This is a genomic window from Brevibacterium sp. MGP-B1 (assembly GCF_057766545.1).
The window spans coordinates 2,119,153-2,573,404 of record NZ_CM173407.1; the positions used below are offsets into that span (position 1 = coordinate 2,119,153).

The 454,252-nt window shown below is 64.9% G+C and carries 419 protein-coding genes, 1 other RNA gene, 2 pseudogenes and 1 riboswitch (2 of these 423 running past the window's edge); of the genes and pseudogenes, 184 read left to right on the forward strand and 238 right to left on the reverse strand.

From position 1 onward, the window contains the following. A protein-coding gene (locus AC3CD9_RS09680; protein ID WP_488367416.1) for a PucR family transcriptional regulator crosses the window boundary here: on the reverse strand, positions 1-1,008 show its 5' portion. 414 nt of this gene lie to the left of the window's left edge; 1,008 of the gene's 1,422 nt are visible here — the first part of the coding sequence; its start codon is at positions 1,006-1,008; its stop codon lies beyond the left edge, outside the window. A gap of 145 nt (positions 1,009-1,153) precedes the next feature. On the opposite strand from AC3CD9_RS09680, the gene speB reads away from it, so the two are divergent. The 4 genes from speB (at position 1,154) to AC3CD9_RS09700 (ending at position 7,402) form a co-directional block, all read left to right on the forward strand. Next, positions 1,154-2,164 carry an agmatinase gene (gene speB / locus AC3CD9_RS09685; RefSeq protein WP_488367417.1) on the forward strand — a complete coding sequence of 337 codons (1,011 nt, stop codon included), beginning with the start codon at positions 1,154-1,156 and terminating at the stop codon, positions 2,162-2,164. After that, the gene (locus AC3CD9_RS09690; RefSeq protein WP_488367419.1) at positions 2,165-3,868 is read left to right on the forward strand and encodes a thiamine pyrophosphate-binding protein; all 1,704 of its coding nucleotides are present in this window, start codon (positions 2,165-2,167) and stop codon (positions 3,866-3,868) included. 24 nt (positions 3,869-3,892) lie between these two features. Continuing rightward, the gene (locus AC3CD9_RS09695) at positions 3,893-5,437 is read left to right on the forward strand and encodes a sodium:solute symporter family protein (RefSeq protein WP_488367420.1); all 1,545 of its coding nucleotides are present in this window, start codon (positions 3,893-3,895) and stop codon (positions 5,435-5,437) included. A gap of 288 nt (positions 5,438-5,725) precedes the next feature. Further along, entirely contained in the window at positions 5,726-7,402 is a 1,677-nt protein-coding gene (locus AC3CD9_RS09700; protein WP_488367421.1) for a thiamine pyrophosphate-binding protein, read from the forward strand. Here the strand turns inward: AC3CD9_RS09700 and AC3CD9_RS09705 are convergent. From AC3CD9_RS09705 to prfB, 11 genes are all read right to left on the reverse strand, one after another. Further along, positions 7,383-8,492 (reverse strand): DUF418 domain-containing protein, encoded by a 1,110-nt coding sequence (locus AC3CD9_RS09705; protein ID WP_488367422.1) that lies wholly within the window; start codon positions 8,490-8,492, stop codon positions 7,383-7,385. The two genes, AC3CD9_RS09700 and AC3CD9_RS09705, sit on opposite strands and share 20 nt — an antisense overlap. Before the next feature lie 185 nt (positions 8,493-8,677). Continuing rightward, a complete protein-coding gene (locus AC3CD9_RS09710; protein WP_488367423.1) occupies positions 8,678-9,316 on the reverse strand; it encodes a response regulator in 639 nt (212 codons plus the stop codon). Next, a complete protein-coding gene (locus AC3CD9_RS09715) occupies positions 9,313-10,515 on the reverse strand; it encodes a sensor histidine kinase (RefSeq protein WP_488367424.1) in 1,203 nt (400 codons plus the stop codon). The genes AC3CD9_RS09710 and AC3CD9_RS09715 overlap by 4 nt, the downstream gene beginning before the upstream one ends. Positions 10,516-10,610: 95 nt before the next feature. Beyond that, complete coding sequence (locus AC3CD9_RS09720) at positions 10,611-11,168, reverse strand: hypothetical protein (protein ID WP_488367425.1); 558 nt, start codon at positions 11,166-11,168, stop codon at positions 10,611-10,613. Positions 11,169-11,416: 248 nt separating this feature from the next. Beyond that, on the reverse strand, positions 11,417-11,803 hold the full coding sequence (locus AC3CD9_RS09725; protein ID WP_488367426.1) for an SdpI family protein: 387 nt from the start codon (positions 11,801-11,803) through the stop codon (positions 11,417-11,419). A gap of 169 nt (positions 11,804-11,972) precedes the next feature. After that, positions 11,973-12,350, reverse strand: a transfer-messenger RNA (tmRNA) gene (gene ssrA, locus AC3CD9_RS09730). Positions 12,351-12,571: 221 nt separating this feature from the next. Beyond that, positions 12,572-13,042 (reverse strand): SsrA-binding protein SmpB, encoded by a 471-nt coding sequence (smpB, locus tag AC3CD9_RS09735; RefSeq protein WP_488367427.1) that lies wholly within the window; start codon positions 13,040-13,042, stop codon positions 12,572-12,574. Between the two features lie 163 nt (positions 13,043-13,205). Next, positions 13,206-14,435, reverse strand: coding sequence for a peptidoglycan DD-metalloendopeptidase family protein (locus AC3CD9_RS09740; RefSeq protein ID WP_259357733.1), 1,230 nt, complete (start codon positions 14,433-14,435; stop codon positions 13,206-13,208). 1 nt (position 14,436) lies between these two features. After that, on the reverse strand, positions 14,437-15,351 hold the full coding sequence (gene ftsX, locus AC3CD9_RS09745) for a permease-like cell division protein FtsX (RefSeq protein ID WP_488367428.1): 915 nt from the start codon (positions 15,349-15,351) through the stop codon (positions 14,437-14,439). Continuing rightward, a complete protein-coding gene (gene ftsE / locus AC3CD9_RS09750) occupies positions 15,348-16,037 on the reverse strand; it encodes a cell division ATP-binding protein FtsE (protein WP_139908579.1) in 690 nt (229 codons plus the stop codon). Before ftsE ends, ftsX begins: the two co-directional genes overlap by 4 nt. Positions 16,038-16,267: 230 nt before the next feature. Next, a complete protein-coding gene (gene prfB / locus AC3CD9_RS09755) occupies positions 16,268-17,392 on the reverse strand; it encodes a peptide chain release factor 2 (RefSeq protein ID WP_488367429.1) in 1,125 nt (374 codons plus the stop codon). 394 nt (positions 17,393-17,786) lie between these two features. Here prfB and AC3CD9_RS09760 point away from each other — a divergent pair, with 394 nt between their 5' ends. The 8 genes from AC3CD9_RS09760 to AC3CD9_RS09795 all read left to right on the forward strand — a co-directional run bounded on the left by AC3CD9_RS09760 (position 17,787) and on the right by AC3CD9_RS09795 (position 26,554). Beyond that, a complete protein-coding gene (locus AC3CD9_RS09760; RefSeq protein ID WP_488367430.1) occupies positions 17,787-19,010 on the forward strand; it encodes a TadA family conjugal transfer-associated ATPase in 1,224 nt (407 codons plus the stop codon). Next, entirely contained in the window at positions 19,007-19,981 is a 975-nt protein-coding gene (locus AC3CD9_RS09765) for a type II secretion system F family protein (protein ID WP_488367431.1), read from the forward strand. The genes AC3CD9_RS09760 and AC3CD9_RS09765 overlap by 4 nt, the downstream gene beginning before the upstream one ends. Next, entirely contained in the window at positions 19,978-20,916 is a 939-nt protein-coding gene (locus AC3CD9_RS09770; RefSeq protein ID WP_488367432.1) for a type II secretion system F family protein, read from the forward strand. Before AC3CD9_RS09765 ends, AC3CD9_RS09770 begins: the two co-directional genes overlap by 4 nt. A gap of 101 nt (positions 20,917-21,017) precedes the next feature. Then, positions 21,018-21,296 carry a hypothetical protein gene (locus AC3CD9_RS09775; RefSeq protein ID WP_488367433.1) on the forward strand — a complete coding sequence of 93 codons (279 nt, stop codon included), beginning with the start codon at positions 21,018-21,020 and terminating at the stop codon, positions 21,294-21,296. A gap of 58 nt (positions 21,297-21,354) precedes the next feature. Next, complete coding sequence (locus AC3CD9_RS09780; RefSeq protein ID WP_488367434.1) at positions 21,355-21,753, forward strand: TadE/TadG family type IV pilus assembly protein; 399 nt, start codon at positions 21,355-21,357, stop codon at positions 21,751-21,753. Next, complete coding sequence (locus tag AC3CD9_RS09785) at positions 21,746-22,195, forward strand: hypothetical protein (protein WP_488367435.1); 450 nt, start codon at positions 21,746-21,748, stop codon at positions 22,193-22,195. The genes AC3CD9_RS09780 and AC3CD9_RS09785 overlap by 8 nt, the downstream gene beginning before the upstream one ends. Position 22,196: 1 nt before the next feature. Continuing rightward, on the forward strand, positions 22,197-22,682 hold the full coding sequence (locus tag AC3CD9_RS09790) for a pilus assembly protein TadG-related protein (RefSeq protein ID WP_488367436.1): 486 nt from the start codon (positions 22,197-22,199) through the stop codon (positions 22,680-22,682). Between the two features lie 146 nt (positions 22,683-22,828). Beyond that, on the forward strand, positions 22,829-26,554 hold the full coding sequence (locus AC3CD9_RS09795; protein ID WP_488367437.1) for an FtsK/SpoIIIE domain-containing protein: 3,726 nt from the start codon (positions 22,829-22,831) through the stop codon (positions 26,552-26,554). Here AC3CD9_RS09795 and AC3CD9_RS09800 read toward each other — a convergent pair. Further along, complete coding sequence (locus tag AC3CD9_RS09800) at positions 26,528-27,568, reverse strand: GNAT family N-acetyltransferase (RefSeq protein WP_488367438.1); 1,041 nt, start codon at positions 27,566-27,568, stop codon at positions 26,528-26,530. The genes AC3CD9_RS09795 and AC3CD9_RS09800 overlap by 27 nt on opposite strands. A gap of 44 nt (positions 27,569-27,612) precedes the next feature. On the opposite strand from AC3CD9_RS09800, the gene AC3CD9_RS09805 reads away from it, so the two are divergent. From AC3CD9_RS09805 to AC3CD9_RS09815, 3 genes are all read left to right on the forward strand, one after another. Continuing rightward, the gene (locus AC3CD9_RS09805; protein WP_488367439.1) at positions 27,613-28,422 is read left to right on the forward strand and encodes a purine-nucleoside phosphorylase; all 810 of its coding nucleotides are present in this window, start codon (positions 27,613-27,615) and stop codon (positions 28,420-28,422) included. 61 nt (positions 28,423-28,483) lie between these two features. Next, positions 28,484-30,310: a phospho-sugar mutase gene (locus AC3CD9_RS09810; RefSeq protein ID WP_488367440.1), complete on the forward strand. Its 1,827-nt coding sequence runs from the start codon at positions 28,484-28,486 to the stop codon at positions 30,308-30,310. A 94-nt stretch (positions 30,311-30,404) separates the two neighbouring features. Beyond that, entirely contained in the window at positions 30,405-30,821 is a 417-nt protein-coding gene (locus tag AC3CD9_RS09815) for a hypothetical protein (protein WP_488367441.1), read from the forward strand. 70 nt (positions 30,822-30,891) lie between these two features. Here the strand turns inward: AC3CD9_RS09815 and deoC are convergent, their stop codons facing one another. From deoC to AC3CD9_RS09850, 7 genes are all read right to left on the reverse strand, one after another. Next, complete coding sequence (gene deoC, locus AC3CD9_RS09820) at positions 30,892-31,539, reverse strand: deoxyribose-phosphate aldolase (protein WP_488367442.1); 648 nt, start codon at positions 31,537-31,539, stop codon at positions 30,892-30,894. Positions 31,540-31,675: 136 nt separating this feature from the next. Continuing rightward, positions 31,676-32,965 carry a thymidine phosphorylase gene (locus AC3CD9_RS09825; protein ID WP_488367443.1) on the reverse strand — a complete coding sequence of 430 codons (1,290 nt, stop codon included), beginning with the start codon at positions 32,963-32,965 and terminating at the stop codon, positions 31,676-31,678. Between the two features lie 130 nt (positions 32,966-33,095). Further along, positions 33,096-33,602 (reverse strand): cytidine deaminase, encoded by a 507-nt coding sequence (locus AC3CD9_RS09830; protein WP_488367444.1) that lies wholly within the window; start codon positions 33,600-33,602, stop codon positions 33,096-33,098. 74 nt (positions 33,603-33,676) lie between these two features. Then, complete coding sequence (locus AC3CD9_RS09835) at positions 33,677-34,960, reverse strand: ABC transporter permease (protein WP_488367445.1); 1,284 nt, start codon at positions 34,958-34,960, stop codon at positions 33,677-33,679. Position 34,961: 1 nt separating this feature from the next. Next, a complete protein-coding gene (locus AC3CD9_RS09840; RefSeq protein WP_488367446.1) occupies positions 34,962-36,194 on the reverse strand; it encodes an ABC transporter permease in 1,233 nt (410 codons plus the stop codon). Continuing rightward, positions 36,191-37,849 (reverse strand): ABC transporter ATP-binding protein, encoded by a 1,659-nt coding sequence (locus AC3CD9_RS09845; protein ID WP_488367447.1) that lies wholly within the window; start codon positions 37,847-37,849, stop codon positions 36,191-36,193. Before AC3CD9_RS09845 ends, AC3CD9_RS09840 begins: the two co-directional genes overlap by 4 nt. A 74-nt stretch (positions 37,850-37,923) precedes the next feature. Beyond that, the gene (locus AC3CD9_RS09850) at positions 37,924-38,985 is read right to left on the reverse strand and encodes a BMP family lipoprotein (RefSeq protein WP_488367448.1); all 1,062 of its coding nucleotides are present in this window, start codon (positions 38,983-38,985) and stop codon (positions 37,924-37,926) included. A 336-nt stretch (positions 38,986-39,321) separates the two neighbouring features. Between AC3CD9_RS09850 and AC3CD9_RS09855 the strand changes: the two genes are divergently transcribed. The 4 genes from AC3CD9_RS09855 (at position 39,322) to AC3CD9_RS09870 (ending at position 44,334) form a co-directional block, all read left to right on the forward strand. After that, positions 39,322-41,178, forward strand: coding sequence for an ABC-F family ATP-binding cassette domain-containing protein (locus AC3CD9_RS09855; RefSeq protein ID WP_488367449.1), 1,857 nt, complete (start codon positions 39,322-39,324; stop codon positions 41,176-41,178). Beyond that, a complete protein-coding gene (locus AC3CD9_RS09860; protein WP_488367450.1) occupies positions 41,179-41,529 on the forward strand; it encodes a TraR/DksA family transcriptional regulator in 351 nt (116 codons plus the stop codon). It abuts the gene before it with no gap. A 113-nt stretch (positions 41,530-41,642) separates the two neighbouring features. Continuing rightward, entirely contained in the window at positions 41,643-43,049 is a 1,407-nt protein-coding gene (locus AC3CD9_RS09865) for an acyltransferase family protein (protein ID WP_488367451.1), read from the forward strand. 235 nt (positions 43,050-43,284) lie between these two features. After that, the gene (locus tag AC3CD9_RS09870; RefSeq protein WP_488367452.1) at positions 43,285-44,334 is read left to right on the forward strand and encodes a homocysteine S-methyltransferase family protein; all 1,050 of its coding nucleotides are present in this window, start codon (positions 43,285-43,287) and stop codon (positions 44,332-44,334) included. Positions 44,335-44,477: 143 nt separating this feature from the next. Here AC3CD9_RS09870 and AC3CD9_RS09875 read toward each other — a convergent pair whose 3' ends face one another. From AC3CD9_RS09875 to gndA, 5 genes are all read right to left on the reverse strand, one after another. After that, positions 44,478-45,815, reverse strand: coding sequence for an MFS transporter (locus AC3CD9_RS09875; RefSeq protein WP_488367453.1), 1,338 nt, complete (start codon positions 45,813-45,815; stop codon positions 44,478-44,480). A 137-nt stretch (positions 45,816-45,952) separates the two neighbouring features. Beyond that, positions 45,953-47,584 carry a class I adenylate-forming enzyme family protein gene (locus AC3CD9_RS09880; RefSeq protein ID WP_488367454.1) on the reverse strand — a complete coding sequence of 544 codons (1,632 nt, stop codon included), beginning with the start codon at positions 47,582-47,584 and terminating at the stop codon, positions 45,953-45,955. A 141-nt stretch (positions 47,585-47,725) separates the two neighbouring features. Then, positions 47,726-48,880: a PucR family transcriptional regulator gene (locus tag AC3CD9_RS09885; RefSeq protein ID WP_488367455.1), complete on the reverse strand. Its 1,155-nt coding sequence runs from the start codon at positions 48,878-48,880 to the stop codon at positions 47,726-47,728. Positions 48,881-48,924: 44 nt separating this feature from the next. Next, positions 48,925-50,067: a pyridoxal-phosphate-dependent aminotransferase family protein gene (locus AC3CD9_RS09890; RefSeq protein ID WP_488367457.1), complete on the reverse strand. Its 1,143-nt coding sequence runs from the start codon at positions 50,065-50,067 to the stop codon at positions 48,925-48,927. Positions 50,068-50,252: 185 nt separating this feature from the next. Next, on the reverse strand, positions 50,253-51,695 hold the full coding sequence (gene gndA / locus AC3CD9_RS09895) for an NADP-dependent phosphogluconate dehydrogenase (protein WP_488367458.1): 1,443 nt from the start codon (positions 51,693-51,695) through the stop codon (positions 50,253-50,255). A gap of 125 nt (positions 51,696-51,820) precedes the next feature. Here gndA and AC3CD9_RS09900 point away from each other — a divergent pair, with 125 nt between their 5' ends. Together AC3CD9_RS09900 and AC3CD9_RS09905 are read left to right on the forward strand one after the other, a co-directional pair. Continuing rightward, a complete protein-coding gene (locus AC3CD9_RS09900; RefSeq protein ID WP_488367459.1) occupies positions 51,821-52,333 on the forward strand; it encodes a gluconokinase in 513 nt (170 codons plus the stop codon). 50 nt (positions 52,334-52,383) lie between these two features. Further along, positions 52,384-53,787 carry a GntP family permease gene (locus AC3CD9_RS09905; protein ID WP_488367460.1) on the forward strand — a complete coding sequence of 468 codons (1,404 nt, stop codon included), beginning with the start codon at positions 52,384-52,386 and terminating at the stop codon, positions 53,785-53,787. 86 nt (positions 53,788-53,873) lie between these two features. On the opposite strand, the gene AC3CD9_RS09910 is transcribed toward AC3CD9_RS09905, so the two are convergent. Genes AC3CD9_RS09910 through rsmA form a run of 3 tightly spaced genes read right to left on the reverse strand, consistent with a single transcriptional unit; the run spans position 53,874 to position 56,544 of the window. Further along, on the reverse strand, positions 53,874-54,647 hold the full coding sequence (locus AC3CD9_RS09910) for a FadR/GntR family transcriptional regulator (protein WP_488367461.1): 774 nt from the start codon (positions 54,645-54,647) through the stop codon (positions 53,874-53,876). Between the two features lie 2 nt (positions 54,648-54,649). Beyond that, a complete protein-coding gene (locus AC3CD9_RS09915; protein ID WP_488367462.1) occupies positions 54,650-55,597 on the reverse strand; it encodes a 4-(cytidine 5'-diphospho)-2-C-methyl-D-erythritol kinase in 948 nt (315 codons plus the stop codon). Further along, positions 55,594-56,544 carry a 16S rRNA (adenine(1518)-N(6)/adenine(1519)-N(6))-dimethyltransferase RsmA gene (rsmA, locus tag AC3CD9_RS09920; protein ID WP_488367464.1) on the reverse strand — a complete coding sequence of 317 codons (951 nt, stop codon included), beginning with the start codon at positions 56,542-56,544 and terminating at the stop codon, positions 55,594-55,596. The genes AC3CD9_RS09915 and rsmA overlap by 4 nt, the downstream gene beginning before the upstream one ends. Positions 56,545-56,659: 115 nt before the next feature. Here rsmA and AC3CD9_RS09925 point away from each other — a divergent pair, with 115 nt between their 5' ends. From AC3CD9_RS09925 to AC3CD9_RS09935, 3 genes are all read left to right on the forward strand, one after another. Then, the gene (locus AC3CD9_RS09925) at positions 56,660-57,877 is read left to right on the forward strand and encodes a class I SAM-dependent methyltransferase (RefSeq protein ID WP_488367465.1); all 1,218 of its coding nucleotides are present in this window, start codon (positions 56,660-56,662) and stop codon (positions 57,875-57,877) included. 31 nt (positions 57,878-57,908) lie between these two features. Then, complete coding sequence (locus AC3CD9_RS09930) at positions 57,909-58,757, forward strand: sulfurtransferase (protein ID WP_488367466.1); 849 nt, start codon at positions 57,909-57,911, stop codon at positions 58,755-58,757. 415 nt (positions 58,758-59,172) lie between these two features. Beyond that, complete coding sequence (locus AC3CD9_RS09935) at positions 59,173-60,069, forward strand: C40 family peptidase (RefSeq protein ID WP_488367467.1); 897 nt, start codon at positions 59,173-59,175, stop codon at positions 60,067-60,069. A gap of 123 nt (positions 60,070-60,192) precedes the next feature. Here AC3CD9_RS09935 and AC3CD9_RS09940 read toward each other — a convergent pair whose 3' ends face one another. The 5 genes from AC3CD9_RS09940 to AC3CD9_RS09960 form a co-directional block, all read right to left on the reverse strand. Next, positions 60,193-61,830 (reverse strand): glycoside hydrolase family 3 N-terminal domain-containing protein, encoded by a 1,638-nt coding sequence (locus AC3CD9_RS09940; protein ID WP_488367468.1) that lies wholly within the window; start codon positions 61,828-61,830, stop codon positions 60,193-60,195. 38 nt (positions 61,831-61,868) lie between these two features. Beyond that, positions 61,869-63,383: a mannitol dehydrogenase family protein gene (locus tag AC3CD9_RS09945; protein ID WP_488367469.1), complete on the reverse strand. Its 1,515-nt coding sequence runs from the start codon at positions 63,381-63,383 to the stop codon at positions 61,869-61,871. Beyond that, positions 63,380-64,333, reverse strand: coding sequence for a carbohydrate ABC transporter permease (locus tag AC3CD9_RS09950; protein ID WP_488367470.1), 954 nt, complete (start codon positions 64,331-64,333; stop codon positions 63,380-63,382). Before AC3CD9_RS09950 ends, AC3CD9_RS09945 begins: the two co-directional genes overlap by 4 nt. Beyond that, positions 64,330-65,271, reverse strand: a complete 942-nt coding sequence (locus AC3CD9_RS09955; protein WP_253903790.1) for a carbohydrate ABC transporter permease — start codon at positions 65,269-65,271, stop codon at positions 64,330-64,332. Before AC3CD9_RS09955 ends, AC3CD9_RS09950 begins: the two co-directional genes overlap by 4 nt. A 93-nt stretch (positions 65,272-65,364) precedes the next feature. Then, positions 65,365-66,723 (reverse strand): ABC transporter substrate-binding protein, encoded by a 1,359-nt coding sequence (locus AC3CD9_RS09960; protein WP_488367471.1) that lies wholly within the window; start codon positions 66,721-66,723, stop codon positions 65,365-65,367. 130 nt (positions 66,724-66,853) lie between these two features. Between AC3CD9_RS09960 and AC3CD9_RS09965 the strand changes: the two genes are divergently transcribed. The 4 genes from AC3CD9_RS09965 to AC3CD9_RS09980 all read left to right on the forward strand — a co-directional run bounded on the left by AC3CD9_RS09965 (position 66,854) and on the right by AC3CD9_RS09980 (position 71,848). Continuing rightward, positions 66,854-67,867 (forward strand): sugar-binding domain-containing protein, encoded by a 1,014-nt coding sequence (locus AC3CD9_RS09965; protein WP_488367472.1) that lies wholly within the window; start codon positions 66,854-66,856, stop codon positions 67,865-67,867. Beyond that, positions 67,864-69,519 carry a xylulokinase gene (locus AC3CD9_RS09970; protein ID WP_488367473.1) on the forward strand — a complete coding sequence of 552 codons (1,656 nt, stop codon included), beginning with the start codon at positions 67,864-67,866 and terminating at the stop codon, positions 69,517-69,519. Before AC3CD9_RS09965 ends, AC3CD9_RS09970 begins: the two co-directional genes overlap by 4 nt. A 5-nt stretch (positions 69,520-69,524) precedes the next feature. After that, positions 69,525-70,622, forward strand: a complete 1,098-nt coding sequence (locus AC3CD9_RS09975) for an ABC transporter ATP-binding protein (RefSeq protein WP_488367474.1) — start codon at positions 69,525-69,527, stop codon at positions 70,620-70,622. Between the two features lie 98 nt (positions 70,623-70,720). Continuing rightward, positions 70,721-71,848, forward strand: a complete 1,128-nt coding sequence (locus tag AC3CD9_RS09980) for a glutamate--cysteine ligase (RefSeq protein ID WP_488367475.1) — start codon at positions 70,721-70,723, stop codon at positions 71,846-71,848. A gap of 108 nt (positions 71,849-71,956) precedes the next feature. Here AC3CD9_RS09980 and AC3CD9_RS09985 read toward each other — a convergent pair whose 3' ends face one another. From AC3CD9_RS09985 to AC3CD9_RS10025, 9 genes are all read right to left on the reverse strand, one after another. Further along, positions 71,957-72,520 (reverse strand): NUDIX domain-containing protein, encoded by a 564-nt coding sequence (locus AC3CD9_RS09985; RefSeq protein ID WP_488367476.1) that lies wholly within the window; start codon positions 72,518-72,520, stop codon positions 71,957-71,959. Beyond that, positions 72,498-73,577 (reverse strand): tRNA (adenosine(37)-N6)-threonylcarbamoyltransferase complex transferase subunit TsaD, encoded by a 1,080-nt coding sequence (gene tsaD / locus AC3CD9_RS09990; RefSeq protein ID WP_488363725.1) that lies wholly within the window; start codon positions 73,575-73,577, stop codon positions 72,498-72,500. The genes AC3CD9_RS09985 and tsaD overlap by 23 nt, the downstream gene beginning before the upstream one ends. Then, positions 73,574-74,149: an SRPBCC family protein gene (locus AC3CD9_RS09995; protein WP_488363726.1), complete on the reverse strand. Its 576-nt coding sequence runs from the start codon at positions 74,147-74,149 to the stop codon at positions 73,574-73,576. Before AC3CD9_RS09995 ends, tsaD begins: the two co-directional genes overlap by 4 nt. Next, on the reverse strand, positions 74,146-75,093 hold the full coding sequence (locus AC3CD9_RS10000) for an aldo/keto reductase (protein ID WP_488363727.1): 948 nt from the start codon (positions 75,091-75,093) through the stop codon (positions 74,146-74,148). Before AC3CD9_RS10000 ends, AC3CD9_RS09995 begins: the two co-directional genes overlap by 4 nt. 95 nt (positions 75,094-75,188) lie before the next feature. Next, positions 75,189-77,498, reverse strand: coding sequence for an HtaA domain-containing protein (locus AC3CD9_RS10005; protein WP_488363728.1), 2,310 nt, complete (start codon positions 77,496-77,498; stop codon positions 75,189-75,191). A 47-nt stretch (positions 77,499-77,545) separates the two neighbouring features. Continuing rightward, entirely contained in the window at positions 77,546-78,967 is a 1,422-nt protein-coding gene (locus AC3CD9_RS10010; RefSeq protein WP_488363729.1) for a hypothetical protein, read from the reverse strand. Between the two features lie 3 nt (positions 78,968-78,970). After that, positions 78,971-79,816: a heme ABC transporter ATP-binding protein gene (locus AC3CD9_RS10015; protein WP_488363730.1), complete on the reverse strand. Its 846-nt coding sequence runs from the start codon at positions 79,814-79,816 to the stop codon at positions 78,971-78,973. Beyond that, positions 79,813-80,988 carry a FecCD family ABC transporter permease gene (locus tag AC3CD9_RS10020; protein ID WP_488363731.1) on the reverse strand — a complete coding sequence of 392 codons (1,176 nt, stop codon included), beginning with the start codon at positions 80,986-80,988 and terminating at the stop codon, positions 79,813-79,815. Before AC3CD9_RS10020 ends, AC3CD9_RS10015 begins: the two co-directional genes overlap by 4 nt. Next, the gene (locus AC3CD9_RS10025; protein WP_488363732.1) at positions 80,985-82,220 is read right to left on the reverse strand and encodes a heme/hemin ABC transporter substrate-binding protein; all 1,236 of its coding nucleotides are present in this window, start codon (positions 82,218-82,220) and stop codon (positions 80,985-80,987) included. The genes AC3CD9_RS10020 and AC3CD9_RS10025 overlap by 4 nt, the downstream gene beginning before the upstream one ends. Before the next feature lie 238 nt (positions 82,221-82,458). Here AC3CD9_RS10025 and AC3CD9_RS10030 point away from each other — a divergent pair, with 238 nt between their 5' ends. Continuing rightward, the gene (locus AC3CD9_RS10030; protein ID WP_488363733.1) at positions 82,459-84,939 is read left to right on the forward strand and encodes an LPXTG cell wall anchor domain-containing protein; all 2,481 of its coding nucleotides are present in this window, start codon (positions 82,459-82,461) and stop codon (positions 84,937-84,939) included. Positions 84,940-85,082: 143 nt separating this feature from the next. Then, positions 85,083-85,721 (forward strand): biliverdin-producing heme oxygenase, encoded by a 639-nt coding sequence (locus AC3CD9_RS10035; protein ID WP_488363734.1) that lies wholly within the window; start codon positions 85,083-85,085, stop codon positions 85,719-85,721. An 18-nt stretch (positions 85,722-85,739) separates the two neighbouring features. On the opposite strand, the gene AC3CD9_RS10040 is transcribed toward AC3CD9_RS10035, so the two are convergent. Genes AC3CD9_RS10040 through alr form a run of 4 tightly spaced genes read right to left on the reverse strand, consistent with a single transcriptional unit; the run spans position 85,740 to position 88,844 of the window. After that, positions 85,740-86,300, reverse strand: a complete 561-nt coding sequence (locus tag AC3CD9_RS10040) for a GNAT family N-acetyltransferase (protein ID WP_488363735.1) — start codon at positions 86,298-86,300, stop codon at positions 85,740-85,742. Beyond that, positions 86,297-87,031, reverse strand: coding sequence for a tRNA (adenosine(37)-N6)-threonylcarbamoyltransferase complex dimerization subunit type 1 TsaB (tsaB, locus tag AC3CD9_RS10045; protein WP_488363736.1), 735 nt, complete (start codon positions 87,029-87,031; stop codon positions 86,297-86,299). The genes AC3CD9_RS10040 and tsaB overlap by 4 nt, the downstream gene beginning before the upstream one ends. After that, positions 87,028-87,633 carry a tRNA (adenosine(37)-N6)-threonylcarbamoyltransferase complex ATPase subunit type 1 TsaE gene (tsaE, locus tag AC3CD9_RS10050; protein WP_488363737.1) on the reverse strand — a complete coding sequence of 202 codons (606 nt, stop codon included), beginning with the start codon at positions 87,631-87,633 and terminating at the stop codon, positions 87,028-87,030. The genes tsaB and tsaE overlap by 4 nt, the downstream gene beginning before the upstream one ends. Then, entirely contained in the window at positions 87,630-88,844 is a 1,215-nt protein-coding gene (gene alr, locus AC3CD9_RS10055) for an alanine racemase (protein WP_488363738.1), read from the reverse strand. The genes tsaE and alr overlap by 4 nt, the downstream gene beginning before the upstream one ends. Before the next feature lie 152 nt (positions 88,845-88,996). Between alr and AC3CD9_RS10060 the strand changes: the two genes are divergently transcribed. Further along, a complete protein-coding gene (locus tag AC3CD9_RS10060) occupies positions 88,997-89,674 on the forward strand; it encodes a hypothetical protein (protein WP_488363739.1) in 678 nt (225 codons plus the stop codon). A 15-nt stretch (positions 89,675-89,689) separates the two neighbouring features. Here the strand turns inward: AC3CD9_RS10060 and AC3CD9_RS10065 are convergent, their stop codons facing one another. Together AC3CD9_RS10065 and AC3CD9_RS10070 are read right to left on the reverse strand one after the other, a co-directional pair. After that, on the reverse strand, positions 89,690-91,219 hold the full coding sequence (locus AC3CD9_RS10065; RefSeq protein ID WP_488363740.1) for a bifunctional ADP-dependent NAD(P)H-hydrate dehydratase/NAD(P)H-hydrate epimerase: 1,530 nt from the start codon (positions 91,217-91,219) through the stop codon (positions 89,690-89,692). Between the two features lie 106 nt (positions 91,220-91,325). Then, positions 91,326-92,648, reverse strand: coding sequence for a M20 metallopeptidase family protein (locus AC3CD9_RS10070; RefSeq protein ID WP_488363741.1), 1,323 nt, complete (start codon positions 92,646-92,648; stop codon positions 91,326-91,328). 114 nt (positions 92,649-92,762) lie between these two features. On the opposite strand from AC3CD9_RS10070, the gene AC3CD9_RS10075 reads away from it, so the two are divergent. Then, entirely contained in the window at positions 92,763-93,287 is a 525-nt protein-coding gene (locus AC3CD9_RS10075) for a GNAT family N-acetyltransferase (RefSeq protein WP_488363742.1), read from the forward strand. 76 nt (positions 93,288-93,363) lie between these two features. Here AC3CD9_RS10075 and AC3CD9_RS10080 read toward each other — a convergent pair whose 3' ends face one another. Further along, complete coding sequence (locus AC3CD9_RS10080) at positions 93,364-93,834, reverse strand: holo-ACP synthase (protein WP_488363743.1); 471 nt, start codon at positions 93,832-93,834, stop codon at positions 93,364-93,366. A gap of 73 nt (positions 93,835-93,907) precedes the next feature. Next, positions 93,908-95,782 (reverse strand): glutamine--fructose-6-phosphate transaminase (isomerizing), encoded by a 1,875-nt coding sequence (gene glmS, locus AC3CD9_RS10085; RefSeq protein ID WP_488363744.1) that lies wholly within the window; start codon positions 95,780-95,782, stop codon positions 93,908-93,910. Between the two features lie 186 nt (positions 95,783-95,968). Between glmS and coaA the strand changes: the two genes are divergently transcribed. Together coaA and AC3CD9_RS10095 are read left to right on the forward strand one after the other, a co-directional pair. Then, the gene (coaA, locus tag AC3CD9_RS10090) at positions 95,969-97,006 is read left to right on the forward strand and encodes a type I pantothenate kinase (protein WP_025779539.1); all 1,038 of its coding nucleotides are present in this window, start codon (positions 95,969-95,971) and stop codon (positions 97,004-97,006) included. 252 nt (positions 97,007-97,258) lie between these two features. After that, on the forward strand, positions 97,259-99,121 hold the full coding sequence (locus tag AC3CD9_RS10095; protein ID WP_488363745.1) for an ABC transporter ATP-binding protein: 1,863 nt from the start codon (positions 97,259-97,261) through the stop codon (positions 99,119-99,121). Between the two features lie 355 nt (positions 99,122-99,476). On the opposite strand, the gene glmM is transcribed toward AC3CD9_RS10095, so the two are convergent. The 3 genes from glmM to rplM form a co-directional block, all read right to left on the reverse strand. Continuing rightward, a complete protein-coding gene (gene glmM, locus AC3CD9_RS10100) occupies positions 99,477-100,829 on the reverse strand; it encodes a phosphoglucosamine mutase (protein WP_488363746.1) in 1,353 nt (450 codons plus the stop codon). A gap of 490 nt (positions 100,830-101,319) precedes the next feature. After that, positions 101,320-101,829 (reverse strand): 30S ribosomal protein S9, encoded by a 510-nt coding sequence (gene rpsI / locus AC3CD9_RS10105; protein ID WP_025779545.1) that lies wholly within the window; start codon positions 101,827-101,829, stop codon positions 101,320-101,322. A gap of 32 nt (positions 101,830-101,861) precedes the next feature. Then, on the reverse strand, positions 101,862-102,305 hold the full coding sequence (rplM, locus tag AC3CD9_RS10110; RefSeq protein WP_101554123.1) for a 50S ribosomal protein L13: 444 nt from the start codon (positions 102,303-102,305) through the stop codon (positions 101,862-101,864). Positions 102,306-102,625: 320 nt separating this feature from the next. On the opposite strand from rplM, the gene AC3CD9_RS10115 reads away from it, so the two are divergent. Together AC3CD9_RS10115 and AC3CD9_RS10120 are read left to right on the forward strand one after the other, a co-directional pair. Beyond that, the gene (locus tag AC3CD9_RS10115; protein ID WP_488363747.1) at positions 102,626-105,040 is read left to right on the forward strand and encodes a hypothetical protein; all 2,415 of its coding nucleotides are present in this window, start codon (positions 102,626-102,628) and stop codon (positions 105,038-105,040) included. Further along, on the forward strand, positions 105,037-107,391 hold the full coding sequence (locus tag AC3CD9_RS10120) for a hypothetical protein (RefSeq protein ID WP_488363748.1): 2,355 nt from the start codon (positions 105,037-105,039) through the stop codon (positions 107,389-107,391). Before AC3CD9_RS10115 ends, AC3CD9_RS10120 begins: the two co-directional genes overlap by 4 nt. Positions 107,392-107,766: 375 nt before the next feature. Here AC3CD9_RS10120 and AC3CD9_RS10125 read toward each other — a convergent pair whose 3' ends face one another. The 3 genes from AC3CD9_RS10125 to AC3CD9_RS10135 form a co-directional block, all read right to left on the reverse strand. Continuing rightward, on the reverse strand, positions 107,767-110,409 hold the full coding sequence (locus tag AC3CD9_RS10125; protein WP_488363749.1) for a bifunctional metallophosphatase/5'-nucleotidase: 2,643 nt from the start codon (positions 110,407-110,409) through the stop codon (positions 107,767-107,769). Between the two features lie 218 nt (positions 110,410-110,627). After that, entirely contained in the window at positions 110,628-111,482 is an 855-nt protein-coding gene (gene truA / locus AC3CD9_RS10130; RefSeq protein WP_488363750.1) for a tRNA pseudouridine(38-40) synthase TruA, read from the reverse strand. After that, positions 111,479-112,105, reverse strand: a complete 627-nt coding sequence (locus tag AC3CD9_RS10135) for a LemA family protein (protein WP_488363751.1) — start codon at positions 112,103-112,105, stop codon at positions 111,479-111,481. Before AC3CD9_RS10135 ends, truA begins: the two co-directional genes overlap by 4 nt. Positions 112,106-112,355: 250 nt before the next feature. On the opposite strand from AC3CD9_RS10135, the gene AC3CD9_RS10140 reads away from it, so the two are divergent. Further along, complete coding sequence (locus AC3CD9_RS10140) at positions 112,356-113,537, forward strand: glycosyltransferase family 4 protein (RefSeq protein ID WP_248283937.1); 1,182 nt, start codon at positions 112,356-112,358, stop codon at positions 113,535-113,537. 127 nt (positions 113,538-113,664) lie between these two features. Here AC3CD9_RS10140 and AC3CD9_RS10145 read toward each other — a convergent pair whose 3' ends face one another. From AC3CD9_RS10145 to AC3CD9_RS10190, 10 genes are all read right to left on the reverse strand, one after another. After that, a complete protein-coding gene (locus AC3CD9_RS10145) occupies positions 113,665-114,234 on the reverse strand; it encodes a cysteine hydrolase family protein (RefSeq protein ID WP_488363752.1) in 570 nt (189 codons plus the stop codon). Between the two features lie 108 nt (positions 114,235-114,342). Then, the gene (locus tag AC3CD9_RS10150; protein WP_488363753.1) at positions 114,343-115,233 is read right to left on the reverse strand and encodes a hypothetical protein; all 891 of its coding nucleotides are present in this window, start codon (positions 115,231-115,233) and stop codon (positions 114,343-114,345) included. Between the two features lie 87 nt (positions 115,234-115,320). Beyond that, on the reverse strand, positions 115,321-116,019 hold the full coding sequence (locus AC3CD9_RS10155; RefSeq protein ID WP_488363754.1) for an energy-coupling factor transporter transmembrane component T family protein: 699 nt from the start codon (positions 116,017-116,019) through the stop codon (positions 115,321-115,323). Continuing rightward, a complete protein-coding gene (locus AC3CD9_RS10160; RefSeq protein WP_488363755.1) occupies positions 116,016-116,744 on the reverse strand; it encodes an energy-coupling factor ABC transporter ATP-binding protein in 729 nt (242 codons plus the stop codon). The genes AC3CD9_RS10155 and AC3CD9_RS10160 overlap by 4 nt, the downstream gene beginning before the upstream one ends. Then, positions 116,741-117,397, reverse strand: coding sequence for a biotin transporter BioY (locus tag AC3CD9_RS10165; RefSeq protein ID WP_488363756.1), 657 nt, complete (start codon positions 117,395-117,397; stop codon positions 116,741-116,743). The genes AC3CD9_RS10160 and AC3CD9_RS10165 overlap by 4 nt, the downstream gene beginning before the upstream one ends. A 181-nt stretch (positions 117,398-117,578) precedes the next feature. Beyond that, the gene (gene guaA / locus AC3CD9_RS10170; protein ID WP_488363757.1) at positions 117,579-119,162 is read right to left on the reverse strand and encodes a glutamine-hydrolyzing GMP synthase; all 1,584 of its coding nucleotides are present in this window, start codon (positions 119,160-119,162) and stop codon (positions 117,579-117,581) included. Between the two features lie 231 nt (positions 119,163-119,393). Then, positions 119,394-119,831: a DUF3817 domain-containing protein gene (locus AC3CD9_RS10175; RefSeq protein WP_139468416.1), complete on the reverse strand. Its 438-nt coding sequence runs from the start codon at positions 119,829-119,831 to the stop codon at positions 119,394-119,396. 2 nt (positions 119,832-119,833) lie between these two features. Next, on the reverse strand, positions 119,834-120,760 hold the full coding sequence (locus tag AC3CD9_RS10180) for an SURF1 family protein (RefSeq protein ID WP_488363758.1): 927 nt from the start codon (positions 120,758-120,760) through the stop codon (positions 119,834-119,836). Positions 120,761-120,815: 55 nt separating this feature from the next. Further along, positions 120,816-121,949 carry a GuaB3 family IMP dehydrogenase-related protein gene (locus AC3CD9_RS10185; RefSeq protein WP_139468415.1) on the reverse strand — a complete coding sequence of 378 codons (1,134 nt, stop codon included), beginning with the start codon at positions 121,947-121,949 and terminating at the stop codon, positions 120,816-120,818. 135 nt (positions 121,950-122,084) lie between these two features. Next, on the reverse strand, positions 122,085-122,990 hold the full coding sequence (locus AC3CD9_RS10190; RefSeq protein ID WP_488363759.1) for a LysR family transcriptional regulator: 906 nt from the start codon (positions 122,988-122,990) through the stop codon (positions 122,085-122,087). A 189-nt stretch (positions 122,991-123,179) separates the two neighbouring features. Here AC3CD9_RS10190 and AC3CD9_RS10195 point away from each other — a divergent pair, with 189 nt between their 5' ends. Further along, positions 123,180-123,905 carry a LysE family translocator gene (locus tag AC3CD9_RS10195; protein WP_488363760.1) on the forward strand — a complete coding sequence of 242 codons (726 nt, stop codon included), beginning with the start codon at positions 123,180-123,182 and terminating at the stop codon, positions 123,903-123,905. A 91-nt stretch (positions 123,906-123,996) separates the two neighbouring features. Here AC3CD9_RS10195 and AC3CD9_RS10200 read toward each other — a convergent pair whose 3' ends face one another. The 3 genes from AC3CD9_RS10200 to panB form a co-directional block, all read right to left on the reverse strand. Further along, positions 123,997-125,409: a mechanosensitive ion channel gene (locus AC3CD9_RS10200; RefSeq protein ID WP_488363761.1), complete on the reverse strand. Its 1,413-nt coding sequence runs from the start codon at positions 125,407-125,409 to the stop codon at positions 123,997-123,999. Positions 125,410-125,620: 211 nt separating this feature from the next. Beyond that, positions 125,621-126,532 carry a pantoate--beta-alanine ligase gene (panC, locus tag AC3CD9_RS10205; protein ID WP_488363762.1) on the reverse strand — a complete coding sequence of 304 codons (912 nt, stop codon included), beginning with the start codon at positions 126,530-126,532 and terminating at the stop codon, positions 125,621-125,623. Continuing rightward, complete coding sequence (gene panB / locus AC3CD9_RS10210) at positions 126,532-127,518, reverse strand: 3-methyl-2-oxobutanoate hydroxymethyltransferase (protein ID WP_488363763.1); 987 nt, start codon at positions 127,516-127,518, stop codon at positions 126,532-126,534. Before panB ends, panC begins: the two co-directional genes overlap by 1 nt. 316 nt (positions 127,519-127,834) lie before the next feature. On the opposite strand from panB, the gene nadA reads away from it, so the two are divergent. The 6 genes from nadA to AC3CD9_RS10240 all read left to right on the forward strand — a co-directional run bounded on the left by nadA (position 127,835) and on the right by AC3CD9_RS10240 (position 133,795). Beyond that, positions 127,835-129,118 (forward strand): quinolinate synthase NadA, encoded by a 1,284-nt coding sequence (gene nadA / locus AC3CD9_RS10215; RefSeq protein ID WP_488363764.1) that lies wholly within the window; start codon positions 127,835-127,837, stop codon positions 129,116-129,118. Beyond that, positions 129,118-130,743: an L-aspartate oxidase gene (nadB, locus tag AC3CD9_RS10220; protein ID WP_488363765.1), complete on the forward strand. Its 1,626-nt coding sequence runs from the start codon at positions 129,118-129,120 to the stop codon at positions 130,741-130,743. The genes nadA and nadB overlap by 1 nt, the downstream gene beginning before the upstream one ends. Continuing rightward, entirely contained in the window at positions 130,737-131,588 is an 852-nt protein-coding gene (gene nadC / locus AC3CD9_RS10225) for a carboxylating nicotinate-nucleotide diphosphorylase (RefSeq protein ID WP_488363766.1), read from the forward strand. Before nadB ends, nadC begins: the two co-directional genes overlap by 7 nt. Position 131,589: 1 nt before the next feature. Beyond that, positions 131,590-132,819 (forward strand): cysteine desulfurase family protein, encoded by a 1,230-nt coding sequence (locus tag AC3CD9_RS10230; RefSeq protein WP_488363767.1) that lies wholly within the window; start codon positions 131,590-131,592, stop codon positions 132,817-132,819. A 128-nt stretch (positions 132,820-132,947) separates the two neighbouring features. Then, positions 132,948-133,163, forward strand: coding sequence for a hypothetical protein (locus AC3CD9_RS10235; protein ID WP_488363768.1), 216 nt, complete (start codon positions 132,948-132,950; stop codon positions 133,161-133,163). Positions 133,164-133,270: 107 nt separating this feature from the next. Continuing rightward, positions 133,271-133,795 carry a DUF1648 domain-containing protein gene (locus tag AC3CD9_RS10240; RefSeq protein ID WP_488363769.1) on the forward strand — a complete coding sequence of 175 codons (525 nt, stop codon included), beginning with the start codon at positions 133,271-133,273 and terminating at the stop codon, positions 133,793-133,795. Between the two features lie 111 nt (positions 133,796-133,906). Here AC3CD9_RS10240 and AC3CD9_RS10245 read toward each other — a convergent pair whose 3' ends face one another. From AC3CD9_RS10245 to AC3CD9_RS10315, 15 genes are all read right to left on the reverse strand, one after another. Continuing rightward, complete coding sequence (locus AC3CD9_RS10245; RefSeq protein WP_488363770.1) at positions 133,907-134,647, reverse strand: TenA family protein; 741 nt, start codon at positions 134,645-134,647, stop codon at positions 133,907-133,909. Between the two features lie 101 nt (positions 134,648-134,748). Further along, on the reverse strand, positions 134,749-135,618 hold the full coding sequence (gene thiD / locus AC3CD9_RS10250; protein WP_488363771.1) for a bifunctional hydroxymethylpyrimidine kinase/phosphomethylpyrimidine kinase: 870 nt from the start codon (positions 135,616-135,618) through the stop codon (positions 134,749-134,751). Beyond that, on the reverse strand, positions 135,615-136,373 hold the full coding sequence (gene thiE, locus AC3CD9_RS10255; protein WP_488363772.1) for a thiamine phosphate synthase: 759 nt from the start codon (positions 136,371-136,373) through the stop codon (positions 135,615-135,617). Before thiE ends, thiD begins: the two co-directional genes overlap by 4 nt. Continuing rightward, a complete protein-coding gene (thiM, locus tag AC3CD9_RS10260; protein ID WP_488363773.1) occupies positions 136,370-137,299 on the reverse strand; it encodes a hydroxyethylthiazole kinase in 930 nt (309 codons plus the stop codon). The genes thiE and thiM overlap by 4 nt, the downstream gene beginning before the upstream one ends. Beyond that, positions 137,287-137,420: riboswitch (TPP riboswitch) on the reverse strand. Its footprint overlaps the gene before it by 13 nt. A 151-nt stretch (positions 137,421-137,571) precedes the next feature. Beyond that, entirely contained in the window at positions 137,572-138,783 is a 1,212-nt protein-coding gene (locus tag AC3CD9_RS10265; protein WP_488363774.1) for a sugar ABC transporter permease, read from the reverse strand. Beyond that, complete coding sequence (locus tag AC3CD9_RS10270; protein WP_488363775.1) at positions 138,780-139,604, reverse strand: ATP-binding cassette domain-containing protein; 825 nt, start codon at positions 139,602-139,604, stop codon at positions 138,780-138,782. Before AC3CD9_RS10270 ends, AC3CD9_RS10265 begins: the two co-directional genes overlap by 4 nt. A 98-nt stretch (positions 139,605-139,702) precedes the next feature. Then, positions 139,703-140,797 carry a substrate-binding domain-containing protein gene (locus AC3CD9_RS10275; RefSeq protein WP_488363776.1) on the reverse strand — a complete coding sequence of 365 codons (1,095 nt, stop codon included), beginning with the start codon at positions 140,795-140,797 and terminating at the stop codon, positions 139,703-139,705. 92 nt (positions 140,798-140,889) lie between these two features. After that, the gene (locus AC3CD9_RS10280; RefSeq protein ID WP_488363777.1) at positions 140,890-142,029 is read right to left on the reverse strand and encodes a LacI family DNA-binding transcriptional regulator; all 1,140 of its coding nucleotides are present in this window, start codon (positions 142,027-142,029) and stop codon (positions 140,890-140,892) included. Between the two features lie 93 nt (positions 142,030-142,122). Next, positions 142,123-142,470 carry a TfoX/Sxy family protein gene (locus AC3CD9_RS10285; protein WP_488363778.1) on the reverse strand — a complete coding sequence of 116 codons (348 nt, stop codon included), beginning with the start codon at positions 142,468-142,470 and terminating at the stop codon, positions 142,123-142,125. A 259-nt stretch (positions 142,471-142,729) separates the two neighbouring features. Beyond that, complete coding sequence (locus AC3CD9_RS10290; protein ID WP_488363779.1) at positions 142,730-145,360, reverse strand: GNAT family N-acetyltransferase; 2,631 nt, start codon at positions 145,358-145,360, stop codon at positions 142,730-142,732. Further along, on the reverse strand, positions 145,357-146,790 hold the full coding sequence (locus AC3CD9_RS10295; protein ID WP_488363780.1) for a lysine N(6)-hydroxylase/L-ornithine N(5)-oxygenase family protein: 1,434 nt from the start codon (positions 146,788-146,790) through the stop codon (positions 145,357-145,359). Before AC3CD9_RS10295 ends, AC3CD9_RS10290 begins: the two co-directional genes overlap by 4 nt. Continuing rightward, positions 146,787-148,400 (reverse strand): pyridoxal phosphate-dependent decarboxylase family protein, encoded by a 1,614-nt coding sequence (locus tag AC3CD9_RS10300; RefSeq protein WP_488363781.1) that lies wholly within the window; start codon positions 148,398-148,400, stop codon positions 146,787-146,789. Before AC3CD9_RS10300 ends, AC3CD9_RS10295 begins: the two co-directional genes overlap by 4 nt. A 542-nt stretch (positions 148,401-148,942) precedes the next feature. Then, complete coding sequence (gene guaB, locus AC3CD9_RS10305) at positions 148,943-150,469, reverse strand: IMP dehydrogenase (RefSeq protein WP_139468395.1); 1,527 nt, start codon at positions 150,467-150,469, stop codon at positions 148,943-148,945. A 204-nt stretch (positions 150,470-150,673) separates the two neighbouring features. Beyond that, positions 150,674-151,336 (reverse strand): GntR family transcriptional regulator, encoded by a 663-nt coding sequence (locus tag AC3CD9_RS10310; RefSeq protein ID WP_025776861.1) that lies wholly within the window; start codon positions 151,334-151,336, stop codon positions 150,674-150,676. 9 nt (positions 151,337-151,345) lie between these two features. Beyond that, the gene (locus AC3CD9_RS10315) at positions 151,346-152,503 is read right to left on the reverse strand and encodes a pseudouridine synthase (protein ID WP_488363782.1); all 1,158 of its coding nucleotides are present in this window, start codon (positions 152,501-152,503) and stop codon (positions 151,346-151,348) included. 207 nt (positions 152,504-152,710) lie between these two features. On the opposite strand from AC3CD9_RS10315, the gene AC3CD9_RS10320 reads away from it, so the two are divergent. Beyond that, positions 152,711-153,163, forward strand: a complete 453-nt coding sequence (locus AC3CD9_RS10320; RefSeq protein WP_488363783.1) for a hypothetical protein — start codon at positions 152,711-152,713, stop codon at positions 153,161-153,163. A 293-nt stretch (positions 153,164-153,456) separates the two neighbouring features. Here AC3CD9_RS10320 and AC3CD9_RS10325 read toward each other — a convergent pair whose 3' ends face one another. Beyond that, on the reverse strand, positions 153,457-153,690 hold the full coding sequence (locus AC3CD9_RS10325; RefSeq protein ID WP_488363784.1) for a hypothetical protein: 234 nt from the start codon (positions 153,688-153,690) through the stop codon (positions 153,457-153,459). Positions 153,691-154,175: 485 nt separating this feature from the next. Here AC3CD9_RS10325 and AC3CD9_RS10330 point away from each other — a divergent pair, with 485 nt between their 5' ends. Both AC3CD9_RS10330 and AC3CD9_RS10335 read left to right on the forward strand, forming a co-directional pair. Next, positions 154,176-155,405, forward strand: a complete 1,230-nt coding sequence (locus tag AC3CD9_RS10330; RefSeq protein WP_488363785.1) for a lysophospholipid acyltransferase family protein — start codon at positions 154,176-154,178, stop codon at positions 155,403-155,405. 113 nt (positions 155,406-155,518) lie between these two features. After that, on the forward strand, positions 155,519-158,323 hold the full coding sequence (locus AC3CD9_RS10335) for a PEP/pyruvate-binding domain-containing protein (protein WP_488363786.1): 2,805 nt from the start codon (positions 155,519-155,521) through the stop codon (positions 158,321-158,323). A 149-nt stretch (positions 158,324-158,472) separates the two neighbouring features. Here AC3CD9_RS10335 and AC3CD9_RS10340 read toward each other — a convergent pair whose 3' ends face one another. Both AC3CD9_RS10340 and AC3CD9_RS10345 read right to left on the reverse strand, forming a co-directional pair. Beyond that, positions 158,473-159,894 carry an FtsX-like permease family protein gene (locus tag AC3CD9_RS10340; protein ID WP_488363787.1) on the reverse strand — a complete coding sequence of 474 codons (1,422 nt, stop codon included), beginning with the start codon at positions 159,892-159,894 and terminating at the stop codon, positions 158,473-158,475. Continuing rightward, entirely contained in the window at positions 159,891-160,667 is a 777-nt protein-coding gene (locus AC3CD9_RS10345) for an ABC transporter ATP-binding protein (protein ID WP_172170746.1), read from the reverse strand. The genes AC3CD9_RS10340 and AC3CD9_RS10345 overlap by 4 nt, the downstream gene beginning before the upstream one ends. Positions 160,668-160,912: 245 nt before the next feature. Between AC3CD9_RS10345 and AC3CD9_RS10350 the strand changes: the two genes are divergently transcribed. After that, positions 160,913-161,317, forward strand: coding sequence for an SRPBCC family protein (locus tag AC3CD9_RS10350; protein WP_488363788.1), 405 nt, complete (start codon positions 160,913-160,915; stop codon positions 161,315-161,317). A gap of 370 nt (positions 161,318-161,687) precedes the next feature. Here AC3CD9_RS10350 and groL read toward each other — a convergent pair whose 3' ends face one another. The 10 genes from groL to AC3CD9_RS10400 all read right to left on the reverse strand — a co-directional run bounded on the left by groL (position 161,688) and on the right by AC3CD9_RS10400 (position 173,056). Continuing rightward, complete coding sequence (gene groL / locus AC3CD9_RS10355; protein WP_488363789.1) at positions 161,688-163,280, reverse strand: chaperonin GroEL; 1,593 nt, start codon at positions 163,278-163,280, stop codon at positions 161,688-161,690. Positions 163,281-163,316: 36 nt separating this feature from the next. Beyond that, positions 163,317-163,610, reverse strand: a complete 294-nt coding sequence (gene groES, locus AC3CD9_RS10360) for a co-chaperone GroES (RefSeq protein ID WP_039209993.1) — start codon at positions 163,608-163,610, stop codon at positions 163,317-163,319. Positions 163,611-164,051: 441 nt separating this feature from the next. Then, positions 164,052-165,254, reverse strand: coding sequence for a ubiquitin-like domain-containing protein (locus AC3CD9_RS10365; protein WP_488363790.1), 1,203 nt, complete (start codon positions 165,252-165,254; stop codon positions 164,052-164,054). A gap of 218 nt (positions 165,255-165,472) precedes the next feature. Further along, the gene (locus tag AC3CD9_RS10370) at positions 165,473-166,474 is read right to left on the reverse strand and encodes a TatD family hydrolase (RefSeq protein ID WP_488363791.1); all 1,002 of its coding nucleotides are present in this window, start codon (positions 166,472-166,474) and stop codon (positions 165,473-165,475) included. After that, on the reverse strand, positions 166,474-168,189 hold the full coding sequence (gene metG / locus AC3CD9_RS10375) for a methionine--tRNA ligase (protein ID WP_488363792.1): 1,716 nt from the start codon (positions 168,187-168,189) through the stop codon (positions 166,474-166,476). Before metG ends, AC3CD9_RS10370 begins: the two co-directional genes overlap by 1 nt. A gap of 309 nt (positions 168,190-168,498) precedes the next feature. Next, positions 168,499-169,563, reverse strand: coding sequence for a type IV toxin-antitoxin system AbiEi family antitoxin (locus tag AC3CD9_RS10380; RefSeq protein WP_488363793.1), 1,065 nt, complete (start codon positions 169,561-169,563; stop codon positions 168,499-168,501). Positions 169,564-169,872: 309 nt separating this feature from the next. Next, entirely contained in the window at positions 169,873-170,739 is an 867-nt protein-coding gene (rsmI, locus tag AC3CD9_RS10385) for a 16S rRNA (cytidine(1402)-2'-O)-methyltransferase (RefSeq protein WP_488367541.1), read from the reverse strand. A gap of 185 nt (positions 170,740-170,924) precedes the next feature. Beyond that, entirely contained in the window at positions 170,925-171,356 is a 432-nt protein-coding gene (locus AC3CD9_RS10390) for a DUF4190 domain-containing protein (protein ID WP_410708517.1), read from the reverse strand. 192 nt (positions 171,357-171,548) lie between these two features. Beyond that, positions 171,549-172,010, reverse strand: coding sequence for a DUF4190 domain-containing protein (locus AC3CD9_RS10395; RefSeq protein WP_488363794.1), 462 nt, complete (start codon positions 172,008-172,010; stop codon positions 171,549-171,551). A 344-nt stretch (positions 172,011-172,354) separates the two neighbouring features. Next, positions 172,355-173,056 carry a DUF4190 domain-containing protein gene (locus AC3CD9_RS10400; protein WP_488363795.1) on the reverse strand — a complete coding sequence of 234 codons (702 nt, stop codon included), beginning with the start codon at positions 173,054-173,056 and terminating at the stop codon, positions 172,355-172,357. A gap of 188 nt (positions 173,057-173,244) precedes the next feature. Here AC3CD9_RS10400 and AC3CD9_RS10405 point away from each other — a divergent pair, with 188 nt between their 5' ends. The 3 genes from AC3CD9_RS10405 to AC3CD9_RS10415 all read left to right on the forward strand — a co-directional run bounded on the left by AC3CD9_RS10405 (position 173,245) and on the right by AC3CD9_RS10415 (position 177,991). Beyond that, entirely contained in the window at positions 173,245-175,161 is a 1,917-nt protein-coding gene (locus tag AC3CD9_RS10405; RefSeq protein ID WP_488363796.1) for a dolichyl-phosphate-mannose--protein mannosyltransferase, read from the forward strand. Positions 175,162-175,652: 491 nt separating this feature from the next. Next, a complete protein-coding gene (locus AC3CD9_RS10410) occupies positions 175,653-177,107 on the forward strand; it encodes a cytidylyltransferase domain-containing protein (RefSeq protein ID WP_488363797.1) in 1,455 nt (484 codons plus the stop codon). Then, a complete protein-coding gene (locus tag AC3CD9_RS10415) occupies positions 177,104-177,991 on the forward strand; it encodes an N-acetylneuraminate synthase family protein (RefSeq protein ID WP_488363798.1) in 888 nt (295 codons plus the stop codon). The genes AC3CD9_RS10410 and AC3CD9_RS10415 overlap by 4 nt, the downstream gene beginning before the upstream one ends. Before the next feature lie 147 nt (positions 177,992-178,138). Here the strand turns inward: AC3CD9_RS10415 and AC3CD9_RS10420 are convergent, their stop codons facing one another. Further along, positions 178,139-179,992, reverse strand: coding sequence for a polysaccharide pyruvyl transferase family protein (locus tag AC3CD9_RS10420; protein ID WP_488363799.1), 1,854 nt, complete (start codon positions 179,990-179,992; stop codon positions 178,139-178,141). Between the two features lie 143 nt (positions 179,993-180,135). Here AC3CD9_RS10420 and AC3CD9_RS10425 point away from each other — a divergent pair, with 143 nt between their 5' ends. From AC3CD9_RS10425 to AC3CD9_RS10440, 4 genes are read left to right on the forward strand one after another with little or no spacing between them, the layout of a single operon-like run. Beyond that, a complete protein-coding gene (locus AC3CD9_RS10425; protein ID WP_488363800.1) occupies positions 180,136-181,107 on the forward strand; it encodes a glycosyltransferase family 2 protein in 972 nt (323 codons plus the stop codon). After that, positions 181,107-182,591 (forward strand): polysialyltransferase family glycosyltransferase, encoded by a 1,485-nt coding sequence (locus AC3CD9_RS10430; RefSeq protein WP_488363801.1) that lies wholly within the window; start codon positions 181,107-181,109, stop codon positions 182,589-182,591. The genes AC3CD9_RS10425 and AC3CD9_RS10430 overlap by 1 nt, the downstream gene beginning before the upstream one ends. Then, entirely contained in the window at positions 182,584-183,699 is a 1,116-nt protein-coding gene (locus tag AC3CD9_RS10435; protein ID WP_488363802.1) for a polysialyltransferase family glycosyltransferase, read from the forward strand. The genes AC3CD9_RS10430 and AC3CD9_RS10435 overlap by 8 nt, the downstream gene beginning before the upstream one ends. Continuing rightward, entirely contained in the window at positions 183,686-185,128 is a 1,443-nt protein-coding gene (locus AC3CD9_RS10440) for a DUF6716 putative glycosyltransferase (protein WP_488363803.1), read from the forward strand. Before AC3CD9_RS10435 ends, AC3CD9_RS10440 begins: the two co-directional genes overlap by 14 nt. 282 nt (positions 185,129-185,410) lie before the next feature. On the opposite strand, the gene AC3CD9_RS10445 is transcribed toward AC3CD9_RS10440, so the two are convergent. From AC3CD9_RS10445 to AC3CD9_RS10455, 3 genes are read right to left on the reverse strand one after another with little or no spacing between them, the layout of a single operon-like run. Further along, positions 185,411-185,923, reverse strand: coding sequence for a GtrA family protein (locus tag AC3CD9_RS10445; protein ID WP_488363804.1), 513 nt, complete (start codon positions 185,921-185,923; stop codon positions 185,411-185,413). A gap of 21 nt (positions 185,924-185,944) precedes the next feature. Further along, positions 185,945-187,465 carry a hypothetical protein gene (locus AC3CD9_RS10450; protein ID WP_488363805.1) on the reverse strand — a complete coding sequence of 507 codons (1,521 nt, stop codon included), beginning with the start codon at positions 187,463-187,465 and terminating at the stop codon, positions 185,945-185,947. Continuing rightward, positions 187,462-188,532: a glycosyltransferase gene (locus AC3CD9_RS10455; protein ID WP_488363806.1), complete on the reverse strand. Its 1,071-nt coding sequence runs from the start codon at positions 188,530-188,532 to the stop codon at positions 187,462-187,464. The genes AC3CD9_RS10450 and AC3CD9_RS10455 overlap by 4 nt, the downstream gene beginning before the upstream one ends. A 406-nt stretch (positions 188,533-188,938) precedes the next feature. Between AC3CD9_RS10455 and AC3CD9_RS10460 the strand changes: the two genes are divergently transcribed. The 6 genes from AC3CD9_RS10460 (at position 188,939) to AC3CD9_RS10485 (ending at position 194,106) form a co-directional block, all read left to right on the forward strand. Continuing rightward, positions 188,939-189,907, forward strand: coding sequence for a methionine ABC transporter ATP-binding protein (locus AC3CD9_RS10460; RefSeq protein WP_488363807.1), 969 nt, complete (start codon positions 188,939-188,941; stop codon positions 189,905-189,907). Next, complete coding sequence (locus AC3CD9_RS10465) at positions 189,907-190,581, forward strand: methionine ABC transporter permease (RefSeq protein WP_488363808.1); 675 nt, start codon at positions 189,907-189,909, stop codon at positions 190,579-190,581. The genes AC3CD9_RS10460 and AC3CD9_RS10465 overlap by 1 nt, the downstream gene beginning before the upstream one ends. 161 nt (positions 190,582-190,742) lie before the next feature. Continuing rightward, entirely contained in the window at positions 190,743-191,579 is an 837-nt protein-coding gene (locus AC3CD9_RS10470) for a MetQ/NlpA family ABC transporter substrate-binding protein (RefSeq protein ID WP_488363809.1), read from the forward strand. Between the two features lie 193 nt (positions 191,580-191,772). Beyond that, positions 191,773-192,312: a DUF6069 family protein gene (locus AC3CD9_RS10475; protein WP_488363810.1), complete on the forward strand. Its 540-nt coding sequence runs from the start codon at positions 191,773-191,775 to the stop codon at positions 192,310-192,312. Between the two features lie 28 nt (positions 192,313-192,340). Beyond that, positions 192,341-193,450 carry a sensor histidine kinase gene (locus AC3CD9_RS10480; protein ID WP_488363811.1) on the forward strand — a complete coding sequence of 370 codons (1,110 nt, stop codon included), beginning with the start codon at positions 192,341-192,343 and terminating at the stop codon, positions 193,448-193,450. Positions 193,451-193,461: 11 nt separating this feature from the next. Beyond that, the gene (locus AC3CD9_RS10485) at positions 193,462-194,106 is read left to right on the forward strand and encodes a response regulator transcription factor (protein WP_488363812.1); all 645 of its coding nucleotides are present in this window, start codon (positions 193,462-193,464) and stop codon (positions 194,104-194,106) included. 57 nt (positions 194,107-194,163) lie between these two features. On the opposite strand, the gene AC3CD9_RS10490 is transcribed toward AC3CD9_RS10485, so the two are convergent. Further along, positions 194,164-195,063 (reverse strand): serine hydrolase, encoded by a 900-nt coding sequence (locus AC3CD9_RS10490; RefSeq protein ID WP_488363813.1) that lies wholly within the window; start codon positions 195,061-195,063, stop codon positions 194,164-194,166. A gap of 8 nt (positions 195,064-195,071) precedes the next feature. After that, the gene (locus AC3CD9_RS10495) at positions 195,072-196,055 is read right to left on the reverse strand and encodes a LysR family transcriptional regulator (protein WP_488363814.1); all 984 of its coding nucleotides are present in this window, start codon (positions 196,053-196,055) and stop codon (positions 195,072-195,074) included. A 173-nt stretch (positions 196,056-196,228) separates the two neighbouring features. Between AC3CD9_RS10495 and bla the strand changes: the two genes are divergently transcribed. From bla to AC3CD9_RS10510, 3 genes are all read left to right on the forward strand, one after another. Further along, positions 196,229-197,161, forward strand: coding sequence for a class A beta-lactamase (bla, locus tag AC3CD9_RS10500; protein ID WP_488363815.1), 933 nt, complete (start codon positions 196,229-196,231; stop codon positions 197,159-197,161). A gap of 179 nt (positions 197,162-197,340) precedes the next feature. Beyond that, complete coding sequence (locus AC3CD9_RS10505; protein WP_488363816.1) at positions 197,341-198,123, forward strand: NAD(P)-binding domain-containing protein; 783 nt, start codon at positions 197,341-197,343, stop codon at positions 198,121-198,123. A gap of 78 nt (positions 198,124-198,201) precedes the next feature. Next, positions 198,202-198,669 carry an SRPBCC family protein gene (locus AC3CD9_RS10510; protein WP_488363817.1) on the forward strand — a complete coding sequence of 156 codons (468 nt, stop codon included), beginning with the start codon at positions 198,202-198,204 and terminating at the stop codon, positions 198,667-198,669. 121 nt (positions 198,670-198,790) lie between these two features. On the opposite strand, the gene AC3CD9_RS10515 is transcribed toward AC3CD9_RS10510, so the two are convergent. Beyond that, the gene (locus AC3CD9_RS10515; RefSeq protein ID WP_488363818.1) at positions 198,791-200,497 is read right to left on the reverse strand and encodes a formate--tetrahydrofolate ligase; all 1,707 of its coding nucleotides are present in this window, start codon (positions 200,495-200,497) and stop codon (positions 198,791-198,793) included. Positions 200,498-200,664: 167 nt separating this feature from the next. Further along, entirely contained in the window at positions 200,665-201,027 is a 363-nt protein-coding gene (locus AC3CD9_RS10520; protein ID WP_488363819.1) for a MerR family transcriptional regulator, read from the reverse strand. A 54-nt stretch (positions 201,028-201,081) separates the two neighbouring features. Between AC3CD9_RS10520 and AC3CD9_RS10525 the strand changes: the two genes are divergently transcribed. Then, complete coding sequence (locus tag AC3CD9_RS10525; protein ID WP_488363820.1) at positions 201,082-202,065, forward strand: alpha/beta fold hydrolase; 984 nt, start codon at positions 201,082-201,084, stop codon at positions 202,063-202,065. Positions 202,066-202,090: 25 nt separating this feature from the next. Continuing rightward, positions 202,091-202,840 (forward strand): class I SAM-dependent methyltransferase, encoded by a 750-nt coding sequence (locus tag AC3CD9_RS10530; RefSeq protein WP_488363821.1) that lies wholly within the window; start codon positions 202,091-202,093, stop codon positions 202,838-202,840. A 43-nt stretch (positions 202,841-202,883) separates the two neighbouring features. Here AC3CD9_RS10530 and AC3CD9_RS10535 read toward each other — a convergent pair whose 3' ends face one another. The 3 genes from AC3CD9_RS10535 to AC3CD9_RS10545 are packed head-to-tail and all read right to left on the reverse strand — an operon-like array spanning position 202,884 to position 206,384. Continuing rightward, positions 202,884-204,032: an FAD-dependent oxidoreductase gene (locus AC3CD9_RS10535; protein ID WP_488363822.1), complete on the reverse strand. Its 1,149-nt coding sequence runs from the start codon at positions 204,030-204,032 to the stop codon at positions 202,884-202,886. Positions 204,033-204,083: 51 nt separating this feature from the next. Then, entirely contained in the window at positions 204,084-205,436 is a 1,353-nt protein-coding gene (locus AC3CD9_RS10540; RefSeq protein WP_488363823.1) for a sodium/glutamate symporter, read from the reverse strand. A 51-nt stretch (positions 205,437-205,487) separates the two neighbouring features. After that, a complete protein-coding gene (locus AC3CD9_RS10545; RefSeq protein ID WP_488363824.1) occupies positions 205,488-206,384 on the reverse strand; it encodes a LysR family transcriptional regulator in 897 nt (298 codons plus the stop codon). Between the two features lie 327 nt (positions 206,385-206,711). On the opposite strand from AC3CD9_RS10545, the gene AC3CD9_RS10550 reads away from it, so the two are divergent. Beyond that, positions 206,712-207,356, forward strand: a complete 645-nt coding sequence (locus AC3CD9_RS10550; RefSeq protein ID WP_488363825.1) for a YdhK family protein — start codon at positions 206,712-206,714, stop codon at positions 207,354-207,356. Positions 207,357-207,366: 10 nt separating this feature from the next. Here AC3CD9_RS10550 and AC3CD9_RS10555 read toward each other — a convergent pair whose 3' ends face one another. Further along, positions 207,367-208,254, reverse strand: a complete 888-nt coding sequence (locus AC3CD9_RS10555) for a DUF3626 domain-containing protein (protein ID WP_488363826.1) — start codon at positions 208,252-208,254, stop codon at positions 207,367-207,369. Next, positions 208,251-209,246: a UDP-glucose 4-epimerase GalE gene (gene galE, locus AC3CD9_RS10560; protein ID WP_488363827.1), complete on the reverse strand. Its 996-nt coding sequence runs from the start codon at positions 209,244-209,246 to the stop codon at positions 208,251-208,253. The genes AC3CD9_RS10555 and galE overlap by 4 nt, the downstream gene beginning before the upstream one ends. 152 nt (positions 209,247-209,398) lie before the next feature. Between galE and AC3CD9_RS10565 the strand changes: the two genes are divergently transcribed. Both AC3CD9_RS10565 and AC3CD9_RS10570 read left to right on the forward strand, forming a co-directional pair. After that, positions 209,399-210,454, forward strand: coding sequence for a hypothetical protein (locus tag AC3CD9_RS10565; protein ID WP_488363828.1), 1,056 nt, complete (start codon positions 209,399-209,401; stop codon positions 210,452-210,454). 86 nt (positions 210,455-210,540) lie between these two features. Then, a complete protein-coding gene (locus AC3CD9_RS10570; RefSeq protein WP_488363829.1) occupies positions 210,541-211,065 on the forward strand; it encodes a Dps family protein in 525 nt (174 codons plus the stop codon). Positions 211,066-211,161: 96 nt separating this feature from the next. Here the strand turns inward: AC3CD9_RS10570 and lhgO are convergent, their stop codons facing one another. Next, complete coding sequence (gene lhgO, locus AC3CD9_RS10575) at positions 211,162-212,376, reverse strand: L-2-hydroxyglutarate oxidase (RefSeq protein WP_488363830.1); 1,215 nt, start codon at positions 212,374-212,376, stop codon at positions 211,162-211,164. A 478-nt stretch (positions 212,377-212,854) separates the two neighbouring features. On the opposite strand from lhgO, the gene AC3CD9_RS10580 reads away from it, so the two are divergent. Continuing rightward, the gene (locus tag AC3CD9_RS10580) at positions 212,855-216,550 is read left to right on the forward strand and encodes a choice-of-anchor G family protein (RefSeq protein ID WP_488363831.1); all 3,696 of its coding nucleotides are present in this window, start codon (positions 212,855-212,857) and stop codon (positions 216,548-216,550) included. Positions 216,551-216,750: 200 nt separating this feature from the next. Here AC3CD9_RS10580 and AC3CD9_RS10585 read toward each other — a convergent pair whose 3' ends face one another. Continuing rightward, entirely contained in the window at positions 216,751-218,280 is a 1,530-nt protein-coding gene (locus tag AC3CD9_RS10585) for a deoxyguanosinetriphosphate triphosphohydrolase family protein (RefSeq protein ID WP_488363832.1), read from the reverse strand. A gap of 165 nt (positions 218,281-218,445) precedes the next feature. Here AC3CD9_RS10585 and AC3CD9_RS10590 point away from each other — a divergent pair, with 165 nt between their 5' ends. After that, complete coding sequence (locus tag AC3CD9_RS10590; protein WP_488363833.1) at positions 218,446-218,634, forward strand: hypothetical protein; 189 nt, start codon at positions 218,446-218,448, stop codon at positions 218,632-218,634. A 136-nt stretch (positions 218,635-218,770) separates the two neighbouring features. Here the strand turns inward: AC3CD9_RS10590 and AC3CD9_RS10595 are convergent, their stop codons facing one another. Together AC3CD9_RS10595 and AC3CD9_RS10600 are read right to left on the reverse strand one after the other, a co-directional pair. After that, on the reverse strand, positions 218,771-220,573 hold the full coding sequence (locus AC3CD9_RS10595; RefSeq protein ID WP_488363834.1) for a thiamine pyrophosphate-requiring protein: 1,803 nt from the start codon (positions 220,571-220,573) through the stop codon (positions 218,771-218,773). A 213-nt stretch (positions 220,574-220,786) separates the two neighbouring features. Next, complete coding sequence (locus tag AC3CD9_RS10600) at positions 220,787-221,476, reverse strand: peptidyl-tRNA hydrolase (RefSeq protein WP_488363835.1); 690 nt, start codon at positions 221,474-221,476, stop codon at positions 220,787-220,789. 170 nt (positions 221,477-221,646) lie between these two features. Between AC3CD9_RS10600 and AC3CD9_RS10605 the strand changes: the two genes are divergently transcribed. Continuing rightward, positions 221,647-222,720, forward strand: a complete 1,074-nt coding sequence (locus AC3CD9_RS10605; protein WP_488363836.1) for an alpha/beta hydrolase fold domain-containing protein — start codon at positions 221,647-221,649, stop codon at positions 222,718-222,720. A 29-nt stretch (positions 222,721-222,749) separates the two neighbouring features. Then, positions 222,750-223,640, forward strand: a complete 891-nt coding sequence (locus tag AC3CD9_RS10610) for an alpha/beta hydrolase fold domain-containing protein (RefSeq protein ID WP_488363837.1) — start codon at positions 222,750-222,752, stop codon at positions 223,638-223,640. A 60-nt stretch (positions 223,641-223,700) separates the two neighbouring features. On the opposite strand, the gene AC3CD9_RS10615 is transcribed toward AC3CD9_RS10610, so the two are convergent. Next, entirely contained in the window at positions 223,701-224,609 is a 909-nt protein-coding gene (locus AC3CD9_RS10615) for a YihY/virulence factor BrkB family protein (protein ID WP_488363838.1), read from the reverse strand. A 26-nt stretch (positions 224,610-224,635) separates the two neighbouring features. Continuing rightward, positions 224,636-225,721: an AI-2E family transporter gene (locus AC3CD9_RS10620; RefSeq protein WP_458310767.1), complete on the reverse strand. Its 1,086-nt coding sequence runs from the start codon at positions 225,719-225,721 to the stop codon at positions 224,636-224,638. A gap of 141 nt (positions 225,722-225,862) precedes the next feature. On the opposite strand from AC3CD9_RS10620, the gene AC3CD9_RS10625 reads away from it, so the two are divergent. From AC3CD9_RS10625 to AC3CD9_RS10645, 5 genes are all read left to right on the forward strand, one after another. Next, entirely contained in the window at positions 225,863-227,053 is a 1,191-nt protein-coding gene (locus AC3CD9_RS10625) for a phosphatase PAP2 family protein (protein WP_488363839.1), read from the forward strand. Between the two features lie 195 nt (positions 227,054-227,248). Beyond that, positions 227,249-229,057, forward strand: a complete 1,809-nt coding sequence (locus AC3CD9_RS10630; RefSeq protein WP_488363840.1) for a DEAD/DEAH box helicase — start codon at positions 227,249-227,251, stop codon at positions 229,055-229,057. A gap of 105 nt (positions 229,058-229,162) precedes the next feature. Then, positions 229,163-229,741 carry a MarR family winged helix-turn-helix transcriptional regulator gene (locus AC3CD9_RS10635; protein WP_488363841.1) on the forward strand — a complete coding sequence of 193 codons (579 nt, stop codon included), beginning with the start codon at positions 229,163-229,165 and terminating at the stop codon, positions 229,739-229,741. Further along, positions 229,738-231,222: a cryptochrome/photolyase family protein gene (locus AC3CD9_RS10640; protein ID WP_488363842.1), complete on the forward strand. Its 1,485-nt coding sequence runs from the start codon at positions 229,738-229,740 to the stop codon at positions 231,220-231,222. The genes AC3CD9_RS10635 and AC3CD9_RS10640 overlap by 4 nt, the downstream gene beginning before the upstream one ends. After that, the gene (locus AC3CD9_RS10645; RefSeq protein ID WP_488363843.1) at positions 231,219-232,085 is read left to right on the forward strand and encodes a Rossmann-fold NAD(P)-binding domain-containing protein; all 867 of its coding nucleotides are present in this window, start codon (positions 231,219-231,221) and stop codon (positions 232,083-232,085) included. The genes AC3CD9_RS10640 and AC3CD9_RS10645 overlap by 4 nt, the downstream gene beginning before the upstream one ends. A 23-nt stretch (positions 232,086-232,108) precedes the next feature. On the opposite strand, the gene AC3CD9_RS10650 is transcribed toward AC3CD9_RS10645, so the two are convergent. Both AC3CD9_RS10650 and AC3CD9_RS10655 read right to left on the reverse strand, forming a co-directional pair. Beyond that, the gene (locus tag AC3CD9_RS10650; RefSeq protein WP_488363844.1) at positions 232,109-233,659 is read right to left on the reverse strand and encodes an SDR family oxidoreductase; all 1,551 of its coding nucleotides are present in this window, start codon (positions 233,657-233,659) and stop codon (positions 232,109-232,111) included. Positions 233,660-233,757: 98 nt separating this feature from the next. Further along, on the reverse strand, positions 233,758-234,798 hold the full coding sequence (locus AC3CD9_RS10655; protein WP_488363845.1) for a baeRF2 domain-containing protein: 1,041 nt from the start codon (positions 234,796-234,798) through the stop codon (positions 233,758-233,760). A 281-nt stretch (positions 234,799-235,079) separates the two neighbouring features. On the opposite strand from AC3CD9_RS10655, the gene AC3CD9_RS10660 reads away from it, so the two are divergent. Next, complete coding sequence (locus tag AC3CD9_RS10660; protein WP_139468344.1) at positions 235,080-235,538, forward strand: DUF4383 domain-containing protein; 459 nt, start codon at positions 235,080-235,082, stop codon at positions 235,536-235,538. Between the two features lies 1 nt (position 235,539). Beyond that, positions 235,540-236,280 carry an MBL fold metallo-hydrolase gene (locus tag AC3CD9_RS10665; protein WP_139908783.1) on the forward strand — a complete coding sequence of 247 codons (741 nt, stop codon included), beginning with the start codon at positions 235,540-235,542 and terminating at the stop codon, positions 236,278-236,280. A gap of 21 nt (positions 236,281-236,301) precedes the next feature. Here the strand turns inward: AC3CD9_RS10665 and AC3CD9_RS10670 are convergent, their stop codons facing one another. Beyond that, positions 236,302-236,868: a hemerythrin domain-containing protein gene (locus tag AC3CD9_RS10670; protein ID WP_139468343.1), complete on the reverse strand. Its 567-nt coding sequence runs from the start codon at positions 236,866-236,868 to the stop codon at positions 236,302-236,304. Between the two features lie 368 nt (positions 236,869-237,236). Between AC3CD9_RS10670 and AC3CD9_RS10675 the strand changes: the two genes are divergently transcribed. Then, entirely contained in the window at positions 237,237-237,512 is a 276-nt protein-coding gene (locus AC3CD9_RS10675; RefSeq protein WP_488363846.1) for a hypothetical protein, read from the forward strand. Positions 237,513-237,526: 14 nt separating this feature from the next. Further along, a complete protein-coding gene (locus AC3CD9_RS10680) occupies positions 237,527-237,946 on the forward strand; it encodes a DUF6098 family protein (RefSeq protein WP_229664203.1) in 420 nt (139 codons plus the stop codon). A gap of 65 nt (positions 237,947-238,011) precedes the next feature. On the opposite strand, the gene AC3CD9_RS10685 is transcribed toward AC3CD9_RS10680, so the two are convergent. Next, positions 238,012-238,185 carry a hypothetical protein gene (locus tag AC3CD9_RS10685; RefSeq protein WP_180345594.1) on the reverse strand — a complete coding sequence of 58 codons (174 nt, stop codon included), beginning with the start codon at positions 238,183-238,185 and terminating at the stop codon, positions 238,012-238,014. A 290-nt stretch (positions 238,186-238,475) separates the two neighbouring features. On the opposite strand from AC3CD9_RS10685, the gene AC3CD9_RS10690 reads away from it, so the two are divergent. Continuing rightward, the gene (locus AC3CD9_RS10690) at positions 238,476-239,222 is read left to right on the forward strand and encodes a GAF and ANTAR domain-containing protein (protein ID WP_488363847.1); all 747 of its coding nucleotides are present in this window, start codon (positions 238,476-238,478) and stop codon (positions 239,220-239,222) included. A gap of 102 nt (positions 239,223-239,324) precedes the next feature. Continuing rightward, positions 239,325-239,555, forward strand: coding sequence for a hypothetical protein (locus tag AC3CD9_RS10695; RefSeq protein WP_488363848.1), 231 nt, complete (start codon positions 239,325-239,327; stop codon positions 239,553-239,555). 15 nt (positions 239,556-239,570) lie between these two features. On the opposite strand, the gene AC3CD9_RS10700 is transcribed toward AC3CD9_RS10695, so the two are convergent. After that, positions 239,571-240,569 carry an ABC transporter substrate-binding protein gene (locus AC3CD9_RS10700; protein ID WP_488363849.1) on the reverse strand — a complete coding sequence of 333 codons (999 nt, stop codon included), beginning with the start codon at positions 240,567-240,569 and terminating at the stop codon, positions 239,571-239,573. Positions 240,570-240,721: 152 nt separating this feature from the next. Here AC3CD9_RS10700 and AC3CD9_RS10705 point away from each other — a divergent pair, with 152 nt between their 5' ends. Then, on the forward strand, positions 240,722-241,447 hold the full coding sequence (locus AC3CD9_RS10705; protein ID WP_488363850.1) for a helix-turn-helix transcriptional regulator: 726 nt from the start codon (positions 240,722-240,724) through the stop codon (positions 241,445-241,447). A gap of 92 nt (positions 241,448-241,539) precedes the next feature. Here the strand turns inward: AC3CD9_RS10705 and AC3CD9_RS10710 are convergent, their stop codons facing one another. The 8 genes from AC3CD9_RS10710 to AC3CD9_RS10745 all read right to left on the reverse strand — a co-directional run bounded on the left by AC3CD9_RS10710 (position 241,540) and on the right by AC3CD9_RS10745 (position 249,283). Then, the gene (locus AC3CD9_RS10710; protein ID WP_488363851.1) at positions 241,540-241,998 is read right to left on the reverse strand and encodes a hypothetical protein; all 459 of its coding nucleotides are present in this window, start codon (positions 241,996-241,998) and stop codon (positions 241,540-241,542) included. 6 nt (positions 241,999-242,004) lie between these two features. Further along, positions 242,005-242,436 (reverse strand): helix-turn-helix domain-containing protein, encoded by a 432-nt coding sequence (locus tag AC3CD9_RS10715; RefSeq protein WP_488363852.1) that lies wholly within the window; start codon positions 242,434-242,436, stop codon positions 242,005-242,007. A 41-nt stretch (positions 242,437-242,477) separates the two neighbouring features. Beyond that, positions 242,478-242,852, reverse strand: a complete 375-nt coding sequence (locus AC3CD9_RS10720; RefSeq protein WP_488363853.1) for a hypothetical protein — start codon at positions 242,850-242,852, stop codon at positions 242,478-242,480. 133 nt (positions 242,853-242,985) lie between these two features. Further along, entirely contained in the window at positions 242,986-244,785 is a 1,800-nt protein-coding gene (locus AC3CD9_RS10725; protein WP_488363854.1) for an ABC transporter ATP-binding protein, read from the reverse strand. Next, entirely contained in the window at positions 244,785-245,702 is a 918-nt protein-coding gene (locus AC3CD9_RS10730) for an ABC transporter permease (protein WP_219922484.1), read from the reverse strand. The genes AC3CD9_RS10725 and AC3CD9_RS10730 overlap by 1 nt, the downstream gene beginning before the upstream one ends. Continuing rightward, entirely contained in the window at positions 245,699-246,652 is a 954-nt protein-coding gene (locus AC3CD9_RS10735; RefSeq protein ID WP_172170636.1) for an ABC transporter permease, read from the reverse strand. Before AC3CD9_RS10735 ends, AC3CD9_RS10730 begins: the two co-directional genes overlap by 4 nt. Position 246,653: 1 nt before the next feature. After that, a complete protein-coding gene (locus tag AC3CD9_RS10740) occupies positions 246,654-248,201 on the reverse strand; it encodes an ABC transporter substrate-binding protein (RefSeq protein WP_488363855.1) in 1,548 nt (515 codons plus the stop codon). Between the two features lie 11 nt (positions 248,202-248,212). After that, positions 248,213-249,283: a TetR family transcriptional regulator gene (locus AC3CD9_RS10745; RefSeq protein ID WP_488363856.1), complete on the reverse strand. Its 1,071-nt coding sequence runs from the start codon at positions 249,281-249,283 to the stop codon at positions 248,213-248,215. A gap of 246 nt (positions 249,284-249,529) precedes the next feature. On the opposite strand from AC3CD9_RS10745, the gene AC3CD9_RS10750 reads away from it, so the two are divergent. From AC3CD9_RS10750 to AC3CD9_RS10760, 3 genes and pseudogenes are all read left to right on the forward strand, one after another. Beyond that, complete coding sequence (locus AC3CD9_RS10750; RefSeq protein WP_488363857.1) at positions 249,530-251,548, forward strand: CDP-glycerol glycerophosphotransferase family protein; 2,019 nt, start codon at positions 249,530-249,532, stop codon at positions 251,546-251,548. A 105-nt stretch (positions 251,549-251,653) separates the two neighbouring features. Next, positions 251,654-255,172 carry a CDP-glycerol glycerophosphotransferase family protein gene (locus AC3CD9_RS10755; RefSeq protein WP_488363858.1) on the forward strand — a complete coding sequence of 1,173 codons (3,519 nt, stop codon included), beginning with the start codon at positions 251,654-251,656 and terminating at the stop codon, positions 255,170-255,172. 573 nt (positions 255,173-255,745) lie between these two features. Further along, positions 255,746-256,096: pseudogene (locus AC3CD9_RS10760) on the forward strand (IS1634 family transposase); the annotation flags it as partial. 157 nt (positions 256,097-256,253) lie between these two features. Here the strand turns inward: AC3CD9_RS10760 and AC3CD9_RS10765 are convergent. Continuing rightward, positions 256,254-257,996, reverse strand: coding sequence for a glycosyltransferase (locus AC3CD9_RS10765; RefSeq protein WP_488363859.1), 1,743 nt, complete (start codon positions 257,994-257,996; stop codon positions 256,254-256,256). Between the two features lie 302 nt (positions 257,997-258,298). Here AC3CD9_RS10765 and AC3CD9_RS10770 point away from each other — a divergent pair. Beyond that, positions 258,299-258,631: pseudogene (locus AC3CD9_RS10770) on the forward strand (IS1634 family transposase); the annotation flags it as partial. A 117-nt stretch (positions 258,632-258,748) separates the two neighbouring features. On the opposite strand, the gene AC3CD9_RS10775 reads toward AC3CD9_RS10770, so the two are convergent. Continuing rightward, the gene (locus AC3CD9_RS10775; RefSeq protein WP_488363860.1) at positions 258,749-259,663 is read right to left on the reverse strand and encodes a GT-D fold domain-containing glycosyltransferase; all 915 of its coding nucleotides are present in this window, start codon (positions 259,661-259,663) and stop codon (positions 258,749-258,751) included. A gap of 550 nt (positions 259,664-260,213) precedes the next feature. Between AC3CD9_RS10775 and AC3CD9_RS10780 the strand changes: the two genes are divergently transcribed. Next, the gene (locus AC3CD9_RS10780; RefSeq protein WP_488363861.1) at positions 260,214-261,434 is read left to right on the forward strand and encodes a CDP-glycerol glycerophosphotransferase family protein; all 1,221 of its coding nucleotides are present in this window, start codon (positions 260,214-260,216) and stop codon (positions 261,432-261,434) included. A gap of 15 nt (positions 261,435-261,449) precedes the next feature. Here AC3CD9_RS10780 and AC3CD9_RS10785 read toward each other — a convergent pair whose 3' ends face one another. The 7 genes from AC3CD9_RS10785 to AC3CD9_RS10815 form a co-directional block, all read right to left on the reverse strand. After that, entirely contained in the window at positions 261,450-263,339 is a 1,890-nt protein-coding gene (locus tag AC3CD9_RS10785) for a glycosyltransferase (RefSeq protein WP_488363862.1), read from the reverse strand. 52 nt (positions 263,340-263,391) lie between these two features. Continuing rightward, a complete protein-coding gene (locus tag AC3CD9_RS10790) occupies positions 263,392-266,043 on the reverse strand; it encodes a hypothetical protein (RefSeq protein WP_488363863.1) in 2,652 nt (883 codons plus the stop codon). Positions 266,044-266,158: 115 nt separating this feature from the next. Next, positions 266,159-268,279 (reverse strand): acyltransferase family protein, encoded by a 2,121-nt coding sequence (locus AC3CD9_RS10795; protein WP_488363864.1) that lies wholly within the window; start codon positions 268,277-268,279, stop codon positions 266,159-266,161. A 161-nt stretch (positions 268,280-268,440) separates the two neighbouring features. Continuing rightward, positions 268,441-269,364: a glycosyltransferase family 2 protein gene (locus AC3CD9_RS10800; RefSeq protein WP_167198592.1), complete on the reverse strand. Its 924-nt coding sequence runs from the start codon at positions 269,362-269,364 to the stop codon at positions 268,441-268,443. Beyond that, positions 269,361-270,191: a CDP-alcohol phosphatidyltransferase family protein gene (locus AC3CD9_RS10805; RefSeq protein WP_488363865.1), complete on the reverse strand. Its 831-nt coding sequence runs from the start codon at positions 270,189-270,191 to the stop codon at positions 269,361-269,363. Before AC3CD9_RS10805 ends, AC3CD9_RS10800 begins: the two co-directional genes overlap by 4 nt. 65 nt (positions 270,192-270,256) lie before the next feature. Beyond that, positions 270,257-270,646 carry a glycerol-3-phosphate cytidylyltransferase gene (gene tagD / locus AC3CD9_RS10810; protein ID WP_039206950.1) on the reverse strand — a complete coding sequence of 130 codons (390 nt, stop codon included), beginning with the start codon at positions 270,644-270,646 and terminating at the stop codon, positions 270,257-270,259. Positions 270,647-270,749: 103 nt separating this feature from the next. Next, positions 270,750-272,018 carry a CDP-glycerol glycerophosphotransferase family protein gene (locus AC3CD9_RS10815; protein ID WP_488363866.1) on the reverse strand — a complete coding sequence of 423 codons (1,269 nt, stop codon included), beginning with the start codon at positions 272,016-272,018 and terminating at the stop codon, positions 270,750-270,752. Between the two features lie 166 nt (positions 272,019-272,184). Between AC3CD9_RS10815 and AC3CD9_RS10820 the strand changes: the two genes are divergently transcribed. Further along, positions 272,185-272,925 carry a GAF and ANTAR domain-containing protein gene (locus AC3CD9_RS10820; RefSeq protein WP_488363867.1) on the forward strand — a complete coding sequence of 247 codons (741 nt, stop codon included), beginning with the start codon at positions 272,185-272,187 and terminating at the stop codon, positions 272,923-272,925. Positions 272,926-272,969: 44 nt separating this feature from the next. Here AC3CD9_RS10820 and AC3CD9_RS10825 read toward each other — a convergent pair whose 3' ends face one another. From AC3CD9_RS10825 to AC3CD9_RS10845, 5 genes are all read right to left on the reverse strand, one after another. Further along, a complete protein-coding gene (locus AC3CD9_RS10825; protein WP_488363868.1) occupies positions 272,970-273,269 on the reverse strand; it encodes a hypothetical protein in 300 nt (99 codons plus the stop codon). Positions 273,270-273,453: 184 nt separating this feature from the next. Then, positions 273,454-273,549, reverse strand: coding sequence for a hypothetical protein (locus tag AC3CD9_RS10830; RefSeq protein ID WP_488363869.1), 96 nt, complete (start codon positions 273,547-273,549; stop codon positions 273,454-273,456). Beyond that, on the reverse strand, positions 273,546-273,836 hold the full coding sequence (locus tag AC3CD9_RS10835; protein WP_488363870.1) for a DUF2267 domain-containing protein: 291 nt from the start codon (positions 273,834-273,836) through the stop codon (positions 273,546-273,548). The genes AC3CD9_RS10830 and AC3CD9_RS10835 overlap by 4 nt, the downstream gene beginning before the upstream one ends. 22 nt (positions 273,837-273,858) lie before the next feature. After that, the gene (locus tag AC3CD9_RS10840; protein ID WP_488363871.1) at positions 273,859-274,932 is read right to left on the reverse strand and encodes an aldo/keto reductase; all 1,074 of its coding nucleotides are present in this window, start codon (positions 274,930-274,932) and stop codon (positions 273,859-273,861) included. Between the two features lie 99 nt (positions 274,933-275,031). Then, complete coding sequence (locus tag AC3CD9_RS10845) at positions 275,032-275,250, reverse strand: hypothetical protein (RefSeq protein ID WP_488363872.1); 219 nt, start codon at positions 275,248-275,250, stop codon at positions 275,032-275,034. A gap of 98 nt (positions 275,251-275,348) precedes the next feature. Here AC3CD9_RS10845 and AC3CD9_RS10850 point away from each other — a divergent pair, with 98 nt between their 5' ends. Further along, complete coding sequence (locus AC3CD9_RS10850; RefSeq protein ID WP_488363873.1) at positions 275,349-276,476, forward strand: magnesium and cobalt transport protein CorA; 1,128 nt, start codon at positions 275,349-275,351, stop codon at positions 276,474-276,476. On the opposite strand, the gene AC3CD9_RS10855 is transcribed toward AC3CD9_RS10850, so the two are convergent. The 3 genes from AC3CD9_RS10855 to AC3CD9_RS10865 all read right to left on the reverse strand — a co-directional run bounded on the left by AC3CD9_RS10855 (position 276,460) and on the right by AC3CD9_RS10865 (position 278,975). Next, complete coding sequence (locus AC3CD9_RS10855) at positions 276,460-278,322, reverse strand: glycosyltransferase (protein ID WP_488363874.1); 1,863 nt, start codon at positions 278,320-278,322, stop codon at positions 276,460-276,462. The two genes, AC3CD9_RS10850 and AC3CD9_RS10855, sit on opposite strands and share 17 nt — an antisense overlap. A gap of 108 nt (positions 278,323-278,430) precedes the next feature. Further along, the gene (locus AC3CD9_RS10860) at positions 278,431-278,679 is read right to left on the reverse strand and encodes a hypothetical protein (RefSeq protein ID WP_488363875.1); all 249 of its coding nucleotides are present in this window, start codon (positions 278,677-278,679) and stop codon (positions 278,431-278,433) included. Then, positions 278,664-278,975 (reverse strand): CPBP family intramembrane glutamic endopeptidase, encoded by a 312-nt coding sequence (locus AC3CD9_RS10865; protein ID WP_488363876.1) that lies wholly within the window; start codon positions 278,973-278,975, stop codon positions 278,664-278,666. Before AC3CD9_RS10865 ends, AC3CD9_RS10860 begins: the two co-directional genes overlap by 16 nt. A gap of 390 nt (positions 278,976-279,365) precedes the next feature. Between AC3CD9_RS10865 and AC3CD9_RS10870 the strand changes: the two genes are divergently transcribed. After that, positions 279,366-279,944 carry a hypothetical protein gene (locus AC3CD9_RS10870; RefSeq protein WP_488363877.1) on the forward strand — a complete coding sequence of 193 codons (579 nt, stop codon included), beginning with the start codon at positions 279,366-279,368 and terminating at the stop codon, positions 279,942-279,944. Positions 279,945-280,202: 258 nt separating this feature from the next. On the opposite strand, the gene AC3CD9_RS10875 is transcribed toward AC3CD9_RS10870, so the two are convergent. Beyond that, positions 280,203-280,634: a hypothetical protein gene (locus AC3CD9_RS10875; RefSeq protein ID WP_488363878.1), complete on the reverse strand. Its 432-nt coding sequence runs from the start codon at positions 280,632-280,634 to the stop codon at positions 280,203-280,205. 203 nt (positions 280,635-280,837) lie between these two features. Between AC3CD9_RS10875 and AC3CD9_RS10880 the strand changes: the two genes are divergently transcribed. The 5 genes from AC3CD9_RS10880 to AC3CD9_RS10900 all read left to right on the forward strand — a co-directional run bounded on the left by AC3CD9_RS10880 (position 280,838) and on the right by AC3CD9_RS10900 (position 285,315). Continuing rightward, positions 280,838-281,713, forward strand: coding sequence for a glycerophosphodiester phosphodiesterase (locus AC3CD9_RS10880; protein WP_488363879.1), 876 nt, complete (start codon positions 280,838-280,840; stop codon positions 281,711-281,713). 91 nt (positions 281,714-281,804) lie between these two features. Next, positions 281,805-282,566, forward strand: a complete 762-nt coding sequence (locus tag AC3CD9_RS10885; protein ID WP_488363880.1) for a pyrimidine reductase family protein — start codon at positions 281,805-281,807, stop codon at positions 282,564-282,566. Further along, entirely contained in the window at positions 282,563-283,072 is a 510-nt protein-coding gene (locus tag AC3CD9_RS10890; RefSeq protein WP_488363881.1) for a flavin reductase family protein, read from the forward strand. Before AC3CD9_RS10885 ends, AC3CD9_RS10890 begins: the two co-directional genes overlap by 4 nt. A gap of 94 nt (positions 283,073-283,166) precedes the next feature. Next, positions 283,167-284,510 (forward strand): TrkH family potassium uptake protein, encoded by a 1,344-nt coding sequence (locus tag AC3CD9_RS10895; protein WP_488363882.1) that lies wholly within the window; start codon positions 283,167-283,169, stop codon positions 284,508-284,510. 64 nt (positions 284,511-284,574) lie between these two features. Beyond that, the gene (locus AC3CD9_RS10900; RefSeq protein WP_488363883.1) at positions 284,575-285,315 is read left to right on the forward strand and encodes a potassium channel family protein; all 741 of its coding nucleotides are present in this window, start codon (positions 284,575-284,577) and stop codon (positions 285,313-285,315) included. A gap of 15 nt (positions 285,316-285,330) precedes the next feature. Here AC3CD9_RS10900 and AC3CD9_RS10905 read toward each other — a convergent pair whose 3' ends face one another. After that, on the reverse strand, positions 285,331-285,753 hold the full coding sequence (locus AC3CD9_RS10905; protein WP_488363884.1) for an organic hydroperoxide resistance protein: 423 nt from the start codon (positions 285,751-285,753) through the stop codon (positions 285,331-285,333). A 124-nt stretch (positions 285,754-285,877) separates the two neighbouring features. Here AC3CD9_RS10905 and AC3CD9_RS10910 point away from each other — a divergent pair, with 124 nt between their 5' ends. Then, positions 285,878-287,347: an MFS transporter gene (locus AC3CD9_RS10910; RefSeq protein ID WP_488363885.1), complete on the forward strand. Its 1,470-nt coding sequence runs from the start codon at positions 285,878-285,880 to the stop codon at positions 287,345-287,347. A 173-nt stretch (positions 287,348-287,520) separates the two neighbouring features. Beyond that, entirely contained in the window at positions 287,521-288,618 is a 1,098-nt protein-coding gene (locus AC3CD9_RS10915) for a DUF418 domain-containing protein (RefSeq protein WP_488363886.1), read from the forward strand. Between the two features lie 36 nt (positions 288,619-288,654). On the opposite strand, the gene AC3CD9_RS10920 is transcribed toward AC3CD9_RS10915, so the two are convergent. After that, positions 288,655-291,219: an ATP-dependent DNA ligase gene (locus AC3CD9_RS10920; protein ID WP_488363887.1), complete on the reverse strand. Its 2,565-nt coding sequence runs from the start codon at positions 291,217-291,219 to the stop codon at positions 288,655-288,657. Positions 291,220-291,435: 216 nt separating this feature from the next. Here AC3CD9_RS10920 and AC3CD9_RS10925 point away from each other — a divergent pair, with 216 nt between their 5' ends. Genes AC3CD9_RS10925 through AC3CD9_RS10940 form a run of 4 tightly spaced genes read left to right on the forward strand, consistent with a single transcriptional unit; the run spans position 291,436 to position 295,703 of the window. Continuing rightward, the gene (locus AC3CD9_RS10925; RefSeq protein ID WP_172170577.1) at positions 291,436-291,948 is read left to right on the forward strand and encodes a (2Fe-2S)-binding protein; all 513 of its coding nucleotides are present in this window, start codon (positions 291,436-291,438) and stop codon (positions 291,946-291,948) included. After that, the gene (locus AC3CD9_RS10930) at positions 291,945-292,979 is read left to right on the forward strand and encodes an FAD binding domain-containing protein (RefSeq protein ID WP_488363888.1); all 1,035 of its coding nucleotides are present in this window, start codon (positions 291,945-291,947) and stop codon (positions 292,977-292,979) included. The genes AC3CD9_RS10925 and AC3CD9_RS10930 overlap by 4 nt, the downstream gene beginning before the upstream one ends. Next, the gene (locus AC3CD9_RS10935) at positions 292,972-295,047 is read left to right on the forward strand and encodes a molybdopterin cofactor-binding domain-containing protein (RefSeq protein ID WP_488363889.1); all 2,076 of its coding nucleotides are present in this window, start codon (positions 292,972-292,974) and stop codon (positions 295,045-295,047) included. The genes AC3CD9_RS10930 and AC3CD9_RS10935 overlap by 8 nt, the downstream gene beginning before the upstream one ends. Next, positions 295,044-295,703 (forward strand): nucleotidyltransferase family protein, encoded by a 660-nt coding sequence (locus tag AC3CD9_RS10940; RefSeq protein ID WP_488363890.1) that lies wholly within the window; start codon positions 295,044-295,046, stop codon positions 295,701-295,703. The genes AC3CD9_RS10935 and AC3CD9_RS10940 overlap by 4 nt, the downstream gene beginning before the upstream one ends. A 63-nt stretch (positions 295,704-295,766) precedes the next feature. On the opposite strand, the gene AC3CD9_RS10945 is transcribed toward AC3CD9_RS10940, so the two are convergent. The 4 genes from AC3CD9_RS10945 to AC3CD9_RS10960 all read right to left on the reverse strand — a co-directional run bounded on the left by AC3CD9_RS10945 (position 295,767) and on the right by AC3CD9_RS10960 (position 300,203). Beyond that, entirely contained in the window at positions 295,767-296,465 is a 699-nt protein-coding gene (locus AC3CD9_RS10945) for a glycosyltransferase family 2 protein (protein ID WP_488363891.1), read from the reverse strand. An 8-nt stretch (positions 296,466-296,473) separates the two neighbouring features. Next, complete coding sequence (locus AC3CD9_RS10950; protein ID WP_488363892.1) at positions 296,474-297,841, reverse strand: PIG-L family deacetylase; 1,368 nt, start codon at positions 297,839-297,841, stop codon at positions 296,474-296,476. A gap of 34 nt (positions 297,842-297,875) precedes the next feature. Further along, positions 297,876-298,934 (reverse strand): hypothetical protein, encoded by a 1,059-nt coding sequence (locus tag AC3CD9_RS10955; protein WP_488363893.1) that lies wholly within the window; start codon positions 298,932-298,934, stop codon positions 297,876-297,878. A 180-nt stretch (positions 298,935-299,114) separates the two neighbouring features. Next, the gene (locus AC3CD9_RS10960; protein ID WP_488363894.1) at positions 299,115-300,203 is read right to left on the reverse strand and encodes a hypothetical protein; all 1,089 of its coding nucleotides are present in this window, start codon (positions 300,201-300,203) and stop codon (positions 299,115-299,117) included. Between the two features lie 244 nt (positions 300,204-300,447). Between AC3CD9_RS10960 and AC3CD9_RS10965 the strand changes: the two genes are divergently transcribed. After that, positions 300,448-300,726 carry a DUF3263 domain-containing protein gene (locus AC3CD9_RS10965; protein ID WP_039207045.1) on the forward strand — a complete coding sequence of 93 codons (279 nt, stop codon included), beginning with the start codon at positions 300,448-300,450 and terminating at the stop codon, positions 300,724-300,726. Between the two features lie 33 nt (positions 300,727-300,759). On the opposite strand, the gene AC3CD9_RS10970 is transcribed toward AC3CD9_RS10965, so the two are convergent. Both AC3CD9_RS10970 and AC3CD9_RS10975 read right to left on the reverse strand, forming a co-directional pair. Next, positions 300,760-300,954 (reverse strand): hypothetical protein, encoded by a 195-nt coding sequence (locus tag AC3CD9_RS10970; protein WP_098731641.1) that lies wholly within the window; start codon positions 300,952-300,954, stop codon positions 300,760-300,762. Continuing rightward, positions 300,951-301,247: a MerR family transcriptional regulator gene (locus tag AC3CD9_RS10975; RefSeq protein ID WP_488363895.1), complete on the reverse strand. Its 297-nt coding sequence runs from the start codon at positions 301,245-301,247 to the stop codon at positions 300,951-300,953. Before AC3CD9_RS10975 ends, AC3CD9_RS10970 begins: the two co-directional genes overlap by 4 nt. Positions 301,248-301,368: 121 nt before the next feature. Between AC3CD9_RS10975 and AC3CD9_RS10980 the strand changes: the two genes are divergently transcribed. After that, positions 301,369-301,800: an Hsp20/alpha crystallin family protein gene (locus AC3CD9_RS10980; protein WP_062239447.1), complete on the forward strand. Its 432-nt coding sequence runs from the start codon at positions 301,369-301,371 to the stop codon at positions 301,798-301,800. A gap of 792 nt (positions 301,801-302,592) precedes the next feature. On the opposite strand, the gene AC3CD9_RS10985 is transcribed toward AC3CD9_RS10980, so the two are convergent. The 4 genes from AC3CD9_RS10985 to AC3CD9_RS11000 form a co-directional block, all read right to left on the reverse strand. Further along, positions 302,593-303,732, reverse strand: coding sequence for an XdhC family protein (locus AC3CD9_RS10985; protein ID WP_488363896.1), 1,140 nt, complete (start codon positions 303,730-303,732; stop codon positions 302,593-302,595). Between the two features lie 54 nt (positions 303,733-303,786). Further along, on the reverse strand, positions 303,787-304,197 hold the full coding sequence (locus tag AC3CD9_RS10990) for a DUF3224 domain-containing protein (protein WP_488363897.1): 411 nt from the start codon (positions 304,195-304,197) through the stop codon (positions 303,787-303,789). 105 nt (positions 304,198-304,302) lie between these two features. After that, complete coding sequence (locus AC3CD9_RS10995) at positions 304,303-305,559, reverse strand: phospholipase D-like domain-containing protein (protein WP_488363898.1); 1,257 nt, start codon at positions 305,557-305,559, stop codon at positions 304,303-304,305. A 59-nt stretch (positions 305,560-305,618) separates the two neighbouring features. After that, positions 305,619-305,762, reverse strand: coding sequence for a GPGG-motif small membrane protein (locus tag AC3CD9_RS11000; protein WP_167198715.1), 144 nt, complete (start codon positions 305,760-305,762; stop codon positions 305,619-305,621). Positions 305,763-305,998: 236 nt separating this feature from the next. On the opposite strand from AC3CD9_RS11000, the gene AC3CD9_RS11005 reads away from it, so the two are divergent. From AC3CD9_RS11005 to AC3CD9_RS11015, 3 genes are all read left to right on the forward strand, one after another. Continuing rightward, the gene (locus tag AC3CD9_RS11005; RefSeq protein WP_488363899.1) at positions 305,999-307,102 is read left to right on the forward strand and encodes an FUSC family protein; all 1,104 of its coding nucleotides are present in this window, start codon (positions 305,999-306,001) and stop codon (positions 307,100-307,102) included. Between the two features lie 453 nt (positions 307,103-307,555). Further along, on the forward strand, positions 307,556-308,356 hold the full coding sequence (locus tag AC3CD9_RS11010) for a helix-turn-helix transcriptional regulator (protein WP_488363900.1): 801 nt from the start codon (positions 307,556-307,558) through the stop codon (positions 308,354-308,356). Between the two features lie 63 nt (positions 308,357-308,419). Further along, positions 308,420-309,148, forward strand: coding sequence for an ANTAR domain-containing protein (locus tag AC3CD9_RS11015; RefSeq protein ID WP_488363901.1), 729 nt, complete (start codon positions 308,420-308,422; stop codon positions 309,146-309,148). Positions 309,149-309,175: 27 nt separating this feature from the next. On the opposite strand, the gene AC3CD9_RS11020 is transcribed toward AC3CD9_RS11015, so the two are convergent. Together AC3CD9_RS11020 and AC3CD9_RS11025 are read right to left on the reverse strand one after the other, a co-directional pair. After that, positions 309,176-309,709, reverse strand: coding sequence for a DUF2231 domain-containing protein (locus AC3CD9_RS11020; protein ID WP_488363902.1), 534 nt, complete (start codon positions 309,707-309,709; stop codon positions 309,176-309,178). Beyond that, positions 309,706-311,118, reverse strand: coding sequence for a glucose-6-phosphate dehydrogenase (locus tag AC3CD9_RS11025; protein WP_488363903.1), 1,413 nt, complete (start codon positions 311,116-311,118; stop codon positions 309,706-309,708). The genes AC3CD9_RS11020 and AC3CD9_RS11025 overlap by 4 nt, the downstream gene beginning before the upstream one ends. A gap of 76 nt (positions 311,119-311,194) precedes the next feature. On the opposite strand from AC3CD9_RS11025, the gene AC3CD9_RS11030 reads away from it, so the two are divergent. Beyond that, positions 311,195-313,126 carry a glycoside hydrolase family 15 protein gene (locus AC3CD9_RS11030; RefSeq protein ID WP_488363904.1) on the forward strand — a complete coding sequence of 644 codons (1,932 nt, stop codon included), beginning with the start codon at positions 311,195-311,197 and terminating at the stop codon, positions 313,124-313,126. Positions 313,127-313,137: 11 nt separating this feature from the next. Here AC3CD9_RS11030 and AC3CD9_RS11035 read toward each other — a convergent pair whose 3' ends face one another. Both AC3CD9_RS11035 and AC3CD9_RS11040 read right to left on the reverse strand, forming a co-directional pair. Continuing rightward, positions 313,138-314,193 (reverse strand): hypothetical protein, encoded by a 1,056-nt coding sequence (locus tag AC3CD9_RS11035; protein ID WP_488363905.1) that lies wholly within the window; start codon positions 314,191-314,193, stop codon positions 313,138-313,140. A 147-nt stretch (positions 314,194-314,340) separates the two neighbouring features. Then, positions 314,341-314,970 carry a LysE family translocator gene (locus AC3CD9_RS11040; protein ID WP_488363906.1) on the reverse strand — a complete coding sequence of 210 codons (630 nt, stop codon included), beginning with the start codon at positions 314,968-314,970 and terminating at the stop codon, positions 314,341-314,343. Positions 314,971-315,076: 106 nt separating this feature from the next. Between AC3CD9_RS11040 and ku the strand changes: the two genes are divergently transcribed. From ku to AC3CD9_RS11070, 6 genes are all read left to right on the forward strand, one after another. Next, complete coding sequence (gene ku, locus AC3CD9_RS11045) at positions 315,077-315,979, forward strand: non-homologous end joining protein Ku (RefSeq protein ID WP_488363907.1); 903 nt, start codon at positions 315,077-315,079, stop codon at positions 315,977-315,979. A 121-nt stretch (positions 315,980-316,100) separates the two neighbouring features. Next, the gene (locus tag AC3CD9_RS11050) at positions 316,101-316,517 is read left to right on the forward strand and encodes a ChaB family protein (protein WP_488363908.1); all 417 of its coding nucleotides are present in this window, start codon (positions 316,101-316,103) and stop codon (positions 316,515-316,517) included. A 124-nt stretch (positions 316,518-316,641) separates the two neighbouring features. Beyond that, on the forward strand, positions 316,642-317,166 hold the full coding sequence (locus tag AC3CD9_RS11055; protein ID WP_488363909.1) for a Dps family protein: 525 nt from the start codon (positions 316,642-316,644) through the stop codon (positions 317,164-317,166). Positions 317,167-317,240: 74 nt separating this feature from the next. Then, the gene (locus AC3CD9_RS11060) at positions 317,241-317,486 is read left to right on the forward strand and encodes a hypothetical protein (RefSeq protein ID WP_420097787.1); all 246 of its coding nucleotides are present in this window, start codon (positions 317,241-317,243) and stop codon (positions 317,484-317,486) included. Beyond that, a complete protein-coding gene (locus tag AC3CD9_RS11065; protein WP_488363910.1) occupies positions 317,483-318,376 on the forward strand; it encodes an SDR family oxidoreductase in 894 nt (297 codons plus the stop codon). Before AC3CD9_RS11060 ends, AC3CD9_RS11065 begins: the two co-directional genes overlap by 4 nt. Positions 318,377-318,425: 49 nt before the next feature. Next, the gene (locus AC3CD9_RS11070) at positions 318,426-318,707 is read left to right on the forward strand and encodes a DUF6480 family protein (protein ID WP_488363911.1); all 282 of its coding nucleotides are present in this window, start codon (positions 318,426-318,428) and stop codon (positions 318,705-318,707) included. Positions 318,708-318,760: 53 nt separating this feature from the next. Here AC3CD9_RS11070 and AC3CD9_RS11075 read toward each other — a convergent pair whose 3' ends face one another. After that, on the reverse strand, positions 318,761-319,336 hold the full coding sequence (locus AC3CD9_RS11075) for a MarR family winged helix-turn-helix transcriptional regulator (RefSeq protein ID WP_488363912.1): 576 nt from the start codon (positions 319,334-319,336) through the stop codon (positions 318,761-318,763). Positions 319,337-319,389: 53 nt separating this feature from the next. Here AC3CD9_RS11075 and AC3CD9_RS11080 point away from each other — a divergent pair, with 53 nt between their 5' ends. The 5 genes from AC3CD9_RS11080 to AC3CD9_RS11100 are packed head-to-tail and all read left to right on the forward strand — an operon-like array spanning position 319,390 to position 324,026. After that, positions 319,390-320,430: a polyprenyl synthetase family protein gene (locus AC3CD9_RS11080; protein WP_488363913.1), complete on the forward strand. Its 1,041-nt coding sequence runs from the start codon at positions 319,390-319,392 to the stop codon at positions 320,428-320,430. Then, positions 320,427-321,677, forward strand: coding sequence for a cytochrome P450 (locus AC3CD9_RS11085; protein WP_488363914.1), 1,251 nt, complete (start codon positions 320,427-320,429; stop codon positions 321,675-321,677). The genes AC3CD9_RS11080 and AC3CD9_RS11085 overlap by 4 nt, the downstream gene beginning before the upstream one ends. Continuing rightward, positions 321,674-322,018 (forward strand): lycopene cyclase domain-containing protein, encoded by a 345-nt coding sequence (locus AC3CD9_RS11090; RefSeq protein WP_488363915.1) that lies wholly within the window; start codon positions 321,674-321,676, stop codon positions 322,016-322,018. The genes AC3CD9_RS11085 and AC3CD9_RS11090 overlap by 4 nt, the downstream gene beginning before the upstream one ends. After that, the gene (locus AC3CD9_RS11095; RefSeq protein ID WP_488363916.1) at positions 322,015-322,353 is read left to right on the forward strand and encodes a lycopene cyclase domain-containing protein; all 339 of its coding nucleotides are present in this window, start codon (positions 322,015-322,017) and stop codon (positions 322,351-322,353) included. Before AC3CD9_RS11090 ends, AC3CD9_RS11095 begins: the two co-directional genes overlap by 4 nt. After that, positions 322,350-324,026, forward strand: a complete 1,677-nt coding sequence (locus tag AC3CD9_RS11100) for an FAD-dependent oxidoreductase (RefSeq protein WP_488363917.1) — start codon at positions 322,350-322,352, stop codon at positions 324,024-324,026. Before AC3CD9_RS11095 ends, AC3CD9_RS11100 begins: the two co-directional genes overlap by 4 nt. A gap of 28 nt (positions 324,027-324,054) precedes the next feature. Here AC3CD9_RS11100 and crtI read toward each other — a convergent pair whose 3' ends face one another. The 7 genes from crtI to AC3CD9_RS11135 all read right to left on the reverse strand — a co-directional run bounded on the left by crtI (position 324,055) and on the right by AC3CD9_RS11135 (position 332,626). Then, complete coding sequence (gene crtI / locus AC3CD9_RS11105; protein WP_488363918.1) at positions 324,055-325,686, reverse strand: phytoene desaturase family protein; 1,632 nt, start codon at positions 325,684-325,686, stop codon at positions 324,055-324,057. Beyond that, positions 325,683-326,618, reverse strand: coding sequence for a phytoene/squalene synthase family protein (locus tag AC3CD9_RS11110; protein ID WP_488363919.1), 936 nt, complete (start codon positions 326,616-326,618; stop codon positions 325,683-325,685). The genes crtI and AC3CD9_RS11110 overlap by 4 nt, the downstream gene beginning before the upstream one ends. 63 nt (positions 326,619-326,681) lie before the next feature. After that, positions 326,682-327,047 (reverse strand): VOC family protein, encoded by a 366-nt coding sequence (locus AC3CD9_RS11115; RefSeq protein WP_139908828.1) that lies wholly within the window; start codon positions 327,045-327,047, stop codon positions 326,682-326,684. Between the two features lie 45 nt (positions 327,048-327,092). Beyond that, positions 327,093-327,704: a flavodoxin family protein gene (locus AC3CD9_RS11120; protein ID WP_488363920.1), complete on the reverse strand. Its 612-nt coding sequence runs from the start codon at positions 327,702-327,704 to the stop codon at positions 327,093-327,095. A gap of 131 nt (positions 327,705-327,835) precedes the next feature. Next, positions 327,836-329,905, reverse strand: coding sequence for a CocE/NonD family hydrolase (locus tag AC3CD9_RS11125; protein ID WP_488363921.1), 2,070 nt, complete (start codon positions 329,903-329,905; stop codon positions 327,836-327,838). Positions 329,906-329,967: 62 nt separating this feature from the next. Next, positions 329,968-331,248 carry an ATP-grasp domain-containing protein gene (locus AC3CD9_RS11130; protein WP_488363922.1) on the reverse strand — a complete coding sequence of 427 codons (1,281 nt, stop codon included), beginning with the start codon at positions 331,246-331,248 and terminating at the stop codon, positions 329,968-329,970. A gap of 412 nt (positions 331,249-331,660) precedes the next feature. Continuing rightward, entirely contained in the window at positions 331,661-332,626 is a 966-nt protein-coding gene (locus tag AC3CD9_RS11135) for a glycosyltransferase family 9 protein (protein ID WP_488363923.1), read from the reverse strand. Positions 332,627-332,683: 57 nt separating this feature from the next. Between AC3CD9_RS11135 and AC3CD9_RS11140 the strand changes: the two genes are divergently transcribed. From AC3CD9_RS11140 to AC3CD9_RS11165, 6 genes are read left to right on the forward strand one after another with little or no spacing between them, the layout of a single operon-like run. Further along, positions 332,684-333,214, forward strand: a complete 531-nt coding sequence (locus AC3CD9_RS11140) for a D-glycero-alpha-D-manno-heptose-1,7-bisphosphate 7-phosphatase (protein ID WP_488363924.1) — start codon at positions 332,684-332,686, stop codon at positions 333,212-333,214. Then, entirely contained in the window at positions 333,208-334,341 is a 1,134-nt protein-coding gene (locus AC3CD9_RS11145) for a glycosyltransferase family 9 protein (RefSeq protein ID WP_488363925.1), read from the forward strand. The genes AC3CD9_RS11140 and AC3CD9_RS11145 overlap by 7 nt, the downstream gene beginning before the upstream one ends. Then, positions 334,338-335,378, forward strand: coding sequence for a glycosyltransferase (locus AC3CD9_RS11150; protein WP_488363926.1), 1,041 nt, complete (start codon positions 334,338-334,340; stop codon positions 335,376-335,378). The genes AC3CD9_RS11145 and AC3CD9_RS11150 overlap by 4 nt, the downstream gene beginning before the upstream one ends. Positions 335,379-335,391: 13 nt before the next feature. Continuing rightward, on the forward strand, positions 335,392-337,326 hold the full coding sequence (locus tag AC3CD9_RS11155; RefSeq protein WP_488363927.1) for a glycosyltransferase: 1,935 nt from the start codon (positions 335,392-335,394) through the stop codon (positions 337,324-337,326). Between the two features lie 13 nt (positions 337,327-337,339). After that, positions 337,340-338,725, forward strand: coding sequence for a PfkB family carbohydrate kinase (locus AC3CD9_RS11160; RefSeq protein WP_488363928.1), 1,386 nt, complete (start codon positions 337,340-337,342; stop codon positions 338,723-338,725). Positions 338,726-338,772: 47 nt separating this feature from the next. Next, positions 338,773-339,471: an SDR family oxidoreductase gene (locus AC3CD9_RS11165; RefSeq protein WP_488363929.1), complete on the forward strand. Its 699-nt coding sequence runs from the start codon at positions 338,773-338,775 to the stop codon at positions 339,469-339,471. A gap of 56 nt (positions 339,472-339,527) precedes the next feature. Here the strand turns inward: AC3CD9_RS11165 and AC3CD9_RS11170 are convergent, their stop codons facing one another. Next, positions 339,528-340,601 carry a glycosyltransferase family 9 protein gene (locus tag AC3CD9_RS11170; protein ID WP_488363930.1) on the reverse strand — a complete coding sequence of 358 codons (1,074 nt, stop codon included), beginning with the start codon at positions 340,599-340,601 and terminating at the stop codon, positions 339,528-339,530. Positions 340,602-340,663: 62 nt separating this feature from the next. Between AC3CD9_RS11170 and AC3CD9_RS11175 the strand changes: the two genes are divergently transcribed. From AC3CD9_RS11175 to AC3CD9_RS11210, 8 genes are all read left to right on the forward strand, one after another. Then, positions 340,664-342,064 (forward strand): aldehyde dehydrogenase family protein, encoded by a 1,401-nt coding sequence (locus AC3CD9_RS11175; protein ID WP_488363931.1) that lies wholly within the window; start codon positions 340,664-340,666, stop codon positions 342,062-342,064. Then, positions 342,061-343,500, forward strand: coding sequence for a PfkB family carbohydrate kinase (locus AC3CD9_RS11180; RefSeq protein WP_488363932.1), 1,440 nt, complete (start codon positions 342,061-342,063; stop codon positions 343,498-343,500). Before AC3CD9_RS11175 ends, AC3CD9_RS11180 begins: the two co-directional genes overlap by 4 nt. Continuing rightward, positions 343,497-344,399 carry a glycosyltransferase family 2 protein gene (locus AC3CD9_RS11185; protein WP_488363933.1) on the forward strand — a complete coding sequence of 301 codons (903 nt, stop codon included), beginning with the start codon at positions 343,497-343,499 and terminating at the stop codon, positions 344,397-344,399. Before AC3CD9_RS11180 ends, AC3CD9_RS11185 begins: the two co-directional genes overlap by 4 nt. 143 nt (positions 344,400-344,542) lie before the next feature. Next, a complete protein-coding gene (locus AC3CD9_RS11190) occupies positions 344,543-345,679 on the forward strand; it encodes a hypothetical protein (protein ID WP_488363934.1) in 1,137 nt (378 codons plus the stop codon). A gap of 114 nt (positions 345,680-345,793) precedes the next feature. Beyond that, positions 345,794-346,519, forward strand: a complete 726-nt coding sequence (locus AC3CD9_RS11195) for a GAF and ANTAR domain-containing protein (RefSeq protein WP_488363935.1) — start codon at positions 345,794-345,796, stop codon at positions 346,517-346,519. After that, positions 346,516-346,923, forward strand: a complete 408-nt coding sequence (locus AC3CD9_RS11200) for a hypothetical protein (protein WP_488363936.1) — start codon at positions 346,516-346,518, stop codon at positions 346,921-346,923. The genes AC3CD9_RS11195 and AC3CD9_RS11200 overlap by 4 nt, the downstream gene beginning before the upstream one ends. Before the next feature lie 72 nt (positions 346,924-346,995). Then, complete coding sequence (locus AC3CD9_RS11205) at positions 346,996-347,775, forward strand: GAF and ANTAR domain-containing protein (RefSeq protein ID WP_488363937.1); 780 nt, start codon at positions 346,996-346,998, stop codon at positions 347,773-347,775. 120 nt (positions 347,776-347,895) lie between these two features. After that, entirely contained in the window at positions 347,896-348,264 is a 369-nt protein-coding gene (locus AC3CD9_RS11210) for a hypothetical protein (RefSeq protein WP_488363938.1), read from the forward strand. 33 nt (positions 348,265-348,297) lie between these two features. Here the strand turns inward: AC3CD9_RS11210 and AC3CD9_RS11215 are convergent, their stop codons facing one another. From AC3CD9_RS11215 to AC3CD9_RS11230, 4 genes are read right to left on the reverse strand one after another with little or no spacing between them, the layout of a single operon-like run. Continuing rightward, positions 348,298-348,612: a PRC-barrel domain-containing protein gene (locus AC3CD9_RS11215; protein WP_488363939.1), complete on the reverse strand. Its 315-nt coding sequence runs from the start codon at positions 348,610-348,612 to the stop codon at positions 348,298-348,300. After that, positions 348,599-349,012: a hypothetical protein gene (locus AC3CD9_RS11220; RefSeq protein ID WP_488363940.1), complete on the reverse strand. Its 414-nt coding sequence runs from the start codon at positions 349,010-349,012 to the stop codon at positions 348,599-348,601. The genes AC3CD9_RS11215 and AC3CD9_RS11220 overlap by 14 nt, the downstream gene beginning before the upstream one ends. After that, the gene (locus AC3CD9_RS11225) at positions 349,009-350,238 is read right to left on the reverse strand and encodes an NRAMP family divalent metal transporter (RefSeq protein WP_488363941.1); all 1,230 of its coding nucleotides are present in this window, start codon (positions 350,236-350,238) and stop codon (positions 349,009-349,011) included. The genes AC3CD9_RS11220 and AC3CD9_RS11225 overlap by 4 nt, the downstream gene beginning before the upstream one ends. Beyond that, positions 350,235-350,708, reverse strand: a complete 474-nt coding sequence (locus AC3CD9_RS11230; RefSeq protein ID WP_488363942.1) for a hypothetical protein — start codon at positions 350,706-350,708, stop codon at positions 350,235-350,237. The genes AC3CD9_RS11225 and AC3CD9_RS11230 overlap by 4 nt, the downstream gene beginning before the upstream one ends. Before the next feature lie 165 nt (positions 350,709-350,873). Here AC3CD9_RS11230 and AC3CD9_RS11235 point away from each other — a divergent pair, with 165 nt between their 5' ends. Further along, entirely contained in the window at positions 350,874-351,884 is a 1,011-nt protein-coding gene (locus AC3CD9_RS11235) for a DNA topoisomerase IB (protein ID WP_488363943.1), read from the forward strand. Between the two features lie 66 nt (positions 351,885-351,950). Here AC3CD9_RS11235 and AC3CD9_RS11240 read toward each other — a convergent pair whose 3' ends face one another. The 3 genes from AC3CD9_RS11240 to AC3CD9_RS11250 are packed head-to-tail and all read right to left on the reverse strand — an operon-like array spanning position 351,951 to position 353,135. Next, positions 351,951-352,388, reverse strand: a complete 438-nt coding sequence (locus AC3CD9_RS11240) for a hypothetical protein (RefSeq protein WP_488363944.1) — start codon at positions 352,386-352,388, stop codon at positions 351,951-351,953. Between the two features lie 18 nt (positions 352,389-352,406). Continuing rightward, positions 352,407-352,679: a hypothetical protein gene (locus AC3CD9_RS11245; protein ID WP_488363945.1), complete on the reverse strand. Its 273-nt coding sequence runs from the start codon at positions 352,677-352,679 to the stop codon at positions 352,407-352,409. Positions 352,680-352,721: 42 nt separating this feature from the next. Beyond that, positions 352,722-353,135 carry a CBS domain-containing protein gene (locus AC3CD9_RS11250; protein WP_488363946.1) on the reverse strand — a complete coding sequence of 138 codons (414 nt, stop codon included), beginning with the start codon at positions 353,133-353,135 and terminating at the stop codon, positions 352,722-352,724. Between the two features lie 317 nt (positions 353,136-353,452). On the opposite strand from AC3CD9_RS11250, the gene AC3CD9_RS11255 reads away from it, so the two are divergent. From AC3CD9_RS11255 to AC3CD9_RS11285, 7 genes are all read left to right on the forward strand, one after another. Then, positions 353,453-354,553, forward strand: coding sequence for an iron-containing redox enzyme family protein (locus AC3CD9_RS11255; protein ID WP_488363947.1), 1,101 nt, complete (start codon positions 353,453-353,455; stop codon positions 354,551-354,553). A 53-nt stretch (positions 354,554-354,606) separates the two neighbouring features. Next, on the forward strand, positions 354,607-355,560 hold the full coding sequence (locus tag AC3CD9_RS11260; RefSeq protein WP_488363948.1) for a glycosyltransferase family 2 protein: 954 nt from the start codon (positions 354,607-354,609) through the stop codon (positions 355,558-355,560). Continuing rightward, positions 355,544-355,786, forward strand: a complete 243-nt coding sequence (locus AC3CD9_RS11265; RefSeq protein WP_488363949.1) for a CDGSH iron-sulfur domain-containing protein — start codon at positions 355,544-355,546, stop codon at positions 355,784-355,786. Before AC3CD9_RS11260 ends, AC3CD9_RS11265 begins: the two co-directional genes overlap by 17 nt. 42 nt (positions 355,787-355,828) lie before the next feature. Beyond that, a complete protein-coding gene (locus AC3CD9_RS11270; RefSeq protein WP_488363950.1) occupies positions 355,829-357,013 on the forward strand; it encodes a zinc-dependent alcohol dehydrogenase in 1,185 nt (394 codons plus the stop codon). Positions 357,014-357,117: 104 nt separating this feature from the next. Then, positions 357,118-359,271: a catalase gene (locus AC3CD9_RS11275; RefSeq protein ID WP_488363951.1), complete on the forward strand. Its 2,154-nt coding sequence runs from the start codon at positions 357,118-357,120 to the stop codon at positions 359,269-359,271. Between the two features lie 90 nt (positions 359,272-359,361). After that, positions 359,362-360,288 carry a cation diffusion facilitator family transporter gene (locus tag AC3CD9_RS11280; RefSeq protein ID WP_488363952.1) on the forward strand — a complete coding sequence of 309 codons (927 nt, stop codon included), beginning with the start codon at positions 359,362-359,364 and terminating at the stop codon, positions 360,286-360,288. Continuing rightward, on the forward strand, positions 360,285-360,812 hold the full coding sequence (locus AC3CD9_RS11285; protein WP_488363953.1) for a CinA family protein: 528 nt from the start codon (positions 360,285-360,287) through the stop codon (positions 360,810-360,812). The genes AC3CD9_RS11280 and AC3CD9_RS11285 overlap by 4 nt, the downstream gene beginning before the upstream one ends. Positions 360,813-360,874: 62 nt before the next feature. On the opposite strand, the gene AC3CD9_RS11290 is transcribed toward AC3CD9_RS11285, so the two are convergent. The 12 genes from AC3CD9_RS11290 to AC3CD9_RS11345 all read right to left on the reverse strand — a co-directional run bounded on the left by AC3CD9_RS11290 (position 360,875) and on the right by AC3CD9_RS11345 (position 370,359). Continuing rightward, on the reverse strand, positions 360,875-362,521 hold the full coding sequence (locus tag AC3CD9_RS11290; RefSeq protein ID WP_488363954.1) for an NAD-dependent epimerase/dehydratase family protein: 1,647 nt from the start codon (positions 362,519-362,521) through the stop codon (positions 360,875-360,877). Beyond that, entirely contained in the window at positions 362,518-363,378 is an 861-nt protein-coding gene (locus tag AC3CD9_RS11295; RefSeq protein ID WP_488363955.1) for a GvpL/GvpF family gas vesicle protein, read from the reverse strand. Before AC3CD9_RS11295 ends, AC3CD9_RS11290 begins: the two co-directional genes overlap by 4 nt. Continuing rightward, the gene (locus AC3CD9_RS11300) at positions 363,375-363,698 is read right to left on the reverse strand and encodes a gas vesicle protein K (RefSeq protein WP_488363956.1); all 324 of its coding nucleotides are present in this window, start codon (positions 363,696-363,698) and stop codon (positions 363,375-363,377) included. Before AC3CD9_RS11300 ends, AC3CD9_RS11295 begins: the two co-directional genes overlap by 4 nt. Continuing rightward, positions 363,689-364,693, reverse strand: a complete 1,005-nt coding sequence (locus tag AC3CD9_RS11305) for a gas vesicle protein (protein ID WP_488363957.1) — start codon at positions 364,691-364,693, stop codon at positions 363,689-363,691. Before AC3CD9_RS11305 ends, AC3CD9_RS11300 begins: the two co-directional genes overlap by 10 nt. A gap of 7 nt (positions 364,694-364,700) precedes the next feature. After that, positions 364,701-365,180, reverse strand: coding sequence for a gas vesicle protein (locus tag AC3CD9_RS11310; protein ID WP_488363958.1), 480 nt, complete (start codon positions 365,178-365,180; stop codon positions 364,701-364,703). A gap of 22 nt (positions 365,181-365,202) precedes the next feature. Continuing rightward, a complete protein-coding gene (locus AC3CD9_RS11315; protein ID WP_488363959.1) occupies positions 365,203-365,691 on the reverse strand; it encodes a gas vesicle protein GvpO in 489 nt (162 codons plus the stop codon). Beyond that, positions 365,688-365,939, reverse strand: coding sequence for a gas vesicle protein GvpG (locus AC3CD9_RS11320; protein WP_166822426.1), 252 nt, complete (start codon positions 365,937-365,939; stop codon positions 365,688-365,690). Before AC3CD9_RS11320 ends, AC3CD9_RS11315 begins: the two co-directional genes overlap by 4 nt. 8 nt (positions 365,940-365,947) lie before the next feature. Next, the gene (locus tag AC3CD9_RS11325; protein WP_488363960.1) at positions 365,948-366,700 is read right to left on the reverse strand and encodes a GvpL/GvpF family gas vesicle protein; all 753 of its coding nucleotides are present in this window, start codon (positions 366,698-366,700) and stop codon (positions 365,948-365,950) included. Further along, positions 366,697-367,128, reverse strand: a complete 432-nt coding sequence (gene gvpJ, locus AC3CD9_RS11330) for a gas vesicle protein GvpJ (protein ID WP_488363961.1) — start codon at positions 367,126-367,128, stop codon at positions 366,697-366,699. The genes AC3CD9_RS11325 and gvpJ overlap by 4 nt, the downstream gene beginning before the upstream one ends. Before the next feature lie 31 nt (positions 367,129-367,159). Further along, complete coding sequence (locus tag AC3CD9_RS11335) at positions 367,160-368,275, reverse strand: SRPBCC family protein (RefSeq protein ID WP_488363962.1); 1,116 nt, start codon at positions 368,273-368,275, stop codon at positions 367,160-367,162. After that, positions 368,268-368,948 (reverse strand): hypothetical protein, encoded by a 681-nt coding sequence (locus tag AC3CD9_RS11340; protein WP_488363963.1) that lies wholly within the window; start codon positions 368,946-368,948, stop codon positions 368,268-368,270. Before AC3CD9_RS11340 ends, AC3CD9_RS11335 begins: the two co-directional genes overlap by 8 nt. 292 nt (positions 368,949-369,240) lie before the next feature. Beyond that, positions 369,241-370,359, reverse strand: a complete 1,119-nt coding sequence (locus AC3CD9_RS11345; protein ID WP_488363964.1) for a carboxylate-amine ligase — start codon at positions 370,357-370,359, stop codon at positions 369,241-369,243. 307 nt (positions 370,360-370,666) lie between these two features. Here AC3CD9_RS11345 and AC3CD9_RS11350 point away from each other — a divergent pair, with 307 nt between their 5' ends. Beyond that, positions 370,667-370,975 carry a hypothetical protein gene (locus tag AC3CD9_RS11350; protein WP_410708620.1) on the forward strand — a complete coding sequence of 103 codons (309 nt, stop codon included), beginning with the start codon at positions 370,667-370,669 and terminating at the stop codon, positions 370,973-370,975. On the opposite strand, the gene AC3CD9_RS11355 is transcribed toward AC3CD9_RS11350, so the two are convergent. Continuing rightward, a complete protein-coding gene (locus tag AC3CD9_RS11355; protein ID WP_488363965.1) occupies positions 370,970-372,811 on the reverse strand; it encodes an MFS transporter in 1,842 nt (613 codons plus the stop codon). The two genes, AC3CD9_RS11350 and AC3CD9_RS11355, sit on opposite strands and share 6 nt — an antisense overlap. A gap of 237 nt (positions 372,812-373,048) precedes the next feature. On the opposite strand from AC3CD9_RS11355, the gene AC3CD9_RS11360 reads away from it, so the two are divergent. After that, entirely contained in the window at positions 373,049-374,437 is a 1,389-nt protein-coding gene (locus AC3CD9_RS11360) for an alpha,alpha-trehalose-phosphate synthase (UDP-forming) (protein ID WP_488363966.1), read from the forward strand. Here AC3CD9_RS11360 and AC3CD9_RS11365 read toward each other — a convergent pair. Both AC3CD9_RS11365 and AC3CD9_RS11370 read right to left on the reverse strand, forming a co-directional pair. Then, a complete protein-coding gene (locus tag AC3CD9_RS11365) occupies positions 374,421-374,879 on the reverse strand; it encodes a hypothetical protein (protein WP_488363967.1) in 459 nt (152 codons plus the stop codon). The two genes, AC3CD9_RS11360 and AC3CD9_RS11365, sit on opposite strands and share 17 nt — an antisense overlap. Then, positions 374,876-377,359: a molybdopterin oxidoreductase family protein gene (locus AC3CD9_RS11370; protein ID WP_488363968.1), complete on the reverse strand. Its 2,484-nt coding sequence runs from the start codon at positions 377,357-377,359 to the stop codon at positions 374,876-374,878. The genes AC3CD9_RS11365 and AC3CD9_RS11370 overlap by 4 nt, the downstream gene beginning before the upstream one ends. A gap of 330 nt (positions 377,360-377,689) precedes the next feature. On the opposite strand from AC3CD9_RS11370, the gene AC3CD9_RS11375 reads away from it, so the two are divergent. Further along, positions 377,690-377,998, forward strand: coding sequence for a DUF4235 domain-containing protein (locus AC3CD9_RS11375; RefSeq protein WP_488363969.1), 309 nt, complete (start codon positions 377,690-377,692; stop codon positions 377,996-377,998). Positions 377,999-378,113: 115 nt separating this feature from the next. Here AC3CD9_RS11375 and AC3CD9_RS11380 read toward each other — a convergent pair whose 3' ends face one another. The 8 genes from AC3CD9_RS11380 to AC3CD9_RS11415 all read right to left on the reverse strand — a co-directional run bounded on the left by AC3CD9_RS11380 (position 378,114) and on the right by AC3CD9_RS11415 (position 384,770). Continuing rightward, positions 378,114-379,295, reverse strand: a complete 1,182-nt coding sequence (locus tag AC3CD9_RS11380; protein WP_488363970.1) for an NAD(P)/FAD-dependent oxidoreductase — start codon at positions 379,293-379,295, stop codon at positions 378,114-378,116. Positions 379,296-379,361: 66 nt separating this feature from the next. Beyond that, positions 379,362-380,162, reverse strand: coding sequence for an SDR family oxidoreductase (locus AC3CD9_RS11385; protein ID WP_139908847.1), 801 nt, complete (start codon positions 380,160-380,162; stop codon positions 379,362-379,364). Between the two features lie 42 nt (positions 380,163-380,204). Then, the gene (locus AC3CD9_RS11390; protein ID WP_488363971.1) at positions 380,205-381,578 is read right to left on the reverse strand and encodes an NAD-dependent succinate-semialdehyde dehydrogenase; all 1,374 of its coding nucleotides are present in this window, start codon (positions 381,576-381,578) and stop codon (positions 380,205-380,207) included. A gap of 120 nt (positions 381,579-381,698) precedes the next feature. Next, positions 381,699-382,118: a general stress protein gene (locus AC3CD9_RS11395; RefSeq protein ID WP_180987711.1), complete on the reverse strand. Its 420-nt coding sequence runs from the start codon at positions 382,116-382,118 to the stop codon at positions 381,699-381,701. Positions 382,119-382,346: 228 nt separating this feature from the next. Further along, positions 382,347-382,739 (reverse strand): hypothetical protein, encoded by a 393-nt coding sequence (locus AC3CD9_RS11400; protein WP_488363972.1) that lies wholly within the window; start codon positions 382,737-382,739, stop codon positions 382,347-382,349. A 77-nt stretch (positions 382,740-382,816) separates the two neighbouring features. After that, positions 382,817-383,800: a M56 family metallopeptidase gene (locus tag AC3CD9_RS11405; protein ID WP_488363973.1), complete on the reverse strand. Its 984-nt coding sequence runs from the start codon at positions 383,798-383,800 to the stop codon at positions 382,817-382,819. After that, entirely contained in the window at positions 383,797-384,186 is a 390-nt protein-coding gene (locus tag AC3CD9_RS11410; RefSeq protein WP_488363974.1) for a BlaI/MecI/CopY family transcriptional regulator, read from the reverse strand. The genes AC3CD9_RS11405 and AC3CD9_RS11410 overlap by 4 nt, the downstream gene beginning before the upstream one ends. After that, positions 384,183-384,770, reverse strand: coding sequence for a hypothetical protein (locus AC3CD9_RS11415; protein ID WP_488363975.1), 588 nt, complete (start codon positions 384,768-384,770; stop codon positions 384,183-384,185). Before AC3CD9_RS11415 ends, AC3CD9_RS11410 begins: the two co-directional genes overlap by 4 nt. A 126-nt stretch (positions 384,771-384,896) precedes the next feature. Between AC3CD9_RS11415 and AC3CD9_RS11420 the strand changes: the two genes are divergently transcribed. The 6 genes from AC3CD9_RS11420 to AC3CD9_RS11445 all read left to right on the forward strand — a co-directional run bounded on the left by AC3CD9_RS11420 (position 384,897) and on the right by AC3CD9_RS11445 (position 390,339). Beyond that, positions 384,897-385,616: a DsbA family protein gene (locus tag AC3CD9_RS11420; RefSeq protein WP_488363976.1), complete on the forward strand. Its 720-nt coding sequence runs from the start codon at positions 384,897-384,899 to the stop codon at positions 385,614-385,616. Between the two features lie 3 nt (positions 385,617-385,619). Beyond that, a complete protein-coding gene (locus tag AC3CD9_RS11425) occupies positions 385,620-386,831 on the forward strand; it encodes a hypothetical protein (protein ID WP_488363977.1) in 1,212 nt (403 codons plus the stop codon). 99 nt (positions 386,832-386,930) lie between these two features. Further along, positions 386,931-387,677 carry a DsbA family protein gene (locus AC3CD9_RS11430; RefSeq protein WP_488363978.1) on the forward strand — a complete coding sequence of 249 codons (747 nt, stop codon included), beginning with the start codon at positions 386,931-386,933 and terminating at the stop codon, positions 387,675-387,677. After that, positions 387,677-388,648 carry a cytochrome c biogenesis CcdA family protein gene (locus tag AC3CD9_RS11435; protein ID WP_488363979.1) on the forward strand — a complete coding sequence of 324 codons (972 nt, stop codon included), beginning with the start codon at positions 387,677-387,679 and terminating at the stop codon, positions 388,646-388,648. The genes AC3CD9_RS11430 and AC3CD9_RS11435 overlap by 1 nt, the downstream gene beginning before the upstream one ends. 3 nt (positions 388,649-388,651) lie before the next feature. Beyond that, positions 388,652-389,809 carry a hypothetical protein gene (locus tag AC3CD9_RS11440; RefSeq protein WP_488363980.1) on the forward strand — a complete coding sequence of 386 codons (1,158 nt, stop codon included), beginning with the start codon at positions 388,652-388,654 and terminating at the stop codon, positions 389,807-389,809. A gap of 62 nt (positions 389,810-389,871) precedes the next feature. Beyond that, on the forward strand, positions 389,872-390,339 hold the full coding sequence (locus tag AC3CD9_RS11445; protein ID WP_488363981.1) for an acetyltransferase: 468 nt from the start codon (positions 389,872-389,874) through the stop codon (positions 390,337-390,339). A gap of 94 nt (positions 390,340-390,433) precedes the next feature. Here AC3CD9_RS11445 and AC3CD9_RS11450 read toward each other — a convergent pair whose 3' ends face one another. The 3 genes from AC3CD9_RS11450 to AC3CD9_RS11460 form a co-directional block, all read right to left on the reverse strand. After that, positions 390,434-391,735 (reverse strand): MFS transporter, encoded by a 1,302-nt coding sequence (locus AC3CD9_RS11450; protein WP_488363982.1) that lies wholly within the window; start codon positions 391,733-391,735, stop codon positions 390,434-390,436. A 137-nt stretch (positions 391,736-391,872) separates the two neighbouring features. Then, positions 391,873-392,106: a hypothetical protein gene (locus AC3CD9_RS11455; protein ID WP_488363983.1), complete on the reverse strand. Its 234-nt coding sequence runs from the start codon at positions 392,104-392,106 to the stop codon at positions 391,873-391,875. Between the two features lie 277 nt (positions 392,107-392,383). After that, on the reverse strand, positions 392,384-393,043 hold the full coding sequence (locus AC3CD9_RS11460; protein ID WP_488363984.1) for a DUF998 domain-containing protein: 660 nt from the start codon (positions 393,041-393,043) through the stop codon (positions 392,384-392,386). A gap of 122 nt (positions 393,044-393,165) precedes the next feature. Here AC3CD9_RS11460 and AC3CD9_RS11465 point away from each other — a divergent pair, with 122 nt between their 5' ends. Further along, positions 393,166-393,648 carry a MarR family winged helix-turn-helix transcriptional regulator gene (locus AC3CD9_RS11465; protein ID WP_488363985.1) on the forward strand — a complete coding sequence of 161 codons (483 nt, stop codon included), beginning with the start codon at positions 393,166-393,168 and terminating at the stop codon, positions 393,646-393,648. A 19-nt stretch (positions 393,649-393,667) separates the two neighbouring features. Here the strand turns inward: AC3CD9_RS11465 and AC3CD9_RS11470 are convergent, their stop codons facing one another. After that, on the reverse strand, positions 393,668-394,360 hold the full coding sequence (locus AC3CD9_RS11470; RefSeq protein ID WP_139908863.1) for an SDR family oxidoreductase: 693 nt from the start codon (positions 394,358-394,360) through the stop codon (positions 393,668-393,670). A gap of 92 nt (positions 394,361-394,452) precedes the next feature. Here AC3CD9_RS11470 and AC3CD9_RS11475 point away from each other — a divergent pair, with 92 nt between their 5' ends. After that, positions 394,453-394,662 (forward strand): MerR family transcriptional regulator, encoded by a 210-nt coding sequence (locus AC3CD9_RS11475; protein WP_488363986.1) that lies wholly within the window; start codon positions 394,453-394,455, stop codon positions 394,660-394,662. Between the two features lie 196 nt (positions 394,663-394,858). Here the strand turns inward: AC3CD9_RS11475 and AC3CD9_RS11480 are convergent, their stop codons facing one another. From AC3CD9_RS11480 to AC3CD9_RS11490, 3 genes are read right to left on the reverse strand one after another with little or no spacing between them, the layout of a single operon-like run. Next, a complete protein-coding gene (locus AC3CD9_RS11480) occupies positions 394,859-396,001 on the reverse strand; it encodes an aminotransferase class V-fold PLP-dependent enzyme (RefSeq protein ID WP_488363987.1) in 1,143 nt (380 codons plus the stop codon). A 44-nt stretch (positions 396,002-396,045) separates the two neighbouring features. Beyond that, entirely contained in the window at positions 396,046-396,927 is an 882-nt protein-coding gene (gene fdhD, locus AC3CD9_RS11485; RefSeq protein ID WP_488363988.1) for a formate dehydrogenase accessory sulfurtransferase FdhD, read from the reverse strand. Positions 396,928-396,944: 17 nt separating this feature from the next. Next, on the reverse strand, positions 396,945-397,478 hold the full coding sequence (locus tag AC3CD9_RS11490; protein ID WP_139908867.1) for a MogA/MoaB family molybdenum cofactor biosynthesis protein: 534 nt from the start codon (positions 397,476-397,478) through the stop codon (positions 396,945-396,947). A 298-nt stretch (positions 397,479-397,776) separates the two neighbouring features. Between AC3CD9_RS11490 and AC3CD9_RS11495 the strand changes: the two genes are divergently transcribed. The 4 genes from AC3CD9_RS11495 to AC3CD9_RS11510 all read left to right on the forward strand — a co-directional run bounded on the left by AC3CD9_RS11495 (position 397,777) and on the right by AC3CD9_RS11510 (position 400,825). Next, a complete protein-coding gene (locus AC3CD9_RS11495; RefSeq protein ID WP_488363989.1) occupies positions 397,777-398,256 on the forward strand; it encodes a DoxX family protein in 480 nt (159 codons plus the stop codon). 345 nt (positions 398,257-398,601) lie between these two features. Beyond that, positions 398,602-399,048 (forward strand): MarR family winged helix-turn-helix transcriptional regulator, encoded by a 447-nt coding sequence (locus tag AC3CD9_RS11500; RefSeq protein WP_488363990.1) that lies wholly within the window; start codon positions 398,602-398,604, stop codon positions 399,046-399,048. Positions 399,049-399,110: 62 nt separating this feature from the next. Continuing rightward, positions 399,111-400,262: an LLM class flavin-dependent oxidoreductase gene (locus AC3CD9_RS11505; protein WP_488363991.1), complete on the forward strand. Its 1,152-nt coding sequence runs from the start codon at positions 399,111-399,113 to the stop codon at positions 400,260-400,262. A gap of 2 nt (positions 400,263-400,264) precedes the next feature. Continuing rightward, positions 400,265-400,825 (forward strand): NADPH-dependent FMN reductase, encoded by a 561-nt coding sequence (locus AC3CD9_RS11510; protein WP_488367542.1) that lies wholly within the window; start codon positions 400,265-400,267, stop codon positions 400,823-400,825. 70 nt (positions 400,826-400,895) lie between these two features. Here the strand turns inward: AC3CD9_RS11510 and AC3CD9_RS11515 are convergent, their stop codons facing one another. Further along, positions 400,896-401,522: a TetR/AcrR family transcriptional regulator gene (locus AC3CD9_RS11515; protein ID WP_488363992.1), complete on the reverse strand. Its 627-nt coding sequence runs from the start codon at positions 401,520-401,522 to the stop codon at positions 400,896-400,898. A 79-nt stretch (positions 401,523-401,601) separates the two neighbouring features. On the opposite strand from AC3CD9_RS11515, the gene AC3CD9_RS11520 reads away from it, so the two are divergent. The 3 genes from AC3CD9_RS11520 to AC3CD9_RS11530 all read left to right on the forward strand — a co-directional run bounded on the left by AC3CD9_RS11520 (position 401,602) and on the right by AC3CD9_RS11530 (position 404,380). Continuing rightward, positions 401,602-402,135: a hypothetical protein gene (locus AC3CD9_RS11520; RefSeq protein WP_488363993.1), complete on the forward strand. Its 534-nt coding sequence runs from the start codon at positions 401,602-401,604 to the stop codon at positions 402,133-402,135. A gap of 449 nt (positions 402,136-402,584) precedes the next feature. Beyond that, on the forward strand, positions 402,585-403,814 hold the full coding sequence (locus AC3CD9_RS11525; protein WP_488363994.1) for a calcium:cation antiporter: 1,230 nt from the start codon (positions 402,585-402,587) through the stop codon (positions 403,812-403,814). A gap of 113 nt (positions 403,815-403,927) precedes the next feature. Next, the gene (locus tag AC3CD9_RS11530) at positions 403,928-404,380 is read left to right on the forward strand and encodes a PaaI family thioesterase (protein WP_488363995.1); all 453 of its coding nucleotides are present in this window, start codon (positions 403,928-403,930) and stop codon (positions 404,378-404,380) included. Positions 404,381-404,392: 12 nt separating this feature from the next. On the opposite strand, the gene AC3CD9_RS11535 is transcribed toward AC3CD9_RS11530, so the two are convergent. From AC3CD9_RS11535 to AC3CD9_RS11550, 4 genes are all read right to left on the reverse strand, one after another. Continuing rightward, positions 404,393-404,677, reverse strand: coding sequence for a helix-turn-helix domain-containing protein (locus AC3CD9_RS11535; RefSeq protein WP_488363996.1), 285 nt, complete (start codon positions 404,675-404,677; stop codon positions 404,393-404,395). Further along, positions 404,674-404,997 (reverse strand): type II toxin-antitoxin system RelE/ParE family toxin, encoded by a 324-nt coding sequence (locus AC3CD9_RS11540; RefSeq protein ID WP_488363997.1) that lies wholly within the window; start codon positions 404,995-404,997, stop codon positions 404,674-404,676. Before AC3CD9_RS11540 ends, AC3CD9_RS11535 begins: the two co-directional genes overlap by 4 nt. 56 nt (positions 404,998-405,053) lie before the next feature. Then, positions 405,054-406,655 (reverse strand): AMP-binding protein, encoded by a 1,602-nt coding sequence (locus AC3CD9_RS11545; protein ID WP_488363998.1) that lies wholly within the window; start codon positions 406,653-406,655, stop codon positions 405,054-405,056. 187 nt (positions 406,656-406,842) lie between these two features. Further along, positions 406,843-407,940 (reverse strand): GmrSD restriction endonuclease domain-containing protein, encoded by a 1,098-nt coding sequence (locus AC3CD9_RS11550; protein WP_488363999.1) that lies wholly within the window; start codon positions 407,938-407,940, stop codon positions 406,843-406,845. A 279-nt stretch (positions 407,941-408,219) separates the two neighbouring features. Between AC3CD9_RS11550 and AC3CD9_RS11555 the strand changes: the two genes are divergently transcribed. Continuing rightward, a complete protein-coding gene (locus AC3CD9_RS11555; protein ID WP_488364000.1) occupies positions 408,220-408,861 on the forward strand; it encodes a hypothetical protein in 642 nt (213 codons plus the stop codon). Between the two features lie 135 nt (positions 408,862-408,996). On the opposite strand, the gene AC3CD9_RS11560 is transcribed toward AC3CD9_RS11555, so the two are convergent. Beyond that, the gene (locus AC3CD9_RS11560) at positions 408,997-409,794 is read right to left on the reverse strand and encodes an NAD(P)H-dependent oxidoreductase (RefSeq protein WP_488364001.1); all 798 of its coding nucleotides are present in this window, start codon (positions 409,792-409,794) and stop codon (positions 408,997-408,999) included. 80 nt (positions 409,795-409,874) lie between these two features. Here AC3CD9_RS11560 and AC3CD9_RS11565 point away from each other — a divergent pair, with 80 nt between their 5' ends. Next, positions 409,875-410,825, forward strand: coding sequence for an AraC family transcriptional regulator (locus tag AC3CD9_RS11565; protein ID WP_488364002.1), 951 nt, complete (start codon positions 409,875-409,877; stop codon positions 410,823-410,825). A 10-nt stretch (positions 410,826-410,835) separates the two neighbouring features. On the opposite strand, the gene AC3CD9_RS11570 is transcribed toward AC3CD9_RS11565, so the two are convergent. Beyond that, complete coding sequence (locus AC3CD9_RS11570) at positions 410,836-411,636, reverse strand: sulfite exporter TauE/SafE family protein (protein WP_488364003.1); 801 nt, start codon at positions 411,634-411,636, stop codon at positions 410,836-410,838. Between the two features lie 84 nt (positions 411,637-411,720). Here AC3CD9_RS11570 and AC3CD9_RS11575 point away from each other — a divergent pair, with 84 nt between their 5' ends. Next, complete coding sequence (locus AC3CD9_RS11575) at positions 411,721-412,476, forward strand: AraC family transcriptional regulator (RefSeq protein ID WP_488364004.1); 756 nt, start codon at positions 411,721-411,723, stop codon at positions 412,474-412,476. 21 nt (positions 412,477-412,497) lie between these two features. On the opposite strand, the gene AC3CD9_RS11580 is transcribed toward AC3CD9_RS11575, so the two are convergent. Together AC3CD9_RS11580 and AC3CD9_RS11585 are read right to left on the reverse strand one after the other, a co-directional pair. Continuing rightward, complete coding sequence (locus AC3CD9_RS11580; RefSeq protein ID WP_488364005.1) at positions 412,498-413,265, reverse strand: enoyl-CoA hydratase/isomerase family protein; 768 nt, start codon at positions 413,263-413,265, stop codon at positions 412,498-412,500. Continuing rightward, positions 413,262-414,179 carry a LysR family transcriptional regulator gene (locus AC3CD9_RS11585; protein WP_488364006.1) on the reverse strand — a complete coding sequence of 306 codons (918 nt, stop codon included), beginning with the start codon at positions 414,177-414,179 and terminating at the stop codon, positions 413,262-413,264. The genes AC3CD9_RS11580 and AC3CD9_RS11585 overlap by 4 nt, the downstream gene beginning before the upstream one ends. Before the next feature lie 79 nt (positions 414,180-414,258). Between AC3CD9_RS11585 and AC3CD9_RS11590 the strand changes: the two genes are divergently transcribed. The 6 genes from AC3CD9_RS11590 to AC3CD9_RS11615 all read left to right on the forward strand — a co-directional run bounded on the left by AC3CD9_RS11590 (position 414,259) and on the right by AC3CD9_RS11615 (position 419,034). After that, positions 414,259-415,206: an EamA family transporter gene (locus AC3CD9_RS11590; RefSeq protein ID WP_488364007.1), complete on the forward strand. Its 948-nt coding sequence runs from the start codon at positions 414,259-414,261 to the stop codon at positions 415,204-415,206. Continuing rightward, positions 415,203-415,859 (forward strand): NAD(P)-dependent oxidoreductase, encoded by a 657-nt coding sequence (locus AC3CD9_RS11595; RefSeq protein WP_488364008.1) that lies wholly within the window; start codon positions 415,203-415,205, stop codon positions 415,857-415,859. The genes AC3CD9_RS11590 and AC3CD9_RS11595 overlap by 4 nt, the downstream gene beginning before the upstream one ends. 61 nt (positions 415,860-415,920) lie before the next feature. Beyond that, positions 415,921-417,474 carry an MFS transporter gene (locus AC3CD9_RS11600; RefSeq protein WP_488364009.1) on the forward strand — a complete coding sequence of 518 codons (1,554 nt, stop codon included), beginning with the start codon at positions 415,921-415,923 and terminating at the stop codon, positions 417,472-417,474. Then, complete coding sequence (locus tag AC3CD9_RS11605) at positions 417,471-418,112, forward strand: GntR family transcriptional regulator (protein WP_488364010.1); 642 nt, start codon at positions 417,471-417,473, stop codon at positions 418,110-418,112. The genes AC3CD9_RS11600 and AC3CD9_RS11605 overlap by 4 nt, the downstream gene beginning before the upstream one ends. A 260-nt stretch (positions 418,113-418,372) precedes the next feature. Further along, positions 418,373-418,708 (forward strand): type II toxin-antitoxin system RelE/ParE family toxin, encoded by a 336-nt coding sequence (locus AC3CD9_RS11610; protein WP_488364011.1) that lies wholly within the window; start codon positions 418,373-418,375, stop codon positions 418,706-418,708. A gap of 20 nt (positions 418,709-418,728) precedes the next feature. Continuing rightward, entirely contained in the window at positions 418,729-419,034 is a 306-nt protein-coding gene (locus AC3CD9_RS11615) for a helix-turn-helix transcriptional regulator (RefSeq protein ID WP_488364012.1), read from the forward strand. Between the two features lie 42 nt (positions 419,035-419,076). Here AC3CD9_RS11615 and AC3CD9_RS11620 read toward each other — a convergent pair whose 3' ends face one another. Continuing rightward, on the reverse strand, positions 419,077-420,039 hold the full coding sequence (locus AC3CD9_RS11620) for a helix-turn-helix transcriptional regulator (protein ID WP_488364013.1): 963 nt from the start codon (positions 420,037-420,039) through the stop codon (positions 419,077-419,079). Positions 420,040-420,191: 152 nt separating this feature from the next. Here AC3CD9_RS11620 and AC3CD9_RS11625 point away from each other — a divergent pair, with 152 nt between their 5' ends. The 4 genes from AC3CD9_RS11625 (at position 420,192) to AC3CD9_RS11640 (ending at position 424,546) form a co-directional block, all read left to right on the forward strand. After that, positions 420,192-420,557 carry a VOC family protein gene (locus tag AC3CD9_RS11625; RefSeq protein ID WP_488364014.1) on the forward strand — a complete coding sequence of 122 codons (366 nt, stop codon included), beginning with the start codon at positions 420,192-420,194 and terminating at the stop codon, positions 420,555-420,557. A gap of 761 nt (positions 420,558-421,318) precedes the next feature. After that, positions 421,319-421,693: a hypothetical protein gene (locus AC3CD9_RS11630; RefSeq protein ID WP_488364015.1), complete on the forward strand. Its 375-nt coding sequence runs from the start codon at positions 421,319-421,321 to the stop codon at positions 421,691-421,693. A 75-nt stretch (positions 421,694-421,768) separates the two neighbouring features. Then, on the forward strand, positions 421,769-422,779 hold the full coding sequence (locus tag AC3CD9_RS11635; protein ID WP_488364016.1) for an aldo/keto reductase family protein: 1,011 nt from the start codon (positions 421,769-421,771) through the stop codon (positions 422,777-422,779). A 315-nt stretch (positions 422,780-423,094) separates the two neighbouring features. Then, positions 423,095-424,546 (forward strand): MDR family MFS transporter, encoded by a 1,452-nt coding sequence (locus AC3CD9_RS11640; RefSeq protein ID WP_488364017.1) that lies wholly within the window; start codon positions 423,095-423,097, stop codon positions 424,544-424,546. A gap of 73 nt (positions 424,547-424,619) precedes the next feature. On the opposite strand, the gene AC3CD9_RS11645 is transcribed toward AC3CD9_RS11640, so the two are convergent. Next, on the reverse strand, positions 424,620-425,171 hold the full coding sequence (locus tag AC3CD9_RS11645) for a TetR/AcrR family transcriptional regulator (RefSeq protein WP_488364018.1): 552 nt from the start codon (positions 425,169-425,171) through the stop codon (positions 424,620-424,622). Positions 425,172-425,285: 114 nt separating this feature from the next. Here AC3CD9_RS11645 and AC3CD9_RS11650 point away from each other — a divergent pair, with 114 nt between their 5' ends. After that, positions 425,286-425,801, forward strand: a complete 516-nt coding sequence (locus tag AC3CD9_RS11650; protein WP_488364019.1) for a DoxX family protein — start codon at positions 425,286-425,288, stop codon at positions 425,799-425,801. A 10-nt stretch (positions 425,802-425,811) separates the two neighbouring features. Here AC3CD9_RS11650 and AC3CD9_RS11655 read toward each other — a convergent pair whose 3' ends face one another. Continuing rightward, on the reverse strand, positions 425,812-426,327 hold the full coding sequence (locus AC3CD9_RS11655; protein WP_488364020.1) for an SRPBCC domain-containing protein: 516 nt from the start codon (positions 426,325-426,327) through the stop codon (positions 425,812-425,814). Positions 426,328-426,343: 16 nt separating this feature from the next. Here AC3CD9_RS11655 and AC3CD9_RS11660 point away from each other — a divergent pair, with 16 nt between their 5' ends. Then, the gene (locus AC3CD9_RS11660) at positions 426,344-426,685 is read left to right on the forward strand and encodes an ArsR/SmtB family transcription factor (RefSeq protein ID WP_262778211.1); all 342 of its coding nucleotides are present in this window, start codon (positions 426,344-426,346) and stop codon (positions 426,683-426,685) included. A gap of 102 nt (positions 426,686-426,787) precedes the next feature. Here the strand turns inward: AC3CD9_RS11660 and AC3CD9_RS11665 are convergent, their stop codons facing one another. After that, complete coding sequence (locus tag AC3CD9_RS11665; RefSeq protein ID WP_488364021.1) at positions 426,788-428,020, reverse strand: MFS transporter; 1,233 nt, start codon at positions 428,018-428,020, stop codon at positions 426,788-426,790. A 110-nt stretch (positions 428,021-428,130) separates the two neighbouring features. Between AC3CD9_RS11665 and AC3CD9_RS11670 the strand changes: the two genes are divergently transcribed. Then, a complete protein-coding gene (locus AC3CD9_RS11670; RefSeq protein WP_488364022.1) occupies positions 428,131-428,694 on the forward strand; it encodes a hypothetical protein in 564 nt (187 codons plus the stop codon). A gap of 79 nt (positions 428,695-428,773) precedes the next feature. On the opposite strand, the gene AC3CD9_RS11675 is transcribed toward AC3CD9_RS11670, so the two are convergent. Next, complete coding sequence (locus AC3CD9_RS11675; protein WP_488364023.1) at positions 428,774-429,997, reverse strand: hypothetical protein; 1,224 nt, start codon at positions 429,995-429,997, stop codon at positions 428,774-428,776. Positions 429,998-430,123: 126 nt separating this feature from the next. Between AC3CD9_RS11675 and AC3CD9_RS11680 the strand changes: the two genes are divergently transcribed. Both AC3CD9_RS11680 and AC3CD9_RS11685 read left to right on the forward strand, forming a co-directional pair. Then, on the forward strand, positions 430,124-431,257 hold the full coding sequence (locus AC3CD9_RS11680; RefSeq protein WP_488364024.1) for a helix-turn-helix transcriptional regulator: 1,134 nt from the start codon (positions 430,124-430,126) through the stop codon (positions 431,255-431,257). Between the two features lie 281 nt (positions 431,258-431,538). Beyond that, positions 431,539-432,042: a hypothetical protein gene (locus tag AC3CD9_RS11685; RefSeq protein WP_488364025.1), complete on the forward strand. Its 504-nt coding sequence runs from the start codon at positions 431,539-431,541 to the stop codon at positions 432,040-432,042. Positions 432,043-432,104: 62 nt separating this feature from the next. Here the strand turns inward: AC3CD9_RS11685 and AC3CD9_RS11690 are convergent, their stop codons facing one another. Further along, a complete protein-coding gene (locus tag AC3CD9_RS11690) occupies positions 432,105-432,548 on the reverse strand; it encodes an NUDIX hydrolase (RefSeq protein WP_488364026.1) in 444 nt (147 codons plus the stop codon). After that, the gene (locus AC3CD9_RS11695) at positions 432,545-433,165 is read right to left on the reverse strand and encodes a DNA-3-methyladenine glycosylase I (RefSeq protein WP_488364027.1); all 621 of its coding nucleotides are present in this window, start codon (positions 433,163-433,165) and stop codon (positions 432,545-432,547) included. The genes AC3CD9_RS11690 and AC3CD9_RS11695 overlap by 4 nt, the downstream gene beginning before the upstream one ends. A 107-nt stretch (positions 433,166-433,272) precedes the next feature. On the opposite strand from AC3CD9_RS11695, the gene AC3CD9_RS11700 reads away from it, so the two are divergent. Beyond that, on the forward strand, positions 433,273-434,232 hold the full coding sequence (locus tag AC3CD9_RS11700; RefSeq protein ID WP_488364028.1) for an aspartate dehydrogenase domain-containing protein: 960 nt from the start codon (positions 433,273-433,275) through the stop codon (positions 434,230-434,232). A gap of 84 nt (positions 434,233-434,316) precedes the next feature. Here the strand turns inward: AC3CD9_RS11700 and betT are convergent, their stop codons facing one another. The 7 genes from betT to aztB form a co-directional block, all read right to left on the reverse strand. Next, positions 434,317-436,398 (reverse strand): choline BCCT transporter BetT, encoded by a 2,082-nt coding sequence (gene betT, locus AC3CD9_RS11705; RefSeq protein ID WP_488364029.1) that lies wholly within the window; start codon positions 436,396-436,398, stop codon positions 434,317-434,319. Between the two features lie 293 nt (positions 436,399-436,691). After that, complete coding sequence (locus AC3CD9_RS11710; protein ID WP_488364030.1) at positions 436,692-438,071, reverse strand: short-chain fatty acid transporter; 1,380 nt, start codon at positions 438,069-438,071, stop codon at positions 436,692-436,694. A 169-nt stretch (positions 438,072-438,240) separates the two neighbouring features. Next, positions 438,241-439,623, reverse strand: coding sequence for an NAD-dependent succinate-semialdehyde dehydrogenase (locus tag AC3CD9_RS11715; protein ID WP_488364031.1), 1,383 nt, complete (start codon positions 439,621-439,623; stop codon positions 438,241-438,243). 223 nt (positions 439,624-439,846) lie between these two features. Continuing rightward, the gene (aztD, locus tag AC3CD9_RS11720) at positions 439,847-441,094 is read right to left on the reverse strand and encodes a zinc metallochaperone AztD (protein ID WP_488364032.1); all 1,248 of its coding nucleotides are present in this window, start codon (positions 441,092-441,094) and stop codon (positions 439,847-439,849) included. A 49-nt stretch (positions 441,095-441,143) separates the two neighbouring features. Next, positions 441,144-442,115, reverse strand: coding sequence for a zinc ABC transporter substrate-binding protein AztC (gene aztC / locus AC3CD9_RS11725; protein WP_488364033.1), 972 nt, complete (start codon positions 442,113-442,115; stop codon positions 441,144-441,146). Continuing rightward, complete coding sequence (locus AC3CD9_RS11730) at positions 442,112-443,341, reverse strand: YncE family protein (protein WP_488364034.1); 1,230 nt, start codon at positions 443,339-443,341, stop codon at positions 442,112-442,114. Before AC3CD9_RS11730 ends, aztC begins: the two co-directional genes overlap by 4 nt. Before the next feature lie 31 nt (positions 443,342-443,372). Continuing rightward, positions 443,373-444,200: a zinc ABC transporter permease AztB gene (gene aztB, locus AC3CD9_RS11735; protein ID WP_488364035.1), complete on the reverse strand. Its 828-nt coding sequence runs from the start codon at positions 444,198-444,200 to the stop codon at positions 443,373-443,375. A gap of 30 nt (positions 444,201-444,230) precedes the next feature. Here aztB and aztA point away from each other — a divergent pair, with 30 nt between their 5' ends. Beyond that, entirely contained in the window at positions 444,231-444,932 is a 702-nt protein-coding gene (gene aztA, locus AC3CD9_RS11740; protein ID WP_488364036.1) for a zinc ABC transporter ATP-binding protein AztA, read from the forward strand. A gap of 4 nt (positions 444,933-444,936) precedes the next feature. Continuing rightward, positions 444,937-445,290: a nuclear transport factor 2 family protein gene (locus AC3CD9_RS11745; protein WP_488364037.1), complete on the forward strand. Its 354-nt coding sequence runs from the start codon at positions 444,937-444,939 to the stop codon at positions 445,288-445,290. Positions 445,291-445,304: 14 nt separating this feature from the next. On the opposite strand, the gene AC3CD9_RS11750 is transcribed toward AC3CD9_RS11745, so the two are convergent. Further along, entirely contained in the window at positions 445,305-446,105 is an 801-nt protein-coding gene (locus AC3CD9_RS11750; RefSeq protein ID WP_488364038.1) for a DUF981 family protein, read from the reverse strand. A gap of 177 nt (positions 446,106-446,282) precedes the next feature. Beyond that, positions 446,283-447,203 (reverse strand): 3-hydroxyacyl-CoA dehydrogenase NAD-binding domain-containing protein, encoded by a 921-nt coding sequence (locus tag AC3CD9_RS11755; RefSeq protein WP_488364039.1) that lies wholly within the window; start codon positions 447,201-447,203, stop codon positions 446,283-446,285. Between the two features lie 165 nt (positions 447,204-447,368). Here AC3CD9_RS11755 and AC3CD9_RS11760 point away from each other — a divergent pair, with 165 nt between their 5' ends. Further along, entirely contained in the window at positions 447,369-448,232 is an 864-nt protein-coding gene (locus AC3CD9_RS11760; protein WP_488364040.1) for a hypothetical protein, read from the forward strand. A gap of 129 nt (positions 448,233-448,361) precedes the next feature. Continuing rightward, the gene (gene chrA / locus AC3CD9_RS11765) at positions 448,362-449,696 is read left to right on the forward strand and encodes a chromate efflux transporter (protein WP_488364041.1); all 1,335 of its coding nucleotides are present in this window, start codon (positions 448,362-448,364) and stop codon (positions 449,694-449,696) included. A 49-nt stretch (positions 449,697-449,745) separates the two neighbouring features. Here chrA and AC3CD9_RS11770 read toward each other — a convergent pair whose 3' ends face one another. From AC3CD9_RS11770 to AC3CD9_RS11785, 4 genes are all read right to left on the reverse strand, one after another. Further along, the gene (locus AC3CD9_RS11770; protein WP_488364042.1) at positions 449,746-451,377 is read right to left on the reverse strand and encodes a long-chain-fatty-acid--CoA ligase; all 1,632 of its coding nucleotides are present in this window, start codon (positions 451,375-451,377) and stop codon (positions 449,746-449,748) included. A 181-nt stretch (positions 451,378-451,558) separates the two neighbouring features. Continuing rightward, positions 451,559-452,320: an enoyl-CoA hydratase gene (locus AC3CD9_RS11775; protein ID WP_488364043.1), complete on the reverse strand. Its 762-nt coding sequence runs from the start codon at positions 452,318-452,320 to the stop codon at positions 451,559-451,561. A 232-nt stretch (positions 452,321-452,552) separates the two neighbouring features. Then, positions 452,553-453,125 carry a GNAT family N-acetyltransferase gene (locus AC3CD9_RS11780; RefSeq protein WP_488364044.1) on the reverse strand — a complete coding sequence of 191 codons (573 nt, stop codon included), beginning with the start codon at positions 453,123-453,125 and terminating at the stop codon, positions 452,553-452,555. Then, positions 453,125-454,252 carry the 3' portion of a trans-sulfuration enzyme family protein gene (locus AC3CD9_RS11785; protein WP_488364045.1) on the reverse strand. The gene runs 132 nt beyond the window's last position, so 1,128 of the gene's 1,260 nt are visible here — the last part of the coding sequence; its start codon lies off the right edge, out of view — the gene reads right to left on this strand; the stop codon is at positions 453,125-453,127. The genes AC3CD9_RS11780 and AC3CD9_RS11785 overlap by 1 nt, the downstream gene beginning before the upstream one ends.

The window sequence follows — 454,252 nt, forward strand, 5'->3', positions numbered from 1 at the left end:
GAGTCCGCGTTCCTGCGCCCCGACCACCCCGAGCAGCGAACCGGTGCGGGTGAGCAGGCTCCGACCGACGATATCGGCGATGAGGCGTTCGGCGGAGTCCCCACGGACACCGCCGAAGACGCGCATCCCCACCGTCGCCACCGGCGCCAACCCCGTCACCCGGGCCCACTCCCCACGTGCTTCCTCGTCGCTGAGATCGGCGTCGAAGAGCAGCGCACGACCGGAGGGAACGGGCAGATCCGCCAACGACATCGCCAACAGCGCCGAGGCGGTCGACAGCAGCAGGGCACGCGTCTTCGGAGATCCGGCCGCCTCGGCGGGGGTGAGGATCCACCCGAGCGGATGATCACCCCCGATCGGAACGGCCTCGACGATCCGCGAACCGGTGCGGATCAGGCGAGGCCCTGACGTCGGTTTCAGTGATTCCTCGATGAGTGCCGAACGCACGTCTTCCTCGGCATCGTCCCCGCTCAACGCCCTGCCGGTCGGCGAGACGAACCGGACCGGAGCCTCCAGCGTCTCTGCCAGATCGGCCACAAGCGCCGCGGGCCCCTCCCCGGCCAATGCGGTTGCGAAACGGCGGGCGGCGCTGCTCGCCCGGGTCAGCTCCCGGTTGGTCTCGGCCTCACGCATCCGGGTGAAGGCATCGACGACGGCGACGAACGGAACCGGCTCGGGCACGCCGAACAGCGCCAGCCCCGCCTCCTGCGCGGCGGCGACGAGCTTCGGCGGAACCTGCTGCCACGGCAGGTCGGAGCCCAGCCCGATGCCGAGCGCATGCACGCCGACAGACTTGAGGCGGCGCACATAGTCCCCGACCGTGTCCCCGCCGAGGTCCTGACCGACCCCGATCGTCAGCAGCACCTCACCGCCGGCGAGCCATTCGTCGACCTCCGGCAGCTCCGAGGAGTGCACGATCGTGACGTTCTGCTCCGCTGCGGTGGGCGAATCGACGATGACCTCGAGCGCGAGTTCTGCGCGTGACCAGATCTGTTCCAAGGTGACCATGCACCCGATTCTATCCATGCCGGACAGCACTGGTTCCAAATGCACCCCTATGGATATCGGTGTTGTGTGACCCACGTCCTAGGCTGAGGGCATCACCTCCGGCCCGTCCGGGTCGGGTCAGCCGCTACGACGAAGGAGCAAGCCAGTGACGTCTCAGCCGCTCGGCCCAGCCGACTACAGCAAGACACCCCGCTACGCAGGACCCCCGACGTTCGGACTGCTGCCGCGCATCGATGAAGTCGAAGCCGAGCGTCCCGGCGAGAAGGTCGACGTCAAGGTCATCGGCATCCCCTTCGACGCCGGCGTCAGCTACCGTCCGGGTGCCCGTTTCGGACCCGCTCACATCCGCCAGTCCTCGAAGCTGCTGCGCCCATACAACCAGGCCACGAACGTCCACCCGTTCACCTGGCAGCAGGTCGCCGACTGCGGTGACCTCGGCGTCAATCCCTTCGATATCGAAGAGGCCATCACCACCGTCGAGGCCAACGCCGACGCGATGCGCGCCGACGGGGCCAAGCTGCTCACCCTCGGCGGGGATCACACCCTGGCCCTGCCGAACCTGCGCTCCCTGCACAAGACTCACGGCAAGATCGCCGTCCTCCACTTCGATGCGCACCTGGACACCTGGGACACCTACTTCGGTGCGCCCTACACCCACGGCACTCCCTTCCGTCGCGCCAGCGAAGAGGGCCTCATCGACATGACCGCTTCGATGCACATCGGCATCCGCGGCCCCCTCTATGGGGAGAAGGATCTCGAGGATGATGAGGTGCTCGGCTTCCAGATCATCCGCAGCGACGAATACCAGTTCACCTCCGTCCAGGACGTCGTCGCCCGGATGCGGGGTCGCCTCGGCGACGCTCCGGTCTACCTGTCCGTCGACATCGACGTCCTCGATCCGGCCGCCGCACCCGGCACCGGCACCCCCGAGGCGGGTGGAATGACCAGCCGTGAGCTGCTCAACTCGATCCGCGGGCTCCAGGGACTCAATGTCGTCGGCGCCGAGATCGTCGAAGTCGCCCCGGCCTACGATCATGCCGAGGTCACCGGACTCGCCGCCGCCCATGTCGGCTACGAGGTCCTGTCCCTCTGGGCAGCGGAGAACAACGGAGTCACCGCTCCCTCCGGCCCGTCCGGCAGCGCCCTCGGTATCTGAATGAGTACCGAAACGAATGTCCGCAACGGCGGCCGTGCAGTGGTGGCGACCCTGGCCGCCCACGGAGTCGACACCATCTTCGGCATCCCCGGCACGCACAATCTCGAGTTCTATCGGCATCTGCCGGAGTTCGGGATCCGCGCCGTGACTCCCCGCCACGAGCAGGGTGCCGGCTACGGTGCCGACGGGTACTTCCTCGTCTCCGGCAAACCCGGGGTCGTCATCACGACCTCGGGACCGGGGCTGACGAATGTCATCACCGCCGCCGCGACGGCCTACGCCGAGTCCCGCCCGATGCTCATCCTCTCCCCCGGTGTGCCCACCGGGTTCGAACGTGCCGACGTCGGCATGCTGCACGAGACGAAGGACTCCTCCGGTGCGGTGGGCCACCTCCTTGTGTCCTCCCAGCGCACCCGCACTGCCGAAGGTGCAGCTCAGGCCGTCGCCGAGGCGTTCGCCATGTTCGGCTCGGCTCGTCCCGGACCCGTGCATATCGAGGTTCCCCTCGACGTGCTCGAGGGCGCGTGGAACGGCAGCGTTCCGGTCCCGTTCGCGGGTCGCCGTCCCGGACTCGATGATCATGTCGTGTCCCGCGCCGCCGAGGCGATCCGTACGGCGAAGCGTCCGCTGGTCATCGCCGGCGGCGGCGCCAGGGGCGCCCACGCCGAGGTGGCTCGTCTCGTCGAGGGCCTCGACGCTCCGCTGGCGACGACGGCCAACGGCAAGGGAATCGTGTCCGAGACGCATCCGCTGTCGTTGGGTTCGAATGTGCGCTTCCCCAGCGTGCAGGCCGAATCCGCGGCGGCAGATGTGCTCATCGTGCTCGGCTCCGAATTGGCCGATTCCGACTTGTGGGGCGGAGTCATCGGAGCGCAGACGAGCATCGGTGTGCGTGATGAGTCTGCCGGACAGACCGTCATCCGCTGCGATATCGACCCCGACCAGCTGAACAAGAACCTGCCCGGGGACATCCTCGCCTGCGCGGATACTTCCGAGTTCCTCGCCGCGCTCATGAGCGCGCTCGGAATCGGAAACGACGGCGCCGCCTCGGCGAACGATGACGGGACGGATTCGTCCGAACGACACGGATCGGCCGCCTCGGCGAAGGAATCCGGGGCGACTCGGGTCGCCCGGATCCGGGAGGGCTGGGCCACCGATTTCGACTTCGATGCGATCGGCGCCCGGGTCACCCGGCTCGTCGAAGAGGGAGCGGGATCGACCGTCGTCATCTCCGGTGACTCTTCGCAGGTCACCTACGACGGCACGGTGCACGCGCTGACGGCGAGCACACCCGATCAGCTGCTCTATATGCCGGGATTCGCCACCCTGGGCTACGGTATTCCCGCTGCCCTCGGAGCGAAGGTCGCCGATCCTGCGCGACCGGTCGTGTGCATCCTCGGCGATGGAGCGGCCATGTTCTCAATCCAGGAGCTCATGACCGCGGCCGAGCTGGGACTGGGCATCCCCTTCGTCGTCGTCGACAACGGCGGATATGCGGAGATCGAAGGTCAGATGGTCGACCGCGACATCGAACCCTTCGCTGTCAGGCTCGCCCGTCCGGACTTCGCGAAACTCGGCGAGTCCATGGGCGGGGCCGGGGTGACGATCGCCGAGGCGGACATCGATTCCGCTCTGCCGCAGGCCATTGCCGAAGCGCTCGATCGTACCGTTCCCACCGCCATTCACATCACCGTCGGTCACTGAGCCGATCCAACAGAAAGGGTCGCTGTGGACTCTTTGGTAGTCATCATCTATCTCGCCGCGATGGTGGGATTCGGAGTCTGGGGCCGCTTCAAGGCCCATAACCAGGAGGACTTCCTGGTCGCGGGGCGCCGCCTCGGCGGACTGCTGTACACCGGCACGATGTCGGCCGTCGTCCTCGGCGGCGCGTCGACGATCGGCGGTGTCGGCTTGGGCTACACGGCCGGGCTGTCGGGAATGTGGCTCGTGTTCGCGATCGGCTTGGGCATCATCGCGCTCTCGCTGTTCTTCGCTCCGAAGATTCAGAAGCTCGAGATCTACACGGTCTCGCAGATGCTCGAACTCCGCTACGGCAGGGGCTCCCGCTTCGTCTCCGGAGCGATCATGACCGCCTACGGTCTGATGATCTCGACGACGTCGACGGTCGCCTATGCCACGGTCTTCCATGCCCTGTTCGATCTCAACAAGGTGTGGTCGGTGCTCATCGGCGGCGGCATCGTCATCCTCTATTCGATGCTCGGCGGCATGTGGTCGATCACGCTGACGGACTTCGTGCAGTTCTTCATCCAGACGATCGGCATCTTCCTCATCATGCTGCCGCTCGTGCTCTCGAAGTCCGGAGGCATCTCCGAGCTGTTCTCCTCGCTGCCCGAATCGCACACCTCACCGGTGGGCATCGGCTGGGAGGCGATCCTCGGCTACATCCTCATCTACACCCTCGGTCTGCTCATCGGCCAGGACATCTGGCAGCGCGTGTTCACCGCACGCAGCCCGGGCGTGGCCCGGTGGGGCGGCTTCTCTGCCGGCGTCTACTGCCTGCTCTACGCTGTCGCCGGTGCGCTCATCGGCATGGCCGCGACGAAGATCGTGCCCGGCATCGAGGTCCAGGACGATGTGTTCGTCGCCGTCGTCGATGCTTCGATGTCTCCGGTGCTCGCCGGAATCGTGCTCGCTGCGGCCCTGGCCGCGATGATGTCGACGGCATCGGGTTCGCTCATGGCCGCTTCGACCGTCTGTCGTCAGGACATCGTCGAACCGATCCTCGCCCGCAAGGACATCGTTCCTGAAGACGGCGACGGCGTCGGTGCGGGAGCCGGTGCGAAGGATACGGCGACGGATGGATCGGACACCTCGGCGAGTGCGTCCGGCATTTCCGGCTCGGGTGCGAAGTCGACGCTCGTGCGGTCGCTGGTCCGCGAGACCGGTGACGAGGTGCGCGACTCGCGCATCTACCTCATCGTGCTCGGCGTCGTCACGCTGGTGCTCGCGATGATCATGCCCAGCGTCGTCGAGGCGCTCACCGTGGCCTACAACCTGCTGGTGGCCGGTCTGTTCATCCCGATCCTCGGCGGTCTCGTGTTCAAGCGCGGAACGATCGTCGGCGTCATGGCCGGCATGATCCTCGGCGCTGTGACCACCGTGGTCGTCATGATCGTGGCGGGCATCTACGCCAACGAGGCCATCTACCTCGGTCTCATCGCCTCGCTGGTCGGCTACCTCATCGGGTCCTTCGCGTCGAAGCCGACCTCGCCCGAGGTCATGGCCGCCTGGAAGGAACGCATCACCCGCTAGTTGCTACCTGACGGCGGCCCAGCAACCTCGCGCGAGGTATCTGGGCCGCCGTCAGGTAGTTCTGATGGGTGCGAGGTGCGCACTGGGCGTCGCTCGACTTGGTGTCTCAGACCACAGTCACTTATATTCGGAGAGTCAGGCTGAGCCGCCCGCGGCAGCCCCAGAAATGGGCGCCCAGGGCGAGCACACATCAGCCGGTGCTCGAAAAAGGAGCACGAAGCCGCAAACCGCGCGTGTGAGACATATATGGATCCCTCATTTCCATATCTCATTCGCGAAAGGCCTGCCATGGCTCATACCTCCGCGCACGTCGCGCACACCCTTGCCGCCCACATAGACGAGGTCTTCGGCCTCATGGGCAACGGCAACGCCTACTTCCTCGACGCCCTGCTGCGTGACACCTCGGCAACCTACACCGCCGTCCGGCACGAAGCCGGTGCCGTCGTCGCCGCCGACGCTCACTTCCGCACCTCCGGGCGGATCGCCGTGGCCACCACGACCTATGGTGCCGGGTTCACGAATACGCTCACCGCCCTCGCCGAGGCGGCACAAGCCCGAGTTCCCCTCGTCCTCGTCGTCGGGGATGAGCCCACGTCCGGTCCCCGCCCCTGGGACGTCGACCAGATCGCGATGGCCTCGGCTGTGGGTGTGCGCACCTACACCGTCGGTCGGGGCGATGCCGCCGCAGCCACCGTGACCGCGATCGAGCATGCGCTGACATACCGGGTGCCCGTTGTCCTGGCCATCCCCTACGATGTCTCGACTCTGGACCTCGGTGAGGTCCCGGCCGTGCCCGGTCCCAGCCGCCCGTCGCCGATGGCACCGACCGGCGAATTCGCTCATGCTGCTCTTGCACGCCTCGCGACAGATCTGGCTGGAGCGAAGCGTCCCCTGCTGCTCGCCGGCCGCGGAGCCTGGTTGGCCGGAGCCGAGTCCGAACTCGGTGAACTCGTGGACATCACGGGAGCGCTCACCGTGACGACCGCGCTGGGCCGCAACATCTTCCCGGCTGCCGAACACGACTTGGGAGTCGCCGGCGGATTCGGTGCCCCGGCCGCGATGGAACGGATCCGCGAAGCCGATGTGGCCGTGGTCTTCGGTGCCTCGCTCAATCAGTTCACCATGCGTTTCGGAGACCTCTTCCATCCCTCGACGACGGTATGGCAGATCGACACCGACGACCGCGCCACGAACGCCCGCGTCGGAGGCTTCATCCGCGCCGATGCGAAACTCGCCGCCGCCGAACTCATCGCGCGCCTGGCGGCGACCGGCACCGGCAGTGCTGGGAGCTCGGACAGCGCCGACACACGCTGGCACGATTCCGTCGACACCGCTGCCGACCGTGCCTACGTCGTCGGGTCGGAGCTCGCCGAGGATGGTCGGCTCGATCCGCGTGCGGCGGCGAACCGCCTCGGCGAGGTTCTCCCCGAGGATCGGGTCGTCGTCTCCGACGGCGGACATTTCATCGCGTGGGCGAACATGTTCTGGGAGCCCAGCGCACCGGACCGGCTGGCGATGGTCGGCACCGCCTTCCAATCGATCGGACTCGGTTGGCACAGCGTCGCCGGGGCCGCCCGCGCAAACCCGGGCTCGACGATCGTGCTCACCACCGGTGACGGCGGCGGAGCCATGGCACTGTCCGACCTCGACACCGCGATCCGGGTGGCCGGCGGTCGCGGTATGGCTGTGGTCTTCAACGACGCGGCCTACGGCGCCGAAGTCAACCTGTACGGGCTCAAGGGGCTGGAGAAGTCGCCCATGCTCATCGACGAGATCGATTTCGCGGCCCTCGCGACGGCCGCAGGTGGGCTCGGCGTCGCCGTCCGCACCCTATCCGATCTCGCCGTGGTCGAGGAGTGGAGGTCCCGCCCGGTCGACGAACGGCCCTTCCTGCTCCTCGACCTGCGGATCTCCGGCGAGATCATCGCACCGTACCAAGAAGAGGTCATTCGCGTGAACTCGTGAGGGTGCCCGGCTGTTTGCGGTTCTGATTTCGGCCCTCTGCCGACCGGCCCCAGGTGACGAGGCGCCACAGCTTCTCCAGCGGGCCCTGTCCGAACCGGCGCAGCCACAGAGTTGAGACGACGACCTGGACGATGATGATCGCGGCACAGATGACGAGTCCGGCGACGTATCCTCCGTGGTCGTCGAACCGGGCGAGGTCGGGCGCTGCCAGCCGAACGGCGACAAGGATGACGGTGGCGCCGATGTAGTTGCTCAGCGCCATCCGACCCAGCGGTGCGAATACGGACTTCAGGACCGCCTCGGCGGGGGTGCGCAGGAGCAACAGGATGGCGACGATATAGGTCAGGGCCATACACAGGCCCAGGCCGGCATTGATCCACTGGTCGACCTGACGGGTCGTGTAGTCCGTCACGGCGAAGCCGACGACCGCCACGATCAGTGCGAGACCACCGGCGATCGCGACTCGTCCCGGGCGGTTGAGCACGGATCGGAGGAAATCGCTGCCGCCGATGGCGAAGCCGAGCAGGAAGAGTCCGGGGATGACGGCCATTCCGCCTCCGGTGGCCACTCCGGCGATGAGCAGAACGACGCCGAGGATCGTAGTGATGACGTTCCGCCACCGGTCGGCGATCCACGTGGCCGGCAGCAGGAAGACGATCCCGGCGAGCGCATATGGAAGCAGCGCCTCGCCGGGTTGGAGGAGCTGATGGAGCCCACCGAGGATGCCGAGGAAGGCGAACCGGCGCAGCAGAGCCAGGCGCGGTCGGTGGCTGCGGTTCCGGTCGGACAGCCACATGAGCCCGAACCCGATTCCGAAGAGGAACGAGAAGATCGGGAAGAAGCGGTTCTGCACGAAGTCTTCGTAGAAACGGTAGAAGTCGAGGCCCCCACCCTCGACGCCGAGCCCGAAGATCGGCGGCAGGTTGACCAGCAGGATCCCGCACAGGGCGAACCCGCGGATGACGTCGAGTGCGGCGATGCGGGGTCGAGATCGGATATCGGCAGGGCTCGCGGTGGCGGCGAGCCTCGCCGTGTCGGCAGGGCTCACGTTGTCGGCAGGGCGTGTGGTGTCGGGTTGAGGTCGTGTCATGGCTATTATCCTTCCCGGATCGGAGATCTGGCGCATCGGCCGTGCGACCGAGAATCGACGAACGGGGTCGGCCATTCGGCTGATCCCGGCACGACTGGCGGAATGAGGTGGGTGCGGCGGTTGAGGTGGGTGCGGCGGTTGAGGTGAGTGGGACGACTGCACCGTGGGAGAAGAGTTCGCGCTCCTCAGCCGTTGGAGTTCATGACCCCGGATTCCCACATCCGGGCGGCGATCTCGACGCGGTTGCGGGCATCGAGTCTGGTCTGGATGCTGCCCAGGTGGGTCTTCACGGTGCCGAGTGAGATGAAGAGCTCGGCACAGATCTCCTGGTTCGTTCGCCCCACGGCAACGAGCTTCGCGATCTCGGCCTCCCGGTCGCTGAGGCGGTCGATGTACGCGGTCTCCGACCGGGGTGCTGTGGTGCGCCGTCGGAGCAGGTCGAGAGTGAGCGAGGGCGAGATGAGCGCATCGCCGTTCGCCGCCGCTCGGACTCCGGCGAGCAGGAGGTCGGCTCCGGCGTCCTTGAGCAGGAAGCCACTGGCTCCCCCGGCGAGAGCCGCATCGACATAGTCATCATCGTCGAAGGTGGTGACCATGATGACCTGCGAATACGGAATCAGTCGCGGAAGCGCAGCCAAACCGTCGAGGCGCGGCATGCGAATATCGAGCAGCACCACATCGGGCTGTTCGCGTTTGACAAGAGTGATCGCGTCGACTCCGTCGGCGGCTTGCCCGATGACACGGATATCGGCTTCGGCGTCAAGGATGAGTGAGAATCCCATCCGCACCATCTCCTGATCGTCGACGACAGCGACGGTGATCATCGGCTCTCCCCTGTTCGGTGGTCGTTCACTGGATTGAGCGGCAATCGCGCGACCACGCTCCATCCTCCCCCGGGTTCGGGTCCCGCCTCGATCCTCCCGCCGAGGTGGCTCACCCTCACGCGCAGACTGTTCAGTCCCGTGCCGCTACCGGCACCGACCCCACCGGAACCGGGTCCGTTGGTCACGGTCATGGTCAGAGTGCCGAGAGCGTCGGGCCCGGCGAGGTTTTCGGCTGAGTCAGTCGGGGTGGTGGGCTCGGTCATGACGGTGACCGTCACCGGGACATCGGCGCCGGCGTGACGGCGCACGTTCGTCAGGGATTCGACGAGTACACGGTCGAGGACGGGCCAGACCGGGGCGGCCACCTCGGTGGGGGTGTCGATTGTGATCGTCGCGGACTCGCCGAACGCCGCGACCCGGTCGCGCAGAGCCTGCGGGCCCGAAGCGATCGGGGTGCGGGAAGCGGTCTCCGGGCCAGGACCGGACACCGTTCCCTCAGCGGTGACGGGTGAGGCATCGGTTCGCGTGTCACTGCGGGCATCGGAGACGAGGCGGCGGATCTCCTCGAGCGCGCGGGTCCCCGAATCTTCGATCTTCACCAGGGCCGTTGTTCTCAGGTCCGGGTTGTCGCTGCGCCCGGCGGCTTGGGCGAGGACGACGATTCCGGTCACCTCGTGGGCGATGAGGTCGTGGAGTTCGGTGGCGATGCGACGTCGTTCCGCCTCGGTGGCGGTGGCCTGTCTCTCGATCAGTGTGCGGTCATTCGATCGCAGCATCAGACCGATCGCGATCGCGGCGACGATCAGGGCGAACACCATGAGCGCGAAAGTCGCACCGTCGGCCATGACCAGGGGACAGACGATGTTCGCGACTGCGAGAACGACAATGGAGGCGATGCTCATCCGGCTCGACGACGTTCGGGCAAGCATCGCCAGCACCGTCAAGCTCAGCCACAGAGTCGTCAGACTCAGCGTGGCGGCGACGGCGGCTAGGGCGAGGCCGCCGAGCAGTCCGAGGACGGCCCACTCCAGCCGTGCAGACCGTCCCGGACGCAACTGAGCTCGAATGAAAATGGGCAGGGCCACGGCGACGGCGATGATGTTGCCGAGGATCAGCGGCCACCCGCTGCCGACGAGCAGTTCGAAGGCGAAGGTCAGCGGGACCGGGATCAGCCACAGCCAGGTGAGGAGTCGTCTCATTTGCTCACAGTCTAGTCAACGCCGGATGCCAGGTTCTGGTTTCTCGGGATCGGCAGTGTCGTGCGCTGCGCTGACCAAATCGGCGGCAGTCGGTGTCAGCGGCAGTCGGTGTCAGAGTATTCGACCTCGACAACCACGCCATCGTCTCCCGCGGACACGTTCCGCACTTCGGCCGCCTGCGGCAGGGCGCGGTCGGTGAGGGAACGCCCGTCGGCAAGAACATCGAGCCGGTTGCCCTCCGCCCGGGCGGAGAAGGTCACCCTCTTGCCGTCGATGGTGGCCACCTCGGTGTAGGAGTCATCGGGATTCTTCACCGGCCGGACCTGGCCTGACGGGTAGTCGAAGGTGATGAAGCGGGTGAGCCGGTCGGCGTGGCCGTCGACGAGGTGGTGGACGAGGACCTGATCCTTGTTCGTTCCCTTCGCTGGGTCGAGATCGACGTAGCTGAGGTCTGCGGTGTGCTGTGTGGCATAGAGGAGGTAGGGGCGACCGTGGACGTCGATCGTGTCGGGGGTGATCGCGCAGCCGTCCAGGTAGTCGGCGACGTCGGCTTCGAGTGCGACTTTCGCACGATTCTCAGCCACGATGAGGCCGCCGATGAGGGCGATGAGGATGATGACGATGATGCCGAGGGCGATGAGTGCCTTCTTCATGAGTGTGGAGCGTCCTTATCGGATCGGAGTGAGCAGTCAATGTGCTGGGCCGGGGTTTCACGGCCGGCGCGTGGCTGCTGTCTGACACCCTCGATCCTTCCCGTTTCGAGCAGGCCGGACCTCGGCCGATTGGCTGATCGTGATCGGCCGAGTGGCCAGAACTCCGGGGTCTCATGAGGGCGTCGCGAAGTGGGTGCCCAGACGACGGTATGGCGGTCGTCGCCGTGGGAGATCGTCGCCGTGGCAGGTCAGCTGTCCGCGGATCGCGCCGCGCGGTTCGCCGTCGTCCAGACTCTGACAAAGAGGCCGAGGATGAGCAGCCACCCCGAGACCGCGAGAACGGTTCCGACTGCCTTCGGCCAGGCGAGGTTCTCAACGCTCAACAGTGCAATCGAGAACCCGACGGCGATGATGCTGATGGTGATGAGCATGGGAATCGCCGCACGGTGGCCAGCCTTCCAAGCAGTCTCGGACCGCAGCGTCAGCGCCGACCGGATTCCGATTGCACGATTGCGGGGCAGACGGTCGCCGCGGATGACCAATACGAGAACGACGCAGACAACAGCGAGGAGCAGGTAACCGATCAGCGGCGGATAGAACATCGGTGCCGGTCCCCTCTCTGAACTCGGATCCACCGTATCTCATCGGGGCTGAACTCAGCCGCTCTCCAAGGGACAGGTGGGAACGGCACTGTCCGGCCGCCTCGGCGGTGGTGTTCACCGGTGTCGATGTGGTGAAACTTCATGTCTGGGGATCTCCGGACAGCGAAAAGCCCCGGATCCTTGCGGAATCCGGGGCTTAGACACGTGGAGATGGCGGGAATCGAACCCGCGTCCGTCGGCAGATTGTCAGGACTTCTCCGGGCGCAGTTCGTGAATTAGTGTCTTAGGTTCTGGCTATCGCACGAACACGTAAGCCAACGAACGGAGTTGAGTGAAAGTCCCTCAGGCACCCCCAACATGTGCCTGAAGCAGTGGCCTCTTAAGCGACGCCAGGATCTAGAGCAGAGGCAACTCTAGGCTGACGGATTCGCAGCTCGCGCTCTATCAGGCAGCGAGGGCGAAATCGGTGCGGTTGTTAGACTTAGCACCTATTGTTTTGCAGAGGACATTAACGAGGTGACTCTGCATTCTCGGCCCGCTTCTCCCGACGCAGTGTCCAACGTCGAAACCGATCATCCCCATATTCTGTTACCAATCCTGATCAGCTGTTTCATCCGCCGAGGCGGCTGCTGGCGCCGATCAGATAATCCAGCATACTCGTACAACGCAGACCGAGCCAATTGCATTCCCTGAACTCCACGAATATGTGACCGGGCGTGCGCGGATGCGCTCGGACCGCCTCGGCGACGGAACCGGGAGACGGTGGAGATGGCGGGGATCTCACCCGCCATCGACCGGCCCTTACAGGTACTGCTTGGACTTCATGGCGCGTTCGGCTTCGCGTTTGTCCTGCGCTTCGCGCAGAGCCTGTCGCTTATCCCATTCGCGCTTGCCGCGGGCCAGGGCGATCTCGATCTTGACGCGCGAGCCGTCGAAGTACAGCTCCAGCGGGACCAGGGTCCGGCCGGATTCCTTGACCTTCTGCGAGATTTTGAGGATCTCCTCGCGGTGGAGCAGCAGCTTACGACGGCGGCGGGCCGAGTGATTCGTCCACGTCCCCTGCAGGTATTCGGGAATGTAGACGTTCTCCAGCCAGGCCTCATTCTGGAAGATGAGGGCGAAGCCGTCGGTGAGCGAGGCTCGGCCTTCGCGCAGCGACTTCACCTCGGTGCCGGTGAGTACGAGCCCGGCCTCCCACGTGTCTTCGATGTGATAGTCGTGGCGCGCCTTGCGGTTCCTCGCAATGACTTTCTTGCCTGTGTCCTTCGGCATGACCGGCCTCCTCTCTGCTCCCGATCACCTGTGCACGCGTTTGCGGGCACAGCCATCAATTCTATCCCATCGGCGCCCTTCCGCACGCCCGTCCCCTCCCAGAACTACCTGACGGCGGCCCAGCAACCTCGCGCGAGGTAGCTGGGCCGCCGCCAGGTAGCAATTAGAAGATGAAGGGTTTGGGGTCGACGTAGCCGCCGTTCTCCATGATCTCGAAGTGCAGGTGGCAGCCGGTCGACGCTCCCGTCGTACCGGAGTACGAGATGATGTCGCCCTTCTTGACCCTCTGCCCGTCGTGGACCTTGAGCTTCGTATTGTGGTTGTACGTCGACGCGATCGATTTGCCCTTGATCTTGCCGTGGGAGATGACGACGCGATTGCCGTATCCGCCCGTCCAGCCGGAGGTGACGACGATTCCGTCGCCGGCCGACCTGATCGGGGTTCCGCAGGGAACGCCGAAGTCCATTCCGGTGTGCAGCTTCCGTGCACCGGTGATCGGGTGGACGCGGTATCCGAACGGAGACGTCGTCGGGTATCCCTTGGCCGGGTTGGCCAGGACTCCGTCACCGAAGACGAACTTGCCCTTCTTCTCCTGCTCTTTCTCCCATTCCCGGACCTTCTCGGCCAACCGGTCCTGCTCGGCCTTCTCATCGGCCAGCTGCTTCTCGGTCTTGTCCTTGTTGTCGGAGATCGTCTTCTCCGCATCGTCCTTCGCGGAGATGAGGTCGTTGAGGCTGTCGGCCTTCTTCTTCGCATCGACCTGCGCGGCCTCTTTGGCCAGCACCGCCTCGGCGGCTTCGTCCTTGAGGTCGGAGATCTTCTCCGTCACGCCTGAGAGCCGCTCTTCGTTGTTCTTGTTCAGCGCCCGCTGTTCGGAGAGTTTGTCGATCGTGCGCTGCTGAGACCGCACCGCCGAGTCGACACGGCCGATGCCGCCGTCGGCGCTCGTGCCCTCGGCCATCTGGAGCAGCATCGCCAGATCGGAGGTGATGCCCGAGTTCTGGTAGGCCTGTCGTCCGATGCGCGCCGCCGAGGTCTTGTGCTTGTCGATCTCCTCCGTGCCGGACTTGATCGTGTCCTTGAGATCCTTCTGCGCGTTCTCCGCCGAGGTGAGGCGCGCGGCCATGTCCTCATCCTTCTCGATCGCCTCAGCCAGCGCATCGTCGGCGGCCTTCGATTCGGCTTCGGCATCCGGCAGCTTCTCCTGCGCGGCATCGCGTTCGGCGATGACGCGGGCGAGGTCTTCGTCGAGACCTTCGAACTCCTGCTGGAGCTCCTTGACGCGTTCATCGACCTCGCTCTTGTCGTCGCGAGGATCGGCCACTACCGAGGTGACCGGCATGACCACTGCCAGCGCAGCTGCCGTGAGGACGAGTCCGAGTCTGCGTCTCATCTCAGACCTTCGTGTACTTGTTCAGCGTGATCAGCGACGACGCTCCGGCCATGAGCACGCCGATGATGATGAGCACGGGGGTGATGATGAGAACGTCCCATCCGGAGATGAGGCTGAATCCCGTGGCCTGCGACTGCAGCCAGCCGCTGACTCCGAAGTGGACGAGCAGCCCCAGTGCACCGGCGGACAGGGTCGCACCGATGGCCGAGGCGATGACGCCCTCGAGCAGGAACGGCATCTGGATGAAGGTGTTCGACGCGCCGACGAGCCTCATGATGCCGGTCTCCCGGCGTCTCGAGAACGCGGAGAGTCGGATGGTGGTGGCGATGAGCAGCATCGCGCACAGCAGCATGATGCCGGCGATCGCGATCGCCACGATGGTCGCGATGTTCAGCACCCCGAACAGACGGTCGAGCAGCTGATTCTGGTCGACGACCTCTTCCACCCCGGGAGTCGACGAGAACGTCTCCTTGATGATGTCGTACTTCTCGGCGTCCTTGAGTTTGACCCGGAAGGACTCGTTCATCTCGTCCTTGGGCACGGTGCCCTCGAGGCTGGTGCCCTTGAACTGCTCCTGGAAGTGCTCGTAGGCCTCGGTCTTGTCTTCGAAGTAGACCTTGTCGACATAGGGGGCCAGATCGGAGCTTTCGAGTTCGGCCCGGATCTGATCCTTCTGGTCGCCCGTGACTTCACCGTCGACGCAGTTCGTCGCCTCTGAATCCGGTGGGCACAGGAACACTGAGACCTGCACGCGGTCGTACCAGAAGTCCTTCATCTGCCCGACCTGCATCTGCAGCAGGATCGCGGCACCGACGAAGAGCAGGGACACGAAGGTCACGAGCACGACGGAGATGACCATGGAGAAGTTCCGGCGCAGACCCGACCAGACTTCGGAGAGGATGAAACCGGCCCTCATGAGGCGACTCCGTAGGTGCCTTCTTCGACGTCGCGGACGATTTCGCCTTCGCGCAGTTCGATGACTCTCCGGCGCATCCGGTTGACGATCTCTCCGTCGTGGGTGGCCATGAGCACCGTGGTGCCGTTGCGGTTGATCTTCTCGAGAACGTTCATGATGTCAGCGCTCGTCGCCGGGTCGAGGTTGCCCGTCGGCTCGTCGGCGAGCAGGATTCCGGGCTTGTTGACCACGGCGCGGGCGATGGCCACACGCTGCTGTTCACCGCCGGAGAGCTCACTGGGGTACCGCTTCTCCTTGCCTGCCAGGCCCACGGTCTCAAGGACGTCGGGGACGAGAGTCGACATGGCCGCGCGGGACTTTCCGATCACCTGGAGAGCGAAGGCCACATTCGCGAACACGGTCTTGTTCGGCAGCAGGCGGAAGTCCTGGAACACGGTTCCGATCCCCCGCCGCAGGTAGGGCACCTTCCAGCTGGGCATCTTCACCACGGATTTTCCGGCGATGTGGATGCGACCGGAGCTGGGGACCTCTTCACGCAGGATGAGTCGGATGACCGTGGACTTTCCCGAGCCGGACGCCCCGACGAGGAACACGAATTCCCCGCGGTCAGCCTCGAAGGAGATGTCATCGAGTGCTTTGCGGGAACGTGTGTCGTAGGACTTCGAAACGGAGTCGAATCTGATCAAGTCGGTCTTCAATCATGTTGCGGGTGGCTCGGCCGATTCCACTGTACGTAACAGTTCCGTGATGTTCGCGGAGGCGGCCGGGCGTGTGTTGCGATCTGATGAAGTTCACAGTCGCCTCGGTGATGGTCGAAACCTCGCCGAGGCGGCCGACCCTCAGTCGGCCATCGACCGAGTGAGTCGGCTCGGTACCGTTGCCCGAGGAATCAGGACCGTTGCCCGCAGGATCAGGCTCAGGCTTCGGCCTCTTCGGCCATCTCCTGTTCCTTGCGCCAGCGGATGCCGGCCTCGATGAGTCCGTCGAGATCACCGTCGAAGACGGCCGAGGGATTGTTGACCTCGTAGCCGGTGCGCAGATCCTTGACCATCTGGTACGGATGGGTGACGTAGGAGCGCATCTGATCGCCCCAGCTGGCCTTGATGTCGCCGGCCAGCTCCTTCTTCTGTGCGGCCTCTTCCTGGCGTTTGAGGTCGAGCAGTCGCGACTGAAGGACACGCATCGCGGCCTCACGGTTCTGGATCTGGGACTTCTCGTTCTGCATGCTCACGACCACACCGGTGGGGATGTGCGTGATGCGCACGGCCGAGTCCGTCGTGTTCACCGACTGCCCACCGGGCCCCGAGGACCGATAGACGTCGATGCGCAGATCGTTCTCATCGATGTCGACATGGTCGGTCGATTCGATGAGCGGGACCACCTCGACGGCGGCGAAGGAGGTCTGGCGGCGGCCCTGATTGTCGAAGGGGCTGATGCGCACAAGGCGGTGTGTGCCGGCCTCGACCGACAACGTGCCGTAGGCGTAGGGCGCGTCGATCTGGATGGTCGCGGACTTGATGCCCGCACCTTCGGCATAGGAGGTGTCGAGCTCCTGGACCTTGTAGCCGCGGTTCTCCGCCCACCGGACGTACATGCGGGTGAGCATCTGCGCCCAGTCTGTCGCGTCGTCGCCGCCGGCACCCGACCGCACGGTCACGACGGCGGAGCGCTCATCGTATTCGTGGCTGAGCAGGGTCGAGATCTCGAGTTCGGCCAGCTGATCGCGCAGCTTCCTGATGTCACGGTCGGCCTCTTCGAGCGAGTCCGAGTCACCTTCGTCCTGGGACATCTCGACGAGCAGCTCGGCATCGTCGATGCGTTCGCCGAACTTCTCGAGCTTCTCCAGGGTGCCCTGCTTGTGCGAGAGCTTGGCCGAGGTCTTCTGTGCCGTATCAGGGTCGTCCCAGAACGTCGGCGACGACGCCTGCTCCGTGAGCTCGGCGACCTCGTCGCGCAGGTTGTCCAGATCGGACACGTCGAGAATCGCTTTGTACGTCTGGCGGAGGTTGGCGATTTCAGAAGAGTAATCAGTGGAGGCCATAATGATCCGATTCTAGTGCATGCCCTCCCTCGAGCATGAAACGGCGCCGAGGCGGTCGATCGTTGAGATATCGAGGGCCGACCGGTCGAGGCAAGCCCCGATCCGTCGCCCCGGCCCCAAAAAGCGCCGCCGGCAGGAGATCTGATTCATCCCGCCGGCGGCGCGGCTCACGTCGCGTCATACGAAGACCAGTGAGGAAAATATAGACCGAAACCCACCCTTGCGCAAGACGAAAACACCCCACAATGACATTCGTGAAACTACACCGTGAGCATTTGCAGAACTCAATCCCGGTTATCCACAGATTTCGGAATTCACTAGATTCTTCATTCGACTACAGATAGGTTAAACAGCAAATCACGCTGTCAATTGAATGATCGGGCAAAGGTTCAAAGTGGAAGCCACCGAAGTCATCACCAGCGAGGTTCACAAGCGGATCAGAGATCTCGATGTGGATCCCCGCGCCGATATTCAGCGCTCTCGCGAGCTCATTCGCACCGTCATCGCCGAATACGATGAGCGGAGCCTCGTCGCCGATCTCCCGGTGCTCGAGGACAAAGAGGCGACGTTTCGGCATATCGACAATCAACTGTCGGGTTTCGGTGCCCTGCAGGACTATTTCGATGATCCGCACGTCGAAGAGATTTGGGTGAACTCCCCGAGTGAGGTCTTCATCGCCGTCGACGGAATCCACCAGCTGACGACAACGAAGCTGAGTTCGGGCGAACTCGACGACCTCATCGAGCGGATGCTGCGCACCTCGGGGCGCCGCGTCGACTTATCGCAGCCATTTGTCGACGCCATCCTGCCCGACGGATCCCGGCTGCATGTCGTGCTGCCCGATATCACTCGCATCCACCCGGCCGTGAATATCCGCAAGTTCATCGCCCGGCCGCGCAACCTCGCCAACCTCGTCGCTCACGGCTCGCTGACTCCCGGGGCCGCCGAGTTCCTCGATGCGGCGGTGGCGTGCGGTGCCAATATCCTCGTCTCCGGGGCTACTCAGGCCGGCAAAACCACCATGCTCAATGCCTTGGCCGGATCGATTCCGGCCCGCGAACGCACGATCTCCTGCGAAGAGGTCTTCGAACTCAATCTGCCCAGCCGCGACTGGGTTCCCATGCAGTGCCGCCAGCCGTCGTTGGAAGGCACTGGCGAAGTCACCCTCCGCGCCCTGGTCAAAGAGGCGCTGCGCATGCGACCGACGCGCATCATCGTCGGCGAGGTCCGTGAAGCCGAAAGCCTCGACATGCTCATTGCGCTCAACTCGGGTCTGGCCGGAATGTCGACCCTGCACGCAAACTCCGCTCGGGCGGCGATCACGAAGATCTGCACTCTGCCCCTTCTGGCCGGGGCGAACATCTCCTCGTCGTTCGTCGTGCCCACCGTCGCAGTCAGCCTCGACATCGTCGTCCACCTGCGCAGGGACCCGTCCGGAGCGCGCCGAGTCGATGAGATCTGCGCTGTGCCAGGCGGAGTCGAAGGCGACGTCGTCGAACTCGACACGATCTTCCATTCGCCACGAGGACAGCTCGTTCGCGGTCAGGGGTTCGGCCACCTCGGCGAGCGATTTGCGGCCATCGGCCGCGATCTTCACGCCATTCTGGAGGCGGCATGAGCTATTCGCAGTCCGCTCTGCTCATCGGTACCTGCCTCGGGGCAGGACTGTTCCTCATCTGGATGTCGCTGTGGCGGAGACCGCAGGGCAAGCGGACCCAGTCGCGGTGGGTGCGCGAACTCGATGACATGCTCACCGGGGCCGGATTCCCCAGACTGCGGCCGGCCCACTTGCTGCTCATCTCCGTCGCAGCGTTCTGTGTCGTCGCGGTCGTCGCGACAGTGCTCACCGGATCGTGGGCGATCGCGCTGTGCTTCGGTCTGTTCGCCTCCTGGCTGCCGCATCGGGCGCTGCAGCATCGGGCGCGGAGCCGACAGGTGATGCGGCGGGAGCTGTGGCCCGAGACTCTCGACCATCTCAATTCCGGTGTCCGTGCAGGTCTGTCCCTGCCTGAAGCCCTGAGCTCTCTGGCCCATCGCGGACCCGAACCGCTGCGACCGCTGTTCGAAGTCTTCGCCGAGGAATATCGGGCCAGCGGCTCGTTCGCATTGGCGCTGGAGCGCTTTCGGCAAGTCAGCGCCGACCCGGTGGCCGACCGCATCGTCGTCGCGCTCAGCGTCACCAGGCAGGTCGGCGGCAGCGATCTGGGCACCATGCTCCGAGCCTTGGCTCAGTTCGTCCGCGACGATGCCCGCACCCGCAACGAGCTCTCCGCCCGGCAGCAATGGACGGTCAACGGCGCCCGACTGGCCGTCGCCGCACCGTGGGTGGTGCTCGCGTTCCTCTCCACGCGACCAGAAACGGCGGTGGCATACAACTCCCGAACGGGTCTGATCCTCCTGGCGGCGGGCTTCGTCGTCTCTCTGTTGGCGTATCAGGCGATGAAGCGCATCGGTCGGCTCCCGTCCGAACCCAGAGTCATCGAGGGATCCTCACTCAGCGCCGCCCACCGACGTTTCGCGGGCAGCGCCGGCGCGAGTGGCGGATTCTCCGCCGACGACGAAGACGCTGCGGACGGACGGGCGGCATGAGCCTCCTCGGCGAGCCCCTGTCGGTCCTGGCCCTCGGACTCTTCAACGGCTTCGCCCTGTGTGTCTTCGTCCTCTCCCTCCCGCCGCTGCGCAGACCGACTCTGTCATCGCGGATCGCTCCCTATCTGCGGGATCAGGAATCCTTGGTCGACATCTATGCTCCGCCGACCCCGCGCACCGAGGGGTTCTGGGGGCTGCTGAAGTCCTGGTTGATCGGTTCGACTCTGTGGGTGACGTCGCGCATCACCACGGATGCGACTCTGCGGCTGCGCATCGACCGCCTCGGCGGCAATGCCACGATCGAACGCTTCCGCATCAGCCAGGTGCTGAGCATTCTCGTCGGGATGATCGTCGCCGGCGGTCTCGGCGGTGCACTGTCGGCGCAACGCGGCTTCTCCCCCATCGTCACCGTCATCCTCGTCATCAGCGGCGGCATCGCCGGTCACGTCTTCAACGATTGGCGACTCAGCCAAGCCATCGCCCGCCACGAATCCCGTGTGCTCGCCGAATTCCCGACCGTCGCCGAACTCCTCGCACTGTCCATCACCGCCGGTGAGGGAATCGTGGAGGCTCTCGAACGCGTGTGCCGCACCTGCTCCGGCGACCTCATCGACGAACTCCGTGCAGCCCTGGCCGCCACCCGCACCGGGACACCGTTGGTCGAAGCGCTCGATGGGATGGCCACGCGCATCGCCATCCCCGAGATCGTCCAGTTCGTCGACGGCCTCGCCGTGTCCATGACCCGCGGCACCCCGCTGGCCGAAGTACTCCGCTCCCAAGCCGCTGACGTGCGCGAACAGTCCCGACGGCGGCTGCTCGAACTGTCCGGTCGCAAAGAGATCGGAATGCTCGTGCCGGTTGTCGTATTCGTGCTTCCCGTCACCGTCATCTTCGCCGTCTTCCCGTCCCTGACAGTCCTCGACCTCAGTCCATAACGACCGCACTCCGCACCGCCGACCACGCCCGCTCCCACAGCCAGTCCCGCACTACCGACCACGCGCATCGAAACCTCGACCTCGCCGATGAAGGAGACACGATGTTCCGCCAGTTCACCTACCGCCTCGTCCCGCTCATGCTCGGGCTCATCCCGGGTCCTCCTCCGCGAGGAGGAACCACCATCACCGAGGCGGCCGAGACCGACATCGACTCAAATCTCACCGCCGATGTCGACCGACCAGACCGCGGGGACGTTCCCGGCTGGGTCCTCATCACCCTGATGACTGCGGGTTTGGTGGTCGCGCTGTGGGCTCTGGCCGGCGAGGCCTTCACCTCGATGTTCCAAGACGCGATGAACAAGGTCCGCGGGGCCGGGTGACCCAGCTGTGACCAGTGGCGACGAGACACTACCGGGAAGTCGGAGGAGGGCTGCCTCGATGACGGAGGCAGGCGAGCGCAGCGATTCGGGATCCGCCGTCGCCGAGTTCGCACTCATCGCCTCGCTGCTGGCCCTCATCTTGGCCGGAGCCCTGCAGATCGGTCTCGTCATCCACGTCCGCAACACTGTCATCGATTCCGCCATCGCCGGGGCGAGGCAGGCGAGCCTGGCCGATCAGACTCCGCGCGACGGGCAGAAGCTCACCCGCGACCTCATCCGAGTGTCCGTGGGCGAGCGCTATGCCCAGAAGGTCACTGTCTCGAGGTCACAGCGCGGTGCTGTCGAGATCGTCGAAGTGAGGGTGACGACCCCACTGCCGATCCTCGGGCTGTGGGGGCCCGCCGAGGTCTGGGACCTGCGCGGTCGATCCATCGTCGAGGACATCGACCGTGACTGAAGCCGAGGTCATTCAGGGAGTCGCGACCGACGACAGAGACGAGGGAACGGCGGTCATCGAGTTCATCTTCGCTTCGATCGTCCTGCTCATTCCGGTCATCTACCTCATGCTCACCCTCTCTCAGCTGCAGGCCGCCAGCTATGCGACCACCTCGGCAGCGATGTCGGCCTCACGTATCGCCGCCCGCGACGCGAACCCCTCGGAGGCTCGCGCCCATGCCGTCGCGAAGATGCATTTCGCGGACTTTGGGCTGCGGGATGCGCCGACTTCCATCACCTACTCGTGCACCGGACCCTGTGGACAGGCCGGCTCTCTCGTCACCGCACGAGTCGAGACGAAAGTGTCGCTGCCCGGGTTCCCTCTCCTCTTCGGCTCCGACCGGTCTCCGCACATCACATTGCGCGCAAACCACACCGACGTCGTCGCCACAGGACATCAGTGATATGTCGACCACGGGTGAGCACATTTTGGAGCGATGTGAGGATTCGACGCGCGGTCAGGAGTCGGATCATGATTCGGATGCCGGGTCGATAACGCCGCTGGCGATCGGCTTCGTCGTCATCGCCTTGCTGCTCGCCTTCCTCATCGCTGCCCTGACCGACCTGCACATGGCCCGCCGAGAGCTGCAGGGGCTGGCCGATTCTGCGGCGCTGGCGGCCTCGGACTCGTTCGAACCGGCTCCCGGTGACGATCCCGGTCTCGTGTTCTCACCTCCGGCGGCCAAACGCGCCGCCGGACGGTACCTCGACGCGGTGCCGACTCCGAAGGATATGGGCAATCTGCGGTTGAGCGCCGATGCGGATGGGACGCATTCGGTGCGCATCCGCATCGAGGCCCGCTATTCTCCGGCGTTGCTCTCACCGTTCGTCCCCGGCCTCATCGACCTCCATGCCACCGCTTATGCCCGGGGCGCCTTGCGTCTCGACTGATCAACCCGAGCCGTCTCCACTTCGACGCCGATTTCTGTGGGCACAGGCTCCACTTACGCATCCTGAGGCTGTGGATGCCCAAAGCGTATCCACAGGGCGCATTCTCGCTCTTGCCCAAGCCATGCGCTCGCGGTGAGTCTGTGGGCATGAGAACCCTGGGACTCATCCACTGCATTGAGACGAACGGAGCCGTCACGAGCATGAGCATCGAAGCCGAATCAGCCCAACCGGCCTTCGAGGTCTTCCGGTCTGCCCTCGGAGCGGAGCTGACTTCCCAGGACTTGGTCGTCGGCAACCGGCTCGACAACCACAGAATCGAGTCGATCAGCTGGGGTCATTGGCAGAGACTCAATCCCATCACCGTCGTTGGAGCGAATGTTCTGCGCACCACCGACGACTGTGCCGACTCCGCGCGGACGAGCGTGTCCGTCCTGGCAGGACCGGATGCGGGATTCACCCTGACGCTCGACCCACGGCGGGCTCGCTTGTCTCGACTGCCCCACCCCGATTGCCTGACCATCATCGACCCCAGCATTTCCCGCGCCCCTCAGCCGCTGCGACTCGATGCCACGGGGACTGGGCCCGCCGTAGCTCTGGGTGCGACTGTGCTCGCACCGGGCCCGGCAGACGGTTCGTCGGCCGGCTCTTCTTCCTCGGCTGCCCGTTCGGCTCCGCCGATCCGGTCCCCGCCGCTGCACCACAGCAATGACATCCACATCGCCCCGAATACGGTCGACGATCCTCGGCCGGCCAGACCCCCACAGTGGTGGACGTTCCTCATCCCCGTCGGCATCGGCGTGGTGCTGGCCGTGGCCACCGGAATGTGGTGGTTCCTGCTCTTCAGCGTCTCGGCCCCGCTCTCCGGGTGGGTCGCCTACGTGGTGGAGAAGAAGCGCTTCACCCGCGACAGCGCACAATGCCGACTTGACCGTGACGAGGCGTTGGCCGAGGCGCGGGCCAGGCTGAGCCGCCTCGAGGCGACTCGCAGACACATGATCTTCTCGTCCCCTGGTCTGTGTCTGGGTTTCGGGACGGTCTTCAGCGATCTCACCATCGACGAACGGCTGCAGCATGGAACAGACCACGTCGACGGTCGTGTCGTCTGCACCGATATGCCGGTCCGCATCGATCCACGTACGACCACGGTCACCGTCAGCGGAACGCCCGCAGTCCTGCGAACCATGGCCTTCGCCTGGCTGTCCGACCGGCGATTCAGGTGGCGACCGAGTCCCGAACTCGCACTGCTGCCGGAATTGGCAGGCACCGAGTTCTCCGCCGAGCACGCATCGACCACGATCAGGTCGGAGTCCCGCTCAGAAGCCGACATCGACGATCCCATCTCGATCACCCTCGACGAGGCGGTTCACCCCGCCGTGCTCACGCTCACCGCCCCGCATGCCGGCTCCGCGGTCTCGCTGACGGTGGGCTCTCTCGCGCAGGCACGCACCACGTCGTCGACCGCACCCGGCGGCCCGGTGCCGGGACGGGCACTCGTCGCTACTCTCATGCCGGCCGCACGATTCGTCACTCTGCACTGTGGCCGTTCGACCGAAACCGGACCCCGCACCTGGCCCGACCACGGGCTCGGCGAGCTCTGCGACGATGCGCCCGAGGCCATCCGACAACGGTGGCGGTCTCCCGCCTCGGGGCCGGTGCCGATCGGGCGCGGAACCGACGGCGACGTCGGCATCGATCTGTTCTCCGACGGTCCTCACGCTCTCGTCGCCGGCACCACGGGCAGCGGAAAATCCCTGCTCCTGCAGACATGGCTGCTGTCGATGGCCCTGGCACAGCCGCCTCGGCGACTGCGTTTCGTCCTCATCGACTTCAAAGGCGGGGCCACGTTCTCACCACTGCAGGATCTGCCGCACACCGACAGTGTGCTCGACGATTTCGACTCCGGTCTCGCCTTTCGCGCTCTCGTCTCCGTGCGCGCCGAGATCACCCATCGGGAGCGGCTGTTGGCCGACCACGGGTGTGCCGATGTCACCGATCTCGCCGACCCTCCACCACGACTCGTCGTCGTCATCGACGAGTTTCATGCGCTGATGGCCACCCATCCCCGCGCCGCCGACCTGCTCGAACACCTCACAGCTCTCGGTCGGTCCCTCGGCGTCCACCTCATTCTCGCCACTCAGCGCCCGATGGGCGTCGTGACCGGGCAGATGAAGGCGAACATCAACATTCGCGTGTGCCTGCGAGTGCGCGATGAGACCGATTCCTTCGACGTCATCGGATCCGAGGCGGGTGCGTTCCTGCCCGTGGACAAGCCCGGCGCCGCCTGTCTGGACTCCGGGATCAGCGTCACCCAGTTCCGCGTGGCGGTTCCGTTCGGAAATGACGCCCACGCCGAGGCGGCCTTCCGCCCTCGCGTTCGTCCCTGGGTCCCGGGGCCGATTCCGTCCCTGGCCAGCGGCGCCCACGGCGTTCACGTCGACAACATCATCGCCGCGGCTCACGACACTGCCGGGGCCGAGGACGCTTCGACTCACCGGCAGGTGGTGCTGCCGCCCCTGCCGGAACCTGAAGAGCTGGCCACTTCCCCTGCGGGACCGGTGGCGGAAGGTAGTGAACTCGCGCCGACAGTCACGGGGATCATCGATGTTCCCAGTCAGCAACGGCAGCAGACGTGGACATTCGACCCCGACGTGGACGGTTCCACGATCCTCACAGGCGGCAGCCCGGACACCGTGGAATCCGTGCTTGCGACCATGGCACGAGCTGCCGCTCCGACCCGACGGATCATCGCGATCGGCAGGATCGCCGCGGTCCTCGACTGGGCCGAGATCAGCTGCGGATTGAGCTCGGGCTGGCAGATTCAGGCGGTTCTCGACCATCTCGCGGTCCGTGGGGACCCGAGCAGATTCTCGCACGACGGTGAGAGCTTAGAATCCTCGACTGGGCCGAGGCAGAGCCGACAGCCACCGAGCCTGCTCGTCTGCAGCAATTGGGCCGAATTCGTCGACTCGCTCGACCACTATTGGGCCGAACGGGCCGAACGTCTCCTTGGACATGGTGCCGAATCGGATCTCGTGTTCCTGCTCGCCGGGTGCCGGAATATGACGAGCAGAAGCGCTCGTTTCTCCACCCAGGTCATCTTTCCGCCCGAGGCCGGCGAAGACGGAACGGGCGTCGGGCTCAGCCGGCAGCGATTCGCCGGTTCGTGGCCGGATCTCCGCGCCGTCATCCGCGGTCCCCGCGCGCAGGCCGCTGGCGGGGGCGGTGCCGATGTGCAGTTCGTACCCGGTGACGCGCCACGATTTGATTCGTCGATGTCCGAGGCGGGCGCGAGCATTCTCAGCGGACCACCCGGCATTCCGGAGGCCCGCAAGGGGTTCGCTCCACGCTGGCGGGGGCTTGACCAACCCGTGGGCGTGGGCGAAGAACCCTGCGGCGGTATGCCGGGCTGCATCCCGGTCGGCGTTGATGCTTTCGACGACCTCGTGGTGTGGGATCCGCGGCGGGTCGGTTCGGTGCTCACCGTTCGCGGTTCTCCGCAGAGCGGCAAGACCGGATTCGCAACGTATGTGGACCGCCTCGGCGGGGTCTCTGTCCACGATGATGTGCACATGGAATCGGAACCAACCGACTGGGATCTGCTCGACGGACGATTCCATGTGCTCACTGTGCCGACACGGTTCACTCCCGGCTATGGTTCCTCTCTGGCCAAGGCACAGAGTCTCGGACCGCTGCTCGTGCTCGGTGCACATACCAGGCAAGATCTCACCGGGCTCGGAGTGCTGCGACGGGCCCCGCTCGACGGGCTGCCGGGGACGGGCTGGTTCGTCACCGAGGACCAGGCCCGCCCCATCCGACTCTTCGCCCCGACAGGAGTCGAGCGTGAGTCAGCTGACGTCGGCAGGCGGTCCTGAGAGAGTCTCGTAGCGGTAGAGCTCGGTGGCGGTTCCGGAGTCGAGCAGTCGATCGGCGAGCGCGGAGATCACGGGCATTCCGCTCGTGACCTCGATGACGACATCGGCGTCGACCGACAGCCTGGCCAACAGGAGTTCGGCATCGGCGACGGCCGCGGCGAAGTCCTCCCCCGTGGTGTCTGCGGCATCGTCGCGAGTCTCGAACATCGACCCGAGGATGAGCTCGGTCGGCGGTTCTTCGTCGATCTGATCGACGGTGGCCCTGCCGTCCCCGACGGTATCTCCGGCACCCGGTTCGCCGGCCGAGGGCAGAACACCGGCGGTTTCATCGGCTTCCCGCGCATAGGACACGGCGAAAGCGCTGAGTCCACCCGCCTCGGCGGTCCCGGCAGCGCCATTCAGCAGCGCAGCACCATGAGCTCCGGCCGCTTCGGAGAGGAAAGCGCTATTCACCTGTCCGATGGTCAGCGGGCCGACGGCATCGTCGCGGTTGACGGCGGTGTACCAGGCGAGGAATGCCTTCGTCAGCTTCACCGAACCGGTGGCGACGATCTCGAGGTCCTCGGCCCGACCGCCGCCGGCCGGAGGCAGAGCACCAGCGGGGACCCGGATCACGCGGGTCGTTGTCAGCGGAGTGAACCCGAGCGCCTGCGCGAAGCCCTCTCCCGGGCTGCCGGCGTGCACACGGGCACGCAGATCGAGGCCTTCGAGCGCGGTTCCCCGCGTCTCCGCGCACACTGCGTCGAAGAGTTCACGCCCTTGACCATGTCCCTGTTCCTCGGCGGCGACCTCGACGTGGACCCACGCCCGGTAGGGGTGAAGCGGGGATTCGGCGATCGCGGCGGCTCCGACGGGAACCTCGGGGACCACCTCGACGATGACGGAGCGGGTCAACGGCGAATCCGAGGACGGACGGAACAGGGACCTGGCCATATGACCGGCCGGGGTGGTCGCATCGGCGAACACCTCATTCAGGCGCAGATCGTCACCGTCGTTCAGCTCTCGAATCGGCATGTGCTCGCTCCTTGGGCGGTGGGGAACTTGATAATCTTGGCGTCATGACTGACTTAAGCGATCCTACCGCCGCCGCGCACGCCGCGGCCACGACCATCAACGCGAACGCGGGCATCGAATCGCATGACATCGCGCTCGTCCTCGGCTCCGGTTGGGGCGGGGCGGCGGACCTCCTCGGCGAAACCGTTGCCGAGATCTCCGCGGCAGAGGTTCCCGGATTCCACGCTCCGGCCGTCGAAGGCCACGGTGCGACGTTGCGCACGGTGCGCATCGAAGCCAGCGGCAAGCATGCGCTCGTCCTCGGATCGCGCACCCACTACTACGAGGGCAAAGGTGTGCGGGCGGTCGCCCACGGTGTGCGCACCGCCGCGGCTGCCGGCTGTTCCTCGCTCGTGCTGACGAACGGCTGCGGCGGACTCAATCGCAACTGGGCGCCCGGCACTCCGGTGCTCATCTCCGATCACATCAACCTCACCGGGACCTCCCCGATCGAGGGCGCGAACTTCGTCGATCTCACCGATCTGTACTCCCCACGCATGCGGGCCATCGCCAAGGAGATCGACCCGACGCTCGACGAGGGCGTGTACGCACAGTTCCGCGGACCTCATTATGAGACCCCCGCCGAGGTGCGCATGGCCGGGATCCTCGGTGCGGATCTCGTGGGCATGTCGACGACGTTGGAGGCCATCGCCGCACGTCAGGCCGGGCTCGAACTCATGGGAATTTCGCTGGTGACGAACCTCGCCGCCGGCATCCAGGAGACCCCGCTCTCCCATGCAGAGGTCATCGAAGCCGGAGCCGCGGCCGCCCCACGCATCTCCCGACTGCTCGCCGACATCGTCGCGAATCTCTGAGACGGCCAGCCCCGCTCCGCACTCCCCCGCCCCGCCACCGCGAATTCGCAAAGGACCTCATATGACCCGCGTAGCCGACCGCTTCACGAATGGATTCGACGCCGAGGTGGTCCGTGCCTGGATCGCCGACGACCCCGATCCGCAGACGGCCATCTCCTTGGAGCACATCCTCGCCGAGGCCGAGAGCGGCGACGAGGCGGCGATCGCCGATCTCGAGGACCGGTTCTCAGGTCCCCTCGTCTTCGGCACGGCCGGTCTGCGCGGCGAGATCGCCGCCGGCCCGAACCGGATGAACCGGGCCGTGGTCATCCGTGCCGCCGCCGGACTGGCCGCATTCCTGGCAGACACCGTCGGGGAGGGTTTTCAGGTCGTCATCGGCTGCGATGCCCGGTACAAGTCCTCGGAGTTCGCGGCCGATACTGCTGCCGTCATCACCGCCGCCGGCGGTGTCGCGATTCAGCTCCCTGAACAGCTGCCGACCCCGCTGCTCGCCTTCGCGCTGTCGCATCTCGACGCCGACGCCGGAGTCATGGTCACGGCCAGCCACAACCCACCAGCTGACAACGGCTACAAGGTCTACCTGGGACAACGTCCTCTGCAAGCGATCGAGTCAGACCCTGTTGCTGCCCTTGCCGGTGCCGGAGCGCAGATCGTCAGCCCGGCCGATGCGCTCATCGCCGAAAAGATCTCAGCAGTCGAGTCCGTGGCGTCTGTGTCACGTGCGGAGTCCGGGTGGGAGCACCTCGACGAGTCGATCGTTGAGAACTACCTGTCGCGCATCGACGATCTGGGCGTGCGGGCGGAGTCGGATCTCTCGATCGTGCTCACCTCGCTGCACGGTGTCGGTGCCGGAGTCGCCGAGGCGGCCCTCACCCGCACCGGGTTCACGAGCCTCCACCCGGTGGCCTCCCAGCAGGCCCCGGATCCAGACTTCCCGACGGTATCGTTCCCGAACCCGGAGGAAGCCGGGGCACTCGATGAGTCGTTCGCCCTGGCCCGTGAGGTCGGTGCCGAACTCATCATCGCCAACGATCCGGATGCCGACCGGTTCTCCGCGGCCATCCCGGATGAGTCGGCGGCCATCGGCTACCGTCAGCTCTCCGGCGACGAGGTGGGGCTGCTGTTGGGCGAGGACGCCGCGACCCGATTGGCTAAGGGAACTCATCACGCGGAGGGTGCAGATGCCCCTGTCTTCGCGAACTCGATCGTGTCTTCCCGCGGTCTGGCGGCAGCGGCTGCCAGCCACGGGTTCGGAGCGGTGAGCACGCTCACCGGCTTCAAGTGGATCTCCCGCGTGGCCGGACTCGTCTTCGGCTATGAGGAGGCACTCGGCTACTGCGTCGACCCGGCTGCAGTGCGTGATAAGGACGGTATCTCTGCCGCTGTGACGTTCGCAGCGCTGGCCTCACGGCTCAAGGCCGAGGGGTCGAGCATCGACGCCGAGCTCGATCGCATCCGCAATCGCGACGGATACTTCGCCACCGCTCCTCTGTCCTTCCGCCTCGACGATGTCTCACTCATCGCCACGGCCATGGCGAAGCTGCGCGAGAACCCCCCGGCCACTCTCGCCGGTTCACCCGTCGCAGAGGTCCACGACCTGTCTGCCGGATATGAGGGGCTGCCCCCGACCGATGGAATCCTGCTCCTCTCGGAGTCGAACTCGCGGGTCATCGTGCGTCCTTCGGGCACCGAACCGAAACTGAAATGCTACCTCGAGGTCGTCGCCGAACCCTCGGAAATCCAAGCTGCCGCCGAGGCCGACGCCCGCGCGGCGGCCAGCGCCGGAGTGCGCCTGCCGACCGCCTCGGCCAGCGCCTCGCTGAAACCGGCCCTGACGGAGCGCCTGAACTCGATCAGCACCGAGCTCAAATCCTTCTTCCCCCTCTAATTACTACCTCACGGCGGCCCAGCAACCTCGCGTGAGGTTGCTGGGCCGCCGTCACGTAGTATTTAGGGCCCGTAGTCATGAGGAGGAGGTAACGATGGACGTTCCTCACGATCCAGAGGTCGACGCGGTTCTGACCAGCCTGCTGGGATCACTGGGCGAAAGCAGCAGCGTCTTCGGTACCGGTCGACTCGGTGCCGAGTGGTCGGCGAAGCGGCTGAAGACTGAAACCCATCACGCCGTCATCGAAGTTCCACCGAATGAGACCGAACGCGTTCTCAATCAGATGACTCAGCTGGTGTCCGCACACACTCCTGCGACCGACAACCCTGTCGTCACCATCCGCGGTGTCATCGGATCCGGCTTCGCGTCGATGAATCCGGCCTACGTCATCGTCGTGCTCGACCGGAGAGAGTCGATCCTGGGGATCGCCGCCCATGCAAAAGAGGGCCTCATCAAACAGCGAACGGCGCAGAAGGCCGTCACTAAGATCCGGGAAGCCATCGCCCTCTGACACTCCCAGAACTACCTGACGGCGGCCCAGCTACCTCGCGCGAGGTTGCTGGGCCGCCGTCAGGTAGCAATTAGAGGGAGTTGAGGATTGCGGCGCTGCCGGAGAGGCCCAAGCGGGACGCGCCGGCGGCGATCATCTCTTCGGCTGCTTCGGCGGTGCGGATTCCGCCGGAGGCCTTCACTCCCAGGCGGTCGCCCACGGTCTCGCGCATGAGCGACACGGCATGAGCGCTGGCGCCTCCGGCCGGGTGGAATCCGGTCGACGTCTTGACGAATCCGGCTCCGGCGGCCTCCGAGCGGCGGCAGGCCTCGACGATCTGCTCGTCGTTGAGCGCAGCCGACTCGATGATGACCTTGACGAGGGCGTCCCCGCTGGCCTCGACGACGCCGCGGATATCGGCTTCGAGTCCGTTGAAGTCCCCGGCGACGGCCTGGCCGATGTTGATGACCATATCGACCTCGGCGGCACCATCGGCGACGGCCCGACCAGCCTCGGCGGCTTTGATCTCCGGCTTCACCTGGCCGGAGGGGAATCCGACGACGGTGGCCACGACGAGCTCACCCGGATCGGTGATCGGCAGCATGGACGGTGACACGCAGATCGCGAGCACGCCCAGCTCCTTCGCCTCCGCCACGAGGGCATCGACGTCGGCGCGGGTCGCTTCGGGCTTGAGCAGGGTGTGGTCGATGATGTTCGCGACATCGGTGCGGCTGGTCATTCGGTCCTCCAGAAGTGGTCGTGCAAGGTTGCGTGGTCGTGCATGGTTGCGCGTGCAGGTGCTGCGCGCAGCGTCATCAGGTCCAGCGTAGCGAGGCCAGCGGCCGCGCGGCAGTGCTGAGAGTGTGCGATTCGGCTCAGGTGATCGTGTCGAAAACGATCGATTCCGGCACCGAGGCGGCATCCCCGCCGATCTCGACCGCGGACTCCAAAGCCTCGATGGCGCGCTCGAACCGTTCCGGGGTCGCCGTGTGCAGTGTCATGAGCGGCTGGCCGGCCGTGACCGTGTCCCCGGGTTTGGCGTGCAGTTCGATTCCGGCAACGTTCTGGACCGGGTCTTCCTTCCGTGCCCGTCCGGCGCCGAGACGCCACGATGCCACCCCGACGCCCAGCGCGTCGAGCTTCGTCAGCACCCCGGAGTCCGTCGCCGTGACCACCTCGGTGTGCTCGGCGACCGTCAGAGCGGCGTCCGGGTCGCCGTGCTGGGCGCGGATCATCTGCTTCCACTTGTCCATGGCCCGACCGTCGGCCAGTGCGGCTCGGACGTCGACATCGGTCTTGCCTGCCAGACGCAGCATCTCCTCTGCCAGAGCCACGGTGAGATCAACGACGTCGGCGGGTCCGCCGCCGGCGAGGACCTCGACAGATTCGCGGACCTCGAGGGCATTGCCGACGGTCAGCCCCAGTGGTGTGGACATATCGGTCAGCAGCGCCGAGGTGTTGACACCTGCGGCCTTGCCGAGCTCGACCATCGTCTGGGCCAGCGTACGAGCCTTCGCCAGGTCCTTCATGAACGCCCCGGAACCGACCTTGACGTCGAGGACGAGCCCGGAGGTGCCCTCGGCGATCTTCTTCGACATGATCGAGGAGGCGATGAGAGGAATGCAGTCGACCGTCGAGGTGATGTCGCGCAGAGCGTAGAGCTTCTTATCGGCCGGCGCCAACCCGGATCCGGCGGCGCAGATGACGGCGCCGACATACTCGAGCTGGTCGACGATCGCCTCGTTGCTCAGTCCGGCCTGCCAGCCGGGAATCGATTCGAGCTTGTCCAGGGTGCCTCCGGTGTGGCCGAGACCGCGGCCGGAGAGCTGCGGGACGGCCACGTCGAAGACCGCGACGAGCGGAGCCAGCGGCAGGGTGATCTTGTCCCCGACTCCCCCGGTCGAATGCTTGTCCGAGGTGGGCCGGGACAGGGACGAGAAGTCCATGCGCTCACCGGAGTCGATCATCGCCTGCGTCCAATGCGCGATCTCAACCGGTGCCATGTCATTGATGAAGATCGCCATGGCCAGGGCCGCCATCTGCTCGTCGGCGACAGCGCCGCGGGTGTAGGCGTCGATAACCCAGTCGATCTGCTCCTTGCTCAGGGCTCGGCCGTCACGCTTGGCGGCGATGACGTCGACGGTGTCGAATGCTTCTACGCTCACGGTCTCAATCCTTCGTTGTCGTCGAATTCTGTGTTGTCGACGATGCGTGCGTTGTCGTCGAAATCTTCGTTGTCATCAATCCCTGCGGTGACATTCCCGGCCGCGGCCGCCTCGTCGAGGGACAGGCTCGTCAGTGTTTGGCCTCATAGCCGTCGTGCGCCCCGGCCAGGTGGTCGGGTCCGAAGGCTTCGGGCAGGACCACGGACATCGGGGCGCGTCCGCTGGGCATGTTGATGACGAGGTCGTTGCCGCCGTGTTCGAACAGCAGCTGTCGGCATCGCCCGCAGGGGACGAGGGTGTTGCCTTCTCCGTCCACGCAGTCGAAGGCGACGAGGCGGCCCCCGCCGGTCATGAACAGCTCGGAAACGAGCGAGCATTCCGCGCACAGCGTCACCCCGAACGAGGCATTCTCGATATTGCAGCCGCTGACGATGCGACCGTCGTCGACGAGACCGGCGGCCCCGACAGGGTAGTCCGAGTACGGCACATAGGCCTTCGCCATCGCCCGTTTCGCTTCGGCCCGCAGCAGCTCCCAGGTGCCTTCGCTGAGGTCTTCGGGGCTTACCGCCGTGGGTTCCTCGCTCCAGACCGGGTCGGTCGACTCGGGTGCGGAAGCGCGGGGTTCGGGGGCAGTCATGGGGATATCTCTTCCTTCGGGTGGTGACTGTGGGGTGATCGAGGGGAAATGCAGATCCATCGCCGAGGCGGGGCTCACTTCACGTAGGGCACGCCTTCCGCGGCCGGTGGGCGGACCCGACCGACGAATCCGGCGACAGCGAAGACGGTGACGATGTAGGGCAGCATGAGCAGCAGCTCGTTGGCCACCGGGGTGCCGATGGACTGCAGAGTGTTGCCGAGGCTCTTGGAGAAGCCGAACAGCAGGGCCGCGAACAGCGCACCCTTCGGGTTCCACTTGCCCAGGATCATCGCGGCCAGGGCGATATAGCCCTGCCCGGCCGACATCTCCTTGCCGAACGCCAGTCCGGAGCCGACGGTGAAGAAGGCACCGCCGAGGCCGGCGATGGCACCGGCGAGCAGCGTATTGCGCACGCGGGTGAAGTTGACCTTGATGCCGACGGTGTCCGCAGCCTTCGGGTGCTCACCGACGGCGCGCATCCGCAGACCCCACTTCGAACGGAACACGAAGATCTGCAGCGCGATGACGACGACGTACATGATGTAGAGGAGGATGTTCTGGTCGAACAGGACCCGTCCGAGCACCGGAATGTCCGAAAGCAGCGGGATCGGGAGGTTGGGCAGCTTCTGGCGGGAGTTCCACAGTCCCGGGTCCTGGGTGAGCACCGTCGAGTAGAGGAAGCTCGTGATGCCGACGACGAGGACGTTGAGGACCACGCCGATGATGATCTGGTTGACCCAGTACTTCACCGCGAAGAAGGTGAGCACCACGGCGACCAGGGCACCGGCGACGGGAGCGGCGAGCAGTCCCGCGTACGGGTTCTTCACCACCGAGGCGACCACCGCAGCGAGGAACGCACCGGCCAGCAGCTGGCCCTCGATGGCGATGTTGATGATGCCCGAACGTTCTCCCACGAGACCGCACATGGCGCCGAAGATCAGCGGCACGGACAGTGCCAGGGCACCGGCGAGCAGCGTCGTCAGCGGGATGACGCCGCCGGATCCGCCGCCGGCCCAGGCGAGGAAGGAGAGAACGAAGATGACGCCGAAGAGCATCGGGAACCAGGAGCCGAGGTCGATGCGTTTGATCGCCACATAGATGGACACGGCGGCCATGATGATGAGCAGGATGCCCAGCGTCAGCCCCGCCGCGGTCGAGGACACGGCGAAGTCGGGGATGGCGAAGAAGTCTCCGCCGGTGGCCACCCGGAAGGTCGTCTCCCCGTCCCGGCCGATGAAGCCGAAGAAGATAAGCGAGACGAGGGCGAGGATCGTATAGACGATCGGGAACTTCCAGGCGATCGGCGCAAGCGCCTTGACCTGGGTCGAAGGTGTCTTATCCATGGTCTGAGCAGTCATCTCAGTCCTCCTTCCGCTTGAGCACCGGTGTGGGCAACCGGAAGATCGACCTCACCAGGGGCGGGGCCGCGATGAGCAGCACGATGACGGACTGGACGACGAGGACGATGTCGATCGGCGTACCGGTCTGGGACTGCATGAGGTAGCCGCCGGCCTTGAACGCACCGAAGAGCAGGCCAGCAAGGAACGTCCCCAGCGGTTTCGACCGTCCCAGCAGGGCGACGGTGATGGCGTCGAAGCCGATCGACCCGCTGATTCCGCCGGTGAGTTTGTATTCGGTGCCGAGCACCTGAGCGGCACCGCCGAGTCCGGCCAGGGCACCGGCGACGATCATGACGAGGATAGTCACCTTCGACACGGAGATGCCTGCGGTCCGGGCCGCGTGCGGGTTCGCGCCGACGGCCTTGAACTCGAAGCCGATCGTCGAGCGTTCGAGCAGCCACCACACGAAGATCGTGGCGAGGATGGCGATGACGAAGCCGAAGTGGAGACGGAACGGCGGCGGCAGCAGCAGGAACATCTGCGAGGAGTCGTCGATGACCCGTGACTGCGGGTTCGCCGAGGTCGTGTGCGTGAACCAGTTCTGCTTGAGCAGGTAGCCCAGTGCGTAGCCGGCGATCGAGTTGAGCATGATCGTCACGATCACCTCGTTGGCACCGGTGCGTGCCTTGAGGACACCGGCTATTCCGGCCCAGATCGCACCGCCGATGATTCCGCCGATCGCGGCCACGAGCATGTGGACGACGGGAGGCAGCGGCAGCGCGTAGCCGAGGAATCCGGCGATGGTCGCGCCGAGGATGACCTGGCCCTGTCCGCCGATGTTGAACAGACCGCAGCGGAAGGCCAAGGCGATGCCGAGACCGGTGAGGATGAGCGGGGTGCCCGAGACCATCGATTCGGTCAGGGGGCGGATGGCGCGTTCGGTGGTGCGTGCGTCCCAGTCGAAGACCGCTCCGCGGAACAGCGCCGAATAGGCGTTGCCGACCGTCTGGAAGAGCGTGGCGAAGAACTCGCCGGGAGCGGCGAAGAAGTTCTCGGCCGCCGCGACGACCTCCGCGTTCGACACGGCGATGAGGACACCGCCGAACAGAAGTGCGAGAACGATCGCCAGCAGCGAGACCAGCCAGGATCCCGACATGATCTGCTGCAGCAGAGTCTGTTCCCTGCCGTCCTCGGTCTCGGACTCCGGCGGCGGTGCCGCGGAAGGAGCGGCCGGTGAGATATCAGTCGTCATTTGGTCTCCTCCGCCGAGGTGGTGGCTGAGTCGTCGTCCGCGGGCTCGGTCGCGCTGGAGGCGGGTTTCGCCGAGGCTGCGGCTGATTCCGTATTGTCTGCCGGGTTCGCGGCACCTTCGGTGCTTGTGCTGCCGGCCGTCGCCTCGAGGGCTTCGTCGGCGGGAACGCCGGCCATCATCAGGCCCAGTGCCTCGCGGGAGGTCTCGGGTCCCACGATGCCGACGATGCGCCCGGCGTACATCACGGCGATGCGGTCGGCGAGGCCGTACACCTCGTCGAGTTCGGTCGAGACGATGATGCAGGGGGTGCCGGAATCGCGTTCGGCGATGACGCGCTTGTGCACGAATTCGATCGATCCGACGTCGAGTCCGCGGGTGGGCTGGCTGGCGATGAACAGTCGCAGATCGCGGCCGAGCTCGCGGGAGAGCACCACTTTCTGCTGGTTTCCGCCGGAGAGGGTCGAGATCGGGTCGGAGACGCTGCCGAGGCGGATGTCGAACTCCTCGACCTTCTTCTTCGCCTCTTCGCTGATGACCTTCGACCGCATGTTCAGGCCCTTGGCATAGGGCTCACGATCGTAGACGTCGAGGATCATGTTCTCGCGGATCGCGAATTCCGCGATGATGCCGTCGGTGGACCGATCTTCGGGAACGAATCCGATACCGGCACCGAGGCGGTCCTTGACCGAGTCCCCGACGAGTTTCTTCCCGTCGAGGATGATCGTGCCCAACCGCGGTTCGGTGAGACCGATGATCGTCTCGGCCAATTCGGTCTGCCCGTTGCCCTGGACGCCGGCGACGGCGAGGATCTCGCCGCGACGCACATCGAAGGACACATCGTCGACGACGACGTTCTCGGCCTTGTCGACGACGGTGAGTCCGCGCACCTGGAAGGTGGCATCGCCGGGATCGGCGGCATCCTTCTCGGTCGTCAGAGACACGGCACGGCCGACCATCTGGCTGGCCAGCTCGGCTTCGGTCGATTCCGGAGAAGCCTCCCCGACGATCTTTCCGCGGCGGATGACCGTGATCGAATCGGCGATCGCACGGACCTCACGGAGTTTGTGGGTGATGAAGACGATCGACGTGCCCTGCTCCTTGAGCTGGCGCATGATCGAGATCAGCTCGTCGGTCTCCTGCGGAGTGAGCACAGCCGTGGGCTCGTCGAGGATGAGGATCTCCGCATCGCGCGAGAGGGCCTTGATGATCTCCACGCGCTGCTGTGCGCCGACCGGAAGATCCTCGATGAGGGCGTCGGGATCGATGTTGAAGTTGAAGCGCGAAGAGATCTCCTTGACCTTCTTGCGCGCCTCGTTGATGTCGAGGAGCCCGAGGCTCTTCGTCGGTTCGTAGCCCAGCGCCACGGATTCGGCGACGGTGAACACGGGCACGAGCATGAAATGCTGGTGGACCATGCCGATGCCCGCGGCGACGGCGTCGCCCGGCCCGGAGAACTTCACCGGCTTGTCGTCGATGAGGACCTCTCCCCCATCGGCGTCGTAGAGTCCGTAGAGGACATTCATCATGGTGGACTTGCCGGCGCCGTTCTCACCCAACAGGGCGTGGATCTCGCCCGGTTCGATGGTGAGATCGATGTGGTCGTTGGCCACGAACGATCCGAACACCTTGGTCATCCCGCGAAGCTCGAGTTTCACTGCTTCCGGTTCTCCTCACAAACTTGAAAACTGCAGGGCCGAAAGAACTCGGCCCTGCAGTTTAACCGACGAGCTTACTTCGGTGTGCTCTCAGACTCGACGACCAGGCTGCCATCGACGATCTGCTTCTTCAGATCCTCGACCTTCTTCTTCACGTCCTCGGGAACCTTGTCTTCGAAGTCGTGGTACGGAGCGAGGCCCACGCCCTCGTTCTCGAGCGTGCCGACGTAGGGCTCATTCGAGAACTTGTCCTCCGAGCCTTCCTTGATGGTGTCTTCGACGGCCTGCGAGATCTGCTTGACCACCGAGGTGAGGATGATGTCGCCGTATTCGGTCGACTCGTAGCCGTCGGAGTCGACCCACACGAGGTTGACGTCGCCGGCTTCCTTCGCGGCGGCCGCGGCACCGAGGCCGACGGGGCCGGCCACGGGCATGATGACGTCGGCGCCCTGCGAGATGAGCTGCTTGGTCAGCTCCTGACCCTGGCCCTGGTTCTCGAAGTCACCGGAGAACGATCCGTCCTGCTTCTTCTTGTTCCAGCCGAGCAGCTTGACGTCCTTCTTGTTGTCCTTATTGAACTTGTCCACGCCGTCGGCGAATCCGTCCATGAAGATCGTCACGGACGGAATCTGGATACCGCCGAAGGTGCCGACCTTGCCCGACTTCGAAGTCGCGGCCGCAACATAGCCGGCGAGGTACGCGGCCTCGGCGGTGTTGAAGACGACGGCCTTGGCGTTGTCGATGGTCACCGGCTTGCCGTCGGCGTCGGAGAACGTGGAGTCGATGAGTGCGAAGTTGAGGTCGGGGTTCGCTTCTGCGGCTTCCTGGATCGTGTCCTCGAGGAGGAATCCGACACCGAAGGTGAGGTTGCAGCCCTGCTGCACCATGTTGTCGACGTTCGGCTTGAAGTCCGCATCACCCTGCGACTCGGCGAGCTTATCTTCGATGCCGAGGTTCTTCTTCGCGCTCTCCATGCCCTCGCGGCCGGACTGGTTGAAGGACTGGTCGTCCCAACCGCCGGAGTCGGAGACCATGCAGGCCAGGTAGTCGGAGCCGGATTCTCCACCTGAGCCGCAAGCCGAGAGGACCAGGGCAGATGCGGCGATCATCGACACCGCTGAAGCGAGCTTCTTCACGTTTTCTCTTTTCTGATACAGACAGCGCACACGGATGAGGGCCCTGTCTGCCCTTACCGAAAATGTGAAACCACTGGACGAACTGTCATATTTTGATGAGTTTCGGCCAGTCTAATGCACTGAGGTCATTTGGAAAGGTCCGTTAGCACCTCAATCGCAGACACCGATATGAAAAAGAAATAATCCGTCATGCGGTGGGGTTATCGGTCCGAAATGCGAACAGAAAACGCCTTGTGTTTGAGACAGAAGTGCGCGGCAAACGATGCGGCCGGCGGCTCGTCCATCGGGCCCGTCCGGTCATGGGGCGAACCGCAGTGAACTAGGCTGGAGACTGCTATGGCACATCTCCTCGGGGCAGAAGCCCTCCACCTCGAATACCCCACGCGCGTCGTCTTCGACTCCGTCACTCTCGGCGTCGAGTCCGGCGACATGATCGGCATCGTCGGCCGCAACGGCGACGGCAAGTCGAGCCTGCTCGGCATGCTCGCCGGCACCATCGAACCCGATTCCGGACGCGTGACGTATCGCGGCGGGCTGCGTCTGGGCATGCTCGGCCAGCGCGATGACCTCGATGACGGGGCGACCGTCGGCTTCTCCGTCGTCGGTGATGCCGCCGATCACGAATGGGCTGCCGATCCGCAGGCCCGTGACATCATCTCCGGTCTCATCGCCGATCTCGATTGGGATGCGCAGATCTCCTCGCTCTCCGGCGGTCAGCGCCGCCGAGTGGCCCTGGCGGCTCTGCTCATCGGCGACTGGGACATGCTCATCCTCGACGAGCCGACGAACCACCTCGACGTCGACGGCATCGCGTGGCTGGCGAAGCATATTCGCGGCCGGTGGCCGAAGAACGCCGGAGCCCTGCTGCTGGTCACCCACGACCGGTGGTTCCTCGACGAGGTGTGCACGAAGACGTGGGAGGTCCACGACCGCATCGTCGAGCCTTTCGAAGGCGGTTATGCCGCCTATGTCCTCCAGCGCGTCGAGCGCGACCGGATCGCCGCCGCCACCGAGGCGAAGCGGCAGAATCTCATGCGCAAGGAACTCGCGTGGCTGCGACGCGGTGCTCCCGCCCGGACGTCGAAGCCGAAGTTCCGCATCGAAGCCGCCAACCAGCTCATCGCCGATGTGCCGGAGGTGCGCAATCCGATCGAGCTGAAGAAGATGGCCACGGCCCGCCTGGGCAAGGACGTCGTCGATCTGCTCGACGTGTCGAAGCACTTCGGCGAGACCACGATCCTCGAGGATGTCACGTGGCGCATCGGTCCCGGTGAGCGCACCGGGATCCTCGGTCCGAACGGTGCTGGGAAGTCGACGCTCTTAGGTCTGGTCTCCGGTGAGATCGAACCCGATGCGGGTCGGGTCAAGCGCGGCAAGACCGTGCAGATCGGTGTGCTCGATCAGCAGTTCAAGGATCTGGCCCGCATCGCCGATTCCCGTGTGCGCGAGGTCCTCGCCGAGTCGAAGACCTCGTTCAACATCGAAGGCAAGGACTTCACTCCGGCCCAGCTGCTCGAACGGCTCGGCTTCGCGAAGGAGCATCTGTCCGCCCGGGTCAAGGAGCTCTCCGGCGGGCAGAAGCGCCGACTCCAGCTTCTGCTGCTGCTCATGGCCGAACCCATTGTCATCATCCTCGACGAGCCGACGAACGACGTCGACTCGGACATGCTCGCGGCGATGGAGGATCTCCTCGATTCCTGGCCGGGCACCCTCATCGTCGTCTCCCACGACCGATACCTGTTGGAGCGCGTCACCGATCAGCAGTACGCGATCCTCGACAACGGTCTGCGCCATGTTCCCGGCGGCGTCGAGGAGTATCTGCAGCTGCGGGCCGAACAGGAACGCCGCGGCGCTGCCGGTTCGAACAGGGCTTCCGGCGGTTCGAACGGTGCATCGACAGGAGCCGGCGGGAACGGTTCCGGTGGGGCCGCCTCGGCGAGCGAGGGATCCGCATCGGCGCCGAAACTGTCCGGTGCGGAAGCCCGGGCGGCGAAGAAGGAACTGTCGTCGATCGAGCGGCGGATGGACAAGCTGGGTACTCAGATCGCGAAGAAGCACGAGGAGATGGCCGCCCACGACCAGACCGATTTCGAGGGACTGGCCAAGCTCACGGCTGCGATCCGCGAGTCCCAGGACGAACTCGACGAACTCGAGATGCGCTGGCTCGAAGCGTCCGAAGCTCTCGAGGCCTGAGTGATCGACGAAGCGACGATGCGAGACCTGCTCGAGGCGGAGCGAGCGGAGACGCAGGCGCTCATCGACCGCCTGACTCAGGGAATCGATGAGGTCTCGGCCGCTCGTGAGGGCGACAACAGCGACGACGAGCACGATCCGGAAGGGGCGACGCTCGCCTTCGAACGGTCGCAGGCCGCGACCCTGCTCGACCAGTCCGAGAATCGCCTCGAAGAGATCGCCGAGGCGGTCGACCGCCTCGCCGCGGGCACGTTCGGCACCTGCATCGACTGCGGCAGACCCATCGCCGAGGCGCGGCTGGAGGCCCGCCCCTACGCGGCCAAATGCGTGAACTGCGCCGCCAGCGGCTAGTCGTTTCCATCCCTGTTCGCACGCACGAGTGCACCGTCGCACACGACCTGGCGACCGCCTCGGCGACGGTCTGAACTTTCCCCAAATCCTGCCGGGTGCGGTAGTGTATCGGCGTGTCATCACGGGACTATCGCATCGACCGCGCCAAAGGAATACTCATCTTCCTGGTGGTTCTGGGCCACCTCCTCGCCAGGACCTCCCCATGGGAGTCGCCGATCCTGGGCGCACCGATGTACTTCATCTACATGTTCCACATGCCGGCGTTCGTCTTCCTCGCCGGCATCACGGCGAAGTCGAACAAGCTGGCCGAACGGGTTCTGACCTACTTCGTCCTCCTCGCCACGGTGCTGCCGCTCATGTGGGGGTGGATGTGGCTCTTCGGGCTTAATCCCGACTACGACTTCCTCCGACCGTTCTGGTACACGTGGTTCCTGCTATCGATGGCGTGGTGGATGATCACGGTCCCCTTCATCGAGCGCTTCCCGCGCACGATGCTCGTCGCTTCTCTGGTCGTCGGTCTCTTCGGCGGACTGCTGCCGATCCTCGACACCGAACTCTCCGCGGCTCGGACGATGGCGTTCTGGCCGTTCTTCGTCATCGGCAAGCTCTACGGCAAGCAGATCATCGACTGGGCGGGCAGCCTCGCAATCTGGCAGAAACTCTGTTTCAGTGCCGCTGCACTCGCGGCCGTCGGATATTTCTTCCTCGACCAGGTCGACTACAACTGGCTCTACGGCAGCCTCAACTTCGCCCACTTCGACGTCAGCGTTCCCGAAGGCGTGGGACTGCGACTCATCGTCGACATCGGAGCGGTGCTGCTGACGCTGGCCCTTCTGTCCTGGTTGAGCAACACGAAGGACACGATCGCGACGATCGGCAAGAACAGCCTCGCTGTCTACATCCTCCACGGATTCGTCGTCCGCGCCCTGCAGCCGGTCCTCGACGACAGCCGCAACGTCCTCCACGACGCCGTCGTCCTGCTCATCTGTGTGGCCCTGGCCGTCGTCTGGACGGGCTTGCTCGCCTGGTCGCCCTTCGAACGCGCCCTGCGCTGGTGGTCCTCGACCGTCACCGGCCTGCTGCTCAAACCGTTCCCCTTTCTCCGGCCGGAGGACTCCGACCGTCGCAGCGGGCGAGGTCGCGGAGAGCGAGGTCGCAGCGGACGAAATCGCGGAGAGCGTGGTCACCGTGGAGATGTCGGCTACCCCGGCGACGCCTATCATCCCGGGGACGCCTACAGCGAGGGTGACGGACCGGACCGGCAGGGACTCGGCCTGCAGCCCATCCCCGGAGTCGGCTACCAGCACTCCCCCGGCTACGAACAGCAGCCCGGTCAGCAGCAGTCCTTCGCCTCCCCCGCCCAGGTTGCCGGCGAGCCGTACCCGCTGCCGGGTTCGCATGAGGTTCCGCAGAACAACGCCACCTACGAACCCACTCAGGAAGTTCCCGCCGGCGCCGCCCAACGGGCAGTGCGCTACCGGCGGCTGCCGGTCTATCTCAGCGGCGACGAGGACCGCTGACGATCGGGCCGCCTCGGCGGTCGCTTCTCCTACCGGACCGCAGCGGAGCACAGCGTTGCAGGCTTTCGGTCGGGCCGCCTCGGCGACGGTCGTGTCCCTTCATGGCGATCAGCTCATGGCCTTCAGCGTCGAATTATGTCGATGTGACGGACATCACTGCGCCCATTGATGGTGTGATAACAATGTTCGGGCCGTTTGCCCGGGCTCGGCCACATCATCGAATCGGAGAGCATCCATGACCGCGACCAACACCCTGACCCAACGCCTCGATGCCGGCCCCGTGATCTGCGCGGAAGGCTTCCTCTTCGAGCTCGAGAAGCGCGGATATCTGTCCGCCGGCGAGTTCGTCCCCGAGGTGGCCCTCGAGTTCCCCGACGCCCTGCGCTCCCTCCACGTCGACTTCCAGCGAGCCGGCTCCGACATCGTCGAGGCCTTCACCTACAACGGGCACCGCGAGAAGATGCGCGTGATCGGCAAGGAAGACCTGCTCGAACCGCTCAACCGCGCCGCCCTCCAGATCGCCCGGTCCGTCGCCGACGCCAAGCCCGGAAACTTCATGGCCGGCAACATCTCGAACTCGAACATCTGGGATCCGGCCGACGAGTCCAAGCAGGCCGAGGTGCGGGCCATGTTCGCCGAAATGGTCGCCTGGGCGGTCGAGGAAGGTGCCGACCTCATCATCGGCGAGACCTTCTACTTCGCCGGTGAGGCCATCGCCGCCGCCGAGACCGCCAAGGCCAGCGGACTGCCCGTCGTCCTCACCCTCGCCCCGATGGCCTTCCAGGAGATGGCCGACGGGGTCGGGATCGTCGAGACCGCGCAGCGCCTCGAACAGCTCGGCGTCGACGTCGTCGGCCTCAACTGCTTCCGCGGCCCGGCGACGATGCTGCCGTGGCTCAAGGAGATCCGCGCGGCCGTGTCCTGTCACGTCGGCGCCCTGCCGATCCCCTACCGCACCACGGAGGACGAGCCGACGTTCTTCAACCTCTCCGACCCCCGCGCCGAGGTGGCCTCCCCGCACGGACGCACGTTCCCCACCGCTCTCGATCCCCTGCAGACCAACCGCTACGAGATCGGCGCGTTCGCCAAGGAAGCCTACGACCTGGGCGTCAACTACATCGGAGTGTGCTGCGGCGCGACCCCGATGCACATCCGCGAGGTCGCCGAGGCGGTCGGACTGACCACCGATGCGAGCCGCTTCTCCGAGAACATGGCCAACCACTTCATGTACGGCAGCAACGAACGGCTCGCCGACAACGTCGTGGCCCTCGGAGACACTGCCTGAGGCCTTGGAGCATCGCTCACCATTAGGGCCAATACATACAGTCAGCGCCGTAACCTCTCGACGCTACGGGAGGTTACGGCGCTGACTGTATCCTGTGCGACTACGCGGAGGCGATGGCGCTAGCGGTGCGTGGTACTCGGCGATCAAGCGACCTCGGTGACTGCTTTTTGGTTCGCAGAAACCGCCTGCACCTGTTCAGCTTTTGTAAAGTCATCACGGCGGAGGACGAGCAAAGCCGCAAGTGACACCACACCGGTACCGACGAAGAAGTACCATGGCGAGGTAATATCACCTGTCGCTGAGATGAACCAGGCAGCGATGAGCGGTGCGCTGCCACCGAAGATCGCGACGGGAAGATTGTAGGCGACAGCGATGCCGGTCGACCGGATCTTGGTGGGCAACAGCTCGGTCATCGTCGCGTATGTCGACGAGGCGTAGAACCCGAACGACAGTGCGCACGCTACGAGTGGGAAGAAGAAGCTCACCGGCGTTGCACCGGGAGCGGCCAGGAAGAACCATAGCATCGACAATGTCGCCGCGACTCCCGAAACAAGCAGCACGGGCTTGCGGCCCCATTTGTCCGACATGATTCCGCCGATCGGCATCACAGCCGCTGCGAGCACGCACGCAGAGATGATGAACCAGAAGCGCACGGTGCCGGAGAACTGAAGCATCTCACCAAGGAACGTCGAGGCGTAGGTGAGCACGAGGTAGAAGATCGAAGCGTGGACGGTGATGATGCAGAACACGAGCATGAGCGCGCGACCCCAGGTCATGGTTTCACGAAGTGGTGCTTTCGAACTCTCTCCGGCAGCGACGATCGCGAGGAACTCCGGGCTGTCTTCGAGCTTGAGGCGGATGTAGATGGCGATCATGCCCAAGACACCTGCGAAGAGGAATGGGATCCGCCAGCCCCACGCCAGCATCGCCGCTTCCCCGAGGACCGCCGACATGCCATTGGCCACAAGGCTGCCGAGCAGCAGCCCGAGGACTGCCGTGGTCATAAGCCAACTCGTCGAGTGGCCACGCTTGCCGGGACCGGCGTATTCGGCGATGAAGCTCGTCACCGTGCCGATTTCGCCGCCGGCGGAGAATCCTTGGATGCAGCGCAACAGCACCAGCAGGATTGGAGCGGCGAGACCGATGGTGGCGTAGGTGGGCAGTAGGCCGATAAGGCAGGTAGAGCCGGCCATGCAGATGAGCACGATGAGCAGAGTCTGCTTGCGTCCGATGCGATCTGCCATCGGCCCGAAGACCAATCCCCCGAGAGGCCGGATGAAGAAGCTGAGAGCAAATACTGCGAAGCTGCTCAGCAGAGAGATCGTCGGGTCTTCCGAGGCGAAGAAGAGCTGTCCCATGTACACAGCGAGGAATCCGTAGATCCCATAGTCGTACCATTCGATCACATGTCCGGTGACGGCGCCGACGAAAGCTCTCCTGCGACGGAGCCCGTCTGCCTCGGTGATTGTGATTTCAGCCATTGCTGTTCCCTTCTCTCGCGCATCGTTGCGCTGAAATGATGTGTGCCGTCGTTGTACACACAGCGGTGGAGCGTCACTAGTGGTGTTAGTTTCCACGTGGTGGTTCTTCACACGTGGTACCGAAATATGGTCTGGGGTCAGGACGCGTGCTTCGACTGCGCTCCGATCTTGAAACGGCGGATCTTGCCTACGCTCGTCCGCGGCAGCTCGTCGAGAACGTGCCACTCGCGAGGTCGGGCGGCTGGGGCAAGGTTCTCCTCTGCCCAATGCGCCAGCTTGCCGAGGTCGACTCCGGCACTGGAATCGGCAGCGACGACGTAGGCGTGTGGGACCACGTCGCGGATCGGGTCCGGCACAGCGATGACAGCGACCTCTAGCACGCCTGGGGCCTGAGCGAGTGCGGCTTCGATCTCAGTGAGGCTGACGTTCTCTCCCGAGACCTTGATGACGTCGTCGACGCGGCCGACGAACGAGAGGACTCCGTCCTCGTCACGTCGGGCGAGATCACCTGTGAGCAGCCATTCAGTTCCGTCAGCCCCTGTGTGGAAGGCCATGTCTGTGGTCGCCGGGTCGTCGAGGTACTCGAGGAACAGATCCTTCCCGCGATTGCCGGCGACCGCGATCATGCCGCTCTCGCCCGTATCGACGGGCTGCCTGGTGAGTGGGTCGAGTAGGTCGACACGTCGGCCTTCGAGCGGCTGTCCGATGACATCGCAGCGCGGTGGAACCGATCGGTCGTAACTGACGATCGCGATTGTCTCCGTCATCCCGTACAGTTGCCGAGCGGCGACGCTGACGAGCTCGGCGAACTGCTTATGATGGTCGGGAGCGAGATTCTGTGCATACCAGACGTGTTCGAGTTCGGCCGGTGTCTGCTCAGCGGGCGTGCGGGCGAGGATCATCCGGATCGGAGCAGCGAAGAGGCTGGCGTGAGTGACCTCGAGTTCCCGCGCCCATTCGACCCAGCGACTGGCTGAGAAGTCCGCGGTCAGCGCCACCGAGGCACCCGCGCGGATGGCCGAGGAGAAACAGTAATATTGCGCGTTCGCGTGGAACAACGGCAGGGTCACGTACCACCGGTGGTGGGCTTGCAGATCTGCGGCCGCGGCCATGCGTTCGGCGACCTCGAGGTAGTTCGCATGGGTGAGTACGACTCCCTTGGGTTGCGAGGTGGTACCTGAGGTGAACATCACCGCGAGCCTGTCCTCGGATGCAGGCTCAACCCTATTGGCGTCATCGAGATCAACGTTCGGCCGTTCTTCGTCCAGATCGGTCGTTGCGGTCGGAGTCTGCAACAGCGGCGTCCCGGGTACGAGATCGGCTGCGGTTTCAGAGAGCTCAAGGATCGGCAACTGGGGCTGGGCGGCGGAGCCTTGCCGGTAGATATCAGCGCGTTCCACGCTGCAGATCCCGAGTACCGGGGCGACCCTCGAGATCTGAGTATTGATGTCGTTCTTCGCCGAAGCGGGGTCGACGGGGACGATCCAGGCACCGATTCGCGCTGCGGCCAGCCAGATCGCAATGAATCCCGGGCAATTCTTCAGGCACAGGTGGATCGCGGCGCCGGAATGAACCCCGTGACCTGTCAATGCGGCCGCCGTCTGATCGACGATCCAGTCGAATTCGCGGTATGTCCACGCGGTGACCTCGCCGGACCTGTCTCGAAAGAGGAGGAACTCTCGCTCGGCCGCCTCACGGACAGCTGCCGTCCACAGCTGTGCGAAAGTCGAGTCGTTCTCAGCCGATGAGAAATGGTGCGATGATGTCACTGGTGAGCTCCGTTGTCGTCATTGACGGTGGTCTGATTTGCAGAATGTGACAATCGTCGCACGCGTCAGCTCACGAATGAACGGTGAGGTCTCTGAAAGATCTGACCCTCTTTTGGAGTTCTCTCTAAACTCGAATCAGGTTCAAGATTCGTCGATGTCGAACGCGGCCAGCGCCCACGTGATGTCCAACAGCTCTTTCGTCCCGAGTTCAGCGATGCCGACCGTGTCGTGGAAGCGCTGAAGCCGGTAGCGCACGGTGTTCTCGTGCACGTGCAGCATCTCGGCCGTCTTCTTCACGTTCATCAACGTCCTGATCCACGTGCGGACCGTTTCGAGCACATCGGCACCGACTGCGGTGTCCGGGCGCAGCGGGAGGACGAAACGGTCGATGAGGTGACTGTTGAGGTCAGCCTGCCCAGGTATTGCCACCTGCCACGTGAGATCGGTCAAGGAGTGGACCCCCAGCGCTCCCCGGTGGGCGATCGTCCACACGTTCTCGCAGATCCGGGCAGATTCCGTGATCCGTGACAGCGGGACGAAGGGACCGATGGCCACCGGCACCGAGACGGTCCTAGGGGTGCGAGCCACGATACCTATGATGCGCGCATCCATCTGTGCGACCACTGCCGGTCGCCTGCCGTCCGAACCCGCCGCTTGCAGGGATTCGACGCTCGGCTCGCCATGACCGAATCCGCGGACGCTTCCGCCTTCACCCGGCGCGGCGCAGATAATGACGGCGTAGTCGCGATCAAAGTCAAGTCCGTAGCGACGTGCTTTGAGCAGGGTCTCTGGTCCCGGGTCCTCGGATTCCATGAGACTACGGATGAGGGAGCTGACAGCGAAGGATTCGCGCAGCGCGGCGGCCCCCGCCCTATAGCGGAACTCCGCGGCCGCTCCGGTTGTGAACCAATCGCCGAGCTGCCACAGCAGGGTCGACCCTTCCAAGGTCACCTGCGGTTCGAGGTCCTGGGCGGCCGCCTCGGCGATGAATGCCTCATGAACGACGTTGAGGCTGATGCGATATGCCCGGATGATGTCCTCGATGGGGACATTCTGGTCGATCCGGGCGCGCGTGGTCGCCCGCGATTCGGGCACTTCCTCCGCCTCGGCGATGACGCCGGTGGTGAGGACCTCGACCGCACGTGCCGCGTTCGTGCGCACGGATGCGAGCAGCTGATTACGCGGCACGTCGACATAGCTGGCCATCTCGGAATAGATCCGATCGGCGGCACTGTCGGCAATCGCGTCGTCGAGGTCCTTCACCTTCTGGGCGACCTGTGCAAGGCCGGCGGCCACTAAATCTCAACCATGATAGGACGACCGGTGGCTGCTGAAGCCCCTCAGGCTTCGGCGGTCACGCCGATCGAGTCGAGAGCGGCCTCGAGGCGCGCGATCGTGCCGTCGATGTCGCCGAGCTTGTCGAGACCGAACAGGCCGATGCGGAAGCTCGAGAAGTCCTCGGGCTCATCGCACTGCAGCGGCACTCCGGCAGCGATCTGCACACCGACTTCCTTGAAGCTGGCACCGGTCGCGAGCTTCGGGTTGTCGGTGTGGACGACGACCACGCTCGGCGAGGCGAACTCGTCCGAAGCCACCGAGGGCAGTCCGCGTTCGGCGAAGACCGCGCGCACGCGCTGTCCGAGTTCGGCCTGCGCGGCGGCGAGCTTGTCGAAGCCGCGCTCCTCGCTTTCGACCATGAGCTTGGCATTGTGCGCGAGAGCATCGGTGGGCATCGTCGCATGGTAGGGCGCACGGCCCTCTTCGTATTCGTCGGCGATGAACAGCCACTTCTTCAGGTCCATCGCGAAGCTCGTCGAGGTCGACGCCTCCACGGCGGCACGGCCAGCATTGCTGAGCATGACGTAGCCGGCGCACGGCGATCCGCTCCAGCCCTTCTGCGGAGCGGAGATGAGCACATCGACCCCGAGGTCGGTCATCGATGCCCACACCGCGCCCGAGGCGATGCAGTCGAGAACGAAGATTCCGCCGACCGAGTGCACGGCATCGGCAACCTGGCGGACGTAGTCATCGGGCAGGAGCATCCCCGAGGCGGTCTCGACGTGGGGAGCGAACACGACAGCGGGCTTCTCGCGCTCGATGGCGGCGATCACCTCGGCGACGGGGGCCGGCGACCACGGCGACTGGTGCTCGGCACTGTCCGGGGAGGCCTTGAGCACGGTCGTCTCCGAGGCGATGGCTCCGGCGTCGAGGATCTGCGACCAGCGGAAGGAGAACAGACCGTTGCGCACGATCAGCGCCTTCTTGCCGGTGGCCACCTGACGGGCCACGGATTCCATGGCGTAGCTGCCGCCGCCGGGGACGATGGCAGCGGAGTCCGCGTCGTAGGCCGAGCGCAGGATCCGGTTGATCTCCTGCATCACGGAAACGAACCGCTGCGACATGTGGTTGAGCGATCGGTCGGTGAAGACCACCGAGTATTCGAGCAGTCCGTCTGGGTCAACATCTTCGTGTGGCAAAGTCATGGCTCTAACATATCGACAGTCCGCCGTCCGGGCCACCGGAGTCGATTTGTGAGATCGCAGCGGCCCTCGCCGAGGCGGCCGAATGTCAGGTTGGCCCCGCACCGACGCGGTCCCATCGTTGGAGTCCCCCGTCACCGAGGCGGCTACGTCGTTCCGGTCGGCCCTCCCCGAGGCGGCCCCGTCGTTCAGAGATCGACTTCGCTGCGATCCCCCGACCACAGGGTATGGAAGATTCCGGGGCGGTCGGTGCGCGCGTAGGTGTGCGAACCGAAGCGATCGCGTTGGGCCTGGATGAGGGCGGCACTGCCCGCCTCGGTGCGCAGCCCGTCGAGGTAGGCCAGCGTCGAGGACAGTCCCGGCACGGCGATTCCGTGCCCGATGGCCTCGATCACGGTCGCCCGCAGGGATTCCTGGCAGCTCTTGGCGACCTCGTGGACGAAGTCGGCGGCGAGCAGGTTCTCGGGCGGAGTCGGGCTGTCGAAGGCCTCGACGATGCGGTCGAGCAGTCGGGCCCGGATGATGCACCCGGCCCGCCAGATTCCCGCGAGCGTCCCGAGGTCGATGTCCCAACCGTGTTCGGCCGCCCCCACCGCGATCTCGTGGAATCCCTGGACGTAGGCCATCACCTTGCCCAGCAGCAGTGCCTTGCCGATCTCCTCGATGCGAGCCGCCCGTTCGTCCGGAGACAACGATGACGATCCGGCGCCGGGACGGGGACCGGCCAAGCGGAGCCCTTGAGCGCGCAGATCGACCGCGGATGACAGCGAACGGGAGAAGACCGCCTCGGCGATGGTGGGCACCGGAACCCCGAGATCGAGCCCGATCTGCGCCGTCCACGCACCCGTGCCCTTGGCCTTCGCGGCGTCGGCGACGATGTCGACGAACGGCCGGCCCGTCGCCTCATCGACGTGGGCGAGGACGTCGGCGGTGATCTCGATGAGGTAGGACTCGAGCTCTCCGGTGTTCCAGTCGGCGAAGACCTCGGCGATCTCGGGCGGTGTCATGCCCAGGCCGTCGCGCAGGAGGGTGAAGGCCTCGCTGATGAGCTGCATATCGGCGTATTCGATGCCGTTGTGGACCATCTTGACGAAGTGCCCGGCCCCGTCGGTGCCGATGTGATCGACGCAGGCCCCGTCTCCGGCTTTCGCGGCGATGGGTTCGAGCAGGGGACGCAGGCGCTGCCATGCGGTCTCCGATCCGCCGACCATGAGGGAGGGTCCGAGCAGGGCGCCGACCTCTCCCCCGGAGATGCCGACCCCGGCGAACTCGATTCCGGTGCCCTCGAGTCGGGCCCCGCGGGCGATCGTGTCCCGGAAGTGGGAATTGCCGCCGTCGACGATGATGTCACCGGGGGCGAACGCCTCGGCGAGATCGCCGATCGCCGCATCCGTGGCGCCTCCGGCATTGACCATGAGGATCGCCACGCGTGGTTCGTTGAGCTTTCCGGCCAGGTCGGTCGGGTCGGCAGCGACGAGGAAGTCCGCCTCGGGGAAGTCCTGAGCCAGGCGCTGGGCGCGCTCGACGTCGCGGTCGTAGACGGCCACTCGGCGGCCCGACTCACGGGCGAGGTTGCGGGCGAGGTTCGACCCCATCACGCCGGTTCCGATCACCGCGACATCGGCCTTCATGAGCACTCCTCTTCCCTGTGATCTGCAGTGTTGACAGCCGCTTCCCACCAGCACTACGGTGCAATAAATCTGTTTTAATAACTGATTATAGATATTTCTTCATATTTTATCGAGAGGTTTCGGTAATGGGTCACAGCCCTTTCCTTCCACCGCTCGTCATCATGGGTGTCTCGGGAACCGGCAAAACCGTCCTCGGCGCGCAGGTGGCGCACGCCCTCGACCGTCGATTCGTCGACGCCGACGATCTGCACTCCGCGGCGAACAAGGCGAAGATGAGTTCCGGGGTGCCTCTCACGGATGAGGATCGCTCCCCCTGGCTCGACAGCGTCGCCGTCGAGGCCGCCCGCACCCCGGCCCCGGTCATCGCGTGCTCCGCACTCAAGCGCACCTACCGTGACCTGCTGCGCAGGTCGGCACCCTCACTCGTCTTCATCCACCTCGACGGTTCACGCGAGGTCATCGCCGACCATCTGGCCCGCCGCGACCACGAGTTCATGTCTCCTGCTCTGCTCGATTCGCAGCTGGCCACTCTCGAACCGCTCGCTGCCGAGGAAGCTCACGCCACCGTCGACGTCGACCAGTCGATTCCCGAGGTCCTGAATGCGATCCTCGAATCCGTGAAGCGGCTGAACGCATGATCGTCCCGTCCACCGTCCGCCCATCCATCTGACCTCAAGGAAGAGGAACAATGACCGAACTCGAATTGGCCTGGACTCTGCCGACTCCGGCCCTGTTGGGAATCGCAGCCGCGGCGATCGCCGTGCTGCTCCTGCTCATCATCAAGGCACACGTCCACGCCTTCATCGCCCTCGTCATCGTCTCAGTGATCACAGCACTGGCCGCCGGCATCATGCCCGGCGACCTCATCGACGTCCTCTACGACGGCTTCGGATCCACCCTGGCCAGTGTGGCCCTGCTCGTCGGACTCGGTGCGATGCTCGGGCGGATGCTCGAACTCTCCGGCGGCGCCGAGGTGCTCACCGACGCCCTCATCCGCCTCTTCGGTGAGAAGCGCGCGCCCTTCGCCCTCGGCGTGACCTCGCTGCTCTTCGGCTTCCCGATCTTCTTCGACGCCGGCCTCGTCGTCATGCTGCCGATCATCTTCACGATCGCGCGCCGCCTCGGCGGGTCTCTGCTGCTCTACGCGATGCCCGCGGCCATGGCCTTCTCCGCCATGCATATCTTCGTCCCCCCGCACCCCGGCCCGGTCGCAGCCTCCGGGCTGCTCGGCGCGAACGTCGGCCTCGTCCTCATCTGCGGAATCATCATCGCCATCCCCTCCTGGTACCTCACCGGGTATCTGTTCGGGCTCATCATCGGCAAACGCATCGACGTCCCGGTCCCGACGGTTCTTTCTGCCGGGAAGGACGATGGTTTCAAGGATTTCGCCTCGCGCCCGAAGCTCGGCCACGTCATCTTCCTCCTCGTCCTGCCTCTCGTGCTCATCTTCCTCAACACCGGGCTGAACTTTGCCGGTGAAGCAGGGTGGGTCGATATCGAATCGGTGGGCATCAGCTCGCTGCGACTGCTCGGTGAGACTCCGATCGCCCTGCTCATCACCGTCGTCATCGCCATGTGGCTGCTCGGCTGGAAGCAGAAGAAGGACCAGTCGCTCATCGAGACGGTCGTCGACTCCGCGCTTGGCCCGGTGTGCTCGATCATCCTCATCACCGGTGCCGGCGGCATGTTCGGCGGAGTGCTGCGTGCCAGCGGCATCGGCGATTCCCTGGCCGATTCGCTGGCCGCCCTCGGCCTGCCCGTCATCGTCGCCGGCTTCGTCATCGCCGCGATCGTGCGCATCGCACAGGGTTCGGCCACGGTGGCGCTGACGACCGCGGCGGCTCTCGTCCAGCCGATCGTCGTCGGCAATCCGGACTTCTCGAGCCTGCAGGTCGTGGCGATCGTGCTGTCTCTGGCCGCCGGTTCGGTCTTCGCCAGCCACGTCAACGACTCCGGCTTCTGGCTGGTGTCCCGCTTCTTCGGCATGGATACGAAGACGACGCTGAAGACCTGGACCGTCGCCGAGACGCTGCTCGGCACCGTCGGATTCCTGCTCAGCCTCGCCCTCTACGGAGTCGTCAGCCTGTTCTGAAGCCGGTGCTCAGGTGCCTGGGTGCTTGGGTGCTCAGCTACCCGTTCGACAGGGCACTCAGCTGCCCGGGCGCCTCGGCACATTCGTCAGCTGCCGGGGTGCCGGGGTTCGTCGGCCCAGACGCTGCCCATCTCCGCATCGGCCTTGGCCACGATCTTCGCCATCGCGTCCTTCGCCCGGGCCGGGTCCTGCCCGCCGATGGCATCGGCGACGTCGAAATGCCATTGCAGGGCATCCGGGTGCGGGAACTTCGGCATCAGTCCCGCTCCGGTGCGGCCGGCGAGGATCTCGCCGATGACGGTGTCGAAGGCGGCGAAGAGCTCGTTGCCTCCGGCGCCGAGCACTGCCCGGTGGAATTCCACATCGGCTTCGAGGAATGCCTCGACATCGCCCCGCCTACCCGAGGCTCGCATCCGGGCGGCCAGACCCATGATCTCCTCGGCGGCTTCCGCCGGGGCATGCAGTGCGGCCAGCCCGGCCGCCTCGGGTTCGATGGCCACTCGCAGTTCCGTCAGCGACCGCAGCTGCCGCGCCGGTGCCTCGGTCATCCTCCAGCGGATGACGAGCGGGTCGAGCAGCATCCATTCGCTCATCGCGAGCACGACGAGACCGACCCGACGGATCGGCTGCAGCATGCCCAATGATTCGAGGACTCGGACGACTTCGCGCACCACCGACAGCGACACATCGTAGCGGGCACGCAGATCCTCGGCCTTGATGATCGTCCCGGCGACCAGTCGCCCGGCGACGATGTCCTGTCCGACCTGGTCGCGCAGCGTTTCATGGAGGTTGCCGCGGTTCTCCGGGCCCGATTTCGGACTGTCGGCCGCCTCGGCGGGGGTGTGGTTCTCCTCCCCCACGGTCAGCCTTCGTCCACGATATGCGCTCCGGGCGCGGGCCCGGTGGTGCGCAGCGCTTCGTTGACGCCTCTCGTGGCCTGCAGGAGCACGGCGAGGTCGAGGGCGTGGTGGGCGTCGCGGGCGAGGAAGCCGATCGTCGGACCTGACCCGCTGAGCAGGGGCAGGACGGCGCCGGCGTCCCGGCCGGCCTCCATCACCTCGGCGATTTCGGGCATGAAGGACACGGCCGCCTCGGTGAGATCGTTCGCCGCGAATTCGGCGAGCGTGTCCGGTTCGCCGGCGGCGAGCGCCGTGAGCACCTGATCGGGGACGGTCGCGGGTGCCGGGTCGGGGTTGAGTTCGTCGAAGCGGGCGTAGACGGCCGGGGTGGGCAGGGGCGACGCCGAGGTGGCCATCACCCAGTGGAAGGTTCCGCGGGTGAGCACGGGGCTCAGCTTCTCCCCGCGACCGTGGCCGATGGCCGTGCCCCCGCGCAGGAGGAAAGCGACGTCGGCTCCGACGGCGACCGCGCATTCGTGGAGGATCGCCTCATCGACTCCGCCGACGAGGTGAGCGGCTCCGACGAGGGCGGCGGCCGCGTCGGCCGATCCCCCGCCCATTCCGCCGGCCACGGGCACCTGTTTGTCGATGACGATGTCGAGGTCGCGCAGCACATCGACATCCCGGTCGCCCTCGAGCGCGGCGATGAGGAGGTCGACGGCACGTCGGGCGAAGTTCGAGTCATCGTGTGGGACCGCGGCATCCGCGTAGCGGCCCTGGACGATGATCGTTCGTGTTCCGCCCGGAATGAGGGTGAGGGTCTCGCCGAGGTTGAGCGCTTGGAATACGGTCGCGAGCTCGTGATACCCGTCCTTCGCCGCACCCACACCGAGGTGGATGTTGATCTTTCCCGGCGCCTGCACTTTCACCGGGGCCGGGATCGTCATGCGCGGATGCAGCGGGACGGTCATGGTGAGGGATCCTCGGCGGGCGGGGCCGGTGCAGCGGCATCTCCGTTGGAGGCGCCACCGTCGGCGACGGCAACGGCGGCGAGGCGTTGGAAGTCGGCGACGGTGAGGGCCTCGCCGCGGGTCTTCGGGTCGATTCCGGCAGCTGTCAGCAGGTCTTCGGACCGCTGGGGGCTGCCGGCCCACCCGGACAGGGCTGCGCGCAGGGTCTTGCGGCGCTGGGCGAAGGCTGAGTCGATGAGGGTGAAGAGGCGGCTGCGCACGTCCGGGTCGCGGTCGGTGCGGGTGACGTCGATGCGCACGAGTCCGGAGTCGATGTTCGGGGCCGGCCAGAACACGTTCTTGCCGATCTTGCCCGCCAGCTGCACGTCTCCGTACCACTGGGCTTTGACGCTGGGGACGCCGTACGTGCGGGAGCCGGGTGCGGCGGCGAGCCGTTCGGCGACTTCGAGCTGGACCATGACGAGGACGGTGGTCAGGCTCGGGAAGGTCTCGAGGAAGTGCAGCAGCACGGGCACGGCGACGTTGTAGGGCAGGTTCGCCACGAGCGCATCGGGCTGGCTTGCGGCAGAGTCAGGCGTGTCGGTCGCGGCTTTGGTGGTGTGCTGCGGCGTGGGCAGCGTCGTGACGCGGAGGGCATCGGCGTTGACCAGGTGGAACGGGGCATCACTGCCGGCGAACCTGTCGACGGTGCTCGGCAGCTTCTGTGCGAGCAGTTCGTCGATCTCGACCGCGGTGACCCTGTGACCGGCTTCGAGCAGGCCGAGGGTGAGCGAACCGAGTCCCGGACCGATCTCGACGACGTTCGAGTTCTCTTCGAGACCTGCTGCGGTGACGATCGAGCGCACGGTATTGGGGTCGATGACGAAGTTCTGGCCCTTCTGCTTCGTCGGGCGCAGACCGATGTCAGCGGCTAATTCGCGGATATCGCGGGCGGTCAATAACGTCACAGCCAACAACTTACCGCAACGGTCGGCTCGCACAATCACCGCAGCGGCCCGGCGGTTCGGGTGGACCGCCTCGGCGAGGGAATGACCTCACCGCGCAGACGATAGGGTGAAGCCTATGGATCCGCAGACACTGACCGAACTGCTCGACGTCGCCGTCCTCGAACGTCTCGACCGCATCGATGACCTCGAAGGCGACGAGCTCGCCCGGTCGACGGCTCTGCGGAAGGAGGGCTACTCCGCCGAGGTGACTGCGGCCCTGCTCACTCAGGCTCGGCTGCGTCAGGAGGCGGCAGCGAAGCTCGGACCTTTCGCGGAGGACATGCTCTTCACTCGCGACGGTCTGGCCCAGGCCACGCGGCTGCCGGTCGCCGCTCATCATGCGCGTCGCCTCATCGGCGACGTGGCCGAGGGTGAGTCCTTCCGCATCGCCGACCTCGGGTGCGGGATCGGCGCGGATTCGGTCGCCTTCGCCGGAATGGGCGCGCAGGTCTCGGCTGTCGACGCCGACGAGGTCACCGCTGCCATCGCCGCTTTCAACCTCCGCCACCTGCCCGATGCCGCCGTCGAACATGCGCGTGCCGAGGCTGTCGACCTGGATGGATTCGATGCCCTCTGGTTCGATCCGGCCCGGCGGACCGTCGGCAAGGCCGACAAGCGCGGATCGACCGCCCGCATCACCGACCCCGAGGCGTTCTCCCCCTCTCTGTCATGGGTGATCGAGCAGGCGAGCGCGGCGAAGGCAGCCGGGGTGAAGCTCGGCCCGGCGCTCGACCACGACCTCGTTCCCGACGATGCCGAAGCTCAGTGGGTCTCCCATAACGGCGAGGTCGTCGAGGTCTGCCTCTACTTCGGTGCGGCCACGCAGCGCCCCGGCCGTGGAGCCCTCGTCATGGGCGAACGCACCCTCCTCGTCCACGAGGACAACCTGCCCGATGAGGACGAGTCGGGCATCGGGGAGCTCGGGAAGTATCTGCTCGAACCCGACGGGGCGATCGTGCGCGCCGGACTCGTCGCCGCATTGTGCGCACCGCTGCAGGCCCGCCGACTCCACCCGAAGATCGCGTATCTGACCACCGACGTCGAACCGAGCGGGCCGGCCTCCGCCGGCGTCACCGCCTACGAAGTCGTCGACGTACTGCCCGCGAAGGTCCCGAGCCTGCGCAAGGAGCTCGTCTCCCGCGGAATCGGCTCGGTCGTGATCAAAAAGCGCGGCGCCGACATCATTCCCGACCAGGTCCGACGCCAACTCAAACTGCCCAAAGGCGACAGAGCCACGCTCGTATTCACCCGGCTCGGCGACAAGCACGTCGTGCTCCTCACCCAACCGGTGTGACCTTTCAACCAGCCCGTGAAGAAATCCGCCCATGAAGGAGATCGAATTGTCCCGCTCCGACGTTCTCATCAGCGCCGTTGAACTGCTCACCCGAATGGCCGACTCCCCAGCGCCGAGGCTGCTCGACGTCCGTTGGACCCTGCCGAAGCCCGATGGCCGCGAGGACTTCGCCGCCGGGCACATCCCCGGTGCTGTCTATGTCGACCTCGACACGGAGCTCGCCGACCACGGCACCACCGATCCGACGGCCGGTCGCCACCCGCTGCCGAGCCCCGAAGCATTTCAGGAGACGGTGCGCTCCTGGGGCATCGACGAAGGCACCGAGGTCGTGGTCTATGACGACAACTCCTCCCTCGGCGCGGCCCGGGCCTGGTGGCTGCTGTGCTGGGCCGGGTTGAGCGCACGGGTCCTCGACGGCGGACTCGCCGCGTTCCGTGACGCCGGCGGGACGCTCGAGACCGGCGACTCCCCCGAGGTCACACCGAGTGCCGTGGAGATCAGCCCGGGTCGACTGCCCGTCATCGACGCCGAGGCGGCAGCCGGTTTCGATGGAGTCCTGCTCGACGCCCGCGCCGGCGAGCGCTTCCGCGGAGAGACCGAACCGCTCGATCCGCAGGCCGGACACATTCCCGGGGCGAAGAGCGCCCCGGCCACGGACAACGTCCCTGCGGGGACGTTCCTGCCCGAGGCGCTGCTGCGCGAACGCTTCGATGAACTGGGTGCCCTCGATGGTCCCGTCGGCGTGTACTGCGGTTCGGGAGTCACCGCCTGCCACAACGCTCTGGCGCTGGCGACCCTCGGCGTCGAGGCCAGCCTCTACCCCGCGAGCTGGTCCGGCTGGTCATCCGATCCCGACCGACCCGTCGAAACCGGAGCCTGACGCTCAGTCATCACCGCACGTGCGCGCCACCGCATCCGCGCACACCACCGCATGCGCGGTCACGCGCCAGCGGTCACGCGCCAGCGGTCACGCGCCAGCGGTCACGCGCCGACGGCATTCTTGGGTCGATCCACGGTGGTTTGGGCACGCAAAACGCCGCGGATCGACCCAAGAATCGCGTCTTGCGAATGTCACGAAACGTTATTCAAGACTGAGACTGCGCGTTAAATCACAGTCGCAATCGGACGGAATCGCGGCCCTCCACCAGCCACTCCCACCACACTCAGCCCTCTGACCTGCAATTATGTCCTCGAACCTGCCCGATAATCCTTTTGTAACAAAAACGTGACAGAAGATCACGAATTCGTTACAGTGGAGGACATCGTCACACGCAGACAGGCAACGAGAGGAAATCGTGGCATCTCAGCAGCACGGCCGCCGCGCCGCGAACGCCAAGGCCAAGACACCACTGACCGAGCTGAGCGAACTGCTCGCAGCGAACTCCGGCGCATTCGGCCGCCGTGCCGCAGTCGTCGCCGCCAGCGGCGGACTGCTCACCGCAGCAGTCCTCCCCGCCGCCGGGCAGGGAGCCGACGATGAGGCGAAGGTCGCAGCCGAGTCCGAGAAGCAGGCACCGGTCGAGTTCAAGAACCAGACACCGACCATCGATGCCGGCGGCGCGTCGAAGAAGGGTGATCAGGAGGCTGAAGTCACCGTCGACACGGACGTCGTCACCGCCGAGGCCGCACCCAAGCCGAAGCCCAAACCGAAGCCCGAGCCGAAGGAGGAGCCGGAGACGACCGTCGCCGAGCCGGCTCCCGCTGAGGAGCCGGAGGAGGAGCCGAGCGAGTCCTCGGACGATGACTCCGCCGGCACCAGCGATGAGGGTCCGGCCGATTCGGGCGACGACAAGAGCAAGGACGACGGCGCGGACTCGGGCTCCGGGGACGTCAAGGTCCCGGACGGATCGAAGGCCGAGCAGGTCATCGCCATCGCGAAGCAGTACGTGGGCACGCCGTATGTGCTGGGCGGGACTTCGACCAGCGGCTGGGACTGCTCCGGCTACACCTCATTCGTCTACGGCAAGGTGGGCGTGAACCTGCCGCGCACGTCCGATGCGCAGAAGGGTGCCGGGCAGATCGTCTCGGCCTCCGAGGCGAAGGCCGGAGATATCATCTGGTCACCGGGCCACGTCGGCATCTACGCCGGTGACGGCATGATGTATGACGCTGGCAACACTCGAGTGAACACCAGCTACCGCAGCGTCGACTGGATGACCCAGCAGGGTGCTCAGTTCATCCGCGTGCTCTGATCTCCACTCAGAACTGAATACACAGAGATCCCCTCGTCGGCACAGTGCCGGCGAGGGGATTCCTTATGTGCGCCGCTCGGTCACGACCTTGGCTCGTTCACGACCATGAGCGCAGCCTGCTAGTCACCCGCAGTCGGGGGCCTTGTCGCTGCCGTCGTATTCGGCAGGCAGCTGACCCGATGCTTCGAGGTCGCCTTTCAGCCACTTCGCCACGGCCCGCAGCGCGTACGGGTTCGAGTCGTACGCGGTCACGGCGGACTTCGCCGAGGTGCTGCGCATCGTCCATGGAGCAGCGGTGCCCACGGCCACCTCGGCGGAGGTCGACGGGCTCAGGCTCACGGAGGTTCCACCGGATCCGACGGTGAGGTCCTCGGCTTCGGCGGCTTCCTTCAGTGCCGCCTTCTCCTTGTCGCTGCCGCCGACGATCGAGATCGAATCGGTCCCGGTGAAGGAGCATTCGCCCTTGAGCACGGTCAGCGACTTGTCGGCGACCTCGGTGAGGACCTTCTTCGGATCCTTCGCATCCGAGTCCCCGGCCTGCACGCTCTTCTGGGCTTCGGCGGTGGCCAGCTGGGCGGCGACGACGCGTTCGGACTTCTCGACGAGGTCCTTCTTCTCAAGCGTCCCGTCCCCCATCGCCTTGACGATCGCCTTCTGCGCGGCCGCCGAATCCGGGGGCATGAGCGCGATATCGGCTCCAGCAGCGAGCGCCTTCACGGTCTCTCCGCCCTTGAGGTTCTGCGGCACGGCCTTCATGTTCAGCGCATCCGTGGTGATGACACCGTCATAGTCGAGGGTCTCGCGCAGCGCCGAGTAGGCCTTCTTGTTCAGCGTCGCGGGCGTCGTCTTCGCATCGGGCAGCCCGATATGGCCCATCATCACCATCGGCACACCGGCCTTGACCGCGGATTTGAACGGCAGGAGGTCCGTGTCCTCCATCTCCTCGATCGACTTCTCCGACACCGGCAGGCTCTCGTGCGAATCCACGCCGAGGCGGCCGTGCCCCGGGAAATGCTTCGCCGAGCTCGACACTCCACCGGACCGGTATCCGTCGACGGCGTCGGCGACGACCTCGGCGACATCCTCGTGGTCGGTGCCGCCCGAGCGGACGTTGATCGCTTTGTCCTTCGGTCCGACCGTGACGTCGGAGTCCGGAGCGAAGTCGATGGTGAAGCCCAGATCGGTGAGGTTCTGCCCCTGCACGGTCGTGGCGTCGGTGATGAGATCGGAATCGTCGGTCGCGGCCAGTCCCATGAGCGGCGGGAACGGCAGCGCTGCGGTGCCCAGGCGTGACACCGGTCCGCCTTCCTGGTCGACGCCGATCGATACGGGCTGCCCCTTCGTCCGGGCCCCGGAGATCTGATCAGTCAGTTCCGTGACCTGGTCCTTCGTCGGGTTCTCCTGCAGGTTGTAGCCCATGACGATGACCCCGCCGAGGTGGTTCTGCTTGACCATGTCCACCGGGGTCTGCGTGTCGGTGCCTTCCCAGGTGCCGATGATGAGGGACCCGGCGAGTTCCTCGTCGGAGAAGTCTCCGACGATGTCCGCGGCCTCGTCCTTGAAGTCGGCCGGATCGGCGTCGGCGGGGTCATCCAGGGACGATTCGGTCTGGGCTTCAGACTGCGCTTGGGTCTGAGAACCCGAATCGGCGGAGGACTTCTGTCCGGCCGTGGAGGATTCGGGGGCTGACGCTCCGCCGGAACAGCCGACGAGCGCGAGAGTCGTGGTCAGGGCCAGGAGGCTCAGGCGAGAACGCAACATGTCTCCATGCTAGACGTTCCCGCCTGCTCAACGCCTGTTCAGAGTTCTTCGTGAGCGGCCAGGCGGCGGGCAGTCTCCTTCGCTCCCCGCACGTGCAGCGATGTCAGTGCCTTGAGATACGGTTCAGTGAACCTCGGCTCCTCGGCGAGCGGTCCGAAGAACTGTTCCTGCCGGACGAAAGCCAGCGGGTCCTCTGCCTGTGTCGCGGCCACTGCCTGCAGTTCGTCGGCATAGCGGTCGACGATGGTGAACCGACCGCCGGATTCGTCGTGCCCTTCGGCATACCGGGCCCACGAGGCGCAGATCGCCGCGGCCACCTCGATCGGGTGGCCCGAGGCGAGGTTGTCCTTGACGACCGGCAGCAGCCATTTGGGGATCCGGTCAGAGGACTCTGCGCCGAGGCGGGCGAGCGTGTCGCGGATCTCCGGGTTGCTGAAGCGTTCGATGAGTGAGTCCTTGTAGGCGTCCAGGTCGATTCCGGGCAGCGGTGCCAGGCTCGGTGTGCCTTCCTCGTCCATGTATCGGCGCAGGTAGACGGGGATGTCCGGGTTCGCCATCGCTTCATGGGCGAAGGTGTATCCGCCGAGGAGGCCGAAGTACGCGAGCCCCTGGTGCCCGGAGTTGAGCAGGCGCAGCTTCATATGCTCATAGGGCTGCACGTCGTCGACGACCTGTACTCGAGCCTCTTCATAGGGAGGACGACCAGAGGTGAAATCGTCCTCGAGCACCCACTGGAAGAAGGGCTCGGCGACGACCGGCCAGGCATCGGCCACTCCCGTGTCGGTCACCAGATCGGCGCGGTCGCCATCGGTGGTGGCCGGGGTGATGCGGTCGACCATCGAGTTCGGAAAGGCCACTGACTCGGCGATCCACTCGGCGAGTTCGGCATCGACGAGGCGAGCGAAGGCAGAGAACATCTTCGCCGCCACATCGCCGTTCTCCGAGATGTTGTCGCACGACTGCACGGTGAACGGTGCGATTCCGGCCTCACGCCGTAACCGCAGTGCGGAGACGACATAGCCGAAGACGGTGGCCGGCAGCTCACCGGCCCGCAGTGCCTCTGCGTCGGCGGCGATCGTCGGCTCATCGGTGATGAACTCCCCGGTGACGGGGTTGACGTTGTATCCGCCCTCGGTGACGGTCAGGGAGACGATCCGGATCGTCTCATCGGTGAGCAGATCGAGCAGTCCGGCAGGGTCATCGGGCCCGAATCGGTAGTCGATGATCGACCCGATCACCCGACGTTCCTTGGTTCCGTCGGCGTGTTTGAGAGTCAGTGTGTACAGGTGGTCCTGGTCGGCGAGAGCATCGCGCATGGCCACATCGTGGGGCAGAACTCCGGCCCCGACGATCCCCCAGTCGGCGGCGAGCCCAGCCCCGAGCAGGTCGTCGAGGACCATCGCCATGTGCGCCCGGTGGAATCCGCCCACTCCGAAGTGGACGATGCCGGGGCTCACGGCCGACCGATCATAGGTGGGGACGGCGATGCCGTGGTCGGCCACCTCGGCGAGGTTCTGGGTGTTGAGGGAAAGCGCGGTGGTCGGTGCGGTCATTTGACGGCTCCCATGGACAGGCCCTGGACGAGTTTGTCCTGGGCGGCGATTCCGGCCACGAGCACGGGCACGGAGATGATGAGCGAGGCCGCGCACACCTGTGACAGGAACAGTCCCTGGGAGGTGACGAAGCTGGTGAGGAACACGGGTGCCGTCGATGCCGCCGTGGAGGTGAGCACGGTGGCGAAGAGGAGTTCGTTCCACGAGAAGATGAAGCAGATCAGTGCGGTCGCGGCCAGTCCGGGTGCGGTCAGCGGCAGCAGGATCTGGAGAAAGACGCGCGGCAGGCGGGCGCCATCGAGTTCGGCGGCTTCGAGGACTTCGACGGGCACCTCGGCGAGGAAGGAGCGCATCATCCATATCGCGATCGGCATATTCATCGCCGAGTAGATGATGATGAGCAGCAGCCAGGTGTCGAGGATGCCGAAGGATTTCGCGACGAGGTAGACGGGCAGGAGGCCGGCGACCATCGGCAGCATCTTCGTCGACAGGAGGAAGAACAGCACGTCCGACCAGCGTTCGATGCGGCGGATCGCCAGTGAGTACGCGGCCATCGTGGAGAGGACGAGGACGATGAGCGTCGAGACGATCGCGGCGACCGCCGAGTTGATGAGGAACGGCCACGGGTTCGCGCCGTTGCCGCCGCCGAAGAAGTTGACGAAGGACTCCAGCGTCAGCGGAGCGAAGTAGCTCGGCGGGTTCGTCGAGGCGTCGGTCTCCGCGTGCAGGCTGGTCAGCAGCATCCACAGCAGAGGTGAGACGAACAGGAGTCCGACGAACCAGGCCAACAGGCCGAGCAGGATCTTGCCCGCCCGCCCCTGGCCGGGCCGCCTCGGTGCGTTCGCCTTTCGCCGAGGCGGCTCTGCGGATCCGGGTCCGCCCGGTTCGGTCGGGGTGGGGGTCACCCCGGGGGCGGGGTGGTTATCCACGGTGAGGTCGGGAGTGCTCATGAGTTCTCCTCCTTGAGCAGGGTCGATGCGGTGCGCAGGGCGAAGGTCGCAGTGATGAGGGAGGCGATGACGACGATGACGCCGACGGCGGAGGCGACTCCGTAGTCCTGGGCGACGAAGAACTCCTGGTAGATGACGTACGGCAGGGTGGCGGTGCCGAGCCCTCCGGAGGTCATGGTGAAGACCATGTCGAAGTTCTGGACGATGTAGATGGTGCCCAGCAGTGCGGCGAGTTCGATGTATCGGCGCAGGTGGGGCAGGGTGATGAAACGGAAAGTCTGCCAGGGCCCGGCGCCGTCGACGAGGGCCGCCTCGTAGACGTCCATGGGTCGTGACTGCAGTCCGGCGAGCATGATGAGCATCATGAACGGCGTCCACTGCCAGACGAGGACGATCCCGATGCCCAGCAGCGGGTTCGAGGTCATGAGGTCCGGCTGTGGGGCGTTCTCTCCGAACATGGTGGTCAGCAGCCCGTTGATGAGGCCGTATGAAGGGTTGAAGATCGCGTGCTTGAACAGCAGCGCGGCGGCGACGGGGACGACGAGGAACGGGGTGATCATCAGGGTGCGGACGAATCCGCGGCCGATGAACTTCCGATCGAGCAGCAGCGCGATGCCCAGGCCCAGCAGAGCCGAGGCCAGCACGACGCCGACCGTGAGCCCGACGGTGACGATGACGGCCTTGAGCAGGTTCGCATCGGTGAAGACGGTGACGTAGTTCTGGACGGTGCCGAAGCTGATGTCATCGGGGTAGGCGGCGTTCCAGTTCATGAACGAGATGATGATCGTGATCGCGAACGGGATCTGGGTGACGAGGATGACGAAGATCAGCGCCGGCAGCATGGGCGCGCGCTTGAGCCATCGGTCCTTGGCACGGGGTTTCGGCGGCGTGATCGGCTGCGATGCACGCTCGGCGGCTGGAGCTGACACTTCGAACATCCTTCGTCAGGCGGGTGGTGGGTCAGGCGGTGGTGCGGATGGGGCCGGGGCCGCCTCGGGGAGGGCGATCATCACCCACCCCGAGGCGATCGATCACTTCTTGTACTTGTCTCCGACCTTCTCGGCTTCCTTCTGGCCCTTCTTCAGGGCCGCGTCAGCCGACGTCCGACCGGCGATGGCGGAGCTGACGTCTTCGGAGATGCCCGTGGCGAGGTCCGCGAATTCGGGGATCGTCACGAACTGGACTCCCAGCGTCGGTCGCGGCTGGACTCCTGGGCTGACCGGATCGGCCGAGTTGATGGCGTCCTCGGTCTGCTGATAGAAGGGCTTCGCGGCCTTCTGGTACTCGGGGTTCTCATAGGTCGAGGTCCGCTTGCCGGCCGGCACGTGCTGCCAGCCGAGCTCCTCGGCGACGGTCTCCTCGTAGTCCTTCGACGAGGCCCAGGCGACGAACTGCTTCGCCGCGTCCTGGTTCTTGCCTGCGGCCTGGATGCCCCAGGCCCAGGTGTAGAGCCAGGAGCTCGACTCCGTCTCCTTCACTGGCGCCGCGACGTAGCCGATCTTGCCCTTGACGGGAGAGTCATCGGCCTCGAGGGTTCCGGTGGCGGCCGTCGAGTCGTACCACATGGCGACCTTGCCCTGCTGCAGGTTCGTCAGGCACTCGGTGTAGCCGGCCTGCGGGGCACCGGATTCGCCGTGATCCTTGATGAGGTCGACGTAGAAGTTCGTGGCTTCCTTGAATTCCTTGGAATCGACCTGCGCGTTCCAGTCCTCGTCGAACCAGGTTCCGCCGAAGGTGTTGACCACGGTCGTCAGCGGAGCGAACATCTCGCCCCAGCCGGGCAGCCCGCGCAGGCAGATGCCCTTCGTGCCCTTCTCCGCACCGTCGACCTTCGCCGCGAGCTTCGCGACTTCCTCCCAGGTCGGCTTCTCCGGCATCTCCACCCCGGCCTTGTCGAAGATGTCCGTGCGGTACATGAGGAACGAGCCCTCACCGTAGAACGGCTCACCGTAGACCTGGTCGTCGACCGTCATCGACTCGGCCATCGGGGCGAGGATGTCGTCCTGGTCGAAGCCCTCGGCATCGACGACGCCTTCGTCCATGGGGGTGAGCCACTTGTTCTTCGCGTAGGTCGGGATCTCGTAGTTCGACATCGAGGCGACGTCGTAGTTGCCGGCCTGAGCGGCGAACTCCTGGCCGATCTTCGCCCGCACCTCGTTCTCCGGCAGCACGGTGTAGTTGACCTTGATGCCCGTGTCCTTGGTGAAGTGGTCGGCCGTGAACTTCTGCAGGTCCTGCATCTGCGGGTTGTTGACCATGAGAACGTTGACTTCATCGCCGCCGCCCCCGGCCGAGTTGCCGCCGGCCCCACCACAGCCGGACAATGCCAGTGCTCCGACCATGCCGATGGCCGCCCAGGTGGCTCTCCGGCCTGTGATCTGGTGTTTCATCGTTGCGCCTTCCCTCGTCCTTGCGGGATCGCAGCCCGCCGTCGGTTCGCTGCGAGAAAATCATATGAGCATCCGTGCTCATATGTGCAATACTGTGTCACGAACCAATCAGATGTGCAACACTTCACATATGAGCGAACACAGAGTCGTCGACGCCGAAGGGAGGACCATGTCCACGGTGCCCACCGCCCGCCACCGCCGCTTCCTCGCCCAGCTGGCCCGCGATCACTACCTCGAGGGGCGGTCCAAGGTCGAGATCGGCAAGGCGAACGGACTCAGCCGGTTTCAGGTCGCCCGCCTCCTCCAGGAGGCCGTCGACACCGGAGTCGTGACCATCACCATCGAAGCCGATGCCTGTGAAGCCGACGGTCTGGCCGAGCAGGTCACCGCAGCGCTCGGCCTCGACTCGGTCATCATCGTCGACATCCCCGACGAGACCCAGGCCTCCCAGCAGATGGGTCGGGCCGCGCTGTCGCTGGTCGGCCGCCACGCCCATGCGGGCATGCGCATCGGCCTGTCCTGGTCGCGCACCTTGGATTCCGCTGCCGCGTTCACTCCGGCCCTGCCCCGCTGCACGATCGTCCAGCTCGCCGGTGCGCTGCGCCTGGAATCGCATCGTCCCAGCTCGGAGATCTTCACTCGACTGGGCCAGGATCCGGCCGTGAGCATGGTCCGCCTGCCCGCCCCGCTGCTCGTCACGGAAGCGGGAACCGCCGCTGATCTGCGGGCACTGCCCGAGATCTCCGGGACCCTGGCCGCCGCCGATGACCTCGATCTTGCCGTGGTCTCCGTGGCTTCCTGGGCCGAAGGCCTGTCCTCGGTGTGGGAGAAGTGCTCCCCCGCCCAGCGTCAGGCGGGCATCGACGACGGCGCCATCGCCGAGGTGTCCGGACGTCTCTTCGCCGCCGACGGATCCGATGTCACCACGATCGACGATCGCGTCATCGCCGTCACCCTCGATCAGCTTCGCCGGGCTGCGACGACCGTGGGAGTCGCCCGTGGAGCCGAGCGCGCCCGCGCGGTCCGTGCCGCCTGTGCCGCCGGGATCCTCGATATCGCGATCATCGACCGCTCCTTGGCCGATGAGATCCTCACCGAGGCGGCCGACCCCGGTGCCGCGCCAGCTGAGGAGGAGTTCCGATGAGCACAGCTCGCAGGTTCGTCGCCGGTGTCGACTCCTCGACCCAGAGCTGCAAGGTCGTCATCGCCGATCCGGACTCCGGGGACATCATCCGCACCGGTTCGGCTCCGCACCCTCCCGGCACCGAGGTCGACCCCGAAGCGTGGTGGACGGCTCTGCAGGGGGCGATCGCGGCTGCCGGCGGACTCGACGATGTCGCGGGTCTGAGCATCAGCGGTCAGCAGCATGGACTCGTCGCCCTCGACGCCGAGGGCCGGGTCATCCGCGATGCCCTGCTGTGGAACGATCTGCGCAGCAAGGCCGCGGCCAGAGACCTCATCGCCGAGGTCGGAGCCGCCGAGTATGTCGCACGCACCGGGGTCCTGCCCGTCGCCTCCTTCACCGCCGCCAAACTGCGGTGGCTGCGCGATGCCGAACCGGGCAATGCCGCCCGGGTCGCCGCCGTCGCCCTGCCGCATGACTGGCTGAGCTGGCGCTTCCTCGGATACGGCCCTGCCGACTCCTCCGTTCGCGGTCCGGTGCTCGAGGCCCTGGTCACCGACGCGTCCGACGCCAGCGGCACCGCCTACTTCGACCCCTCCGCTTCTCGCTACGATCTCGATCTCTTCCGCATCGCCTTCGGTGCGTCCGCTTGTGAGGCAGCGGGCCTGCCGTGCGCCGCGGATACGGACGTCGAGGCGGATTCACTGGACGTGGGCGGGAACGGGCAGGCCGCCTCGGCGATCGTCCTTCCCCGCGTCCTCGCCCCCGACGAGGCGGCCGGGCACAGCCCGGAGGGAATCGTCGTGGGCCCCGGGGCCGGGGACAATGCGGCCGCGGCGCTGGGACTCGGGGTCACCTCGGGGGATCTCGTCATCTCGATCGGAACGTCCGGTACGGTCTTCGGCACCACCGACCTGCCCATCGCCGATTCGTCCGGCACGGTCGCCGGGTTCGCCTCGGCCGACGGCGGGCGCCTGCCGCTGGTCGCCACGCTCAATGCCGCCCGCGTCCTCGATTCGGCGGCGAAGCTGCTGCGGGTCAGCCACGACGAACTCGCGGCCCTGGCGCTGGCGTCCCGGCCGGGAGCGGACGGGCTCACGCTCGTCCCGTATTTCGAGGGCGAGCGCACCCCGAACCTGCCCGATGCCACCGCTCGGCTCGAGGGGATGACCCTGGCGAACTCCTCGGCGGAGAACGTCGCCCGCGCCTTCGTCGAAGGAATGCTGTGCGGTCTGGCCGACGGGCTCGACGCGGTGCAGGCGCAGGGCCTGCAGACCGGACGGCTGCTGCTCATCGGCGGGGCGGCACGCAATCCTGCCGTCCGGGAGGTCGCCCGCGATATCTTCACCGTGCCCATCGATGTGCCCGAACAGGCCGAATACGTCGCCATCGGGGCGGCTCGGCAGGCGGCGTGGACATTGTCGGGAACCCTGCCGGACTGGACAGTCGAGCTCGTCGCCACTCTGCATCCGCGTCCATCGCGGGTGCGGCAGCAGTACCGGTCCTGTGCAGCGCAGACGGCTGCACAGCAGACGGCGAGTCTCGTCTCGCCGGGCCACACAACGTCGGAACTGACTTCATCAGAACCCTCTCTGTCCGAACGCTCATCGTCCGATCAATCACTGACCGATCACCGTGGATCTTCGGGTGCGCACGCATCCGTGAAAGGTTGAGAACAATGGCCACAGTCACCTTCGACAAAGCACTTCGTCAATACCCCGAGGCGCTCAAACCCTCTGTCGACGAGGTCAGCCTCGACATCGCCGACGGGGAGTTCCTCGTCCTCGTCGGCCCCTCGGGCTGCGGGAAGTCGACGACCCTGCGCATGCTCGCCGGGCTCGAACCCGTCGATTCCGGGCACATCCGCATCGGCGACCACGACGTCACGGACCTCTCTTCCAGGGAACGCGATATTGCGATGGTGTTCCAGAACTATGCGCTCTACCCGCATATGAGCGTGCGCGAGAACATGGCCTTTGCGCTGAAGATCGCGGGAGTCGCCAAGCAGGAACGCGATCAGCGCGTCGAGGAGGCCGCCCGCCTGCTCGACCTGGAACCGTACCTCGACCGCAAGCCGAAGGCGCTGTCCGGCGGGCAGCGACAGCGAGTGGCGATGGGACGTGCCATCGTCCGGTCCCCGCAGGTCTTCCTCATGGACGAGCCGCTGTCGAACCTCGATGCGAAGCTGCGGGTGCAGACCCGCGCACAGATCGCCTCCCTGACCCGCCGCCTCGGCGTCACCACCGTCTACGTCACCCACGATCAGGTGGAGGCGATGACGATGGGCGACCGGGTTGCGGTCCTCGCCGACGGCCGGCTGCAGCAGGTGGACACTCCCGCGAACCTCTACGACCGTCCGGCGAACCTCTTCGTCGCGGGCTTCATGGGCTCGCCGGCGATGAACCTCATCGACGTGCCGGTCGAGGGAACGTCGCTGCGCCTCGGCGATGTCGAACTGTCCCTGACTGCGCAGCAACGTGAGCAGGTCACCGGTGAGACGGTCACCGTCGGCATCCGTCCGGAGGATCTGCAGGTCACCGAGACGCAAGGCCTCGAGGTCACCGTCGATCTCGTCGAGGAGCTCGGCGCCGATGCCTTTGTCCACGGTCGAGCCGCCCTGGCCTCGGGCGAGAAGACGGTGGTGGCTCGAGTCGCCGGCCGGTCGACGATCCGCCGCGGGGACACCGTGCGCGTCGCTCCGGATGCCGCACGCCTGCACCTCTTCGACACCGATTCGGGCAGCCGATTGGCCGAGGACCCACGCCGGGCCGCGTGACCAGCGGCGCCGCCTCGGCGGGGGAATGCGGGGCATCACACAGCTCGAAAGTCGCCGCCGAGTCAGGGGAATCGGGCGTGCGCGATTATGATCGGATCATGGTCGATTTCGCACGCTCTCCCCGCTCCACCCTCGGTGTCGAGTGGGAACTGGCTCTGCTGGATTCTCGCAGCCTGGATCTGACCCCGGCTGCCGAGACTCTGTTGGCGGATGTGGCCGAGCATGCGCCCGAGTACGAAAAGCACATCGTCGGAGAGATGCTGACGAACACGATCGAGCTCGTCACCGGCGTGCACAAACAGGTGTCGACCGTCGCCGAGGATCTCGCCACCTCGATCGGGGCGCTGCGGAAGCTGACCGAGGCACGCGGTGTCGAACTGATGTCGGCGGGCACCCACCCGTTCGCGCAGTGGCAGTCGCAGGAGGTCCGAGCGAAGGACCGCTACCTCGAACTCGTCGACCGCACCCAATGGTGGGGTCGGAACATGCTGATCTTCGGCGTCCACGTCCACGTCGGCATCAACTCTCGCGACAAGGTGCTGCCGATCGTCAACGCACTGCTCGCCTATGTCCCGCACCTGCAGGCACTGTCCGCGTCGTCTCCGTTCTGGGGCGGTACGGACACCGGCTATGCCTCGAACCGGGCGATGATGTTCCAGCAGCTCCCGACGGCCGGTCTGCCCTTCCAATTCGATCAGTGGGCGGACTACGAGAAGTACGTCGACGATATGCTCACCACCGGGATCATCGACAACATCAACGAGATCCGCTGGGACATCCGCCCCGCGCCGCACTGGGGCACCGTCGAGGTCCGTGTCTGCGACGGACTGCCGACCCTCGAGGAGATCCTCGCGGTCACTGCGTTCATCCAGTGCCTCGTCGATGACATGTCCGAGCGCCTCGACGCCGGTGAGACCCTGCCGACGATGCCCGATTGGTTCCACAACGAGAACAAGTGGCGCGCCGCCCGCTACGGCATGGACGCGATCATCATCGAGAACGCCGCGGCCGACGAGCGTCTCGTCACCGAATGCCTCGCCGATGAGATCGAGCGGCTCTCGCCCGTCGCCGAACGCCTCGGCTGTGTCGACGAGCTGCACTCGATCACCTCGATCATCGAACGAGGCGTGCCCTACCAGCGCCTGCAGAAGGTCTTCGGGACCACGGGCTCGCTCACCGAGGTGACCCGCTCGCTCATCGGCGACCTCCGCAACTCCTACAGCTGAGGTTTCCGGGGCGGCCAGCGTTTCGCCGAGAAACGGGTGGAACGTCGAAACACGTGCGTGCACACGCGTTTCTCGACGCTCAGCCCGTTTCTCGCGAGCGAGCCGAACTCACAGGTGAGGTCGGAGCAGCTCCAAGAGCGTCGGCAGTGCGGAGGCGACTCCCGGATGCAGTTCGTAGTCGTTGAGCTCGTCCAACGGCACCCACGACAGCTGGATGCTCTCGGGGTCGTTGATGACAGCGTCGAAGCGGCGCAGGGTCTTCGCGATCACCGTCGTGTACGACCAGGTGTCCAGGTCGAGGACGTGCGTCTCGAGGATCTCGATGCCCGATCCGTCCTGGTCAGGCACCCCGGCTTCTTCCCAGGACTCCCGGACCGCAGCCTCGACCGCCGACTCGCCCATATCGCGGGCGCCGCCGGGGAATCCCCAGGTCCCGCCTTCGACCGACCACAGCGCCCGGTGCTGCATGAGCACCCCGCGCTCGGGATCGACGAGCATGAGCCCCGCGGCCCCGTTGAGACCCCAATGCTTCTTCCCATCGGACCCGTACGTCCACCCATCACCCGATCGCCGAGGCGGCCGACCGGCAGGCAGGCGCGTTGACTTCGCCGCCTGTGCGTTCCGTTCGGCGACGCTGTTCGGGTCGTTCTCAGACGAGGACATGATCGACATCCAAAGAGGAGACGGCGGCGAAGGACAGGTCACTCGGTCCGATTCCGCGGGAGACGAGCTCCGCACCGAGAGCTGCGACCATGGCTCCATTGTCCGTGCACAGTGTCAAGGGCGGCACGCGCAGAGTCACGCCCGCCTCGGCGCAACGGTCTGCCAATACTTCACGCAGGTGCGAGTTCGCAGCCACTCCCCCACCGAGGACGACATGGTTGATGCCGGTGTCGGCCGCAGCGAGCAGAGTCTTGGTCACGAGCACGTCGACGACAGCGTCTTCGAACCCGGCGGCGATATCGGCCACCCGCAGGTCCGCGCCCAGAGTCTCGGCCTTCGTCACCTCACGCAGGGCTGCGGTCTTCAGCCCGGAGAACGAGAAGGTATACCGACGTTCGGGGTCGCGCAGGTCCTGCTTCTTCGCGAGTCCGCGTGGGAATCTCACTGCCTTCCGGTCCCCGGGGATCCCGGTGCCGTCGAGCAGGCCGAGAGCAGCCTTCGAGATGTTCGGTCCGCCGGGGTAGTTGAGTCCCAGCAGACGCGCGGTCTTGTCGAAGGCCTCACCTGCGGCATCGTCGATGGTGGCGCCGAGGAGTTCGATGTCCTCGACGACGTCGCCGATGCGCAGAATCTCGGTGTGCCCACCGGAAACGAGCAGGGCGATGGTCGGAGTGGTCAAACCGTCGACATCCTCGGCGACGAGGTCGACGGCCACGTGCGCGGCCAGATGGTTCACTCCGTAGAGCGGTTTGCCCAGTGCCACGGCAAGCCCTTTGGCCGCGCCGACTCCGACCATGAGTGCACCGGAGAGCCCCGGCCCCGCGGTCACGGCGACGGCGTCGATATCGGACAGCTCCACCTCGGCGGTCTCACAGGCAGAGGCGATGGCCGGGCCGATGGCCTGCACATGAGCGCGGGAGGCGACTTCGGGCACGACCCCACCGAAGCGCACATGTTCGTCCATCGACGAGGACACGGTGTTCGTCAGCAGCGTGCGGCCGCGGACGATACCGACCCCGGTTTCGTCGCACGAGGATTCGATGCCAAGCACGAGTGGGTCGCTCATGATCCGTCCTCCGGGGCGTCGGCAGACTCCGCGGCTTCGAGGTCAAGATCGGAGTAGATGGCCACGAGTTCGGGTTCGGTCACCTCGGCGATGTCCATACCGAGGGTGCGGGCGAAGAGGCGCAGATGCGTGTCCCACATCGGCCCCACCTCGGCGGCCTGAGCGCGGGCGGTCTCTGCATCAGGAGCGGTATGGGTGAACACGAGCAGGGTCTCCTGACCGGTCTCCCCCTCGATCGGCAGCACGCGGATGCCGAGCACTCCGAAGTCGTCGAGTTCGAGCAGCACGTGATCGAAGTCCTCACAGCTGAGGACAGATCCATTCAGATCGATGTCCTCGAGCGCGAACGTGATCGGCCGGGCTGCGGATCCGTCCGAATCACCTTCGTCAGCCGTACCGGACTCCTCTGCCCCGGTTTCCTCGCCGAGGCGGAACGGCGCGAACCAGGCCCGTGCACTCTCGGCATCGGTCAGTGCGTTCCACACCGTTTCGACGTCACGCTCGAGGAGCACCTCGATGACGAGATCGGTGCCGTTCTCCCAGGTGACCAGGCGCGGGCTGGTCCCACTCATGCTTCCACCCAGGCGCCGTCGAGGGCCGTCTTCTCATCAGGACTCAGCTGCATCTCAGTTCCGACGAGCAGCTCGGTGAGCTGTTCGGGCACACGCGCCGAGGCGATCGTCGAGGGGATGAAATCGTGAGTGAGCTGCCACGCGATGGCCGTGGCCGTCATCGTTACTCCGTGATTGGCGGCGACATCGTGGAGGATTTCGAGGGCACCGAGGGCCTTCTGGTCGTCGACGAAATCGGCGACACGGTCACCGCGGACGCTGCCGGTGGCGTCGCCGCCGGTGTGCTTGCCGGTGAGGAACCCGGAGGCCAGTGAGTGGAACGGGAGTTCGGCGATGCCCTCAGATCGCAGGTACGCCTGCTTCTGCGGATCGACGGCGGTGCGGGAAACGAGGTTAAATCGGTCCTGGACGACTCGATAGCAGGCAAGCGAGAACTTCGTCGAGATCTTCCGGGCTTTCTGCAGTCGCTCGAGGCTGAAGTTCGATGCCCCGAGGTAGCTGACCTTGCCGGACCGGACGAGCGCGTCGAAGGTCTCGGCGACGGCGACCTGGTCGACGTCGTCATCGTCTTTGTGGGCATAGTAGACGTCGATGTGGTCAGTGCCGAGTCGGCGCAGCGAGTCGTCGACGCAGTTGCGGATGTTCGCCGGGTCGAGGCCCTGCCCCTTCGGGTGCATGCCGACCTTGGTGGCGATGACCATCTCGTCGCGGTTTCCGCGAGCCTTCATCCATTCGCCGATGATCGTTTCGGATTCTCCGCCCGAGTTCCCCTCGACCCAGGCCGAATACGCATCTGCGGTGTCGATGAAGTTTCCGCCGGCCTCGGCATAGGCGTCGAGGACAGCGAAGCTCTGATCCCGATCCGCACCCCAGCCGAAGGGGTTGCCGCCCAGCTGAAGAGGGTGAACGAAGAGATCGGTATCTGCCAATTGCACACGTGTCATACCCTCCAGACTACCCTCCGAAACATTCCGGGCAGGGCCCGGTTCACGGTGAGATCCGCCGAGAACCGAGCCCTGCTCGGTCAGGTCTCCCGCCCTCAGACGAGGTCCGAGGGATCGAGGCCGATGTGGCGGCGGATTCCCGACCGGATGCCGAACCCGGCCACGATCGCCACGGCCAACCCGGTGCCCATGACGATCCAGGCCCGGATGGGCACCTCGGAGGCGGCTCGAGCTTCCTCGGCTTCCTGGGCGAAGACTGTCTCGTCGTCGATGTCGCCGTTCTTCTCCGACTTCGTGCCGTCTGCCCCCTTGCCTGCGCCGGCGCCCGCTCCGCTGCCGGCTCCGGCTCCGCCGGCACCGGCCTGCCCGGTTCCCGGCTGACTACCGCCGCCCGCAGCGTTCTGACCGGGCGCGCCGGAGCCTGCACCTGGAGCGTAGTCTCCAGCGCCCGGCTCGTAGTCTCCGAGCGAGATGGTCATCGGCTGGGCCGGCTTGTAGGGATCCCGCGCTCCGTCGGAAGTGAACCAGTAGGAGTACTGACCTGTCTTGTGCTGGAAGTCGATGAAGTCCTGCGGGAAGGCACCCCAGTAGTCGCTGTTCTCACCGGTCTTCTCCGCCTGCGCCGAGGCGTTCTCATCAGCACCGCCGACCGCACTGCCGGACGAGCCGGACTTGCCCTTGTTGTCGTATTTCACGCCGAGGTAGTCCGGGGTGGCCGTGATGTGGCCGTCGTCGAGGAGTGCATCGACGTCGATATTCTTGAAGTTCGCCATCGTGATCGATTCGGGTTTGAGAGTGACCCACTTCGACGAGTCGAACATGTCGGCTCCGTAGCCGCTGAGGTCGGCCACGAGGCGGCCGTTCCCGCTGCTGTCGACCTCGAGCTTCGGGTCGGTCGCCGACCAGTAGGTCATCCCGCCGTAGAAGGCGACCGTGAAACTGCCCTTCCACTGCACGGAGACACCGCTGTCGGTCTCGCTGACCTCACCGTCCTTGATGGCCACCCGTGACTGGGTCCATGAGTCCTTACGCGATGTGGAGACGGCCTCACCGTCGGCATCGAGGCACCGGGAGTCCCAGGAGGCCTCCTTGAACGTCGACCCGGTCGGCTTCTGGATCGTCACGTTCCCGGACTTCGACTTGTAGAATCCGCCTCCGTCCTTAGTCGGCCAAAGTGTCGCCTCGCCGGAGTCCTTGGCCTTGCCGGCGGAGAGGAAGTTGCAGCCGCCGAAGAAAGCTCCGCCGTTGGCTTCCCGGTTCAATGACCAATACAGAGTCGCGGACCCGTCGCCGGCGCTCTTCTTGTCGTCATCGTCCTTGCCGTCATCGCCTGGCTCGCCGGGTTCCTTCGGGTTGTCGTCAGGGTTCTCGGTGTGGTCGCCGTCGTCGGGGTCGTCGACCGGTTGGGAATAGGTGACCTCGAGTTCATTGGTCGTCTTCCGCGGCTGGATCGAGGTCTTCGCCCCAGCTGTGGTGTACCAGTAGGAATCCTGGCCCGTCTCCAGGTTGAAGTCGATCCAGTCCTGCGGCATCGCACCCCACCAGGACTTGTTCTCCGCGGTCTTCGGGGTCTGCAGATTGCGTCCGTCTGCACCCGTCTTGACTCCGAGGAAGTCCGGAGTGAATTCGAACCCCTTGTCGGAGATGTCGACCGAACCGTTCTGGAGTTCGACGATCGTGCCGTCGCGAGCCTTGAGCTTCTTCCAGATGCTCAGATCGTCCATGTCCGCGCCGAAGCCGGAGTACGTTCCGGTGATGGTTCCCTTGCCGTTCTCGACCTCGAGCTTCGGGTCTGAGATCGTCCAGTAGGTCATCCCGCCGTAATAGGCGAAGGTCCAGGAACCTTTCCACTGGATCGAGGCACTGTTCGTCTCCGGGTCGACGGTTCCCTTACCGTTGGTGATCCTCACAGAATCGCCGGTGTGGTTGTTCTCTGCCTCGGCGTTGACCTTGCCGTTGACCAGCGCGCCGTCCCCGGTTTCACAGCGCGACTGGAACGTCGAGTACTTTCCGTTCTCCTTGACGATGGAGACGTTGCCGTCGGTGAAGTTCCCATCCTTGTTCGTCTTGAACAGAGTGCCGGCGTCCTTGTCCGTCCAGATGCGTGCCATTCCCGAATCCCCGGCCTCACCTGCGGCCAGGTAGTTGCATCCGCCGAAGTAGGATCCGCCGGTGGATTCGTCATTGACCGACCAGTTGAATACCGCGTCATCGATATCCTGCTTGCCCGAGTCGGTCGCTTCGTCCTCAGGCGAAGTCGTCGAGGCGGCTCCCGGCACCGAATACGGCGCGGTCACCGCCTGCGCCGGTCCGGTGAGCCCGAAACCGAGCAGCCCCAGGGCAGCGATCCCTGCCGCGGTGCGTGTGAGAATCCGACCCCTGCGGGTGGAGGTGTGAGTGTGCATCGTCGTTCCTCGTCCGTTCTCGTCCCGCAGGACGATCCGTTCGTGTGTCATGAGTGCGTCGTCGTGTCGTCAGAGTTGTCGGTGCCGTATGCGGCCACCCGCGTGAGGACACGCGTGTCCTTGTGATCCTCCGGGTCGGTCTCCCCCGCCGAGGCGGCTCCACCGTTCCCAGAATCTGTGCGGCTGGTGCCCGGCCCGGCGGCGATGACACTGTCGGTGTAGAAGCTCGGCGCCGAACCGACACCGTCGCCTCCGCTGCGGCTGCCCGCGGCTTTCCGGTCCTCGTCCTCGAAGAAGGCGATGACCTGCGGAGGGAGTTTCCCGTTGCCGGGACCGAGGCTCTGGTGGTTCGCGTGCGCCACGGCACGCTCGGAGCCGCGTTCGAGCTTGGCCAGCTGCAGCTTCTTCTTCCGCTGCATCGCAAGCCGCCGTTTGGCCAGCTTGTGCTGGGTCCGAATCCGTTTCCGCTCGCGTCGGTCGCGTTCCTTCTCCATCGCCGCCGGGCTGACTCCCAGCAGCAGACTCTTGACCGCGAGGTAGCCGCCGATGCCGAACCCGAGACCGATCGCGATGATCGACCCGAGCACGAGCACTCCGGCGAGGATGGCGAAGAAGATCAGCCATGATGTGCTCATCGGCGGTTCGCTGGCCACCGGTGCCACATTCGGATTCTGTGCAGGGTCAACGGTCTGGGTGTCCCCTCCGCCGGAGTTGCCGCTGCCGGAGCTCGCTTCCGCTCCGCCTCCATCGTCACCGGAACCAGCGCTTGATTCGTCGCTCTTCTCATCGCCGGAGGACTTCTCAGTCTTCTCACCCTTCTCGCTCTTCTCGTCTTTCTCGGCGTCCTTGCCTGCGGCGGCACCGGAGGCAGAGAAGTCGACGGGAGTGAAGGATTCGTTGTTCGCGTTGTCGACACCGTGGGCGCCGATCGTGATGATGCCGCACTGGACCTCGCCGCAGTCGACTTCGGTCTCGTTCTGCGACCGGTCATAGGTCGTGAATTTCTCACCGGGGACCTTGATGGTTCCGCTCCAGGTCCCGTTCGCCGCGACTTCGCCGCCGTTGGCGGCATACGCTGTGCTCGATCCGGGAAAGGTCACGAAAAGCTGGTAGCCGGCCGGTTTGGTCTCGTCGTCATAGACGTAGCGGTAGTTCGACCCAGTCACTCCGCCCTTGCTCGGGCGCCATCCGCCGGAGGCATCGTCGACCCAGCCGAAGAGGACGTAGATGCCACCGAATCCGCCTTCGACGGATTGGAAACCGGACCCGGAGAGTTTGAGCGTCGACTCACCGTCGGCCTTCGGAGTGCCGGACACGGACACCTTCGGGGCCGCCTCGGCGGGGGTCGGATTGAGCATCGTCGTCGTCACGCCCACGGCGACGGCCAAGAGCGCGGAGATCGTGATGAGCGCGAGGATCCGCTTCACCGGCACCGAGGCGATGGTCCGGTGGAGTGCAGTCGTCAACATGGGTCAGTCTTCCTTTCGGCCGGCGCGCACGGGCACGACCAACGGTGCTCCGGTGTTGGGGTCGGCCACGATGGATACGGGATAGTCGTAGACGTCGCTGATGCGGTCGGCGGTGAGCACCTCGGCGGGTGGACCGTCGGCGATGATCGAGCCGTCGGAGATCATCGCGATCCGGTCGGCGTAGGCACCGGCGAGATCGAGGTTGTGGACGATGATGACCACGGCGCCTCCGGTCGAGGCATAGTCGCGCGCCTGCTGGAGGACGAGCTCCTGGTGGCGGATGTCCATCGGTGCGGTCGGCTCGTCGAGGAGCAGCGCCGGGGTCGCCTGCGCAAGCACCCGGGCCAGCGCGACCCGGGCCTTCTCGCCCCCGGACAGGGAGGTGAACTTCCGGGCCGCGAACTGCACGGTCTCCGTCCGCGACATCGATCCGGCGACGATGAGGTCGTCGTGCTGGGATTCACGCATGCCCGCCCACGGGGACCGGCCCATTTCGACGACCTCGAGGACGGTGAATGGGAATGCCATCCCGATGTCCTGGAGGAGGACCGCTCGACGCATCGCCAGTTCGCGGGTCGACCAGGAGTACTCCACTTCGTCGTCGATGAACACCTTCCCGGCGTCGAGCTCGACGTCGGCGGTGATGACATTGACCAGGGTCGATTTGCCGGCGCCGTTGGGGCCGACGATGGCAAGCACCTCCCCGCATCGGATGTCGAGGTCGATGCCGGCGAGGATGGTGCGTTCGCCGAAACTGACCTCGGCTCCGCGCACGGAGATGATCGGCTTGCCGGCGACGGGGAATCCCGGGCGGCGGACTGCTGACCTGCCCACGGTGATGATGCTCATGCCCAACCTCCGGATTCCTTGCGGCTGCGTCTGATGAGGTAGAAGAAGAACGGCCCGCCGACCAGCGAGGTGAGCATGCCGATCGGCAGATCGGCGAACTCGACGAGGGTGCGAGCGGCAAGATCGGCGATCGAGAGCAGCACGGCCCCGCCGAGTACGCTGGCCGGCAGCAGGAGCCGGTGCCCGGGGCCGATGATCATGCGGATGATGTGTGGGACGACGAGGCCGACGAAGGCGATGATCCCGCAGAAGGCCACGGCTGCGGAGACGAGCAGGGCGACGACGGCCATGACGATGATGCGCAGCCGCTCGACATTGATGCCGACGTGGCGTGCGCTCTTCTCCCCCAGCGACAGGATGTCGAGTCCCGGCGCGAGAGTCTGAGCGATGATGATCCCGAAGACGATGAGCGGGAGGATCAGCCCGACCTGGGACCACAGGCTGCCGTTGAAGCTGCCCATCTGCCAGAACACGATCTGTTCCCGCGCCGAGGTGGGAGCAGCGAAGGTGATGTACGCGATCGCGGCCCCGGCGATGGCATTCACCGCGACACCCGTGAGCACGAGGGTGATCACCTCTGTCCGCCCTCCCGAGCGGGAGACCGCGTAGACGATGAAGGTCGTGATCAGGCCGCTGACGAAGGCGAAGGTCGGGGTGGTGAAGGCACCGAGGAAGGACCAGCCGAAGAGGATCGAGGCACTGGCGCCGACCGCGGCACCCGAGGAGACTCCGACGACGCCGGGTTCGGCCAGCGGGTTGCCGAAGACGCCCTGCATCATGGCTCCTGCCACGGCGAGAGCGGCACCGACGAGGACGGTCATGACCACGCGGGGGAAGCGCACCTGCCACAGTGCTTCCTCACCGAAATCGTGGCTCGGTCCCGGCAGCCAGTCGAGTCCGACTTTGCCCAGCAGTGAGCCGATGACCTCGAGCGGCGGGATGAAGAGCTGACCGATTGCGGCAGAGAGCACGCATGCGGCGATGAGGGCGATGGTGAGGACGAGGAACAGGGTTCCCGCTCTGGCGGTGCGCTGGCCGCGGATGCGTCCGAGGTCGAGGCCGCCGTCCTCGCGGACGGCTTCGATACGGCTCGTCGGGTCGGGGCGGTTCGACGGGTCGGTGCGGCGGGATCGGCGCAGCGAGGTGTCCCGAATCTCGGTGGACTCACTCATGCCGCATCCTCTTCCAGTTCCTCATTGATCTCTTTCAGACGCTTCTCGATGGACTTCGGCGGATGGTCCGGGTGATAGGCGAGCTCGGGCGCGTAGATCGCGGTGCCGAGAGCCGCGAGCACCTGCGCCGAACGCGGGCCGAAGCTCATCACTTCGTAGTCGCTCATATCGACGAGCCGTCGATTCTTCCCTGCCGGAGTCTGTTTGATGCCGGGCAGTTCGAGAGCCTTGTCGATGCCTCCCACCGAGGCGAGCCCCAGGGTCATGACGATGATGACGTCGGGGGCTGCCTTGATGAGTGCTTCTGAATTCGTCGGCGACATGCCTTCGAATCCGACCTCGGCGGCGACATCCCGGGCGGAGACGGATTGGATGAGCGAATCCGCGCCGGAGCCAACGCCGAACCAGTAGTAGATGTTGCCGCGCAGATAGAGGAAGACCGTCCGCGGGCGATCGGCGGGATCCTCGGGAGCGAGCTTCGCAACGGCTTTCTGCGTGTCGTTGATCTCGCGGACAGTGCGTTCGGCGAGCTTGTCACCGAGTTCGGGCACACCGAGAGCATCCGCGACCTCCCGGATCTGCGGTCCCGCGGAGCGCACGCCGTCAGAATACGACGATGAGATGAAGATGACGGGAATGCCGGCATTGCGCAGCTGCAGCTGCGCGTCGTAGGGGCCGATGGTCGTGTCGGTGAGGACGACGTCGGGCGAGAGCGCGAGCACCGCCTCGGCGTTGATCTCATGTCCGCCTTGAGTGATCAGCGGCAGCTGCTCGGCACCGGGAACGAGCTGAGTGAAGTCAGTGGCGATGTCGCGGCCGACGAGGTTGCAGCCGAGTCCGAGACCGACCACGGCGGCGGCGATCCCGCCGTTCTGGTTCATTGCGAGGATTCGGTCGGTCTTCTTCACCGTCTGGTCGGGACCGTCATTGCTCTTCACCGTCACCGGCAGGTTCGCTTCGTGCGCGGCGGTGTCGGAGACCGGCGGAATCTCGCCGGCCTGCGTATACGCAGTCGTCTGCCCCGTGATCTCCGTCGGGTCGGGCAGAGCCTTCCGGTCGACATCGGGAACGTCGGGCAGATTCGGCGTCGACCGGGCGGGAGGCTGCTGACATGCGGCCTCACCTTGGGCGTTGATCGAACCGATGTTGTGGATCCCGTTGTTCCACAGCAGGACCGCCAGCACCAGACCGCCGGCGAGCCACGCGGTCCGGCGGAACGATCGACGGCGCACAGTCCTACGCAAAGACCACTTCTGCATGAGTTACTCGAACATCCCTGAAAGTCATTTAGTTAAGGCAAGGCTACCCATTCATAAGTAAGGCTAACCTTGGCTTTTTACGATATGTCTGTGTAGTCTATTTATCGTTCAGCGAATCCACAACTTCTGCTGATGATGAATCCAGGATCTTTTCCGAGGCCTGGCACCACGCGGTCTTCGCCGTGTGCGACGTTGAAAATGAGGAGAATCTATGACGCACAAGAGTGCGCGCGCACGTGCCGCGAAGGCACGACGCTTGACTTCGCCGCTGGCGGCCGGAGCGGCGATTGCAGCCGCCACCGGACTGCTGGGGATGGGCATGAGCGCCCCGGCATTCGGAGCGGTCGACAAGACCGTTGACGATGCTGTGTTCAGCTGGTCGGTCAACAACGAGTCCACCGGCGGCGCCTACTTCGGCGGGTGCAACTTCCTCGCAGCGGGTGAAGCCGGAGACACGGGCATGGCTCGCATCTGGACCGCCAAGGACGCAGGATCGATCTATTCCGTCGATGACGCGGGGAAGTTCACCGATGGGAACACCTCGATCGTCAAGACGAACGGCGAACTGTCGGACTTCGACAGCCGCTGCACCGATGGTGAGGGCAACAAGGTCAACGGCAAGATCAACGCCGAAGCGCCGAACAACCACACAGGTGACCACGTAGAGATCAAGAACGGCACCGGAACGGTCGATCCCGACAACGACAATGCCTCCATCCAGTGGGAGGGCTCCTGGTCGTTCGCGTACTACGGCGGAATGACCTACTGGACGATCTCGGACCCGAAGCTCGAGGTCAAGGACGGCAAGGGCACCATCACCGGAACCTACTCCGGTTACGGCGCCGATATGGACGACCTGAGCATCTGGAAGAAGCTCGATGCCCGCGACGGAGACATCGTCGAAATCCAGCAGGGCGAGGTCGATGTCACCGACTCGGGCTTCGAGTTCACCCCTGACTACCTCGGCGTGGAGACTGCCACCGACGGCCGCAACCTGCAGTCGCCGAAGTCATCTGAGAACGAGTCCTGGTGGGGCGCCATGCCGCAGGACTGGATCGACTTCAACGTCGAGACGGGTCAGGACTCCTACTGGTACACCACCGCGGGAGCGAGCACATCGATCCAGCCGCGGAAGAAGACGAATCCGCTCACTGTCGGGTACACAGCTCAGGCCCCAGCCCCCGACGTCTCGACGTCACACTCCGTGAAGTCCGCAAGCGCCGAGGACGGCCTCACCGTCAACGTCACCGGCGATGGCTACGACAATCTCCCCGATTCCAGCCTCGGCAAGCCCTCGGCGGGTGCGTATGCCGCCATCGTCGATCGTGACCTCGCCAGCAAGGACGTCACGGCCGGCAACACGACCGCTGTGCAGTACGTGATGCCGCCGCAGATCAAGGACGGCAAGATCGACGTCGATGTCACCGCAAAGACCGTCGACCTCGACGAGTCGAAGGAATACGACGTGCTGACCTGGGTCGCCCACGGCCTGCCCACCGGAGATGCCGAGCTCTATCGCGAACCCATCGAACTGACCGACGAGCAGAAGAACGCCCTGTTCCCCGGTGACGACGATGAGTCCGACAACGACAGCGAAGGCACTGACGACGGTGCGACCGACGGCGCCGAGGCCAGTGACGACGGCGCAGCCGATGCCGCCGAGGGCGAGGCCGACGGAGCTGAAGCCGGTGACGACGGTGCAGCTGACGCCGCCGAAGGCGAAGCCGACGACAAAGGTTCAGCCGATGCGGCCGAAAGCGACACCGACGGCGCCGAGTCCGACGACAATGGTTCTGCCGACGCTGCCGAAGGCAACGATGACGGCGCTGCCGACGCCGCTGAAGGAAGCGACGACGGCGCTGCCGACGCCGCCGAGGGTGAGGCCGATGATAAGGGCGCAGCTGATGCCGCCGAAGGTGACGACGACGGCTCGAAGGCCGCCGCTGACGCCGACGGCAAGGCCGACGGTTCCGACTCGGACGCCGGCGGCTCCGCCGACGGTGATGACTCCGATGGCGGCTCCGACGGAGACGAGGACAAGCCTGCCAAGCCTGTCGTCAAGGACCAGACCGTCGGCGAGGATCGACTCGTCAAGGGCACGATCGCTCCGAACGCAGAAGTGAATCTCGCCTGGACCCCCGTGGTCGAGAAGAACGCGGACAGCCAGATCAAGGCCTTCGCCGCGAAGATCCCGGCCGAGGACAACGTCACGGTGACTGCCGACGCTGAGGGCAACTTCTCCACCAAGGCACCGAGCGCGAAGGGCACGTACGCCTACTCGGCCATCGCCACGGTCGACGGTGTGCCGTCCGACCCTGCCGAGTTCACCGTCTCGGTGACCGAGGACGAGGCCGCCGATGACGACGCCGGCAGCGAAGGCAGCTCGGACGGCGGGTCAGCCGATGGTGCCGAGGCCGGTTCCGATGGTGGTTCGAGCGCATCCGAGGGTGCGGCCGACGGTTCCGAAGCAGACGCTTCCGGCTCCGACGACAGCGCAGGTTCGGATTCGGACGGTTCAGGGTCCGCAGGTTCGGGCTCCGCAGGATCGTCCACAGGAGGATCCGCCTCGGGCAGCTCCGACGGAGGAAACCTCCCGCGTACCGGTGCCGAGCTGATGACACTGCCGATCGCGATCGGTCTTCTCATCCTCGGCGCAGGTTCTGTTATGTTCTCGCGGATGCGCAAGCGCTAGACTGGCCTCAGACAAGTTCTGTAGTGAGCCAGCGAGTCCGTCCCGGTTCGGCACGAGAGTTCCGAACCGGGGCGGACTCACCCCCATAGTCCCACTATCGCGAACCGTCATTCGGATCGACGATCTCTCAACGAGGAAACATCATGTCTGAATCGTTCTCCGCTCGCCTCAAGGCCAGCACCGCCACCATCCACGACGAGGTCGAACACACCACGTTCATGATCGACCTCATGGAAGGACGGCTCGACTCGCGGGCCTACGCTCTCCTGCTCAAGCAGTACGACGTCATCTACGGCGTGCTCGAGTCGAAGTCACGGGAGTTCGCCGAGGATCCGGTCTTCGCGCCGTTCTTCGACGCCCATCTGTTCCGGGCCGACCGCATCGCCGCCGACCTGGCCGCGCTCGACGGCACCGAGTTGCCTGTCATGCCCAGTGCCACTGCCTATGCTGCGCACCTGGCGGGGCTCGAACGGGCCGAGCAGGTCATCGCCCACCACTACACGCGCTATCTCGGCGACCTCTCCGGTGGTCAGGCGATCGGCACCCTCATGGGCCGGCACTACAGTCTGCCGGCGACCTCGCTGACGATGTGGGATTTCGCCGAGCTCGGCAAGACGAAGCCGTACAAGGACGCCTACCGCCGACTCCTCGACCAGGTTGCAGCGACCGGCGGTGACGAGCAGATCGTCGTCGACGAGACGATGGAAGCGTTCCGACTCAACGGAGCGCTGCTCGTCGACCTCACCGAGGCGACCGATAACCGCGCGGTTCCCGTCGCCTAGAGCGCGACTTGAGAAGGATCAGTCGCCGATCCGCAGACGCATGAGAATTCCCGCGGCGCCCGGATAGTAATCCGGGCGCCGCCCCCATTCCTCGAACCCGAAGGATGCGTACATCCCCAGCGCCGCAGCATTGCGTTCGTCGACCTCGAGGTGGACGACCTCGGAACCACGTTCCTTCGCCCAATCGATGCCGGCCTGCAGCAGGGCACGACCGATGCCTGTGCCGCGTGCAGCCTCGGTGGTGGCGATCGTCATCACATCGGCTTCCGCACCGGCCCCCGAGATGACGATCCACCCGGCCAACTCCCCCGCCGAGGCGGTGAACTCACTGTCCGTGGCTGTGCCGTTCACATCCGTTCCCCCCGCCGAGGCGGGGGCGTCCTTTTCTGCGGACGGGAAGACCTCGTCCGAATTCCCCGCCGAGACGGTCCTGGCGGCGAGCATGACCGTGCCGTTCTGCGCCTTGACCGACCAGTAGTAGCCGAGCGTCCAGGCTGTGGGTCCGAAGATCGCCGCATCGTGGTCGGCCACCTCGGCGAGGTCCCACCAGGGAAGCTCGGCGATGGTCAGGGAGGTCATTTCAATGAGCTCTCGCGTACCGGGGTCGCTTTCGCATCGGGTTCGCGCAGGTATTCGGGGATCGGGTCGACTAGGTCTCGGCCGGCGGCGAGTTCCCGTGCCGCGGCGAAGGCAAGGTATTCGGCACGCGGATCGGTGATCGACTCAGAGGTCGACGCTCCGAGGACGTCCGGATAGAGGAGGAAGCCTCGGCCGAGCTTCTGATCGATCGTATCGAGTCGGTAGCCGTTGTCGGCGAGGACCGCGGCGACCTCGGCGGGTTTCGCCACGAACGGTCCGGCGCTCAATGTGGCGTCGGAGGAGTCGTAGACGCTGAAATAGACCTCTTTGCGGCGGGCATCCGAGGCGATGAGGACGGGGAGGCATGAATCGCTCGCGGCGGGCGACGCAACCTCCGACGCAGCCCCTGGGGAGCCTTCTGCCCTGCGGACGAACTCTTCGGCGATCGCGGCCTGGGACAGCAGTCCCTTGACGGGAATCCCGTGGGCCTGACCGACGGCGATTCCGGCGGCGATACCTACTCGCAGACCGGTGAAGGGTCCGGGTCCGATGCCGACGACGACGAGTTCGGGTTGGGCATCCTCGGCGAGCACGCTGGCGAGTGCAGGACCGATGAACTCAACGTGTCGACGTTGGTCATCGGCCTGTTCGGCGGCGATGACCGAACCGGTGTCCGTATCCACGAGGGCCACAGAGGCCGACTGCGAGGTGTCGATGGCCAGAATGATCATGATTCGTCTCCCTCATCCGCGAAGTCCTCGGCAGGCAGATCTGCAGTGGCCGGGTCGTCGACTCGCACGCCTGCCAGCGCCGAGACAGCGGCCTCAACCGCCGGCATGCGTTCGATCCATGCATCCCCGCGACCGGTGAGGTCGAGGGTGCGTCGTTCGTCCTCCACCTCGTCCTCGTCGTCCACACCGACCGAGTCGTTGCCCTCGGCGGCCTCGTCCCATACCGGGGTGATGGTGATGTCGAGGTGATCGCTGCTGAGCTGCTCGGCCAGGCCGGCTCCCCACTCGACGACCGTGATCGACTCGTCGAGCTCGGAGTCGAGGTCGAGATCTTCGAGCTCCTCCCCGTCGGCCAACCGATACGCATCGACGTGAACGAGGGCGGGTCCGCCCGAGCGCGACAGGTGTTCGCGAGCGATGACGAATGTCGGCGAGGTGATCCGCCCGGCCACATCGAGGGCTTTGCCCAGTGACTGCGTGAACGTCGTCTTCCCCGCACCGAGGTTGCCCGTGAGGATGAGCAGGTCGCCGGCGTGCAGATGGTCGGCCAGGGCCGCAGCGAACGTACGCATCTGCTCCAAGGACTCGAGATGGACCCTCATCGCCCGTCTCCCTTCCGGGCGACCCGGTCGACGCGGGCGCTGAGCTGGGTGACGATCTCGTAGCTGATCGTATTCGCCCAGGTCCCCCATTCGGCCGCACTCGGCCCACCGGGACCGAAGATGACGACCTCGTCGCCGATGGCCACCTCATCGTTGCCGGCACCGATGTCGATGATCATCTGATCCATGGCGATACGCCCGACGACGGGGTAACGACGACCCCGGATGGCCACCTCGGCGCGGTTCGATGCCGCCCGCGGCAGTCCGTCCCCGTACCCACCGGGCACGAGCGCGAACCGGGTGTCGGTCGCGGCAGTGAACGTCAGCCCGTAGGAGGCGCCGTGACCTGCGGGAATGTCCTTGAGATTGATGACGCTGGAGGTCAGCTGCATGACCGGGCGGAGCCCGAGAGCTGACGAATCCCCGTCTTCGAGCGGAGACAGACCGTAGAGAGCGAGCCCCACCCTCGCCGAGGTGCCCGGGCACGGCCCCAGAGTGAGCGCCCCCGGTGAGTTCGCGATGTGCACATCCAGGTCATCCGATTCGCCGAGGCGGCCGTCCGCGGCATCGAGCACCGCCCGAAGCTGCCCGTGGGCGGAGGAGAAGACCGCGCTCTGCGCAGCGGTCTCGGGGCGTTCGGGCTCGTCGGCGACCGCGAAGTGGCTCATGATCCCGACGATGCGGATATCGGCTCCGGCAACGTGTGTCCCGGCGTCGTCAGTGTGGCTGTCTTCGGCGTGGCGGCGCAGCCAGTCGAAGGCACGGACGAGCGCTTCCGGGGACAGACCGTTGCGGCCGAGACCGGTGTCGATCTTGAGATGGGCTCGGGCGGTGACGCCGGTGCGGCGGGCCGCCTCGGCGAGTCGGTCGAGGGCGCCGACCGTCGAAATGCCCAGTTCGATATCGGCGCGAACCGCCTCGTCGAGGTCGGTGGTCGGTCCGTAGAGCCAGGCGAGGATCTGGGCTTCGGGGCCGAGCAGGCTGCGCAGGCGAAGGGCTTCGGGGATCGTGGCCACACAGAACTCGCGCCACCCGGCCGAGAAGAGAGCAGGTGCGACGAGGTCGATGCCGTGGCCGTAGGCGTTGGCTTTGACGACGCATTTGAGGCGGGCGGGAGAGAGGCGATCGGCAAGGACGGCGGCGTTGTCGCACAGGGCCGCCTCGTCGATCTCGGCCCGCACGAGAGCCTCGGGGATGTCGAAAGATGTCACTGGATAAGACTACCGCCGACCCGCGCCGACCAGCACCTTCGTTACGCTGATCCCCCGCGACATTCGGCTCTGGCGCCGGTGTCGCAGGCGCAGCCGACGAGGTGTTCGGCGAAGACCGGCTCGAGTAGCCATTCGATGAAGAAGGAGACATCATGCACACCACACCAGCCCGTATCCTCGCAATGGTGGTCGCGTCTGCCCTGTTTGCGACAGGCCTCACCGTGATCGGACAGACCGGTCCCGCCGAGGCGGCCGCGAAGTACTGCACCGGCGTCGAGGCGAACAGCTCGGTCACGGCCGCGAAGGCCATCGAGGTCAAACAGCGGTCGACGATCACCGCCGATATCTACCTGTGCAAGAAATCCGGCGACCGGTACGTCCGCGACAGCGGCCCGTTCAAGGCCCGCCTCGGCTTTAACGGCATCACCTCGAACAAACGGGAAGGCGACGGCAAGACCCCGAAGGGTGTGTTCTGGATGCGCGACGGCTTCGGCACCTCAGCGAATCCCGGGCTGGGCAAGCCGTGGACGAAGGTCACCCGCGATCATGTCTGGGTCGACGGTGACGCGACGAAGGCCGAGGGCTACAACACGATGCAGCGGAAGTCCGAAGGGTACGAGGGCGAATCCCTCTACCAGCCGAAGCCGTACAAGTATGCCCAGGTCATCGGCTACAACGAGGCTCGCACACCGGGGAAGGGATCGGCGATCTTCCTGCATGCGAACACGGAGTCGATGAAGACCGCCGGCTGTGTGTCGATGTACGAGTCCAGTCTCGTCAAGGCGATGAAGTGGGAGGGCTCGACGAAGACGCAGATCCTCATCCACTGAGGTGGGTGAGCAGATTCAGTCGGTGCCGTGGATGAGTTCACCGACCACCTCGGCGAGGACATCGGCGAACCCGGACGCGGTCACCGCGCGCCGGCCGGCCTCGTTGTGCAGCAGCACTCCGAGTCCGGCCAGGCGAGCCCACTCACGGGGTGGACGCGTCCGATCCTCGCTGTCGTAGCGGCCATGGGCGGCGGTGATCGCCGCGAGCGTGCCGAGGACCCCGGCGAGCACGTCCCCGGAGCCCGCGGTGGCGAGAGTGCCCGGCCCGGGCGTGGGCAGAACGACGTGCCCGTCGGGGGCGGCGATGACCGTGTGATGGCCCTTGAGCAGGACGATCGCGCCGGTCAGCTCCGCGGCCCGCCGAGCCCACCGCATCGGGTTCGCCCCAATCCGACCGGCCGTGATGATCTCGCCGAGGAGGCGGCTGAGCAGCCGCGCCAGCTCGGCGGCGTGCGGGGTGATGATGAGCGGGCGGTCGGCCAGCCAGGTTCCTGACATCGATTCGGCGCGGGCGATCATGTCGAGGCCGCCTGCGTCGACGACGACCGGTGTGCGGTTGCCGGCCAGCGCCTCGGCGACGCCCTGCACGAATTCGGGTTCGGGGTCGCCCGGGCCGAGGACGACGGAGTCGATGCGTCCGGAGGCGTTGACGACCTCGGGGTGGAGGCCGAGGACGTATTCGGCGACGAGCGGGGAGCCGAGGTAACGGACCATCCCGGCTCCGGTGTTCACCGCCGAGGTGGTGGTGAGCACGCCCGCGCCGGGGTAGTCCTCGGAGCCGGCGAGGACCCCGGTGACACCGCGGGAGTATTTGTGCCCGGTCTCATCGGGGCGGGGGAATCCGGAGACGAGATCATCGCGATCAAGCAGCTCCGCGGTGGCCAAGCTGGGATCGAGGCCGAGGCCGATGTCGATGACGTCGATGGTTCCAGTGAACTCGTCCACGCGCGGATCGATGAGTTCGGTCTTGAGCCCGCCGAAGGTCACAGTGTGGTCGGCGTGGAGTCGTTTCTCTGCCCCGGTGTGATTCGAGTCGAGGTCGGAGGGGACGTCGACGGCGATGAGGCGGCCGGTCCGGTGCGGGGACCAGTCGGCGATGAGTGAGGAGATGTGGTCAGGCAGTCCGCGCCGACCGCCCGTGCCGAGGATGCCGTCGAGGACGAGATCGGCTCGGGAGAGTTCGCGCAGAGCGTCGGCCCGGGCCGCATCGGCCTCGGCCGAGGTGAACGCGACGACATGCGCACCGGCGCTTCGTGCCGCGGCCAGTCCATCGTCGTGAGTGCGATCGAAGAGGGTGATGACCGTGACGGCGGCACCGCGCCTGCCCAGAGTCGCCGCGGCGAAGAGTGCGTCCCCGGCGTTGTTGCCCGGCCCGGCCAACACGCTCACCCGGGTGCCGGTGACCTGTCCGTGGTCGGCCTTCAGCATGGCGGCGGCACTGTTCGCCAGTGCTCGGGCCGCCCGGGCCATGAGCGGGATGCCGGCCTCGAGCAGCGGCTTCTCGGCCTCCCTGATGGTTTCACTCGGGTAGGCGAACACACTCATCGACTGTTCCTCTTCACAACTCTGCTCCTGATACGACGTCGCCCTGCACGGGACCTATCCCTGCACCGTATGCCGTTTCCACCGTCCAGGCCAGGGGTCGGGCGGATCAGCCCTCGGACAACTGCGCCAGCCGGCGCCCAGCCAGATGGGCGAGGAACAGAGCCTGGTCGGCGAGGCCGTCGTCGCTGTGGCGGGCGCGAGGGGAATGATTGGCTTCGCGTTCTTCGACCGGCAGATTCGGCAGGGCGACTCCGAAGTGCCCGTAGGCTCCGGGCACAGCGTCGAGCACGCGGGAGAAGTCCTCGGAACCGGGCAGCGGATTCGCCTTTCGCACGGTCCGCTCCTCACCGAAGAGGTCGGTGAAGGTGGCCAGGAAGAACTCGGCTTCGGCGTCGTCGTTGATCGTCGGGGGAAGGATCTGTTCGTACTCGACCTCGGCGGACAGACCGTGGGCGGCGACGAGGTCACGGACGAGCTCAGGGAGCTCCGCCTCGGCGCGGGAGGTCACATGTTCGGAGAAGGTGCGCACACTGACGACCAAGGTCGCGAAGTCGGGGACGACGTTGGGGGCGGTTCCGCCGTTGAACTGGCCGACGGTGACCACGAGCGGGTCGAAGATGTCGAAGCGGCGGGTGACGTATTCCTGCAGCTGGCCCACGAGCGTGGCGCCGACCTGAATGGGGTCCTTGCCGGTGGCCGGGCGGGAGGCATGCGTGCCCTTGCCGTTGACGGTGATCGTCATCTTTGAAAACGCCGCCATGTACGACCCTGGGCGGGAGCTGACGACGCCGAGGTCGGCGTCGGCGGAGACATGGATGCCGAAGGCGGCCTTGACGCGGGGGCCTGCGGCGTCGAGGACGCCTTCGTCGATCATCTTCCCGGCCCCGTCGAAGCCTTCTTCACCGGGTTGGAACATGAACACGACATCGCCGGGCAGGGAGTCGCGGTCACGGTGGAGGAGTTTGAGTGCGCCGACGAGGCCGGCCGTATGGAGGTCGTGTCCGCAGGCGTGCATCCTCCCCGAGGTGGCTGCGAAGTCGAATCCGGTCGCCTCGGTGACGGGCAGTCCATCCATATCCCCGCGCAGGAGCACGGCAGGCACGACCCCGGTCGAGTCCTCCTTGCGGGCACCGCCGCGCAGGACGACGACGATCGAGGACAGCCTCTCCCCTGTGGTGACCTCGACGTCGAGGCCCTCGATGGCGTCGAGGACGAGCTTCTGCGTCACCGGCAGGTCGAGTCCGACCTCGACGTTCTCATGCAGGGCCCGGCGCAGGGTGACTAAGCCCGGCGCGATGTCGTTCGCATCATCGGCGGTGGGCAGGTGGACCTGGGTGGCGGCCACCTCGGCGGGGGTCGGAATCGTGGGGGTGTCGGCGGTGTTTTCGGCAGCGGCGGTGTTGTCGGTGTCGTTGGGAAGTGAGCTCATGCCTTGAGTCTATTACCGTGTCTGTTGTTCCAGTCGTCAGTTGTCCCTTCCAGGTGGCTGTCGGCGGAAATCGACATCCTTCGACCCGACGACCGGTGCGGCATACTGGTGGCCATGGTCCACGATGGCGGCATCCGCACTTCGCGACTGAGACTGCGTCCGTGGAGGGTGTCGGATGCGGGGTTTCACCGCCAGCTCTGGGAGGAGCGTGACGAGCGCGTTCCCGCACGGCGGCGAATCTCGGCTGACGGCCACCCCACTCAGGTGGATCTGAAGGAGTGGATTCGCACCTACGATTCGACGCCGGAACCGGGGCTGCTCGTCGTCGACGATGTACTGACGGAGGCCCCAATGGGCTATTGCGGACTCGTCGACAACAGCGTGGGTCAGCCCGACGAACCTGAGCTGGCTTTCGAGTTCCTGCAGGAGTTCTGGGGACAGGGGTTCGCCACCGAAACCTCAAGGGTGATCATCGATCGTGCCGAGACCGTCGGATATCGGTACCTGGCTTCCACCGTCCGCGAGTGGAACACCGCTTCGTTCAGAGTACTCGGCAAGTTGGGGTTCGAATTCTCCGGGGAGCGGGAGCCTGACCCCGTACACGGGGATTCGCTTCTGCTGCGACTCTCGCTGAGGTGAGAGGGCCCGAGCTGCTGCCCGATCACATCAGGCGTCCCGATCACATGAAGCCTGAGGCGGATGAAGCAACGAAGCCCTAACTGTCAGGCAGCTCGCCCAGGCGCGCGCCCTTCCCGTACATCGAGTGGGTGAAGTGCTCCGCAGCTCCCTCGATTCCGGGGCTCAGCGACGGCCCTTCGCCCTCGGCGATGACGAAAGTCATCGTCAGGTGCGCATCATGGGTGATCGACAGGTGGATGTTCGTCCCGCCGATGGCACGGAAGTGTTCGAGGACAAGCCCGCGCAGACGGAAACTCGGCGCACCGGACCTCGCGGGGACCACCTCGGCGGACTGCCACGGCAGCCATCCGGGGAAGCCGATCGCTTTCTTCAGCGCCTCCTTCGCGGAGAACCGCGCCGCCAAAGAGGCATCCGTCCGGCGTTTGCCGTTGCGTTTGAGCTGCTCACCGGGAGTGAGCAGACGATCGAGGAGTTCGGGCACGCGTTCGATGTGCTCCGCGAAGCGCGGCACGTCGGCGATGTCAGTGCCGATCCCTAGAATCGCCACAATCGAACCTCCTCAGATACCCGACCGACTCAGATGCCGGACCGACCGTTGTCGCGCCCGACACCGAGGTGGATCATTCGACCGTGACCGACTTCGCGAGGTTGCGCGGCTGGTCGACGTCGAGGCCCTTGGCCGTGGCCAGCTCCATCGCGAAGATCTGCAGCGGAACCGTCGTCAGCAGCGGCGCCATGAGCGTCGTCGTCTCGGGCACGTAGATGACCTCGGAGGCGAACTGATCGACCTCTTCGTCGCCCTCCTCGGCGATGACGACGGTGTTCGCACCGCGGGCGCGGACTTCCTGGATGTTCGAGATCACCTTCGCATGCAGCGAATCCCGGCCGCGCTTGGACGGGACGACGATGATGACGAGCTGACCGTCGTCGATGAGTGCGATCGGTCCGTGCTTGAGCTCACCTGCGGCGAAGCCCTCGGCGTGGATGTACGCGAGCTCTTTGAGCTTGAGCGCACCCTCCATCGCGACCGGGTAGCCGACGTGACGGCCGAGGAACAGCACCGAACCGACGTCCTGGTTGCGGTCGGCCAGGGCGAGGACCTGCGACTTCGTCTCGTCGAGGATGTGCTGGATCTTCTCCGGGATGGACTGCAGCTCGTTAAGGATCGTGCCGATCTCATCGCGGAACTTGTTTCCCCGCAGCTGGGCGAGGTAGAGGCCGAGCAGGTAGCAGGCGACGACCTGCGACAGGAAGGCTTTCGTCGAGGCCACGGCGATCTCCGGGCCGGCGTGGGTGTAGAGGGCGGCATCGGATTCGCGCGGAATCGTCGAGCCGAAGGTGTTGCAGATCGCGATGACCTTCGCACCCTGCTGACGGGCGTGGCGGACGGCCATGATCGTGTCCATGGTCTCTCCGGACTGCGAGATCGCCACGACGAGCGTCTTCTCCGTGACCACCGGATCCCGGTAGCGGAATTCGTGGGCCAGCTCCACCTCGGTGGGGATGCGGCACCAGTGCTCGATCGCGTACTTCGCGACCTGACCGGCGTACGCGGCGGTGCCGCAGGCGATGACGACGATCTTGTCCACGGACTTGAGCACGTTCTCATCGATGTGCATCTCGTCCAAAGTCAGGCGGCCCTCGGTGTCGAGGCGGCCGAGCAGCGTATCGGCCACGGCCTGCGGCTGATCGTGGATCTCCTTGTCCATGAAGGACGCGAAGCCGCCCTTCTCCGCCGAGGCGGTGTCCCAGTCGACCTCGAACTGCTCGCCCTCGACGGGGTTGCCTTCGGTGTCCGTGATCGTGACCGTCTCCGGGGTGATGGTGACGACTTCGTCCTGGCCGATCTCGACAGCTGTGCGGGTGTAGTCGATGAACGCGGCGACGTCGGAGCCGAGGAAGTTCTCGCCCTCGCCGAGGCCGATGACCAGCGGTGAGTTCCGGCGTGCGGCGACGACCTGGCCGGGAGCGTCGGCGTGGACGGCGAGCAGGGTGAACGCACCTTCGAGTTCGGTGGCGGTCTTGCGCATCGCGGCGGTGAGGTCGCCGGTCGCCTTGTAGTTCTTCGCCAGCTGGGCGGCGGCCACCTCGGTGTCGGTCTCGGAGAGGAACTCGACGCCCTCGGCGACGAGGTCCTTCTTCAGGTGGGCGAAGTTCTCGATGATCCCGTTGTGGATGAGCGCGAGCTTGCCGCCGTCGGCCAGGTGCGGGTGGGCGTTGAGGTCGGTGGGCCCACCGTGGGTGGCCCAACGGGTGTGGCCGATTCCGGTCTGCGCAGCCGGCAGCGGGTTGGCCTCGATCTCCTCGGTCAGGGCGGAGAACTTCCCGGCCTTCTTCGCCGAGGCGAGCTGACCCTCGGGCGTCACGAGCGCGACGCCGGCCGAGTCGTAGCCGCGGTACTCGAGCCTCTTCAGGCCGCCGAGCACGACATCGAGCGCCGAGTGATCGGCATTGTCAACGGGGGCCTTGGATACATAGCCAACGATTCCACACATGAGGGAGATTTTACGCACTGATAGCCGATCTCGGGTATTTCGGCGAGTCACGATCGGGTCAACGTGACGAACTGCACGCGCACGCGGGCGCGGGAGGGGCGGTGAGGCTGGGGCCGCCTCGGTGGGGGTGGGGGCTTTCGCCGACCTGGGGCGGGTGGCGAACATGACGCATGACACAATGGTGGGATGAGCCATGTCGACCCTCAGTTGGACCGTGCGCGCAAGCTCGCCGGCCTCAATACCGCCCGGCGCAGCGAGCCGGACACGACGTCTCCGTTCTGGGAGTTCGATCGGGAGGTGTGGGGTACGCTCGCCCAGGCCACGCCGCTGCCGCTGAAGCAGCGCGACATCGAACGGCTGCGCGGACTCGGCGATCGGATCAACCTCGACGAGGTGGCCCAGGTCTATCTGCCCCTGTCACGGCTGCTCAACCTCTACGTCTCCGCACGGCGGGCGAAGCACGACCTGACCAGGGAGTTCTTCTCTCCGCTGCACGAACGCGGGCTGGAACCGCAGGATGCCAAGCGCACGCCCTTCGTCATCGGCGTGGCCGGATCGGTGGCCGTGGGCAAGTCGACGACGGCACGTGTGCTGCGCGAGCTGCTCGCCCGCTGGCCCGACACTCCGCGCGTCGAGCTCATCACCACCGACGGATTCCTCTACCCCAACGCCGAACTCGACCGTCGCCGCCTCAACGGGCGGAAGGGATTCCCCGAATCCTACGACCGGCGCAAGCTGCTCAAGTTCATCTCCGCCGTGAAATCCGGGGCTCCCGAGGTCCGTGCGCCTGTGTACTCGCACCACACCTATGACATCGTTCCCGGCGCCGAGGTGGTCGTGCGCTCCCCCGATGTCCTCATCGTCGAGGGCCTCAACGTCCTCCAACCCGCCCGCCCCCGTCAGGACGGGACCGTGGGCTTGGCCATCAGCGACTACTTCGACTTCTCCGTCTACGTCGATGCGCGCTCCCGTGACATCCGCCAGTGGTACATCTCGCGGTTCCTCAAACTCAAGCACGGTGCGTTCCAGGACGAGGACTCCTACTTCCACCGCTACTCGCAGCTCGACGACGACGAAGCGATCACCTTGGCCACGGAGATCTGGGACTCCATCAACTTCCCGAACCTGCGCGAGAACGTCCAGCCCAGCCGCGGCCGAGCCGACCTCGTGCTCCACAAATCCTCCGACCACACCATCCGGAAGGTGCAGCTGCGGAAGCTGTGACGGGAGTCGCTGGTGGGTCTGGGACCTCGGACGGGGCGGCCGCCTCGGCGAGCTTGCGATAGTACCTGTGATGGGAGTCGCCGGGCGGTGAGGAAATAGTTTCACCGCTCTGGCGGTTGCACAGTGTGCACTGAACTACTCACCGCCGGCAGGCCACCCGCCCGCGGCGGCGGCCGGATGCGAGCGATCCTCGCGCCGTCACGGGCTCCCCCGTGCATGCTCGGTCGTTTCGGCAGCAGAAAGGGACCCAGTATGAGCGTGCCATCCGCACATCACCTCATGTACTCCTCGGTCAAGAGCAAGAAGACCCCCGAGACGCGCATCCAACCGGGCATCTACAAGCGGATCGCCGGGTATGCGACCCGACACAAGCGCAAACTCATCATCTTCCTGCTGCTGTCCGTGCTGACCGCAGGCATCGGCGTCCTCAACCCGGTCCTCGCCGGCGACGTCGTCAACGCGATCACCGGCGGCGGGCCGGTGTCAACGGTCGTCTGGCTGGCCGTGGCCATCGGCGGGTTGGCCATCGCCGATGCGGCCATCTCGATCACGAACCGGTACCTGTCCTCACGGATCGGCGAGGGACTCATCTTCGATCTGCGCACAGCCGTCTACGATCACGTCCAGTCCATGCCGATCGCATTCTTCAACCGCACCCGCACCGGCGCCCTGGTCTCCCGGCTCAACACGGACGTCATCGGTGCGCAGAGAGCGTTTTCGAACACCCTGTCCGGCATCGTGTCGAACTTCGTCTCCCTGGCCCTGACCGTCGGCGTCATGGTCACGATCTCCTGGCAGGTGACCGTGCTGTCGATCCTGCTGCTGCCGCTGTTCATCATCCCCACCCGAATGCTCAGCGGGAAGCTCGCGTCCCTGCAGTTCGAAGCGGCGAACAATTCCGCAGACATGTCGACCCGCATGACCGAGCGCTTCTCCGCCGCCGGTGCCACCCTGGTCAAGCTCTTCGGCAATCCCGGCCAGGAGAACGAGGAATTCGCCGACCGCGCCGGCCAGGTCCGCGATATCGGGGTCAAGGTCGCGATGCTGCAGTCGACGTTCGTGTCCTCGTTGACTCTGGTCTCTGCCCTGGCGCTGGCTCTGGTCTACGGCGTCGGCGGTGCACAGGCGGTCGTCGGCAACCTCAACGCCGGTCAGGTCGTGACCCTGGCACTGCTGCTGACCAGGCTCTACACGCCGCTGACGATGCTCGCCAACGCACGCCTGGACATCCAGAGCGCCGTGGTGTCGTTCCAGCGGGTGTTCGAGATCCTCGATCTCGTGCCCTACTTCAAGGAGCCGTCGCAGCCGAAGGCCCTGCCCGCCGGCGGGTTGGATGTGCAGTTCGAACACGTCGACTTCGCCTACCCCAGCGCCTCGCAGGTCAGCTTGGCCAGCCTCGAAGACGTCTCCGTGCTCGACACCCGCGGCGGCGATCAGGTTCTCCATGACCTGAGCTTCACGATTCCCGCCGGGCACACCGTTGCCCTCGTCGGATCCTCGGGTGCGGGAAAGTCGACGATCGCGTCGCTGCTGCCGCGGCTCTACGACGTCACGGGCGGCACGATCACCATCGGCGGAGTCGATGTTCGCGATCTGTCGTTCGCCGATCTGCGCGAGGCCGTCGGCGTCGTCACCCAGGACGGTCATGTCTTCCACGAGTCGATCCGCGCCAACCTGGCGCTGGTCAATCCCGATGCCACCGAGGAGCAGATGCTCGATGCCATCGAACGGGCACAGCTGAAAGGCGTCATCGATGCGCTTCCCGATGGACTGGACACCGTCGTCGGCGAACGCGGGTACCGTCTCTCCGGAGGCGAGCGTCAGCGCCTGACCATCGCCCGGATGCTGCTGGCGTCTCCGGAGATCGTCGTGCTCGATGAGGCCACCTCGGCGTTGGATTCGACGAATGAGGCCGCGATCCAGCGTGCCCTGGCCCAGGCGATGCACGGGCGGACGGCTTTGGTCATCGCCCACCGTCTGTCGACGATCCGGCAGGCCGACACGATCCTCGTCGTCGAGGCCGGTCGCATCATCGAGAAGGGCACTCACGAGGAGCTGGTCGGTCGCGGCGGCCGCTACGCCGAGCTCTACGCCACCCAGTTCGCCTCGAGCTGAGGGCGCGACGCTGAACCACTCTCGGTGCGAGTCCCGCACTGACGCCGCAGGGTCAGAGACTTCGTCGAGTTAAGTGTGCGCAGATTGCCGGTTTCGAGCCGAAATTGTGCAATCTGCGCACAGTTAACTGGCCAACGCCGCGGCAGAAGGTCGTTGAGCCCCGCGGTCGCCACGGCAGGGCCCCACTTAACTGGCGATCGGCGCGGCACTGCGCACTCGGCAAACCCTACGCCTCTCAACGTCGATCAAGGGCCCGCCCGAATATGCTGCGGCAGACCGCGGCATATCTGAGCGAGCCCTTGATCGGTCGGCCGAGGGCGCCCCGCAAGGCACGCCTGAGCCGGTGACTCGGCGTTTACAGCGCGAGGTGCTCCTTGACCGACGCGGCCAGGCGCTCGGCCTGAGCGGAGGCGGCATCCTCGGTGGCGGCTTCGACCATGACCCGGATGAGCGGCTCCGTACCCGAGGCGCGCAGCAGCACGCGACCGGTGTCCGCGAGTTCCGCCTCGACGGCCGCCACCTCGGCGGCGACCTGCGGGTGATCGACGTTGTTCTTGTCCACGCCCTTGACGTTGACGAGCGCCTGCGGCAGCTGCGGGATCTCCGCGGCGAGGTCGGCCAGGGTGCGCTTGGCATCGGCCATCCGCTTCATCAGATGCAGGGCGGTCTGCACTCCGTCGCCGGTGGTGCCGTGGTCGAGCATGAGCACGTGTCCGGACTGCTCCCCGCCGAGCGCATACCCGTCGGCGAGCATCCGCTCGAGCACGTACCGGTCGCCGACAGCGGTCTGCACGGTCTCGATGCCGTATTTGTCCATCGCCTGCTTCAGACCCAGGTTCGACATGACGGTGGTGATGAGGGTGTTGCCGCGGAGCTCACCGAGTTCCTTGAGCCCGATCGCCAGGATGCCCATGACCTGGTCGCCGTTGACGACGCGACCCAAGGAGTCCACGGCCAGGCAGCGGTCGGCGTCGCCGTCGAATGCCACGCCCAGATCGGACTGGGTCTCGACGACGAGGCGCTGCAGCGGTCCGAGGTGGGTCGATCCCACACCGTCGTTGATGTTGAAGCCGTCGGGTTCGGCGGCGGAGACGATGACTTCGGCACCGGCCTGACGCAGAGCGGCGGGTCCGACGATGGACGCCGCGCCGTGAGCGCAGTCGACGACGACCTTGAGTCCCGACAGCGGGCGCACATTGTCGGCGTCGACACAGCGCACAAGGTGTTCGGTGTACTCGTCGGCAGCGGCCGGGTAGCGCGAGATGCGGCCGACGTCCGCGCCGGTCGGACGGTCCCAATCCTCATCGAAGATCGCGAGGATCTCGTCCTCGACGGCGTCGTCGAGCTTCGTGCCTCCCGCGGCGAAGAACTTGATGCCGTTGTCGGGCATGGGGTTGTGGGAGGCGGAGATGACGACGCCGAATGCCGCGCCGGTGTCCTTGACGACCTGGGCGATGCCCGGCGTCGGCAACATGCCCGCGTCGAGGACGTCGACTCCCGTCGAGGCGATTCCGGCGCTCAGTGCGGCGGAGAGGAATTCGCCGGACACGCGCGTATCACGTCCGACCACGGCGAAGGGGCGCTTCTCACCCGTCCAGCCGCGGCTGAGCACGCGTGAACCTGCGACCGAGAGTTGGAGGGCGAGTTTGGCCGAGATATCGCGATTGGCCAGTCCGCGCACTCCATCGGTGCCGAAGAGTCGAGACATAGTGGAGATCCTTTCGTCAATGTCGGAGTCGATCTTAGTCGATCCGCTGGGTGTCGCTCGTGAGGTCGGCACCCTCGCCGAGGCGGACGGCCGCGGCCGTGGTTGCTGTGGTCGCGGCGTCGCGAGTGTCCGTTCAAGGCCGAGTGCGCTTATCGCGCGGTGCCCAGCTCGAAAGATGTGCGTCGCCTTGAACGACGGGAACGAGCGGAAGGTGATCAGTTCGTTCAAGGCGGAGCGCGCTTATCGTGCGGTGCACAATGCGATATTCGCGCTCAGGCTTGAACGACGGACTATGCGCCGAGGCGGCACACCCGACCGCAGCCGCGGTCGCGCGCAACGCCGGCCACGTCAGTGACCGTGTGAGATGAGTCCGGATATGAGAAATGCGGCCCCGAACCTGGTTCGGGACCGCATTCTCATGTTCATGATGCTGAGCTGTCGATGACTGCGACTCAGTGGCAGACCAGCCGCAGTCGGTTCGCCAGCGAGATCAGCGCTTCGAGAACTGAGGTGCCTTACGGGCCTTCTTGAGACCGGCCTTCTTGCGCTCAGGAACGCGAGCATCGCGGCTGAGGTATCCGGCCTTCTTCAGCTCGGCACGGTTGGACTCCGCGTCGATCTGGTTGAGCGAACGAGCCACGCCCAGGCGGACGGCGCCGGCCTGGCCGGAGGGTCCTCCACCGGAGATCCGGACGATGACGTCGAAACGTCCGCCCAGGTCCAGCAGGGTGAAGGGCTCGTTGACGAGCTGCTGGTGCAGCTTGTTCGGGAAGTACTCTTCGAGAGTACGTCCGTTGATGGTCCACTCACCGGTGCCGGGGACGAGGCGCACACGAGCAATTGCCTGCTTGCGGCGGCCGACTCCGTTGCCGGGGGCGGTCAGGGACTGTCCACGTCCACCGGCGGTGCTTTCGCCCAGGCCAGCGGATGCGGGAGTCTCGGAAGTGTATTCGGTGATCTCTTCTTCGACAGTTTCTGTCGCGTTGGTGGTATCAGCCACGGTTCTCCTCGGTATGTCTAGAGCTCAGGCGCTTACTGCGCGACCTGGCTGAGTTCGTACGGCTGCGGATTCTGAGCGGCGTGCGGGTGCTCGGCACCTGCATAGACCTTCAGCTTCTGCATCTGGGCACGTCCGAGACGAGTCTTCGGGACCATACCGGCGACAGCCTTTTCGACTGCACGCTCGGGGTGGGTGGCGAGGAGCTCGGCGTAGTTCACGCTCTTGAGGCCACCGGGGTATCCGGAGTGGCGGTAAGCGCGCTTCTTCTCGAGCTTCGCACCTGTCAGCGCGACCTTGTCGGCGTTGATGATGATGACGAAGTCACCGGTGTCGGTGTTCGGAGTGAACGTGGTCTTGTGCTTGCCGCGCAGGAGGCGTGCAACCTGCGAAGCAAGGCGACCGAGCACCTGGTCAGTGGCGTCGATGACGTGCCACTGGTGCTCAACGTCACCGGGCTTAGCTGTATACGTACGCAAAAGTAGCCTTCTTTTCGTATCTGTGTTCAGTGCAGCGCCGGATCCTCATCGGGTCGTGAGTCCAATGGGTCTCAAGCGCTGGTTGTCTTCAATCGGGTGAACCTATCGACGCATTCCCCTCACCTACGGGCCTGCAACGCATGAGGCTATGTAAGGGAGTGCGACAAGCACACACAACGACAATCAAATATACATGCCCTCAGCCCCGGGGAGCAAACGCCCAGAGCGGTCTCAGGGCCAGCTGAAACCCGAGCCGATAGTATTGATCTGTGCCGACTCACTCCAGCCTGCCCTTCCGACTTCCCGCATTGAGAATCCTGATGCTGGGTCTCCTGGTCGGGCTCCTGACGGCGGGCCTCGGACTCGGCCCCGCCTCCGCGTCGGCATCAACCGACGGCTCGGCATCAACGGACAGCCTGGCACCGACCGACGGTTCGGCCAACGCGAATGCGTCCTCCGCGCAGTACACTGACACCGGCAGGCCCCCGGCCGGGCAGACGGTCGTCTTCGGCATTCCGGGCCTGACCATCGATGATATCGACCCCGAGCGCACTCCGAACCTCTTTCATCTGCTCTCCGAGGGCGCGGCAGCGAACCTCAACGTGCGCACGATCGGCTCGGCCACCTGCCCCGCCTCCGGCTGGCTGTCCTTCGGCGCGGGCGCCCGCGCGCAGGCCGGGCCCTCCCCCATCGCCGAGGATGCCGACCCCGATGACTCGGCCCGCTGCCCGACGATGATCGCCCCCACCACGGACGGTTCCGTGGACGCCGACGACGGGGCCGTCTCGGCGAAGGAGACGACGAACAGTGATGAAGCTCATGGCGGCGAATCCGCGGCCGTAACGACGACGGCTCGGATCGAGGGCTTCGATGCGGTCAAGGAGCCCAATATCGGCTCCGGCTACTCCGTCGACTACGGCATGCTCGCGCGCGCCGTCGCCGAAGCCGGCAACGCCGTGCCCGCCGGCACCGACGCAACCGATGCGGACTCGCTGCTCGAACCCTGCGTCGCAGCCGAGGGACCCGGTGCCGCCTATGCCGCCGCGGACGAAGACGGGGTGGTGACGAACTTCACGGACGATGCGTTGGCCACGGACTGTCGCCTCGGCGTCGTCGACCTCGGCGCGATCGGCATCCGCTCGTGGCTGTTCGACCCGATCCCGAACTACTCCTATACCGTTCCGCCGAACTACGACCGGGAGACCCGCGTCGCCGAAGCCGACCGCCGCCTCGGCGTGCGCCTGCAGGAAGTGCGGGAGAACGCGAAGGACGGGTCCGCGGATCCGACGATCATCGTCGCCGGCCTCGGTGACAGTTCCGGTCTGCCGCAGCTGCGCGCGTTCATCGCGTCCGGGCCCGGCTTCGAACCCGGGTCCCTGTCCTCGGCGACGACCCGCACCCCGGGACTGCTGCAGATCACCGATCTGGCGCCGGGCATCCTCGATGTCCTCGATGCCGATTCCCCACGCGCCGTCGGCTTCGACTCCACCCCGAGCGATGATGATCCGCAGCAGCGCATCGACGATCTCGTCGCCGAGGCGCAGAAGTCGACGACGATCCATCAGAATCTCTCGACGTTCTCCATCACTCTCGACGTCATCTTCTACGTCCTCTTCATCGCGTGCGCGGTCCTGCTCAACCGCTCCATCCTCGGTCGCCGAGGCGGTGCCACCCGAGCGTCCCACGTCCACCGCTTCCTCGGCTGGGTGTCCCTGGGCGTGGCTGCTCTGCCGATGGGAGCGTTCCTCGCCGGCCTCCTCCCCTGGTCGAGAATGGCCGACCCCGGGCTCGGCCTGTTCCTCTCGGTCATCGGCACAGCCGCCGTTCTGTTCGTCCTCGCCCTCATCCCGCCATGGGGTCGGACCTGGCGAGGACGGGTCGGCGCCCTGGCCGGGGCGAACCTGCTCATCCTCGCCGCCGACCTGGCCACCGGGTCCCATCTGCAGGCGAACTCGCTGCTCGGGTACAACCCGATCGTCGGCGGCCGCTACTACGGACTCGGCAACCAGGGTGCGGCGATCTTCATCGTCAGCCTCTTCGTCTTCTTGGGAATAGTGGTGTCCTGGCTGCGGGCGCGAGGCCACCGAAATGCCGTGATCATCGTGCCGGTCGTCGTCGGACTGGCCGCCGTGTTCGTCTCCGGCAATCCCTCCTGGGGTGCGAAGTTCGGTGGCACGATCGCCATCCTCGCCGGTCTCATGGTCCTGTTGGCGCTGCTGTCGAAGATCCGACTGACTCTGCTGCGCCTCGCCCTCATCGGTCTGTCTTCGCTGGCCGTACTCATCGGCATCGCCTTCCTCGACTGGCTGCGCCCGGCCGGGGCACGCTCGCATTTCGGCACGTTCTTCGACCAGATCGTCACCGGTGAGGCCCTGCAGGTCGTCGGCCGCAAGCTCGGCGCGAACCTCCACATCATCCAGGTCAATCCGGCTCTGGCCATCGTCACCCCGCTTGCGGCCATCGCGGTCCTCATCTTCCTCCGCTACCTCCTCCACTTCCCCCGCGTCCACGCCGGCAGCCGGACCGGGCGCCTGGTCAACAAATGGCGGGGACGGCTCCCCCAGCTCTTCACCGATTCCGACCTGCACTTCGGTTTCCTGGCTGCGGCCACGGGCCTCGGCGTCGGGCTCGTGCTCACCGATTCCGGGGTCGCCGTGCCCTCGACCGGAGCCATGGTCCTGCTGCCCTTCCTGCTGGCACTCAGTGCTGAGCACGCCGAGGAGGCTCACCGATGAGAGCCCCCGTGACCTCCCCCGCCTTTCGGGTTCTGCTCGGGATCCTGGCCATCGCCCTGTTCGTCCTCGGCCTGCCCCAAGCCGGGCAGGCCGTCCCGGGCGCGGGTCCGGCTGCGGCTGCGGGCGCGTCGGCACGGGCCGACGCCCAGGCGGCCGGCGGGAGCGGGAGCACGGCTCCGGCCATGGAAGGCGACGACGGCGGGGCCGCCTCGGCGAATCCCGGGGTCGTGTCGATCAACGTCTCCGGATTCAGCTTCGAGGATCTCGATCCGCGCACCACACCGCACCTGTGGGTGATGATGAAGGGCGGGCAGATCGGGACGATCACTCCGCGCAGCGTGCGCTCGACGAGCTGCCCGGTCGACGGCTGGCTGGGACTCGGATCCGGGCGGCGGGCCGCCGACGAACCCCGTGAACAGTGCCGCGAACCGGCATCTCCGCTCGACGGCTGGGTCGCCGATTGGGACGTGTACGCGCAGGTGGCACGCGGTGACAACTACGATGCCTCCCTCGGGGCGCTGGCCGAGGCAGTCCCCGATGTCCGCGCCTTCGGCAACGGTGCCGCCATCGCCGCCGCCACCCCCACCGGCCGAGTCGAGAACTGGTCGCCCGTCGGACCCGACCTGGGCGCGGACGTCGCGAAATCGACCGCAGACGGCGAGCTTGCGCTCGTCGACCTCGGCAATACCGCCGCCGACGGCTACTCGCTGAAGAGCCTCGACGCTCAGGTCGGGGACATCCTCGAATCGACCGGGTGGATGAGCGCGGATCAGCCGAACCGCCTCGGCGAGGGACGCGTTCCTGTGGTGTTCTCATCGATTGCTGACGGAGCGCATGAAGGGTCGTCGATGCAGGCGACGATGATGGTCGCTCCGGGCGAGCAGGCGGGACTGCTCACCTCCTCGTCGACGCGGCAGCCGGGACTGGTGCAGGTGCCGGACCTGGCACCGACGCTCGTGGCACTGTCCGGTGCCGAGGAGATGGACAATGCGGCCGGGGCGCCGATGACCTCGGGGGCGCACGGGTCCGATTGGCACTCGCGCTATCAGGCGGTGCTCGACCGGCAGGTGGCGGTGAAGACGCAGAACGATCTGTCGACGTGGTTCTTCCCCGTCGTCGCCGTGCTCATGATCGGGCTGTTGGCGCTGGCGTGGTCCATGCGGAAGAACCACCGGGAGCTCGTCCATTCCGGGGCGTACCGCCTCGGTGTCGTATTCGCGGCGATGCCGATCTCGACGTATCTGGTCAATACCGTGCCGTGGGAGCGGGCGACGAATCCGGACATCGCGATGCTCGGGGCCTTGGCCGGGTGGGCGCTGCTGCTCGGGGTGCTGGCGCTGCTCGGCCCCTGGCGGCGGCACAAGTTCGGGCCGGTGCTCTTCGTGTCCACCGTGACCGTCGCCGTGCTCGCCTACGACGTCGTCACCGGATCTCAGCTGCAGATGTCGACGCTGTTGGGTGAGCCCCTGCTCATCGCCTCCCGGTTCTACGGGATCGGGAACTCGGCGCTGGCACTGTACTGCTGTGCGCTGCTGCTGGCGGTCGCAGGGTTCGCGTCTCTGGTGACCAAGCCGCTGCATCGCGTCCTCATCGTCACTGTTCCCGTGCTCGTCTCCTGCGTCATCCTCGCGGCACCCGGTCTGGGCACGAAGTTCGGGTCCGTGCCGACCCTCATCATCGGAGTCGCCTACCTCGTTCTGGCCGCGGCGAGCATCCGGTTCTCGCTCAAACGGCTGGGGCTGACGGTGGGCATCGCCGGGTTCGTCATGCTCACCGTGCTGTTCCTCGACTGGCTGCGCCCGGCCGATCAGCGCACTCACTTCGGACGGTTCTTCGACTCGATCATCAGCGGTCAGGCGCTCAGCGTTCTGGCTCGAAAGATCGGGATGAACATCGACATCCTCACCCAGTCGTGGATGACTCTCGTGCTGCCGCTGGTCATCATCGGTGTGTTCTGGATGGCGCTCGACCCTGCGCGCTTCCGACTGCACGGACTCCAGGACACTTATCGGCGTATCCCACTGCTGAGGGCGGCGATGATCAGCCTCGCGATCCTGCTGGGAGTCGGCACACTCATCAACGACTCGGGCATCGTCGTGCCGGCTGTCGGCATCCTCTTTCTCGTTCCGGTGCTCACTCACCTCGAGACCTTCCGCGCCGGTCGCCCGCCGGTCCCACCGGCCGAGGCCACCGAGGCAGCCGAGACCGCCGGTGGCGCTGACACCGACGCAAGTGCCGATGCGAACCCTGCCGATGCCGCTGACGCCGAGTCCGGGTCTGAGTCCGAGTCTGAGTCCGGGCCGGGGTCTGAGTCCGGGTCCGGGTCCGTCGACGGCGTCACACACCGTTAGTCTCAACATCCATCGCTCGCCGCAGAACACCTCCGTGGCGACAAAAGGCACCTTTGCACCGGTGCGCATTGCGCCTACCTGTAGGAAACAGCACTGACGGCGCATGGTGCTGCGCGGAGAACGACCTTCGCCGAGGCATCCCTCACCGTTAGTGGCATCCCCGCCGCTTCCCCGCAAAACACCCCCGCAACAGCAATTCGCACTCGTGCACCGGTGCACTATGCAACTACGTGGTGGAGATAGAACAAGCGGTGAGGGGTTGTTCGCACGGACAGCGTCTGGAAACGGCGGCGGGGCCGGAGAGAAGAACTCTCCGGCCCCGCCCGTCTCGGCGATGATCTCGCCTGAGTGTCAGGTGCTTCTGAACAGTCTGGCTCAGTCCTGGAGGCTGAGCTTGCGACGGCGGACGATCGTGACCGCTGTACCGCCGGCGACGATGAGCGCCAGGGCCGCGGCGACGATGTTGACGGTCTCGAAGCCGGTACGCGGCAGGTCGCCTCCATCTTTCGAACCGTTCGCATCGGCCCCGGCTCCATCGGCCGAACCACCGTCGGCCGAGGCGTTCGCACCACCGGCTCCACTGCCGGCATTCGACGAACCGTCCGACCCACCGGCCGCGTTGTCTCCGCCATCGGCGTTGCCGCCGGCTGCGCTGTCTCCGCCGTCAGCGGCGCCGCCATCAGCGGAACCACCATCGGCATTGCCTCCATCAGCCGAACCGTCATCGCCGGCCGAAGCATTCGCATCGTCGCCGACTGCCGCGGTGGCTTCGAATTCATGTGCCAGCGGCAGCGGGTTGTCATCCCACCACGGACCATCGACATTCGCCTGCACGCTGGCCCTGACGGTCACCTCACCGGAGGCATCTTTCGGCGCGGTCACGGTCACGGGAGTCTCGGACTCCCCTGCCGGGATCGAGTCGAGGGCGATCATCCTGGCAGCCGCCTCGGCGCTGACCTCGGGGGCTTTGTCCTTGGTGGCGCCGCGGGAAGCCGACTGGGCCTTGGACTGCGCGGCCGCCTCGGCGGTATAGCCCTCCGGCAGGTCGATGGTGACGTCGATGGGACCCGAAACCTCGGACTTCGCGTTCGTCTTGAGCGCGAATTCAGCGCTCTCACCGGGCTTGATGGCCTTCGGCCCGGTCAGCTCGGCGCTCAGATCACCCTTGTCGATGACGTCTTTGGCTGCGTCTGCCTGACGCTCGTTCTTGTCCGGGGTGACGTCTTTGCCTTCGGCCTGGTGCTTGTTGAAGTAGTTCTCCCAGGTCTCGAAGTCGGTGAGCCCCGACTGTTCGAAATCGCCCTTGGCGAAGGAGGAGAAGTTGTCACCACCGGCAGCGAGGAAGCTCAGCGTCGCAACCCGGTAGTCCTTGTTCGGGTCGATGTCCTTGCCATCGACCTTGACGGACTTCACGTGCTCGCCCTTGTCGGCATCAGTGTCATAGACGACGTCGAGGTCCTCGGAGATGCCCAGGTGGAGGAACGGCCGGGACGCGTCGTCGGGCTGCCACTGCTCTTCGAAGAGGCCGATGACGTCCGACCCCTTCATCGTCACGACACCGTGGTCGTTGGCGAAGGGCAACACGCTGTTGAGTTCGGCGACGGTGACTTCGCACTTCTCCTCGGTGTTGTAGATGTCATCGCAGAGCAGGTCGGTGCGCAGTCCGCCCGGGTTCGTGATGCCGAAGTCGGCTTCTTCCAGCTGAGTCTCTTCGACACCTTCCTTGAGCGCATCGGCGACGAGGTTGCCGAGCGTGGACTCGGCACCGCGGTCCTCCTCGCCGTCCCTCTTCGCGCGGGTGATGTCCTCGCTGATCGTGCCGGTGACCTCGGAGCCGAGCTCCTTGGCCTTCTCCTCTGCGTCGCTGACGATGCCGGCGACCTTGTCGACGACCTCGGAGTCATAGCTCTTGTCCTCGGCCTCGATGAGATCGATGCCGCTGGCCTGCCAGTCGCTGTTGCCGTCGACTCTCATGGTCACCTGCCCGACGTATTCGCCGTAGCTGCCGGCCTCGATGACGGGACGGGTGCGATCGGGCTCTCCGGGCACGGGCGCTTCGAAAGCGTACGGCATGTGGGTGTGGCCGGTGAACATGGCGTCGACCGAGGCGTCGGCCTCCGTGACGAGCTTCTTGAACTCCGTGTTCGACGCTTTCGCGTCCTCGAGGCTCTCGGTCGACGACGCGCCGAGGTGGGCCTCGACGACGGTCATATCCGGTCGTTCGTCCTCGGGCAGGTTCTCGAGATCGTCGGCGACGCGGTTGACTGCGTCCGTGGGGTCGCCGAAGTCGAGGTCGGCGATGCCGTCCGGTGAGACGAGTGAGGCGGTGTCCTTGGTGACGACGCCGATGACGGCGATCTTGACTCCCGCCACGTCGACGATGGAGTACTCATCGAGGCCGTCGACGACGTTCTGGGTTCCCTTGTCGTAGACATTGGCCGCCGAGTACGGGAAGTCGGCTTCGTCGCTCACCCGTCCGGTGAGGTCATCGATGCCTTTGTCGAATTCGTGGTTGCCGACCGCAGAGGCCTCGACTCCCATGGCGTTGAGGACATCGAGCGTGGGCTTGTCGTTCTGCGATGAGGAGGTGTAGGTCGAAGCACCGATGTTGTCACCGGTCGAGAGCAGAGCAGTACCCCTGTTGTCGCCGCCGGTGCCGAATTTCGCTCGTTCCTCCTCGACGACCGAGGCGACCTGAGTGCCTGCCTCGGAGATGCGTCCGTGGAAGTCGGTGATATTGAGCAGCTGAACCTTGGTGCCTTCGGGCGCCGACTGCGCACCGCTGCCGGAATCCTGTTCGTCGCCGGCGTCGTCCGACGGCGCGGACTTGCCGTCGGTCGAATCGTTCGACGACTCGTCGGGGTCCGCGGGAGCCGCTTCACTCGGTGCCGTGGCGCTGTCGTCGGTGGAGTTTCCGTTGCCCAGAGAGGGTGCCCCGATGGCAGGCGCGAGGCCAGGCAGAGTCAGCATTGACACCGCAGCGCCCGTGGCCAGCACTTTGGTCACAAGTTTCGACATGTATTCGGTTCCTTCGATCGTTCAGTGAGGCGCACATCAACCGTGCTGGTGGGGATGAAGACGAATTCCATCCTGCAGTGCCAATGCGAACTGAAAGTTACTTAAGTGTGAATCTACACAGGAATCTCACAACTGGAAAGAGGAATTCTCACATGATCGCGATTTGCGCGACAAAAGGCGGCTTGATGCTTCTGCCGACGGCCCTCCGCGCCGTCAGCCTATTCCTGGTCGCGACGGGCCATCGTCTGGGCGTTGCGGGCCGTATAGTCCTCGGGTGCCGGATAGCCGACCTCGGTGAGGACGAGTCCTTCGGCCGGCGTGACGAACATGGGCACATCCGGGGTCAGCCCGGCGTCGGCCTCGGCGATGAGTTCGGCCGGGCGAGTCACTGCCCAATTTCCGGATCCGACCTTGATCAGTCCGCCGACGAGTGCACGGACCATGTGATGGCAGAAAGCGTCGGCGCGCAGATCGATGGTGATCACAGCATCCTGATCGCGCGAGACTCGCAGTTCATGGAGAGTGCGGATCGTCGTCGCGCCCTCCCGGGGTTTGCAGAACGGCAGGAAGTCATGGAGTCCCTGCACCTCGCTCGCGGCCTCGGCCATGGCTTCGGCGTCGAGTTCGCCCTTGTGCCGCGGCGTCACCTGTGTCAGCAGCGGGTCGATGAAGGACCGGTGATCGGCCAACCGATACTGATACGACCGCCACAGCGCAGAGAACCGCGCGTCGAAGTCCCCTGGCACCTCGGCCACCGCGTGGACGACGATGTCGTGGAACTCACCGGCGATGAGGACTCCGCGCAGGCGGGACAGGAGAGCCGCCTCGGCGGATCGATTCGACTGGCCGATGAGCTTGCCGATCGCCTCAACGCCCAGATCGATGTGCACGACCTGACGGCGAGCGTGGACGCCGGAGTCGGTGCGGCCGGCGACGACGGTGGCCACCTCGCTGCCGGTGATCCGTTCGAGTCCGGATTCGACGGCGGCTTGGACCGTGCGCAGCCCCGGCTGCTTGGCCCAGCCGTGGAAATCCGTGCCGCGATAGCCCAGGTCGAGGCGGAAGCGGGTCATGGGGTCATCCTCGCCGAGGCGGGTCCCGCCGTTCCGGGTCCGCCATCGTCGTCGATCGCCTCGGTGAATGGGGCGCGGGGCTTGAAGACTCCGCCGAAGAGGCGGGAGACCAGTCGCGCCCGCTGCCGGTGATAGCGTTCGACGTTCGTGTTGTAGAAACGCGCGCCGGCGAGGATCCGTTCGGTGAGCACCTGCAGCTGACCGTGCAGAAGCTGGATCGTCGTGTCGATCTCCTCATTGACCGCAGCCCGCTGGGAACGGGCAGAGTCCGAGGTCAGGGACCGCTCCGTCAGCGCCGCGGGGATGAGTGCGGCGTCATCGACGGCGTCGGTCAGGGCGTTTTCGGCTGCGGCACCGCGGTGGTCGAAGGGAGCTCGTTCGGCTGAGGCGAGCGCGAGTTCGAGCCGGGACAGATCCTGTCCGGCGATCTGCTGGAGGGTGCCGATATAGGCGGGCACGAGAGCGTGGCGGGCCCGGATCTCGCCGATGAGCTGGCGCTTGGCTTCGTCGCACAGGGACCGGGCCATGGACAGCTGGTTGAAGCGCAGGACGGTGAGGATGACGAAGAGGACGATGAGAGCGGCGAGTACGCAACCGCCGACGATGAACCAGACCACGGCCATTCCCCTCGTTCCATGTGCTGCGCGAGCATTTCCGACACCTCAGTTTACGCGGGGTTCAGACTCGTCGCGAACAGGTCACCATCCCGACACCGAGGCGACTGAGAGCAGTCACTGAGAAGGGCCGCGACCGGACACCGGCTCTGGCATTCGGCGGTCACCGCAGAGACCGCGGACCGATTTCGGCCAGATGTCGCCGACCTGTCGCCTTCGGGTCATGCGTTCGTCACTCGGCGGGCCTTAGCTGGAAGCCGTGAGAGTAGCGATCATTGCAGAATCCTTCCTCCCCAATATGAATGGGGTCACCCACTCACTCCTGCGGGTCCTCGACCATCTGGCCGACCGCGGCGACGAGGTCCTCGTCATCGCTCCGGGCACGCGCAGGGACGGTCCGAAGGAGGTCGCCGGTGCCCGCATCGTCCGGGTTCCCTCGATCGCCTTGCCGAAGTATCGGCGCATCCGAGTCGCTCCCGGCGGCGTCACCCGCATCCGTCGGCTGCTGCAGCGGTTCGCCCCGGACGTAGTCCATCTGGCCAGTCCGTTCGTCCTCGGTTGGCGCGGCGTCCTCGCCGCCCAGGCGCTCAACCTGCCGACCGTGGCGATCTACCAGACCGAGGTTCCCGCCTATGCCGCCCGGTACGGAATGCACGGCATCGAGGCCATGCTCTGGAACCACGTCCGCAACATCCACCAGCATTCCTCTCTGACGCTGGCCCCATCGTCGTACACGATCGATCAGCTGCAAGGCCTCGGTGTCGCCGAGGTGGCCCTGTGGGCCCGTGGGGTCGATTCCTCCCGCTTCGACCCGGGTCACCGGTCCGAGGCCTGGCGTCGAAGCGTTGCCCCGAATGGGGAGAAGATCATCGGCTTCGTCGGCAGGTTGGCCGCGGAGAAGCAGGTCGAAGACCTTGCCGCGCTCACCGATCTGCCCGGGGCGAAGGTCGTCATCGTCGGTGACGGTCCCTGGCGGACACGTCTGCAGCGGCTGCTGCCGGAGGCTCATTTCACCGGGTTCCTCGGCGGGGATGCCCTGGCTCAGGCTGTGGCGAGCTTCGACCTCATGGTCGCCCCGGGTGAGCTCGAGACCTTCTGCCAGACGATTCAGGAGGCCATGGCCTCCGAGGTGCCGGTCATCGCTCCCGCCCGAGGCGGCCCACTCGACCTCGTCGATTCCTCGCGCACCGGGTGGCTCTACACCCCGAAGGATCTCGGTGCCATGCGAGCGCATGCGGCGGACCTCCTCGGCGACGAGGCGAAACGGCGGGCCTTCGGAGTCGCCGGTCGTGAGCAGGTGCAGGCCAGGAGCTGGAAGAGCGTGTGCTCACAGCTCGTCGGCCATTATTCGCGGGCGATCGAGAATCCTGCTCCACAGGTGCTCGGCCGCGGATTCAGCTCGATGGTCAACTCCGGACTGGAGAATCCTCTGCCCTACTGAGGCGATCGCGCAGGTCAGCATCCGTCCCTTTCGCCGACCGCTCGAATTGCCGCCGCGGTATCACGTCATACGCCGAGCGCTGGACGCTGAGGTGAGCGGTCGGCGCGCGAGCCTTCAGCTGCCGAGCTCAGCCCACGCCAGCAGTCCAGTCGGCGACGGTCGTCACTGTCGCCTGTTTGGGGAACACCTTCTCGGTGAGCACCGTGTGGACTTCGGGGTCGCGGTCGGCGCAGGCGTCGGAGAGCACCGTGAGTTCGAAGTCGAGATCGGCGGCCTGACGCACGGTCGAGAGCACGACTCCGCTCGTGGCGACTCCGGCGAGCACGAGAGACGACGCCCCATAGCCGCGCAGCAGCACCTCGAGATCGCTGCCGGTGAAGGCGCTGATGCGTCGCTTGGTCACAATCGGCTCGCCCTGATGCCGGTCGAGGGTTTCGTGGATGCTTGTCGAGGCATGGGTCTCGTCGACGTCGCCGTGGGCGGCGATCTGCGCGAACGATGCCGTTGCCGCCAGTTCCGGATGCCCCTCCCGCAGCGCCACTCGCACCCAGACGACGGGGATGTCGTGGCTGCGAGCTGCGGCGACGGCGTCACGTGCGCGTTCGAGCACGCCGGTCGAGGCGAAGGCGTCGTCCCCGGCGATGCCGTTTTGGAAGTCCATGGCCAACAGGACTGTGTTCTCGGTGCCGGTCATCATGTCTCCTTCGGTTCGGGCGGGGCTCGTCCCCTCTTCCGCCGAGGTTACTCCTGACTCCAGTTGGTCCGCTGAGTCGAGGCTCAATGCCGACTGAGACCGGAGCGACGGCTAGCAGGGGAGTGCCGTTGTCCGCCGAAGGCGGCATCGATATGATGAGGAGGAAGCAACGTCATGCCCCGGGCTACCGGATAATCCCGGCCTTTGGGAAGACGGCCCCCTGGCGAATGCGGAAGCACCCAGGGGGTGCTTCATATTCAAGAGCTTTCCGTCGACAGCATTGATGACCGTCAACTTGCCTTCCTGCAGAACCGGCTCAATGAATCTGACATCATCGCGCGCGATGTCACGCTGCACCGCCCACGAGATCGCGTCTGCTGACCACAACAACGGTTCGAACGCCATTCCGCCGTGAGTGAAGGCGACACCAGGGTGAATCGCACCCGTCCTCCGCAGACTATCGACCACCCGCTCATCTGCACGGTTGAGTCTCTGATCCCTATTGTTGTCAGCGACGATCCCCCGAACAGCCCCATCTCCGGTACCGCTCGTGAGGTTACGGACGAGCCGGTCGAGACACAGCGCCCTGGCCCTCGCAATGTCGCCCTGAGAACTGCCCGCCAACGGCATCTTCACAGCAATGACATTCCACACCGATTCCTCGGTGATCGTCTCGATCATCTCGACGATGTCACCGCGGTCGAAGTCGCTTCCGCGGAACTTCTTGTTCGTATGCCAGTAAGTTCCGTCGGCCACTTCCACCAATCGCTCGCGAATGGAATCCAAGCGCGCATGAGAGAAGATGACCGCGGCCATCTGATATAACGAGACCTCCGCCGGACCCAACCGCGTTCGAGAAAAGGTGCCCTCCGCCGCGCCTGCCGGCTGCCTCATCGACTCGTCGATGAACGCGATCGGGTTCGGGGCAGCGGCGAGATAGAACCTCTCCAGTGCAGGTGACCGCAGGTTTGGGCTCGACATATCTCCGCTCTCATCCGGCAACGCAGCTCTCCTCGAGCAGCATTGCTCTCATCCGATGATGTGCCGAGCACTCTACGGGGCGGTCCTGACACGACCGACGGAGGCGGTTCAGTCGACGATGCCGCGGGCGTCGAGCGCCCGTCCCGTGTCCTGTGCGTATTTCACCGACCGCAGAATCGCCGGCACCACTCGGGCCTTGATGCTCGAGTCCAGTCCCCTGGCCCGGGCTGCGCGTTCGGCTTCGCCGAGCAGACCGGAGATATGTGAGATCGCCCTGACCATGAGGCTCGCTGTCAGCGCGATCGCCTCGGCGTTCGCGCCGAAGAACCGCAAGGGCGAGACCAGCACCGTGAACGTGTCGAGCAGCTGCGCCACAGACGTCGTCAGGGTGAGGATCAGGGCCGCCTGTACACAGGCGAACACGGTCCCGCCGACAGCCAGCCCCGACTCCATGGACCCGAAGAAGTACTGCAGCCCCATGACGATCGCCACAAGCACCGCCACGTAGATCCATGTGCGCAGGAAGTTCTTCACCCGCAGCCGGGCCGTGAAGCCGAGGACCACGAGGACAGCGAACATCGACCAGTTGATCGCCGCGTCGCGGAAGATGAGCGCGACGATCCCGATGACGGCGATCACCGCCAGCTTCACTCCCGTCGGCACTGCATGCAGCCATCCCCGAGGATGCGCCACCTTCCCGAAGAGCTGCGGTCGGGCCTTGATGCCGGCGTGCTTCCGCCACGTCGTTCCGGTGTCACCGGCACCAACGCCGGTATGACCGGCCCCGACAGGACGTTTCCAACTCATGGCGTATCGCTCATGATGAGATTCCGGTAGGCGGCGACCGCCTCGGCGGGGGCGGCATCGGCCACGATCCGACCGTCGTCGACGACGATCGCGCGCTGGGCGATCTGCGCGAACTCGAGGTCATGGGTGGTGAGGACGATGCGCACCCCGCGCCTGGCCACGAGTTCCTGGAGATGCACGCGCAGCCGCTCCTTGTTGCGCAGGTCGAGCAGGGTCGTCGGCTCGTCGAGGACGAGGATCTGCGGATCCACCGCAAGCACCGCGGCCAGTGCCACGAGCTGACGCTGACCGCCGGAGAGTTCGTAGACGCTGCGTTCAGCCAGGTCGGCGATGCCGAGCTCGTCGAGCACCGCCAGTGCCGCTGCCCGCCGTTCGCGTTTGGGCACGGACTTGCGCAGGGACAGTTCGATGTCCTCGATCGGGGTCGGCATGACCAGCTGCGCGGCCGGATCGGTGAAGACGAAGCCGACCATTGAGCGCACCTTCGCCGCCTGCCGGCGCGGGTCGAAACCATCGACGAGGACCTCTCCGGCGTTCGCGGTGACCAGCCCGTTGAACAGCTGCAGCAGGGTCGACTTCCCCGAGCCGTTGGCACCGATGACGGCGACGACATCCTCGGTGAGGGTGAGATTGACGTCTTGGAGGATCGGGCGCACGACATCGCCGTCGGGTCCGTCGTCGAGGACTCCGACGCCGACGTCGCTCAACCGGATCTCACGTGTCACTTCGCGCCCTGTGCCTGCCCGGCCGACACCGATTCAACGCTGATTCCGCGACGGCGCAGCACATCGGGGAATGCGCGGTGGATGAGCACCGCCACCGAGGCGGCCAGCATGTTCTTCACAATGTCACCGGGCCAGTAGGCGAGGTCCGCGACCGCAGCCACGCCGAGCGGCAGATCGCCGTTGATCGACATGCCGAGGATGCCCAGCGGGTGGTTGAGCAGGAGGCTGCCGCCGAAGCCGCCGAGGAACAGCACCACACCGAGCTTCATTCCGCTGAAGCGGCGCACTGCCCAGCGGGCGATGAGTCCGGCGAGGAGAGCGTAGAGCGCGAAGGAGAGGATGTAGCCGGCGCTCGGGCCTGCGAGGACGCCGATTCCGCCGCGCATTCCCGAGAAGATCGGGAGTCCGACGAGACCGAGGGCGACGTATAGCAGGGTGGCTGCGAATCCGCGCCAGGGTCCGAGCACCATCCCGCACAGGGCGATCGCTAAGGTCTGCAGAGTGATAGGCACACCAAGGGGGCCCACTGGGACAGGAGGCATCATCGCAAAGGCAGCGAGCATCGCAGCGAAGACCGCGACGAGGGCGATATCGCTGCCGGCCGAGCGAGGACGGGTGATCCCTGCCGAGGTGGTGCTGTGGGTCGGTGTCATGAGTACTCCATTGGTCGTGATCCTCCCCGACCAGGATCGGGGACGCCCGAGGCGGCCCCGAGCACCCTCCCACTTTAACTGAACGGTGTTCAGGAGCGGTATTCGGGGTCGCGGTCGAGGCCGCCTCGGCGAGGGTGTCCGCACGTTCACGTGCGCAGTGCCCCTCAACGGTCGCGGAGGATCACTCCCATTCGATCGTGCCCGGAGGCTTCGATGTGACGTCGAGGACGACGCGGTTGATGTCGTCGACCTCGTTGGTGATGCGGTTGGAGATCACGGACAGCACATCGTAGGGGATGCGCGTCCAGTCGGCGGTCATCGCGTCCTCGCTCGAGACCGGGCGCAGCACGACGGGGTGGCCGTAGGTGCGACCGTCTCCCTGGACGCCGACGGAGCGGACATCGGCAAGCAGGACGACCGGGCACTGCCAGATCTCGCCGTCGAGGCCGGCCTTCGTCAGCTCTTCGCGGGCGATCGCGTCGGCCTTGCGCAGGATGTTCAGGCGCTCCTCGGTGACCTCACCGATGATGCGGATGCCGAGCCCCGGTCCGGGGAACGGCTGGCGGGAGACGATGACCTCGGGCACGCCGAGTTCGCGGCCGATGGCGCGGACCTCGTCCTTGAACAGGGCGCGCAGGGGTTCGATGAGCTGGAACTGAATGTCATCGGGCAGGCCGCCGACGTTGTGGTGGCTTTTGATGTTCGCGGTGCCGGATCCGCCGCCGGATTCGACGACGTCGGGGTAGAGGGTGCCCTGGACGAGGAACGCGATGTCTTCGCCTTCACCTTCCTGGGCCTCGAGCACGAGGTCGGCGGCAGCGGTCTCGAAGGTGCGGATGAACTCGCGGCCGATGATCTTGCGCTTCTCCTCCGGGTCGGTGACCCCGGCGAGCTGGGAGAGGAACTGCTCACGCGCATCGACGGTGACCAGGCGGACGCCGATCGAATCAACGTAGTCCTTCTCGACCTGGACGCGTTCGTCCTGGCGCAGCAGACCGTGGTCGACGAACACGCAGGTGAGCTGGTCGCCGATGGCCTTGTGGACGAGCGCTGCGGCCACGGAGGAGTCGACTCCGCCGGACAGACCGCAGATGACCTTCTTGTTGCCGACGCGGGCGCGGATGAGGTCGACCTGCTCGTCGATGACGGATTCGTTCGTCCAGTCGGCTTCGAGGCCGGCGACGTTGTAGAGGAAGTTCTCGAGGATTTTCTGCCCGTTCTCCGAGTGGAGAACCTCGGGGTGCCACTGCACGCCGGCGAACCTCTTCGCCGCGCATTCGAAGGCCGCGACGGGAGTGTCGGGGGTGGAGGCGAGGACGTCGAAGCCGTCGGGCGCCTCGGCGACGGAGTCCCCGTGGGACATCCAGACCTTGTAGTTCTCAGGGGTCTCGGCGAGCAGCGAGCCGGTCTGGGACACGGAGACCGGGGTCGATCCGTATTCGCGCTTGTCCGTCTTCGCCACGCGACCGCCGAGGGCAGTCGACATGAGCTGGAAGCCGTAGCAGATGCCCATGGTCGGGATGCCGAGGTCGAACACGGAGGTGTCGAAGCTCGGGGCGCCGGCGTCGTTGACGCTCGAGGGTCCGCCGGAGAGCACGATGGCCACGGGGTTCTTCGCGGCGAATTCGGACGCCGGGGCGTCGTGGGCGATGATCTCCGAGTACAGGCCGGCTTCGCGGATGCGGCGCGCGATGAGCTGGGCGTACTGGGCGCCGAAATCGACGACGAGGACGGGGGGCACCTGCGTGCTCTGGGATTGCGTCATGATCCAATTCTAAGCGTCGGCGACCGGACGCCCGAATTCGGGTCGTGCTCCCTTCGCAGGGCGGATGCGCACGTGTCGGTGGGCCGCCTCGGTGAAGGTGGACCGGGCCGGTTCCGCCGCCGCGGTTGACCACGTGTCGGTGGGCCGCCTCGGTGAAGGTGGACCGGGCCGGTTCCGCCGCCGCGGTTGACCACGTGTCGGTGGGCCGCCTCGGCGAGGGTGGGGTCCCTTTCAGGACTTGGGGGCGACCACGACGGCGGCTTCGAGTTCGGCGTCGACCTGACGGTGGATGCGGCGCTCGAGGATGAACGACATCACGGGCACGACGCCGGCCAGGGCGAGGATGAGGTAGCGGCCGAGCGTCCAGCGCATCTGCTGGTTGAGCCAGAAGCAGCCGATGAGGTAGACCACGTAGCACCAGCCGTGGCAGATCGCGATGGCCGCGGCGAGGTTGAAGCCGCCGAAGTTCAGGGCAGTCTCGGCGTCCGCGGCGATGAGGTACTTGTAGATCATCTCAACCGTGAGGATGAGCAGCATCGTACCGGTGATCAGCGCCATCACGCGGTAGAACTTCAGCGCATTGCGGGCTGAGGTGAAGCGTTTGACGCTCCACACGTTGTTCTCGTCGAAGTCGGGGCGGGAGTCCAAGGACTCGTGTTCTTCGCTCACGCTCAGTTTCCTCCGGTCGTGCGGGTGTCAGTGTTTCGGGCTTCGGCGTTCCTGCTTCGCCGCTTGCCCGGCTTGGTGCCTCCGTGGCGGTGGGCCGGCAGTCCGGTGAGTCCGGACATCACCTCGGGGTCGATGGTCGCGTCGCCCGCGGGCTTGACGACAACATACTCGACGCTCTTCTCCGAATCCTGGGAGTCCTCGCCGAGGCGGCGCCGGAGGTAATCATCGCGCAGCAGCTGGAACCACATGTAGAGGGCCATGGCCGCGAAGATGATCCATTCGAGGGCGTAGACCGCCGACTGCAGATCGAATCCGCCCTCGTCGCGGGTCGTCGTGGTCGGAACCTGCTCGAGGCCGTCGGTGCCCACCGAGGAGGCGGCACCGGTGGCCTCCTCCGGGATGAGGAATCCGGAGTAGGTGAGCAGGTCGGGGAACAGGTTGATGATCTGCGAGGTCGAGACCGTGCGCACCTGCCCCTCGGGCAGATCATTGCCCTCGACGGGGCCTTCGATGGGTCCGATGCGCGCGGTCAGTTCGACCTGACCGTCCCGGGCCTCCGAGGCCATCGCCGTATCCTCGTCGGTGGTGAAACCGCGGACGACGGGGATCGCAATCGTCTTCTCGTCGGCGTTCGCGGCCTCGACGCCTTCACCGAGGTGGCCGCCGTCCGGGGCGAACATCGTCACGACCCAATACCCGGTATCGCCGTCCTGGACGCGGCCGGGAATCACGATCTGAGCATCGGGGATCCAGTGTCCTGACAGGCTGACCCGCTGGTCGGCGAGTATGCCGGGCATCGGGGCCTGGGCATCCATGACGTCGTTGAAGTCCTTGAGCTCATCGACTCCGGAGGACGCAGCGACGTCGTTCTTGTGCTGGGCCCGGTCGACCTGCCACGCGGAGAGTCCGACGAAGCAGGTGACGAGCACCAGGACGAGGAGCAGGGACCCCAGCCATTTGGGAGTCAGTGCCAGGCGGAACAGTTCAGACCACCGAACCAGTCTGGTAGGGCGAGACGGTGACGTCGACGCGTTGGAATTCCTTGAGGTCGAGGTAGCCCGTGGTGGCCAGTGCCCGACGCAGAGCGCCGGCGAGGTTGAGTTCGCCGATCGCGGTGCGGCCGGGGCCGAAGAGCACCTGCTCGAGGCTGCCGACGGTGCCGAGTTCCACACGGTGTCCGCGCGGCAGATCCGGGTGATGAGCTTCGGCGCCCCAGTGCATTCCGCGGCCTGGTGCTTCGGTCGACCGGGCCAGGGCGGTGCCGAGCATGACGGCGTCGGCGCCGACCCCGAAGGCCTTGACGATGTCGCCGCTGGTGCCGAGTCCGCCATCGGCGATGACATGGACGTAGCGGCCGCCGGATTCGTCCATATAGTCCCGCCGGGCCGCGTGGACGTCAGCGACGGCCGTGGCCATCGGGGCGTGGATGCCCAGAGTCTTGCGGGTCGTGGCCGCCGCTCCCCCGCCGAAGCCGACGAGGACGCCGGCGGCACCGGTGCGCATGAGATGCAGGGCCGCGGTGTAGGTGGCGGCTCCGCCGACGATGACGGGCACATCGAGTTCGTAGATGAACTGCTTGAGGTTGAGCGGTTCGGTGTGGGTCGAGACGTGCTCGGCCGAGACCGTGGTGCCGCGGATGACGAAGATGTCGACTCCGGCATCGACGACCGTCTTGTAGAACTCCTGTGTCCGCTGCGGGGTCAGGGCACCGGCGACGGTGACTCCGGCTTCGCGGATCTGCTCGAGGCGAGCGGTGATGAGTTCGGCCTGGATGGGTGCGGAGTAGAGCTCCTGCATCCGGGAGGTCGCCATCTCGGCCGGCAGCTGGGCGATTTCGGCCAGCTGCGGTGTGGGGTCCTCGTACCGGGTCCACAGACCTTCGAGGTCGAGGACGCCGAGTCCGCCGAATCGGCCGAGCGCGATGACGGTCTCCGGGGACATGGCCGAGTCCATGGGGGCGCCGATGAAGGGCAGCTCGAACTGGTAGGCGTCGATCTGCCAGTTCAGGGACACGTCTTCGGGATCACGGGTGCGCCGAGCGGGGACGATGGCGATGTCGTCGAGCGAATAGGCGCGACGGCCGCGCTTGCCTCTGCCGATTTCGATTTCAGAACTCACCCCAACAGCCTATCCCACCACTCTTGGCACAAGGTCTCAGCCCACTATGAGGAACAGCGCATCTCCCCTCCCAGGACTACCCGACGGCGGCCCAGCAACCTGGCGCCAGGTTGCTGGGCCGCCGTCGGGTAGCAATTAAGGGGTGGTGAGGTGGGACTCGACCGCTTTCGACGTGGCGGCGGCGAAGGCGCGGACGTGGGGTAAGTGCGCGTCTTTGTCGCGGACGTGCATGACGACTCGGCGCTGTGGGACGGGGTCGGTGAGGTCGACAGCGACGAGGCCGGGCGGCAGCTGCAGAGTCGAGAGCCGCGGGAGGACCGTGATGCCCATGCCTGAGGCGACGAGAGCCAAAGCCGCGAAGTCGTCCTCGCAGGCAGCGAAGCTCTTGCGTTCGTATCCGGCCGCGGCACACGCATGGTCGACGACCTTGCTCGAGGGCCCGGCCCACATGTCGTAGTCGACCCAGTGCTCGTCCTCGAGGTCGATGAACGGCACGGACTCACGGCCCGCGAACCGGTGCCCCTCGGGGACGACCACCCGATAGTCGTCGTCGAAGAGCGGGATGCGCGTCATCTCCGGCAGATGGTTCTCCCCGTCCTGCGGAGCCTCGGCGCGGATCTCGATGAGGCAGTGCCCGCGCCGGTTCTTCGCCGGCTCATTGAGCTGGATGTCGAAACGCAGATCCGGATGATCCTGGGCCACAGCATCGATGATGCCCGGCAGCAGGCGCGCATTGAACGAAGTGAACGCCGCGATCCGCAGCCGGGGCCTGCTGACGCTGCGGAAGCCTTCGACCAAATCGTCGAGGCGGCCGACCGCAGTGAAGACCTCCGCCGAATCATCGGCCAGACGCCGGCCGAGCTCGGTGATCTCGATGCCGCGGCCCGACCGCCGGTAGAGCGGCGCCCCGACGGCCTTCTGCAGGGTGGTGATGTGCTGACTGACGGTCGCCGGTGTGTAGTTGAGGTTCTTCGCCGCGGCGACCACGGAACCGGTGGCCGCGACGGCCCGCCAGACCCGCAGACGATTGAGATCCCACATGCCCTCAAGAGTAGCCGCTGAGCGCACATAAAATCGTTAGGCATCACCTGATGATCATTCATGATCAATTGCTTTTCCCGATTGATGGGTTCCGGCAGAATGGTGTTCGTTCCCGATGCCATCGAACGATGCCCCGACTCCCCCGTGCACCATCCCCGCTGACCGTTCCCATCACCCCGAAGGAGTGCCGTGACCGGACCCGAGATCCTCACCATCACCGGAGCCGCGGCCGCGCTTGCCGTCACCCCCGGACCCGAGACGATCCTGACGATCCGCCTGTCCTCGCTGCGCCGCAAGGCCGGACTCGTCTATGCACTCGGAACGGCCACGGGCACCGTGATCTGGATGGTCCTCGCGCTCACCGGCGTCTCCGCACTGCTCACCGTCTACCCGGCCGCAGTCCAAGTCCTCAAGATCGGCGGCGGCCTCTACCTGTGCCTCCTCGGCGTCCTCGCCGGTCGGCAGGCGCTTCGTCTCCGTCGGGATCTGAAGGCCGCCGAGGCGACCGACCGCCCCACCGCGAACGCCATCCCGTCCGCGTCGACCGGCCCCGACTCCCCCGACGGGCCCGTGACCGAGATCGCTCACGTCATGGAGTCGACCTCGCGGGGCCACTTGCGCTCGTTCGTGTCCTATCGCCGCGGCATCATCTCGTCGCTGTCCAACCCGAAGGTCGGCCTGTTCTTCCTCGCGATCCTGCCGACCCTCGTCCCCGCTTCCCCGACGGGCATCGACTACACCGTGCTCGTCGCCCTGATCCTGGGCGTGCTCCTGTCCTACCAGCTCGTCCTCGCGTGCCTGGCCAGCCTCGCGGCGTCGGCGATGGCCCACCGCAGCGCCGACTTCTTCATCGAGGCCGCCTCGACGCTCATCCTGCTCATCATCGGCATCGCCGTCATCGCGATCCCCATCTGAAGCGCGATTGCCCGGAACATAGGAGAGGGGCGGGGCACCGAGGTCGATCCTCGGCTGCCCCGCCCCTTCGAATCGGTGGGCAGACCCTCACTCAGCTCTCATTCGCCGAGGAGGCTCCCCCGTTTCCGCTGCCACTGCCACTGCCACTGCCGTGAGTGTGCGTTCCGGATCCCGGGGTACCGCTGTCCACGGCGTCGGGATTCGTCTTCTCGGCCGCCTCGGCGAGGTCGACCTTGTCGAGCATCTTCGCGGCCGCCTCACGTCCGCCCAGGCCGAAGGCCAGAGCGGCAGCCGCCGCACCGCCGATGACGACGGCACCGAAGGCGAGGTTGATGATCGAATCGGCCAGGCCCATATAGCGCAGGCCCATGGCGATGAACAGGGCGATCGCCGAGTAGCGCAGCACCTTGCTGGCCAGGTTGTTCGTGATGAACTTGCCGATGATCGCGGCAATGAGGAATCCTGCGGCGATGATCGCAGCGCCGAAGAGCACGCTGCCGCCGAGGTCGAGGATCTCGTTGAGGATGTTCGTGATCTCGGGGAATCCGAGCATCCGGGCGGCCATGATCGCGAAGAAGATCATGATCGCCACCTGTACGAGGCGGGTGATCACGTTGGAGGCGCTGGTGCCTTCGGGCACGATCCCGATCTCGTTGATAGCCCTGTCGGTGCCGATGCCCTGGAGGATCTGTTCGAGCAGATTGCCGAGGAACTTGGCGATGACGAAGCCGATGGCCAGCAGGATGCCGGCGGCGATGATGAGCGGGATCGCGTTGAGGAAGATCTGGAGCATCTGCTGGGCAGGCTCCGAGATCGCCTTGATGCCGAGGACCTGCAGCGCCGAAATCGCAACGACGATGATGATGATTCCGAACACCAGGTTGCCGATGAGGTTCGAGATCTTCGCGTTCGCCTCCGCGTTCGGGTTCGGTGCGTGACCGGGGTGTCCGCCTTGCGGCGGCATGCCCTGTTGACCTTGCGGCGGCATGCCTTGCTGACCCTGTGCGGCGTACTGCTGAGTGGCGTCGGGATGCGGTTGAGCATTTCCGGCGCCCTCGGCCATTCCGGTGGCTTTGTCGCCGAGCGAGCGGAACTTCGACGTCAGCTTCGTCAGATCCACAGCGTTGAGAGCGGTCTGGACGAGCTGTTTGGCGATCTTCGCGAAGACATAGCCGATGAAGAAGATGAATCCCGCGCCGATGATATTGGGCAGGAACCCGAAGATTCCATCGAGCAGACCCTGCAGCGGAGTCAGCACCTGATCGAGGTTGAACAGCTGGAGTACGGCGATGAGTCCGAGCAGCCAGATGACGAGACCGGCGATCTGCCCGACCGACTTTCCGATCTGCTGACCATTGCTTCCATCGCGTTGAAGTGCGGGAACCTTGGTGACGAGTTTGCCGATCGCCCATTTGACGATGGCGGCGAGAATCCAGGTGACAATGAGAATGACGATTGCCAGTCCGACTTTCGTCAGGACCGACCAGATATCCAGATCTTGCATGTCGCTTATCTCCTTCGAACTCAGCGAATCGGCAAGTTTCATTTTCTCTTGCTGATTTTGAGTCTATTCTCAGCGAACACTGAGAACAAGGGTCCAGCGACTGATAGCCGTTGATTGAAACCACAGCTGTCGATGGATCTCGATCGGTTACATATGCAGATCTCGATCGCTCAACAGAATCTTCACAAACTCATCACAATTGCATATCGCGTCAGAATTCCAGCGGCAGATTGTCGATGAGGTGAGTCCCACCGACCGTCGCGGAGACGAGCAGCAGAGCCGGTCCCGTGAAGGCCGGTGGGCACGGCCGCAGGGTCGCGGCCTCGACGAGACTGCAGTAGACGATCTCGAGATCCCCACGTTCAGCAGCCGGCTCCAGCTCGGCGAGCGCGGCCGCCTCGACGGCAGCGGGCAAGCCAGCAGAAACACCACTGGTGCCGGCCCCAGAGCCAGAACCGCCACCGATGCCGGACTCCGCCGCCCCACGGCCTCGCTCGGCCACCTCGGAGGCGGCGGTGAGAGCCCGTGGAATCGCCAGAGCACGGGCACGGTCGTCCGGCGCCAGGTAGGAGTTGCGGCTCGACATGGCCAGCCCGTCGGCGTCCCGGACGACGGGTAGGCCGATGAGTTCGATATCGAAGTTGAGGTCGGCGATCATGCGTTTGACCAGGACGAACTGTTGGATGTCCTTGAGTCCGAATACCGTGACGTCGGGGGCGATGAGGGTGAAGAGCTTCGCCACGACAGTGAGCACGCCGTCGAAGTGCCCAGGCCTGGCCGCGCCTTCGAACACGGCCCCCATGCGCCCGGCGACGACCCGCACTTCGGGTGCGGACGGGTACATCTCGGCCAGCGCCGGGGCGAAGACGAAGTCGACTCCGGCCTCTTCGCACTTCCTCAGATCCTCTTCGATCGGCCGCGGGTACTGGACGAAGTCCTCGTCGGCACCGAACTGGAGAGGATTGACGAAGATCGAGGCCACGACGAGATCAGACTCTGCGCGGGCACGCGTCATCAGTGCCTGATGCCCGGAGTGCAGGGCGCCCATCGTCGGGACGAGACCGACGCGGCCGGACTGTTCGGCTCGCCACCGGCGCAGTGCCTGGATGCCTCCGACCTCCATCAGTCGAAGCTCCTCTCGGGCTCGGGGAAGACCCCGGACTTCACTTCGTCGACATAGGTGCCGACCGCCTCGGTGAGCACGGAATGCAGGTCTGCGTAGCGCTTGACGAAGCGCGGGGCCTTCCCCGTACGCAGGCCCGCCATGTCCTGCCATACGAGGACCTGGGCGTCGCAGTCCGCACCGGCGCCGATCCCGACGGTGGGGATCGTCAATTCGGCAGTGACCTGGCCGGCCAGCCCGGAGGGCACCATCTCCATGACCACGGAGAAGGCTCCGGCCTCGGCCACGGCGCGGGCATCGTCGAGCAGGGCGCCGCCGGCGTCGCCGCGGCCCTGGACCTTGTAGCCGCCGAGGTTGTGCTCCGCCTGCGGGGTGAAGCCGATGTGCGCCATGACCGGGATGCCCGCCATCGTAATCGCCTTGATCCGCGAGGCCATCCGCGCCCCGCCTTCGAGTTTGACCGCGTGGACTTCGGCTTCCTTCATGAACCGCACGGCCGTGGCCACGGCCTGCTCGTCGGAGATCTCGTAGCTGCCGAAGGGCAGGTCGGCGACGATGAGGGCCCGGCTCGTCGCTGAGGCGACTGCTCGGGCCAGCGGGATGAGTTCGTCGACTGTGACCGGCAGGGTGGTCGCGTGGCCATAGACGTTGTTCGCCGCGGAGTCGCCGATGAGCAGGGCCTCGACCCCGGCCTGTTCGAACAGGGCCGCCGTGTACTGGTCGTAGCTGGTCAGCATCGCCCATCGCCGACCTTCTGCCTTGGCTTTGATGAGATCGAGGGTCCGGATTCGCCGAGGCGGCGCTGCCGGTGCGGACACCGGACCGCCGTACGGGGCGGGTTGTTCCGCCGAGGCGGCCCCCGCCGTCGCGTCGGGGCCGGCCGTCGCGCCGGGGCCGGCCGGGGCCTTGTCACCGGCAGAAGCGTTGCCCGCGATGCCGGTGGTGGAGGGGGAGGTGAACTGGTTCGAGTGTGCCGCTTCGGGCATGAGAATCCTTCAGATATGCGATGTCGTCGGTGCCGGCGCGGGCGGGGCGAGACCGACGCTTCGGTCCGAAGCCTCGGTGACTCTCACGGGGGCGCCCACCGCAGTGCGCATCGACTCGGATTGCGAGCCAGACCACAGCCTATTGCATCCCCCGGCGCAGAGCCATCGCCCGCGAGTTGCACATTGCCCGCCCACAGGATTAAGCTCAAATCTGCGCAAAGAAATAAACGCACAATTGCGCAAAAGATTTCGGGCGGCTCTCACCACGTGCGAGGCACTTCAGGCACGGGTCCCGCCCACCGAGCGAAGGACGATGATGACCACAACAGCTTCGATCGAACTCACCCTCAAGGACATCTCTGCCTCGGGAGCGAACGACGAAATGTGCTCGACGGACCTGCTCGATGCCCCGTGGGATGTCGACGACCGTCCCGGCTACGGTCCCGGTTCCTCGATGGCCGACCCGATTCCGGTCGCCGCCCCACGTCAGGGCGATATCCCCGAGGAGTACAAGCAGGCCGCGCCTGAAGAGCTCGATACCCGCATCCGCGCCGCCAAGGCCATCCTCGGCGATCGTGTCGTCATGCTCGGCCACCACTACCAGCGGGTCGAGGTCGTCGAACACGCCGACTACATCGGCGACTCGTTCATGCTCGCCCAGGCCGCCCAGAACCATCCGGAGGCCGAGGCCATCGTCTTCTGCGGCGTCCACTTCATGGCCGAGACCGCCGATCTGCTGTCGAAGCCGGAGCAGTCGGTCATCCTGCCCAACCTCGCCGCCGGCTGTTCGATGGCCGATATGGCCAGCATCGACCAGGTCGAGGACTGCTGGGAGCAGCTCGCCGAGGTCTTCGGCGCCGAACCCGATGCCGACGGTCGCGTCCCGGTCATCCCCGTCACCTACATGAACTCCTCGGCTGCGATCAAGGGCTTCTGCGGCCGCAACGGCGGAATCGTGTGCACCTCGTCGAACGCCGAGGTGGTTCTGGAATGGGCGTTCGAACGCGGGCAGCGGGTCCTGTTCTTCCCCGATCAGCATCTGGGCCGCAACACCGCGGTCAACATGGGCATCGGTCTGGGCGAGATGCCGCTGTGGAATCCCGCCAGGCCGCTGGGCAACAACGACGAACAGACTCTGCGTGAGGCCCGCGTCATCCTGTGGCAGGGATTCTGCTCCGTGCACAAGCGCTTCACCCCCGCCCAGATCGACAAAGCCCGCGCGGATCATCCGGACGTGCGCGTCATCGTCCACCCCGAATGCCCGCGTGAGACCGTCGAGGCCGCCGATGAGGCCGGATCGACCGCGTACATCACGAAGGCCATCGAACAGGCGACCGAACCGACGACGTTCGCCATCGGCACCGAGATCAATCTGGTCCAGAGGCTGGCCGCCGAACACCCTCAGCACGAGATCTTCTGCCTCGACCCCGTCATCTGCCCGTGCTCGACGATGTACCGCATCCACCCCGGCTACATCGCCTGGGTCCTCGAATCGCTCATCGACGGACAGGTCGTCAATCAGATCTCCGTCGACGCCGAGGTGGCCGATCCTGCCCGCATGTCCCTGGAGCGGATGCTCGCCGCGAAGCCGCGGATCTGATGAGCCGCGTCATCGTCGCAGGCTCCGGCATCGCGGGGCTGACCGCGGCACTGCGCCTGTCCGGCCGTCACACAGTCACGCTCGTGACGAAGGGCCGCCTCGGCGAATCGAACACCGAATGGGCGCAGGGCGGCATCGCCGGTGTCATCGGCCCCGACGACACGGTCGATTCCCATATCGCCGATACGCTCACCGCTGGTGCCGGACACTGTGACCCGGAAGCCGTGCGTGCCCTCTGCGAAGCCGGTGGGGACGCGATCGTCTCCCTCGCCGAGGCGGGGGTGGATTTCGACACCGATCCGACCGGAACCTGGGCCAGGGGTTTGGAAGGGGCGCATTCCTATCCGCGCATCTTCCATTCCGGAGGCGATGCGACCGGTCGGGCGATCAGCACCGCCCTGGCGCAGAAGCTGCGTACCGAAGTCGCCGCAGGACGAGTCACCCTCCTCGAGGACACGATGCTCGTCGACATCCTCACCAGCGACGACGATCGCCGCCCCACTCGAGCCACCGGAGTCGCCACAGCCACCGGAGTCAACGTGCTCCGCGACGGCCGCGCCGAGACCCTGACTGCCGATGCGATCGTGCTCGCCACCGGCGGTGCCGGGCAGCTCTTCGCACACACGACGAACCCGGCGGCTGCCACCGGAGACGGTTTGGCCGCTGCCATTCGCGCCGGTGCTAAGGTCTCCGATCTCGAGTTCTTCCAGTTCCATCCCACCGCCCTTCCAGGTCCCGGTTTCCTCATCTCCGAGGCCGTCCGCGGGGCCGGCGCTCTCATCCTCGACGAGCACGGCCACCGGTTCATGACTGACATCGATGATCGTGCCGAGCTCGCTTCTCGTGATGTCGTCGCACTCGCCCTGCACCGTCGCCAGGCGGTTCAGGACGGTCGTCCGTGCTTCCTCGATGCGCGGGCCGTCCCGGATGTGCAGGCGACGTTCCCGAGCATCACCGCCGGTCTGGCCGCTCACGGTCTCGATCTGTCCCGGGACCTCATCCCCGTCACTCCCGCCGCCCACTACTTCATGGGCGGGGTGACCACGGATCGCGATGGTCGCACGAGCATCCACGGAGTCTTCGCGGTCGGCGAGGTCGCGTGCACCGGAGTGCACGGAGCCAATCGGTTGGCCTCGAACTCTCTGCTCGAGGGCGCGGTCTTCGCCGCCCGCGCAGCCGCGGCGATCGACGCACTGCCGGTCAACAGAGACCATGAACTCCCACTCCCCCAGTCCCGTTCACTCCACCAGACGGCGCTGACACGAACCGAGCTGCAGGACCTGACCTGGGCTCATCTGGGTGTGGAGCGTACGGCCGCAGGTCTACGGACCCTGCTCGACCGCCTCGGCGACGGTGCCCGCAACGACGGTGACCGCAACGACGGTGTCCGCGGCGACGGCACCCGCGACGCCCACCGAACCACCACCCCAGCTGCGGCCCTAGCCGACGCACTCGAGACCGCGAATCTCGCCCTCATCGCCGAACATATGGCTCGGCATGCTCTGGCCCGCGAGCACAGCCTCGGCGCGCATACCCGCACGGATACGACACTCACGTCGTCGACGACGGCGCCGTCCACCGCCACTTCGCCCACCGCTCTGCTTCAGGAGGCCACCGCATGCTGACCGCTTCAACCATCGATTCCGCACTGCGCACAGCCCTCGACGAAGACGCTCCCTGGGGCGATATCACCGGCGAAGCCTTCATCCCCGCCACCGCCTCGGCGAAGGCCGAACTGCGTGCTCGCGAAGACGGAGTGCTCGCCGGAATCGAAGTCTTCGCCCGTGCCTTCACACTCGTCGACCAGAGTGTCGCGGTCGACCTCGCCGCCGCCGATAGAGACTCTTTCACCGCTGGTCAGGTGCTCGCCACGGTCGCCGGTCCCGCTCGGGCGGTGCTGCAGGCCGAACGGATCGCGTTGAACTTCTGCCAGCGCATGAGCGGAATCGCCACCCAGACCCGTGCCTATGTCGATGCCGCCGCGGGGCGGGCGCGCATCGTCGACACCCGCAAGACCACCCCCGGTCTGCGCGCGTTCGAGAAGCACGCCGTCGTCTGCGGCGGCGGACACAACCACCGTTTCGGGCTCTCCGACGCGGTCATGGCCAAGGACAATCACCTCGCCGTGCTCACCGGTGCCGGGCTCAGCGTCGCCGAGGCGATCCGCACCGCGCGTGCCCGTCTGCCGCATACAACGATGATCGAGGTCGAGGTCGACCGGCTCGACCAGGTGCCCGCGGTGCTCGACGGCGGCGCCGATAACATCATGCTCGACAACTTCACCCCGGCTCAGCTGCGCGAAGGCGTCGAACTCGTGGGCGGCCGCGCCGTCGTCGAAGCCAGTGGCAACGTCACCCTGGAGACGATCCCGGAGATCGCCGCCACCGGCGTCGACGTCATCTCATCCGGCGCGCTGACCCACAGCGTCCGCGCGATCGACCTCGGTCTCGACCTGAGCCTCGAGGCCTGAGATGGCCGGGCGCCTCTACCTCGACACCGCGGCCGCGGCCCCCGTGCGCAGGGAGGCCCTCGAAGCCGCGTGGCCGTATCTGGCCGGGTCGTTCGGCAATCCGTCGAGCCACCACGAATTCGGGCGCGGACCCGCCGAAGCCCTCGCCGATGCCCGTGCTCGCGTGGCGAAGGTGCTTGGCATGCGCGCCACGGACATCACGTTCACCAGCGGCGGCACCGAGGCGGACAACCTCGCGATCATCGGCATGGCACTCGGCGCTCAGACTCAGGATCGGACTCAGAGTCGGGCTCAGTCCGAGGGTCGGGACGGGACCGCGGTGCCGCCTCGGCGACATATCGTCACCTCCCCCATCGAACACGAAGCGGTGCTCGCCTCGGTGGAGTTCCTGGCCCGCGTCCACGGATTCACCGTCACCGAGGCGGCCCCGACCTCCGATGGGACCGTGACCCCCGAAGCCCTCACGGCGGCGATCCGGGCCGACACCGTGCTTGTGAGCCTGGGTTACGCGAACAATGAGATCGGCACCGTTGCCGACATTCCGACCCTGGCCGGAATCGCCCATGAGGCCGGTGCTCTCTTCCACACGGACGCCGTGCAGGCGGCCGGGTGGCTGCCGCTGATCGGGTTGGGTGTCGATGCGCTCAGCCTGGCCGGGCACAAGGTCGGGGCGCCGAAGGGCATCGGTGTGGCCGCGATCCGCGCCCGCGTCCCTGTCGAACCCCTCATCCACGGCGGCGGTCAGGAGTCGGGCCGACGATCGGGCACGGAGAACGTGGCTTTGGCCGTCGCGTTCGCCACGGCACTCGAACTCGCCGAGGCGGAGCGGCATGAGGCCGCCGATCGTGTCCGGGCCATCCGCGATGAGTTCATCTCCATAGTGCTCAACCATGTCCCCGGGTCGTTTCTGACGGGCGCGGCGGGCACGGCCGGCCCTGATGGCCGGGCGACTCGGACTCCGAATCACGCGTCGTTCTGCTTCTCGACCACCTCCGGCGAGGCGGTGCTGCTCGAGCTCGAACGCCTCGGGGTGACGGCCTCGAGCGGTTCGGCCTGTGCGGTCGGCTCCGATGAGCCCTCCCATGTGCTCACGGCCTTAGGGGTCGCGCCCGAGGTCGCGCAGACGAGTGTGCGCTTCACCTTCCCTTCCTCGATCACCCCCGACCAGGGACGAGCGGCCGCCCGTGCCGTCATCAGCGCTGCCGAGAGCCTCGCCTCGTCCTTTACGTGAACGGCGTCTCACACCCGAATTGATTTTGATCACCTTCACGCTCACCAGGTGGGATAGCCCTATCTTTCTCTGTATTTTGGGGCGAGACTGAAAGAGAGGCATTCGTATCAGGATGTGAGGGGGCCGCCATGGATCTTTTGATTCTGTTCATGATCGCAGTGATGTTTGCGACCGTTGTGTTCTTCATCGGTCGGTTCGCCTGCCCGAAGCACGACCGAGTGCCCCTCATCGAGGTCGATCACGTGCTTCTGTGGACGACTCTGCGCCGCGGCTGGCATGCTCTCGGATCCTTCGGTCCGCTCACTCATTACCCGGATGATCCTTCTGGAGCGTCTCGCGCCTGAGACTGCGTCGCCTCGATCGGTCCGAACCTCCGTCGTCTCCGTAGGACCGATCCTGCCTGACGATCGCCACGGTCGGGCCGCTCACCGGAGTGGTTAGAGTGGCACCCATGCCTTCCTCTGCACAGCCGCACCGGAACCCATCGAGTGAGACCGCCGCGCTCATCTTCGCGGTCACCTCGATCCTCGTCTTCCTCGGGGTCTGCGTCTGGTTCTGGGTGCAGGCACCCGAAAATGTTGCCACCCATTTCGACTCCGGTGGTCAGCCCGATGACTGGACATCGAAGACGGGCCTCCTGTGGATCTTCCTGCCCATAGGCGTCGGCCTGCCCGCTGTCATGTCGATCCGCCCGCTGTTCGAGAAGCTGCCGGTCACGCTCATCAATGCCCCGCACAGGGAGTACTGGCTCGAGCGCGGCGAGAAGACCTACCTCGTCGGCTGCCTCATCGAGCTCCTGCGCATCACAGCGGGACTCACCGCACTGCTCGTCGCGGCAATCCTCGTCATCATCGCCGAGGCAGCGCGTTCGGCGACAATGTCGGAATGGCTGACTTTCGTGCCGACGGCCATCTTCCTCGTCGCCACGGGGCTCGCCGTCTGGCGTTTCTACCGCAGGCTCACCCCACCGAGGTGACCGCACGGTCTATGCCGACCGCAGAGGCGGGGACGCTTCCGCTCACCCCACCGAGGTGATCGACTCAAGGTCAGGGCCGCCTCGGCGAGGGGGATCCGATGGTCCCTGGGATCAGACGGTGACTTCCTGAGGCAGGAACACGGACACGTCCCAGTTCTGCATGGCGTGTGCTGAGGCCCAGAAGTGGAGTTCGAAGACGCAGGCCTGCTCGAAGGCGGCGCGCATGCGGGCGGCTTCTTCGCTCGGTGCCTTCGCGAGTTCCTGTTCGAGGATCTGCACGGCGTGGTGGGTCGATTCGTCGAAGTCGGGTGAGTCGTAGGTCTGCACCCATGTGCGGTAGGGGTGGTCGTCGGCCATCTGCCCGGCCCGGTCGACAAGCACCTTGCCCATATGGGCGTACACCCAGAAGCAGGGCAGCACTGAGGCGACGCCTTCGCCGTAGGATCGGCTGGCGGCCGTGGCGACGAGGAAGGACACGTAACCCAGCGTCGTCGGGGAGGCCTTGAAACGGGAGCCTTCCGCGGTGAGCTCTTCCAGCGCCGAGGCGAGTCGGGCGTCGGCGAGCAGCTCTCCGTGCATCTCCTCTTCGACGGTGATCGCCTCGGCGGCGGATCCGGCCCAGAACCGGGATTCGTCACGGTCGACGGTCTTCGCGGCCAGGAACGACATGGCCTTGGCGTATCCGTTGAGGTAGAGGCTGTCCTGCGAGATGTAGTTGACGAAGGCCTTCGGATCGAGGCTGCCGTCGGCGAGCTGGGCGAGGAACGGCAGCTCTTCGATCTGCTTGACGATGGGGCGGACACGGTCCCACAGCTGGGTGGTCAATGGGCCGGCGGTAAAGGTGACGGTCATGGGAACTCCTTTGTGCTCGTGTGACGTGGTGGTTCGTATGACGTGGTGGATCGAGTGAGTCGGCGGTTCGGGTGACGTGGTGGTCTGGCGGGATGGATATGTCAGGCGGGTCGACCGCGGACGATGTCGACCTGGTGGTCGACGGGTCCGTGGGCGCCCTCCGGATTGAGGCTCAGCTGCCAGTCCGCGGCCGAGGTGAGAGCGCGAGCAAGATAATCGAGGGCATTGCCGACGGCCTCGCCGAGGATGTCCGACCCGATCTCTGTGTGTTCGCGGCCGAGGACGGCCACCTCGGCGGTGATCGCGGCTGACAGAGTGCACCCGGTTCCGTGCGTGTTCATCGTCGTCACGCGGGGGTGGGTGAACTCGCAAACCTGGCCATCGGCGGTGGCGAGGATGTCGATGACTTCGTCATCGCTGCCGTGCCCGCCCTTGAGCAGGACCGCTCCGGGGCCGCGTTCGAGCAGGCGCCGTGCCTGGTCACGCATGGCTTCAGTCGTCTGCGCTTCGGGTTCGTCGTCGGAGATCAGCAGGGCCGCCTCGGGGAGGTTGGGGGTGATGAGGTCGGCGACGGGCAGCAGGTGGGTGCGTACGGCGTCGACGGCATCGGTCTCGAGGAGGCGGTGGCCGGAGGTCGCGATCATCACCGGGTCGACGGTATAGAAGCCGAGCCGGCCTTCGGCGGCGCGATCGACGACGAGTTCGACGAGGTCACGGCTGCCGAGCATCCCCGATTTCGTCGCATCGACGGGCAGGTCGCCGAGCACGGAGTCGAACTGATCGGCGACGAATTCGACGTCGATCGGATAGACGCGGGACACACCGTGCGTGTTCTGCGCGACGAGGGCGGTGATGACGGTCGTGCCCATGGTCTTCCGCGCGGTGAAGGTCTTGAGGTCGGCATGGATTCCGGCACCGCCGGAGGGATCGGTGCCGGCGATGGACAAGGTGATCGGCGGGCGGGTTGTCACTGTGCGCTCCCGGCGAATGCGGCGAGCAGTTCCTCGGCTGCCGTCTTCGGGTCGTCGGCCATGCAGATTGCCGAGACCACGCAGATCCCGATCAGCCCGCGTCCCTGTAGGTCAGGGGCACGGCCGGCGTTGATGCCGCCGATCGCGACCGCGGGGATGCCCGCTTCTGCCACCAGTTCGCCGAGGCGGTCCGGTCCGATGCCGTCGGGGGCGTCGGCTTTCGTGGAGGTGTCAAAGACCGGTCCGATGCCGACGAGGTCGACGACTCCGGAGTCGCGGGCGGCGGCGAATTCGTCGCTGTTCGCGGCCGAGAGGCCGATGAGCGGTTCCGCACCCAGTGCGGCGCGCACCTCGGCGACGGTGGTGTCAGTTTGGCCGACGTGGATGTGCACGTTCTCGCCTTCGTCGATGAGGCGGCGGGCCACGTCGACGCGGTCGTTGAGGACGACGGGGACCGTGCGGTCGGTGTCGCGGGTCGCGGCGTCGACGGCGGCGATGACCTGGCGGGTCAGCGAGTAGAAGTCACCGTCGTCGATGTCTTTGTCACGGACCTGGACGATGCCCGCTCCCCCGGCGACGGCGGCCTGCACGGTCTCGGCGACGCTGCGGCCGGCGGCCTCGCATTGCGCGGAGTCGGTGACGAGGTAGAGTCGCGTGTCGATTCCGGCGAAGCGGTCGGCCGAGCCGTCTAGGTCGCTTACGGTCGCGCTGTCGTCAGCCGGGTTGTCAGCGATGTGGGCGGATCCGGCGGTCATGCCTGGACGCCTTCGCCGGCGGTTTCATTCGCAGAAGTGAGCGTGTCGAGGCCGATTATCGCCTGTGCGAGTCGGTCACCGTCGACGGTGTGGAGCGCGTCGAGGAAGTTCACCGAGTAGCTGCCGGGACCCTTCGCGCCATCGGCGGCGAGTTCCCCGGCGACCGCGAAGTGGGCGTGGGCGGCGACGACAGCTTCGAACTTCGCCGAGGCGGCCCCACCGTTCGCGGACTGCTCAGTGGCGTTGACGGCTGAGACGTCGGCGTCGGGGTCGGCGAGTCCGGCTCGGGCGGCGGCCAGGTAGGCGACGGTGACGGCACCGAGTGAGCAGCCGGTGCCGATGACCAACGGCATGAACTCATGTCCACCTGAGATGCGGGCAACGTGGTCGGTGCCGTCGATGTGGGCGACGACGGCATCGGTGGGCCCGGACACGGCGACGACGGCACCGGTCTCTCGGGCCAGCTTCGCGGCAGCGGGCAGGACGGCGTCGACTTCATCGGTGGAGTCGACTCCACGACCACCGAGTCCGACTCCGGCGAGTGCGGCGATCTCGGAGGCGTTGCCGCGGATGGCGGTCGGGTGATCGGCGGCGGCACGGCGGATGCGGGAGGTGCGGAAGTCGACGGCGCCGACGCTCACGGGGTCGAGGACCCAGGACTTGCCGGCGGTGTTGGCGACGTCGATGGCGGCATCGGCGGCGAGCAGCTGGTGGTTCGAGGCGGTTCCGAAGTTGACGAGGACTCCGCTGGCGATCCCGGCGAACTGACCGGCGTCAGCTTCGTGGTCGAGCATCGCCGGGGAGGCGCCGATGGCCAGGAGCACGTTGGCGCTGAACTGCTGCACGACGGTGTTCGTGATGCATTGGATGAGCGGGTTGGTCGCGCGCAGACGCGCATTCGCAGAACGCAGGTCGAAGTCAACCATGACGATCCCTTCGCTAGTATGGCCCAGATCAGGTTCGATGGGTGTTCTCTCAGCCTCGGTGTCCTCCGTGCGCAGCGTCTTGGTGCGAACGGATCCTCATGAGGCACCCCATGTCATTGGCTCCGACTGTATCAGCCCGGTCGGACACGGGCGACTCCATACTCTGCTCGAATGCTCAGCACCGACCGCTCGACTTAACGTCGCTGTATCAAGCTATGCATTGCGCGCTCGACGCTAAGGCGAGCGGTCGGCAGAGGAAGCTTCCCGCCCCACTACCCCCGCCCGACGTACCTCTGGCCACGGCGGCTGAGTGCATCGATGACAACTGCGGTGAGCAGCACAAGTGCGGTGATGATCTGCTGTGCATCGGAGTTGAAGCCGATGAGGTAGAGACCGTTGTTGATCGCACCGACGACCAAGGCACCGAGCACGGCAGCCCAGGCGGTTCCGCGACCGCCGAACAGCGAGGTGCCGCCGATGACCGCGGCAGCGATCGCGTTGAGCAGGTCCTGCGTGCTCACCAGCGTCGACCCCGCATTCGTCGTCACTCCGGTTTTGATGAAACCGAACAGCGCGGCCAACACTCCTGCGGCCATGAACACGCTGATGCGCACCCAGGTCACGCGGATGCCGGCACGCCGAGCGGCTTCGACCTTGCCGCCGACGGCGTAGATGGACCGGCCGTAGCGGGTCTTGCGCAGCACGAGGTCGATGATGATCGCAATGACGATCATGAGGAAGAACGGCATCGCCAGACCGAAGTCCTGATTGACGAGGATGAGGAACCCGAACACGATCGCGGCCAGCAGCACGATCCGCACGATCACGGAGGTCCAGCTCGGAGCGCTGAGGCCCTCCCGGTGGCGACGCAGCTTCGAATAGATGATGCCGCCGCCGAAGCCGATGATCGCGACGGCTCCGAATATATAGGCCCAAATCGCAGGGAAGTAGAAGCTGGCGAAGTCGAAGGCGAAGGTGTCCGACATCGACAGATTCTTCTGCGTACCCAAGGTCGTCAGGGTCAGACCGGTGAACGCGAGCAGACCGGCCAAAGTGACGACGAACGCCGGGATGCCGACGACGGCGAAGAACCAGCCCTGAATCGCGCCGACGACCGGGCCGAGCAGCAGCATGATGATCAGTGCCAAGGCCGGCGGCACACCTTGTCTCACCACCAGGACTCCGAGCAGCGAGGCGGCCAGACCGCCCAATTGCGCCAGTGACAGATCGATCTCGCCGAGGAGCAGGATGAGGTTGATGCCGAGAGCCAGGATCGCGAGGAACGCGACCTGAGTAGAGAGGTTGACGAGGTTGGCCGGAGAGATGAAGTTCGAGTCGGCCGACTGGAACACGATGACGATGACGATGAGGGCGAGGATGACGGGGAACGACCCCAGCTGCCCCTCTTTGACCCGGCGGACGAAGGTGCCGACGATGCCTTCGGACGAGATCCGCTCATCGGTGATGAAGGAATTGCGAGTCATCGGCGCTCACCCCTCCGTGCGGCGCGTTTGGTCACGACATTGTCGCTGGCTCCGGTGATCGCGGCGACCAGCACATCGGTGCGCTCGTCACCGGGGAAATCACCGGCATCCTTGCCCAGCCGCAGCACGTGCACCCGATCGCATACGGCCTGCACATCGGCCATATTGTGGCTGACGAGCAGCACGCCGAGGTCGCGTTCCTTCAGCCGTTCGATGAGGTTGAGCACCTCGGCCGTCTGAGCGACGCCGAGCGCCGCTGTCGGTTCGTCGAGCATGACCAGGGATGGTTCGCCGAGGAGGGACCGAGCGATGGCGACCGTCTGACGTTGACCGCCGGACAGGGCCGCGATCGGTACGCGCACGCTCGGGATCTTTGCCGAGAGGCTGCGCAGCAGCTCCCAGGATTTGGCTTCCATCGTCACTTCGTCGAGGACGCCTCCGCGGGTCTTCTCATGTCCGAGGAAGAGGTTGGCCACCACGTCGAGGTTCTCGCATAGGGAGAGATCCTGGAACACTGTGGCCACTCCGGCTTTCTGTGCATCCTTCGGGGAGGAGAATCTCTGCGCCGTCCCGTTCATGATGAGCTCGCCGTCATCGGCGGCGTGGACTCCGGCGATGACCTTGATCAGGGTCGATTTGCCGGCACCGTTGTCGCCGACGAGGCCGACGACTTCGCCGCGACCGACGCTGAGATGGATGTCGGTCAGGGCTTGGACTGCACCGAACCGTTTGTTGATTCCGCGCAGTTCGAGCACAGGCTCGCTGTCGCTGCCCGGCGTCCGCGTCGCTGCGGATGACGGGTCGGGTGTCTCTGGTGTCATCTGTTCCTACTTGTCGCAGTCGTTGACCCCGGCAGCCGGCGACCGGTGGCGGCCGCCGGCTCGAGGTCGGTCACATCAGATTGTGGACGCGTACGCGCTCACTTCACACCGGCATCGGCACAGAGCTTCTCCACCTTGCCGGTGCAGATGTCCTCGGCCTTGATCTGGTCGCCGACGATGTCCTTGATATTGTCCTTCGTCACGACCTTGGCCTCGACGAAGTCAGTGGGGGTGTCCTTATAGGTCGTTCCCGCGTTGACATCCTCGCCCGCGGCCAGAGCGACGGCGGCCTTGGCCGCGAATTCGGCCTGCGGCGGGATGGACTTGTAGATCGTGGCGAACTGGTCACCCTTGAGGATGTTCTGCAGTCCGTCGACTTCGGCGTCCTGGCCGGTCACGACAGGTTCGACCTTGGCCTTCTTCGTGGCAGCGATGACGCCGCCGGCGGTGCCGTCGTTGGCAGAGTAGATCGCGATCGGCTTCTCGCCCTTGCCCTGCAGCTGACCTTCGACCCACTGGCGGGCATCGTCAGGGTTCCAGTCGAGGGTGTCGTGGCTGGCGGCGATGTCGACGCCTGCGCCCTTGAGGGTCTCCTCGGCTCCGGCCTTGAAGTCCGCGGCGTTCGGGTCCTTCGGGTCGCCGTTGACCATCCAGACCGGTCCCGACTTCGGGTCAACCCCGGCGTCCTTGAGTCCGTCGAGGACGGCCTGGCCCTGCAGGTTGCCGATCTTCTTGTTGTCGAACGATGTGTAGTAGTCCGCGCCTTCGAAGAAGCGGTCGTAGGAGATGACCGGGATCTTCTTCGCTTCGGCCTTCGACAGCGCGGAGGAGACTGCGGAAGCATCGACGGGGTCGAGTACGATCGCGTCGACGCCTTCGGTCACGGCTGCCTCAACCTGTTGCTGCTGCTGAGTCGCATCCTGATTGGCATTGCGGTATTCGACTTTCGCGTCTGGGTTGGCCTCTTTGAGATACTTTTCGAAGTTCGGCTTGTCGAGCGACTCGTACCGAGTGGTCTTCGACTCGGGCAGCAGCAGCGCGATGGTGACGTCCCCATCGCCGCCCGAACCGCTGTCGGCCTCGTCGTTTCCCTGGCCTTTCTGATTGCCGCAGCCGCTGAGTGCAAGAGCACCGATCGCGACGGAGGCACCGAGCAGCGCCAGCTTCTTGTGGGACTTAAGGTTGTGCCTCATTGTGAACCTTTCAATCTTTCTGACAACGTTGTCAGGCTGTTGAATATGATTCGCCGAACGCCGCCTGCTGTCAACTGTTTCGACAAAAATCTTCAGCGGGTGTCCGGCGGCTCTTCACCGCTGCCACGGGCGATGACGCACAGCGCATTGTCGAAATCCGGCGCACCGTATTCGACACGATCGCGTCCGTTCGCCTCCCACGCGATCGAGCCATCCCCTTCGCCGAGGCGGTCCCCATCTACCCCTGAACCGCGGGGTTCCGTGCCGGCCCCGTCGGGTGCGACCCCCGCCCCGCCGGGTTCCGCACCCGCCCGGAGTCGTCGGACCGCCTCGGCGGCAAGGGATTCGACGTTGCGATCGACGACGGTGACGTCGAGGAGTTCGGCCGTGGGGAAATCGTCGATGCCGACCAGGGCCGGCCATTCGCCGAGGCGGCGGCAGGCGTCGATGGCACCTTGGGTCACTGTGGCGGACAGGGTGATGAGGGCTCCGGGTGCGCTGCGGGATCCGAGCCAGGCGGCGACGACGTTCTTCGCGCTGGCTTCGTCGTGGGCGTCCTCACGCATATAGGCGCGCCAGCCGACGCCGCGGCGGCCGGCGATGGCGTCCTGGATTCCCTGTAGTCGGCGGGTGGTGATGAGGCTCGGCGAATGATCGCCGATGACGCCGAGCGCCATGTGCCCATGAGCGAGCAGCTGTTCGGCCGCGAGGCGTCCCGCTTCACGGTCATCACCTGCGACGATGCTGATTCCTGGGCCCTCGACAGCCGGGTCGAGCGAGACGACTCGGGTGCCCGGCGCCGAGGCGGCCCGCGCGTAGGTCTCGGCCGCCTCGGGGTGGGCGCGGATGACGATGATCCCGGTCAGGTCGTTGGCGAGGCATTCGTCGAGGAAGGCTTCCTCTCGGTCCGGGTCGTCACCGACCACGGTCACCACCGGGCGCAGGTCGAGGGCGGCGAGCTCGGCTTCCACTGCGGCGAAGGCACGTGCTTGGAAGGCATCACCGGCGTCGGAGAGGACAACACCGATATAGGGTGAGCGGCCTCCGGCGCGGAGTCGGCGGGCCGTGGGGTTGAGGCGGAATCCGAGGTCTTCGGCGGCAGCTTCGACCTTCTCCGCCGTCGACGCGGCGACGTGCTTCTCGCCGTTGAGGACGCGGGAGGCCGTTTTGATGCTCACACCGGCGCGTTCGGCGACCGTGGCCAGGGTCGGCCGATCGTTCTGCTTCGCCATGCGCACACCTTTGAGTCTGAGAACCGGTTCGTGACTCTGCGCATCGACGCACAGGCAACCGTTGGAATGATACTAACCGCTCGCGCGGCGGACTCAGTTGTGCTGGCCTGTCACCGTTCGGTTGAAGTCCAGGGCGGTCTCGACCCAGAATGCCAGTTGTTCGTCATCACGGACAGACTCTGCGCTCACGTTGATCCACCCGGGTCCCATGTCCCGACCGGTTCCCATCTCAGCTTGGGCAGCTTCGGGTCGCTTGAGGAGCTCATCGTGACGGTCAGGATCGATGTGCGCCAGCAGATCACCCGTCTTACCAGCACTGACGATCATCTTCTCGTTGACCATGACCGCGCGGCCGCCGAACATCGAGACCTCGCGAACCACGGGCTCTTCGGCAATGTGCGCACGGATCCGTTCGATGAGTGATGTCTGCTCGGGAGTCATGTCAATGGTCTCCGGTCGGCTCTGCAGCAAAGGTCGGTTTCACTGTGAATGGTACTCGCCGAGGTGGGGCACCCTTCCGGTGCCCCGCCTCGGCGAGTGGCGTGTTCTGCTGCGTCGATTCACCGACAGCACAGCGCAGCGGCGAGCGCACGCATTGGCTCGGTCCTCCTTCACTGAGCGCTCGAGTCACCGTCGCGGTATCAAGTGATGCGGCGAGCGGTCGACGCTCAGGTGAGCGGTCGGCGTGGCCCCTTATGACTCAGCGAGCCACCGGGTTGGGCATCGTGCCCGCGTAGAGCAGCGATTCGGCTTGGTTGCCGATGTCGACCATCTGCTTCGTATTCTTCAGCTGCAGCCGGTTGAGGCACGAATGAGCGAAGTGGTCGGCACGCAGATCCACGTCGCCGCTGACACCGCGGGCCGTCTCCGGGTGCTCCGCTTCATAGTCGTCGAGGGTCTCGGCGACGATCGCCCAGAACCTCTCGGCCGGCAGCAGACCATCGGCGTCGAGTATGCCGGACAGGTGCCGCAGGACCCCGTCGAACATATCGGTGAACACCGACAGGGCCTTCTCCTCCCCCGACACCACTGCGCGGATGCGTTCGACGTCGGCGGGCAGTTCTCGGTGGCCGAGCACGGCGACCTCCTCACCGATGTCCTTCATGAATGCCCCGGTGACCACATGCTCGTCGAGGATGAGGATGAGGTTCTCCCCGTGCGGCATGAACACGAGATCGTGGGCCAGCAGCGCATGGATAAGTGGCTTCAGGTACGCCCGCAGGTAGCTGCGCAGCCATGCCGCGGCACTCAGGCCAGATGCGCTGATGAGCTCGCCGGCCAGCGACGCACCCTGGTGATCCCGGTGCAGCAGGGCAGCCATGGTGATGAGCTTCTGACCTGGTTCGATCTGCTCGACGGGGTTCTCCCGCCACAGGGCGGCCAGCATCTTCCGGTGCGGGTTCGTCTCCTTCGTCCGGTGGTAGACGTCCCCCGTGTACCCGAGCGCGGCACGCTCCCGCAGCACTCGGAAGCCCGCCTCGGCGAAGGTGGGGTCGGATCCGACCAAGCCGGCAACCCAGTCGTTGATGGCTGGAGTGTCGCGCATGTACTTCGGCGACAGCCCGCGCAGGAATCCCATGTTCTGCACGGCGAGCGCAACCTTGACATAAGGCGCGCCGGTCCGCGAATGGTTGAAGAACGTGCGCAGGGACTGCTGCGCCTGGTGCTTATCGAGCCCTTCCCCGAGCGGCAGCAGATCACCGCGAGCGATGTCCGCGGCGAAGGTGATCGCCAGGCGGTGGTCGGCCTGCCAGGGATGGATCGGCATGAGGTGGAAGTCCGCAGGATCCTGTCCTGCCGCCCGGATCCGGGACCCGAAGAGATCCCGTTCGGCTTCGCTGAGAGCATCACCGAGGTGGCTCTCCTCGTCGAGTCCGATGCCCGTGGACAGATGGCTGAGTTCGCGCCTCACTGCCACCCATTCGATGCGGTTGAGTTGTCCGTTCTCCGGTGCCCACTTGCGGAAGTCGCTGAGACCGAAGCCGATGCGTCCGTTGTTCGCGAGGAACCCGGGGTGGCCTTCGGTCATGGCCGCCTCGGTGGTCTGGAAATCCGCTTCGACGAGTGCACGTGCATCGGGCCTGCGCCCGGCTCGCGCGTCCTCGAGTTTGTACGCGGCCCCGGCCAGGGTCGAGGCGAGTTCCTCGAGGTAGGTGGAGATGAGGTCCTCGGGGATGGAGAGTTCGTCTTGGAGTTCGACGACGAGTTCCTGCGCGTCGAGCGGCACCTCGGATCCGTCGCGCCACCGGGTGATGCTCGCTTCGTCGATCACCCAGTGTTCGAGCGGCAGCACGCGCGCGGTGAACGTGTATCGGCTGGCGCCGTCGATGCTCAGTTCCCAGGTCTCGCCTTCGCCATTCGCCGAGGCGGCTCCCTCATTCACATCGGCGGTGCCGTTCGCGACGGGTACCCCATCTTCACCGAGGTTCACCGGGCGGATGAGTCGTTCATGTGCGAATTCGGACAGGGCTTTGGCGACGAGGTGGCGCTGCACGACGGCGAACGCATCCCCGTTGAGGTGGGCGTACGGTGCCGGTGGGGTTGCGAACGTCCGACGCGTGCGAGATGTGGTGGACCTCCGGTCACTGTCCGGTTCCCCGGTCTCAGCCGCGCGCGATTCCCGGGCTCCGACTGCGACGAACGGAGCCAGCGCACTGGCCTCGAAATCCGCGCGGGTGCACACACTGACGAGCGCCAGTTTCTCGATCTCGCCCATCATGATTGTCGCCTCGGTGATGGGGGTGAAACCGGCAGCTCGGTTCTTCTCGATGATCGCGTCGTTCCTGGCATCGGGTTCGACGATGACACGTTCACCTCCGCGTCCTCCCTGGTCGGCCGGCTTCAGGCAGAAGTCGATGACCTCCGCCATGATGCGGTCGGTGAGGCCGTGCACGGCCGGTCCTGCCGGCGGTGCGACGAGCAGGTGCATCCCGACGTCCGCAGACCCGGTGACCAGGACGTTCTGCGGGATGAGGCTGTCGGGAGTGTAGGTCTCGACGTAGAAGCAGTCGATGTCGTCGACGGAGCCGACCCAACCGGCGTCGTCCGCGGAGTCGCGAATGCCCTCCAAGTAAGTCCGGACCTCGTTCTCCTCGAGGTCGGTCATCATCCAGTAGTGGGCGCGCGGGTGGGTCAGCCACTCGTGGATCCGGGCGGTGTCCCGGTCGACGTCGAGCGGACGGATGGTCACTGTCGCCGAGGCGGCCGTGAGCTTCACGTCCGAACTGCGGTCCGTGCGCGTACAGGTGGCGTTCGCACCAACCGCAGAATCGGTCGGGTCGGTTTCGTCCGCCTCGGTGGTGGTCGGGCTGGTGATGAGTTCGGTGGTCATGCGTGTGACATCTCCTTGGAGTCGTCGAGTGCGAAGGCAGCATCGGGAACGGCATCGGATTCGTCGGCCGGCACCCCGAAGGTCTGGAAGGCGATGGTCCGTTCGATCGGATAGGGTTCCCTACCGGTCACTGCGGCCAGCACCACCGAGGCCCGCCACGGGCCGAAGCCGAGGTCGGGGGCGGTCACGCCGTGGGTGTGCTCTTCGCCGTTGAGGACGTGGATGGTTCCTTCGTCGTTGATCGTGTAATGGCGGCTGACATCGAGGCGGCCTCGGGAGTCCAGACGGATGTCGCCGCCGAGAGGGCTGAGGAAGTCCGGCACCTGCGACTTGTAGCCGGTGGCGGCAATCACGGATCCCGATCGCCGAGTAAATGTCTTGTCCAGTGCCGTGTTGCGGAAGCCGAGCAGGTATTCGCCGCTGATCGGATCAATGTCGGCTGTCTCGAGTTCGGCTTCGGAGACGAGGTTCGTCAGCAGCTGCCGCCCGCCACGGCTGAGTCGGTAGAGAGTGTCGTGGATTTCGTCGACGAGGTCGGCGGAGATGCCCTTGTACAGCGTGCGCTGTTCCCGGCCGACCCGTTCGCGCAGCTCATCGGGCAGCGCCCGGAAGTGGTCGGTGTATTCCGGGGAGGTCATCTCAAGGGTGAGCTTCGTATACTCCATCGGGAAGAACCGCGGCGAGCGGGTCACCCAGTCCAGGCGCACTCCGCGGTCTTCTGCGTCGTCGATGAGGTCACGGTAGATCTCAGCGGCGGACTGGCCGCTGCCGATGATCGTGATCGCCCCGGAGTCGAGCAGCGCTTCCCGGTTCTCGAGGTAGTCGGCGGTGTGGATGAGCGGGCCGGCAGCGGGCAAGCCGGCGGCACCGTCCGGGCCGGCAGCGGGCGAGTCGTCGACATCGCCCCCAAGCCCCTGCAGCGCAGGTGGCAGCACCGGCTGCGTTCCCACCCCGAGGACGAGATGCCGAGCGCGGTAGGTCTCGGTCGTCAGGATCGAACCGGAGCCATCGACCACCTCGGCGAGGGCGATGTATATACCGTCGTCCCTGGTCACGGACACGACGCGGCGGTTCCATCGCAGCGTATCCAACTGGGCGGCTACCCACCGGCAGTATTCGTCGAATTCGGCGCGCAGGGGGTAGAAGGATTCGCGGATGTAGAACGGGTAGAGCCGCTTGCGTTCCTTGAGGAAGTTGAGGAATGAGTACGGCGAGGTGGGGTCGGCCATGGTGACGAGGTCGGCCAGGAACGGCACCTGGATGGTCGAGCCTTCGATCATCATGCCCGGGTGCCAGCGGAATTCGGGGCGCTGGTCGAGGAAGATCGCGTCGACGTCGTCGAGTGGTTCCGACAGCGCGGCCAGGCCGAGTCCGAAGGGTCCGATGCCGACGCCGAGGATGTCATGGATGTGTCTGGAATCTGCGCTCATGCTGCGCCTCCTTCTGTCGCTGCGTCCTCGAGATCCCGGCCGGCGAGGATGCCGTGCCCGGTGGCGCGGACGAGGTCGAGCACGGCGGTGACGTCATCGATGCGGGTGTCGGGGTTGAGCAGGGTGAGTTTGAGCCACGGTCTGCCGTCGATGACGGTGCGGGCGATGGCGGCGCGGCCGGAGCGGAACAGGACGCGGCGGATGAGTGGGACGAGTTCGTCGCAGGTGGTCTGGTCCGCGGTCGCCGGCGTGAATCGAAACAGCACCGTGGACAGGTCCGAGGCGCCGAGCACTTCGAAGTCCGCCTGGTCCTCGAGCAGCGCCCGGACGTCGGTCGCGAGGTTGCAGACGGTGTCCAGCATCGATCCGATCTCGCCTGCCCCGCGGGCGCGCAGCGTCGTCCAGAGCTTGAGCGCGTCGAAGCGGCGGGTGGTCTGCAGGGACTTGTCGACCTGGTTCGGTTCGGCGTCGGCTTCTTGCGCTTCGGCTTCGGGGTTGAGGTAGTCGTGGTGGTGGATCGTCGGCGCGAACAGGCTCGCGTCCCTGATGAGCAGGGCCGATGAGGACACGGGCTGGAAGAACGTCTTATGGAAGTCGATGGTCACCGAGGTGGCCCTGGAGATCCCGTCGAGCAGGTGGGCACGAGCCGGGGCCCAGAGCAGCCCGCCGCCGTATGCGGCGTCGACGTGCAGCCACACGTTCGCTGATTCGCAGACCTCGGCGATGGTCTCGAGCGGGTCGATGACACCGAGGTCGGTGGTTCCGGCGGTGGCGACGACGGCCATGGGGATCTGGTCGTTCGCCTCGATGGCGAGGAGGCTGGCATTGAGTGCTTCGGCATTCATGCGGCCGGACTGGTCGGTCGGGACGGTCACGACCGCCTCGGCGTCGAGGCCGAGGAGGAATGCCGCACGGGACACTGAGAAGTGGGCCTGGTCAGTGGCGAGGATCCGCAGCCGGGACAGCAGGTCGCGGCGGTTGGGCGCGCCCAGGTCAGGGCCGCCTCGGCGAGATTCGGCGTCATCGGCCTCAACGTGTCCCGCCGCCTCGGCGAGGACGTTTTCGCGGGCGAGGAACAGTGCCTGGAGATTCGACTGGGTGCCTCCGGAGGTGAAGATTCCATCGCCGCCGGTGAAGCCGAGGTGGCCGCAGGTCCAGTCGATGAGGCGGCGTTCCATGAGGGTGGCGACCTCGGATTGGTCGTAGGTGTCGACCGAGGTGTTGATGGCGGCGAGCATCGCTTCGGCGGCGACGGCGGGCACGGCGACGGGGCAGTTGAGGTGGGCGACGTAGCTGGGGTGGTGGAACCACACGGCATTGTCGGCGTAGAGGGCGTCGACTTCGCGCAGGGCTTCGGCGTTGCCGACGCCTGCGGTGTCGAGGTCGACGGCGTCGACGGCGGTCTGGAGTCCGGAGCGATCCTTCGCCGAGGCGGCCCGCTCAGTTGTGCGGAATCGATCGCCGAGTGAGTCGACGACGTCGTGCATGAGAGATGTGTACTCGTCTGCGCTGTGGGCGCCGAGGAGGGCATCGGTGTGGGGGATTTCGGGGGTCTGAAGGGGTGCTGAGATGGGTGTCGCTTCGGTGTCGTAGAGCAGAGAAGTCGTCACTGTGAGGTTTCCTCCTTCGATGATGCGCACCGCGAAGCGCGGCTCGCATTAGGGAAACCTACCCTAAGTTCATTTGTTTCCGAAGAGCCTCTGGCCGAATTCGACGACTACGGATGTAGACCTCTGACCAGGGCCGATACCGCCGCTGCCCAGCGCTCCCAAGGCAAGGCGACCGTTCGCACTACGGGTGCATCGGCCGGAAAATGAACGAGTGGCATTCGTCACATCGGGGTGTGTCATCCAGCATCGTGAGACCAAGGGCACCCCGGTGATCGCGGATTGTTGGGTCGATCCACGGTGGTTTCAGACCGCAGAACACCGTGGATCGACCCAACAATTTGCTCAGGCACCGCTCCGCCCAGGCACTGCGACCCAACAATTTGCTCAGGCACTGCAGAGTCACAGCTTCCCGTTGAACAGCCAAGAATTCGCCCCGCGCCCTCAGCCGACCACACAAGCAAGAAGCCGCAGCCTCCGCGCAAACGCGGAAGCTGCGGCTTCTCATCGACCAGAGGCATCTCAGCCAGAGGTGCCTGCCTACGTCACTTCACGACGTAGTTCGGGGCCTCGACGGTCATCTGGATATCGTGCGGGTGGCTTTCCTTCAGCCCTGCCGTGGTCAGGCGGACGAACTTGCCCTTTGCCTTGAGCTCGCCGACGGTGCGTGCGCCGACGTAGAACATCGTCTGGCGCAGGCCACCGGTGAGCTGGTGGGCGACCTGCTTGAGGTGACCGCGATAGGCGACTCGGCCTTCGATGCCCTCGGGGATGAGGTCGGTGTCGGTGGCGATATCGGCCTGGAAGTAGCGGTCCTTCGAATACGACTTGCCCTTGCGCGGAGCCATCGCGCCCAGCGAACCCATGCCGCGGTAGGCCTTGTACTGCTTGCCGTTGACGAAGATGAGGTCGCCCGGCGACTCGTTGCATCCGGCCAGCAGGGAGCCGAGCATGACGGTATCGGCACCGGCGACCAGGGCCTTGCCGATGTCACCGGAGTACTGGAGTCCGCCATCGGCGATGACCGGCACCCCGGCGGCCTGAGCGGCCTGAGCAGCAAGGTGGACGGCAGTGACCTGCGGGACGCCGACACCGGCGACGACGCGGGTGGTGCAGATCGATCCGGGCCCCACGCCGACCTTGACGGCATCGACGCCGGCCTCGACGAGCGCCTGCGCGCCTTCCTTCGTGGCGACGTTACCGCCGATGATCTGCACGGCGGAGAACGCCGGGTCCGACTTGATCTTCTTGATCATGTCGGTGACTCCGCGGGCGTGGCCGTTCGCGGTGTCGACGACGAGGACGTCGGCTCCCGCCTCGGCGAGCAGTCCTGCACGCTCGTAGGCATCTCCGTAGAACCCGACGGCGGCACCGACGCGCAGGCGGCCTTCGTCGTCCTTGGTCGCCAGCGGATATTCCTCGGTCTTGACGAAGTCCTTGACGGTGATGAGGCCCTGGATGACGTTGTTGTCATCGACGAGGGGCAGCTTCTCGACCTTGTGTTCGGCGAGCAGCTCGAACGCCTTCTCGGCAGCCACGCCGACAGGTGCGGTGACCAGCGGCATCTTCGTCATCGTCTCGGCGACAGTGCGTGTGGGGAATTCGCTGCGGGTGACGAAGCGCAGGTCGCGGTTGGTCACGATGCCGACGAGCACATTGTTCTCGTCGACGACGGGCAGTCCGGAGATGCGGTACTTGCCGCAGATCTCGTCGAGCTCTTCCAGCGTCTTGTCCGGAGTGATCGTCAGCGGGTCGTTGATCATGCCCGATTCGGAGCGCTTGACGTAGTCGACCTGGTTCGCCTGATCCTCGGCGGAGAGGTTGCGGTGGATGATGCCCAGGCCGCCGATGCGGGCCATGGCGATCGCCATTCGGGATTCGGTCACGGTGTCCATCGCCGCGGAGACGAGCGGGATGTTGAGCTCGATCTCCTTGGTCAGCCGGGAGGCGGTGGAGGCTTCGGAGGGGATGACATCGGTGTCGCCTGGCAGGAGGAGGACATCGTCATACGTGAGTCCCGTCAGCGAGAACGGATCGTTTGCGGCCTGTGATTCCTGCTCAGGGTTTCCCATGAAGACAGCCTTTCGACGCGAAGATACGGTGGCTCAATGCTATCGGAGCGAGAGAGTCGACCGCTATGGGTTCAAGCACCGGGCACTGTGAGACTGACTACACAGGAATAGCTGTCGGATTCGTGCACGAAACCTTCACCGAGGCGGCTCATCGTCAATCCCTCACCGAAGCAGGTGGCCGGCCGCCCTATCCTCACGGAAGCGCTAGCGCCCCTCCCCCACTGACCGTGCGAGGTCGAGGGTCGAGGCTTCGGAGTCGTCGAGGTGGATGCGCAGCAGTCCTTCGGCGCCCTGCCGGTCCCCGGACTTCATCTTCTCGAGGATGTCCCGGTGCGGGTTCGCCCAGTGCGAGTGGTATTTGCCGGGTTCGGGCGAGCGCGAGAACGTCGTCGACAGTCGGGCCATGAGATTGAGGTAGAACTCGTCGAGAAGCGGCGAGCCCAGCAGCCCGACGATCGCGCGGTGGAACGATGCCGAGTGTTCCTGCGCATCGGCCCAGGTTTCGTTCTTCGGCGCGGTTTCGGCCCGGACCACGGAGGCTTCGACGGCGGCCATCGCCTCGTCGGTGGCATCTTGGGATTCCTGCACCGCGCGGATCTCGAAGACCCGGCGGGCACGGTAGAGGTCCTTGAGTTCGTCGATACCGAAGGTGGAGACGAAGAAGCCCCGGTTGGGTTCCTGAGTGAGCAACCCGGCGTGGCGCAGCAGGCTCAGCGATTCGCGGGCGGTGTTGCGCGAAACGTTGAATTCCTTGGCCAAGGCACCATCGCGGACCGGACTTCCTGCCGGGTATTCACCGTCGGTGATGCGGGTGCGGACAAGGGCGACGATGGCCTCTGATGTGCATCCGGGGGCGTGTGGACTCATAACACCAGGCTACCGGGTTTCGCCTGGATCGGAGCTGACCGCGGCGGGATCGAGTTCGAGTCCGCTCTCGAATCGCCGGCTCAGCCCCGTCAGCGGATCATCGAATGCGATCTCCGCGGCCAACAGCTGCAGCGGTGATGAGAAGTCGTAGGGGTCCGGGGCGAGGTCGACCGGATAGACCGGATCACCGAGGATGGGCAGACCGAGCGCGTTCATGTGCACCCGCAGCTGGTGCGTCTTGCCTGTGACCGGCGCAAGTTCGTACTCGGCAATCGCGGCAATTCGCCGAGGCGACGCTCCGTTCCCGTCCACAGTCCGTTCGCACGGGGAACCGTCAGCTCCCCCTCGCCGAGGTGGTGCTCCGTTCCCGTCCACAGTCCGTTCGCACGGGGAACCGTCAGCTCCCCCTCGCCGAGGTGGTGCCGAGATATCCGTATCCGCTCGAGTTCCGCCGGGGCTGTGTCCCTGTGCTGCTCCGATCGTGCGCACGAGGCGGATCCGACTGACCGCATTCGGCTCCCCTGCGATTTCGAGGACCTGCCGGCCGCCGACGGGTTTGACCAGGCGCGATTCGCGGACGAGCGGGAATTCGAGCTCCGGCGGTGGGGCCGGTGCCAGGGCGCGGTAGGTTTTGCTGACCCGGCGGTCTTGGAACAGGCGCTGGTAGCGGCCGCGTGTCTCGGGCCGTTTCGACAGGACCAGCAGTCCGGCGGTGATCCGGTCGAGGCGGTGGATGGCGACGAGATCGGGCTGGTCGAGGTCGACGCGCAGACGGGTGACGACGCATTCGCGGACGAATCGTCCGTTCGGGGTGCTGGCGAGGAAATGGGGTTTGTCGACGACGAGCAGGTCCTCGTCTTCGAACACGATCCCGACCTCGAACGGGATTCGCTCTTCGGGTGAGACCGGACGGTGGAAGAAGTAGAACCCGCCGGGAATGACCGGATCGTCCCAGGTCACCGGGAGCCCCGCCTCGTCGCGCATGTCCCCATCTGTCAGCAGCGCCTGTCGGGATTCGGGGGCCGCCTCGGGGAATTCGGATTCGAGCCACTGACCGATCGAATCGGGAACGGGCAGGTGATTCTTCGCATGGGTGGCCTTGCCGCCGGGGGCGCGCAGCGCGGTCGCCGAGATTCCTTCTCGGGGCGGAAGCGGACTGAGCGGCATGGGGTCAAGTCTATGCGGCGCCGTCGTCGTCGCGGTCTTTGCGGTGCCGTCTTCGTCCCAGTCTTTGCGGTGCCTCGTCTTCGCGGTCGCGGAAGCATTGGCGTGGAACCGCACGAAGTCTGCCGCATACCGCAGATCGGCCGCGGTTTCCGCAAAACTCCGAGACGCCTTCGAACTCCCGACGACTGAGCACATATGGTGGGACACATGGACCGCATCGAACTCACGCAGGATGTCCTCTGCGAGAAGGTCGTCACTCCGATCGTTCTCGCGATGTTCGCCGATCACGAGTGGGACAGCATCGCGATGCTCCGCGATACCGAAGATGAGCGTCGGCTCTTCGCGCGGATCGTCGTCGCCGGGGAGGCCGTTGAAGTCCTCCTCGATTACCCAGGCAACGATGAGAGCCTCTATGACATGCAGGAGCGCCTGGTCGCGGAGTTCCGGTCGTTCATCGAAACTTCTGAGTTCGGTGCGCGACGCGCCCCGGAATGGGAAACCGATTCATTCGCCCTCGAGCACAAACCTGCTGTCGTCTCTCGCACTCCGCGACCGGATTTCGACGGACCGCCGGACTGTGTTCAGCGCCGCCTGCGCAATCGCGGCCGAGTCATGCGCGTCGACCGCCGCCGCTGCGTCTCCGCTCACCGCCGCGACTGAGCACTACACAGTCTGAGCTGAATAGCCCAGTTTCAAACACGTGCTATGCACCTCAAACGGGGCCATTCGCCGCGGTGCACCCCGTGCGGCCGGCTGACATCACAGGCTCCCCGAGGCCTGCCGCACTCCCCCACACGCCCTAGCCGCCGGCAGACGGACATCGGGACTGGTCTCTCTGAAATGCTCACTTTCCTCGCTGTGCATTCCAGAGAAACCTGTACCGAAATCTGGAATGGATGCGCTGCGGCCCAGTTGAAGTCGAATAGCCCCGTTTCAAACACGGGCTATGCGCCTCAAACGGGGCCATTCGCCTCGGAATCCTCCGCGGCTTTCTTCGCCTTTGCCCGCTCGAGGTTGTCCTCGCCGAGTCGACGGTTGAGCTTGAGCAACACCGTGAGGCCGACGATCAGCACAGCCAAGACCAGCAGCATGATGCATGCGTAGACGGCCATCGACACCGCACTCACCATTCCCACTGTTCCAACCATCGGCATCGGATCTCCGTTCTCCCACTGCGTTGACTTCAAGGCATCTTGTATCATACACGGTGGTTGCCGACTCCGGACTCTCTGCGGATTGCTGCGTCTCCGCTCACCGCCGCGGCTGGCCCCGGTGGTCGCGACTTCTTGCTGCAGACTGCCGCCGCTGCGTCTCCGCTCACCGCCGCGACTGAGCACTACACAGTCTGAGCTGAATAGCCCAGTTTCAAACACGTGCTATGCACCTCAAACGGGGCCATTCGCCGCGGTGCACCCCGTGCGGCCGGCTGACATCACAGGCTCCCCGAGGCCTGCCGCACTCCCCCACACGCCCTAGCCGCCGGCAGACGGACATCGGGACTGGTCTCTCTGAATTACCCACTATCTTCGCTGTGCATTCCAGAGAAACCGATAACAAAATCTGGAACGAATGGACTACGCCGCAAAGACCGAGACCCGCGGACGTCCTGGCCGGTCGCCGATTGCATGGCCAGGACGTCCCATCCCGCCCGAACCTGTGGTGGACTGGTGTCATGAGCGATGCCTCACTGAGCCTGCGCCACCGGATCATCAACGCGGCCATGCGCACCGTGTACTTCGGCCGCATCCGCGTGCTCGACCTCAGCGGAAGTCAGGGACGGTCGGCACCCACTTCTGCCCGAGCCGAGGCAAACCCGTCCCCCGCCGAGGCGGCCCCCACCACAGGCACCGACCGTCCCACCGCATCCGCTGACTCTCCTTCCGCGCCCGGTGAAGGTCCCTCCCGGCGACCGCGCCTCATCATCGCCAGCCATCGCAACGGAGCGATCGACGGCCACCAGGTGCTCGCAGCGTTCCCGCACGCTCAGTTCCTCGTCTCGATCCAGCTGCTGCGCCACTGGTTCCTCCGCCTCTTCATCGCCGGCATCCCCGTCGTCCGCCCCAAGGACGTCGAGCGCTACGGACTCGATCCCGCCTCTGTGGCCAGCCCCGTCGAGGCGGGACTCGCCCACCTGCGCCGAGGCGGTGACCTCGGCATCTTCCCCGAGGCCAGCAGCGAGTGGGGCCACCGTCCGCAGCCGTACAAGTCCGGCGCCGCCCGGATCGCGTGTGCCCTCATCGACGACGGCATCGACGTCGAGGTCATCCCCGTGGGCCTGTTCTATTCGACCCCGGATCGGTTCCGCTCCCGCGCCGAGGTGGTCCGCGGTCCCTCGGTCACGATTCCCGACCGCGACGGCAGGGAGGACAAGGAATGGGAGGCGGCGGTCGCCTCGGCGATGGGGTCGGCTCTAGACGATGTGTCGGTGAACTGTCCGGACGAAGCGACGTTCACCGCTGTCGAAGCCCGTGCCCTCGACCGGGCGCGGAGGACTCCCGGCAGCTCGGCGAGCTATGCGCAGGCGTTTCTCGAACTGCAGAACGCGGCCGGCTCGGTCGCTCCCAGAGAAGTCGGCGCCACCTCGGCCGACCAGGCCGAGGGCCGCACCACCTCCGCGAACACCGTCGCCAGGCCGCGGACCTACCCTCTCATCCGGTGGGTCGGATTCATGGCTCTGTGGCTCTTCGCCCCGATCCTTGTGGCCGCCGCGGTTGCCGGGTCACGCGCGGACGGTCGCAATACTGTCACATTCTTTCGCATCCTCGCGGGCTTCGCAGCGGTTATGGTCTGGATACCGGTGCTGATCATCGCGGCGTTCTTCTGGCCCGCGGTCATCGGCGTCGGCGTCCTCAGCGGGGTGCTCGGCTGGCTGCTGCTGGGGGTCCGCCGCATCCGACTGTGAACCGCCCTTGCTCGACGAACCGCATCGACCCTTCAACCCCACCTCCCCCGACGAACCGCACCGCACCGCACCCGATGAACAGTTTCGTGAACCGCAGATCCGAAGGAGCCCCGATGAGCCTCACACTCCGCTTCACCGATCCCCTCGCCACAGAGCTGGCCCGCAGCGGCGGCAAGGGGGCAAGCCTGGCCAAGTCCGCGCAGAACCTGCCTGTGCCCGGTGGCTTCATCGTCACCGCCGACGCCTATTCCCAGTTCATCGCACCACTGCAGTCGCACATCGCCGAGCTCATCGGCACCGACTCCCCCGCCGAGTCGATCGCCGACCTCATCCGCTCCACCCCCATCCCCGATACGTGGCTATCCGAATTCGACGAAGCCGTCGCCGAGGAGGGCCTGACCGGGCAGGCCGTGGCCGTACGGTCCTCGGGCACGATGGAGGACCTGCCGGGTGCCGCGTTCGCCGGGCAGCACGACACCTACCTCGGTGTGCGTGGAACCAACGCCATCGCCGAGGCGGTGCGCGACTGCTATGCCTCCCTGTGGAACGAGCACGCCTTCCGCTATCGCCGGCAGCTCGGCGTCGATCAGAATGATGCGAAGATGGCCGTCGTCGTCCAGCTCATGGTCTCCGTCGGCGCCGACGAAGCCGCAGGCGTCGCGTTCTCCGTCGACCCGGTGCGCGGCAACACCGATGAGGTGCTCATCAACGCAGCATTCGGCCTCGGTGAGACTGTTGTCGGCGGAGAGGAACCCGTCGACGAATTCCGAGTCCGCCGGGACACCGGCGAGCAGGTCGCAGCCGAGATCGCCGAGAAGCCCACCGCACTCATCATGAGCGGCGGTGGGAACGGAGCTGGCGACCGCCTCGGTGAGGGTGACGGGTGCGGCCACGACGTCGGGGGCGACCGCCCCGGCGATAGTGACGGCCTCGGTGAGGGTGACGGTCGGGGCGGCGACCACCTCGCTGAGGGCGACGGTGCGCGGACGACGGTCGTCGACCTCGGCGCGGAGCAGCGCACGCGTCCGGCGCTGACAACGGCGCAGGCGAAAGAGGTCGCTGAGCTCGCGGTAGCTGCGGAGAACCATTTCGGGTTCGCTCAAGACATCGAATGGGCGCTGCACGACGGCGATCTCTACCTGCTGCAGTCGCGGCCGATCACGCGGGTGGCTCCGCGGTGGACCCGCGATGAGTCCGCGGAGCGATTCCCCACCCCGGTGACACCGCTGACCTGGGATCTCGTGGAGGCCGGGTTCCACCATTCGCTCAATCACAGTTTCGATCTCATGGGGCTGCCGCCGTTCGACGACAAATGGTTCGTCATGCGCGATTTCTATATCTACGGCAATCACACCGCGGTCGATCTCTACGCCGGTCGGCTGCCGACGAACATGCTCTCCAGCGTCGAGACGATCACCGAGTCGCTGCCCCAGATCGCCCGGCAGTTCGGGTGGGTGCAGGAGCTGCCGGTGCAGTGGATGCGTGATCTCGACACGTATCTCATCGGGATCGGTCGCCTGTCGAACGAGGTGTTGGAAGATAAGTCGCTGGCACAGGTGTGGGATCACGTCATTGCGATCAGTGACCTCGGCACCGAGTATTTCCGGCCGAACATCGCGATTTCGCTGACCCAGGGCACACTCTATGCGGCTCTGCAGCACATGCTCTCGCTCGCTCTCGACGAGGATCAGGCACAGGTCGTTTTCGAACGCCTCATGGCGTCGACGGAGACGAAGACATCGCAGGTCAACGCCGAGCTGCGCGAGCTGTCGCAGCTTGTCGCCGCCGATGCTGATCTGCTCACTGCGCTCGAGGCCCACCATGGTGAGGCCGGGGTCACGGAGCTGGAGAGGTTCCCGCAGTTCAAAGCACCCTTCGACCGGTTCCTCGAGCAGCACGGACACCGTGAACTCGACTTCGACGCCTACCATCCGACGTGGGTCGAGGCTCCGCACATCGTGCTCGACCAGATCCGTCTGCTCGCCGCACGGACCGTGGCCGAGGCAGAAGCGTCTGCGCCGATGACGGGACCGGGCACAGCGTCCCCGTCCGCGCCGATGACGGACATGGAGCGCAAGATCGTGCAGGCAGAGACCGAACTCGTCGTCGTCAATGCGGCACCTGAGAAGCTGCGCTATCTCGTCCAGGAAGTCATCCGTCTGGCCCGCACCTACACGGCACTCGATGACCTCGAGCACTATCAGACGACGCGGCTGACCCTGCCGATGCGGCGCGCGCTGAAGGAGCTCGGCGGCAGGCTCGTCGATGCCGGGGTCCTCCTTGAGGCCTCGGACGTGTACTTCATCGACTTCGAGCACCTCGACACGGCGATCCGTGCCGACGCCGAGAACCGTGACCTGGGCGCCGACGCCGCGTACCGCGAGGTGGACACCACCGACGCCGCGGCCGCGAACCGCGAGGTGGACACCGCCAACGGCACCTCAACCACCTCTGCCGCGGGCTCTACGGGAGCAGGATCCGCCTTGGCCGATCTGACCGAGATCGCCGCACAGAACAAGGCCGCCTACCAGGCCGCGGTCGATCGCACACCCGAATGGGAGTACGGCAAAGCAACAGCCGCAGTCGACGCTGACACCGACCACATCACCGGCACCGCGGGCAGCCCGGGGACCGTCGAAGGCGAAGTCTTCGTCGTCCACTCCCCCGCCGACTTCTCGTCATTCCCCGACGGAGCGATCCTCGTCGCACGCACCACGAACCCGGCCTGGACCGCCCTGTTCTACCAGGCGGGCGGGGTGATCACCGAAAGCGGCGGAGCACTCTCCCACGGGGCGGTCACCGCCCGTGAACTCGGACTGCCCGCCGTCATGGCCGTGCGCGACGCGACCAGCAGATTCACCTCCGGCCAGCGCGTCCGCGTCGACGGATCCAACGGAACCGTCATCGAACTCGACTGACGTACGGAACCCGGTTCGGCCCGGGCGACAGTTCTACACAGTCTTAGTTGAATAGCCCATGTTTGAAACCGGGCTGCTCAACTCAAACTGGGCTGATCGCCGCGGCGTTGCCCTACGCCTCGGCGGGAGCCATCCGCAGCACCCGCACTTCACACAGCTTCGAGCGCCTCGACGGGACTGATCGAGGTGGCCGCGCGGGCGGGTTCGCGGCTTGCGATGAACACGGCGGTGAGGGTGCCGACGATGACGGCGATGACGACCGTCCAGGGCACGCTCGGCGCGAAGAGGCCGAGCAGGGGCGAGAGCAGGGTCAGTGCGCCGACCCAACCGAAGCCGATTCCCAGCGGAACGGCGACCAGGCAGGCGGTCAGGCTCAGCTGCAGGCCTTCGGCAGTGATCATCCGGCGCACGCGCTTTGGGGTCTGGCCGAGCGCCATGAGCAGCCCGATCTCCTGAGTGCGCTGACGCACGGAGAGCATGAGGGTGTTCGCGACGCCGATGACGGCAATGATCACGGAGAACAGGATGAGGGCGAGCGCGAACAGCATCGACTTGTCGATGACAGTGGCCAGCGCGTCCTCGAGACCGCCCCACCCTTCCTCGCCGAGCGACCTGGCATACCGCAGCAGCTGATCACGGAAGGTCGTCATGGCGGTGGCGAACATGACGATGAGCGTGATGCCGATGACGAGACCGATGACCGTGCGCGCGTTCCGGGTGGGATGGCGCGCGATCGTCGAGGCCGCCAACCGGGACACTGCGGTGCGTCCGCACAGCCAGCCCATCGCCGCCTGCAGGGGCGGCAGTATCCACGGGTGGCCGATGATGATGCCGAGGAAGGTCAGGCTCGAGCCGAATGCGGTGAGCACCACGCTGATCACGCTGATCCGATGATCGGCGGCCCCGATCACGGAGTTGACGAGGAACGTCACCCCCATGGACAGCAGAATCAGCGAGGCGGTGAGCCCGCCGAGTGAGGCGCGGGCATCCTCGGGCCGGGCCTCCACCGCCTGCGAGGTCGCCTCGATCGGTGAGATCCCCGTGATGCGGCGCGCACCCAGGTACGCCGACAGCCAGGTCACGATGATCGTGGCGAACGCGGGAACGGCCATGGCCGGGGTGAGGAGGGCGACCTCCTCGGTGATGGCGTTGCCCAGATAATTCTGGGCCGCTTTCGCCAACCCGGTTGACGCCGCGAAGGCGAGCACCGCGGCGGGGACGGAGATGATCAGGCCCTCCACCGAGGCGGCCCTGCGCAGCCGTTTCGACGACGCCCCGATGAGGCGCAGCAGAGCCAGCTGGCGGCTGCGGCCGGCGATGATGATCGAGAACGTGTTCGCGATGACGATCGCGGAGACGAAGAGAGCGATGAGGAAGAAGGTGACACCGATCATCGAGAGGAAGTTCTGCGCGGTCTCGGACTCGGCGATGATCTTCTCAGACGACAGCCACGCGGTCAGGATCGCGATGCCCTGCATGATTGCGGTGCCGAAGAGGGCGGCGATGAAGACGACGAGGACGCTGGGGAAGAACTGCCGCGGGTTGGTTCGGATCTCGCGCAGCGGGTTCATCGGCTCACCGCGGATTCGGCGCGTTCGTCGATGTCGAGCATGGTCGAGGCGATCGCTTCGGCGGTGATGGTGTCGTTCAGTTCCGTCACGGGGGTGCCGTCGGCGATGAAGATCACGCGGTCGGCGTGGGCGGCGACGATCGGGTCGTGGGTGACGAGCACGATGGATTGGCCGAAGTCGCGGACGGCCTCGACCATGATCGCCATGACTTCGCGACCGGACTTCGCGTCGAGGTTGCCGGTCGGTTCGTCTGCGAAGAGGATGTCGGGGCGGGTTGCGAGCGCCCGGGCGATGGCGGTGCGCTGCTGTTGACCGCCGGAGAGCTCGTTGGGTCGGTGTTTGAGGCGGTCTTCCAGCCCCAGACGGTGGACGACCGTGGTGATCCAGGCGCGTTCGTCGGCATTGGGCCGACGGTCGTCGAGTTCGAAGGGCAGGCGGATGTTCTCTTTGACGGTGAGCGTGGGCACGAGGTTGAACGCTTGGAAGACGAATCCGATCCGGCGGCGGCGCAGGGCGGTGAGGTCGTCGTCGCGCAGCTTCGTGATCTCCTGTTCGCCGAGGTGGACTGAGCCCGAGGTGGGACGATCGAGTCCGGCGAGGACGTGCATGAGTGTTGATTTCCCCGAGCCCGAGGGCCCCATCACCGCGGTCAGCTTGGCCGGTGCGATGTCGAGGCTGACCCCGCTGAGAGCCGTGACCGCGGCCCCTTTCGGATCGAAGACCTTCGAAACGTCGCGGAGTCGGGCGATGGGCATCGTTGGGCCGGTGGTCATAGATTCCTCATGCGTCGGTGCAAGCTGTCATTTCCAGACTAACGAGGATCGACGCTCAGAAACATGAAAAGCGACTGGCCAGTAGGTGTGAGCGAGCTGTGTACGGTCTGCTGCGAACGGCACGAGGGAGGGCACTCTGGGCCGGCCCGCGTGCGATGGCCGTCCCGCCTGCCATGGTCCGCCCGCGTGCGATGGCCCGCTCCCTTTCCCTGGCCGCGCGGCTTCTCTTGTGGTCCACTTGGGAGATGACGAATCCAGCTCTCCACCTATCGACGTCCATCGACGCCTCCCCCGCCGAGGCGGCCACCTTCGCCGGCGATCCCGCGAATCTTTCGGCCTGGGCGGCGGGACTGAGCAATGGAATCCGCGAGGCGGGCGACCTCTGGATCACGGATTCCCCGGTGGGTGAGGTCGAGGTCCGCTTCGGCCCGCACACGGAGCTGGGCATCCTCGATCACGACGTGATCTTCCCCGACGGCACGGTCGTGCACAATCCCCTGCGGGTGCTCGCCAACGGCACCGGCGCCGAGGCGGTCTTCACTCTGTTCCGTCTGCCAGGTGTCGACGACGCCGAGTTCGACCGCGATGCCGACATGGTTCGTGCCGACCTCGCTCGCCTGCGCACTCAGCTCGAGAGCGACCGCGCCTGAACACGCCCCCACGCCCGAGCACGCCCTAGACGGCACAAAGCGCGCAAACACGACTGGGCCACAGTGGCATCAGGCTTTTTGTACACCTGTCTCTGAATTGCTCAGGTTCTTCAGTGTGCATTTCAGAGCAGGGTGTGTCGAAAGTGGAATCCTGCGCGCCAGAGGCCCGCTCAGACCTGCTTGCGCGACTGCATCGTTGCCACCTCACCGCGGCGTTGTGCCTCGCCCCGTGGCGGCGCTGTGCCGCGTCCAGTCGCGACGCTGCGCCGCCTCGGTGAGGGTGACTACGCAGATGAATGCGGCAGTGGCCCGGAACGTGATGTTCCGGGCCACTGTCGTGGTCAGAGATGACTCAGTCCGAGCGAGTGACTCAGGCTTCGTCCTCCTCGTCCTTCTTCTCGACGACCAGGGTCTCGGTGGTGAGAACCAGGGCGGCGATCGAAGCGGCGTTGCGCAGCGCCGAACGGGTGACCTTGACGGGGTCGATGATTCCGGCGCCGATGAGGTCGCCGTATTCGTCGATGGCGGCGTTGTAGCCCTGGCCGGACTCGAGGTCCTGCACCTTGGCGACGACGACGTAGCCGTCCTGGCCTGCGTTGGCGGCGATCCAGCGCAGCGGCTGGACGACTCCGCGCTTGACGATCTCGGCACCGGTGAGTGCGTCACCGGACAGTCCGAGGTCGTTGCCGTCGAGGACCTTCGCAGCGTGGATCAGAGCCGATCCACCACCGGCGACGACGCCCTCTTCGATGGCGGCGCGAGTAGCGGACACTGCGTCTTCGACGCGGTGCTTGCGCTCCTTGAGCTCCACCTCGGTGGCGGCGCCGACCTTGATGACGGCGACTCCGCCGGAGAGCTTGGCCAAGCGCTCCTGCAGCTTCTCGCGGTCCCAGTCGGAGTCGGTGTTCTCGACCTCGGCGCGGATCTGAGCGACACGACCGGCAACAGCCTCGTCGGCACCGGCACCATCGATGATGGTGGTGTTGTCCTTGGTGACGGTGATGGTGCGGGCGTTGCCGAGCTCTTCCAGGGTGACCTGGTCGAGCTTCATGCCCATGTCCGGCGTGACGACCTGGCCACCGGTGAGGACGGCGAGGTCCTCGAGGATGGCCTTGCGGCGGTCACCGAAGCCGGGGGCCTTGACGGCGGCGACGTTGATGATTCCGCGCAGCTTGTTGACGACCAGGGTCGACAGAGCTTCACCCTCGATGTCCTCGGCGATGATGAACAGCGGCTTGCCTGCCTGCTGCACCTTCTCGAGGACGGGCAGGAGCTCCTGGATGTTGGAGATCTTGCCCTGGTTGATGAGGATGAGGGCGTCGGAGAGCACAGCCTCCTGGCGATCGGCATCGGTCACGAAGTGCGGCGACAGGAAGCCCTTGTCGAACTGCATTCCTTCGGTGATCTCGAGTTCGACGGACGCGGCCTGCGACTCGTCGATCGTGATGACGCCGTCCTTGCCCACTTTGTCGAAGGCATCGGCGATGAGCTTGCCGATCTCAGGCGACTGAGCCGACAGACCGGCGACGTGTGCGATCTCCGAGGAGTCGGCGACGTCGCGGGCGATGGTGCCCAGCTGCTGCGAGACGGCCTCGACGGCGGTCTCGATGCCGCGCTTGAGCTGTCCGGGAGCGGCGCCTGCGGCAACGTTGCGCAGTCCTTCGTTGACGAAGGCCTGAGCGAGAACGGTCGCGGTGGTGGTTCCGTCACCGGCGATGTCGTTGGTCTTGGTGGCGACTTCCTTGGCCAGCTGCGCGCCGAGGTTCTCGTAAGGATCGTCGACCTCGACCTCACGGGCGATGGTCACACCATCGTTCGTGATCGTGGGAGCGCCCCACTTCTTGTCGAGCACGACGTTGCGGCCCTTGGGCCCCAGCGTCACCTTGACGGTGTCGGCCAGGGTGTTGACACCCTTTTCGAGTGCACGACGGGCTTCGTCGTTGAATTCCAATGATTTAGGCATTCGTCCTCCTGTCAGTGAAGTTGTTGTTCAGGGGATTCAGCCGATGACGGCGAGCACGTCGCGAGCCGAGAGCACGAGGAACTCTTCGCCTGCGTACTTGACTTCGGTGCCTCCGTACTTGGAGTAGATGACCTTGTCGCCGACAGCAACGTCGACCGGCACGCGGTTTCCGTTGTCAGCAACGCGGCCCGGGCCCACTGCGACAACTTCGCCTTCCTGAGGCTTTTCCTTGGCGGTTTCGGGAATGACCAGACCACTGGCGGTAGTCTGTTCTGCTTCAACCTGACGGATGACAATCCGATCTTCGAGTGGCTTGATGGAGACCGACATATCGGGCCCTCTCCCTTCGCTGGGTTCTATTTCATCGAGTCAGACGGCGGCTTATGCCATGAACCTCTCGTCGTCGCGGGTGCCGAGCGATTCGACCGTCTCATGAAACTGGCACTCAATGAGTGCTAGTGCTAATTCTGACTCTAGAACGCTCTTAGCACTCGGTCAACTCGAGTGCCAGCAATTCGTCCTGCTCTGGGCGAAAGTTCAGATTGGGCCCCGCGCGGAGGTGGTGCCGGCACCGAAAAGCGTGGGCCCCGAGGATCTCTCCTCGGGGCCCACGCTCCTTGCTGACCGCCTCAGCTCAGTTGTCGATATCTGTTGTCAATGGCGGCCAGAGTTCATGGCCTATACAGGCGCTCAGTCGGCTGCTGCGAACCTGATCTCAGATCAGGCGCAGGCCCACTGTCCCCAGCCGGCTGCTGCGAACCTGATCTCAGATCAGGCGCAGGTCCACTGACCCCAGCCGGCTTCGGCCTGCAGCTTCTTCGCACGCTGGAACTGCTCCTGCGGGCTTGCGTCAGATGGGTTTCCGCTGCCGCCCATGGAGTGCCAAGTCTGCGGGAGGAACTGGAACAGACCGAAGTGGGTGCCGTTCGAAGCCTTCGGATCGAAGTTCGATTCGCATTCGACGACCTGGTACCACTTGGATCCGGGCCCACCCAGCATCGCCTTGATCTCAGCGGTGGACATGGAACCGCCGCCGGAGCCGCCACCGGTGCTCGAGTCACCGGAGTCGCCCGAACCGGAATCGCCGGAGTCACCCGAGTCTGAACCGCCGGTGTCAGCCGGCTCTTCCTTCTTCTTGGTGCCCTGGATGACGACCTTGGTCTTGGGTTCGGAGAGGACCTTCTCGTCCTTCTTCTCCTTCTTGACCTCTTCGCCGTTGATCGTCTTGACCTTGTAGGTGACCTGCTTCTCGCCGTCCTTGCCTTCGGACTCGACCTTGGTCTCGCCCTCGTAGAGGGAATCGGACTTCTTGGTCTCGACCTTGGCCTTGATGGCCTGCTTGTCCTTGACGGTGTCGTTCTTCACGCGGTTGACGGTCAGCACCTGGCCGTCGGAGACCTCGGCGGACATCGGCACGGACAGGAAGTCGTCCTTGTCGAGCTTGACGCCCGTGTCCTTGAGCGCTTCCTTCGCGGTGCCCACAGCGGCCGAGACCTTGTGGTCCTTGCCGTCGGCGACCACGGTGAGATCCTTCGACGTGGTCACGTCGATGTCATTGCCTTCGTCCTTCAGACGCTGGCTGGCCTTCGCGTTGAGATCGGCACCCTTCGCGTCCACACCCAGGTCGGCCAGAGCCTGACCCACGGTGTTCGCGTTGGTCCATTCGTTCGTCTCTTTGCCATCGACGGACAGCGCAACCTTCTTCGCCGTGTTGACGGTGATCGTCATGTCACGGTCGACCTTGGTGCCCACACCGGGCTTGACCTGGTCGCGCTTATCGACATCGATTTCATGGCTGTCGAGGATGTCCCCGACCGTTCCACCGAAGGTTCGGATCTCTTCGGCCTGTCCGTTGACCTCCAAGGTCACAGGCTTGTTCATAGTCACAACCGCGCCCGTGCCACCGACGAGTCCGGTGATCACGACCGCCTGTGCAGCGATCTGAACCTTGCGGTTCTTCAGAAAATCAATCACAAAAATATCCCTGAGCAGAGTTTATCGACCTGTTCACTGTAACCGATTCGTTACACGGTTCGCAAAATATCACGGAAATGTAACGGTGTGAGTTTCCTGAAGGCGTGTCTGACCTGGAGTTCCCCGTGTTTCCGGGGCATTCCCGCTCGTGACATTTCCCCGCCGAGGCGGCGCTCCGTCCCGTTATCCCGCTCACAGAACGAAGGGCTGAGCCCGGCTCAGTCCCAGCTGCCGAGGGCCCGCTCCGCGTTGTTCCACACGGCCGCGCACAGATCCTCTTCGCTCATCCCGCGCACTTCGGCGAGTTTCCGCGCCGTGATCGCCGTGAGGTAAGGACCACCCGGCTTACCGCGATGCGGGTGCGGAGTGAGGAAAGGTGCGTCGGTCTCCGTCAGCAGCAGCTCCAGTGGAGCGGCCGCCGCGGCCCTCCGCAGCTCGTCGGCGTTCTTGAACGTGAGGTTGCCGGCGAAGGACATGAAATAGCCCTCGGCCGCACATTCGCGGGCCATCGCCTCGTCACCCGAGTAGCAGTGGAAGATCGTGACCTCGGGAGCGCCTTCCTCCTTGAGGATGCGCAGCACATCGGCATGTGCCTCCCGATCGTGGATCTGCAGTGCACGTCCGGTGCGCTTGGCGATCTCGATATGAGCTCGGAAGGAGCGCTGCTGTTCGGCAACTCCCTCTTCTGCTGTGCGGAAGTAGTCGAGACCGGTCTCCCCCACCACGCGCATACGCTCATGCGAGGACACGAGCGATTCGACCTCGGTGAGGGCGTCGTCGAGCAGGCCGCGCTCGGCCAGCCGCGGGGCTTCGTTCGGGTGGAGTGCCACTCCCCCGAGCATCCAGGTGCGACCGCCCGCGGGAGGAGCGGGCACGGTTCGGCGGCCGGCCGCCTCGGCGAGGGATCCCACCTCCGTGGCCACCTCGGCGGGGGTGCCTGAATACTGGGAAGCCACGAGCGCGGTCGTCCACCGGGCCGCCGGAAGGTCGCAGCCGATCTGGACGATGCGACGGACTCCCGCCTCGGCGGCGGTGTCATGGAAGAAGTCCAGCGACGGGAACTCTTCGTCCGCGTCCGGGGTCACCTCGGGTTCGGGCTCACCGGCACCCAATGGCAGCCGCACACCCGTGCAGATGTCGAGGTGGGTGTGGGTGTCGACGATGGGGTGAGCGAGTGGTTCGGGCACCGGTGGATAGGTTCCGGCGGCGCGCGAGGCCATTATTCGGTCTCCTCCACGAATTTCGGGAACACGGGTTCGGGCTTCGGCAAGGGTGTGCCCGGCTCGAGCGGGAACTCGACGGCGGCGAACGACCGGGGATCCGCCTCGGCGGCGGCGATTCCGTCGGCAGCGGCCTCGGCGACATTCGGTGCCAGGGCGGCCGAAGCATAGGCGGCACCGGCGGCGACTCCGATGGCCGCACTCGCGGATACGGCTCCCATCGCCTCGGCGCCGGACCCGGAATCGACGGCGGTCGGCAGGACCATCGCACCGGCCTCCCCGACGCCCGCGGGCACACCGAGGAGGTCGAGGATCTTGCCCGCGGACTCGGGCATGACCGGCTGGATGAGGATGGAGATGATGCGCACGACTTCGATCGTCACCCACAGCACGGTGGCCATGCGATCGGGATCGGTCTTCTTCAGCTTCCACGGTTCCTGAGCGGAGAAGTAGCGGTTGGCCTCGGACAACACCTTCCAGCAGGCCTCGACATAGAGGTGGAGGGCCTGGGAGTCGACGTGGCGTCGGGCGGTGTCGGGCACGGCGCGGGCGAGAGCGAGGAGTTTCTCGTCCGCCTCGGTGAGCTCGCCCGGCTGCGGGACCTGGGCGTCGCAGTTCTTCTGGATCATCGACAGCGAACGCTGGGCGAGGTTGCCGTACTCGTTGGCGAGGTCGGAGTTCTTCCGAGTGATGATCGAGTCCTTCGTGTACGAGCCGTCGTGGCCGTAGGAGAACTCGCGGAAGAGGAAGAAGCGCAGGGTGTCCAGGCCGAAGGCGTCGACGAGGTCGAGCGGATCGACGACGTTGCCGACGGACTTCGACATCTTCTCACCGGCGTTGAAGAGGAAGCCGTGGGCGTGGACGCGCCCCGGCAGCTCGATGCCGGCGCTCATGAGGAATGCGGGCCAGTAGACCGAGTGGAAGCGGATGATGTCCTTGCCGATGATGTGGACGTCGGCGGGCCACCACTTACTGAGGCGCTCCTGGTCATCGGGGTAGCCGGCGGCGGTGAGGTAGTTTGTCAGGGCATCGATCCACACGTACATCACGTGTTTGTCGTTGCCGGGCACCGGCACACCCCAGTCGAAGGTGGTGCGGGAGACCGAGAGGTCCTTGAGTCCGGAGGCGACGAACGAGGCGATCTCGTTGCGGCGGGAGTCCGGGCCGATGAACTCAGGGTGGTTCTTGTACAGCTCGAGCAGCTTGTCCTGGTACTTCGAGAGGCGGAAGAAGTAGGACTCCTCTTCCGTCCAGGTCACCTCGGTGCGGGTCTCCTTGGACAGGCGCACGCCGTCGACGACCTCGGTCTCGTCGTCGGTGTAGAAGGCCTCGTCGCGCACGGAGTACCAGCCGGAGTACGTGTCGAGGTAGATGTCGCCGGCCTCTTCGAGCTTGCGCCAGATGGCCTGCGAGGCGGCGTAGTGGTCTTCGTCGGTGGTGCGGATGAACCGGTCGAAGGTCGAGCCGAGGGCGAGCTGGGTGTCGCGGAAGTTCTTCGCGTTGTCGTCAGCGAGTTCTTTGGGAGTGATGCCGAGCTTGTTCGCCGCCTGCAGCATCTTCAGTCCGTGCTCGTCCGTGCCGGTGCAGAAGAAGACATCGTGATTGTCCAGTCGCTTGAACCGGGCGATCGTGTCGGCCGCAATGTACTCATAGGCATGCCCGATGTGAATGGCCCCGTTGGGGTAGGCAATCGCTGTCGTCAAGTAGTAACCCATAGGGAACTCAGTCTAAGGGACGCGGCGCGGCGGGCGCGCATGGGTCCGCTGGCGGTGAGCGGGTGGGCGCGCGGTGCGGGCGGGTGCGGCCGCGGTGCGGGTGAGTGGGTGACGGTGTGGGCACACGGCGCAGGCGGAGAACGCGCGAGGGTGGGGAGGAACGGGGTCTTCCAGCCGATACGGCACGGTTTAAGTCGAGTAGCACCTGTTTGAACATGTGCTACGCGCCTTAAACCGTGCCGCCACCGTTCTCTGCTCAAATGAGCAGCATCAGCGTGGGACCGAGGAGGAACTTCGTTCAGCAGGGAGTCAGAGGATCAGCCTGTTACCGCAACGGCTTCGCAGCTCGGGCGCCTGGTGAAACAGTTTCTCGTTGAACTGCTTCGGCGCGTGAACTTCGTTGAATTTGAAACGCACGACTTTGTACCCCATCGCCAGCAGACGATTGTGCTGTCGGCTCTCCTTGTTCATGACGTCGAAGCCGCCATCGACGTACTTCTGCGATCCATCCACGTAGAGAGCAACTCTGTCTTCCCGGAAAAGGAAATCGAGTCTCGTCAGCAGTCGACCTCTGTCGATGATGTCGACCTGCTGGGCAAAGTCGTGTAATCCGAGCAGATCCAGGTTGAACGCCGCTTGGCTTTCCGCGTAGCTTTCGGACAGAGGTGACGCGAGTCTTGCCAGTCGCGATGCAATCTTCTTTCCCTTGGCGAGCCGTCTGATCGGCGAAAGGAATAGGTCGATCTGCGCTTGGGGTACATCGTCAAGCAGGTACGGCGGATACCCGAGCTTGAAAATACGGTCCTCGTCGTCGCCGAGCATGTGGCGACGGAGCACCTGTTCCATCGCCGCAAAGCCGGCTGCATTGCCGAGTTCGCTTCGAAGATCCAGCACGGTTCGCGCAGGCGTCGTCACTCTCAGCCCCTCAACATTGCAGATGTCTTCGTCCGCGATCGACCTGCGCCGACGCACCAATTCGCTTGTCCGCGTACTCGCCGCCGGGTGGAACACCGAGACTGGTTGGTCCGGCTCGTTGAACATCCCGATCCGGTGTATTCGTGCAGCGGAGATTCCGCAGATGATGTCGTCCGGGCGGAAGTGCGGATAGTGGACGATCTGCAGGTGTTTCAGATGTTCTTCATACATGCGGGTCTGAGCAGGCTCGCTGCTCAGGCCCGCTTCATGCTGCTCGAGCCAGGGAATGTCCGTCACGAAAGCGGAGAACCGCTCGTGTGCTCTGACATCGCACCTGCGGATCACCGAATACACGCCTCGAGACAATCTCTTCAGACAACAGTCCAAGGCTCCCCGGATCTCCGTTGTTGAGACTCCGACGTTGCGAAGGTCCTGAAAGTAGACAACATTGCTCTTCATTTCGCCACCATGTCGAAACGCAGCCAGCGGCGACAAGACCTCTTTCGGCGGCTGTGGATACGGACTGACCATCCACAGACGTGAGGAGGTCGAGTATACGGCGATTTTCAATCCCACCGCGCTTGAGTCGTAACGACGCCCCGCCGCCAAGTCTTCCCATTAAGGCGGGTCGGGCCCTGGCCCTTATCGCTGGCGGCCCAGTTTGAGCTGGAAGGCCCCTGTTTGAAACCGTGTTTTCTGACTTCATGTGTGCCGTAGCCATCCACAACGAAAAGCGAATGAGTCGCGACCGGGCTATGGGCCACAGGTTCAGTCGCGGTGGAGCCAGGCCTCGTAGACATCGCGCTTGGACAGGCCGAACTTCTTCGCCACCTGTCCGGCCGCGTCCTTGGCGCGTACTCCGGAGTCGACCAGAGCGCTGACCTCGCCGAGGTGGTCCTCCGGAGCCGTTTCGGCCTCGGTCGCGCCGGCGAGCACCAAGGTCAGCTCCCCGCGCAGTCCTCCTGCGGCCTGATCGCGCAGCGAACCGACGGTTCCGCGCAGAGTCTCCTCGTAGGTCTTCGTCAGCTCGCGGCTGATGGCCATGGGCCGGTCGACGCCGATGATCTCGGCGAAGTCGCCCATCGCATCGGCGATGCGGTGCGGGCTTTCGAAGAAGACCATCGTCCGCTTCTCGGCCTTGAGTTCGGTCAGCAGAGTCTTGCGCTGCCCGGACTTGCGCGGCAGGAACCCTTCGAAGCTGAACCGATCGCTCGGCAGCCCAGAGACCGCGAGGGCCATGAGCACCGCGGACGGGCCCGGCGTCGAAGTGACTGGAAGTCCCGCCTCGGCGCAGGCCTTGACCACGCGGTAGCCGGGGTCGGAGACGGCGGGCATTCCCGCGTCGGAGAGCAGAACAACGGTCTCACCGGCGGCGATGATGTCGACGAGTTCGGGAGCGCGATGGCCCTCGTTGTGGTCGAAGACGCTGATGACCCGCTTCGTGTGCGTGAGGTTGAGTCGCTGCGCCAGCGACAGGAACCTGCGCGTGTCCTCGGCGGCGATGACATCGGCCGTTTCGATGGCTTCCCGCATCCGCGGGCTCGCATCGCCGAGGTTGCCGATCGGAGTCCCGACCAGGATCAGTCGACCGCCGGCGAGGTTCGGACCGGAACTCAGCTCCGCGTCATCGGTCAGGTCGATGTCGTCGGACGGCGCCGCCTCGGTCAGGTCGATGTCGTCGGACGGCGCCGCCTCGGCGAGGTTGCCGGCGGCTCCGTGGCCGACTGCCTCGGCGAGGTTGTCGTGGGCTCGGGGATCGGCCGCCTCGGCGAGGTCCTGGTCCGAGGTGAGCTCAGAGTTTGGATTCGAGGAATCCTCGGTCACGAAGCGCCTTCGGCCGCGAAGAGCACGGCGAACATCCCGACGTAGAGGAGGATCATGAAGACCCAGAAGAGGATCCAGAGGATGGTGCCGATGTAGCCGACCCACAGGGCCGCGATCGCCATGCCGTCGCCGCGTTCTCCGCGTTCGCGGATCTGCTTGCGGGCGATGTGGCCCATGATGATGCCGGCGATGCCGCCGATGAAGACGGACGAGATGACGCCGAAGATCGAGGCGCACATGCCGACGATGGCCAACACGTTGGTCGGGGGCAGCTGTTGGTACACGTAGCCGGGGCCGCCGGCGTACTGCGCATTGGCCGCGTAGGCGCTGTTCTGGCTGTAGGACTGTGCACCGTATGAGCCGCCGGCGTTCGACTGGGGCTGCTGGTAGTACATGTCCGGGTTGTTCCAGTTGTTCTGGCTGCTCATAGCGAAGTCTCCTTGTGGTTGCCTTCAACGGTACAGAGTCGTCGGTGGCGGCAAAAGGCGGGGCGGTTACAGGTCAGTCACAGTTGGCGGGGTGGCCACCTTGCGATGTGGTGCCGGTGCGGGCGCATGTGTCGGCGGTTGAGGCTGTGGGCCAGGTCGCTTGCCGGGGTGGGCTTCCCGGAATCCCGAGCCTCAGCTGACGGTTGCGTTTCCGGCCGCGATCGAGGCGCCGATGACGAGTGCGATGACTCCGAAGTAGAGCAGCCAGAACACGATCCAGAAGAGCACGCTCAGGTAGCTCAGCCACAGCCCGGCCACAGCCATCCCGTTGCCGCGCTCTCCGCGGGCTTTGATCTGAGAGCGGGCGATGTGGCCGAAGATGATGCCGACGAAGCCGAGGAAGAAGAACGATGAGATGAACGAGATGAGGCCGAGCACCAGCGCGACGATCGACGAGGAATTCGTCGGCGCCACCTGCTGGTAGACGACGACCGGTGCGCGGTTTCCGTAGGTCACGGGAGCCTGGACCAGGGCCGGAGTATGGGCCGGTGCGGAAACACGAACCGGTGCGGGCGTGTGGACTGCGACGGGGGCGTGGACCGAACCGTTCGATCCGGTGTAAGTGTGCCCGAGGGGCAGTACGCGAGTGTTCATGTCCGTTCCGTTCCGCTGGCTGTCGTTGATCTTCGAGTCTGTTCGGGGCCGTCCTCGACGGTTGTCCCGATGTCTGAAATCAACGCTACCCACGTGCAGCGAGCGCAGCGGCCGAATCGTGTTGCAGTCCTGCACCACAGGTTGCAGGTTCCCCTCGCCGAGGCGGCCCGACCGTCCCGTACTCGGGTGACCTCAAGGTGCACGCAACGCCCCGGGCAGGCGAGCCCGGGGGTCGTGCACAGCGGCCCGACCGTCCGAATCGAGCGTGACCGCGGCAGTCGTCCGAGGCCACGCGGGGCGGCGCCGAGGCCACGCGGGTCGGCGCCGAGGTCACGCGGGGCTGCTCAGTAGCTGCTCATCATGCCCAAGAAGCCGATGCCCAGGATGCCGATCATGACGATCGCCATGATGAGTCCCAGGGCGATGGTCACGTAGCCGATGATGAGCCCGGCGATCGCCTGTCCGCGACCTTCTTCGCCTGTGCGCTTGATCTGGCCGAGACCGATGTGGCCGAAGATGACGGCGAGCACCGGTGCGATCCACAGGAACATCGCGATGATGCTGAAGATGATGCCGATAACCGGGATCATCGACAGCAGACCGCAGACGAATCCGCCGCCGATACCGGCGATGCCCATCCACATCGACCACACGGCCATCTTGTTGGGAGCGGGCCGCACGAAGACCGGCTGCGCGCCATAGGTCATCGGCTGGCTGTAGGCACCGGGCTGGCTGTAGGCGTCGTAGGCGTTCGGCTGGCTGTAGGCACCGGGCTGGCTGTATCCGCCTGACTGTCCGTACGAGTTCTGCTGACCGTAGGCGCCGGACTGACCATAGGAGTTCTGCTGCCCATACGGCTGTCCCTGCGAATACTGTCCGGCACCGGCCCCATACTGCCCAGCGCCGGATCCATATTGTCCGGCACCGGATCCGTACTGGTCCGACTGTCCCTGACCGTACTGCGGCTGGGACCCATAGTTGTTGTTGAACTGCTGCGAGCCGACCTGGGGAGGATCGCTCGGACGGTAGTTGGGGTTGTTCGACACGTTGTGCACCATTCGCTCTGACTCCGACTGTCTCCCACTACTCTAGTGATGCACGGTGGCGAATGCCCAAGAATCCTGCTCAAGGTGCCGAACCTCATGCCCGGCTGGACCGATCACTCCCAATGCCCCGCCCTTCCCTGCGGGTCGTATGAGAGTCCCGCCCGCCGAGATCTCTAAACTGGACTCCGATGACACACACCGCAGACTCCCCGGCCCCCACCAGGCGCATCGCCCGCGAGCGCCTGGCGAGGAAACGTGAAAAGGTGCGTGCCGGCGCCGCTGCGATGCGCCGCGAAACCTTCCACGCCGGCATGTGGGCCACCCGCGCACCGCTGTGGATGTGGCCCGCCCTGCTCGTCATCACCGGAATCGGCGCGGCCCTGCGACTCTTCCGCCTCGACTTCCCACACCGACTGATATTCGACGAGACCTACTACGTCAAGGACGGCTATTCGGTCTTCAACTTCGGCTACGAACGCTCCTGGCCCGAGAACGCCGACGACTCCTTCAACGCCGGCGACCCCAGCGTCATCGAACCCACCCCCGAATACGTCGTCCACCCGCCGCTGGGCAAATGGCTCATCGGATGGGGCATCGACCTCTTCGGCGCCGACGATTCGTTCGGCTGGCGCTTCACCGTGGCGATCATCGGCACCCTGACGATCTTCCTCCTCGGCGTCATCGCCTGGAAGCTCTTCCGCTCGGCGTTCTTCGCCTGCGTCGCCGCCGGCCTGCTCGCCATCGACGGCGAGCACTTCGTCCACTCCCGCACGAGCCTGCTCGACATCGTGCTCATGGCCTTCGTCCTCCTCGCCTTCTTCTTCATCCTCCTCGACCGCGAGCAGGTGACGAAGCGTCTGGCTGCTTGGACCCAGCGCACCGCGGAGATCGACAGCTCCGCTCCGTCCCGCACACCACAGAATCCGGATCCCCTCCCCGAGGCGGCCCCCACTCCCACATCGACCACCACCGAGGCGGCCGCCTCCTCCCCATCCGACCCCGATGAGGTCCCCCGAACCTTCCCGACCGAACTCAGCGAGTCGATCACCTCCGCTGCTCCCCTCCCCGAGGCGGCCCCGCCCACCGCGGAAGCCCGACGTCGGCGTCGGACGAAGTCCAGAGACGTGATCAACTTCGGGCCCCGCCTCGGCGCGCGTCCGTGGATCTTCGCCGCGGGGATCAGTCTCGGCCTGGCTACGGGGGTGAAATGGTCGGGTCTGTATGCGCTGGCGGCGTTCGGGATTCTGCTCGTCTTGTGGGATGTGCATTCGCGATATCGGGCCGGGGTCGTGCATCCATGGCTGGGCATGTTCATCCGCGACAGCATTCCCTCGTTCTTCAAGCTCGTGCCGATCGCGCTCGTGACCTATGTGGCGTGCTGGACCGGGTGGATCCGCTCGGATGACGCGTGGGACCGACAGTGGGCTGCGGAGAATTTCGGCTGGTGGCGCGCGCTGCCGGAGTGGTTGGACTGGTTGCCGTCGCTGGCGCACTATCACTACACGGCGTACTCGTTCCATGTCGGGCTGGACTCGGAGCATCCGTACATGTCGAACCCGTGGGGTTGGATCGTGCAGTGGCGGCCGACATCGTTCTACTACGAGTCCTACGACCGGGGCGATATGGGGTGCACGGTCGCGAAGTGCTCCTCGGCGATCACCTCGGTGGGCAACCCTGTGATCTGGGGCTCGGCCGCTTTGGCTGTGCTCGTCTGCCTCATCGTGTGGATCATCCGCCGGGACGTCCGCCCCGCCGTCATCCTCGCCGGGCTCGCAGCGACCTGGCTACCATGGTTCGCCTACCAGGAGCGGACGATCTTCACCTTCTACACCATCGTCATGGTGCCCTTCGTCGTGCTGGCCGTGACGTACTGTCTGACCCTCGTCTGGGGTCGGGCGCCAGTTGGCGGGCGAGCCACGCCAGGGCCGTCGGTGAAGCAGCGTTTCGCGCGGATCTCCGCGGCGCTGTTCGCAAGGAGGCTGAGCGTCGGACTCATCCTCGTCGCAGCGATCCTCGCCTTCGCCTACTTTTGGCCCGTCTACACCGGTGAGGTCATCCCGTTCTCGGCCTGGAACAACCGCATGTGGAACATCACCTGGCGCTGACCGGCTGACGTTGGCGTGCACCCACGCGCCGGACTGATTCCGTCGAATCACGCCGCTGACAGCTTCGGGCTGCGCGTCATCGACTTTTGTCCCACTCGTCATCGCCTTTTGACCAGATACTCATGTTCGAACCGGATTATTCGTCCAAAAGTCGATGAAGCGATTCACCGGCCTACCCAAAAGGCGATGACTCCGGCATAGGCAGCGGGCATTCAGAGGGCTGACCACCGCCTGAGCATACTGACGCCGAGTTGTCTCCCGTGCACTGTCTATGTGACGGCCACCGCCCGCGGTCACAGCGGCCAGTTTGCACGTCGCCGCACGGCCCCGCCCGCCGCCCACCGGCGCATCCGTCACGGGTTCGCCATCGAAGGGTCGCCTCGGCGACATGGCGTGTTCACCTTGAGGTAACACCCCGTCGTTAGCGTCGAATCATTGTGAATGACCAATCGACGACCTACGAGCCCAACGCAACCGAGTTTCAGTCGGAAATGAAACCGGATGCGCGCACCACCGTGGCCGCGAACCAGGCGGCAGAAAGCACCTCCGCACCGACCAGCACCACCTCCCCCACTCCCCACCGCACCGTCGCGATCATTCCCGCGCGCGGAGGTTCCAAGGGCATCCCGCTGAAGAACCTGCAGAAGGTCGCAGGAATCTCCCTGCTCGCCCGCGCCATCAATGCCGCCCAGGCCAGCCCCAGCATCGACCGCGTGATCGTCTCGACCGACCACGACGGAATCGCAGCCGAAGCCCTGCGCGCCGGCGCCGAGGTGGCCCACCGCCCCGCCGAGATCGCCGGCGACACCGCTACCAGCGAATCCGCGCTCATCCACACACTGTCGACCCTCGACGAGGACTTCGACATCACAGTGTTCATGCAGTGCACCTCCCCCTTCATCGACTCCGCCTCGATCGAGAACGCGGTGCGCACGGTCCGTGACGACGACGCCGATGTCGTCTTCTCCGCCGTCGAAGACCACTCCTTCCTGTGGCGCCTCGACGACGACACCCAGGCCGTGGCCGTCGGACACGAAGCCAGCTTCCGGCCGCGCCGCCAGGACCGCGCCAAGCACTTCAACGAAACCGGCGCGTTCTACGTCATGCGCACCTCCGGCCTCATCGAGCACGAGCACCGCTTCTTCGGCCGCATCGGCATCGAAGAGGTCCCGCCCGAGCACGCCCGCGAGATCGACGACATGTCCGACCTCACCCTCGTCCGCGCCATCGCCTCGACCCAGGAAACCGCGCAGGTCATCGACGTCGACGCCCTCGTCACCGACTTCGACGGCGTCCACACCGACGACGGCGCCTATGTCGACGAGGACGGAAACGAACAGGTCCGCGTCCATCGCGGCGACGGTATGGGCATCTCCCGACTCGTGAAGTCCGGCGTGCCCGTGATGATCCTGTCGAAGGAACGCAACCCCGTCGTCACTCGCCGTGCGGAGAAGCTGCGCGTCGACGTCGCCCAAGGCATCGACAACAAGGCCAGCATCCTCGACGCATGGATCACCGCCAACGACCTCGACCCGGCCCGCGTCGCCTACGTCGGCAACGACATCAACGACCTCGAGGCCTTCGACGTCGTCGGCTGGCCCATCGCCGTCGCCGACGCCCACCCGCGGGTCCTCGCCGCCGCCCGCGTCATCCTTGATCGGCCAGGCGGACGGGGTGCGGTGCGTGAGGTCTGCGACCTCATTCCCATCCCCGCCGAGGCGGCCGAACCCCTGCCGACTCCGACCCTGACCTCACTGCGGTCGCCCACCGGGCATCCATCGACCTTGGCCGACCACCAGTCAGGACACCTGACCGGCCACCAGTCGGCGGCCATGTCCGGCCATGCGTCCGCCTTCCCCGACCAGCAACCGCCCGTCCCGCGGCACCAGCCGCAGTTCACCAACCGCGCGGAGATTTCGCGTGCCAACCGAAAGCAGGTTTCATGACTGATCAACTCGCCCCCGTGGCCATCGGAGAGCACCTCGTCGGCCCGAACCAGCCCGTGTACATGATCGGTGAGATCGGCATCAACCACAACGGCGACGTCGACATCGCCAAGCAGCTCATGGATGTCGCCGTCACCGCCGGTGCGCAGGCAGTGAAGTTCCAGAAGCGCAACCCCGAGGTGGCCGTTCCCGAACACCAGAAGTCGAAGATGCGCTCGACCCCGTGGGGCGAGATGACCTACATCGACTACAAGCACCGCGTCGAGTTCGGCATCGACGAATACTCCGAGATCGACCGCTACGCCAAGGAAGTCGGGCTCCAGTGGTTCGCGTCCCCGTGGGACACCGACTCCGTCGACTTCCTCGAGAACGAATTCGATGCGCTGACCTACAAGGTGGCATCGGCCTCACTGACGGACTTCGAGCTGCTGCGTGCGATCGACGCCACCGGCAAGCCGGTCCTGTGCTCCTCGGGCATGTCCGATTGGGAGACCCTGGACAAGGCTGTTGAGGTCTTCGACCGCGACAGGCTCGTGCTCATGCACGCCACCTCGACCTACCCGCTGCCGCCCGAAGAGGTCAACCTCAAGGCGATCCCGGCCATGCGCGAACGCTACGGTGTTCCCGTCGGCTACTCCGGTCACGAGCTCGGCCTGGAGATCTCGTTCGCCGCAGCCGCACTGGGTGCTGCGACCATCGAACGCCACATCACCCTCGACTCCTCCATGTGGGGATCCGACCAGTCCGCCTCGATGGAACCGCGCGAATTCGCCTCCCTCGTTAAGGGCGTCCGCGTCCTCGAAACCGCATTCGGCGACGGAGTCAAGCGCGTCATGCCGGGCGAAGAATCGAAGATCGACTCCCTGCGCAAGGTCACAGCCTGATCCGCAATTGACCCCGGGCCCGTCCCGGACCTGAGCGTTGATTCGGCGCCATCACCTCACCGAGGTGGTGGCGCCGTTTCGCTGTCAGCATCGAGGCGGGGCCACGGATTCCCGCACCCTCACCGAGGTGGTGGCGCCGTTTCGCTGTCAGCGACGACGTTTGAGGCGACGGATCCTCCACCAGATTCCGTGCCGAACCTTGTCGGCGAGCACACGCGCTTCCTCAACGGCGGTGCGGTTGTTCACGGCCTCAAGCGCTCGAGCGCTTCGTACCGTCTCATCCGACAGCCGAGCGATCTGTGCGTCCCGCTCCGCAGTTTCACTGCGCTGCCGTTCGGCCTCGGCCTGTGCATCGTCACTCTGGGTTTCGAGAGCCTTCAGCTTCGTCTCTGCTCGCGCTTCGATCTCACCGATGGCTCGATCGTGGTCCTGATGGGCTTGGGCCAGGTCCCGACGGGCCCCCGTGAGATCCCGACTGGCCCGAATCAGGGCACGAGCCTGTTGGGCCGCGACTTCCTCGGATTCAGCGATGGCCGCGACATGGAACTCTTCGGCCCGGACGTCTTCGGCCGAGCGCAGACGCTCGTCCCCTGTCCGGCGTTCGGTGCCGGCGGCTCTCCGGGCCCCGTCATCGGTTGGAGGACTGGTCGAGCCCGTGCGCGAGAGCGAATCCGAATTGCCCATCGTCGGCCCGGCAGAGCTTGGCAGAGTGGACCCCGCCCCCGCAGAACTCGCAACTGCCAGCGACCGCACCGAGTCCCCGATGCCGGCGAGGTTCTGCGCGGTGATGTCGGCGAACCGGGCACGGGTCTCGGCCAGGTCGGCCTGCAGTTCGGCACCGCGCGAATACGCATCTTCGAGCGCCGTGACCATCCTGTCCGCCAGGACGGCGGCCGCTTGGCTGCGGTCCCCGTCGGATTCCACTACGTCCGCCGCTTCGCTGCGATCACCGTCGGAATGGGCCGCCTCGGCTGCTCTCCCCCGGTCACCGCCGGGGTGCGCAGCCTCGACGGCGTCAGGGCTCATGCCTTCCGCACCGACGGGCACCACGAACTCCGGATGCCCGATATCGGTTGCGAAATAGCCGAGCTTCGCGTGCAGATCAACGGAGATCGGAATCGACCCGACCCCGAATGGGATCATCTGCGCATGCCCGCGCCCGCCGAGCACATACGGCACGGACGCGAAGAACTCGATGCCGGAGAAGAATCCGACGTCATGACCGTACAGTCGCACCTCTTCGACTCCGGCCACCTCGGCGACAAGGCGGCGGGAAACCTCCGCATCATCGGGGTGGAACGGAGTGCTCAGCACCCTCCACCCCTTGCCCACGAGGATCCGAGCGGCGCGCACGGTCGCCTCATGGATGGTGTCGGCGTCGAATCCGGCGGCGATCTGCCGGGGGTGGACGAGCATCTGGATGGCCACGGTCTTCTGCTTCGGGTCCGGTCGCCGGCCGGCCAGCGGCGCATACAGATGATCGAGGATCGTCGTCGGACATGGCTGGAAGGCGATGCGCTCCTGTTCACCCAGCAGCGCGCCGATCGTCGACATGCTCCCAGTGTTGCGCAGCCCGAAGAACGCCGACTGATCGAGCACCTGGCTCACATGGGAGCGCATGAGGTCATCGAACTCCGGCTGTCCGGGGAATCTGTTGTCCCCGAGCGCATAGACGATGAGAGGAACCTCGAGGGCCGCGAGCGCCTCGGGCGAGATCTTCCACTGCCACCCCGACAGGCGGTTCGGGTTCGTGTCCTGGAGGAACAGCCCTCCCCCGCCGATCACGACGGCATCCGCGGTGGCGTTGATCCGGGCCACAGCCGCCTCGTCGACTTCGCGCCGCAGCGCCGCCGCCGAGGCGAACGTGAAGTTCGGCTCCGCACCTTCCGAGCCCGTACCGCCCAGGACGCGGAAGGCGTCCCTGACGACAGGGAACAGTGCCTTGTCGCCGAAGTTGCCCCAGGTCGGGATGTCGAAGTGGAAGAGTCGCAGGCTCTGCATCGGCCAAGACTAGAGGCGGCGGACGAACTCCAGATGAACGTCAGCGAACATTCCCGGACACCTGCGCGCAACTTTCTGTTCTCCTCCCACCCCTACGATCGATCGGACGCGCACAGCAACCGAGAAGACCGCGGAAGGACCACATGCCCCAACCAGTCGTCAGCGTCGTCATCGCGGCGAAGAACGCCGAGGAGACGATCGGCGGAAGCCTCAAGAGTCTGGTCAACCAGAACTTCGCCGCCAATGAACTCGAGGTCATCGTCGTCAACGACGGTTCGACCGATGACACGGCCGGGGTGATCGCCGACTATTCCGATCGGCTCAATCTCGTCGAGATCCACAATGCCGAATCGCGTGGGGTCTCCACCGCCCGCAATGCGGCTCTCGAAGCCTCGACCGGCGCGAACATCACCTACCTCGACGCCGACGACTGGTACGCCCCGGGCCACCTGCGCTCACTCACCGACGCCATCACCGGACTCGGCGTCGACTTCGTGAAGACGAACTACCTCATCGTCAACGGCTTCAACCGGAAGCTGCGCCGCGCACCATGTGCACAACACAACACTGCGCTCAACCCGCGGGACCACATCCTGCCCCACGACGCCTCGACGATGGTCGATTTCCCGGAATGCTGGACGGGCATCTACTCCCGATCCATGGCCGATCGCGGACTGCTCGAGTTCAACCCTCTGCTGCGCACCTGCGAGGACCGCCCCTGGACGTGGCGCCACCATCTCGAGGCCGATTCCTTCGCCGTCGTCGACACGGCGGGTCTGTGCTACCGGAAGGGCAGCACCAGCTCGTTGACGGCGATCTTCGATGAACGCCAGCTCGACTTCATCCCTGCCTTCCGCTCGGTCTTCGCGATGCTCGAGGCGAACCCGGACTTCCGTCGCTTCGAGCAGAAGGCCGTGCGCAACTTCCTCTCCATCCTCTACTTCCAGATCTTCAACCGGGGCTCGTCGATGTCGCGGACCGTGCGCGAACAGCTCAACCTCGGCGCGGTCAACACCTTGAAGAACATCGGCAACGACGTCATCGACCTCGCGCTGACGAACTACGGCGAACGCCGACTGCCCGTGATCGAGCCGATCGTCAGGAGGGCCCGCTGATGACGCAGATCATCGAGATATCGACCCAATACCAGCTTGCGAACATCTCCGCCCTCATCCGCGCGGGCCGCCTCGGCGAGCCGAACGAGCGTCGGATCCTCGTCGTGGCGAACAATTCCTTCGCCCCCGAACTCACCCCGGCCGCCCATGCGATGCCCGGGTCTGCCGGGCTGCTGGCCGATTTCGATGCGGTCGTGGATTGGAATGCCACGATCTGGCCCAACCATCCGAAAGCCTTCGGCATCTCCGGCGAGCGCGCCCCGATCATGGAACGCGCCCTGCGCAGGGAATGGGACCTCGACGATCACGAGAAGCTCGAACTCATCGTCGAGTCCCTGCCCAGCCATCCCGCCGGGGCGCTTACGCAGATCTTCGCCACTGCCGATATCAGCGTCCATTCCGACGGGCTGATGAGCTACGGGCCGATCCGCAATCCGCTCACGCTGCCACAGTGGCAGCGGCTGAAGTCGATCTACTTTACGGATCTGCTGCCCGGCATCACCCCGCGTCAGCTGGCCGAACACAACCCGAACCGGGTGGTCCTGCCGACGGCCGATCTCGCCGGGGTCATCGATGAGATGACCGCCGAGGTGGCCGATGAGCTGGCCAGCGCCCACCTCGATGCCCCAATCGAGGGCAGTGCGCTCGTGCTCGGTCAGTACCTCGCGCAGCTCGACCTCATCACGGCCGAGGAGGAGCTCGATCTGCACCTGCAGATGCTCGATCAGGTGAAGGCCGCAGGGCTGACCACGGTGATCTTCAAACCGCATCCCACCTCGGCGCGGACGACGACCGGGCCGCTGCGTCAGCGCAGCGAGGAACTCGGCCTCGACTTCGTCCTCGCCGACGTGCCCCTGCTTGCCGAGATCGTCGCCTCCGCCACCCGACCCGAACTCGTCGTCTCCTGCTTCTCGACGGGGCTGGCAACCGCAAAGGGCCTCTACGGCTGTGAGACCGCGGCCGTCGGGACCACGAAGCTGCTGGCCGCGCTCGCCCCGTATCAGAACAGCAACCGCATCCCGTTGACCATCGTCGATGCCCTCCACTCGGGTCGGTATGTCCTGCCGGGCGACCTCGCCGAGGCGGGGACGTCGTCCCGTGGGACTGTCGGGTCTGGAACGGCGACAGCGGGGACGTCCGCATCGGGAACGGCGACAGCGGGAACGTCAGCATCGGGTACGGCGCGGGACCTCAATCCGCTCATCGACGCGGTCACGTACTGCATGCAGTCGGACTCCGCCTCGTACCTGCGGCAGAACGCGATCGATTTCCTTTCAGGTGCGGTCGGCGGTCCCGATATGAAGTACTTCAAGCGCAAACGGCTGACCAAGCTCGACCTGCCGGGACAGCAGGAGATCCCCTTGCACAGGAAGACCCTCAGTGTCGCCAAGCAGCGGCTGGTCTCGAGGGCAAAGCGCACCCAACATGTGCTCAAGGACTACGGCATCACCGTCGATACATCGAAGCTGAGAAAGAATGGCTGAATTGCTGATGGCTGAGAAGACGAAGACGAACCCGACGAAGGCGAAGAAGGCGGGTGACAAGGCCGTCAAGAACGAGGCGGCCAAGAGAGGTAGCACTGAGAGCGGCGCGGGCAAGAAGAGCACCCGAATGACCTCGGTGGCCTTCGTCGAATCCCCGCTGCAGTTCCTCTCGGCGCTCGAATCCCATGAGCCTACGGAGGATCTGCTCATTCGGGCTCGGGCGAGCGCGAAGGGTATGACGTCCTTCCTCGATGCTTTCGACCCGGCCTGGCTTCCGAAGAACGTCCGCCTCGAACGGGACGGAGCCAAGCCGGGGCTTCTGCGCAAGAACACCTTCGATCGGATCTACCTCGGCGATGCCTGTTCGGGTGAGGTCCACAAGGCCCTGGCCCTGGCGTATCTCGAGCGACGCATGCCCGAGGTCGTCATCCTCGACGACGGCCTGGCCACGTACTCGGCGATCGAGATCCTCACCGCCAAGCGCGGTCCCCTCGTCCGTCCCCGACAGAAGCTCAAGGCCTCGCGCACGGTCATGGCCGCTCACGTCGCCGACCGGCTTCGCCACCTCGCCACTCTGGGCAAGCTGCGCTGGCACACGGCGCTGCCGGTGGCGAAACAGCTGCGCAAGGCTTTCCTCAAATCCGGCGGCGAGATCACCCGCCACCAGTTCGAACACCTGCAGACTCTGCCCACCGGCGGCAGCCACCCGCGGGATAATCCGGTCATTGGTTCGTCCCTGGCCGCCGACGGCCTCATCGATGCCTTCGCCTACCGGGCGTGGGTCGATGACATCATCGACACTCACGGATCGATCACCTACTATCCGCATCGACGTGAGACCGAGGAGTTCCTCGCCGATCTCGCCCAGGACGAACGAGTGAGGATCAAGCATCTCGGCCTGCCCATCGAGCTGCGGCTGATCAACCTGCCGCCGGACTCGACGATCCGCAGCCTGCCGTCGACGGCGGCGGTGTCCCTGGCCGTACTCAATCCGGATGTGACCATCGACGTCACCGAGATCCCCGCGAAGTGGTGGACCGGCGCCTCACCCGATAGTCTGCGAAAGTCCCTCAACGCCCAGTCGGTCAAGGCAGATGACGATTCCTGAACCAGGCGATCCCCACTACAGCGGGCCGATCATGCCGCCGCCCCTCTCCGACGCGCCGCCGCGGCCCTCACACCTGACCGAGCGCACCCGCGCGGACGGTCAGTCGTCGCAATCGACCTATCCGGACGGTCCTGTGCTGCCGCCTCGGCGATCGGCCGGGCTTGCGCCCATCCGCATCCTCTCTGTCTCCGACAGCGAGTCGTACCTCAAGTGGGCGACGCAGCTGCTGTCGTCCCTGCCCGACGTGGAGGGACGCGTGTTCCTCGTCGACAATCCGATTCTGCCGACCGATGAGCAGATCGCCAGCGCCGTAGCCGGCACCGATTGGGAGCACCGCGAGGTTCCCGTCATCGCGCGGGCCGACCTCGCGCAGGTCATCGCCGATCACTCCCCCGATATCGTCCTCGGTGCCGCCACCGGCCCGATCGTCGCCCAGGTCTTCCTCACCGCGCACACCCGCGCTGACCGTCCGGCCCTGGTCTCTGGGCTGCCCGGAATGGGTCTGCCTGCCAGCGGCAAGGGGATGAATTATCGCCGTCTGATGGATGCGTTCATCGCCCATTCCTCCGCCGAGGTTGCCGCTTACACCGAGGCGAGTGCCCGGTCGCGGGTGCCCTGCGAAGTTCTGTTGGCGCGCCTGCCGATGCTGCGTTCGGAGGGCATTCCGCAGCTCCCGCCACCAGCGGAATCCCTCGCCGAGGTGACCCCACCATCCGTCGCCGCCGCGCCTTCCTCGGCGGGTGCCGCACGAACCGATGCCCCTGCGGCTCCAAGGACTCTGCTCTTCGCCCCGCAGGCGAAAGTTCCGGCCGAGCGTGCCGACCGTGAGGCAATCATTGCAGCCCTGGCCGAGTTCGCCGACAGGCACCCGGATTCGACGGCGGTCATCAAGATGCGGTCGCGTCCCGGTGAGTTCGAGACCCATCACGAGCAGCACTCCTACTTCGAGATCCTGGACGACTTCCGCACCCGCCGAGTGCCTGGGGCCGAACGCATCGAGCTCGGGTATGGTCCCCTCAGCGACTTCCTCACCGACGGCTCGGCACTGGTCACTGTCTCCTCGACTGCGGCACTCGAATCCATCGATCGGGGCATTCCGACCCTGCTCATCTCGGACTTCGACTTCAACGCCGCACTTCTCAACGAGGTCTTCGCAGACTCCGGTGCCACCGGCACATTGGCCGAAGTCGCCGCCGGATCGATCGGGTTCCCTGACCCGGAATGGCTGACCGAGAACTACTTCCACGCGCAAGACGGACAGCTGCGCCGAGACCTCGGGCTGTTGGCCACCCGCGCTCGGGCCGGTCAGCTGCCGAACCGCCGTTCGGCACTGTTCAAACAGAAGCGGATGCTCATTCGAGCCGAGCTGCGCACCGTCACCCCGGCCCCCGTCGTCAGCGCCTACCGCAAGCTGCGCCGCACCCGCTGACTGCCGACCCCTGTCGCCCCGAGAATAGGTCACCAACGGACATTCGGGCCCAAACATGGGTCAGCATCGGATACTTTCAGCGCCGGAGACTATCCGATGCTGACCTAGATTCTTGACCAGCGGCGAGCAGTTGCGCATCGGGGCCCCTAAGTGGTCCAAATGGTCACAGAAAAATCAGGTGGGCGTGACCATTTATCCCACCCAAGCTGAGGTGCGAGGAGGCAGGCAAGCACCTATCCGGCGGCGTGAGAGGCAAGCTAGCGGCGCGAGAGGCCGCAACCCTCAGCCCCTGTCGTCGGGGACCCGGCTCGACTCCTCCATGGGAACGACCACCTCGGTGTCGGGGGCCTGGTCCTTGAACACCCAGGTGCGGTAGGCGTAGAAGCGGAAGATCATCGCCAGTCCGATGCCGATGACATTCGTCGAGATGTTGTAGGTGAGCTGGTCGCGCATATCGAGCAGGTACCAGGTCACGCCGAGCGGGATGACGGTGATGATCATGCCGGCGAGGTTGACCGCGACGAACAGGACGATACCGCGCATGTTCGAGTTCGTGGTCCGGTCGCCGTAGGTCCAGAGCTTGTTGCCCATCCACACGACGATCATCGACAGGATCGTCGAGATGATCTTCGACTTGATCGGGCTGCCCTCGAGGAGGGCGGGGATCGGACCGAACCCGTAGGCCAGCAGATTCGACAGGCCGACGTCGACGATATAGCCGAGCCCGCCGACGGTGAGGAACTTGAAGGCTTCCACCGCCAGGCGCCGGAGACGGTCCGAAAATGACTCATTCATAACTGGCACCAGTCTATGGCCCTAGGATTCGGACTTGCTGGATGCCGCGCTCGGTCGGCGTCGCCACATTGCTATCGCCAACACGAGGGCCATGGTCACGGCCAAGGCCGGCCAGAACGTGTATCGGAAATGGTTGGCCGGCACGATCGGGAAGTACCCGAGAACGTAGCACAGCGCCGAGGCGGCCAACGTCGTGATCTCGGGAAGGAAGGATCGATTGTGCTCCGATCCCCGTCGCATCCGCCGGTGCGACCGATACGCGAGGCCGAGCAGCAGGACGGCCACCAGTGTCCAGAACCAGGGGGCGAACAGCATCGGGAACGTGCCGAGGGCGAAGTCCTCGACATAGGGACGAACGATGTAGTCGGCCTTCGGATCGGCCTGTTCGATACCGGCTTTCGTCGCCTCGCCATGCCATTCGGCGGGCCAGTATTCGACTCCGGAGGTGAAGAAATAGTAGGAGAATACGGCAGCCCGGTACTCGGCGTAGCGCAGCGGGTGAGAGATGACATGGTCGAGCCACAGCTGCTTGAGCGCGTCCTGGTGAGCGATCGGAGAGAAGTTCTCTCCGCTCTCGCCTTTGCCGTAGCAGTTCCAGTACGAGTCCCAGATCTCGCCCTTCTCCAGGCACTTCTCGCGGGCAGTACTGATGTGCTCGGTGAGTTCCTTCGGTGCCCCGGACTTCTTGAGTTCGGCGTCGGGGACGGAGAACATCACGTCGTCGAGGAAGATCTGTGAGATCTGCCCGGTCTTCGTCACTCCCTTCTGCGAGTCGACGACCGCATCGGTGACTTTGACTCCTCCGCCGATGAGTCCGAGCACGATCAGCGACGAGACCGCCGTCAGCAGAAGCGGGCGTCCTTCCTTCGCGGAAGATGCGGTCGGCTCTGAAGTCTCCAGTGACGCGGAGCCTGTAGACGTGGCTGAGTCTCCAGGTCGACTTCGACGGTTGCGCCACAGCTGCATCAGGCACCATCCGCCGTACACGGCGATCGGCACGACCGCGAACACCGCGTTCTTGCGCACCCCCACCGCGTAGACGAGGAGGACCAGCGCCGGAAGCCACAGCAGCCACGTCTTCGGGACGAAGCGGGTGATCATGATGAGGACGACGGCGAGCAGGATGGCCACGGCCATCTGCGTATCCTTCCACAGCGTCGTCATCTGGGAGACGACCCAGGGCGTGGCCATGATGGTCGGTCCCAAGAGCGACACCCACCTCGGCGCTCCGAATCGGTGGACGAGCACCCCGATCCCCCACGCGGCCGCGGCCAGCAGGCCGACCTGCAGCAGGAGCAGACTGCCCGGGTCTCCGGTGATGTCGATGAGGATTCGCCACATCGCGCTCATCACCGGCGGATGCCAATCGGAGTACGGGATCTTTCCGGTTGCCTGCAGGTACTGATTGGCGATATCGACGTTGACCCGACCGGGCCAGAACAGGCGCAGGAAGATAGACGACCATGCGACGGTGAAGAGAGCAAGCAGCAGGTCCCATGCCAGCGGGGACGTCAGCCACCTGTGAATAGCAGAACGACTCATGAAGCGAAGCGTGCCCGCACCTGTCGGCTCGGCTTCATCCGTGCTGCGTCGGCAAAGATCTCAGCCTCCGAAGCCGAGAACTTTTCGTCCGCAGGACCGGTCTGTCGCGGCGTCTGACGCTGAGTGACGGGGCGTCCGGTCACGGCGGGCAGGCTGAGGTAGACCAGGCGGGAGGTCTCGCGACGAGCCCTGCGCAGACCGTCCAAGGTCAGGCCGACGCTGCCGAGCAGGAACGCCAGCCCCATGAGCGCGGTGGCGAGAATCGCAGTCGGGAACCGGGGTACGAGCCCGGTCTGCCAGAACTCCCACACCACGGGCAGACCGAAGACCAGCGACAATGCGGCGAGCACGGCAGTGAGCGTGCCGTAGAACAGGCGGGGGCGCTCGTGACGGACGAGCGCGGAGATGAGCCCGAGGATGCGGAACCCGTCTTTGAAGGTCGAGAGTTTCGACTCGCTTCCGTCGGGTCGGTCACGGAAGTCCACGGCCACCTCGGTGGTGGGAAGGCGCAGGGACATCGTGTGCACGGTCAGCTCGGTTTCGATCTCGAACCGGCGGCTGATCGCGGGGAACGACTTGACGAAACGGCGGGAGAAGACGCGGTAGCCCGAGAGCATATCGGACACCTGCGAACCGAAGAGCCACCCGGTCAGCCGGTTGAACATCTTGTTCCCGGCTTCGTGGCCGGGACGGTAGGACGTGGTCTCCTGATTATCCTGACGAACGCCGAGAACGTGGTCGTACGGCCCGGAGATCAGGGTGTCGATCATCTCGGGCAGGTGGGCCGCTTCGTAGGTGTCGTCACCGTCGATCATCACGTAGATGTCGGCGTCGATGTCGGCGAAGGCGCGGCGGACGACGTTGCCCTTGCCGGGGACGTTCTCCTTGCGCACGATGGCACCGGCTTCGGCGGCGCGCTGGGAGGTGCGATCGCTCGAGCAGTTGTCGTAGACGTAGACCGTGATGCCGGGGACTGCGGACTTGAGGTCGCCGACGACCTTGGCGACGGTGATCTCCTCGTTGTGGCAGGGAACGATCGCCGCGATCCTGCTCGATTCTTCGTACATTCACCGGTCCCGTCGTGGAGCTCGTCCGCCTGCCGGTACACCGGGCAAGCGAACCTGTCGATCAACCACAGGTACGCCCCGGACATGGACATCGGGTTACGTCGGAGGAAAATGCTGCTGGATTCTGCCCCGGCTTCGACCGCCGTTCACCGTCTCGTCATCTCTGCCGCCGAGGCGGTCGGGATCAGTTGACACCGAAGCGAGCAACAACGCCCTTCCCCGCCGCCGTGAGGTCTTCGTCACGATGGGCCGCCAATGCGTCTTTTTATGACATCTCATGACGCCGCCGAGGCGATTCCTTGTCATCCTGAATCGTCGGCCCTACTGGACCGTAGACCGGCCCATCCCCAAATCTCTGCCGTCCACCACCGTGCGCGGCATTCGTCAACCACACGAGGAGGCGCCTGTGATCGAACTGCGCGCACTGCGGAAGGTGTTCGGAGAGACCGTCGCTCTGGAGGAGATCGACCTCTCGGTCCCCGCCGGAGAGATCCACGGCATCGTCGGCCGCTCCGGCGCCGGCAAGTCCACGCTCATCCGCTGCCTGACCGGGCTCGAGTCCCCCACCTCCGGGACGGTGTCGATCAACGGCGTCGACCTCACGAACCAGTCCGGTGCCGGACTGCGCGAAGCCCGTCGCAGCATCGGCATGGTCTTCCAGCACGTCAACCTCCTCGACTCGAGCACAGCGCTCAAGAACGTCGCCCACCCGCTCAAGATCGCCGGAGTGTCGAAGGCCGAACGCCTGACCAAGGCCCGTGAACTCCTCGAATTCGTCGGCCTCGGCGACCGCGTCGACAACTATCCGTCTCAGCTTTCGGGCGGCCAGAAGCAGCGCGTCGGCATCGCCCGAGCCCTGGCCGCAGAGCCGAAGGTCCTGTTGTGCGATGAGCCCACCTCGGCGCTTGATTCGACGACGACGGACCAGATCCTCAGCCTCATCCGCTCACTGCGTGACCGCCTGGGCATCACCGTCCTCATCATCACCCACGAGATGTCTGTCATCCGCGAGATCTGCGACTCCGTGACGCTCCTCGCCGACGGGCGCGTGGCCAAGACCGGGAAACTCGCCGAGGTCATCGCCGAGCCCGGATCGGTTCTCGCCAAGGATCTCGTCCCCTTGCCTCCGGTCAGCCTCGATGACGGGGCCAGCCGCCTCGTCGAGGTGTCGCTGGCCGGCACCGACCTGCCCACCGTGCTCACCGCCGCACGGAATGCCGGAGCGAGCGCCGAGGCGATCCTCGCCGGAGCCGTGGAGACGATCGAAGGCCGCCAGGTCGGTCGGCTGCGCTTCTCCGTCGCCTCGGCCGAGCAGGCGAAAGACCTGATCAGCGCCCTGAAAGCCGATGGAATCTATGCGGAGGAGGCTGCCTGATGAACGATCCCACATGGTTCGACAACCCGGCGATCACCGATCAGATGTGGCCGGCCACCATCGAGACTCTGCTGATGACGGCATGGTCGACCGGGCTCGCCGTGCTCTTCGGACTGCCCTTGGGCATCTGGCTGTTCACTGCTTCGAAGGGCGGGCTGAACTCGAACCCGGTCGTCTACCGGGTGCTGTCCTTCATCGTCGACATCACTCGTTCGATCCCCTTCATCATCCTCATCATCGCGCTCATCCCCTTCGCCCGATTCGTCGTCGGTTCGGCGCTGGGCTGGCAGGCGACCGTGGTGTCGCTGACGATCGGCGCGATCCCCTTCTATGCCCGCCTGGTCGAGAACTCGCTGCGCGAGGTCTCCGAAGGCAAGATCGAAGCCGCGCTGATGATGGGCGCCTCAAATGGCCAGGTCGTCCGCCAGGTTTACGTTCCCGAAGCGATGCCCGGTCTCATCGGAGCCGCCACGGTCACCTCGGTGACGTTGGTGTCCTACACCGCGATGGCCGGTGCCGTGGGCGGCGGAGGTCTGGGTGCGCTGGCGATCTCCTACGGCTATCAGCGCTACCAGGCGGACACGATGATTGCCTGCATCATCGTCCTCGTCCTCATCGTCACGATCATCCAGTTCATCGGTGATCGGCTGGCCCGCACGGTCGACCACCGGTGAGCCGCCTCGGCGGCGTCGATCACGTCCGGCGCGGCGACGGAACTCCGAGTTAAATGTGCTCAGATTGTCCGAATCGGCGACGAAACCGGCAATCTGCGCACACTTAATGGCCACCACTGCTCATCCCTTTGCACAACACACAGAACACATCAAGGAGAATCATGAAGACCAAGCTCATTGCGATCGCGGCCAGCGCGACTCTGCTGCTCTCGGGCTGCGGACTCGTCGGCGGCGGCACCGACTCCGTCGGTGAGAAGGACGGCGACATCACGAAGCTCACCGTGGGTGCGACCCCGGTGCCGCAGGGCGACATCCTGCGCTACGTGGATGAGAACCTCGCCGAGGATGCCGGCCTCGACATCGAGGTCACCGAGTACACGGACTACACGCTGCCGAACAAGGCGCTCAACGACGGCGACATCGACGCGAACTACTTCCAGCACAAGCCGTACCTCGACTCCGAGGTCGAAGGCCAGGGCTACGAGATCACCGGCTTCGAACCCATCAACCTCGAACCCTTCGCGCTGTTCTCGAAGGACATCAAGGACGTGGGTGACATCCCGAAGAACGCGAAGATCGGCATCAACAATGACCCGTCCAACCAGGGCCGGGCGCTGAAGATGCTCGAAGACGCGAAGCTCATCACCCTCAAGGACGGCGTAGACGCGATCGACGCGAAGCTCTCCGACGTCGAGGACAACCCGAAGAACGTGAAGTTCGTCGAGGCCGACGCCGCGCAGCTGGCTCGCACCCTCGAAGACGTCGACGCCTCGGTGATCAACGGCAACAACGCTCTCGAGGCCGGCCTGAGCCCGGCCAAGGACGGCATCCTGCTCGAAAGCGCCGAGGACAACCCGTACGGCAATTTCCTCGCTGTGCGCACCGAGAACAAGGATGACGAGAACGTCAAGAAGCTCGACGAGCTGCTCCACTCCCCCGAGGTGAAGAAGTTCATCGAGAAGAAGTGGGCCGACGGCTCAGTCCTCCCCAGCTTCTGACCCCAATTACTACCCGACGGCGGCCCAGCAACCTCGCGCGAGGTATCTGGGCCGCCGTCACGTAGTTCCGGGTGGGTTTCGGGACATTTGTCACTGTGTATTCGGGATCGTGCTCCCTACTGTTGCGCTTTCGGCCTCAGTAGCGTCGAAGCTGTCAAAGATTAACGACGCTTCAACCAAGGAGGCGACCACGATGAGCCACTCAACCAATCACGTATCAGAACCTGCACCGACAACCACCCCCGCCCGACGCCCAAAGCATCGTTCAGCCGCTGAGCGACGGACGGCTCCCTTTCGAAACACATCGGCAGTCGTTGCCATCGTGACTCTTGTCGCGGCCTTCGCTGCGCTTGCAATATGGGCAATCGCCGTGCCGGTCGCAGGCGTCACGCTGATCACCGGGGGCCTGACCGTCTCCCCCGCTGCTGTCGCGCTCGTCTCTCTCGGAAGCGGATGCGCAGCCGGCATCTCCCACAGCATCATGAAGCAATTCCGCGGCGGAACGGTGATGTGGACCGTGTTCGCATGCTCGGTTCTCGCTGTGTCCATGGTTGGGCCGCTGATGTCAGGAGCCGACGGCGCAGCCGTGGTCGTACTCGAGCTGATGCACGTGGTCGTCGGTGCCACAACGATTCTCGGACTCCGAATCCTCGTCCCAGGCAGCACGAGTCGCGCATCCGACCACGGATCCGAGTCCTCAGGTTGGGACCCATCGACAGCACCGTCCGAGTAATGTACGAATCGGAATACCGGAGGCGACAATGACGAAGCAATCCATTTCCACCGACAACGACGACTATGTCTCGCAGTGGGCCGACCGGACTCGCGGACCTGGGTTCGCGCTGGTGTGGCTGCCGGTCCTCATGCTGTCCCCGATCCTGACAGCCATCCTCGACGGCGACCTCACTGCGCTGACGATCCACCTGGCAATCACAGCCCTCTACGTCATCACGATCCTTGTCGTCCACAGCGGCCTGCCGCAGCGTGTGGGAGAGCTCTGCACTGCGGGACTCATGGGGTTGGTCGTCATACAGTTCATCGTGACTCTTGGAGGTCAGGGCTTCCTCTACCCGTTGCTCGCCATTGCAGCCGCCACCGCCGTCCGGATCCGCGCAGCACTTGGGATCGTCATGGGTCTGGCGGTCAGCGGATCCTTCGCCGAGGGGTTCGCAACAATGTCGCTGAGCAATGCGCTGCAGTTCGGATTCGCTACCGTGATGGCGGGTGCCAGCACCTACCTGATCCGCCGACTCACCACTACCGTCGAGGATCTGCGCGCCACCCGACGGCGGCTGGCCGGACTCGCCGTAGTGGAGGAACGCCAGCGGTTCTCCCGAGATCTCCACGACCTGCTCGGCCACACCTTGTCGGTGATCGTGGTCAAGGCTGAGGCCATCCGTCGATTCGCCGCGACCGACTCTGCGACAGCAATTTCTCATGCTCAGGAAGTCGAGGACATCGGGCGCACAGCCTTAGCCGATGTCAGGCAGGCTGTCGCAGGCTACCGGGAGATGCGTTTCGCGGATGAACTCGCCCGTACGGTCACTGTCCTTGAGGACGCCGGGATCAAGGTCGGCACGATGCCGGTGCCGAATCTCAACAGTCCTGTCGACACTCTCTTCGCCTGGGCTGTCCGAGAGGCTGGTACGAATGTCCTCCGCCATGCGCATGCCTCGACGTGCTCAGTGAAAGTGTCCGTCGATGAGGCTTCCGCCGCCCTTGAGATCACCGATGATGGCAACGGTATGGGTCAGAACTCCGCAGGGGCAGGGTTGGCCGGGCTGCGTGAGCGGGCAGAGCGCCTCGGCGGGCACGTCCACACGCGCTCCGGTCCGCGGGGCTTCACCCTCACCGTTCATGCCCCGACCTGAGGAGGACCCCAATGATCAGAATCGCAGTTGTCGAGGATCAGGTTCTGATGCGTTCTGCTCTCATCAGCCTGCTCGATCTCGAAGACGACATCACGGTCATTGGCGAGGCCGGCAGCGGTGCCGAAGTCGCAGGATTGATCGCTACCGCGAACCCGGACGTGCTCCTTCTTGATATCGAGCTGCCGGGCAAGACAGGGCTCGAAGCGCTCGAAGAGCTGAGGCTCTCCGAAGACCGTGAGCCTGCGAGACCGACCGAGGGGACGGGCTCTGAGAGACCTGCGGTCGTCATCGTCACGACCTTCGGCCGGGCGGGCTACCTGCGTCGGGCGATGGACGCAGGAGCACGGGGATTTCTCGTCAAGGACGGCCCGGTAGAGACCCTCGCCGATGCGATTCGTCAAGTCGCGCGCGGAGAGACGGTTGTCGATCCTCTCCTGGCGGCTCAGGCGCTCAGCTCGGGAGAGAACCCGCTGTCGGAGCGCGAAATCCAAGTCCTCGTCGCCTCGGACGAGGGCGCTCCGATCGCGGATGTGGCAGAGGCTCTGCATCTGTCTCCGAGCACGGTCCGCAACTACCTGTCGAGTGCGATCGGCAAGCTCGGTGCCCGCAATCGTGCCGAAGCGCTGAGCAATGCCCGACGCGAAGGCTGGATCTGACTCGTCGTCTCGATCACAGCGACTGCGCCCGATGAGCTGCTCCGCCGCGGCCGGTCCTCACCTCAGCAGATCGTGGAGGGCACGGGCAGCGGCACCGAGGGCCGCCTCGGCGGCTGGCTGCACGGAAGCAGGATTGCTCGATTCGCTGAGCGCGACGACCGCGATCGACTGACCATCAGCATGGTCGACGACGCCGATCTCGTGTCTGAGGTGGAGCAGTGTGCCCGTCTTCGACGACCACTGCGCCGAATCGGACATGAGGTCAGGGGCGATGCGGTGACGCACAACATTTCCGGACATGAGTTCCTGCAGCCGTGCGGCGACGCCGGGATCGACACGTTCGGGCCGCCACAATTCGGCAAGTAGGCCCATCAGACTGCGGGCGGTGCCGGAGTTGGCCCGAGAGACATCGAGCTGCCAGATCCGATGCCCGTCTCCGTAGGGTGGCCGAGTCTGTGCAAGATCATACGCAAGATGTGCTTCAGACCTGTCGAGGCTCTCCAACGGGGTCGACACCAGTGCGTCGAGCCGGTGTCGGATATCGATGCCCCGCAGCCCCAGAGCATCGAGATCTCGCTGGACGTCGCGCACAGGGACGAGGTCGAGCAAGGCGTCTGCGGCAGTATTGTCACTGAAGCACACTGCTAATGTGAGCAGATCCTCGATTGCGATCCGTGCCGGATGCCGAAATCGTGCCGCCCCCGTCGGGCTCGCAGTGCCGGTCGCAGCAGGATCGACCCGAACCTGTTCGTCGGCCGCGAACTCACCCGCCTCGATTCGGTTGAGCACCGCCAGAGCGATGGGTACCTTGACCAACGAGGCCAACGGAGTCGCCCCTTCGGGCGACAGCGCGACTTCTGCGTGCGAGTCGAGATCGCGTGCGATGATCCTGGCACGCAGGCCCGCGCTCTCAAGCTCCGCACCGACCGCTTCGACGACCTTCTTCCGCTCGCTCATTCCATCCCTCAAGTCGATCGTCCGATTCTCGACCCCTTCGCCGAGGCGGCTCGATCCGTCGTCGTGTGCGTCCTCACTGCCGCGGTGCTTTGCCGTCTCGAGTCTGCGCGGATCGAACCGCCGAGGCAATCGGCGAATTCCTCGGCGAAGTCGGCAAGCAGCGCAATGTCTTCGTCCGAGCCGGCCGTCAGCGTGTACCCCCGAGAGATGACCGGATCGATGAGCGGTGTCCAGGGAAGATCCAGTTCCGCGGCTTCCGCCTCACTGCAGAGCATCAGGTCACCGTCGCTGAGCACCGCAGCCACCGCGTCGGGTTCTGAGGTGTCCACGACGACCTGGTACGGCAGCAGACCTGCGGTCTCGGCGGATCGTCGGATCCGGTCGCGGATGTGCGGGACGTTGTCCTCGCTCGTCACTCGCAGGCGTCGACCCGCGAGTTCGAGGTCATCGCCGGGGACCTGCGACCTGGATCTCCGCAGGTCGGCGATCCGCATCGGAGCCGTCAACGGGGAACGATGAGCACATCCCAACTCGACAGCCCATGTGCCTTCGTCTGCCGGAACAGTCTGCAGCGACGCGCGCACTCGTCTCCTGGCGAGGTCGTCGGCTCGCCGGCCCGGCGGTCCCGAGTGAAAGTCGACCCGCAGTCCCCGGTCCTTCACCGAAGCTGCCAACACCGCAAGGTTTCGAGTGGAGCAGATCGTCGGGACAGCGATTGAGACCGGCCGCAGTTTCGCTCGGTCGGCACCAAGCAGCATCTCGTCGGCCAACTCGACGAGGCGCGTCGCCGGAACGAGCATGTCGCGGCCGAACGGTGTGAGACTCACTCCTCGCCCGGTCCGTTCGAGGAGTCGTGCACCGAGCTGCTTCTCCAGTCCTGCGATGCGTCGACTGGCCACCGGCTGAGGGATCCCGTCCGCAGCAGCGCCGAGTGTCATGCTGCCAAGTTCGCTGACAGCGGTGAATGTCCGACAGGCGTCTACCAGGTCCATCACCTCATGGTATGCGTTATCGATATGAGAGCGGATGTTTCAGTCTTCGACCGCATGGCGGCGACAGAGAAGACTGGTCAGCGCCGAGCATCGCGAGAACGTCGAACGCGAGACGGCGCTCCCTCGACGATCCACCTCACATCGGCTCCCATCAGAGAGAACGGAACGAATCGATGAACACACGAACCCTGCAGCTTCTCGCCTCGTCAACACTGACCGCTCTTGCACTGGCTGGCTGCGCTCCAAGTGAGGCTCAGTCGTCGGACCAGTCCAGCCCTCTGACCGAAACCTCAACCAGTCCGAAGGACGACACTGACCACCAGCGACTCGAAAAGCAGCTCAAGAAGCTCGAGGACCGCTACGACGCGAGAGTCGGAGTCAGCGCGCTCGATACCGAGTCGGATGAATCGGTTGACCACCGTGCAGATGAGCGCTTCGGCTTCGCTTCCTCGCTCAAGGTATTCGCCGTCGCCGAACTCCTCGATCGCACGACGCCGAAAGACCTCGAGAAGAACGTGTCCTGGACACAGGCCGAGGTCGATGAGGCCGGATGGACACCGGTGACGGAGAAGCACGTCGACGACGGATTGCCGCTCGAAGACATCGCCGAGAGCGCACTGAGGGTCAGCGACAACCTAGCGATGAACATTGTGCTCGACGAGCTCGGCGGGCCTGACGGCCTCGACGACGCCCTGGAGAAGGACGGTGACACGACGACCGAGGTCACCGACGAAGAGCCGGAGCTCAACGATGTCGACGAGAGCAGTACGGACAACACCACCACCCCGGCCGCATTCACCACCGATCTGCAGGGTCTCCTCGACCCGCAGCGGTTGTCGGACGATGATCGCGTGGTGCTCTTCGACTGGATGTCGGGGAACGAGACCGGCGACCCACTCATCCGTGCCGGCGCACCCGAAAGCTGGGTGGTCAGAGACAAATCGGGGCATTCGGATGCGATTCAGAACGACATCGCCGTGGTGACGCCTCCCGATCGCAAGCCCATCGTCATGTCTGTGATGACAGAAACCGATGACCCCGAATCAGAGGACGGCCCGGCCCTTGTCGCTGCCGTCGCCGAGGTGGTGCTTACCGAATTCGAGTGACGCCGACCCCCTCCAATTGCTACCTGACGGCGGCCCAGCAACCTCGCGAGGTTGCTGGGCCGCCGTCAGGTTGTTTGGACACACGGCAGCTCGCCTCCTATTCCTTTCGAGGCCCCCGCACGTACGGTTGAGTCGATGACACAATGCACACAGGCACACACTCACTCGAGGAGGAGCACATGACACGCATCGGTTTCATCGGAGTCGGAGAGATCGCCTCGGCGATGGTCGAAGGTCTTGCCTACAGCGAGGCGAATGCCGACCTGCAATTCTTGCTTTCCCCACGCAATTCCGAACGCGCGGCGAGACTCGCTGAGTCAATCGAGTCCGCGACGGTCTGCCAGAGCAATCAGGACGTCATCGACCGCAGCGATCTGGTGGTCCTCGCAGTGTTGCCGCAGCAGATCGGAGCAGTCCTGGACGATCTCGACATTCCGACCGAGAAGACCCTGGTCAGCGCCGTCGCTGGAGTCTCAACGACCACGCTCGGGAACCATCTTCCGCATTCCCCGACGATCGTGCGCGTCATCCCCCTGCCCGCCGTCCGCGAGCGCAAGGGAGTCACCGCCCTGTTCCCGGCCGATGACGCGGTCGAAGGGCTATTGAGTCACCTTGGCGGGTCGGTGACCGCGGCAGATGAGAGGATGTTCTCCACGCTCTCGGCAGTGACAGCGACGATGTCGGCGCACTTCGCGTTCCTCCAGACGATCACTGCGTGGCTCGTCGACCGCGGCTGGGACCAGGCGGATGCCGACCACTTCATCCGCGGCCAGTTCGTCGGCCTCGGCGCCACCCTCGCCGAGACCACCGATCCCATCGACGACCTGGTCGCAGCCCACGAGACCCCGGGCGGCCTCAACGAAATGCTCAACCAGGAGTGGATGAACGAGGCCAACCGAAACTCCCTGGCGGCAGCTCTCGACGCCGTGTTCGACCGCGTCACAGGCAACGCCGGAGACTGACTCGACTGGTCAGGCGCCTGCCCGACCACCGTTTGAGAGATCGCCCGCGCGCGTCCGAAGGCCGATAGGATGACCAGCATGACCGAGTCTCTCACCTTCGCAGATTCCATACTCATCAGCTCCGACCCCATGACGGTCTACAGGACCGTTGCAGACGTGTCCCGAACTGGAGAGTGGTCGCCGATCTGCCGAGAATGCTGGTGGGACGAGGGTGACGGCCCACAGGTAGGAGCTTGGTTCACCGGGCGCAACGTCACCCCTGACCGAGAGTGGCAAACTCGCAGCCAAGTCGTCATTGCCGACGAGGGACGGACTTTCGGCTGGAGCGTGGGACCCGGGCGAGTCAACTGGTCCTACAGCGTGGAGGAAGCCGAAGGCGGCACACTGCTCACCGAATCGTGGGAATTCCTGCCGGCCGGGCAGGACTTCTTTGCAGAGAAATACGGTGCACGAGCGGCCGACGAGATCGCCGCACGAACCACATCGGCGCGGAACGGCATTCCCGAGACTCTCGCAGCGATCAAGCAGGTCATCGAAGTACGCTAGGGCACCTGCAAACGGGGCGCCCGCAGCGCTGGCGACCCGCCCCGCCCTCTCAGAACTACCTGACGGCGGCTCAGCAACCTCGCGCGAGGTTGCTGAGCCGCCGTCAGGTAGTAATTGGTGGTCAGAAGAGGCCGGTGATGTTGCCGTCCTCGGTGACGTCGATCTTCAGCGCTGAAGGTTCACGCGGCAGGCCAGGCATCGTCATGATGTCGCCGGCGATCACGACGATGAACCCGGCTCCTGCCGACAGCCGCACGTCCTTGACCTCGATGATGTGGTCGGTCGGCGCCCCACGCAGGCTCGCATCCGTCGACAGTGAGTACTGCGTCTTCGCGATGCACACGGGCGCATCGCCGAAGCCCTCATCCGTGAACTGCTTGAGCTTCCGTTTCACCTTGGCCGGCAGATCGACGTCCTTGGCCTGGTAAATCCGCTGCGCGATCGTGCGGATCTTCTCCTCCAGTGGTGCCCCGAGCTCGTACGAATACCTCGCCGAGACGACCGGATCCTCAGGCGCCCCGCCCGCAGCCTCGACGACCGCCTCGGCCAGAGCGAGCGCGCCCTTACCGCCGTCGGCCCAGTGCGTAGACTCCACGGCCGCAACCCCAAGACCATCCAAATGGCTGATCGCCGCGGCCATCTCCTCGTCGGTGTCCGTTGGGAACCGGTTGAAGCACACGACCGGCGTCAGTCCGTAGATCTCGCGCAGGTTCCGACAATGCAGCTCGAGGTTGCTCATGCCCTCCAGCACCGCACCAACATCAGCAGAGTTCACATCGGCAACGTTAACTCCCCCGTGGTACTTCAGGGCCCTCAGCGTTGCGACGACGACCACGGCCGAGGGCCAGATCCCAGCGGTGCGGCACTTGATGTCGAGGAACTTCTCGGCACCGAGGTCGGCACCGAATCCGGCCTCCGTGACGACCCAGTCGCCCAGCGCCAGGCCAGCCTTCGTGGCCAGCAGGCTGTTGCAGCCGTGGGCGATGTTCGCGAACGGTCCGCCGTGGATGAATGCCGGCGAATGTTCCAAGGACTGCACTAGGTTCGGCGCCAGAGCGTTGCGCAGCAGCGCGGTCATGGCGCCCGCCGCCCCGATGTCCGCGACTGTGATCGGTTCCCGCCCCCTACTGTGCGCGAGCACGATCCGTCCCAGCCGTTCCTTGAGATCAGCCAACGAGGTGGCCAGGCAGAACACCGCCATGACCTCGCTGGCGACGACGATGTCGAAGGCGTCCTCGCGGGGCACTCCCCCGTTGAGCCCGCCGAGTCCGACGACGACTCCGCGCAGGGCGCGGTCATTGAGGTCGACGACGCGGCGGAGGTGGATGCGCCGCGGATCGACGTCGAGCTCGTTGCCGAAGTGGATGTGGTTGTCGAGCATCGTCGCGGCGAGGTTGTTCGCCGCTGCAATGGCCGCGAAGTCGCCGGTGAAGTGGAGGTTGATGTCCTCCATCGGCACGACCTGTGCGTATCCGCCGCCCGCCGCCCCGCCCTTCATTCCGAAGACCGGGCCCATGCTCGGCTCCCGCAATGCCAGCACGGCCTTGCCGACCTCGGGCTTCGATCGGGCAAGTTCGTTGAGTCCATCAGCAAGACCGATGCTCGTCGTGGTCTTTCCCTCCCCGGCCGGGGTCGGGCTCATTGCAGTGACGAGGATGAGCCTGCCGTCCGTGGCGGTCTCGGCCGCCTGATCGAGGACGTCGATCGGCACCTTCGCCTTCGTCCATCCGTGGGGAATGATGTCCTTCGCGTCGAGACCCAGCCCAGCGGCGATATCGACGATGGGATCGAGCTCGGCGCTGAGCGCAATATCCATATCTGTGGTCATAAGGCCATCATGCCCGTTCTCCGAGATTTTGTGACCATCACCGACCCGAGAATTCGCGCAATGTGCACTGAGTTCCGCCCACCGCAACATCGACCCCGCCGAGGCGGCCGACCGTTACCTGCCCGACCGAGCATTTCGCGACCCGATTCCGCCGCACAACACCCGCCTCACCCCGCGTACTCCGAGCACTCCGGACACCGGGTCATGAGGTCGTGCCGGCAATGGCGAACATGGAGGAGAAACCTCTCCGCCGAGTCCAGCGAGGTCCGCTGCGCCCGAATCGCCGACAGGCGAGCCGCGATCACCGAGGCACGTCCCGCCTCACCACGGTGCAGGATCGCCCGGATCTCCGCAAGGCTCATGCCCACACTCTGACACGACAGCACGATCCGACACCGGCTCAGATGCTCATCCGAATACTCACGGTGCCCGGCCGCAGTCCGGTCCGGCACGACGACGCCTTCGTCCTCCCAATGCCTGAGCACATGCGCGGCCGTTCCCAGCTGCGCAGCCGCATCCCCGATCTTCATGACTCCATGATGACACCTTGACTTCAGGTTGACCTGAAGTTCTACCGTCGATCCATGATGACGCCAACCGATCGCAGCCCCGCTATCCGCATGTCCACCGATCGCATCACCTTGAGCGACGGCGCCGAGGTGGCCACAACGACCCTCGAACCGACCTCCCACGACACCGTCCATGACCGCCTTGGCGAGGTCATCATCTGCCACGGAACCCCGTGGTCATCGCGCATGTGGCTGCCGCTTGCCCGCGAGCTCGCGCAGACGAACCGCGTCCGTCTCTGGGACATGCCCGGCTACGGCGACTCGATTCCCGCCACCTCCGGCGATTCCATCCCCGATCCCTCCACCACGTCGGCACAGCCGACAGACCATCACCCCGCCGAGGCGGCTCCCGCCGTCGATCTCATCACCCAACGTCGTCGACTGGCCGAGCTCATCGACTGCTGGGACGTGTCGAATCCCCACGTCATCGCCCATGACATCGGCGGCGCTGTCGCACTCGGCGCGCACCTGTTCGAGGGCTGCGATTTCGCGTCGTTGTATCTGCTCGACATCGTCACTCTCGACCCGTGGGGCTCACCGTTCTTCCGCCTCGTCGCCGAGAACGAAAAGGTCTTCGCCGCCCTCCCACCTCGACTTCATCGCGCCCTGGTCCGCGAATACATCGCCGGGGCGGCGGCCACACCAGCCGACGAATCGCCATCGGGCGAAGTCCGCTCGAACCTCAGCGATGTCCACATCACTGAACTCAGCGACCCCTGGCGCACCGAAGCCGGTCAAGCTGCGTTCTACCGGCAGATCGCCGCGCTGCGCTCCGAGCACACGGCGCCCGTCGTCGACCGCCTCGGTGAGGTGCGCTGCCCGGTCCGTATCGGGTGGGGTGAGGACGATCCGTGGATTCCGGTCGCCCAGGCCGATCGCCTCGCCGAGGCGCTTCCCGGAAACCCGCACGTGGCCCGCTTCCCGCACTCGGGCCACCTCGTCCCGCTCGAGGCGCCGCACGATCTGCTCGTCGATGTGACCGCTTGGCTCGACGTGTGAGAGTCGTGTGCGCGAAGATGGCGGTATGCGCGCATTCGACGAGCTCGTCACCGAGGCACAATCCGCCGATGTCACCGGGTGGGGATTCGGCTGGCTCGATGGGCGCGCCACCGAGGAGCGACCGCCCTGGGGTTACGCAAGCCTTCTTGCCAGGAGACTGTCGACGGCAACGGCGGCCCTCGATATCGGTACCGGCGGCGGCGAGGTCGTCGACGAGGCACCGGTGCTGCCGCCGCGCATGGCGGTGACCGAGTCGTACCGCCCCAATATCGCCGTGGCCCGGCACCGGCTCGGTCCGCGTGGCGTCGATGTCGTCGAAGCCGACCCGCACAGGCTGCCTTTCGCCAATGGCAGCTTCGACCTCGTCACCTCCCGACATCCCGTGAGCCCCGCCTGGTCGGAGATCTCCCGGGTTCTCGTCCCCGGAGGCACCTATCTCGCCCAGCACGTCGGTCCGGCCTCGGCGTTCGAGCTCATCGAGTTCTTCCTCGGACCGTTGCCGGAAAATCGCCGCTCACGGCACCCGCAGACCGAATCCGACGCCGCCGAGGCGGCCGGACTCACGGTCGAAACGCTGCGCACCGCGCGCTGCCGCATGGAGTTCTTCGACGTCGGTGCGATCGTGTGGATCCTGCGCAAATGTCTGTGGTGGGTGCCCGATTTCTCGGTTGCCGACTATCTTCCGCAGCTGCGTGAACTCGATGCCCGGGTGCGTCGAGGCGAGCCCTTCGTTGCCCATTCGACGCGGCAACTCATCATCGCGTCAAAGCGTTGAGGCAATTCATCGCGACAGAACGCTGAGACACCATGCCGCCCGATCACATCGTCGAAGCGCCGCCCACCCGGAATCGTTCCGGCACGCCGCCTGAACCCGTAGCGAGGTCGGCCACGAACTCGCCGAGCAGCGGCGCGAACTTCGCGCCGTGCCCCGAACAGGCCGAGACAATGACGAGACCGTCGACCTCGTCGATGACGAAATCCTCGTTCGGGGTGTTCGTGAACAGGCACGTGGTCTCCGCATACGGTTCCGGAATGAGTCCCGGCAGGTTCCGCTTCGCATAGTCGATCATCCGAGCCCGCATCTCCTCGGTGATGTGTCCGTCCTGATCAAGGGCCGAACCGATCACCTTCCCGCCGTTGAACTGCGCGAACTTCTGCCCCGCGAAACCGGCATCCCGTCCACCGGGCAGTCCGTAGGTGAACATCTCCCCGGATTTGTGGATGAACGTCGGCCAGGGTGTGCTCGGCCGACCGTCCGCACCGGCATCGCGGTAGGGCATGTGGAACGCCTGCTCCTGCCGCACTTCGAATGTCGGCAGCGCCTCGAGGAACGCTTGCGGAAGACCAAGATCGCCGAGGAGGTCGGGCAGCCACCCGCCCGCCGCGACAATGACGCGGTCACCTTCGACAACGTCCCCCTTCGCCGAGGTGGCACTGAAGCCGCCTGCGGATCGTCGGGCCACCTCGGTGACCGTCCAATCATTGAGGACCCGAGCCCGCCCTGTGTCCACCGCACGGTCGAGCATGGTGGTCACCGTGGTCTCGGCATCGATCACACCGGCGTCCGGGTGCCACAGCACGTCGGTATCGAATGCGAACTGCGGCCACCGTTCTGCGGCACTCTCGGGATCGAGGACCTCGTACTCAACTCCGACCTCTTCGAAGATCTCGGCGAGCAGATCAGTGTGCCGGGCGTCGCCGAAGTCGAGCGCTCCCGTGCGAGTGATCAGCTCAGTTCCCGATTTCGCTTCGAGGTCGTCCCACAGCTCACACGCATGCACAACGAGTTCGGTGTAAAGGCGATCCGGATAGGCGTAGCGGAAGATGCGGGCCGAACCGTGGGAGCTGCCACGGTCGTTGGCCGGGGTATGCCGTTCGAGCACAGTGACGTCCTCGCCGCGCGCGGTCAGCGAATACGCGGCTGCGGCACCGGCCAGCCCTGCTCCGATGACGATGTGGTGAGTCAAAGCTGTTCTCCTCAAGAACTGGTTAGGTGATTGGTCTCTCCCGCGGGCGCGTCACACCTGGATCCGGCTGCGTCTGTTACCTGCGACAACGACGAGCGCTGCGGCGACAGCGACGACGGTGATCGCACCCCAGATTCCCACAACTGCCCACGAGGCGCCGGCGATGACCAGCAATGGAGCGAACGTCACGGCGGTGACTTCTACCGGGATGACCGGGAGATACGCCAGCGAGAAGTCCTCAAGGGTGCGAGATTTGAGTTTCGGATCGACGATGCGCAACAAAGCGATGCCCGTGGCGACGGCCCCTGTCGCCCAGCCCCAGGTGAAGAGCTGCCGTTCGAACCACCCTTCTTCCATTACCCGCGGGGCGACCCACAGGCCCAGGAACAGGCACAGGGCCAGACCGACGACGAAGAGAATGAGAAGTGAGAGCCATTGGTCGACGACGAAGCTCGGCACTACTGAGGCGATCCCGCACACCATGAGGACGTCAGTCGCAGATCCGGAGATGGAACTCTGGGTGTCCTTGTCGATGAACTTCGTCGTCGACGTCGCGGACAACAGCGCCCGGAGCACGAGGCCGACAAGGAACGCGATTGAGAACAGTGGGAATGCCACAGAAGGAATGAGTTCGCCGAGGATGACGTTGATTCCGTAGGCCGCCGCGGACACCCCGGCGACGATTCCGGCTTGGAACGTCAGCGATTCGATGGCGCTGCCGGAGAATTTGTGCGTACCGATCGCGGGCTGCTCGACGTTGTCGTCGAGGATTCCGGTCCGCAACTCGGCGGGCACCGTGTCGAGGCCGGAGAACTCACGGGCGTATCCCTGCACTGCACCGTACTTCGCCTGGATGATACCGCCGACGACTCCGACGAGCAGACCGACTGTCGCTGCGGTGAACGCGAGGGACTGCACGGCAGGGTCTCCGGAATCGGCGAATACCGTACCGATCGCCGCTGCTGAACCGAAGCCACCGGCCCAGCCGGCGAACAGCAGCAGCCCGACATGATCAGGCGCCCCGAACAGCGGACCGAGGACCAGCAGGACCAGCCCCATGCCGATGGCCGTCTGCGCGGCGTAGATGAGGACACCGTAGCTCGCGAAACCTGCGAGCGATCGCCCGATTTTGAGGATGTTGAAGTCGCTGGTCATTGCCAGGCAGGCGAAGACCAGGACGATGAGCAGTGAGGTGTATTCGCCGAGCTGGTCCGAAAACGGCAGCCAGCCGAGAACATTGGGGCCGAACACCAGACCGAGCACACCGGCAATGACTCCGGCAGGAATCATCATCGTCTGGATCGCCGGAATCTTTGCTCGCAGGATCGTGCCGACGACGAGCAGGCCGCCGATGAGTCCGGCATCGACGAGCAGCGCTGAGGGGCTGAATTCCGTGGGTTCCATGAGAGCAGTCTCCTGTGAAAGCGGTTCGTGGATGAGAGGGCGGATAGAAGGTCAGGGCGTAAGGTCGTTTTCTGCCGCCCATCTGCCGAGCACTTCGGTCAGTGGGTCCAACAGTTTCAACGGGTCTCCAGGCGCGGTGCGAATCGTCAGCGGATACGTGTGCCGTGCCTCGGCGAGAGAGGCGAATGCGACACCGCTCCACGATTGGATGGCAACCGATGCCGGCACGAGGCTGATGCCCGCCCCGGCGGCGACCAGCCCGAGGATGGCCTGCTCGTTCGACACATGTGCGACCGTGCGCATCGTTCGTCCGTGCTCAATGAAGATGCTGGCGACGAGGTCGAATGCGACGGGAGCAGAGGAACGGTGGAACAACACGACCGGCTCGTCGCTGATCTCGCCGACATGCACTTCGCTGCGGCCGGCCAGCCGATGGCCATTTGGAAAAGCCACGCACAGCTTCTCCCGGAACGCAATCTTCTCATCGGGCCGGTGGCTGCTGAACTCCCTCACCAGGCATGCATCGATGTCCCCGTTGTCGACAGCAAGTGTGAGGTCGGAACTGGCGCCGTCGGAGACGACGATCGAGTGGTCGTCGAGAGCCGCAAGCACTCCGGTGATGATGGCCGGGAAAGTGGAGCTGACACCGCCGAGGCGGATCCGCTGAGTCTTCTTCCCGTCACGCATATCGGTTGCAAGCTGTGGGAGCGAATCGGCACGGCGTCGCAGCTCGAGCACTTCGGGATAGAGCCCGCGAGCCGAGGCAGTGGGGATGACTTCACGCGGCCTCCTCTCGAAGAGTTTCTCACCCAAGTGCCGCTCCAAGGAGGCAACAGACTGGCTGACCGGCGACTGTGCCATGTGCAAGGACTTGGCAGCTTTCGTGAAGCTTCCTTCGGAGTACACAGCGAGGAAACAGCGCAACTGCTTGAGACTGACTTCGCTCATCGGCGCGCTCCCGGACTACACGTGACACAAGCAACTGTGGTTGTGTTCATGACAGCCGAGTCTATGAATGCGATCCGGTCAAGGCAAGATGCAAATCAGATCAATTTACGGAAGTGCTAGACGAAAACCGTCTAGCACGAATCGCGTCGTTCTCATATATATCCCCATGTCACTACTGGTGCAGAGCACCTCTGTCGTCTTGGAAATCATACCCATCCGGGGTATAGGGTGACCGTGGCGGGTTCACAAGATGGGATGGCCTGATTGGTTCACGTCTGCCGCCGAGCGAATCCGACACGACCGTCTCACAGAATCAGGAAACTACTTATGAAGAAGCTCAATCCAGCCGCCCGCCTCGCTGCGGTCACCGCAGCACTCGGACTGGTACTAGCAGCCTGTTCAGCTGCGAATGACGATGCCCAAGGATCCGACGGCGAAGGCTCCCACGGTAGTCACGAGTCCGCGTCGAACGAATCCAGCGGATCCGATCACGAAGACATGAACAACAACGATACCGACCACGAGCCGGGCGGCCACGAAGGGCACGCAGCCGATGGCGGTGCGCCACCGGAGGGAATTGCGAAGGCCGCCGACCCCGAATTCGACGTCGGCGACACAGTCGTTCTCTCTGCCGATCACATGCCGGGGATGAAGGGAGCTGAGGCAACTGTCTCCGGCGCGTTCGACACGACAACCTATTCGATCAGCTACACGCCGACCGACGGTGGAAGTCCGGTCAAGGACCATAAGTGGGTCGTCCACGAAGAGCTTGAGGACCCGGGATCGGCACCGTTGGAGAAAGGGGCGAAGGCCACCGTCAATGCCGACCATATGCCCGGTATGAAAGGCGCCGAGGCGACCATCGACTCAGCGACCGACGAGACCGTCTACATGGTCGACGTGAAGACAGATGAGATGGAGATGACGAACCACAAATGGGTCGTCGAAAGCGAGATGAAATCCGCTGAGTGACAGCGTGGCTTCACCAGGCCCGTCCGAATCGCGCGAGGCAGTGCCAGACCTTCTTGGTCTGTAGCCCGTCGAGATCCCACGCCCGGCGGGCGCGTGCGATATCGATAGGTCTCAGCTGCGCCGAATTCCCCATAACCTCGGCGACTCGGTGCGCGAGATCCGCCACGTCCTGGCCCCGATAGTCCGGATTCGCGGCGATTTCGGCAACCTCGGCGACATAGCCCGGATGAGTCTCGACGGCGAGACCACAGCGTTCCGCCGTCTCCAGCATCGGATGATCGGCGAAGCTGGGATCGACGACTAATGCTTCAACGTCTTCGGGCACTTTCACCCCTCCGTGGACATGAGCCTCGATGTAATGGTCGAGACGGTCGCGATACATACCGCCCGATTGAGCGGCAGCTCCGTCGTCCGCAAACTCGTCACGACGAAAGTCAGCAATGAGTCCCATGCGATCAGCGACGCCGAAGAGTTCCGGGCAGAAAGTGCTATCGGGATAGGCAAAGGTCGCTCTTACCAGAGTCTCCGGGCGAAGCCTCAGGTAGGCCGACCCGAATCGCGGTGCTGGACCATAGGGGTCGCCGTCGAGGTCAAGAGCTCCATAGACCGGTCGGTGGTGTACCTCCGCATGGTCATAGGCTCCACCGAAGATTCTCTGCTCCCAGTGCCACCGGTCGCCACCGAGAAAGGCAGTCAGACCGCCATTGCTCGTGCCTGTGACGAATTGGGACACGTACTGCCCGTGATCGAGAATCGACGCGAGCACCCCGGCCTCCGAGGCACCATCCTCAAGGTTGAAATGCAGTGCCACCCGCGCCAGGAAGGGCAAGTGCTGTCCCGTGACGGAACGTGATCGGACCCAGCGAAGCGCCGCGGCGGCTGGGTCCGATTGCGTCATCGCTTTTGGTCCGGCAGCATCCCCGCGGCCTCGACGGCGCTGCGGACGATCTCCTCGAGACCGAACTCCGCTTTCCAGCTGAGCAGGGCCGAGATACGGGTGACGTCGGCGACCAGCGCCGGCGGGTCACCGGCACGACGCTCGCCCATGTCGGGGACGATGTCACGGCCGGTCACCTCGGCGATGGTGTCGATGACTTCCTTCACCGAGGCGCCGGTTCCGGTGCCGACGTTGAACACGGTCTCCGTGGTGCCGCCGGCCTTCATGTAGTCGAGGGCAGCGATATGTGCCTCGGCGAGGTCCTTGACGTGGACGTAGTCGCGGATGCACGTGCCGTCGGGGGTGTCGTAGTCGTCGCCGAAGATGATCGGTGCCTTGCCGTCCTTCAGCCGTCCGAGCACGATTGGGATGAGGTTCATGACGGCGGTGTCGGCGAGTTCGTTCCAGCCGGCACCAGCGACGTTGAAGTAACGCAGCTTCACGGCGTTGAACGTGGTCCCCCGCATCTGCGAGGCAGTGATCTGGTTGTCGATCATCCACTCGCCGATGAGCTTCGTCTGACCGTAGGGGTTGATGGGACGGCAGTCGAGATCCTCGGCGACCATGTCGACATCGGGCATGCCGTAGGTCGCTGCTGAGGAGGAGAAGACGAGCGATTCGATACCGGTCGCTTCGACGGCGGCGAGGATGTTCGTCAGCGCGCCGATGTTCTGCCGGTAATACATGACCGGTTCCTCGACGGATTCGCCGACCTGCTTCTTCGCGGCGAAGTGGATGATCGAGTCCACACCGTGTTCCTTGATCGCCTCGACGAGGCGGTCGGTGGCATCCGCTGCGGCCAGGTCGAGGTTGACCACGGGCAGGCCTTCGACGCGAGCGTCGATGCCGGTGGAGAAGTCATCGACGACGAGCACGTCGTCGCCGCGTTCGGTGAGCAGTCGCACCACGTGCGAACCGATGTAGCCTGCCCCTCCGGTCACCAGAACTGCCATTGACCGCGTCCTCCTTCGTCTCTTCGCCACGTCGGTATCAGAATACGCGTTCAGGTGTCCGAGTTCAGATTCGGTCTGAAAGCCCCGTGGGGAATACGTCGGAATTCGCCGTCGCCCTGGCCAGGAACAGACGGCCCTGCCACAGTGGGAAAATGCACATCCTCCTTATCTGCGATCCCGGGCCTCCGAGCCGCCGTGTGGCCTCGTTCAAGGACGAGTTTGCCGAACTCCTCCGACAGGATTTCGAGTCGGAGGTGACTGTCGATGTGTGCACAGAGGCGCTCCGGGTCCAGGCCGACCACCGACTGGAGCTGTCGACTCTCGACGCGATCGTCGACCGCTATGCCGCAGCGGACCTCGTCATCATGCTCACGGACATTCCGCGCCACACCCAGGGCAAACCACTGATCGCCGAGGTGCTGCCGGCACGCAACATCGCCGTGATCTCCTGCCCTACCCTCGGCGCACTGACGACGAAGAGTCGTCTGCTGAAGATCTATATGAGCTGCGTCAATCAGCTCCTGCCCGACGGTCATCTGCCGGCGAAGACGCATCGCCTGCCGCGCTGGGGCCGATGGTCGAGCCGCTCCGAGTCGGGGCGCCGCACCCTTCACGCTCATACGTTCACCGGCGGACCCCGCCTCGTCCTGGGCATGACCATGGCCAATGAGCCGCTGCGGATGGCCCGCAGGCTCTCACGAGCCATGGCCGCAGCCGCTGCCACAGGAGCATTCGGCATCTTCTACAGCTCCATCTGGCAGATGTCCCACCATCTGTCTACCGCCCGCCTCATCTCGATCGGCGCCATCGCCATCGCAGTCATGGTCGGCTGGCTGATCACGATCAATCGCCTCTGGGATCGCCCGGTCAATGAACGCCTGGCTCAGGTCGTCTTCTACTACAACCTGTCCACCGTACTCACACTCATCATCTGCGTGACGGGTCTCTACGCTTTGCTGGTCATCGGCATCCTCGCCGGAGGGCTCATCGTCATCGACCCCGAGTTCATGGCCCAGACGATCCACCGGCCCGAAGCCCGGCTGACGAACTACCTCGACATCGCGTGGCTGAGTGCGGCGATGGGCGTCGTCGCCGGCGCACTCGGCTCAAGCTTCGACAGCGACATCGACCTCAAGAATCTCACGCACGCCCAGCGGCTGCGCTCCCGCGTCTATATCGCCCAGGACGATGAGTCAGGCACATCCTGACGGGGGTTACGTACCATCTGCGGCCGCGTTATGGTGGCCACAGACTCCGGGTCAACGCGAAACCGGAGAGAATAGGAGCAAGAATCATGACACAGTCAGTGACAGTTCCCGACCCCCATGGCTCAGAGAAGACCACTCGCGAGAACGCCGAACGCGGCTTCGTCGCCTCCGACGCCCTGACCAAGAACCTCCAAACGGTTCTGGTTGACTTCATCGCTCTGAGCCTGACTGCCAAGCAGGCGCATTGGAATATCGTGGGCACGAACTTCCGCGACCTCCACCTCAACCTCGACGAAGTCACGGACATCGCCCGTGCAGGCAGCGATGAGATCGCTGAACGCATGCGTGCCCTCCACGCCTCTCCGGACGGTCGCCCCGCGGTGATCGCCGAACAGACGGGGTTGCCGGAGTTCCCGAACGGAGAGATCAGCACCCACGACGCCATCGACCACATAGTCGCGTCGATCGAGGCAACCGTGGCATCGATGCGTGACTGCCATGACGAGGTCGACTCGGCGGACCCGACGACCGCCGACATCTTCCACAGCTACATTGCCCAACTCGAGCAGCAGGCCTGGTTCATCAGCGCAGAGACCCGCACACCCAAGTGAGTCGGTGCGACTGAGCAGCCACTCTGGTCTTCGGGCCGCCTCCCCGTCCTCACGGTCGGGCAGGCGGCCCTTCGTCGTCGACGCCCGGCACCGGCATCATCGCCCGTCGATGATGCCGACGAGGTGTTCGGCAATGGCCAGCGCCGAAGTGGCTCCTGGGGACGGCGCATTCCTGACGAACATCGCGGCTCCCGCCCGATCGATGACGAAGTCATCAACGAGTGTTCCGTCCCGATTCATGGCCTGCGCGCGGATTCCGCGCGTGGCGCGGTGGCCGCCGACTCCCGCGAGGGAGGGGACATAGCGGGCCGCCTCGGCGACGAATCTCTCGATGGAGAGCACCCCGGGCAGCTCACGGGCAGCGGTGGCCAGATTGCCTGCGGCGAAGCGCCAGAATCCGGGGTCGGCGGCCACGGCCAGGGAATCGGGGATGTTGAGGCCGAGCCCTCGGTAGCCTTCGCGGGAGAAGGAGAGGAAAGCGTTGGGCCCGATCATCAGTCCGCCGTCGATGCGTCGGGTGACGTGGACGCCGAGGAAGGGATACTTCGGGTCCGGGACGGGGTAGATGAGCCCGTTGACGGCATCGTTGTGTGCCGCATCGAGGATGAAGTATTGGCCGAAGAAGGGCACCACGGTCGGGGTGCGGGCCTGCCCGGAACGGGCTGCGAGGCGGTCGGATTGGAGCCCAGCACAGACGATGACGTGGTCGAATTCCTGGGCATCGACCGGGGTGTGGACGATGCCAGTGTCACGGGCGGTGGGGCCGCCTCGGTGCTCGACGGACTTCACCGGGGTGGAGAATCGCACGCGGCCGCCGTGGCCGCGGAAGTCGACGACGAGGGCTTCGGTGAGTCCGGAGTAGTCGATGATCGCGGTGTGGGGTGAGTGAAGTGCTGCGAGGGCATCGGCATTCGGTTCGATTTCGCGCAGGCCATCGTGGTCGAGCAGGGCGATGTCGGGGACGCCGTTGGCTCGGGCACGGTCGTGGATGGCGTGGAGGCGGTCGACTTCGACATCGTTGGTGGCGACGACGACCTTGCCGCATTCGTCATAGGCGACTCCGTGCTCCTGAGCGAACTCGCGGATGAGGTCGACGCCGCGGCGGCACAGCGTGGCCTTGAGGCTGCCGGGTTCGTAATAGAGACCGGCGTGGACCACTCCGGAGTTGTGGCCGGTCTGGTGGGCTGCCGGACGGTCTTCCTTCTCGAAGAGGGTGACGTCGGCGGAGTCGTGACGGGCCAGGATCTCGCGGGCGGCCGCGGCTCCGATGATGCCTGCTCCGATCACGGCCCAACGTTTTGTCTTCGCCATGCCTCAACTCCTTCGTCGATCTCCGTCGTTCCTGCCGGTTGAGTCGACTGTAGACGCTGGCAAGGCGTCAGTCGTGGCCCGTCCACGCCACGGAAGTCGTGACCTTGCCGGTCACCGCTTGGTCACAGGTCGACCTCGAGCGCAGACCTCTGTGTCTCAATCCGTGACAATCAGGAGCTGTCTCAATGACTCAACTATGACCGTGACGCTTTCTGACCCGTAAGATTCGCCTGGAGTCCATAAGCCTGCCGCCTGGTTGTTTATTGGTTGAGGCACGCACGATGCTGTCGTCGACAGATACCTGCAACGGCGTCGCAGAGCTACCTGAGCGTAACTATAACGACGAGGTAACTTTTCTTGTGATTCACTGATTACTTTTTCATTACTCCGTAATGTTGTGAGGGATCTGCCAGGAAACTGCCCGTTTCCGTCCAGGCCGTGCTTGGAAATGATCAGGATCCGAACGATGTGGAGAACCATGAGAATACTGAGAGGCCGGCCCGGAACCGGTCGTAAGATCGCGGTGGGGTCTGTCGCCGCGGCATCGGCGCTCGCGCTGACAGCAATGACCGTGTCCCCGGCGGCAGCCGCCGGCCGACCAGACAACGGACCCCAGCAAGACGCCGAAGCGTGGGGTCAGCTGATCCAGTCCGAGCTTTTCGGCGGACAGCTCGCCGACGCAGCCTCGGCATACAGCAGCTCACCGGACAGCACAGAGGCCAGCTCTACTCCTCTCGACGTCGAAGCTCTCAATGCGCTCAAGGTCAGCCTCGGTGACGGAGTCTCACTGCCGCTTGTCAGCGACGCTGACGGTGGCGGGCTGCTGCACCTCGGCAACGCCGGTGCACTCAATGCCTATGGGCACGCACCGAAGTACGACAACGCGAAGGCCAGTGCCGGCGCCGTGGGGTCTGACGGTGCCCTCAACCTCGACGACATCAACAATGGTGACTTCGGCAACGCCAATGTCGATCTGACCGCTGTCCTCAAACAGCTCGGCCTTGACGGTGTCACCGATCAAGTCGTGGACGATCTCAGTCTCGAGCTTGGCGCGATTGCTTCGACCGCGGACAGCAACGGCACTGACTACACTCCGGAATACGTCGTCGCTGATGGCGTTCTGACCGTTTCGAGCCCGGCTGTCGAAGGAATCTCCGGTGCGCTGACGGAGGTCGTCGACGGTGCAGGCGGCACTCTCGAAGAGGTTATCGGCGATGAGGGCCTGGTCAATTCCTTGGCGGGCATCGGCCTCGATCTCGACGTGCTGTTGGCTTCGGTGAAAGTCGGAGGATCTGACACCAAGGTGTCCGTCGAGGTCGGAGATGCCCTGAATGGCATCGTCGAAAACCTCATCAACAAGGAGCTCGAAGACAAGTCCGGCATCGTTTCCATCGATCTCGAGACCGGAAAGATCAAGATCGATCTTGCCAAGGTCGTCGAGGGAGGAAACGGCGAAGATCTCAACGGTCTGGACCCGAACACTCAGGTTCTGACTTCGGAGACGATCTCCAAGATCACGACCGCAGTATCTGATGCGCTCGGCGCGCTGACCGAGAAGCTCACCAATACTGTCTCCGATGCGCTCAACGACGTCCACCTTGTCATTGACCTCCCAGCCTCGATTTCACTGCTTGGGCAGACAGCCGGAGGTAAAGTCACGGTCGACGCAACCCTTGGACAACTGGCGGGGACAGACAACACAAAGCCGACCGTCACGACTGACCTCAAGATCAGCGTCGGAGGAACCAATATAGATGTGGGTCGAGTTCTCAACGCAATCACCACTCCGGTGATCAATGCAGTTCTCGGCATTACCAAACCACTCATCGGCGGGATCCTCAGTACGACCTCGGACGAGCTCTCGAAGAGTATCACCGGAGTCATCGATCCGATTCTCACCTCGCTCGATCCGGTATTCGAGGCTCTCAACCAGGTCGTCGATCTCACGGTCAACGAGCAGTCGCCTGTGCCCTCGAAGCAGGAAGGTACAAGCGCTCAGTCTGCACTTGAGAACAGCTACGTCGACGGTGTCAACGGCGACGGTTTCACAGTCAACGCCGTGAGCCTGGAACTGCTTCCCGGCCCCGGTGCCATCGACATCAATCTGGCCTCGTCCTCGGTTCGTGCGACCGTGGATGCTCCGGAGGAGCCCGGTGACGATGATGTGAACGCAAACGCAGCGGCTTCGGCTGCCGCATCGGCAACCGCCGATGACGACGGCAACGAAGCTGCCCAGGCAGCTTCGCAGGCCGCGGCCAACGACGACGCCACGTCAACCGCTTCGGCCGCCGCCGACGAGGATGCACAAGCTGCGGCTGAGGCTGCGGCGACGGAAGACGCATCAACCACCGCTTCAACCGACGCGACGACAGACGAGAACGCGTCGTCGACAGCCGCGTCCGAGGCCGCAGCGAACGCCGACAACACCGATAACACGAATGCGGAATCCTCCGCCGCAGCGAACGCCGACCCGGCGGCAGCTGCGTCGGCGGCCTCGACGGCAGATTCGTCAGCCACCGCATCGGAGAACGCAGCGGCAGACGCCGACGCCGATCCATCGGCTGATGCCGATCCCAACGCGGATGCAGCTGATGAAGCAGATGCGAACGTGAATGCCGCGGCATCAGCTTCTGCTTCGGCGAACGCCGATGACGACGGCAACCCGGCAGCCGAGGCAGCCGCTCAGGCAGCAGCCGACAACGATGCCAACAACACGGCTTCGGCAGCAGCGAATGAGAACGCCGAGGCAGCCGCAGAGTCCGCCGCCAACGAAGAGGCCTCCTCGGAGACCTCGGCGGATGCGACATCAGATCCGAACGCCTCGGCGCAGCAGGCAGCCAACGCCGCCGCGAACGCCGACAACTCGGATTCGACCAACGCTGATACCTCGGCTGCGGCCGATGCCAACGCGGCGGCAGCAGCCAGCACCGCAGCGACGGCGGACTCCTCTTCGGAAGCTTCGGCCTCGGCTGCAGCAGATGCGGATGATTCCACGGTCGCAGATGCCAGCAATGAGACCACCGCGAACGCGAATGCTTCGGCCTCGGCCGCTGCATCCGCTCAGGCTGACGCTGACACGGACCCTGCTGCTCAGGCAGCAGCCGAAGCCGCGGCCGATGAAGATGCCAACAACACAGCATCTGCAGCGGCGGACGAGAACGCCGAGGCAGCTGCCGAATCGGCCGCCAACGAAGAGGCGACCTCAGAGACCTCAGCCGACGCGACGACCGAGACCAACGCTGCAGCCCAGGCCGCAGCAACGGCAACGGCCGACAGCAACGATGAGGACTCTGCGACCGCAGACACCACCGCGGAAGCCGATGCCAATGCAGCGGTAGCCGCTTCGGTGGCAGCGAACGCCGACTCCTCGACTGCAGCTTCGGCTGAAGCCGCTGCGGATGCCGACGGAGCTGATGACGGAGCCGCGGCCACCGCTTCGGATGATTCCGACGCGAACGCCAATGTGAACGCTGCCGCATCGGCCTCGGCTTCGGCCAATGCCGATGACAACAGCAATGCAGTCGCCGAGGCAGCCGCTCAGGCAGCAGCCGACAACGATGCCAACAACACGGCATCGGCAGCAGCGAATGAGAACGCCGAGGCAGCCGCAGAGTCCGCCGCCAACGAAGAGGCCTCCTCGGAGACCTCGGCGGATGCGACATCGGATCCGAACGCATCGGCGCAGCAGGCAGCCAACGCCGCCGCAAACGCCGATAACTCGGATGACAGCAATGCGGAGGCTTCGGCCGCGTCCAACGCCAACGCCGGTGCCGCCGCTTCGGCAGCGTCGACGGCGGACTCCTCCTCGGAGGCTTCTGCTTCGGCAGCGGCAGACGGCGCTGAGGCTGACGCAGCCGCTGAAGGCGCAGAGGCGAACGCCTCGGCCGACGGCGACGAGGCCAACGCTTCGTCGGCAGACGATGCGAATGAGGCTTCGGCTGATTCGGACCAGGCCGCATCGGCCAACGCAGGTTCGGCAGCCAACGCCGGATCCGGAGCGAACGCCTCGGCCGGTTCGAGCACGAACGCCTCGGGCAATGCTGGTGGCGACCTGCCGCGGACGGGTGCCGACGGCCTCCCGGCCATGGTCGGATTCGCCGCACTGCTCCTCGCCGGCGGCGCAGCAGCGGTGTGGGCAACCCGCCGTTACCGCGCCTCGGCCGGTAAGCACTGAGGGTGACCCAGCTCAGTCATTGAGCTGAAACCGCCAACGGCGGGGTCGGAGTGAGAACTCCGGCCCCGCCGTTTGCATGCCCGTCGTTTCCTAACCGCTGACAACGGGTCCTAACCGCCGACAACAGGCCGCGGCCTCGACCGCGGACAAGGGACCGCGGACAAGGGACCGCGGTGAGCCCCGACCCCGACGCACAAGACCTACAACCCGCGCCCGGCCTCCCACGGCTCTTCCGAGGCACCGGTGATCAGGGCGTTGACCGACATCGCCTGCGCATCGGTGAACGAAGCGATGTAGTCCACGACCGCCCGTGCTCGACCACGCCTTACGATCCCGGCCGCGCCTTCTTCCCCCAACGCAGCAGGGTTGCGCGCGTACAGATCCGAATACTCCTGCGTGGCCGCCTCGACGGAATCGACCAGACGCCTGGGAATCCGCGTCGCCTCATCCGGATCGAGCAGCCACTCATGGAATCCCTCGACCAGGGACGCGATGATCCGCGTCTGCCCACGCTGATACACGGCCAGGTCAGACCGTTCGAGCACGAACCGCGAATGCACGAATTTCAGCACCACGACATCGTGCCAAGCCTCCTGGCTCAGCCGCACGTGACCGCTGCGGATATGCGGGTCCGGGTCGACGACGATGGAGGCCTGCAACCGGTCGATCCACCGCCGGGTGAATCCGGTGACCGCCCGGTCGGCTTCCAGTCCCCCGTCGTAGGGAACGCCGAGAAGTCCCTCGACAAGGTCCCGGTTGACTCGCTCCACCGACTCTCGGAACGCCTCCTCCGAGGCAATCCACGGATCCTTCTCCCCGATGTGTCGCCGGATTGCTTCGAGGGCATGGCCAGGACGGCGCCGATCCAACTCCGCAGAGTCCAGGGCCGCCAACTCGCGATGATCGCGCAGCCACCGCCCGAGCTCAGCGGACACAGCCGTGTACTGCAGCACGTTCGACCGGTAGAAATCGTCCAGGTCGTGCACCGCATACGCAATATCGTCGGCGACGTCCATGACCGCGCACTCGAGCGTCTGCTGATACTGCCCGATCGCCGGGAACGCCGAGAGCACGCCCGCCATCTCCTCGACCTCGGTGGCGTAGGCGGAGAACTTCATCGCTCCCTCACTGACATCGTCGCCGACCCCGCGTGGCATCCGCGCCGCCGACGACGCCCGGTCGCCGGTCCATTCCCCGCGCTCCCACGGATATTTGAGCACCGCGGCCCGAATCGCGCGCGTGAGGTTGAGACCGCGCGCCGTGGCCTCGCAGCTGTCGAGGGCGGTGAGAATCCGAAACGTCTGCGCATTCCCCTCGAATCCGTCCTCGAGGCGCAGCACCTGCCGCGACACCCGATCGAGTTCCTTCTCGCCGAGGTGGCCGAACGGCGGGTGCCCCAGATCGTGGGCGGCCGCGGCCGCCTGGACGACAACCGGATCACACCCTCCGAGGCGGCTGACCGTTTCCCGGGTCGCATCGTCAGCGTTGTTCAACGTGATCGCGATCGACCGGGCCACCGCGGAGACCTTGAGCGAATGCGTCAGCCGGTTGTGGATGACAGTGCCGGATCCGGCCTGCGGAATGACCTGGGTGACCGAGGCCAGGCGGGAGAAGAACGGGGAGAACCGGATCCGTTCGATATCGACGCGGAACTCGTCCTCTCCGGGACGGGCCTCCTCGGCGACATTGCGATCGCGACCTCCGGTGGTGTGAAATCTCTGTCGTTCCATGAACTCAGACTACCGAGTCCGCACCCTGAAGACCCTCTATTGCTACCTGACGGCGGCCCAGCAACCTGGCGCGAGGTTGCTGGGCCGCCGTCAGGTAGCAATAGGAACCCTTGAGACTCAGATCACAGCATCGTATGGTGAAGATACCTATAGGAGGTGGTCACGATGACCGGAGTCAATGAGGATTTCTACCAGCCAGCGACCCAACCTGGTGACATCATCGAAGTCGAAGACGAAGAGACCGGTGAGATGGTCAAACACGTCATCTACCTCGATGAATTCGGCAACGGCACGAAGACGCGGCCGCTGACCGAAGAAGAGCTCGAAGACCTCGACGAGGCGCCCGAGACCTGAACCGGCGCCCACCCACCCAGATTAGCTGCCACCGCGGACACCGGATCACCGGTGTCCGCGGTCGTGGTTCAGGAGACCTGCTGCTCAGCCGCCCACGATGGGTTCGGCAGCGTACTCGCAGCGCGCAGAGAACTCCTCAGTCATCCGAGGTCAGGCCCATGCGTGCGAACAGCCGTGCGGCGGTGGCCCGTGAACTCTGCTTGACCACCTGCCCGAGCTCGGGGTCACCGGCCAGCAGCGACTCCGCGAGTCCTTTGGCCTGCGCGAAGGCGATGTGGGCCGGCAGCGGCGGCGTGTTGCGGTCGCAGCGGATATCGAGGACGACCGGCCGGTCGGCGGCGAATGCCTGATCGAAGGCCGCGTCGATCTTCTCCGGATCGTCGACGCGGATGCCTTTGAGCCCGAGCAGCTCCGCATATCCGGCGTAGTCCATCGACTCGACCAGCTGGGCCGTGTCCCACCTCGGGTCGCCGGCCTCCCGCATCTCCCAGGACACCTGGTTGAGGTCGCCGTTGTTGATGACGAGGACGACGAAGGTGGAGTTCGACCATTCCCGCCAGTGGCGTTTGACGGTGAGCAGACCGTTCATTCCCATCATCTGGAAGGCTCCGTCACCGATTGTGCACACCACCGGGCGATCGGGGTGCGCGAACTTGCCGGCCAGCGCATAGGGCATCGCGGCGAGCATTGACGCCATTCGGCCCGAGAGGTTGCCCATCTGGTTCGGTCCCAGGTCGATGTGGAAGCCGTACCAGTCGGCCGTGCTGCCGGCGTCGCAGGTGATGATCGCGTTCTCGGGCAGATGTTCGTTGAGGGAGACGAAGACCCGGCGGGGGTTGATCGGGTCGGCTTCGGTCATGGCGACCCGAGTGTTCTCCTTCATCCACGCCCGGTTCTCATCGGCGATCTTCTCCTGCCACCCGGTCTCGTGCTGGCTCAGATGCGACTGCAGCGCGGCCAGCGTGGTCTTCGCGTCGCCCCACAGGTTGACCTCGGTGGGATAGCGGATTCCCAGGTGACGCGGCGACAGGTCGATCTGCACGGCACGTGCCTGGCCGGTCGGCGGCATGAATTCGCCGTAGGGATAGTTCGTGCCGACCATCAGCAGGGTGTCGCATTTCTGCATCATGTCGTAGCTCGGCCGCGATCCCAGCAGACCCAGCTGCTGGGTGTGGAAGTCGACATCACCGGGCACCACCTGTTTGCCCAGCAGGGTGGTGATCACACCAGCACCGAGGCGCTTCGCCACGGCGATGACCTCATCGGTCGCTCCGATCGCGCCCTGTCCGACGAGCATGGCGACCTTCTCACCGCTGTTGAGGACTTCGGCCGCGCGGGCGAGCGCGTCGTCGTCGGGTCGCAGGCGGTCCTCGGCGTAGCCGATGCCGGTGCGGGAGACGAAATGCTCGACCGCCGGCTCTTCCATGTCCATCGTTTGGACGTCGGCGGGCAGGACGACGACGGCCGGACCGCGGTAGGCCTTGGCCATGCGGACGGCTTTGTCGACGACGAGCTGCGCGTGCATCGGCGCGGCCACTGTCTGCACGAACACCGCGGCGTCGGCGAAGAGTCGTTCGAGGTTGATCTCCTGTTGGAATTCGGAACCCAACGACACTCGCGCCTGCTGCCCGACGATGGCCACGACTGGGGCGTTGTCACCCTTGGCGTCGTAGAGGGCGTTCATGAGGTGGATGGCGCCGGGGCCCGAGGTCGAGACGCACACGCCCACCTCACCGGTGAATTTCGCGTGGGCGGTGGCCATGAACGCCGCCTCCTCCTCGTGGGTGGGGCGCACATAGGTGAAGTCCTTGCCCTCGTCCTGCGCTCGGCCCATGGCCCCGTCGAAGCCGCCGATGCCGTCGCCGGGGTATCCGTACCAGTGGTGCAGATCCCAGGCGATGAGCCGATCGATGATGAAGTCGCTGACGGAGGTCGCCATGTGCCTTCTCCTCACGAATACTCGCTTGTCGAATGTGCCCAGCCGACGTGCTGCGACGTGGCCCGGCCTGGCCCTCCAGGCTTGTCCTGGCACCGTCAGCTGTCAAGACTCCGAAGCCCCGGCGCCCGGGCCTCACCGACCATCACCGCGGCATGTCTCCCGGCGAACGGGAACAGCACAGAAGGGGGTGTCTTGTCCTCGCGAACAGCGGCCTCACCACGAGGCCCGCACCGTTTCCGTCGGCCCATCGACTTCGGTGAACCCGGCGTCGACGACGCTGATCTGCTGCTCGTTCGCCGCCCACGCGTCCTTCGTCGCAGTCTGCACGCGCAGGCTGAACCCCGACTCACGCCAACGGTCCCGCACATCGTCGGGCATCTGCTCGAACGCGAGCTGCGCGGCGTGTCCGCATTGCGCGGCGGCCTTCCCGGTCGTCAGCGTCAGCTCGGGTGAGAGTTCGATCGTCACGACCGCCTCGGCGGCGGGGATCGAGGATTCGCCCTCATCCGGGAACTCGGTGCCGCCGACCTGGAGCTTCTTCAGCTCCGGTGGCAGGGGTTCAACGGGGCCGGGTGCGAAGACGAACGCCTCGGCGGGAGCGAAATCGTCGGTGCCGCCGAGGGTCACGCTCACGCACCCGAGTGCCCGTGCGTCCTCGAGCTTCTTCCCGTCACCGCGGCGCACGACCTTGCGGATCGCTCCGTCGCGCCAGTATTCGACGGCCTCGTTCCAGTCCCCGTCCGGCTGTGAGCGCGGATCGTCGAGGAAGGTCACGACAGCACGAGAGGTGGCCTCGAGGACGTCGATGTGGCGAGCGATGGCGGTCTTGGACCGGCGCACGACGATCGGCAGTGACCATGGGATTTCGTGATCGGTTTCGTGTCGACGCATGTGTTCGGTCAAGGGTTCGCTCCTGCAGTGTCTTCGGCGGTGACGGGCTGGTGTCACAATCCCCTTGGCATAACAGCGTCGATCGGCGGATATTCCGGATCTTCGCAGGTGAGTCCTACCGTGGCCGCCGACGCTGGCCTCGCTAAGCTGGGAATCAATGCCGCCGACCAAGAATGAGGCTGATGATTCCCGGCGTGACCGTCGACCCCGCGCTCACCGAAGCGCTGCTGGCCACTATTCCTGCCGACATCGTGGCATCGATGTCGCCACAGATGCGCGAGGTCATGGCTGTCCAGGCCTCTCGGGCCGACGCGTGCCGCCGAGCCGGCGAGGATTTCGCCGCTGCCGCCGGTGACCTCTCCCCTGCCGCTCGATCCTTGGCCGCCAAACGCGCCGAATACCGGACCGAACGCACGCTGTGGAACGAAGGTGGCCCGACCATGGCCCGCACCGATGATCACCACATCCGCACCGCCGGGGTCGACGTTCCGATCCGCATCCATCGCCCCACCACCGAGGCGGCCCTGCCCGGGCTCGTGTTCCTCCACGGAGGCGGGTTCACCGTCGGCGACCTCGACACCCATGATCGGATCATGCGGGTGCTCGCCTCCACCGGTGGGTTCGCCGTCATCGGGGTCGACTATTCGCTCTCACCGGAAGCGAAGTTCCCACAGGCTCTACACGAGTGTGCCGGCGTCGTCGACCACCTCGCTCGTCACGGCCACGACTTCGACATCGACGGTTCTCAGATTGCCGTCGCTGGGGATTCGGCCGGCGCCGCCCTGACCATGGGCGTGGCACTGCTGCTGCGCGATGAGCCGGAGACGATCGACGCGACTCCGGCAGCGTTTGAATCTCTTCGCGCGCTCCTGCCCATCTACGGCAGTCACGGGTTGAGCGACTCCGCCAGCCGTCGGCTCTTCGGCGGGGATTGGGACGGCATGGGCGCCAACGACCTCAACAACTTCATGGACGACTACTTCCCCACCGCCAAGGACGAACAGTCACCGCTTGTCGCACACCTCACCGCTGACCTGTCCGGTCTGCCTCCGGTGTTCGTCGCGGTCGCCGGGCTCGACCCGCTGCGCGATGACAGCCGCGCGCTGGCCAGGACTTTGGAACGGGCGGGCAACGAAGTCGAGTTCGATGAGTACCCGCATGTGCTCCACTCGTTCCTCCACTTCGGCCGCGTCCTCTACGACGCCAACGATGTGCTGCGCCACGCCGCTGCATTCGCCGGCCACCAGCTGAGCTGAGACACCGACACCTGGACGAAAGCGAACCGATGGTCATTCCCGACGCACTCATTCCCGCCTACCTTCGGCTGACGCGAGCCAACGCCCCATTCAGCACCGTCGCGGGCGCACGTAAGGCGGTCGAAGAGCAGGCTCTGCGGCCTGCTTCCTACAACCCGCCCGCCAAGATCCGCCCGGATGTGACCGTCACCGTCGAGCGCCAGAACGGTGTACCCGTCTACACGATCACTCCCACAACGGGCGGGGCCACCGCGCAGCTCATCTACTTGCACGGAGGCGGCTGGGTGCACAAAATCACCTCGCATCATTGGACCCTGCTCTTCCAGTTGTCCGCAGAATCTCGCCTCGCAGTCACGGTGCCCATCTGGACGCTGTTGCCCTACGGTTCCGCGACGCAGGCCAATGAACTTGTGCTGCACCTGCACGACATGTTGACGCCGCTGCGGCAGGAGATCATCGTCGGCGGGGACTCTGCAGGCGGGCAGGTAGCTTTGTCTGCAGCCGTGTCTCTTCGCGACCGAGGGGTCGACGACCTCCGGACCCTTCTGATCTCCCCAGCGCTGGACCTCACACTGTCCAACCCGCGCATCCCTCAGGTGCTCCCCGATGACCCCTGGCTCGGAGTCGACGGTGTCCGCTGGTTGGCCGACCAGTGGCGAGGGGATCTCCCCCTTTCCGACCCTAGGGTCAGCCCCCTCAACGGTGACATGCACGGAATGGGACCTATGGTGTTGTGCTCGAGTACCCGTGACATCCTCAATCCCGACGCGCACCTTCTCCTGGATAAGGCTCGCGCCGCCGGAGCAGATGTCACCTTCCTCGAGCAGGTCGGTGCCGTCCACGTCTTCCCGCTGCTGCCGACCCCAGTCGGCAGATCAGCACGCACGCGTATCGTCAGAGAGCTGCGCGGCGGCAGCTGACGGCCAGGGGTCGCTGGCGGGAATGCCTCGTCCTGTAGCCCGTCGGGTAGTGGTCCCTCGTCATTCAGGCGCGACGCCCCCACGGCTGTCCCGATGCGCATAGCTGCCTCGCGTCGGCCGCCGGAACAGCACATCTGCGGCACCATCGGACTGCCGTTGCCGCTCGCGTTCGATCTCAGCGTCGAACTCGGCGCCGAGGAGCAGCGAGAGGTTGACCATCCACACCCAGGCGAGCCCGACGATCACTCCCCCGATCGACCCATAGGTGACGTTGTAGCTGCTGAAGTTGTTGATGTAGAGAACGAAGCAGGCCGACACGGTAAGCAGCACGAGCAGCGCGACGAACGCACCGAGGCTGACCCACCGGAACTTCGGCTGCGTGACGTTCGGGGTCACGTAGTAGAGCAGGGCGATGAGCAGCATGACGAAGAAGACGAAGACCGGCCATCTGACCACGTTCCAGATCAGCAGGGCGACCGCGCCCATTCCGATGAGCTCGCCGAGCGTTTCGGCGATGGGCCCGGACAGCACGAGCAGCAGCCCCAGAGCGGCCAGGACGATGAGCGTGACCACGGTCATCAGGAGCATGAGCGGTTTGAACTTCCAGTACGGCCGAGTCTCCTCGACCCGGTGGACAGCGTTCAGGGCACGGCCGAATGCGCCGATGTATTTCGACGACGACCAGATCGCCAGCAGCAGGCTGCCGATGAGGGTGGCTCCGGCCGAGGACGACTCGGTGAGTTCGACGATGAACGGGCGGATCGCCGTGGCCGCCTCGGCCGAGACTCCGTGGACCAGGGAGAGCACCGCCTTCGTGGTCGACTCGGCTTCCCCGACCACGCCGAGCAGCGACACCATGGCGAGGATCGCCGGGGCAGCGGAGAGCAGAGCGTAGAAACTCAGCCCGGCTGCTCTGTCGAGGCACTCGTCGTCGAGCAGACGCCGAAGAGCGCCCTTGACGATTCGCACTCGATTCAGCCGTGGCCCGGCCCGTCTCAACGCTGTCCCACTCTGTAGTCCTTGGCCGCGTGGATCATCGCATTGAGAGTCGCGATGACCGGCACGGAGAAGAAGGCCCCGGCGATGCCCGCCACCGCTGCTCCCGCTGTCACACCGAGGATCACCGCCAAGGGGTGGATCTTCACTGTGGGTCCTGTCAGCCACGGCTGCAGGACGTGGCTTTCGAGCTGCTGGACGACGATGACGATCCCGAGCATGATCAGGCCGTGCACCCAGCCGTTGAAGAGCAGTGCCAAGCCCACTGCGACCGCTCCGCCCACGATCGCTCCGACGAACGGCACGAAGGCACCGAGGAAGACCACCATGGCGATCGGCACCGCCAAGGGGACGCCGAGGATCAGCGCACCCACTCCGATTCCGATCGCATCGCTGGCCGCGACGACGAGCTGGATCCGAATGAAGTTCGTCAGCGTCTTCCAACCGGCCTCACCGGCCGCGGAGATCCGCGCATGCGCCTTCTTCGGCCAGATGTTGACGACCCAGGTCCAGATGCCGCGTCCGTCGATGAGCGCGAAGAGGGTGACGAACAGGATGATGATCACGCCTTCGATGACATGAGCCGCCGTCGTGCCCACCTCGGCGGCACCGGAGCCGAGACCGGCGGCGTTGTCCTGCAGCCACTTCCCCGAGGAATCGACGAGGTCGTTGAGTTTGGCTTCGGTGATTCCGAACGGCTGCGTGGCCAAGAGCTGCTTCGCCGCGTCCAGGGTCGTCGCCACCTGCTTCTGGATCTCAGGTATCTCACTTCTGATCTGAAAGGTGATGAGGAGGACGAGCCCGGCCAACAGGCCGAGGACGACCACCCAGACGGTGACCACCGCCAACCACTTCGGCCACCGATGCCGCTGCAGGAACGTCGACATGGGCACCAGGAGGGCAGAGAGGACGAGCCCGGCCAGGAAAGGAACGACGATCTGCGCGACCTGCAGTGCCACGAAGATCGCGACTGTGATTCCCGCGATGATCACCAGCAGGTATCCGGTGAAGCGGGCACCGAGTCTGAGTCCCTCGGGTATCGGGTCATCGCGATTCGGGGGCGCGTTCAATGGACCTTCTGTCATGAACCAACACTAATGCCGCGAGCCGCACAGTGGGTGAACCATTCTGTTCTGCCCCGCCGACGCGGGCGAGACGGGGTTCCGGTCAGCCGCCTCCGAGGGAAATCCGAAGATGTACTAAAAGTGAACTACTACGGTGTTCCGATGACCAGATTGCGACGTTGGCCCTACACCTTTGCCATGGCGCTGTCCCTCCTCGTCGGAGCGGCCGCCGTGTTCTCCTCCCTCTTCCTCGATCTCCCGTTGCGGGACCCCGACGGATTCCTCGGCCCCTCATACATCCGTCTGCCTCTGCTGGTTCTCGGATTCATCGGTGCCGGGCTGATCGTGGAAACGGTGAGGCGAAACGGGTGGCGAAATCTGCCGACGTCTGTCGTCGACATCGCCAAGAAAGAGTGGAACACCCACCGTCTGCTGTGCATCGGCGCCGGGCTGCTGAGTTTCTACGTCTGCTACGTCGCCTACCGCAATCTCAAGAGCGTGCTGCCGGTGTACCGCGAGGGCACCCTCTTCGATCAGCAGCTGTTCCGCCTCGACCATTGGCTCATGGGCGGAAACACTCCGGCCGTGCTCCTGCACGAACTCCTGGGCACCGGCATCGCGGCGAACCTCCTGTCGATCGCCTACCTCGCCTACCTGCCGCTCATTCCGATCAGCCTCGGCGCGGTCCTCGTACTCAATCGCAGACACGCCGTCGGCGCTTGGTATACGACGATGTTGAGTCTCAATTGGGTGCTCGGCACCGTCAGCTACTATCTCCTGCCGTCGGTCGGTCCGGTATTCAGCCACCCAGAGGTCTTCCGGGCGCTGCCCGAGACCGGAGTCAGCGAGCTCCAGGAGTCACTCATCGACACTCGCCTCGACTACCTGAGCAACCCGATCGGCAGTGACTCCATCCAGGGTGTCGCCGCGTTCGCATCGCTTCACGTCTCCGTCACTTTCGCCGCTGCTCTGTTCATGACGCTGACGAAACAGCATCGCGCCGTCCAGGTGTTCACCTGGATCTTCTTCGGTGTGACGGTCGTGGCCACCCTCTACTTCGGATGGCATTACATCCTCGACGACATCGCGGGCATCGGCATCGGCTGGGCTTCGGTGATGCTCGCCGCTCGGGTGACAGGACATCGCCGAACCCGTTCACGGCCGGTCGCGCCCGCCCTCGAACAGATGGATTCCGCACTCCACGTCGCCGATCCCGAGCCCGCCGCGAAGCCCGAACCTGTCGCCGAACCTGCATCAACCGCCGAGCCCGAACCTGCCCCTGCCCTCGGCGTCGCGCCGGACCCCGCTCCCGACCTGTCGCCTGAGACTGAGCGCCTCGAGCGTCCGGCTTAGACCGGTCGGAGCCAGGCTGCGCACCGGCGGATTCTGCTCCCAGCTCTGCCGGCGGTATACTTGAGGTACTTGCGAACCCGTTTTCGGGTTCCCTGCGTCGTCAGGACGCCTCGCCTCTGCAGCTGGGTGAAAGCACCCGCGCATTTCCGAAGCCGTTTTCTCTCGGCGATCGAGAGCGCCGACAGCGCTCATTCCATGACCGGAAGCGGCTGCCTGCCACCCATTCACGGCACCGGCACGCCCTCCGGCACGTCGAAGGGCCACCCCATCACTACGTCACAGACTCACACCAATCCCCACAGCCCCCGCACCCGCGGAGGCAGCAACAGAAACACCACCACAACCGCCGCCAACGCCTCGGGCAATCGCACGAAGAAGGCCTCCCCAGCCCCCACCTCGTTCGCCGAGCTCGGTGTTCCCCAGAAGCTGGTCGACACGCTGGGCAAGGAAGGCAAGACCCAGGCCTTCCCGATCCAGCAGGACACTCTGCCCGACACGCTGACCGGCCGAGATGTGCTCGGCCGCGGAAAGACCGGGTCCGGCAAGACCCTGGCATTCTCCATTCCGCTCGTCGCCCGACTGGCCGAATCCGGCAAGGGTTCGCAGAAGTTCCGCCATCCGCGCGGACTCGTGCTCGCTCCCACCCGTGAGCTCGCCACGCAGATCACCGAGGTCATCGACCCGTTGGCCAAGGCCGTGGGCTTGCGGACGACGACGATCTTCGGCGGCGTCAAGCAGCGTCGACAGGAGGTCGCACTCAAGGCCGGAGTCGACATCGTCGTGGCCTGCCCCGGCCGCCTCGAGGACCTGCTCCAGCAGGACATCCTCACGCTCGAGAACATCGAGGTCACCATCCTCGACGAGGCCGACCACATGGCTGACCTCGGGTTCCTGCCCGGAGTCACCCGAATCCTCAACCAGACCCCTGCTGAGGGACAGCGGATGTTCTTCTCCGCCACCTTGGACAACGACGTCGACAAACTCGTCCGTCGTTTCCTCCACAACGAGGTCCTCCACTCCGTCGACGAGGCGACCTCCCACGTTTCGGCCATGTCCCACCACGTGTTCGAGGTGTCGGTCGACGACAAGAACGAACTCGTACACAAGCTCGCCTCCGGCACGGGCCGCCGCATCCTCTTCACTCGCACGAAGCACCGGGCCAAGCGCTTCGCCCGCCAGCTCACGGCAGCGGGCATTCCCGCCGTCGACCTCCACGGCAACCTGTCGCAGGGTGCCCGCGATCGCAACCTCGCCGCGTTCACCGAAGGTGAGGCGAAGGTGCTCGTGGCCACAGACATCGCCGCCCGCGGTGTCCACGTCGATTCCGTCGAGCTCGTCGTCCACGTCGATCCTCCGACCGAACACAAGGCGTACCTGCACCGTTCCGGTCGCACCGCACGTGCCGGCAGCGCCGGTGACGTCGTCACGGTGATGACTGCCGAAGAGCGCAAGGACACCCAGATCCTCCTGCGCAAGGCCGCCATCAAAGCGACCCCGCAGAAGGTCACCGCAGAGTCCCCCGAGGTGACCGAGCTCGTCGGTGAGATCGCCGAATACGTCGCCCCGCAACCGAAGGAACCCGTCCAGCCGCGCAAGAAGACCGAACCGGCGAAGTCCGTTGGCCGGTCGTCCCGTCGCCGAGGCGGCCGTGGCGGACGCGGTGGAAGCGCGGGCCGCGATGGCACCGCCGACGAGTCGGGTCGCAGCCGAGAGAAGTCCCGTGGCAACGGCGGAGAGCGCAACGGCAATTCCAGCCGCCAGAACAACCGTGGCACCGGTTCGGGCCAGGGCGGTCGCAGCAATGCTTCCGGTCGCGGCGGCGAGGGCAGCCGCCGTCGCGAGTCGGCTCGCGGCAGCCGTTCCGGCGGTCAGGGTCCGGCTTCGCGTTCCGGTCAGCCGGCCAACCGCCGTTCATCCGATTCGCGCGGCACGAGCCCGGAGACCCGCCGCCGCAATCGGGTGCGCACCGGAGGCTCCGAGCAGGTCTACTCGACCAGCAGCTGACATCCTCACGATGTAATAACCCTCCGTATATACTACGCTTCGGTGTACTATATACGGAGGGTTATTCTTCTACGCTCAAGGGGCAGGAATCAGTAGGATTGCGGCATGGAGTCATCAGAGGCCGCGGGCGCTCACGACCCGATCACAGAGAACATGTACAACGGATCGCAGAACAGTTTTCCCGGCGACCTCATCGACTCCTCCGACCTGTCGAATGCCGACCGCGAGCAGATCGCTCGACTCATGAACTCACTCGCCCGACTGCGCGAGGCCGAGCGCAGACTCTCCGAGGCTGCACGCAGATTCATGAAGCTCAGCGAACAGGACATGCACGCCCTGCACTATCTCCTCGCTGCGGAGCGGCAGGATTCGGTAGTGACGCCGAAGATGCTGTCTGCTCACATGTCCATGTCGGCGGCCTCGGTGACGAAGCTGATCAATCGCCTGGAGCGTGAAGGGCATGTCGTCAGGAGGCTGCATCCCAGTGATCGCCGAGCTTACGCCATCGAGATCACCGCGGAGACGGCGCGCTCGGCACGAGAGACCGTGGGGCGTTCCCAAGCCAGACGCATCTACGCCGCCGCCCGCCTCAGCCACCGCGAACGCGATGCCGTCATCCGTTTCCTCGACGGAATGGCCGATGAGCTGTCCTTGAGCAACGCTGACTGGGCGAACCAGCTGTGATCGCGGCTCCCCCAGCGAGCACAGACCCTGAGCACCTCACCCTGGTATGGTTCCGCGACGACCTGCGTGTCGAGGACCACGAGGCCCTGACAGCGGCCTGCGACGACGGGCAGGTGATCGGCCTCTGGATCAGGGAGTGCCGCGGCGACGACGGCCTGGGCCCACGCCCGCTGGGAGGAGCCGCTCGCTGGTGGGCGCACGAATCGCTGCGCGTCCTGGAGACCGAACTCGCACAGCTCGGTATCCCGCTGCTCTTCGCAGCAGGCCCCGCCGCCGACATCGTCCCGCAGGCGGCTGCGGACTTGGAAGTCGATGCTGTGCGCTGGTCGCGCCGCTATGCGCCGGCTGCACGTCGCCTCGACGCGCAGATCAAGACGGACCTGGCGGATGCCGGTCGTGCCGTGCACTCTCATACCGGCTCGCTGCTCGTCGAGCCCTGGACGGTCAGCCCGCAGGGCGGTGACTTCTACAAGGTCTTCACGCCGTTCTTCAACGCTGTGCGCGATCGCGAGGTCGGAGAGGTCCTGCCGCCGCCCGACGAACAGAGCCCCCTGACTGAGGCAGACCGGAAGAACCTGGACAATCACTCCTGGGTCCGCGACCTCGACGATCTCGGTCTCCTCGACGGAACCGACACGGGTTCGGGCAGCTTCGCCTCGGCGAGGACTCCGCAGTGGTGGCGGACGACCGTGGCCGAGCACTGGAACCCCGGGTGCCGGGAGGCGGCCCGTGAGCTCACCTGCTTGAGCAACGGGGTCGACGGCTACGCCGATTCGCACGATGTCCCCGCCGACCCTGACAGCACGTCCGGCCTGTCGCCGCGACTGCGCTTCGGCGAACTCTCCCCGCGGCAGCTGCTGGCTGCGGCCCTGGACATGCCGGAGATGAGCGCCGATGACCGGCATGCATGGATCCGGCAGCTCTACTGGCGGGAGTTCTCCTGGCACCTGACCTATCACCTGCCGGCCGTCGAGTCCGAGACGATGCGGCCGGAATTCGCGTCCTTCCCCTATGAGGATGACCCTGAGGCACTCGACCATTGGCGCAGCGGTACGACCGGGATCGACCTCGTCGACGCCGGCATGGCTCAGTTGTGGCAGACCGGATGGATGCACAATCGGGTGCGGATGGCTACGGCGAGCCTCCTGACGAAGAATCTGCTCATCCACTGGTGGCACGGCGAGCAGTGGTTCTGGGACACGCTCGTCGATGCCGATGAAGCCAACAACCCCGTCTCGTGGCAATGGGTGGCAGGGTGCGGAGCGGATGCGGCCCCGTATTTTCGGATCTTCAATCCCGAACGCCAACGTGAGCGTTTCGATCCCAACAACGAGTACGTGGGCAGGTGGTTGGGCCGCGGTCCGGGCGGTCTCACCCGGGCGGAACGCTCGCACGGTGATCGCGAGCCGATCGTCGATCTCAAGGCATCGCGCCAGGCGGCATTGGCCGCCTATGACCGGATGAAGAGTGAGACGAAATGAGCACGACGAACGGACGCAGGATTCTCATGGCCGGGTGCGGAGACCTGGGCACTCGGCTGGGCCTGCGACTGGTCGACCAAGGGCACCAGGTGATCGGGCTGCGCCGACGCGTCGCCGAACTGCCCGACGCCTTCGAGACGATCAGCATGGACCTCTCCCGCCTCGGAGCACCCGACTGCGATAGGGCCGATGTCCCGGTCCGCAGCGATTCGCGACTGGACGCACTCGACGCGGTCGTCATCACTCTCACTTCGGACGAACCGACTCGGACCGGATATGAACGGTCCTACCTCCACGGGCTGAGAGGTCTCGCACGCGTGCTTAAGTCACAGCCGGGCCGAGTCGTCCTGGTCTCCTCCACGCGTGTCCTTGCTGAGGACCCGACGCGTGTGATCACCGAAGACGCTCCGCTCGCCCCAGGGTCCGGGCCGGGTGAGGTCCTCGCTGCGGCCGAGTCCGAGGCGGCCGAGCTCTTCGACCACCTCACGATCGTCCGCCCGGCTGGTATCTACGGACCTGGCCGCACCCGTCTCATCGATTCCGTGCGACGCGGACAGCAGTTCAACCATCAGCGGTGGACGAACCGCATCCACCGAGACGACCTGGTCCACGGCCTCGAGCGCTTGGCGCTTGACTCGGAACCGCCGGACTTGGTCCACGCTGTCGATTCCCTGCCTGCTCAGATGGGCGACGTCGCCGCCTTCATCGCCGACCGCCTCGGCGTGCCCGTCCCCGGCCATGTCGAGGATGCGAAGCCGGGCGGCAAACGGATCGATGGAACTCGCTTCGGCTCGCTCATGGGCGACCTCGGCTACCCCACCTACCGGGACGGCTTCGCTTCGATGCTGCCGGCAGCGCCCTGATCACGAACAAGACCGGGGAACATTCACGCTCGCACCCTGCGGCGCGCCTCGGCGGCGATGTTCTTCGCCATCGCGGGAAAGATGAACCGATGGAACGGGGCGACGAGGGCCCAGTAGATGTGACCGCGCGCCCCGGTGGGGATGAAGGTCGCTGTCTGGTGATACTCGCAGCCATCGTCGGAGTCTGCCAGTGTGAATTCGAGCCACGCGTGACCGGAGACTTTCATCTCGGCGCGCAGCAGCAGGCGAGAGTTCCGCTCCAGCCGTTCGACTCTCCACCAATCGACCGGGTCGCCGATGCGCAGGGCGTCCGGCAGCCGTCGACCTCGGTTGAGGCCAGCACCCCCGACGGCTTTGTCCCAGACTCCACGAACCTTCCACGCCAGCGGCCAGGAGTACCAACCAGTGGATCCGCCGACGCCCTCGATCACGGGCCACACATCGGCGGCCGAGAGACCGGGGATCGTCGCCGACCGTTCATCGGTGAAGATGCGTCGGCCCGCCCACTGCGGGTCGTTCGGCAGCGGCTGGGCCGCCTCGTCGAGTCCTCCGGCGTCGGCGTCCCAGTTCGTATCTACGGCGCCTTCGACTTCACGACGTAGTGCGAGTCGGACGGCGTCGCCGAATTCGATGAGACCGGATTCGGGCGGCCGGATGACTTCGTCGACGTCGTGTGACGAGGCCACCGCATCCTCCTGCAGAGACTGGACGAGCGGCAGCGTGAGAGCGAACGGCAGCGGAGTGACCAGTCCGACCCAGATGCCTGACAGGGTCGGGGCGGGAAGCGGCAGTGCGATGACGTGACGGGGTTTGAGGCCGGCGACAGCGGCAAAGGTGCGCATCACTTCGGCGTAGGTGAGGATCTGCCGCGAGCCGATATCGAACGAGCGGTTGACCGCTCCTTCCACATCCGCGGCGGAGAGAAGGTAGTAGAGAGCGTCGCGGACCGACAGCGGCTCGACGCGGTTGGCCACCCAGTCCGGTGCCGGCATCCACCTCAGCGTCAGGGCGAGATGGCGGATCATCTCGAACGAGGCAGAGCCGGAGCCGATGATGATGCCGGCGTTGAAGACGATCGCGTCGACCTCGGAGTCGAGCAGGATGCGCCCGACGGTCGCCCGCGAACGCATGTGCTTCGACAACTTGCGCCCCTCCGGATGCAGCCCTCCGAGGTAGACGATACGACTCACGCCGACAGACGCGGCAGCGCCAACGAAACGCTTGGCAGCTTCGGCCTCGGCAGCCTCGAAGTCCCCGCCGGACCCCATGGAATGCACCAGGTAATAGGCCGTATCGATGCCACTGAGGCTGTCCTCGAGACCGCGACCGGTGTCGAGGTCGACAGTTCTCACGTCGACGTCGGCTGCCCATGGGACCTGCTTGAGCTTCTCCGGCCGCCGCACTCCGACTCGGACCTCGTGACCGGCCTGCAGCAGTCGCGGTACGAGGCGTCCCCCGATATAACCGGTCGCCCCGAGCACGAGGACACGGCGCGGGAGCCGGGCCTGCCGAATGACTTCGTCGCCTGGCGAGGTCGAGTGGTGCGGGGTCGGACTATTCGTCGGTCGATTCATCAGAGGGTCCTTCCGGCCTGCCGAGATCGGCTGTCATGGACCAACCCTACACGTTGTATTAACTCACTGGTTACTATCTACCGGCAGATACTTACTCCTCAGTCCGCCAGCGCAGCGCCGACATCGTAGCGGAGGATCGCAGCGATGCCTTCGGGCATCGGCTCATGACTGAGCCCGATCTCTGCTGAAGACAGAACAGCTTGGGCGATGATGCCTGCTTCGCCCTCTGCTGCCTCAGCATCGTCGAGCAGCAAGGTCGCCACTGCACCGCGCTCGACTGCCTTCGCGACTTCGGCGTGGCCTTCGACCGCACGGTCGTGGGCCTTGCTCTCGGCCAGTCTTTCGGAGTTCTCGGCCTCGCGTTCGCCGGCGAGTCTCGTCACGAGTGTTCGCACTGCCACATCGATCGCCTCTTCGGCACCGTCATCGTCGTTGCCGCCCGCTGAGATCTCGTGAAGCAGCTCTTCGGCCCTCACTGACAGTTCGGCTTTGACGACCGTTCTGCCCTGCACTTCTCCTGCCAGAACCACCGCATCAGGCGCATTGTCCGTGATGAGTCGATCGACGAAGTCGGACACACTGCGAGCGTTCGCTTTGATGATCTCGTCGACGCGTCGGCGGATCTGGTTGTGCGAATATGCTCCTCGCCGCGGCTTGTTGATGTCTTCGTCGTTGTCGCCGGTCACGTGGGCCGTCTCGTTCTCGGTGTGTTCTCGATCCGGAGTCACGCTCAGTTCGCGGACGGCCGCACCATCCTGCCCGGCGATGACGAGAACGACATCGAACTGTCGGCACTCTTGGCGGAGGTAGGCTCCGAGTTCGGGGACGTGTCCGTAGTGCGCCGCGTCGCCATCTCCCAGCGCCGCGTCCCAATGCTCGTCCAGCAGAACTCCCCCCGAGTTCGCAACGATGGTCCGACCGTCTGTGTGCACCTCGGTGGGTTCGTCGACGAGGATGATCGCATCGATGGACTCGAGGAGAGACTCCCCTGCCCCGCTTTCGGACAGCTGGTCTCGCAGCTCCGACCAGCGCAGGCGCAGCTGCGTCTCGGCATCGGCTGATGGAGTTCGACCCTCAAGGTAGACCGTGGCATATGGACCGCCGCTCTCGTAGACCGTGCGCAAGTGATTGTGGTTCATCCCTTGTTCCTCCTCGGCATCAGTGTTCATCTGTCGGAATCCCGATGGATTCCGCTGCGTTCTGCGCGATCCTCTCAGCCTGGCATTGTGCGGAGACCCCTGTAAACAGTCTTGACAATCCGTGTCAGTCGCTTTATCTGTCCGGGCCCTCTACTCGTGCACACGTCTGTTGTCTGTGAGTCACCTGCAGCTGTTGAGGGGTGTGGGGCCTCAATCTAACGTGGACCGCAATCTGACCAGTTCGTCAGCAATCTGATCACTTCGTCAGTCGAGGAGGCATCATGACCGCCGAAAAGCCAGGGCCAGACGTTCCCCATGAGCGTGGTCGCCCGATCCAGTGGGCGGCTCTCATCGTCACCATACTCTTCCTGGCAGCCGGCATTCTCGGGTTCATCCCGGGAGCGACGACGAACTTCATGTCGATGCGATTCGCCGGCCACCATTCGACCGCGCTGCTTCTGGGCCTGTTCCAGGTCTCGATCCTGCACAATATCGTCCACTTGCTGTTCGGCATCGTCGGGGCACTCGTCCGTCGGTCCCCCGCCGGGTCGTTCCATTACCTGCTGTGGGGCGGAATCGTCTACGCCGTCCTGTGGATCTACGGGCTCGTCATCGGTGCGGAATCCGCTGCGAATTTCGTTCCCCTCAACACTCCGGACAACTGGCTGCATTTCGGTCTGGCGATCGTGATGATCGGCAGCGCCCTCGTTCTCAACCGCCGACGCTTCAAGGATCGCTGATATGTCCCTCACCGAGGTTGCAGAAGGCATCCATCGCATCGACGACGCGTACGTCAATTGGTACATCGTCGAAGGCGAGGAAGGCCTGACTGTCGTCGATGCCGGTGTTCCCACCTCATGGCGTTCGCTCAGGAGGGCCCTCGATCGACTCGGTCGCGGGCTGGAGGACATCCGAGCTCTGCTGCTCACGCACGGACACTTCGACCACATCGGCTTCGCCGAGCAGCTGCGCTCGGAGGCCTCCGTCCCCGTGTACGTGCACGACAACGATGTGCCCTTGACCCGGCATCCGCGTCAGTACGGCCGGGACCGCCCGCTGACGTGGTATCTGCTCACCCAGTTCAAGGCGCTGCCCATGGTCACAGCTTTCGTGAAGAATCGTGCCTGGTGGCCGCGCCCCATCGAAGAGGTCACGCGCATTCGCACCGCAGAGCTGGACGTGCCCGGTCGGCCACAGGTCGTCTTCACGCCCGGACACACGCTCGGCCACTGCGCGTTCCACTTCCCCGAGAGGGACACGGTCATCGCCGGTGATTCACTTGTCACGCTCAATCCGTATCGCGGGACAACAGGGGCCCAGATCGTCTCCAGTGCTGCCACCGCTGATCCCGACAGGGCTCTGGAATCGCTCGATGCTCTCGCCGAGACCGGCGCCCGCACCGTTCTCGTCGGACATGGCGAACCGTGGACCGGCGGAGTCGAACGCCTGGTGAGATCGGCTAAAGCCCGCGGCCCGTCGTGAGGGCTGAATCGTCGGCAGCCGTCAGGATTCGCGTCCGGTGAGCTTATCGCGCAGACGGTCGACCATTCCGATACCAGGGCCGACACTCTTGTGGAAGAGTTCCGAGTGCGGCGCGTTCGGGTGGGGCCTGGTCGGAGCCACTTTCTTGGCCGAAACCACCCTCTTGCCCATGTCGATGAGCTGATCCTGCGGAATGTGCTCCCTGAGTTTCGGGAACTGCTCGTCTTCTTCGTCCCGCGCGTGATGATCGAGCAACTGCTCGAACTCGATGACCTTTTCGAGGAAAGCACCCTCGGTGACGTCGAGGTCTTCGAGCTCCTTCATGACTCGGACAAGCTCTTCGTGCTCTTCTTTGTCGTGCTCGACCTCGTCTTTTCCGCCCGGAACGTGCTCTTCGATCGACGGGTAGACGATCATCTCTTCGGCCACGGAATGCCGCATCACCTCGGCGATGACGGTATCCGCGATTTCACGTCGCTCGTCCAGATCCTCGGTCCTCTCCACCTGCCGAAGTAGGTCGAGCATGTCCCTGTGATCGGCTGTGAGCATATCCACGACATCGGTGCCGCTGGTGTCGGCGAGAGTCATTGTGCCTTCTCCCTGTCAGATGTCCCCTCGGCAACCCGCGCGATGGCGTCATCGCAACCCGCGGCGCCGGGGAACCGGCGGTGTTCGGACCGTCCGGTCCGATGTGACTCGACCATATTGGCGCGACGGTCCCTCGTCCATAGGCCGCATCGCGAAAGACTCATCGTTCGGTGCATCAGATTCTCGTTCGCGAACGCACGGGCAGGTGAGGCATCGGTCCTATTGCCGTGTCACCGCACTGTACGTATAGTTCGAGCAGGTCAAGAAGTCGGCCCTCTCCTTTGTGAGGTACGGGTATGTCCAATAGTCTTGACGGTCGAAGCGAAACGCCGGTCGACCGTCTTCGAGTCGCCGAACTTCCGACGGGAATGGACGAAGCCGACTCCTACTCCGTCATCGATGATCGGGAAGCAGCCGCTTTTGAGCTTCGTCTCGCCGGTGACGTGGTTGCGGCGCTGCACTACACACTCGATGAAGAGAATCAGCAGGCCGTCTTCGTCTACTGCGAGATCGAGGAGACGCTGGCCACCGCACAACACTGCAGGGTGCTCTTGACAACGGCAACCGAAGCCGTGAAAAGCCGAGGAATGTCGGTGTCAGTGACCTGGCCGGTGGCCCTCAAGGTGAGAGAGGTTTCGCACTGATGTCGGAGAGACTCATGCTTGACAGCCTGGACACGATCGAAGAGCTCGCAACGTCCGGACGACCGCTCTATGTCCGCTATTCGGAAGGCTATGAGAGTGACACTCAGGGCGGGAGCATCGACTTCGAGTCGGGTCTCGAGCTGCCCGGCCTGGCCGTCAATCCTCTGACCCCTGAAGACTGGTGGACCCGCCCGCTGGGCGATTGGCTGGCTCGCCAGCTCTGCCAGTACAAGCATCTCCAGGAGAAGAACCCCGACCGCTTCGCCTGGATACTCACCGGAGAGCAGGTCGGGCGTGGTCCTGACTGCGAACCGCTGCTCGTCGAGGTAGAACCGATCGCCCGCCTTTCCCCGAGGCTGCTCGACGAAGCGGAGAAGCGCTACCGGCGGAATTTCGACGCGGAGAAGGGTCCCGAGGACTCGGAACCCGCATAGGAGGATTCCTCAGCGGCGAAGGCCCGACACCTGGTCATCAGGTCTCGGGCCCTCACTTTCACCTCTCAGTAGTGTGCGGGCGGGTCGCTCGCGGGGAACGATTCTTCCTCCCACTCATCCACCAATTCATCCTCGTGCTGCTTCGAAGCGGAATCCGTACCGGGCTTTTCCGCAACATCGTCTTTGGCTTCCTCGGGGACCTTTGTCGGTTCATTCTCGTCTTCGCTGTGAACACTCATCACGATCTTCCTTCCTCCATCGAGTGTATGAACCCATGCTGACACTGTTTCAGGCGGCTCGGTAGGGGTGTTGCCCGGTATGCCGATCGTGTCATCGTGTCCCAGCCTGACCGCCTGAACAGTTGCCCGGAACCGATTTTGGGCATATCACCAGCCTTGAGTAAGATATTGCAAGGTCAAGCAGGCGGCCTCCAGATGTGAGGACCCCTGATTGTGTATCGCCTTCCCCTTCACCCGCAGATTCTCGCGCGGACCATCCATGCCAGCGGCTCAGAACTGAACCGCAGACGTTGAAGGACACCGTTGCTGCGTCCGACCCCCACCGCGAATCGGTCGCAGAACTCCTCATCAGACTCCTTGCCTCAGAAGACGAGCTCGGCAGCTTCGTGGATGAGCTCGCAATCATGGCCGCCGCCGAAATCGGTCAGGACTCTCCGGTCTCGTGCGGGATCATGCTGGTCCGCAACAGACGCAGCACCATTGTCTGCGGCAGCGACGACGCAGCGAGACGATTCGAAGACATCCACACCTACCTCGGAGCGGGACCGCGTGTGGAGGCGAAGAAGACCGGCGCGATCGTCTGCGTCGAGGACGCCGAGGAAGAGAAGCGCTGGCGAGACTTCATGGAGATCGCTGTGCTTCACGATCTGCGAAGCTTGGTGGCGGTCCCGCTCGACATCGATGACACTGCGCAAGCGGTCATGACCTTCTACGCCATGCAGCCCCACAGCTTCGGGGAGCCGACACTGTCGGCCGTGCAGAGATTCGCGGAACCGGTGAAGGGGTCGTTGCGAGCGGCGGTCCGAACCGCCCGCTTCGCCGAGGCAGCCGAACACCGACAGCGGGCGATGGAATCGCGTACCGTCATCGACGTGGCCATCGGAATCACGATGGCCCAGGCGGCCTGCAGCCAGGATGAAGCTGTCGCCATTCTCAAGAGGGCCTCATCGCATCGCAATATCAAACTGCGCACGCTCGCCGGTGATCTCGTCGACTCACTCGGTCAGCCCGAGCCGATCACGCCGTTCACCGAGTGAGTGACCGGCCGTCCAGAGGATTATCGAAATGTTCGGTCGACGCTCTCGAGGCCACCACGTAGACTGTTTTCCATCCGCGCACTCCAGCGAAAGGTGATCCGAATGTCAACCGACGACAACAGCACCGACGGCAGCACCGCCGACAGCATGCGCAAGGCAACGGAGAATCTCGACCACGCGGCCGGAGGCGCACCGTCGTCGGAGTATCTCGACAAGGTGGACACCGATGACTTCGGCCGGAAAGACGAGACCGGCGATGATGAGAATCGCGAGGACGAGGAGAACGCCGACGAGGAGGACGAGCCGGCTGATACGCCGCCGACAGATCGCTGATCGCCTTCGTCGTCACTACGTCGCGGGGAACATCTCCTCAACGATGTCGAGCAGAGCCATCGCCTCGTCATAGTCGCCGCGCATCGACCAGTACGGGAGATCGTGGACCTGACCGGATTCGAAAGCTGGGATGCGATCGTACGGCGTTTCGTCCTTGAGGTCGTCGACGCCGATGCTCGCATTATTGAAGCCGACCACGAAGACCGTCTCGGAGCGAAGAACATCAGGCAGCACCTCGAGCGAGGGCCCGAACATGTCTCCGCCCGCAGTGTAGGGTTCGATGTCGTTCTCGTCGAACAGCGGAGCAGTCGTGAAGCCGAGCGGTTTCAGCTCCGCCGACAGGCTCTTGTCCTCGATGAGGATATAGGGAGTGTCCTTGCTGTCGAGCGTGAGGATGGAGATCTCTCCCTCGGGGATCGAGATGGTGTCCTTCACCTCGGCAACTCGGTCCTCATAGGCTGACTCGAACTTCTCATAGTCCGCCTGTCGGCCCAACACGTCGGAGGCAATGAAGGAGAACTGGTCCTGCCAGGTCTGCTTGTCTCCTGATACGAGTACCGTGGGCGCCACTTCCTGCAGTCTGTCGTAGGAGTCGGTCGCGTGCTTGAGTGGGAATCCGATCCCTCCGGCGATGATGAGGTCGGGCTCGGCCTCGATGATGGCTTCGAGATCGAATCCATCGTTGCTCCACGGCAGGAACTCAGTCCCCTGCGCCTCAGCCTTCTCAGTCCAGAACGGCGAGAACTTCCCGTCGGTTTCCGTGACCTCGGGAGTCGTGGCCACGACCGGCACATCGAGGTCGAAGAGATAACCGGCGAGAGCGTAGTTGAGCACAACCACCCGCTGCGGATCGGCCGGAACCTCGACCTCGCCCTGTTCGGTTGCGACCGTACGGGCCTCGGATCCATTCGCCGAAGGACCCGTCTCGGACGTATTCGTGGGACCTGCACAGGCGGTGATGAGCAGAAGACTTGCACCCATGAAGAGCGCACTGATTCGACGGAGCACGGACATTGACTACCTCGACTGACGGGTACGGACTAGACTCGAAGAACATAGCCCAGCCTAACCAAACTTCTCGGCTTACTTACGACAAAGGCGACATCATCACCCGACCAACACGACATGCTCGCCTGCGACGAGACGACAGCGGGACGGAACGACCAGTGCTCCTCACCGGGCATGATTGGCACAGCCATTCATACCCTCTGCTCATCCATGTCATCAGCGGCTCCGTGGACGTCCACCTGCGCGGGCGCGGGTTCGAATTGACGCATCACAGCCTCGCCTCCGAGTCCAACCTGTGGCTGGGCTCGGGCATCGACCACTCGGTCACGACGAGATCGGACTCCATCATGCTCGGCCCACGATTGTCACCGCAGACGGAACCGCCCGAAGGGTTCCTCCATATCCGCCGCTCAACCGCCATCCGTGAAACCGCCCTGCTCATCCTCGCCTCGTCTCCGAAAAGCGAGGCCGAGCGCCGGCCGCTCAGGGAAGCCCTCGACGCAGAGCTGGGCACCTTCGCCGTCGATGACTTCCCGATTCCGGAACCGCAATACCGCGCAGTCCAAGCGATCGTGAACGACCCCATGAGCCTGATAGTGCCGTTGACCGCCGTCGCCGAGCGACATTCGATGAGCACACGGCACGTCGAACGGCTCATCAAAGACGACCTGGGCATGTCTTTCGTGCAGTGGAGGACGCGGAAGCGACTCAACCTTGCTCTGCGCAGAATCCGCGCAGGATTCACAGTTGCCTCCGCTGCCCGATCCGTCGGCTACCTCGGATCCGATGGGCTCATCAGGGCGATCAGTCGCCTCACCCACCTCACCCGCGAAGAGCTCTCCGGCGACCTGGCGGGTGCGGTCGCGGGCTCCCGCACAGGGTGACTGACACCTCGGCGGTCCACTGGCCCCACAGCCCAGATCACAGCAGCAGTTTATGACCGATGCCGGGGTGGATCGACGTTCAGATGAGCCGATTACGCCCGAGCGTCGTCTTCTACAACGTCATCGTCGTCCAGCTCCACGGCAATATCGCCACGCGGAATGATAGGAATATACAGCGCCTTACCGAACACTTTCGCGGTGATCGTGGTCATCCCCTCACGGAGGTATGGCAACACAGTCATAACAGCAACTTCATTGACGAACTGCTTAATCGTCCGGCTGCTCGGGTCGGCCCCCTCAGCCATCGAATACTCGCCCGCTACGCTGACGACAGCCTCGCCGATTGCCACTTCTGCGGTGGCTATCAAGCGAACGCCGAAACCGCCTGTCCCTTCTCTGATCTGGACTTCGATCGAGATCTCTCCGGCTTCGCCGTCCGACCCCGAATCGAAGCGGCGGGCAGACACTTCGTGGAACTCCACTGATTCGAGTTGCACTTGGTCAACCAGAGCTCGGACTTCATGCAGAGGGTCGACACCTTCAAATGCCATGGAAGATCACCTCGCAAGCCCGAAGTCGGACTGTTTGACGGTGCGCCATGATTCACTAGCGGCAGGCACACCTCCAACACCAGCCGAAGACACTGGAACAGTTGTCGTTTTCGCGGTCTCCCACTCGCGGCGGGCCGCGAGCCACACTGACTGCCCCTGATCCTTATGCACCTGGTGTTCATAGAATGCACCAAGAGCATTCGCGTATCGTCGCAATGTTGACGCTTTCGGATCAGAGTCGTAGCGCTCAAGTTTGTGAATAGCCTGCTGCGTCACGCCCATGATGTCAGCGAGCTCTTTCTGAGTAAGACCGGACTCCTGGCGGATCTTGATCAACTCGGCTTTGAGCTCCCGATCTTCTCGCGCAAGGACTTTTGCGCGCGCCCGCACGAGTTCTGGATTCAGGGTCGACAAAGCATTCTCCTGCGCGGCAATCATAACCTTCATTGTACAGAAACAACCCATAGGTTGTTAGGAGACTAGGAGTCTGGGTTCCAACCGTGCGTCGCACCAGTTCGGTAGCGCTCTACTGCAAAATCGATCTCACGCTGCTGGCCTGGAGAATCTGACTTGATTTGCCTGTGCAGTGAGACCAATGACGTCGGCAGTTCGAATGGTTCAGCATGATAGAAGCGCAGAGCTTTGGTCAGCGCTCGTCTCCGCAATTCGTAGACATCAGGATCACTGTAGATCGGCTTGATTCGGGTGGTTTCATCGCCGCTGTCCCACAGCTCCCCGGCGGCAGCTGCTTCCATCAGCTCTGCATTCTCCCCTTCTTGATGGAATCTCTCGAACGGAACAAGACCATCCAACCAACGGTCCATTGCAACAACGGACGGGTGCAGATCATCCACATAGTCCCGCCAAACTAAGGGAGGGTCCTGCCGGACGCAGCATCTCGAATCGCTGCCAACGCGTCTTTGCTGTGACATAGATCGACTGTATCTGCCGTCACTGACATCGCCCCACCCCTACCGGACGTCCCCCTCAGAACTTCGGCACGTCGGCGATCAGCGCCCGCGTGTACTCGTGCGATGGATCCTCGAGCACCGAGGCAGTCGGTCCGTAGTCGACGATCTTGCCCTTGTTGAGCACCGCAAGATTGTCAGCGATATGCCGCGACAGCGCAATATTGTGGGTGACGAAGAGCATCGCCAGCTGACGTTCCTCCCGCAGGGTGCGCAGCAGGGCGACAATCGATGCCTGCACGCTGACGTCGAGTGCCGAGGTGATCTCGTCACAGACCATCACCGACGGCGCGTTGACCAGCGCTCGAGCAATCGCGGCCCTCTGCCGCTCACCGCCGGAGAGGTCGCCGGGGCGTCGGTGATAGAACGACCGTCCCAGCCGCACCGAATCGAGTGCTTCCTCGACGGTGGCCTTCCTGCTCGCGGCCGTACCGTTACCGCTCATCTCCAACGGCACCGTCAACGACTGACCGATCGACCGCCGCGGGTTGAGCGAGGAGAACGGTGACTGGAACACGTACTGGATGCCCACGCGCTGTTCGTTCGTGCGTTTGCGCGTCGACCGAGCCAACTCGGTTCCCCGCAGCTTCACCGCTCCTTGGTAGTCGTCGTTGAGCCCGGCCACGCACTGCGACAGCGTCGTCTTTCCCGACCCCGATTCGCCGAGCAGCATCGTGCATTCCCCCGGCTCCAGGACCATATTGATCCCGTCGAGGATCTGCGCCTTCCCGTAGGCGAGCGCCACATCCTTGACCTCGAGCAGAGGCGCGTTCGCCGAGGCAGACTTGCCCTTCCCCTCCACAGCGGAGACATCAGAATCAACCGCCGAGGCGGCCGCTCCGTCAGCATCGGACCGATCCGGTTCCGTATCGCCTGACTTCTCCCCCGTCGACACGAGGATATGTGTCTTCTCGTCGGCCTCAGTGACGGACTTCGCTTCCGCGGCCCCGTCGCCGATGGTCTTGCGTCCGGCAAGGTCGGGCACGGCCGCCATGAGCATCTTCGTGTACTCATGCTGCGGACGTTCGAGCACTGCCGACACCGGGCCCTCTTCGACGAGGTCGCCGCGCAGCATCACGGCCACTCGGTCGGAGATGTCCTTGATCACCGCCAGATCGTGGGTGATGTAGAGACCGGCGACGTTGTTCGCCACCGTCATCTGCCGGATCGTGTCGAGCACGACCGACTGCGTGGACACGTCCAGCCCGGTCGTCGGTTCGTCGAGAATGAGCACGTCGGGATACATCGCGAAGGCCATGGCGATGCCGATGCGCTGCTGCTGACCGCCGGACAGCTGATGGGGCCAACGTCGCTGATAGGCACGATCCCCGGGGAGTCCGACGTCGACGAGCACCTCGGCGACGCGATCAGCTCGCTCACGATCCGAGGCTCCGAAGTCGTGGATGTCGAGGACCTCCCGGATCTGCTCGCCCACGCGCATGGCCGGATTGAGCGAGAGTGCCGGGTCCTGAGGGATGTACGCGATTCGGGATCCGCGCAGATCTCGCAGGGCCACCTCGTCGAGGTCGCCAACCTCAAGGTGGATTGCGTCGCCGCGCGGCCAGATGCTCACGGACCCGGATCCGAACTTCAGGCCCTCCCGGAAGTGCCCCATGCAGGCCAGACCGGCCGTGGTCTTACCGGAGCCGGACTCGCCGACCAACCCGAGGATCTCGCCTCGTGACAGGGCGAAGTCGACGCCGTGGAGGATCTCGTCCCCGGCGTTCGTGAGCACGCGCAGGTCGCTGACGCGCAGGACGATCTTCTCGTTCGGTTCGTTCGCATCATCGTGGCGAACGGTCTCTGTCTTCGGGCTCATCATGCCTCCACGGATGTCGATGCGGTGGCTCGGGCGAAGGAGTCCGCGAGCAGGTTGGTGCCGATCGTCAGCAGTGCGATCGCGATGACCGGCAGCAGCACACCCCAGGGTTGGATGGACAGGGCGATTCGGTTCTCGTTGATCATCAGACCCCAGTCGGCCGCGGGCGGCTGCAGGCCGAGGCCGAGGAACGACAGCGACGCGATGTAGCCGATCGAGTAGGTCAGACGCAGGCCCGCCTCCACGCTCAACGGGCCGGTGATATTGGGCAGCAGCTCACGGATGAGCACCTTCCACCGCGGCATCGCGTACATCTCCGCAGCCTTGATGTAGTCCTCGGTGATGACGCCCAGGGTCGCAGATCTCGCGACACGGGCGATGCGTGGTGCGTGGGTGAGGCCGATGACGGTCACGAGCACCCATCCCTGCGGGCCCAACACTGTGATCGCCAGGAGGGCGAACACGAGCTGCGGGATGGCGAGGATGACGTCGTTGAGCCGCATGATCACGGCGTCGAAGGTTCCTCCGACATAGGCGGCGAGCATGCCGATGATCGCACCGACGACCATGCCGAGAGCGGTGGCGAGCACACCGTAGACGATGAGTGTCACACCGCCGGCGAGGAACCGGGAGAACACATCGCGGCCGAGGTTGTCCGAGCCGAACAGACCGTAGGGACTGAACGGCTTCGTGACGAACTCGGTGGCGGTGTTGCCGGTCGCCCAGGGCAGCAGCAGCGGGCCGCACAGGGCGAGCGCGACGACGACCACGGTGATGATCAGGCCGATCTTGCCCTGTTTCTGCGCGAGCACCCGCTTGTAGAAGGGAACGTAGGTGGTGGCGGATTCCTTGGGCACCTCAGCGGCATCGGTGGCCGCGGACTTGAGGTCATCAAGGCTGTTGGCGTCGGTGCTCATGCTGCGCTCCTGAGTTTCGGGTTGGTGAGGATGCCGACGACATCGGCCGCCAGGTTCACCACGACGTAGACGGCGGCGACGAGCATGGAGATCGCCTGAACGACCTGCACGTCACGGTAGGTCACCGCATCGATGAGTGCTTGGCCGAGTCCCGGGTAGCGGAACAGGAACTCGACGACGACCACACCGCCGGCCAGCCAGGCCAGCTGGATCGCGACGACCTGAGCGACCGGTCCGAGTGCGTGGGGCACGGCGTGGCGCATGATCACACGTTTCTCCGGGACACCCTTGAGCCTGGCCATCTCGACGAACCCGGAGTCGAGGACTTCGATCATCGTCGCCCGCATCATCCGCACGATGTAGGGAGTGACGACGAGGATGAGTGTCAGGGTCGGCAGGATGAGCTGCTCCGGCCGGTTCCACACGGGTTCTCCCGGCGGGGCCAGGGTGACGGCCGGCAGGATCTGGAACACCGAAGTGGCGAAGATGGCAATGAGGCCGATGCCGATGACGAACTCGGGCATGGCCGCCAGCACGAGGCTGACCCCGGTCATCGCCTGGTCGCGGCGCTTCCCGCGGTGCAGCGCCTGAAAGACGCCGAGTCCGATGCCCAAGGGCACGGAGATGATCGCAGCCAATCCCATGAGGATGAACGAGGCACCGATCCGATCACCGAGCAGCGCGCCGACGGATCCTCCCGTCGCCGAGGAGGTTCCGAAGTCGCCGACGAACAGTCCTCCCAGCCAGGTGAAGTACCGCTGCCAAGCGGGTTGGTCGAGTCCCAGCTGTTCGTTCAGGGCCGCAATGCGCTCCGGGGTGGCCTGTTGGCCAAGGATCGCCCGGGCGGCATCGCCGGGCAGCAGCAGGGTGGCGCCGAAGACGAGCAGGGAGACTGCGATGAGGATGAATGCGGAGAAGAGCAGCCGCTTACCGATGACTTTTCCGAACATGTCAGACCTCTCCGATCCATACGCGGTCGAATCTCCAACCGCTCAGCGGACGTCCCGTGGAGTTGGGGACGAGCCCTCCGACGTACTTCTGGAAGGCGTCGACCTGGTTGGCAAAGCCCCAGACGATGTAGCCGCCATCGTCGTAGAGCATCTTCTGCAGCTCGTGCTCCAAGTCCCGGCGCTCCCCGGCGTCAGGGATGGCCCGGGCCTTGTCGAAGACCTTATTGAACTGCGGGTCGTCCCAGTGGGTTTCGTTGAACGGCGACTCCGCCAGGGAACAGGAGATAACCTGCGGCATGAAGTCGCGTGTGTACCAGAAGTCCTGAGCGAAATCCCATTGGAGGTATCCGTCGCCGAAGAACGTTGTCGCATCGACCTTGCGGATCTTGACTCGGATTCCGGCGTCGGCGGCCTGCTGGGCGAAGACCTGGGCGGCTTCGACGGCTCCGGATTGGATGGGGGCGGTGACGAGTTCGACGTCGAGCCCGTCGGGGTAGCCTGCCTCGGCGAGGAGCTTCTTCGCTTTGTCCAGGTCCTGTTTGCGCTGCGGGAATGTCGGATAGTTCTCACTCAGCGGACCGAACATGTCGTTGCCCAGTGTGCCGTAGCCGGAGAGTACCTGTTCGATCATCTGCTCCCGGTCGACGACGAGGCGGAAGGCCTGCCGGACCTTGACGTCATCGAAGGGCTTCTTGTCCACGCGCATGGTGAAGGGCAGCCACATACCGGTCTTCGAGTTGAGGATGGACATGCGCTCATCGGCGTCGATGACTTCGACGAGGGCGAGTGGGATGCCGGCGATCGCGTCCACCTGGGTCGACAGGAGGGCGTTGATGAGGGCGTCGTCATCGTTGAAGTTCAGCACCTCAACCTCGTCGAGGTACATCTTGTCGAAGTCGAAATAGTGCTCGTTGGGCACGAGCACGGTCGACTGGGCGGCGGTGAACGATTTGAGTTTGAACGGTCCCGAGCACACCGGGTTCTCCGGGTCGTAGCCGACAGGGACGATGGCGGCGGTGTATTCGGCGACGGCGTCCTTGAACAGGCCGTTGGGTTCGCTGAGTCGGAATTCGACGGTGCGGTCATCTTTGGCGACGACTTTCTCCAGCATGGAAAAGTTTGCGGCCGCAGTCTTCGGGTCGTCGGGGTCGTTGATCCGCTCGAAGGTGAACACGACGTCTTCCGAGGTGATCGGCTTGCCGTCGGAGAACTTGATGCCGTCCTTCAGCGTGCACGTCCACACGGTGGAGTCGGAGTTGGCTTTGATCGATTCGGCCAGCAGCGGCACGACTTGGGAGTCGTCATCCCAGCCGTAGAGGGCGTTGTAGAGGTTGACGGCTCGGCAGACGTCGCCGTTGTTGACGGGGATGTGGGCGTCGACGGTGTCCGCGGAGTTGCCGCCGGTGACTCCGACGCGCAGGGTTCCGCCTTTGACGGGCTTGCCGGCGTCGGCGGCACCGACTTCCCCGCCGCCGCAGGCGCTCAAGCCCGCGACGCCGGCCACGGCAAGGCCCGCGCCCAGCGCTTGTCTTCGGTTCGGTGTGTTCATGTGCCTTCTTCCTAGGACGTCGAATCGGGTCCGCCGGCTGCGGCGACTCGCTCTGACTTCGGGGTTCGGGTGTCTGGTGTGGAGGTGACTTCGGCTGTGGATGCGTCACCGTCGGCGAGGACGTGGGCGCGCAGGTAGATCTCGAGCATGGTCAGCGCGTCGTCATTGGTGATGTCGAGCTGGCCGGTGCTGCGGGCCACGCCGAGTCCGTCGATGAAGATGGCCAGTGACTTGACCATGAGTGTGGTGTCGCCGGCGCGGATGAGGCCGGCTTTCTGCCCGTTGTCGATGAGGGCGGCGATCATGTCGAGCCATTCGCCGTAGACGGCGGTGAGGTTCTCGCGGGCCACCGTGTCCGTGGCCGCTCGGGCCCAGCATTGGAGCCAGATCGACCAGACGCGGCGGATCTTCGGATCGATGCCGGCGTGGATGCGCGCGAAATGGCGGAGCACGGAGAGGGCGTCGACGGAGTCGTTGAGGTGGCGGGTCTTCGCGATGATGTCGAGCGAGTAGCGCAGGGCCGCCTGGAGCAGTTGGTCCTTCGTCCGGAAGTGGTAGTTCACCGCCGAGGTGGTCATGCCGGCTGCGCGGGCGACGTCCTCGGTGCGCACTTTGTCGATGCCGAGGTCGGCGTAGAGTTCCCAGGCGGCGGCGATGATCGTCACCCGGCTGCGGGTGCCCTTCGACATCCACTCCTGCGTGGGGGCGGACGCGGGTGGCTCTGCGCCGTCGCTCTGTCCGGGAATCGTCGGGATATCTGTGCCGTCCGGTGATGCGTCGTTGGGGGTCGATCCGACCGAAACGATCCCCGGCGTCGGTGCGGCCCTTCCCCGCCGAGGCGGCCCTGCCGTTCTCCCGGTCGTGAGCCAGTCGGTGCTGACCTCGGTGAGATCGGCGATGCGTGAGATCTCCTCGACCCGGAACTTCCGTGTCCCAGCCAGGGATTTCGAGAGTTTGCTGGCGTCGAGTCCGATCCTGCGGGCGACTTCACTGTGGTTGATTCCAGCTGTTCTGATGGCATCACGGACTCGGGTCTCCAGCGACGTCTCGCTGGTCTCTGCATCTCTGCTCGTCGCGACCACTTATACAGTCTGCACACAAGTTGCGATTTTGGCAATGTTTGCTGGAGTATTGATGAGTTTTCTTGACTCCACTTGTGCCGTTCACCGGGTTCGGTTACGTGGCGTCATCCCTATCGAGACAGAGCGCTTTGCTGAAGTACAAGACGCACGCCACACGATTCCTTTGCCGCGACCCATCACGACTACACTCGGAAGCAAGGAAATGATGACCAGTAGGGAAATTTGCGGTAAACATCAATGTTGCATGTGCCAGAAGCACTGAATCTGATCAGCAGAATTGCCCAGAAGATGGGCAGATCTGTCGAAACGGTTCGCCATCGGGCCCAGTTGCGGGCTCTCGCGCAGTATCGACCGATCCCCGAAGGAGAGGTCGACGTCCTCCTGAATTTTCCGGGCGAACCTGTCAACATGTACCAAATCAGACAGTGGTATGGCCCTCTCGAACATCTGGCGAAGACCCATACGGTCGCGATTCTCTGCTATCAGCCGTCGACTGCCGAGCTCGTCGTTCAAGAGACGGGCCTCAAAGTCGTGCTCACTCCCAGCTACTCAGACTTGAGCGAAGTCGAAGACGAACTCAAACCGAAGGTCATCCTCTACCCGAATCAGAACTACGCCAACTATAGGATTCTCGGTCTCACTTCGGCGGAACACGTCTTCATCTGCCACGGCGAGTCCGACAAAATCTATATGGCATCCAATTGGGTAAAAATCTTCAATTACTTCTTCGTCGCTGGAGACGCCTCACGTGAACGTCTTCGCGCGCATGTGAGAAACTATGATGTCGATGCCCGAACCATTGCCATCGGGCGACCGCAGATCGACATCAAGCACCGTTCCCCATTGGAAGAATGTCGCGACCGAATTACAGTCCTCTACTCCCCCACGTGGGAGGGCGGGCGACTCACCATGAGGTACGGATCGGTAGCCTCTCATGGTGTAGACATCGTCTCATCCCTCCTCAGCGACGATCGATTTCGGGTGGTCTACCGTCCGCATCCTCGCACAGGCGTCCATGAGGATGAGTTTGTCGAAGCCGACAGGAAGATCCGCGGTCTCATCACTCGCGCCAATGCAGGCGAGGGCGGACCGCACTTTATCGACGACACTCCATTCGGCTGGCAACTCGACGCGGCGGACGCGATGATCACCGACATTTCAGCAGTCGCCTATGACTGGCTGACTACGGCGAAACCATTGATCGTCACTCTTCCGCAGGAGCCCGAAGCCGTCATGCCCGACGTCGGTTTCATCCCGCAAATGCCGTTGCTGTCGGCCGACGAGGCGAAGCACACAGCAGAAATGCTCGAGACGCTCCTCAATGACGACGAGGAACGCGAGAGATTGTCTGAATGGGCCGACTTTTACTATGGCGACCGTACTCCTGGTGCTTCGCTTGCTCGTTTCGTTCACGCCGTGGAACAGGTCATCGAAGAACGCGATCGGGCGGTCAAAGTCGCTGATCCCGTGGGTGAGCAGCTCAATGGTCGGCCGAAAGGAGGGACCACTGTCCGACAACGACCGTCCGTGCTGAAGTCGGCATCCAGAGGCCTCACGTTCATTGGACGTAGCTTTGACTTCGCGGCGACTGGAATCGCCAACATGGCTGCGCAGTCTCGCGTGGATTCACACTTCATCAATTCCTCGGATTCCGCGATGACTGTAAGGGGGGCGGAGATCCTCGTCTCCACGATGGCTGGACCGCACGACATCAACCTGATCATCGAATGGCTGCCGTCGCTGGAACGCTTGAACAAGTCGCATTCCGTGGCGTTGCTGGCGGGCAATCATCGCACGTACGAGAAGCTCCGAGAGCTGACCACGCTGCGGGTCTACATCGGTCGGTCGGCGTCAGAGACAGAAGAGGTCTTCACGTCGCTGAACCCCGATCTGCACCTGCAGTTCGAACAGGCGAACCTCAATCTGCGGGAACTAACTCACCGCAATGTGCGGCATGCCTATATCGGGGAGGCTGAGGACGATCGCTGGATCAACAACCGTCTGCGTGCTTTTGACGCTGTCGGCGTGGAGGCACACATCGGTTCGGAATTGCTTTTCGACCGTCTCATCGATTTTCCGCTCCAGACGGAGATTGTATCTCCGGAATTTGGCGAAGACGCAGAGAGCGCCCGGGCCGGAATGATTGCCGCGCTTCTTCCGACCCGACGACCGTCAGGAGATTCGAACGGAACACCAGTCGATCCTTCATCCGGAAGACTGCACTCGTCAATTAGTCGAATTGCACGTCGAGGGCTCGCCCGTTGACCTGAGCATCGGAGAATCCCAGAGACCCGTCAGTTCGGAGCTCCGAGGATTCCTGCAGCAAATGAAGACACGCATTCCGACAGTCTCGTCTGATTAGACTTGCGCATGGCAAATAAGCCCAGACGTTTTCAGCGTCGACTGAACAACGATCCACAAGGAGCACTGACTACCGCAGTGAGTATCGATCTCAAAGAGCTTCTCTTCCCAGCAAGAGCCACTGGTGACAACGGCACTGCTTCAACCGCGGCGTCCAAAAAAACCCTTCGAATGGAACAGCACAAGACTAAGCTCACCGCCGATGTTACTGTCTCGGATAAATTGTCGATCGTCAACGTGTGGGTGTTCCTCGACACTGGCGAATGGTACGTCCTGAATTCTGCAGCGCAGGATATCGGCGCAGGCGCAGCAGTTCTTGCCATTGAACTCGCCGAAGTGAGCTCTCTCCTTGTCGCTGAATACTCTCGCTCGTCAGAGGACTTGCGCCATACAGACGAGAACAAGGGACGGATGACGTTCTACCTGGAGGTAACCGGGCCAGTAGACGCGATCTCCGAGACGGCCCGGCAACAGGCCGTGGCGAACGGCTGCGGCCAAGAACCTGCGGCCGAAGGGGCAAAGCGGAGCGAAGCCGAATACCCGGCAGTCGTCCATGGCCTTGTCCCGCTTGGTCGCTTTCACCATACCGAGATTCCGACCTTCACACCCGTGGAGATTGACGGCAACACGGTGACTCCATATGTCACCAAGAAGGGAAACATCGCCGTCGCAGTCAATAATGATCTGCGCCCATTCATGCGCGTTCACGTTGATGAGGTGACTGTCGGCGACTCGCGCCGAGTGCTCCTGAACGGCCGCATCTATACCCGTCACTCCTCGATCAGCGAGCTCCAGCTTCAGCTGGCCGCGCGGACGGCCGAACACGTCATCACGGTTCCGGCAACATTGACTTTTAACCAGGAGGAGACCGAACAGAGGTTCGGCCTCAATCGGTACTGGTTCACAGCGGATCTTCCACTCTCCGAGTTCCTCGCTCTTGACGGACGCGCCGACGACATCTTCGATACATGGTTGACCGCCGCGATGGCAGGTAGAGCTGAACGCCACCGTGTGCGCGTCGGAAAGAACCGATACCTCGTGAGACGAAAAGCCGCGCCGGGGACTGCTGCGGTCGGCGAATCAGCAGTGTCGGTAGTCCCCTATTTCACCATGAAGGCGAAGAACATCTCGTTTCAAGTGGAGTATTTCGACCGTCGCGCATTGGAGCTCATTGACGGTGCGATCAGTCGACCGAGAAAGTTCCGGAGCATTGCACGACAGGCCTTCTCCGATCGGCCTGTCTGGCTGGTAGGGGAAATGCCCTTTAAAGCACAAGACACCGGACTGTCTCTATTTAAGTATCTCATCGACAATCATCCGGAGATCGACGCTCGGTACGTCATCGACCTCGATTCTCCAGAGCTTTCCAACCTTGTCGGATATGAAGAACATGTCGTTCGGCACAGGTCTGAAGAACATGTTCTGTTGTCACTAGCCGCCAGCAGGATCATCGGCTCGCACCATCCCGATTACATCTACCCGACTCGGCGCAAAGAGTTCGTCAAGGCATGCAGAGGGCTTGAAGTGTTCCTGCAACACGGAGTCATGGGCATGAAGTGGATGACTCAGACTTACGGCAAAGACGCATCCGGGTTTTCAACGGACCTGTTCTTGACCAGCTCTGAACGGGAAAAGAAGATGATCGTCGAAGACTTCGGTTATTCCCCTGCTGAAGTCGAAGTCACCGGCCTGTCGCGATTCGACGCGCTATTCGACGATGATGTCCGAGTTCAACCCAACCAGGTGCTGATTCTCCCGACTTGGAGAGACTGGCTGACTACGACAGATTCCTTCGAAGAGACTAAGTTCTTCGAAGAATGGCACGGGTTCCTCAACAGCCCCGAACTGCTCGACCTGTGCAGAAGATTTGATCTCGATATCGTCTTCGGCCTCCACCCGAACATGCGGCACCATATCGAGAAGTTCTCGGACTCCCCGGCTCGGATCTTCGTCCAAGGCGAAGTAAATGTTCAGACGCTGATCAAGCAGAGCGGCATTATGATCACAGACTATTCGAGCGCGGGACTCGACTTCAGTTTTCTGCATAAGCCGCTACTATACTTCCAATTCGATCGTACGCGATTCTTCGGAAAGTCCGGGTCGCACTTCGACCTTGAACGTGAGCTGCCCGGACCGGTGTGTTGGTCTCGTAACGGGTTGCTCCGTCAGCTCGAACGCCTGATTACAGCCGGCGAGCAATCCTTTTCTGAGTACTTCGCGCGAGCCGACTTGCTCTACCCGTTCCGGGACCAGAACAACAGAGAACGAATCGTCCAAGCTATTCTCACTGCGTCGCCGAGAAGCACGCTCGACAACGTCACACATTCGGAACCCGTGCAGCTGCTTCAGAAACGACTACGCCGCAGCAAGCACTACTTCCCTGCGATGAAGCGGATGTTCTCGGCCGCGAAGAAGCTTCCGATGCTCGACGATGTCATCGTGTTCGAATCCGGGTTGGGTCGGCAGTTCGCTGACAGTCCGCGGAAGATCTACGAAGAACTCGTTCGACGTGGCGACGGGCGAACCAAGGTGTGGGTCTACGACAAGAAGCTCCCGACCGTCGATCCTCACACTCTCGTCGTCAAACGCCTGTCGCCTCAGTACTTCTGGTACCTAGCTCGTGCGAAACACTGGGTGAACAACCAGAACTTCCCCTACTACATCACGCGCCGGAAGAATGGTGTCTACCTCCAGACCTGGCATGGTACTCCTCTGAAGCGAATGCAGCACGATCTCGACAGGATCGAGGGACGAGATGCCGGCTATCTGGACAGAGTGACCCAGGCGAGCGCTCAATGGTCCTATCTTCTGTCCCCGTCGCCATACGCGACAGCGGCGTTCTCGACGGCTTTCCGACACGATGCGGCCATCATCGAGAAGGGCTATCCGCGCAACGATGTGCTGAGCAGCCCTAATTTGCAAGAGCTACGAGAAGAGGTCCGACTGAAGCTGGACCTCCCTGAAGGGAAGAAGGTTCTTCTCTACGCACCGACATTTCGCGACGATCAGAACATCTCGGGGAATCGGTTTGCCTTTACCCTGCCGTTCGATCTCGAGTCTTTCGCCGCCGAATTCGGAGACGATTATGTTCTCCTGCTGCGGATGCACGTCGTTGTCAGGAGCAAAATCACCATCCCTGACCACCTCACCGATGTGATTCGCAATGTCTCAGCACACGATGACATCAACGAATTGTATCTCGTCAGTGACGCACTGATCACCGACTACTCATCGGTGTTCTTCGACTATTCCATTCTGCAGCGACCAATCATCTTCTACGCTTACGACCTCGAGAAATACCGGGACCAGCTGAGAGGCTTCTACCTCGACTATGAGGCCGACCTTCCTGGGCCCATCGTGACGAGCCAGAGCGAATTGTGGGACACACTCACGACCTTGGACCGGCAGTCGCCAGAGCTCAGCGCACGTTCCTCAGCGTTCGCCGCAGAGTATGCGCCTCACGACGACGGCCGTGCCGCAAGTCGCGTCGTAGACGAGGTGTTCTTCACAGAACAGACAGACAAATAGTCCAGCTTCCACATCAAAGAGCACGACTTCCGGTTCGTCAGTGCTAGCCCATCGCCGGAGCGCTCGATTCGGGCTACTCCCAGTCTGTCCGATTAGCAGAACGGCATGGTCCGGAATCGCCGCCTGCATTGGCAGTGCCTATCCGTAGAAGATGTAGCGAACGATTGGGGTGCATCTCGCAGATCAGTGCAAACGCGAGAATCAACAGCCGAAGAGGTCACAGGCTCAGGGTGCTCCGCAACAGGCGGGGTTCCGCTAAGCCAGCGAAGCTTCCCGGTTGGGTGCGCTAAGTTTAGTGATTCGAGTCTGTTTTCCTCTATGTTTGCGCCACGCATACGATCTCAAAAAATTGCGAAGACAGCCTCCGAGGTTTCCATTTCCACCACAAGAAGGATGTATCAGGTCCTCTGCTAAAGACTCAGCTCGAACTGTTCGCGGCGGTACCCTCGCTCAAAGACCACGGCAGCTCCGCGCAGTTGGCCCAAGCTTCTTCAGACTTCGCCCGTCGATTCGCGCCGAGCTTTGACGGTCGCGCAATCTGACTTGCTTCACCTGGGCCGATTTTGGGCATCGACGAACATCGCCGCTGACGTGATGTCGGCGAACGACGTCGTTGGTTCGTATCACGACCTGTGGCATGTCGAGCAGTCTTTTCGGAATACTGACCTTCGAGCCCGTCCGATCTTTCATCGCACTCGTGATCGAGGCGCACCTGACAGTTGTGTTCACGGCATTGGCATATCGAGGTCCATGCAGGAAGCGACGGGGATGTCATTGAAGAAGATCGTCACCACGCTGCGGCCTCTTCGTGAGTTCGTGGGCGAGATCGATGGACACGAGCTCGTGTTCCCACCCGAACTCCCGCCGTCGGCCACGCAACTGATCGAAAACGTCGAAAACTTCGGGCCAGAGCCGGGACACTAAAGTAGAGCAACTCAGGACGGTCCAGATAAGTCGACTGCTCTGCGCAAACTGCTCGAGTCTAAAGACTCGGCAGTCCGAGCAGCACTCGACGCCTGAGCTCGCGAATGAAATTGGCCCCGGCCTCACCTCACGGTGGGGTCGGGGCCTTTCGTCGTTCCTACGCCCTGCGCGGGCTCCCCGACGCAGCGTGGATCCGTGCACTGAGGTTTCCATGAGCCGTTGTGTACAAGCTCACCGATTCGGATTCGTTCGTGATTGCCGAATTGTCGCTTGCGAGGCGCGCACGGTTGAAGCTACGTCCGTGGACAAAGTCGATAGAGATATCGACGAGTCCTGGTGGGATGGTTGTGAGACGAGAGGTGGGAATCGTCGCGTGCACTTTGTGCCCTTCGAGCGTTGCGTGGACTCTACCGAAGAAGGCACCGGCCCGGGAGCTCCACGACACGAACACGCTTTCAGGGATGTCGTCCCCAATTCCCTGCACCTGAATGTCCAGGACTATCGAGTCGTCTCTGACGGATGCTGAGGAGATGGTCGCGTGCGGGTTATCCAGCTTGATGATCGGGTCGAAGGTTTTCTCTGCGAGGACTTCACCCCATCTCTGGACGATGGGTCGCTCGAAGTAGTCAGCGGCTCGAGCGATGGCAGCTCGCCGCATTGTCTCGACCTCGTCTTCCCTCATGGCCACGGTACGCAGGATCGTGGCTGCACAAGCCTCCGTGTCACCGGGAGGGACAAGGAACCCGTTGACTCCATCCTCGATGATGTCACCCGGGCCGTAGGCAATGTCATAGGCGATCGGAATGCATCCTGCAGACATGCTTTCCAGGATCACGAGACCCTGCCCCTCGAAGCGGCTCGTGAGGAGGCTGAACGAGGCTGTGTGGAAGTTCTGCTTTGCTCCCGGCGTGTGACCGTGGAGGATCGCAGAGCGTTTCACTCCGAGATCGTCAACGAGGCGCTCAAGCATTGGTCGGTCGGTGCCGTCGCCATACACGTCGAGACGGATACCTGGGTCGCTGGAAACGGCTGTGCCGATTGCTCGTACTGCATCCTCGACACGTTTCTGCTCGGCGAGCCGAGCGATCATGGCACCACGGCGACGGTCACGGGGAGCCGTCGGATCTCCGTGCAGGTCATCGGTGAGATTCGAGACGGTTCTCAACCGGCCCGCCGAAAGCTCCGCCTCCGTCATGTCTACCTGCTGCTGATCGGTCAGCGTGGTCACGAGGTCAAACGAATCGAGATGTTTGAGGAACTCCGACTTCCCCCGGGACAGTTCACCGTGGATATGGTCCCGTGGATTTTGCAGGAACGGGTTGTGCATCACCTGGCACAGGATCACGTTGTCGCGACGGTAGTCGTGGATCAGCGCCCCGGTGAATGAAGAGTCCGATATTAGGTAGGTCGGCTTCTCATCGAAGACAACGTCAAGCCATGCATGATAGAACGCTCGAGCGGTCGGCCACTGGCCGATAACGTTCTGTGCCCGATCGAACAGTGTGATTCGTCGACCGCTGCGTTTCCCCCGCTTGCCCATGTCCAGTCTATCTATGACGAGTAGGTGGCCAAGGTCGTGGTAGCGGTCGACCTGCAGAAGGACTCCGTCGTCTGCTTTACGGTACTCAGACCAACCGTCCTCGGCGCTAGGCACTACGTCTTCAATCGCACGTTCCTCGACGTCGAGGGTGCCGACCATTCGCCGCAGCTTCCGATCCGGGCACGCCGTGAGGTCTTTCCACAGGTTGCGGATCTTGACCCGCCGATCAATTCGCTTCTCTGTGTGCAGCTCCTTGTCCCGGTCCTGTGTTTTCATTTCCGGGCTCAACGTCAGGATCTCGACCCGCCGGTTGTCTTGGCGCGCAAACGCTGAACTTCTGTCCAGAACGACAGTCGTCATTCCGCCGAATTCGTACGCAATACCCCATGTCAAAGCGTAGTGGCGGCCTTCCGGTAGGAGTCCTTTGCGGGGAAACCGACGCCGGATGCGCGGGGTGAGGGGGTGTCGTTGCGAGGAACCGAGCATGATCATCAAGACTACTCGTGTGGTTGCCGAGAACTGAAATATCCCACGCGCCTGTGATGCTTTCGTTATATCGCCGCATCATCCGAATGCGCCCTGTGTCGTGTCCTCGCCTCATAATCGAACTATAACCGAGGATTACGGCACCGCCACCTGACGGTACTGGCAGAAGATTCGCAACGATGTCGGCGACCGACGTCGTTGGTTCGTATCACGACCTGTGGCATGTCGAGCAGTCTTTTCGGAATACTGACCTTCGAGCCCGTCCGATCTTTCATCGCACTCGTGATCGAGGCGCACCTGACAGTTGTGTTCACGGCATTGGCATATCGAGGTCCATGCAGGAAGCGACGGGGATGTCATTGAAGAAGATCGTCACCACGCTGCGGCCTCTTCGTGAGTTCGTGGGCGAGATCGATGGACACGAGCTCGTGTTCTCACCCGAACTCCCGCCGTCGGCCACGCAACTGATCGAAAACGTCGAAAACTTCGGGCCAGAGCCGGGATACTAAAGTAAAGCAACTCAGGAGCGATGACGGTCGCGCAACCCACCTCGTGGGTTATGCCAACCTCTCCAACCCCGAGCGCACGCCCGTGACAGCAACCGCGGGGGCACGAAGACGTCAGCGTTATTGGGCCTCGGGTCGAGCGGCGTCGTGGAAGGCATTCTTGTAACTTGCGGCGATGTGGCCAATGTCCAGCGCCAATTGCCCTTTCGCTGCCAATCTGTTCGCCAGAACAGTACCCGTTGGGCCCATGCTGATGAGCACCACGTCAGAGTTTGCCGTCAACGCCGCATTTTCAAGCTCATCAATATCGAAGTAAGCGTTGCGATTAGCTCCATAGACGAACTTGGCGCTGTTCAGGGTGTCGAACAATTCGGGGATGAGATCGAAGCGCGACTGGGAACCCGTCACCACGCATGCGTCCATTCCGTCCCAGACTTTTCTCCAGGCGTCCACGGCGCTCTGCTTCCATCGTCGGAAGTAGATTGGCCTAGTAACGTGGGTGCAGCCGTATTTAGCTTCGTCCGGGTAGAGCTTCTTGAGCTGCGGATAGTAGTTCGCCCACACATTAGACCAAAAGGGATCCTTGATGACCGTCGGCATTCCGACCAGTGTTGTGGAACTGGACCCGTGCGTCAATACCTGTTCAAGCTCCAACTGTATTTCCGGAACGATGTCTTGAAAGACGTGATTACCGTCAGGACGGAGCATAACCTTGAACTCCCCGTCTCCAAAACGAGCGAAACTGACCTTTTGGGTAGCAAGCCGCCTCATCGTCTCTTCGTAGCCTAGGAAGTGGCTGCTGGCGTAAGATTCGAGCTCTGCATAGATTGGCTCGATTGCCACGAGCCGTAAAGTGTCGAGGTTAAGGCGTTCGGCCCGAGTTAGCTGGACGTCGGTGATGTGGTGACGGTCTTTCGCGATTACCGTTAGGAACTCACGAATCTTAGTTAAATCGTTCACGGCCTTATTGAGCAAATCGCGCCCCAGCGCGATCTTCAATTGCTGTTTCAACTTTTCGCCACCGTTGGGTCTCATTACTGGCACCTATCCGCCCTAATCAACTCTTGAGTATACAAGTCTACGCCAATCACCGCGTCGTGATCTTCTCAACACTTCAGGTTGCACATCCCGCGCGTATATAACTCTTGTGAAGCTAGAATCTTCGATTTTTTTCAAACGGGGTTCCATGACGAAGGTGGAATCCACTCAGTGGCAACGGCTGGGCTATAGGACGAGGTGCCGCACCGGGCGTTCAGAAAACTGCGCGCTTCCGGCGACGCCGCCTGCCTTCGCCGTCGACCGCGTCGCCATCCACGGTTCTGCCCTGGCAATTCCCGCACGCGTTGAAGAACATTTGTATGCTGCGCCGACATACTGTTGAGTAATCGCCGATCGAGCGAGTGCATCCGTCTAGCTTGTCCAGCGTTGACCAAGTTCACAATCAACCGTTTGATGCCCGTACCATTGATTCAAAAGCCACGTCTGTGTGGATTCAAGTGCTTGCCTCTACATCGAAAGGAACATCGTGAGAAGCCTGATCCGAAAGCCGGCTCTATGGGCCGTGCGCTCGTCTGCTTGGAAAAATGTGAGCAAATGGATCAGAGGCACCGAGCGGTGGAACCGGCTCGAGGACGAATTCGATGGCAGCTACGCCCAGGGCGATGTGGTCGTGTATTTCGGTGATCGCAGTTCCAAGTTCTATCAACTCGAACAGTGGCTTCCCGTCCTCGAAGAACTCCACAAAAAGCACCGGGTCGTTCTTGTCCTGCGCAAGGGATCGGCACTGCTGCAAGCCCTCGAGTCCACCCACCTACCTGTCGTATTCAAACGGCGCTTCGACCCTCTCCACACCTTCTACCATGCCAACGATTTCAAGCTGGCGCTCTACGTCAATAACGGTGTGACGAACTTCCAGTCCCTGGCCTTCGCCCCGATGGTTCACGTTCATGTCAATCATGGTGAGTCTGACAAGCTGAGTATGGTGTCCAATCAGGCGAAATCCTACGACAAGGTGTTCGTCGCCGGCGATGCTGCGATCGAACGACATCGCAGAGCGCTCATCGATTTCGACGAATCGGCGCTGGTCAAAGTCGGTCGCCCGCAGCTGGACATCGACAGGCCGCCGGAGCTCGAGCCGTCGTCAGCACGGACGATCATGTACGCGCCGACGTGGGAAGGTGAGAACGAGTCGAACAATTACACCTCGGTCGACCTCTACGGCCCCCAGATCGTCGAGGCCGCGTTGAGGGTCCCGAACGCCCGACTCATCTATAAGCCTCATCCCCGGGTCGAAGCTTCCAACGACCCCGCTATGACGGAGGCGAACACGCGTATCCTCGCACTCATCGACCACGCGAACGAAGCCATCGACGACCCGACGCAACAGCACCAGGTGCTCATGCAGGGTGACATCCTCGCCATGTTCGACACGGTTGACCTGCTTGTCACCGACATCTCCAGTGTCGGACTCGACTACCTCTACCTCGAACCGCACAAGCCCTTGGCGCTGACTGACCGCCGCACCGACACGAACAAGCTCAATGCCGAAGCCCCCATCAGCCGAGCAACCCCGATCATCGACGAGACGACGGTCGACAGAGTGGAATCGATGTTGCTGGAGATGTTCTCCGATGACACGGCCGCCGCTGCCAGGCAGGAACTCAGGCGACACTACTTCGGAGAAGGTGAGAAAGGGACGTCGACCGCCCTGTTCACCGCTGCCGTCTCCGATCTCATCGCCGATCGCACCGTCGAACTGAGAAAGTTCCACTCAGAGAGCACCAACGCGGAGTCCAGCGACGACTGAGGTCCCAATCTCAGCTCACGAGTGTGGACGAACCGACAGGTTCCCATGCTTCGTCGAATACCATTCTCTGTCCCCTGCTTGCACAGCACGGAACCGCCTCGGTGCCTTGATTCTCCGCTTGGCTGTCCACATGTCGTGGGCTCTGCGCAGGAACACGTCGAAAGTCTCGTCGGGAGACTCCGAGAAGCCCGCGTAGTCGACGTCGAAGGTAAGAACGACTTTGTTGCCGAATCTGCGGGTTGAGATCTGCGTACTGCTGCTGACGAAGAAGGTGCTGAGCTTCCGGCCCGCAACCACCAGCTCCAGGCTCTCAGCAATCGCCGGATGGATCCGGTCGAGTTCGATCTCGATGCGGCAACCCTGAGTTGTCGCCTCGCAAGTGAGCTTCTTGGCGGCGATCGACGGTGCCGATTTCCCGTCACGGTCATCGGGCAGGTTCACCACCGCCACTTCTTCCAGCGCGTCCTGCCAACGCTGGTAACCCGCTTCAGGAAGGTAGCGTTCGACGGTCTTCCGTGCCTCCCGACGCATGCCCTCGACGCGGTCCTCGTCCAATGTGAGGAAGGCGTCGATCTGGTCGGACAGCGCGTCGATGTCGCTCCACGGTGTGATTAAGCCGTTGCGGCCGTGCTCGATCAGATCTCGCGGGCCATAGGTGATGTCGTAGACGATGGGGATGCATCCGGCCCCCATGGATTCCATCATCGACAGCGGCAGGCCCTCACTCGTACTCGTGAGCATCGAGAACGACGCTGACTGCAGTCTTTCTGACACATCGGTGACATACCCGGGCAGTCCGACGCGGTCACCGAGGTCGAGGTCGTCGATGAGTTTCTCGAGTCTGCCTCGTTCGCTGCCCTCGCCAAGGACGGTCAAGGAGACGTCGATTCCGCGGTCTCTCAATTCGGCCACCGCACGGATCGGATGGTCGATGCGTTTGAGCGCGATGAGATTGGCGATCATGACGGCCGAGTTCAGTGGTCGCCGGCACGAAGCCTCCGGCAGCACCGCCGATTCTGGAAGCTCCCCCGTCAGCAGGCGGATGTTCGCCTCCGTGAATCCCAAGGCTCTGACCGCCTCGGCCTGCTGTTCGGTCTGCACCCCGACGATGTCGAAACGGTCGAGGTTGCGTATCGTGTCCAGCCGGCGCGGCAGGATCTGACCATGGTTCCCGTTCCACGGGTGGCGAAGATGAGTCCCGTGGAGGAACAGAATGAGGGGGAATGCCCGGTCCGAGATCTCGTGGATGAACTCGCTGACCTTCTTCTCATCGACGATGACGACGGCAGGTTCCTTCGTCACCACTGCCGAGACCCAAGCATTGTAGAAGTCTCGGGGTCGTCGCCATTCCGTCATCGGCCGTCCGTCCGGCGAATGCAGGACGAACCGTCGGCCGAGCTTCGAATCGTCGATGTCGGCAAGCAGCAGACTTCCGTCCGCTCGCCGGTAGTTGCGTCGGATGACCGCTCCGGTCTGCGTGTTGCGGAACACATCGTAGAAAGCGGTGATGTTTTCGGCCTCGCCGCCCTCCGGCGATACCGGCGCTCTCAGAGTTTCACCCCTGAGCGCGGCCAGGCCCGATTCGGTTCTGGACCGCAGTTCCTGCCAGATGTTCACCAGCTCGACGTCATCGCTGATCTTTCCCTGGGCGGCCAGACGTGCCCTGGTCTCGTTGGTGTCCATCCGCGGGCTGAACGTGAGAATCGTCTGAGACAGCGGGCGCCCGTACTTCTGAAAGCTGCGAATCCGTCGGAGGGCGGCCGTCGTCATCCCGCCCATGGATGAGGGGATCCCCCACAGGACGTTATAGACGTGCACTGCGTCGGTGCCGAGAGGACGAGCAGCGTCGACCGAGTCAGGATGGTTGCCGTTGTTCTCACGGCTGGGTCGAGCATTCAGACTCACTGCTGATGCCTTTCTTCAGTACATCGGCGATGTAGAGGGCGAGGGCGGCGCCTCACCGACTCAACGCCATGTGACCGTAGTGTCGGGTCTGGCCGCGCCAGTTGACGATCTTGGGGTCCGCCGAGGTCTCCCATTGCGCACGGACGTTCCAGTCGCCGTCGAGATCCGCATAGCGTCCACGGACCACCGTCAGTAGGGCATCGACAAAGCTGATGGTGACTTCGGACAGCAGACCGATGACGCGTTGGGTGACGCCGTCTTCGCGCAGCGCGCTCGGATTGAGCACGGCGATCTGTGGGTCGAAGGGAGCGAAGTCGTCGTTCATTTCCGCATGGCTGGCGAAGACGTACTTGAGCGCAGCGACGTGATCGTCGCCGAATGCGCTGGCCGTCCGACGCATCAGGGTGAGCCCGCTGGATCGGTTCTTCCTCACATCGTGCTTCGCCGCGAGGAGCGCCTCGTCGAGGTCGGTCGCCGCGAGCTCGGCGATGTCGGTCCTGACCTCCGCCGCGGCGGGGATGACGACGAGTCGCTCATGGTCGGGGAACAGTTCCGGCAACAGAGCCTGCACCAGGTCGTTGCTGTTCGTGACACCGGGGAACGTCACCGGTGGGAGAGCGCGGATCGTGCCATTGGTCAGGTGCGACGCGATGTCGTCGATGTGCGTCGGGTCGAGGGCGCCCGCCGGCAGCCACACCCGATAGCGCGTCGATGTGCGGCCGTCGATGGCGTTGACCGCAGATGCGACCAGCGCCTGTTCGCCCTTGTCGACGGTCATGACGATGTCCGTGACGTTGTTCTCCGGCGTCGGCTTCTCGGCCGCCGCGACCACAGCCGCAACTGCGGCGCTGTCTGCTTCAGGCAAATGTGCAGTGGCCAGGTAGTCGTCGGCGGCAACCATATCATCTGCTGTGATCTCGACCCATTTGCTGTAGATCTCGTCTTCTGATGCTCCCGTGGCGATGAGGGGAAGAAGCACGGAGAGCTTGTCGAGGATTCCATTGCGAATCGCGTCGAATTCGTCTTCATTGATGCCGATCAGTCCGCCGAAACGAGAATCGGACTTGTTCTTGGGTTCGAACTCGACGTCCGCGCCCACCGAGCGTGCGGGAAGGTTGGCGTGCAGGCGAGACGTGAGGACCTGCTTGTACTTATACGCATAGTCGGCGACCCAGTTGCGGGCCAGTTCGAGGTTCTCAGGGAACGATTTGTCACGGATGGCAGTGACAGTCTGCTTCTTCGTCGGTCCCTTGCCGCCCTTCGTCCAATCGACGCGCAGGGTTCCGGTGCGGTGGTCGGCCGACGGTGCGGGGAAGAGCGTATCGACGGTCGTCGTCAGGCAGCCGGAGAAGAACGCGGGGACGCCGACGGCACGGAGTACCGCCACTGACTGCCAGTCACGGCAGCCGACCGGGCCGTACTTCTTCAGGTAGGCGATGGCCTCAGGGGTGAGCATCTCGGGATAGCGGACGAAGACCGACAGCAGGATCGGACGGAGGTTCGGATGGAACGGAATGTTGAAAGATTTTCCGAAGATGTCGTGCATGTACCAGCCGAAGGCGATGTACCAGGTGTCTTCGGGGATCTCCTGGTAGACGTTGCCGTCGCGATAGACCTCGACGAGGTTGAGCTCGGCTTCGGGGCCCGTGTACTTCCGTTCGTCCTTGACGGATTCCCGGAGCTTCGCGAAGAGTGCGGTCAGCCCTTCGTCGCCGGAGAACGTCAGGTTCTCATAACGGAGGAGGTGGCCGATCGAGGCGATCGTCTGAATGTAGTCGCCGATGTTGCGGGAGCGGATACCCGGCTGATCGTAGCTGAGCACTCCGAAATTCCGCGTCCCTGGTGTCGTGGGAAGTGGTTCGAGGTGTTTGCCGCCGGGCAGCCAGTCGAGCATGCGGGTGAGTTCGTAGCGCACCGCCTCGTCGAGGTCGTCCTGCTTCAGGCGTGAGTCGACGAGGGTGCGGACGTGGTCGAAGGCATCGATGCAGAAGGCAGATTCCGCGGTGCGCAGCACGGCTTTCTGACTCCACCGCTGAGTCTCCCCGGACTCATTCGATCGTTCCAGCAGAGGCAGTGCCTCACGCCCGAGCGAGTCGATGGCGGTGGGGTAGTACTCTTCGGCGGCCGCAATGATGAGATCCCGATCACCGACTTGTGCGAATTCCGCCCATGCCACTGCCGGCTCCGAGGAACGCTGGTACGCCATTCCCAGGAGTGCTCTGCCGACCTCCTCTTGGTTGGGCTGGGCGCACAGGGTGAGTCCGATGGACACGACTTCGGACTGGAAGCCCGCGGCGATGAGCGCTCGCGCCGCTTCGATGTTCGAGGGGCCGAAAGACCCTCCCTTGGCCAGGGACTCTGACAGCGTCGAATGCGCCTTCAGTCGTGCCAGCTGCCGTTCCTTGGAAACGACCTCCTGCGACGACGGTGCGACGTTCCAGCCATCGATGTCTTCGGCAGATCCACCTCTCAGCCCGACGGCAAGCTTCCGATATGCCCGGGCGGTCGCGGCTGCGTTCTTCTGCGCCTCGGCGGCCGACTTCTTGCTGCCTTTTCCCCCGGCGGCTCGTTCACGCACGTATTTCGTCCCCGATGCACGTTCCACCACGGGCAGGGCTCTACGGGCGATTCCGTGGACGACTGGCTTCACCAGTTCGCGTCCCTTGCTGAAGTATCGGTCGGCAGCGTTTCGTCCAGTGGTCACTCGTTCAGTCCTTTGCAGAAGTTTCGGTGATCGGTCGTTCGTAGCAGGCGGTGGTCAAGATCAATCAGGCACACGCTATCCGACTTGACTGTCAGTTCGATGAACCGCAGCAGTCTCAGTCGAAGGTGCCGAGGCCCGTCTTGCGGAGACTTGAGTCGAATTGCGGGGCAAGAGTCTGCGCATAGGTCGCGGTAATGTGCGCGGTGTCAAAATAGGTGATGACTCCGCCGATGACCGGCTCGCAGCGCCCGTCAGGGCAGAACCAGTCCTGGGGATAGATGACTGACAGCTTCTTCGAATCAATGGTCTTCGCAGAGGCCGCGAGCGGATCCATCCAGTGCCATGACTCCGGAGTTCCGGAGCACTGCTCGAGGTCGTCTTCATGCTTGGCAACACAATCCGGCACCGTGATATCCGCTCCGCCCGGGTATGGAGTATCCCGAATCACCACAACATCGAGATCCGCGTCTACCCAGCGCTGCAGGATCTCACGATGCCCTTCAGGTGCCTTCTTCTCGGTTTCTTCCCAGTCCATGCCTTCCAACGGCGTCGACTGCCGCTCCGACGTGATCACTGCGTCGAAGCCGCCTTCAGTCGTTCTCTTCGCGACCCAATCGGCGTATTCCTGACAGCCCTTGGTCTCCTCCGGTGTCGACAGGTCCTGAGGAAGAGTCGAAATGCTGCAGTTCGAGGCAAGGAACGTCGTGATCGTCAGATCATGCTTTTCGGCCAAGCGCTCGAGCGTCGGCAGCCAATGCCCGGCATGCGAATTCCCGACGAGTGCGACATGCTTCGACCCATCTCCATAGGTGCATTCCGGTTTGCTCGCATAAGGTGCGCTGGCCCAACAGCCATCGGCATAAGCTTTGGACTTGTCCTTCTTCGCCGCAGCGGGTTCCATCTGCAGCGAGTCCTTATCTTCGCAGTTGGGATTGTCTTTCGCGTTGGGGAGGAGAATCCCGGCACCGAGACAGGAGTCGGGGTCATCCAATTGAGCCTGCAGTTTGTCTTCGTTCTGCTCGACGATGGTGTTGGCGACGACCATCTGGCTGAGCCCCAGGGCCGCGACGAGAGCCATAGCAAGTGTCGCGAACGCGAAGGTCTTCTTCGAGCTGCTGAAGAACGACGACTTGCGGAACCGGTTCTCAACCCAAGTCGTCGAAGCCCACGCGGCGATGATCGAGACCAGAATGACGGCGATATTGTCCAGCACGCCGAGGCTCTCCGAGCGTCCGAGCTTGGCCGAAAGATAAGGCACGAGAACAATGAGCGGCCAGTGCCAGAGGTAGACGGAATACGAGATGTCGCCGAGGAATCGCACTGGTGGCAATGACAGCAGCGGAAGCACAGATGCCCTGCCCCGGGAGTCGGCGAGAATGACGAGCGCCGTCGACACCACCGGAACCAGCGCGATGTAGCCGGGGAACGGCATGTCTGCGCGGATGAGGAAAGTGGCTGCCACAATTCCGGCGAGACCGATCCACCCGAGCAGAGAGCTGAACGGAAGTCGCCCCGGTCGAACGTAGAGTACGAATACGGCAACCAGACCGCCCGCGGCCAGTTCCCACATCCTGGTCGGAGTGATGAAGTAGGCCATCGCCGGTTCGGCAGCCGTGTACCAGATAGAGAAGACGAACGAGGCAAGAAAGATTCCGAGTACGGTGAAACCGACGATCTTCTTGGACCGGCCGAGCTTCGTCCCTGCGAGGAACGCCAAACCGATGATCATCGGCCAGACGAAGTAGAACTGTTCTTCGACGGACAGCGACCAGAAATGCTGGACCGGCGACGGAGCATTGTCCGCAGCCAGGTAGTCGACGCTGGATACGGCAAAGTCCCAGTTGACGACGTAAAGCCCTGCGGAGAGGATCTGGCGCCCGGTATCGGCCCAGATCGATTGTGGAGCAACCAAGAAGGTTGCGATGCCGACGAGGAAGAGGACGAGCAACGACGCCGGCAGCAGACGCCGGACCCGTCGTGCCCAGAACTTCGCCACGTCGCCCCAACTCCGTGGAGGGGTCTTGATGAGGTGGCTGGTGATCAGGAAGCCGGAGATGACGAAGAAGACGTCAACACCGACGAATCCGCCGACGAATCGGTCGGGCCACAGGTGATAGAGCAGAACGATACCCACGGCCAGAGCTCGCAGCCCCTGGATATCGGAACGAAAGCCCGAGGGTTTGGGCACGCTCGACCTCTGCGGGGAGTTTTCAGCGACGGGGGCTGTCGACTGCATCAATCGGTTCCACTCAGTTTCTCAGTCGGTTGGTTCGGACCCGACTGCGGTCCCTGTCATTACTCGTTTCGGTCGTACGCGGCAGACAGCATGCTCTCCGGAGCCTCCCCGGTCTGATTCCTGCTGTTGCGACGCGCACCGTTCGCCATGGCGGCGTGAAGTCACACGATCGGCGGTCGACCGTGCCTGGACATTCGAAGAACGCCCCTCCTCGACAGCTTTTGCCTGTCTTCGTCTTGACCCCACGGGTCGAGACGCCATCCGGCGCGCCATCCTTCCATCCAGGCTTTGAGCTGGTGCGGCTTGTTGGCCCACTTGATGAATTGCATCAAAGTCCAGGAACCCACGTAGGCCCAACTGAAGGGCCACGGCAGATTGCGCCGCGCCAGCCAGACTCGGTTTCTCGCGTTCATGTAGAAGTATTCGTCGTGACGTCTCGGGTCGATCACCGGGTGGGCGACGGCAAGGTCGCCCATGTACCAGACGATGTAGCCGGCGTCCCAGACCCTCCATGCAAGTTCGATGCCTTCGTGCGCATACCAGAATGGGGCCGGCCAGCCACCGCATTCGTCGAAGGCCCGACGCTGCATGCAGACTGCGCCTTCCCACACCGAGAACACGTTTGAGGAGTGGTCGGCGCTTCCCTTCTTCAGTCTGGGAATCCACCGTTTCGGTGCATCCGGCCCACCGGGTTCTTCGACCCTTGGCTGGATCAGTCCGATCTGCGGTTTCGTGCGCATCAGTTGAGCCATCCGCATCAGCGACGTGTCATCCGGCAACCACGCGTCGTCGTCCAGGAAGAACAGGAATTCCCCGTCGACATGGGGGACGCCTGCGTTTCGTCCTGCAGGGATTCCGAGGTTCTCCGGCAGTCCCAATTTCTTGACCTGCTCCGGGATCCCTTCCGGCTCCCAACCGTTTCCCACGCAGACGATGTCGAGATCGACGCCCTTCTGCGCCAGCAGTGACTCGAATCCTCGGTTGAGGTCGTTTAGTCGTTTGCCTTGGCTGAGAACGACAACACCGAAAGTGTAGCGCTTGTTGTCTTCGAAGCGCTGGGAGAGGATCCGCGATGACTCGCTCATGACAGCCTCCTCGATGCCATGATCGACATGAAGTGACCGATGACTGAGAGCAGGCACAGCGGAGCCAAGATGAGGACGAGCCACCGTTCGCCGAACAGGGGCTCAGCTCCTGCCGATACGGCTATCGCGGTGACGATGCTCGAAGCCAGTGCCATCAATGACATCTCTACCGAGTGGAAAATTCGGTGGAAAGGCACGAACCGAGCGATTCGTTTGAGAGAGGCAACGACTCCGGGGTTCAGCGCGGTGGCTTCCTTCGAATCCGCGAGTTTATCGAGGCCGTTGAACGCGCGGGAGACATGAACCATGTCGTTGAGGGCTTTATTGAGAAGCACCAATCCGGCGAGAACCGTTCCGGCGAGCAGAAGTGGGTAAGTCCCTCCAGGATCGTTGATGAAGTTGTTCCACTCTCCTACAGCCCGGATTCCGAGTGCGACCGCAACCAGACCTTCAGTTGTGTAGTGGCCCACTTTGTCGAGGAACACGCCTTTTGCTCCGCTGGTTCCTCGCCACCGGGCGACCTCACCGTCACAGCAGTCGATGTACATCTGCACTTGGGAGAAGAAGACTGCAAGAACCGCTCCCCAGATGCCCGGGATCAGAAGGCTGAAGGCGATGCACCATCCGGCCAGAATCATCAGGCCGGTGACTCCATTTGCGCTGATCCGCGTGCGCACGAGCAGCATAGTGAAGTAGATCGAGATATGGCGGAGGTAGAGTTGCGCCGTCCAGTGTTCGGCATTCTTCCGACTGCGAACTTCCGGTGGCTGTGCCTTGGCCCGAAGCTCCGACAGCGTCGGATGTTTAGCCGAAGACTTTTCGGGCACGTCCGTTCCTCTCAGATCCATCGATGATGTCCAGCAACGATAGCGCGAAGTTCGCGCCATTGCTGTCAGGACTTGCCCAGCTCGCTCTTGATCCGCGTGGTCGAGATCTCGGGAGTGCGCGGCAGATAGACGACCTCGCACTTGTCCTTGAGGAAGTCGAACTCGCCTTCCCAATCGTCACCCATGACAAAGGTGTCGATGTGGTACTTCTCCACGTCAGTCGACTTCTGTTCCCAGTTGTCTTCAGGAATGACGAGGTCAACGTAGCGTATGGCCTCGAGCATGTGCTTGCGCTCTTCATAGGAGAAGTACGATTTCTTCCCCTTCCCGGCGTTGAACTCATCGCTCGACAGTGCAACGACCAGGTAGTCGCCCTGCTCTTTGCATCGCTGGAGCAGTCGAATGTGCCCATAATGGAGCAGGTCGAAAGTTCCGTAAGTGATGACTCGTTTCATTGCTGATTCCGTCCAGAGGTCAAAGCTCACATCGTGAGCCGCAGAATTAGTTCCGCGTTAGTTTATCATTCTGTTACTTCAAGTTAAGAAAATGTCACACGGCTCACTCAGCGTGCTTCAAACGACGTTCTTCCGAACGGTTTCTGATCACTTGTTCACTCGACTGGATGAACCGTGAAGTCTGCTCACCGGCTGCTGTGTCGCCCAAATAGAACTGAGCCAATTCAGCGGCCAACCCACTTCGCGCTTCGGCTTCTTCGATGAGGTCGACAACTCCTTGCCTGTTCATCGGGTCGACTGCCGGACAACGATCCAGAAGACCTCCCTCGAGCACTTCCGCTGCTGGCTCATGGGGCTTGACCATCACAAGCGGCTTCCCGGACGCGAGCCAGTCGAATGCCACTGACGACATTTCGACCACGGCAAGATCGGCTTCATACAATTGCCAAGAAACGTCCGAACTTTCGTCAAGGAATCCACACGGATCAGATTCGACGATCTCCGCCACATTTTCTACGGCTTTACCGAAATCATCACGCATCACTCCGGTACGTGGATGCGGTCGGAATATCACCCGATAGCCAGCTTCCAGCAGCGAAGTGACGATCTGTTCTCCGTTGTAAGCGATGGTTCCGTAGGCCATCGACGGGGAATCACCTTCCCACGTCGGCGCGTAGAAGACCGCTTTGCCATCAGGATTCTTCGACTTGAACTCTTCCCACTCGCCAGGAACGGAACGCGGGCGATCCAGTTGAGGTCGACCGACATCGAACATGCGATCTTCGCCCAGGCCGTAGAGCGTCTGCTCAATCCTCCGTCTGGCGGCTTGACCGGCGGTGAAGACGTAGTCATAGCCTTTGAGCTGATTGGAGATCATCGAGATCTTCTCGCTCTCACCATGACTGAGGTGCACATGAGCCGGTTCAGGATAACGCAGCGCCTGAAAGTTACTCGTCCCCTGGTTGACGTAGAACACCGCCCGCAGGCTTGGCGACTGCATGAACTCGTCCAGCCCCTTTGTCAGCCGTGAGAAGCGAACTGGAAAAGAGGTGACACCCTTCAGATGTTTGGCGACCAAGGCATTCCGGACCATGATGCCGAAGGGTCGATCACCGTGACCGAGCTCTTTGAGTCGAGCCTCAAGCTGCTCGAAAGGCCACAGCCACTGTTCCAGTTGATAGACCGAGCTGAGGTCCCCTGCGAAGTAAGCGGCCACAACGAACTGGTCGTCGTCCTGTGGGTGAAACTCGTCAGGCAGCCGAGATTCGCGCACGCGCTCACGCAGTCTCTGCGCTGCGAGCTTGGCCACTGACTGCGCAAAATTGGCACCACGGACTGCGGTATGCGGCAGTTCTGCCGGTAGGAAGGTCATGCAGTCTATTGTGCATGTCCGTCTGTGCTCCCCCTGAATTGCGCCTGCTCCCCAGTTTGATAGCCCCCTCCGGTCACGCATTCGCTTGGAGAGCTCGCGCGGTGGTCTCGGCTCCTAGAGCTCTCAAGCTATTGAAGTGACCGAGTCAGTGCTGGAACATTGAGTAATGACGAATGCAGACGACAAGGCTCGAGGTCTGCCGTCCACACACAATCAAGGTGGACAGGCCGGCGAAGACATCCTCGCAATCTCCCTCGGAGAGATGGCGCGCGAGCTTCAGAATCAGAGCCCTCACGAGCTCCTCATGGCCATCGCCGACGCTGCCGTGTCAATCATTCCCGGGGCAGAACACAGCTCTATCAGCCTCGTCGAAGGACGCAGGACTGTCACCGCAAAGGCACCTACGAGCGAACTTCCTCGAAGAGTCGACGAGATCCAGACGGCTGAAGGACAAGGGCCGTGCCTCGACGCAGTCTATGAGCAGAAGACGGTTCGAATTCCCGACATGCGAAACGAGTCACGATGGCCCGTCTTCGCACGGCGATCCGCGGAAGAGACTCCGATCCGCAGCATGTTGGCGTTCCAGCTCTTCGTCGAGGCCGAGAACCTCGGTGCCCTCAATATCTTCTCAACTCGCCCTCAAGCCTTCTCCGACGAATCGGAGCACGTAGGCCTCGTCGTCGCGGCCCACGCTGCGGTGGCCCTCGCCGGGTCTCAGGAAGTGTCCCAGCTTCACTCTGCTCTCCTCTCACGCGATGCGATCGGCATGGCTAAGGGCGTTCTCATCGAACGCTGCGGCATCGACGAGCACCACGCGTTCCTGCTTCTGGTCAAAGTGAGCAATGCTTCGAACTTGAAACTTCATGAACTGTCCGAACGACTCGTCCTCACTGGGAACCTGCAATAGAACTCATGCTGCCCTACGGAATGCTCCGACGAACCGGGGTGAAGCTATATCCCGAAGTCGTCATCCGGCGCCAAAGGCTCAACTTCGTCGAAGTCAGGCTCATTGCTGAAGGACGCCCGAGGCGGATCCGGCAACATGTCGATAAGTTCATTGACGGCCTGCGCAATGATGTCGTGCTGATAGCCGGAGAGTCCGAAGACTCCGTGGAGGTAAGCATCGATTTCCAACTCGCTCAGCTCACTGCCCAAGCTGACGCTGTGCAGCCAGACTCCTTCGAGGGAGAGCTTCCAGTAGTCGATCACCTCGGCCAGCTTTGCCCCTCTTGACTGAATGGCCCTGTTCATACTCTCGTATTCGTAGCCCTCGAAAGATCGGATGGGTGCCGTTGGCGGCCAGTGGGCCCCCGGATTCATTCATCTCGACGATGTTCGCGGCGCCGGTTGCAGGGGCGGCCATGTTGCCAGAGACAGATCGCCCCTCACTCCGGCGCAGACCGTGCCTTCACCAGAATGAGGGGCGAAGCAGAGATCAACCTTCGAACAGCGGTGCGAAGCCTGCGGGCAACTGTGAGCGGAGATCATCGACCTCGCCCTCGGAGACTGCGGCGTCAAGCGTCGAGATCACCGCACGCGCGTAGGCACGGGCGGTATCAGGATCGATCCCCCGCCCAGCTGATCAGTCAGACGACGGAGGAAATCATCGACGCCGTCGGTCAGCGGCGCTTCCGAGCCGTGCCGGTCGAGCGGCTCCTGCAGTTCAGCGGGAAGCTGGGCGGCCAGATCTGCCGCCTCTCCGCCTTTGAGCTGTTTGCCGAGGTTATCCAATACCGTCCGGGTCACGACGGCAGCGCTTTCCGGATCGCCGGGCCCGCCGGTTTCGGTGACATTTTTGAGGAACTCATCACCGCGCATGTTCAAACACCTTCTTCCTCGTCTATGCGTCATCGCCGAAGACATGACCGCGCTGCTCGGCCAGGAATTCGGCCTCGGCGGGTTCGGGGCGGTCCTGCGCTGTCATCATTCTGTGCCAATGCGGATAGAAGGCAGGCAGCTGAGACGCCGCAGTGATCCGATCCCGGGCGTCTGCCGGAAGCGTCAGCTCAACGGCGTCGAGGTCTTCAGTGAGGTGATCGAACTTCCGGGCCGCGATCACCGTGCCGTCCACGCCCGGCCGATCAAGGATCCAGGAGATCACGACCTGCGGGATCGACCAGCCCAACTCGTTCGCAATCTGAGCGAAGAGTTCGATGAGATCATAGGCCCGCTTCTCATCAGTGACGTGGGGTTCCGGCCAGCCGGTTCCCTGTCGGGTGTCCGAGGGCGTCTGCCGGCCGCGCCTGACCTTCCCGTTGAGCAGACCTTCTCCCAGCGGGCTCCAGCCGAACGTCGCCACGCCCAGGTCACGAGCGGCCGGGATCATCTCGTATTCGATCTCGCGTGCCTCGGGCGTGTAGTACACCTGCTGTGAGATCGGGCCTTCGAGGCCCGCCAGCTGAGCTTCGTAGACGGTCTTCGTCAGCTGCCAGGCACTGAAGTTCGAGACTCCCCAATACCGGATCTTCCCGGCCCGGATCATCTCGTTGACGGTGGCGATGGTTTCCGTGATCGGCGTCTGCCCATCCCATTGGTGGATGTAGAGCAGATCGAGATGATCGGTTCGCAGACGTTGCAGACTGTCCTCGACTGCTCGCGTCAGATGCTGTCTGCTTGCCCCGGAATCGTTCGGGCCCTCTCCGGTGGGCATCCGCGCCTTGGAGGTAAGGATGATTTCATCGCGTTTTTCGCCCATGATCTCGCCGAGGACTCTTTCCGCGTCCCCAGCCGAGTAGAGGTTGGCTGTATCGAGGAAGTTCACTCCACGGTCCAGAGCCTCGCGGAACTGGCGTCGAGCATCATCTCCGCAGACGCCTGCGATCCTCTCGAATCCGCCACCGGATCCGAACGGAATAGTACCCAGGGCGAGCCGTGACACATACAGGCCAGAATTGCCGAGCCTCGTGTAGTCCATTGGGAGTTCCTCCTCGTCATGTCATTGGGTGACCACGAATGCGGACTGTGGCCTCACGATTCCAGAACGATGAGGGGCTTCGCTACCCCTCCCCTCATTTCAGTGACCGGGATACAATTCGGGCTTGTCTCTATTCTCGCCGCCACCCACTGCGGCCACCCCGCTCGAGGGAATGATGCTGAATGATTCGTCGCTGCGATCGGTGCCGATATCGGTCGAGTGGTCCATGGCGTAGGTGAACAGTGTCGTCGCACGACCACTGATGTCCCCTGTGAAGCGCTTGTCCATCCTCGCGGGACCGACCGGCGTCCCGGTCATCGGGCCCCAGCTGATTGCAGGTCGACGGGGGTAAATGATTCCACGGCCTGCCACAGCCTCGAGTATCGTCAGAGAGCTGTTGGACGAAAAGGAGCACCATGGGCAGATCACGAAGACACAAGGCCGAGCGACCGTCACTGCGCAAGCGGTCGGCGGTGTCGAATACGACAGCCCCCGAGGAACCAATGCTCTTGAGCCGCCGGATCATCGACAGCGAGCCACGGGAGATGAGCGTGGCCCTGTCTTTCGCAGAGGCGCTGTCTGCACATGATCTGGAAGACTCCGGATCCTCCGTTCCCGGTTCGATCACGCAGGTCGTTATCCCCAGGCCCGCTACCGAGCTGCTCGAGGAGGTCACCTCAGCATGGGATCTGCACCCGGTCCTCGTCGATGACCTCTTCCACGCGAACCAGCGGGCCAAAGTTGAACGCTACGATGATGTGCTCTTCGTCGTCCTCAAATCAGCGGTATATATCGACGCGAAAGAAGAAGTCGAGTTCAACGAATTCCACCTGCTCATGAAAGACGACGCGCTCGTCATCATCTGCCACGGTAACCGCTTCATCGACGGCACGCCCATCCCTGCGGACACCCGTGGAGTCCAGGAGTATTTCACGAACGAGAAACGCAGCTGGACGAAGGACCGTGAACTTCTCGCGCTCGGCCCCGAGGCCCTCATCTATCGTCTGCTCGACACTGCAGTCGATGGGTACTTTCCTGTCCTCGACGGACTCCAGGATGACAAGGACGGCATCGAGAGGCAGGTCTTCAGCGGGGACACCGCCGCTGCCGAACGTATCTATCTCCTCAGCCAAGAGGTCATCGATGTCCTGCACAACTCCACTCACCTCAATCGATTGACGCAGGCATTGGGGAACGGGGCGGCCAAATACGCGATTCCCGACGACCTACGCGCCTACCTCGATGACGTCACCGACCACCTCACGCGAGTCCTCGCCGAAGCCGGAGAACTGCGCGAATCCCTGTCACAGATCCTCAACGTCAACTCCACCCTCGTCGCGCAGCGTCAGAACGAGGATATGAAGAAGATCTCCGGGTGGGCGGCGATCCTCTTCGCGCCCACTCTCGTCGGAGCGATCTATGGCATGAACTTCGACGATATGCCTGAACTCCATTGGGCATTCGGCTACCCGATGGCGCTGGGACTCATGCTCGGACTGGGTGTTGTGCTCTACGTCGTCTTCCGCGTCAAGAAGTGGATGTGAGATCCGTTCGGACTAGGCGGCCGCTGAAGTTCCCGTGCTTGGTCGAATAGAGATGCACCTTGTCTGAAGATTTGATAGCGGAGTCTTCGACACAGGCTATCCGCACTCGTTCAAACCCTCTCTCGAATACGAGGTCAAGGGAGAAGTCAACGTATTCTTCGGTGATGTACTCGAAACGAGACAAAGGAATCTCCGCCGTCACCAGGTCTCCACTCCGGCGAGCTTCGACTCGCCCATAGAAGGTGCCAGTCCGCGTCTTCCAGGAGACGAACGTCTGACTGGGCGTGCTCTCCCTCAGGTCAGAGACTCTCAGAGTGATGGCAATTCCGTTGGCAGTCACTTCGGCAGATTGGGCCTCGGCGCGCGCGTCCTCGGCTCGGACGATCGGAGCAAACGACTGTGTGGCCAGTGCCTCTCCCCACCGTCGAATGATGGGACGTTCGAAGAAGTCTGCTGCCCGGGATACGGCATTTCGGCGCATCGCCGAAACCTCGTCTTCGGACAGAGAAAGGAATGTCGAGATCGCGTCGGCCAGTCCGTCGACGTCGCCCGGGGCGACGAGAAATCCATTGACACCGTGCTCGATGATGTCTGCCGGACCAAAGTCCACCGCGTAACAGATAGGAATACAGCCTGCCGACATGCTCTCCAGCACCACCAGCCCTTGCCCCTCGTATCGACTGGTCAAGAGGCTGAACGAGCTGGTGAGGAAGTTTGATTTCGCACCTTCAACGTGGCCGTGCAATAGGACTAGGTCGACTGCGTTCTTGCTCTGGATAAGCTCGCTGAGCATCGGCCTGTCCTCGCCGTCGCCGAATATGTCGAGCGTTACTTGCCGTCCACGGGCTGCGACGTCTGCAACAGCAACGATCGCGTCTTCCACGCGTTTCTGAGGAGCCAGACGAGCGATCATGGAGCCCTTGTGGCGGGCCCGCGGTCGGCACGGATCTCCGTGCAGGTCGTCCGTCAGGTTCGACACCGTTGTGAGTTTTCCCGCCGACAGGTCCAACCCTTCCATTGCGACTCTCTGCGAATCGGTGAGCGTGGTCGCCAAGTCGAACCCGTCCAGGTGACGTAGAGAGCCGAATCTGTCCTCAGCTAGTGCTCCCGTGAGCTCATCATCCGCGTCAGCAAGAAAGTGATTGTGGTTGACCATACAAAGAATCACATTGTCGCGCCGATATTCGTGGATGAAATTGCCGACGAAGGCCGAGTCGCAGATGAGATAAGCAGGCTTTTCTCCGATGACGACATCGAGCCACGCCTGATAGAACTCACGAGCCGAGACCCATTGGGCAATCACCTTCTGGTCACGGTCGAACAGTGTGATCCGGCGCCCGCCTCGGCGACCGAATTTCTTCATGTCCTGACGATCGGTGACAAGCAGATGCCCGCGATCGTGATATCGGTCAGCCTGGAGTAGTCGGTTGCCGGAGTCCTTCCTCAGCTCAGTCCATTCCTGACCAGTCCGTTTGATGGCGTCATCGGCTGCTGTTGGATCGGGATCGACCGTGCCGACCATTCGACGCAGCTTCCTGTCCGGCCACGAGGTGAGGTCCTGCCAAAGATTGCGGACCTTCACCTTGCGGTCGATGGTCCCCGCTTCGCGGAGCTCACGCTCCCGATCCAGACCTTTCATCTCCGGGCTCAGAGTCAGAATCTCAACGCGCCGGTTGTCGAGCCGGGCGAACGCAGAGCTACGTTCCAGCGCAACCGTGGTCATGCCGCCGTAGTCATAGCCGATCCCCCAGGTCAGAGTGAAGTAACTGCCTTCGGGCAGGAGGCCGCGATGAGGGAATCGGTTGGGATGGTGGCGCCTTGGGGATGTTTCGGGGATGCTGTTCACTACAGAAATATAAGTCGAACGCACCAGCGGCCACCGTCGACACACCACAACCGAAAAGTGATGCGCATTTCACGAGGGACCTTTACGGATTCGGACGCACACGACGGTTCATTGCGCAGCCGGCCGATCGAAGAACAGTCGGCGTTCCCTGACGAGGATGATCGCGGAGAGGATGAGCATCAGGCCGGTCTGGATGATCTTCGAATCCGGGTCGGTCATGAAGATCTCCGCCGACATATTCGCCGAGGCGTGGAAGACCACCGGGACCAAGATGCTGCGCCCGCACCGGTAATACAACCACTTCATCACGAGGACGAACGCGATCATCGAGATCGGGAAGTTCAAGGTCTGCAGCACACCCGATTCGACGACCTCGTTCTGGTATAGCCGTCGATGAACGACAGCGGCACATGCCACAGGGCCCAGATGAGGGTGAAGAGTATCGATGCCGAGAACATTCGCATCTTCCGCACCAAGGTATCAGTGCCGTAGCTGTGCCATGCGAGCTCTTCGATCACTGCCGCCCCGATGAGAGTCACCCAAACCGGCAACAGTCCGGTCGAGAATGTGAACCCGCCCCGCAGCTTGAACTGCCCCGGGTCGTATCCGAAGAACAGTGAGAGCCCCTGAGCCGCCATCAAGGTGACAGGCACCAGGAAAACTGCCGCCACGAGGAACGCACTACACGAAATCAGCAGAGAGGAAAGATTCAACGAGGGCTACACAGTGTTGAAAAAGACCGACCGCAACTTTCAGAAACGTTCACGAAGTGGAACTCTCAACGCAACCATCGCACAATCATATGAAGAGAGTGGATGGTTATAAACGAATACGGATACAGACGCGGATACAGCGGATACCAGACCTACAAAGAAGCAGACACCGCCGCACAATCAGAAATATTACGAAATATAGAACCCAACAACCAGGAGACAGATGCCAGAACCACCACAACGCACAACTGAACACCACTGACAATGACCCTCTCTCACCGGAGGGTCATTTCTCGTCGACAGCCACCATCCAGAACCTATGAAACAGTATTGTCAACCCAGACCGCCAGAGCTACAGTAGTGAAGAATCTCTACGAGCAGGAGCACTTCGTGCCACGTATTACCCCTCACCCTATCCCGAAGGGTCAATCGGTGAAGAAGTATAACTACTGGACATACAGCGGCAGACCATTAGTTGTCGACGGTTATCAGGACTTCGGGTTATTGACGTTTCTCGTTTCCCCCACTGATTATCTGGACAATTACCAAGATACCGGATTCGATCTTCGAGAATTCATTCAGGAAAAAATGGGAACGAGTAGAGTGGGTTATTATTACTCATGGCTCCGCGCCAGCGAACCTAAGGCGGAAGAAGTCGCCGAACAACTCGCCATGATGGCGAATGATCATATAACAGAAAGATATTTCACCGGACCCTATGAAATACGGACTTCAGATCACTTCTCTCTCCCGAAAAATTATAATCCAGACCCGCGCCCTCGGAAATTTTTCCAACTGAAATACTCGAGAGCTCCACTAACGGCTACTGTCAGATGGACAGGCGATTACACCGGAGTGAAACACTATGACGTTATGGAGCTGTGGGAGATTGAACGGATCGACGTATAACCAACAGCCGAATAAAAAACCCCTTTATGAATTATTACGGAACAGAAGGGGTTTCTATATGCCCGAAAATGCTCTCAATTAATCAGCACCCAACATGACCAGTAATTGCCGAATATTCTCGAAACATTACAGCACAACATTCGTGAGCAATTCGAAAAAGCTCTACATGACTCTACAACGCGATAAAAATTGAGAAATGAATAACCATCCGGTTTCATATGTTAACGGCCAATAGGCGGCGTTCTGTTCGTCTCGGGACTATATGCGGCTCATCGATCGGAGCGAGTCGCATTTTTGGGTCTTTAAGAGCAGCGCAGTAGCGGCAAAGTAGTTCAGAAAATCGGCTGTGCCCTTGCCGAGAAACGGCCACCGTGCAGTACTCGACCACGCCAATCGACGGGCGATATCGGCTCGCAGCGTCGGCCGGCGCCAGAAAAAGGCGACGACCACAGAAAGAGGCGCAAACAGCCTCGCCAACGACAGCACCATCGTGCCGATGAGAACGGCTCGACTCTGCTCCGGAAGATGACTGAGATAAGCCGCGGCGCGCCAGAACGCCCAGGGCAGCGCGGTCGCCCACACATAGAACGCAACCGGACGATCGTATTCGCGCAGAACCGCTTCATCCTGGCGCCCCCTCTTGCTGTCAGGGCGCATCGGAACGCTGCCGAGAGCGGGGTCGGTGACCATAGCGCAAAGAGTAGAGCTCGGGCCCGACCCGGCACCAGGGATGCTCGTGACTCAGCGCAATGCCTGCGAAACCGGGCATACGGCAGTGCACGGCCACCTCGGCGAGGGACCGCCAACCCATTTCCTGCCTGTTCGCCTGCCCTGCCGGTGACGTTCACGGCGCCTTTGCCGCAAGATCACCTGCCGTCGTTAGCGTCACCAGCGTGAATACTGAAGAAGCGACATCCACACGCACCCGTCCGTTCACGATTCTCGCCACTGCAGTTCTCGCGGCCTCGGCCACTTTCGGCGCCGGCCTCGCCCCCGCGGCAGCCGCCGGGCTCGGCTCCGCCGGCGACGCACCGGGACTCGGTTCCCCCAGCGGTTTCACCGCCCCGGACAAGGTCGATGACATCGAATTCCCGACCACGATCTCCCACCGAGGCGGCGCCGACGTCTATCCGGAAGAATCCATGGAAGGATTCACCGCCTCGGCGAAGGACGGATTCCTCCCCGAGATGGACATCCAGTTCCTCGAAGACGGCACCCCCGTCCTCATCCACGACGACACCGCCGACCGCACCCTCAACGGCGCGACCGGACCCATCCGGGACCTCAGCCGCGAGGAATGGGACGCGGCCACGATCAAGCACCCGACCGGCGGAGAAGAAGCCGCCACCGTTACCCTCGACGAACTCCTCGACGAGATGGGCGGCGAGGTCGTCATGGTGCCCGAGATCAAGCCGGGGGCCACCCCCGAGGAGGTCGACCGAGTCCTCGACGAGTTCGACGACCGCGGTCTGAAGGACTCCCTCGTCGTCCAGTCCTTCGACTTCGAGGCGGCGAAGACGATCGCCGACCGCGGCTACACTTCGCTCTACCTCATGGGCTCGACCATGCCGAAGGAATCACCGGCCGAGATCAAGGACGCCGGCATCGAATGGGTGGGTCCGAGCAAGAACCTGCCGACGAACAAGATGCGCGAACTCGATAAGGCCGGCTTCCACGTCGCCCCGTACACGCTGGCGACCGCGAAGGACGGGCACCGCCTGCCGGGCTTCATCGACGGCTACTTCACCGACGACGCCTGGACGGACTGACTTTCTCGCGTCGATGAACAGTCAGCGGGGTCCCGGTGATGGTCGGAAAATCGTCGCCGCGAGTGCCGGCGAGGTTCAGTAGACTGCATGGATGGAGCCACTCGAACGCGGCGCACCGATCCCGGACCCGCTGACACCCTATCTCGAGATCGACCGCTCCCAGCCGCGGCACGAATGCTGGGTCACCGGTCACATGGTCGCCGGCCTCGACGGCACGGCGGCTATTCACGGCCGCGTCGGTGCTCTATCGACAGAACCCGATCAGGACCTCTTCCGACGGATGCGGCAGATCGCCGATGTCGTCATGGTCGGCGCGCAGACGGTCCGCAGCGAAGGCTACGCTCCGATGCGGCTGAGCGAGTCCGCCAGAGCGCAGCGTCGAACTCGGGGACAGTCCGAGATGCCGCCGGTGGCGGTCGTCAGTCGCAGCCTCGACCTCGACTGGTCCTCTCAGGTCTTCGCCGCAGCCCCTGAGCACGCGCGGACCATCGTCATCACGTGCGCAATGGCCGATCCGGAGCGGCTGGCAGCCGCCGAACAGGCGGCCACGGTCATCATCGCCGGTGAGGACCGTGTCGAACCGGCGAAGGCTCTGCAGGCTCTCGCCGGTCTCGGCTACCAGGTCGTCCTCTGCGAAGGCGGACCCCGGTGGCTTGGGGAGCTCGTCGCCGCAGACCGCCTCGACGAGCTGTGCCTGTCGATCTCACCGATGATGGGCGGCGACCCACTGCCCGTCAGCGTGGCCCCGTCAGGTGCCGGCATCGCTCAGTTCTCGCTGAAGTCGACGATGGTCGCCGATGACACCCTTTTCCTCCGATACGAACCGAAGCCGACGGTGGAGGGACGATCATGAGTGCCCCCGGGCTCGACGACCTCATGGGGTCGGTCGATTCCCCGCTCATCGTCGTCACCACCTCGGCGGAGGGTGAACGGGCCGGCTGTCTGGTCGGTTTCCATTCGCAGGCGAGCATCGATCCGGAGCACTACTGCTTCTGGCTGTCGAAAGCCAACCACACCTACCGGGTGGCGCTGCGTTCGGACCATTTCGCAGTCCATTTCCCCACCACCGGGGACAGTGAGCTGGCCCGGCTTTTCGGGTCGCGCTCCGGATCGGAGACGGACAAGTTCGCCGGTCTTGACTTCACCGTCACCGAGGATGGGGTGCCGCTGCTCGCGGACCTGCCGAACCGCCTCATCGTCGAACGCATCACGATGCTCGACGACGGAGGCGATCACGTCTGCCTCACAGCCCGTGTGCTTGCGACCGAGACGAAGGGCGGCTTCGCATCGCTGCGCCCTTCACAACTGGGAGACCTCAGCCCCGGACACAGCGCCGAGGAACGGGCGATCCGCCCGTAAGCCGAGTGCCGAACAGACCCCCTTGTGACCGGGGGGAACATCGGTACTGTTGAGCCTATGACGACAACGGCAGAGCTCATTCAGAGTCGATGGCATGCCGAAAGTGCGTAACCCGCATCGCAATGCCATCGACCGGGTGGTCGTGGCCTTCCTCGCGGCTCTGCTCCTCGGCACAGGCCTGCTGATGCTGCCCGCCGCGACCTCCACGCCGGGCGGCATCTCAGTGCTGTCTGCGCTCTTCACCGCCACTTCCGCGATCAGCGTCACGGGCCTGGAGGTGCTCTCGACCGGCAGCGACTACACCTTCTTCGGCCAGGCCGTGATCCTCGGCCTCATCCAGATCGGCGGTCTCGGCGTCCTGCTGCTCACGACTCTTCTGGCCATGCTCGTCGCGGGAAAGGCCGGTCTCCGGCTTCGGGAGTCGGCCGCTGCCGAGGCCAAGAGCTCCGCTATCGGAGGTGTCCGCCCCATGGTGCTGCGGATCGTCGGCCTCACCATCGCCACCGAGGCCGTCGTTGCAACGATGCTGTTCCTGCGCTTCGCCTTCCACTACAGCGAAGAAGCCGGCGACGCCGCGTGGGACGCGGTCTTCCATGCAGTCTCGGCTTTCAACAACGCCGGCTTCGGACTCAGATCCGACAGTCTCGCCGGCTACGCCACCGATCCCTTCGTCTGCGCACCCGTGGCAGCGGCGATCATCCTCGGCGGACTCGGCTATCCGGTGTTCATCGAGATCGTCCGACGATACAGGACTCCGCTGGCGTGGAGCATGACGACGCGTGCGGTAGTCGTCGCCACTCCGATTCTTCTTTTCGCCGGCACGGTGTTTATCGCCGCAGTCGAATGGAACAATCCCGGCACACTGGGACGATTCGACTGGTGGGACAAACTGCAGGTGGCCGCATTCCAATCGACGACCACGCGCACCGCCGGCTTCAGCACCGTCGATTTCGCGCAGCTGCACCCCGCCACCTGGTTCGTGATGGACATCCTCATGTTCGTCGGCGGAGGCCCGGCGGGGACCGCAGGCGGGGTGAAGATCACCACTGTTCTCGTGCTGCTGGCGATGACCTGGGCCGAGATCTCCGGAGGCACGGCGTCGAACCTCTTCGGCTCCCGCGTGGCACGATCAGCGTACCGACAGGCAGCGACGGTCATCGTTCTGGCTCTCGCGCTCATCGCCACGGCCACCATCGTCCTCATGCTCGACGACCCGAGGCCCGGCCTCGATCGACTCCTCTTCGAGGTCATCTCCGGCTTCGCCAATGTCGGCCTGTCGACCGGCATCACCGCCGGCCTGCCCGGAACGAGTCAAGCCGTCCTCATCGCAGTGATGATCCTCGGACGGCTGGGCCCGGTCACCGTCGCTTCCGCACTGGCGCTGCGGGCACGTGCCATCCGCTACGAACTTCCGGTCGAACGGCCGCTCATCGGCTGAACCGCCCGACCGGCATCGCTGCCTCCCAGGCAGCACTCACGCACTTAAGGAAAGGAGACCGGAGATGAAGAGCAGAAAGTGGCGCACGCGCCCCGCGGCGTTCTTCTTGGGCAACCCCCACCCGCTGGCCAAGAACGGGGCAGTGGCCGTCATCGGGCTGGGTCGCTTCGGCGGATCACTGGCCACAGAACTGGCCGCCTACGGGGTCGACGTCATCGGCATCGACATCGACGAGGCGGTCGTGGCCCAATATTCTGACAAACTGGCCTTCGTCTCCCGCACGGATGCGACGGATGAGACCGTGCTGCGCCAGCTCGGCATCGAGGAGGTCAGTCGAGTAGTGATCGCCATCGGCAACGAACTCGAAGCCGGCATCCTCGTCGCCTCGAAGGTCCTCAAAATCGGGAATCAGCATATCTGGGCCAAGGCCGTCAGCCAGACTCATGCGGACATCCTCGGACAGTTGGGGATCGAGAATGTGATCCGTCCGGAGAACGACATGGGGCGCCGGACCGCGCATCTCATCCGCGGACACATGTCCGATTTCATGCCCGTCAGCGAAGATTTCGTGCTGGCCCGCACCGCCCCGCCGGTGCGCATCTCGGATTCACCGCTGGCGTCATTCGACATCAGACGAGAGTACGGGATCAGTGTCGTCGCGTTCAGACGTGACGGTGAGGACAGCTGGAACATCGCTGATCAGGATGTCACTCTCTACGCCAACGACGAGATCCTCGTCGCGGGAGCTCCCCGCGAGGTGGAGGACTTCAGCACCCTCGACGAAGAGGACGACGACGAGGGCTGAAGTCCTCAGCCGGGCTCAGACCGCGACGACCTCGACGGGGATGTTGCCGCGGGTGGCCTTCGAATAGGGGCAGAGCTCATGAGTGCGGTCGACGAGCTTCTGCGCGGTCTCGCGGTCGACATCAGGAATGCTGACCTCGAGTTTCACGGACAGCCCGAAGCTCTCACCCTCCTTGCCGATCCCGACCTGCGAGTTGACGACGGACTTCGAGGTGTCGACGCCCTGTTCCTTGCCCGCCAGACCGAGAGCGCCTTGGAAGCAGGCACCGTAGCCGACGGCGAAGAGCTGCTCGGGGTTGGTCCCGCCGCCCGGTCCGCCCTGTTCCTTGGGCGTGCGCAGGTCGACGTCGACCATTCCGTCGTCGGTCGAACCGTGTCCGTCCCGGCCGCCGGTGATCTCCGCACGAGCCGTGTAGGCGATGTTCTCCGGTGTGTTCATTGTCTTCTCCTCACAGATGACGTCACAGGTCCCCCGAGACTAACGCAGTTGCCGCGTTCCCGTAAGGGGGCGCAGAAGCCCTGGTCGCAGTGCTAACCTGCCGGCCTGAAGCCGTTGAGACACCATGGAACAGACGACCGCAGACGGGAGGACAGACGCCGTGAGCGAATCCGATGAGAAGATCCCCACACCCGACGGCATCGACATCAAGACGATGCCGCCCGGAGACAGACGCACACTCAGACGAGCCATCAGCGGATCCGCACTGGGCAACGCCGTCGAATGGTTCGACTACGGCGTCTACTCATACGTCTCGGTCTACATCGCCAACGCATTCTTCCCCGGCCAGTGGGGTGTGGCGCTCACTTTTGCCTTCCTCGCTCTCTCCTTCGTCTTCCGGCCCTTGGGCGGCTTCGTCCTCGGTCCCCTGGGCGACAAGGTAGGGCGCCAACACATCATGGTCCTCACCATCATCATGATGACCATCCCGACGACGCTGATCGGCATCCTGCCGACGTATGCCACCCTCGGTGCGTTCGCTCCCGTGCTCCTGCTGCTGTGCCGGATGGTCCAGGGCTTCTCCACAGGTGGAGAATACGGTGGCGCTGCTGTCTACATGGCAGAGTCGGCACCGGACAAGCGCCGAGGCTTCTGCGGGTCGTTCCTCGAGCTCGGCACTCTGGCCGGAACCGCCTCGGCGGCCCTGGTCTGCACCATTCTGCTCGTCCTCGTCGGCAGCGACGGCATGGACGCCGGCTGGTGGCGGCTGCCGTTCCTGCTCACACTCCCGCTCGGCGGCATCGCCCTATGGCTGCGGATGAAACTCGATGAGCCCGAAGCCTTCTCCGCGGCGACGAGCCGGCAGCAGACGACGAAGAAGCCCTTCCGAGCTCTCTTCCGCGGTTACTCGAAGCAGATCACCATGCTCATGGCCTTCGTGGTCCTGCTCAACATCGGCCAGTACATGGTGCTCACCTACATGCCCACCTATCTCAGCAGCACCTTGGGCCATTCAGAGGTCGAGAGCAACTTCACGCTCGTCATTCTGCTGGCGGCGATGATGGTCGTCATCACTCCCCTGGGACGGCTGACCGATTCGATCGGGCGCAAACCGGTCCTCTACACCTCGGCGATCGGCTTCATCGTCCTCTCCGTGCCGGCGTTCCTGCTCATGCGCGCCGAGGGCGGCGGCCTGCAGATCCTGGGATTGGGCATCATCGCCCTGCTGCAGGTCATGCTCCAATCGTGCGTCTCGGCGACCCTGCCGGCGATCTTCCCCACACAAGTGCGCTTCTCCGGATTCGCCATCGGCTACAACATCTCCACCGCGATCTTCGGCGGCACGACCGCGGCGGTGAACACCTTCGTCATCCAGAAGACCGGCTTCGAGCTGTTCCCCGCCGTCTACCTCGTCGCCGCCGGTGTCATCGGACTCATCGGCATCCACTTCTTCAATGAGACAGCCGGTCGGCCCATCGACGGCACGACTCCACCCGGTTCCGAGGACGAAGAGCTCGCGGAGATGGGCTACGACCTCATCGGCTTCAACGACAACGGCGACGACGACACCGAGGACGCGCAGCCTTCGCGCTGATGTTCTTCCTATTCACTTCCCAAGTGCTCCCCAGGGGCCGACGACGGAGTGAAGACGGCGGAGTCGCCTCGGTGCCAGCGGGAGGCTCGCTGCCGGGAACGTTCCGTTCGGTCTGAGCACAGCATTCGGCGGTTCTATCCGACAAGGAACGTGAACTGATACCGTGGCTCGGCGTGATCCACGAAACCACGCATGCGAACTCGGCCACCGATCGAACGCAGCCATCGAATCCGAAAGACCGCATCGTCTCGATCGACGTCATCCGCGGCATCGCCATCGCCGGCATTCTGCTCATCAATCTAGGCTATTTCCTGTCGCAGGCCGGGCAGACGGAGGATCCCGTCGGAACAGACGCGGTGATCTGGCAGGTCGTCGACGACGTCGCCCTGGGCAAGTTCCATTTCATCTTCGCCTTCCTCTTCGGCACCGGCGTGCACATCTTCCTGAGCAGGTTGCGCGCGAAGCATCGTTCGACTTGGGTCTACGTCCGACGGATGATCATCCTCATCGCAGCCGGCATCCTCAACTCAGCCCTCGGAGGAATCGATGTGCTCGCCTCCTACGGCGTCCTCGCGCTCCTGCTTCTGCCGCTGACTCGACTGCCGCGCTGGGCCTTCGTGATTCTCGGCGTCGCGGCGGCGACAGTCCCCGACGTGCTGCAGCTGGCGTCGAGCCTCGGCGATCTCGACCCGCCGTCGCTGCTCTTTCCCGTCCTGTCGTACGTCCGGACTCTGGGACACATGATGCTGGGGCTCTGGCTGACCGGTCTCGGTCTGTACTCCGCAGCGACTCGGATCCCGGTCACGGGATTCTTCGTCCTCAGCCTCCTCGGCTCGGTGCCGATCTGGATCTGGACCACCGCTGCCGGGACCGGATCGACCGAGGCTCACGAGATCGCCTTCCGCACCGCCTTGGTTCCCGGTCTCATGTACATCACCGGTCTCATCCTTCTGCTGCGCACCCGACTCGGCCGAAAGAGCCTGTCCTTTCTGCGTCTGTACGGTCGGATGGCGTTCTCGAACTATCTGGGACAGACCGTGATCTGCATGCTCGTCCTCCCGCTCCTGACCGCTCACGGGCATGTCTCCGCGGCTGCCGGGCTCATCGCCTGGGCCGTCATCATCATCGCCCAGTGCGCCTTCTCAACGGTGTGGCTGCGCTTTTTCCGCTACGGCCCCCTGGAATGGCTGTGGCGCTGCGGCACCTATTGGGAGCTCACACCGCTCCGATACGCCGCCGAAACTCGGTCGGAATCCGCCTCGCAGAGCTGATCGGTCTCAGGCGACCGTCCGCCTTCCGATGGAAGCTCAGACCCGCACATCCTCTGAGTCGATGTCGGCGCGCAGGCCGCGCCAGACCGGGTGCCGCAGGCGCCCGGCCTCGGTCAGGCCCGAGAACCGGACCTCCCCGACGAGGTCGGGTCGCACCCAGTGGGCATCTCGCGACTCAGCAGCCGGCACCGTGAGCGCCGGAGTCTTCCGAGACCGGCGATCGAGACTGGAGCGCAGACTTCGCAGGGCCGCCTCGTCGAACCCGGTGCCCACGCGGCCGAGGTAGTGGAGCCCGTCGTCGTCATGGGCGGCGACCAGCAGTGAGGCGAAGCTGTCCGAGCGTTCGCCTTCGCCGGTCCGCCAGCCGACAATGATGACATCGCGCGTCGAGGCGTGCTTGAGCTTGGCCCAGGTGCGGGTGCGTTTACCGGGGAGATAGACGCTGTCGGTCCGCTTCGCCATCACCCCTTCGAGTCGAAGCTTCCGGCTGGACTCGAAGGCGGCGTCGACGCTTCCTTCGAAGGCGTCGGGAACATGGATGTGCTCGCTCTCGGCGACGAGTTCGAACAGCCGTTCGCGCCGTTCCGTATAGGGGACGCGCAGTAACGAGGTCCCGTCGGCGTGGAGGATGTCGAAGAGCATGAGGTACACGGGGGTGCGTCGCCGCTCCTGTTCGACGTCGCGCTCTCGGGTCAGTCCCATCCTGCGTTGGAGTCTCCCGAAATCCGGTCTGCTGCCCTGCCCGAGGGCGACGATCTCCCCGTCGAGGACGCAGTCGACATCGACACAGTCGGTCAGTTCTCGAAGCTCCGGATAAGTGCTCGTCATGTCACGGCCGTTGCGGCTGGTCAGCTCGATGCTGCCGCTGCGGTCCCCGTCACCCGGCTGCACCCTCGCCAGGGCACGGATGCCGTCCCACTTCATCTCGAAAGCCCAGTCCTCGGCTCCCCTGCGCACGGAATCGATGTCTCCGATGCTCGCGAGCATCGGAGACAGATCTGCCGGCAGAGCCTCCTTCTTCGAATTCTTCGAGGCTCGCTTGCTCGAGGAACGAGCAGTCGGCGTACCCTTCTTCGAGGAATGGTCCGCCGCCGACTGCTTCTTCGGCTGGTCCTCCATGAGGTGGATCATCCAGTTCTTCTCCGGGTCCTTGTTCGGACCGTGGCCCCCGGTGTTGAACAGGGCGAACCGCCGCACTCCCCCGAGGCCGCCGTCCTCACGCCCGTGGAGGACCGCGATGATCTCCTTGCCCTCCTGCCACTTCTCGATGTCGCAGCTTCCGGAGTCCCAGATCTCCACGTCGCCGGCCCCGTACTCCCCTTTCGGGATCGTGCCTTCGAAGCTGCCGTATTCGAGGGGATGGTCCTCGGTCTGAACCGCCAGGTGGTTCTTCCCCGGGTCCGTCGGCGGCCCCTTCGGCAGGGCCCAGGAGACCAGCACACCGTCGTGTTCGAGTCGGAAGTCCCAGTGGAGGCTCCTCGCATGGTGTTCCTGGATGACGAAGGTCAGTTCGTCCCCGCTCGCTCCCTGTTTCGCTGGCACAGGTTCGCTCGTGCGTTTCGGATCCCGTTTGGACCGGTAGACCTCCAGTCGGTCGCGAACGACCTCCGGGGCCTCGTCCGACATCGGGTCGGATTGGGACTCCGAACCGGCTCCGGGCTCCGGCGCCGAGGCGGTTCCTCCGACCGCCTCGGCGAGGGGTTCGAGAAGATCCCCGAGGTCGTCCACGCGGTCGAGGACCTCCTCGAAACGCACCTGCTCGACCGCGGCCGGATCATCGAACTCGTCCCAGCTGCGGGGAGCGGCGACCATGGGGGTGAAGCGTCCGCGCAGCGAATACGGGGCGACCGTGGTCTTCGCCGCTGAGTTCTGCGACCAATCGATGAGCACCTTGTTCTCCCGCAGCGTCTTCTTCATCGCCGAGACGATGAGATCTTTGTGGTCGGCCTCCAGACTGCGGGCGAGCTCATGGGCGACATCGGAGACCTGCTGCGAGCTCACCGACCCGTCCAGCGGTGCATAGAGGTGGACGCCTTTGGAACCGCTGGTCACCGGGTATGCGTCGAGGCCCATGCCCTCGAGCAGTTCGCGGACGAGCTGAGCCACCTCGATGCAGTCGGCCAATTCGCGTCCCGGGCCCGGGTCGAGGTCGAAGACCATCCGGTCGGGGTATCTGCTTTCGGAATCGATCGTGCCGGGATCCTTCGCCCCGGCCCTCACCGTCCACTGGGGCACATGGATCTCGAGCGCGGCCATCTGCGTGAGGTACGTCAGCGTCGCGAGATCGTTGACCAAGGGGTAGCGTTTGGTGCCGGTGCTGTGTCGGATCGCCCGCGAGCGGATCCAGGACGGGGCGGATTCGGGCAGGTTCTTCTCGAAGAACACATCCCCGGGGTCATCGGGAGTGCCGACCCCGTCGACCCAGCGTTTGCGTGTGGCGATCCGGTCCCGAGCATGACGGATGAGATGCGGCGCGATCGTGGCGCAGTAGTCGAGGATCTCACCCTTGGTCGTCTCGGTCTCCGGATAGAGGACCTTGTCCAGATTGCTCAATGTCAGCCGATGGCCCTCGACCGTGACCTTCTGCTCGTGACGTGCCATTGGGCACCTCCTCCTGTGCACCGTTCGGGCTGATACCCAAGATCGTCCTTTCACGGTAGTCGGAGACTGCCGTGGGCAACAGGGGGTGCGAGGTCGCCCGAACATCACCGCTGTGGGAGTCCGGCCGCCGCGATGATGAAAGCTGACCCCTCTTGTCGGGGTGTCCGAACGGGGTTAGATTGGCCGGACGTCGACAACGCTGTCTGGAGGGCCCTCATGGGACACTCGCTGCACCTCACCGTCGACGGCCAGGAGCACACCCTGGTCGTGGATTCCCGAACCACCCTTCTCGATGCCCTGCGGGACAGGCTGGGGGTGATGTCTGCGAAGAAGGGCTGCGACCACGGCCAATGCGGGGCCTGCACCGTCCTCGTCGACGGCCGTCGGCTCAACTCCTGCCTCGCGCTCGCGCTCACCCACGACGGTGCCGAGGTCACGACCGCCGACGGTCTGGCTCCCGAAGGCGAACTCTCAACCCTGCATCGGGCGTTCCTCGCCCTCGACGCGTTCCAGTGCGGGTACTGCACCCCGGGGCAGGTGTGCTCGGCCGCCGGCATGCTGGCCGAGGCCGCCGACGACGCTCCGAGCGTGGTCACCGAGGACCTCGAAGGGCCCGTGGAGCTGTCCGAGGAGGAGATCCGCGAGCGGATGAGCGGCAACCTCTGTCGCTGCGGAGCCTACGTCAACATCGTCGCGGCCGTGAGCCGAGCCGCAGAGGAGTCACGATGAACCCCTTCGACTTCGAACGCGCAACCGACACCGCCGGTGCCGTGGCCAGTGTCGCCGTCAGACCCGATGCTGTATTTCTCGCCGGGGGAACCAACCTCGTCGACCATCTCAAGCTCGGGGTCGCGGAGCCCGCCCTGGTCGTCGACATCAATCGCCTCGATCTCACCGACATCGATGAGCTGGCGGACGGGGGCCTGCGGATCGGTGCGATGGTGCGCAACAGCGATGCCGCCGCCGATCCGCGCATCCGCCGCGACTACCCGATGCTCTCACGCGCCCTGCTCTCCGGCGCCTCCGGTCAGCTGCGCAACGCGGCCACGATGGGCGGCAACCTGCTGCAGCGCACCCGGTGCGTGTACTTCCAGGACACGACGACCCCCTGCAACAAACGCGAACCCGGCTCCGGCTGCTCAGCCATCGGCGGCTACACCCGCTACCACGCCATCCTCGGCGCCTCACCGGACTGCGTAGCGACCCACCCTTCCGACATGGCGGTCGCCCTGGCCGCACTCGACGCCGAGGTCGTCGTCCTCGGTCCGACCGGTGAGCGCCGGATCCCGGTCACCGAGCTCCACCGGTTGCCCGGCGACCGTCCCGAGCAGGACACGGTCCTCGAACACGGGGAGCTCATCACGGCGCTCGAGCTCCCTCCCCCGCGGCCCGGCGCCGCGACGTATCGGAAGATCCGCGATCGCGCGTCCTACGCTTTCGCTCTCGTCTCCGTCGCGGCCCGGGTCGACGTCGACGCCTCGGGACCGGCACCGATCATCCGTGAGGCTTCGATCGCCCTCGGCGGAGTCGCCCACAAACCCTGGCGTGCACGCGCCGCCGAGGCGGTGCTGCGTGGCGCGGAACCGACCGCCGAGACGTTCCTGGCAGCCGCCGACGCCGAGCTCGAGGCCGCCGAGCCCCTCGAGGGCAACAGCTTCAAGGTTCCGATGACCCGCGGCGCGATCACCACCGTGCTCGCCGAGCTCACCGGAGCCTCGGAAGCCCTGCCGGAGACGACCACGGAGGACGCTCATGAGTGACCTGCTCACGACCACGTCCGTCGGCACGCACCAGGTGCGCCTCGACGGACCCGACAAGGTGCGTGGACGCGCCCCCTACGCCTACGAACACCCCCTGACCGATCCTCTCTACCTCTACCCCCTGCAGGCGGAGATCGCCCGCGGACGCGCAGCGCACATCGATGTCTCCGCGGCGGAAGCAGCCGAGGGGGTGGTGTACGTGCTCACCGCCGACAACGCACCCGAGCTGGCGAGCACCGATGACGGCGAACTCGCGATCCTGCGCTCTGCTGAGATCGGATTCCGCGGCCAGTACCTCGGCGCTGTCATCGCGACCACCCCCGAGCAGGCCCGCCACGCGGCCTCACTCGTCGATATCACCTACGATCAGGACGATCACGATGTCGAGCTGCGGGAGGACCACCCCGCCGCGCGAGAACCGGAGTCCGGCAGCGGGGATGTGCGCACAGGCGATGTCGACACGGCCCTCGCCGAGGCGGCCGTGAGCATCGATGAGCGCTACAGCACGCCCATGGAGCACAACAATCCCATGGAACCGCACACCACCGTCGCCCGCTGGGACGGAGACTCACTGACCCTGTGGACCTCCACGCAGGGGGTGCACCCCGCACGGTCGACTCTGGCACCGGTCCTCGGCCTCGACCCGGAGGCGATCCGCATCATCTCCCCGCACGTCGGCGGCGGCTTCGGCTCCAAGGGCGTTCCCCACGCCGATATGATGATGCTGACTGCCCTCGCGGCCGAAGCAGTGCCGCGCCGGTCGGTGAAGTACGCCGTGTCCCGACAGCAGATGTTCGCGATTACCGGTTACCGGGCACCCACCCTCCAGCACATTCGTCTGGGTGCACGCAGCGACGGCACGATCACCGCCTTCGCCTTCGATGCGGTGTCCATGTCCTCACAGACCAAGGAGTTCCCCGAGGAGGCCACGAAGCCGGGCCGCATGATGTACGCCGGCGACAACCGCCGGCTCACCCAACGAGTGGTTCCGCTCGACGTTCCGGTGCCCTCATGGATGCGCGCCCCCGGAGAGGCACCGGGCATGGTCGGGCTCGAGATCGTCATGGACGAGCTCGCCGTCGCCGCCGGCCTCGACCCCATCGAGCTGCGGGTGCGCAATGACCCGACCACGGACCCGGACACCGGGCTGCCGTTCAATCAGCGCCGCCTCGTCGACTGTCTGCGAGAAGGCGCAGACCGCTTCGGCTGGGAGAAGCGGAATCCGCAGCCGCGCGCCCGGCGGGAGAACGGCTGGCTCATCGGCATGGGGGTGGCCTCGTCGACATATCCGGCCGGTCGGCAGCCGGGCTCCGTCGCGCGGATCCGCCGCACCCCCGAAGGCTTCGAAGTCTCGATCGGTGCCGCCGATCTGGGCACCGGCACATGGACGGCCCTGTCACAGGCGGCCGCGGACTGCCTCGGCGTCCCCATCGATCAGGTCGAGCTGCGCATCGGCGACACCGCGCTGCCGAATGCGACCGTGGCCGGCGGGTCGACAGGGTTGGCCAGCTGGAGCACCGCGATCGTCGCCGCAGCGCAGGCGCTCCGCTCCGAACACGGCACCGACCCCGCCGTCGGCGCCGAGGCCTGCGGTGAGGCCGAAGCCAATCCGGCGGCGGAGAAGTTCGCCCTGCACTCCTTCGGGGCCCAGTTCGCCGAGGTCCGCATCCACCCCGCCACCGGAGAGATCCGGCTCAATCGCATGTTCGGAATGTTCTCCGCCGGTCGCATCGTCAATCCGAGCACCGCCCGCTCACAGTTCATCGGCGGGATGACCATGGGCGTGGGGATGGCGCTGCACGAGAAAGGCGAACTCGATCCCCGGTTCGGTCACGTAGTCAACCACGACCTCGCGGAGTATCACGTGCCTGTCAATGCCGACATCACCGATATCGAGGCCGATTGGCTCGATGAGGAGGACCCGCACGCCGGGCCGCTCGGTGCTCGCGGCATCGGCGAGATCGGCATCGTCGGAGCCGCCGCGGCGATCGCGAACGCCGCATTCAACGCCAGCGGGGTGCGGGTCCGCGATCTGCCGGTCTTCGGCGACGCATTCCTGCCGACGTGAGCGGCGAGTCCGCCACGGCTCGTCCCGATCGGTGCACAGCCCGTCGCCCGAGAGGGCTCATCCTCGCCGCCGGAGCCGGACGACGCCTCGGCCGAGGGTCGAAGGCGCTGCTGACGCGGGGGGACGGGCTCACCCTGGTGGAGTCGATGGTCCTCGCCCTGCTCGACGGTGGCTGCCGGGACGTCACAGTCGTCACCGGAGCCTGCAGCGAGCAGGTCGCGAGCCTGCTGGCCGGGTGTGACCGCGTGTCCGTCGCGTTCAACCCTGACTGGTCTTCGGGTATGGGTTCCTCGCTGCGCCGCGGCCTGCAGGCGATCGGCCCCGGACCCGATGTCATGGTCACACCTGTGGACCGTCCCGGAATCTGTGCGGCGGAAGTCGCTCGTCTCATCGCCGCCCATCGTCCCCGTGCGATCACCGCTGCGGGCCACTGTGATGCGAACGGGTCGCTGCACCGCGGTCACCCTGTGCTCTTCGACGAGAGCTGGACGAGCCAGGCGGCGGCCGCCGCGCACGGCGACGTCGGTGCCCGCGACCTGCTCGAGACGCACAGAGCTGTCGTCGACCTCGTCGACTGCTCCGACCTCGACGACGGGGCCGATGTCGATGTGCCCAAGGACCTGCACAGGCTGACAGTCGTCAGTTCTCGCGATTAGCTCTGGGTTGTCGGGAGCAACTCGGCCGGAGGCGGCCTCAAGTGCTGTGAGCAGAGTCGGGTCTCAAAGAAGGCTCTGCATAAAGCTGCTGAAGCCTCCCTCCGCGCGTCCCTCCAGACGGGCCGAGGTGAGAACCCGGCAGGTATCAGTGCGTCTCACGTTTCCTCCGGCGGCGAGCACTGCAGCAACGGTTGCGGCATCTTCGCCAAGTGGCAGCTGAGGCATGCCGCCGATGATGTTGAGATACGAGCCTCGAATGCCCAGGTTCGCGCCGAACACGTGGGGATGGTCCTCAAGTAACGTGTGGTGAGAGTGCCATTTCGCGATCAGCGCTGCCGACCCGGTATCAGGTCGAGGCGACACTGTGCCGACTAGGCAGTCGCTTCCGGCTTCCGCCATGGCAAGATGCGTCGTCAGCCAGTGGGTGGGAACTCTGCTGTCCGCATCGGTGAACGCAATCCATGTCAGGTCGAAGTTGACATCACGATCAGCTTCAGCCATCTGCTTGAAGTGATTCCAGGCGAAATTCCGGGCACTGCCCACGTTCTTGAACGACGTCTCAAGTATCGTGACTTGTGGATGCTGTTCGGCGAAGTCTGCGACGCGGCTCACCGTCTCGTCGGTACAGGCGTCGGCCACGACGAGGATTCGAGTGGAGAATGGCCCGAGCCCGTCAGGGACCTGAGCACACGCTTGGGCCACCGAGTCGAGACAGCCGAGGATCTCGTCTTGTTCATTGTGAGCCGGGATGACGATGCCCAAGTGAGTGATCACTCAACGGCTTCCGCAGGGAGGAAATCGTCAGTTTTGTCCACCGTCACGATATCGAGACGATACTCGGCCTCGGAGCGAAAATCGGTCCGCAGTCGGGGCCAGTAGTCCAGGCACGCGTCATGGACTTCATCGGCGGTCAAAGGCCAGTCTTCGATGTCACCTTTCCAATGACACAGAACGAGCACAAAGCAAGATGGGGTTGATTCATCAATGCGTTCCAACGTTCGTTGCAGCTGTGCACGTGTCAGATAGAAGCCGGACTCTGAGAGGACGACGCAGTCGAAATGCCCTTCGGGCCATTCGTATGGGACAGTGGCGTGCAGGAAGGCTATTTCGGTTGCAGTGGTCGTCTGCAGACGTTTCGCTGTTTTCAGCGCCTCGCAGCTGGCATCGACAGCTGTCACTCTGACGCTGTAAGCGGCAAGCTCCCGCGTCAAAGCGCCGACTGAGCAACCGATCTCGAGAATGTGGGAGAACGAGGTCGACGGGAGGTGGGACACAAGGGTCTCGCGTTTGGCGATTTCGTATTCGGAGTCCCATACCGTCCACGGATCGCTCCGTTCTCTGTGCACATCATCGAACACCGCCGACGCAGTGCACGCATCATTGATCCGCGAGCCTATTCCCTCCTGACCAGAGCTCGGCGATGCCTCACCGGATCTGAAGTCCGTGATCACGAAGGTATCGTGGCTCCGGATGAAGTGTTCCAAATGGACGCTGGTGAGGATCGCTTCGTCCCCGTGCTGATCCGACAGCGCTTCTGTCTGCGACGGGTAACACGCGAGCAGAGCATTTCGATCGAGGCCTTGTGGGTCGGCTAAGACCTGCCAGGCCTGCCACCGAGGGTCTGTGGGAGCAGCCCAGTGCCAGAACCAGATGGGATATTCGAGTACTACGACATGATGTGATCGCCCGATGTCCAGCGCCGCGGCGCCCACCGCCTCGTGGTCACAGTGCCCATCCCGGCTGTAAGGCGCAACGAGTGTCACCGGCCCATCTGATCGTGCGATCTCCTGTCGGATCACGTCTCTGATCTGGCTTGAATATTCGGGCAGCTGACTGTCGGGCAGATCGAGAAAACGACTGGAGTGCGCCTTGTCGAAGGTGCTCAGCGCACGATCGAACTCCTCCAGACGGATGCTTTTGAGCTGATCGCCGGTATACGTCGGCGATTCAGGGTGCGATTTCTCGCCTGCGCTGAAGAGTAGGACTTTCAGCTGGCAGCTCCACTCATCAGCACGTGCGAGCAGCGCAGCGGCTCCCAGCGCTTCATCGTCTGGGTGTGCGGCAAGGACGATGATCGTTCCGCCTGTGGCGATTGTGCTCTCCGGAACCGCCGGAAGGTCAAGGGCACCCGCCTGCACCCATGCATCTTCTCTGGTGCTGCGGTCTTGGTGGCTAAACCTCATCGACATCTGGCACCGCACAGATATTCTCGCCCAAAGCAGCTTCGTCCCGAGGCCCGTGATGCTGACTGAGGTAGACGGTGAGATCAGCGTCAGCTTTGGCAAATGCCGCATCACTCGTCAGGACCGCGGGACCGGCCAGCTCCCTGCTCAGAAGCTGGATCCGTTGGGCACTGCGGTATATGTTGTTGCGAACTCTCAGAGCCAGTCTCCACGCGTGTTCTCGCGAGAACGCCTCATCCCCATCCGCTGCAGCAGCAGTTTGCGCCAACATGGTGCGGACCGCGAAGATCTCAGCATCAAGCTGCCCGAGCTGCATCTCTCCCATCGGCGAGCGCCCAGCCCTGTTCAGGTGGGTTTGGGCTGCACGCCGGGCCAGTCCCAATGCTCCACCGAACCAGCAGGCTGCCACGCGAATCCCACCCCAAGCGAAAGAGGGGCGGTCAAGGTACCAATTCGGGGGGCCGACACTCGTCGCGGGTGCTCGGTCGAAGACGACTGAGCCGCTCGGGATTTCTCTGAGACCCAGACTCGGCCAAGCACCTGTCTGCGGTCGTACACGAGGGTGCCGAAGATTCACCGCGTAGGCTCGGTTCCCGTCGCTGCCGCTGGCGATGACGATCGCGTCGGTGAGTTCCGCGGCCAAAGAGCACCACGCTTTCGTGCCGGTGAGGAGGTTCTCCGCACCGGCATCGACCACGTTCACGCGATGTGTGGGCAGGTCAGCCGCGTACACGCCCCAGGCCGAATCGGGGTCAGGTGTTTCGTGTCCGGCCTCGGCAAGGATGCCCAGAGCGTCGACGTGGGGTTCAAGCATACGAGCGACGCCGATGTCGATAGCAGCCAGTTGAAGCAGCCTTTCCCATTGATCGATCTGAGGTGAACACCCTGTGAGCTGCAGAAGACGGGCAAGGGCGGTGATCTTGTCGACAGTGGACGCACTGCTCGTAACGACCTCGGAGAGATCATCCCTGAAGTCTGGAGTTTCCCACCACGGTTCGAACGGTGTGGGGATGATCCGAGACGAGGTTGAGTCGAACAGGGTTTCCATTTCACGTCCTTCAGGCAGAACATCTTGTCGGAACTCGGTGTGTGGTGAACACGCAGGAGGCAGTCGGAGGTGATGGCTCTGAACACGCTCATATCTCAGGTGGGTGCAGATACCCAATTCCAGCCGGCTCTTCCACATCACCCCAATGTGCAGACTAGCGGCATGCTTGGCAGATCTCAGTCAACTGCTCTCCACCGTGTCGTCGGCATCTGTGCTGTTGTCTGTATAGACTCGCTGCCGCATCCGCTGGCCATGAGTCAGTTTCTGCACGTCGGCATCAGTGTCGAAGCTGGCACCGATGCCGCCGGCGACCACACCCATGGCCGCGCTGAGCCATGCGATATCGAGGTAGTTGGTGAACGACGCCTCTTGCTGAATCTGTTGGGTCATAAATGCCGGATCGATAACGACGAGGCCGCCCAGGAGAATGAGGACGACCAGTGCCGCGTAGAGAGCGATCACAGTGATCAGCAGTGTGAGGACGGTGGAGAGGTTGTAGTACATGACTACCGTGGCCAGACGTTCGTTGACCGGTCGATCCCAGAGTTTGTGACTGGCGATCAACCAGGCGACCATCACCAGGACAGCGAGCGCGCCGATTGAGAGCAGCCGGAGGGTGGACAGGTAGGTCGACATCTGCCAGATCGAACTGTAGAAGATGCCGAAAGCTCCGGTTGCCGAGGCTGCCGCGAGGGCTCCTGAGAGCTTCGGAGCCGTGCGCCAGGGTTCGTTGGCAATCGTCATCCCCATAATCAGCCGTGGGCCTCCGGTGATGGTGTGGGCATGCAGGGACTGATGGCTGGAGTCTTCGTTGTTCGACCAGTTCGACCATCCGAGCAGAAATTTGCGCGTCGTGGCTTCGGGGTCCCACGGAACCAACTTGTTCACCGAGCTCATCATGACTTTGATGATGCGGCGCTTGGTGGCCAACGCGCCGAGTGTGGGGCATGAGACGACTGCAAGGTTGCGGTCCGAGTAGACTTCGGCGATCAGAGGGTCGCCCTGGGTGTGCCGGGGGATCTCTGTGAGGATGAGGATGATGTTGACGTCGGGGTAATCAGCGCGGAGATCTTCGACTGCGTCTAGAGCCAGCTCGCGCTCGGGTGTCAGATAGACCGTGTCGGTGCGAGTGTACAGCGTCGTTGTGACCCCATACGCCTCACGCAGATATCGCTCTAACGAGGAGTGGATGGAAGCCGCTCGCCTGCTGGGCAGACCTGGGTCGGCTACGACCAGCACTTGAAGGGCCTGGGATGAGGTGGTGGGCATAAAGTCCTCCGCTACTCGACCAGCGAGTTGTATAGAAGATTGTTCTGGTTCCGAAGTCTAGTGAGCGTAATCACTATGGGGTAGTCCTACACGTCGGCTTCGCTGTCTGAAGTTTTATCGCCAGCTCAGCCTCGGACAACTGCGTCGGACTGGCCGGCGAGCGGTCCCCCTGAATCGAGGTGACCAAGACAGAGTGAGCAGCGACATACGCGGTGTCGAATTCTGCTGTGTCACAATGGTCTCCATGGTCCCCGGCACTGTGCACGAACTGTCCGAGCATGATCGGTTGATCCTCGACTTCGAGAAGACTGCGTCTACTGCGGCGGGGCGACACGAGTTGTGCCAGCGAATCGAACTTCCAGCAGAGAGGTACGCCATCGTGCTCGAGGGGATCGTGGATACGGACGCCGCATACGGTTACGCCCCGGACGTTGTGGAGCGGGTGAGGCGGTTGCGAGCGGAACGGTTCGCATTCGAACGCCGGCAAGGCCGATGGAAGAAGCACAGCAGCTTCCCCCTATAGCCCGATATGCCGCCATCAGATCAGCGCGGCTTCTCACCCGTCTTCATCATCAACCTCTACAACGATGGATTGATCGGCAACATCGCCCACATCCGCTTCGCGGATTGCTCCCCAGTGAGGCTCAGCCTCTTCGTAACCGTCGTCGATATGCGTTGCGGCGTCGACGAGCTGTTCGTTCCAATCCGGCCCGGGCACTTCGACGCCGGGGCGGACACTGTCTGCCATCATTGCATCCTCCTCAATTCGTACCGAAGCGAGGTGTTCTCATCCTGCAAATCAAGAATGATTCCGATGCTAGCGAGATTCGCACCAACGTCAACCAATTCGCGCACACGCCGCAGACGAGCAATATCCCCGCGACTGAACCGCCGCGTCCCACCCTCACTTCGCATAGGCGTCACGAGACCACGTGCCTCGTACTGCCGCAACGACTGCACCCCAACACCGGTCAACTCCGCAACACGCGAAATCGAGAACAAGCGCCCCCCAGACTCTGAAGTCGCCGTCTCACTATCTCCCAAAATTCCTCCTGAAACAGTGTTGACATTCGCACTCTGATCGACTAAATCATATGTCTATCAGATGATGTAGATCCTATCATCTGCACAAATCCACCATCCAGCAAAGGAGGTTTCACCAATGATCATGATGCGCACAGACCCATTCCGCGAAGTCGAACGCCTGAGCAGAGAAATCTTCGGAGCCACCGGCACAACGGCCCGCCCTGTGATGATGCCCATGGACGCCTGGCGCGACGGCGATACTTTCCGCGTCGAACTCGACCTTCCAGGAATCGATCCCGACAACATCGACCTCGACGTCGAGAACAACGTCGTCACCGTCAAAGCTGAACGGCCCGCCCCCGACCATGGGGAGTCTTCAGTCGCGGCCGAGCGGCCCCGCGGGACCTTCAGCCGACAACTCGTCCTCGGCGACAACCTCGATACCAGCAACATCACGGCGAACTACGACGCCGGAGTGCTCACACTCAGCATCCCGGTCGCGGAATCAGCGAAACCCCGCAAGATCGCCATCAACTCAGGCTCTGCTGAACCGGCAGCCATCAGCGCCTAATTACAACTGGTGGGGTGTTCCCATGCAGACGTGTGCACCAGACGTCCAGCTGGGTATCGATGCTGCGTTCTGGGCGATCATCCTCAGCGACCGCGAACTGCGCGGCCTCGACACGAGTCACCACGCAGATGATGAACCGCGGGCTTTGAGTCATTGCGAGTGCCGGACCTTCAGGCACTCCTCACCGTGGCTGCTGTTCCGGTCTCCCGGTCTCTCAGCAGCCCAGGTTATCGCCTACCGAGTCCTCGCTTGTCAGCGCTCTCCTCCCCGGTTCAAACGGCGCTGACATCTTCGATGAAAGGAGGTGAGACGTTTCCGCACCCAGGATGAGCTACACAGCCGTGTGGTCGCGTCCGCAATTCTTTCTACCAGTGTGCTCGACGCAAGATCCGCGGCAGTGACGTCACAATGACGACGAAGTGATGCGGGCCCGTCCACGGCTTCCCCTTCTGGCCCCGGGCTATCCCCCGGGGCCAGACCATGTTCGGTTGAGATGAGAAACGAGGAGAACATGTTCGTCAGCTTCTTGGAGAAACTGTTGATTGTCTGGCCCTGGCACGCTCGAGCACTCGCTCGCGCACTTATCGGCAAGACTGCCACAGTCCGCCATCGCCCATGACTGAGCGATCATCGCATATGAATGCTTCCTAGCGCTCGTCATGAGTTGTAGTCCTGAAGGTGAGGTCGTGTCGCACGCCAGGGGCAGGCACTATGAGGAACAACAGAATGCTATGACTGACATATCGAAGTCGAATGCGAAGATGCAGCCAGCGACTGGCGACTCGTTTCGCCTCAGTGAAGAGGCGAATCTTCCCGTTCGTCGCTGAGGGGAACGACCTGTCGGCGGCCACCGCGTACAGCGAGGATCTCTGCGAGGATCGACACAGCCACCTCGGCGGGGGCGAACGTCTCCAGATGGAGACCGATCGGCGAATGCAACCGTGCCAGTGCTGGGCTCGCCACTCCCGCTTCGCGCAGCGCGGCGCGGCGGTCGCGGTCGCTGCGCCGCGAGCCCATCGCCCCGACGTAGGCCACGTCGAGGTCGAGTGCGACGGCCAGGGTGGGGATGTCGACCTTCGGGTCGTGGCTGAGGACGCAGATCATGCTCCGGGTGTCGAACTCACCGGTGGCGGCCGCTTCGGTGAGGAATCGGTGCGGCCAGGCCCGAACCACCTCGGCGCCGGGAAACGATGTCTGGTCGGCGAAGGACGGACGGGGGTCGCAGACGGTAATGCGCAGTCCCAAGGGTCTGGCCGCTTCGACGAGGGCGAGACTGAAGGCGTTGGCTCCGACGACCAGCAGATGGGCCGGCTCGATGCGGGTCTCGACGAAGAGCTCGATCGGCTCGCTCCCGCCTTCCGGGGGCGCAAGGCGGATGCTGCCGGTGCGGCCGCTGCGGATAAAGGCCCCGACGCGCTGCGCGGCGGTCTCGACCACGTCTTCGGGTACCAGAGGACCGAGTCTGACAGCCAAGGATTCGGTGCTCGGCCCCGTGCTCTCATCCACAGCGCTGGCCGAGACAGCTGCCGCTGGGGCACAGTCGTCATCGGCGGTAGGCAGGCGCATCACCACGGCTGTCGGTCCACTGTCCGATCGCAGACCGGGACAGCCTGAGCGGAAGGGCTGGATGAGCACGTCGATGCGGCCACCGCACATCAGACCGACGGCGAAGGCATCGTCATCGCTGTAGCCGAACCTCTGTACCGAGGAGTTCCCGGTGGCGAGCGCCTCCCGGCACGCCTCGAGCACGGCTCCTTCGACGCATCCTCCGGTGAGCGATCCGACGATTCCGCCGGCGGCATCGACGAGCATCGAGGTCCCCACCGGTCGCGGGACCGAACCCTCTGTCGCGATGACCGTCGCGACGGCGACATTCTGCGGCTCTTGCGAGTCGAAGAGCCGCGTCGCAGCGGCGGAGAGAACGTCGAGCATGGGCCGAGACTATACCGTCGGGAACGTCACCGACAGAGTCTTGACGCGAACGGACTATTCGGGCAGTTCGTACGTCAGCCAGACACGATGAGTGCCGTCGTCTTCGTTCCTCAGCCCACCGGTCCCAGTGATCCCGGCCAGATCTCCGGTGCCGCTCGACGGGATGATGACGAACGATTCGTTGTCTCGGTCCTCACCGGATGTCGTCGCCGAATGCGAGAAGTTGAAGGTGCCCGTGCGTTCGTGCAGCTTCCCTGCGAACGACTCCATGGCGACATAGCCGCCGACGTCGGTCGCATGGTCCACCGCGTAGGTGAACAGCGTCGTCGAGTGCCCGCTGACTTCGCCGGTGAAATGCTTCTCCATCCGCGCGAGACCGACCGGGGTGGCCGTGGTCGGCGTCTCTTCGCGCGGAAGATCGACCGGGGTGAACGTCTCGACGGTGAATGCTCCTGATGCGTCCATGCATCGGCCCTCTCTGCTGGCAGGTCCTCTCGTCCACGCTACCCCGAAAATGATCGGGATGGGACTGCGCACGAGGACAGGAGCGAAGAGTGCGGAAAGTCTGCGTCACAGCCAGGGGCGCATCGGCACTAGGGCGCGTTCGGCGAGCTTGGCCAGCCGGTGGCGGTTGAGCCACCCTGAGCCGAGTTCGATGCAGTGCGCGGAGTCGCTGTCGAACACCTTCTCCATCTCAGCGGCGAATGCGCTGTCGATGACTTCGACATTGGTCTCATAGTTGAAGGTCAACGACAGCCGGTCGATGTTCGCCGTGCCCACCGTCGACCATTCGCCGTCGACAGTCGCGACCTTCGAATGGATCATGCTCGCTGTATAGAGCAGAACCGTGACCTCGGAGTTGATCATCTGCTCGAAGAATCCCCGCGAGAGCCAGTCCCCGAGAATGTGGTTGGACTCCTGCGGAACCATGACCCGCACGTCCACTCCCCGCCCCGCAGCTTCGATGAGGGCCCGCAGCAGCTGCTGGTCGGGGATGAAGTAGGGAGTCGTCAGCCAGATCCGCTTCCGGGCACGGGCGAAGGCGTTGAGATACATGCTGCGAATCGGATAGACGAGGTGGATCGGGAGGTTCGCCGAGACCCGCAGCTTCGACTCCCAGGCCGCAGGCGGAACCCACGGGATCTGCTCACCGGTGTCGTGGAATTCGTTCCACACCTGTGCGATGGTCTGCCGCAGACCCCAAGCCCCGGGACCGACCGAACGCAGGTGGGTGTCACGCCAGTGACGGGCGTAGAGAGAACCGATGTTGAACCCGCCGACGAAGGCCACATCGTCGTCGATGACGAGAATCTTCGAATGGTTGAAACCCGAATGGCGCAGTGGCCCTCTCCAGAACTTGCGCCTCACAGTCGGCATCCGGAGCACGTGGATGTCAGCCGAGAGTTGGTGGTAGAAAGAGGGAGGGATCGAGAGGTTGGCGAAGCCGTCGTAGATGAGATGGATCTCCACGCCTCGGGCCGATGCCGCGTTGAACGCGTCGATGAACCTCTGCCCCACCTCGTCGTTCTTCCAGATGAACGTCTCCATGAGGATCGACTCACGTGCCGAGCCGATCGCTTCGAGCATGTCCTCGTAGAGAGTGGCACCATCGGTGTAGATGTCGAGTTCTGACTGCTCGACCGTCGAACTGAATGTTCCCGGCCGCGGCGCAGGGCGCGACTTCCGCCCCCGCTGCTGAATGAGGTCGACGACCATCGAGGCGGCGACGGTCGCCGGCACGACACCAGCAACACCGGCGACCGCCCACGGCACGATTCGCCGCAGGCGACCGAAGTGGTGGAGGGACGGGATTCTCAGAGGAGACATCCGCTCACTGTATCCTTCCACCCTGACGGACTGCCTCAGCGGCCACCGGTCAGCCTCGGTCAGGTGAAGATGCTCACTCCCCCGGGGCCGACGAGGCAGCCGACGACGATGAGCACGACTCCCCAGAGAATCTGCTTCCTGAAGAGGGCAGCGATGCCCGAGACGACGAGCAGCGCTGCGATGATCCAGAGAATGACAGCCATGGGTACTCCTTCATTCGATGATTGCGAAGGCCGCCTGCTGGCGGCCGGTTCGCCTTCGAGTCGCCAATCTAACACCGCTTCGCTGACCTGGCACGACGGTGACGGTGCCTCAGCAGGTGGAACCGGAAGCGGTCCCCACGGAAAGCAGAGTCCAATGGAAGAGAGAGCGAAACGCCCCCGTACACTGTTGCCGAAGCTCAACTGTTCTGACCGGAATTCGAGGCGAGGAGCCGACCATGCCCCACACACGCTCAGCGGCGGAATATCTCCGGCGGCCGGAATTCGCCACCGACCTGCTACAGATCGCCAAGGGCGTGATCGCCGCCACGGGCGCTTGGTGGATCTCTGATACCGTGCTTGAGAGTCAGATGCCGTTCCTTGCACCGTGGACCGCGCTGCTGACGGTCCACGCCACCGTCTACCGGTCGTTCTCTCGAGGGGTGCAGACGACGATCGCGTCGATGATCGGCGTGGGAGTCTCCTTCCTCATCGGGAACTACCTCGGTGTCAGCCTCTGGACTTTCGCTCTGGCGATGCTCGTCGGTCTGGCCGGAGCCAGACTGTCGTGGATCCGCGACGAAGGTGTGGCGATCGCGACGACGGCGATCTTCGTCCTCGGCTCCGGATTCGATTCTCAGCAGCCCCTGCTCGTCGACCGTCTCCTCGAACTCGCCCTCGGAGTGGCAGTCGGCCTCGCGGTCAACCTCCTCATGGTCCCACCTCTGCGGGATCGACAGGCGGCACGCTATATCGACAGCATCAACCGGCAGATGGGCGAAGTGCTCACAGACATGTCGGACCAGTTCTCCCACACGTGGGACACCGATGTCGCCCAGGAGTGGTTCGAGCGGACTGAAGCCATGAGCCGAGAACTCGACTCGGCCTGGCAGACCGTGCGGTTCGCCCGTGAGAGCCGACGCATCAACCCCCGCACAGCGATTCGCTCCAAGAGACTGCGACGCCGAGGAGACACAGCCGACTCCGCGGAGAAGGAAAGCTACGAGAGCATCCTGTTCAGAGCCGACGAAGGCATCTCCCACCTGCGGAACCTCGCCCGCACTCTCCGGGAGGCCTCCTCGTCCGAAAGAGAATGGAACACCTGGTTCCGCGACGAGTGGGCGTCGATCGTCGCCGACGCCGGACGCTCCATCGCCGATCCCGATGCCGAAGTCGAACCGATCTTCGATCGTCTCCAACAGCTGTCGACCGACATCTCCCAGGATCGGTCGCTTCCGGAGACCACGTGGCCGATCTATGGCTCTCTCATCACGAGCCTGCGCCACATCGTCGTCATCGTCGACGACGTCGCCTCGGCCCGCAGCGCCCGAGAATCCAACTGAAGCGCAGGTCCGCCGCGGGGCCGGCGCCACGCTCAGCAGAAGTGATGGAGGCGCCCGGGCGGGCCGTGTTCTCAACCCGCCCGGGCTACGTCTCGGTGGGATCCCGGGCTTCCACCTGACGCTGTTCCCACGGTCACCCATAGAAGGCATCAGTGTCACGTCTGTGCGCAAGAAGTCTTCGCTCTGCGGCCTGCTCCTGCGTAGACTGTCCTGACAGTCGTCGACGAAGCCGGTTCTTCGCAGGACGAGGAGGCATGATGCCGAACCGTGAACAGAACGACACCCGCCCGCACAGCGCACCCCTGGACCGCACCCAGTTCTCATCACGCGATGAAGCGGAGATCACCGACTTCATCCGGCAGATGTATGCCGACAGTCGGTTGGAGTTCGGTTCGATTCGCGATCGGGCACGCTTCTCGGCGCTGACGCACCCCCGTCCTGGGCGCAGACCGAGTGCGCACGTCGATCGACTACCACGGGACCTCGGCCGAGGGCTTCGAAGACTTCCTGTTCTTCGCCGTGCACCGCGGCAGCGTCGAGGTCAGCGGTCGCAGCACCCGTTCCTCGTCGACGCCAGGTGATGTCGCGTTCTATCCGCTGGGAGTGCCGATCGACTTCTCCATGCGCGACTTCGATGTGACGACTCTGCGACTGCCCGGAAGACGCATCGAGCAGGTCGCAGAGGACATCGCGGGAGTGCCCGCGGACACGCTGGAGTTCCACGACGTCACACCGGTCTCGCCGGCGATGAGCCGCTACTGGAATGCGCTGATGAACTTCGCCGCCTCAGCCCTCATGGATCCCGAGTCGCCGCTGCAGTCATCATCGTTGCCCGAGGATCTGGCTCGCACCGTCGCCACCGCCGCGCTGCACACCTTTCCGAACACGACGATGACACGCCAGTACACGCCCGGCCCCGGCGGCATCACCTCGGCCGCTGTTCGCCGCGCGGCTGCGCACATCGAGGCTCACGCGCATCTGCCGCTGCAGCTGAGTGAGATCGCAGCCGTCGCGGGAACCAGCGTGCGCGCCCTCCAATACGGTTTCCGACGCCACCTCGATACCACGCCGCTGGGCTACCTGCGGCAGGTGCGGCTCGAACACGCCCGGCAGGACCTGCAGCATGCCGATCCCACCCGCGGCGATACGGTCTCCGCGATTGCCGAACGCTGGGGCTTTGCCAACGCCGGCCGGTTCGCCAGCGCTTACCGCAGTGCCTACGGAATGAACCCCTCCCACACTCTGCGGGGCTAGAATCATTCGAAGGCTCCGGCTGGAGCTGCAGACCCAACCGTGCGCATCCTGAGGAGACTTCCCATGCACCCCTCTCGTCCCGGCGCCGATGCTCGCTGCTCCCCTGGCCTCACAGAGCCCGGCACCTACGGTGCCTGTTCGACGGTCCCGCGCCGCGGCCCCGCGGCGCGCACTCTCTCCACGGTCGTTGCGAAGGCGATCGAATCGGTCGAGGGGACCGATTTCGCCTCACTGAGCCTCATCACCGGACGGCAGAGGATCGAGTCCGTCGCATCCTCCGGTCCTCTGCCCCTCCTCCTCGACTGGCTGCAGGTCCGCCTCGGTGAGGGGCCGAGCCTCGATGCCATCCACGAACAGAGCATCGTGAGCCTCCCCGACGTCAGCGTCGAAGGCCGGTGGCCGACATTCGCCCAGCAGGCGACGCGCGCAGGAGTCGGCAGCATGCTCACGATCGAACTCTTCGCCGAAGATGACCTGCTCGCAGCACTGAGCTTGTACTCCTTCGGCCCGAACGCCTTCACCGCTGACTCCGAACGTGCCGGACTCGACCTCAGGTCGCAGGCCCAGCTGGACTTCTCCGAGTCCCGCACGCAGAAGCAACTGCGAGAGGCTCTCCTCAGCCGTGACACGATCGGCCAGGCCAAGGGGATCCTCATGGAGCGCTTCAAGATCACCGACGAGGAAGCGTTCATGCTCCTCACTCGATCGAGCTCGCTGTCGAATCGCAAGCTCCGCGACATCGCGGACGAGCTGACGCGCACTGGGACCGTAGCAGGGCAGCAGAAGCTCTGACGAGTTCTCGCACCGCTGCGCTTCGGTTCACTTGACGGCGGTGCGCTTGACGCCGGCTCCCTGGGCGTAGGTCAGGTGCCCACCCAGGTAGCCGCCGACTCCCACTGCGGAGAGTCCGACGAGGGACAAGAGGACCCCCGTCTTCCGATGCCCTTTCGCTCGGACCAGCCAGGAGGCGGACTGCAGGGAGGCGCCGATCGAATTGGTCATTGCGTGGACGATGCCCACTCGTTGTACCGGGCCGTGGGCCTCGCCCCAGTCGGAGGCACCCGACAAGGCGGTCGGCACGGCCGAGAGCACTCCGATCCCGACGAGCCTCTTCGCGGCCGCTGCGCTCTCCTCCCCACCGGTGAGATCGAGCAGTGTGGCCATCGACCACGCTCCGATGGGGACGTCCGTGAGCATCGGGTGCAGCGGATGCCCGAGCCACGAGCCCGACAGCGCATCCTTCACCGGCCCGAACTCCGTCAGCTTGCGCACGGCCTTTGCCAGTGGCGCGGAGAACTGGTCGAGGGCACGCCCCGATTCGATCTTCTCCGTGGTCGTGTTGAGGAACTTCATCTCTGCCGCCTTTCGCTTGTGCTCACAATGTTGTGGCCCGACCGCTCCTTCTCGGCGGTCGGCCCCGCGCTTCCGGCCCGGTAGTCCTGCAAGGGCACCGCTCCGGAGTCGAAGGCGTCGAGGATGTCCTCGACGATTCGCCAGCCCTCCTCGGCGGCATCACCGCGGACGCTGAAGGTCGGGTCGCCGTCGAGGATCCCCCGCAGAACTCCCCCGTAGGATTCGAGTCCCGGTTCCCCCACTTCCGCACGGGCCGTTGCCGTGGCAAGACCCCTCTGGTCAGAGGGGCCGCCGAGGTTGATGTCCAGCCCGAAGCATTCGTCGTCGAGGCCGATCCGCAGAATGTTCGGAGTCAGGGCAGAAGGCCCGCCGAAGCAGGAGTAGGTGTGGGGCGGTCGCCGGAAGGTGACAGCGATCTCCTGGCGCGGACTGCCGATCGCCTTACCCGAGCGCAACGTCACGGGAACGCCGCTCCACCGCCAGGTGTCGACCTCGAGTGTCACCTGAGCGAAGGTCTCGGTCTCATTCGCGGGATCGACGCCGTCCTCGCTCGTGTAGGCCGGAAGGCTGCGCCCGTCGAGCTCGCCTGCCGTATAGCGGCCGCGGGCGACCGCAGTCGACGGATCGTCGTCCCAGATCTTCGTCGATCGCAGCACGTGGGCGGTCAGCGCAGGCAGTTCGACGTGGTCGAAAACCGAGGGCGGATCCATCATCACCAGGCTCATGACCTGGAGCAGATGGGATTGGATCATATCCCTGAACGCCCCCGCCCGATCGTAGTAGGCGGCGCGGCCTTCGAGGCCGAGGCTCTCATCGAAGACGATTTCGATCGAGGCGACGTTCTCACGGTTGAGCAGCGGTTCGACGACCTGGTTGGCAAAGCGCAGACCGATGAAGTCGAGGACTGCGGGCAGATTGAGGAAATGGTCGACCCGGAAGGTCTGTTCCTCGGGAACCAGGCGCGCGACCGCGGCGTTGATCTCCTCGGCCGAGTCGAGATCGAAGCCGATCGGCTTCTCCAGGGCCAACAGCAGATCCTCGGGAAGCTCGAGAGCGGCCATCGCCTCGAGCGCCTTCATGGTGATCTGGGGAGGCAGCGCGCAGTACAGACAAGCCGGAGTGTCGATCTTCGAGAGGAGATCTCCGAGGCTCTCACCGTCGGTGACATCGCACTGAATGTACGCGGCGTTCTCGCGAGCATAGGTGACAGCGGGGCCGTGCGCGTCGACCGAATCGAAGGCATCGGTCACGATCTGCTGGAAATCGACATCCGGTTCCTGCGACGAACCGATGACGGAGACGCGTCTCTCGGTCGAGTTCGTCAGCAGCGTGCCGAGGCCGGGCAGCAGGAGCCGGGAGGCGAGATCGCCCGAGGCCCCCAGGATCACAAGATTCTTCATGGCATCCATGTCGGGACCCTACGCCCGATCCCGGGTTTGCGGGACCCCCCTTAAAAACCGCTCCAGGATCTGCTTCACTGACCTGATGGGTACAGATCGCCGCCATTGCAACCGCACACCGCTCGAGGACTACGCGCTGCTCTCGGACAAACGGACCGGCGCGCTGCTGTCCCGACAAGGCAGCATCGACTGGCTCTGCTGTCCCCGGTTCGACTCCCCCTCGGTCTTCTCCGCCCTGCTCGGCGACGCCGATGACGGTCGCTGGCTGATATCGGTGCCAGACGGGGCAGTCGTCGAGCGCCGATACCTCGATCGCACCTTCATCGTCGAAACCATCTGGGAGACCGATGTCGGCAGAATCCGTGTCACGGACTTCCTCTCTACGGAGTCGGACACACAGGTGAAGGAACATGACCGGCGGACCCGCGTCATCCGACGAGTCGAATGCGTCCAAGGCACTGCGGTCGTCGAACACGACCTGCGCATCGTCTTCGACTACGGACGTGCCACACCGTGGATCCGGAAAGTCGGGAGCGTCGGCTCCGGAGAATCCGGGCTGCTGTCGATCGCCGGACCCGACGCACTCATCCTCACCGGGCCGGACCTCGACCCGGACAGCGATGCCCAGCGGCGGCGCGACAGGGACCACGGGGGCACAGAGACGACCAGCGGGCAGAGCCGACCCGACGACGCTCAGGGTGCGACCGCCTCGGCGCTGGTCGGACACTTCGACATGTCCGAAGGCGACGTGCTGGAATGGATGCTCACCTGGCACCGGTCCCACCTCGATGCGCCGGAGCCGATCGACGTCTCACAGGCTCTCGAGGACACGAGCGCCGACTGGGAGGAATGGGCGTCCCACATCAGCGTCCGAAACCGACGGGAGGAACTCGTCCTCCGGTCCCTGCTGGTCCTGCGAGCGCTGACGAACGAGGCCACCGGCGGCATCGTCGCAGCTCCCACGACCTCGCTGCCCGAGGACTTCGGCGGGCAGCGCAACTGGGACTACCGCTTCACCTGGCTGCGGGACGCTTCGCTGACGATCGGCACCCTCGTCGACCACGACTTCACCGACGGGGCCCTGCACTGGCGGAACTGGCTGCTGCGGGCGGTGGCCGGGGACCCCGACGACGTTCAGATCATGTACGGCATCGCGGGTGAGCGCAACCTCGACGAACACGAACTGGACCACCTCGGCGGCTATGAGAACTCCCGCCCCGTCCGAGTGGGAAATGGGGCGTACTCCCAATATCAGTCCGATGTCGTCGGCGAAGTGATGCTGGCCCTGTCCTCCCTGCGCGATGCGGGGGTGCAGGAGGACGAGTTCTCCTGGGCGCTGCAGAAGAATCTGCTCAGCTTCGTCGAACGCAATCTCGACCGAAGGGGCCACGGGATCTGGGAGATGCGCGGCTCGGCCCAATACTTCACCCAAGGGCGCGCGATGATGTATGCCGCATTCGACCAAGGAGCTCGTGCCGTCGAAGACCACGGACTGTCGGGACCGGTGGGACGGTGGAGGTCGCTGCGCGACCGGCTGTATGAGGAGATCATGGAGCACGGCTTCGATGAAGAGCTCAACTCGTTCACCCAGACCTACGGCAACAAAGAGGTCGACGCCTCGCTGCTCCAGCTGCCGACCACCGGGCTGATCGCCGCAGACGGTCCGCAGATGCTCGGCACCGTGAAGAAGATCGAGGAGGACCTCCTCGACGAGCAGAATATGGTCCGGCGCTACCGCACGGAAGCCGGCCTCGACGGTCTGCCCGGCAAGGAGCATTCGTTTCTCATGTGCTCCTTCTGGCTCGTCGAGCAGTACGCGAAGAGCGGACGGGACGAGGACGGCGAGAAGCTCATGGACAGGCTGTGCGGCTACGCCTCTGACCTGGGGCTCTTCGCCGAGGAATACGATTCCGGCACAGGTCATCTAGCCGGGAACTACCCTCAGGCGTTCAGCCATCTCGGTTTCGTCCGCGCCGTCGACGCGCTCGAAGACGGGTCTCCCGCCTCCAGAGTCTGAGCCGGAGAAGTTCAGGTCTCTTCGTCCTCGGTTTCGCGGCGTTGCCGACGTTCGTTTTCGCGTTTGCTGTACGTTGCTCGCCGAATCTCCTCGTCGCTGTCGAAGTTGGAGCCGAGTGCTCCGGCGAGTGTGCCCAGGCATGCCGCCAACCACGCAAGCTGCGGGTAATTGAAGAAGCTCGCAGGGTGCATGAGTTCGGTACTGAGCTGACGGGCGTCGACGACGACCAGTCCCAGTATGAACAGGAATGCGAACAGGACCAGGAACATCAGGGCCACACTGGTGCCCACCATGATGACCGTGGTGGTGTTGTCCAATCCCCCCTGCCATGCGTACACCGCGTCGCGTCGCTTGGTCCACAGGTGATTGCGGAAGATCAGCCAGAACGTCAGCGCCGCGACGACGAGGAGACCGATCAGGAGGAGACGCGCCGGATGCAGGGCATCGGCCAACGTCCAGATCGAACTGTAGAAGACACCGAATGTGCCCACGGCCGCTGCCGCGGCGATGGAGGTGCTCAGCGCAGGAAGCATCCGCCCGGGCCGATTGCTGCGCACCATTCCCAACAGCAGCCGCAGCCGGTTGTGCCATCCGGGCATCACGATGTAGGCAGTGTCGTCTCGTCCCTCGCCGCTGTCGCCCCGCGCGCTTCTCAACTTGGCAATCGATCGGACGGAGTCCTCCAATGAGTTCTCCCCGGTTCCCTGCTGCGTCGCGGCGATGAGCGCAACCACCAGATTCCGTGTCTGCGCCAGAAGGCGATGGGCGCCCAGAGCCGGCACCGACACCAGCAGTGCCCGATTGGCGGTGCTGACTTCGCACAGAAGCGGGTCTTTGGCGTGGTGGCGGGGCAGCTCGGTCAGATACACGATGTAGTCCCACTCATACCGATTTCTCAGATCTTCGGACTCGTGCATAAAAGGGATGTCGCCGTCAGGGGTGAGTGAGAACGATTCCTTGCTGACGTCGACGTTCCACTCGACATCCTCGATACGATCGGCCAATTCTCGCTTCAGCGACCCCGCCACCGACTCAGCGATCTTCTGCGGCACCCCGGAATCGGCCATCAGTCCGACAACCTTCGCTTCTGAACTCATTCTTTTATCCTGAATCACGGGCGCTCGACCGTCTACCCCCTACAGCACGGGCACCCGTTGCCTTGTGAACAGCCACACCATTCTGTGTGTCTCCGGCGCACGTCTGCTCGCGCTCCGTCAGTGCTCGGTTGCCAAGCGCACTCCAAGAGCGATCATCACGGCAGCACTCGTGCGATCGAGCCAGATCTTGACGCGTTCACGTGTGAGCACGCCTCGAGCTCGAGTGGCGGCGAGGACGATCGCCGAGTGCCAGATGATGCCGACGGCCAGGGCGATGGAGACCAGCAGCAATCCCCAGCCGCCTGCTGTCGCTTCAGTCGGGAGGAACTGGGGAAGGATGCTGATGTAGAAGACTCCGACTTTGGGGTTGAGCATATTGCTGATCAGTCCGCTGCGAGCAGCATCGATCGGGTTCTGAGGAGCCGGTGCTGCGGTCTCCGTGTCGGTTGAACGGTTGCGCGGAAGGGACTTCCAGATCGCCATGCACCCCAACCACACGAGATAGCACGCTCCGGCAATCCGCACCACGTCGTATGCGATCGTTGAGGCGGCAAGCAGCGCAGTCAGGCCGACAAGGCTGGCGACTGCCCAGATGGCATGCCCGACTTCGACACCGATGACGGCGGCGAATCCTGAGCGTCGTCCGTGGAAGAGTGTCGACCGAAGGACGATCATGAGGTCAACTCCAGGTGTGGCCGCGCCGATGACCGCCACGAGGGCCCAGGCTATTAGCTGCTGTGGTTCCATTGTCCTCTTCCGAGCGAAACTGATCGTAGTCAATCGTGCCAGCCTATCGGCATGGGGTCGGCCAAGGGGGCTAGCCAGTGTTCCAAACCTGCGTTTCAATGGTGGCATGAGAGCTATCTGGACCGGATCCATCGCCTTCGGCCTCGTGAATGTGCCCGTGAAGCTGTACTCGGCCACGGAGAACCACGACGTGCGAATGCACCAGGTCCATGCGAAGGACGGAGGGCGGATCCGCAATCAGCATCGCTGCGAGGAATGCGGGAAGACCGTCGAGTACGACGACATCGATAAGGCTTTCGACGACGGCGAGCACCGCGTGGTCCTCACAAGTGAGGACTTCGAGGCTCTTCCGGCAGAGGACAACGACGATATCGACGTCCTGCAATTCGTTCCCAGCGACGAGATCGACCCCATCATGCTCGAGAAGGCCTACTTCCTCGAGCCGACGTCGAAGACGCCGAAGGCCTACCTCCTGTTGCGTCAGACGCTCGAGGACACCGAGCGGACTGCGATCGTCAAGCTCACTCTGCGCACCCGGACGCGTCTGGCCGTGCTGCGGGTCTGCGGAAAGGTCCTCATGATCCAGACCCTGCGCTGGGCTGATGAGATCCGCGACGTCGACTTCAAGGGCGTGAACTCGAAGGCGAAGATCTCGGACAAGGAACTCGAGATGTCGGAGAAACTCGTCGAGTCCTACTCCGAGGACTTCACCCCCGAGGAGTTCAGCGACGACTACCAGGTCGAACTGCGCAAACTCATCGACGCGAAGATCGAATCGGGCGAGAGTTTCGATGTCGAGAAGACCTTCGCCGAGGACGACGCCGAGGAGGACTCCGGAGGCGATGTCATCGACCTTATGGAGGCCCTGCGGAAATCCGTGGACAGTTCTCGATCGTCGAAGAAGGGGACCTCAGGCAAGAAGTCGAGCGCGAAGGCGAGCGCAAAGAAGACCTCGTCGAAGAAATCGGAAACGAAGAAGTCGTCAGTCGCGAAGAAACGCACCGGATGAGGAGACTCGCACGAGGAATCTGCAGGAGGAGACCCCATGCATCCGACCAGAGACCCGCCGACGGAGACACACCAACAGTCTGACCGAAACGACGAACCGACCACGAAGGAGCTGTTCCACTATGCCGAAGACGACTAAGACAGGAAAGCCGAAGGAGAACGAGCTGCCCTCCACGCTGGAGAAGTCGAGCAAGAAGGCACAGCGGACCTTCGCCAAGGCCTACGACTCGGCCATCGACGAATACGGGGACGAGAAGCGCGCCCACCAGGTCGCCTACGCCGCCCTCAAACACAGCTATGAGAAGGTCGGCGACAAGTGGGAGGCGAAGGACTCCTCCGGCCCGTCGGACGCTCAGAGCTCCGGCGGCAAGAACACCGACCGCACGACCGCCGGCGGAGTCGACGCGAACGCCTCGAAAGAGCACCTCTACGAACAGGCGAAGAAGCTCGACATCTCGGGACGTTCGTCGATGACGAAGAAGGAACTCATCGACGCGCTCGAGAAGGAGAACAAGCGGAAGACGAAGCAGAACTCCTGACACCGACCCGAAACGGCGAAAACGAAGCGGCATGGAGAGATCTTCCGACAGCCGAACGCCGGTACTAGCGTGAGGGTCTCCGCCCCGCTGTTCGCCGGAATCCACCACCAGAGATCGGAGCACCATGACAGACACAGTCACCGTTCCCGAACCGCACGGATCAGAGAGCACCCGGAGAGAGAACGCCGAAAAGGGGTTCGTCGCTCCCGAATCGCTGACGAAGAACCTGCAGAACGTTCTCGTCGACTTCATCGCTCTCAGCCTGGTCGCCAAACAGGCTCACTGGAACATCGTCGGCACGAACTTCCGAGATCTCCATCTCAACCTCGATGAGGTGACGACAGTAGCCCGAAACGGCAGCGACGCCCTCGCCGAGCGGATGAGGGCGCTGCACGGTTCGCCCGACGGACGGCCCGCGGTCATCGCCGCGCAGACGGATCTGGAGACGTTCCCGAGCGGAGAGACCACCACCCACGATGCAATCGACCACGTCGTGAGCGCGATCGAGACCACTGTCGGCAGCATGCGCGGCTGCCACGACGAAGTCGACTCCGCCGACCCGACGACCGCGGATCTGTTCCACGAATACATCACCCAGCTCGAACAGCAGGCCTGGTTCATCAGCGCCGAGACGCGCCGGCCGAGCTGAGACCGCCCCCGCCGCGGAGGCACAGCCGCCAGGCCAGCGGTACCGATGAGCCACCCACCAGCAAGGAGATTCCCATGTCCGTCTGCGACACCTGCGGAAACGACTACGAACAGACATTCACCCTGTCATTCGGAAACGGCTCGTGGACATTCGACAGCTTCGAATGCGCGATCCACAAGGCCGCACCCACCTGCGAACACTGCGGATGCCGCATCCTCGGCCACGGAGTCCACGACGGCCAAGCACTGTTCTGCTGCTCGCACTGTGCGCGCGAGGCAGGACATACAGAGGCCACCGACGACAAAGGAGGAATACGATGAGCGACCAGCTGACCTTCCAGGACCCCACCACTCGCTTTCCCGACATCTCACCGCCGAAGCAGGATCAACCCGAACCGGGCCTCGACGCGGAACTCATCCCCGGCACGGATCGCGGTGAGGACAGCTACACCGGCACAGGCAGGCTCCGCGGCCGCAGGGCGCTGATCACCGGCTCGGACTCCGGCATCGGATCCGCCGTCGCGATCGCCTTCGCCCGTGAGGGAGCCGATGTCGCTCTGTCCTATCTGCCCGCCGAGGAGGAGGATGCCCAGCACGTCTGCGAAGTCATCCGCCAGGCCGGTCGCAAGGCCGTGCCTCTGCCGGGAGACCTGTCCGATCCCGAGTACTGCCGCGAGGTGGTCCGCCGGGCGGCAGAAGAACTGGGCGGACTCGATGCGGTGGTCAACAATGCCGGCCGACAGATCGCCGTCGAAGACATCGCCGACCTCACGGACGAGCAGTGGGAGAACACGTTCCGGACGAACATCCACGCGATGTTCCGGGTCTCTCAGGCCGCGCTCGAGCATCTCGAGCCCGGATCGACGATCGTCAACAGCACCTCCGTGCAGGCCTATTCGCCGTCCGCCCACCTCATCGACTATGCGTCGACGAAAGCGGCGATCAACAACTTCACGAAGGGGCTGGCAACTCAGCTGGCTCCGAAGGGCATCCGAGTGAATTCCGTGGCACCGGGGCCGATCTGGACCCCGCTGCAGGTCTCGGACGGTCAGCCGAAGGAGGCGCTGCCGCACTTCGGCAAGAACACTCCGCTGGGACGGGCAGGGCAGCCGACAGAGCTCGCACCCGCGTACGTCTTCCTCACCTCGTCGGAGTCGAGCTACGTGATCGGTGAGACCCTCAACGTCAACGGCGGCCAGCCCACCCCGTGAGCAACCGCTCCAGGACGGTCGCTGCGGCCCGCGCCCCGAAGGAGGCCTGATGAGTTCACACGATGACAAGCAGCCGAAACCGAACACCGAACGGCACGGCACCGGCAATCCCAACCTCGATCCGGGCCCAGCCGGTGACCCCGACCTCGATGAGGGCGGAAGCGTGCGACCAGGCGCGACTCCTCCTGAGTCGCACTCGGCGACCGCCTCGCCGCCACACCCTCCGGCGTCGCGGCCCCCGAAGACGAAATGGGTGGTCGTCGGAATCAGCTGCCTGCTGGCGATCATGATCTTCTTCTTCGTCGCCTATATCGTCGGGGTCTTCGGCTGATCCGACCGCAGCGAAGACTCAAGGACGGTGAGAGGAACGGGAACAGTCCGGTCCTAATCACGGGCCTGCGTCGACCGTCCGGTCCCGTCATCAGCCAGCACGCCTTGCGGGCGGTCGGCTTCGGTCATGGCAGAGAGGAACCGCAGCACGGTCTCGCGCTCCCGGCTGTTCAGGGCCGCGATCACGTCGAAGCGACGGGCATGCTGGCGCCCCACCGACTCGTGCGCTGCCTGCGCGGTCTCCTCTGTCACCTCGATGCTGGTGGTGCGCCTGTCGTGGGGGTGGGGGACCCGGATCAGGTGCCCACCGGCGACGAGGCGATCGACGAGCTTCGTCGTCGAGGCGCTGGAGATTCCGACGGCAGCAGCGATGTCCTTGGGAGTGACGATGAGCCCCTGCCGCTGTGCGCGGATGAGCAGGCGGATGGTGCGCATATCACTGTCGTTGAGCTGCATATACCGCCGCGACGCCTCGGCGAGGTCGCGTTCGGCCTCGTGCCACTGCCGCAGGGCCTCCATCAGCGCGGTGCATTCCGCGACCTCGGATTCGGACAGGGCCGAACGATCGGAGAACTCCGATTCATTCGAGAAATAAGTCAGGCCAGCTGCCTTCGAGTCTGCGGACGGCACGCTGACAGCATACCGCTGACGTGCTAGATTGAACTCTCGCCTGGCTAAAGAAATTGGAGAGCGTCCTGACCGTCGAATCCCGCCTCGTCGAAGTCCTCGCCGCTGCTCGGCGACGCTCTCGAGTCCGAACTCAGCAGTACGAGCAGCTCTGGCAAGCGCTGTCCAGGATGGCGTTGGGCGGAAAGATGATCAGGCCCCGCCTGCTCATCGGTTCCCATGAGGGCCTGGGAGGCACGGCAGCGCAGGCCGCGATGGACGCCGCCTGCGCGATGCAGCTGCTGCACATCGGCCTGATCATCCACGATGATGTCATCGACAACGACACCGTGCGTCGAGGGGAGATGAACATCACCGGTCAGTTCTCCTCCGAGGCCATGCTCCTCGGAGCCACGAGCGCCGCGGCGCAGACGTGGGGAATCTCCTCGTCGCTGCTCGCCGGTGACCTCATGCTCAACGAGGCCCAGTCCCTCCTGGCGCGCCTCGACCTCGACACCCCGCGCCGGATCGCCGTGCTCGACATCTTCGATGAGACGATCGCCGAGAGCGTCGCCGGAGAACAGTCCGACGTGTGGCTGAGCCTCCACCTCGACGAAGCCGACTCCGGTGACGTGCTCACGATGATCGGACGCAAGACCGCCTCCTACTCGTTCGAAGCCCCGCTGTCCATCGCCGCGGTCCTCGCCGGAAGCGACGACATCCTGGTCGAGCGGCTGCGCGCCATCGGCCGCCGCATCGGCATCGTCTACCAGCTCAGGGACGATGTCCTCGGCGTCTTCGGCGATGAGCAGGAGACCGGCAAGTCCGTTCTCAGCGACCTCCGAGAAGGCAAGGAGACCCTGCTCATCAACACGGCCCGAGCCCACCCTGCCTGGACCGAGGTCGCCCATCTCTTCGGCGATCGGGGCCTCGATGCCGAGGGTGGCCTCCGGCTGCGGCAGGTCATCGAGGAGTCCGGGGCGAGGGCGTACGTCGAATCGATGATCGCCGAGCACTGCGAGACCATCGCCGGGCTCATCGCCGAGGCGGAGCTGCCGCAGGCGCTTGCGGGCAGACTCGCGGACCTCACCTCCGCCTGCAGTCTGAGGTGCGCATGAGCGGGGCCGATCGGCACCGTCGGAGCCGACGAGCGGTGCCCGGCGACGAGCCGGCCGGTCCCCCGGTCGAGCAGGTGCCCCTCGAACACGGTCCCGACCTCTGGCGCATCCGCTCTTTCGACGCCGCCCGCCAGGTGCTGCGGGTCCGACACCTCACGACGCAGGCCGGATTCACTGCGGAGAGGATCCCTCGCGGCGTCTTCCGCCGCCACCCGATCCTCATCTCCGACGGGCAGTCCCATGACTCGCAGCGCCGAGAGCTCGCCCGCTTCTTCGCCCCCGCTGTGATCGCCGACAGGTACGGCGAGCGCATCGATGCTCTCGCGCGGGACACGGTCGGCCGGGTTGCCGCGGCCGGCCGGTGCCGCCTCGACGAGGTGGCTCTGCACTTCTCCGTGGCCGTGACCTCCGAAGTCGTGGGACTGACCGAATCCTCCATCACGGGCATGTCGCGGCGGCTCGAGGGATTCTTCACCCAGCCGCCGGTCGACCTCGCCGCTCCCGGTTGGGGCCGGACCCGGAAGCAGTGGCTGCAGGCCGCGGTCAACGGTCTTGTCCCGATCGCTCGGTTCTTCCTCGCCGACGTCCGTCCGGCGCTTCGGGCTCGGCGCCGCAGGCAGCGCGATGACGTCCTTTCCCATCTCATCGGGGCCGGACACAGCACGTCGGACATCCTCGTCGAGTGCGTCACCTACGGCACGGCCGGGATGGTCACCACCCGCGAATTCATCACCATGGCGTGCTGGCATCTGCTCTCAGACGGCGAGCTCGGGGCGGAGTACCTCGCGGCCGACCGGCCTCGCCGGTTGGAGATCCTCGAGGAGATCATCCGCCTCGAACCGGTCGTCGGCCACCTCTTTCGACGCACTCAGGCCGACATCGAGGTCACGGCACCGGATCGCACCGTGACGATCCCCGCCGGGGACCTCATCGACGTCTGCGTCCGCGCGACGAACACCGATGAAGAGGCGATGGGGTCCGAGCCGCATTCCCTGTGCCCCGTGCGGCACACCGCAGAAGCCGTCCCGGCGGTCGGCATGAGCTTCAGCGACGGTGCGCACAAGTGCCCGGGGCAGTCGCTGGCGCTGTTCGAGACCGATGCGCTCGTCCACCGCCTGCTCGAGCGCAGTCCGCACCTGGTCGCCGAGCCGGAGATCGGCTGGGACAGCGTCATCTCAGGCTACCGGCTGCGCGGACTCCAACTGGCCTTCGACGAGTGCTCCGGCCCGGAGAGGAGACTGCCATGAGCGCCTTCGAGTATCTGCTCCTCATGGGTGCCTGCGTCCTCATCACCCTGCCCCTGGAGCTGTTCTTCCGGGCTCGGGTGTACCGCCGGTGGAGAACCGTGCTGTGGGCGCTCGTGCCCGTCATCGTCGTCTTCTGCCTCTGGGACGTCGTCGCCATCGCCCGCGACCATTGGGTGTACAACCCGCGATTCGTCACCGGCATCCACCTCGGCAACCTGCCGCTCGAGGAGCTCGTGTTCTTCATCGTCATCCCCCTGTGCGCCCTGCTCAGCTATGAGGCGGTCGGCACCGTGCTTACAGCTGTACGCAAGCGCCGTTCCGAAGGAGGCGGCGAACGATGAGCGTGCCCGAGTACACGATCATGACCGTCGTCGGAATGATCCTCGTCATCGGCCTCGAGCTGTTCGTCTTCCGCTCAGGCGTCTTCCGCCGGGCGAAGTACTGGGCGGCGCTGGGCATCTGCCTCGTCTTCCAATGCTTCGTCGACGGCTGGCTGACGAAGCTTTCGGATCCCATCGTCATCTACAATCCGCAGGGTCTGAGCGGCATCCGGTTCCCGTGGGACATCCCAATCGAGGACTTCGGCTTCGGCTTCGCCATGACCACCGCCGTCCTCATGCTCTGGCAGTGGCGCCTGAACAGGCACGCTCTGGCCGCCGGAGAAGAGAACACATGAACCGTCGAACCTCCCAGCCGCGCCCCCGTGACCGGCACGCGATCCTCACACCCTCCCACCCGGGGCGTCCGCGTCTGCTGCGGCCCAAGCGGGTGACCGTCGTCGGCGGCGGCATCGCCGGACTAGCCGCAGCCGCGGTCCTCGCCGAGCACGGCGTCAGTGTGCACCTGGTCGAGGCCGAATCCAGCCTCGGCGGACGGGTCCGGGCCTGGAGCCTCGACGGGGACCGGTCGATGAGCCGCGGATTCCATGCCTTCTTCCGCCAGTACTACAATCTCCGCAGCCTGCTCGCACGCGCCGATCCCGGCCTCGACCGTCTGGTCCCGGTCACGGACTATCCGCTCGTGGGGCGGGACGGTCTGCGCGACTCCTTCGCCCGGATTCCGCGGACTCCCCCGCTCAGTCTCGCGGGATTCGTGCTCACCAGCCCGTCCTTCCCGCTGCGTGGTCTGGCCGACGTCGACCTGACGACGGCGTGCGAACTCATCGACGTCGACTTCCCGGACTCCTATCGACGCTACGACGGAGAGTCGGCCGAGCAGTTCCTCGACCGGCTGCGGTTCCCGGTCGGGGCGCGGCATCTCGCGCTCGAGGTCTTCGCCCGCTCTTTCTTCGCCCACCCTGCGGACTTCTCCGCCGGGGAGCTCGTCGCGATGTTCCACACGTACTTCACAGGCTCCGCCGAAGGGCTGCTCTTCGACGTCCCCGACGACGACTACGACACCGCACTGTGGTCGCCCCTGAGCGAATACCTCGCCGAGGCGGGGGTGCAGATCGAGACCGACACCGCAGTCACCGCGCTCCGCCCACAGGACAGTGCGGGCAGCACCGGGTGGCGCGTCGAGACGGCGAGCGGGACGCTCGAGACCGATGCGCTCGTGCTCGCCGCCGATCCGCGAAGCACTCGGACGCTGCTGGCCGGACTCGAGGACTCGATCGACGCCGACGCTCTCGGACATGCGACGGCCGCCGGCTCACCGGCCGCGGGCAGGGGAACTCGAGAGCGGTGGCTGAGCAGCGTCACCTCGCAGCGGAATGCGCCGCCGTTCGCGGTGCTCAGACTGTGGTTGCAAGACGAGGTGGATCCGAGCCGCCCGGCCTTCCTCGGCACGACCGGCTATGCGCTGCTCGACAACATCTCGGTCCTCGAACGCTTCGAGGCCGGGGCCGAGAGATGGCGGCACACGCACGGCGGCTCCGTCGTCGAACTCCACGCCTATGCGCTCGGCACCGCGCATCGGGGCGGCGCGCGAGGGATGCTCGAGTCCGAAGACGTCGACCGGGAAGCCGTGACATGCCAACTGCTGGCCGACCTCCACGAGGTCTATCCCGAGACGGCCGACATCCCCATCACCGCCCAGGAGCTGCTCATCGCCGATGACTGCGCCCTGGCCGACACGCGACTGCACGACGACCGCCCCGGGGTCACGACTGCGTTTCCCGGGCTGGTACTGGCTGGTGACGCCGTCGCCTGCGAGGCACCTGTGGCGCTCATGGAACGCGCGGCGACGACGGGATTCATGGCCGCGAACGAACTGCTCGCCGGTTGGCGGGTGGAGGGAACCGAGATCTGGTCACCGCCTCGGCGCGGTCTGCTCCGTCGGGGCCTCCTCGGCGCACTGCGCGGACGCAGGGCAACGAGGCACAGGCGTGGAGCAGCCACCGGGCGCTGACCACCGGTCTCGACGCCCCCTCACCGACTCAGGTCGGCAATGGTCCCGGGCTGGAGTCTCCGCGGAGGCGTTTGAGGACGAGTTCGGCGCTGATGAGGCACATCGGCACGCCGACCCCGGGCGCCGTCGTGGCACCGGCATAGAACAGCCCGTCGACTGCTTTCGAAGAGTTCTGCCGTCGGAACATCGCGCTCTGGCGCAGGGTGTGCGCGGGCCCCAGCATCCCGCCGAGCCAGGAGTTGAAGTCCTCGGCGAAGTCCGTCGGTCCCAGCGTCCTGCGCACTCTGATGCGCCGGCGCAGGTCGGGGATGTCGGCCCATCGGGCGATCTGGTCGATCGCACGATCGGCGGCCGCCTCGATCCGCGGATCTCCTGCCCCGTCGTCTCCCCCGGCTCCGAGCCCTGCATCGGCGGGGACGGGGATGAGGAGGAAGAGGTTCTCGTGCCCGGGCGGGGCGACGGAGGGGTCGGTGGCGCTGGGCCGGCAGGCATAGATCGAGGCGGGTGAGGGGATCTTCTGCTTGGACCCGAAGATCGCGTCGAAGTTCGTCTCCCAGTCCTCGGTGAAGAACAGCGAATGATGCGCCAGCTCCTCGAGTTCGCCTTCTATGCCGAGGAAGACGAGCACCGCCCCGGGGCCGCTCGTCATCGACGTCCAGGAACGTTCGGGGTAGCTCTGATCCTCGGGGTCGAGCAGCTGCGTCTCGGTGTGGTGGAGGTCAGCGGCGGAGACGACGACATCGGCGGAATGCGTGTGTGCGCGTCCGGCGCCGTCGGTCCAGCTCAATCCCGTGGCCCGCCGTTCGGTTCGGCCGCGGTCAGGTGCCGCCTCGGTGTGGATGTGTGTGACGGCTGTGCCGGTGTGCAGGCGGACCCCGGAGCGTTCGGCCAACCGGACGAGGGCGTCGGTGATCGTATGGAACCCGCCCATGGGGTAACTGACACCTTGATCGAGGTCGAGGGTGCTCATGAGGTGGTAGATCGCCGGTGCCCGTCGCGGGTCGGTGCCGAGGAAGATCGCAGGGTACTGGAGGATCTGGCGCAGCACCGGATCGTGGAACGAGGATTCGGCGAAGCCGACCAGTGACGTCCCCAGCTGCCGGGCGAGTTTCGGAAGCGCGCCGAGGATGTCCCGATGGAGCAGGGACCGTGGTGAGGTGAAGGGGTTGTAGAGGAAGTGGGCGAGCGCGAGCTCCTTCGTGTGCTCGGCCGAGACGAGGTAGTCATCGAGGGCGTCTCCCGTGCCGCGCTCGACGCTGTCGAAGGTCGCTCGCACCCGGGACCTGCCCTGCGGGATCGTCAGTTCTCGCATGCGTCCCGGGGCTCCCGTGCTCGCATCGACCGGACCCGGTGGGCTGAACACGGTGTAGCCGGGATCGAGCGTGCGCAGGTCGAGTTCGGCCTCGGCGCTGGTGCCGGCGAGAGCGAAAAAGTGTTCGAAGACCTCGGGCATGAGATACCAAGAGGGCCCGGTGTCGAAGCGGAAGCCCTCGCGCTCGAACACGCCGATACGCCCGCCGAGTTCGGAGTTCTTCTCGAACAGGTCGACCGAGTGCCCTTCGCGGGCGAGGAGGATCGCCGTGGCCAGCCCGGCGGCTCCCCCGCCGATGATGCCGGTGCGCGGGCTGCTGCCGGCACCGGAGCCGCTCCGCCGGTTCACTTCCGCCCTTCGCGCGCTGCAGTCATGAGTGCGTGGGCTGTCAGTCGGGCCTTGACGGCGTTCGGGACCCGCACCCGCTGCTGGTAGAGGTCGGCAACGGGGGTCGTGGCGATTCTGTCGGTCAGCGCGGTGAAGAGCGCGCAGGCGCAGCGGACCGCGGTGCGCGCGTCCTTCGGCAGTCCGGTGATGGCGTCCCGGGCGGCGGCGAGCTGCTGTCGGATCGTGTTCACCCACTCGGCCTTTTCGGCCTCGGTGAGTCGGTGTCCCGAGGTGAGGTAGCTGCGGCCGAGGCGCTGGTCGTCGTCGGCCAGGTCACGCAGGAAGTTGACGTTCTGGAACGCCGCCCCCAGCTGCCGTGCCCCGTGCTCGAGCCGTGCGACCTCGGCGGGGGTGCGGTCGAGATCGATGAGGAAGACCTTGAGGCACATGAGTCCGACGACCTCGGCAGACCCGAAGACGTACTCGGCATGTTCCTTCGCATCGAAGCCGCGGACCGGCGGCGAGGTTCCGTCCTCGGTCCCAAGACCGGAACCAGTGCCCGGGGGATCGAGGTCTGCGCTCATCGAAGCGAAGAAGGGGTCGACGAGGTCGGCGCCGATGTCGGCGGCGCGAGCGGTCCGGGCGAAGGCGTGGATGACGAGATTGTCGCTGATGCCGCTGCTCAGCGCCGCATGAGTGGCGGAGGCGAAGCGGCCCAGCATCTCCCGCTGCTCGGCCTCGGCAAGCCCCGCCTCGGCGGCCAGACCGTCGACGATCTCATCGGCGATGCGGACCAGGGCGTAGATGTTGCGGATATGGTGCCGGTTCCTGACCCCGAGCAACCTGACCGCAAGTCCGAAGGAGGTCGAATAGCTCGCGATCACGGCCCTGGTCGCATCCTCGGCGGTGCGCGTGTAGAGCTCATCGGTTGCGGTGCGGCTTAACGGCGTCATATTCGTTAGCTTAGCTAAAGAAATGCCCGGGGAGCGAATCTCCGCTCGGGCGGCGTCGCGGTGTCACTCGAGGACGAGGCAGAATGGACGCCCGATCGGGTCGGCGTAAACGCGGAAAGTCGGGTGCTCGTCCGAATCGTCGAGGAGCCTGCCGCCAGCGTCGAAAACCGTGGGTTCGGCGTCCTCATAGGAGGAGACGAGGATGTCGATATGGACCTGCAGCGGAACGGAGTTGTCCGGCCAGGTCGGGGCCACATAGTCCTCTGCTCTTTGGAAGGAGAGGATCTCCCGGCCCGAGGGCTCGTAGAGGTTGACCCAGTCTGCGTCCTCGTCCGGTGATACGCTGCCGCCGAGCAGCCTGCGGTAGAACCGGGCCGTGTCGATCGGCACGGGGCAGTCCATGGCGGTGGTGTTGAGACGACCGATCATGATGTGCTTCTTTCCTCGAGTCGGAGTACAGACGGCAATGGCTGCTCAGACAGCAGGGTACTGCTGCGCGGCCAGGAGCGAGCCTAGATGTGCGGCGTTGGCGGCGAGCGTCTTCGTCGTCGAGGCGACTGCGTCGGGGGTGGTCTCGAGGTCCTTGAAGTCCCGTGGGTTCATCGCCTCGGAGTTCCAGTACGTCGAACCCTGCGCGGGGATGGTGAAGCCGATGTCGTTGAGGGCCTGATGGGCATCGGCGATGATCTTGTGTGCCCCGTCCTCGTTGCCGACTACGGCCACGACCGCGATCTTGCCGAACATCGCGGGCCTGCCCTGTTCGTCGGTGTTCGACAGTTCGGCGTCGAGGCGTTCGAGCACGCGTTGGGCCACGCTCGACATGTGGCCCAGCCATGTGGGAGTGGCGAACACGAGCACATCCGAGTTGCGGATGCGCTCGGCGATCTGCGGCCATTGGTCCCCGTCGCCCATGTCCGCCTTCACGCCGGGTCTCACGTCGTAGTCGACGACTCTGATCATCTCTCCCTCGACTCCGTGTCGGCCCAGTTCGTCGAGGACCTGGCCAGCGATGACATCGCTGCTCGAGTCGGACGGGGAGGGCTTGAGAGTGCACACGAGTGCTGTGGCTGTGAGTGCGTTATCCATGTGTTCACGCTAGGTGCCCGGTCTCGGCAGGGACAAGACCCTGCGGTGCCCAATGCAAACCCCCGCCTGGCACGGGCACAGACCCGCAGGTGCGCGCCCGGAGGCAGGCGTAGGGCACGGGCGCGGTGACCTCAGAGATGGTCGCGCGGGAGCTCTCGGTCCCAGTTCTGCGAATAGATCCGCTGATAGCCGAGGTCGCCGTTGAGCTCGAAGGCGTCGAGTTCGGCGGCGATGTGGAAGTTCTGCGCGGTCGAGGTCAGCACTGTCCGAGTCTGGACCTCGATGCCCCAGCTGCCGCGCTCCATGCGACGCAGGGTGCTCGTCTCACCCTGAACCGAGTTGACCTCGTTCCAGCGGAATCGGTACCACTCGTCGGTGCGGCGACGGATCGTCGTTCCGGTCTCATCGAGGCAGAACGAACCCTGGTCGTTGATGATCTCGAGCGTCGAGACATCGGTGGCGAGGTCACGGATGACCCGCCACTGATGGTCGCCGGCCTCCAGATCGGTTGTCTCGAGCTCCGCGGCCGCCTCGGCGTTGCCGAAGTCCCTTATCTGCTCGTCCTCGCTGCGCGGGGGCCGGACCGGCAGCTCGAGGGTGCTCTGGCCGGGATGCAGGGTCACGGCGGCGGAGGCGGGCGAGGGCCACACCAGCGGCCAGTACGAGGTCGAGACGGACAGCCGCATCCGATGCCCCGCAGGGAATACCTGCGCGATCCCATTGAGCGGAATCGTGATCCGATACCTTCTGCCGGGTTCGAGCGCCTCGGGCTCCTCGCTGCCGTTCCGATGGGTGAGGTTGAGGATCCCGTAGGTCACTCGAGTCGCCTCACCGTCAGGGAAGACGTCGGACAGGCGCACGGCCAGCTGCGCATTCGGCCGGTCGGAGGAGACGACGAACGAACATTCGCCGCGACCGCAGATCTCGATGTCCTCCTCCAGCGGCCCGGTGTCGAAGACCAGAGCACCGCCGTCCTCCTCGCGCTGGTCGAAGGGCAGATCGGGCGCGGCCGCATAGGAGGCCCATTTGCCGGCGAAGAGGCCGACGCTCAGCGGCGATTGGAGCGTCAGCTCCGTCGAGAGCTCATCCGAGGGATCCTCATGCCCGGGGTCCTCGGCTGCGCGTTCGCTGGGGGTGAGCCGTCCCTCGCTCAGGCGCAGCCGCCACGGCTGCAGCCGGTTCGAGGGCCATTCGGATTCTCCCACCCAGCGTCCCGGGCGCTCGGAATAGGAGGAGCGGGGGGTGATGCTGTCCTGCATCCACAGGCGCAGCATCGGCTCGTCCATGACGCCGGTGTCCTGCCCCTTGAGCCAGTGGTCGAACCAGCGCACGACCTCTTGCAGGAAGCCGATGGTCGGGCCGGGCACGCCCAGATGCGGGTATTTGTGTCCCCAGGGCCCGATCAGCCCGCGCCGCGGCACATCGAGGTGCTCCATGAGCCTGAAGATCGCGTTCGTATAGCCATCGGCCCAGCCGCCGACGGCCATGACAGGGCACTCGATCGCCGAATAGTCCTCGGAGACCGAGGCGTGCTGCCAGTACTCGTCGCGTCGCTGGTGGCCCAGCCAGTTCTCGAGCCAGAGTCCGCTGCCCGACAGCCGGTCGAGCCACATCTCACGCCACCGATCGCCGACGATCTCCGGATCCGGCGGCAGACTGTTGAACGCGAACATCACCGTGGCCTCGGAGAGGTTGTCCGAGAGCAGGGCGCCGCCCATGTAATGCATATTGTCGACGTAGAGATCGTCCGTTGCTGAGGCGGAGATGATCGCCCCCAGGGCCGGCGGGCGGCGGGCGGCGACCTGGAGACTGTTGAAACCTCCCCAGGAGATGCCCATCATCCCGACGTTGCCGTCGCAGTAGGGCTGCTCTGCCAGCCAGGCGATGACGTCTTCCGCGTCGTCCTGCTCCTGGGAGCAGTACTCGTCGAGCAGCAGCCCGTCGGAGTCCCCACTGCCGCGCAGGTCGACACGCACGCTGACATAGCCGTGCCCGGCGATGTACGGGTGGTTGAGGCTGTCGCGGCCGCGGCTGTTGTCGCGTTTGCGGTAGGGAATGTATTCGAGCACCGCCGGCAGAGGCGCGCTCTCCGCCTCGACGGGTACCCAGATCCGCGCGGCCAGGCGCGCGCCGTCGCGCATCGGGATGAACACGTTCTCGATCGTGCGGACGTCATAGGGGAAGTCTTCGATGGTCCTCATGCCAACCTCCGTTCGATGGCGCGGTCACTGTCATCGCGGCACTCCTGCCGCAGGACGAGCTCTCAGCTGAAGTCGAACTCGAGCTCGTCGAGGATGTTCTCGTAGTTCTCGTCGAGTTCGTCAAGATCGGAGGCGCCGAGGTAGAGCTTGCCGAGCACGTACCGGTAGCTGTCCTGCCCGGTCATCTCCGACAGCCGTTCGCCCGGTCCGACGTCGAGGGTCGCGACGGCTCCCGGGTAGCGGGAGCGCAGCTTCAGAAGCGAATCCTCATCGGGCACCTTCGTCACCACCGCGTCCTCGTCATGGAAGATCTTGAACTGTCCGGCGACGGCGAATTCGCCCTCTCCTCGGGGCATGCGCGGTTCCATGTCGAGGGCGATGTCCACGGCGACCTGGTGATTGGACACGCCGTCGACCTTCGCGAAGAGGTCGCTGTGGGATTGGCTGATGCGGGTGTTGAATTCGATGAGCCACAGCCTGTCGCTGTCCTCGTCCCAGATGAACTCCGAGTTGAAGCAGCCGTTGTCGAAGCCGATGTGCTCCATGTAGCGCCGGGTGTAGTCGATCGCACGCTCACGGACGGACTCGGGCGTGCTCTGGGCGGGATAGGTGAGGCGATCGAAGCTCGTGTTCTCAGCGTCCTTGCGCATGTCGAAGAGTCCGTGCACGGCGAATCGGCCGCGATGGACGCTTCCCTCGGGTGCGATCTGCCTGCCGACGACGAGCTCTTCGGCGATGCAGGCGTTGCCGCCGAACTCCTCGAGCTCCGGCGGCAGATCGACACGGGAGAGCACGGCGTCGAAGGCGTCTCCGACATTCCGGATCTCCTCTCTGATCTCCTGCAGAGCCCGGGAGAACGTCTCCGCATCCCGGATCTCGAAGCCGAGCTGGGAGGAGTGGGACTTCACGGGTTTGACCCAGAACGGGAAAGCGAGATCGATGGAATCGAGCGCATCGTCGTCGAAGGGATCGAAGGCGGCGAATCCGGGCGTGCATTCGGGCACGGAGCGCCGCTGCTCGAGCCTGCTCCAGTACTTGTGCTCGCATTTGAGGATGCTCTCCAGGCTCGGCGCGGGCAGGCCGAGCTCTTCCGCCAGCACCGGGGCGATCACACTCACGGGGAAGTCCCAGTGCGGGATGATCGCGTCGACTTCGTCGGGGAAGGCGCTGAGCTCTTCACGCGCCGCTGACAGCAGACTGCCGAAGTCGATCGTCGCGACATCGACGAGGGCGTCGTAGCTGAGGAGACCGCGGAAGTTCATCTCCTCCGCTCCCCTGATCGTCTCGAGTTCCCTGCGCTGGACATCTGTCAGTCCCGGTACGAACACATTCTTCTTTCTCACACCTGTATCCCAACGTCGACGACGGCTTGTCCCTCAGAAGCCAAACAATGTCGCACCGCGGCACGCAAACGGCTCCGAGGCCTCATGTTCGACCGCCGTTTCCGGCTCGGCGTGACGACGGCCCCGTGCCTCTCACAGTCCGCCGGGTGAAGGGATCATCCGGCCCCTCGACAGCGCTGTGACCAGGAACTTCAGTAGACGAGCGAGGAGCAGGGTAAGCCGAGATGCCAGGATCCACAACCCCTCTTGTGGAGCAGCAGAAGCAGCTCCAGGTTGGGTACAGAAGCCGAGGTCAAACCGATTGAACATCGAACTTCTCCACGGTTGCCGAATCGGTGACCTCGATCGTCGGATCGGGGAGAAGAGCAGGGAATCTCTCGTCAATCCAGGAGAGGAGCAGCAGATGAGCCGATCACAGGCCGAGAGCGTCGAGCGCCTCGACCGTCTCCGCGACCGTCACGGCCAGCAGGGCCGGATCGGGATCCGAGGCGAAGGGCTCTCCGCGTCGCAGCTCCTCATGAGTGAGTGCGATATGCGGCCCTTCCGGCGGTCCCCAGCTGCGGACGCGGGCCGGTCCGAAGAGGACCACCGAGGGGCGGCCGAAGGCATTCGCCAGATGGGCCGCACCCGTGTCGGCGCTGACGACGAGGTCCGCGGCGGCGATGCTCGCACAGAACTCTCCGAGAGATTGGGTGCCGGCCGCCACGCGCAGGCGTCGGTCCGCGCCGCCCGCAGCCCGCGCGGCGATGAGCGCGGCAGCCCTTTGGGCACGCGCCCGTTCGGCTCCCGAGCCGGTGAGGACGACCTCGTGTCCGCGCTCGAGCAGCTCGACACCGACCTCGGCGAAGCGCTCGATCGGCCACAGTCGACTTCGCTCAGCGGCCCCGACGTGCACGATCACGGCAGGAGACGGCAGCCCGACCGGAAGCCCCGCAGGATCGATCCGCAGATCCTCGGCATCAGCGCTGACTCCGACATGCGCGAGCATCTGCGTCCAGCGGCGACGCTCGTGCATGTCCTCGACCCATTCCGGACCGGCCCAGCCCGGTTCCGCATGACCCCACTGCAGCGGCGCCCCGAAGGACTCGAGCCAGCGATGGCTGGCCGGACCGCGACCATGGAGGTTGACGACGCAGCGAACAGCCGCCTCGAGCAGGACCCCACCACGATCCGGTGGAACGGCGATGTCGCCGGGGGCCACCGGCAGGATCTCATCCACACATCCGATCGCGGTGACCAGCGGGCGCAGGTGCTCGGGGCAGGCGAGGACGAGGTCGGAGGACGGAAACGCCGCTCGCAGTCCTCGCAGCGCCGGGACGGCCACGAGCAGGTCTCCGATTCCGAGAGCACGCAGCGCCACCACGACGTCCCTGTCCATGGGCTCCGCCTTCCGTCCGCGATCCTCTTCGATCGTGACGATACCCTCATCCGCGATGTGCCGTACAACGGCGACCCCGATCGCGTCGTTCCGGTCGACACGGCCGCCTCGGCGGTGGCTCTCGCCCGTGCCTGCGGGGTTCCGGTGGGAGTCATCAGCAATCAGTCCGGCATCGGCCGCGGGCTCATCTCCGCCCGCGAGCTGGCGGCCGTCAACAATCGCGTGGAGGATCTGCTCGGCCCCTTCGAGGTGTGGCGTCACTGCCCGCACCTGCCCGAAGACGGCTGCCGGTGCCGGAAGCCGGCGCCTGCGATGCTGCTGTCGGCGGTCGACGAACTCGGCGTTCCCATCGCCGAGGCGGTGATGATCGGCGATATCGGTGCCGACGTCCTCGCCGCTCGTGCCGCCGGCTGTCGCGGCATCCTCGTGCCGACCGAACGCACGCTGGTCGAGGAGGTCTCGGCCGCCGAGGCGGTCGCGACGACGCTGCTCGAGGCCGTGCGCTCGGTCCTCGGCTGCAGCACGACATCCAACCATGCCGGTTTCGGTGCCGGAGCGGCACCGGAGATGACGGGAGGCTCATGGTGAACCGCCACGTCCTCGCGGTCCGACTCGACAGCATGGGTGACCTTCTCGTGACGAGTCCCGCCCTGCGCGCCATCGCCGCCTCGGACGAGGTCGCGAAGCTCACCCTGCTGTGCAGTCCTGCCGCAGCACCCACTGCGCGGCTGCTGCCCGGGGTCGACGAGATCGAGACCTGGTCCTGCCCGTGGATCGTCTCTCCTGCTCCGGCCGTCGATCCTGCGGACATCCAGCGGATCGTCGACGTCCTCACCGTCGCCGACATCGACGAGGCGGTGATCTTCACCTCCTTCCACCAGTCCGCGCTGCCCACAGCGATGCTCCTCAGGGCGGCCGGGATCGCCCAGATCACAGGTGTCTCCGTCGACTATCCCGGAAGCCTCCTCGATGAGCGGATCCGTCCGGTCTCGGAACTGCCCGACGATCTGCCCGAGGTCGAACGCGGGCTGGCGATCGCCGGTCGCGCCGGTTTCGAGCTGCCCGCCGATGACGACAAGCGCCCCCGGGTCGTCGGCATCGCGGGAGAGTTCGCTCGACAGTGCCCCCGAACGCTCGACGGCGGGCGCCTCATCGTCGCCCATCCGGGCGCGAGCGTGCCCTCGCGACGCTGGTCGCCCGAGCATATGCGCGAGACCGTCGCCGAACTCGCCGCACAGGGATGGACCGTCGTCGTCACGGGCACCCCGGATGAGCGTCGGCTCACCGAGTTCGTCGCCGGAGCCGAGGGCATCGACCTCGGCGGCCGACTCGATGTGGCCGGTCTGGCCGATCTCCTCGCCGCGGCAGAGGCCGTCATCGTCGGCAACACCGGGCCTGCACACCTCGCGGCCGCAGTCGGCACCCCTGTCGTCAGCCTCTTCTCCCCCGTCGTGCCGCCGGTCCGGTGGCTTCCCTACGGGGTCGACGTCGAGATGCTCGGCGATCAGACCGCCGCCTGCCGCGGCACCCGCGCCCGGGACTGTCCCGTCGCCGGCCATCCGTGCCTGAACTCCGTCAGCGCCGAGGACGCGGTCTCCGCCGTCCACCGGCTGATCACGCGCAGGCCCGGGCCGCATGAACCCGAACCCGGGGCCTCTGTCCGAGACAAGGAACCTTTGAACCGCCGAGCACACGCAGTAAGGAGCAGCTCATGAGAATTCTGCTGTGGCACGTCCACGGATCGTGGACGGATGCCTTCGTCAGAGGAGACCACGATTACCTCCTCCCGGTCGATCGGGAGCGCTCCGCATGGGGTCTGGGCCGGGGCGGCCGCGACTGGCCGAACGCCCGAGAGGTCGCGATCGAGTCGCTGGACGCCTCGGATTTCGACGTCGTCATCGCCCAACGGCCCGAAGAGATCGACGAGATCCGCACGCGGTTCGGCGTCGTCCCCGGCGTCGATGTGCCCGCGGTCTTCGTCGAGCACAACACCCCGCGAGCAGCAGTGCCCGACAGCCGGCATCCGCTCGCCGACCAGCAGGACGTCCCCATCGCCCACGTCACCCATTTCAACGCCCTGATGTGGGACTGCGGGCTCACTCCCACGACCGTCATCGAACACGGGATCAACGATCCCGGTCCGCTCTACACCGGGCAGCTGCGGCGCCTGGCGTTCGTCGGCAACGAACCCGTGCGCCGCCGCCGGGTGCTCGGCACGGACATCCTCGAACTGGTCTCCTCCCATGTGCCCGTCGACGCCTTCGGCATCGGCACCGAAGAACTGCGCACAGGGCTTCCGGAACCGACAGGCCGCCTCGGCGAGGTCGACAGCGCGCCGATCATCCCCTACGGGGATCTGCCGCCGCACGAGCTCCACCCGCTCGTCGCCGAACGTCGGGCCTACCTCCATCCCGTGCGCTGGACCTCGCTGGGGCTCTCGCTCCTCGAGGCCATGCACATGGGCATGCCCGTGCTCGCCCTCGCCACGACCGAAGCGATCCGGGCCGTCCCCGCGAGTGCGGGGATGCTCACGACCCGACCGCGCGAGCTCATCGACATGGCCGTCCACCTCATCGACGATCCGGAGCTCGCGGCCGACATGGGTCGCCAGGGACGAGCCCATGCCCTCGAGCGCTACGGCCTCGACAGGTTCCTGCGCGACTGGGACGAACTGCTCGACGCGATCGTCACCGAAGGCCATGCCGGCGTCCGCGCCGGCGCCCACCCCGACCGCCACATCCAGACCGTCTGAAGAGGAGAGACCAATGCGCATCTCGATGATCTCCGAACATGCCAGTCCGCTGGCCCCGCTCGGCAGCGTCGACGCCGGCGGACAGAACGTCCACGTCGACCAGCTCGCCGCCGAACTCACCGCCCGCGGCCACGACGTCACGGTCTTCACCCGACGTGACGATCCCGATTCGGCCGAAGTCGTCACCATGGATTCCGGCACTCGCGTCGTCCACATCTCCACAGGCACCGATTCGCATGTGCCCAAGGACGAACTCCTCGATCACATGCCGGCCCTCGGACGCGGCATCGCCGACTACTGGCAGCACTATGCCGATTCCCGTCCGGACGTCGTCCACTCGCACTTCTGGATGTCGGCGTTGGCCGCCCGAGCCGCGCTCGAGGCCGCCCACCTCGGCGGGGTGCCGCTCGTGCACACGTACCACGCGCTGGGCACGGTCAAACGCCGCTATCAGGGCAGCGCCGACACCAGTCCCGCCGAACGCATCCGATTCGAGCGCACCATCGGCGAAGATGCCACTCGCATCGTCTCCACCTGTGAGGACGAAAGAGGCGAACTCGGGGCCCTGGGCATCGAACCGAGCAAGGTGGACGTCATCCCGTGCGGGGTCGACCTCCGCCAGTTCACACCGGGCGATGGTCCGAGCACGCCGCCGACCATCGTCTGCCTCGGGAGGCTCGTGCCTCGCAAGGGCGTCGACCTCGTCATCCGCGGACTCGCGCAGCTGCATCGCTCCGGGCGGGACGACGTCGTTCTCGACGTCATCGGCGGCAGTGCCGATGGGGGCGAATTCGCCGCCGATCCCGAAGTCAAGCGCCTGCGCCGCCTCGCCGCCGAACTCGGAGTCGAGGAACACGTCCGCCTCCGCGGACACATGGACCGCTCCGAGATCCCGGCCGCGATCCGCAGCGCCGCCATCGTCGCCTGCACCCCCTGGTACGAACCCTTCGGCATCGTCCCGCTCGAGGCGATGGCCTGCGGGGTGCCCGTCATCGCGGCCGCGGTCGGCGGGCTGCAGAACACGGTCGTCGACGAAGGCACGGGCCTTCTCATCCCGCCGGGTGAGCCCGCAGCCTTCGCCGCCGCCGCCGAACGCATACTCTCCTCCCCGGATTTCGCCCGGTCCCTGGGCACGGCCGGAATCGAGCGCGTACGGCAGAGCTACACCTGGGCCAGCGTCGCAGAGGCGACTGAGGCGGCCTATCGACGAGCGCGCGGCGTCGGCGAACTGCACGAGAGGGACCTCGTCGTCGCGGGTCGGCCCCGGATGTCGACCGTCGCGGAGGACGTCGTCGAGTCGCAGCTGTCAGGGGTGGAGTGCGCCGTTGACTCTCTGCGCGAACAGCTGCCGACGGTGCGGCAGTGGAGCGAGGCCCTCGCGCAGACTCTCGCGGCCGGTGGGACCCTCTTCTGCGCCGGCAACGGCGGCTCCGCGGCCGAGGCCCAGCATCTCAGCGCCGAACTCGTCGGCAGGTTCTCCGCCGACCGTCCCGCGTACTCGTCCATGGCGCTGAGCACGGACTCATCGGCAGTGACCGCGATCAGCAATGACTACGGGTTCGAGAGCGTTTTCGCACGCCAGGTCGACGCTCATGCCAAGCCGGGCGACATCCTCATCCTGCTGAGCACCAGCGGTCGCAGTCCGAACCTCGTGAGAGCCGCCGAGGCGGCGAATCGGATCGGGGCGACGACCTGGGCGCTGACCGGCCCCGGGGACAGCCCCCTGACTGAGGTCTGCGACTCCTCGGTACGGATCGACGCCGCCGCGCCGCATGTGCAGGAGGCCCATCTCATGGCGGTCCACTGCCTGTGCGCGGCCTTCGACGAGAGAGTCGGCAGGCTCGCCGCAGCAGTGTCCGCCCCCGCCGAGACTCCCGCGCCGGCCCGAGCGCCTCGCTCTCCGGTCGCCCGCTCACCCCGAGTCGCGCCCATCGGCGCCCGTCTCTGAGAGAGGACAGACCATGCAGATCACAGTGGTCGGGGACACCCTCCTCGACGCCGATGTCCATGGCAGCGCTCGTCGTCTGCTGCCGGACAACCCCGTGCCCGTCGTCGACGTCGACCACATCGACCACCGTCCCGGCGGGGCGGGGCTGGCGACCCTGCTGCTGGCCGCGGCCGGTCACGAGGTGACCCTCGTGACGGTGCTCGGCGATGACGAGAACGCAGAGCGCATCGAAGCCGCACTGCCCTCGGTCGAGATCGTCGCCGCCCGCCTCGCTGCCCCCACCCCGGTCAAACGACGGCTGCTGGCCGAGGGACAGCTCGTCACCCGCATGGACGAGAACTGCTCCGCAACGCCCGTCGAGGTCACCGACGAGATGCTCGCCCGCGTCCACAGCGCCGATGCCGTGCTCGTCTCCGACTACGGTCGGCACCTGAGTGAGAACGTCCGACTGCGTGCCGCTCTCACGGAGGCGGCCGCGAAGGTCCCCGTCGTCTGGGATCCGCACCCAGCGGGCGCGGCGCCTGTCGAAGGCACCATGGCGGCGACCCCGAACTTCGCTGAGGCGCTGACTCTGACCGACAATCCGAACGGCCCGGAGACGAGCGTGCCCGAGGCGCACACTGCGGCCGAGGGGCTCCTCGAACGGTGGCAGACGCGGGCGATCGTCGTCACCCTCGGTGCACGCGGGGCGCTCACGCTGGAGAGCGGGGCAGGTGCGCGCTTCTCCCCCACTCTGAGCCCCACCACCGGCGACGCCTGCGGAGCCGGCGACTGCTTCGCAGGCTGCCTCACCGCCGGACTGGCGGCCGGAGCCGACCTCGTGGATGCCGTCGACCGTGCGATCGCGGAGACGGGTGAGTTCATCGCCCGCGGCGGCGTCGACGCACTCACCCGGCCCGAGCCCCCGCTGCTCGGGACTGCTCCCGGCACCGCGGACCCGGCAGTGCAGCGCGCACGCGCCGTGCGGGCTCGCGGAGGCACCGTCGTCGCCACGGGAGGATGCTTCGACCTCCTCCACGCCGGCCATGTGAGGGCGCTGAGCGCAGCCAGGAGGATGGGAGACACCCTCATCGTCCTGCTCAACTCGGACGAGTCCGTCCGTCGACTCAAGGGCGCCGAACGTCCGATCGTCGGTTCAAGCGACCGCGTCGAGCTGCTGCGTGCCCTCGACTGCGTCGACGACGTCCTCATCTTCGACGAGGACACCCCCGTGTCCGCCCTCGAGCAGGTCAGACCCGACATCTGGGTCAAGAGCGACGACTACCGTCACGCCGACCTCGAGGAGGCGGAGGTCCTCACGCAGTGGGACGGACGCATCGTCACCGTGCCCTTCGTCCCGATGCATTCGACGTCCGATCTCGCCGGGGCCCTGCGCCGGCTGGACGCCGCGGCGGTCTGAGAGCGGCCCGCCGCTTCCGCCCACACACAGACTCACTGCAGAAAGGAATGACATCCATGGATCTCGAGAACAGCAGGATCATCGTCACCGGGGGCGGTTCCGGACTCGGAGCCGCCTCCGCCGAGGCCATCGCCGAGGCGGGAGGCGAACCGATCGTCTTCGACCTCGACCCCACCTCCGGCAGCCATCGCGGCGTGAGCGTCGACGTCACCGACCGACTGGCGGTGGAGAACGCCGTCGCCGAGGTGGCCGAAACGGTCGGCGGGATCGACGGGGTCGTCACGGCCGCCGGAATCGATATTCCCGGCGACCTCGACGAGGTCGATCCGGACCGCTGGGAGAAGGTCATCGGCGTCAATCTGCTGGGGACCGTCTCGACGGTCCGCGCCGTCCTGCCTCACCTCGAGGCCAACCGCGGCCGCGTCGTCACGGTGTGTTCGACGCTGGGGCTGCGCGGAGCCGGCGGTGCCACCGCGTATGCCGCCTCGAAGTTCGGCGTCCGCGGCTTCAGCCAGGCTCTGGCGGCGGAGATGGTCGGCCGGGTCGGGGTCACGAACCTCATCCCCGGCGGAATGAACACGAACTTCTTCGACGGTCGGGACGAACGCTTCGCGCCCGGCGACCGGAGTCAGCTCAACGATCCCCGCGATGTCGCCCGGACGGTCGTCTTCGCGCTCACCCAGCCGCCGCGGGTCGAGATCCGCGAAGTCCTCGTCGCCCACGAGGGTGAGGACTCATGGCCCTGAGCACAGCTCTGGTCTCACCGCCTGGCGGCGGACGGTCCGCTCTGCCTGCGCGAGCCTCACTGTCCTGCGGCGAGCGCCCGAACCTCGGCATACACGCTCTCCGGCGACACCTCGGCTACGAGCGAGGGGTCGTGGGAGCAGCGTTCGGCCGTCCAGCCGACCTGGGTGACGTCGATCCCGCAGACCGGGCACCTCGTCACCCACGACATGAGGACCCTGTGGCGGGTGCGGCTCAGCGGTGCGGCATTGAGCGCATTGCCGATCCAATAGATGCCCACGGTCCTCGCGCCGGCGGCCGCCGCGAGGTGTCGCGGACCGCTGTCGTTGCCCACGACGACCTCGGCGATGGTGAACGCGCCGAGCAGCTCGCCGAGGCTGAGGCGACCGGCCAGCGACTGCACCCGGTCGCCCAGTTCGGCCGAATTGACCGCTCTGACACCGTCGACGATCGCCTGTGCATCCTCGACATCCTCTTCGGCGCCGACGACGACCACGCGCCAACCGTCCTCGACGGCGGCGGCGACCAGATGGGCGAAGTGCTCGGTCGGCCACCGGCGACGCGGGTCCGTAGCGCCGGGATGGACGATGAGGAGGGGCCGAGGTCCGGTCCCGATGATCCGTTCGGCTGCGGCGGCCTCTGCCTCCGCGACGGCGATGACGGGTTCGATCTCAGCGGCGACCGCTCCGGCCAGAGCGACGACTTCGAGGGCCCGCAGCATCTCGTGCTGGTAGTACACGTACGGCAGAAAGCGCTCGAGAGCGGGTGCGTCGGGCGTCTTCGTCCCCACCGTGTGTCGGGCGCCGAGGCCGAGGAGAAACGGGTTCGAGTTCTTGCCGCCGCCGTGCATCTGGACGGCGAGGTCGAATCCTCTGCTGCGCATCTGCGCGAAGAACTCCTCCTGCTCCGCGGTGCCCTCGCACCGAGGCTCTGCCACGAGCACCTCGGAGATCGGACCCGAGCGCCCTTCCAGCAGGCGGCGATGGAGTTCGCTGCCGATGAGGGTGATCGAGGCCTGAGGATAGGCGGCCTGCAGTGCCGTCAGCGCCGGATAGGCGAACATCAGATCTCCGAGGCCTCCGCCGCGGACCACCGCGATCCGCTCGACATCGGCAAAGACATCTTCGACCATCGCAGCCGCTCCGTTCCCATCACATTCCATTCGCACCATTCACACAGCGCCAGGAGGATCTCATGACTGACGTGACGACCATCGACACCGACATCGTCTCGACGATCACTATACAGAACCCTGCCGACGGGTCGGCTGTCGGCGAGGTCGGCTGCGATACGCCCAGCGCGGTCGCAGCAGCGGTCTCCGCCGCTGCCGAAGCCCAGGCGGACTGGGAGGCCACTCCCATCGTCGAACGCGCCCGCCTTCTCCATCTCCTCGCCGATCGGCTGACCGAAGCGACCGACGAACTGGCCCGGCTCAACCGGCAGGAGACGGGCAAGAGCCTCGACGACGCCCGCGGCGGCATCGAGGCGGCCATCGGCACTCTTCGCCAGTATGCCGAACTCGGCCCCGTCCACCGCGGACACAGCCTCCGCGGCGATCGCCAGGCGGCGGACTATACGCGGCACCGAGCCCATGGCGTGGCCGCAGTGATCACGCCCTGGAACGATCCGGTGGCGATCGCCATGGGACTCGTCTCGGCGGCGCTGGTCAGCGGCAACACCGTCGTCCACAAACCGAGCGAGCGCTGTCCTCACCTCGGCCTCCGCCTCGGTGAGATCTGCGCCTCCGTGCTTCCGTCCTCGGTGATGCACACCGTCACCGGGGGCCAGAGCGTGGGTCGGCTGCTCACCGAGAACGAGCAGATCTCACTCTGCGCCCACGTCGGCTCGAGCAGCGCGGGCCTCGACATCCACCTCCGGGCCGCCGCCCACGGCGCGCACGTCATCCGGGAGAACGGAGGCAACGACCCGCTCATCGTCGATTCGGGCGTCGACCCGCAGTGGGCGGGGCAGCAGGCGGCACTCGGGTCGTTCGCGAACGCCGGGCAGATCTGCACCTCGGTGGAGCGGATCATCGTCCACCGCGAGATTGCCGAGGACTTCGTCTCCGCCCTCGTCACCGAGGCCGAGCGGATCAACGGCGAGCGCTCACCCCAGCCCCTCGTCGACCGCAATCATCGACGCACTGTCCACTCGCTCGCGCGCGAGTCGGTCGATGCCGGAGCACGAGCACTCACGGGCGCAGAGGTGCCCAACGGACCCGGCGCCCACTATCCGGCCACGGTGCTCGTCGACTGCCGCCCGGGAATGCCCGTCGTCGACCGGGAGGTCTTCGGACCGGTGGCTCCGGTCTGCGTCGCCGACGATTTCGCTGAGGCTCTGTCACTGGCGCGCTCTGGCTCCTTCGGACTGGCCGCGACCGTGCTGACCGCCGACATCGGCCACACCCTCGAAGCCGTCGACGCGCTGCGGGTGGGAACGGTGAAGATCAACGACGTGTTCGGCGGTGCTCCGGGCGGTTCGGCGGAGCCGCGGGGCGAGAGCGGCTCGGGCTTCGGGTTCGGCCCCGAACTCCTCGACGAGATGACCACGACCTCGGTCGTCCACGTCGCACCGGCAGGAGGGCAGGGCCGATGAAGACGGAACAGACTCTCGTCCCTGCCGACAGCGGGCATCCGCGCACTGCAGCCGCGGAATCCGATGTCGGCCCGGGCACCGCAGGGCTCACCCGCGAGGAGGTCCAGGAGATCGTGTCCGCAGCGCCGGTCATCACCGTCCTCGGCGACGTCGTCCTCGATGCGTGGCTGTCCGGATGCTCCTCGCGACTGGCCCGTGAGGCGCCGGTCGCCGTCGTCGAACAGGACAGCGAGATCTTGGCGCCCGGTGGAGCGGCCAACACCGCGATGAACCTCGCGGCCCTCGGTGCCCGGGTGCGAATGGTCGGTGTGATCGGGGACGATGAGGCGGGCAGAACGGTCAGCGACCTCCTTGCCGCCGCTGGTGTCGATGTCAGCGGCCTCATCACCTCGACGCAGGCGACGACGCCGAAGAAGACGCGGATCGTCGTCGACGACCACATCCTGCTGCGGCTCGATCGCCTCGGCGGGAAGGATGACAGCCCCGGTGCCGAAAGCTGGGACGAGGAGCTGCATGTTCGGACGCTGCGGGCGCTCGACGGCAGCGAAGCACTCGTCATCGCCGACTACGGCGGGCCCGTCCACTCGGCAGGGCTGGTCGACGGGCTGACCGAGGCGGTGCGCCCCGGGCTCACCGTCGTCGACGCACACGAGCCCGAGCGGTGGAAGGCGCTGCGGCCGAGCGTCGTGACTCCGAACGTCGGCGAAACCGAGCGGCTGCTCGGCACTGCATTCCATAACAGCCCGCACCGGATGGAGATCGCCGAGCAGCTGGCTCCGCAGGTGCGCGAGGCGATGGCCGCCGAGTCCGCCGTCATCACCCTCGACAAAGACGGGTCCGTGGCCGTTGACGGGAGCGGGACCGTCCATCGCACCACGGCCCATCCGGTGCCGGAGAGGCAGGCCAGCGGTGCCGGAGACACCTTCGTCGCCGGACTGACCATGGCGATGCTCGCCGGCCTGCAGCTCGCGCGGGCAGCCGAGTTCGCCCAGATGGCCGCGAACGTCGCGATCTGCGCAGAAGGGACGTCCCTGTGCGCGGCCGACGACCTGCTGCATCTCGTCGGAGGCCCCCGCCGGACGGTGCTCGCGCTCGGACACTTCGACCCTCTGCGGGCCCAAGACTCCGCATTCCTCGCCGCGGCGCGCCGCCTCGGCGACTATCTCGTCGTCGCCGTCGACCGGGATTCGGGAGAGGAGGGCGCACGTCTGCGCATGCGGATGCAGCAGCTCAGCACCCACCCCTGTGTCGATCTCGTCGCCGAATATACGGCCTCGGCCGCCGAGGTCATCGAATCGCTGTGCCCCGACGTCATCGCCTTCGATTCGAACGGCGGCAGCCCAGGCATCGACCTGCCCACCACCGGGCAGATCCCTCTCGTCGACGTTCGCGACAGGGATTCTCTGCCATCACCGGCAGGCACGGTGTCGTCATGACAGCGTTACTCGACCACTGCGGCCTAGCCGGCAGCGGCACAGCAACATCGCAGGTCCGCCGCTGTGACGAATGGGGGCGGGCTCCCGCCGACAGCGGCGCGAACGCGCGGATCGAGGTGCTCATCCCGACCTGTGACCGCCCGGCCGAGCTCGCCGTCACCCTCTCCGGGCTGGCGGCTCAGCTCGATGCGGACTTCGACGTAATCGTCAGCGACCAGTCGCAGCGGCCCGCGGCCGAGGAACCCGCGGTCAGCGCCATGGTCGGCCTGCTGCGTGCCCAGGGACGCGAGGTCCGCCTCGTACGCAACCTCCCCAAACGGGGCATGGCCCAGCAGAGACACCGCCTGCTGACGCTGAGCCGGGCCGATTCCGTCCTCTGCCTCGATGACGATGTGTGGCTCGAACCCGGAACCGTCGCCCGAATGGAGGCGGCACTGATCTCCGCCGGCTGCGGATTCGTCGGATCCGCCGTCCAGGGACTGTCCTTCCTCGATGATCGCCGCCCGGCCGAATGGGGCGGCTTCGCGGAATGGGAGGGCTCGGTGGGGCCCGAGACGCCGCATAGCAGCGAGGAGTCTCAGCGCTGGCGGCTGCACAACGCGGCCAACCTCAGCCACATCGCCGCAGAGCGCGGATACACCGTCTCCGACCCCCGCCTCTACCGCGTCGACTGGGTCGGCGGCTGTGTGCTCTTCGACAGGATCAGCCTCCTGCGCTCGGGCGGCTTCGACTTCTGGGATCGGCTGCCGGCCGACCACGTGGGAGAGGACGTCTACTGCCAGCGGCAGGTGATGAACCGCTTCGGCGGAGCGGGTCTCATCCCGAGCGGCGCTGTGCATCTCGAGTCGCCGACGACTCTGACGGAGAGGGACTGCGAGGTGAGCGAGTGTCTCGATTGACCCTTTCAGCTGTCGCAGAACGGCGCACCTAGGCGAAATCTGCGGATCTGTAAAGACCCTTCCGCGCGCATTCCGCCCTCAATAGCGTCATTGGCAACACGGGAGCTCCCGCGGCTCCTCGACCCGATTCGGAGGATGACATCATGACTTCACCCATCCAACTGGCCCGCACCTACGCCCGCTCCTATGAGGCGTCATCACGCAAGGGCAAGGGCACGATCCTCGACACGCTCACCGAGGCGACCGGCTGGACACGCGACCACGCGCGCCATCAGCTTCGCAGTCAGATCCACCAGATCCGGGCCGGCGTCTCCCTCGACTCCGTCGTCGACCGCCGCCGACTCAAGCCGAAGAAGTTCTCCCCCCGCGCCCAGCGGGCCCTCGAACTCGTGTGGAAGTCCTCCGGCCGTCCCTGCGGCAAATACCTCGAGGCCGCGATGTCGGACTGTCTCGACTCCCTAGAGAGGCACGGCCACCTCCGCGAAGGACACCGCGGCTACTCGTCGTCCGTGCGGCAGGAGCTCCTCGACATCTCAGCAGCGACCATCGATCGGTACCTGCGCGCTGCCAAGAACGGCGACCACGACGATTCGTGGCTGACCGGCACCGGGGCGGGGATGCGTGCTTCGCTTCCGCGGCAGCGCATGCGCTCGCTCCTCGAGCCCGAACCCGGATACTTCATCGTCGAGCTGCTGACCGTCACGACCCCGACAGGTCAGGACTGCGCCACCATGACATTCACCGACGTCGAGATCGGGTGGGTGCACACGCAGACCTTCACTCCCGATATGCCGGTCGTGGACATGCTCGCAGAGATGGTGCGCGCAGTCCCGTTCATCGTCACCGGCATCCTGCTGGCTCCCCCGCTGCCTGCCGACGACATCGAGGGATGGGCGAGCGAGAACCTCATCGAATTCCACAGTATGAGCGACCTGCGACAAGGCGCGCGCGTCCCCGATTGGACTTTCAGCGAGCGCGACCTTCCGCTGGGCTCGAACAGCGACCTCGGCGCTGCGGTCGAGCGGGTCAACGAGCTGTGGACGGCTCTGGGCGATCGCCTCAACTTCTTCATGCCCGTGAAGAACCCCGTGGGGTGGCGCCTGACCCCGGCGGGTGAACGTCGGCGCGAATACGATCGGCCCGACACACCGGTCTCGCGGCTCGTCAGATCCGGCATCCTGTGCCCGGATCAGACTCGGGAGCTGCGCGAGGCGAGCCGCGAGCTCGACATCGCCGCGCTCACCGCACGCATCGAAGAGCTGAAGACAACTCTGCGCTGAGAGGCAGACCGGACCGGAAGCGATGAGCCGCGACCGCTCCAGGTGCTTCGATGTTACTGTATCCGTACCGGCAAGGACCCCGGAATCTGTGCCCTGACCAGGGAGGCGAGTCTGATGGTCGACCTACCGTTGGACGAACTGTCGACGGTGTTCGCGCGGATGAATTCCATGCTCCTCGACGAGAAGACCGTCGACAACGCGGTCATCCTCCTCTCGGAGGCGGCCAAAGCGGCGATCCCCTATGCGCTCGGAGCCGGTGCCACTGTCCTCGACCCAGCCGGCCGCCCCATGAGCACGGGCAGCACCGACGAGATCGTCAGCGATGCCGACGCCCAGCAGTACACGACCGGGGAAGGGCCATGCCTGAGCGCCTGGGCGGCCCAGAGGCCCATGCTCATCGACGACATCGGGGACGAGGAACGGTGGCCGCGCTGGACGAACGCGGTCGCCCACCTGCCGATCCGTTCGGTGCTCAGCGTGCCGCTCGTCCATGAAGAGACCGCGCTCGGGGCGATCAAAGTCTATTCCGCAGCTGCGGGCGCCTTCGACGATGAGACCATCCGCCTGCTCGAGCTGTTCGCAGGACCGGCCTCGGCGCTGCTCGCACACGTGCAGTCGACGGATCTGCCGGCCCGCCTCAGCGAGTCACTGCAGTCGGCGCTGGCCACACGCGACATCATCAACCTCGCCAAGGGAGTGCTCATGACCGAGCGCGCCCTCGACGCGGACACCGCGATGGCCCAGCTCATCGGGCTTGCGCGTGCGGGCGGGCAGAGCCTGCTCTCCTGCGCCGAGGGCATCATCGCCTCGACGCAGCGAGGAGATGACAGAGACAGATGACCGGTCCGTCCCCTGACAATCCCGCTTTCGGAGAGCCCGGAGACATGGACTCCGACGAACAGCTCAGACGGCAGCTGGCCAAAGCCGTTCGCTACTGGCGGATGTCGGTCAAGGAGATCTGGCTTCACTACTTCAGTATCGGCGGCAGCGTGGGAGAGTACGAACTCGATGCCTACATCAACTCGTCCTATGCCCTCTCGCCCGTGCAGCACGACATCCTCGCACAGGCGATCAATGAGCTCATCGATGCTCGACCGGAGCCTCCGCGCGCACCCTACAGCAACGATGTGCATGACCGCAGCGACGGACTGCTCGACCGCACCGACGGCCCGAGCAAGGCGACGAACGAGCATAGCCGCCTTCCGGAACCCATTGACGAGGACCCCGGGTCGAACGAACATTGAAAACACGGTTCGCACGGTCGCGGAAAGCACCGTGGGGCCGACACCTGAGACACGATGGGAGCGGCATCTCTGATGGACGAGACGTCAGCAGAATCGACTGAGGACAACCGCGAAGTGCTGCCGGACGCAGCCGCGGGCACGGGGCCGACCGGTCGTGTTCCAGAGGGGCATCGACTGACGGCGCAGCTCGGCGAATGGGCGCGCTCGCTCGCTCTGGAACCGGACGACCTGGTTCTCGGAGCGATGGTGGCCGAGGCGCTCAGGGTCATCCCCGAAGCCGACTACGCGTCCCTGTCCATCGTCAGTCGGGACAACTGCATTCGTTCCCGTGCTCCCTCCCACATGGTCCCCGAACGTCTTGACGCCCTGCAGTCGGAACTGCAGGAGGGCCCATGCTTCGACTCCATCCGCGAACACCGCATCGTCCGCGTCCCAGATCTTTCCGCTCCCACTCCCTGGCCGCGATTCGCCTCCAGTGCGATTGCCGAGGGGGTGAAGAGCATGCTCGCCTTTCAGCTCTTCGTCGAGGTCGACAGTCTCGGTGCCCTCAACCTCTATTCGACGAGCGCCCACGCATTCGACGAGGAGGCTGAGGACATCGGGAGCGGACTGGCCGCTCACGCCTCGTTGGCCCTGGCCAACGCGCAGAAACAGGGTCAGCTCTACGAAGCAGTGGCCTCGCGGGACCTCATCGGTCAGGCCAAGGGGATACTCATGGAGCGGCACAAGATCAGTGAGCACGAGGCATTCCTGCTGCTGACGAAGGTCAGCTCGAACACGAACACGAAGCTGCGCGAGGTGGCCGAAGAGTTCGTCCGGACCGGTTCGCTGCCGGGAATGATCACCGACTGACGCAGGTTGCCACCCGGTCGACGATCTTCTCAGAACATCACTTGTTACTCAGTTGAGCAGTGGGCTAAGCTGAGAACCGGTCAAGCAGATGGCCTCTTTCCTGAACTCAAGGGGATCACTGTGTACACCCTGCTCAACAACAGCGAAGCTTCCAAATTCGACCTCTACCTTCCCGGGAAGCTCGTCGCCTCTCTTCACTACACGATCTCGTCGGATGAGATCATGTTCGTCTACTGCGAGGCCATCGAGTCGATCGACAGCGAGCAGCACTGCCGGGAGCTGATGGCTCGTGCCCTTGAGGACACACTCAATCGGCGGCTCCCCATCACGGTCACGTGCCCCATCGCCCGCCAGCATATGGACGAGGATTCGGACATTCGAGTACAGCTGCCCGTTCTGCCCAAGCACAAACAGCGGACTGAGACTGCACAGCAGACCGATGGGGCTCTGCCGTCTGCTCACCGCAGGGGGCAGACAGAGGGCGAGTGACCGTGACGGGTTTCTGTCCTGCCGAACAGCGCGTCATCGTGGGATGAGCTGTTCAGCACTGAAATCATGACGCAGACGGACCTGGTTCGCGTCGATCCGTTCGACCGCCGCCCAGGGGACGACCAGCGAACCGGCATGCATCCGACGGAACAGCCCAGCGAAGAGCTTCGGTCGGTCCATGCCCGTGCGCTCATAGCCGAGGAAGGGCATCCTCCGGTGGGGGCCGACGATGAGCGATTCGAGCCTCAACCGGCTCCCATCCTTGACGAATCTGACGTCGAGGACCCAGCCGACAGGCTCTCCCGCGGAGTCGAGCACGCGCGAATCGAGCAGGTCACTGAGGATCATCGCGGCCTCCGGGGATCCGGGCGACGATGTGGTGACGCATCCACTGTTCGACCCACATCACGCTGAGCTCCTCGCCGTCGACGCCGAGTTCGACAGCGACGTCGACGTCCGAGACGTCCTCCCAGGAGATCCGATGCCAGCGGCTCTTCGGCGGACGTCCGCCGAAGATCCGCGTCGCCAGCACCGGCCCGGTCAGCAGGTGAGTGACCGTCGGTGCCTCCGCGTCCGGGTCCAGTGGTTCGTCGAAGGGGACGTCGCTGAGTTCGACGTCGTCGACGACCCCGATCGTGCGGTCGTTGATGTCACGCATCTGGCGGTCCAGAAGGTGGAGTCGCACGTCCAATGTTCTGCTGCCGTCGTTCCCACCACGGTTCTCGGAGTTCGTGCGGTCGTCGTTCATGATCCTGCTCCTGTGATGATCATCAGAGGGATGGCTGCAACGGAGGCGATGAGGACGAGGCCGAGATAGACCAGCGCCACTGCGTTGGTGACGCGTCCGTTGACGTGCTTGCCCATGTATTCGCGATCGTTGGCGACGATGAGGATCGGCAAATACGTCAACGGCAGGGCGATGGCGGAGAAGACCACCGAGATCTCCGTGACCTGGACGGGGTCGACTCCTGTCGCGAGCACCGCCACGCCGAGGACGAGGCAGACGATGATCGTCACGTGGAAGCGCGCGGCCTCGGCAGGTTTGCGGGTCTTGCCCCAGGTCCAACCGAAGAACTGCGCGATCGTATACCCGGTCGACAGAGTGGTCTCGAGCGCGGCCCCCGTCGTGGCCGCGACCATCCCGAGGATGACGACTGCCAGCAGCAGTTTGCCGCCCGCCTCGGCGACCGGCAGCACCGTCTGCGTCAGCGAGCTGACGGCGATGCCCTGCGGGAAGAGCACGATGGTCGCACAGACCGCGATCGAGAGCGCGACCAGCCCTCCGATGGGATAGCCGATGAGGATATTCATCCGCGAATCCGCGATCTTCTTCACCGTCCACTTCTCTTCGATCGCACTCGAGGAGTAGAAGAACACCTGGTAGGGAGTCATCGCGGACCCGAAGAGGGAGATGGCGAAATACCAGTAGGTCGACACATGCTCGTCTTCGGGCACGCTCGGTTTTGTCGCCTGCGTCATCAGGTCGTTCCAATCGGGTCCCAGCAGGAAGACTGCGACGGCGAATCCGACGAGCGCGAGACCGAAGAGGGGGACGAGCTTCTCCATCTTCGAGAACTTCACCCGCCAGATGATGAGCCACACCGCCACAGCGGCCACCGGCACCCAGAGGAGGTAATTCACGCTGCTCGCCAGCTGCAGGGCCAAGGCGATGCCGCCGACCTCGGCGGTGAGAGTGAGCAGGTTGATGAAGAAGGAGGCGCCGAGGTTCGCAATGCCGGCTCGGGGCCCGAGCCGTTCACGGATGATGTCGAACGTGGCTCGATTGCTCACGGCGCTGACTCGCCCCGACATCTGTGTGAAGACGCAGACCCCGATGAGTCCGAGAACCACCACCCATACCAGGGACAGACCGAAACGGGACCCGACTTCGGCTTCGACGACGAGGTCGCCGATGTCGACGAACCCGCCGATCGCGGTGAGCAGCCCCAGCAGGACTCCGACGATCTTCTTCATTGCGGCGGGTCCAAAGAGTCGACGCGCGCCGCGAGGCGGTCGCGACTGTCTCGGAGCGTACGTTCCACCTCCCCCGCGGAATGCGAGCTGGAGTCGCCGATGAAGTCCTCGGCGCCGGTGATCGCTCTCGCGGCATCGGTGATCTCCTCGAGGACGGCCGAGCGCTGACGACCCTCGGCCGGGGCGTCGACACTGAGTTCGAAGACCTGTTTCTGCGTCTTCTCGAGCTGACTGAGCATGTCCTCTGTGGTCGTCTCTGCCACTGTGCCCAGAGTTCCGCCGCGGCGGTACTGACTGAAGGAGTCTTCGACGGTAGCGACCGCGGACTGGGCCTGGTCAGCCGCTCTCCGCAGCTCACCGACGGGCCCTCCTTCGGAGGTGACACAGCCCGAGAGGAGCAGGAGCGCGAGTGTCAGCAGGAAGAGGAGGCACGTGCGGCACAGGCCGCTGAACTCACGAGATACGCTCATCTGTCCACCTCTCCTCGGTTTCACAACGGATTCTCACGGTAACGCGGGGCCCAGTTCAGCGACCACGGAAGGCTGAGACTCATGCATCTGCTCCGCTTCGCAGACGATGCCGCCGCATCTGTCAATCCCCTTTCGCCTCGGGCTCGGCATCGACATTCTGGGGCCATGAGAAACATCGTGCGCGTCGATCCCAGCGGCGAGGGCATCCGGAGGAAAGGTGCCGGCAGAGGATTCTTCTATACGAGAACCGACGGCAGCAGGGTCACCTCCGGGGCCGAGCTGGACAGGATCCGCTCGCTGGTCATTCCTCCCGCTTGGAAGGAGGTCTGGATCAGCCCCGTCGAACGGGGACACATCCAGGCCACCGGAGTCGACGCGGCCGGGCGACGCCAGTACATCTATCACGAGGACTGGACGACCGAGCGCCGAACCGAGAAGTTCGAACGGGCTCTGTCGCTGGCGTGGGCGCTGCCGAACTCACGGCGCCGCGTGACTCTCGATCTGCGCGCCCGTGGGCATGGGCCCCGAAAGGCCCTGGCGGCGGCCTTCCGCCTCATCGACATCGCCGGTCTGCGCATCGGCAACAGGGAATACGCGCGAGAGAACGGAACATACGGCGTCACGACTCTCGAGGTCCGTCATGCACGCATCAAGGGCTCGCATCTGCACCTGTGCTTCGTGGGCAAGGGAGGAAAGCAGTGGGACCTCTCCGTCGAGGACCATGATCTCACCCGTGCTCTCTCCCCCATGCTCAAGCAGGACGCCGTAGCTGAACTACTCGCCTATCCGGCCGCGAGATCACGAGCACCCGCCACCACGGCGGCCGAAAGCTGGCAGCAACTGTCCGCTGCGGCCGTCAACGACTATATCCGAGACGTCGCCGGACACGACTTCAGCGCGAAGGACCTGCGCACGTGGCGGGCGACCGTCGTCGCCGCTCACGAGCTGCCATGGGCCGAGGCACAGGAAGCGTCCCGGACTGCTCGGCAGACGCAGCTGAGAGAGGCGGTCAAGGCCACAGCTGCATTCCTCACCGACACCACGGCCGTGGCGAGGAACTCATATATCGATCCGCGCCTGGTCTCCGCCTTTCTCGAGAATCCGCCGGAACAGCCTCCGCGCACGGAGACGGATGTGCGAGATCTCCTCGGCGCGGTCCCAATCGAGCAGGACTGAGCCTGTGCGGACACGCAAGAGGTCCGGCCGCCGCCGTCGAGGCAGCGACCGGACCGATTGTCTCGCTCAGCTCTCCCGTCGGTCCGAACCGAGCCTCCACCCATAGACGAGGTGGGCTGCGAAAACCGCAAGGGCCCGGCTCGGCCTGTCCCGATGCGCCGGCGGGAGGACGCCCAGCGCGGGCAGCCATCCCTCATAGCCGAGCGCCCAGATCGCGGTACCGTAGGCGACACCGGTGCCCCGGTTCTGCCATCGCAGAGGGACGAGAGACGAATAGGCGGCTCCCGCCGAGGCCCCGTAGGCGACATGAGCGAGGCCCGCAGTGAAGTTCGTGGCCGGGTCCGAAAGGTCGGGAAGAAGCTTCTCGATGATGAGCCGCGGCGGCTGGCGATCCACGAAACCGGTCACTTCGGCGGCCGCGAGCGCGGCGCTCATCGCCGTCGTCGCCGCGATGCCGCTGCCGACGCCGGCACCGCCGCGCCTGATCAGATTCCCGATGGTCATGTTCGCCTCTCCTGCAATTCAGTCGTTGACGAGTTTGAAGAAGGTGCTCTCGTCGCCGTTCGCGGCAGTGTCCTGATAGAGCAGAGACAGACCCTTCTCATCGAATTTCTCGAACCATTCATCCCATTCGATGTGAGTGAGCTCGTCCTCGCCGGCACCGCCGGGGAAATCGAACCGGAGGACCCCCGGTCCGTCATCTTCAGTGCCCTTCACCGAGGCAGGAACGCCGTTGCGGGCTTCGGCCCATCTCCTGATCTCGTCATGGTCTCTCGTCGTCTTCGCTTCGGTCACAGCGTCTCCTCTCGTTCCTGTTCGCGGCTGCTGCCTGCGATCTCACTCGGACATCTTCTCCACAAGATCGCCGATGCGGGTGTCCCACTCGCTGCGGGCCACATCGGCCTGAGCGAGCATGCCCACGAGCTCGTGCCCGTCGATGACGGGAAGACGGCGGACCTGATGGTCCTTCATGGTCTGCAGTGCCTCGCTGACGTTGTCATCGGCACCGATGGTCACCGGCTTGCCCTGGGCCAGATCTCCGGCTGTCGCCGTCTTCGGATCTCCGCCCTCGGCGATGCACTTCACGACGATGTCACGATCGGTGATCATGCCTTTGAGGCGGTTGTCCTCGCCGCAGATCGGAAGGGACCCGAAACCGTCTTCGCGCATGTGCTGTGCGGCCTTCTCGAGTGTCTCGTTCTCGCCGACGCACTTCGCGCCCGGAGTCATCAGTTCACGTGCTGTCGTCATCGTCATCATCTCCTCGTGTCGGTGTGCGTGGTTTCTCTCCCACAGCGGGGACGGTCGGACGACCGACCCTCCGGCTGCGGGACACTCATCATGCTGACTGCTCCCGAGGAGTGTCCAGGGGGCGGCCGCCCGGGACGGGTGCCTCAGACACCGTTGCCGTTCCGGACCGCAGGCGTTCGGCCTTGAGCCGAAGCTCTGCGCACGGCTGCGCATGTTCTCAGCGGCGATGAAGTATGAGTCTCGTACGGCCGCTGACACCGGCACTGCACTTTGTCACGCTGTCAGTTCAGCCACCACCGACGATGAGGAGCCCGCGGATGACACAGACAGGTGCGATCGACGAGCTGAACAGCCCTGTGCCGGGCGCCGCCCCAAGCCTCGGGCTCGGGCCTCGGCCGAGAGGCGAGGTGAGCTCGCTGCTGCTCAGCGTGCTCACGTCTGACGGCGGAGAGGCCGCTGAACTGCTGCCCGAACTCGACGCGGCGGTGTCTTCCGCGCTGGTGTCGAGTGAGGACCTGCTCCGTGACGAGGATCTGCAGCTGGCGCTCCACCTTCTCTACGTCCTGCACACCGGTCCTGCCGATTTCGTGCGTGGAGACTGGGAGTGGAACCCTTCGCTGATCGGGATCCGCGGCAGGATCGAGCGCCGCTTCGAGACCGTGCTGCGAGCACTCGCGCCGTTGCCGGACCGCGTTCCGCGCTCCGGCGCAGAGCTGGCCGAGACGCTGTTCTCCATGACGAGCGAAGTGGCGCAGCCGGAACTGGCCACGTGGGCGGCGCGGCACGCCTCGATCGATCAGCTCCGAGAATTCCTCATCCACAAGTCGATCTACACCCTCCGCGAAGCAGATCCCCATTCCTGGGCGATCCCCCGACTCCGCGGTCGGGCGAAGGCAGCTCTCGTCGAGATCCAGGCCGACGAGTACGGAGGCGGCAGACCCGACCACGTCCACGCCGAGATCTTCGCCGGGACGCTGCGCGGATTCGGTCTCGACGACTGGCCCGACCATTACCTCGACGAGGTCCCTGCGGTCACTCTCACTTCGGTGAACGCGATGAATCTCTTCGGTCTCAACCGACGCCTGCGAGGTGCTGCCATCGGACATCTGGCCGCATTCGAGATGACCTCGTCCATTCCCAACGGCCTCTACTCCCGCGCCTTCAGCAGGAACGGCTTCGGCCGGGACGTCACATGGTATTTCGATGAGCACGTCGAGGCCGACGCCGTGCACGAGCAGATCGCGGCGCACGACCTCGCGGGAGGAGCCGCCGATGATGAGCCCGGCCTCATCCCCGACATCCTCTTCGGTGCCGCCGCCTGCCTCCGCCTCGACGACATCAGCGGATCCCACATGCTCGAAGCCTGGTCGGTCGGCGCCAGTTCGCTGCGATCCGTCGCAGGCAGGACGCCGCGGTGAGGGCGTCCCCGAGTTCCGCTGCCCCAGTGCTGCGGTCCCACTACATCCTGCCGATGAGCTGGACCGATGACGCGAACCTGTCGGAGCTGGTCGACTACGTCGATACGCTCACGCCCTTCGTTGACGTCATAGTCGTCGATGGGTCCCCAGAACCGCTGCGAACACGGCACAGGTCGAGCTTCTCGCATCCCATCACCGTCATCGACTGCAACGTTGCGCTCGCGCCCAACGGCAAGGTGGCGGGAATCCACACGGCGCTGCCGCTGCTGAGGTGGAAGCACACCATCATCGCCGACGACGACGTCCGATACTCCCCTGCAGACCTCCGGCACGTCCTCACCGCGCTCGAGACATGCGAACTCGCAGTGCCGCAGAACATCTTCACCTCAGCGCACCGCCGACGCCTGCCCTGGCACGCGAAGTGGGACACAGCCAGGAGCCTCATCAACCGCGCTTTCGCCGCCGACTACCCCGGCACCCTTGCCGTGCGCACCGACGTCCTCCTTCTCGGATACGACGGCGACGTCCTGTTCGAGAACCTCGAGCTCATGCGCACCGTACTGGCCCGCGGAGGCCGAGTCCGTTCCGTCTCCGACTGCTATGTGGACAGACGTCCTCCATCAGCGAGAGCCTTCCTCTCTCAGAGAGTGCGCCAAGCCTATGACAGCCGCGCTCAACCGCAGAAGTGGGTCGTCGAACTCGCGCTCGCACCGCTGATCCTGCTGCTCGTTCGGAAGCCTCGTCGACTGCTGCTCGCCGCCGTCCTCTCTGTCGTCCTTGCCGAGGCGGGGCGGCGCAGGGCAGCAGGTCGCACAGTCTATTCCGCTGACAGCGCGCTGTGGGCGCCGCTCTGGCTGACTGAACGAGCAGTCTGCTCCTGGATCGCGCTCGGCAGCGCTCTGCGTGGCGGTGCCCTTTACCGGGGACGACGTTTCCGGACTTCCGCGCATTCCCTCCGCACACTGAGAAGCCTCGAGAAGGAGACGAGTCGTGTCGAAACCCGTTGAACCCGCCACCATCACCCCCTGCCCCGACGGGCCTCTGCTCGTCCGCGGCGACTTCGCCGTCCTCACAGCACCGGGGCGGGAGGAGACGGCATCCGATCGCCGGGTGGTCGCCCTGTGCCGGTGCGGCAAGACCGGCATACCTCCGTTGTGCGACGGCTCCCATCGCGCGGTCGGCTTCCGTGCGCCCGCACCGCCGGCAGCAGAACCTTCCTCGGAAGACGGATAGCCCGAGCAGACGAACACACTGTCGATTGAGAAGGAGAGAGCAATGCGAGCAGTCACCTGGCAAGGCAAACGAGACATCTCGGTGGAGACGGTCGACGATCCGATCCGCCACAAGTCCAATGACGCGATCATCGAAGTCACCTCCACCGCCATCTGCGGTTCCGACCTCCATCTCTACGAAGTGCTGGGGCCATTCATGGACCGCGGAGACATCATCGGACACGAGACGATGGGTCGAGTCGTCGAGGCCGGCCCCGAATCCGGCTTGTCCACCGACGACCGAGTGGTCGTGCCGTTTCCCATCTCCTGCGGCCGCTGCTGGATGTGCGAGCAGGGACTCTACTCCCAATGCGAAACCACACAGGTGAGGCAGTACGGGTCCGGGGCACAGCTGTTCGGCTACTCTCGACTCTACGGATCCGTGCCCGGCGGGCAGGCAGAATACCTCCGTGTCCCCTATGCCGACGTCGGGCCGATCAAGGTCGGCGCCGACCTTCCCGACCACCGCTACCTCTTCCTCAGCGACATCCTCCCCACGGCATGGCAGGCGGTGAAATACGCCGGGATCAGGGAAGGAGACTCACTCGCCGTCTACGGCCTGGGGCCCGTCGGACAGTTCGCCGCCCGCATCGGCAGACACCTCGGCGCGCAGGTCTTCGGCCTCGACCCGGTCCCCGAACGGCGTGACATGGCCGCTCGCCACGGAATCGAGGTCTTCGACTTCGACGAAGATGCACATTCGGCCATCAGAGAGGCCACCTCCGGGCGCGGACCAGACGCCGTCGTCGACGCCGTCGGGATGGAAGCCCACGGGTCCCCGCTGGCCTCAGCCGCACAGCAGGCGACCGGTCTGCTTCCGCCGCCGGCCGCGCGCAAGCTCATGGAGACCAGCGGAATCGACAGGACCGCGGTCCTCCACGCGGCAATCGATCTTGTCCGTCGCGGCGGCACCCTCTCGCTCAGCGGAGTCTACGGAGGAGCGCTGTCACCCATGCCGCTGCTCACTCTCTTCGACAAGCAGATCCAACTGCGGATGGGACAGTGCAATGTCCGCAGCTGGACCGATGACCTCCTTCCCCTGGTCGAGGATTCCGCGGATCCGCTGGGGGTCGACGACCTCGTCACCCACCGGCTCCCCCTCGAATCCGCTCCCGAGGCCTACGAGATGTTCCAGCAGAAGACAGACGGCTGCATCAAGGTCGTCCTCGATCCGAACGCGGAATCATAAACCGCTTCGGCACAAGGGGCTCCACGCGTTCGCGGATCGCCTCTAGCGTCAGAACACGCCAACGCAGGACCGTCTGAGAGTCCTGCCATCAGTGAGGAGACACCATGAGTACAGAAGATCGACCGACCATTCCGGGCAAACCCGGTTCCCGCACTCCGGACTTCGATGAGCCGACGACGCCGCGAGAGCCGTTGCCGCCGAAGCCCGATCAGAGCGGACCGAAGCCGACGTCGCCGACAGGGGCACCCAGTCGCGACAAGCAGGAGGATCAGGCCCAGCAGGGCAGCTGGCTGACCACAGCCCAGGGCGCCCGGCTCTATGACACGGACCATTCGCTCAAAGCGGGATCGCGGGGACCGACCCTGCTCCAAGATCACCACCTGCGGGAGAAGATCACGCACTTCGACCATGAGCGCATCCCCGAACGGGTGGTCCACGCCCGCGGTTCGGCAGCCCACGGCACCTTCGTCTCCTACGGCACCGCCTCGAGCATCACTAAGGCCTCATTCCTCGCCCCCGACGTCGAGACGGACGTCTTCACTCGCTTCTCTCCGGTCGTCGGATCACGGGGATCGGCCGATGCCGTCCGTGACACCCGCGGCTTCGCAACGAAGTTCTACACGACCGACGGAGTGTTCGACCTCGTCGGCAACAACATTCCGGTGTTCTTCATCCAGGACGCGATCAAGTTCCCCGACATCGTCCACGCGGCAAAACCGCACCCCGATCGTGAGATCCCGCAGGCGCAGAGCGCTCATGACACCTTCTGGGACTTCGTGTCCCTGCACACCGAGGCGACCCATCATACGATGTGGCAGATGTCCGATCGAGGAATCCCGCGCTCCTACCGGATGATGGAGGGCTTCGGGATCCATACGTTCCGAGTCGAGAACGCCGCCGGAGAGACCTCCCTGGTGAAGTTCCACTGGAAGCCGAATGCCGGAGTCCACTCGCTCATCTGGGAGGAGGCGCAGATGGTCAACGGCGTCGACCCCGACTTCCACCGTCGGGACTTGGCAGATGCCATCGAAGCCGGAGCGTGTCCGCAGTGGGAGCTCGGCGTCCAGGTCTTCCCGGACGACCCGGGTGAGACCTTCGAAGGGATCGACCTGCTCGATCCCACGAAGATCGTGCCCGAGGAACTCGCGCCCGTGCAGCCGCTGGGAATGCTCACACTCGATCGCAATCCCAGCAACTTCTTCGACGAGACCGAGCAGGTGGCGTTCCATCCTGGGCACTTGGTGCCGGGCATCGACATCACCGACGACCCGCTGCTGCAGGGCCGGCTGTTCTCCTATCTCGACACTCAGATCACTCGCCTCGGCGGCCCGAACTTCTCCCAGATCCCCATCAACCGTCCGCACTGCCCGGTCAACGACATGTTCCGCGACGGGATGCACCAGACCGCCGACCATCGCGGTGCCGCACCGTACAAGCCGAATTCACTCGACGGCGGCAACCCGTTCCCCGCCGAGAAAGCCGACGAGCATACCTTCGTCGAGCTCCCACACGAGGTCCCCGCCTCGCAGAAGGAGCGCCGTTCGCCCGAGTCGTTCGACGACCACTATTCGCAGCCGCGCATGTTCTGGCTCAGCCTCACACCGATCGAACAGGAGCATCTCGCCGATGCCTTCACCTTCGAGCTCGGCAAGTGCTACGAGGAGACGATCCGGGCGCGCGAGGTCGCAGTGCTCGCCTCCGTAGACTCGGACCTGGCCCGCATGGTCGCAGAGGGGCTGGGCCTCGAGGCCCCTAAGGCCGAGACGCCGCCGCGCAGCGATGTCGAACCGAGCCCGGCTCTGTCCCAGGTGGGGAAGCGCTGGCCGGTCGAAGGGCGCAAGGTCGGCATCGTCACCGGCAGCGAGACCGACCCCGAGCAGGTCATTCGGGCCTATGACCGCATCGCCGAGGCGGGAATGGTCCCCATCACGATCGCTCCGGTGGGTGGACGCATCACGTCCGGCGAGAGAAGCGTAGCGGTCGAGCGGACCTACATGACCGCAGCCTCGAGCGAACTCGACGCCCTCTTCTTCGCCGATGGGGCGGATCTGACGGCGGAGACCGACCTGCTGATCACGGAAGCATGGCGTCATCTCAAATTCATCGCCGCCAGCGGAGACTCGTGCGCCATGATGGAGAAGTACGGGATCGCGTCTCAGGATCCCGGCGTCTACTGCGTCGATGACATCGATACCGCGCTGTCGCAGCTGCAGGACGGTCTCAGCGAGCACCGGGCCTGGGCCCGGGTCGAGGTCTGAGCCACTGCACGCCGTTGCTGAAGAATGACGGCATCGGCGGCAGCGGGTGGACACGGATGATGAGAGGAAGTGACCATGGCGGAAGGAAGCATGCGAGCAGTCCTCGCGGCACTCGCGGCGAATGTCACGATCGCCGTGCTCAAGTTCGCGGGGTTCCTGCTCACCGGAGCATCCTCGATGCTGGCCGAGGCCGTCCACTCGCTCGCCGATTCCGGCAATCAGGTGCTCCTGCTCATCGGCGGCAAGCGGGCACGCAGACCGCCTGACGAACGCCACCCGTTCGGCTACGGTCAGGAACGCTACATCTATTCGTTCCTCGTCTCGGTCATGCTCTTCAGCCTCGGTGGGCTCTTCGCGCTCTACGAGGCCTATGAGAAGTGGCGCGATCCACAGCCCCTGGATGATAAGTGGTGGTGGGCGCCGATCGTCATCCTCCTCGGGGCGATCGTCTCCGAGTCGCTGTCTCTGCGCACGGCGGTCCGGCAGTCGAATCGAGTCCGCTCCCGCGGGTGGCTGAGGTTCCTTCGCGGGACCAAGTCACCCGAGCTGCCCGTGGTCCTCCTCGAGGACAGCGCGGCGATCACGGGACTGACTTTCGCCCTCGCCGCCGTTATCGCCACCCTGCTCACCGGCAACGGCATCTGGGACGCTGCAGGCACCGCCCTCATCGGTCTGCTCCTCATCACCGTGGCCGTCTTCCTCGCTCTCGAGACGACGTCTCTGCTCGTGGGCGAGCCGGCCACAGACGACAATCGCAGACGGATCGTCACCGCCGTCGAGCACGGCGAAGCGGCACGGCTGGTCGAGCTCAAGACGCTCCATCTCGGGCCGGAACAGCTCCTCGTCACCGCGCGCGTCGCCCTTGCCCGGGAGGAGGGCTCACAGCTCGTCGATGCGCTCGGAGGCATCGAAGAACGGATCCGGCAGGACGTGCCGATCGTCACCGACGTCTATCTGCAGCCGACAGCCGGACCTCCCGCCGCGGGAGAAGACCACGAAAGGAACGCTCGCCCATGAGTGAAGCCGACGGAACAGGAAGCAGCAGGGACGGACATGAGCAGGACGCCGCCCGGTCGGCCGAGGAGCTGTCCGAACTCTGCACGGGCCACGGTCTGCATGTCGCCGTCGCCGAATCGCTCACCGGCGGCCGGATCGCCTCTCAGCTGGCTGCCGCCTCCGCTTCCGGGGACTGGTTCGCCGGTGGCATCGTGGCTTACTCCAGCGAGGTCAAACACACGCTCCTCGAGGTCCCCTGCGGGTCGGTGATCTCGCGGGCCTCAGCCGAGACGATGGCGCGGTCCGTCGCTCGGCTTCTCGGTGCCGACGTGGCTCTGGCCGCGACGGGAGCGGGCGGTCCGAACGGCCAGGACGGGGAGGAGCCGGGTACGACCTGGATCGCGGTGCTCGTCGCCGATGAGGTGACCGCTGAACTCCACCACTTCGCGGGCGAACCCATCGAGGTGCTCACCCAGACGCAGGAACGGGCGCTGCAGGTACTTCTGCGGACGGTCTCGGTCCGCTTCGGCTCCGCTGCGTCCTGAGCTCCGGGGCCTGAACGTGCCCGGGTCCTGAAACACTGCAGAGTCGCCCCTCGATGGCACTATCAGGTGCCCCGCACAGGGCTGACTCCCGAGGCCTGATCAAAGACGGCCAGATCCCGGCGGAATGCTCTGCTCCGTGCGTAGCCGTGCACTGCATCGAGCACTCCGCGTTGATCCTCTGCCTTCTGCACCAATTCGCCGAATTGAGCGGTCTCCAGGCCGAGCGCCTCGGCGTTGTCCTCAAGCGTCTGCCACATCCCGAGCTTGCCGATGACCGCACTGCGCATCAGCTCCGCTTCGAGCACGAGGGTCATGGGCGAACGTCGGAGCAGCGAGCCGTTGCTCTTCAGCCGCCCGACTCTCTCCCCCGCCCACGACACAGCCTCGGCGAGAGGCCGGCGTCGAAGACCCAACTGACCGATGAGGTGCTGGACGTAGAGATGCTCCCCGCGGATCTCCGCGGCCAACTCGGACAGGACTGCGAAGACCGGCGTATCGGCGAAGTCGGCCGCCATCCGTTCGATCCTCTCCGCACCGGCGGTGGCGCCGGTGAGATGGTCGCTGAGATAGAGGCCCAGGAGGTCCATGTCGACCCCGCTGTGCTCCCCGTCCGCATCCGAAGCTTCGTGCCCGGTGCTCCTGTCGTCTGTCTCCCGCAGCTGCGGCTGCTCAGGGTCGCGCGGACGCAGCGGGACGGAGGCGGCGCCCTCGCCGTCGGCCATGCCTTTGAGCAGTTCGCGCGCGGCGTCCATGGCGCTGTACTCCGGCTCCCAGCCGAGTTCTCGTCGTGCGCGGCCGTTGTCCATCAGCGGCACGTTGAGACCCATGTCGAGCCATCCTGCATCGGCGGCGACCAATGAGCTGGTGTGGCCCACGCTCAGAGCCGCACGCACTGCACCGTTCGGCACCGGGACGTGTCTGCCGTGATCGAGCAGTACGGCCAGATCCTTCGGATAGAGCACATCGTCGGCGCAGATGTTGAAGGCGCCTGCCCGGCGGTGGAGAACACTGGCCACATAGGCACGTGCCACATCCGTGGAGTGGACGGCCTGGACGCCGCGCAGTCCCGCAGGCAACGGCAGGAACGGCAGCCGGCCTGCTCGCAGCAGCTGCACGGGCATCCAGGTTCCGAGGAAGTAGCGCTGGATCTCCGAGGCGGCCGGGGCGCCGAAGATGAGCGCAGGGCGCAGCCGGGTCACGGTGACTTCGGGATGGTCGGCGCAGAAGACGTCGAGTACACGCTCCTGGGCGGCCTTGTCCACGCTGTAGTGGGAGGAGCGGATACCCTCGGTCGGCCACCCCTCGTCGCGCTTGTCCAGACTGTCATCGGGAGAGTAGACACCGACCGAAGAGGCCACGATGAGATGTGGCACGCCCGCCGCCGCTGCTGCCGCGGCCACCCGGGCCGTGCCGTCGACGTTGACGCGCCGGAGCAGATCCCGGTCGCTGTTGGGCTGGATGAGCCAGGCCAGGTGGATGACGGCATCGGCGCCGGTCAGCGCTTCCGTGAGATCACGATGGGCCGTATCCTCACTGCTCGCGGCGGCGACGTCGATCGCTCTCCATTCGCAGCCTGCATAGGGCTCGGCCTCGGTGTCGGGCATCCGTCTGGAGATCCCCAGCACCGAGGTGACTTCAGAAGTCCGGCTGAGCACGTCGAGGATCGCCGTACCGACGTTCCCGGTGGCTCCGATGACTGCGACTCTCATGGTCTCTCCCCGTGTGGTTTCGTTGGTGCGTCCGCGGCTGATTGTTCAGTGTCCGCTCCGCTGCGCGGCCTGTCGTCGCCGACGGAGACGTCGGCGAAGGAATACGGCGGCCAGGGACCGAGGAAGCGGATGGACAGAGCAGGCTGCTGTTTCTGCAGCGCGGTGAGCTCGGCTCCCAACGCCGTGACATCTGTGTCTCTCACCAGGCAGGAGGCCATGAGCACAGGCGTCAGCCCTGCTTCGCGGGCCGTCGAGCGGTACTCCTCGATGTCGAGGCAGTGAGAGGCGATTCTGGCTCTGACCTCCGGATAGATGCTGTCGGCGACCCGGTCGACGATCTCCTTCTCGGTCTTCTGCAGACGTTTCTCGAGCAGTCTGCGCACTCCGGCGGGTCGGCTGTCCATCTCCTCCTTCATGCCGGAGACCTCAGCGTGGACCTCCTCGAGCTGAGCTCTGTCGAGGGAGAGTTCGACGCGCAGCTCGGACGTGTCGCGCAGCTCCGCCAGCCGCTGGTCGAGCGTGTCGGCGGAGTCGTCGAGCCAGCCTTCGAGCTGTTCGGTCGCGGTCGCCTCGGTGTCGGGGTCCGAACGGACGATGACGTTGAACGAGACCGGGAGGACGGCGGCTGCGGTCTTCCAGGCATCGTCGATGACCTCACTGTGTTCGAGCACCCAACGGCGCACATCCTCGTCGGGACCGTTGAAAGGCCCCCCGGTGTGCCGGTGGGCCACGGCCTTGGGCCCCGCGTCGCGGCCGACCATGTGCAGCGCGGAACCGTCGATTCCCGTGACAGCGGGGGCGAAGTCGCCGCCGGGGACGATGGCGTAGACGTAGAGCATCTCGGTCCCATCGCTCATTCGGCGCCCTTTCCGTTCTCCTCGGCCCACCTGGCCGGATTGATGAGCTTGTCGACGACCTCGTCGACGACGTCGTCGAGGCCGCGGTGCAGATCCTCGACGGATCCGGTGATCCCGTGCTGGTCCTTGATCTGGTCCATCGCCTCATCGAGTTCGAGGAGGGCCTCGCCGAGGCGGTTCTGCTCGTCCTCGGTGAGGTCCCCGCCTTCCATCCGGCGCACGGCTTGGGTCTCGAGGGCCTCTTGGATCACTTCGACGAGGGTGACGACGAGAGTGAGCACCCCGTGTTTGAGGCTCTCCTCGTTGACGTTCAGCGCCATGATGCTGCTCCTTCTCCGACACGGTCGTCGGGGTTGCGGCCTGGTGACATGGTGTCCTCGAGCGGCGCGGAACGCCTGCCATCGGGTGCGGTCCGCCAGTCGTCGAGTCCGGCGGACCATGCGCCGGCGTCGTCTGCGGCCAGGGTGATGGTCGAGTCCGCGGTCTCAAGGATGAGGACCCGCCGTTCGTCGGTCGGGTTGCTGCGCTCCTCCCGGCGGATGTCCTGCAGCTGCTCGGGTGAGATCCTCACTCGCGCGCGCCCGTCCATCGGCGACCTCCAGGTCAGCTCCGTCTTCGAAAGCGATGCTTGTCCGCCGCGCCAGGTGCTCCCCGACGACAGTTCCTCGAGGAACCACATCCTCCCCTCGCGCAGGGGCCGATCCGCTGTCGTCCTCGCCTCCGGTCTCGAGGGTGCCGACTTGTCGGCGCGGTCGAGCTCGACCTGCACCAGGGAGATGAGGCGATCGGGTTCGAGGGCCGAGAGGATCGTCTCGCTGCCATCGCGGAGCCGGACGAGGATGCGTGTGCGCTCTTCGCCTCCGATGGAGGACTCACGCAGCGCGGAGACGGAGGCGATCGAGTTCAGGTGTGCCTGCCACAGAGTCTCTGCGGGGTCTCGCCGGTGGATGATCAGACGCTGCGAGGTGAGATAGGCGCTGCCCGGCCGCCAGGTCCGATAGAAGTTGTTCTGATAGTGACCGCCGGCCATCTTCGCCAGGATCTCCTCGTCGTCGGCGATCGGCAGGTGCGTGCGAACCGCTTTCTGCACCCATTCCCGGGTGTCGCTGTCCCACTGGCGCATCATCCCGTACTCGAGCATCGTCTCGATGCCGGCGATCGTGGCACGCAGGTTGACTCCGATGAGCGGGATGTCCGCGACCGAGATGATGAGGTCGAGGTTGAGATGGACCCCCTTGTTGAGGAGCACTTCGATGAGATCGGGCAGGGTCGCCCGCGGGTCGCGGGTGGGCTGCATGATCGCGTCTCCGGTCATGGTGGCCTCAGCGGTCGTTCGCGGATGAGCCTGCGGCGGGAGCGCCCGCTTCGTCGGCGGAAGAGCCGGCGTCTTCCTCTGCGGAGGTGTCATCGTCGTCCGCGGAGTTCAACTGAGCCGGTTCCCCAGCCTCGATCCGCTTCGACCGCGCGCTCTGCCAACCGCACCAGGGGCAGTAGTCGTTCATCAGCTGTGCGAGCTCGGAGCGCTTCCCGCACTCCGGACAGGTGTCCTTCTGCTCGACCGCTTCCTTCCACGCGACGGTGTCCCGATCCGTGCCCGCGGGGAAGTCCAGTCCATAGCGGGCGGCGGTTTCGAAGGAGGCGAGGGCGGCTCTGATCCGGATGCCCAGCAGCTCGACACCGGCCACGGAGACCATGATGTCCGCGTTGAGGACCAGACCTTTGTCCAGCAGCGTCTCCACGACGTGCAGCAGCGTGCCCTCCTGGCTGCGCTGCGGCTGCATCGCATCGTTCGGCTGATTCATGATGCTCATATCGCCCTTTCGGTCACTCGCTCGGCCGGCCGCGGACGTAGCGGTCCTTCCTGTCATAGGCCATGAGCTCGCCGTCCTCATCGAGCTCGACCTCGTATTCGGCCAGCAGATCCGCACTGTCGGGAATCCGTCGCGATTCCACGACCTCCAGACGCACGGACCAGTGGTCGTCCTTCCACCTCGTGCCGACCACGGACTCGGGAGGCCTGCCCGTGAGGGTGCTGAACTGCTCGATCGCCTTCTTCACCGCTCTGACCGCAGAGATCCTCTTACCGGTCGCGTCCTGAGACCCGCTCTCCGAGCGCGAGGACGCCTTCGGCTTCTCCCGTGCCGATGGCGCCGACTTCTCGTGCGATGACGATGCCGACTTCTCACGTGCAGCTGATGCCGAGGCTGACGAGCGGCGGGACGACCCCTCCGTCACGTTCTCGCTCGGTTTCCGGGCACGCTTCTCACTCGCGCCTCCTGCAGATTTCCCATCTGCTCTGGGTTCTTCGCTCATCGGTCCTCCTCGGTTCTGCGCCGACGGCCCTCGAGCAGTCGTCCGACGAGCTCACGCTCGAGGGCATCGGCTTCGTCATCACTGATCGATCCGCGTTCGCGTGCCTCAGCGACCTCTTCCAGCTGACGCCGGATGGCACCGGGATCGAAATAGCGTTTCTCGGCTTCTCCTCTGACCTGCTCGGCGACCCATACGGTTCCCTTGAGCGGTGCCAAGGGAGCACCGAAGACTGCTGACAGGAGTCCCATGACGTCTCCTACATCTCGGGGACGAAGTCGTAGGGTGCCTGGGGACCGACCAGCCGGAATCTCATCCGCTCCTGGTTCGCCTCCGCGAACCCTTCGATGACGGAATCGAACTCGTCGAGCGCGTCCTTGCGTACCAGCACCGCCATTTCGGCGACGTCCTCGGCCTGGCCGACTTCGCGAATCGCCGTCTCGACGGCCACGGTGCGGATCCGCTCGAGGATCGGAGGAGCTTCGGTCGCTCGCCAGCTCTCCATCGTCTTGACGACGATCTCTCCGAGCCGGATGCGCTCGTTCCGGGTCTCGTCTTCGCTCGTGCCGCTGATCCTCTCCCTCAGCTCGGCCACCTCGGGGTCGCTGCCCACGATCTCACGCAGTATCGCGTCGCGGTCGAAGCTGATCCTCAGGGTGAACTGCGTGCATCCGGCCAACTGATCGAGTGCCTCGGCGAAGACGTCCGCCTGCGGAGCCAGCACCTGCTCGGCGATATCGGCCCCTCCGGGGACGACGGTGCCGAATGCGAGCGGCAGCACCGGCTGCTTATCGGCGAGTTCGTCGAGGACGACGCTGTGGTTCTGCAGAGCTTCGGGAGTGCCCAGTATCTCGGGATCCACGAGATCGGTCACCACTGCCGCCACCGCCCCGGACTCGACGAGCGTGAGCGCATTGCCCTGCACTCCATCGGGTCCGGTCGGCAGCTCGGCATCGGCGAGCACGATCCCATACAGATACCGGTCTGCTGAGGGGGCACCTTCTTCGCTCATTCGGACTCCGAGCTGCGTGCCGGGCGCTTGGTCCGGCGACGCGTCTTCTCCTGACTCGAGCTCTCGCCCGAGTCGTCATCGGAGTCGTCCGGGGTGAGGGCGTCCTTAATGCCTTCCACAGCTCCCTGGGTCTTGCCCTTGGAGCCGTTCTCCATCATTCCGCCCATCATCTCCGGCAGGTCGCGTCCGCCCTGCTGGGTCAGATCGAGGCGGTTCGTCGCCTCGGCGAAGCGCAGGTAGGTGTCCACGCTGGCGATGACGATGCGAGCGTCGATCGTGAGGACCTCGATCCCCACCAATGAGACGCGTACGTACGCATCGATGACCAAGCCTTTGTCGAGGATGATCTCGATGACGTCCGCAAGCGAACTCGATGACGGACGGTCGACGTAGCTGCCACGTGAACGTTCAACTGTGCTGGTGCTCATTGTCCTTGCCTACTTCCCAATCGGAGGACGCTCAGCCGCGTCCCTCATCGTCTTCGGTGGGTTCTTCGGATTCCTCGTATTCCACGGGCTCCTCGGACTCGTCAGCGGCTTCCGGCTCTTCCTCGAAGTCCTCTGCGGGCTCCGCGTCGTCTACTTCGGCCGGTTCCTCGTCCTCGAATTCCTCTGCCGGTTCCTCCTCATACTCCTCTTCGGCTTCGCCCTCCGCGGGCTCGAGATCGGACTCCTCCGCCTCCGAATCGTCGGGATCTGTCTCGTCCGCACCGGAGTCGACATCCGCGTCCTGATCCTCGGCGGACTCATCCTCGCTGCCTTCAGCTTGCTCCTGCTCCTCCTCGAGGCCGTCCTCGTGGGAGGTGACGAGCTCACCGTCGCGGATCTCTCCGCGCCAGCCCTCGACGCTGTCGGGATCGAGCATGATCTGACGCATCACGTGGTGGACGAAGAACTTCAGTTCGAGGCGGAAACGGCGGGGAACGGTGAACCACAGGGCACCGACGCCTTCCATGAAGCCCTGCTTGTGGTACTCGCCCACCGCAATGATCCGGGTCAGCCTGGGTGCGACTTCGTGGAAGGAGATGCTGCCGCTGATATAGCCCTTCTCGCCGGTCGATTCCCACACGATATGGGAGTCGGGAACCTGCTCGGTGATCGTGGCTTCCCAGGTTCGATGCGACCAGACCGCCTGTCCCTTGATGCTGAGGGTGACATCATCGGTGCGTTCGACGTTCTCGACCTTCTTCATGAAATCGGGCCAGTCCTCGAACATCGTGAACGCGTTGTAGGCCACGTTCAGCGGGACACCGACCTCTGCGGTCTCCACGATGTTGGAGAACTTGAAATCACTGGAGCCGCCCGAACCGCTCGAGCCGCCTCCGAACAGACCCTTGACTTTCTCCTTGACGCCGGTCGTCGCCGCAGACAGTGCCGCTTTCGCCGGTGACTTGCCCTCGGCGATCTCCTCCGCACCGGCCTGGGCCGCGGGCGCTGCACCATCGCCCACACCGTCGAGGCGGTCGGCGAACTTCTCGACCCTGTCGCCGACGGAGTTGACCGCCTTGCGTCCGACGGTCTTGGCGAAGTCTCCGGCCTGCTGCTTGAGGCCGCTGAAGATCGAATCATCACTCATCTTCGGCCTCCTCGGGCTTGGCAGCGGCGCGGGATGATGTCTTCTTCGCAGTCGTCGAGCGCTTGGAGCCCGACTTCGTGCGCGAGCCGCGCGAACTGGTCGAAGACTTCGACGAACGCGTGCCCTTCGCGGAGCGGTTCGAACTCGACGAGCGCTTGGCTGCCGGCTTCTTCGGAGCTTCCTCCTCAGCCTGCGGCTCCTCGTCGGTCTCCTGCGGCTCGTCGGCCGTCTCCGCCTCGTCGGTCTCAGAACCCTCCGACGACTCGGGAGCGTTCTCGTCCTCCGACTCGGGCGTGTTCTCTTCGTCGTCCGCGCCCTCGCTGTCATCGACATTGGGATCGATCGAGTCGGCGGTGTCATCGAGAGTCGACTTCATCTTCTCGGTCTGCTCCTGGAGCTTGACGCTGAGCTGATCGACTCCCTTCGCTGCCACGGCTTTCGCCGCGCTCTTGCCGGACTCCGCGAGACGACCGGTGATCTTCTCCTGGAGATTCTTGAGCTCGGGGGAAGAATCAGCGAAATCCTTGAGCCCGCCCAGAAGCTGATCGCGATTCTTTGCGGCGGTCGTCCCGGCGACAGCCGAGGCGACCGTGAGCGCCAGGCCGAGCTTCTTGGTTCTGCCGAGCATGTAGCCCGCCAGTATCAGGCCGGTGATTTTCATCTTGTTGTTCATGATTGCCTCCGTCTCCGCGCTGGTGGGCACGGACCGAGATGGGAATTCGAAGACTGCCCCTGGCCGGGATTGCCGTTCCATGGGGTACAGCTCCACTGTGCTGATCAATGATTCGAGGGTCACCGCCTCATGACGACAACGGCGGGAATCGTCTCCGCCCGGCGTCCGAGGCTGTCGCAGATTCCTGACCGCATCTGCGGGCTTCCTGTGTCGCGGAAGCCAAGAGCACTCTGCCCTTTTCACAATCATCTGTTCAACCACCCCTGATCCGTCAAGGGGGGTCAGAAACGCCTCAGGGGGCCACTGGCGATTGCTCGAATTCATCCTGAGAACTGTCTGTCAATCTGTGTGCGGCGTATTCCAACAGGCCTCCTACCCCCTTTCTCGCTGCGATCCGGCGCTGCTCCTCGGAGCCGGTGCCCTGGTTGAGCAGACGGCGGAGTCCATGGTGAATATGGGGAATGTCCTGGGTTCGTGTGAGGGCCGGTCGTGCGCGGTGGAACGCCTTTCGGACTACCTCTGCGGCCGGGACACTCGTATGTGTGTCGGGGTCCATGAGCATTCCCGTCAGACCGAAACGTGCAGCCTGCCAATGAGCGATGTTCAGCAGATTTGCAGAGACCGCGTCCGTTTCCGGGTCGTCCATCGCGACATCCGCGAGCGCACGGATGAGCAGTGCGAGGGTCACAGCGGCCGCGGTGTCCAGCTGCACGTCACTGGTCCGGACTTCGACGGTCCTGTGCGTGGGTGAGAGCCGGACCAGCCAACCCAGAGTCGCCTCGTCGAACACCACGTCCGATCGCAGCGTAGCAGCGATCTGCGCATCGTAGTCGTCGAGGTCGTGGAAGTGAGGCGGAATACCGAAGACGACCCACCGCCGGTAGTGGATGGAACGCCAGCTGGCGAAGCCGCTGTCGGCTCCGCGCCAGAGAGGAGAATTCGCGCTCAACGCGGTGAGCACGGGAATCCATCTGCGCAGGCCGTTGAGTGCCCTCAGTCCTGCTTCCCGGTCGGAGATGTCGACATGGACATGCATGCCGTTGACGTACTGATCGGCTGCGATCCCGGGCGCCAAGTCCGCGAACTCACGGTAGCGACTGCCATCACTGACTCCTGTGGGGGCGCCTGAGATCTGAGGCGCTGTGCCGAGGCCGACAGCGAGCAGGTCGCGCGCCCGAGACGCTGTCGAGAGGCTGCGGCGAAAAGCGTGCAGCGATTCGAACGCCTCGTCAGCCGTGGTCAGGACGGGAGTGGCGAACTCGATCTGCCCGGGCAGCCATTCGGCACAGGCTTCTCCGCTGCTCGGACTCACCGCGTCCTCGACCTCCTGCAAGCTGCTCTTCGATCGAGCAGGCAGAAGTGAATGTCGATCGACGAGGAGGAATTCCTCCTCGATGCCGAATTCGCTCATCGTCACCTCGTTCCGTTTCTGACCCGCTCACGCTATTGGACCGGCCGCGGATGCGACAGCAGATGTGGGACCTCACTGAAATACCTGCGGAGAGGCTCCTACGGCAGGTGCAGGCAGTGTGCGCTCGCGGCGATTTAGAAGCGGCAGACCGATCGCCGACAGCCCCTAGCCCTGTTCGAGAAGCAGAACATACACTTCGGGAAGATTCGAGACGAACATGAGCGAGGAGCGTTGGGTCCCGGATCGCTGGCACACCGGGCAGGACGAACCTCCTGCTGCGAAAGTCACGAGGCGAATCAGCAGACGTATGGACGATCAGAACCCGAAGCGCATCGACACCCACTCCGGTTACTCGTTCTCAGACGAGCGCGCGATCATCAGGCGGAGGCAGCTCACGGAGGCAGTTGATTTCTGGAACATATCGGTTGCCGGAGCGTGGTTGCACTATGTCAGCCTGGGCGGTGAACTCACCGAATACGAGCTCGATGCCTACCTCCACGAGGCTTACTTCCTGGAGCCCTATCAGCACGACATTCTGGCCGAGGCCGTCAATGAACTCATCGATATGCTTCCTCCGCCTCCGCGAGCCCCGCTGACCGACGAACCCGGTCTATAACCGGTCGCCTCGGTATTCCAGCCTGCCGCGGCGGTTGCGGTGGACGGCTCCCTGCCTGATCGCTTCACGCACCGCCGCACGGAAGCGCCCTGGGCCCCATCGACGAGCTCCGATCGCACGGTAGAGTTCCACCTCTCCGACAGGTTCCATGTCGCGGACGAAATCGATGATGCCGTTGACCTCGTTGGCCGAGACCTCAGGCGGAACGTCGCGTGAGGATACCGAAGGCCACGGTGCATAGACGCCGACCGATCCCGGCCCCGGACGCAGTCGATCTCCTCGGCTTCGAGCCTCGGGTCTCGCCGACGATTCGGATGCGTCGGCGGAGTCCGCCCGCTCACTGCGCTCGGTCTGCTCAGCACCGCTCTCCGCGGCGCCTTCGGCACTCTCAGCGTCCTCGGCCGTCAAGGGGCGGGCGATGTCTTCGAGGTCGGCACCTTCCGCCTTGACTCCGAAGAGCAGTTCGGCCACTCCGCCGAGTGCCATGACGCCAGCACCGATGCAGAACGCCATTGCGACCAGCGACCGGTCTCCGGACTCGATCATCCCGCCGAAGAGCAGCGGACCGGCGATGCCTCCGGCGGCGGTGCCGATGGCGTAGAAGAACGCGATCGCCAGTGCACGTGTCTCCATCGGGAAGATCTCGCTGACCGTGAGATAGGCCGCGCTGGCACCGGATGAGGCGAGGAAGAAGCAGACGACGAGGATAATGAGGAAAAGCCATTCGCCGCCGACCTCAGCGTTGAAGACGCCCGCGAGAATTACGGCGACGACTGCCGAGCCGATGTAGCTGAAGGAGATCATCGGCTTGCGGCCGATGGTGTCGAAGAATCTGCCCAGGAGCACGGGTCCGGCGAAGTTGCTCAGCGACCACAGAATGATGAAGATCGGCACCGTGGCCTCGGCCACTCCGTAGAAGCCGTTGAACAGCGTGCCCAGGTTGAAGGTGATCCCGTTGTAGAGGAACGCCTGTCCGACGAAGAGGAGGAGGCAGAGGAACGCGCGTTTGGGGTAGATCGTGAAGGCGACCTTCATGATCTCGACGAACGAGATCGTCTTCCGCTGCCGGACGGTGATGGTCTTCTTCGGCGGCGGCAGGGTCTGTGAGGTCTCTGCCTCGATGCCGTCTTCGATCTCACCGACGATGCGCTCGGCTTCGTCGTTCTGGCCGTGGATGAACAGCCACCGCGGGCTTTCGGGCACGTTCTTGCGCACGACGAAGACGAAGATCGCCAGCAGCATGCCGACGGCGAAAGCCAGACGCCAGCCGATCATCTTCGGCAGGATGTCGGTGTTGAGCAGGAGCAGGGTCGTCGCCGCCCCACCGGCGGCGCCGAGCCAGTATGAGCCGTTGATGATGAGGTCGATGCGTCCGCGGACGCGGGCGGGGATGAGTTCGTCGATGGCCGAGTTCACGGCCGCGTACTCGCCGCCGATGCCGGCGCCGGTGAGGAAGCGGACGAGGAAGAAGTACCAGGGAGAGAAGGAGAACGCGGTGGCGACCGTGGCGACGAGGTAGAGCACGAGTGTGATGAGGAAGAGTCTGCGGCGACCGAATCGGTCGGTGAGCTGACCGAAGACGATCGCGCCGACACAAGCACCGAGCACGTAGATTGCTCCGGCCGTGCCGATCTGTCCCGCGGTCATGTCGATGCCGCTGCCCTCTTCGGTCATCCGAGCCGCGACATTGCCGACCATCGTGACCTCGAGCCCGTCGAGAATCCACACGCTGCCGAGTCCCACGACGACCATCCAGTGGAACCGGGCCCACGGCAGCCGGTCCAATCGTGCCGGCACATCGGTCTTGATCGTCCCGAGTTCGATCTTCCCACTCATCACACGCCTCCTGGACAGTTCCTGGACAGAGTCTTCTGATTGCCAGGAAGTCTAAGCACACTCTGCGGGGCCGACAAGGCATGGTGCGAACGCCCGAAGGCGAGTAGCCTACGCCCGCTCGAGCTCATGCGGGTGCTGTCTCTGCGGCATCGGACCGCACCGCATACTTCACCCACGACGTAAGGTGATGGCGGGTCAAGAAGTCGGCCTCCGATTCCAGTGAGGACACCCGTGTTCATGAGGCCGAACCAAGCGCCGTACCCTTTCCTCGTTGTCGTTGCGCACTTGCCGACAGCGGACGCGCGGGGAGGCCGAAGCGCAGAAGCCGAACGGCTCACGACGGCAGTGGCCCCGTTCGTCCGGCTCAACCACGGCGCGTGGATCGGCCCACCCGGCCCCGAGATCTCCTCGCAGCCACCCGCGTTCTCAGCCGATATGACGGTTGCACCAGTCGATCTGGGTGCGGATGCCGCCGGGTATGAGGCCCTTGTCGCCGATCGCCTCCGCCCGGTCTACCATGGGCAGCCGGGAAGAGCGCAGTCCGAGAGGTGTTCGTGGAGTTCCTTCTGTGCGGTCAACGCGCGCATCGCCGAGCGGGCGGTCGACTTGGCCGCACCCGGCGCAGTCATCTGGGTGCACGGCTTCCAGCTGCAGCTGGTTCCCGCGATGATCCGTCGGAGGCGTCCCGATGTGCGCATCGGATTCTTCAACCACGTTCCCTTCCCTGCAATAGAAGCCGTCGCTCAGCTGCCATGGCGGGAGGAGCTCATCCACGGCATGCTCGGTGCCGATGCCATCGGCTTCCAGCTCGATTCCGACGTGAAGAACTTTCGCGAGGCCGCGTACAGCTTCACAGGCATCGACCCGGTCGAGACGGGCACAGTGGTGGGGGCCTACCCGGAATCCATCGACGTCCCGGCTTTCGAGTCTCTGGCTGCGACGCCTGGGACGCATCAGGCCGCTCAGGAGCTCCGCGGTGAACTCGGCGCTCCGCAGACCCTCATCGCCAGCGTCGACCGTCTCGACTGCACGACGGGGCTGCTCAACCAGCTGCGTGCCTATGAGACCCTCCTCGAGAACGGCGCGGTCGACCCGCGGACGACCAGACTCGTGCAGTTCGCCATGTCCTCCGACGACGCCGACCCCGATCGGCAGCTGCGTGATGAGGCCGAACAGCTCGTCGGACGCATCAACGGTCGCTTCGGGTCGTTGGAGAACTCCGCTGTCCACTACCACTGCGGTGCCTATTCGCGTGCGTCCCTGGCGACGGTCTATGCCGCCGCCGACATCTTCCTCGTCACTCCCCTGCGTGAGGGGATGAGCCTCACCGCCAAGGAATACGTTGCGGCACGACGTCACCGAGGCGGTGTCCTGGTGCTCTCCGAATTCGCTGGTGCGACCGCCGAGCTCGGCGAAGCCATCATGGTCAATCCCTTCGACGGCGACAAGCTCGGCCAAGCGATCTCCGATGCACTGGGCATGTCCGAGGATGAGGCGCGGCACCGGATCGACGCAATGGCCGAGACAGTGGAGAAGCATGATGCTCACCGCTGGGGCTGTGACTTCCTCAGGGACGTCGCGCGTGAGCGCGCTCACGAGCCGCAGGCGCTCATTCGGCTGCGATGAGTGCCTGAGGCGCGGCCTGCTTGGCTCGAGTCCTCAGCCAATCGGCTTGAGTCGAGGACTGGTCCGTGCAGGTGGCGACGACGTCGAGAAGCTCCTCATCGCGCAGTGCTGCCGCGGCCTGCTTGACCAGCGTGTAGGTGAAATCGACGAAGGTCGTGAGTAGGTGCAGGTCCTGCAGGTCGCGCAGCAGTCCGAGCGGCCCGCTGCGGGTGTCATCGAGTTCGGCGGCGTACAGCCGCTCCGGCTCGTCGTCAGGCTGCTCTCCGTAGCGCTCGACGATCGGCACCAGCAGCCTCTCGTGCGCCTCGCACTGGTCAGCGAGGGTGTGGCAGATGAAGTAGACGTCCGGTTCGCTTCCGTGGCCGTCGCCGATTTTGCGAAACGAGGAGGCGAGAACTGACTCGGCAGAGCGGACCATCCCGAGATAGACAGGAAGCTTCACAGCACATCCTCCTTGGTCCCAGGAGCGATGTCGACGGGGAACCTCTCCTCGGCCTGGCCGTCCTCGCCGCCCGCGGTCGGTCGTATCTTCGTCGTCCCGACCGGGCGGGAGGCCGTCGTCGTCGGTGCAGGCGCAGGGCCGTGGCCGGCGGCGAGTCTCTCGATGCGCACCGCTGCATTCTTGAACAGCGGCTGCTTCGACACGGGATCCCATTCCGTGAGCGTCAGTTCATTGGCGGCCGTGGGCTCGTTCTCCGGCCGGGTCTCCCCCGCCTGCTGTCGCTCCCAGTAGCCGTAGTGGAAGGGGGCGAACACGGTGCCGTCGCCGACGGACCCGATTCGCGCCGGGACGCGGATCTCTCCGCGTCGCGAGGCCACCCGGACCAGGTCTCCCTCAGCGATGTCGAAGTGCTGCGCATCACGTTCGGAGATCTCGACCCAAGCCGAAGGCGCGGCATCTTGCAGCTGAGAGGTTCGCGCGGTCTTCGTGCGCGTGTGGAAATGATAAGCGGTGCGTCCGGTGGTGAAGCGGAGAGGGTAGCTCTCATCGGGAATCTCCGGTGCCGAAGCGAAATCGGCGGTCTTGAGCAGTGCCTTTCCCGAGGGATCCATCGCCTTGTATCTGGTGGGCCCCACGGTTGCTCCGGTGAGCAGATCATGGCCGAAGGTCTCGCACTCCTCGACGGCGGTCGAGAAGCGACCGTCCTCATAGAGGCGCTGCCGCCCCTCGGGATACTCCGCGTTGCAGGGCCAGGGGATCCCGCTGCCGCCTCGCAGCCGGTCATAGGTGATCCCCGTGTAGTCGCAGGGCCGACCGCGGGAGCATTCCTTCCATGCTTCGAAGGCATCCTCCGGGCTCGACCAGTCGAGCAGCGGTGCACCGCTCTTCGTCGACAGCCCCATCCGCGAGGCATAGTCGAGGAAGATCTCGAGATCGCTGCGGGCCTGTCCTGGCGGGTCGACGGCTTTGTCGGCGAGGTGGACGGTGCGGTCGACGTTGGTGAATGTTCCCTGCTTCTCGCCCCAGCCGGCGGCCGGGAGCACCACATCGGCGAATCGAGCGGTCTCGGTGAGGTACAGGTCCTGGACGACGAGGAAGAGGTCGGGTTCGGCCAGGATCTTCCGGATCCGTGCGGCGTCGGACATCGACACGGCCGGGTTCGTCGCCGAGACCCAGAGGAGCTTGATGCTTCCCTGCTCGACGTAGCGGAAGATCTGCATCGCGTGGGTCGGAGGAGCCCAGTGGGGTATTCGATCGGTGTCGACGTCCCACAGATCCGCGAGTTCGGCGATGTGCTCGGGGTTCTCCCAATTCCTGAAGCCGGGCAGATCGCCGTCGGCCCCGGTCTCCCGGGTGTTCTGTGCCGTGGGCTGGCCGTTCATCTGCAGCACCCCGCTGCCCGGGGTTCCGATCTTGCCGCGCAGCAGGTGGAGGTTGTTGACCTGGCAGGAGGACGCAGTTGCCTGCGAGGCCTGGTAGAAGCCCTGCAGCACGGTCGACAGGATGCGCTGCGAGGTGCCGAAGATCCGTGCGGCACGACGGATGTCCTCGGTCGCGACGGCGCAGACCTCGGCGGCTCTCTCCGGCGTCCACGCCTCGACCGCCCGGTGCAGTTCCTCGACTCCGAGCGTGTGCTCCTCGATGTAGTCACGGTCGATCCAGTCGTTGACGAAGAGCTCGCGGACCAGGGAGTTCATCAGTGCCAGGTTCGTTCCCGGGCGGACTGCGAGGTGGACGTCGGCATGTTGGGCAACCTCGGTGCGTCGAGGATCGATGCACACGATCTCGGGCCGGTCCGGACCTGCCAGCCGGTCGAGCACTCGCGCCCACAGCACCGTCTGAGTCTCGGCCATATTGTGGCCGTAGAGGAAGATCGCGTCGCAGCAGTCGATGTCCTCATAGCAGCCCGGCTGTCCGTCGGAGCCGAAGCTCTCCTTCATCGCCGCGGCGGCGGTGGCCGTGCACAGGCGGGTATTCCCGTCCATGTGGGGAGTTCCCAGGCCGGCCTTGCCGATCACGCCGAGGGCATAGTATTCCTCAAGATAGAGCTGACCCGAGGTGTAGAACCCGTGGCTGAGGGGACCGACCTCGTCGAGCAGCTGCGTGCTGCGCCTGACGACGCGACTCATCGCGGTGTCCCAATCGGTGGGCACCAGTTCTCCGTTCTCACGGATGAGAGGCTGCGTCAGTCGCGCAGAGCTGCGCATCCCCTGCCAGCTTGCGAAGAGACCTTTGGGACCGAGCCTGCCGCGATTGACCGCATCGGCCACTCGTCCCCGGACGCCGACCATCTCACCGTCTTTGACAGCGATGTCGCAGGCACAGCCGTTGCTGCACAGCACGCAAGCTGACTGCACCCACTCGTCGATGTCGGAATCGCTGAGCTCGGAGGAGAGCTTCTGGTCGACGCGGCTCGGCCATTGCTGCCCGCGTCCGTATGGGATGCGCGTTCCCCAGATGTTCGCGATTCGATCAACCATGCATCGGCTCCTCTCGCACGAGTGCCCGGCCCCCGGTGGTCGGAGGGGCGTGTCTTCGCATACCGGGCCGGGCCACCTTCGTCGAGCGACCGCAGCGCCTCTCATGCTCGTCGGGGCCCCGGTGAGCGTCAATCGGTTCCGCTGACGCACGCACTTCTCCGCGAGCACGGCACCATAACAGCATCCGAACATGCACGGTACCCCTGTTGTCACCGACTCAGTCTCAGTAGTCTCGCTTGTTCCATGGACCACATGGGCTGGGTTCTGCACCGGGCAGGATCTGGGCAGTTGAGAGACCGTGCTGTCCTCAGCACCGACGAAAGGCGAGAGATGACTGCAGCGAAACGCTCCTCGGACACGGAATCGACATCGGCCAAACTCCTGTACCGGCCCTTCGGCATGCTCAACGGGATCATCAGCGGAGCCCTCGCAGGCGTGGTGTTCAAACAGATCTGGAAGCGGGTCTCCCCCGAACGCAGCGAGGATGCCCCGCAGGCTCTCAACTCCGACTTCAAGCTCAGCGAAGTTCTCCTCGCCGCGGCCCTGCAGGGCGCGCTCTTCGCTCTCGTCAAAGCGGCGGTCGATCGCAGCGGCGCCCGCGTGTTCCAACGACTCACTGGCGACTGGCCGGGACAGTGACAGTCTCGCCTCTGCTCATGTGTGCCGTTCGATCACACACTTCACCGCTTCCTGTGGGTCCCTCCCGGGAGACCCACGGGAAGCGGTGACGTGAGCCTTTCCCCGGCGACTCAGTTCACGAGATCCTGGTCACGAGGTCACCCGGTGTGTGGTCCCAGTCTTCGGCCAGGATCTCCCGCGCGGCGTCGAGACGATCCTCCATATTCACCATGAGGACTCCGCGGACGCGTCCGTCCTCGCCGAGGTAGTACACCACTCCATCCGTATGGGGCTTCTTCCAGTCTTCGACGGTGCGCAGTGTCGGATCGGCCTCTCCGACGGCCTGGTACCCGAAGTCGAAGACATTCGTGTAGAAGTACGGAGTATGGGTGTAGGACTCGTCCGCGCCGGCCATGATCCGCCCGACGGCCTTGCCCATCTGGGTGGCGTTGTCGACGTGTTCGACACGCTGTCGTCCGAGGATCCTGTCGGGATAGCGAGCAACGTCTCCGGCTGCGAAGACGTCCGGCTTTGAGGTCCGCAGCGATTGGTCGACGATGATCCCGTCGTCCGTGTCCAGCCCCGCGTCCTCTGCGAGCTGGGTCGCAGGTTCGATGCCGAGGCCGACGACCACTGCGTCGAACTCATGGGACTCGCCGTCGCAGTCGAGCACCACTCGATCGCCGTCGACGTGCCCACCCGAGGCCTTCGTACCCGGCACGAGAGTCACTCCGTGGCTGCGATAGAGTTCGTGGAACTGCTTGGCGAGGTCCGGCGGAAATATGGACCCGCCGAGGGTGTCGTCGTCGAAGATCAGAGTCGTTCGGGTCTTGTTCTGCACCAGGGCGGCGGCGAGTTCGGTGCCGATGAAACCGCCGCCGATGACCGCGATGCTCAGGTTCTGGCCCGACAGATCCCGCAGACGGCGGTAGTCGTTGAACTCGCGGAAGCAGATGACCCGCTCACCTTCGTCCAGATCGATGCCCTTCGGTCTCCCGCCGGTGACGAAGAGCAGCTTGTCATAGGTGAAGTCGCCGAGGGTCGTCCTCACGGATTTCGCTTCGACGTCGACTGCGGTCGCCTCCGTGCGGAGGCTGATCCGGGCTCCGGTCGCCTCGGCGGTGTCGAAGTAGTTGTCGCTCTCGTCGAAACTCTCGTCGGTCCACAGTCGCTTGCTCAGCGCGGGACGCGTATAGGGTTCGTCGACGTCATCGCTGATGATGGCGATCGAACCCTCCTCGTCGATCTCCCGTATCCCCTGGGCCGCGGAGTCGGCGGCCATGCCGCCGCCGATGATCACATATCGGAACTCAGCCATGTCGGATGCTCCTCTTCCTGTCGTCTCTGCTGTGCCTGTATTCGGTGTTCGGGACGCTCTGGCGCACTAGATCGTGGCCACCGATCCGGCGTCCACGCGATAGTTCGAACCGTTGACGAAGCTCGCGGCGTCCGAGCAGAGGAATGCGATGACCTTGGCCACCTCCTCCGGTCGGCCGCGACGACCGAGTTCCATGAACGGACGCTCCTCGCGCAGGAACGAGGCGATGGCCTCATCGAAGCTCGTTCCCTTCTGCTGGGCTCGCTCATTCATCATCTCGTCGGTCATCGGGGTCGCGATGAACGCCGGAGAGACGGTGTTGACCAGCAGTCCTTCGGAGGCGTAGGTGCGCGAGAGTCCCTTGGCCAAGGAGAGCATGCCGGCTTTGGCCGCACAGTACGGCAGCTCGTCGTCATAGGGCTGCACCGCGTCTTCGGAGGACACGAACACGATACGGCCCCAGCCGCCTCGGCGAAGTCCCGGAAGGAACGCCCGAGTGACACGGACCGGTCCCATGAGGTCGACGTCGATGGTTCGTTCCCAGCCCTCCTGGCTGATCTCGTGGAACGGCCCGCCGGCCCCGTGGATGCCGGCGACGTTGACGAGGATGTCGAGGTCGCCGACGTCGGCGGCGACGGACGCGGCGAGTTCGTCGACTGATTCGTCATCGGCGATGTCGGCGTCGTGGGCGTAGATGCGCTCCTTGAATTCGGCGAGTTCGTCGACTGCGGCTTTGAGTTCGTCGGGCTCGGGCCCGGTCATCACGACGACGGCTCCTTCGGTGAGGAGCTGACGGGCCGTCTCCAGTCCGATGCCCGAACTCGCCCCCGTCACCAGTGCTTTGCGGTCGCGGATGTTGAGATCCATCTGTCTCCTTCCGGTATCTCGGACGGCTGTCGGTCTGCTGTGTCAGGGCGTACGGATGAGCTTCTTGTTGACGAACTCGCGAACGCCCTCTGCGCCGAGCTCCCGACCGACGCCCGAGCGCTTCGTGCCCCCGAAGGGCAGGTCGGGTTCGGTCCAGGTGGCCTGGTTGATCCACACCATTCCGGTGTCGATGCGGTCAGCGACGCGTTGGGCCTTCTCGATGTCGTCGCTGACGACCGTGCCGCCGAGGCCGAAGGACGAGTCGTTGGCCAGAGCGACGGCCTCGTCCTCGTCTGCGACCGAGTAGACGGCTGCGACGGGTCCGAACAGCTCCTCCGAGTAGGCGCGCATCTGTTCGGTCACCCCGGTCAGCACCGTGGGTTCGACGAAGGCACCCGGTCGGTCGACTCGGTGCCCGCCGGTGTGGACCTTCGCACCGTGATTGATCGCGTCCTCGACCTGCTCCATGAGGTCTCGGGCGGCCTGTTCGGAGGACAGAGGTGCCATCGTCGTCACGGAATCTGCAGGGTCGCCGGCGACGAACTGCGACATCTTCGCCGTCAGCAGGTCCACGAACTCGTCGTAGAGATCTGCGACCACGATGAGGCGCTTGGAGGCGATGCAGCTCTGACCGGAGTTCGTCATCCGCCCTTTCACGGCGGCGGTGACGGTCGCGTCCAGATCCGCGGAGTCGAGGACGATGAACGGGTCGCTGCCGCCGAGTTCGAGGATGGACTTCTTCAGATTGTGTCCGGCGCCCCCTGCCACTGCCGCACCGGCACCTTCGGAACCGGTCAGCGAGGCGCCTCGCACCCGCTCATCGGCGATGATCGTCTGGATCTGATCGTTGTCGGCGAAGACGTTGCGATAGCAGTCGGACGGCAGCTGCGCATCGTTCATGACCTGTTCGAAGGCCAGAGCCGACTGCGGACAGTTCGAAGCGTGCTTGAGGATGATGGTGTTGCCCGCCACGAGGTTCGGCGCAGCCAGGCGGACCACCTGGTAGTAGGGGAAGTTCCACGGCATGACACCGAGTATCGGACCGATGGGTTCGTACTTCATCACCGCGCTGCCTCCGCTGGACGGTGCGAGCACTTCGTCGGAGAGCAGCAGGGGTCCCTCTTCGGCGTAGTAGCGCAGAATCCTCGCTGCCAGTTCGACCTCTGCTTCGGCCTCGGCGCGCAGTTTGCCCATTTCGAGTGTGAGGAGCTCAGCGAGGTCCCACCTGCGCTCGTCCATGAGATCCGCCGCTCGGGCGAGCGGTGCAGAACGTTCCCGGACATCGGTCGTCCGCCATGTCTGGAAGGCCGCGTCGGAGGCGTCGATGACGGCGGAGATCTCCTCGTCGCTGGCTGTGGGAAATTCCTTGAGGACCTCTCCGGTCGCCGGGTTCGTGGTGTTGAATTTCGCGGTCACGGCTTCTCCTTTCCTCGAGGGTCGTCAAGGTGCTCTGCGCAGCAGCAATCGTCTCCGCTCCGCGACCTCTGCCGAACCGAGACTCCACCGTCCCAAACACCGACGTCCGTGACCAGCCCCTTACGGTGCCCGACGATTGCCTTTATAATCCGCACAGAGATCGGGGCCGTCGATCACAAGCAGAATCGCTCCGTTGTCGAGATCACTTTCGAACTTCTCTATCTCATCGGAGTCGAAGCCGTACCGCTGAAAGCGGTTCCTGAGTTCGTCGCCTCGTTCGTTGTACCGCTCGGCCACGAGCTCTCCGAGGCCTTTCAGGGTTCCGCCGGTGCCGACCACCTCGTCGGTGCTCTCCGCATCGTGGGCGAAGACGTGCAGGGCCGTCTTCGGCACGCCTTCCGACGCGAGTTTCTGCAACTGGTTGAGCACACCGATGTCGTCGTGAAAGGTCTTCACGATCGGCTTGTGACTCGTCACGTCCGGCTTCTGTGGGCTGAGATCGTCGTTCTTCTGTGGGTTGAGATCGTCGTTGCTTCCCATGCCGCTCAACATAGCATTGCCGAGTTGCCGGCACGTCGGATGATGTCAGGCCGGCAAGCGACTCAGGCAGGCACGCCGCCCAGCATGGTGGCGATCAGCCCCAGTACCGCCAAGGCCGCGATGACGATCACGATCACACGTTTGCGCATGTTCCGGATTCTACTGCGACCCACCCGCCGGATGTCCAAGGCGCCCGACTGCGGGCCACCGTCATCACAGAGTCGCCCGTCACCACGGGTTGGCCTCCTGCCAGCGGGTGAACCAATAACGGTCGCCCTGGTAGTGCGACTTCTCCGGCTTGCACCCTTTGAGATCCGAATGCTCGCCCAGCCACGTCCGCACCAGCGGCATGACCTCGTCCAGACGATCGACCCAGTCATCGAGCGGCAGCAGCAGAACCGAACCGTCATCGGAGTCCAGTCGGCATGAATAGTTCGGCAGTCCCTCGGTGATCTGCGAATGCGTATAACTGATCTGATCGCAGCCGGTGGTGAGATAGAAGCGGATGAACTCACCACAGACGTAGGAGCACAGCGTTTTGAAGTTCCGGTAGCGGATCATCCACGCCGGAGGCTGATACTTCGACTCACCGTCCGACCCGGCACCCTCATTTTCGTACATGCGTTCTATTGTAGGCCGGGCGGCCGACACGGGGAAGGCCACCCGCAGCCAGACTGATCCGCCCGGGGCCGCAGCTGTCAGGGCAGGGTGCAGCCGGTGAGCAGAACGCCGATGTAGGTGGCGATGACCGAGGAGAAGAGGACGCAGAATGCGGTCAGTGCGCTGCTCAGCGCAGCAGTCGGAAGCAGCCCCGAGGACATCCCCACAGGAGCCACGAGCTGCCTGACCCGGTCGGGTCCGGCGATACTCAGCGCATGAGAACTGCCGAGTTGACCGCCCTCCCTCACCTGCGGGCCGATTTTGAGCAGGGCACTGGCCAGCGCGGGAGTCCCTGCGACCTTCCGCGCACGATCATCGGCCGCGATCTCGAGATAGAGCGGGACAGAGGCCGCGACCTCAGCGAAGAGCGGGATGAACCGCAGCGGCCGCACGAAGGTCTCCATCAGGGCCATGATCCCGTGATGACCCTGGTCGACATGAGCCCTCTCGTGCTCGAGCACTGCCGTCAGCTCACTGGACTCCAGCACCGAACACAGATTCTCAGACACCACCACTCCCCCGTACCTGCGCGGCAGGGAGAATGCCAGATGCCGGTGGCCGCTGATCATCCTGACGGTCCGTCCGGCCAGCTCGACGTCGACGGCCTCCTGGCCGAGGATTCGAGCCGTCGCAGCGTTCTCGCGGTGTCGCCGTCTGGCCAGAAACCCGCCGCGGATAAGGAATCCGAGGGTGACGGCCAGAGGCAGGAGGAGGAAGAGAACGACGGGGATGAGCGTGTCGATCTGAGCACCGCCGAACGGGTTCGCCGCAATGAGGCAGCGCTGACACACATCGCCGATGGGCATCGGCAGCACATCTGGGCCCTTGAGCAGCCATGCCGCCATGAGGCTGAGCGCAGACACCACCGCCCAGGACAGAATCGGCAGGGACAGGAGAGCGAATACCGCCATGCACGGCACACGCATGAGGACCGGCGCGGCAGAGCGAACGAGGGCGGGACCGACCCAGGCGAGGACGAAGGCGAGCGCGGCGACGCACGCACCGCCGATCAGCAGGCTCATTCGGCGACATCCTTCGCGTCGAGGTAGTCGCGCAGCAGCCGGATGTCGGCGGCATCGATGCCCTCGACGAAGTGGAGGATCGACGCCGCACGGTCTCCGCCGTCAATCAGAGCCGCCTGCATCGTCCGCGCCGTGTGCTGCTCACGGCTGACGACCGGAGCGTGGAGAACCGAGCGGCCGCGACGCTCGCGACTCACAAGCCCCTTGCGCTCGAGGTTCGTCAGCACGGTGGCGATGGTCGTGTACGCGGGCTCGGCCTCCGAGAGTTCGATGATCTGCCGAACCGTGAGCGGCTCATGGTCCCACAGCAGCCCCATAACCTGCTTCTCGAGGGCGCCGAGGCGAATCGGCGCGGAGCCCCCGCCCCGATCGTCATCGTGAGTCATGAGCGGACGCTCCTTTCAAGCGAGGGAAGCGGGCACGAGTACTGGCCCTTGAGGCGGATGATCACAGCCACCAGCAGGAGGACGACCGAAGCCGCAGCCAGGACCGGCTGGAGGGGTGCGAAGTAGGTCAAGGCGCCAGTGTAGCCCAGGGCAAGCAGGGCGATCTTGTTGCATACCGGACATCCGACGGCAAACCATCCGAGCACTCCGCCCACGCCGCCGAGGACACCCGTCCGCCTCTCGGAAGCGGCTTCCTGGCCGCCCGAACGCCCCTCGGTCGCGGAGCCGTGGCCGCTCGGCCCTCCCACGGAGGCGGAGTCCCGGCTGCTCGACCCTCCCTCGCCTCTGGGGCTGCGAACATAGGTGGCGATGAGCATTCCGAGCAGCACCGCGGTGAGGATCCACACCGGGTAGTCCCACCACGCGGGCGGAATGTCGCGGGAGAAGAGGGAATTGGGAATGAGCACTGTCGCGAGACCGATAACCACAGCAGATCCTGCCGCAGCGACCGCCGCTGCAGCGAACCGCCGGCGGTCCCAGAGCCGGAGACCCCGGTAGGCGTCCTTGACAGCGTTGACGAGCATGAGGCCTCTCCTCCGATGCGACAACCGATACGAGTCTACTATGCACATTAGTATACTATGCTTCATAGTAAATAGATCGACATCGCCCCGGCCACGCCCCAACGACTTCACCTTCAGGAGGCTTTTGTGCTTCGCACCGAACGCGGCCCCATGTTCTGGCTCGTCCCTCTGACCGTCATCATCCTCGCCACCGTGGTCATCGGAATCGTCATCGCCAGCCAAGGCGGCTCTGATGCCGATGCCCAGGAGGAGAGTTCGAGTTCGCAGAACGGTTCCGCCGAAGAAGACGTCGACCTGTCCTTCGTCGAGCACAGGGATTCCGAGGAGACGAATGCGGTCGGTGACGTCGACGCTCCGGTCACCCTCGTCATGTACTCCGACTACCAGTGCCCCTACTGCGCTACATGGAACGAGGACACGCTGCCGGCGATGATGGACTACGTCGATTCCGGGGATCTGCGCATCGAGATGCGGGATCTCGCCGTCTTCGGCGAGGAGTCCGAGCGGGCCGCGCGTGCCGTCTTCGCCGCAGGCAAGCAGGATGAGTACTGGGACTATCACAACGCCTTGTTCGAAGGCGGTGATCATCGTCCGAAGTCTCAGCTCGACGACGACTCGCTCGTCGGCCTCGGCGAGGACCTCGGCCTCGATCCGATGCAGTTCAAACAGGATATGAATTCGACCGAGGCCCACGACGCCTTCGAGACCGTCGCCTCCGAGGGGCAGTCGATCGGCGTTTCGAGCACACCGGCCTTCGTCATCGGCGGCAAACCGCTGCTCGGCGCACAGCCGACCCGGCAGTTCACCGACGCAGTCGATGAGGCGCTCGCCCGAGTCGAGAGCTGAGACATGAAACGCCGCGCGGCAGCCGCCATGATCCTGCCCGCCTGCCTGCTCACCCTGGGTTCGCTGACCGCGTGCTCGGGCCTCGACGCGAACAGCGAATCGGCCGACCCCCGGCCGGTGCACTCGCCGGCCGAGACACTCCGCCCGGCCGAGACGAACGACTCGGGGACCGCCGGTGCCGGGGAGAGCGGGACCGGGGCCATCGACCCCGGCTGGGACGTGGCCGCACAGGAAGCCGAAGGCGTGTTCCTGTCGCTGCACGAGGCCGAGTCCGACCTCGAGTTCCGCGCCGTCGATTCGGACGGCTCGATCCTGTGGTCGGCCCAGCGTCCGCGCGTGTGCTCCGGCTTCCTCGTCAGCGACTCCGCAGACGGGCCGGTGGCCGTGCTCATGGACCAGCAGCCCGGATCGCGCGGCCAGCTTAAGACGACGGCCTCGGGCTTCGATCTGCACACCGGCGAGAAGCTCTGGGGGCCCGTCGAGGTGCCCGGACCGCTGCTCGGCAGCGGTCTCGTCTTCGCCGGCCCGCCGGAGGACTTCATCGGCGCCGGCGGCTCCCGCACCGCCCTCGATCCCGCCAACGGTGCGGAACTGGCCATCGAGGACGACGACGCACCGCGGATCCTCGCGCTGCTGGACGGCTACCTCGTCCTCGCCGACGGTGAGGAGCTCATCGGTGAAGACCTCGAGGGTCGACGACTGTGGACTCGTCCCGTCGCGGCCCTCGGACTCACGGCCACCGAGGCTCGTGAGACCCCCTGGGAGGCCGTCGGGGGCTCCCACGCACTCATCGGCAGCGGCGGCCACCAGCGCACCCTGATCGATCTGCGTTCGGGCAAGACCGTCGCCGACGGTATCGACGGCGCCGGCTTCGACGCACACAGCCGCACATTGGTGACCAGTGACTCGAAGCTGCACGGGCTCGACCTCGACGGGACGAAACGCTGGGATGCACCGCTGGACGGGGATGCCGAACTCGCCGCCGTCGGGGCCGGACTCGTCGTCACCGAGGCAGGCGCCGGAGGTGACACGGACGACGAGGGCACGCAGAAGAGGTCGGCCGCTGACGGGCAGCTCCTCGGTGCCGCCGAGGAGGCACCCGAGTCCGAGGACTTCGGCGCACCGCACCACATCGCCGACTCCGGTGCCCGCCTCGTCGGCGACCCCGGAAGCCCCCTGCTCATCCCGCCTGCGGACCGATCAGCGAAGAAATGACCGGCCGTCGATGCCGGCGGAAGTCGATGCGCAGCTTTCGGCCCGCGAGACCGATGAACTATAGTTTACTAAGCATCTTAGTAACCCAGGAGTGAGAGCATGGCCAAACATGCGGCACCACGACCGCAGTACCGCTGGTGGATCCCCGCCACGGTGGGTGCCATCGCCGTGGCACTCGTGCTCATGATTCTCGTCATCGACCGAGGCGGCGAGGACGAGTCGACGCCCACGGCAGGTGGTGCCGGTTCTGAATCCGAGGTCGTCGTCACCGAGGTCGCCGACCCCGAGCAGTCCGACCTCGGCGATGTCGACTCCGGCGAAGAATCGGATCCGATGTCCGACGGTCCCGCCGACGCACCCGTCACTCTCGTCGTCTTCTCCGACTACCAGTGCCCCTACTGCGCCGCCTGGTCGCAGGACACGCTGCCGACAATGCTCGACTACGTCGACTCCGGGGACCTGCGCATCGAATGGCGCGAGGTCAATGTGTTCGGCTCCGCGTCAGAGCAGGCTGCGAAGGCCGCCTATGCCGCGGCTCTGCAGGACAAACACTGGGAATTCCACAACGCCCTGTTCTCAGACGGCAAGCCCCGCTCCCCCGATGAGCTCACACCCGAAGCCCTGACCACGGTGGCCGAAGAGATCGGCCTCGACACCGACCGATTCACCACGGATATGAATTCCCAGGAAACCGCCGAGGCGGTGGCGGACAATGCCGCCATGGGCACCGACCTCGGTGCGTTCTCCACCCCGACGTTCATCCTCGATGGGCAGCCGTACGTCGGCGCTCAGCCCACGGACGTCTTCGTCGATGCCGTCGAGACGGCGAAGAAAGGACAGAACTGATGGACATCAGCTTGATCAGCGCCTTCATCGGCGGAGTCCTCGCTCTGCTCAGCCCCTGCGCCGCACTCCTGCTGCCGGCCTTCTTCGGCTCCACCGTCGGTGCGGGTTCGCGCCTGATCCTCCACGGCCTCATCTTCTATGTGGGCATGCTGCTCGTGCTCATCCCCTTGGGCATGGGCGCCGGCACGCTCGGGGCCCTGTTCACCTCCCACCGCGGCGCGATCGTCCTCGTCGCCTCGGTCATCCTCATCGTCTTGGGCATCGTCCAGTTCTTCGGCTTCGGCTTCGACCCGGCCAAGGTGCTGCCGGGAGCCGACGCCGCCCGGCAGCGCTCCGCGCGGGCGACCGGGTGGACGAAGACCTTCCTCCTCGGCGCCACGAGCGGGATCGCCGGAGTCTGTGCCGGGCCCATCCTCGGCGCGGTGCTCACTCTGGCCGCGACCAAGGGCAGCTTCGTTCTCGGCGGCATCATGCTCGCCGTCTACGGTGCCGGGATGGTCGTGCCGCTGTTCATCATCGCGGCGCTGTGGACCCGTGTGGGCGCCCGGACCCGGTCGGTCCTGCGCGGAGGCTCGGTCTCGCTCTTCGGTCGCAGGCTGCCCATCATGTCGATGGTCACCGGTGTCCTGATGATCGCCGTCGGCATCGTGTTCTGGACGACGAACGGTCTTGTCTCGGCGCCGTCGCTGGTGCCCACAACCACTCTGGCCCATGCTCAGGAATGGGTGAGCTCGTGGTCCTCGACGACGACCGACATCATCGTCGTCTGCGCGCTGGCGGTGCTCGCGATCGCCCTGTGGTTCCGCCATGAGCGTCGCCGCGCCCGGCGAGCCGCTGCCGCAGACCAGGGCGCGGCCTCCGATCGGGGCACCGCAGCTTCCGCTCAGGGTGGCATGGCATCCGACCAGGGCGGTGCAGCCTCGGCTGCGGAGTCGGTGAATCCATCGCTGTCGCCGAGGGCGAAGCACTGAATCATGCGCACCCGCAGACTCGTCTCCACCCTCACCGCACCGCTCATCAGCGTCGTCGTCCTCGCAGCCTGCTCCCAGGCCCCCGACGACTTCGACCGGACGCCGAAACAGGTCACGACGGACCTCAATGCCGTCGACGCCTCCGATCTGCAGCTGCCGCTGATCATCGAGCCGCTCGAACTCGTCGAGCCCGGATGGGATCTGCCGCCTAAGCACCTCGGTGAGGTCTTCCTCTCTGCGAGCGCCGGCGACGAGACCCTCGACTTCTCCGCCGTCGACATCCACGGCTCCACATTGTGGCAGGCCAAACGGCCGAGTGGATGCACCGAATTCACCGTCAGCGTCGATGCCGACGGCAGCCCGCTGGCCGTGCTCACCGATTCCGACTCGTCGACCGACTGCGACGAGGACGTCACCGCGAGCGCCTTCGACCTCGAGACCGGCGAGCAGGAGTGGGGACCCGTCGACGTGCCCGGACCGATGCGCGGACCGGGCACGGTCTTCGCCGCCGAGGACGCCGAGCCCACCGAGGCTCTCGCCCTCGATCCGGCCACCGGCGAGGCGGTGCAGGACGGATCCTCTGAGGTGCGCCGCCTCGGCGAGTATCGGGGCACGATACTGAGCACCGACGGCGAGAAGCTGCGCGCCAGCGGTGAGCAGCCCTGGGAGCTGTCGCTGCCGGACAACGGCTGGAACGCCGAGGAGCTGCGCGCCGTCCCCGAGGCGGGCCCGGGATCGGACGTCATCGCCCTCGACGCCGGAGACGGAGTCGGCCCGGTGCTCGACCGGGAGACCGGCGAGCTGCTCGATGACGACGCCCGCGGAGTCGCCCAAGATGCGAACACCGGAGCCATCGTCACACTCGGCAAGCAGGGGCTGACGGTCATCGACGACACCGGCAAGAACGAACTGCCGGTCTCGGTGCCGCAGTCGGTCGAGCTCGAAGCTGCCGTCGGGGGTCTGATCTATCTGCGCGAGGGCGGAACACTGCGCGTCCACAATGCCGCGACCGGCAGCCTTGCCCGCGGCTACCCGGCCGACGGTTCAGGTGTGGTCGCCGTGCCGGGAACGTTCACACCCGAGGGCCTGGGCATAGTGCAAGCAGGCGATCGGACACTTCTGGCCACCGACCGCGTTGCCGAGGGGTCGGAGACGCCCTAGGTGTCGTCGGCAAGCCACCGGGCCGCGTCGTCTGCCTTTTGGTTGCCTGCGATAATGGAGTCATGAATGAGCAGCCAGACCTCAGCTCGGGTGAACTGAGCGTTCGGCCGTCACGCGGACCAGACGACTTTGCGCCCCTCGTCGCCATCTGGCGAAGCGCGGTCGACGCGACTCACGAATTCCTCGCCGAGTCGGACCGCGATGAGATCGAATCCCGACTGGAGTCTGACTATTTCCCCGCTGTTTCACTCACTGTCGCAGAGCTGAATGGTCGACCGGTGGGATTCGCCGGCGTCCTCGACGGAAACCTGGAGATGCTGTTCATCGACGCGAAGCAACGCGGCACCGGTATCGGCTCGAGGCTTCTCAGCCACGCAATCAACGACCACGGCGTCACGAACGTCGACGTGAATGAACAGAATCGGCAAGCCGTGGAGTTCTACACTCGTCGCGGTTTCCAGGTTCTCCGTCGCAGCGAAACCGACGAGGCCGGACGTCCATACCCATTGCTGCATCTGCAACTGACCTGATTCGCACGGCCCGGGACGCTGCATTCCTCCCCCTGTACCGGCGAATGGTCGCTGACGACGGGTGGTGTTCAGCGCCCGGCATCCCCGCTGGGTGTCACCGGCCGCCTCGAGAGTTCACGCGGATGAGCACGAGGGCGAGCAGCGTGCACAGCAGATAGGTGGCGCCTACGGCGATCCAGCCGAGTTCGAACCCGCCGGGCGAGCCGACGATGACACCCATGAGCAGCGGCCCGAGCGCGAAGCCGAAGAACATTCCGGCCGTCACCATCCCGCTGGCCGAGGCCATCGAAGCAGCGGGAATAGCCCGCATGAGTGCGGCCATGAGCACCACGGAGACGCCGAGAGCGGAGATGCCGTGGAAGGCCACGGCGACCCAGACGAGCAGAGCCCACCCAGCCGCGTCGGCAAGGAGGAACAGCACCGCTCCGGCCAGGGCGATGAGTGCGAGGACCAAGAGCAGGTGGGGGCCCGAGGCGCCTTTGGCCATGCGCCTGGCCCAAGTGACGCGGGCGATGACGCCGATGACGCCGGCCAGTGCGGCCGTGGCGCCGCCGAGGACGAGGCTGAAGCCCATCTCGCGCACGGCGAAGAGGGGCATGTACACGTTCGTCGCCTGCACGCCGATGCCGTTGATCAGCCCGAACAGCGCCAGGGCCCACACCATGCCGGGGTGCCTGGCCGGACGGGTGGGTGACGGTCCTTCGGGGCGGGCCGCCTCGGCGGGAGTGTCGGTCTCTTTGTTGGGAGCGTTGGCGCCGGCCTCCTCGGTCGAGGTGTCGATGTCGACCTTCGACGGCGCACTGGGCAGCAGCGGGGTGGTGCGCAGGGAACGCCAGGTGATGGTAAGGAGGATGAGCGGGATGACGGCGACGGTCAGGGCTGCGCCGCGCCAGCCGATGCCGAGCGCGAGGACGGGGAAGGCGAGGCTGGCGACGAGCTGGCTGACCTGGACTCCGGACTGTTTGATGCCGACCCAGCCGATGCGTTTGATGTCGGGGACGCGTTCGAGCAGGATCCGGTTGGTCACCCCGTTGGGGAAGGACTGGGCGATGCCGGACAGGCCGGCGGCGAGCAGCAGCATCCAGAACCCGTCCGGCACGGCCACGAGCACGAGGGCGAGGGTGGCGAGGACGAAGATGAACGCCATGAGCGAGAGGTCGGAGTGCCTGTCGGCGAGCCTTCCCAGGGTGGCGCTGCCGACGGCTGCGGCTCCGAAGCAGGTGGTGGCCAGCAGTCCGAAGTGGGCTTCGGAGATGCCGAGCTCGGCGATGATCGAATCGCTCGTGGCACTGAGCCCGTAGAGCAGGATCGGTCCCGCCGCCACGGCGCCGAGGAGGACACTCAGCAGACCGATGCCAGGGGGCTTCTGATCCGGTTTCCGGCCGTGGTCGGCCATGGCTCACCTCCTGTCGCCGGCATGCTTCAAGTCAGCATGCTAGCCGGAGGCCGACAACGGGTGCTGCGGTGTCTCAGGTACAGTGACGCAACTGCCGTGACACAGTGCTGCGAGGGCAGAACGGGTGCGGGTCTTGCTCAGCCTTTCGACCGGCGCACCGAAGACCGGTAAGCCAGGGCGATGTCGATGGCGAGGATGCCGGCACCGCCGACGAAGACGGCGAGCGCCACCGCGACTGGGTGCGGTTCATTCCATGCCAGCAGCCCGCACAGTACGGAAGCGAAGATGACGATGAGGGCCCCGGCGCGGAGGCGCCTGATCAGGTTCGTCTTCTCATCTGAGTTCTCAACGGCCTGCAGCGTGTAGGTCATCGTCACTCCATCTTGTTGTCGGCATCGCCGCGAGGTGCGGTCGGAATGCGCCGGGGTCTGTCAGTCGTGCCCATTCCGTTCGCACCGGACAGGCACCGAGAGCAAGATTAGCCTGCGAGTGCGGGCTCGGATTGCCACATGAAGAAATTGTTGAATGTTTCAGAATTTTCACAAAAGCCGTACTACCGCGACCGGCTGGGCCGGTTGGCTGTCGGCCTCTGTCGAGAGGCCGGGCGATTGTTATGGCCGTGTTACCGAATTGCTGAGGGTTCGGGGATCAGCGCCGGGACAGGTCGGGGTGCGGGACGATCCGGTAGACCCAGAGGCAGCTGACGAGCAGCCAGGCGAATCCGGCGACGACGGCCAACCACAGCAGACCTACCCCGATCGGAGAGGCAGACAGCGCGGCCCCGGCGAGGAACGCGACGACCACGACAACGCCGAGGATGCGTGACAGTGCGGCGCGGCCGCGCTCGCCGCGACGGACGAAGGTGCCGGCCAGGATGAGTGCCGCAACGGTCAGGCCGATGAACTGGGCGGCGCCCATGTCCAGGTGCAGGATCCCACCGGCGGTGGCGGTCGCCTCGGCGCCGGGAGGGAAATCTGCAACGGGATCGGGGCGGAATACCCCGGCGAGCACGAGCGCGGCGCCGGCGATGATGACGGCGATGCCGGTGCCGCTTGACCGGTCGGTGGGCGCGCGCAGCAGTCCCCACCCGGCGACGATGACCATGATGCCGGTGAGGACGAAGTTGAGGATCTGGAGCCAGCCGCCCTCACCGAGGCTGAGCAGACTGAGCGAGTGACGGGGCAGGTCGAATCCGTCCCTGGTCAGGGCAAGAATGAGGCCGAACACGATGTAGAAGGGACCCGCGACGACGCCCCACCCGAGCATAGATCGGGTGACTGCGGCACGGACGTCGAGACCATCTGACATACTATTACGATAAACGAAATATCTTGAAACCGAAAGAGTTTGCTGCGTGCGGGTCTGGACTAGATGTGGGTCTGGCGATGGCGGCGCACTTCTTCCCTGCCGAAGACTGAGAGGATGTGGACATGAGCGATCCCGTTCCCGAGGTCCCCGAGATCAACTCGGGTGACTCCCCGATGTGGCGCGTCCTCGACCGCTATCGGGAGCTCGAACTCCAGCTGGCGATCTTCGGCCAGCACCTCAGTGCGCGGCTGGGGATGCGCCCCATCGATCTGCAGTGCTTCAACCTCATCCATCGTCACGAGGCTGTGACGACCGGTGAGCTCGCGCGGATGCTCGCGCTGCCGCCGGCGACGACGACGGGCATCATCGATCGGCTCGTGCAGCAGGGTTGGGTGGTCCGCGAGCGCTCGGAGACCGACCGGCGCACCGTCGTCGTCCGCGTTGATCCGACTCGTCTGCCCGAGCTGTTCTCACAGTTGGCCCCTTTGGGCGAAGAACTCGGCGCCGGGTTGACCGGGCTCGACGACGCAACCTTGGAGACGATAGCCGGGTTCCTCGATCACGCTGCCGAGGCGACCCGCCGCGCGACCGGGAGCCCGGAGTAGCCGTCGCCGGTCGGCTGAGTCACTCGACGAATCGTCCACGGTCGACCGACAGTGCCGCCTTGAGTGTTTTGGCCGCATCGTCGGCCAGGATCTCGTTCACCCCATCTTCGAATTGGTCGAGGGCCGCGGCGACGAGCTTGTCTGGCCGGTTCTTCGGGACGTCGATTCCTGCCATCATGTCGGTGTCGGTGCTGCCAAGCAGCAGTGAGCTGACCTGAATGCCAGCTCCAGCCATTTCCTCTCGCAGCCCGTTCGACATCGCCCAGTTCGCTGCCTTGGATGCTCCGTAGGAGCTCGAGTGCTCGAAGCCCAGCCAGGCCATGACAGAGGAGACGTTGAGAAAGGCACCTCGGCCGCGGTCCCGCATGCCGGGCGCGAAGGCGCGGACCATGCGCAGGGCACCGAAATAGTTGACCTCGATCTCTCGCCTGATGTCGCTCAGTTCTCCGTCGATGAGGCGGGCAAAGGACGAGAATCCCGCGTTGTTGATGACGATGTCTGCTTGACCGACCGTCCGTGCCGCGTCGGCGACCTGCTGACCGTCGGTGACGTCGAGACGAATAGCTTCGGCTCCTGGCAGGTCGACGAGCTCCGGACGGCGCGCTGCCGCATAGACCCTTTCTGCACCGCGCTCGAGCAGCTGCGCGGCGAACTGCTTGCCCAGTCCGCGGTTGGCTCCGGTGACGATGACGACACTGTTCTTGATCTTCATAGCTGCACTTCCTTTTGCATCTCCCACCGATTCAGGCGGGTGTTTCGATGCTAAAATCTGACGTGGACGTCAGCTTCAAGGCAAAGAGACACATGTCACAGAATCCGCAGTCGTCGGCGCTGTTGTCGATCGGAGAGACCGCACGTCGCGCCAGCAGCAGTCCGCGCGCCCTCCGCTACTACGAGGAGCAGGGCCTCCTGGCGCCCACGCGCACCGAGGGTGGTCAGCGCCGCTATCAGGCTGACGCTGTCGAGCGGATCATTCTCTATCGCAGGCTCATCGACGCCGGCCTCGGCACTTAGGTGATTCGAGAGCTTCTGCCGTGCATGAATGGTTCAGCGTCTTCTGACACCGTGGCGACGCTGCAGCGCGAACACAAGAAGCTGCTGGCACAGGCCAGGGAGCTCGAAGCGACCGCGGGCAGGCTGGAAAGCATCCTCGAATCACTCTGAGTTCTCGTCAGCCGATCGTGACCGCACGCTTCTCGGACGGCGGGCTTCAGGAGGACGCAGTGTCCGTCACAGCGTTGAGCGCCGTATCGACGTCGAACTCGTCGTTGAAGAGGTGGAATCCGAAGCGCATATTTCCTCCGGCCCGCGAGTACCTGACTCCGGCCGCGTCGAGTCGGTCGGTGGCACCGGGCCAGGACCGGTCAACGATCCCGAGGTCGATCGACACGATCGCCGAGTTCGACTCTGCAAGGCCGAGCCCGGTTCTGAAACGGTTGGCCAAGGCGAGGTCGTGAGTGTGGATCTGATCGACGCCGACGTCGAGCAGCAACTCGAGCGCTGGAGCCGTACCGACCCACGAGTGCCAGGCCGGTGAGATGTCGAAGGCGCGGGCACCGTCGTCCAGATGCATCGGCATCCCGTAGCTGGCTGCTCCCCCGGCTGCGAACCACCCCGCCGCCAGAGGCTTGAGTCGGTCGAAGTACTGCGCACGTTCTGGGTGGGATTCGTCGGCGGCAGCCAACTTCGACGGCATCGTGAGGAACGCTGTCCCGCGCGGGGCGCACAGCCATTTGTAGGCGGCGACGGCGAGGAAGTCGACGTCGGCGGCGTTGAGCGGCAGCCATCCGGCCGCCTGAGTGCCGTCGAGGACGGTGAGCGCTCCGACTTCGCGTGCGGCGCGGGTGATCGCGGGGATGTCGGCGACCTCGCCGGTCGCGGACTGTGCGGCGGAGAAGGACACGAGCGTCGTGGACTCGGCGACCGCCTCGGCGAGGGTGTTCAACGGCGCGGTGCGGACCCGCACCCCACGGTCGGCGTGGACGGCGAACGGGTAGACCCCGGAGGCGAACTCGATGTCGGGGATGAGGACCTCCGCGCCGTCGGGCAGCGCCGCGGCGATCGGGGCGAGCAACTGGGATACGGCGGCCCCGGTGGCCACTTGAGCTGCGGGAACACCGACGAGGCGGCCGAAGAGTTCGCGGCTGTTGTCGACCGATTCCGCCCACCGCGGCCAGGGCACGCTGCCGGCCCGCCACTCGTCGAGGGATCGTTGCAGCGCATCCCATCCGCGCCGAGGCGGCGGACCGTAGGAGCAGGAGTCGAGGAAGGCCGTCTGCACGTCCCATTCGGTGCGGGCCTGCGCGATGGTCAGACAAGAGGTGGAGCCGGTGGGATCGTCATTGATGTCCATGCCAGCGAATCTAGCACCGGAACCGCGGGGCCACCTCGGCGAACTCAGGCCACGCGCTCGGGATACGAGTACGCGTTGAACTTGCCCTTGCGGTTGAAGCCGATCACGCTCACGCCGACGTCCTTGCCGTAGTCGACGGCCATCGCCGAGGGGGCGCTGACGGCGGACATCATCGGGATTCCGGCCATGGCGCATTTCTGGACGAGTTCGAACGATGCCCGCGCGGACACCTGCAGAACGGTCGATCGCAGCGGCAGGCCACGGTTCGCCATGGCCCAGCCGATGACCTTGTCGACAGCATTGTGCCGGCCGACGTCCTCGCGACCGACGAGCAGTTCAGGTTCTGCGTTCGGGTCGTCTCCGACGGCGAAGAGCGCAGCGGCATGGACTCCGCCGGTCTTGTCGAAGATCTCCTGTGTCTGCCGCAGTCGATCGGGCAGCTCACCGATCCGGGCGGCTGAGAGCAGCTGCGGAAACTCGTACTCCCCCTGGTCCTCGACATGAAAGGCGGCGGGGATGAGCGGGAATGCGGAGGTCTTCGTCACCGCATCGGCGGCCGCGGTTCCGCAGATTCCACACGACGATGAGGTGTAGACGTTGCGTGCAGGCGCCGTCTCGGGATTCCAGATCCCAGGAGCCAGACGCACTTGGGCGACGTTGTAGTTCCGGCTGCCATCGGGGGCGAGTCCGGCGGAGAAGTTCACCTCTTCGATATCGTCCATCGAGGTCACGACTGCCTCGGAGAGCAGATAACCAGCGATGAGTTCGACGTCGTGTCCGGCGGTGCGCATGGTCACGGTGTACTGCTCACCGTTGAGCTGGATCTCCAGCGGCTCCTCGCCTGCCAGGGAATCCGGACCGGCCGAGATCTCACCAGTGGCGTCGAACTTATAGACCCGGGCTCGCACGGCCTTACGCATCTGCATGGTCTAGTTCTCCCCTCTCAGACCCGGGGGCCGTGGTCGGTGGTGTCCTCGACGGACGTCTGAATGTGCTCGAGGAGGTCGTCGATGACGGTGATTCCGTCCTTGACCCCGCCCTTCGAACCAGGGAAGTTGATGACGAAGCTGCGTCCCCGCACTCCCGCGACTCCGCGGCTCATTACCGCCGAGGAGGTCGACTCGAGACCCTTGCGCCACATCGCATAGATGAGGCCCGGGGACTGGCGTTCGAGGAGTTCGGCAGTGAATTCAGGAGTGCGATCGTCGGGAGCGAGCCCGGTGCCACCGCTGGTGACGATGACGCGAGGACGGTCGGCTTCCGGAGTGTCGATGAGGAGTTGCTTGAGTGCGTCGCCGACGGGTTCTCCGTCGCGGACAACGATGGCATCGGGAGTCTCATAACCGCGGCCGCGCAGCCAATCGACGAGGATCGGACCCGTCGTGTCTGCGGCCTCTCCCCTGGCCGCCGAGGTGGAAGCGATGATGACCGCAGCTTTGCGTCCCGCCCCGAGGAGTTCGCCGTTCTCTTCGCTCACCTATTTGTCCTCTTCCCAATCAGTTTCAATCGCGCCCGTAGGCAGCACATCTGGTACGTGCGCCTGCTCGCGATCCCTGCGCTCACCCACGAGGCACGGTCTTTGCCACCATTGTCCCACTCCGATCGGGGATGGCCAGAGACGGCACGACCCCGGGGCTCGGGAAGAGAAGGCAATTCAAGGGCGAATTGTCGAGGGCTGCTCTCACCGCTTTGCCTCGTTGGCGGTTGTTGCCAGCGTATTGCCATGTTCGGCACATACCGTGTGATTGCAATTTCAACCAATCTTGGAGATCACCGTGTACGCAACGACCGGACTGCCGACCTTTGCCCGCGACATCATCACTCTCATTGCCCGGATCGGCCTCGGCGCGATCTTCATCGCCCACGGGTGGCAGAAGTTCAATGAGTGGACCATCGCCGGAACGAGCGATTCGTTTGCGCAGATGGGAGTGCCGATGGCCGATATCGCGGCCCCGGTCGCGACCTTTGTCGAACTCATCGGCGGAGCACTGCTCATCCTCGGCGCACTTACTCCCATCGTCGGATTCCTGCTGGCTGCCAACGTCATCGGTGCCCTGATCATCGTCCACCTCACCCCGACCCCGTTCGTCGATCAGGGAGGCTGGGAGCTCGTCGCCTCCCTGGCCGCCGGCGCCCTGCTGATCGCAGCCTCAGGCCCGGGCCGCCTGAGCGTCGACCGCCTCCTCTTCGCCGGCAAAGCAGGCAAGGGACGTAAGCGCTCGAGCGCATCTCGCGCCGTGGCCGCTGACGTCTGAGAAGCCGTTCAGGACTCTTCGCCTAAGCAAAACCGTGGTCACCATCGGATACCTCCCCTCGCCGGCAAGCATCCGATGGTGACCACTGTTTGCATTGCCGGCGCGCGCGACGAACCTGCGGCGGCTCCTGGCATCCAGAGACGCAGTCATAGGTGGGTGAAATGGTCACAGAAGACTCAGGGGAGCGTGACCATTTCACCCACCCAGCGCAACCACCTCACCCCCATGGCCGGGCACCTTCTTCTAGAGCCGCACTCCCCGGCTTGCGCAGCGCAGGTAATGTGAGGACGAATCGCGTTGACTACGACGTCAGCGGCCACTATGCAGTCAGGAGAAGGAGAAGCGGTGGAAGATCTGAGCCTGAGCACGCTCATCTGGCTGCGCATGGCCCGCTTCGTCCAGAACAGCAACCAGCTCTCCAATGAGCACCTGCGCCGATTCGGGCTCACCGTCGCTCAGTTCGAAGCTCTTGCCCATATCCGCAATTTCGAACCGATCACACAGTCCGCTCTCGCCGAAGGACTGACCGTCAGCAGCGGCGGGATTTCCCGCATGCTCGCCCGACTCGAGTCCGAGGGCCTGATCTCTCGCGAACAGGACTGGAAGACCAAACACATCTCGCTGGCACCCAAGGGCCGCGAGGTCCTTGAACGCGCTTTCCCGTCCCAGCTCGAGCAGCAGTCCTCGCTTTTCGATGACGCCCTGACCGAGGACGAGAAGGTGCAGCTGCACGCACTGATGAAGAAGCTCTACGACACCAGCCGGAAGCGCGGCGAGAACCCGCGGGAATAATCCCACCCCCGTCTCAGTTGACATGGCAAATGACATTTTCGGCGCCGTCACGAGGAGACACATTGAGCGAGTCCGCGCAGCCGCACACCGCGCCACAGCAACACTCCGAAACGACTGATTCCCAGCCGTCACTGCAGCCGAACTATATGCACGAATTCGGTCTCGACCGAGGTCAGGGACTGCAGTTCGGCATCTACAGCCTCGGCGATCACCTGCCTGATCCGCACGACGGATCACGCGTCGACGCAGGCCAGCGGATCCACGAGTTCATCGGCTATGCCCAAGCCGCCGAGGCCGCCGGACTCGACTTCTTCAGCCTCGGCGAGAGCCACCAGGAGTTCTTCGCCTCGCAGGCCCATGCCGTCATCCTCGGCGCGATCGCCCAGGCCACAGATACGATCCGCATCGGCAGCTCCTCGACGATCCTCTCGACCTCGGACCCGGTCCGAGTATTCGAGAACTTCGCGACGATCGATCTCATCTCCGGGGGCCGCGCCGAGCTCGTCGCCGGCCGCGCCTCCCGAGTCGGCCTGTTCGAACTCCTCGGCTACGATCTGCGCGACTACGAAGAGCTGTACGAGGAGAAGCTCGATCTGCTGCTCACAATCAATCGCGAACAGCAGGTGACCTGGTCCGGGCAGTTCCGGGCACCGCTCAACGACGCCGAGGTCCTCCCCCGCCCCACCGGCCAGGCGCTGCGCATCTGGCGCGCAGTCGGCGGGGCACCGGCGAGCGCGGTGAAGGCGGGACTGGCCGGGGTTCCCATGGTCATGGCCCACCTCGGCGGGACCACCTCGGTGTTCAAGGGCACCGTCGATGCCTACCGCCTCGCGGCCGCGCATGCCGGATTCGATCCGGCCATATTGCCGATCGCCACCGCAGGATTCTTCCACGCCGCGGAGACCTCGCAGGAAGCCCTGGCGGGAATGTATCCGCACATCAACGAGGGGATGAAGCGCACGAACGGGCAGGGCATGCCCAAGCAGCATTTCGCGCAGAGCGTCCACCCGGCGAGCATCGCGAACATCGGCAGCCCGCAGCAGATCATCGAGAAGATCCTCCACCAGCATGAGGTCTTCGGTCATCAGCGCTACCTCGCACAGGTCGACTTCGGCGGGATGGCCTATGCCGACGTGATGAACCAGATCGAGATCATCGGCACCGAGATCCTGCCCGCCGTCAAGAAGTACACCGCAGAGGAGGCGCTGACGTGAAGATGATCCTGCTCTCCGGCTCGAACGTCGGAACGAAGACTCGGACCGTTATCGATCACCTCGCCGAGGCGGTCGCCGCCTACGACCCGACCATCGAGCTGAGCGTCATCGATCTCGCCGAGGTGGACATGGTCTTCGCCGACGGTCGGAACTTCACCGAGTACACCGGTGATACCGGTCGGGTGGCCCGGGAACTCATGGACGCGGATGCAATCATCATCGGCACCCCGATCTTCCAGGCGTCGATCCCGGCGGCGCTGAAGAACGTCTTCGATCTGCTGCCGACGAGTGCCTTCCTCGACAAGGTCGTCGGCGTCATCGCCACGGCCGGTTCATCGAAGCACTATCTCATTCCGGCCCATCACCTGCTGCCGATCCTGACCTACATGAAGGCGCAGGTCGTCCAGCCGTATGTGTTCGTCGGCGAGAGCGACCTGCACCGCGGCGAGATCGTCAGCCACGACGTCCTCCAGCGCCTCGACCGTCTCGTCGAGGACACCGTCGTACTCACCCGCACGTTCGCCTCGATCCGGGAGGAACGGGACGCAGCCTACGGGTTCTGATCGTTCAAGAGCGATGGTCCGCCCACCGTCTGAATATGCGAACTCTGCGTGCAGCGCCCCATGACCAAGGTCAGGCGCGCAGCTTCTCAAGATGCGCAGCGAGGAGCTCGCGGGCTCGCTCAGGGGCAAGAACCTCGGGGTGAAGCGCCGAGCGCAGGGTCAACCCGTCGATGAGGGCAGCGAGGGTCTCGGCTTCGGCTTGAGCGTCGAGGCCCGCGTGCAGGACTCCGCGGGCACTCATACTCTCAACGACTCGGGCCATGAGAGCACGGGTGCCGCGCACGGAAGTCTCGAAGACGCCGCCAAGCTCCGGCGTCGTGCGCGCCTCCTCTTCGAAGGCCAGCCACACCACTGACTCCCGCCGCCGGGTCTCGTCGAGCGGCAGCAGCTCGGAGAGGAAGTCGACCGTCAGCTCTTTGGCCCGATCGTGATCGATGCTCCCGGAATCGAGTTTGGGAAGCATGTCGGCCAGTCGTGCCTCCAGCCGATCTCCGACACGCTCGACGAGGGTCTCGAGCGCGAAACGCACGATCCCGTCGGTGCCGGAGAAGTAGTGCCGGATGGAGCCGATGGCCAAGCCGGTTTCATCGGCGATCGTCCGCAGCGAGACCTTGGAGAGTCCCTGTCTGAGGACGATGGCGAAGAGCGCATCGGCGATGAGCTCTCGGCGTTGAACAGGGTCGACGAATTTCGGCATAGATCTTTTATAGCACACACCTGCCACAACGTGCTATCGTTTTGGCACGCACCTGCTAAAACATCAAAGGAGATCGCCCATGTCACCCCTCCTCATCGCCCTCGGGGTTGTAGCCGTCATCGTCGTCGTCATCGTTCGGCGCTTCCGCGGAGAGCCCGTCGACGTAAAAGATCTCGCGATTCCACCGTTGATCCTGCTGGGACTGGCCATCAAAGAACTATGGGGGTTCAGCCATTGGACACCGGAGAACGTCACCTTCCTGACCGCCTCGGTGGTGGTCGGTGTCAGCTTCGGAATGCTGCGCGGAGCTTCCACGGTCCTCTTCGAACGAGACGGGACTCTCCACCAGAAATACACGGTGAAGACGATGATCGTCTGGGCATGCAGCTTGCTGACGGGGTTGGGCCTGCATTTCGGAGCTCAGCTCATCGGTGCCGAGGAAGCCGTTCGGCCTATGACCCTGAGCATCGGATTGAGCCTGCTCGGCGAAGCGATCACCTGCGGCGGGCGGGGTCTGCAGTCGGGCATTCCCTTCAGCAACCGCGACGCGATGCACAACGACTCCGACACATCAGCACTGAGCGGGCTCGTCGACCGCGTGCGACACCGGTGAGCGGCAACGTGCTGGCTAGGGCACGGTTTACGACGAGCAGCACTGTTTCAAACGTGGGCTGCTCAACTTCAACAGTGCCGTAGCGGCTGCCCGATCCACCGAATCGGTACACCCTGCTCTGAATTTCACAGCGAGGAAAGTGGTCCTTTCAGAAGAATCTGTACCGAAACTGCCAGCGGTGCGAGACTCCCACCGCACGCTCGGGCTCCTTCTGCGCTCCCCGCGTCCCTTTCCCGGCCGACGAACGGCACCCGCTCTCCAACACGCTCCCCGTGTGGCCGACGGCGCGCCCGAGCCGCACCAGCGCCCCAGATCTTCCGGTGCCCCAGGTCACCGGATTTGCCGGGCCAGGCGGGCATGGATAACCTGAAAGTGGAAGGAACCGGTCGGGACGACCCGGCTGAGTGAGACTCACGATGAGGACGGCCTCAGAGACAGGAAGACCTTTCATGACCGCCGCCCTCCGCTCAATCATCACGCCGACCGCGATTCTTCGACTCGTCCTCGGATGGGGCGTCTTCATCGCCCTGCAATTCATGGGCTCTCTACTTGCTCCGCCGATCCCCTTGCCGCTGCTCGTGACCGCACTCGTGGTCATCATCGCGGTCATCCTCATCTGCGCCTTCGGAGTCGTCACCGAGGCCGAGCACTTAGCGAACCGCCTCGGCGATCCCTACGGCTCGCTCGTGCTGACGATCTCGATCTGCCTCATCGAGGTCATCCTCATCGCCGCGGTGCTGCTGGGCCCCGGCGACCATGCGACGATCGCCCGCGATTCGGTGATGGCGGTGTCGATGATCATCCTCAATGCCGTCATCGGCCTCTGCCTGCTCGTCGGCGGACTGCGCCATGGTGCACTCACTCACAACCGCACCGGCGTCTCGAACTACCTGGTCATGATCGTCGTCTTCGCCGCCCTCGCCTTCGCCGTGCCCGCCCTCATCGGCACCCCCGACGGTGCCTACGAGATCTGGCAGGAGATCCCGATCCTCGTGGTCACCGTCGGCGCCTACGTCTTCTTCCTCTACCGACAGATGGGACCGCAGGCCCACGAATTCACCGAGGTTGCCCCCATCGAAGCCGTGCAGGCGATCACCTCGTCGACTTCGGAAACGACGCAGCCCTCCCCCGCCGAGGCGGCCGACCTGTCCGAATCACGCCGGCCCGAGGCAGCCGACCTGGCTGACGACGAACCCCAGAGCATCGTCGAGATCCTCTCGACCCACCGGTTGGAGATCGTCCTCCGGCTGCTCCTCCTCGTCGCCACGGTGCTGCCCATCGTGCTGCTCTCCCACGACATGGCCACGTTGCTCGATGACGGCCTGGGCCGCCTCGGCGCTCCGGTGGCACTATCCGGGGTGGTCATTGCGATGATCGTGTTCCTTCCCGAGACCCTCACCTCTCTGCGGGCGGCTTGGAACGGCGAGATCCAGCGAGTGAGCAACCTCTGCCACGGTGCACAGGTCTCCACGGTGGGACTGACGATACCGACGGTGTTGGTCATCGGCATGCTCACCGATCAGCAGATCGTACTCTCCGAGTCACCGATCAACCTCGCACTGCTGGCGATCACGCTCCTGGTCTCCATCATCGGGTTCGCCGGCAAGAAGGTCACCGCCGTCCAAGGTGCCGCTCATCTCATCATCTTCGTCGTGTTCGGTCTCGCGCTCTTCGCATAAGGGAACCGCTCCTGCATCCGCGAGAAGCCGCATTGACCGCCACAGGATACCGCGCCGTTACCCGACATGTACGCTGGTGATCAAACGTTCACTCAGCGACCATAGGAGATTCGATGATCGAACAGACGCCGACCCCACAGCAGAATTCGGAACTGCCCGACGTTTCGCTCGAAGGTTCGAGCCGGTTCGTCGCTGCCACCGGACTCATCGTCGATGAGGTCAGCGCCACCTCGGTGCGGGGGCATGCCGATCTTGACGAGAACCACCACACTCCGTGGGGCGTCGTCCATGGCGGGGTCTACACGTCGATTGTCGAAAGCGCCGGCAGCATCGGAGCGAGCCATGCCGTGGCCGAGCGCGGTCAGTTCGCCGTAGGCGTCCACAACGCCACGGACTTCCTGCGCCCAACCTCGGCGGCACGGGTCACGGTCACCGCCGAGGCGCTCCACCAGGGTCGCAGCCAGCAGCTGTGGGACGTCGTCATCACAGACTCGGCAACTGAGAAGGTACTCGCCCGTGGTCAGCTGCGTCTGCAGAATGTGCCGCTGCCGACCGAGGGGAAGTGACGTTCCCCGGCCCTAGACCAGCGCGACTCGTTTGTGCGCCACGCGGGCCAGCCGCTCCAGCATTCCGGTGCCAGGCATGACAGCTCCGTTTTCAATTCGGGCGATGGCAGCCTGGGTCGTGTGCATACGCTTGGCCAATTCAGCCTGGGTCAGCCCGAGCGCCATCCGCTCGTCGTAGAAGAGTTGAGCAATACGAATGCCGGCATCGATCTCCTCATAACCAGCTTCGTATTCGGTGCGCTCTTTTTCAGACATCCGGCCGAGCCGTTCCGCACGCATCTGCTCCAAAGTCTTCATTCTGCCTTCCGCCTCCTTAGTGCTTTCCGAGCTCTGGCGATTTGCCTGCCCTCGCTGTTTCGCTGCTTACGAAAAGTGGTCAACGTGATGACGCGCCGGCCAGGGTCGAACATATAGGTGATGCGCCTTTCAACACGTTCACATTGAAACCTGAGCTCGTAGAGTCCTCCACCGAGCGTTCTGGAACGCGGCATACCTAACGCGATTCCCTGCAACGCAAGGTTCTGTAAGTGCCGATCCGCGATACGGAAGTCTTTGTCGTTCAGTGAGTCCAACCATTTTTCAACCTCGTCAGAGAATTCGATCGTCCACTCGACCATAGTCAATTATATCATTCGTGATATACGACCGTAAAGGCATCTTCCGCTCTTGCTCTTCAGTTCCCCGCCATCTCCCGCAGCGCGTTCTTGCGGATCTTGCCGGTCGACGTCGTCGGCAGTTCGTCGACGAACTCGATGCCGGCCGGTGCCTTGTACGAGGCGATGCGGGTCTTGACGAAGGCGATGAGATCGGCTTCGGCCACCTCGGCGACGGGCGCAAGGACGACATAGGCCAACGGTCGCTGTCCCCACTTCTCGTCGGGCATTCCGACCACAGCCGCCTCGGCGACGGATTCGTGGGCGACGAGGGCCTGCTCGACCTCGATGGTGGAGATGTTCTCTCCGCCGGAGATGACGATGTCCTTGGCACGGTCGAGGATCTGGACGTACTCGTCCTCGTGCATCACGGCGAGGTCACCGGTGTGGAACCAGCCGCCGCGGAACGCCTCGGCGGTGGCCTCGGGAGCGTTGAGGTAGCCCTTCATGACGTTGTTGCCGCGCATGACGATCTCGCCCATCGTCGCCCCATCGCGGGGCACATCGGTGAGCACGTCGTCGTCGCGCAGCTCGACCACGCGCATGCGCTCGGCGCTGATCATGCCGATCCCCTGTCGGGACTTCAGCTTCGCGCGCTCCTCCACCGGCAGGTTGGTCCATTCGGGTTGCGGTTCGCACGAGGAGTACGGGCCGTAGGATTCGGTGAGTCCGTAGACGTGGATGACCTCGATGCCGAGGCCCTCGAGGAGGGCGATCGTCGTCGGCGACGGCGGGGCGCCGGCCGTGGTAATGGACAGCGATCCACCCAGGTCGTGGGCCTCCTTGGCCCCGGCGATGGTGTTGAGCACGACGGGAGCACCGGCCATCCGCGTGACCTTCTCCTCGTCGATGAGCCGCCAGGCTTCGGGCCCGCGCACGGCTCGGATGCACACGTGCGTGCCCGACACCGCGGTCAGCGCCCAGGTCGTGCACCAGCCGTTGCAGTGGAACATCGGCAGCGTCCACAGGTACTTGGTCAGCGCCGGGAAGTCCTGCGTGATGACCTCGCCGAGCGAGTTCAGGTACGCCCCGCGGTGGGTGTACATGACGCCCTTGGGTCGCCCCGTCGTACCCGAGGTGTAGTTGACGGTGATCGTCGCGGTTTCGTCGTCGACTTCATAGGCTCGCGGTGATTCCGGCGCCGAGGCGGTCCAGTCGGCATACGCTTCCACGCTGAGATCCCCGGGGTTCACTTCGCCGGGAGTGCCGTCCTCGTCGGGGTGGACGACGATCGTCTCGACGGCGTTCGCAGCCCCGGCATCGATGACCGGCTGGAGGAGTCCGGCGTCGCCGAAGAGGAACTTCACCTCGCTGTGGCCGAGGATGTATTCGACCTCGGGCGGCGCCAGTCGGGTGTTGAGCATGACGAGCACGCCGCCGGCCAGCGGGATGGCGTAGTGGGCGATGAGCGCCTCGGCGCTGTTGGGGGCGAGCACCGCGACCGTGTCCCCGGGCTTCAATCCACGGCGGACGAGTCCTTCGGCGAGGTTCTGGACAATCTCAGCCATCTGCCGGTAGGTGAAGCGGCGGGGCCCGTCGACGATCGCCTCCCGGTCTGGGTGAGCCTCGAGCGAGCGCTCGAGGAAGCGCAGCGGGGTCAGGGCGGTATCGAGTCCGGACATGACAGATCTCCTCATCGTCGATGATCGTGGCGGCCGTCGGCAGGCGCAGCTGCGGCGGTGTTCGACTTCAGATTACCGAGCAGCTGTGACCCCGTGCACACCGCCCCTCGCCGAGGCGGCCGGCCGTGAGCGCGACCGCACCCTGTCCGCGCTTCGGCTCTATGCGAACGTGAGCGCGACGCCTCCGCTATTCGCAGCCGACTCCGTCGCCGTCGCGGTCGAGGTGGGACCCGTAGCCGGGGTCGCCTCGGTGAACGGGTGCGGCACCGGCTTCGCGGGCGGCCGTGCAGTTCTCGAAGTAGGATGACGAGTTCGATGAGCCACCTGGTGATTCGCTCGACGAACTGCCTGATGAACCGTTCGACGACGAGCCCGAGCTCGATGAACTCGACGTGCCCGAGCTCGAGGATTTCTGCTTCGCCGGGCGGGTCTCTTCCTTTGTGATGACATTGTCACCGTCACCGGGGCCGGGCCAGTCGACATCCTCGGCGAAGGCCGGTTCGTCGTCGCAGTTGTCGAGGATGCGTTCCATGGCGGCCTTCTCCGCTGGGACCACCCACAGCTCGTATTTGTGCTTCACGGCGATCTGTCGGGCGACGTATTCGCAGCGGTAGGACTTGTGCGGCGGCAGCCAGGTCGCGGCGTCGCCGTCGCCCTTCTGCCGGTTGAGTCTTGAACGGACGGCGAGCAGATTGAGTGGGTCGTTGCCGAACTCTTTCAGCGTCTCGTCGTCGAACTTGAAAGCCCCGGTCTGCCAGGCGTTCGATCGGGCGACGACATGGTCGATGTCGACGGCGTTCGCGCTGCGGTCGAAGTCGTAGGTCTCACCGGCGTAGGGGTCGTCTAGCGTCCCGGCGAGCACGATGCATCCGTGGGTTCCGGCCTTGAGGGTGATGGTCGTGAGGTCGCGGCGGAGCACGTCGTTGCGGGTGTCGCAGCCATTGTGGTCGGTGTCCGAACGCCACTTGAACAGGTCACCGTCGTAGCCGGTCTTCGGTGCCCGGCCCTTGACCGTGAGTTCGTCCAACATCGCCGAGGCGGTCCCCGTCGCCGCGCTGCCCGCGCGGCCTTCGTCCTCTTCGCCGGCTTCGTCGGTGTCATCGGAATCCGACGGCGAGGGGATATCCTCGCTTGCCTCCGATGCCCCACGTGTGGGTGTGGGGTCGGCGGCGCTGGATGAGGCAGGGTCGACGGTCGGTTGGGCATTCTCGGCGCATCCGGCCAGGAGACCGAGGGACAGGACTGCTGCGAGTGCCGCGAGTGTGCGGCGTGAGGAAGAGAGCAAGGGAATGGACTTTCGGGCGTGCAGGCTCGCTGGTGGCGCGAGGTGGTTCAGACGTGGTCGTGGACCGAGCCGACACGAATGCCGCTGCTCGATCCACTCCGATCAGTGTAGGTCGGGCAGAGCGTCGATGGCACAGGACCGGCGGGAACGTGTCCCATTCGTTAGATACGCGGACGACCTTGCTATCGGAGCTCCCGCTGGCCACCCCATCTGAACCCACCGGCGGGTGGGTGCATGATGGAAGGGAACGGCGAGCAGCCTCGGCGAGGAGGATTTTCGATGCGACACGATGAGGAGCGCCCGCGCACCAGCGGGTTCCTGGCCGACGGGACGGTGCCAGGACACTGGACGCAGGTGCTCGGGTCGATGCGGGCGAATCTGTTCACGCATCTTTCCCCTGATGAGGTGCGCACCGAGGCGGCCCGACTGCTCATCATCGCAACTTCCCCCGAGGTGGCCCGGGCGTGCTTCGCGGAGATGCTCGATGCTTTCGGGGACTCAATCGAGACCGCGCCCTTCGAGGAGGTCGTGCCGGATAGCGTCCCCGCGGGGACGTGGGTGTTTCTGCCGCATCGGCAGGACGGGTGGACGGAACTCGAGGACGCCTCGACGAAGGTGCGGGCAGCATTGGCGCTGGAGAACTCGTCACGGGAAGCAGGCAGCAAGATGATTCTCATGGAGTACGGGATCAACCTGTGGATGTGGGCCGAGCCGCCGTCGAGCGGCGGCGACCCCGTCTGCCACGCCGGCGAGCTCATCAGCTGGGAGAGCGCATGGGCGTTGGGCGCCGTCGAGAATGACGGGCATGGTGCCAGTACCGGCACGGGCACTCCGGAGACGTCACCGCTGACACCCTCGGCCCGCCCGCCGATCTACTTCGGCTTGCCGCCTATCCTGCGCCACCGCCGGTGGGACGGCTGAGCATATTCTCTGGCCCACCCTCGCCGACCGCTCGAGCTGGCGTCGAGCGCTCACACTGTGCGGCGATCGCTCGGCACTCAAACGAGCTGTCGGTGGCCAGGAACTGGGCTGAGGCGAGCGGTCGAACGGCCTCGGTCAACCGGCCCGATGAATCGTCAGGTCCGTGCGTCCGGGATGGACACTGTCGATCAGCGCCCGAGTGGACCGGTCATAGTCTCCTCCCAGCATTCGGCGGTAGGGACGCGCATGTTCCTCGGGCAGCCCCGCGATCCGAGATGTCAGTCGCGCGGCCTCCTGTTCTCTTCCGTCGACACCGAGCCCGTCCGCGTCATAGACGACGTGGAGGTCGAGGGTTTCGATCCCGACGTACCACAATGCACCGTGCGTCAACGGAAAGAGCAGTGATTCGAGGTCGCCGCTGATTCCGCGCGGGCCCAATGTCCGACTGTCGTCTCCGGCTGTGACGATGATCAGTGCTTTCCTACCCATGAGCCGACCGTCGCCGTATCGTCTCGGAAGACCCGTGGAGTCATCGACGTCGCCTTGCGCGAAACCGGTCTGCAGCACCCGGTCGATCCACCCTTTGAGCATCGCGGGAGGCCCATACCACCACAGCGGAAACTGGAGAACCAGGAGTTCGGAAGCCGCCAGCCGCTCCTGTTCACGTCTCACCTCAGGCTCGACCTCACCCCGAGCATAGGCTTCGCCAGTCAGCTCCGCCAGGTTCCCACCGGCGCCGGACAGACTTCCGAGATCATGCTCACCTAGCGTCGGGTTGAAGCGATCGGCATAGAGGTCCGACACCGTGAGCTCGTATTCTTCAGCCAGGGCGGCACGACCGACCTGGAGCAGGTGCCTGTTGAGCGAATCTGCCTGCGGATGAGTGTAGACCCAGTGGGCGCGACCGGAGATTGGTTCATGATATGAGTTCATGACTCAATTACATACGAGGCACACGAGACGGAGAATAGGTGACACGATCAAAATGATGCTCCATCGTCTAAAATGAGGGCGTGGATGCTCTGACACATGTGCTCACGCATATCCGGTCGACCGGCGCGCTGCTGGGTAGGACATTGGCGAATCCGCCGTGGTCTGCGGTGTTCGCGGAGAAGTCCTCTCTTACCCTCGTCGCCATGATCCGGGGAGATGCGTGGATCGTCGATGGTGGACAGTCTCACCGACTCGGGCCCCATGACATCGCCGTCGTCGTCGGACAGACCCCTTTCGAAGTCACCAGTGACCCCGGGATGTCGCCTGATCCCATGTACGTCCAGACGGAGTCGGGAGTCTGCCGTGCCGCAGACGGAGGTGTGGCTGACAGCATTGCGTTGGGGACCAGGACCTGCGGCACACAGTTGGATGCCGCTGACACGATGCTGACCGGGGCATTCACTGTGAACGGTCGCGTAGCCGACCGCCTGCTGACGACACTTCCCCGGGTCTTCGTCGTGCCGCACGAGTCACAGCGCACGAAGACGCTGGGTCTTCTTGAGGCGGAGATCATGCGCGAAGAGCCCGGACAACAGGTCATCCTCGATCGGCTGCTCGACGTCGTGCTGGCTGCGGCGCTGCGGGACTGGTTCGCAATGCCCGAAATTCAGGCCCCAGGCTGGTACCGCGCGAGTTCCGACCCGACCGTGGGCGCCGCGCTCAGCGCCATCCATGATGCTCCACAGCACCCGTGGACCATCGCGACACTGGCCGAACAGTCCAACGTCTCGCGTGCGACGCTGGCGAGACGCTTCACCGAACTGCTGGGAGAACCCCCTCTGACATACCTGACGAGCTGGCGTCTGTGCTTGGCCGCCGACCTCCTTGAACAGAGCGACTCGACAGTCGAATCCGTGGCACTCGAAGTCGGCTACTCCAGCGGATACTCACTGAGCACAGCGTTCAATCGCGAGTACGGGATCCGCCCCAGCCAATATCGTCGAGCCTCAGCCGAAGTCGACGTCAATTGACACCTGCCCCTTACGCCACGGCAACGACCGCTCCGGCCGCCACAAGCAGCACGAAGTAACCCCAGGCGTGGAGGACCTCCGGGATCTTCGGCACGCGGCGGCGCAGGAACACGATGATCGGCAACCCGCCGATGAGCAGCGCCGCAGCCGCCACCAAATCAAGCGAGCCGACGACGCCCGGAGCGTCGATCGCCGCCGGGGTCAGGATCGTCACGAGCACGGCTGGGCTCATGATCACCAAGGTCAGCGGGTTGGCCAGGGTCGTGGCCACGGTCATCGTCGCACCGGACCGGCGCATCATCGGCACCGTCATCACCGACCCGCCGACACCGAGGAATGACGCCAGCCCACCGATCGGCACTCCCCAGACAGCGGCGATTCCGCGGCCTCCCTCGCTGACTTCGCCGACCTCATCGACAACAGCGGTCTTGCGCCGGAAGAACCCTGGTCGGGCGAGCAGATCGATGGCCGTGGCCGCGATGTATGCTACGAACCCCCACTGCAGCAGCGCTTCCGGGGCGAACCGTCCCGCGAACGCGCCCAGCCCTCCTCCGAGCGCGAGCAGTCCGAGCAGCCACCATCGCCCCTTGAGGTGGGCGAGCGTGGATCGCTTCGTCGACACCGTCGCGACGATCGCGTTGACGAGCATGACCAGCGCCGAGGTGGCCGCCGCCACCCGTGCCGTGTCATGCCCCAGGTCCGCATCGACGAGGGTGATGATCGGGACCGTGACGAAGCCGCCGCCGAACCCGAAGAGCACGGTGGTCAGACCGACGAGGCAGCCGATGAGGACGAGTCCGAGGAATTCCACTCGTCCATCTCACCTCACGACCGCCTCGGCGGGCAATCGACAGCCTGTCGTGTTCTTGCGAGACCTCGCCACTATGATCGGGCCATGCGCACTCCTGCGATCGATGCCGTCGACTCCCACCCGTGGCAGGTGCTGCCGGTCGGGACCCGGTACCCGCCCGACACCGTGTTGCCTTATCACCGGCATCGGCGGGCGCAGCTGCTCTACGGCTCCACCGGCGTCATGCTCGTCGAGACGCAGGAGGGCTCGTGGACCGTTCCCACTCACCAGGCTGTGCTCATCCCCGCCGAGACCGACCACCTCGTGCGGTTCCTCGACGTCACGACATGGAGCCTCTACATCGAACCGACCAGCGTTCCCTGGTGGCCGGACAGGTGTACGGTCATCACGGTCACACCCCTGCTGCGCGAGCTGCTGCGTTCGGCTGACTCCTTCGAACTCGCAGAATCGATGTCATCCCACCAGCACCACGTCTTCGCACTCGCCCTGCTCGAACTCCAGCGTGCCTCGACGGTACCGCTCGAGGTCCCCCTCCCCCGCGATCCCGCTCTGCGCCGGGCCTGCACGGACTATCTCGAAAGCCCGAGCCTGAGACTGAGCAATCGGGACTGGGCACAGGAGCTGCGGATGAGCGAACGCAGCCTCGACCGCGCTTTCAGGACGCAGATCGGCATGAGTCCCGCGGCGTGGCGGACACGAGCACGAGTGCTGGTGAGTCTGCGCCTGCTGAGCACCCATTCGATCACCCAGGTCTCCGAACGCTTGGGATATTCCTCACCGGCAGCGTTCTCGGCCGCCTTCACCCGCGAGATCGGCCGCGCTCCGTCCACGTACCGATGAGCCCAGTCAACCGTTCTTCGGTCAATCGCCCTTCCGGGCGAAGGCGAACGCGAACTCCTTCTTGCTGTCCTCGACCGCCTCACGCTCGAAGGTGTTCTTCCAGGTCCGCAGCAGCCGCTTCTGCTGCGCTATGACCGCGCGATCGGACTGCATGGTGGCGTGCAGCAGGGCGAGCGCGTGCTCTTCAAGCGCGGTCCTTCCACTCCCCGAGCTGGCAACTACGGCTCCTTCACTCGCCGAGGCGGCCGCCTCGGCGACGACGTCGTTGAGAAACCCGCATGCCAGCATGTCCTCGGCGGTGAACCGGTTGCCGGTGAGGACGAATTCGGTCGCTTTCGTCCAGCCCATGAGGCGATAGAGGTTGACCGATTCGAGCACCGAGGGGATGCCGATGCGCACCTCAGGCATCGAGTACCAGGAGTCGGTGCTGCCGATGCGGAAATCTGCGGCCGCGGCGATCTCGGCGGCTCCGCCGATGCAGTAGCCGTCGATCGCCACGGCGACCGGTAGTGCGCAGTTCTTGATGGCTTCGCAGACCTCGCCGAGGCGGCTGATCGTCTCGTACGCCTGCGACGCACTCGTGTGCGCGAACTGTGCCGTGTCCATCCCGGCAGAGAATCCCCGCGCGCCGGCCGAGGTGAGGAGAACCGCGCGCAGTTCCTCGTCAGCACTCGCCGCGGTGAACGCGTCAATGAGTTGGTCGAGCATCTCTTCGGTCAGGGCGTTCGCCTGGTCCCGATTGTCGATGGTGATGGTGAGGACGTCGTCGGTGCGGTCGTGCCTGATCATGCGGGGCTCCTGCCTGTGACTCTGCCACAACCATATTCTGCTTCGAGGCTCGCCAGAGCCTCCTCGACGAAGACCGTCGTGGCCGGGCTCGGGTTGAACTCGCTCCACGCGAGATATTCGACGCGCTTCGGCCCGTCGGCCACGGGCACGGTGATCAGTCCCCGCCCCTCCGGCACGACCGCCGGGGTCAGCAACGCGATGCCGAGGTCGTGTGCGACGAGGTCGAGCATCATGTCGACGAGCATCGATTCGAACGCGACCGTGCGGGTCAGCCCCGCCTCGGCGAAGGCCTGATCGGACTGTGAACGGCCGGGGCTGTCGGAGGGGAAGTCGACGAACGACTCATCGGCGAGATCTGCCAACCGCAGCCGTCTGCGTCCGGCGAACCGATGGCCCGGGCCGAGCACGGCCACGAGCCGCTCATGTGCGATGACGGTGCTCGCCACCCCGTTCGGCTGCACGTCTTCCGGCAGTCCGAGGACTGCCGCGTCGAGGGACCCGGCACGGATCCGTTCGATGAAGTCGAGACTGCCGCCCACACTCATGCCGATGCTCACCTGCGGATACGTGCGGTGGAACTGGCCGAGTACAGCGGTGAGGTCGAGTCGTGTCACCGTCGGGATCGCCCCGACCGTCAGACTTCCGCACATCTGCCCGGTTGCCGCGACCGTCTCGGTGACGGTCCGATCCGCAGCGTCGAGGGTCACGCGGGCGCCGGCGACGAAGGCGTGCCCGGCTTCGGTGAGTTCGACGCGTCGACTGGTCCGAGCGAAGAGCTTGACGCCGAGCTCGCGCTCGAGTGCCTTGATCTGATGGCTCAGCGCCGATTGGACGACGTGAGTCTTCACCGCCGCTCGGGTGAAATTGCGTTCTTCGGCGACGGCGAGAACATAGCGCAGCTGCTGCAACTCCATCTATCAATGATGTCAGTTCATTGATTCGATGAAAACTATGTGTTGGACTCATGGCACGACGCAGGCAGACGCTGGAATCATGACAACGACGACCGCACCCACCGCATCCACCCCGACTCCGACGAGCTCCCGGGTCGGCACCACCGTCCTCACCGCCCTCGCCCCTGCGGTTTGGGGCACGACGTACTTTGTGACCACGGAATTCCTGCCCGCGGGCCACCCGCTCTTCGCCGCCCTCATGCGCGCCCTGCCGGCCGGCCTCATCGGTCTTCTCATCGCCCGCCGCCTGCCCACCGGGTCCTGGTGGTGGAAAGCAGTGGTACTCGGGACCCTCAACATCGGGATCTTCTTTCCGCTGCTGTTCGTCGCAGCCGCTCGCCTGCCCGGCGGGGTCGCTGCGACTCTGGGCGCCGCGCAGCCGATTCTCGTCACCGTCCTCGCGGTCATCGTCCTCGGTGAGCGCCTGTCGGTGTGGCGATTGGGCTGGGGTTTCGTCGGCGTTGCCGGAGTCGGTCTCGTCGTGCTCGGCCCCGGTGCCGGTTTCGATCTGGTCGGCATCGCAGCGGGCATCCTCGGTGCCGCCTCGATGGGAACCGGCGTCATCCTCGTCAAGAAATGGGGACTGCCACCCGGCATCGGGCCGGTCGGCTTCGCGAGCTGGCAGCTGAGCGCCGGTGGGCTCGTCCTCCTCCTGCCCACCCTGCTCATCGAAGGCGTCCCCGCATATGTCGACGCTCCGGGCATCGCCGGATACCTGTGGTTGGGCGGGATCGGCGGACTGCTCGCGTACACCCTGTGGTTCCGCGGCCTCGGACGTCTGCCGGTCACCGCCACAGCCCTGCTCGGACTGCTCTCCCCTCTCGTGGCCGCCGGACTCGGCATCGTCTTCGCCGGCGAGAGCCTCAACCTCGCTCAGATGGCTGGGTTCGTCCTCGCCCTGGCAGCACTGGCCGGCGGTCAGCTCACCCCGACCGTATTCACCCGTGCACGCACACCGAATCGCACAGAGAAGGAGCCCGCAGCATGAAGATCACCGTCATCGGAGCCACCGGCATGGTCGGGTCCCGCATCGTCGCCGAGGCCGCCGACCGCGGCCATGACATCATCGCCGCCTCACGCCGCCCGAACCACACATCCACCGGACCCACCGCAGCGAACCGCCCCGGGGTAAGGCCGATCACGGCCGACGCTCACATCGCCTCCGACCTCGACACGGCTCTGGCCGGCGCCGATGCTGCCGTGCTCACCGTCCGGGCCGCACCAGGACAGACGGACCGATTCCTCGCCCTCACCGAGGCGGCGCTGACAGTGACCGCCCACGCGCGGGTTCCGCTGCTCATCGTCGGCGGGGCTGGTCCGCTCTGTTCGCCGAATGATCCCGATTCCATCGTCCTCGACGATCCCGAATTCGTCGCCGAGGAATGGAGGAACCTCGCTGCGGCCAGTCTCGCTCAGCTCGAGGTCTGCCGGAACCATTCGGCGGACGGGTGGACCTACCTCAGCCCTCCGGCCGTCCTCGAACCCGGCGACCGCCTCGGCGACTATCAGCGCGGAACGACGACGCTCCTGATCGGACGAGACGGACGCTCCTGGATCAGTGCCGAAGATCTGGCCAACGCCGTGGTCGATGAGCTCGAAGTGCCGAGCGGCGAGCGTCACTTCACGGTCGCCGCTCGCTGACCCGATCCGAGGTGTGCGGCCAGACCGACTCTTGTATCCAAGATGGATGCAAGCTACTGTGATGGAGTCCAAGCCACCACGACGACGTGAGACCACCATGACCAGCCACATCCGCGAACAGGCCAAACTCATCACCGCCCAGCTCCTCTCCGGGGCCGGCATCGCCTCTGGGTATGCCGTCGGCGGACTGCTCGCCGAAGAGATCACCGGACAGACCTCGATGGCCGGATTCGCGCAGATGAGCGTCATCCTCGGTGCCGGTCTCATCGCCTATCCCCTCGCCGTGCTCGCCGCTCGCTCCGGCCGTCGCAAGGCGCTGACCTTGGGCTTCGGCATCGGCACGCTCGGCGCGGTGGTCGTCCTCATCGGCGTCGCCCTCCAGTTCCTTCCCCTGTTCATGCTCGGGATGATGATGTGCGGATCCGCGACCGCCTCGGGCCTGCAGGCCCGCTACGCCGCCGTCGATCTTGCCGACCCGGCCGCCGCCGGTCGCGCGATGTCCCTGGTGGTGTGGGCGACGACCGTCGGCTCCGTCCTCGGCCCCAGCTTCACCGCCCCGGGCGCACACCTCGGCGAAACTCTGGGCATGAACGGACTGGCCGGGCCGTATCTCATCTCGATGGTTGCGTTCGCGTTGGCCACGCTGTCGGCCTCGACGCTGACGAAGTCGGTGGCCGCCGGAACCGACCATCCGGGCGAACCCGAGCTCGACGATCCCGGCCACGACGGTGAGGGCACGACCGAGGACAACGGCAGCGCCGCCTCGGCGAAGAATTCCGCCGCGACCGACAAGTCCACCACCGCCGAGGCAGCCGCCCCTCCCCCGATGAAACTCGGCGAAGCGCTGCGCTTCGCCCTGGCCCGCCCGGTGCCGCTGTTCGCGATGATCACAATCATCGCGGGGCAGATGATGATGACCAACGTCATGGTCATGACCCCGGTGCACATGGATCACCAGGAGTTCAGCCTCGGCGCGATCGGAATCGTCGTGAGCATCCACATCGCCGGCATGTACGCCCTGTCCCCCGTGTTCGGCTGGATGGCCGACCGGTGGGGTTCGGGCGTCGTCATCGCAGGTGGGGCCGGCATCTTCGTTCTCACGATCGCCCTCGGCGTCATCGATGCGGTGGCCCCGGAGTCGTCGATGATGCTGCTGTCGACCGCGCTGTCGCTGCTCGGGATCGGGTGGTCGATGTTCCTCATCGGCGGCTCGTCCCTGCTCACCGCCTCGGTGCCCGCGCATGCGAAGGTGCCGCTGCAGGGCGCTTCGGACTCGGCTATGAATCTCGGCGGGGCGCTCATGGCGGCGATGGCCGGGACCGTCCTCGGCGCCGGCGGATTCCTGTGGATCAACCTCATGGCCACGTTCGTCCTGCTCATCGCCGTCGGGTTCTCGATCCGGGCGATCCCGCTGATGAGCTGGCCCGGTCGGCCTGCCCCCGCCGAGGCGGCCGATCGTTCGCCGGCAGCGCCGTCCCAGCCGGATGAGGTCACGAGCGACCAGCCGGGCGACGGCACGAGCGACCAGCCGGCCGACGGCACGAGCGACCCCGCTCGACGCGGAGCCGGGAGCGAACAGGCACGCCCTCCGAGGGGTCGGGGAGCCGAGAAATGAGTGCGCAGACCGAGACGCCGAGCGCGGCCGAACGCGCCTACCAGGTCATTCGGAGCCAGATCCTCGACGGCGTGCACCCGCCGGGAACGATGCTCGGCGAGGCGGCTCTGGCCACCGAGATCGGAGTCAGCCGCACCCCGGTCCGCGTGGCCATGGCCCGGTTGCAGGACGAAGGCTGGATCCGCATCTACCCCAAGCGCGGAGCAATCGTCCAAGGCATCGACGAACGCACCGTCGCCGAGCTCGCCGATGCTCGCCTTGTGCTCGAGACGACCGCAGTCGAGCGAGCATCCGAGCCCCTGCGGCAGCGGTTGGCGGAGAAGCTCGATGGTCTCATCAGGCAGCATCGGGCTGCTTTCGCCGAGGGGGACATCGCCCGGTTCATCGAGCTCACCCTGGAGTTCCACCGCGGCTTCGTCGAGGCCGGGGACAACCGGGTGATGCTCGAGATGTATTCGCTGCTCTCCGACCGGCACCGATTCACCCTATTCATGAACAGCCGACACCTCCTCGACCGCAGCGACGAGCTCATCGCCGAGCACGAGGCACTCGTCGCACATCTGCGCGCCGGCGATTCGGCAGCGTTCGCGGCGACCCTGCAGGGACATATCGCGGAGAACGCCGGCCCGGCGCGCTGAGGCATGGACGCTGGCCTTTCTGCCAACACGCATTTCGGTACACCCTTCTCTGAAGTGACCACTTTCTTCAGTGTGCAATCCAGAGAAAGTTGTACCGAACTGACAAGGTGCCGCTATGCATCCGCACCGTTGCAGCCTCGTCCACGATGAAATGCCGCAGAACGCCGCACCGACGCGACCTCCAGAAGCCCCTCCACGTACTTTTCCGCTCGCGATCATGCATCATTGATTTTAGAACCTATAGGTTCTGCAATTCTTGAATGTGGCAGGTGGACATTCGATTGGTTTCTGAGTGGCTCGCATCTCTGGACACCGACTCCAGGGAGCAGGTCGTGGCTGCACTAGAACTTCTCGAAGACTTCGGCCCACAGCTGGGTCAACCACTAGTCGACACAGTGTCCGCGTCGAAACACCGAAACATGAAAGAACTCCGACCTGGCTCCTCGGGACGCTCAGCGCTTCGCATGCTGTTCGCTTTCGGCCCCGAAAGGAAAGCGGTTCTACTCATCGCCGGCGACAAGGCTGGCAATTGGACCAAGCGGTATCGAAAGAACATCCCAATTGCAGACGCACTGTTTGATCAACACATGCTGTGACTGAAAGGAAAGTGAGAAGTATGGCTGACACGCTGAGCGAGTTCCTCGCCCATCACCCGGTCGACCGCGAGAACGTCGAACGACACAAGCAGAAGATGCTTGCTGAGGTGCGCGCCTACCAATTGAAAGAACTGCGATCCAACGCGGGCCTCACACAGCAGGAACTTGCAGACAGAATCGGTGTTTCACAGCGCCAAGTCTCCAAGATCGAACACGGAGACCTTGAGAACTCCAAGATCGGCACTGTTCGACGTTACCTGGATGCAGTCGGCGGAAATATGACACTCGACTTCGTATACGGAGAAACTCGAGTCCAGATCGCCTGAATAATCCTGATGGCGTGCACCACACCTTGCATCAGGAATGCCTCAATGTCGCGCCGCCATGTCGCCGGCCAGCTTCCTGACCAGCTCCCGCGCCGCCGGTGGATCGATGACTTCGATGTGGTCGGTGAATTGCATGAGCTGCCTAACTCCGTCGAGTTGGTCGTAAGCGACGATGATCCGAACTTTCGCATCATCAGTCGGCACTTGCTCGACGAACCGCAGCCGACTGCCGAGGATCCGACGCGCCATGTCCTCTCCTCCTGCGTCAAGGTGCGCTGTCACAACGACATCATTCCGGCTCTCCAAACGGTCGACCAGATGTCGTGCAACGTTTTGCAATGACGCCTCCGGCCGGAGCGTCCGGTCAGAGTCAAGAGAAATCCACTCACTCATTCGGGACATGGCGAACATGCGAGGATATCCATCAACATCGGCAATGAGGTACCACCGCCCGCCACGCAGGTAGAGGCCATACGGGTCGACCTCATAAATTCGCGTCTCGGCCTTCCCACTTGAGCGATACTCGATCCGCAAACGCCGAGCCGACCGGAGGCTCTCGATGAGGTCAGCGAAGTCGAATGCCGCTTCGTCGGCGAACCATCCCGAGCTGTCGATCTCGACAACCTCGCGCAGGGGAATGCGCTGCCGGTCGGTCTGCTCGAATGGCTTTGGCCGCCGCGAGTCCAATCGTTGGAAAGCACGCAGCATTCCCTCTTCGATACCGAGCTGACGCGCACTCTTGGCATCCAGACCCACCAGCGCCAACGCCTCTGCTTCCGTCTCGGACAGTCGGCTCACATCGATCTGAGACCCGACCTGCAGGGAGATTCCGCCGTAGCGGCCGGGCTCCGCAGCGACTGGCACTTCCGCCTCGACCAGCGCATCGATGTCACGCAGGATCGTTCGCACCGAAACACCGAACTGTTCGGACAGTCGAGCGGCCGTCGTCTGCCCAGCGGACTGGAGAGCCACGATTATCGACAGCAATCGCTGCGGACGTTTCACGTCGACTCCTCTCTGCAGGGAAACTTTCCGAGCCCACTTCCAAACATGACATGGGTTGTCATCTATTGCTGTCAGTGTAGAACCACGGTGCTCGAAACGGAGGGTACCGAACGTCGAAATCGTCGAAAACAAGCAATGAGAAGGAGCACCTCATGCCTGCACCGAACCTGTTCCTCACCTACGTCACCGACACCGCCGCCTCGACGGCCTTCTACAGCAACCTCTTCGAGATGGAACCTGAGATGGTCACACCCCGCTACGTCTCATTCGAAATCGCACCGGGAGTCCTGTTCTCCCTCTGGAGCGGTGCAAGTGAGTCAGTTACAAGAACATCAGTGCGCACGTCAGAAGTCGGACTCATGGTGCCCGGAACCGCAGAAGCAGTCGATGCTGTTTTCGCCGACTGGACCGCAAAGGAAGTTGTTGTCATTTCCGAACCCCACGACGCAGTCTTCGGGCGCACCTTCGTCGTCGCCGATCCCGACGGGAATCTCATCCGCGTCTCGCCCGTGGACTGAACTCCGCCTCGGCGAAGGGGTCAGCACGGAAGCGCTGGCTAACAGTCGGACAGATTGGCGATACGATTCAGGACGACTATGCCGACCGGCAATTCGAACTGCGCGAGGATGTGAATGCTCAGGTATCTGGCTGCTCTGCCATTCGCGCTGCCTGCGTTCGCCCTCGGTGCCACTATCGCCGGAATCGTCTCGAGACGCCTTGGGAGACAGATCCACGAACATCCCGCAGTCGTCTTCCTGTGGTTAGCAAGTCTGTCGCTGATCCTTGCCGCGACTCTCACTCCTTCAAGCCAAGCGTTCGAGGCTCACGAGGGGCTGCGAACCACACGGGTGTGGATCTGGTCTCTGCCCTCTCCGGGTGCGCTGACCCATGTGAATTGGCAGTCGATGAACCTGCTGCTCTTTGCACCGGCAGGTTTCGCGAGCGGCTTGTACTCCAGGCGACGGAATGTCATGCTTTTCGGTTCGCTGGCCCTATTGAGTTCACTCGCGGTCGAAGTCGTCCAGTATCTGCTGATTCCACTCGGCCGAGCGCAATTCAATTCGGCGACGGTGATCATCGGTTGGACCGGGATCACAGTTGGAGTGCTAGTGGGTGTTCTCGTCTCAGCTCTGTACAGACGCGGTCGAAGCCGGGCGACTGCGCCCGCATAAGGACTGACAGCCGGAACTAGGCGATCGCCCAAAACTCGTGTCGGTCAAGAGGGCCGAGCGAGGAGCTGGGTACGATGGTCTGGTTCCGGACTTCCCCTACAGAACGGATGACCATGAAGAAGCTTGCGCTGCCTGTCAGCGGACTGGCGATGGCCGCCGGCACCTTGGTCTCTGCTCAACCCGCGATGGCCATACCCGATCCGGATGCTGGACAGATTTCCAACTCCCCTGCCGAAGAAAGAGACCGCATCGATTCGCTGCTCGAAGACGGTGCGGAAGCCGACCCGCTCGACCTCGTCCCTGGGGCGACGACCGATCCAGCTAAGATCAAAGAGATCGAAGAATCAGCTGTTCCTGCCACGGTCGTTGTCAATCCCGACAGCGGGGAGATCGTGGCTGCCAAGGTCGAGTCCAGCGCCATTGGACATGTCATCGTGGACCTAGCCCAGCCTGATTCCATTTTCCCGACCCTGACCAAGTGACAGGGCCCGCGGGATTCTGACCCCCAGCTTCGGCGAGGGGTTCCCCACTTCCACGCCCGGTCGTAGGCTGAGGTCATGGAGCACAGATATCTGGGAAACAGCGGACTCAAGATCTCCGAGATCACCTACGGCAACTGGCTCACGCACGGTTCGCAGGTGGAGAACGACACCGCCACGAAGTGCGTGCACGCAGCCCTCGACGCGGGCATCTCCACCTTCGACACCGCCGACGTCTATGCGAACACCGTCGCCGAACAGGTCCTCGGCGACGCGCTCAAGGGCCAAAGGCGCGAATCGCTCGAAATCTTCACGAAGGTCTACTTCCCCACCGGACCCAAGGGACACAACGACACCGGCCTGTCGCGCAAGCACATGATGGAGTCGATCAACGGTTCGCTGCGCCGACTCGGCACCGACTACGTCGACCTCTACCAAGCCCACCGCTACGACTACGAAACCCCACTGGAAGAGACGATGCAGGCCTTCGCCGATATCGTCCGCTCCGGCAAAGCCCTCTACATCGGCGTGAGCGAATGGAACGCCGACCAGCTGCGCGCCGCCCACCACCTGGCCCGCGACCTCGGCATCCAGCTCGTATCGAACCAACCGCAGTACAACATGCTCTGGCGCGTCATCGAAGAACGGGTCGTCCCGACGTCGAAGGAACTCGGCATCTCGCAGATCGTCTGGTCCCCGATCGCTCAGGGCGCGCTGACCGGCAAATACAAGCCCGGCCAGCCGGTCCCCGCCGGTTCCCGGGCAACCGACGAGGACGGCGGCGGCGCAGAGTCGATCAGGAGCCGCTATCTCCACGACGACAAGCTCACGGCCGTGGCGAAGCTCGAACCGATCGCCGACGAGCTCGGAATCACGATGGCGCAGCTCGCGATCGCCTGGGTGCTGGCCAACGACAACGTCGCCAGCGCCCTCGTCGGCGCCTCCCGCCCCGAGCAGATCGCCTCGAACGCCGAGGCGGCCGGGGTCACCCTCGACGCGGACGTCCTCACCCGCATCGACGACATCCTCGGCGACCTGCCGGAGACCGACCCGAACAAGACCCAGTCGCCGGCCGCCCGCCTGACCTGACCCTTCACCGAGGCGGCCGACCGCCCGTAGGAATTCCGACCGCGGTCCCCTGGTGGGGCCGCGGTCGGAATCTTCCGCACCGGCGACAAAAGCTCCCCGGCGGCGGGTGTCCGTCACCCAACCGGGAGATGAACTCGACGAATCTCACACCGACCCGGGGCCGCCTCGGCGAGGGTGGTGGGTTAAACTGCATGAAGCGGTTATATAACCAAGGAATTTATTTCCGGGCGCGAAGAGGGGCCGATTCAGCACACCGCCCCGGGCGAGCTGACGCTGGAAGACGAGAAGAGACACAGACGACGAACAGGTGAGGGGATGCCATTGGCGAACGGAGACGACATTCAGAAGGAACCGTCAGAAGGCACCCCGGTCAACCGGAACCTCGTGCTTGCGGTTCTCGTCTCCGGCGCGTTCGTCATCATCCTCAACCAGACGCTGCTCAATACCGCTCTGCCGGCGTTCATGCACTACTTCGACATCACCTCCGGCGCCGCACAGTGGGTGACGACAAGTTTCATGCTCGTCAACGGCATCATGATTCCGGTGACCGCGTTCCTCATCGAGAAGTTCACGACGAGGGGCTTGTTCTTCACCGCGATGGGTCTGTTCATCATCGGCACCCTCGTCTGCGCGATCGCCCCGGTCTATCCGGTGATGCTCATAGGACGCGTCATCCAAGCCTCAGCCGGCGGCATCATCATGCCGCTCATGCAGACGATTCTCTTCGCGATCTTCCCCGTCGAGAAACGCGGATCGGCTATGGGCACCTTCGGCCTCGTCATCGCCTTCGCCCCGGCCATCGGCCCCAGCCTCTCAGGTTGGATCGTCGACCACCTTCCGTGGCAGACGCTGTTCTACATGATGCTGCCGATCGCGATCATCGATCTCATCGTCGCCTATTTCCTGCTTAAGAACGTCACCGAACGCACCTTCCCCCGACTCGACGTCCTCTCGATCATCCTCTCCACCCTCGGCTTCGGCGGACTGCTGTTCGGCTTCGGCACCGCCGGTGATGCCGGCTGGCTCAGCGCCGAGGTGCTCATCCCGCTGGTCATCGGCGCGGTCACGCTGACGCTCTTCATCACCCGTCAGTTCAAGCTCGAACAGCCGATCCTCGAGTTCCGCATCCTCCGCTACCGCATGTTCACGCTCAACACCCTGCTGGGCATGTGCGTGTTCATCGTCATGGTCGGCGGCATGATGGTCCTGCCGCTGTACATGCAGAACATGAATGACTTCTCGGCCATGGAGTCGGGCCTGGTCCTGCTTCCCGGCGCCGCGGTGATGGGACTGATGTCGCCGGTGACCGGTCGCGTGTTCGACGCCATCGGCGCGAAATGGCTCGCGATCGCCGGCTTCGTCCTGCTCACCGGAACCACATTCCTCTTCGCCCGGCTGGAACCGGACACCTCGTTCGTCTACCTCGCCGTGGTCAACACGGTCCGCATGTTCGGTGTCGCCATGGTGATGATGCCGGTGACCACGGCCGCGCTCAACCAGCTGCCCTCGCACCTCATCCCCCACGGCACCGCCCTGAACAACACACTGCGACAGATCGCCGCATCGGTCGGCACCGCGGCGCTCGTGACGATCATGGTCTCGGCCGCACGGAACCCGGAGACCTACGGCATGGCAGGCCTGGTGCACGGCGCGAACGTCGCCTTCTTCGTCGCCGCCTGCGTCGGCATCCTCGGCGTCATCGGCGCGTTCTTCATCAAGAACTCCCACGGACTCGAACCGGGGCAGAAGAAGGTCACTGGCAAGTGATTCCGGGGCACCGCAGGTGGCTCACCGCCACATCTGCGGATCCGGCCCAGCCCCTCAAATCCGCCCCGACCCCTCAGCGGCTCCTGTCGGCACCCTCGACGAGGTGGCCCGCCACGATGCGCGCCTGCCTCAGTGCGTCTTCGGGCTCCACTGCTCCGCTGAGCACCAGAGTGGCGTAACCGTGGACGAGCGACCATGCCGCCACCCCGAAGTCGGAGTCCGGCCCCGATCTGGTCTTCGCCACTCCGACCGAGAGCGCCGCCCACGCCCGCTGACGGGCCGCAGTCAGTTCGCCGTCGTCATCGTGGAGCAGCCGGGGTTGGAACATCACCGTGAAGTGGGATGGGCAGGCGAGCGCGAATTCGACATACGCGACTCCGCGGTCGATGAGTCCGCCGCCTTCGTCGACTCCGGTCATCGCCTCCGCCAGGCGGTCGTATCCTTCGGCCGCGAGGGCCGTGAGCAGACCGGATTTGTCGCCGAAATGGTAGGTCGGAGCAGCGTTGGAGACTCCGGCCCGTTTCGCCAGCGCACGCATGCTCAGTTTGGCCACGCCGTCTTCGGCAATCGCCGAGGCGGTCTCCGCCAACAGGGTCCGACGCAGATCCCCATGATGATAAGTCACAGTCCGATCGTACCGGAGCAAACTTTTCATTGACAAGATACTTGTCGGCGATCTATCTTTTCACTGTAAAGATTCGTCGCGGCCGCAAGGCCTCGCTCATCGGAGGAGCCTCTCATGGCACCCTTACTCTTTCTCCTCATCACCACTCTCGCCGTCTACGCCGTCGGGCGCTTCAACTCGGCGGCGGCCGAACATGGCCTCGCTACATGGCCGGTGGCGATCAGGTTCGGGCTGGCCGTGATGTTCGTCGTCACCGGCATCTCCCATTTCGTCGGCATGCGCGAGGCTCTCATCGACATGGTGCCGCCATGGCTTCCCGGCTCAGCCGCGCTCGTCACCGTGACCGGGGTGCTCGAACTGCTCGGAGCCATCGGCCTGCTGCTGCGCCAGACTCGCCCGTGGGCGGCCGGCGGGCTGGGGCTGATGCTCATCCTCATGTTCCCGGCGAATGTGCATCTGGCGTTGACCGGCGAGAATCTGCCGTGGGACGACCAGCTGGTGCCGCGCACAGTAATGCAGGCCGTCTTCTTTGCCGCGGTCCTCGCAGTGCTCATTCCGGAGATCCGGACACAACGAGGAGCGCGAAGGCAGTACGCGCCGGGCGCGACGTCGAAGCCGTCCGCACTCTGACTTTCCGGGCTTATCTGTAATAGCCCTCGCGGAGATTGATTCCGTGCTCGATCCAAACCTTGAGCGCCGAGAGCATTCCAGTCCAGCCCATGCAGTTGCCGAAGGCACCCTGAGCTCCGCCCTCGGTGAGCTTCCAAGACTTCTCAGTGATCGTCACGAGCGTCCGAGCCCCGTCATCAACGGGAGCGAACTCGAAGGTCGTTGTCGTGTCACTCTCCACGGAGTCGTCGGAACCCTCCCAGCGGATGACGATCTTCTCGTCCTGGATGTTCTCAACGACCTCGACCGGGAATCGGCCCGGGAAATCGGCGAAGTCCCACGTCACGTCGGCTCCGGCCTCCAAACGGCCGCGGGCGCCGCCGGTCGTGAAATAGTGCGAGAGCTGCTCGGGATCGGCGACCGCTTCATAGGTCTCATGAGGAGTCTTCGAAATGTAGCCGGTGACCGTGAAGGACAGCTCCTCCAACGGGCGGGACTGATCGTTCTGCTCGGCGGGTGTGTTCTGGGTGACCTGCTCATCTGTCATGTGATATTTTTACCACATGTCACGGGAGTTGGGAACAGGGTCGGATGAATCCGACGATGCGGTATTCAAAGCCCTGGCCAACCCCACCCGCCGACGCGTCCTCGACCTGCTGCGGACTCGACCGCGGACGACCGGCGAGGTCTGCGAGGCGTTTCCCGACCTCGATCGCACGACTGTGCTGCAGCACATTCGGGTGCTCGAGGGCGCTGAGCTGGTCACCGGCCGTAAGGAAGGACGCACCCGACTGCTGGCACTGGCACCGCTCCCGATCAAACGGATCCACGATCGCTGGATCGGTGAGTACACGCGTGCGGCAGTCGGACTGCTCGCGCAGCTCGATGAGGATTCCCCGCGCTGACGGTTCAGCCGTGCCCTTCAACCCCGGTTCAGCTGTGCCCTTCAACCACAGGCTCAGTCGCACCCCGCAGTCTCCGGGTCAGCCGTGCCCCGCGCTGACGGTTCAGCCGTGCCCGTTGTTCCGCATCTGCAGCGTCCGGGCGATCCACGACAGGGCGCCTGCGAAGAGCAGAAGCAGAGCACACACGAGGAAGGTCGACGACGACCCGAGATAGGTGAAACCGAGCCCGCCGACCACACCGGCGATGGCCAGCCCGATGTCGAAGTTCATGTTCCAGGCGACGCTGGCCCGACTCGGCGAACTGACCGCGGCGAAGGCCATGACGAGGCTTGCCGACTGCATGGCACCCAAACCCAGCCCGATGATGAGCATCGAGACGAACAGCGTCCCACCGTAGGAGACGACAGCGCAGACCAGCCCGATCGCCGTCAGGACGAGCCCCAAGATGTTGAGGGCGAACGGCGGGAAGCTGTCCGAAACGGCCCCGACGACGAAGCGTCCGATGACCGCCGAGATCTGCATCCCGGCGATGAACAGGGCCGCCACGCCGACGTCCTCACCCGGACCGAAGCCGACGATGATCCCGAAGACGATCATGCCGACGAGGAATGGAGACAGCATGAGGACGAGCCCGAGGGCCTCCCCCGCCCAGCGTCCCACCTTTCGGAGGCTCCGCTTCTCGTTGCGACCGGACCGAACCCCGACCATCTCGTTGCCGCTGACCGGTTCTCCCGCGTCGTCATTCCCTCGCCGAGGCGGCCGACCGGGTACGTATCTGAGCACAGTGGGGATGGCCAAGAGGAGACTGGCGCAGACGATGACGCGGAAGGTCCAGATCGGGATCGTCTCGACCAGCCACAGTCCCAGCGGAGCTCCGACGGCCGCAGCCAGGGAGGTGATCCCACCGAAGAAGCCCAGCGCCTTGCCGATCCGTCCCGGCGCGGTCGTTCCCGGGACCGCGGCATTGGCGAGGACGACGAAGAGCCCGAACCCGACGCCTCCGCAGAGTCCGGCGAGGACGAGTGCCAACAGGGGCGGGGTGACGAAGAGACCGAGGAGCTGGCCGAGGAACTGCAGCACAAGAGCCAACATGAGCGAGGCCTTGAAACCGAAGACGCGACCGGCCCACGGGGCGAAGGGCTGGGCGACGATGACACCGATCATCATCGTCGTCAGCACGGACCCGCCGGTGACGGTCGACAGTCCGTCCGTCGCTGCAATCGTCACCATCGTCGAATAGCTGAAGAAGAACGCGGAGAACCCGAACATCGCCGTCCACACCAGACCCAACAGGGCCGGGGTGTACGTCGCCTGAGACGGATGTTCGGGGTCCATAGTCCGAGGTTACGACATCGGCACTGCATCTGCCGTGCCCGCACCATCTGCCGTCCATCCGGCGCAGAAGTGTTCACCTCCACGTCAGAATGATCGCCTACCATCGGTCCATGAACTCATCGGAACTCAGCTCGGACCTCAAACGCGACGCTTCCAGTGGCACCATCGACACCGCATTCGTCCTCAAATTCGAACCGCTCTATACCCTCACGGACCTCGAGTCGGAGATCTTCAGTGATATCGGCCTGAAGACGAAGGTCCGCGAATCGTTCAAACGCAAGCATTTCCTCAAGGTCGCCGAGTGGAAGGCCATCGGAGTTCTGCCGAGCCTCGAGGAGATCTCGTCCGACGACATCGACTTCGTCACCGCCGTCGCGCTCGACGATGACACACCCAACCGCTTCCGTCTGCCTTTGCTGCAGATGCTGCCCGGAGTGGGAATCCCGATGGCCAGCACCCTGCTCACCGTGGTCAATCCCAAGAAATTCTCCATCATGGATTCCCGGGCGCTGACCGTTCTGCACGATTTCGCTCTCGTACCCACGGACAATCCGGCCCAGATGGACTATCAGACCTACCGCAAACTCATGAAGTCCCTGGCCAAGGGAGCCACCTGCGCTCCGATCGACCTATACCGGGCCCTCATCGCCTATTCGCGGCAGGAACGGGACTGAGGTCTTCACCACCAAGGGGCGGATCTGCCGACAGCCAGCGGACACGATACTCTGCCGGCGGCGTGGGAACGGATCTTTCTCAGGCGGCCAGCTCCTGCAGACGCCTCTGCCAGAACGCGATCTCCTCGGTCAGTCGGGCCGGGTCCAGACCATCCGCGTACCGGGTGAGCTCGTCCTCCTGCGTCGGTGACATGACTCCCGCTGCGCGCAGACGATCGAACGGTGTGCGCGGTTCGTCGTAGATGCGCCGCTGCTCGCCGTGACCCTCATCGGCCCAGCCAGCCGGTTTGCGTGTGGGAGTGAAGTAGTTGAGCCGGTCGTCGACCGCGCGCCAGAGTCCGTTGAGTGCAGACCGGGCCTCGTCGGTGTCATAGCGGCGGATATTGCCGTATTCGTGGACAAGATGCTGATGCCGTGACGCTTCCGGAAGCCGATCGCGTCGGAGATCTTTGAGCACCGGACTGAAATGGATATCCAGTCCCCGCGCCCACCGGTCGGTCGCCTCGTGGACGGTGTCATCGGCATTGCTCAGCTCGATCGCATTGACCCAGAAGGGAATCCCCTGCACCTCATCGAGTGACCACTGCAGCACGTCCACTATGGTGTCCGGTGCGTTGCCGGCAAGGCTGTAGGTGAAGACCCAACCAGTGTGCAGGCAGGAGACGCTGATCGTGAACACACAGTTCGACGCGCGAGTCGGTCCTGCGTGGGCGATGGTGTCGACGAGGAAGAATCCGGGTTCGTACTCGTTCGGTCCCGAAGCGAAGTCGAGGAAGTCTTCGCTGGGACTGGTGAATCGTTTCGTCGTCACCCGACGGTCTCGGAAGTCCTCGGCTCGCGCGGTGCGCAGGTACCTGTCGATCGATGCCGGACTGACGGCGAGCAGCTCGGCCCGGACCTCGAGGCTGTAGCCGTCTCGGTCGGGCACCAGGGCGCCGTGGCGTTCGGCCGCATCGAGCAGCTGCGGCATCACGGCGGCCAGGTACTTTCCGCTCTGGAACCCTGACCACTCCCAGATCCGAACGAGGAATGCACGCGATTCAGGTGAGTATTTGCAGCACCTCGACGCCTGCTGGTCGGCGGGCGGATCGTCGTAGTCATCGTCTTCCCCGGTGCGGAAGGCCGCCAAGCGGCGCCGCGCATGGTCACGTGACCACCCGGTGAGGATCATGACCTCGTCGAGGATCCACCCTTTGTCCTTCTTCCGCGCCGACGAATACAACTCGAGATAGTCATCGACATCGAATTCTGCTTCAGTTGTCTCTGGGGAAGGAATACTCTGAATATTCTGCTGATCGTGCATCAATTTTCTTTGTTCCTCCGAATTCGGGGAAGCCACTTCTTTGTTTTCGCTCTGCCCCGGAACGATTTGCATGATGCTATTCTGAGTTCAGGCAGGAGGTCTTCCTAAACGACAGAAGACGCAGAGATGTCACAGACTGCAGCACGGCTGCTCGGGCTATTGTCACTGTTGATGGTGCCCCGAACCTGGTCGGGAACCGAATTGGCAGATCGTCTGGAAGTGAGTCCGCGGACCGTCCGGAACGATATCGGTACGCTCCGCGATATCGGCTACTCGATCGACGGCACACGCGGAACCGAGGGCGGATATCGTCTCTCCTCCAACGGCGTGGGCATCCCGCCGCTCATGTTCGACGCCGATGAAGCGGTGGCGGTCGCCGTCGGCCTCCACTCGGGGCTGAGCTGCATCATCGGCGGAATGGAAGAGACTTCGGCACTGGCACTGGCGAAGCTCGAGACCATTCTCCCCACCGCAGTCCGGGCACGGGTGCAGAGCCTCGCGCACTTCACTGTTCCGGTCGTCGGCAATCAGCCGATGCCGATTGTCGACCCCAACCTCATCGTCACTCTCATCGACCACTGTCGCCGACACGAACGCCTGCGCTTCACCTACCTCAGCGAACCGTCCGACCGCTCGCCCGGCAGCACAGGTGACTCACGCGCCACCGGCCCAGGCACAGCCGACCCAGACACCGGAGGCTCTCCCCTACCGAACGCCCCGAGCAGCCCCTCGGCACACGAGGTCCATCTGGAAGTCGAGGCTTACCGACTGGTCAATCGTCAGCACCGCTGGCACCTGCTGGCCTTCGAACCCCGGGCCGAGGACTGGCGAGTCTTCAGCGCAGAACGCATCGTGCCGAAGACCCCGAGCGGCCGCAGCTTCACTCCGCGCCCGCTGCCGGCCGACGACATCGGTGACTTCGTCGAACGACACGTCACGGAACCCAGGTGGCGGCATTCGGCCCAAGTCATCGTCAACGCCCCGGCGGCCTCGGTGATGAAGAAGCTCGCGTCCGCCGAAGGCACGGTCGAAGCACTCGAGGACAGCCGCTGTCTCGTCACTGTCGGCGGCCAGAGCCTGACCACGATGGCCCTGGCCCTGGCGCGTTTGGACACCGACTTCACCGTCATCGACAGTCCCGACCTCCGCGAATGCCTCCACCGACTCTCGGTCCAGCTCGGTCGGGCCGCTGATGGCCATGCGGAACCCGACCTCGCACCTTCCCGAGCGAAGAATGCGGCTCCCCGCGCAGCGAAATAGGAATAAGGTCACAACCCGGCATAAAAGCCTTTGTGCGAATATGTGAAATTTCGCGGGCCTGCCCCGTGAGTCATGTCCATTCCTTGTCGCCCGAGAACACCGAGCGGTAACTTTCCTGGATACGTTTCAGGTATCGGTTCGCTTGATAGCGACTAATCCATTCGGGCCGCTGCCGACCATAATCCCTAAACCTCTGATCGGAGAAATGAGATGCTTCCGCCGTGCTTCGGCACAGCAACGAGTCCTCGTGCCGCCATCCTCGATTCCGACGGCAGGCCGCAGTGACAGCAACAGACGACGGACGGTCGATGACGACCGGGCATCTCCGCAGCGCTGACGTTCTCGCCGAGCGCATCCGCCGCACGAACATCATCTATGCCCGCCTCTATGGGCCGCTGGTGGTGCTGGTGATCGCCGCATCGTTCTTCCCCTACTACTCCCCCGAATCGGACAGTTCGGTCACGTACGGGAACCTGTGGCAGGAAGTCCTCATCATCGGACGGGGAGTCGACGTCTTCGCACTCTTCGCTCTGCTGTTCACCACCGGGCTGCTGTGCCTGGCAGCGGTGGGTCGCACGACAATCGCCGTCCTGATCGCGATTCTCACCGGCGCGATCGTCATCGGCTGCACCCTCCTGCAGGCACCCGGCTATGTCAGCCCACCGGCGCTGACGATCTTCGGCATCATCGACATCTCACTGAGCTTCCTCATCGCCGCGATCACCGTGGTGCATTCCCTGCACCTGTTCACCCTCGACCTCGGGTTCCAGCGTCGCACCGCATGAGACCAGCGCCGCCCAGCGTGAAAGCAGCGTCGCACCGCGCAAGACGACGGCGCTTCACCCGTTCAGCTGGCCGATCTCCCCGCGGCCTGCAGTGCCGGGATGACCTCATTGCGGGTCAGCGGTGCGAATTGGCGTGCCTCACTGTCCGCGGGCAGTGGGTCGATGGGAAACCAGCCGGCTTCGGCGATCTCGGCCAGATGCGCGATGTTCTCCACATCGAGTGCCGCCGGCAGACCGTCATAGCAGAACACGTCACCGATGACACGGTGATCGGCTTCGTTCGCCGCCGCGGCAGCGAAAGTGCCCAATGCGTGCAGCCGGTGACGATCCAGGTCGAGTCCGAGCTCCTCGGCGATCTCACGGACGATGGTGTCCTCAGCGGTCTCCCCCTCTTCGGGTTTGCCGCCGGGCAGCATGAAGGAACTGGTCCCGGCCTTGCGCACCATGAGCAGTTCCCGACGCTGCGGGTGGAGGAGGACGAGCGCGGAGACGCGGATGTCATTCATTCCGACCACACTCCGGACGCTCCTCGGCGGTGGGAATCGAGCAGGTGTGTGTCGACCAGGCCGATGGCCTCCATCAGCGCATACATCGTCGTCGGTCCGACGAAGCGGAACCCCTTCTTCTTCAGTGCCTTCGACAGCGCCACGGATTCCGGTCCGGTCGTCGGGATCTCGGCAATGGTGCGCGGTCGCGGGGTCTGCGCAGGCTGGAACGACCACAGGAACGCATCGAGTCCGCCGTCTTCACGCAGTTCGATCACGCGCGCGGCATTGTTGATGCAGGCTTCGATCTTGCCGCGGTGGCGGATGATCCCGGAATCGGACAGCAGCTGCTCGATCTCGCTTTCGCCGAAGCGGGCGACGGCATCGGGATCGAATCCGGCGAAGACCTCACGGAACCGTTCCCGCTTCTTCAGAATCGTCAGCCACGACAGTCCTGCTTGGAATCCTTCGAGGCTCATCCGCTCGAACAGCCCCGCCTCGTCGTGGATGGGCAGACCCCACTCGCTGTCGTAGTAGTCCAGCAGCATCGGGTCACCGTACGCCCACGGGGTGCGGGCAAGTCCGTCGTCGCCGGTGACGGCTCCTACGGATGCGCTCGGCTGTGATTCATCGTCCATCCTGCAACCGTATCGCGTGGCACTGACATTGCCCGCGCACCCCCACGCTCCGGCCTCCTGCGGCACCGGTCCAGCCTCGTGTCAGACGTCTCCGATAGGGTGCGGCCATGACTTCAGTGCTCCTCCTCGGCTTCGGTGCCATCGGCCGTCACGTCGCCCGGCTGCTCTCTCCCGAGCTCGAGTCCGGGGCGCTCAACCTGACCGCCCTGGTCTCGGATCGAGCCAAGCACAGAGGTCGCCCGAATCACGGCGCCGAGGTGGTCGACCTCCCCACGCTCACCACCCCAGTTCACGAGCCGGCCCCATCGTTGCCTGCTCCGTCGTCGCAATCACCGTCGCCGAGGGTGTTCGACCGCTTCGATGTCATCGTCGAATGCGCTGGGGTTCCCGCTGCCGCCCGATTCGGCCCCGCCGTCATCGCGGCCGGTCGCCCCTTCGTGCTCACCAGTGTCGGAGCCATGGCCGATCCCGGCACCCGTGCGGGTCTGCTCGCCGGACCCGGCCGCCTGCATGTGACCAATGGGGCGATCGGCGGACTCGATGTGCTCGAGGCGGCGGCTCAGTCCGAGGGCCTCGACAGCGTCGAAATCACCACCTCCAAGGAGGCGAGCGGACTCATCCGACCGTGGATGTCCGAGCCCGAAGCCGAGCGTCTGCGCGGCCTCCGCCCTGAGGACGGGCCCCTGACGGTGTTCGCGGGCAACCCCGCCGAGGCGATCGAGAAGTTCCCCGCCAACGTCAATATCGCCGTCGCCCTCGCCTGGGCCACCCGCGGACTGAGTTCTGCCGCACCCATTTCAGCCTCAGGAGCCAGAACGGCGTCGACCGACTCCGCACCTGAACGCACCGATGCCGACTTACTCGGTGCCTCGTTGGAGCGGGTGCGGGTCGTGCTCCAGGCGGTCGCCGGTCAGACCCATTCCGCCCACCGGATCCGGGCGTCCGGGTCCGCAGGGGAATTCGCGTTCGACATCCGGTCGACGCCGAGCCCGGAGAACCCCGCCACCAGCGGTTTGACGGCCCTGTCCGTCGCCCGCACCCTGCGCACCGTGCTTGCACAGATATGACGGCGCCCGGGACCGCCGACCGTCAGGCCAGAGATCCCGGGCGCCGCACTCACCCGCCGGATTCAGTCATCCGGACATCGCGATTCAGTCATCGCGGTGGATGATGTTCTCCTGCAGCTGGAGGAATTCGACGTGACGTTCGTACTGGTCGAGCACGTCATCGATGATCTGCTCCTTCGAGAAGCCCATGATGTCGTAGCCCTGACCGGTGCCGCCGTCGAGGTAGACCTCCATCCGGTAGTAGTCCTCGCCGGTTCCGCGTGGGACCATTCCTCCGAATGACGGCACGCTGACCTTGTGCGGCCACACCTGATAGCGGAACGGGTATTCCCCGTCTCCGTCGACCTCGAACTGGAAGAGTTCGCCGTCGTCGACGAACACGCCTTCGGAATCGACGCGACCGCAGCGCGACGAGATTCCGCGGCCCTCCATCTCTTCGGCCACCTCGTTGAGGGTGGGGATGAGGACCTTCTGCTCGAACTCCTCGGCACGCGCCTTGTTCGGGAAGGACAGCACCCGCCCGAGCTGACGCTGCCAGGTCTCGTGACCGGGCCCTCGGGAGCGGCGGGCCAAAGAGCCGGGCAGGGTCGTATCGACGCTGTCGACGCGGTTCGCCTCGACCCGCAGCGCCTTGTACAGGCCGATCATGACGAGGATGACGACGAAGGCGAAGGGCAGGCCCATGATCACCGTCGCGTTCTGCAGGGCGCCGATGCCCCCGACGAGCAGCATCGCCACCGTCAGGGCACCGGTCGACAGGGCCCAGAAGATGCGCAGTCCGGCGCGTCCGTCCTCGGCGGGGTTGCGCAGGTTCGACGACAGGTTCGCCATCACCAGGGCCGCGGAGTCAGCGGTGGTGACGTAGAACAGCAGCGCCGTGATCGTGGCCAGAGCGGCGATGACGGCGAAGGCCGGGTAGCGTGAGAGCAGATCGTAGAACCCGCCCTCAGGACTGAGCATTACCGACTCACCGAACTTCTTGTCACCGCTGCGGATGATGTCCAGAGCCGAGTTTCCGTAGATCGAGATCCACATGAAGATGTAGATGAACGGAATCGTCAGGGTGCCCAGCACGAACTGGCGGATGGTGCGTCCGCGGGAGATCCGGGCGAGGAAGAGTCCGACGAACGAGGCGAAGGCGATCCACCAAGCCCAGAAGAACAGGGTCCAGTCGGTCATCCACGTGCCGGTGTCTTCGAAGGCGAAGGTCTGACCGGCCATGTTCGGGAACAGGCGAACGAAGTCGGTGACATTGAGGACGAAGGCGTTGAGCAGGAACTTCGTGTTCCCGGCCACGAGGACCCAGAGGCTCAAAGCGATCGCGAGGACGACGTTGAGGATGGAGAGGAACTTGATTCCCTTGTCCACACCGGAGACTGCCGAGAGCGTGGCGACACCGACTCCGACGACGACGATGCCGACCTGGGTGCCGACGCCGATGGGTATTCCGAAGACAGTGTTGAGGCCGACGTTGACCATGACGACGCCGATGCCCAACGAGGTGGCCACACCGAAGATCGTGCCCAGCAGGGCAGCGAAGTCGACCGTCTCGCCCAAAGCACCATGGACGCGTTTGCCGAAGATCGGGGCCAGCGCCGAGCGGATCGCCAGCGGCATATTCATCCGGTAGGCGAAGTAGGCCAGGGCCATGCCCATGAGCGCGTAGAGCCCCCAGCCGCTCAGGCCGTAGTGGAAGAGCGCCCACACAGTGGATTCGCGGGCCGCGTCCACAGTTTCGGCCTCGGTGCTCGGCGGGGTGAGGTACATCGTGACCGGTTCGGCCACGGCGAAGAACATGAGGTCGGTGCTGATGCCGGCGGCGAAGAGCATCGATGCCCAGGCGACGAGGCCGAATTCGGGTTTCGAGTGTTCGGGGCCGAGCTTCGTATTGCCATAGCGGGAGGCCGCCAAGTAGATGACGAAGACGAGCACGGCGAGGACGAGGAGGACGTAGAACCAACCGAACCAATCGGAGGTCCAGCCGACGACTGCACCGAGGACCGTCTCGGCGTTGGTCGGTGAGATGAGGGCCCATACGGTGATGGCGAGCGCCACCAGTGCTGCCGCCAGGAACACCTTCTTATTCACTGGAGGCAGCGACGGCGTCACCTTGCCCTTCGCCTCTCCCCTCGGGTCACCCGGCGGGGTGTCGACTGATGCTGACATGGTTGTGCTCCTTATCCGGACGCTGTTGCGTCGTGGCATCGGACCCGGTCGAACAGGGTGCTCAACCGAGCATGATCAACGGCTGTTGCTTCAAGAATTTCCGTCATCGCCGATCCCCCGGATCCCCGGGGACGGCCAACAACGGAGGTTACCACATAGACACTTCCGGTCACTTATCCTGTGATGCCACGCGAATCTGCAGATCAGCGACTCACTCTCACCGAGGTGGGGCTTCACCGACCGTGTCGTCGTCGGTGAAGCCCCACCCGCCTCGGCAGAACGTACATCGAGCCTCAGAGGGAGACGAAGAACAGCGCGGCAGCCATCACCACCCCGGAGCCGAGGAATGTGATGACGGTGTAGCCGAGGATGTCCCGCATCTTCAGCCCCGCGATCGCGAGCACCGGCAGCACCCAGAAGGGCTGGAGCATGTTCGTCCACTGGTCGCCATAGGACACGGCCATGATCGCGATCGACGGGTCGACGCCGAGCTGGTTGGCCGCATCGAGCATGATCGGGCCCTGCACGGCGAACTGTCCGCCGCCGGAGGGGACGAAGAAGTTGACGAGTCCGGCCGAGAGCAGAGCGAGGACGCCGAAGGTCGTGGTGTTCGAGATCGAGACGAAGGCGTCGGAGAACACGGCGATGAGTCCGGTGGTCGACATGATGCCGAGGATTCCCGCGTAGAGCGGGAACTGCAGGAGGATCTCGCCGACGTTCGACGCCGCCTCCTTCGTCAGGTGGATGAGCTCGAACGGGTTGCGCACGAGCAGGAGGATGAGCGCGAGGAACGACCAGTTGACGATGTCGAGGGTCAGTCCCCCGCCTTGGGCGAAGTGGATGATGAGATACGCGACGAGAGCGAGACCGACGATGAGGGTGAGCACTCGTGAGGCGTCGATCCGGTCGGCCGGAGTGACGATCTCCTCGTCGACCTCGCTCTGCCCCTCCGAACTCACCGAGGCGGGGAGTTCGTAGACCGCGGCGCCGGCCTTGGGCGCGACGAGGAAGAACAGGAGCGCGCAGACGATGATGACACCGGCGATAGCCAGCAGGTTCCAGCCGGCGAAGATCGTCTCCGACACCGGGACCGTCTGTCCGCCGAGGGATTCGGAGAGGAAGGAGTCCGGAGTGGCCGCGGTCAGCGGGCCCGATCCCGAATACCCCATATGCCAGACGACGAATCCGGAGTAGCCGGCGGCGACGAGCAGCGGAAAGTGGACCTTGATGCCGCGTTCGCGTGACTGCACGGCGATCTCACGGGCGAGCAGGGCGCCGACGACGAGGCCGAGTCCCCAGGTGATGAGGCTGGCGAGCGCGGCGACGACGAAGACGAAGACATAGGCGAAGGTGGCGTTCCCGGGAACTCGGGCGAGCCGGGCCAGCAGCTTCCGCACGGGCCCGGTGTTGGCGAGGATGTGCCCGAGCAGGAGGATCAGACACATCTGCGTCATGAACTCGAGCAGACCGGCCAGTCCCTCACCCCAGCCGGTGACGACGTCCGTCGGGCCGGCATCGGTGAAGATGAACGCGAGGACGGCGACGATGAGGGTGAGGACGATGGCGAAGGTCAGGGCCGAGGGAATCCACTGTTCGAGGAATCGGTTGACCGGCCGCATGATCCCTTTTGAGGCTGCGGCGTTGACCTGGGTCGACGGCTTCGGTGCCGACATGGGAAGACCTCCCGCTGAGAATTATGAGAATTGGCTGTGCGTGGTCTCAGCATACAATCAGGGCGCTGTCCCTGTAAGAGACAGCGCCCTGAGCGCGATCACAACCCGGTCACGATCGGAACCCGGATTCTCGGGCTCCGCGCGGACCGATCAGTCCTGTTTGTACACGTCAGTCCTGTTTGTACACGAGCTGCTTGTTGACGAATTCGTCCATCGCCAGCGGACCGAGTTCCCGACCGACGCCGGAGCGCTTGACTCCGCCGAAGGGCAGGTATTCGCGGCTGCCCTCCGGAGCGTTGAGGAAGACCATGCCGGAATCGATCTGGTCACCGACGCGTTCGGCACGGGCGATGTCACTGGAGAACACTGCGGCGCCCAGGCCGAAGGGGGTGTCGTTGGCGAGCTCGACGGCTTCTTCCTCGCTGCTGACCTTGTAGACGATGACAGCGGGTCCGAAGAGCTCTTCGTAGTACCCGCGCATGCCCTTCTGGACATCGGTGAGGACGACGGGTTCGACGTAGGCTCCGCCGCCGTCGTACTTCTTACCGCCGGCCAGCAGGGTCGCGCCCTCGCTGACGGTGTCCTGGACCTGCTCAACGAAGCGGTCGGCGGCGGCCACCGACGACAGCGGGGACAGTCGGGAACCCTCCTCGCCGGGAACGGCGGGGGTGTTCTTCTTGGCCGCCTCGGTGATGGAGGAGACGAAGTCGTCGTAGATGTCGTCCATGACGATCATCCGCTTGGGCGAGTTGCAGGCCTGGCCGGTGTTGCCCATGCGGGTGTTGAAGAAGGTCTTCGCGGACTTCTGGACGTCGTCCGTGTCGAGCAGGATATAGGGGTCGGATCCGCCGAGTTCGAGCACGACCTTCTTGAGGTTCTTTCCGGCCTCGGCAGCGACGGCGGCACCGGCGCGTTCGGATCCGGTCAGGGACACTCCGTGGTTGCGCGGGTCGGGCAGGATGATGTCGGCGACCTGCTCGTTGCTGGCGTAGATGTTGATGTACGCGCCTTCGGGCAGGCCTGCCTCGATGAAGATCTCTTCCATGATCTGTGCCGAGCGGGGGCACTGCGGGGCGTGCTTGAGCAGGATCGTGTTGCCCAGGGCCAGGTTCGGGGCGGCGAAGCGGGCGACCTGGTAGTAGGGGAAGTTCCACGGCATGATGCCCAGCAGCGAGCCGACGGGCTTGCGGCGGATCATGGCGGTGGCGTCCTTGGGTCCGCGCAGTGGTTCGTCGGCCATGAAGGCTTCGGCGTTGTCGGCGAAGTACTTGTAGATCATCGAGCTCAGCAGGACCTCGCCCTTGCCCTCGGGCACGGACTTGCCCATTTCGAGCTTGATGACTTCGGCGAGCTCCTCGGCGCGCTCGGCGTAGATCTCGGACACGCGCGTGAGGATGGCGGCGCGCTCGGCCACCGTGGTCCGGCTCCACTCGTCGAATGTCGTCGCCGAACGATCGAGGGCGGCGAGGATCTCGGCATCGGTGGCGGTGGGGAATTCTTCGGCGACTTGGCCGGTCGCCGGGTCGGTGACGCGATACATGGTGGTGGTCATGACGGTTCTCTCTTCACTTCGGGGCAGAACGTCGGTCACCTCCCAACCTATGGCCGATGCCCGGCCCCGGCAATCCGTGTCTCACCTCCTGGGCGAGTTCTTGAGCATCTTGTCAGCCGGCGCCGAGGCGGTGCCCCGGCGCCGCTGTCATCTGCGCGGGCTCGTCGACGGGTCAGGTCCGCCGACGAACCCGTCGGCATCGCTCATTCACCGACGCAGCACCTCATCCGGTGACACCGGTGATCTCATCGGTGGCGTGCGGCAGCTCAGCGCTCTTCTCCACCTTCCCGGTATCGAGATCGACGATGTGGATCTCGGACTTCTCCGGTTCGGACACATAGGCCTTCTCTCCCTGCACGAACAGGGTCGGTCGGGCCTGCTGCCAGTCGACCGGTTCCTTCCATTCGTCGATGACGGGGTATTCCTCATCGATGTCACCGGACTTCGGGTCGATGACCCGCAGCGTCCCATCGGTGCCGAGGACGAGGGCCTCACCGTCCGGGCCGCGACCCAGCGAACGGAAGCTGTACGAGGCGCCGAGGTCGACGAGCTTCATCGTGCCCGCCTCGGTGTCGGTGAGGCTGACGCGCTCAGGACGCTCGAGCTCGGCGTCTTCGTCGACCTTGTAGTCGCCGAGAACGACTGGCGACTCGTCGCTGCCGGCCTGATTGCCGATGCGCCCGTAGTCATCCTCCGCATCGACCTTGCTGAATTCGCCGTCCTTGTACAGCAGTATTCCGTCCTCGCATCCGAGCGCGATGGCCTCGTCCTCGGCCGCCGCCTCGCCGTGGACGCCGGGGCAGTCCTCGCTGCGGGCGATCTCCTTGCCTTCGGCGTCGACGACCTTCGCCCCGGAGCGCTCCTCCTCGGTGCCGATGGTGTGCAGAGTCGAGCCGTCTTCGAGCCTGACCGCGACACCGTGATGCGGTTCCTCAGCCTGAATCACCTGAGGTTCCGGTGCGCCTTCGGCGAAGGAGTCGGTGTCGAAGGTCTGGATCTTGCCGTCCCCGTCGCCGAAGAGCACGGTCGTCCCGCCGTGCCGGACGACGTGCCCGGGCGTGTCGGTTTCGTAGACCGTGTCGGTCAGGGTCGGCGCCGCCGCGTAGCTGTGCGTGTGGTCGCCGTGCTCTTCGGTCCAGACCCCGGCGTCGAAGAGCCGGAACCCCTCGGCCACGGAGACCATGACGTGGCGGGAGTCGCCGACGGGGTTGACCCGATTGAAGCCTTCGAGCTTCGTATCGTCGATGACCTCGAGGGTCTGCGCGTCGAGCGTCATGATCCCACCGTCGTAGGTGGTCACCAGCCGCGGGGCGGGTGCGTCGAGTTCCTCGGCGTCCTCGGCCCCGGCCTGTTCGCCGCTGTGTTCGTCGTGACCGTCCGTTTCGCTTCCGTTCGTGCCGCAGGCAGACAGCAGCAGGGTCGCGGCGAGGGCCGCGGATGCGGAGCCGATGATCGTGCGGTGTCGCCTCATCAGTGGTGTTCTCATCTCTTCTGTTCTCTCTTCTTCTCTGTGGTGGATCTCAATCTTCGGGTGCCAGTCCCGCGGCGATGGCCTCGGCGTTGGCTTTCTGCATGTCGATGTAGGTGGCGGCGCCCCCGTCGGCCTCGGTCAGGGATTCCGAGTACAGGGGCACCACCTCGACCTCTGTATCAACCTCACCGGAGAGCGCCTCGGCGAGTTTCTGCGGTTGGGAAGAGTCGGCGAAGATCGTCGGCACACCTGCTTCCTCGACCGTTCTGGCGAGATCCTCGAGGTCGGCCGCCGAGGGTGAGGCGAGCGTCGTGCCGCTGGGCAGGACCGCACCGATGACCTCGAAGTCGAAGCGCTCGGCGAAGTAGCCGAACACGTGGTGGTTGGTCACGAGCCTCCGCCGGTCGGCAGGAATCGCCTCGGCGATGTCCGCGATCTCGGCATCGAGGTCTTTCAGCTGGTCCCGGTAGGTGTCTGCGTAATCGGCGACCGCATCGGCGATCTCACTTTCGACCTGTTCTGCCAGGATGTCTTCGATGGCGTCGACGGCGGTGAGCATGCGTTCCGGGTCGGTCCAGAAGTGCGGATCCGCCTGACCCGAGCTCTCCCCGCTGCGATAGTCGAGCGGATCGATGTGTTCCCCGACCTCGAGGACCTCGACGCCCTCGCTGCGGGCATTGTCGAGGTTGGCGTTCAGTCCCTCTTCGAGTCCGAGGCCGTTGGACACGATGAGATCCGCTGACTCCATCTGCCCGGCTTCCTTCGCCGAGATGCCGAAGGAGTGGGGATCGGCGTTGGGTTTCATCAGCACCGTGACGTCGGCGGATTCTCCGACGACATTGCGCACGACATCGCCGAGGATGTTCGTCGTCACGACGATGCGCGGGGTCTCCTGCCCGGTCGAGCAGGCCGTGACCGCGGCGGTGAGGCCGAGGGCGAGCGCCGCAGCGAACAGCGAAGGGAACGGTCGGGGCCTGCGCGGATCTCTCCGGCGTCCGCGCCTCGCGCCTCCCGTGCTCATCGGCCGGTGACCGCGAGCGCGGCCGGAGTTCCGCCGACGTCGAAGCTGCGCGCCTGGCGTAGCCCGTCGGCCTGGTCGAGTTCGAGGACGGTGCCGGAACTCGGGTCGCTGACATAGGTGCGCTCCCGGTCGACGACGACATCGGGACCGGACCCGTGCCCCTCGCTCTCCGTCTTCGGAACGTCGACGAGGTTCTCCTTCGTCTCCGACTCTCCCGATTCCGGATCGATCGAATAGGCGGTGCCGTCGGCGTCGAGGGCGACCACGGCGGAGTCGTCGCCGGCCACGGAGGCGGCGACCACCTCGGCGCCGGTGTCGGCATACGTCCACTCACCGGACTTCGCATCGAACAGGCCGATTCCGTGGTCATCGAGAGGTGCGGCGGCGAGGTCGCGGCCGACCTCCACAGACCAGGCACGCGACCCGTCGGCCTCGTCGGGGTAGGGCACGAGCTTCGCGGAGAGTTCGTCATCGAACGTCACCAGGCCCTCGGCGCAGGCGAAGGCGGGGCCCTCTCTGGTGACCCCGGCGCCGTGGATCTCCGCGCAGTCCTCATCGACGGGCGCGGCTTTGCCATTCTCGTCGTAGACGGCGAGTGAGGACGGCAGATCCTCCGACGATTCGCCGGGGACCGTGGAGATCAGGTGGTCTTCATAGGGCACCGCAACACCGTGATGGGGGCCGGGCCTGATGGTGCCGAGCTGCTCGACGTTCCCGTCGCCGAGTCCGCCGCGGTCGAGGAGCTTCGCGCGGCCTTCCCCGTCGAAGAAGAGGGCGACGCCCGTGCCGGCCGAGACGACATGGGCGGGGTCGGCGCCGGTGACCGCGTCGAGCGCTGTCGGTTCGGCACGGTAGTAGTGCTTGTGGTCGCCGTGGTCGACGGTCCAGACTCCCGTGTCGACGGGGGTCACGGTCCCGGCCTCCTGATCGGCGAGGTAGAGAAAGCGGGCGTCGGCCGCGGCAAGTGTGGTGTCCGCGGCTGCAGGCACCTCGAGCATGGTCTCCTCGCTGAGAAGGTCCAGGATCTGCACGGCACCTGATTCCGAGTCGCTGACGCTCAGGCGCAGCTGCGGTTCGCTCGCCTCCTCGGCGCCTTCGACGTAGCCGTGCGGGGTGGCGGAATCGGTGTCGGACTCGGCCGCTTCCGGAGTGGCATTCTGACATCCGACGAGCAGTGCGGCGGCCGCGAGGATCGATGCGGCGGCGGGGAGTGGCAGGTTCTTCATGACGACTTTCTAATGATATTCATTCTCATTACTAGTGAGATACTAGCGCATTGCGGAGTCGCTTCGCGACGAGGACGAGAAAGAAGGCCCCGACGGCGACGAGGGCGATCGTCGCCCCGGCCGAGGTTCCCGCATGCCAGCTGATCAACAGACCCGCGAAGGTCGCGAAGGCACCGAGGGCCGCCGCGGCGACCATCATCGTCCCGACGCTCCTGAACAGCAGGAATGCAGTGGCCGGCGGTCCGATGAGGAGCCCGAAGACGAGCAGCGTGCCGACGACCTGGAACGACGCGACCACCGCCAGGGCCGTGAGGACGAGCAGCGCCGCATGGGCCCACCCTGGCCGCATACCCAGGGTGGCGGACTTGCGCTCATCGAAGGCCAGGGCGAGGAACGGCCGCCGCAGAAGGATGCAGGCGAGCACGCCGAGGATGGTCGCGACGCCGAGGATGACGAGATCGACCCAGCGGACGCCGAGCACGTCCCCGAACAGGAAGGCGGTGAGGTCGACGGCGAAGGACTGCGAATGGGAGATGATGACGACGCCGAATGCGAGCATGCCGACGAACAGCAGCCCGATGCTCACATCCTGGGACAGCTTGGATTCACGTGCGACCCAGGTGATGCCCGCGGCCATGAGCAGGGCGCTGATCGCTGCGCCGACCATCAGATGCCCACCGAGCAGGGCGGCGATCGCAACCCCGGGGAGCATGCCGTGGGACATCGCATCCCCGAAGAACGCAAGGCCGCGCAGCACCACCCAGGTGCCGATGCAGCCGCAGAGAACGGCCGCGAGGACGCCGGCGATGAGCGCGCGGAGGACGAAGGAGACACCGAAGGGCTCGAGGAGGAATTCCATTCCTGTGATGATAGTCGTTATCATTATTGAATGGAGAAATCGCCGCCCGCTGTCGACGTCACGGGCCTGACCTGCCACTACGGCGGGCATCTCGCCGTCGATGCCATCGACCTGCACATTCCGGCCGGGGCGGTCACCGCGCTCGTCGGCCACAACGGCTCCGGCAAGTCCACCGTGCTCATGGCCCTGGCCGGGCTGCTCCGGCCCAGCGCCGGAGCGATCGCGGGCTGCCCTGCCGATATCGCCTTCGTCCCCCAGCACAGCAGCGCTCCCGACCATCTGCCGGTCACGGTCAGGCAGACGGTCGAAATGGGCCGCTGGAGGACTACGGGCCCCTTCGGTCGCCTCAGCCGGGGGGATCGCCTGATCGTCGACGACTGTCTCGAACGGCTGCACATCTCCGATCTTGCCGACCGTCTCCTCGGCGGCCTCTCGGGTGGCCAGCGGCAGCGTACGCTCGTCGCCCAAGGATTGGCCCAGGACGCACCCCTGTTGCTCCTCGATGAACCGTTGGCGGGAGTCGACTCCCATGCCGTCGCGCTCATCGATCGAGCCATCGACGGGGCACGTTCCGAAGGGACGACAATCGTCCTGGCCACTCACGACGAGGCGCAGGCCCGCTCCGCGGATCAGGTGGTCCGCCTGCACCGAGGATCCGTTGCCGAGGTGCGCACACGGGGCCGAGGAAGCGGCTCAGAGACACTCCCGGAGCACAGACGACTGCTACGGTAACCCCATGGCCAGTGTGACTGAACTCGTGAAGCGCTACTACACCACCGTCGATGCCGGCGATGCGGACGCCACCTCGGCGCTGTTCGCCGCCGACGCCAGCTATGATCGGCCCGGCTATCCGACGATGGTCGGCCGGCAGATCACCGACTTCTACCATGGCGAACGCGTCATCGAATCCGGTGCGCATTCGCTGCAGGAGATCCTCGTCGACGGTGATCGCGCATCCAGCCGCGGCGTCTTCAGCGGCCGTCTCAAGGACGGCTCTGAGACCTCGGTGGGCTTCGCGGACTTCTTCCTCTTCGACACCGATGGCCTCATCGCCGAACGCACCACGTACTTCTACCAAGCAGCGGTCTGAGCCGCTGCGGCTGATCACATCGTGTTGACGATCAGTCCGATGTGCGTGTAGAAGTTCATCGCGCCGAAGAGGACGAACACGATTCCGGTGATCGTCCAGACCACGCCGGTCACGGAGATCGCAGCTCCACCGACCGGTGCGTCGACCGGGGTGCTGAGTACCTTGCGCACCGCGAAGGGGAACAGCACCGCTCCGAGACCGACCAGGGCGAAGAGCAGTGACATGAATGTGGCTTCGATGACCGGGTAGTCAGCAAAGGCACCTGAGATCGGCTCCTGCGGCGGAGCGGCGAAGAGCTGATAGACCGTACCCGCGAGCGCAATGGCGAAGAGCGCCAGTCCGAGCGCGGCGATGAAGATCGACAGCGGCTTCACCGTGCTTGCCGCCATGCCCAGCGGATCGGCATCGGCCTTGAGGTCGGCCCCGCGCTTCCACAGATACCAGGCAGCGGCGAGCATGAGTACGCCGAACGCGAGGCTCGTCTCACCGAAGATGACGTTGTCGAAGGCGAATCCGCCCGCTGCCAGCGGCCAGGTCAGCGTCATGTGCAGACCGGTCAGGGTGAGGATGAGTCCCAGCACGCCGAAGATCAGCGCCCATCCGTCGGTGCTGAGCGCGTGTCTGCCTCCGCGCCATTTCGATCCTGCGCTGTCAGCGACTCCGGCCGCCCCTCCGGCACAGCGCAGTTCCCGGTAGAACAGGACGACGGCGAGCAGTCCGGCTCCGACCGCCACTGACATGATCGTGTTGTAGGTGGGCATCGTGACCCAATCGATCATTCCCGGCGATTCGACGCCGGTGAAGAATCCGCCCATGGTGATTTCCTCCTGAGGTGATCGCATTGCAGCGTCCGGGGCAGGTTGCCGCGGAGTCCCAATGCACTTGTACTCAGCACAACGCTGGGAGTCACCTCAAAGATTCCTCATTCATCCTGGTGAGAGTGTCTGTCTCGTCACCAAGACGGGCCAACGGCCACCACACGGGCAGTCGCCTCAGCGGCCCTGAACGCGGGCCTCGAGCACCGCCTTCTGGATCCGATCCCGGACGGCTGCTGCCTGTGGGGTCGGGGTCGGGCCATAAGCCTCCTCGACCTGTTGGAAGACATCTTCCATACCTGCGGGATCGACATCGACCGGCAGGTCCTCGATGGCGGCGAACGCCGGGCCGATATGGTCCATGAAACCCCGGATCCCAGCCTCTCCCCCGCCGAAGTGCATGCCTTCGAACTGGCCGATGGCCGACCAGCGCAGACCCAGCGAATTCTTCATCACCGTGTCGAGCCCCTCGGCACTGACGACCCCGTTCTGCACGAGCGAGATCGCCTCTTTCATCAGCGCGTTCTGCAGCCGGTTGCCGACGAATCCGCGGATCTCACGCCCGAGCACCACCGGCTCGCGCCCGCAGCTGCGGTAGAACTCGACCGTGGCGTCCACGGTCTCCTGGGAGGTCTGCGGCGACGGCACGACCTCGACGAGCGGCATGAGGTGCGGCGGATTGAACGGGTGGCCGACGATGACGCGGGAGGCCGCGGACTCGGGCAGTGCGGCCGCGATCGTTGAGGCCGGGATCGTCGACGACGACGTGGCGAACACGGCCCCGGCCGGAGCTGCCTCGGCGATCTGAGAGAACAGCACGGGCTTCGATTCCGGATCCTCGGGACCGGATTCCTGAACGAAGATGACACCTGTCACCGCGGCCTCGACGGATTCGGCGAGTTCGACAGTGCCGACTTCAGAAGCCAACTCATCTCTGGCGGAGGCATCAGCGGTGACGTCGGCCTGCAAGCCGGCGACCACCTCGGCGAGGTCGGGACGCGGGTCGAAGACCCGCACCGTGTACCCGCTGCGGGCGAAGAGGAAGGCGAACGACCGGCCGATGGTTCCGGCGCCGATGACGGCGACTGTTGGGCTCATGCGACCAGGCTATACCCGCCCCACCTGTTCGAGCGGCGGAGTCGGCTCGAGCGTGCGAGGGACATTCACCCAAGCATGCGCCGGCAGACATCGGCCCGCTCGCCGTAGTCGAATCGTTGCCGTGCGCCTCCCGCCGAGGTCGCGTCCTGGTGGCACAATGTCACCATGAGCGCGAACCCAGAACTGAGAACAGTGGACTCGGAGATCATCGCCCTGGCGGAGGACGAATACGCCGCCGCGGCCGAGACCGCGCGCATCGAGGTGCGCGAGATCCACACCGCCGACGAGGCGGCCAAGGCCTCACTGCTGCTCGACGAAGTCTGGAACGTCGACGAGACCGGCACGAACGTGTTCGAACCCAGCCTCATCATCGCCTTCGCCCACGCCGGCAACTATGTCTCCGCTGCGTACAGCATCGACGAACCCGACGAGATGATCGGTGTGACCATCGGCTTCTTCGGCCAGCCTTTGGGATCGGTCATGCATTCGCATATCGCCGGAGTCCGCCATCAGATCATCGGCCGCGGCGCCGGATCCGCGATGAAGCTGCACCAGCGCCTGTGGTGCCTCAACCTCGGCATCACCGAGATGACCTGGACTTTCGACCCGCTCATCGCCCGCAATGCGTACTTCAATTTCCAGCGTCTGGGTGTCGGCATGGTCGAGTACCTCGAGGACTTCTACGGGCAGATGCGCGATGGAGTGAACTCCGGCCAGGCCAGCGACCGGATGATGGTGTCCTGGCCGCTCGACCGTCCGGCACGGGCCTCGGTCGTCGATCCCGGATCGGCGTTCCCCTGCCTGCGCGCCGATGACGACGGGGAGCCGCTGCTGAGCGAGGTGCCGAAGGAGACCGAGTTCGTCTCGCTCGACTTCCCCTCCGATATCGAGGATCTGCGCGGCCAGGATGCCGATCTCGCCAGCCGCTGGCGACTGGCGCTGCGCACGGCGCTGACCGGTCTCGTCGGCGACGGCTGGGTCGTCGACACCTGCCTCAAGGGCGGCACGTACCTCCTCCACCACCCTTGAGCGTTCACCTTCACTGCCCGTTCGCCCGGCCCAGCGTGCCTGTTCGCTCTGCCGGCAGCCGTCCCGTTCACCTCGGCGTCACTTGATCCGTGTTCACTGAGGTGTTCACCTGAGCGAAGCGGAGGACCGATGAACAGTGATGCGGCGGCCACACATCAGCCCGGTCCGGCACCCCTCGCCGAGGTGGCCGGAACGTTTCTGCGCCTCGGCCTGACATCGTTCGGCGGTCCCGTCGCCCACCTCGGGTACTTCCGCGAGACCTTCGTCGGCCGCCGTTCCTGGCTCGACGACCGCGAATACGCCGACCTCGTCGCCCTGTGCCAGATGCTGCCCGGGCCCGCGTCGAGCCAGGTGGGAATGGGACTCGGGCTGCGCCGTGCTGGCCCGCCCGGGCTCGTGGCCGCGTGGGTGAGCTTCACTCTGCCGTCGGCGATTCTGCTCACCCTCTTCGCGCTCGGGCTCTCGGCCTTCGGTGACCTCGGAGATGCCGGGTGGCTGCTCGGGCTCAAGGCCGCCGCGGTGGCCGTCGTCGCCGGTGCCGTGCAGTCGATGGCGAAGACGCTGACCCCGGATGCCCGTCGGGCGAGCATCGCCGCTGCCGCCCTCATCCTCATGCTCGTCGTCCCGAGCTCGATCATTCCGACGGCGCTCGTCCAGATCGCCGCGATCGTCCTCGGCGGAGTTCTCGGCCTCGTGTGGCTGAAACGGCCCGACGAAGGTGGGAAAGAGCAGGAGTCCCCCGCCGAGGCGGCCGCTCCCGAATCTGCGACCGCTCGAAAATCGGCTTCCGCCTCCGAATCAACAGCTGCCGCGGTCGGACCCCACTCCCTCGAGAGCCGCATCTCCTCACGCGGTGCCGGACGGTTGGGCATCGCCTCCCTCATCGCCTTCGCGGCTCTGCTCCTCGGACTGCCGGCGCTCACCGCGGCGACCGGGGATGCGACCATTCGCCTCATCGATATCTTCTACCGGGCAGGGGCCCTGGTCTTCGGCGGCGGTCATGTCGTCCTGCCGCTGCTCGAGGCCGAACTCGTGCCCACCGGGCTGGTCGACCACGATACGTTCCTCGCCGGCTACGGTGCCGCACAGGCCGTTCCCGGTCCCCTATTCACCTTCGCGGCGTTCCTCGGAGCGTCGATGACGACGGGACCCAGCGGCATCCTCGGTGCCGGCATCGCCCTGCTGGCGATCTTCCTTCCGGCGGGTCTGCTGGTCGTCGGGATCCTGCCGTTCTGGGAACGGCTGCGTGCCTGGAAACCGGCGACGGCGGCACTGACCGGAGTCAATGCCGCCGTCGTTGGCCTGCTGGGTGCCGCGCTCTACGATCCTGTGTTCGTCGAGGGGATCACCTCACCCGCGACCCTGGCGCTGGCCGTCGCCGCCTTCGTTGCCGGGACCATGTGGAAGGTCCCGGCGTGGGCGACGGTGATCGGGGCGGGGATGCTCGGCTGGCTGCTGCTGTGATCGCTCAAGCCCGGGGCCCGGCCGATCACAGCCCGGATCAGCCTTCCGATCAGGACTCTTCCCAGTCCTTGCGCAGCAGCTTCTTGTCGAGTTTGCCCACCGAGGTGCGCGGCATCTCCTCGACGACCCTGACTTCGTCGGGCATCTGCCACTTGGCAAAACGAGCACTCAGCGTTTCGACGATCGAGTCCCGGGTCACCTCGGCGCCGGGGTTGGCCACAACGTAGGCGACGGGACGCTCATCCCACTTCTCGTCGGGGACGCCGATGACGGCGGCCTCGCTGACGTCGGGGTTGTCGAGGATCGCGTTCTCCATGTCGATCGACGAGATCCACTCGCCTCCGGACTTGATGACGTCCTTGAGTCGGTCGGTGATCTTCAGGTAGCCGTACTGATCGATGGTGCCGACATCGCCCGAGCGCCACCACCCGTCGAGGAACCGGTCGGCGTTGTCGGGCAGCTGGTAGTAGGACTCGGTGATCCAGGGTCCGCGCATGAGGAGCTCGCCCATGGACTTTCCGTCGCGTGGCAGCTCATTGCCCTCGGGGTCGACGGTCTTCATTTCGACACCGATGATCGGCAGGCCCTGCGAGCGCTTGAGGTCCCACTTCTCTTCCTCGTCGAGGTCTAGACCGGGACGGATCTTCCAGTTCGTCGACGCCAGCGGGGTGGTTTCGGTGGCACCGTAGCCGTGGATGACGTCGGCCCCGGTGACCTCCTTGAACCCGCGCATCATCGACAGCGGCGGCTCGGACGACCCGGAGACGAGACGGACACCGCTGAGGTCCGGGGCCTGCGGCATCTTCTTCATCATCTGCAGCATCGGCCCGAAGATGGCGGGGGCGCCGTTGGCCAGGGTGACCTTCTCCTCGACGAAGGCTTGGGCGATGGCACCGAATTCCTCGGCGGCGAACTTGCCGGGCAGGACGAGCTTGGCGCCGGCGGCCACAGCATTCTGCGGGAAGCCCCACGACAGCACATGGAACATCGGGGTGATGGGCATGACGCAGTCGTCGAAGTTCGCGTGGAGTGCGGCCAGACCGCCCATCGTGTGCAGGTAGATCGACCGGTGCGAGTAGTACACACCCTTGGGGCGGCCGGTTGTGCCGGTGGTGTATCCGGCGTAGGCGGCGGTCTTCTCGTCGACGACGGGCCAGTCGTAGGTCTCGGACTTCTCCGCGATGAGGTCTTCGTAGGAGACGACGTTGGTCAGGCTCGTCTCGATCTCGGCGATCGGCTTGTCGGTCATGACGACCCAGCCCTTGACGTCGAGCTTCGGGGCCAGCGATTCGGCGACGGTCAGCAGCGATTCGTCGACGAAGATCCAGTCCGACTTCGAGTGGCTGACGACGTAGGCGAGGTCCTCGGGAGCCAGGCGCAGGTTGAGCTGGAGCATGGTCGCGGCCACACCGGGGACGGAGAAGTAGAGCTCAAGGTGGCGGCGGGAGTTCCAGTCGAGGACTCCGACCATGGAGCCGGCGCCGACACCGAGGTCGGCGAGGCCGTGGGCGAGCTGCGCCATCCGTTTGAATTCGTCGGCGTAGTTCGACCGGCCCCAGGAGCCGTCCGATCGGCGGTAGACGACCTCGGCATCGCCGAAGACGGTGGCCGCATGGCGGATGAGGCTGGTGGTGTTGAGCTGGTAGCTGTCGCCCAGGGTGGACGGAATTCCTGTCAGCATGAGACTCCTTCGTTCGTGCTCCGGTCCTGCCGCGAAGCTGTCGCCGCGACGGGAGAAGAATCGTGATCGCCGGTTTCGTGGTGGGCGGTCGTCACCATCACATCAGCTGCGGAGGCGGCGCGTATGCAGATGCCTTGATTCGTGGTCAAACAGTTATCAACCGGTCCGCGACGACCCAGAATCATTCCCCGGTGAAGCCGGGTGCCCTCTTGTCGAGGAAGGCGGCGACCCCCTCGGCGAAGTCCTTGCTCGCGCGCAGTGCATCCTGTCCTTCGACCTCGCGGGCGAAGGACGCGTCGATTTCGGCCAGGCTGGCTCGGTTGATCGCTCGCTTCGAAGCTGCCAGGGCACGGGTGGGGCCCTGCGCGAAGACCGCGGCGACTTCTCCGGCACGTTCCAGGTGGCTTCCAGCCGGAACGACCTCGCTGGCCAGTCCCCAGTCGAGGGCGTCGGCGGCCTGCAGCTTCTCTCCGGTCAGCGCCAGGCGCAGGGCCCGATGGCGTCCGGCCGAGGCGGCGACCAGGACGGTCGAGCCCCCGTCGGGCATGAGCCCGATCTTCGTGAACGGCAGCATGAGATAGGACTTCTCGCTCATCACCAGATAATCGCAGGCCAGGGCGAGGGAACATCCGATGCCAGCGGCCGGCCCGGACACTGCGGCGATCGTGGGGACGGGCAGGTCGAGGATCGAGGCGATGATCTTATTCGCCCCGGCGAGGTCGATGCCTTCGCGCTTCGCCACTCCTCCCTGCAGGTCCGCTCCGGAGCTGAAGGACCGTTCGCTGCCGGTGAGGATGATGGCACGGGAGTTCGCGGCCGCCTCGGTGACGGCTGCGCCGATGGTTTGGAACGTCTCCTCATTGAGCGCGTTGAGGCTCTCCGGACGGTTGATGGTCACGGTCGTGACATCGCCGCTGACTTCGGTGAGAACGCTGGTGGACAATGCGACTCCTTCGTACGAATCCGATGATCCGGGTAGCTTTCGGGGCTAATGCTTCCATCCGCCGTCGAGGCGAACGGAGGCACCTACCGTCACTTTAACGTACGTTAAGTTGATCTGCGTCACAGACCCGAGCAGCTTCGTTCTTCGCCGAGAAACGGGTCAAGCGTCGAGAAACGCCCGCGCACACCCGTGTCTCGACACGCAGCCCGTTTCTCGGCGGAATGCGTCGCGCTCAGGCCAAAGTCGCGTCGAGCTGGGCGGCGGTGAGTCCCCGGTCGGCGAAGACCAGGCGGACGGCGGTCAAGTCGGGATTGCCGGCGTCGGGTGCGCGGTGAACGAGTTCGAGTCCGAGCCTGCGGGCGACCTCCGCCGAGGCGGCATTGACCTCGAGCAGATACGCCACGACCGGCAGTTCGGGGTCGATGCCTGCCGCGGCCTCCATCGCCTCCCGCGAGACCGCTGTCGCCAAGCCACGCCCCTGCGCTTCGGGCCGGAACCGGTAACCGAGGTTCCAGAACGCTCCGGGCGTGTTGCGTGAAGCACCGGGGCCGAAGACTCCGCGCAGGGAGCAGCCGCAATGGCCGAGGATGTCCCCGCCCGGTTTCTGCCTGACCATCCACGGCCCGATTCCGTCGAGTTCCCACTGCGAGGCCAGTCGGACGAGGATCGCTTCGGCCTCTTCCTCATCGGTCAGACGTCCGCTGGGCAGGTGCGTCCAGACCCGCGGGTCGGAGTCGATGGAGAAGAACTGGTCGAGGTCGTCCGCGCTGGGTCGGTCGAGCACATAGTCGGGCGTCTGCCTCATCAGGCAAGGGCCGCCTCGAGGTCAGCCCAGAGGTCGTCGAGGTTCTCGATGCCGACGCTCAACCGGATGAGCCCCTCGGGCACTGTCGCCGGTTCCGAGGGGTGTCGGCGGCGCCGTTCGATGAGGGATTCCACCCCGCCCAGGGAGGTCGCCGGCGTCCACAGTCGGACCGCCTCGGCGATGGCGGTGGCCTTGTCCGCGGTCGCGACGGTGAAGGAGATGATCGCGCCGAATCCGTTCATCTGCGCGGACGCGCGGGCGTGGCCGGGGTCGTTCGGCAGGCCCGGGTAGCGGGTTTCGACGACGGCCGGGTGGGCGGCGAGGCGCTCGGCGATGACCTGGGCGTTGGCCTGCGCGCGGTCGAGGCGCACCGCCAGGGTGCGCAGTCCGCGCAGGGCCAGCCAGACCTCGAAGGGACCGGCGATTCCGCCCCGCATGGATCGTTCCGTGTGCAGTTCTTCGCGCAGTCCGGTGCTGCTGGTCACGACCGCACCGAGGACGACGTCGGAGTGCCCGGCGAGGTATTTCGTCACCGAGTGCACGACGATATCGGCGCCCAGGTCGAGCGGGGTCTGCAGCAGCGGGGTGGCGAAGGTGTTGTCGACGGAGACGAGGAATCCACGGTCCTTGCCTGCCGCGGTCAGCGCGGGAACGTCGGCGACCTCGAGCATCGGGTTCGTCGGCGATTCGATCCACAGCATCCCCGGGGATGCGGCTTGGCCCGCCGTCGCCGAGGCGGACCTTCCGTCAGCGTCCCCCGCCGAGGCGGCCGTCCCGACCCCTGGGGCCTCGCCCGCCGTCGCGTGTCCCGCTTCGTCGAGGGCGGCGATGACCGCCTCGGTGTCGGCGATATCGACGGTGACGAGGTGGAAGTTCTGCCGCCCAGCGATCTGCCCGGCTGAGGCGAGCGCTCCCTGGTAGCTGTGGGTGGGGATGATCAGGGTGCCTCCGGCGGGCACGAGGCTGATCACGGCCGAGATCGCCGCCAGGCCCGAACCGAAGACCAGTCCGGGCAGGCTCGCATGTTCGAGCTGACCGAGCGCCTCTTCGAAGGGCGTCCATGCAGGAGTGTCGAAGCGGGCATAGGCATAGGGCGAGTTCGAGATGTCGCCCGCGCTCACAAAGGT

Coding starts and splice junctions, on each gene's coding strand:
- AC3CD9_RS09690 (WP_488367419.1), top strand. CDS start 2,165: ATGAGTACCGAAACGAATGTCCGCAACGGCGGCCGTGCAGTGGTGGCG.
- AC3CD9_RS09700 (WP_488367421.1), top strand. CDS start 5,726: ATGGCTCATACCTCCGCGCACGTCGCGCACACCCTTGCCGCCCACATA.
- AC3CD9_RS09705 (WP_488367422.1), bottom strand. CDS start 8,492: ATGACACGACCTCAACCCGACACCACACGCCCTGCCGACAACGTGAGC.
- AC3CD9_RS09710 (WP_488367423.1), bottom strand. CDS start 9,316: ATGATCACCGTCGCTGTCGTCGACGATCAGGAGATGGTGCGGATGGGA.
- AC3CD9_RS09715 (WP_488367424.1), bottom strand. CDS start 10,515: ATGAGACGACTCCTCACCTGGCTGTGGCTGATCCCGGTCCCGCTGACC.
- AC3CD9_RS09720 (WP_488367425.1), bottom strand. CDS start 11,168: ATGAAGAAGGCACTCATCGCCCTCGGCATCATCGTCATCATCCTCATC.
- smpB (WP_488367427.1), bottom strand. CDS start 13,042: ATGCCGAAGGACACAGGCAAGAAAGTCATTGCGAGGAACCGCAAGGCG.
- AC3CD9_RS09740 (WP_259357733.1), bottom strand. CDS start 14,435: ATGAGACGCAGACTCGGACTCGTCCTCACGGCAGCTGCGCTGGCAGTG.
- ftsX (WP_488367428.1), bottom strand. CDS start 15,351: ATGAGGGCCGGTTTCATCCTCTCCGAAGTCTGGTCGGGTCTGCGCCGG.
- prfB (WP_488367429.1), bottom strand. CDS start 17,392: ATGGCCTCCACTGATTACTCTTCTGAAATCGCCAACCTCCGCCAGACG.
- AC3CD9_RS09765 (WP_488367431.1), top strand. CDS start 19,007: ATGAGCTATTCGCAGTCCGCTCTGCTCATCGGTACCTGCCTCGGGGCA.
- AC3CD9_RS09770 (WP_488367432.1), top strand. CDS start 19,978: ATGAGCCTCCTCGGCGAGCCCCTGTCGGTCCTGGCCCTCGGACTCTTC.
- AC3CD9_RS09775 (WP_488367433.1), top strand. CDS start 21,018: ATGTTCCGCCAGTTCACCTACCGCCTCGTCCCGCTCATGCTCGGGCTC.
- AC3CD9_RS09780 (WP_488367434.1), top strand. CDS start 21,355: ATGACGGAGGCAGGCGAGCGCAGCGATTCGGGATCCGCCGTCGCCGAG.
- AC3CD9_RS09790 (WP_488367436.1), top strand. CDS start 22,197: ATGTCGACCACGGGTGAGCACATTTTGGAGCGATGTGAGGATTCGACG.
- AC3CD9_RS09795 (WP_488367437.1), top strand. CDS start 22,829: ATGAGAACCCTGGGACTCATCCACTGCATTGAGACGAACGGAGCCGTC.
- AC3CD9_RS09800 (WP_488367438.1), bottom strand. CDS start 27,568: ATGCCGATTCGAGAGCTGAACGACGGTGACGATCTGCGCCTGAATGAG.
- AC3CD9_RS09805 (WP_488367439.1), top strand. CDS start 27,613: ATGACTGACTTAAGCGATCCTACCGCCGCCGCGCACGCCGCGGCCACG.
- AC3CD9_RS09810 (WP_488367440.1), top strand. CDS start 28,484: ATGACCCGCGTAGCCGACCGCTTCACGAATGGATTCGACGCCGAGGTG.
- AC3CD9_RS09815 (WP_488367441.1), top strand. CDS start 30,405: ATGGACGTTCCTCACGATCCAGAGGTCGACGCGGTTCTGACCAGCCTG.
- deoC (WP_488367442.1), bottom strand. CDS start 31,539: ATGACCAGCCGCACCGATGTCGCGAACATCATCGACCACACCCTGCTC.
- AC3CD9_RS09830 (WP_488367444.1), bottom strand. CDS start 33,602: ATGACTGCCCCCGAACCCCGCGCTTCCGCACCCGAGTCGACCGACCCG.
- AC3CD9_RS09835 (WP_488367445.1), bottom strand. CDS start 34,960: ATGACTGCTCAGACCATGGATAAGACACCTTCGACCCAGGTCAAGGCG.
- AC3CD9_RS09840 (WP_488367446.1), bottom strand. CDS start 36,194: ATGACGACTGATATCTCACCGGCCGCTCCTTCCGCGGCACCGCCGCCG.
- AC3CD9_RS09855 (WP_488367449.1), top strand. CDS start 39,322: ATGGCACATCTCCTCGGGGCAGAAGCCCTCCACCTCGAATACCCCACG.
- AC3CD9_RS09870 (WP_488367452.1), top strand. CDS start 43,285: ATGACCGCGACCAACACCCTGACCCAACGCCTCGATGCCGGCCCCGTG.
- AC3CD9_RS09875 (WP_488367453.1), bottom strand. CDS start 45,815: ATGGCTGAAATCACAATCACCGAGGCAGACGGGCTCCGTCGCAGGAGA.
- AC3CD9_RS09890 (WP_488367457.1), bottom strand. CDS start 50,067: ATGACTTTGCCACACGAAGATGTTGACCCAGACGGACTGCTCGAATAC.
- gndA (WP_488367458.1), bottom strand. CDS start 51,695: ATGAAGGCCGATGTCGCGGTGATCGGAACCGGCGTGATGGGGTCGAAC.
- AC3CD9_RS09900 (WP_488367459.1), top strand. CDS start 51,821: ATGGGTCACAGCCCTTTCCTTCCACCGCTCGTCATCATGGGTGTCTCG.
- AC3CD9_RS09905 (WP_488367460.1), top strand. CDS start 52,384: ATGACCGAACTCGAATTGGCCTGGACTCTGCCGACTCCGGCCCTGTTG.
- AC3CD9_RS09915 (WP_488367462.1), bottom strand. CDS start 55,597: ATGACCGTCCCGCTGCATCCGCGCATGACGATCCCGGCCCCGGTGAAA.
- AC3CD9_RS09925 (WP_488367465.1), top strand. CDS start 56,660: ATGGATCCGCAGACACTGACCGAACTGCTCGACGTCGCCGTCCTCGAA.
- AC3CD9_RS09930 (WP_488367466.1), top strand. CDS start 57,909: ATGAAGGAGATCGAATTGTCCCGCTCCGACGTTCTCATCAGCGCCGTT.
- AC3CD9_RS09940 (WP_488367468.1), bottom strand. CDS start 61,830: ATGTTGCGTTCTCGCCTGAGCCTCCTGGCCCTGACCACGACTCTCGCG.
- AC3CD9_RS09945 (WP_488367469.1), bottom strand. CDS start 63,383: ATGACCGCACCGACCACCGCGCTTTCCCTCAACACCCAGAACCTCGCC.
- AC3CD9_RS09950 (WP_488367470.1), bottom strand. CDS start 64,333: ATGAGCACTCCCGACCTCACCGTGGATAACCACCCCGCCCCCGGGGTG.
- AC3CD9_RS09955 (WP_253903790.1), bottom strand. CDS start 65,271: ATGTTCGAAGTGTCAGCTCCAGCCGCCGAGCGTGCATCGCAGCCGATC.
- AC3CD9_RS09960 (WP_488367471.1), bottom strand. CDS start 66,723: ATGAAACACCAGATCACAGGCCGGAGAGCCACCTGGGCGGCCATCGGC.
- AC3CD9_RS09965 (WP_488367472.1), top strand. CDS start 66,854: ATGAGCGAACACAGAGTCGTCGACGCCGAAGGGAGGACCATGTCCACG.
- AC3CD9_RS09970 (WP_488367473.1), top strand. CDS start 67,864: ATGAGCACAGCTCGCAGGTTCGTCGCCGGTGTCGACTCCTCGACCCAG.
- AC3CD9_RS09975 (WP_488367474.1), top strand. CDS start 69,525: ATGGCCACAGTCACCTTCGACAAAGCACTTCGTCAATACCCCGAGGCG.
- AC3CD9_RS09980 (WP_488367475.1), top strand. CDS start 70,721: ATGGTCGATTTCGCACGCTCTCCCCGCTCCACCCTCGGTGTCGAGTGG.
- AC3CD9_RS09985 (WP_488367476.1), bottom strand. CDS start 72,520: ATGTCGATCATGTCCTCGTCTGAGAACGACCCGAACAGCGTCGCCGAA.
- tsaD (WP_488363725.1), bottom strand. CDS start 73,577: ATGAGCGACCCACTCGTGCTTGGCATCGAATCCTCGTGCGACGAAACC.
- AC3CD9_RS09995 (WP_488363726.1), bottom strand. CDS start 74,149: ATGAGTGGGACCAGCCCGCGCCTGGTCACCTGGGAGAACGGCACCGAT.
- AC3CD9_RS10000 (WP_488363727.1), bottom strand. CDS start 75,093: ATGACACGTGTGCAATTGGCAGATACCGATCTCTTCGTTCACCCTCTT.
- AC3CD9_RS10005 (WP_488363728.1), bottom strand. CDS start 77,498: ATGCACACTCACACCTCCACCCGCAGGGGTCGGATTCTCACACGCACC.
- AC3CD9_RS10010 (WP_488363729.1), bottom strand. CDS start 78,967: ATGTTGACGACTGCACTCCACCGGACCATCGCCTCGGTGCCGGTGAAG.
- AC3CD9_RS10015 (WP_488363730.1), bottom strand. CDS start 79,816: ATGAGCATCATCACCGTGGGCAGGTCAGCAGTCCGCCGCCCGGGATTC.
- AC3CD9_RS10020 (WP_488363731.1), bottom strand. CDS start 80,988: ATGAGTGAGTCCACCGAGATTCGGGACACCTCGCTGCGCCGATCCCGC.
- AC3CD9_RS10030 (WP_488363733.1), top strand. CDS start 82,459: ATGACGCACAAGAGTGCGCGCGCACGTGCCGCGAAGGCACGACGCTTG.
- AC3CD9_RS10035 (WP_488363734.1), top strand. CDS start 85,083: ATGTCTGAATCGTTCTCCGCTCGCCTCAAGGCCAGCACCGCCACCATC.
- AC3CD9_RS10040 (WP_488363735.1), bottom strand. CDS start 86,300: ATGACCTCCCTGACCATCGCCGAGCTTCCCTGGTGGGACCTCGCCGAG.
- tsaB (WP_488363736.1), bottom strand. CDS start 87,031: ATGATCATTCTGGCCATCGACACCTCGCAGTCGGCCTCTGTGGCCCTC.
- tsaE (WP_488363737.1), bottom strand. CDS start 87,633: ATGAGGGTCCATCTCGAGTCCTTGGAGCAGATGCGTACGTTCGCTGCG.
- AC3CD9_RS10060 (WP_488363739.1), top strand. CDS start 88,997: ATGCACACCACACCAGCCCGTATCCTCGCAATGGTGGTCGCGTCTGCC.
- AC3CD9_RS10065 (WP_488363740.1), bottom strand. CDS start 91,219: ATGAGTGTGTTCGCCTACCCGAGTGAAACCATCAGGGAGGCCGAGAAG.
- AC3CD9_RS10070 (WP_488363741.1), bottom strand. CDS start 92,648: ATGAGCTCACTTCCCAACGACACCGACAACACCGCCGCTGCCGAAAAC.
- AC3CD9_RS10075 (WP_488363742.1), top strand. CDS start 92,763: ATGGTCCACGATGGCGGCATCCGCACTTCGCGACTGAGACTGCGTCCG.
- glmS (WP_488363744.1), bottom strand. CDS start 95,782: ATGTGTGGAATCGTTGGCTATGTATCCAAGGCCCCCGTTGACAATGCC.
- coaA (WP_025779539.1), top strand. CDS start 95,969: ATGAGCCATGTCGACCCTCAGTTGGACCGTGCGCGCAAGCTCGCCGGC.
- AC3CD9_RS10095 (WP_488363745.1), top strand. CDS start 97,259: ATGAGCGTGCCATCCGCACATCACCTCATGTACTCCTCGGTCAAGAGC.
- glmM (WP_488363746.1), bottom strand. CDS start 100,829: ATGTCTCGACTCTTCGGCACCGATGGAGTGCGCGGACTGGCCAATCGC.
- AC3CD9_RS10115 (WP_488363747.1), top strand. CDS start 102,626: ATGCTGGGTCTCCTGGTCGGGCTCCTGACGGCGGGCCTCGGACTCGGC.
- AC3CD9_RS10120 (WP_488363748.1), top strand. CDS start 105,037: ATGAGAGCCCCCGTGACCTCCCCCGCCTTTCGGGTTCTGCTCGGGATC.
- AC3CD9_RS10125 (WP_488363749.1), bottom strand. CDS start 110,409: ATGTCGAAACTTGTGACCAAAGTGCTGGCCACGGGCGCTGCGGTGTCA.
- truA (WP_488363750.1), bottom strand. CDS start 111,482: ATGACCCGCTTCCGCCTCGACCTGGGCTATCGCGGCACGGATTTCCAC.
- AC3CD9_RS10135 (WP_488363751.1), bottom strand. CDS start 112,105: ATGGCCGTGGTCTGGTTCATCGTCGGCGGTTGCGTACTCGCCGCTCTC.
- AC3CD9_RS10145 (WP_488363752.1), bottom strand. CDS start 114,234: ATGATGACCGGCACCGAGAACACAGTCCTGTTGGCCATGGACTTCCAA.
- AC3CD9_RS10155 (WP_488363754.1), bottom strand. CDS start 116,019: ATGAGTTGGAAACGTCCTGTCGGGGCCGGTCATACCGGCGTTGGTGCC.
- AC3CD9_RS10165 (WP_488363756.1), bottom strand. CDS start 117,397: ATGACACCGACCCACAGCACCACCTCGGCAGGGATCACCCGTCCTCGC.
- guaA (WP_488363757.1), bottom strand. CDS start 119,162: ATGACGCAATCCCAGAGCACGCAGGTGCCCCCCGTCCTCGTCGTCGAT.
- AC3CD9_RS10190 (WP_488363759.1), bottom strand. CDS start 122,990: ATGTGGGATCTCAATCGTCTGCGGGTCTGGCGGGCCGTCGCGGCCACC.
- AC3CD9_RS10200 (WP_488363761.1), bottom strand. CDS start 125,409: ATGCAAGATCTGGATATCTGGTCGGTCCTGACGAAAGTCGGACTGGCA.
- panC (WP_488363762.1), bottom strand. CDS start 126,532: ATGGAGGTCGGAGGCATCCAGGCACTGCGCCGGTGGCGAGCCGAACAG.
- panB (WP_488363763.1), bottom strand. CDS start 127,518: ATGCCCGAAGCGGCACACTCGAACCAGTTCACCTCCCCCTCCACCACC.
- nadA (WP_488363764.1), top strand. CDS start 127,835: ATGACCACAACAGCTTCGATCGAACTCACCCTCAAGGACATCTCTGCC.
- nadB (WP_488363765.1), top strand. CDS start 129,118: ATGAGCCGCGTCATCGTCGCAGGCTCCGGCATCGCGGGGCTGACCGCG.
- nadC (WP_488363766.1), top strand. CDS start 130,737: ATGCTGACCGCTTCAACCATCGATTCCGCACTGCGCACAGCCCTCGAC.
- AC3CD9_RS10230 (WP_488363767.1), top strand. CDS start 131,590: ATGGCCGGGCGCCTCTACCTCGACACCGCGGCCGCGGCCCCCGTGCGC.
- AC3CD9_RS10235 (WP_488363768.1), top strand. CDS start 132,948: ATGGATCTTTTGATTCTGTTCATGATCGCAGTGATGTTTGCGACCGTT.
- AC3CD9_RS10240 (WP_488363769.1), top strand. CDS start 133,271: ATGCCTTCCTCTGCACAGCCGCACCGGAACCCATCGAGTGAGACCGCC.
- AC3CD9_RS10245 (WP_488363770.1), bottom strand. CDS start 134,647: ATGACCGTCACCTTTACCGCCGGCCCATTGACCACCCAGCTGTGGGAC.
- thiE (WP_488363772.1), bottom strand. CDS start 136,373: ATGACCGCCGGATCCGCCCACATCGCTGACAACCCGGCTGACGACAGC.
- thiM (WP_488363773.1), bottom strand. CDS start 137,299: ATGGTTGACTTCGACCTGCGTTCTGCGAATGCGCGTCTGCGCGCGACC.
- AC3CD9_RS10265 (WP_488363774.1), bottom strand. CDS start 138,783: ATGACTCGCAATTCCTTCATCACCGATGAGCGGATCTCGTCCGAAGGC.
- AC3CD9_RS10270 (WP_488363775.1), bottom strand. CDS start 139,604: ATGACACCAGAGACACCCGACCCGTCATCCGCAGCGACGCGGACGCCG.
- AC3CD9_RS10275 (WP_488363776.1), bottom strand. CDS start 140,797: ATGAGGCACAACCTTAAGTCCCACAAGAAGCTGGCGCTGCTCGGTGCC.
- AC3CD9_RS10280 (WP_488363777.1), bottom strand. CDS start 142,029: ATGGCGAAGCAGAACGATCGGCCGACCCTGGCCACGGTCGCCGAACGC.
- AC3CD9_RS10285 (WP_488363778.1), bottom strand. CDS start 142,470: ATGACTCCCGAGCAGACATCACTCATCGAACGGATCCGTGCGCACATT.
- AC3CD9_RS10290 (WP_488363779.1), bottom strand. CDS start 145,360: ATGACCACCGAACTCATCACCAGCCCGACCACCACCGAGGCGGACGAA.
- AC3CD9_RS10295 (WP_488363780.1), bottom strand. CDS start 146,790: ATGAGCGCAGATTCCAGACACATCCATGACATCCTCGGCGTCGGCATC.
- guaB (WP_139468395.1), bottom strand. CDS start 150,469: ATGGGAAACCCTGAGCAGGAATCACAGGCCGCAAACGATCCGTTCTCG.
- AC3CD9_RS10310 (WP_025776861.1), bottom strand. CDS start 151,336: ATGAGTCCACACGCCCCCGGATGCACATCAGAGGCCATCGTCGCCCTT.
- AC3CD9_RS10315 (WP_488363782.1), bottom strand. CDS start 152,503: ATGCCGCTCAGTCCGCTTCCGCCCCGAGAAGGAATCTCGGCGACCGCG.
- AC3CD9_RS10320 (WP_488363783.1), top strand. CDS start 152,711: ATGGACCGCATCGAACTCACGCAGGATGTCCTCTGCGAGAAGGTCGTC.
- AC3CD9_RS10330 (WP_488363785.1), top strand. CDS start 154,176: ATGAGCGATGCCTCACTGAGCCTGCGCCACCGGATCATCAACGCGGCC.
- AC3CD9_RS10335 (WP_488363786.1), top strand. CDS start 155,519: ATGAGCCTCACACTCCGCTTCACCGATCCCCTCGCCACAGAGCTGGCC.
- AC3CD9_RS10340 (WP_488363787.1), bottom strand. CDS start 159,894: ATGAACCCGCTGCGCGAGATCCGAACCAACCCGCGGCAGTTCTTCCCC.
- AC3CD9_RS10345 (WP_172170746.1), bottom strand. CDS start 160,667: ATGACCACCGGCCCAACGATGCCCATCGCCCGACTCCGCGACGTTTCG.
- AC3CD9_RS10350 (WP_488363788.1), top strand. CDS start 160,913: ATGACGAATCCAGCTCTCCACCTATCGACGTCCATCGACGCCTCCCCC.
- groL (WP_488363789.1), bottom strand. CDS start 163,280: ATGCCTAAATCATTGGAATTCAACGACGAAGCCCGTCGTGCACTCGAA.
- groES (WP_039209993.1), bottom strand. CDS start 163,610: ATGTCGGTCTCCATCAAGCCACTCGAAGATCGGATTGTCATCCGTCAG.
- AC3CD9_RS10370 (WP_488363791.1), bottom strand. CDS start 166,474: ATGGCCTCGCGCGCCGCCGGAACCTATCCACCGGTGCCCGAACCACTC.
- metG (WP_488363792.1), bottom strand. CDS start 168,189: ATGGGTTACTACTTGACGACAGCGATTGCCTACCCCAACGGGGCCATT.
- AC3CD9_RS10380 (WP_488363793.1), bottom strand. CDS start 169,563: ATGAAGAGCAATGTTGTCTACTTTCAGGACCTTCGCAACGTCGGAGTC.
- AC3CD9_RS10390 (WP_410708517.1), bottom strand. CDS start 171,356: ATGAGCAGCCAGAACAACTGGAACAACCCGGACATGTACTACCAGCAG.
- AC3CD9_RS10395 (WP_488363794.1), bottom strand. CDS start 172,010: ATGAACACTCGCGTACTGCCCCTCGGGCACACTTACACCGGATCGAAC.
- AC3CD9_RS10405 (WP_488363796.1), top strand. CDS start 173,245: ATGACACACACCGCAGACTCCCCGGCCCCCACCAGGCGCATCGCCCGC.
- AC3CD9_RS10410 (WP_488363797.1), top strand. CDS start 175,653: ATGAAACCGGATGCGCGCACCACCGTGGCCGCGAACCAGGCGGCAGAA.
- AC3CD9_RS10415 (WP_488363798.1), top strand. CDS start 177,104: ATGACTGATCAACTCGCCCCCGTGGCCATCGGAGAGCACCTCGTCGGC.
- AC3CD9_RS10420 (WP_488363799.1), bottom strand. CDS start 179,992: ATGCAGAGCCTGCGACTCTTCCACTTCGACATCCCGACCTGGGGCAAC.
- AC3CD9_RS10425 (WP_488363800.1), top strand. CDS start 180,136: ATGCCCCAACCAGTCGTCAGCGTCGTCATCGCGGCGAAGAACGCCGAG.
- AC3CD9_RS10430 (WP_488363801.1), top strand. CDS start 181,107: ATGACGCAGATCATCGAGATATCGACCCAATACCAGCTTGCGAACATC.
- AC3CD9_RS10435 (WP_488363802.1), top strand. CDS start 182,584: ATGGCTGAATTGCTGATGGCTGAGAAGACGAAGACGAACCCGACGAAG.
- AC3CD9_RS10440 (WP_488363803.1), top strand. CDS start 183,686: ATGACGATTCCTGAACCAGGCGATCCCCACTACAGCGGGCCGATCATG.
- AC3CD9_RS10445 (WP_488363804.1), bottom strand. CDS start 185,923: ATGAATGAGTCATTTTCGGACCGTCTCCGGCGCCTGGCGGTGGAAGCC.
- AC3CD9_RS10450 (WP_488363805.1), bottom strand. CDS start 187,465: ATGAGTCGTTCTGCTATTCACAGGTGGCTGACGTCCCCGCTGGCATGG.
- AC3CD9_RS10455 (WP_488363806.1), bottom strand. CDS start 188,532: ATGTACGAAGAATCGAGCAGGATCGCGGCGATCGTTCCCTGCCACAAC.
- AC3CD9_RS10465 (WP_488363808.1), top strand. CDS start 189,907: ATGAACGATCCCACATGGTTCGACAACCCGGCGATCACCGATCAGATG.
- AC3CD9_RS10470 (WP_488363809.1), top strand. CDS start 190,743: ATGAAGACCAAGCTCATTGCGATCGCGGCCAGCGCGACTCTGCTGCTC.
- AC3CD9_RS10475 (WP_488363810.1), top strand. CDS start 191,773: ATGAGCCACTCAACCAATCACGTATCAGAACCTGCACCGACAACCACC.
- AC3CD9_RS10480 (WP_488363811.1), top strand. CDS start 192,341: ATGACGAAGCAATCCATTTCCACCGACAACGACGACTATGTCTCGCAG.
- AC3CD9_RS10485 (WP_488363812.1), top strand. CDS start 193,462: ATGATCAGAATCGCAGTTGTCGAGGATCAGGTTCTGATGCGTTCTGCT.
- AC3CD9_RS10490 (WP_488363813.1), bottom strand. CDS start 195,063: ATGAGCGAGCGGAAGAAGGTCGTCGAAGCGGTCGGTGCGGAGCTTGAG.
- AC3CD9_RS10495 (WP_488363814.1), bottom strand. CDS start 196,055: ATGGACCTGGTAGACGCCTGTCGGACATTCACCGCTGTCAGCGAACTT.
- bla (WP_488363815.1), top strand. CDS start 196,229: ATGAACACACGAACCCTGCAGCTTCTCGCCTCGTCAACACTGACCGCT.
- AC3CD9_RS10505 (WP_488363816.1), top strand. CDS start 197,341: ATGACACGCATCGGTTTCATCGGAGTCGGAGAGATCGCCTCGGCGATG.
- AC3CD9_RS10510 (WP_488363817.1), top strand. CDS start 198,202: ATGACCGAGTCTCTCACCTTCGCAGATTCCATACTCATCAGCTCCGAC.
- AC3CD9_RS10515 (WP_488363818.1), bottom strand. CDS start 200,497: ATGACCACAGATATGGATATTGCGCTCAGCGCCGAGCTCGATCCCATC.
- AC3CD9_RS10520 (WP_488363819.1), bottom strand. CDS start 201,027: ATGAAGATCGGGGATGCGGCTGCGCAGCTGGGAACGGCCGCGCATGTG.
- AC3CD9_RS10525 (WP_488363820.1), top strand. CDS start 201,082: ATGATGACGCCAACCGATCGCAGCCCCGCTATCCGCATGTCCACCGAT.
- AC3CD9_RS10530 (WP_488363821.1), top strand. CDS start 202,091: ATGCGCGCATTCGACGAGCTCGTCACCGAGGCACAATCCGCCGATGTC.
- AC3CD9_RS10540 (WP_488363823.1), bottom strand. CDS start 205,436: ATGGAACCCACGGAATTCAGCCCCTCAGCGCTGCTCGTCGATGCCGGA.
- AC3CD9_RS10545 (WP_488363824.1), bottom strand. CDS start 206,384: ATGAGCGAAGTCAGTCTCAAGCAGTTGCGCTGTTTCCTCGCTGTGTAC.
- AC3CD9_RS10550 (WP_488363825.1), top strand. CDS start 206,712: ATGAAGAAGCTCAATCCAGCCGCCCGCCTCGCTGCGGTCACCGCAGCA.
- AC3CD9_RS10555 (WP_488363826.1), bottom strand. CDS start 208,254: ATGACGCAATCGGACCCAGCCGCCGCGGCGCTTCGCTGGGTCCGATCA.
- galE (WP_488363827.1), bottom strand. CDS start 209,246: ATGGCAGTTCTGGTGACCGGAGGGGCAGGCTACATCGGTTCGCACGTG.
- AC3CD9_RS10565 (WP_488363828.1), top strand. CDS start 209,399: ATGCACATCCTCCTTATCTGCGATCCCGGGCCTCCGAGCCGCCGTGTG.
- AC3CD9_RS10570 (WP_488363829.1), top strand. CDS start 210,541: ATGACACAGTCAGTGACAGTTCCCGACCCCCATGGCTCAGAGAAGACC.
- lhgO (WP_488363830.1), bottom strand. CDS start 212,376: ATGGCGAAGACAAAACGTTGGGCCGTGATCGGAGCAGGCATCATCGGA.
- AC3CD9_RS10580 (WP_488363831.1), top strand. CDS start 212,855: ATGAGAATACTGAGAGGCCGGCCCGGAACCGGTCGTAAGATCGCGGTG.
- AC3CD9_RS10585 (WP_488363832.1), bottom strand. CDS start 218,280: ATGGAACGACAGAGATTTCACACCACCGGAGGTCGCGATCGCAATGTC.
- AC3CD9_RS10590 (WP_488363833.1), top strand. CDS start 218,446: ATGACCGGAGTCAATGAGGATTTCTACCAGCCAGCGACCCAACCTGGT.
- AC3CD9_RS10595 (WP_488363834.1), bottom strand. CDS start 220,573: ATGGCGACCTCCGTCAGCGACTTCATCATCGATCGGCTCATCGCCTGG.
- AC3CD9_RS10605 (WP_488363836.1), top strand. CDS start 221,647: ATGATTCCCGGCGTGACCGTCGACCCCGCGCTCACCGAAGCGCTGCTG.
- AC3CD9_RS10610 (WP_488363837.1), top strand. CDS start 222,750: ATGGTCATTCCCGACGCACTCATTCCCGCCTACCTTCGGCTGACGCGA.
- AC3CD9_RS10620 (WP_458310767.1), bottom strand. CDS start 225,721: ATGACAGAAGGTCCATTGAACGCGCCCCCGAATCGCGATGACCCGATA.
- AC3CD9_RS10625 (WP_488363839.1), top strand. CDS start 225,863: ATGACCAGATTGCGACGTTGGCCCTACACCTTTGCCATGGCGCTGTCC.
- AC3CD9_RS10630 (WP_488363840.1), top strand. CDS start 227,249: ATGACCGGAAGCGGCTGCCTGCCACCCATTCACGGCACCGGCACGCCC.
- AC3CD9_RS10635 (WP_488363841.1), top strand. CDS start 229,163: ATGGAGTCATCAGAGGCCGCGGGCGCTCACGACCCGATCACAGAGAAC.
- AC3CD9_RS10645 (WP_488363843.1), top strand. CDS start 231,219: ATGAGCACGACGAACGGACGCAGGATTCTCATGGCCGGGTGCGGAGAC.
- AC3CD9_RS10650 (WP_488363844.1), bottom strand. CDS start 233,659: ATGAATCGACCGACGAATAGTCCGACCCCGCACCACTCGACCTCGCCA.
- AC3CD9_RS10655 (WP_488363845.1), bottom strand. CDS start 234,798: ATGAACCACAATCACTTGCGCACGGTCTACGAGAGCGGCGGTCCATAT.
- AC3CD9_RS10660 (WP_139468344.1), top strand. CDS start 235,080: ATGACCGCCGAAAAGCCAGGGCCAGACGTTCCCCATGAGCGTGGTCGC.
- AC3CD9_RS10665 (WP_139908783.1), top strand. CDS start 235,540: ATGTCCCTCACCGAGGTTGCAGAAGGCATCCATCGCATCGACGACGCG.
- AC3CD9_RS10670 (WP_139468343.1), bottom strand. CDS start 236,868: ATGACTCTCGCCGACACCAGCGGCACCGATGTCGTGGATATGCTCACA.
- AC3CD9_RS10675 (WP_488363846.1), top strand. CDS start 237,237: ATGGACGAAGCCGACTCCTACTCCGTCATCGATGATCGGGAAGCAGCC.
- AC3CD9_RS10680 (WP_229664203.1), top strand. CDS start 237,527: ATGCTTGACAGCCTGGACACGATCGAAGAGCTCGCAACGTCCGGACGA.
- AC3CD9_RS10685 (WP_180345594.1), bottom strand. CDS start 238,185: ATGAGTGTTCACAGCGAAGACGAGAATGAACCGACAAAGGTCCCCGAG.
- AC3CD9_RS10695 (WP_488363848.1), top strand. CDS start 239,325: ATGTCAACCGACGACAACAGCACCGACGGCAGCACCGCCGACAGCATG.
- AC3CD9_RS10700 (WP_488363849.1), bottom strand. CDS start 240,569: ATGTCCGTGCTCCGTCGAATCAGTGCGCTCTTCATGGGTGCAAGTCTT.
- AC3CD9_RS10710 (WP_488363851.1), bottom strand. CDS start 241,998: ATGGCATTTGAAGGTGTCGACCCTCTGCATGAAGTCCGAGCTCTGGTT.
- AC3CD9_RS10715 (WP_488363852.1), bottom strand. CDS start 242,436: ATGATTGCCGCGCAGGAGAATGCTTTGTCGACCCTGAATCCAGAACTC.
- AC3CD9_RS10725 (WP_488363854.1), bottom strand. CDS start 244,785: ATGAGCCCGAAGACAGAGACCGTTCGCCACGATGATGCGAACGAACCG.
- AC3CD9_RS10730 (WP_219922484.1), bottom strand. CDS start 245,702: ATGAGCACCGACGCCAACAGCCTTGATGACCTCAAGTCCGCGGCCACC.
- AC3CD9_RS10735 (WP_172170636.1), bottom strand. CDS start 246,652: ATGTTCGGAAAAGTCATCGGTAAGCGGCTGCTCTTCTCCGCATTCATC.
- AC3CD9_RS10740 (WP_488363855.1), bottom strand. CDS start 248,201: ATGAACACACCGAACCGAAGACAAGCGCTGGGCGCGGGCCTTGCCGTG.
- AC3CD9_RS10755 (WP_488363858.1), top strand. CDS start 251,654: ATGGCAAATAAGCCCAGACGTTTTCAGCGTCGACTGAACAACGATCCA.
- AC3CD9_RS10765 (WP_488363859.1), bottom strand. CDS start 257,996: ATGACGACTGTCGTTCTGGACAGAAGTTCAGCGTTTGCGCGCCAAGAC.
- AC3CD9_RS10775 (WP_488363860.1), bottom strand. CDS start 259,663: ATGAGACCCAACGGTGGCGAAAAGTTGAAACAGCAATTGAAGATCGCG.
- AC3CD9_RS10795 (WP_488363864.1), bottom strand. CDS start 268,279: ATGCAGTCGACAGCCCCCGTCGCTGAAAACTCCCCGCAGAGGTCGAGC.
- AC3CD9_RS10800 (WP_167198592.1), bottom strand. CDS start 269,364: ATGAGCGAGTCATCGCGGATCCTCTCCCAGCGCTTCGAAGACAACAAG.
- tagD (WP_039206950.1), bottom strand. CDS start 270,646: ATGAAACGAGTCATCACTTACGGAACTTTCGACCTGCTCCATTATGGG.
- AC3CD9_RS10815 (WP_488363866.1), bottom strand. CDS start 272,018: ATGACCTTCCTACCGGCAGAACTGCCGCATACCGCAGTCCGTGGTGCC.
- AC3CD9_RS10820 (WP_488363867.1), top strand. CDS start 272,185: ATGACGAATGCAGACGACAAGGCTCGAGGTCTGCCGTCCACACACAAT.
- AC3CD9_RS10825 (WP_488363868.1), bottom strand. CDS start 273,269: ATGAACAGGGCCATTCAGTCAAGAGGGGCAAAGCTGGCCGAGGTGATC.
- AC3CD9_RS10835 (WP_488363870.1), bottom strand. CDS start 273,836: ATGCGCGGTGATGAGTTCCTCAAAAATGTCACCGAAACCGGCGGGCCC.
- AC3CD9_RS10840 (WP_488363871.1), bottom strand. CDS start 274,932: ATGGACTACACGAGGCTCGGCAATTCTGGCCTGTATGTGTCACGGCTC.
- AC3CD9_RS10845 (WP_488363872.1), bottom strand. CDS start 275,250: ATGACCGGGACGCCGGTCGGTCCCGCGAGGATGGACAAGCGCTTCACA.
- AC3CD9_RS10850 (WP_488363873.1), top strand. CDS start 275,349: ATGGGCAGATCACGAAGACACAAGGCCGAGCGACCGTCACTGCGCAAG.
- AC3CD9_RS10875 (WP_488363878.1), bottom strand. CDS start 280,634: ATGGTCACCGACCCCGCTCTCGGCAGCGTTCCGATGCGCCCTGACAGC.
- AC3CD9_RS10885 (WP_488363880.1), top strand. CDS start 281,805: ATGGAGCCACTCGAACGCGGCGCACCGATCCCGGACCCGCTGACACCC.
- AC3CD9_RS10890 (WP_488363881.1), top strand. CDS start 282,563: ATGAGTGCCCCCGGGCTCGACGACCTCATGGGGTCGGTCGATTCCCCG.
- AC3CD9_RS10895 (WP_488363882.1), top strand. CDS start 283,167: ATGCCGAAAGTGCGTAACCCGCATCGCAATGCCATCGACCGGGTGGTC.
- AC3CD9_RS10900 (WP_488363883.1), top strand. CDS start 284,575: ATGAAGAGCAGAAAGTGGCGCACGCGCCCCGCGGCGTTCTTCTTGGGC.
- AC3CD9_RS10905 (WP_488363884.1), bottom strand. CDS start 285,753: ATGAACACACCGGAGAACATCGCCTACACGGCTCGTGCGGAGATCACC.
- AC3CD9_RS10910 (WP_488363885.1), top strand. CDS start 285,878: ATGGAACAGACGACCGCAGACGGGAGGACAGACGCCGTGAGCGAATCC.
- AC3CD9_RS10920 (WP_488363887.1), bottom strand. CDS start 291,219: ATGGCACGTCACGAGCAGAAGGTCACGGTCGAGGGCCATCGGCTGACA.
- AC3CD9_RS10925 (WP_172170577.1), top strand. CDS start 291,436: ATGGGACACTCGCTGCACCTCACCGTCGACGGCCAGGAGCACACCCTG.
- AC3CD9_RS10930 (WP_488363888.1), top strand. CDS start 291,945: ATGAACCCCTTCGACTTCGAACGCGCAACCGACACCGCCGGTGCCGTG.
- AC3CD9_RS10935 (WP_488363889.1), top strand. CDS start 292,972: ATGAGTGACCTGCTCACGACCACGTCCGTCGGCACGCACCAGGTGCGC.
- AC3CD9_RS10955 (WP_488363893.1), bottom strand. CDS start 298,934: ATGGAAACCCTGTTCGACTCAACCTCGTCTCGGATCATCCCCACACCG.
- AC3CD9_RS10960 (WP_488363894.1), bottom strand. CDS start 300,203: ATGCCCACCACCTCATCCCAGGCCCTTCAAGTGCTGGTCGTAGCCGAC.
- AC3CD9_RS10965 (WP_039207045.1), top strand. CDS start 300,448: ATGGTCCCCGGCACTGTGCACGAACTGTCCGAGCATGATCGGTTGATC.
- AC3CD9_RS10970 (WP_098731641.1), bottom strand. CDS start 300,954: ATGATGGCAGACAGTGTCCGCCCCGGCGTCGAAGTGCCCGGGCCGGAT.
- AC3CD9_RS10985 (WP_488363896.1), bottom strand. CDS start 303,732: ATGCTCGACGTTCTCTCCGCCGCTGCGACGCGGCTCTTCGACTCGCAA.
- AC3CD9_RS10990 (WP_488363897.1), bottom strand. CDS start 304,197: ATGGACGCATCAGGAGCATTCACCGTCGAGACGTTCACCCCGGTCGAT.
- AC3CD9_RS10995 (WP_488363898.1), bottom strand. CDS start 305,559: ATGTCTCCTCTGAGAATCCCGTCCCTCCACCACTTCGGTCGCCTGCGG.
- AC3CD9_RS11000 (WP_167198715.1), bottom strand. CDS start 305,762: ATGGCTGTCATTCTCTGGATCATCGCAGCGCTGCTCGTCGTCTCGGGC.
- AC3CD9_RS11005 (WP_488363899.1), top strand. CDS start 305,999: ATGCCCCACACACGCTCAGCGGCGGAATATCTCCGGCGGCCGGAATTC.
- AC3CD9_RS11015 (WP_488363901.1), top strand. CDS start 308,420: ATGCACCCCTCTCGTCCCGGCGCCGATGCTCGCTGCTCCCCTGGCCTC.
- AC3CD9_RS11020 (WP_488363902.1), bottom strand. CDS start 309,709: ATGAAGTTCCTCAACACGACCACGGAGAAGATCGAATCGGGGCGTGCC.
- AC3CD9_RS11025 (WP_488363903.1), bottom strand. CDS start 311,118: ATGGATGCCATGAAGAATCTTGTGATCCTGGGGGCCTCGGGCGATCTC.
- AC3CD9_RS11030 (WP_488363904.1), top strand. CDS start 311,195: ATGGGTACAGATCGCCGCCATTGCAACCGCACACCGCTCGAGGACTAC.
- AC3CD9_RS11035 (WP_488363905.1), bottom strand. CDS start 314,193: ATGGCCGATTCCGGGGTGCCGCAGAAGATCGCTGAGTCGGTGGCGGGG.
- AC3CD9_RS11040 (WP_488363906.1), bottom strand. CDS start 314,970: ATGGAACCACAGCAGCTAATAGCCTGGGCCCTCGTGGCGGTCATCGGC.
- ku (WP_488363907.1), top strand. CDS start 315,077: ATGAGAGCTATCTGGACCGGATCCATCGCCTTCGGCCTCGTGAATGTG.
- AC3CD9_RS11050 (WP_488363908.1), top strand. CDS start 316,101: ATGCCGAAGACGACTAAGACAGGAAAGCCGAAGGAGAACGAGCTGCCC.
- AC3CD9_RS11055 (WP_488363909.1), top strand. CDS start 316,642: ATGACAGACACAGTCACCGTTCCCGAACCGCACGGATCAGAGAGCACC.
- AC3CD9_RS11060 (WP_420097787.1), top strand. CDS start 317,241: ATGTCCGTCTGCGACACCTGCGGAAACGACTACGAACAGACATTCACC.
- AC3CD9_RS11065 (WP_488363910.1), top strand. CDS start 317,483: ATGAGCGACCAGCTGACCTTCCAGGACCCCACCACTCGCTTTCCCGAC.
- AC3CD9_RS11070 (WP_488363911.1), top strand. CDS start 318,426: ATGAGTTCACACGATGACAAGCAGCCGAAACCGAACACCGAACGGCAC.
- AC3CD9_RS11085 (WP_488363914.1), top strand. CDS start 320,427: ATGAGCGGGGCCGATCGGCACCGTCGGAGCCGACGAGCGGTGCCCGGC.
- AC3CD9_RS11090 (WP_488363915.1), top strand. CDS start 321,674: ATGAGCGCCTTCGAGTATCTGCTCCTCATGGGTGCCTGCGTCCTCATC.
- AC3CD9_RS11095 (WP_488363916.1), top strand. CDS start 322,015: ATGAGCGTGCCCGAGTACACGATCATGACCGTCGTCGGAATGATCCTC.
- AC3CD9_RS11100 (WP_488363917.1), top strand. CDS start 322,350: ATGAACCGTCGAACCTCCCAGCCGCGCCCCCGTGACCGGCACGCGATC.
- AC3CD9_RS11110 (WP_488363919.1), bottom strand. CDS start 326,618: ATGACGCCGTTAAGCCGCACCGCAACCGATGAGCTCTACACGCGCACC.
- AC3CD9_RS11115 (WP_139908828.1), bottom strand. CDS start 327,047: ATGATCGGTCGTCTCAACACCACCGCCATGGACTGCCCCGTGCCGATC.
- AC3CD9_RS11120 (WP_488363920.1), bottom strand. CDS start 327,704: ATGGATAACGCACTCACAGCCACAGCACTCGTGTGCACTCTCAAGCCC.
- AC3CD9_RS11125 (WP_488363921.1), bottom strand. CDS start 329,905: ATGAGGACCATCGAAGACTTCCCCTATGACGTCCGCACGATCGAGAAC.
- AC3CD9_RS11135 (WP_488363923.1), bottom strand. CDS start 332,626: ATGGACAGGGACGTCGTGGTGGCGCTGCGTGCTCTCGGAATCGGAGAC.
- AC3CD9_RS11145 (WP_488363925.1), top strand. CDS start 333,208: ATGGTGAACCGCCACGTCCTCGCGGTCCGACTCGACAGCATGGGTGAC.
- AC3CD9_RS11150 (WP_488363926.1), top strand. CDS start 334,338: ATGAGAATTCTGCTGTGGCACGTCCACGGATCGTGGACGGATGCCTTC.
- AC3CD9_RS11155 (WP_488363927.1), top strand. CDS start 335,392: ATGCGCATCTCGATGATCTCCGAACATGCCAGTCCGCTGGCCCCGCTC.
- AC3CD9_RS11160 (WP_488363928.1), top strand. CDS start 337,340: ATGCAGATCACAGTGGTCGGGGACACCCTCCTCGACGCCGATGTCCAT.
- AC3CD9_RS11165 (WP_488363929.1), top strand. CDS start 338,773: ATGACATCCATGGATCTCGAGAACAGCAGGATCATCGTCACCGGGGGC.
- AC3CD9_RS11170 (WP_488363930.1), bottom strand. CDS start 340,601: ATGGTCGAAGATGTCTTTGCCGATGTCGAGCGGATCGCGGTGGTCCGC.
- AC3CD9_RS11175 (WP_488363931.1), top strand. CDS start 340,664: ATGACTGACGTGACGACCATCGACACCGACATCGTCTCGACGATCACT.
- AC3CD9_RS11180 (WP_488363932.1), top strand. CDS start 342,061: ATGAAGACGGAACAGACTCTCGTCCCTGCCGACAGCGGGCATCCGCGC.
- AC3CD9_RS11185 (WP_488363933.1), top strand. CDS start 343,497: ATGACAGCGTTACTCGACCACTGCGGCCTAGCCGGCAGCGGCACAGCA.
- AC3CD9_RS11190 (WP_488363934.1), top strand. CDS start 344,543: ATGACTTCACCCATCCAACTGGCCCGCACCTACGCCCGCTCCTATGAG.
- AC3CD9_RS11195 (WP_488363935.1), top strand. CDS start 345,794: ATGGTCGACCTACCGTTGGACGAACTGTCGACGGTGTTCGCGCGGATG.
- AC3CD9_RS11200 (WP_488363936.1), top strand. CDS start 346,516: ATGACCGGTCCGTCCCCTGACAATCCCGCTTTCGGAGAGCCCGGAGAC.
- AC3CD9_RS11205 (WP_488363937.1), top strand. CDS start 346,996: ATGGACGAGACGTCAGCAGAATCGACTGAGGACAACCGCGAAGTGCTG.
- AC3CD9_RS11215 (WP_488363939.1), bottom strand. CDS start 348,612: ATGATCCTCAGTGACCTGCTCGATTCGCGCGTGCTCGACTCCGCGGGA.
- AC3CD9_RS11220 (WP_488363940.1), bottom strand. CDS start 349,012: ATGAACGACGACCGCACGAACTCCGAGAACCGTGGTGGGAACGACGGC.
- AC3CD9_RS11225 (WP_488363941.1), bottom strand. CDS start 350,238: ATGAAGAAGATCGTCGGAGTCCTGCTGGGGCTGCTCACCGCGATCGGC.
- AC3CD9_RS11230 (WP_488363942.1), bottom strand. CDS start 350,708: ATGAGCGTATCTCGTGAGTTCAGCGGCCTGTGCCGCACGTGCCTCCTC.
- AC3CD9_RS11235 (WP_488363943.1), top strand. CDS start 350,874: ATGAGAAACATCGTGCGCGTCGATCCCAGCGGCGAGGGCATCCGGAGG.
- AC3CD9_RS11240 (WP_488363944.1), bottom strand. CDS start 352,388: ATGACCATCGGGAATCTGATCAGGCGCGGCGGTGCCGGCGTCGGCAGC.
- AC3CD9_RS11250 (WP_488363946.1), bottom strand. CDS start 353,135: ATGACGACAGCACGTGAACTGATGACTCCGGGCGCGAAGTGCGTCGGC.
- AC3CD9_RS11255 (WP_488363947.1), top strand. CDS start 353,453: ATGACACAGACAGGTGCGATCGACGAGCTGAACAGCCCTGTGCCGGGC.
- AC3CD9_RS11260 (WP_488363948.1), top strand. CDS start 354,607: ATGAGCTGGACCGATGACGCGAACCTGTCGGAGCTGGTCGACTACGTC.
- AC3CD9_RS11270 (WP_488363950.1), top strand. CDS start 355,829: ATGCGAGCAGTCACCTGGCAAGGCAAACGAGACATCTCGGTGGAGACG.
- AC3CD9_RS11275 (WP_488363951.1), top strand. CDS start 357,118: ATGAGTACAGAAGATCGACCGACCATTCCGGGCAAACCCGGTTCCCGC.
- AC3CD9_RS11280 (WP_488363952.1), top strand. CDS start 359,362: ATGCGAGCAGTCCTCGCGGCACTCGCGGCGAATGTCACGATCGCCGTG.
- AC3CD9_RS11285 (WP_488363953.1), top strand. CDS start 360,285: ATGAGTGAAGCCGACGGAACAGGAAGCAGCAGGGACGGACATGAGCAG.
- AC3CD9_RS11290 (WP_488363954.1), bottom strand. CDS start 362,521: ATGAGAGTCGCAGTCATCGGAGCCACCGGGAACGTCGGTACGGCGATC.
- AC3CD9_RS11295 (WP_488363955.1), bottom strand. CDS start 363,378: ATGAGCGATGGGACCGAGATGCTCTACGTCTACGCCATCGTCCCCGGC.
- AC3CD9_RS11300 (WP_488363956.1), bottom strand. CDS start 363,698: ATGGCGCTGAACGTCAACGAGGAGAGCCTCAAACACGGGGTGCTCACT.
- AC3CD9_RS11305 (WP_488363957.1), bottom strand. CDS start 364,693: ATGACCGGAGACGCGATCATGCAGCCCACCCGCGACCCGCGGGCGACC.
- AC3CD9_RS11310 (WP_488363958.1), bottom strand. CDS start 365,180: ATGAATCAGCCGAACGATGCGATGCAGCCGCAGCGCAGCCAGGAGGGC.
- AC3CD9_RS11315 (WP_488363959.1), bottom strand. CDS start 365,691: ATGAGCGAAGAACCCAGAGCAGATGGGAAATCTGCAGGAGGCGCGAGT.
- AC3CD9_RS11320 (WP_166822426.1), bottom strand. CDS start 365,939: ATGGGACTCCTGTCAGCAGTCTTCGGTGCTCCCTTGGCACCGCTCAAG.
- AC3CD9_RS11325 (WP_488363960.1), bottom strand. CDS start 366,700: ATGAGCGAAGAAGGTGCCCCCTCAGCAGACCGGTATCTGTATGGGATC.
- gvpJ (WP_488363961.1), bottom strand. CDS start 367,128: ATGAGCACCAGCACAGTTGAACGTTCACGTGGCAGCTACGTCGACCGT.
- AC3CD9_RS11335 (WP_488363962.1), bottom strand. CDS start 368,275: ATGAGTGATGATTCGATCTTCAGCGGCCTCAAGCAGCAGGCCGGAGAC.
- AC3CD9_RS11340 (WP_488363963.1), bottom strand. CDS start 368,948: ATGAACAACAAGATGAAAATCACCGGCCTGATACTGGCGGGCTACATG.
- AC3CD9_RS11345 (WP_488363964.1), bottom strand. CDS start 370,359: ATGAGCGAATTCGGCATCGAGGAGGAATTCCTCCTCGTCGATCGACAT.
- AC3CD9_RS11350 (WP_410708620.1), top strand. CDS start 370,667: ATGGACGATCAGAACCCGAAGCGCATCGACACCCACTCCGGTTACTCG.
- AC3CD9_RS11355 (WP_488363965.1), bottom strand. CDS start 372,811: ATGAGTGGGAAGATCGAACTCGGGACGATCAAGACCGATGTGCCGGCA.
- AC3CD9_RS11360 (WP_488363966.1), top strand. CDS start 373,049: ATGAGGCCGAACCAAGCGCCGTACCCTTTCCTCGTTGTCGTTGCGCAC.
- AC3CD9_RS11370 (WP_488363968.1), bottom strand. CDS start 377,359: ATGGTTGATCGAATCGCGAACATCTGGGGAACGCGCATCCCATACGGA.
- AC3CD9_RS11375 (WP_488363969.1), top strand. CDS start 377,690: ATGACTGCAGCGAAACGCTCCTCGGACACGGAATCGACATCGGCCAAA.
- AC3CD9_RS11380 (WP_488363970.1), bottom strand. CDS start 379,295: ATGGCTGAGTTCCGATATGTGATCATCGGCGGCGGCATGGCCGCCGAC.
- AC3CD9_RS11385 (WP_139908847.1), bottom strand. CDS start 380,162: ATGGATCTCAACATCCGCGACCGCAAAGCACTGGTGACGGGGGCGAGT.
- AC3CD9_RS11395 (WP_180987711.1), bottom strand. CDS start 382,118: ATGGGAAGCAACGACGATCTCAACCCACAGAAGAACGACGATCTCAGC.
- AC3CD9_RS11400 (WP_488363972.1), bottom strand. CDS start 382,739: ATGTACGAAAATGAGGGTGCCGGGTCGGACGGTGAGTCGAAGTATCAG.
- AC3CD9_RS11405 (WP_488363973.1), bottom strand. CDS start 383,800: ATGAGCCTGCTGATCGGCGGTGCGTGCGTCGCCGCGCTCGCCTTCGTC.
- AC3CD9_RS11410 (WP_488363974.1), bottom strand. CDS start 384,186: ATGACTCACGATGACGATCGGGGCGGGGGCTCCGCGCCGATTCGCCTC.
- AC3CD9_RS11415 (WP_488363975.1), bottom strand. CDS start 384,770: ATGCTCGTCAACGCTGTCAAGGACGCCTACCGGGGTCTCCGGCTCTGG.
- AC3CD9_RS11425 (WP_488363977.1), top strand. CDS start 385,620: ATGAAACGCCGCGCGGCAGCCGCCATGATCCTGCCCGCCTGCCTGCTC.
- AC3CD9_RS11430 (WP_488363978.1), top strand. CDS start 386,931: ATGGCCAAACATGCGGCACCACGACCGCAGTACCGCTGGTGGATCCCC.
- AC3CD9_RS11435 (WP_488363979.1), top strand. CDS start 387,677: ATGGACATCAGCTTGATCAGCGCCTTCATCGGCGGAGTCCTCGCTCTG.
- AC3CD9_RS11440 (WP_488363980.1), top strand. CDS start 388,652: ATGCGCACCCGCAGACTCGTCTCCACCCTCACCGCACCGCTCATCAGC.
- AC3CD9_RS11445 (WP_488363981.1), top strand. CDS start 389,872: ATGAATGAGCAGCCAGACCTCAGCTCGGGTGAACTGAGCGTTCGGCCG.
- AC3CD9_RS11450 (WP_488363982.1), bottom strand. CDS start 391,735: ATGGCCGACCACGGCCGGAAACCGGATCAGAAGCCCCCTGGCATCGGT.
- AC3CD9_RS11455 (WP_488363983.1), bottom strand. CDS start 392,106: ATGACCTACACGCTGCAGGCCGTTGAGAACTCAGATGAGAAGACGAAC.
- AC3CD9_RS11460 (WP_488363984.1), bottom strand. CDS start 393,043: ATGTCAGATGGTCTCGACGTCCGTGCCGCAGTCACCCGATCTATGCTC.
- AC3CD9_RS11465 (WP_488363985.1), top strand. CDS start 393,166: ATGAGCGATCCCGTTCCCGAGGTCCCCGAGATCAACTCGGGTGACTCC.
- AC3CD9_RS11470 (WP_139908863.1), bottom strand. CDS start 394,360: ATGAAGATCAAGAACAGTGTCGTCATCGTCACCGGAGCCAACCGCGGA.
- AC3CD9_RS11475 (WP_488363986.1), top strand. CDS start 394,453: ATGTCACAGAATCCGCAGTCGTCGGCGCTGTTGTCGATCGGAGAGACC.
- AC3CD9_RS11480 (WP_488363987.1), bottom strand. CDS start 396,001: ATGGACATCAATGACGATCCCACCGGCTCCACCTCTTGTCTGACCATC.
- fdhD (WP_488363988.1), bottom strand. CDS start 396,927: ATGCAGATGCGTAAGGCCGTGCGAGCCCGGGTCTATAAGTTCGACGCC.
- AC3CD9_RS11510 (WP_488367542.1), top strand. CDS start 400,265: ATGATCCTGCTCTCCGGCTCGAACGTCGGAACGAAGACTCGGACCGTT.
- AC3CD9_RS11515 (WP_488363992.1), bottom strand. CDS start 401,522: ATGCCGAAATTCGTCGACCCTGTTCAACGCCGAGAGCTCATCGCCGAT.
- AC3CD9_RS11520 (WP_488363993.1), top strand. CDS start 401,602: ATGTCACCCCTCCTCATCGCCCTCGGGGTTGTAGCCGTCATCGTCGTC.
- AC3CD9_RS11525 (WP_488363994.1), top strand. CDS start 402,585: ATGACCGCCGCCCTCCGCTCAATCATCACGCCGACCGCGATTCTTCGA.
- AC3CD9_RS11530 (WP_488363995.1), top strand. CDS start 403,928: ATGATCGAACAGACGCCGACCCCACAGCAGAATTCGGAACTGCCCGAC.
- AC3CD9_RS11535 (WP_488363996.1), bottom strand. CDS start 404,677: ATGAAGACTTTGGAGCAGATGCGTGCGGAACGGCTCGGCCGGATGTCT.
- AC3CD9_RS11540 (WP_488363997.1), bottom strand. CDS start 404,997: ATGGTCGAGTGGACGATCGAATTCTCTGACGAGGTTGAAAAATGGTTG.
- AC3CD9_RS11545 (WP_488363998.1), bottom strand. CDS start 406,655: ATGTCCGGACTCGATACCGCCCTGACCCCGCTGCGCTTCCTCGAGCGC.
- AC3CD9_RS11555 (WP_488364000.1), top strand. CDS start 408,220: ATGCGACACGATGAGGAGCGCCCGCGCACCAGCGGGTTCCTGGCCGAC.
- AC3CD9_RS11560 (WP_488364001.1), bottom strand. CDS start 409,794: ATGAACTCATATCATGAACCAATCTCCGGTCGCGCCCACTGGGTCTAC.
- AC3CD9_RS11575 (WP_488364004.1), top strand. CDS start 411,721: ATGCGCACTCCTGCGATCGATGCCGTCGACTCCCACCCGTGGCAGGTG.
- AC3CD9_RS11580 (WP_488364005.1), bottom strand. CDS start 413,265: ATGATCAGGCACGACCGCACCGACGACGTCCTCACCATCACCATCGAC.
- AC3CD9_RS11585 (WP_488364006.1), bottom strand. CDS start 414,179: ATGGAGTTGCAGCAGCTGCGCTATGTTCTCGCCGTCGCCGAAGAACGC.
- AC3CD9_RS11590 (WP_488364007.1), top strand. CDS start 414,259: ATGACAACGACGACCGCACCCACCGCATCCACCCCGACTCCGACGAGC.
- AC3CD9_RS11595 (WP_488364008.1), top strand. CDS start 415,203: ATGAAGATCACCGTCATCGGAGCCACCGGCATGGTCGGGTCCCGCATC.
- AC3CD9_RS11600 (WP_488364009.1), top strand. CDS start 415,921: ATGGAGTCCAAGCCACCACGACGACGTGAGACCACCATGACCAGCCAC.
- AC3CD9_RS11605 (WP_488364010.1), top strand. CDS start 417,471: ATGAGTGCGCAGACCGAGACGCCGAGCGCGGCCGAACGCGCCTACCAG.
- AC3CD9_RS11610 (WP_488364011.1), top strand. CDS start 418,373: ATGTGGCAGGTGGACATTCGATTGGTTTCTGAGTGGCTCGCATCTCTG.
- AC3CD9_RS11615 (WP_488364012.1), top strand. CDS start 418,729: ATGGCTGACACGCTGAGCGAGTTCCTCGCCCATCACCCGGTCGACCGC.
- AC3CD9_RS11625 (WP_488364014.1), top strand. CDS start 420,192: ATGCCTGCACCGAACCTGTTCCTCACCTACGTCACCGACACCGCCGCC.
- AC3CD9_RS11630 (WP_488364015.1), top strand. CDS start 421,319: ATGACCATGAAGAAGCTTGCGCTGCCTGTCAGCGGACTGGCGATGGCC.
- AC3CD9_RS11635 (WP_488364016.1), top strand. CDS start 421,769: ATGGAGCACAGATATCTGGGAAACAGCGGACTCAAGATCTCCGAGATC.
- AC3CD9_RS11640 (WP_488364017.1), top strand. CDS start 423,095: ATGCCATTGGCGAACGGAGACGACATTCAGAAGGAACCGTCAGAAGGC.
- AC3CD9_RS11650 (WP_488364019.1), top strand. CDS start 425,286: ATGGCACCCTTACTCTTTCTCCTCATCACCACTCTCGCCGTCTACGCC.
- AC3CD9_RS11655 (WP_488364020.1), bottom strand. CDS start 426,327: ATGACAGATGAGCAGGTCACCCAGAACACACCCGCCGAGCAGAACGAT.
- AC3CD9_RS11660 (WP_262778211.1), top strand. CDS start 426,344: ATGTCACGGGAGTTGGGAACAGGGTCGGATGAATCCGACGATGCGGTA.
- AC3CD9_RS11665 (WP_488364021.1), bottom strand. CDS start 428,020: ATGGACCCCGAACATCCGTCTCAGGCGACGTACACCCCGGCCCTGTTG.
- AC3CD9_RS11670 (WP_488364022.1), top strand. CDS start 428,131: ATGAACTCATCGGAACTCAGCTCGGACCTCAAACGCGACGCTTCCAGT.
- AC3CD9_RS11675 (WP_488364023.1), bottom strand. CDS start 429,997: ATGCACGATCAGCAGAATATTCAGAGTATTCCTTCCCCAGAGACAACT.
- AC3CD9_RS11680 (WP_488364024.1), top strand. CDS start 430,124: ATGTCACAGACTGCAGCACGGCTGCTCGGGCTATTGTCACTGTTGATG.
- AC3CD9_RS11690 (WP_488364026.1), bottom strand. CDS start 432,548: ATGAATGACATCCGCGTCTCCGCGCTCGTCCTCCTCCACCCGCAGCGT.
- AC3CD9_RS11695 (WP_488364027.1), bottom strand. CDS start 433,165: ATGGACGATGAATCACAGCCGAGCGCATCCGTAGGAGCCGTCACCGGC.
- AC3CD9_RS11700 (WP_488364028.1), top strand. CDS start 433,273: ATGACTTCAGTGCTCCTCCTCGGCTTCGGTGCCATCGGCCGTCACGTC.
- betT (WP_488364029.1), bottom strand. CDS start 436,398: ATGTCAGCATCAGTCGACACCCCGCCGGGTGACCCGAGGGGAGAGGCG.
- AC3CD9_RS11710 (WP_488364030.1), bottom strand. CDS start 438,071: ATGTCGGCACCGAAGCCGTCGACCCAGGTCAACGCCGCAGCCTCAAAA.
- AC3CD9_RS11715 (WP_488364031.1), bottom strand. CDS start 439,623: ATGACCACCACCATGTATCGCGTCACCGACCCGGCGACCGGCCAAGTC.
- aztD (WP_488364032.1), bottom strand. CDS start 441,094: ATGAGGCGACACCGCACGATCATCGGCTCCGCATCCGCGGCCCTCGCC.
- aztC (WP_488364033.1), bottom strand. CDS start 442,115: ATGAGCACGGGAGGCGCGAGGCGCGGACGCCGGAGAGATCCGCGCAGG.
- AC3CD9_RS11730 (WP_488364034.1), bottom strand. CDS start 443,341: ATGAAGAACCTGCCACTCCCCGCCGCCGCATCGATCCTCGCGGCCGCC.
- aztB (WP_488364035.1), bottom strand. CDS start 444,200: ATGGAATTCCTCCTCGAGCCCTTCGGTGTCTCCTTCGTCCTCCGCGCG.
- aztA (WP_488364036.1), top strand. CDS start 444,231: ATGGAGAAATCGCCGCCCGCTGTCGACGTCACGGGCCTGACCTGCCAC.
- AC3CD9_RS11745 (WP_488364037.1), top strand. CDS start 444,937: ATGGCCAGTGTGACTGAACTCGTGAAGCGCTACTACACCACCGTCGAT.
- AC3CD9_RS11750 (WP_488364038.1), bottom strand. CDS start 446,105: ATGGGCGGATTCTTCACCGGCGTCGAATCGCCGGGAATGATCGATTGG.
- AC3CD9_RS11755 (WP_488364039.1), bottom strand. CDS start 447,203: ATGAGCCCAACAGTCGCCGTCATCGGCGCCGGAACCATCGGCCGGTCG.
- AC3CD9_RS11760 (WP_488364040.1), top strand. CDS start 447,369: ATGAGCGCGAACCCAGAACTGAGAACAGTGGACTCGGAGATCATCGCC.
- chrA (WP_488364041.1), top strand. CDS start 448,362: ATGAACAGTGATGCGGCGGCCACACATCAGCCCGGTCCGGCACCCCTC.
- AC3CD9_RS11770 (WP_488364042.1), bottom strand. CDS start 451,377: ATGCTGACAGGAATTCCGTCCACCCTGGGCGACAGCTACCAGCTCAAC.
- AC3CD9_RS11780 (WP_488364044.1), bottom strand. CDS start 453,125: ATGAGGCAGACGCCCGACTATGTGCTCGACCGACCCAGCGCGGACGAC.